This window comes from Paenibacillus cellulositrophicus, from assembly GCF_009363095.1.
In the GTDB taxonomy this organism is placed as follows: Bacteria; Bacillota; Bacilli; order Paenibacillales; family Paenibacillaceae; genus Paenibacillus_AQ; species Paenibacillus_AQ favisporus.
Genome location: NZ_CP045295.1, coordinates 1,842,354 through 2,303,726 on the forward strand (window position 1 = coordinate 1,842,354; position 461,373 = coordinate 2,303,726).

Annotated in this window: 399 protein-coding genes, 15 tRNA genes, 3 rRNA genes, 2 pseudogenes and 4 riboswitches (2 of these 423 running past the window's edge); of the genes and pseudogenes, 131 read left to right on the forward strand and 288 right to left on the reverse strand. The window is 54.5% G+C overall.

Features of this window, described 5'->3' with window-relative positions:
• Positions 1-1,813 carry the 5' portion of an ABC transporter ATP-binding protein gene (locus GCU45_RS08450; RefSeq protein ID WP_152398615.1) on the reverse strand. It extends 8 nt beyond the left edge of the window, so only the first 1,813 of its 1,821 coding nucleotides appear in the window; the start codon lies at positions 1,811-1,813; its stop codon lies off the left edge, out of view.
• Positions 1,806-3,560 (reverse strand): ABC transporter ATP-binding protein, encoded by a 1,755-nt coding sequence (locus GCU45_RS08455; protein ID WP_420819904.1) that lies wholly within the window; start codon positions 3,558-3,560, stop codon positions 1,806-1,808. The genes GCU45_RS08450 and GCU45_RS08455 overlap by 8 nt, the downstream gene beginning before the upstream one ends.
• 285 nt (positions 3,561-3,845) lie before the next feature.
• Between GCU45_RS08455 and galU the strand changes: the two genes are divergently transcribed.
• Positions 3,846-4,754: a UTP--glucose-1-phosphate uridylyltransferase GalU gene (gene galU / locus GCU45_RS08460; protein WP_152398617.1), complete on the forward strand. Its 909-nt coding sequence runs from the start codon at positions 3,846-3,848 to the stop codon at positions 4,752-4,754.
• Between the two features lie 79 nt (positions 4,755-4,833).
• Complete coding sequence (locus GCU45_RS08465) at positions 4,834-5,916, forward strand: glycosyltransferase family 8 protein (protein WP_152398618.1); 1,083 nt, start codon at positions 4,834-4,836, stop codon at positions 5,914-5,916.
• Between the two features lie 55 nt (positions 5,917-5,971).
• On the opposite strand, the gene GCU45_RS08470 is transcribed toward GCU45_RS08465, so the two are convergent.
• The 4 genes from GCU45_RS08470 to GCU45_RS08485 all read right to left on the reverse strand — a co-directional run bounded on the left by GCU45_RS08470 (position 5,972) and on the right by GCU45_RS08485 (position 10,101).
• Complete coding sequence (locus tag GCU45_RS08470) at positions 5,972-7,189, reverse strand: CynX/NimT family MFS transporter (protein ID WP_152398619.1); 1,218 nt, start codon at positions 7,187-7,189, stop codon at positions 5,972-5,974.
• On the reverse strand, positions 7,182-7,895 hold the full coding sequence (locus tag GCU45_RS08475; protein ID WP_152398620.1) for a FadR/GntR family transcriptional regulator: 714 nt from the start codon (positions 7,893-7,895) through the stop codon (positions 7,182-7,184). The genes GCU45_RS08470 and GCU45_RS08475 overlap by 8 nt, the downstream gene beginning before the upstream one ends.
• A gap of 168 nt (positions 7,896-8,063) precedes the next feature.
• Positions 8,064-8,735 (reverse strand): phosphatase PAP2 family protein, encoded by a 672-nt coding sequence (locus tag GCU45_RS08480; RefSeq protein ID WP_152398621.1) that lies wholly within the window; start codon positions 8,733-8,735, stop codon positions 8,064-8,066.
• 163 nt (positions 8,736-8,898) lie between these two features.
• Positions 8,899-10,101 carry an ROK family transcriptional regulator gene (locus GCU45_RS08485; RefSeq protein ID WP_152402910.1) on the reverse strand — a complete coding sequence of 401 codons (1,203 nt, stop codon included), beginning with the start codon at positions 10,099-10,101 and terminating at the stop codon, positions 8,899-8,901.
• Positions 10,102-10,526: 425 nt separating this feature from the next.
• Here GCU45_RS08485 and GCU45_RS08490 point away from each other — a divergent pair, with 425 nt between their 5' ends.
• The 6 genes from GCU45_RS08490 to GCU45_RS08515 all read left to right on the forward strand — a co-directional run bounded on the left by GCU45_RS08490 (position 10,527) and on the right by GCU45_RS08515 (position 16,572).
• Positions 10,527-11,786, forward strand: a complete 1,260-nt coding sequence (locus GCU45_RS08490; RefSeq protein WP_152398622.1) for an ABC transporter substrate-binding protein — start codon at positions 10,527-10,529, stop codon at positions 11,784-11,786.
• A 54-nt stretch (positions 11,787-11,840) separates the two neighbouring features.
• Positions 11,841-12,788, forward strand: coding sequence for a carbohydrate ABC transporter permease (locus tag GCU45_RS08495; protein WP_076174475.1), 948 nt, complete (start codon positions 11,841-11,843; stop codon positions 12,786-12,788).
• Between the two features lie 24 nt (positions 12,789-12,812).
• Positions 12,813-13,646 carry a carbohydrate ABC transporter permease gene (locus GCU45_RS08500; RefSeq protein ID WP_076174262.1) on the forward strand — a complete coding sequence of 278 codons (834 nt, stop codon included), beginning with the start codon at positions 12,813-12,815 and terminating at the stop codon, positions 13,644-13,646.
• Between the two features lie 61 nt (positions 13,647-13,707).
• A complete protein-coding gene (locus GCU45_RS08505; protein ID WP_152398623.1) occupies positions 13,708-14,742 on the forward strand; it encodes a Gfo/Idh/MocA family protein in 1,035 nt (344 codons plus the stop codon).
• A complete protein-coding gene (locus tag GCU45_RS08510) occupies positions 14,739-15,722 on the forward strand; it encodes a Gfo/Idh/MocA family protein (protein ID WP_152398624.1) in 984 nt (327 codons plus the stop codon). The genes GCU45_RS08505 and GCU45_RS08510 overlap by 4 nt, the downstream gene beginning before the upstream one ends.
• 31 nt (positions 15,723-15,753) lie before the next feature.
• Positions 15,754-16,572: a sugar phosphate isomerase/epimerase family protein gene (locus GCU45_RS08515; RefSeq protein WP_152398625.1), complete on the forward strand. Its 819-nt coding sequence runs from the start codon at positions 15,754-15,756 to the stop codon at positions 16,570-16,572.
• 373 nt (positions 16,573-16,945) lie between these two features.
• Here GCU45_RS08515 and pstA read toward each other — a convergent pair whose 3' ends face one another.
• From pstA to GCU45_RS08535, 4 genes are all read right to left on the reverse strand, one after another.
• On the reverse strand, positions 16,946-17,827 hold the full coding sequence (pstA, locus tag GCU45_RS08520; RefSeq protein ID WP_152398626.1) for a phosphate ABC transporter permease PstA: 882 nt from the start codon (positions 17,825-17,827) through the stop codon (positions 16,946-16,948).
• Positions 17,824-18,777 (reverse strand): phosphate ABC transporter permease subunit PstC, encoded by a 954-nt coding sequence (pstC, locus tag GCU45_RS08525; RefSeq protein WP_425281272.1) that lies wholly within the window; start codon positions 18,775-18,777, stop codon positions 17,824-17,826. The genes pstA and pstC overlap by 4 nt, the downstream gene beginning before the upstream one ends.
• A 104-nt stretch (positions 18,778-18,881) precedes the next feature.
• Positions 18,882-19,736 (reverse strand): phosphate ABC transporter substrate-binding protein, encoded by an 855-nt coding sequence (locus GCU45_RS08530; protein ID WP_152398627.1) that lies wholly within the window; start codon positions 19,734-19,736, stop codon positions 18,882-18,884.
• 33 nt (positions 19,737-19,769) lie between these two features.
• Positions 19,770-21,221, reverse strand: coding sequence for an LpqB family beta-propeller domain-containing protein (locus GCU45_RS08535; protein ID WP_152398628.1), 1,452 nt, complete (start codon positions 21,219-21,221; stop codon positions 19,770-19,772).
• Between the two features lie 253 nt (positions 21,222-21,474).
• Between GCU45_RS08535 and GCU45_RS08540 the strand changes: the two genes are divergently transcribed.
• On the forward strand, positions 21,475-22,467 hold the full coding sequence (locus GCU45_RS08540) for an MraY family glycosyltransferase (protein ID WP_145029178.1): 993 nt from the start codon (positions 21,475-21,477) through the stop codon (positions 22,465-22,467).
• Positions 22,468-22,636: 169 nt separating this feature from the next.
• On the opposite strand, the gene GCU45_RS08545 is transcribed toward GCU45_RS08540, so the two are convergent.
• Together GCU45_RS08545 and GCU45_RS08550 are read right to left on the reverse strand one after the other, a co-directional pair.
• Positions 22,637-23,101 carry a hypothetical protein gene (locus GCU45_RS08545; protein ID WP_152398629.1) on the reverse strand — a complete coding sequence of 155 codons (465 nt, stop codon included), beginning with the start codon at positions 23,099-23,101 and terminating at the stop codon, positions 22,637-22,639.
• 73 nt (positions 23,102-23,174) lie between these two features.
• Positions 23,175-23,248 (reverse strand) — tRNA-Arg (locus GCU45_RS08550).
• Between the two features lie 141 nt (positions 23,249-23,389).
• On the opposite strand from GCU45_RS08550, the gene GCU45_RS08555 reads away from it, so the two are divergent.
• Positions 23,390-23,683: a magnetosome magnetite crystal formation protein family gene (locus GCU45_RS08555; protein ID WP_076174239.1), complete on the forward strand. Its 294-nt coding sequence runs from the start codon at positions 23,390-23,392 to the stop codon at positions 23,681-23,683.
• A gap of 280 nt (positions 23,684-23,963) precedes the next feature.
• Here GCU45_RS08555 and GCU45_RS08560 read toward each other — a convergent pair whose 3' ends face one another.
• Both GCU45_RS08560 and GCU45_RS08565 read right to left on the reverse strand, forming a co-directional pair.
• On the reverse strand, positions 23,964-24,311 hold the full coding sequence (locus GCU45_RS08560; protein WP_145029182.1) for a hypothetical protein: 348 nt from the start codon (positions 24,309-24,311) through the stop codon (positions 23,964-23,966).
• 37 nt (positions 24,312-24,348) lie between these two features.
• Complete coding sequence (locus GCU45_RS08565) at positions 24,349-24,663, reverse strand: hypothetical protein (protein ID WP_152398630.1); 315 nt, start codon at positions 24,661-24,663, stop codon at positions 24,349-24,351.
• A gap of 267 nt (positions 24,664-24,930) precedes the next feature.
• Between GCU45_RS08565 and asnB the strand changes: the two genes are divergently transcribed.
• On the forward strand, positions 24,931-26,775 hold the full coding sequence (asnB, locus tag GCU45_RS08570; protein ID WP_152398631.1) for an asparagine synthase (glutamine-hydrolyzing): 1,845 nt from the start codon (positions 24,931-24,933) through the stop codon (positions 26,773-26,775).
• 86 nt (positions 26,776-26,861) lie between these two features.
• Here asnB and GCU45_RS08575 read toward each other — a convergent pair whose 3' ends face one another.
• From GCU45_RS08575 to GCU45_RS08605, 7 genes are all read right to left on the reverse strand, one after another.
• Positions 26,862-27,851 carry a LacI family DNA-binding transcriptional regulator gene (locus tag GCU45_RS08575; protein ID WP_152398632.1) on the reverse strand — a complete coding sequence of 330 codons (990 nt, stop codon included), beginning with the start codon at positions 27,849-27,851 and terminating at the stop codon, positions 26,862-26,864.
• Positions 27,852-27,949: 98 nt separating this feature from the next.
• Complete coding sequence (locus tag GCU45_RS08580) at positions 27,950-31,315, reverse strand: GH36-type glycosyl hydrolase domain-containing protein (protein WP_152398633.1); 3,366 nt, start codon at positions 31,313-31,315, stop codon at positions 27,950-27,952.
• A gap of 156 nt (positions 31,316-31,471) precedes the next feature.
• Positions 31,472-33,631 carry a glycoside hydrolase family 3 N-terminal domain-containing protein gene (locus tag GCU45_RS08585; protein WP_152398634.1) on the reverse strand — a complete coding sequence of 720 codons (2,160 nt, stop codon included), beginning with the start codon at positions 33,629-33,631 and terminating at the stop codon, positions 31,472-31,474.
• A 389-nt stretch (positions 33,632-34,020) separates the two neighbouring features.
• Positions 34,021-35,619, reverse strand: a complete 1,599-nt coding sequence (locus GCU45_RS08590) for a type 2 periplasmic-binding domain-containing protein (protein ID WP_152398635.1) — start codon at positions 35,617-35,619, stop codon at positions 34,021-34,023.
• 55 nt (positions 35,620-35,674) lie between these two features.
• Positions 35,675-36,577 (reverse strand): carbohydrate ABC transporter permease, encoded by a 903-nt coding sequence (locus GCU45_RS08595; protein ID WP_076174223.1) that lies wholly within the window; start codon positions 36,575-36,577, stop codon positions 35,675-35,677.
• Positions 36,578-36,595: 18 nt separating this feature from the next.
• Positions 36,596-37,555: an ABC transporter permease gene (locus GCU45_RS08600; protein ID WP_116234189.1), complete on the reverse strand. Its 960-nt coding sequence runs from the start codon at positions 37,553-37,555 to the stop codon at positions 36,596-36,598.
• A gap of 14 nt (positions 37,556-37,569) precedes the next feature.
• Entirely contained in the window at positions 37,570-38,334 is a 765-nt protein-coding gene (locus tag GCU45_RS08605) for an alpha/beta hydrolase (protein ID WP_152398636.1), read from the reverse strand.
• Positions 38,335-38,883: 549 nt separating this feature from the next.
• Here GCU45_RS08605 and GCU45_RS08610 point away from each other — a divergent pair.
• Positions 38,884-39,789 carry a serine hydrolase domain-containing protein gene (locus GCU45_RS08610; RefSeq protein WP_152398637.1) on the forward strand — a complete coding sequence of 302 codons (906 nt, stop codon included), beginning with the start codon at positions 38,884-38,886 and terminating at the stop codon, positions 39,787-39,789.
• A gap of 124 nt (positions 39,790-39,913) precedes the next feature.
• Here GCU45_RS08610 and fucU read toward each other — a convergent pair whose 3' ends face one another.
• Positions 39,914-40,342: an L-fucose mutarotase gene (fucU, locus tag GCU45_RS08615; protein WP_152398638.1), complete on the reverse strand. Its 429-nt coding sequence runs from the start codon at positions 40,340-40,342 to the stop codon at positions 39,914-39,916.
• 172 nt (positions 40,343-40,514) lie between these two features.
• On the opposite strand from fucU, the gene GCU45_RS08620 reads away from it, so the two are divergent.
• Positions 40,515-41,720, forward strand: coding sequence for an SLC45 family MFS transporter (locus GCU45_RS08620; RefSeq protein ID WP_145029194.1), 1,206 nt, complete (start codon positions 40,515-40,517; stop codon positions 41,718-41,720).
• 86 nt (positions 41,721-41,806) lie between these two features.
• Here GCU45_RS08620 and GCU45_RS08625 read toward each other — a convergent pair whose 3' ends face one another.
• The 4 genes from GCU45_RS08625 to GCU45_RS08640 all read right to left on the reverse strand — a co-directional run bounded on the left by GCU45_RS08625 (position 41,807) and on the right by GCU45_RS08640 (position 45,465).
• Positions 41,807-42,676, reverse strand: a complete 870-nt coding sequence (locus GCU45_RS08625) for an endonuclease/exonuclease/phosphatase family protein (RefSeq protein ID WP_244364479.1) — start codon at positions 42,674-42,676, stop codon at positions 41,807-41,809.
• Positions 42,677-42,918: 242 nt separating this feature from the next.
• Positions 42,919-43,542, reverse strand: a complete 624-nt coding sequence (locus tag GCU45_RS08630; protein WP_152398639.1) for an XTP/dITP diphosphatase — start codon at positions 43,540-43,542, stop codon at positions 42,919-42,921.
• A 1-nt stretch (position 43,543) separates the two neighbouring features.
• The gene (gene rph, locus GCU45_RS08635; RefSeq protein WP_105446125.1) at positions 43,544-44,305 is read right to left on the reverse strand and encodes a ribonuclease PH; all 762 of its coding nucleotides are present in this window, start codon (positions 44,303-44,305) and stop codon (positions 43,544-43,546) included.
• A gap of 83 nt (positions 44,306-44,388) precedes the next feature.
• Positions 44,389-45,465, reverse strand: coding sequence for a GerMN domain-containing protein (locus GCU45_RS08640; protein WP_152398640.1), 1,077 nt, complete (start codon positions 45,463-45,465; stop codon positions 44,389-44,391).
• A gap of 223 nt (positions 45,466-45,688) precedes the next feature.
• On the opposite strand from GCU45_RS08640, the gene GCU45_RS08645 reads away from it, so the two are divergent.
• Positions 45,689-46,267, forward strand: a complete 579-nt coding sequence (locus GCU45_RS08645; RefSeq protein WP_152398641.1) for a phosphatidylglycerophosphatase A family protein — start codon at positions 45,689-45,691, stop codon at positions 46,265-46,267.
• 152 nt (positions 46,268-46,419) lie between these two features.
• Here GCU45_RS08645 and GCU45_RS08650 read toward each other — a convergent pair whose 3' ends face one another.
• The 3 genes from GCU45_RS08650 to GCU45_RS08660 all read right to left on the reverse strand — a co-directional run bounded on the left by GCU45_RS08650 (position 46,420) and on the right by GCU45_RS08660 (position 48,888).
• Positions 46,420-47,412, reverse strand: a complete 993-nt coding sequence (locus GCU45_RS08650; protein ID WP_152398642.1) for an MBL fold metallo-hydrolase — start codon at positions 47,410-47,412, stop codon at positions 46,420-46,422.
• Positions 47,413-47,431: 19 nt separating this feature from the next.
• A complete protein-coding gene (locus GCU45_RS08655; RefSeq protein ID WP_152398643.1) occupies positions 47,432-48,187 on the reverse strand; it encodes a class I SAM-dependent methyltransferase in 756 nt (251 codons plus the stop codon).
• Positions 48,188-48,351: 164 nt separating this feature from the next.
• Positions 48,352-48,888: a GNAT family N-acetyltransferase gene (locus tag GCU45_RS08660; protein WP_152398644.1), complete on the reverse strand. Its 537-nt coding sequence runs from the start codon at positions 48,886-48,888 to the stop codon at positions 48,352-48,354.
• A 240-nt stretch (positions 48,889-49,128) separates the two neighbouring features.
• Between GCU45_RS08660 and GCU45_RS08665 the strand changes: the two genes are divergently transcribed.
• Positions 49,129-49,320 carry a hypothetical protein gene (locus tag GCU45_RS08665; protein WP_152398645.1) on the forward strand — a complete coding sequence of 64 codons (192 nt, stop codon included), beginning with the start codon at positions 49,129-49,131 and terminating at the stop codon, positions 49,318-49,320.
• A 157-nt stretch (positions 49,321-49,477) separates the two neighbouring features.
• On the opposite strand, the gene GCU45_RS08670 is transcribed toward GCU45_RS08665, so the two are convergent.
• The 3 genes from GCU45_RS08670 to gpmA form a co-directional block, all read right to left on the reverse strand.
• Positions 49,478-50,407: a manganese-dependent inorganic pyrophosphatase gene (locus GCU45_RS08670; RefSeq protein ID WP_152398646.1), complete on the reverse strand. Its 930-nt coding sequence runs from the start codon at positions 50,405-50,407 to the stop codon at positions 49,478-49,480.
• Between the two features lie 128 nt (positions 50,408-50,535).
• Positions 50,536-50,886 carry a DUF1904 family protein gene (locus tag GCU45_RS08675; RefSeq protein WP_152398647.1) on the reverse strand — a complete coding sequence of 117 codons (351 nt, stop codon included), beginning with the start codon at positions 50,884-50,886 and terminating at the stop codon, positions 50,536-50,538.
• 161 nt (positions 50,887-51,047) lie between these two features.
• Complete coding sequence (gpmA, locus tag GCU45_RS08680; protein WP_076174196.1) at positions 51,048-51,797, reverse strand: 2,3-diphosphoglycerate-dependent phosphoglycerate mutase; 750 nt, start codon at positions 51,795-51,797, stop codon at positions 51,048-51,050.
• Positions 51,798-52,090: 293 nt separating this feature from the next.
• Here gpmA and GCU45_RS08685 point away from each other — a divergent pair, with 293 nt between their 5' ends.
• Complete coding sequence (locus GCU45_RS08685) at positions 52,091-52,552, forward strand: DinB family protein (protein ID WP_152398648.1); 462 nt, start codon at positions 52,091-52,093, stop codon at positions 52,550-52,552.
• Between the two features lie 208 nt (positions 52,553-52,760).
• On the opposite strand, the gene GCU45_RS08690 is transcribed toward GCU45_RS08685, so the two are convergent.
• A complete protein-coding gene (locus GCU45_RS08690; RefSeq protein WP_152398649.1) occupies positions 52,761-53,429 on the reverse strand; it encodes a DUF899 domain-containing protein in 669 nt (222 codons plus the stop codon).
• A 263-nt stretch (positions 53,430-53,692) separates the two neighbouring features.
• On the opposite strand from GCU45_RS08690, the gene GCU45_RS08695 reads away from it, so the two are divergent.
• Positions 53,693-53,917, forward strand: a complete 225-nt coding sequence (locus GCU45_RS08695) for a DUF6199 family natural product biosynthesis protein (protein ID WP_152398650.1) — start codon at positions 53,693-53,695, stop codon at positions 53,915-53,917.
• Here GCU45_RS08695 and GCU45_RS08700 read toward each other — a convergent pair.
• Positions 53,912-54,949, reverse strand: a complete 1,038-nt coding sequence (locus GCU45_RS08700) for a GNAT family N-acetyltransferase (protein ID WP_167527096.1) — start codon at positions 54,947-54,949, stop codon at positions 53,912-53,914. The two genes, GCU45_RS08695 and GCU45_RS08700, sit on opposite strands and share 6 nt — an antisense overlap.
• 199 nt (positions 54,950-55,148) lie before the next feature.
• Here GCU45_RS08700 and GCU45_RS08705 point away from each other — a divergent pair, with 199 nt between their 5' ends.
• Entirely contained in the window at positions 55,149-55,523 is a 375-nt protein-coding gene (locus GCU45_RS08705) for a hypothetical protein (protein ID WP_105446116.1), read from the forward strand.
• Between the two features lie 152 nt (positions 55,524-55,675).
• On the opposite strand, the gene GCU45_RS08710 is transcribed toward GCU45_RS08705, so the two are convergent.
• Positions 55,676-55,900: a helix-turn-helix domain-containing protein gene (locus GCU45_RS08710; protein WP_036649309.1), complete on the reverse strand. Its 225-nt coding sequence runs from the start codon at positions 55,898-55,900 to the stop codon at positions 55,676-55,678.
• A gap of 350 nt (positions 55,901-56,250) precedes the next feature.
• Here GCU45_RS08710 and efeO point away from each other — a divergent pair, with 350 nt between their 5' ends.
• The 6 genes from efeO to nagA all read left to right on the forward strand — a co-directional run bounded on the left by efeO (position 56,251) and on the right by nagA (position 63,309).
• Positions 56,251-57,153 carry an iron uptake system protein EfeO gene (gene efeO, locus GCU45_RS08715; protein ID WP_208837109.1) on the forward strand — a complete coding sequence of 301 codons (903 nt, stop codon included), beginning with the start codon at positions 56,251-56,253 and terminating at the stop codon, positions 57,151-57,153.
• A 3-nt stretch (positions 57,154-57,156) separates the two neighbouring features.
• A complete protein-coding gene (gene efeB, locus GCU45_RS08720; RefSeq protein WP_152398652.1) occupies positions 57,157-58,452 on the forward strand; it encodes an iron uptake transporter deferrochelatase/peroxidase subunit in 1,296 nt (431 codons plus the stop codon).
• Between the two features lie 48 nt (positions 58,453-58,500).
• Positions 58,501-60,321, forward strand: a complete 1,821-nt coding sequence (locus tag GCU45_RS08725) for an FTR1 family iron permease (protein WP_152398653.1) — start codon at positions 58,501-58,503, stop codon at positions 60,319-60,321.
• A 206-nt stretch (positions 60,322-60,527) separates the two neighbouring features.
• Positions 60,528-61,412: a MurR/RpiR family transcriptional regulator gene (locus tag GCU45_RS08730; RefSeq protein ID WP_152398654.1), complete on the forward strand. Its 885-nt coding sequence runs from the start codon at positions 60,528-60,530 to the stop codon at positions 61,410-61,412.
• Positions 61,409-62,137 (forward strand): glucosamine-6-phosphate deaminase, encoded by a 729-nt coding sequence (nagB, locus tag GCU45_RS08735; RefSeq protein ID WP_089548430.1) that lies wholly within the window; start codon positions 61,409-61,411, stop codon positions 62,135-62,137. The genes GCU45_RS08730 and nagB overlap by 4 nt, the downstream gene beginning before the upstream one ends.
• The gene (nagA, locus tag GCU45_RS08740; protein WP_152398655.1) at positions 62,134-63,309 is read left to right on the forward strand and encodes an N-acetylglucosamine-6-phosphate deacetylase; all 1,176 of its coding nucleotides are present in this window, start codon (positions 62,134-62,136) and stop codon (positions 63,307-63,309) included. Before nagB ends, nagA begins: the two co-directional genes overlap by 4 nt.
• Positions 63,310-63,374: 65 nt before the next feature.
• On the opposite strand, the gene GCU45_RS08745 is transcribed toward nagA, so the two are convergent.
• Both GCU45_RS08745 and GCU45_RS08750 read right to left on the reverse strand, forming a co-directional pair.
• On the reverse strand, positions 63,375-64,361 hold the full coding sequence (locus tag GCU45_RS08745) for a YhcN/YlaJ family sporulation lipoprotein (protein WP_167527097.1): 987 nt from the start codon (positions 64,359-64,361) through the stop codon (positions 63,375-63,377).
• A gap of 103 nt (positions 64,362-64,464) precedes the next feature.
• A complete protein-coding gene (locus GCU45_RS08750) occupies positions 64,465-65,016 on the reverse strand; it encodes a hypothetical protein (RefSeq protein ID WP_152398657.1) in 552 nt (183 codons plus the stop codon).
• 171 nt (positions 65,017-65,187) lie between these two features.
• Here GCU45_RS08750 and GCU45_RS08755 point away from each other — a divergent pair, with 171 nt between their 5' ends.
• The 10 genes from GCU45_RS08755 to GCU45_RS08800 all read left to right on the forward strand — a co-directional run bounded on the left by GCU45_RS08755 (position 65,188) and on the right by GCU45_RS08800 (position 76,102).
• Complete coding sequence (locus tag GCU45_RS08755; RefSeq protein ID WP_152398658.1) at positions 65,188-66,108, forward strand: NAD-dependent epimerase/dehydratase family protein; 921 nt, start codon at positions 65,188-65,190, stop codon at positions 66,106-66,108.
• A gap of 557 nt (positions 66,109-66,665) precedes the next feature.
• On the forward strand, positions 66,666-67,940 hold the full coding sequence (locus GCU45_RS08760) for a nucleotide sugar dehydrogenase (RefSeq protein ID WP_152398659.1): 1,275 nt from the start codon (positions 66,666-66,668) through the stop codon (positions 67,938-67,940).
• 694 nt (positions 67,941-68,634) lie between these two features.
• Positions 68,635-69,609: an NAD-dependent epimerase/dehydratase family protein gene (locus GCU45_RS08765; protein ID WP_152398660.1), complete on the forward strand. Its 975-nt coding sequence runs from the start codon at positions 68,635-68,637 to the stop codon at positions 69,607-69,609.
• A 14-nt stretch (positions 69,610-69,623) separates the two neighbouring features.
• A complete protein-coding gene (locus GCU45_RS08770; protein ID WP_167527098.1) occupies positions 69,624-70,625 on the forward strand; it encodes a glycosyltransferase family 4 protein in 1,002 nt (333 codons plus the stop codon).
• A 3-nt stretch (positions 70,626-70,628) separates the two neighbouring features.
• Complete coding sequence (locus GCU45_RS08775; RefSeq protein ID WP_152398662.1) at positions 70,629-71,588, forward strand: Gfo/Idh/MocA family protein; 960 nt, start codon at positions 70,629-70,631, stop codon at positions 71,586-71,588.
• Entirely contained in the window at positions 71,585-72,295 is a 711-nt protein-coding gene (locus GCU45_RS08780) for an N-acetyltransferase (RefSeq protein WP_244364480.1), read from the forward strand. The genes GCU45_RS08775 and GCU45_RS08780 overlap by 4 nt, the downstream gene beginning before the upstream one ends.
• Positions 72,296-72,317: 22 nt before the next feature.
• Positions 72,318-73,436: a DegT/DnrJ/EryC1/StrS family aminotransferase gene (locus tag GCU45_RS08785; RefSeq protein WP_152398663.1), complete on the forward strand. Its 1,119-nt coding sequence runs from the start codon at positions 72,318-72,320 to the stop codon at positions 73,434-73,436.
• A 14-nt stretch (positions 73,437-73,450) separates the two neighbouring features.
• Positions 73,451-74,161 carry a glycosyltransferase family 2 protein gene (locus tag GCU45_RS08790; RefSeq protein WP_167527099.1) on the forward strand — a complete coding sequence of 237 codons (711 nt, stop codon included), beginning with the start codon at positions 73,451-73,453 and terminating at the stop codon, positions 74,159-74,161.
• Positions 74,162-74,444: 283 nt separating this feature from the next.
• The gene (locus GCU45_RS08795; RefSeq protein WP_167527100.1) at positions 74,445-75,836 is read left to right on the forward strand and encodes a glycosyltransferase family 4 protein; all 1,392 of its coding nucleotides are present in this window, start codon (positions 74,445-74,447) and stop codon (positions 75,834-75,836) included.
• Complete coding sequence (locus tag GCU45_RS08800; protein WP_152398666.1) at positions 75,740-76,102, forward strand: hypothetical protein; 363 nt, start codon at positions 75,740-75,742, stop codon at positions 76,100-76,102. Before GCU45_RS08795 ends, GCU45_RS08800 begins: the two co-directional genes overlap by 97 nt.
• Before the next feature lie 136 nt (positions 76,103-76,238).
• On the opposite strand, the gene GCU45_RS08805 is transcribed toward GCU45_RS08800, so the two are convergent.
• The 23 genes and pseudogenes from GCU45_RS08805 to GCU45_RS08915 all read right to left on the reverse strand — a co-directional run bounded on the left by GCU45_RS08805 (position 76,239) and on the right by GCU45_RS08915 (position 102,435).
• Positions 76,239-77,300 (reverse strand): glycosyltransferase family 4 protein, encoded by a 1,062-nt coding sequence (locus tag GCU45_RS08805; RefSeq protein ID WP_145948637.1) that lies wholly within the window; start codon positions 77,298-77,300, stop codon positions 76,239-76,241.
• A gap of 27 nt (positions 77,301-77,327) precedes the next feature.
• The gene (locus GCU45_RS08810) at positions 77,328-77,663 is read right to left on the reverse strand and encodes a hypothetical protein (RefSeq protein ID WP_152398667.1); all 336 of its coding nucleotides are present in this window, start codon (positions 77,661-77,663) and stop codon (positions 77,328-77,330) included.
• Positions 77,664-77,967: 304 nt separating this feature from the next.
• Positions 77,968-79,182, reverse strand: a complete 1,215-nt coding sequence (locus GCU45_RS08820; RefSeq protein ID WP_152398668.1) for a glycosyltransferase family 4 protein — start codon at positions 79,180-79,182, stop codon at positions 77,968-77,970.
• Positions 79,183-79,335: 153 nt separating this feature from the next.
• Entirely contained in the window at positions 79,336-80,052 is a 717-nt protein-coding gene (locus tag GCU45_RS08825) for a glycosyltransferase (RefSeq protein WP_152398669.1), read from the reverse strand.
• Entirely contained in the window at positions 80,049-80,981 is a 933-nt protein-coding gene (locus GCU45_RS08830; RefSeq protein WP_152398670.1) for an NAD-dependent epimerase/dehydratase family protein, read from the reverse strand. The genes GCU45_RS08825 and GCU45_RS08830 overlap by 4 nt, the downstream gene beginning before the upstream one ends.
• On the reverse strand, positions 80,942-81,793 hold the full coding sequence (locus tag GCU45_RS08835) for a dTDP-4-dehydrorhamnose reductase family protein (RefSeq protein WP_152398671.1): 852 nt from the start codon (positions 81,791-81,793) through the stop codon (positions 80,942-80,944). Before GCU45_RS08835 ends, GCU45_RS08830 begins: the two co-directional genes overlap by 40 nt.
• Before the next feature lie 7 nt (positions 81,794-81,800).
• Positions 81,801-82,775, reverse strand: a pseudogene (locus GCU45_RS08840) (polysaccharide biosynthesis protein); the annotation flags it as partial.
• Positions 82,768-83,859 carry a non-hydrolyzing UDP-N-acetylglucosamine 2-epimerase gene (gene wecB / locus GCU45_RS08845; protein ID WP_152398672.1) on the reverse strand — a complete coding sequence of 364 codons (1,092 nt, stop codon included), beginning with the start codon at positions 83,857-83,859 and terminating at the stop codon, positions 82,768-82,770. The gene wecB and the pseudogene GCU45_RS08840, both read right to left, overlap by 8 nt.
• On the reverse strand, positions 83,856-85,322 hold the full coding sequence (locus tag GCU45_RS08850) for a glycosyltransferase family 4 protein (protein ID WP_152398673.1): 1,467 nt from the start codon (positions 85,320-85,322) through the stop codon (positions 83,856-83,858). Before GCU45_RS08850 ends, wecB begins: the two co-directional genes overlap by 4 nt.
• Positions 85,323-85,468: 146 nt before the next feature.
• On the reverse strand, positions 85,469-86,608 hold the full coding sequence (locus GCU45_RS08855) for a glycosyltransferase family protein (protein ID WP_152398674.1): 1,140 nt from the start codon (positions 86,606-86,608) through the stop codon (positions 85,469-85,471).
• Between the two features lie 32 nt (positions 86,609-86,640).
• A complete protein-coding gene (locus GCU45_RS08860) occupies positions 86,641-87,726 on the reverse strand; it encodes a CgeB family protein (protein WP_397351543.1) in 1,086 nt (361 codons plus the stop codon).
• 183 nt (positions 87,727-87,909) lie between these two features.
• Positions 87,910-88,236 (reverse strand): hypothetical protein, encoded by a 327-nt coding sequence (locus GCU45_RS08865; RefSeq protein WP_076174127.1) that lies wholly within the window; start codon positions 88,234-88,236, stop codon positions 87,910-87,912.
• Positions 88,237-88,239: 3 nt separating this feature from the next.
• Positions 88,240-88,539: a hypothetical protein gene (locus GCU45_RS08870; RefSeq protein WP_076174124.1), complete on the reverse strand. Its 300-nt coding sequence runs from the start codon at positions 88,537-88,539 to the stop codon at positions 88,240-88,242.
• On the reverse strand, positions 88,536-88,895 hold the full coding sequence (locus GCU45_RS08875; RefSeq protein WP_105446188.1) for an alpha-helical endospore appendage domain-containing protein: 360 nt from the start codon (positions 88,893-88,895) through the stop codon (positions 88,536-88,538). Before GCU45_RS08875 ends, GCU45_RS08870 begins: the two co-directional genes overlap by 4 nt.
• Before the next feature lie 30 nt (positions 88,896-88,925).
• Positions 88,926-89,213: a nucleoside-diphosphate sugar epimerase gene (locus GCU45_RS08880; RefSeq protein WP_076174121.1), complete on the reverse strand. Its 288-nt coding sequence runs from the start codon at positions 89,211-89,213 to the stop codon at positions 88,926-88,928.
• Between the two features lie 153 nt (positions 89,214-89,366).
• Positions 89,367-90,746 (reverse strand): glycosyltransferase family 2 protein, encoded by a 1,380-nt coding sequence (locus GCU45_RS08885; protein WP_167527101.1) that lies wholly within the window; start codon positions 90,744-90,746, stop codon positions 89,367-89,369.
• A gap of 53 nt (positions 90,747-90,799) precedes the next feature.
• Entirely contained in the window at positions 90,800-91,624 is an 825-nt protein-coding gene (locus tag GCU45_RS08890) for a GT-D fold domain-containing protein (RefSeq protein ID WP_244364483.1), read from the reverse strand.
• A gap of 260 nt (positions 91,625-91,884) precedes the next feature.
• Positions 91,885-92,616 carry a sugar phosphate nucleotidyltransferase gene (locus GCU45_RS08895; RefSeq protein ID WP_152398676.1) on the reverse strand — a complete coding sequence of 244 codons (732 nt, stop codon included), beginning with the start codon at positions 92,614-92,616 and terminating at the stop codon, positions 91,885-91,887.
• Positions 92,617-92,648: 32 nt separating this feature from the next.
• On the reverse strand, positions 92,649-93,401 hold the full coding sequence (locus GCU45_RS08900) for a glycosyltransferase family 2 protein (protein ID WP_186320360.1): 753 nt from the start codon (positions 93,399-93,401) through the stop codon (positions 92,649-92,651).
• Positions 93,401-94,513 carry a glycosyltransferase gene (locus tag GCU45_RS08905; protein ID WP_152398677.1) on the reverse strand — a complete coding sequence of 371 codons (1,113 nt, stop codon included), beginning with the start codon at positions 94,511-94,513 and terminating at the stop codon, positions 93,401-93,403. Before GCU45_RS08905 ends, GCU45_RS08900 begins: the two co-directional genes overlap by 1 nt.
• Before the next feature lie 5 nt (positions 94,514-94,518).
• The gene (locus tag GCU45_RS08910; protein WP_244364485.1) at positions 94,519-95,220 is read right to left on the reverse strand and encodes a glycosyltransferase family 2 protein; all 702 of its coding nucleotides are present in this window, start codon (positions 95,218-95,220) and stop codon (positions 94,519-94,521) included.
• Positions 95,213-95,395 (reverse strand): hypothetical protein, encoded by a 183-nt coding sequence (locus GCU45_RS33745; RefSeq protein ID WP_163881379.1) that lies wholly within the window; start codon positions 95,393-95,395, stop codon positions 95,213-95,215. Before GCU45_RS33745 ends, GCU45_RS08910 begins: the two co-directional genes overlap by 8 nt.
• 173 nt (positions 95,396-95,568) lie before the next feature.
• The gene (locus tag GCU45_RS08915) at positions 95,569-102,435 is read right to left on the reverse strand and encodes a WIAG-tail domain (RefSeq protein ID WP_167527102.1); all 6,867 of its coding nucleotides are present in this window, start codon (positions 102,433-102,435) and stop codon (positions 95,569-95,571) included.
• 366 nt (positions 102,436-102,801) lie between these two features.
• Between GCU45_RS08915 and GCU45_RS08920 the strand changes: the two genes are divergently transcribed.
• A complete protein-coding gene (locus GCU45_RS08920) occupies positions 102,802-103,905 on the forward strand; it encodes a YheC/YheD family endospore coat-associated protein (protein WP_244364486.1) in 1,104 nt (367 codons plus the stop codon).
• Positions 103,906-104,096: 191 nt separating this feature from the next.
• Here GCU45_RS08920 and GCU45_RS08925 read toward each other — a convergent pair whose 3' ends face one another.
• Genes GCU45_RS08925 through GCU45_RS08935 form a run of 3 tightly spaced genes read right to left on the reverse strand, consistent with a single transcriptional unit; the run spans position 104,097 to position 107,108 of the window.
• On the reverse strand, positions 104,097-104,909 hold the full coding sequence (locus tag GCU45_RS08925; RefSeq protein ID WP_152398680.1) for an energy-coupling factor transporter transmembrane component T family protein: 813 nt from the start codon (positions 104,907-104,909) through the stop codon (positions 104,097-104,099).
• Positions 104,906-106,504, reverse strand: coding sequence for an ABC transporter ATP-binding protein (locus GCU45_RS08930; RefSeq protein ID WP_244364488.1), 1,599 nt, complete (start codon positions 106,502-106,504; stop codon positions 104,906-104,908). The genes GCU45_RS08925 and GCU45_RS08930 overlap by 4 nt, the downstream gene beginning before the upstream one ends.
• The gene (locus GCU45_RS08935) at positions 106,497-107,108 is read right to left on the reverse strand and encodes an ECF transporter S component (protein WP_116234145.1); all 612 of its coding nucleotides are present in this window, start codon (positions 107,106-107,108) and stop codon (positions 106,497-106,499) included. Before GCU45_RS08935 ends, GCU45_RS08930 begins: the two co-directional genes overlap by 8 nt.
• Positions 107,109-107,187: 79 nt before the next feature.
• Positions 107,188-107,301: riboswitch (TPP riboswitch) on the reverse strand.
• 281 nt (positions 107,302-107,582) lie between these two features.
• Here GCU45_RS08935 and asd point away from each other — a divergent pair.
• On the forward strand, positions 107,583-108,377 hold the full coding sequence (gene asd, locus GCU45_RS08940; protein ID WP_152398681.1) for an archaetidylserine decarboxylase: 795 nt from the start codon (positions 107,583-107,585) through the stop codon (positions 108,375-108,377).
• Between the two features lie 18 nt (positions 108,378-108,395).
• Here asd and GCU45_RS08945 read toward each other — a convergent pair whose 3' ends face one another.
• The 5 genes from GCU45_RS08945 to GCU45_RS08960 all read right to left on the reverse strand — a co-directional run bounded on the left by GCU45_RS08945 (position 108,396) and on the right by GCU45_RS08960 (position 113,171).
• Positions 108,396-109,253 (reverse strand): SDR family oxidoreductase, encoded by an 858-nt coding sequence (locus tag GCU45_RS08945; RefSeq protein ID WP_152398682.1) that lies wholly within the window; start codon positions 109,251-109,253, stop codon positions 108,396-108,398.
• 24 nt (positions 109,254-109,277) lie between these two features.
• Positions 109,278-110,273, reverse strand: a complete 996-nt coding sequence (locus tag GCU45_RS08950) for a phosphotransferase enzyme family protein (protein WP_167527103.1) — start codon at positions 110,271-110,273, stop codon at positions 109,278-109,280.
• A gap of 235 nt (positions 110,274-110,508) precedes the next feature.
• Positions 110,509-110,631, reverse strand: coding sequence for a hypothetical protein (locus tag GCU45_RS34375; RefSeq protein ID WP_260986968.1), 123 nt, complete (start codon positions 110,629-110,631; stop codon positions 110,509-110,511).
• A 91-nt stretch (positions 110,632-110,722) separates the two neighbouring features.
• A complete protein-coding gene (locus GCU45_RS08955; protein WP_076174099.1) occupies positions 110,723-111,508 on the reverse strand; it encodes an AraC family transcriptional regulator in 786 nt (261 codons plus the stop codon).
• 199 nt (positions 111,509-111,707) lie between these two features.
• Complete coding sequence (locus GCU45_RS08960) at positions 111,708-113,171, reverse strand: MocR-like pyridoxine biosynthesis transcription factor PdxR (protein WP_152398684.1); 1,464 nt, start codon at positions 113,169-113,171, stop codon at positions 111,708-111,710.
• Positions 113,172-113,381: 210 nt separating this feature from the next.
• Here GCU45_RS08960 and GCU45_RS08965 point away from each other — a divergent pair, with 210 nt between their 5' ends.
• From GCU45_RS08965 to GCU45_RS33985, 3 genes are all read left to right on the forward strand, one after another.
• Complete coding sequence (locus GCU45_RS08965; RefSeq protein ID WP_152398685.1) at positions 113,382-114,035, forward strand: pyridoxamine 5'-phosphate oxidase family protein; 654 nt, start codon at positions 113,382-113,384, stop codon at positions 114,033-114,035.
• A 165-nt stretch (positions 114,036-114,200) separates the two neighbouring features.
• Entirely contained in the window at positions 114,201-115,502 is a 1,302-nt protein-coding gene (locus tag GCU45_RS08970; RefSeq protein ID WP_076174093.1) for an aminotransferase class I/II-fold pyridoxal phosphate-dependent enzyme, read from the forward strand.
• A gap of 140 nt (positions 115,503-115,642) precedes the next feature.
• Positions 115,643-115,771, forward strand: a complete 129-nt coding sequence (locus tag GCU45_RS33985; RefSeq protein ID WP_208629380.1) for a YjcZ family sporulation protein — start codon at positions 115,643-115,645, stop codon at positions 115,769-115,771.
• A 109-nt stretch (positions 115,772-115,880) separates the two neighbouring features.
• Here GCU45_RS33985 and GCU45_RS08975 read toward each other — a convergent pair whose 3' ends face one another.
• From GCU45_RS08975 to GCU45_RS08995, 5 genes are all read right to left on the reverse strand, one after another.
• Positions 115,881-117,107, reverse strand: a complete 1,227-nt coding sequence (locus tag GCU45_RS08975) for an ABC transporter permease (RefSeq protein ID WP_152402925.1) — start codon at positions 117,105-117,107, stop codon at positions 115,881-115,883.
• A 3-nt stretch (positions 117,108-117,110) separates the two neighbouring features.
• Entirely contained in the window at positions 117,111-117,857 is a 747-nt protein-coding gene (locus GCU45_RS08980) for an ABC transporter ATP-binding protein (RefSeq protein WP_076174092.1), read from the reverse strand.
• A gap of 90 nt (positions 117,858-117,947) precedes the next feature.
• Positions 117,948-119,321: a DEAD/DEAH box helicase gene (locus GCU45_RS08985; RefSeq protein ID WP_152398686.1), complete on the reverse strand. Its 1,374-nt coding sequence runs from the start codon at positions 119,319-119,321 to the stop codon at positions 117,948-117,950.
• A gap of 163 nt (positions 119,322-119,484) precedes the next feature.
• Complete coding sequence (locus tag GCU45_RS08990) at positions 119,485-120,258, reverse strand: SDR family NAD(P)-dependent oxidoreductase (RefSeq protein WP_152398687.1); 774 nt, start codon at positions 120,256-120,258, stop codon at positions 119,485-119,487.
• 194 nt (positions 120,259-120,452) lie between these two features.
• The gene (locus tag GCU45_RS08995; RefSeq protein WP_152398688.1) at positions 120,453-120,911 is read right to left on the reverse strand and encodes a chemotaxis protein CheX; all 459 of its coding nucleotides are present in this window, start codon (positions 120,909-120,911) and stop codon (positions 120,453-120,455) included.
• Between the two features lie 384 nt (positions 120,912-121,295).
• On the opposite strand from GCU45_RS08995, the gene GCU45_RS09000 reads away from it, so the two are divergent.
• On the forward strand, positions 121,296-122,198 hold the full coding sequence (locus tag GCU45_RS09000) for a LysR family transcriptional regulator (RefSeq protein ID WP_076174084.1): 903 nt from the start codon (positions 121,296-121,298) through the stop codon (positions 122,196-122,198).
• Positions 122,199-122,249: 51 nt separating this feature from the next.
• Positions 122,250-123,059 (forward strand): histidinol-phosphatase, encoded by an 810-nt coding sequence (locus tag GCU45_RS09005; protein ID WP_152398689.1) that lies wholly within the window; start codon positions 122,250-122,252, stop codon positions 123,057-123,059.
• A 151-nt stretch (positions 123,060-123,210) separates the two neighbouring features.
• On the opposite strand, the gene GCU45_RS09010 is transcribed toward GCU45_RS09005, so the two are convergent.
• From GCU45_RS09010 to GCU45_RS09035, 7 genes are all read right to left on the reverse strand, one after another.
• Positions 123,211-123,840 (reverse strand): GNAT family N-acetyltransferase, encoded by a 630-nt coding sequence (locus GCU45_RS09010; protein WP_152398690.1) that lies wholly within the window; start codon positions 123,838-123,840, stop codon positions 123,211-123,213.
• Between the two features lie 60 nt (positions 123,841-123,900).
• Positions 123,901-124,065: a hypothetical protein gene (locus GCU45_RS34165; RefSeq protein WP_244364489.1), complete on the reverse strand. Its 165-nt coding sequence runs from the start codon at positions 124,063-124,065 to the stop codon at positions 123,901-123,903.
• The gene (locus GCU45_RS09015; RefSeq protein WP_244364491.1) at positions 124,065-124,817 is read right to left on the reverse strand and encodes a metallophosphoesterase; all 753 of its coding nucleotides are present in this window, start codon (positions 124,815-124,817) and stop codon (positions 124,065-124,067) included. The genes GCU45_RS34165 and GCU45_RS09015 overlap by 1 nt, the downstream gene beginning before the upstream one ends.
• A 183-nt stretch (positions 124,818-125,000) precedes the next feature.
• Entirely contained in the window at positions 125,001-125,639 is a 639-nt protein-coding gene (locus GCU45_RS09020; RefSeq protein WP_105446083.1) for an ion channel, read from the reverse strand.
• A gap of 169 nt (positions 125,640-125,808) precedes the next feature.
• Entirely contained in the window at positions 125,809-126,573 is a 765-nt protein-coding gene (sdhB, locus tag GCU45_RS09025) for a succinate dehydrogenase iron-sulfur subunit (protein WP_145141832.1), read from the reverse strand.
• 16 nt (positions 126,574-126,589) lie between these two features.
• Positions 126,590-128,335, reverse strand: a complete 1,746-nt coding sequence (gene sdhA, locus GCU45_RS09030) for a succinate dehydrogenase flavoprotein subunit (RefSeq protein WP_152398691.1) — start codon at positions 128,333-128,335, stop codon at positions 126,590-126,592.
• A 15-nt stretch (positions 128,336-128,350) separates the two neighbouring features.
• Complete coding sequence (locus GCU45_RS09035; RefSeq protein WP_152398692.1) at positions 128,351-129,019, reverse strand: succinate dehydrogenase cytochrome b558 subunit; 669 nt, start codon at positions 129,017-129,019, stop codon at positions 128,351-128,353.
• A gap of 353 nt (positions 129,020-129,372) precedes the next feature.
• Between GCU45_RS09035 and GCU45_RS09040 the strand changes: the two genes are divergently transcribed.
• Positions 129,373-130,275, forward strand: coding sequence for a LysR family transcriptional regulator (locus tag GCU45_RS09040; RefSeq protein WP_089548454.1), 903 nt, complete (start codon positions 129,373-129,375; stop codon positions 130,273-130,275).
• A 72-nt stretch (positions 130,276-130,347) separates the two neighbouring features.
• On the opposite strand, the gene GCU45_RS09045 is transcribed toward GCU45_RS09040, so the two are convergent.
• From GCU45_RS09045 to GCU45_RS09055, 3 genes are all read right to left on the reverse strand, one after another.
• The gene (locus GCU45_RS09045) at positions 130,348-131,610 is read right to left on the reverse strand and encodes a cation:proton antiporter (protein WP_152398693.1); all 1,263 of its coding nucleotides are present in this window, start codon (positions 131,608-131,610) and stop codon (positions 130,348-130,350) included.
• A gap of 19 nt (positions 131,611-131,629) precedes the next feature.
• A complete protein-coding gene (locus GCU45_RS09050; protein WP_152398694.1) occupies positions 131,630-132,301 on the reverse strand; it encodes a potassium channel family protein in 672 nt (223 codons plus the stop codon).
• Positions 132,302-132,388: 87 nt separating this feature from the next.
• Entirely contained in the window at positions 132,389-133,729 is a 1,341-nt protein-coding gene (locus tag GCU45_RS09055; protein WP_244364492.1) for a TrkH family potassium uptake protein, read from the reverse strand.
• A 67-nt stretch (positions 133,730-133,796) separates the two neighbouring features.
• Positions 133,797-133,941: riboswitch (cyclic di-AMP (ydaO/yuaA leader) on the reverse strand.
• Between the two features lie 258 nt (positions 133,942-134,199).
• On the opposite strand from GCU45_RS09055, the gene GCU45_RS09060 reads away from it, so the two are divergent.
• A complete protein-coding gene (locus GCU45_RS09060; protein ID WP_152398696.1) occupies positions 134,200-135,894 on the forward strand; it encodes a CPBP family intramembrane glutamic endopeptidase in 1,695 nt (564 codons plus the stop codon).
• Here GCU45_RS09060 and uvrC read toward each other — a convergent pair.
• Both uvrC and trxA read right to left on the reverse strand, forming a co-directional pair.
• Entirely contained in the window at positions 135,863-137,746 is a 1,884-nt protein-coding gene (gene uvrC / locus GCU45_RS09065) for an excinuclease ABC subunit UvrC (protein ID WP_152398697.1), read from the reverse strand. The two genes, GCU45_RS09060 and uvrC, sit on opposite strands and share 32 nt — an antisense overlap.
• A 250-nt stretch (positions 137,747-137,996) precedes the next feature.
• Positions 137,997-138,314, reverse strand: coding sequence for a thioredoxin (gene trxA / locus GCU45_RS09070; protein WP_076174051.1), 318 nt, complete (start codon positions 138,312-138,314; stop codon positions 137,997-137,999).
• 399 nt (positions 138,315-138,713) lie between these two features.
• Here trxA and GCU45_RS09075 point away from each other — a divergent pair, with 399 nt between their 5' ends.
• Positions 138,714-138,872 (forward strand): YqzM family protein, encoded by a 159-nt coding sequence (locus tag GCU45_RS09075; protein WP_089548459.1) that lies wholly within the window; start codon positions 138,714-138,716, stop codon positions 138,870-138,872.
• 139 nt (positions 138,873-139,011) lie between these two features.
• Here GCU45_RS09075 and dnaI read toward each other — a convergent pair whose 3' ends face one another.
• The 4 genes from dnaI to GCU45_RS09095 all read right to left on the reverse strand — a co-directional run bounded on the left by dnaI (position 139,012) and on the right by GCU45_RS09095 (position 143,640).
• Positions 139,012-139,968, reverse strand: a complete 957-nt coding sequence (gene dnaI, locus GCU45_RS09080; protein WP_145163252.1) for a primosomal protein DnaI — start codon at positions 139,966-139,968, stop codon at positions 139,012-139,014.
• 31 nt (positions 139,969-139,999) lie between these two features.
• Positions 140,000-141,520, reverse strand: a complete 1,521-nt coding sequence (locus GCU45_RS09085) for a replication initiation and membrane attachment family protein (RefSeq protein WP_152398698.1) — start codon at positions 141,518-141,520, stop codon at positions 140,000-140,002.
• Between the two features lie 36 nt (positions 141,521-141,556).
• Positions 141,557-143,248, reverse strand: a complete 1,692-nt coding sequence (locus GCU45_RS09090; RefSeq protein ID WP_152398699.1) for an alpha/beta hydrolase family protein — start codon at positions 143,246-143,248, stop codon at positions 141,557-141,559.
• A 95-nt stretch (positions 143,249-143,343) separates the two neighbouring features.
• Positions 143,344-143,640 (reverse strand): YuiB family protein, encoded by a 297-nt coding sequence (locus tag GCU45_RS09095; protein ID WP_076174042.1) that lies wholly within the window; start codon positions 143,638-143,640, stop codon positions 143,344-143,346.
• Between the two features lie 273 nt (positions 143,641-143,913).
• On the opposite strand from GCU45_RS09095, the gene hemQ reads away from it, so the two are divergent.
• Positions 143,914-144,663 (forward strand): hydrogen peroxide-dependent heme synthase, encoded by a 750-nt coding sequence (gene hemQ / locus GCU45_RS09100; RefSeq protein ID WP_152398700.1) that lies wholly within the window; start codon positions 143,914-143,916, stop codon positions 144,661-144,663.
• A 65-nt stretch (positions 144,664-144,728) separates the two neighbouring features.
• Here hemQ and GCU45_RS09105 read toward each other — a convergent pair whose 3' ends face one another.
• The 3 genes from GCU45_RS09105 to GCU45_RS09115 form a co-directional block, all read right to left on the reverse strand.
• Positions 144,729-144,989 carry a hypothetical protein gene (locus GCU45_RS09105; RefSeq protein WP_152398701.1) on the reverse strand — a complete coding sequence of 87 codons (261 nt, stop codon included), beginning with the start codon at positions 144,987-144,989 and terminating at the stop codon, positions 144,729-144,731.
• Positions 144,989-146,182, reverse strand: coding sequence for an NAD(P)/FAD-dependent oxidoreductase (locus GCU45_RS09110; protein WP_076173727.1), 1,194 nt, complete (start codon positions 146,180-146,182; stop codon positions 144,989-144,991). The genes GCU45_RS09105 and GCU45_RS09110 overlap by 1 nt, the downstream gene beginning before the upstream one ends.
• A gap of 89 nt (positions 146,183-146,271) precedes the next feature.
• The gene (locus tag GCU45_RS09115; RefSeq protein ID WP_152398702.1) at positions 146,272-146,454 is read right to left on the reverse strand and encodes a hypothetical protein; all 183 of its coding nucleotides are present in this window, start codon (positions 146,452-146,454) and stop codon (positions 146,272-146,274) included.
• Between the two features lie 156 nt (positions 146,455-146,610).
• On the opposite strand from GCU45_RS09115, the gene GCU45_RS09120 reads away from it, so the two are divergent.
• The gene (locus GCU45_RS09120; protein WP_076173725.1) at positions 146,611-147,606 is read left to right on the forward strand and encodes an NAD(P)/FAD-dependent oxidoreductase; all 996 of its coding nucleotides are present in this window, start codon (positions 146,611-146,613) and stop codon (positions 147,604-147,606) included.
• A gap of 207 nt (positions 147,607-147,813) precedes the next feature.
• Here the strand turns inward: GCU45_RS09120 and GCU45_RS09125 are convergent, their stop codons facing one another.
• Both GCU45_RS09125 and GCU45_RS09130 read right to left on the reverse strand, forming a co-directional pair.
• On the reverse strand, positions 147,814-147,957 hold the full coding sequence (locus GCU45_RS09125) for a sporulation histidine kinase inhibitor Sda (protein ID WP_089548462.1): 144 nt from the start codon (positions 147,955-147,957) through the stop codon (positions 147,814-147,816).
• 277 nt (positions 147,958-148,234) lie between these two features.
• Positions 148,235-148,897, reverse strand: coding sequence for a YheC/YheD family protein (locus GCU45_RS09130; RefSeq protein ID WP_145141813.1), 663 nt, complete (start codon positions 148,895-148,897; stop codon positions 148,235-148,237).
• Positions 148,898-149,091: 194 nt separating this feature from the next.
• Between GCU45_RS09130 and GCU45_RS09135 the strand changes: the two genes are divergently transcribed.
• Positions 149,092-149,307: a hypothetical protein gene (locus GCU45_RS09135; RefSeq protein ID WP_076173723.1), complete on the forward strand. Its 216-nt coding sequence runs from the start codon at positions 149,092-149,094 to the stop codon at positions 149,305-149,307.
• An 81-nt stretch (positions 149,308-149,388) separates the two neighbouring features.
• On the opposite strand, the gene GCU45_RS09140 is transcribed toward GCU45_RS09135, so the two are convergent.
• A complete protein-coding gene (locus tag GCU45_RS09140; RefSeq protein WP_145163261.1) occupies positions 149,389-149,748 on the reverse strand; it encodes a HesB/IscA family protein in 360 nt (119 codons plus the stop codon).
• 822 nt (positions 149,749-150,570) lie between these two features.
• Between GCU45_RS09140 and mqnE the strand changes: the two genes are divergently transcribed.
• Positions 150,571-151,677: an aminofutalosine synthase MqnE gene (gene mqnE, locus GCU45_RS09145; protein ID WP_076173721.1), complete on the forward strand. Its 1,107-nt coding sequence runs from the start codon at positions 150,571-150,573 to the stop codon at positions 151,675-151,677.
• A gap of 59 nt (positions 151,678-151,736) precedes the next feature.
• Complete coding sequence (locus GCU45_RS09150) at positions 151,737-152,798, forward strand: NAD(P)/FAD-dependent oxidoreductase (protein WP_105445080.1); 1,062 nt, start codon at positions 151,737-151,739, stop codon at positions 152,796-152,798.
• Here the strand turns inward: GCU45_RS09150 and GCU45_RS09155 are convergent.
• Entirely contained in the window at positions 152,795-153,049 is a 255-nt protein-coding gene (locus GCU45_RS09155; RefSeq protein WP_076173719.1) for a YuzB family protein, read from the reverse strand. The two genes, GCU45_RS09150 and GCU45_RS09155, sit on opposite strands and share 4 nt — an antisense overlap.
• A 162-nt stretch (positions 153,050-153,211) precedes the next feature.
• On the opposite strand from GCU45_RS09155, the gene GCU45_RS09160 reads away from it, so the two are divergent.
• The 4 genes from GCU45_RS09160 to GCU45_RS09175 all read left to right on the forward strand — a co-directional run bounded on the left by GCU45_RS09160 (position 153,212) and on the right by GCU45_RS09175 (position 156,957).
• A complete protein-coding gene (locus GCU45_RS09160) occupies positions 153,212-153,457 on the forward strand; it encodes a NifU family protein (protein WP_094599257.1) in 246 nt (81 codons plus the stop codon).
• A 121-nt stretch (positions 153,458-153,578) separates the two neighbouring features.
• A complete protein-coding gene (locus GCU45_RS09165; RefSeq protein WP_152398703.1) occupies positions 153,579-154,274 on the forward strand; it encodes a response regulator transcription factor in 696 nt (231 codons plus the stop codon).
• The gene (locus GCU45_RS09170; protein WP_152398704.1) at positions 154,258-155,385 is read left to right on the forward strand and encodes a sensor histidine kinase; all 1,128 of its coding nucleotides are present in this window, start codon (positions 154,258-154,260) and stop codon (positions 155,383-155,385) included. Before GCU45_RS09165 ends, GCU45_RS09170 begins: the two co-directional genes overlap by 17 nt.
• 75 nt (positions 155,386-155,460) lie before the next feature.
• Entirely contained in the window at positions 155,461-156,957 is a 1,497-nt protein-coding gene (locus tag GCU45_RS09175) for a DUF1349 domain-containing protein (protein ID WP_152398705.1), read from the forward strand.
• Here GCU45_RS09175 and GCU45_RS09180 read toward each other — a convergent pair.
• The 8 genes from GCU45_RS09180 to GCU45_RS09215 all read right to left on the reverse strand — a co-directional run bounded on the left by GCU45_RS09180 (position 156,945) and on the right by GCU45_RS09215 (position 165,325).
• Positions 156,945-157,730 (reverse strand): SDR family oxidoreductase, encoded by a 786-nt coding sequence (locus tag GCU45_RS09180; RefSeq protein WP_152398706.1) that lies wholly within the window; start codon positions 157,728-157,730, stop codon positions 156,945-156,947. The two genes, GCU45_RS09175 and GCU45_RS09180, sit on opposite strands and share 13 nt — an antisense overlap.
• Positions 157,731-158,016: 286 nt before the next feature.
• The gene (locus tag GCU45_RS09185) at positions 158,017-158,865 is read right to left on the reverse strand and encodes a MetQ/NlpA family ABC transporter substrate-binding protein (RefSeq protein WP_152398707.1); all 849 of its coding nucleotides are present in this window, start codon (positions 158,863-158,865) and stop codon (positions 158,017-158,019) included.
• A gap of 138 nt (positions 158,866-159,003) precedes the next feature.
• The gene (locus tag GCU45_RS09190) at positions 159,004-159,672 is read right to left on the reverse strand and encodes a methionine ABC transporter permease (protein WP_152398708.1); all 669 of its coding nucleotides are present in this window, start codon (positions 159,670-159,672) and stop codon (positions 159,004-159,006) included.
• Complete coding sequence (locus GCU45_RS09195) at positions 159,672-160,688, reverse strand: methionine ABC transporter ATP-binding protein (protein ID WP_152398709.1); 1,017 nt, start codon at positions 160,686-160,688, stop codon at positions 159,672-159,674. Before GCU45_RS09195 ends, GCU45_RS09190 begins: the two co-directional genes overlap by 1 nt.
• A gap of 152 nt (positions 160,689-160,840) precedes the next feature.
• Positions 160,841-160,976, reverse strand: a riboswitch (SAM riboswitch).
• 89 nt (positions 160,977-161,065) lie between these two features.
• Positions 161,066-161,785, reverse strand: coding sequence for a Cthe_2314 family HEPN domain-containing protein (locus GCU45_RS09200; RefSeq protein ID WP_116234112.1), 720 nt, complete (start codon positions 161,783-161,785; stop codon positions 161,066-161,068).
• A 24-nt stretch (positions 161,786-161,809) separates the two neighbouring features.
• Positions 161,810-163,576, reverse strand: a complete 1,767-nt coding sequence (locus GCU45_RS09205) for a UbiD family decarboxylase (RefSeq protein ID WP_152398710.1) — start codon at positions 163,574-163,576, stop codon at positions 161,810-161,812.
• 123 nt (positions 163,577-163,699) lie between these two features.
• Positions 163,700-164,671 (reverse strand): COX15/CtaA family protein, encoded by a 972-nt coding sequence (locus tag GCU45_RS09210; protein WP_152398711.1) that lies wholly within the window; start codon positions 164,669-164,671, stop codon positions 163,700-163,702.
• 309 nt (positions 164,672-164,980) lie between these two features.
• A complete protein-coding gene (locus GCU45_RS09215) occupies positions 164,981-165,325 on the reverse strand; it encodes a thioredoxin family protein (protein WP_076173701.1) in 345 nt (114 codons plus the stop codon).
• A gap of 229 nt (positions 165,326-165,554) precedes the next feature.
• On the opposite strand from GCU45_RS09215, the gene GCU45_RS09220 reads away from it, so the two are divergent.
• Positions 165,555-166,931, forward strand: a complete 1,377-nt coding sequence (locus GCU45_RS09220) for a DUF2515 family protein (protein ID WP_152398712.1) — start codon at positions 165,555-165,557, stop codon at positions 166,929-166,931.
• Between the two features lie 34 nt (positions 166,932-166,965).
• Here GCU45_RS09220 and GCU45_RS09225 read toward each other — a convergent pair whose 3' ends face one another.
• The 8 genes from GCU45_RS09225 to GCU45_RS33750 form a co-directional block, all read right to left on the reverse strand.
• Entirely contained in the window at positions 166,966-168,600 is a 1,635-nt protein-coding gene (locus GCU45_RS09225) for a putative polysaccharide biosynthesis protein (protein WP_152398713.1), read from the reverse strand.
• Between the two features lie 69 nt (positions 168,601-168,669).
• Complete coding sequence (locus tag GCU45_RS09230) at positions 168,670-169,155, reverse strand: DUF456 domain-containing protein (RefSeq protein WP_076173695.1); 486 nt, start codon at positions 169,153-169,155, stop codon at positions 168,670-168,672.
• Between the two features lie 9 nt (positions 169,156-169,164).
• Positions 169,165-169,911, reverse strand: coding sequence for a Cof-type HAD-IIB family hydrolase (locus GCU45_RS09235; RefSeq protein WP_152398714.1), 747 nt, complete (start codon positions 169,909-169,911; stop codon positions 169,165-169,167).
• Between the two features lie 243 nt (positions 169,912-170,154).
• A complete protein-coding gene (locus tag GCU45_RS09240) occupies positions 170,155-172,206 on the reverse strand; it encodes a peptidoglycan D,D-transpeptidase FtsI family protein (protein WP_152398715.1) in 2,052 nt (683 codons plus the stop codon).
• A gap of 254 nt (positions 172,207-172,460) precedes the next feature.
• Positions 172,461-174,518: a peptidoglycan D,D-transpeptidase FtsI family protein gene (locus tag GCU45_RS09245; protein ID WP_425281273.1), complete on the reverse strand. Its 2,058-nt coding sequence runs from the start codon at positions 174,516-174,518 to the stop codon at positions 172,461-172,463.
• 305 nt (positions 174,519-174,823) lie between these two features.
• Positions 174,824-175,783 (reverse strand): helix-turn-helix transcriptional regulator, encoded by a 960-nt coding sequence (locus GCU45_RS09250; RefSeq protein ID WP_152398716.1) that lies wholly within the window; start codon positions 175,781-175,783, stop codon positions 174,824-174,826.
• 175 nt (positions 175,784-175,958) lie between these two features.
• The gene (locus GCU45_RS09255) at positions 175,959-176,657 is read right to left on the reverse strand and encodes a hypothetical protein (protein WP_152398717.1); all 699 of its coding nucleotides are present in this window, start codon (positions 176,655-176,657) and stop codon (positions 175,959-175,961) included.
• A gap of 389 nt (positions 176,658-177,046) precedes the next feature.
• Positions 177,047-177,208, reverse strand: a complete 162-nt coding sequence (locus GCU45_RS33750; protein ID WP_167527104.1) for a hypothetical protein — start codon at positions 177,206-177,208, stop codon at positions 177,047-177,049.
• 271 nt (positions 177,209-177,479) lie between these two features.
• On the opposite strand from GCU45_RS33750, the gene GCU45_RS09260 reads away from it, so the two are divergent.
• The 3 genes from GCU45_RS09260 (at position 177,480) to GCU45_RS09270 (ending at position 180,020) form a co-directional block, all read left to right on the forward strand.
• Entirely contained in the window at positions 177,480-177,902 is a 423-nt protein-coding gene (locus GCU45_RS09260; RefSeq protein ID WP_152398718.1) for an MreC domain-containing protein, read from the forward strand.
• A gap of 112 nt (positions 177,903-178,014) precedes the next feature.
• A complete protein-coding gene (locus GCU45_RS09265) occupies positions 178,015-178,641 on the forward strand; it encodes an AIM24 family protein (protein ID WP_152402927.1) in 627 nt (208 codons plus the stop codon).
• 113 nt (positions 178,642-178,754) lie between these two features.
• Positions 178,755-180,020: an MFS transporter gene (locus GCU45_RS09270; protein WP_152398719.1), complete on the forward strand. Its 1,266-nt coding sequence runs from the start codon at positions 178,755-178,757 to the stop codon at positions 180,018-180,020.
• 96 nt (positions 180,021-180,116) lie between these two features.
• Here GCU45_RS09270 and GCU45_RS09275 read toward each other — a convergent pair whose 3' ends face one another.
• Positions 180,117-180,995 (reverse strand): EcsC family protein, encoded by an 879-nt coding sequence (locus GCU45_RS09275; RefSeq protein ID WP_244364494.1) that lies wholly within the window; start codon positions 180,993-180,995, stop codon positions 180,117-180,119.
• A gap of 138 nt (positions 180,996-181,133) precedes the next feature.
• Positions 181,134-181,589 (reverse strand): Lrp/AsnC family transcriptional regulator, encoded by a 456-nt coding sequence (locus tag GCU45_RS09280; RefSeq protein ID WP_152398721.1) that lies wholly within the window; start codon positions 181,587-181,589, stop codon positions 181,134-181,136.
• 229 nt (positions 181,590-181,818) lie between these two features.
• Between GCU45_RS09280 and GCU45_RS09285 the strand changes: the two genes are divergently transcribed.
• Positions 181,819-182,658, forward strand: coding sequence for a sulfite exporter TauE/SafE family protein (locus GCU45_RS09285; RefSeq protein WP_152398722.1), 840 nt, complete (start codon positions 181,819-181,821; stop codon positions 182,656-182,658).
• Positions 182,655-183,041: a DUF1634 domain-containing protein gene (locus tag GCU45_RS09290; RefSeq protein ID WP_116234098.1), complete on the forward strand. Its 387-nt coding sequence runs from the start codon at positions 182,655-182,657 to the stop codon at positions 183,039-183,041. Before GCU45_RS09285 ends, GCU45_RS09290 begins: the two co-directional genes overlap by 4 nt.
• 55 nt (positions 183,042-183,096) lie before the next feature.
• On the opposite strand, the gene GCU45_RS09295 is transcribed toward GCU45_RS09290, so the two are convergent.
• The 3 genes from GCU45_RS09295 to GCU45_RS09305 form a co-directional block, all read right to left on the reverse strand.
• Positions 183,097-184,647, reverse strand: a complete 1,551-nt coding sequence (locus GCU45_RS09295; RefSeq protein WP_152398723.1) for a potassium/proton antiporter — start codon at positions 184,645-184,647, stop codon at positions 183,097-183,099.
• 289 nt (positions 184,648-184,936) lie between these two features.
• Positions 184,937-186,634, reverse strand: a complete 1,698-nt coding sequence (gene ilvD / locus GCU45_RS09300; protein ID WP_152398724.1) for a dihydroxy-acid dehydratase — start codon at positions 186,632-186,634, stop codon at positions 184,937-184,939.
• The gene (locus GCU45_RS09305) at positions 186,631-187,326 is read right to left on the reverse strand and encodes a GntR family transcriptional regulator (RefSeq protein ID WP_152398725.1); all 696 of its coding nucleotides are present in this window, start codon (positions 187,324-187,326) and stop codon (positions 186,631-186,633) included. Before GCU45_RS09305 ends, ilvD begins: the two co-directional genes overlap by 4 nt.
• Positions 187,327-187,562: 236 nt before the next feature.
• Here GCU45_RS09305 and GCU45_RS09310 point away from each other — a divergent pair, with 236 nt between their 5' ends.
• Positions 187,563-187,937, forward strand: a complete 375-nt coding sequence (locus GCU45_RS09310) for a winged helix-turn-helix transcriptional regulator (protein ID WP_152398726.1) — start codon at positions 187,563-187,565, stop codon at positions 187,935-187,937.
• A 209-nt stretch (positions 187,938-188,146) separates the two neighbouring features.
• On the opposite strand, the gene GCU45_RS09315 is transcribed toward GCU45_RS09310, so the two are convergent.
• Positions 188,147-189,223, reverse strand: coding sequence for an SDR family oxidoreductase (locus GCU45_RS09315; protein ID WP_152398727.1), 1,077 nt, complete (start codon positions 189,221-189,223; stop codon positions 188,147-188,149).
• A 255-nt stretch (positions 189,224-189,478) separates the two neighbouring features.
• On the opposite strand from GCU45_RS09315, the gene GCU45_RS09320 reads away from it, so the two are divergent.
• On the forward strand, positions 189,479-190,606 hold the full coding sequence (locus GCU45_RS09320; protein WP_167527105.1) for a GNAT family N-acetyltransferase: 1,128 nt from the start codon (positions 189,479-189,481) through the stop codon (positions 190,604-190,606).
• Positions 190,607-190,699: 93 nt separating this feature from the next.
• Here the strand turns inward: GCU45_RS09320 and GCU45_RS09325 are convergent, their stop codons facing one another.
• Positions 190,700-193,243, reverse strand: coding sequence for a beta-mannosidase (locus GCU45_RS09325; protein ID WP_152398729.1), 2,544 nt, complete (start codon positions 193,241-193,243; stop codon positions 190,700-190,702).
• Positions 193,244-193,657: 414 nt separating this feature from the next.
• On the opposite strand from GCU45_RS09325, the gene GCU45_RS09330 reads away from it, so the two are divergent.
• Positions 193,658-193,912, forward strand: coding sequence for a hypothetical protein (locus tag GCU45_RS09330; protein ID WP_152398730.1), 255 nt, complete (start codon positions 193,658-193,660; stop codon positions 193,910-193,912).
• Between the two features lie 63 nt (positions 193,913-193,975).
• On the opposite strand, the gene GCU45_RS09335 is transcribed toward GCU45_RS09330, so the two are convergent.
• Positions 193,976-195,889: a sensor histidine kinase gene (locus tag GCU45_RS09335; protein ID WP_152398731.1), complete on the reverse strand. Its 1,914-nt coding sequence runs from the start codon at positions 195,887-195,889 to the stop codon at positions 193,976-193,978.
• Positions 195,890-196,130: 241 nt separating this feature from the next.
• Here GCU45_RS09335 and GCU45_RS09340 point away from each other — a divergent pair, with 241 nt between their 5' ends.
• Entirely contained in the window at positions 196,131-197,060 is a 930-nt protein-coding gene (locus tag GCU45_RS09340) for a hypothetical protein (protein WP_152398732.1), read from the forward strand.
• Between the two features lie 74 nt (positions 197,061-197,134).
• On the forward strand, positions 197,135-197,374 hold the full coding sequence (locus tag GCU45_RS09345; RefSeq protein ID WP_076173667.1) for an NHLP leader peptide family RiPP precursor: 240 nt from the start codon (positions 197,135-197,137) through the stop codon (positions 197,372-197,374).
• An 84-nt stretch (positions 197,375-197,458) separates the two neighbouring features.
• Here GCU45_RS09345 and GCU45_RS09350 read toward each other — a convergent pair whose 3' ends face one another.
• Positions 197,459-199,363: a sensor histidine kinase gene (locus tag GCU45_RS09350; RefSeq protein ID WP_152398733.1), complete on the reverse strand. Its 1,905-nt coding sequence runs from the start codon at positions 199,361-199,363 to the stop codon at positions 197,459-197,461.
• Positions 199,364-199,720: 357 nt separating this feature from the next.
• Between GCU45_RS09350 and GCU45_RS33755 the strand changes: the two genes are divergently transcribed.
• Both GCU45_RS33755 and GCU45_RS09355 read left to right on the forward strand, forming a co-directional pair.
• Positions 199,721-199,885, forward strand: a complete 165-nt coding sequence (locus tag GCU45_RS33755) for a hypothetical protein (protein ID WP_167372908.1) — start codon at positions 199,721-199,723, stop codon at positions 199,883-199,885.
• Between the two features lie 72 nt (positions 199,886-199,957).
• The gene (locus GCU45_RS09355) at positions 199,958-200,392 is read left to right on the forward strand and encodes a hypothetical protein (protein WP_152398734.1); all 435 of its coding nucleotides are present in this window, start codon (positions 199,958-199,960) and stop codon (positions 200,390-200,392) included.
• A gap of 94 nt (positions 200,393-200,486) precedes the next feature.
• On the opposite strand, the gene GCU45_RS09360 is transcribed toward GCU45_RS09355, so the two are convergent.
• Positions 200,487-201,521, reverse strand: a complete 1,035-nt coding sequence (locus GCU45_RS09360; protein WP_152398735.1) for a YeiH family protein — start codon at positions 201,519-201,521, stop codon at positions 200,487-200,489.
• A gap of 224 nt (positions 201,522-201,745) precedes the next feature.
• On the opposite strand from GCU45_RS09360, the gene GCU45_RS09365 reads away from it, so the two are divergent.
• Complete coding sequence (locus GCU45_RS09365; protein ID WP_152398736.1) at positions 201,746-202,648, forward strand: LysR family transcriptional regulator; 903 nt, start codon at positions 201,746-201,748, stop codon at positions 202,646-202,648.
• Here GCU45_RS09365 and GCU45_RS09370 read toward each other — a convergent pair.
• The 4 genes from GCU45_RS09370 to GCU45_RS09385 form a co-directional block, all read right to left on the reverse strand.
• Positions 202,633-203,448 (reverse strand): formate/nitrite transporter family protein, encoded by an 816-nt coding sequence (locus tag GCU45_RS09370; protein WP_152398737.1) that lies wholly within the window; start codon positions 203,446-203,448, stop codon positions 202,633-202,635. The two genes, GCU45_RS09365 and GCU45_RS09370, sit on opposite strands and share 16 nt — an antisense overlap.
• A 348-nt stretch (positions 203,449-203,796) precedes the next feature.
• Positions 203,797-204,810, reverse strand: coding sequence for a GTP 3',8-cyclase MoaA (gene moaA / locus GCU45_RS09375; protein WP_152398738.1), 1,014 nt, complete (start codon positions 204,808-204,810; stop codon positions 203,797-203,799).
• Positions 204,811-204,905: 95 nt separating this feature from the next.
• Positions 204,906-205,712 (reverse strand): formate dehydrogenase accessory sulfurtransferase FdhD, encoded by an 807-nt coding sequence (gene fdhD, locus GCU45_RS09380; RefSeq protein ID WP_076173758.1) that lies wholly within the window; start codon positions 205,710-205,712, stop codon positions 204,906-204,908.
• Positions 205,713-205,719: 7 nt separating this feature from the next.
• Positions 205,720-206,067: a Na-translocating system protein MpsC family protein gene (locus GCU45_RS09385; protein ID WP_076173660.1), complete on the reverse strand. Its 348-nt coding sequence runs from the start codon at positions 206,065-206,067 to the stop codon at positions 205,720-205,722.
• Between the two features lie 334 nt (positions 206,068-206,401).
• On the opposite strand from GCU45_RS09385, the gene fdhF reads away from it, so the two are divergent.
• The 3 genes from fdhF (at position 206,402) to GCU45_RS09400 (ending at position 211,377) form a co-directional block, all read left to right on the forward strand.
• Complete coding sequence (gene fdhF / locus GCU45_RS09390; RefSeq protein WP_152398739.1) at positions 206,402-209,338, forward strand: formate dehydrogenase subunit alpha; 2,937 nt, start codon at positions 206,402-206,404, stop codon at positions 209,336-209,338.
• An 18-nt stretch (positions 209,339-209,356) separates the two neighbouring features.
• A complete protein-coding gene (locus GCU45_RS09395) occupies positions 209,357-209,830 on the forward strand; it encodes a helical membrane plugin domain-containing protein (protein WP_105445051.1) in 474 nt (157 codons plus the stop codon).
• Between the two features lie 629 nt (positions 209,831-210,459).
• A complete protein-coding gene (locus GCU45_RS09400) occupies positions 210,460-211,377 on the forward strand; it encodes a polysaccharide deacetylase family protein (RefSeq protein WP_152398740.1) in 918 nt (305 codons plus the stop codon).
• A gap of 283 nt (positions 211,378-211,660) precedes the next feature.
• Here the strand turns inward: GCU45_RS09400 and GCU45_RS09405 are convergent, their stop codons facing one another.
• Positions 211,661-212,206 carry a glutathione peroxidase gene (locus GCU45_RS09405; protein ID WP_152398741.1) on the reverse strand — a complete coding sequence of 182 codons (546 nt, stop codon included), beginning with the start codon at positions 212,204-212,206 and terminating at the stop codon, positions 211,661-211,663.
• A 239-nt stretch (positions 212,207-212,445) separates the two neighbouring features.
• Here GCU45_RS09405 and GCU45_RS09410 point away from each other — a divergent pair, with 239 nt between their 5' ends.
• The gene (locus GCU45_RS09410) at positions 212,446-213,189 is read left to right on the forward strand and encodes an SDR family NAD(P)-dependent oxidoreductase (protein ID WP_152398742.1); all 744 of its coding nucleotides are present in this window, start codon (positions 212,446-212,448) and stop codon (positions 213,187-213,189) included.
• A 78-nt stretch (positions 213,190-213,267) separates the two neighbouring features.
• On the opposite strand, the gene GCU45_RS09415 is transcribed toward GCU45_RS09410, so the two are convergent.
• Positions 213,268-214,641, reverse strand: a complete 1,374-nt coding sequence (locus tag GCU45_RS09415) for an N-acyl-D-glucosamine 2-epimerase (RefSeq protein WP_152398743.1) — start codon at positions 214,639-214,641, stop codon at positions 213,268-213,270.
• Positions 214,642-214,775: 134 nt separating this feature from the next.
• Here GCU45_RS09415 and GCU45_RS09420 point away from each other — a divergent pair, with 134 nt between their 5' ends.
• The gene (locus GCU45_RS09420) at positions 214,776-215,156 is read left to right on the forward strand and encodes a hypothetical protein (RefSeq protein WP_244364495.1); all 381 of its coding nucleotides are present in this window, start codon (positions 214,776-214,778) and stop codon (positions 215,154-215,156) included.
• A 240-nt stretch (positions 215,157-215,396) separates the two neighbouring features.
• On the opposite strand, the gene GCU45_RS09425 is transcribed toward GCU45_RS09420, so the two are convergent.
• The 4 genes from GCU45_RS09425 to GCU45_RS09440 form a co-directional block, all read right to left on the reverse strand.
• Positions 215,397-215,858: a DUF2269 family protein gene (locus GCU45_RS09425; protein WP_152398744.1), complete on the reverse strand. Its 462-nt coding sequence runs from the start codon at positions 215,856-215,858 to the stop codon at positions 215,397-215,399.
• Entirely contained in the window at positions 215,855-216,475 is a 621-nt protein-coding gene (locus GCU45_RS09430) for a TetR/AcrR family transcriptional regulator (RefSeq protein ID WP_152398745.1), read from the reverse strand. The genes GCU45_RS09425 and GCU45_RS09430 overlap by 4 nt, the downstream gene beginning before the upstream one ends.
• Before the next feature lie 32 nt (positions 216,476-216,507).
• Positions 216,508-216,966, reverse strand: coding sequence for a DoxX family protein (locus GCU45_RS09435; protein WP_116234253.1), 459 nt, complete (start codon positions 216,964-216,966; stop codon positions 216,508-216,510).
• Positions 216,967-217,071: 105 nt separating this feature from the next.
• Complete coding sequence (locus tag GCU45_RS09440; protein WP_145029422.1) at positions 217,072-217,704, reverse strand: TraX family protein; 633 nt, start codon at positions 217,702-217,704, stop codon at positions 217,072-217,074.
• A 171-nt stretch (positions 217,705-217,875) separates the two neighbouring features.
• On the opposite strand from GCU45_RS09440, the gene GCU45_RS09445 reads away from it, so the two are divergent.
• From GCU45_RS09445 to GCU45_RS09460, 4 genes are all read left to right on the forward strand, one after another.
• Positions 217,876-219,078: a MalY/PatB family protein gene (locus GCU45_RS09445; RefSeq protein ID WP_105445043.1), complete on the forward strand. Its 1,203-nt coding sequence runs from the start codon at positions 217,876-217,878 to the stop codon at positions 219,076-219,078.
• A gap of 314 nt (positions 219,079-219,392) precedes the next feature.
• Positions 219,393-220,190 carry an SDR family NAD(P)-dependent oxidoreductase gene (locus tag GCU45_RS09450; RefSeq protein WP_152398746.1) on the forward strand — a complete coding sequence of 266 codons (798 nt, stop codon included), beginning with the start codon at positions 219,393-219,395 and terminating at the stop codon, positions 220,188-220,190.
• Entirely contained in the window at positions 220,187-220,963 is a 777-nt protein-coding gene (locus tag GCU45_RS09455; protein WP_152398747.1) for an SDR family NAD(P)-dependent oxidoreductase, read from the forward strand. Before GCU45_RS09450 ends, GCU45_RS09455 begins: the two co-directional genes overlap by 4 nt.
• Before the next feature lie 28 nt (positions 220,964-220,991).
• The gene (locus GCU45_RS09460) at positions 220,992-222,380 is read left to right on the forward strand and encodes a mandelate racemase/muconate lactonizing enzyme family protein (protein ID WP_152398748.1); all 1,389 of its coding nucleotides are present in this window, start codon (positions 220,992-220,994) and stop codon (positions 222,378-222,380) included.
• Positions 222,381-222,608: 228 nt separating this feature from the next.
• On the opposite strand, the gene GCU45_RS09465 is transcribed toward GCU45_RS09460, so the two are convergent.
• The 4 genes from GCU45_RS09465 to GCU45_RS09480 form a co-directional block, all read right to left on the reverse strand.
• Complete coding sequence (locus GCU45_RS09465) at positions 222,609-223,592, reverse strand: mannonate dehydratase (RefSeq protein WP_152398749.1); 984 nt, start codon at positions 223,590-223,592, stop codon at positions 222,609-222,611.
• A gap of 226 nt (positions 223,593-223,818) precedes the next feature.
• Entirely contained in the window at positions 223,819-225,096 is a 1,278-nt protein-coding gene (locus GCU45_RS09470) for an ABC transporter substrate-binding protein (RefSeq protein WP_244364497.1), read from the reverse strand.
• A gap of 64 nt (positions 225,097-225,160) precedes the next feature.
• A complete protein-coding gene (locus GCU45_RS09475; protein ID WP_076173753.1) occupies positions 225,161-225,931 on the reverse strand; it encodes a carbohydrate ABC transporter permease in 771 nt (256 codons plus the stop codon).
• A 53-nt stretch (positions 225,932-225,984) separates the two neighbouring features.
• Positions 225,985-226,950, reverse strand: coding sequence for a carbohydrate ABC transporter permease (locus tag GCU45_RS09480; RefSeq protein ID WP_374954734.1), 966 nt, complete (start codon positions 226,948-226,950; stop codon positions 225,985-225,987).
• 1,021 nt (positions 226,951-227,971) lie between these two features.
• Between GCU45_RS09480 and GCU45_RS09485 the strand changes: the two genes are divergently transcribed.
• Positions 227,972-228,877, forward strand: a complete 906-nt coding sequence (locus tag GCU45_RS09485; protein ID WP_152398750.1) for an RraA family protein — start codon at positions 227,972-227,974, stop codon at positions 228,875-228,877.
• 61 nt (positions 228,878-228,938) lie between these two features.
• Here GCU45_RS09485 and GCU45_RS09490 read toward each other — a convergent pair whose 3' ends face one another.
• Positions 228,939-230,108, reverse strand: a complete 1,170-nt coding sequence (locus tag GCU45_RS09490; RefSeq protein WP_076173643.1) for a helix-turn-helix domain-containing protein — start codon at positions 230,106-230,108, stop codon at positions 228,939-228,941.
• Between the two features lie 45 nt (positions 230,109-230,153).
• Positions 230,154-230,801 (reverse strand): GntR family transcriptional regulator, encoded by a 648-nt coding sequence (locus GCU45_RS09495; protein ID WP_076173642.1) that lies wholly within the window; start codon positions 230,799-230,801, stop codon positions 230,154-230,156.
• Between the two features lie 710 nt (positions 230,802-231,511).
• Here GCU45_RS09495 and GCU45_RS09500 point away from each other — a divergent pair.
• The gene (locus GCU45_RS09500; RefSeq protein WP_341874549.1) at positions 231,512-233,515 is read left to right on the forward strand and encodes a methyl-accepting chemotaxis protein; all 2,004 of its coding nucleotides are present in this window, start codon (positions 231,512-231,514) and stop codon (positions 233,513-233,515) included.
• A gap of 212 nt (positions 233,516-233,727) precedes the next feature.
• Here GCU45_RS09500 and GCU45_RS09505 read toward each other — a convergent pair whose 3' ends face one another.
• From GCU45_RS09505 to GCU45_RS09520, 4 genes are all read right to left on the reverse strand, one after another.
• Positions 233,728-234,831, reverse strand: coding sequence for a Leu/Phe/Val dehydrogenase (locus tag GCU45_RS09505; protein WP_152398751.1), 1,104 nt, complete (start codon positions 234,829-234,831; stop codon positions 233,728-233,730).
• Positions 234,832-235,029: 198 nt separating this feature from the next.
• Positions 235,030-236,760 (reverse strand): beta-N-acetylhexosaminidase, encoded by a 1,731-nt coding sequence (nagZ, locus tag GCU45_RS09510; RefSeq protein WP_152398752.1) that lies wholly within the window; start codon positions 236,758-236,760, stop codon positions 235,030-235,032.
• 219 nt (positions 236,761-236,979) lie between these two features.
• Positions 236,980-238,347 carry a (Fe-S)-binding protein gene (locus GCU45_RS09515; protein ID WP_341874550.1) on the reverse strand — a complete coding sequence of 456 codons (1,368 nt, stop codon included), beginning with the start codon at positions 238,345-238,347 and terminating at the stop codon, positions 236,980-236,982.
• The gene (locus GCU45_RS09520) at positions 238,340-239,755 is read right to left on the reverse strand and encodes an FAD-binding oxidoreductase (protein WP_116234065.1); all 1,416 of its coding nucleotides are present in this window, start codon (positions 239,753-239,755) and stop codon (positions 238,340-238,342) included. The genes GCU45_RS09515 and GCU45_RS09520 overlap by 8 nt, the downstream gene beginning before the upstream one ends.
• A 206-nt stretch (positions 239,756-239,961) precedes the next feature.
• Between GCU45_RS09520 and GCU45_RS09525 the strand changes: the two genes are divergently transcribed.
• A complete protein-coding gene (locus GCU45_RS09525; RefSeq protein ID WP_152398753.1) occupies positions 239,962-240,690 on the forward strand; it encodes a FadR/GntR family transcriptional regulator in 729 nt (242 codons plus the stop codon).
• A 134-nt stretch (positions 240,691-240,824) separates the two neighbouring features.
• Here GCU45_RS09525 and GCU45_RS09530 read toward each other — a convergent pair whose 3' ends face one another.
• Together GCU45_RS09530 and GCU45_RS09535 are read right to left on the reverse strand one after the other, a co-directional pair.
• Entirely contained in the window at positions 240,825-241,442 is a 618-nt protein-coding gene (locus tag GCU45_RS09530) for a glycerol-3-phosphate acyltransferase (RefSeq protein WP_341874551.1), read from the reverse strand.
• On the reverse strand, positions 241,439-242,548 hold the full coding sequence (locus GCU45_RS09535; RefSeq protein ID WP_152398754.1) for a glycosyltransferase family 2 protein: 1,110 nt from the start codon (positions 242,546-242,548) through the stop codon (positions 241,439-241,441). Before GCU45_RS09535 ends, GCU45_RS09530 begins: the two co-directional genes overlap by 4 nt.
• 295 nt (positions 242,549-242,843) lie before the next feature.
• On the opposite strand from GCU45_RS09535, the gene GCU45_RS09540 reads away from it, so the two are divergent.
• Positions 242,844-243,272, forward strand: a complete 429-nt coding sequence (locus GCU45_RS09540; protein WP_076173635.1) for an Rrf2 family transcriptional regulator — start codon at positions 242,844-242,846, stop codon at positions 243,270-243,272.
• Between the two features lie 140 nt (positions 243,273-243,412).
• A complete protein-coding gene (locus tag GCU45_RS09545; RefSeq protein WP_152398755.1) occupies positions 243,413-244,051 on the forward strand; it encodes an NAD(P)-dependent oxidoreductase in 639 nt (212 codons plus the stop codon).
• A 76-nt stretch (positions 244,052-244,127) separates the two neighbouring features.
• Here the strand turns inward: GCU45_RS09545 and GCU45_RS09550 are convergent, their stop codons facing one another.
• Together GCU45_RS09550 and GCU45_RS09555 are read right to left on the reverse strand one after the other, a co-directional pair.
• Complete coding sequence (locus tag GCU45_RS09550; RefSeq protein WP_152398756.1) at positions 244,128-244,592, reverse strand: hypothetical protein; 465 nt, start codon at positions 244,590-244,592, stop codon at positions 244,128-244,130.
• Positions 244,589-244,909 carry a hypothetical protein gene (locus GCU45_RS09555; protein ID WP_152398757.1) on the reverse strand — a complete coding sequence of 107 codons (321 nt, stop codon included), beginning with the start codon at positions 244,907-244,909 and terminating at the stop codon, positions 244,589-244,591. Before GCU45_RS09555 ends, GCU45_RS09550 begins: the two co-directional genes overlap by 4 nt.
• Positions 244,910-245,032: 123 nt before the next feature.
• Between GCU45_RS09555 and GCU45_RS09560 the strand changes: the two genes are divergently transcribed.
• A complete protein-coding gene (locus tag GCU45_RS09560) occupies positions 245,033-245,953 on the forward strand; it encodes an AEC family transporter (protein ID WP_152398758.1) in 921 nt (306 codons plus the stop codon).
• Positions 245,954-246,009: 56 nt separating this feature from the next.
• Here the strand turns inward: GCU45_RS09560 and GCU45_RS09565 are convergent, their stop codons facing one another.
• A complete protein-coding gene (locus GCU45_RS09565) occupies positions 246,010-246,924 on the reverse strand; it encodes a helix-turn-helix transcriptional regulator (protein WP_208837110.1) in 915 nt (304 codons plus the stop codon).
• A gap of 161 nt (positions 246,925-247,085) precedes the next feature.
• Between GCU45_RS09565 and GCU45_RS09570 the strand changes: the two genes are divergently transcribed.
• Both GCU45_RS09570 and GCU45_RS09575 read left to right on the forward strand, forming a co-directional pair.
• Positions 247,086-248,105: an aldo/keto reductase gene (locus GCU45_RS09570; protein ID WP_152398759.1), complete on the forward strand. Its 1,020-nt coding sequence runs from the start codon at positions 247,086-247,088 to the stop codon at positions 248,103-248,105.
• 81 nt (positions 248,106-248,186) lie between these two features.
• A complete protein-coding gene (locus GCU45_RS09575) occupies positions 248,187-249,686 on the forward strand; it encodes an MDR family MFS transporter (RefSeq protein WP_244169370.1) in 1,500 nt (499 codons plus the stop codon).
• A gap of 143 nt (positions 249,687-249,829) precedes the next feature.
• Here GCU45_RS09575 and arsC read toward each other — a convergent pair whose 3' ends face one another.
• The 3 genes from arsC to GCU45_RS09590 form a co-directional block, all read right to left on the reverse strand.
• Positions 249,830-250,249 (reverse strand): arsenate reductase (thioredoxin), encoded by a 420-nt coding sequence (arsC, locus tag GCU45_RS09580; protein ID WP_089548513.1) that lies wholly within the window; start codon positions 250,247-250,249, stop codon positions 249,830-249,832.
• A 27-nt stretch (positions 250,250-250,276) separates the two neighbouring features.
• A complete protein-coding gene (locus GCU45_RS09585; protein ID WP_076173628.1) occupies positions 250,277-251,572 on the reverse strand; it encodes an arsenic transporter in 1,296 nt (431 codons plus the stop codon).
• Positions 251,573-251,664: 92 nt separating this feature from the next.
• Positions 251,665-251,991: an ArsR/SmtB family transcription factor gene (locus GCU45_RS09590; protein ID WP_152398760.1), complete on the reverse strand. Its 327-nt coding sequence runs from the start codon at positions 251,989-251,991 to the stop codon at positions 251,665-251,667.
• 155 nt (positions 251,992-252,146) lie between these two features.
• Between GCU45_RS09590 and GCU45_RS09595 the strand changes: the two genes are divergently transcribed.
• Positions 252,147-252,596 carry a MarR family winged helix-turn-helix transcriptional regulator gene (locus GCU45_RS09595; protein WP_105445029.1) on the forward strand — a complete coding sequence of 150 codons (450 nt, stop codon included), beginning with the start codon at positions 252,147-252,149 and terminating at the stop codon, positions 252,594-252,596.
• Positions 252,597-252,630: 34 nt separating this feature from the next.
• On the opposite strand, the gene GCU45_RS09600 is transcribed toward GCU45_RS09595, so the two are convergent.
• Complete coding sequence (locus tag GCU45_RS09600; protein WP_152398761.1) at positions 252,631-252,951, reverse strand: hypothetical protein; 321 nt, start codon at positions 252,949-252,951, stop codon at positions 252,631-252,633.
• A 17-nt stretch (positions 252,952-252,968) separates the two neighbouring features.
• On the opposite strand from GCU45_RS09600, the gene GCU45_RS09605 reads away from it, so the two are divergent.
• Positions 252,969-253,781 (forward strand): arsenite methyltransferase, encoded by an 813-nt coding sequence (locus GCU45_RS09605; RefSeq protein ID WP_152398762.1) that lies wholly within the window; start codon positions 252,969-252,971, stop codon positions 253,779-253,781.
• 128 nt (positions 253,782-253,909) lie between these two features.
• The gene (locus GCU45_RS09610) at positions 253,910-255,862 is read left to right on the forward strand and encodes a DUF2339 domain-containing protein (protein ID WP_152398763.1); all 1,953 of its coding nucleotides are present in this window, start codon (positions 253,910-253,912) and stop codon (positions 255,860-255,862) included.
• Positions 255,863-256,020: 158 nt separating this feature from the next.
• On the opposite strand, the gene GCU45_RS09615 is transcribed toward GCU45_RS09610, so the two are convergent.
• Positions 256,021-256,743 (reverse strand): HAD family hydrolase, encoded by a 723-nt coding sequence (locus GCU45_RS09615; RefSeq protein WP_152398764.1) that lies wholly within the window; start codon positions 256,741-256,743, stop codon positions 256,021-256,023.
• 469 nt (positions 256,744-257,212) lie between these two features.
• On the opposite strand from GCU45_RS09615, the gene qoxA reads away from it, so the two are divergent.
• The 5 genes from qoxA (at position 257,213) to GCU45_RS09640 (ending at position 262,265) form a co-directional block, all read left to right on the forward strand.
• Positions 257,213-258,118, forward strand: coding sequence for a cytochrome aa3 quinol oxidase subunit II (gene qoxA, locus GCU45_RS09620; RefSeq protein ID WP_076173745.1), 906 nt, complete (start codon positions 257,213-257,215; stop codon positions 258,116-258,118).
• Positions 258,119-258,145: 27 nt separating this feature from the next.
• A complete protein-coding gene (gene qoxB, locus GCU45_RS09625; RefSeq protein WP_152398765.1) occupies positions 258,146-260,092 on the forward strand; it encodes a cytochrome aa3 quinol oxidase subunit I in 1,947 nt (648 codons plus the stop codon).
• Complete coding sequence (gene qoxC, locus GCU45_RS09630; protein WP_145163386.1) at positions 260,089-260,685, forward strand: cytochrome aa3 quinol oxidase subunit III; 597 nt, start codon at positions 260,089-260,091, stop codon at positions 260,683-260,685. Before qoxB ends, qoxC begins: the two co-directional genes overlap by 4 nt.
• A gap of 1 nt (position 260,686) precedes the next feature.
• Positions 260,687-260,968 carry a cytochrome aa3 quinol oxidase subunit IV gene (gene qoxD, locus GCU45_RS09635; RefSeq protein ID WP_094599503.1) on the forward strand — a complete coding sequence of 94 codons (282 nt, stop codon included), beginning with the start codon at positions 260,687-260,689 and terminating at the stop codon, positions 260,966-260,968.
• 178 nt (positions 260,969-261,146) lie between these two features.
• The gene (locus GCU45_RS09640; RefSeq protein WP_167527106.1) at positions 261,147-262,265 is read left to right on the forward strand and encodes an acyltransferase; all 1,119 of its coding nucleotides are present in this window, start codon (positions 261,147-261,149) and stop codon (positions 262,263-262,265) included.
• 390 nt (positions 262,266-262,655) lie between these two features.
• On the opposite strand, the gene GCU45_RS09645 is transcribed toward GCU45_RS09640, so the two are convergent.
• The 7 genes from GCU45_RS09645 to GCU45_RS09675 form a co-directional block, all read right to left on the reverse strand.
• Entirely contained in the window at positions 262,656-262,910 is a 255-nt protein-coding gene (locus GCU45_RS09645; protein ID WP_208837111.1) for a hypothetical protein, read from the reverse strand.
• A 539-nt stretch (positions 262,911-263,449) separates the two neighbouring features.
• A complete protein-coding gene (locus GCU45_RS09650; RefSeq protein ID WP_152398767.1) occupies positions 263,450-264,622 on the reverse strand; it encodes a response regulator in 1,173 nt (390 codons plus the stop codon).
• Positions 264,623-265,208: 586 nt separating this feature from the next.
• Positions 265,209-265,724, reverse strand: coding sequence for a mismatch-specific DNA-glycosylase (locus GCU45_RS09655; RefSeq protein ID WP_152398768.1), 516 nt, complete (start codon positions 265,722-265,724; stop codon positions 265,209-265,211).
• A 24-nt stretch (positions 265,725-265,748) separates the two neighbouring features.
• Complete coding sequence (locus GCU45_RS09660; protein WP_152402937.1) at positions 265,749-266,603, reverse strand: MurR/RpiR family transcriptional regulator; 855 nt, start codon at positions 266,601-266,603, stop codon at positions 265,749-265,751.
• 270 nt (positions 266,604-266,873) lie between these two features.
• Complete coding sequence (locus GCU45_RS09665) at positions 266,874-269,177, reverse strand: S-layer homology domain-containing protein (protein ID WP_167527107.1); 2,304 nt, start codon at positions 269,175-269,177, stop codon at positions 266,874-266,876.
• 227 nt (positions 269,178-269,404) lie between these two features.
• Complete coding sequence (locus GCU45_RS09670; RefSeq protein WP_152398770.1) at positions 269,405-270,748, reverse strand: hemolysin family protein; 1,344 nt, start codon at positions 270,746-270,748, stop codon at positions 269,405-269,407.
• Positions 270,749-271,447: 699 nt separating this feature from the next.
• Entirely contained in the window at positions 271,448-273,694 is a 2,247-nt protein-coding gene (locus GCU45_RS09675) for an ATP-binding cassette domain-containing protein (protein WP_167527269.1), read from the reverse strand.
• Positions 273,695-273,787: 93 nt separating this feature from the next.
• On the opposite strand from GCU45_RS09675, the gene GCU45_RS09680 reads away from it, so the two are divergent.
• Complete coding sequence (locus GCU45_RS09680; RefSeq protein WP_152398772.1) at positions 273,788-274,729, forward strand: helix-turn-helix transcriptional regulator; 942 nt, start codon at positions 273,788-273,790, stop codon at positions 274,727-274,729.
• 208 nt (positions 274,730-274,937) lie between these two features.
• On the opposite strand, the gene GCU45_RS09685 is transcribed toward GCU45_RS09680, so the two are convergent.
• From GCU45_RS09685 to GCU45_RS09700, 4 genes are all read right to left on the reverse strand, one after another.
• Positions 274,938-275,387, reverse strand: coding sequence for a VOC family protein (locus tag GCU45_RS09685; RefSeq protein ID WP_152398773.1), 450 nt, complete (start codon positions 275,385-275,387; stop codon positions 274,938-274,940).
• A gap of 309 nt (positions 275,388-275,696) precedes the next feature.
• Positions 275,697-277,235, reverse strand: coding sequence for a gluconokinase (gene gntK, locus GCU45_RS09690; protein ID WP_152398774.1), 1,539 nt, complete (start codon positions 277,233-277,235; stop codon positions 275,697-275,699).
• 35 nt (positions 277,236-277,270) lie between these two features.
• The gene (locus GCU45_RS09695) at positions 277,271-278,632 is read right to left on the reverse strand and encodes a GntP family permease (protein ID WP_152398775.1); all 1,362 of its coding nucleotides are present in this window, start codon (positions 278,630-278,632) and stop codon (positions 277,271-277,273) included.
• Between the two features lie 167 nt (positions 278,633-278,799).
• Complete coding sequence (locus GCU45_RS09700) at positions 278,800-279,477, reverse strand: GntR family transcriptional regulator (RefSeq protein ID WP_076173742.1); 678 nt, start codon at positions 279,475-279,477, stop codon at positions 278,800-278,802.
• Between the two features lie 417 nt (positions 279,478-279,894).
• Here GCU45_RS09700 and GCU45_RS09705 point away from each other — a divergent pair, with 417 nt between their 5' ends.
• The gene (locus GCU45_RS09705; protein ID WP_152398776.1) at positions 279,895-280,884 is read left to right on the forward strand and encodes a hypothetical protein; all 990 of its coding nucleotides are present in this window, start codon (positions 279,895-279,897) and stop codon (positions 280,882-280,884) included.
• Between the two features lies 1 nt (position 280,885).
• Here GCU45_RS09705 and GCU45_RS09710 read toward each other — a convergent pair whose 3' ends face one another.
• From GCU45_RS09710 to GCU45_RS09755, 10 genes are all read right to left on the reverse strand, one after another.
• Positions 280,886-281,686: an ABC transporter ATP-binding protein gene (locus tag GCU45_RS09710; RefSeq protein WP_076173600.1), complete on the reverse strand. Its 801-nt coding sequence runs from the start codon at positions 281,684-281,686 to the stop codon at positions 280,886-280,888.
• On the reverse strand, positions 281,673-282,683 hold the full coding sequence (locus GCU45_RS09715) for an ABC transporter ATP-binding protein (protein ID WP_145948745.1): 1,011 nt from the start codon (positions 282,681-282,683) through the stop codon (positions 281,673-281,675). The genes GCU45_RS09710 and GCU45_RS09715 overlap by 14 nt, the downstream gene beginning before the upstream one ends.
• Before the next feature lie 4 nt (positions 282,684-282,687).
• On the reverse strand, positions 282,688-283,524 hold the full coding sequence (locus GCU45_RS09720) for an ABC transporter permease (protein ID WP_089548533.1): 837 nt from the start codon (positions 283,522-283,524) through the stop codon (positions 282,688-282,690).
• A 1-nt stretch (position 283,525) separates the two neighbouring features.
• Positions 283,526-284,536, reverse strand: a complete 1,011-nt coding sequence (locus GCU45_RS09725) for an ABC transporter permease (RefSeq protein WP_076173597.1) — start codon at positions 284,534-284,536, stop codon at positions 283,526-283,528.
• Between the two features lie 111 nt (positions 284,537-284,647).
• Positions 284,648-286,513, reverse strand: a complete 1,866-nt coding sequence (locus GCU45_RS09730; RefSeq protein ID WP_152398777.1) for an ABC transporter substrate-binding protein — start codon at positions 286,511-286,513, stop codon at positions 284,648-284,650.
• A 447-nt stretch (positions 286,514-286,960) separates the two neighbouring features.
• Entirely contained in the window at positions 286,961-287,917 is a 957-nt protein-coding gene (locus GCU45_RS09735) for a DMT family transporter (protein WP_152398778.1), read from the reverse strand.
• A gap of 127 nt (positions 287,918-288,044) precedes the next feature.
• Positions 288,045-288,206, reverse strand: a riboswitch (FMN riboswitch).
• A gap of 226 nt (positions 288,207-288,432) precedes the next feature.
• Complete coding sequence (locus GCU45_RS09740) at positions 288,433-289,542, reverse strand: S-layer homology domain-containing protein (RefSeq protein ID WP_152398779.1); 1,110 nt, start codon at positions 289,540-289,542, stop codon at positions 288,433-288,435.
• Positions 289,543-289,759: 217 nt separating this feature from the next.
• On the reverse strand, positions 289,760-293,407 hold the full coding sequence (locus GCU45_RS09745; RefSeq protein WP_152398780.1) for a DUF6359 domain-containing protein: 3,648 nt from the start codon (positions 293,405-293,407) through the stop codon (positions 289,760-289,762).
• Between the two features lie 275 nt (positions 293,408-293,682).
• On the reverse strand, positions 293,683-294,231 hold the full coding sequence (locus tag GCU45_RS09750; RefSeq protein ID WP_152398781.1) for an AAA family ATPase: 549 nt from the start codon (positions 294,229-294,231) through the stop codon (positions 293,683-293,685).
• A 69-nt stretch (positions 294,232-294,300) separates the two neighbouring features.
• Positions 294,301-296,331, reverse strand: a complete 2,031-nt coding sequence (locus GCU45_RS09755) for a bifunctional 2',3'-cyclic-nucleotide 2'-phosphodiesterase/3'-nucleotidase (protein WP_244364498.1) — start codon at positions 296,329-296,331, stop codon at positions 294,301-294,303.
• Between the two features lie 307 nt (positions 296,332-296,638).
• Here GCU45_RS09755 and GCU45_RS09760 point away from each other — a divergent pair, with 307 nt between their 5' ends.
• The 5 genes from GCU45_RS09760 to GCU45_RS09780 all read left to right on the forward strand — a co-directional run bounded on the left by GCU45_RS09760 (position 296,639) and on the right by GCU45_RS09780 (position 300,603).
• On the forward strand, positions 296,639-297,616 hold the full coding sequence (locus tag GCU45_RS09760; RefSeq protein WP_152398782.1) for a phosphate/phosphite/phosphonate ABC transporter substrate-binding protein: 978 nt from the start codon (positions 296,639-296,641) through the stop codon (positions 297,614-297,616).
• A 114-nt stretch (positions 297,617-297,730) separates the two neighbouring features.
• Positions 297,731-298,501 carry a phosphonate ABC transporter ATP-binding protein gene (phnC, locus tag GCU45_RS09765; RefSeq protein WP_152398783.1) on the forward strand — a complete coding sequence of 257 codons (771 nt, stop codon included), beginning with the start codon at positions 297,731-297,733 and terminating at the stop codon, positions 298,499-298,501.
• Positions 298,498-299,313 carry a phosphonate ABC transporter, permease protein PhnE gene (phnE, locus tag GCU45_RS09770; protein ID WP_152398784.1) on the forward strand — a complete coding sequence of 272 codons (816 nt, stop codon included), beginning with the start codon at positions 298,498-298,500 and terminating at the stop codon, positions 299,311-299,313. Before phnC ends, phnE (GCU45_RS09770) begins: the two co-directional genes overlap by 4 nt.
• Positions 299,310-300,137 carry a phosphonate ABC transporter, permease protein PhnE gene (gene phnE / locus GCU45_RS09775; protein ID WP_152398785.1) on the forward strand — a complete coding sequence of 276 codons (828 nt, stop codon included), beginning with the start codon at positions 299,310-299,312 and terminating at the stop codon, positions 300,135-300,137. The genes phnE (GCU45_RS09770) and phnE (GCU45_RS09775) overlap by 4 nt, the downstream gene beginning before the upstream one ends.
• A 196-nt stretch (positions 300,138-300,333) precedes the next feature.
• Entirely contained in the window at positions 300,334-300,603 is a 270-nt protein-coding gene (locus GCU45_RS09780; RefSeq protein ID WP_152398786.1) for a hypothetical protein, read from the forward strand.
• A gap of 33 nt (positions 300,604-300,636) precedes the next feature.
• On the opposite strand, the gene GCU45_RS09785 is transcribed toward GCU45_RS09780, so the two are convergent.
• The 7 genes from GCU45_RS09785 to GCU45_RS09815 form a co-directional block, all read right to left on the reverse strand.
• Positions 300,637-301,176, reverse strand: coding sequence for a DUF2812 domain-containing protein (locus GCU45_RS09785; protein ID WP_152398787.1), 540 nt, complete (start codon positions 301,174-301,176; stop codon positions 300,637-300,639).
• Positions 301,173-301,490 (reverse strand): PadR family transcriptional regulator, encoded by a 318-nt coding sequence (locus GCU45_RS09790; protein WP_152398788.1) that lies wholly within the window; start codon positions 301,488-301,490, stop codon positions 301,173-301,175. Before GCU45_RS09790 ends, GCU45_RS09785 begins: the two co-directional genes overlap by 4 nt.
• Before the next feature lie 247 nt (positions 301,491-301,737).
• Complete coding sequence (gene speD / locus GCU45_RS09795) at positions 301,738-302,544, reverse strand: adenosylmethionine decarboxylase (protein ID WP_076173585.1); 807 nt, start codon at positions 302,542-302,544, stop codon at positions 301,738-301,740.
• Between the two features lie 173 nt (positions 302,545-302,717).
• Complete coding sequence (locus GCU45_RS09800) at positions 302,718-303,485, reverse strand: ABC transporter permease (protein WP_152398789.1); 768 nt, start codon at positions 303,483-303,485, stop codon at positions 302,718-302,720.
• Positions 303,486-304,247 (reverse strand): ABC transporter ATP-binding protein, encoded by a 762-nt coding sequence (locus GCU45_RS09805; RefSeq protein ID WP_152398790.1) that lies wholly within the window; start codon positions 304,245-304,247, stop codon positions 303,486-303,488.
• A 15-nt stretch (positions 304,248-304,262) separates the two neighbouring features.
• The gene (locus tag GCU45_RS09810) at positions 304,263-305,126 is read right to left on the reverse strand and encodes a pentapeptide repeat-containing protein (RefSeq protein WP_152398791.1); all 864 of its coding nucleotides are present in this window, start codon (positions 305,124-305,126) and stop codon (positions 304,263-304,265) included.
• Between the two features lie 14 nt (positions 305,127-305,140).
• Positions 305,141-305,470: a PadR family transcriptional regulator gene (locus GCU45_RS09815; RefSeq protein ID WP_145029533.1), complete on the reverse strand. Its 330-nt coding sequence runs from the start codon at positions 305,468-305,470 to the stop codon at positions 305,141-305,143.
• A 460-nt stretch (positions 305,471-305,930) separates the two neighbouring features.
• Here GCU45_RS09815 and GCU45_RS09820 point away from each other — a divergent pair, with 460 nt between their 5' ends.
• Positions 305,931-307,664, forward strand: coding sequence for a PQQ-dependent sugar dehydrogenase (locus GCU45_RS09820; RefSeq protein ID WP_152398792.1), 1,734 nt, complete (start codon positions 305,931-305,933; stop codon positions 307,662-307,664).
• Positions 307,665-307,673: 9 nt separating this feature from the next.
• Here the strand turns inward: GCU45_RS09820 and GCU45_RS09825 are convergent, their stop codons facing one another.
• The 4 genes from GCU45_RS09825 to GCU45_RS09840 all read right to left on the reverse strand — a co-directional run bounded on the left by GCU45_RS09825 (position 307,674) and on the right by GCU45_RS09840 (position 312,861).
• Entirely contained in the window at positions 307,674-308,066 is a 393-nt protein-coding gene (locus GCU45_RS09825; protein WP_105444991.1) for a YmaF family protein, read from the reverse strand.
• Positions 308,067-308,392: 326 nt separating this feature from the next.
• Positions 308,393-309,664, reverse strand: coding sequence for a GTPase HflX (gene hflX / locus GCU45_RS09830; protein WP_105444990.1), 1,272 nt, complete (start codon positions 309,662-309,664; stop codon positions 308,393-308,395).
• Between the two features lie 506 nt (positions 309,665-310,170).
• Entirely contained in the window at positions 310,171-311,769 is a 1,599-nt protein-coding gene (locus GCU45_RS09835) for a sensor domain-containing diguanylate cyclase (protein ID WP_167527108.1), read from the reverse strand.
• Positions 311,770-312,069: 300 nt separating this feature from the next.
• Positions 312,070-312,861, reverse strand: coding sequence for a TatD family hydrolase (locus GCU45_RS09840; protein WP_152398794.1), 792 nt, complete (start codon positions 312,859-312,861; stop codon positions 312,070-312,072).
• 182 nt (positions 312,862-313,043) lie between these two features.
• On the opposite strand from GCU45_RS09840, the gene GCU45_RS09845 reads away from it, so the two are divergent.
• Positions 313,044-313,727: a DUF6273 domain-containing protein gene (locus GCU45_RS09845; RefSeq protein ID WP_152398795.1), complete on the forward strand. Its 684-nt coding sequence runs from the start codon at positions 313,044-313,046 to the stop codon at positions 313,725-313,727.
• A gap of 24 nt (positions 313,728-313,751) precedes the next feature.
• Positions 313,752-314,660 carry an RCC1 domain-containing protein gene (locus GCU45_RS09850; protein WP_152398796.1) on the forward strand — a complete coding sequence of 303 codons (909 nt, stop codon included), beginning with the start codon at positions 313,752-313,754 and terminating at the stop codon, positions 314,658-314,660.
• Positions 314,661-314,814: 154 nt separating this feature from the next.
• On the opposite strand, the gene GCU45_RS33760 is transcribed toward GCU45_RS09850, so the two are convergent.
• From GCU45_RS33760 to GCU45_RS09860, 3 genes are all read right to left on the reverse strand, one after another.
• Complete coding sequence (locus GCU45_RS33760; RefSeq protein ID WP_163881768.1) at positions 314,815-314,985, reverse strand: hypothetical protein; 171 nt, start codon at positions 314,983-314,985, stop codon at positions 314,815-314,817.
• Positions 314,982-315,998, reverse strand: coding sequence for a TIR domain-containing protein (locus tag GCU45_RS09855; protein WP_167527109.1), 1,017 nt, complete (start codon positions 315,996-315,998; stop codon positions 314,982-314,984). Before GCU45_RS09855 ends, GCU45_RS33760 begins: the two co-directional genes overlap by 4 nt.
• Positions 315,999-316,298: 300 nt before the next feature.
• A complete protein-coding gene (locus GCU45_RS09860; protein WP_341874552.1) occupies positions 316,299-319,163 on the reverse strand; it encodes a family 78 glycoside hydrolase catalytic domain in 2,865 nt (954 codons plus the stop codon).
• Positions 319,164-319,332: 169 nt separating this feature from the next.
• On the opposite strand from GCU45_RS09860, the gene GCU45_RS09865 reads away from it, so the two are divergent.
• Positions 319,333-319,824 (forward strand): GNAT family N-acetyltransferase, encoded by a 492-nt coding sequence (locus GCU45_RS09865; RefSeq protein WP_152398798.1) that lies wholly within the window; start codon positions 319,333-319,335, stop codon positions 319,822-319,824.
• A 91-nt stretch (positions 319,825-319,915) separates the two neighbouring features.
• Here GCU45_RS09865 and GCU45_RS09870 read toward each other — a convergent pair whose 3' ends face one another.
• On the reverse strand, positions 319,916-320,509 hold the full coding sequence (locus GCU45_RS09870; RefSeq protein ID WP_152398799.1) for a nitroreductase family protein: 594 nt from the start codon (positions 320,507-320,509) through the stop codon (positions 319,916-319,918).
• A gap of 244 nt (positions 320,510-320,753) precedes the next feature.
• On the opposite strand from GCU45_RS09870, the gene GCU45_RS09875 reads away from it, so the two are divergent.
• Positions 320,754-322,199, forward strand: coding sequence for an esterase-like activity of phytase family protein (locus GCU45_RS09875; RefSeq protein WP_152398800.1), 1,446 nt, complete (start codon positions 320,754-320,756; stop codon positions 322,197-322,199).
• A gap of 105 nt (positions 322,200-322,304) precedes the next feature.
• Here the strand turns inward: GCU45_RS09875 and GCU45_RS09880 are convergent, their stop codons facing one another.
• The 15 genes and pseudogenes from GCU45_RS09880 to GCU45_RS09950 all read right to left on the reverse strand — a co-directional run bounded on the left by GCU45_RS09880 (position 322,305) and on the right by GCU45_RS09950 (position 340,062).
• Complete coding sequence (locus tag GCU45_RS09880; protein ID WP_152398801.1) at positions 322,305-324,230, reverse strand: PAS domain S-box protein; 1,926 nt, start codon at positions 324,228-324,230, stop codon at positions 322,305-322,307.
• A 369-nt stretch (positions 324,231-324,599) separates the two neighbouring features.
• Positions 324,600-325,832, reverse strand: coding sequence for an aminopeptidase (locus GCU45_RS09885; RefSeq protein WP_152398802.1), 1,233 nt, complete (start codon positions 325,830-325,832; stop codon positions 324,600-324,602).
• A gap of 44 nt (positions 325,833-325,876) precedes the next feature.
• Positions 325,877-326,413 (reverse strand): hypothetical protein, encoded by a 537-nt coding sequence (locus tag GCU45_RS09890; protein WP_244364500.1) that lies wholly within the window; start codon positions 326,411-326,413, stop codon positions 325,877-325,879.
• Positions 326,407-327,393, reverse strand: a complete 987-nt coding sequence (locus GCU45_RS09895; protein ID WP_152398803.1) for a Gfo/Idh/MocA family protein — start codon at positions 327,391-327,393, stop codon at positions 326,407-326,409. The genes GCU45_RS09890 and GCU45_RS09895 overlap by 7 nt, the downstream gene beginning before the upstream one ends.
• A 65-nt stretch (positions 327,394-327,458) precedes the next feature.
• Positions 327,459-328,040 (reverse strand): SLOG family protein, encoded by a 582-nt coding sequence (locus GCU45_RS09900; RefSeq protein WP_076173566.1) that lies wholly within the window; start codon positions 328,038-328,040, stop codon positions 327,459-327,461.
• Positions 328,041-328,507: 467 nt separating this feature from the next.
• Positions 328,508-329,140 carry an HlyD family secretion protein gene (locus tag GCU45_RS09905; protein ID WP_076173565.1) on the reverse strand — a complete coding sequence of 211 codons (633 nt, stop codon included), beginning with the start codon at positions 329,138-329,140 and terminating at the stop codon, positions 328,508-328,510.
• Between the two features lie 42 nt (positions 329,141-329,182).
• Positions 329,183-330,820 (reverse strand): MFS transporter, encoded by a 1,638-nt coding sequence (locus GCU45_RS09910; RefSeq protein ID WP_152398804.1) that lies wholly within the window; start codon positions 330,818-330,820, stop codon positions 329,183-329,185.
• 158 nt (positions 330,821-330,978) lie between these two features.
• Positions 330,979-331,407, reverse strand: a complete 429-nt coding sequence (locus GCU45_RS09915; protein WP_244364501.1) for a MarR family winged helix-turn-helix transcriptional regulator — start codon at positions 331,405-331,407, stop codon at positions 330,979-330,981.
• 434 nt (positions 331,408-331,841) lie between these two features.
• Complete coding sequence (locus tag GCU45_RS09920) at positions 331,842-332,804, reverse strand: glycoside hydrolase family 43 protein (protein WP_152398805.1); 963 nt, start codon at positions 332,802-332,804, stop codon at positions 331,842-331,844.
• Positions 332,805-332,891: 87 nt separating this feature from the next.
• Positions 332,892-333,152: a DUF6171 family protein gene (locus GCU45_RS09925; protein WP_152398806.1), complete on the reverse strand. Its 261-nt coding sequence runs from the start codon at positions 333,150-333,152 to the stop codon at positions 332,892-332,894.
• Between the two features lie 61 nt (positions 333,153-333,213).
• A pseudogene (locus GCU45_RS09930) lies at positions 333,214-334,655 on the reverse strand (alpha-N-arabinofuranosidase).
• Between the two features lie 250 nt (positions 334,656-334,905).
• Entirely contained in the window at positions 334,906-335,751 is an 846-nt protein-coding gene (locus GCU45_RS09935) for a carbohydrate ABC transporter permease (protein WP_089548563.1), read from the reverse strand.
• A 51-nt stretch (positions 335,752-335,802) separates the two neighbouring features.
• Positions 335,803-336,678 carry a carbohydrate ABC transporter permease gene (locus GCU45_RS09940; RefSeq protein ID WP_152398807.1) on the reverse strand — a complete coding sequence of 292 codons (876 nt, stop codon included), beginning with the start codon at positions 336,676-336,678 and terminating at the stop codon, positions 335,803-335,805.
• Positions 336,679-336,858: 180 nt separating this feature from the next.
• Entirely contained in the window at positions 336,859-338,073 is a 1,215-nt protein-coding gene (locus GCU45_RS09945; RefSeq protein WP_116234241.1) for an extracellular solute-binding protein, read from the reverse strand.
• 390 nt (positions 338,074-338,463) lie between these two features.
• On the reverse strand, positions 338,464-340,062 hold the full coding sequence (locus GCU45_RS09950; RefSeq protein WP_152398808.1) for an arabinosylfuranosidase ArfA: 1,599 nt from the start codon (positions 340,060-340,062) through the stop codon (positions 338,464-338,466).
• A gap of 302 nt (positions 340,063-340,364) precedes the next feature.
• On the opposite strand from GCU45_RS09950, the gene GCU45_RS09955 reads away from it, so the two are divergent.
• Positions 340,365-341,282, forward strand: a complete 918-nt coding sequence (locus GCU45_RS09955) for an ArsR/SmtB family transcription factor (RefSeq protein ID WP_076173556.1) — start codon at positions 340,365-340,367, stop codon at positions 341,280-341,282.
• Positions 341,283-341,385: 103 nt separating this feature from the next.
• On the forward strand, positions 341,386-341,859 hold the full coding sequence (gene greA / locus GCU45_RS09960) for a transcription elongation factor GreA (protein ID WP_105444972.1): 474 nt from the start codon (positions 341,386-341,388) through the stop codon (positions 341,857-341,859).
• Between the two features lie 263 nt (positions 341,860-342,122).
• Here greA and GCU45_RS09965 read toward each other — a convergent pair whose 3' ends face one another.
• From GCU45_RS09965 to araA, 4 genes are all read right to left on the reverse strand, one after another.
• Entirely contained in the window at positions 342,123-343,814 is a 1,692-nt protein-coding gene (locus tag GCU45_RS09965; RefSeq protein WP_152398809.1) for a ribulokinase, read from the reverse strand.
• Between the two features lie 40 nt (positions 343,815-343,854).
• On the reverse strand, positions 343,855-344,550 hold the full coding sequence (gene araD / locus GCU45_RS09970; protein WP_105444971.1) for an L-ribulose-5-phosphate 4-epimerase: 696 nt from the start codon (positions 344,548-344,550) through the stop codon (positions 343,855-343,857).
• An 82-nt stretch (positions 344,551-344,632) separates the two neighbouring features.
• Positions 344,633-345,733, reverse strand: a complete 1,101-nt coding sequence (locus tag GCU45_RS09975; RefSeq protein ID WP_208837140.1) for a GntR family transcriptional regulator — start codon at positions 345,731-345,733, stop codon at positions 344,633-344,635.
• A gap of 125 nt (positions 345,734-345,858) precedes the next feature.
• A complete protein-coding gene (gene araA, locus GCU45_RS09980; RefSeq protein WP_208837112.1) occupies positions 345,859-347,352 on the reverse strand; it encodes an L-arabinose isomerase in 1,494 nt (497 codons plus the stop codon).
• Between the two features lie 386 nt (positions 347,353-347,738).
• Here araA and GCU45_RS09985 point away from each other — a divergent pair, with 386 nt between their 5' ends.
• A complete protein-coding gene (locus tag GCU45_RS09985) occupies positions 347,739-348,638 on the forward strand; it encodes a 3-hydroxyacyl-CoA dehydrogenase (RefSeq protein ID WP_152398811.1) in 900 nt (299 codons plus the stop codon).
• Between the two features lie 121 nt (positions 348,639-348,759).
• Positions 348,760-349,344 carry a TetR/AcrR family transcriptional regulator gene (locus GCU45_RS09990; RefSeq protein ID WP_152398812.1) on the forward strand — a complete coding sequence of 195 codons (585 nt, stop codon included), beginning with the start codon at positions 348,760-348,762 and terminating at the stop codon, positions 349,342-349,344.
• Positions 349,345-349,377: 33 nt separating this feature from the next.
• Here GCU45_RS09990 and GCU45_RS09995 read toward each other — a convergent pair whose 3' ends face one another.
• Positions 349,378-350,241 (reverse strand): VOC family protein, encoded by an 864-nt coding sequence (locus GCU45_RS09995; RefSeq protein WP_152398813.1) that lies wholly within the window; start codon positions 350,239-350,241, stop codon positions 349,378-349,380.
• Between the two features lie 185 nt (positions 350,242-350,426).
• On the opposite strand from GCU45_RS09995, the gene GCU45_RS10000 reads away from it, so the two are divergent.
• Positions 350,427-350,765: a TFIIB-type zinc ribbon-containing protein gene (locus GCU45_RS10000; protein ID WP_076173548.1), complete on the forward strand. Its 339-nt coding sequence runs from the start codon at positions 350,427-350,429 to the stop codon at positions 350,763-350,765.
• Positions 350,766-350,828: 63 nt separating this feature from the next.
• Here the strand turns inward: GCU45_RS10000 and GCU45_RS10005 are convergent, their stop codons facing one another.
• Both GCU45_RS10005 and GCU45_RS10010 read right to left on the reverse strand, forming a co-directional pair.
• Complete coding sequence (locus tag GCU45_RS10005; RefSeq protein ID WP_152398814.1) at positions 350,829-353,852, reverse strand: glycoside hydrolase family 2 TIM barrel-domain containing protein; 3,024 nt, start codon at positions 353,850-353,852, stop codon at positions 350,829-350,831.
• Positions 353,853-353,992: 140 nt separating this feature from the next.
• Positions 353,993-355,486, reverse strand: a complete 1,494-nt coding sequence (locus GCU45_RS10010) for an arylsulfatase (protein ID WP_152398815.1) — start codon at positions 355,484-355,486, stop codon at positions 353,993-353,995.
• Positions 355,487-355,892: 406 nt separating this feature from the next.
• Here GCU45_RS10010 and GCU45_RS10015 point away from each other — a divergent pair, with 406 nt between their 5' ends.
• Together GCU45_RS10015 and GCU45_RS10020 are read left to right on the forward strand one after the other, a co-directional pair.
• Positions 355,893-357,119, forward strand: a complete 1,227-nt coding sequence (locus tag GCU45_RS10015; RefSeq protein ID WP_152398816.1) for an ROK family protein — start codon at positions 355,893-355,895, stop codon at positions 357,117-357,119.
• 268 nt (positions 357,120-357,387) lie between these two features.
• On the forward strand, positions 357,388-358,614 hold the full coding sequence (locus GCU45_RS10020) for an SUMF1/EgtB/PvdO family nonheme iron enzyme (protein WP_152398817.1): 1,227 nt from the start codon (positions 357,388-357,390) through the stop codon (positions 358,612-358,614).
• 171 nt (positions 358,615-358,785) lie between these two features.
• On the opposite strand, the gene GCU45_RS10025 is transcribed toward GCU45_RS10020, so the two are convergent.
• Entirely contained in the window at positions 358,786-359,145 is a 360-nt protein-coding gene (locus tag GCU45_RS10025; protein ID WP_076173545.1) for a winged helix-turn-helix transcriptional regulator, read from the reverse strand.
• A gap of 133 nt (positions 359,146-359,278) precedes the next feature.
• Here GCU45_RS10025 and GCU45_RS10030 point away from each other — a divergent pair, with 133 nt between their 5' ends.
• Entirely contained in the window at positions 359,279-359,908 is a 630-nt protein-coding gene (locus GCU45_RS10030; RefSeq protein WP_152398818.1) for an NAD(P)H-dependent oxidoreductase, read from the forward strand.
• Positions 359,909-360,197: 289 nt separating this feature from the next.
• Here the strand turns inward: GCU45_RS10030 and GCU45_RS10035 are convergent, their stop codons facing one another.
• The 9 genes from GCU45_RS10035 to GCU45_RS10075 form a co-directional block, all read right to left on the reverse strand.
• Complete coding sequence (locus tag GCU45_RS10035; RefSeq protein WP_152398819.1) at positions 360,198-361,007, reverse strand: AAC(3) family N-acetyltransferase; 810 nt, start codon at positions 361,005-361,007, stop codon at positions 360,198-360,200.
• A 305-nt stretch (positions 361,008-361,312) separates the two neighbouring features.
• Entirely contained in the window at positions 361,313-362,350 is a 1,038-nt protein-coding gene (locus GCU45_RS10040; RefSeq protein ID WP_152398820.1) for a glycoside hydrolase family 18 protein, read from the reverse strand.
• A 99-nt stretch (positions 362,351-362,449) separates the two neighbouring features.
• Entirely contained in the window at positions 362,450-365,074 is a 2,625-nt protein-coding gene (locus GCU45_RS10045) for a transglutaminase domain-containing protein (protein ID WP_152398821.1), read from the reverse strand.
• Complete coding sequence (locus GCU45_RS10050) at positions 365,071-366,102, reverse strand: carbohydrate-binding family 9-like protein (RefSeq protein ID WP_152398822.1); 1,032 nt, start codon at positions 366,100-366,102, stop codon at positions 365,071-365,073. Before GCU45_RS10050 ends, GCU45_RS10045 begins: the two co-directional genes overlap by 4 nt.
• Positions 366,103-366,142: 40 nt before the next feature.
• On the reverse strand, positions 366,143-368,893 hold the full coding sequence (locus GCU45_RS10055) for an alpha-mannosidase (RefSeq protein ID WP_152398823.1): 2,751 nt from the start codon (positions 368,891-368,893) through the stop codon (positions 366,143-366,145).
• A gap of 12 nt (positions 368,894-368,905) precedes the next feature.
• On the reverse strand, positions 368,906-372,043 hold the full coding sequence (locus GCU45_RS10060) for a beta-galactosidase (RefSeq protein WP_152398824.1): 3,138 nt from the start codon (positions 372,041-372,043) through the stop codon (positions 368,906-368,908).
• The gene (locus tag GCU45_RS10065) at positions 372,040-373,359 is read right to left on the reverse strand and encodes a glycoside hydrolase family 125 protein (protein ID WP_152398825.1); all 1,320 of its coding nucleotides are present in this window, start codon (positions 373,357-373,359) and stop codon (positions 372,040-372,042) included. Before GCU45_RS10065 ends, GCU45_RS10060 begins: the two co-directional genes overlap by 4 nt.
• Positions 373,360-373,543: 184 nt before the next feature.
• The gene (locus GCU45_RS10070) at positions 373,544-374,830 is read right to left on the reverse strand and encodes an alpha-L-fucosidase (RefSeq protein WP_152398826.1); all 1,287 of its coding nucleotides are present in this window, start codon (positions 374,828-374,830) and stop codon (positions 373,544-373,546) included.
• A gap of 83 nt (positions 374,831-374,913) precedes the next feature.
• Complete coding sequence (locus tag GCU45_RS10075) at positions 374,914-376,302, reverse strand: alpha-L-fucosidase (protein WP_105444956.1); 1,389 nt, start codon at positions 376,300-376,302, stop codon at positions 374,914-374,916.
• A 186-nt stretch (positions 376,303-376,488) separates the two neighbouring features.
• On the opposite strand from GCU45_RS10075, the gene GCU45_RS10080 reads away from it, so the two are divergent.
• Complete coding sequence (locus GCU45_RS10080; RefSeq protein WP_152398827.1) at positions 376,489-378,789, forward strand: helix-turn-helix domain-containing protein; 2,301 nt, start codon at positions 376,489-376,491, stop codon at positions 378,787-378,789.
• A gap of 106 nt (positions 378,790-378,895) precedes the next feature.
• Here the strand turns inward: GCU45_RS10080 and GCU45_RS10085 are convergent, their stop codons facing one another.
• The 5 genes from GCU45_RS10085 to GCU45_RS10105 all read right to left on the reverse strand — a co-directional run bounded on the left by GCU45_RS10085 (position 378,896) and on the right by GCU45_RS10105 (position 383,882).
• The gene (locus GCU45_RS10085; RefSeq protein ID WP_152398828.1) at positions 378,896-380,503 is read right to left on the reverse strand and encodes a type 2 periplasmic-binding domain-containing protein; all 1,608 of its coding nucleotides are present in this window, start codon (positions 380,501-380,503) and stop codon (positions 378,896-378,898) included.
• Positions 380,504-380,553: 50 nt separating this feature from the next.
• On the reverse strand, positions 380,554-381,462 hold the full coding sequence (locus GCU45_RS10090) for a carbohydrate ABC transporter permease (protein ID WP_076173532.1): 909 nt from the start codon (positions 381,460-381,462) through the stop codon (positions 380,554-380,556).
• A gap of 15 nt (positions 381,463-381,477) precedes the next feature.
• Positions 381,478-382,446 (reverse strand): ABC transporter permease, encoded by a 969-nt coding sequence (locus GCU45_RS10095; protein WP_145029627.1) that lies wholly within the window; start codon positions 382,444-382,446, stop codon positions 381,478-381,480.
• A gap of 469 nt (positions 382,447-382,915) precedes the next feature.
• The gene (locus GCU45_RS10100; RefSeq protein WP_152398829.1) at positions 382,916-383,260 is read right to left on the reverse strand and encodes a DUF805 domain-containing protein; all 345 of its coding nucleotides are present in this window, start codon (positions 383,258-383,260) and stop codon (positions 382,916-382,918) included.
• Positions 383,261-383,402: 142 nt separating this feature from the next.
• Positions 383,403-383,882 carry a DUF3995 domain-containing protein gene (locus GCU45_RS10105; protein WP_244364504.1) on the reverse strand — a complete coding sequence of 160 codons (480 nt, stop codon included), beginning with the start codon at positions 383,880-383,882 and terminating at the stop codon, positions 383,403-383,405.
• Between the two features lie 343 nt (positions 383,883-384,225).
• Here GCU45_RS10105 and GCU45_RS10110 point away from each other — a divergent pair, with 343 nt between their 5' ends.
• Complete coding sequence (locus GCU45_RS10110) at positions 384,226-384,975, forward strand: collagen-like protein (protein ID WP_152398830.1); 750 nt, start codon at positions 384,226-384,228, stop codon at positions 384,973-384,975.
• 123 nt (positions 384,976-385,098) lie between these two features.
• Here the strand turns inward: GCU45_RS10110 and GCU45_RS10115 are convergent, their stop codons facing one another.
• Entirely contained in the window at positions 385,099-385,440 is a 342-nt protein-coding gene (locus tag GCU45_RS10115) for a winged helix-turn-helix transcriptional regulator (RefSeq protein WP_152398831.1), read from the reverse strand.
• Positions 385,441-385,568: 128 nt separating this feature from the next.
• Here GCU45_RS10115 and GCU45_RS10120 point away from each other — a divergent pair, with 128 nt between their 5' ends.
• Positions 385,569-386,210, forward strand: coding sequence for an NADPH-dependent F420 reductase (locus GCU45_RS10120; RefSeq protein ID WP_152398832.1), 642 nt, complete (start codon positions 385,569-385,571; stop codon positions 386,208-386,210).
• A gap of 308 nt (positions 386,211-386,518) precedes the next feature.
• Here GCU45_RS10120 and GCU45_RS10125 read toward each other — a convergent pair whose 3' ends face one another.
• From GCU45_RS10125 to GCU45_RS10150, 7 genes are all read right to left on the reverse strand, one after another.
• On the reverse strand, positions 386,519-387,535 hold the full coding sequence (locus GCU45_RS10125) for a phosphotransferase (protein ID WP_152398833.1): 1,017 nt from the start codon (positions 387,533-387,535) through the stop codon (positions 386,519-386,521).
• 32 nt (positions 387,536-387,567) lie between these two features.
• Entirely contained in the window at positions 387,568-388,095 is a 528-nt protein-coding gene (locus GCU45_RS10130; RefSeq protein ID WP_152398834.1) for a GNAT family N-acetyltransferase, read from the reverse strand.
• Positions 388,096-388,349: 254 nt separating this feature from the next.
• On the reverse strand, positions 388,350-389,153 hold the full coding sequence (locus GCU45_RS10135) for a class I SAM-dependent methyltransferase (protein ID WP_152398835.1): 804 nt from the start codon (positions 389,151-389,153) through the stop codon (positions 388,350-388,352).
• Between the two features lie 26 nt (positions 389,154-389,179).
• Entirely contained in the window at positions 389,180-389,635 is a 456-nt protein-coding gene (locus tag GCU45_RS10140) for a YdeI/OmpD-associated family protein (RefSeq protein WP_152398836.1), read from the reverse strand.
• Positions 389,636-389,659: 24 nt separating this feature from the next.
• The gene (locus GCU45_RS33990; RefSeq protein WP_208837113.1) at positions 389,660-390,049 is read right to left on the reverse strand and encodes an alpha/beta fold hydrolase; all 390 of its coding nucleotides are present in this window, start codon (positions 390,047-390,049) and stop codon (positions 389,660-389,662) included.
• 77 nt (positions 390,050-390,126) lie between these two features.
• Positions 390,127-390,456, reverse strand: a complete 330-nt coding sequence (locus GCU45_RS33995; protein WP_208837114.1) for an alpha/beta fold hydrolase — start codon at positions 390,454-390,456, stop codon at positions 390,127-390,129.
• Between the two features lie 143 nt (positions 390,457-390,599).
• Positions 390,600-391,082 carry an SRPBCC family protein gene (locus tag GCU45_RS10150; protein ID WP_152398837.1) on the reverse strand — a complete coding sequence of 161 codons (483 nt, stop codon included), beginning with the start codon at positions 391,080-391,082 and terminating at the stop codon, positions 390,600-390,602.
• Positions 391,083-391,486: 404 nt separating this feature from the next.
• On the opposite strand from GCU45_RS10150, the gene GCU45_RS10155 reads away from it, so the two are divergent.
• The gene (locus tag GCU45_RS10155; protein WP_152398838.1) at positions 391,487-392,665 is read left to right on the forward strand and encodes an FxLYD domain-containing protein; all 1,179 of its coding nucleotides are present in this window, start codon (positions 391,487-391,489) and stop codon (positions 392,663-392,665) included.
• 12 nt (positions 392,666-392,677) lie between these two features.
• Entirely contained in the window at positions 392,678-393,814 is a 1,137-nt protein-coding gene (locus GCU45_RS10160; RefSeq protein WP_152398839.1) for a S1C family serine protease, read from the forward strand.
• A 47-nt stretch (positions 393,815-393,861) separates the two neighbouring features.
• On the opposite strand, the gene GCU45_RS10165 is transcribed toward GCU45_RS10160, so the two are convergent.
• Together GCU45_RS10165 and GCU45_RS10170 are read right to left on the reverse strand one after the other, a co-directional pair.
• On the reverse strand, positions 393,862-394,062 hold the full coding sequence (locus GCU45_RS10165) for a hypothetical protein (protein ID WP_152398840.1): 201 nt from the start codon (positions 394,060-394,062) through the stop codon (positions 393,862-393,864).
• A gap of 351 nt (positions 394,063-394,413) precedes the next feature.
• Positions 394,414-395,052, reverse strand: a complete 639-nt coding sequence (locus GCU45_RS10170; protein WP_152398841.1) for an HD domain-containing protein — start codon at positions 395,050-395,052, stop codon at positions 394,414-394,416.
• A gap of 174 nt (positions 395,053-395,226) precedes the next feature.
• On the opposite strand from GCU45_RS10170, the gene GCU45_RS10175 reads away from it, so the two are divergent.
• Positions 395,227-396,147: a LysR family transcriptional regulator gene (locus tag GCU45_RS10175; RefSeq protein ID WP_152398842.1), complete on the forward strand. Its 921-nt coding sequence runs from the start codon at positions 395,227-395,229 to the stop codon at positions 396,145-396,147.
• A 133-nt stretch (positions 396,148-396,280) separates the two neighbouring features.
• On the opposite strand, the gene GCU45_RS10180 is transcribed toward GCU45_RS10175, so the two are convergent.
• The 3 genes from GCU45_RS10180 to GCU45_RS10190 form a co-directional block, all read right to left on the reverse strand.
• The gene (locus GCU45_RS10180; RefSeq protein ID WP_145163555.1) at positions 396,281-397,207 is read right to left on the reverse strand and encodes a carbohydrate ABC transporter permease; all 927 of its coding nucleotides are present in this window, start codon (positions 397,205-397,207) and stop codon (positions 396,281-396,283) included.
• Positions 397,208-397,219: 12 nt separating this feature from the next.
• Complete coding sequence (locus GCU45_RS10185; protein WP_152398843.1) at positions 397,220-398,185, reverse strand: ABC transporter permease; 966 nt, start codon at positions 398,183-398,185, stop codon at positions 397,220-397,222.
• 70 nt (positions 398,186-398,255) lie between these two features.
• Positions 398,256-399,860, reverse strand: a complete 1,605-nt coding sequence (locus GCU45_RS10190) for an extracellular solute-binding protein (protein ID WP_244364610.1) — start codon at positions 399,858-399,860, stop codon at positions 398,256-398,258.
• A 361-nt stretch (positions 399,861-400,221) separates the two neighbouring features.
• Here GCU45_RS10190 and GCU45_RS10195 point away from each other — a divergent pair, with 361 nt between their 5' ends.
• From GCU45_RS10195 to GCU45_RS10205, 3 genes are all read left to right on the forward strand, one after another.
• Positions 400,222-401,637 carry an FAD-dependent oxidoreductase gene (locus tag GCU45_RS10195; RefSeq protein ID WP_152398845.1) on the forward strand — a complete coding sequence of 472 codons (1,416 nt, stop codon included), beginning with the start codon at positions 400,222-400,224 and terminating at the stop codon, positions 401,635-401,637.
• A 36-nt stretch (positions 401,638-401,673) separates the two neighbouring features.
• A complete protein-coding gene (locus GCU45_RS10200; protein WP_152398846.1) occupies positions 401,674-403,086 on the forward strand; it encodes an MBL fold metallo-hydrolase in 1,413 nt (470 codons plus the stop codon).
• A 63-nt stretch (positions 403,087-403,149) separates the two neighbouring features.
• On the forward strand, positions 403,150-403,737 hold the full coding sequence (locus tag GCU45_RS10205; RefSeq protein WP_152398847.1) for a histidine phosphatase family protein: 588 nt from the start codon (positions 403,150-403,152) through the stop codon (positions 403,735-403,737).
• 106 nt (positions 403,738-403,843) lie between these two features.
• On the opposite strand, the gene GCU45_RS10210 is transcribed toward GCU45_RS10205, so the two are convergent.
• Positions 403,844-404,659 carry an AraC family transcriptional regulator gene (locus GCU45_RS10210; RefSeq protein WP_152398848.1) on the reverse strand — a complete coding sequence of 272 codons (816 nt, stop codon included), beginning with the start codon at positions 404,657-404,659 and terminating at the stop codon, positions 403,844-403,846.
• Between the two features lie 195 nt (positions 404,660-404,854).
• Between GCU45_RS10210 and GCU45_RS10215 the strand changes: the two genes are divergently transcribed.
• Entirely contained in the window at positions 404,855-405,601 is a 747-nt protein-coding gene (locus GCU45_RS10215; protein WP_152398849.1) for a YqcI/YcgG family protein, read from the forward strand.
• Positions 405,602-405,704: 103 nt separating this feature from the next.
• On the opposite strand, the gene GCU45_RS10220 is transcribed toward GCU45_RS10215, so the two are convergent.
• From GCU45_RS10220 to GCU45_RS10240, 5 genes are all read right to left on the reverse strand, one after another.
• The gene (locus GCU45_RS10220; RefSeq protein WP_152398850.1) at positions 405,705-406,499 is read right to left on the reverse strand and encodes an SDR family NAD(P)-dependent oxidoreductase; all 795 of its coding nucleotides are present in this window, start codon (positions 406,497-406,499) and stop codon (positions 405,705-405,707) included.
• A gap of 185 nt (positions 406,500-406,684) precedes the next feature.
• Complete coding sequence (locus tag GCU45_RS10225) at positions 406,685-407,698, reverse strand: helix-turn-helix transcriptional regulator (protein WP_152398851.1); 1,014 nt, start codon at positions 407,696-407,698, stop codon at positions 406,685-406,687.
• Between the two features lie 213 nt (positions 407,699-407,911).
• Positions 407,912-408,892 (reverse strand): Gfo/Idh/MocA family protein, encoded by a 981-nt coding sequence (locus GCU45_RS10230; protein ID WP_152398852.1) that lies wholly within the window; start codon positions 408,890-408,892, stop codon positions 407,912-407,914.
• Between the two features lie 94 nt (positions 408,893-408,986).
• Entirely contained in the window at positions 408,987-409,697 is a 711-nt protein-coding gene (thyX, locus tag GCU45_RS10235) for an FAD-dependent thymidylate synthase (RefSeq protein ID WP_152398853.1), read from the reverse strand.
• Between the two features lie 136 nt (positions 409,698-409,833).
• The gene (locus GCU45_RS10240; RefSeq protein ID WP_152398854.1) at positions 409,834-410,703 is read right to left on the reverse strand and encodes an AraC family transcriptional regulator; all 870 of its coding nucleotides are present in this window, start codon (positions 410,701-410,703) and stop codon (positions 409,834-409,836) included.
• A gap of 220 nt (positions 410,704-410,923) precedes the next feature.
• On the opposite strand from GCU45_RS10240, the gene GCU45_RS10245 reads away from it, so the two are divergent.
• Positions 410,924-412,909 carry an alpha-amylase family protein gene (locus GCU45_RS10245; RefSeq protein ID WP_152398855.1) on the forward strand — a complete coding sequence of 662 codons (1,986 nt, stop codon included), beginning with the start codon at positions 410,924-410,926 and terminating at the stop codon, positions 412,907-412,909.
• Between the two features lie 284 nt (positions 412,910-413,193).
• Here GCU45_RS10245 and rnhA read toward each other — a convergent pair whose 3' ends face one another.
• A complete protein-coding gene (rnhA, locus tag GCU45_RS10250) occupies positions 413,194-413,862 on the reverse strand; it encodes a ribonuclease H (protein WP_152398856.1) in 669 nt (222 codons plus the stop codon).
• Positions 413,863-413,933: 71 nt separating this feature from the next.
• Positions 413,934-414,398, reverse strand: coding sequence for an acyl-CoA thioesterase (locus GCU45_RS10255; RefSeq protein ID WP_076177062.1), 465 nt, complete (start codon positions 414,396-414,398; stop codon positions 413,934-413,936).
• A gap of 342 nt (positions 414,399-414,740) precedes the next feature.
• On the opposite strand from GCU45_RS10255, the gene GCU45_RS10260 reads away from it, so the two are divergent.
• Both GCU45_RS10260 and GCU45_RS10265 read left to right on the forward strand, forming a co-directional pair.
• A complete protein-coding gene (locus tag GCU45_RS10260; protein ID WP_152398857.1) occupies positions 414,741-415,517 on the forward strand; it encodes an ABC transporter ATP-binding protein in 777 nt (258 codons plus the stop codon).
• Between the two features lie 229 nt (positions 415,518-415,746).
• The gene (locus GCU45_RS10265; RefSeq protein WP_152398858.1) at positions 415,747-416,898 is read left to right on the forward strand and encodes a phosphodiester glycosidase family protein; all 1,152 of its coding nucleotides are present in this window, start codon (positions 415,747-415,749) and stop codon (positions 416,896-416,898) included.
• Between the two features lie 111 nt (positions 416,899-417,009).
• Here the strand turns inward: GCU45_RS10265 and GCU45_RS10270 are convergent, their stop codons facing one another.
• The 26 genes from GCU45_RS10270 to GCU45_RS10395 form a co-directional block, all read right to left on the reverse strand.
• On the reverse strand, positions 417,010-418,638 hold the full coding sequence (locus tag GCU45_RS10270) for an MDR family MFS transporter (protein WP_152398859.1): 1,629 nt from the start codon (positions 418,636-418,638) through the stop codon (positions 417,010-417,012).
• A gap of 15 nt (positions 418,639-418,653) precedes the next feature.
• Entirely contained in the window at positions 418,654-419,097 is a 444-nt protein-coding gene (locus GCU45_RS10275) for a MarR family winged helix-turn-helix transcriptional regulator (RefSeq protein ID WP_105445110.1), read from the reverse strand.
• Between the two features lie 385 nt (positions 419,098-419,482).
• A complete protein-coding gene (locus GCU45_RS10280; protein ID WP_152398860.1) occupies positions 419,483-420,145 on the reverse strand; it encodes an S-layer homology domain-containing protein in 663 nt (220 codons plus the stop codon).
• Between the two features lie 242 nt (positions 420,146-420,387).
• A tRNA-Gly gene (locus tag GCU45_RS10285) sits at positions 420,388-420,461 on the reverse strand.
• A gap of 63 nt (positions 420,462-420,524) precedes the next feature.
• Positions 420,525-420,598: transfer RNA gene (locus tag GCU45_RS10290), tRNA-Pro, on the reverse strand.
• Between the two features lie 23 nt (positions 420,599-420,621).
• Positions 420,622-420,698 (reverse strand) — tRNA-Arg (locus tag GCU45_RS10295).
• Positions 420,699-420,701: 3 nt separating this feature from the next.
• Positions 420,702-420,776, reverse strand: a tRNA-Gly gene (locus GCU45_RS10300).
• Positions 420,777-420,787: 11 nt separating this feature from the next.
• A tRNA-Leu gene (locus tag GCU45_RS10305) sits at positions 420,788-420,871 on the reverse strand.
• Positions 420,872-420,889: 18 nt separating this feature from the next.
• A tRNA-Lys gene (locus GCU45_RS10310) sits at positions 420,890-420,965 on the reverse strand.
• A gap of 4 nt (positions 420,966-420,969) precedes the next feature.
• Positions 420,970-421,044, reverse strand: a tRNA-Gln gene (locus tag GCU45_RS10315).
• Between the two features lie 8 nt (positions 421,045-421,052).
• Positions 421,053-421,128 (reverse strand) — tRNA-His (locus GCU45_RS10320).
• An 8-nt stretch (positions 421,129-421,136) separates the two neighbouring features.
• Positions 421,137-421,209: transfer RNA gene (locus GCU45_RS10325), tRNA-Thr, on the reverse strand.
• Positions 421,210-421,408: 199 nt separating this feature from the next.
• Positions 421,409-421,485: transfer RNA gene (locus tag GCU45_RS10330), tRNA-Asp, on the reverse strand.
• A gap of 33 nt (positions 421,486-421,518) precedes the next feature.
• Positions 421,519-421,592: transfer RNA gene (locus GCU45_RS10335), tRNA-Met, on the reverse strand.
• A gap of 83 nt (positions 421,593-421,675) precedes the next feature.
• Positions 421,676-421,751: transfer RNA gene (locus GCU45_RS10340), tRNA-Val, on the reverse strand.
• A 53-nt stretch (positions 421,752-421,804) separates the two neighbouring features.
• Positions 421,805-421,876 (reverse strand) — tRNA-Glu (locus tag GCU45_RS10345).
• A gap of 60 nt (positions 421,877-421,936) precedes the next feature.
• Positions 421,937-422,012 (reverse strand) — tRNA-Asn (locus tag GCU45_RS10350).
• 78 nt (positions 422,013-422,090) lie between these two features.
• A 5S ribosomal RNA gene (rrf, locus tag GCU45_RS10355) occupies positions 422,091-422,207 on the reverse strand.
• Positions 422,208-422,443: 236 nt separating this feature from the next.
• A 23S ribosomal RNA gene (locus GCU45_RS10360) occupies positions 422,444-425,373 on the reverse strand.
• 311 nt (positions 425,374-425,684) lie between these two features.
• A 16S ribosomal RNA gene (locus GCU45_RS10365) occupies positions 425,685-427,237 on the reverse strand.
• The 16S, 23S and 5S rRNA genes sit together here with 14 tRNA genes alongside, the layout of an rRNA operon.
• 536 nt (positions 427,238-427,773) lie before the next feature.
• Complete coding sequence (locus tag GCU45_RS10370; protein WP_089548614.1) at positions 427,774-429,192, reverse strand: NAD-dependent malic enzyme; 1,419 nt, start codon at positions 429,190-429,192, stop codon at positions 427,774-427,776.
• A gap of 18 nt (positions 429,193-429,210) precedes the next feature.
• Positions 429,211-429,450 carry an HPr family phosphocarrier protein gene (locus GCU45_RS10375; protein ID WP_145140428.1) on the reverse strand — a complete coding sequence of 80 codons (240 nt, stop codon included), beginning with the start codon at positions 429,448-429,450 and terminating at the stop codon, positions 429,211-429,213.
• A gap of 17 nt (positions 429,451-429,467) precedes the next feature.
• Positions 429,468-430,169, reverse strand: coding sequence for a TerC family protein (locus GCU45_RS10380; RefSeq protein WP_152402950.1), 702 nt, complete (start codon positions 430,167-430,169; stop codon positions 429,468-429,470).
• 23 nt (positions 430,170-430,192) lie between these two features.
• Positions 430,193-431,719, reverse strand: a complete 1,527-nt coding sequence (locus GCU45_RS10385) for a tripartite tricarboxylate transporter permease (protein WP_076175708.1) — start codon at positions 431,717-431,719, stop codon at positions 430,193-430,195.
• Positions 431,720-431,730: 11 nt separating this feature from the next.
• Entirely contained in the window at positions 431,731-432,192 is a 462-nt protein-coding gene (locus GCU45_RS10390; RefSeq protein WP_152398861.1) for a tripartite tricarboxylate transporter TctB family protein, read from the reverse strand.
• A 77-nt stretch (positions 432,193-432,269) separates the two neighbouring features.
• Complete coding sequence (locus GCU45_RS10395; protein WP_152398862.1) at positions 432,270-433,304, reverse strand: tripartite tricarboxylate transporter substrate binding protein; 1,035 nt, start codon at positions 433,302-433,304, stop codon at positions 432,270-432,272.
• Between the two features lie 242 nt (positions 433,305-433,546).
• Between GCU45_RS10395 and GCU45_RS10400 the strand changes: the two genes are divergently transcribed.
• Positions 433,547-435,193 (forward strand): ATP-binding protein, encoded by a 1,647-nt coding sequence (locus GCU45_RS10400; protein WP_152398863.1) that lies wholly within the window; start codon positions 433,547-433,549, stop codon positions 435,191-435,193.
• Positions 435,168-435,887, forward strand: coding sequence for a response regulator (locus GCU45_RS10405; RefSeq protein ID WP_152398864.1), 720 nt, complete (start codon positions 435,168-435,170; stop codon positions 435,885-435,887). The genes GCU45_RS10400 and GCU45_RS10405 overlap by 26 nt, the downstream gene beginning before the upstream one ends.
• 49 nt (positions 435,888-435,936) lie before the next feature.
• On the opposite strand, the gene GCU45_RS10410 is transcribed toward GCU45_RS10405, so the two are convergent.
• Positions 435,937-436,764: an AraC family transcriptional regulator gene (locus tag GCU45_RS10410; protein WP_152398865.1), complete on the reverse strand. Its 828-nt coding sequence runs from the start codon at positions 436,762-436,764 to the stop codon at positions 435,937-435,939.
• Positions 436,765-436,971: 207 nt separating this feature from the next.
• On the opposite strand from GCU45_RS10410, the gene GCU45_RS10415 reads away from it, so the two are divergent.
• From GCU45_RS10415 to GCU45_RS10425, 3 genes are read left to right on the forward strand one after another with little or no spacing between them, the layout of a single operon-like run.
• Complete coding sequence (locus GCU45_RS10415) at positions 436,972-438,135, forward strand: Gfo/Idh/MocA family protein (protein WP_152398866.1); 1,164 nt, start codon at positions 436,972-436,974, stop codon at positions 438,133-438,135.
• A gap of 36 nt (positions 438,136-438,171) precedes the next feature.
• The gene (locus tag GCU45_RS10420) at positions 438,172-439,020 is read left to right on the forward strand and encodes a sugar phosphate isomerase/epimerase family protein (protein WP_152398867.1); all 849 of its coding nucleotides are present in this window, start codon (positions 438,172-438,174) and stop codon (positions 439,018-439,020) included.
• Positions 439,021-439,025: 5 nt separating this feature from the next.
• Positions 439,026-440,126 (forward strand): Gfo/Idh/MocA family protein, encoded by a 1,101-nt coding sequence (locus GCU45_RS10425; protein WP_152398868.1) that lies wholly within the window; start codon positions 439,026-439,028, stop codon positions 440,124-440,126.
• 249 nt (positions 440,127-440,375) lie between these two features.
• Here GCU45_RS10425 and GCU45_RS10430 read toward each other — a convergent pair whose 3' ends face one another.
• A complete protein-coding gene (locus tag GCU45_RS10430) occupies positions 440,376-440,648 on the reverse strand; it encodes a NifU N-terminal domain-containing protein (RefSeq protein WP_152398869.1) in 273 nt (90 codons plus the stop codon).
• A 153-nt stretch (positions 440,649-440,801) separates the two neighbouring features.
• Between GCU45_RS10430 and GCU45_RS10435 the strand changes: the two genes are divergently transcribed.
• On the forward strand, positions 440,802-441,554 hold the full coding sequence (locus GCU45_RS10435; protein WP_152398870.1) for an SGNH/GDSL hydrolase family protein: 753 nt from the start codon (positions 440,802-440,804) through the stop codon (positions 441,552-441,554).
• Positions 441,555-441,860: 306 nt separating this feature from the next.
• Here GCU45_RS10435 and GCU45_RS10440 read toward each other — a convergent pair whose 3' ends face one another.
• The 14 genes from GCU45_RS10440 to GCU45_RS10505 form a co-directional block, all read right to left on the reverse strand.
• A complete protein-coding gene (locus tag GCU45_RS10440) occupies positions 441,861-443,027 on the reverse strand; it encodes an SEC-C metal-binding domain-containing protein (RefSeq protein WP_167527111.1) in 1,167 nt (388 codons plus the stop codon).
• Between the two features lie 201 nt (positions 443,028-443,228).
• Complete coding sequence (htpG, locus tag GCU45_RS10445; protein WP_152398872.1) at positions 443,229-445,106, reverse strand: molecular chaperone HtpG; 1,878 nt, start codon at positions 445,104-445,106, stop codon at positions 443,229-443,231.
• A gap of 246 nt (positions 445,107-445,352) precedes the next feature.
• Positions 445,353-446,240 carry a carbohydrate ABC transporter permease gene (locus GCU45_RS10450; protein WP_089548628.1) on the reverse strand — a complete coding sequence of 296 codons (888 nt, stop codon included), beginning with the start codon at positions 446,238-446,240 and terminating at the stop codon, positions 445,353-445,355.
• Between the two features lie 18 nt (positions 446,241-446,258).
• Entirely contained in the window at positions 446,259-447,128 is an 870-nt protein-coding gene (locus GCU45_RS10455; protein ID WP_244364612.1) for an ABC transporter permease, read from the reverse strand.
• 206 nt (positions 447,129-447,334) lie between these two features.
• Positions 447,335-448,972, reverse strand: a complete 1,638-nt coding sequence (locus GCU45_RS10460; RefSeq protein WP_152398874.1) for an extracellular solute-binding protein — start codon at positions 448,970-448,972, stop codon at positions 447,335-447,337.
• 266 nt (positions 448,973-449,238) lie between these two features.
• The gene (locus GCU45_RS10465) at positions 449,239-449,544 is read right to left on the reverse strand and encodes a Dabb family protein (RefSeq protein WP_152398875.1); all 306 of its coding nucleotides are present in this window, start codon (positions 449,542-449,544) and stop codon (positions 449,239-449,241) included.
• Positions 449,545-449,708: 164 nt separating this feature from the next.
• A complete protein-coding gene (locus tag GCU45_RS10470; RefSeq protein ID WP_152398876.1) occupies positions 449,709-451,391 on the reverse strand; it encodes a sensor histidine kinase in 1,683 nt (560 codons plus the stop codon).
• Positions 451,360-452,112 carry a response regulator transcription factor gene (locus GCU45_RS10475; protein ID WP_152398877.1) on the reverse strand — a complete coding sequence of 251 codons (753 nt, stop codon included), beginning with the start codon at positions 452,110-452,112 and terminating at the stop codon, positions 451,360-451,362. The genes GCU45_RS10470 and GCU45_RS10475 overlap by 32 nt, the downstream gene beginning before the upstream one ends.
• Before the next feature lie 316 nt (positions 452,113-452,428).
• Positions 452,429-453,625 carry a Gfo/Idh/MocA family protein gene (locus tag GCU45_RS10480; protein WP_152398878.1) on the reverse strand — a complete coding sequence of 399 codons (1,197 nt, stop codon included), beginning with the start codon at positions 453,623-453,625 and terminating at the stop codon, positions 452,429-452,431.
• 296 nt (positions 453,626-453,921) lie between these two features.
• Entirely contained in the window at positions 453,922-455,493 is a 1,572-nt protein-coding gene (gene gcvPB, locus GCU45_RS10485) for an aminomethyl-transferring glycine dehydrogenase subunit GcvPB (RefSeq protein ID WP_152398879.1), read from the reverse strand.
• Positions 455,490-456,914, reverse strand: a complete 1,425-nt coding sequence (gene gcvPA, locus GCU45_RS10490; RefSeq protein ID WP_152402951.1) for an aminomethyl-transferring glycine dehydrogenase subunit GcvPA — start codon at positions 456,912-456,914, stop codon at positions 455,490-455,492. The genes gcvPB and gcvPA overlap by 4 nt, the downstream gene beginning before the upstream one ends.
• A gap of 97 nt (positions 456,915-457,011) precedes the next feature.
• The gene (locus GCU45_RS10495) at positions 457,012-457,794 is read right to left on the reverse strand and encodes an SDR family NAD(P)-dependent oxidoreductase (protein WP_152398880.1); all 783 of its coding nucleotides are present in this window, start codon (positions 457,792-457,794) and stop codon (positions 457,012-457,014) included.
• Positions 457,787-460,927: a beta-galactosidase, LacZ type gene (locus GCU45_RS10500; protein ID WP_152398881.1), complete on the reverse strand. Its 3,141-nt coding sequence runs from the start codon at positions 460,925-460,927 to the stop codon at positions 457,787-457,789. The genes GCU45_RS10495 and GCU45_RS10500 overlap by 8 nt, the downstream gene beginning before the upstream one ends.
• A 55-nt stretch (positions 460,928-460,982) precedes the next feature.
• Positions 460,983-461,373: the 3' portion of a carbohydrate ABC transporter permease gene (locus GCU45_RS10505; protein ID WP_145028972.1), read on the reverse strand. The gene runs 422 nt beyond the window's last position; the window shows 391 of its 813 coding nt (coding positions 423-813); its start codon lies off the right edge, out of view — the gene reads right to left on this strand; it ends in the stop codon at positions 460,983-460,985.

Here is a 461,373-nt window from a genome sequence, read left to right on the forward strand (position 1 = left end):
CATCAGCCGCCTGCCTTGCATGATTGTACAGCTGCTCATAGTATCCGTGCATGGCCAGCAGTTCGTCATGGGTGCCTTCCTCAATCGCCCGGCCGTCTTTCATCACCAGTATGCGGTCGGCGTGCATGACCGTGGACAGCCGGTGGGCGATCACCAGCGTCGTCCGCCCGGTAGACACGTTCGCCAGCGCGCTTTGCACCAGCTGCTCCGTATGCGAATCCAGGTTGGCGGTCGCCTCATCCAGGATGAGGATCCGCGGCTCAAAGACCATGATCCGCGCGAAGGAGATCAGCTGCCGCTCCCCGGCTGACAGGCCGCTGCCCCGCTCCGATAGGAGCGTGTCGTATCCGCCGGACATCCGCATGATCATGTCGTGCGCGCCGACGAACCGGCAGGCATCCATCACCTTTTCACGAGAGATGTCCTCCTGAAACAGCCGGACGTTATCGAGGACGGTTCCCGCGAACAGATAGGGCTCCTGCTGGATCAGTCCGACGAGACGGTGGAGCTGCTGCTGCGGAATATCGCGGATATCCGCCCCGTCGATTTTGATGCTGCCGGAATTAACGTCATAGAACCGGTTCAAGAGGCTGATCATCGTGCTCTTTCCCGCTCCCGTCGTTCCGACGATGCCGACCATCTCCCCGGGCTTCAAATGGAGGTCGAGATGGGGAATGACCGGCTTGGATTCCGAATAGCCGAAAGAAATGTGATTGAAGTCGACCCGGCCGCGGGCTTCGGACAAGCGCAGCCGGCACGTTTGGTCAGGCTCCGGGTCCTTCACTTCGGGCTCGGTGCTGAATATTTTCCAGATCCGGTCCATCGATACGGTCGTCGACTGGAACGTGTTCCACTGCATCGTGATCTGGTTGATCGGCTGGAAAAACTGCCGGATGTAGCTCGTAAACGCGTACAGAACGCCGACGGCCATATGCTCATGGAATACCGCCAGTCCGCCCAGCCAGACGACCGTAACGAGGGCGACGTTGCCCAGAATGTCGAAGGTCCGGTTAAACAGCACGTTGGCGCGGACCTCCCTCATGTTCGCTTCCCAGTAGCTCTGGTTATTTTCGTTAAAACGCCGGGTCTGTTCCTCTTCTTGGCGGAACGCCTGAATCAGCCCCATCCCGGACAAATTCTCCGCAATGAATCCGATTAACCGCGACAAGCGGCTCCGGGTTATCTGGTACGCCTGGCGTAGATAGCGGCGGAACAGGAAAGCCACGAGGCCGATGACGGGCAGGACGATCATCGAATACCAGGCCAGCGTCGTATCGAGCTGAAACATAAAGACAATGATCAGTACGAGCGTCATGCCGTCGCGGATCAAGCTGAGCAGCACCTGTGTGAAAAACTGGCTGATCGTCTCCGTGTCGCTGGACACATTGGTCACCAGACTGCCGCGGTGCACGCGGTCGAAATAGGACATCGACAGCTTGGAAATATGCTGGAACAGGTCCTTCCGGATCCGTGCCACGATGCTTTGACCCGCGTACTGCAGCAGGTTATTCTGCAAATACGTGAATAAGAAGCTGACGATCGAAATGCCGAGATAAATGCCGGCGATCGTGGCGATATAACCCATGTCCCTGCCGCCGACAGCCAAATGATCGTCGATCACGATCTTGACCAGATACGGCTGAAGCAGATCGGCGGAAATGCCGAGGATCGCGCAGACAAACACGCCGGCAAAAGCCCACTTGTGCGGTTTGCCGTAAGCCAGTATCGCCCTGAAGGCTTCAAATGATTTTTTCTTGTCCGCTGCATCCTTTGCTTGCGTTGCCTTGAGGGCAGCGGCTGAAGAATTAGGCATGCTGCAGTCCCTCCTGTTGAATCCGGTATAAAGATGCATATGGCCCGTCCGGACAGGCCATCAATTCCTCATGGCTGCCTCGCTGGACAATGCGGCCTTGATCCAGCACGATGATTTCATCGGCATGCTGGACGCTGCTGATCCGGTGCGCGATAATGAGCGTCGATTTGCCGCTGCGCTCCCGGATCAAATTGCCGAGGATGCCCGATTCCGTCATCGCGTCTACGGCGCTCATGCTGTCGTCGAGAATCAAGAGCTCGGGCTTTTTCATCAGCCCTCTCGCCAGACTCGCGCGCTGCCTCTGACCGCCGGACAGCGTAAGTCCCCGCTCGCCGAGCCGGGTCTCAAATCCCGCTTCAAAGGAGTTGACGCTTTCCAGCAGCAAAGCCTGGGCCGCTGCCTCGCGGATTTGCTCGATGCTGGCGGAGCGGTCGCTGAAGGCGATATTGTCGGCGATATCCGTGCTGAACAAGAAGCCGTCCTGCGGCACATAGCCGATCTTGCGGCGCAGCGACTCCAGGGTCACACGGGTAATATCTTGGCCGTTCACCTGAATGCTGCCGGCCGGGGGCTCATAAATGCGCAGAAGCAGCTTTGCCAGCGTCGATTTGCCGCTGCCGGTGCGGCCGATGAGCCCGACGGTGCGACCTTCCGGAATGGTGAAGCTGACGTCCTTAAGCGCTTGTTCTGACGTCCCCGGATAAGAGAACGTCAAGTGGTCCACGGCGATATCCCCGATGCGGGCAAGGTCCGAAGCGTCGTCCTTGTCCCTCACACTCGGCACCCGGGCCAGCAGCCGGTTGACGCGTTCCAGGGAGGCTCCCGAGCGCTGCATCATGTTAATCACGTTGCCGATCTGCTGCAGCGGTCCCGTCAGCATCCGGAGGTAGAAGGTCAGCGCGACGAAGCTTCCAAGGGTCATCCGGCCCTGAATCGTCATATATCCGCCGACCAGCAGCGAGACGACAAGGGATAACGCCCCCAAGAACGGAAGCAGCGCCTGGAACAAGGATGACATCCTCACCAGATGCAGCTGCGCGCTGCGCACCCCGTCCACCGTCTCGTCAAACCGGCGCTGCGCCGTCTCCTCGATGGCGAACGTCTTCGTGACGCGGATGCCCCCGATTTGCTCATCGGCGGATTCCGTCATCGTGGCCAACCCTTCCTGCACATCCATCGACCGGTTCCGGATGCGGGGACCAAAATAAATGACCAGAAACGGAATGGCGACCAGCGGGCACACGCTGACCAGAATCAGAGTTACCGGTATACCTGTAACCAGCATCATGACAACACAGGAGATGACCATGAACACGGCGTTGGTCGTCTGCGTGACTCCGAATGAAATCGCTTCCCGAACCGAAGTCACGTCGTTCATGACATAGCTGAGCAGCTTGCCGGTTCCCTGTTTGGAAAAAAAGTCCTCACTGAGGCGGGAAAACTGGGCAAAGATCTGGCCCCTTGTCAAAAATTCGAACCGCCGGCCGAGACGCATAATGGTAAACTGCCCTAAGCCGAACAGCACGCCATAGGACACGGCGATCCCCAGCAGGATCAGGCTGTAGCGGATGATGTCCTCGCGACCGATCGAACGTTCCTTCAGTCCATCCGTCACCTTACCGAGAATCTGCGGCAGCAGCGCTTGATCCACGTTGGACAAGATGATCAGGATAACGGCGGTCAGGTAGAGAAGCGCATTTTTCTTCAAATAATTGGTGAGCAGTTCGAAGCTTTTCAAGAGTTCCATTCCCTCCTTTGGTTTCAATTGAATTGATATTTCATCATTACCCGCTTCCGACCCATCCATTAAAATATACCACAGAAAAAAAAGATTGGGCTTTTCCCAACCTGGCAGAGCAGCGAAAAAACCGTGTCCCGGAACGGATAAATTTTTTTTGGAGTCTTACTTCTGCCTGCAAAAAACCGGCCGTCCATTAATTTTGCCGCACTGGATAAATGTCCACGATCCGCAGCTCTCTTCGGCATAAGATGACAGTATGCGAAATTGCTATCAGCAAAGGAGGAGGACCGCTTGAAGATTCGTAAAGCGATCATTCCGGCAGCCGGTTACGGAACGCGGTTTCTTCCCGCCACCAAAGCAATGCCCAAAGAGATGCTGCCTATTATCGATAAGCCTACCATCCAGTTTATTATCGAAGAAGCCGCGGCTTCCGGGATTGAGGAAATTTTGATCGTGACCGGCAAAGGCAAAGAGGTGATCGAGGATCACTTCGACTCGGCGCTGGAGCTCGAATATTATTTGGAACAAAAAGGCAAGTTCGAGGAACTCCGCAAAATCCGGGAATTTACCGGCATTGTCGACATCCACTATATCCGCCAATCAGAGCGTAAAGGTCTGGGGCACGCCATCGGGGTAGGGCGCAAGTTTATCGGAAACGAGCCCTTTGCCGTCCTGCTTGGAGACACGTTTTTTGACGCTGATCCGCCGTCGCTAAAGCAGCTTATGGATGGGTATGACCGGCTGCAGACGACCATCGTAGGCGTGCAGAGCGTGGCGGCTGACAAGGTATCGAGCTACGGCATCGTCGACGCCAAACCGCTGGTCGATTCGTTTGCGTATGTGAACCGGTTGGTGGAAAAACCCGCGGTCGATGCCTCTCCTTCGAGGCTGGCCATGGTGGGCCGTTACATTTTGACTGCATCCATTTTCGATATCCTGGAAAACCAATCCCCGGGAGTTGGCGGCGAAATCCAGCTGACGGACGCATTGAATCAATTACTTGTCAAAGAAGCGATTTATACCTGCGAGATTAAAGGCCGCTGGCATGACGTCGGTGATCCGCTGGGTTATGTGAAGGCCATTTTGGCACTGACGAAGCAAAGAGCGCAACTGAAGCAACACCTGCAGGACGAAATGAGCGAGCTGTTAAAAGAGGACCCGCAATTACCGGATTCCGGTTCCGGTGATCCTGCGCCGTAAGCCCAAGCTTCACCCGCCTGCCTTCTCGTGATGCAGGTATGTAACGGAAAACCAATTCTAAAGAGAGGTGTCCCCACAAATGATTGAATTGGCTTTAGCTTTTACAGATAAGGACGGAAGCTATTCCGAGCACGCTGCCGCCGCGTTGGCTTCCGTGTTCCGTAATACTTCCTCCGAGCTTCAGGTTCATATCCTCCATGACGATTCGCTCCTGGATGAAAACAAGAACAAGCTCGCCCAGCTGGCGGCGGATTTCAAGCATCCGATCCACTTCTATCCTGTGACCCTGCCGGTCGAGATGATGGACGTTCTGTCGGGAACCGGCTCCATCGACCGATGGACGTGGGGCAGTCTTTATCGGCTGCTGCTGCCAGCCGTGGTACCTGCTGAACGGGTAATCTATCTCGACTGCGACGTGATGGTCAATATGGACATCACCGAGCTGTGGGAGATCGACCTGAACGGCGGCTACCTTGGGGCTATCCACGACCAAGGCATCCACGGCATCGCAGAAGTCGTGGCCGTCCAGGGTTTAAATCCCGAAACCTATTTTAACTCCGGGGTCCTTGTATTTGACCTCAATGCCATTCGGCAGCACGTGACGTGGTTTGAAGAAATACTGAACTTTTTCCGCGCCTTTCCCGGCACCTCGATGCCGGACCAGGACTGCCTGAACCACGTATTCGGGGGAAACTGCCTGCTGCTGGATCAACGGTTCAACTGGTTTTACGTCCCGGGTGCCGAAATGGACCTCCAGCAAAAAATCGTTCACTTTGCCGGTGACATGAAGTGCTGGGACCCGCTTTCCCCAGGATATGCCCTCTATCAGGATAATCTGAGATTAACGCCATGGAGCAAGGAGCCGATACCCCCGGCGCCCATCAAAAGAAGCGCAGACAGAAAAGCACGGCATCTGCTTATGAAACGCAAAACCCGCAAACACTCGCCTAGAAAACCATCCTCCCGCCACCGGAGCGAAAGGGAACAGAGTGAAAGGGTCGTCATGAGGAAGCGGAGAAAAGCCTCCAGACACTCCAGGTACTCCCGGCACAAATCTGCAACCGGCAGCGGCAGCAAGTCCAGCATCCTTAAGATGCGCCGCAGCTCCCGCAGAAAGCGTGCCATGTACATTCAGGGCTTCAGCAGCGGCATCTATTTGTAACGGCCGTCTCAAGAAAAATGCAAACAACCTCCGCCCTTCCGGCGGAGGTTGTGCTTTATTCTTCAATGTAAGTGTTGTTTCCGGCACCCCATCCGGCCAGCATATAGACGATGGCCACGATCAGCAGGACCGAGGTCGCGGTCGTCCAGCTGCCGCTCAGGTCATGGACAAGTCCAATCAACAGAGGTCCTACAGCGGCCAGCAGGTACCCGACCGACTGGGCCATACCGGACAATTCCGCAGCCTGTTCGGTCCGGCGGGTGCGGAGCATAAAGAACATCGTTACGAGGCCGAAGGCCGCACCGGTGCCGATTCCGACCAATACGACCGCGACCGGAACGATCGCGTTCCATCCGCTAAGCAGCAGTACAAAGCCCAGAACAAAGCAGAGGAACGTCCCGACGACCAGTCCGCGCTGATTCTTAAAGCGTCCCGCCAGAATCGGCACGAAGAACGTGACCGGCACGCTGAAAAATTGCATCAACGACAGCATCCAGCCTGCCGTCGAACCGCTCATGCCCCGATCGGTCAAAATTTCAGGCAGCCAGGACACGACCGAGTAAAATACGAAGGATTGCAAACCCATAACAATCGTGACCTGCCACGCCAGTTTCGAGCGCCAGATGCTGCTTTCCGATGAAATCCGCACCTCGCCGGTCCGATGCCGGTACCGAAGCTGCGGCAACCAGACGATGAGCGCGATCAATGACAGGATTCCCCAGATGAGCAGGGATCCCCGCCACCCGGAAGCGAGATGATTCGACACCGGAAGGCTGACGCCGGAGGCGATAGCCGCAAAGATGTTCATCGAAACGGAATAGATTCCCGTCATGACACCCACCCGCAGCGGAAAATCCCGCTTAATCAGGCTCGGCAGCAGCACATTGCTGACCGCGATGCCCAGGCCGAGCAGAATCGTGCCGGCAAATAAAGCGGCGACCGAAGGAACGAACCGCAGGACAATGCCCAGCGTTACAGCGGCCACTCCGCTAAACAGCGTCTTCTCCATGCCCCATCTCCGGGCCAGCTTCGGAGCAATCGGGGAGACGACGGCAAAGGCCAGCAGCGGGAACGTGGTCAGCAGCCCCGCAAGGGTATGCGACATTCCCGTATCGAGCCGGATCGTTTCAACGAGCGGACCCACCGAAGTGATCGGCGCCCGCAACGTCGTCGCGATCAGGATAATACCAAGAACCAGCAGCAGCGCCTTCATCCCTGTGGAAACCTGGGGATTCTCCGCCGGCTGCGTAGACAATTCGTATGTTTTATTCATGATGTTCTGTATTTCCTCCTTCAGACAAATCAAGCAAGGCATCTTGGGATGCCTGGATATACGATCGGACAATTTCGCCCGCCTCCGCCGCGTCCCGGCGGATGATGGCTTCAAGCAGGCGCTCATTGAGCCGGCAGTGCACAAGCACCAGATCCCAGCGCAAGCTGCCCAGCGAGAGGGAACTCGTCACGGATTCGCTAATGCTGTCATACAATTCGCTGAGCAGCCGGTTATGCGCAGCGGCGATCACCTGCTTGTGAAAGGCCAAATCGGCAATGATATAAGCTTCCATATCTCCGGACTGTTCTGCGGCGCTGCAGGCCGCAAGCGTAAGCCGGATCTGCTTGATATCATCCGCCGTGCTTCGCTGGGCAGCGAGCCGGGCGGCTTCCTGCTCCAGCGCAGCGCGAACCTCCAGCGTCTCGCTCAGCTTGGAGCGCTCCATCCGCCGCTGAAGGACGGGACCGAGGCTGCTCGACGCGACAACGTACGTCCCGTCCCCCTGCCGTGTACGGAGCAGTCCCGCATGAATCAGGGCACGGATCGCTTCACGGATCGTGTTTCGGCTGACGCCCAGCTTCTCCACCAGCTCCGGTTCCGGAGGAATGCGTTCCCCAACGGGCCACCGCCCTTCTTCAATCAGCTTCTCCAGCTGATAAGCGACCTGCTCGACAAGCGTTGAACGCGTTGGACGCTGCAAGTTCATTCGAATACCTCCAAACATAGGATGTTTGGTTCATTGTAGCATGAACTTCGGTTTCCTGCACAATTTTTTCGTTTTTGCACCATCCTCGGCCCTGAAACGCAGCAACGGCAGCCTTCACTCGGAAGACTGCCGATCTGGTGCAGCAGGGCTCTGTTAGAGCATGCTGCCTTATGCTTGAAGTTCCTTCTGCTGCCGTACTTTCTCCCGGCTGCGGTGTGCACCGGGCAGGACATAGAGCAAGAAGTGGTAAATTTCAACCATCGCGATCGCCGAAACGGCGTCCCAGAGGACATGCTGTTTCACGAACTGTGTCGAGGCGATGATGAGAATCGACATCGTGCTGACGAGAATCATGATCACGCGGCTCCGGGCCTTGCTTGTCAGAAAGAGTCGCATAACCATGTAACTCGAGAAGCAGTGAATGCTCGGAAAACAGTTGTAGGGCTGATCCCGTTTATAAATAAATCGGACAAGCTCACTGAACGGATCGCTGCCGGTCACGACCGGCCTTGGCACCGTCGTTTGAAACACAAGATAAATGCCGTAGCATGTCATTGCGCATAACGTGTACAGTATAATACCCCGGTAATACAAATTCCTGTCCTTAAAGAAAAGGTAGACCAGGCAGGCATAGATATAGAAGATCCATACGCCGTAAGGGAGCGCAAAATATTTTATAAATGGAATAGCCAGATCCGCTTCCGTGACAAGGGAATACACGCGGTCATTCGGGTGGTTCACCAGCTGGTAAATCGACCCCAGAACGGGAAAAACGAGCATCAGTACTAATGGGGCGAGAGGACGCAGCCTCTGCATCATTGCATTTACCTTCGTCACCATATCAAACCTTTCTCTGCCGGTTGCAAAAGATGTTAAGGGATTCCTTCGAGAACCGCTGCCTTATTGTACTGCTAGAACCGGTTTCCATCAACCATATTTATGTATGAAGCCTTTTCCAGTTTCTTTTTCATTTCCTCACAGTCTCCTCACCAAAGGATGACGGTTATGTTAACGAAAACTGAAACAGATCCTGCAGCACGACAGCGGCCGCACCGATTAATTTACCGTCATCCCCAAGCGAAGACTGCCCAACAACCAGATCGTCCTTCAAAATACGCATGGCATACCTTGAAATATGCTCCTCAACCTTATGGAGCAGAATGGGATTGTCCTGAGCCACGTTCCCGCCTAACACGATCGCTCCCGGATTAAACAGGTTCACCAGGTTGACGATGCCTGCACCCAGATGCTCGGCGATCTCCTCAGTGATGTCCATAGCCAGCCGATCCTCTCTGGACAGCGCCTCTTTATACACCTCAGGCTCGATCCGGCTGAAGTCGCCGCCTGTCAGATCGTGGATAAGCGTCTGCCGGCCCGAGGCCATCGCCGCCATCATTCGGGAGTGCACCGCAGGCCAGCTTACCGAGTTCTCCAGGCAGCCGACGTTACCGCATTCGCAGCGGATTCCGCTCCGGTTGACGCTCGTATGGCCGAATTCGCCCGCTCCTCCCAGCTTTCCCCGGAGGATCATGTCGTTGACAAGGATGCCTGCCCCAATCCCATTGCCGACCATAATATAGATCAGATTGGCAAAAGAGCTGTAGCTCCCGAACCGCCGTTCCGCAAGCACGAGCGAGTTCGTATCGTTCTCGACCCAGGTTTTAATCCCATAGCGGCTTTCCACGAGTTGCTTGACCGGAACGTCATTCAGGCGGAGCTTGGAATTATAGTAGACAACCCCCTGCTCAACATTAACCACGCCCGGCGTCGTGACGGCTATGCCGATGCAAGCGTCCAGGCTGCCGGTTTCGGTGACGAAGCGATCGATCATGCCGAGCATCAGCTCGATGACGCCTTCTCCCTGCCGCGTTCCGACAGGAGCGGATTCTTTGCGCAGGATGTTCGCCTCCAGGTTTAATTGGGCAACCTCGATGACCGTGTTTGAGATCGATGCGGCAAACAAAAAATGGTTATCCGGCGCAAATCGCAGCAAAATGGGCTTGCGCCCGCCGCTGGACTGTCCTCTGCCGATTTCAGTCACATAGCCTTCCCGGATCAGCTCCTGAACCGCCGCAGCTACGGTGGAGGGGCTAATCCGGTTTCCTTTGGCCAGCTCGATCCGGGAGATCGGGCCGTCCAGGCGGATTTTATTTAAAATGATCGACCGGTTCAGTTCCTGAATCAGTTTCCAATCGCCTTTTCTCATCGTTTTCAACCATCTTCCCCTTTCTTCGGCAAAATGCATCAATATATTCCATCTTATTCCATATTTACAGTAAAATATAGTTCCCAATGCTCCATTCCATGTAACATATTCCAATGACCAAAATATGCGGAAACCGATACTTTCCACTTGAAAACGCCGTTTTCCTGCCTTCCAAAAGTTTTTATGCAAATATTTATCAAACTATTGAAAATAAAAATCACCAAATATATAATCTTACGCAAATAGATGCCATTCTTTTCCTGAAACCTCACATCGAATGGTCAGTTGGCATCTACTTATTTTGATTATTGGAATAAGTATGGCGATGGATTTTCGCAAGATAAGGGGGGGAGAATTCGTACATCATTGGAACTGCGGCAGATCAAGAATGAGTGCAAGAACCATATTTAGAGGAGGTTATTGGAATGGCTAGAAAAATGTCGATCATCCTCGTGTTCCTGTTTCTGTTCACTGCTGTAATGACAGGCTGCGGCGGCTCTTCCGGAGAAGCCGGCGGCAAAAAAGTAATCAATGTGGCTCTATGGGATGAGAACGTGAAGGACACCGTCAACAAATCGATTGAGCTGTACAAGAAAAACCACCCCGACGTGGAAGTCAAAGTAACTTACACCCCTTGGGCCGACTACTGGACCAAATTGAAAACAAGTCTCGCCGGCAACAGTGGGCCCGATGTTTTCTGGATGAACGGCCCCAACTTCTACGCTTATGCCTCCAAAGGCTGGATCAAGGATCTGCAGCCGCTTATTGATGAAAGCAAGCTCGATACCTCCGTTTACACAGACGCCCTCGTCAATCTGTACACCTACAACGATCATCTTTATGGACTTCCTTATTTCCTCGATGCGGTTGGACTCTACTACAATAAAGAACTTTTCGACAAAGCCGGCGTGTCTTACCCGGACGGCAGCTGGACCTGGGATACGATCGAGCAGAATGCCGCCAAACTGACGGACAAGCAGAACGGCGTGTACGGCTACACCGCTTTGATTGACAGCCAGTCCGGATACTACGATTTGATCCACCAGGCTGGCGGTTACATCATCTCCGAAGATAAAACGAAATCCGGCTTCGATTCGCCCGAAGCGCTATCCGCTTTTCAATGGGAGAAAAAGCTGATGGACCAGGGCTATTCCCCGAACGCCCAGCAGCAGCTTGAGACCAAGCCGCTCCAGCTGTTCGGCTCCGGCAAAGCCGCCATGTTCCCCGCCATTTCCGTCAGCGCGCCCGAGCTGTACAAATTGCTGGGAGACAAGCTGGGGGTTGCCCCGCTGCCCGCAGGCAAACAGAAAGCGACGATCGTTCACGGCCTTAGCTGGGCGATGAACGAAAAAACGAAGCATCAGCAGGAAGCATGGGACCTGATCCAGGTGCTTTCCGGCAAAGAAGGCGAGCAGTACCTGGCCGAATCGGGCTTCAGCATTCCCGCTTATAAAGGAACGGAGGAAGGCTGGCTGAAGTCGATCCCTTCCCTTGACCTGAAGATATTCGTGGATAGTCTGGACTTTGCTGTGCCGTATCCGGTGTCCGAGCGGACGGCCGAGTGGCAGGACGTGGAGACCAAGGAGCTTCAGGACGCCTACCTCGGGAAAAAGTCGTTTGAGGAAGCGCTGAAGACGATAGCCGATAAAATGAACGAGATTCTCGCGGAAGAGAAGAAGGATTAAAGAAGAATCTATGCTTGTATCCACTTAACTTCGAGAGAAAGGATGGTGCTGCCGGTGAATACGCCGCTGGCCGTCAAGTCGAAAGACCCGAACCTGCCTGCAGCCCGGAAGCGGAAAACTTCCAAGCTGGCCATCCAGGAGGCGGTCTGGGGGTACGTATTTATCCTCCCCGTCGCACTGGGTCTGGCCCTCTTTTATATGGTGCCTTCCGCCGCTTCCCTGATTCTGTCCTTTACGAACTGGGACGGCATGTCCGCTCCGGCGTTCAACGGGATCGACAATTTTACCCAGCTGATGCAGGACGAGAAGTTTACGCATTCCCTCCTGAATACGCTGCTCTATACCGTTGCGACCGTCCCGCTGTCCATCGTCTTTGCCACGCTGCTCGCCGTGCTGCTCAATCAGCATATCAAAGGGATGGTCGTGTACCGCACGTTCTATTTCATCCCGGTCATCACCATGCCGATCGCGGTCGGTATGGTGTGGAAATGGCTGTATAACTCCGAGTTCGGCCTCATCAATTACGTGCTCGGGGCGATGCATCTGCCCCAGCCGAACTGGCTGTTCGACGAAAAGTTTGCGCTCATGTCGATCGTCATTGTCAGCGTCTGGACGAGCGTCGGTTACAACGCCGTCATCCTGCTGTCGGGGCTGCAGGGAATTCCGTCGAGCTATTACGAAGCGGCGTCGCTGGACGGCGCCGGCACGGTCTACCGCTTTTTCCGGATAACGCTGCCGCTGCTGACGCCGAGCCTGTTTTTCGTGCTCGTCATGTCCTTCATCAACTCTTTCCAGGTATTCGACCTCGTCTTCATCATGATGGGGCAGCAGACCTCCCTGCTCGATTCCACGCGCACCGTCGTGTACAGCATTTGGGAGGACGGCTTCAAGTACTTCAACATGGGCTACGCTTCGGCGGAGGCGTTCATCCTGTTTATCGTCATCCTGATCATCACCGCGTTTCAGATGTATTTCCAAAAACGCTGGGTTCATTATCAATAACCTTCATGAGGAGGAGAGGCTGTCATGATAACCCGAACTTCCGACCGCGGAAGACGGCTGGCCGTTCATATTCTGCTGATCGCGGGAGCCGTCCTGATGGTGACCCCTTTTGTCTGGATGCTGTCCACATCGTTTAAGTCCTTTGCGGATTCCATGAAGGTGCCCCCTACGCTGCTGCCGTCGGAATGGCATTTTGAAAATTACGCCAAGGTGCTGACCACCATCGACTTCGGCACTTACTACCTCAATACGATTCTGGTGACGCTAGGCCGCACGGCCGGACAGCTGCTGCTGTGTTCCCTGGCCGCATACTCCTTTGCCTGCCTGAAATTCCCGGGGAAAAACGTCATTTTTCTCGCCCTGCTGGCCGTGCTCATGGTGCCGTCCCAGGTCGTCATGATCCCGAGCTTTGTCATCATGCGGCAGCTGAACTGGCTGGATACCTTCTATGTCCTGATTATCCCCGGCATCTTCAGCGCATTCGGCACCTTTTTGCTAAGGCAATTTTTCATGACGCTGCCGAAGGATCTGGAGGAGGCGGCCAAAATCGACGGCTGCAGCTATTTCCGGATTTATTGGAACATCTACCTGCCGCTGTCGAAGTCCGCTCTCGTCTCTTTGGCTATCTTTACGATTCTTGCGGCATGGAACGACCTGCTGTGGCCGCTCATCATGACCAGCTCGGAGGATATGCGCGTGCTGTCGATCGGCATCTCTTCCTTCCAGGGGCAGCATTCGACCGATTATCCGCTGCTGATGGCGGGTGCCGTGATGGCTACGCTGCCGATCATCATCCTGTTCATTTTCCTTCAGCGCTATTTTATAGAAGGAATCGCTATGAATGGCATCAAAGGATAAGGAAACGAATAGACCTTTTACAAGTGTAACCGGTCCATCATAAAAGGAGCTGAAAACCGTTATGATTCACGTACTCGTTATAGGAGCGGGGGCGATGGGGAGCACCCATGCCGCAGCCTATGCCGATATGCCGAATGCGCACTTGGCCGGTATCGTCGACACCGACGCCGGCAAGGGAGCGCGGGTTGCGGAGGCATGCGGCACCTCTTCGTTCACTTCCTACGCGGAGGCGATGGAAGCGCTTGACCGCGTCGATGTCGTCGATGTATGCCTGCCGACGCCGCTCCACAAGAAGTTTGTTCTTCGAGCGGCCGACGACGGCAAGCACGTCATCTGCGAGAAACCGCTGGCACGCAGTCTGGCCGACGCCAGGGAAATGATCGACCACTGCCGTTCGCGTGGTGTCCGGCTGTTCGTCGGGCATGTTCTCCGCTTCTTCCACGAATATGCGCATGCCAAGCAGCTGCTGGATGATGGCGTCATCGGCAAGCCGGCCGTCATCCGCGCGGGCCGCGGTGGAGGGTATCCGATCGGCTGGCAGCATTGGTACAGCGATTTCGGGGCCAGCGGCGGCATTACGCTGGACGCCATGATCCACGATTTCGATTTTCTTCGCTGGTGCTTCGGCGAAGTGGAACGTGTGTATGCCAAGGGGCTCCATGGGAGAGTTCACGCCCAGCTGGACTATTCGCTCGTGACCCTCCGCTTTCAAAGCGGCGCCATCGCCCACGTCGAGGGAACCTGGTCGCATGAAGGCTTCTCCATGAACCTGGAGATGGCCGGCACGCAGGGGATCATCGGCTATGACAGCGCCCGGGATCAGCCGCTGCTGTCTTTTCAGCGCGGCGGTCATGCAGGCGGAGGAGGCGGCGTACCCGTTCCGGAAAGCCCGGTCGAGGAAAACCCGTATTCCCAGGAGCTTCGCCATTTCCTGAATTGCATCGAGCAGGATAAAGAGCCGATAGTAACCGTGGAAGACGCCTATGAGGCGCTCCGGATTGCGCTCTCGGCGCTGAAATCGATGGAGACCGGGCGGCCGGTTCATCTGGGGACCGGTGCAGCCGACCCGAGCAGCAAAGGAGTGATCGGTTCATGAAAATCGGCATCGCCAGTTTCGCCCATATGCACGCTTACAGTTATGCGAAAGCGCTGATCCAATTGGAAGGAGTGGAGCTCGCCGGCATTTACGATCCCGATGAGCAGCGGGGTCAAAAGTTCGCCGGCATCCTTGGCACCAGCTATTACGGCGATTATGCCGAGCTTCTGTCGCAAGGCCTCAGCGGGATCGTCGTTACGTCGGAGAACGCAAACCATAAGGAGCATGTCCTTGCGGCCGCCAAGGCGGGGGTCCATGTGCTGTGCGAAAAGCCCATATCGACCAATGCCGCGGACGCCCGGGACATGATCGAGGCCTGCAAAGCCGCCGGCGTCATGCTGCAGACAGCCTTTCCGGTCCGGTACAACCGGTCCGTCATCCGGGCCAAGCAAATGATCGACGAAGGCAAGCTAGGCCGGATCCTCGCCATGAAGGGGACCAACCGCGGGCAAAATCCGGGCGGATGGTTCGTCGACCCCGCCCTGTCCGGCGGCGGAGCGGTCATTGACCACACCGTTCATGTCGCCGATATTATGCGCTGGTTCACCGGCGCGGAGGTAAAAGAGGTGTACGCGGAAATCGGGCAGCTCATGTCCGCCGCCCCCATCGATGACTGCGGAATTCTGTCGATCGAATTTGACAACGGCGTCTTTGCCACGCTGGACTGCAGCTGGTCCAGGAATCCTTCCTTCCCGACCTGGGGCGACGTGACGCTGGAAATTGTCGGGACGGCCGGCACCCTGACGATCGACGCCTTCGGACAGAAGCTGAACATATTCAGCGAGGAGCGCGGCTACCGGCACCATTTCTGGGGCGACGATATGGACTTCGGCCTGGTCCGGGATTTTGTAGCCTCGATCGCGGAAGGCAAGACAGAGGCGAACGTGACGGGCGTCGACGGGCTCAAGGCGCTCGAAGTGGCCCTGGCTGCATACCGCTCGGCGGAGCGATTGGCCGCCGTTTCGCCTGCAGAGCTCTGAACCTAAACCTGACAAAGGGGTGTATGAAGCGATGCTGAAGTCGATAAATCAATGGGGATTTCCGGAGGGAACCCCGCTCGAGATGATTTTTCTTCATGCGGAGCAGGCGGGTTACGATGCCGTCGAGCTGAACCTGTATCCGTCCGGCGGTACCGGGCTGACCATGGACACCACTGCACAGGAGGCGGAGGCCGTACTGGCCCTTGCTTCCCGTCACAACATTCAGCTGCGCAGCCTTTCGACCGGCATGCTGTGGAAATCCCCCCTGTCCGCGGCGGATCCGGATGTCCGCGCCGGCGGACGGGAGATCGTCACCCGGCAGATGGAGCTTGCATCCCTGCTCGGGATGGACACCGTGCTGGTCGTTCCCGGGGCGGTGACGCCTTCCGTCACCTATGAGGAATGTTATAGCCGCAGCCAGGAAGAACTGCGGGAACTCATTCCGCTGGCCGAACAGCACGGCGTTCATATCGGCATCGAAAACGTCTGGAACAAATTTCTGCTCTCCCCGATGGAGATGGCCCGGTATATCGACGAGCTCGATTCACCCTGGGTCGGAGCCTATTTTGACATCGGAAACGTCCTTCTCTTCGGCTATCCCGAGCATTGGATACGGACGCTGGGCGAGCGGATCCGCAAAGTCCACGTGAAGGACTTTAATCCGGCAGCCGGACCGAACGGCTTCGTCCCGCTGCTGTCGGGCAGCGTCAACTGGAACGAAGTGCGGCGGGCGTTGAACGAGATCGGCTACACGGATACCGTCACGGCCGAGCTCACTCCGTACAGCGCCGACCCTTACCAGATGGTGTATGATACTTCCGCACAGCTGGATATCATTACGGGCCGTTGAGGGCAAACATGCCGACCACCTTCAGCCAATGGTATTGGCTTGCAGTCATCCCAAGCGTTCTGCTTCGCTGAATAAGCTGAAAAATTCAGTCAACCTTAAAGGGCTGTCTCGCCGGCAGAGTCAATCTGCCGGAAGACAGCCCTTTTTCCTAGATCAAAGCTTATTTCGGTATGAATACATATAAATGCAAGTTCAAAAAGGTCGGTTTTCAGCACCGAGAAGATTGGATGAAGCTTGGGGCTGAGGAGCAGAGCGTACGTAGTGGGTACGTGAGCACCGGAAGACCCGGCTGAATTCAAGATTCGATGCCGAATCAGCTTCCCGATTTACTTCGTGATCAAAAGCGGACTTTTTGAACAACCTCTAAAAGATCCTATTTCTTCAGGCGCCGGTTGCTGATCCACAGCGGAATGCGGAACAGCAGGTTCATCATAAGGACGACGATGACCAGCACCGCGGCGGACTTGTCGGCGATTTGGCGGGCATCCTCCACGATCGCTTCCGATTGCACGTACCAGAGGTGTACAGCCAGCGTCTCACCCGGTGAGAACAGATTAAAGTCCCACATCTCCCCGGAGGTGCTGAGACCAGCGGTCAGCAGGATGACGGCCGATTCTCCGAAGGCCCGGCCCGCCACGAGGCAGATGCCCGTCACAATTCCCTGCATGGCCATCGGGATAACGACGGTCCGGATGCATTGGAATTTGGTCATCCCGAGGGCATAGGATGCGTTCTTCACGTCATTCTGCACCGCGCGCACCGCTTCCTCCGTCACCCGGGCCAGCATCGGCAGGTTGAGGAAGGCCAGGGAAACCGCTCCGCCGAGAATGGTCAAGCCAATTTGAAAATACTCGGCAAAAATGGCCAAACCCAGCATCCCGAATACGATCGACGGAACGGAGGAGAGGCTCTCGACGCAAATCCGCAGCACCTCTGTAAATTTATTCGGCGGGGCGTACTCCGCCATGTAGATCCCTGCTCCAACCCCAATCGGAACGGAAATGAGCAGCGACAGAATCAAAATATAAAACGAGTTGAACAGCACCGGCCCGATACCGCCGCCGGGGTCCATGTCCTCGGGCAGCTTCATCAAAAACTCGAGGCTCAGCCCGGGCAGCCCTTTGCCCAGGATGGTCAGCAGCAGCCAGAAGATCAGCAGCAGAACCAGGATGCCGAGCCCGTAGAACCCGTACGTTGCCAGCCGGTCGTACACAAGCGATCTTTGCATTTTGCGGGTGCGCGTCCATTCGCTCATGCCTGCTCCCTCCCTTTGCGTCCCAAATAGCGGATGAACAAAATCAGGACAAACGAGATGATAAGCAGCAGGAAGGCCATCATGTGCAGCGCGTAATTCCAGGTGGAGTCAAACTCCACGTTGGAAATCTGCATCACGATGTTGCTGGTCAGCACCGAAGCCGGTGTAAACAGGGACTTGGCGAGCTGCGCCGTGTTGCCGATGACCATCACCACCGCCATCGTCTCCCCGATCGCCCTGGTCATCCCCATAATTACCGCCGCAATGATGCCTCTGCCGGCAGCAGGAATGACGACCCGCATCATGACCTGCAGGCGCGTGGAGCCCATGGCATATGCAGCTTCGCGGTATTTTTTCGGCACGGCGGAAATCGCGTCGTCGCTGATCCGGCATATCGTCGGCAGTACCATCAGGGCGAGCACGAGCGCCGCCGCCAGCAGCCCGTCGCCCAGATTCTCCCCGCTCAGCCGGCGCAAAAACGGAATCAGCACCGTCAGGCCGAGGTAGCCGTAGACGATGGAAGGAACCCCGACCAGCAGGTCCAGAATCGGCCGCATAGCGTTTTTCAGCCAGCCGGGCGCGATTTCGGCGATCAGCACCGCCAGCCCGACGGATACCGGCACGGCCAGCGCAAGCGTAAGCGCCGTCAGGGACAGGGTGTTGATGATAAACGCGGCTGCACCGTAATGCTCCTCCTCCGGAGTCCAGTTAAAGGAAAGGAAGAAATCCGCAAAAGAGATGTCGCGGAAGGTCAGAAACGCGGTTTTGCCGATAAAAAAGATCACCAGGCCCAGCACCAGGCACAGCGCCAATATGCTGAACCAGAAATAATACGTAAACAGACGGTTGGTGAAACGGACCCTGGCGCTGCGGCTGAACCTGCGACGCTTCGCGGGCGGGGTCAGCACCTGACGTTCCTTGGGCACGTACTGCTGCACGGGGGTGCTCAAACTGGCTCTCCTCCTATAAAGCGGCCAGCCCCATCGGTATTAGAGGGCTGGCCGCGATCATGAATAAAGCTTGGCTTGGCTTGGATTGGCTCAATCCACTTGCCTTAACGCATGGCGGAAATCGGAATGAATTTCAGTTTTTTCAGGGAACCCTGCTGGAATTTCGCGCTTTGAACATACTCGATAAACGCTTTGGTAGCGCCGGTCGGCTGGCCTTTGGTCATGTAATATCCGTATGCCCAAATTTTGTAGCTGCCGTTGATGACATTGTCCGTTGTCGGCTGCACGCCGTTATAGCTCAGCGCCTTGATGTCGCTGTTTACGTACACCAGGTCGATATATCCTATGGCGTTCGGCGTTGTGGATACGGCGGTTTTCATGTCACCGCTGGAGCCGACTTCCTTGTAATTTTTGGCCTTTTTGACGATGTCGCCGCCAGCCAGCGCTTTGGCCTGATAGTTGACGCGGGTGCCGGAGCCAAAGGCGCGCGTGATGACGACGATGTCCGCATCATCACCGCCGACTTCTTTCCAGTTTGTGATTTTGCCGGAGAAAATCCCTTTCAGCTGTTCGGTGGTCAGGTTGTTCACCTTCACGTTTTTGTTGGTGACTGTCGCGAAAGGAATGACGGCCACCTTGTTGGCTACCTGGCCTTCAAAAGCCTTGAAGCCCGGTACGTCCATGCTGGCGTCCCAGTCGCACGCCCCGATGTCGGCAATGCCCTTCTTCACAGCCTGCGGTCCGGTTACCGAGCCTTTGCCGGAAGCGGAGATTCTGACTTTCGGATTGATTTTCTGGAATTCCTTGGCTGCCTGAAGCGTGAGCGGAAGCAGCGCAGTGGACCCGTTAATCGTAATTTTGCCGGAGATGCCGGATGCGGCGCTAGCGGAGCCGACCAGGGTGGTTACCGCTACCAGGGAAGTGACGGCAGCCAGCGTTAATTTTTTGAACAGTTTCATCGTTTATTCTCCTTTTCGGTTAAGAACCGCTTTTTATTTGGTAAGCTGAATGGTCTTTCCGCCTGCTATGACTACAATCCTGCCGTCTTCGATCAGGGCGATCCGGCTGCCGTCCGCAGACACTGCCAGCTCGCTGACGGTTCCGGACGTGCTGTAAAGCTGCGTCTGGCTGCCGCTGTCGATCTTCAGCACTTTCGTGCTGCCGTCGGCAGCGATGCCTGCAGCAACAAGCGTTCCGGATGGCCCGGCCGCGATAACCGTCACATCGATGATGCTCGCAAGGTCCTGGACGCTGCTGCCTGGGCCGATCACCTTGATGACGTCCTTGGCAGTGACGCTATCCGGATCGGCGCTCAAATACGCCGCTTTGCCGCCATCGAGTGCGACAGGATACAATTTATTGTCTTTACTGGTTGTTAGCTGAACCGGTTTAGCTTCTTTATCCGTAAGGTCCAGGGAATACAGCTGCTGGCCCGCGCCCGAATAGTCGATGCTGAGCGATTCTTCCGTGCTGTCCTTATCGCTGCTGGCCACGCCGGTCACATTGACGATATAGACCAATCGTTTGCCGTCCGCGGACAGGCTCACATCGGATTTGTTCTCCACTTTGTCGGCCAGCACTTCGGTCACCTTGCCGTCGCCGACAGTAATGTAAGATATTTTTTCCTGCTTGTCGCCCTGGATGAAATAAATCCGGCTGTTATCCGCCGACCAGGTCAAATCTGTCTTGACGGAAGTATCAGAGCCGAGTTTTTGCGACAGCCCGCTGGCAAGGTTCATCAGGTAGAGCTGGCCGGCGTTATCGGTATAAGCTCCCCACTGTCCGTTCGGGGACACCGCCAATTCCGCAGCATATTCGTCCGTCGAGATCACCGTGCTGCCATAGCTTGCCGGGTCCAGTTTAACGATTTGGGCGGACTCCGCGTCGTCACGGCTGGCAATGATTTGCCCTTGGGCGTTCCAGCGTACCGAAGAATAGCTTCCTTCCGGTCTTTGAACCGTCAATACCTGCTGCGTCTGCCCGCTGCCTGCGATCCATTCCCCGCCCAGTGCTTCCACGAGCGATTGAAGCTCTACGTAGGTTTTGCCATCTTGTAGCAGAGGAGCGTTCGTAAAGGCTGCGGCCTCTCCATTCACCTTATAGGACTTTGCTCCTGCCTGCAGCTGAACGACGCGTGAACCGGTCGCATCCTTTATCGTGACGATCCCTTTGGCGGCGCTTGCGCTTGCCCCGAAAGCCTTGACAACGTCTGACACGGCTACCAGGTACGCCTGGTTGAGCTGGACCGCATTGACGGAGACGCTCGCGCCGTTCACACTGAGTTCCACCTTGGCCGCTTTCAGTTTTGGCGACGTCATCTTTGCAGCCTGACCCGCAGATGATGATTTTGCAGTGGAAGCAGCTTCTGCCGTTCCTCCGGCCAGTACGGAAGTTACAACTGCAGAGGCCATCAGTACCTGAAACATTTTATTTTTCTTCAACATCGGCTCACCCTTCTTCTATTAGCATAAGTGCTATAGACCTATTTTCTACTAGAATTGTAAAAAGCGGTTGATTGGAATGTTATGGAAATATTAAATATTTTATCGTTGTATTTTGCAAAAATAGCGATTATTCTAGTTAAAAATACAAATGCTACATCTATATAGAATGAACTAAAGAAATAAATGCCTTATTGGGCCGCTTACCAAGAATTTCAATAAAAAACTTTAGTTCAATCTATCTAACTGTATCCGAATGAAACGACAGCAAATTGCAAAGCTAAGTATTGGAGGCCTGACCATTGTGTATGTAATTGGATTTATTGTGTCGCTTGTTATCGTTTTGGCTTTGATCCCTCCTTTAAGGAAGCTCGCGATCCGGGTTGATTTCGTCGACCGGCCCACCCATCGCAAAATACATAAGGAACCCGTACCGCATCTGGCAAGCATCGCCATCTTTCTCGGCTTCATGGTTCCCTACATCGTTCTCACCGGACACTGGGACAAGGAAATGGCCGGCATTGTGGCCGGCTCGCTGCTCATCCTCGGCATCGGCATGATCGATGACTGGTACAAGACGAAAGGCAAGGATTTTGCCGCTCTGCCTAAAACGCTCGTGCAGGTAGGCGCTGCGGTGATCGTCTATTATTCAGGGATCTCATTCGAAGGGATCACCGTTCCGTTCGCCGGCCATATGGTCGTGTTTCCGGAGTGGCTGCAGTTTATTCTGACGATTCTGTGGATCTTCGGCGTCACGACGGTCATTAATTTTATGGACGGTCTGGACGGGCTGTCCGGAGGCGTGGCCGCAATTTCGGCCTTTACGCTGTTTATCGTTGCTATTGCCAAAGGCCAGTCCCATTCCGCGATCATGGCAGTGCTGCTGGTCGGGGTGACGCTCGGTTACCTGAGATACAACAAGCCGCCCGCCAAAATTTACATGGGGGATGCAGGCGCGACGTTTATCGGGTTCATGCTCGGCATCATCGCCCTGGACGGGGCCTTTAAACAGGTGACCGTCATTTCCATTCTCGTTCCCGTGCTGGCGCTTGGCGTGCCGATCTTCGATAACATTTACGTTGTAATCAAACGGTATCGGGACGGCAAGCCGGTATACAAGGCCGATCGAAGCCAGCTCCATTATCGGCTGCTGTCCTGGGGGCTGAGCCCGAAACAGGCGGTCGTGTTCATCTATTTGCTCAGTGCCTGCCTGTCATTGTCCTCGATTATCCTGATGTTGATCAGTTAGCGTGGACCTTCCGGGGCTAGGCGTGGTTAACAATGAAGTAAGCAGGAATCGTTCGATGGGAGCGATTGAAACTAAATGACAAAGGGGCTGCCCACCGTCGTGCATGACACGACAGCATGGGACAGCCCCTTTTATTATGGCTAACCGGCATACGCCTATTTAGATCGAATTAGGCTTGAGAAGCGGATTGAAGGGCACGAATGGACAAATCCAGCTCCACCATGCCGCCCGGAAGGTCGCGCGATCCGGCAATCACCCAATTTACGGCCAGTGCTTTTTGCAATGCAGCCAGTTGTTCCAAGGTGAGCCGCAGCCCGTGAATCACGCCCTCGCCAACCTCAAAGTCCTTTTCCTCATCCAATCCAAAACGCTGCACCAGCCAGTTTTTCAGCCCGTTCCGCGTGTTAAACGTCATGCGGTAGCCTTCTATTGCCGCCTGGGCAAGCGGCTCCCCGTGTTCCTCCGAGTAGCCGAACAGGTTGGCATAACGCTCGCCCTCGAGCCCAGCCTGGATAAACGGCTCAGTGTCCTTGTTATGGACAGCCTCAGCGATGGCGGCCGCGGACAGTCCGGCCCGCTTCGCCTGCTCGATCAGCAGTGCGGTCCACTGTGATACTTTAATATCCTGATTCATCCGGTCTCTCTCCCTTCTCGCTCCACTTGCTTATATCTAAAGAAAAAGCCCTCGAGTGAGGGCTTTCCTTGTACGTCCCAGGAGGGATTCGAACCCCCGACCGACGGCTTAGAAGGCCGTTGCTCTATCCAGCTGAGCTACTGGGACTTGCTATGTAATAAAAAAAGCGAATGCGTTATTTATTATACCGCATTTAGCCAATTTTTCAAGAGGAAAATGAGAAAGCCGATTGGGGGGAAATACTATGGGTAATAACTTAACAAAATACGTTTTAAAGGAGCATTTCCCATGCGACAGTTGTTATCTTCACTTTCCTACTTCAGCATATTTTTCGCCCCGTTTATCCTGCCGGTGATCGTATGGATCGCCGTCCGGGACGAATACGTCGCCAGGCATGCCAAGCGTGCGCTGCTCTCGCATCTGTTGCCGTTCATTGCGGCCGTACCGCTGCTGTTTTTTACTTTGGCAGCCCACCATGCCGGCTCGATCCTGGGATATATCCTGCTGTTCTGCGTTATTTACTTCGGCACGTTCGTCTACAACATCGTTAAAGGCATTCAGGTGCTTCGCGAATATGCGTAAAGCGTGAAAAGCTAAGAACAGCTGAACAAACCTCCGGGGATATCCCCGGAGGTTTGTTCATGGTTCAAGGAGGTTACTGGTTGCCAAAACGTCTTGGGTTATGGGGCACAGCCAAATTTCTCGAATTTCTGCTCGTCACTCCACCCGCAAAAGCGTTTTGTCGGGCGTACTTGCTTCTCTTGCCTTTTTTGTTCGTGAAGTCCGCCATTTAGCTCACCTCCCCTAAACCATAGTATGGGGCGGGAGTCTGCCGGCTATGTTTCTTAAATTATGGCTGCGTTTACTTTGCGAACCTGCTCCGCAGATCCTCCTCTACGTTCCCAAAAGAGATCAGATCGCGCAGGAACAAATCCCGCTCCTCGTCGGCCGTCAGAAAGAAGCTGCCTTCGAACGCCTGCATCGTCACATCGGTATACGCCTGATGCATGCTGTTGTCGTACCAGTCGAGCTCTGTGTCGGCATCGTTGCGGATCAGTCGGATCAGGTCGTAGCAGCCCGGCGACGGTTCGGCCACATAAGCCAAAAGCGCGGGATCGTCGACCGCTCCCGGCAGCACGCCGATTTCGGCGCAGCGGACCCCGTCCAGCTCCGTCATCCGCCGCACCTTGGCATCCTTAATATAATACATGCTTTCCTCCCCTCCCTGGTCAGCCGGAATTCAGAAATCAAGTATAACCCAGCATTTTGTTCCCCGTCAGATGCTGGCGTGTTTCTGCCGTGCCGTATTCGTAAATTTTCCGGTACAGCTTGTTCAGGCTCTCCGTGTACTGCGAATTGACATCATCCTCCGGCGTATCCGGCCATGGAAACGTATAGGCCAGGAAGGAGTCTTCGGCATGCTCCTGCATATCCTCCATCATCTGCTGCACTTCCCTGGCCTGTCCCACCGTGCAGTACATTACCAGCTCATAAGGAGCGGCGCCCTGTTCGGCAAGAACGCTTCTGCCGTGTACCGATACATAAAAATGCTGCTTATCCATGTCACATTACTCTCCTTTGTAAAGATCATAGAAATTTATAAGTTTTCAGCGGAGCTGAACCATTCCATGATCGCAAGAAAAACATCCGCTAAATGCGGCCTGCCTGCTGTAGAAGTACGTCGACAGACACGTTTTTCTTACACTGCCTTTCCTATAGTTTTCGTTAAAGGACAGACATTTTATGCCCCGATTCGGCATATAACTGTATCACTTTGGCAAACAGAAAGGACAGCGAGTGGACAAACGACAAAGAGAGGATGACCCATCATGTGCGGAATAACCGGTTTTATACAATGGAGCGGCGACTTAACCCAGGATTCGCAGATCCTTGTCAAAATGACAGAAACGATGTCGGATCGCGGACCGGACGCTTCGGGAACATGGATCTCCAATCCATGCGCCTTCGGCCACCGCCGTCTGAGCGTCATTGACCCCGAAAACGGCGCACAGCCCATGATCGTTCATGATGATGATGATGTGTATGCGATTTGTTATAACGGGGAGCTATATAACGCGCCCGAGCTGCGGAGCGAATTGGTCAAAAGAGGACATCACTTCCGGACCCATTGCGATACGGAAGTTCTTTTGGTTTCATACATCGAGTGGGGGCCGGCCTGCGTGGACCGGTTCAACGGCATTTTTGCCTTTGCCATCTGGGACAGCGTCCGGGAGCAGGTGTTTATGGCGCGGGACCGCCTGGGCGTCAAGCCCCTGTTCTACGCCTACATCGACGGCACTTTAATATTCGGCTCTGAACCCAAAGCGCTGCTGCAGCATCCCAAGATGGAGCCCGTGGTCGGCCCGGAAGGACTGGCCGAAGTATTCATTATCGGCCCGGCGCGGACACCGGGACAGGGCGTCTATAAAGACATGAAGGAGCTGCGGGCAGGCCACGCGATGATCTTCAGCCGCGACGGGCTGCGCAGTTACTCCTATTGGCGTCTGGACAGCCACATCCACGAAGACAGCGTGGAGGAAACGGCGGCCAAGCTGCGCGAGCTGCTGCAGGATACGCTGGAACGGCAGCTCGTTTCGGACGTTCCGGTCTGCACGCTGCTGTCCGGAGGGCTGGATTCCAGCGCCCTGACGGCCCTTGCCGTTCAGTATTATAACCGGACCAACCAAGGGCAGGTCCACACCTACTCCGTCGATTACGTCGGCAATGAGAAGCATTTCAAATCGCATGCCTTCCAGCCGGGAGCCGACGCTCCGTTTATCCAGCGGATGGTGGAGGAACTCGGGACACAGCACCATTACATCGAATTTGATACCCCCGAGCTCGTGGAATCGCTGAACGCCTCCACCCTGACCCGGGACCTGCCCGGCATGGCGGACGTAGACGGCTCGCTCTACTTATTTTGCCGTGAGATCAAAAAAGGGGCGACGGTAGCCGTCTCCGGCGAAGCGGCCGACGAAATTTTCGGCGGCTATCCCTGGTTTCACCGCGAGGAAATGCTGAATTCCGGCACGTTCCCTTGGTCGGTCGCACCCGACATGAGGGCCAGCCTGCTGTCTCCCGAAATCCGCGAATGGATCCGTCCGCTGGATTACCTGGGCGACCGTTACGCCGATGCGGTACGGGAAGTTCCCAAACTGCGCGGCGAGACCGGCCAGCAGGCCAAAATGCGGGTCATGTCCTACCTGAACATCACCCGCTTCATGCCGACACTACTGGACCGCAAGGACCGCATGAGCATGGGCGTCGGCCTCGAAGTACGCGTGCCTTATTGTGATCACCGGCTGGTTCAGTACGTGTGGAATATCCCTTGGGAAATCAAAATGACCGGCGGTCGGGAAAAGGGCATTCTACGCAAGGCACTGGAAGGCGTGCTGCCGGACGATGTGCTCTACCGCAAGAAGAGCCCGTATCCGAAAACCCACAATCCGGATTTCCTTGCCGCCGTCAAGCAGCAGATGCTCGACATTCTGGACGATCCGTCTGCCCCGATCCTGCCGCTGATCGACAAGAACAAAATTCTCGAGATCGCCGCTTCCCCTGAGGCGTCCTCGAATCTGCCATGGTTCGGCCAGCTGATGTCGGGACCGCAGCTGTTTGCTTACCTGGCCCAGGTCAACAACTGGTTAAAAACCTACAACGTGGCCATTCGTTAACGTAAAATGAACATGCAAAAAGGGTATCCGACAGGCTCTAGTCAGCCGGATACCCTTCTGTTTGTTCACCGCGGTGCATGCGTGCTTCATCTAGCCACGTTAACCTGCCGGGCGCTTTTTCCGACAGATTCCCCTTTGATTAGCGTGACGTAGATGCGCTCATGCTCCACTTCCTCAGCGGATAAAATCTTGATCAGCTGCTCCGACGCCAGCGCCCCCCATTTCCGTTTGGAGTAGTTGATGGTCGCCAGGCGCGGCTGCATGTAGCTCGTCAGCTCAATATTATCGAAGCCGATCAAATGCACATGCTCCCCGATCCGGTAATCGGTCTCCGCCAGCCGGTTGCAAAAACCGATGGCCATTTCGTCATTGAGGCAGAACACGGCCGCCGGGCCGGTATACTCACCGATGACCCGTTCGGCGGCGCGTTCCCCTCCGCTTTTCTTGAAATCGCCGGGGATCTCGATCCATTCCACATCTTCCGTGCGGTCCGCTACCATTTTGACCGCCTTCATGCGCTGAATGGAGTCAAACGAGTCATCAGGCCCCGTCACGATGTAAATCTTCTTGTGGCCCTGCTCGACCAAAAATTCGGTGGCCAGCGTAGCCCCTGCCTTATTATCCAGCAGCACCTGATTGATGTTGGGATGCTCGAGCTCCCGGTCCAGCACGACGATTTTGTGGTTCCGCTCGGCATATTTGAGCAGCTCGGCGTTCGTGAACGCATGGTCCAGAATAATGGCTCCGTCGATCATCCGTTCCGGAAGCATCCGGTGGGCCTGCTTGCCGCTGCATACGATCAGGTCGTAGCCTTGGGCGTTGCAGACCTCCTTCATCCCGTCGAGCAGGTCGCCATACACGTCCCCCTTAAAATCCGTCAGAAATACCCCGATGATCCGGGACTCCCGCTTCTTCAGCGATCTCGCGGCCGCGTTCGGCACATAGTTCAGTTCCTTGGCGATCGCCAAAATTTTCGAGCGGGTTTCATCCGTCACCTTGCTGCTGCCGTTCAGGGCATATGATACCGTCGATATGGAAACCCCGGCTTTTTTAGCGATATCCTTAATACTAACCAATGTTCCTCGCTCCCCCGTATCAAACCATGCTAGGTCCAAAATTATCCATATTCCAGTTCTCATGGAAAAGGGCGATCCGTGAAGATCGCCTTAAACTGCTACATAAAAATCTCAACCACATTGTGGCCGTCCGGCTTCATTCCCTGCTCAAACACGTCCTTCGAAATCCGCAGTCCGCCCTCGCGGTACGGATTGCTCACCGCCGAAGCTTCCAGCTCACGGCCGTTCAGCTTCACGCGGCGTTCGCCAGTGCCGTTCAAATGGTAAATGAAGGCCACGTCCTGACCGTCGTAGCGGAAGTCGAAGCGCAGGCCGTCCAGCTTCTGCGGCAGCACCGGATCCACGATGAGATCCTGCTGCTCCTGGCGGATGCCCAGCGCGTTCGAAATCAGCTGATTCATGTAGATCCCCGGGCCGCTGGAGTAAATACGCCATCCGCCCTTTACCTGCACGCTGCCGCTGCGCAGCTCATCAAAATGCGCCTGCGCGTCATAACGCGTGTTGAACTTGCCGTCGGAGCTGCTGAAATAAGCGTTGCTTTGACGCAGCTCGGCATTCGGCACGACATTGCGGATGCCGACCGGGTTGATCACGTTCAGGCCGTTCCATACATCATCCGCCTGCCCGAGCTTCGCCATCGCTTCAATGAAGCGGATATGGGCGTGAACATACTGCAGGCCCACTTCGCGCCCGAAGTTCGACGCCTGCTCCGCCCGTTTGAAGTGCGTGCTGACGCCACCGGCATACTGGGCCGGACGGTTCATGAGACGGACGCCGTCCGGGAAGAAGAGCTTCTCTTTGATCAGCTCATAATGCGCCTTCGCGCGCTCCGGATCCAGCAGCTCTGCAATCATGCTCCGGGTCATCGGCAGCAGGCGGTACTGAATGCCGGTCTCCTTGTCGGTCGGATGGAGCATCAGCTTCACCTCGTCCGGATTCTCCATATAGAGGAACCCAGGAATGACTTCCGTTCCGAGCATGTATTTTTCGTAATCGCGCTTGATTCCCTGCGCCATGTCATGAAGCTCCGAAGCCAATTCCGGCTTGGCGGATTTCAGGGCGCCTGAGAGCTGTGTCATCGTCTGGTACGTCAGGGCGACGGTCCAGCTGCTGACCATGTACTGCTTCAGCTGGGCGTTGGCCGGCTGCAGCGTATCGTCCCAATCTCCATCCCCATAAGAGGACAGGTGGGTATCGTGCAGGAAGTGGCTGCGAATGTAACCGATCTCCTTGTACACGTGATCCAGAATCGTGGCGGTTTCTTCGGTAAAATGGAACTTGTGCTTGACCGTATACGGAACCTTTTCCTCGAGAATGCCAAAATCTTCGGTCGCCCGCAGGTAATCGCTGAGCACCTTCAGCGGCCATACGATGATATCGCCGTGGCTCTCCTCCTGCTGGACGGTAAAGTAGTTGTCGAACATAAACCACTGCGGCCAGTTGCCGTCGTCTTCGTACTGGTGGGAATACACCATTGTCAGAATGTCGCGGACCTGTTCGAATTTTTGCGTCGCCATAAAGTATTCGGTCGGCCCCTGGCAGACGTCCCGCGTTCCCCAAGCCGCGCCTCCGTACTGCTCCAAGCCATGCGGCACCGAATAATGCACCAGCATATTATGGGTGTACCACCAGGCCAGCGCATTCACTTTGAAAAAGTCCTTGCCTTCCGTGCCATCCCCGCCGGTTAAGCGGAATCCGTTCATCACGTCCCGGAAAAACTCCCGGTACTTCGCGATTTCATCCTCTGCGCTCCGGTTAGCCTCAGGAAGGTCTTCCCCGTCCAGCAGTCCCTGCATCGTCAAAGTCCACTCCGGGGCAGCATCCAGCTTGAGCGTCACTACCGACGCTTCCCCAGCGTGAATGCCGCTTGCGAGTGCCGTTTCATCGCTAACAGCCGCCTTGGCGCCGTCGATCCGCATGGTATATTTCAGGTGCGGATAGGCTTCCTTCCGGAGTGCATCCTGGGCGCCGTGGAACGTCAGCACACCCGCCGATTCCGTCATGCGGACCGGTGCTTCGAACTCGTTGACGTCCATGGTGACCTGGCTGGTCACCAGGAATTCATACGCTTTGCCGCTCTCCGAGCGCACATGAAGGCGTACTTCAGGCGCATCCGCCGCCGCGAAATTGGTGATGACCAGCATGTCATCCGCCGTTTTGTAATACCAGCGCACGTAGTTGAAGCCGATCTCGAACAGGGACGGCATCGTCAGGAGACGGTACACTCCCTCGATGTTTACGTATATCCGCTGTCCCGCCGTCTTCGGCACGTTCAAGGCGCTGCGGGCATTGCTCATCATTTTGTTGAAGTTGGTATTGCCCACCACCAGATGGGAGTTGAAAATGCCATACATATAAGAAGTCGTCGTCACGACTTTGGCGCCCAGCTTGACGCTGCCGCCGCTCATCAGAATATGCCCGTGCGGACGCTCCACCCGCAGCTCCTTCTCCTTCAACACGACATGCTCATAGGTGTCGGTAAAGAACGCAAGAAGCTGTCCGTTCTCGGTTTCCTCCTCCTGTCTTCCGGCTGCCGGGAAAAGGGCTTCGAGCTCCTCCGCGGTAAGCGGCAGGGTGCGCAGCGGTTCGCCGATCTCCGAATTCAGGCGGACCTGCGGCAGTTCATTCAGCGGACCGGCAGCAGCGGCCAGATTTGCCTGCACCTGATCCCAGGCTTTCAGCACCTCGTCCTTGAATTCCAGCTCGGTTACCGCAGCCGCATGATCCGGCTTGAACAAGCCGTAGAACACGAAGCGTGCTTCCCCGTCCAGCGTTACCGCTTCGGACTGAAGCGCCGTGTAGGCGAACTCGTATTGGTAGACCTCGTTCGCCAATTGAGGCTGGCTGAGGCATGCCGGCACGTTCGTTTCTTTATAAGACAGGCCGAAGAACTGGAAGCCGTCCGTAGAGAACCCCGCGGCACGCGTCAGCGAACCCTGCTGTATGTAAGGGAACGCTCCGCCCTGCGGCTGGTTTTGGCGCGAGCACACTACATAGCCGTGGTCTTTGTCTTCGAAGACGGAATGGTCGATATATTGGGACAGGTACGCCTCGTTGCTGCGAACGGCGCCCTGATCCGCGTCCCCGATATCCTGGCCGTAAATGACGTCGACCTTGAGGCCATGCCCGGTCGCCCGGACGTCCCAGAACCATACGCCGAGCGGGCTGAGCGCAAACGTTACGCTGTACGCTACCCCTTCGGCTTCGCCTATCCAGACGATGCGTCCTTCGCCTGTGCTGACCCGGCTGTCCGAACGGATGCCGAGCAGCGGGTAGAAGCGGATAGCGGAATCGTCATGGATGCGAAGATACAGGTTATTTAAAGCCCCGTCGAGCGGGCTGCTCATCAGCTGGTTGATCATCGTCTTGCCGCTGACGGCTTGGAACAGGTCGCCGCTTTCCCAGAACGTAAAGGACAGATCGCCGGCCTGGACGTGAAGCTTGGAATTCGTAATGGTTGTCATAGTTGTTCATCCTCCTATCCCGGAAGCCGGCCGGAACCTGTCCGGTACGGCTTCGAGGCAGCTTTTACAGTATTTTTCATCCTGCATCGTCTTGTTGGTCAGCTCTCTCCAAGGCCATGCGCTGTTCTTTGTGTGTGCGCATGGCCGTCTGTTCATCTAAACCAGCCGAAACGACTCAGCAAGGGTGTCCCGGCTGTTCGGACCGACAAACACCTGGAACGTTCCCGGATCGCTGGCTTGCGTAAGGTCGGAATGATGATAACGAAGCTGTTCCTCCGTGATCGTAAAGACCGCATCCGCGCTTTCCCCGGGAGCAAGCTCGAGACGTACGAAGCCTTTCAGCTCGCGCATCGGACGGACCACTTCACCGGCCACGTCGCGGATATACAGCTGAACCGTTTCGATGCCTGCGCGATCCCCGGTGTTCGTTACGTTCACGCTGACCTGAAGCGGCTGATTGGCCGTTATCTCGTTTCCGGACAATTTCAGCTCGCCGTATTCAAATGTCGTATAGGATAGGCCGTATCCGAACGGAAGCAGCGGATCATTCGGACTGTCGATATATTTGGACACATACCGCTCTTCCGTTTTGTCCGGATTCATCGGACGGCCGGTATTGTAATGGTTATAATAGACCGGAATTTGACCAACCGAATGCGGGAAAGACATCGTCAGCCGGGCCGAAGGATTCACGCGCCCGATCAGAATGTCGGCGATCGCGGCTCCGCCTTCGCTGCCCGGGAACCAGGCTTCCAGGACGGCGTCCGCTTCGTCAATGATTCCGTGCAGGTCCAGCGGACGGCCGTTGAAGATCACCGCAGCCATCGGCTTGCCTATCTTCTTCAGCTGCCGCACCAGCTCCAGCTGGGCTTCCGGCAGGCGGATGTTCGTGCGGGATCCGCCCTCCCCGCTCATGGCCGAATCTTCGCCAAGGGCGAGCACGATCACGTCCGCGTCTTGAGCCGCGGCGATGGCAGCATCAATCTGCGATTGCTCCACGCTTACGACGCCGGAGCCTTCGGCAATGACCAGCTGTTCCTCAGCCAGCCGCTCCTGCAGCGCGGTTCCGAGCTTCACGGCGTCTTCTTTCACGCCGACGCAGGACCACCAGCCGAGGATGTCGTCGCTCTGGGCGAACGGTCCAATCAGGGCAACCTTCTTCCCAGGCGCAAGCGGAAGCAGGCCGCCTTCGTTTTTCAGCAGTACGCTCGACTTGGCTGCCAGCTCGTAAGAAACGTTTCGATGTTCCTGGCAGAACAGCACTTCGCGCTCACGCTCCGGATCGGCTCCTCGCAGCGGATTGTCGAACAACCCGAGCTTGTCTTTCAGCCGCAATATCCGCAGCACCGCTTCGTCGACCAAGGCTTCGTCCACGCGTCCGCTCTCGATGAGGCCTGGCAGATGCTGTACGTAACAAGGTGTCATCATCTCGATATCCACGCCGGCCCGGATCGCCCGGTAAGCGGCCTCGCAATCGTCCTCCGCCGCGCCGTGCGCGATCATTTCGCGGATCGACGCCCAGTCCGAAATCAGGACGCCGTCAAAACCCCACTCATCGCGGAGGATGCCGCGCATCAGCTTCTCATGGCCGGTAGCCGGTATGCCGTCCACGGTATTGAACGACGTCATGACCATCTCGCAGCCTTCGTCCAGTGCCGCTTTATAAGCCGGCAGATACTGCTCCCGCAGATTGCGTTCCGACATGTTGACCGTGTTGTAGTCGCGTCCCCCTTCAGGAGCGCCATAGGCGGCGAAGTGCTTCACGCAGGCAGCCAGCCGCTCCGGATCTTCCTTCAGGCTCCCGCCTTGATAACCGCGGACAAAAGCCCGGGCAAACAGGCTGTTCAGGTACGGATCTTCGCCGGTCGTCTCCATGACGCGTCCCCACCGCGGATCGCGCACCAGATCGACCATCGGGGCAAAAGTCACGTGAATGCCGGACACCGCCGACTCTCTCGCGGCAATTTCGGCGCTCTTTTCGGCCAGCTCCGTATCCCAGGAGCATCCGATCGCCAGCGGGATCGGAAAGATCGTTTTGAAGCCATGCACCACATCGGCCATAAACATCAGCGGAATGCCGAGCCGGCTTTTGCTTAAATATGATTTCTGCACGTCGATGACCGACTGCGCTCCCGATAACCCCAGAACGGAACCGCTGGCGGTCACCATCGATTCGGTGATCCCCATTTCCTCAAGCGGTCCGGTAATTTGGCTTTCGCCGCCTTCATGAAAATTGGCGGTCAGCTGGAGCAGCTGCGCAATCTTCTCCTCCAGCGTCATCTGATTTAACAGTTCAGTTAACTGCCGGTTGTCCATTCCATTCCCTCCACAACAAAGTCGTATGATGATCCAGGCCTTCCGGACACGAATGGTCCGGCTCTCAGACCCTTTCTCCTTTCTCAGGAGCTTGCACAAAACCTGTCTGACAAGGGCAGCAAGGATGAAACCCGTCCTTGGCGCTTATCTTTTGTGCAAATTCCTCATGAAGAGAAGCGTCTATCGATGTACATTTGCATTCTTTAATCGTTATAAGAACTATGTCTCTTCCCTGTGGCCAGGCCAGCCTACTTATAATAGAAGAAACCCGGCCCGGCACCACCGTGGAAGAGAAGAACCCGGCTGCATCAAAATGTGCTGCACACCGGGTTCCTTAGACTCGGACTGCGTATAATGCTCAGTTCTAATCCTTATTTCAGAACGATCTGTTACTTGGCAAATTTGCTGTTCAGTTCATCCAGAACCGGTTGAACGAGGGACTGCTTGCTTTGTACCCACTTCTTCCAGTTTGCTTCCAGATCTCCGCCTTGCAGGATCAGGTTGGCATACTCGTTCTGGTAATCGAAGGATGCCTGGCTCTTCGCTTTGGAATCGTACAGCTGCACATCCCAGTCGTAAGTTGCCAGCTTGCCGCCTTCGCTGCCCAGTTTCGCTTTCTCTTTAAACAGCTCAACGGCGCGGTCACGATATTCCTTCTTGATCGCAGGGTTCACGATACTGAAGTCGTCACCCAAAATGTACAGTCCTTCAAAACGTGCCGGATATTTGTCTTCCAGGGTCGTTCCTTCCGGAAGCAGGCTGACCGGCTCTTTGTTCTCGTCGTACTTCCAATCCTTGCCCTCAAAGCCCATGTTCAGGAGCATTTGTCCTTCTTTGGTCGTTGAGTAATCGATAATATCCATGATGCGCTCGAACTTCTCTTTGCTGATGTTCGGCGAGAAGATCAGCGCAGACCAGAAGTTCGGCTGCTCCAGGTTGCGGTATTTGCCGTCGTCACCCAGAACGATCGCCGTATGGACGAGGTCGTCGCTGCTTACGCCCAGGTTCTTCTGCATGTTCTTGTCCATGTCTTGTCTGTACGAAGCCAGACCGCCCAAGGACATCATCGCAGCAACGCCTTTGACTCTGAAGTTGTCGCTGCCTTCGTTGTTTTTCCAGGTGTAGAATTCCGGATTAAGCAGGCCTTCTTTGTACGCTTTCTGCATCAGTTTCAGACCGGTCAGCGTCTCCGGATCGGCTGGCCCCCAATGGAACTTGCCGTCTTCTCCTTTGTAGAACGCCGATTCCACGCGGGAGTGCTCACTGTTGGCCATGATGATGTTGGTCAAAGCGTCATCCGCTGTGTATGAGATCGGAACGAGCTTGGAGCCCAGCTTCCCTGGGTCTTTCTCTTTGACCAGTTCCGCGTAATGAATCAGTTCGCTGGTGGTGTAAGCATCCTTCAGTTCGAACCCGACAGCTTTGGCCCAGTCTTTGCGGATCGCAATGACGCCGATTTGGTTCACAAGCGGATCAGCCGGTTTGTTCTGGTAGTACACCGGTTTCGGCAGAATGTAAGTACCGCCTGTCAGCTCTTCCAGCTTGTCGCCTAGGCCGGTCAGCTTGTAGGCCGCCGCCACATTCGGCCAGCGCTCTTTCCAGTCATCCGGGAATTTGTAGAGCAGTCCTTGATCGACATAGTTCATGAAATCGCCGTGCACGTAGTTCCAGCTGGCCACGTCAGGCAGGTCGCCGGAATTGATCCACAGGCGGAGTTTTTCCGGCCAGGAATCCCACTGTACGTAGTTGTAATCCCACTCGACGTTGAATTTGTCCATCCAGAACTTGTGGAACTCGTTGTCGAGCACACCGTCTTTGACTTCCGTGGTCTGCGCGACGGAAATTTTTAATTTGTCCTTGTAGTTCCCGTCCGCGTCTTTTTCGTTGCCGCCGGATGATGCCGTGTCTTTCCCGCAGGCAGTCACCGTCAGCATCACCGCCGACAGCGCAACGGCCAGAAGCGGTTTGAACAGCTTTTTGGTGTTCATGTTTTTTCCCCTCTTTTGATCAGATTTTTTGTGGTAAAAAAAATCTATTGTGTAATCAGGTCTTGATAGCCCCTGTTAACACCCCTTTGGCGAAGTGCTTTTGCAGCATCGGGAAGAAGCACATGATCGGCACCATCGATACGAAGACCGAAGCCATCTTCATTCCCGTGGAAAAACCAGATTTGTTCAGGGCGTCCACGCTGGCCGCATTCGAAACGTTTGTCGACGATTCGACGATAATGGTCCGCAGGACGTTTTGCAGCGGAAGCATTTCCGCTTTTCGCAGGAAGATCATCGCATCATACCATCCGTTCCAGAAGGCCACGCCATAGAACAGCGTAATGGTCGCCATAATCGGCGCCGCGAGCGGAAGGACGACGGAGAACAAGATGCGCCATTCGCCCGCCCCGTCGAGCCTCGCGGATTCCATCAAGGACTCCGGCAGGCCCTGGAAGTAGTTCATCATCAGGATCATATTGAAGGCACTGAAGCTTCCTACCAGGATGACAGACCACAGGGAACCGGTGAGGTGCAGCGATTTCATGACCAGGTACAGCGGCACAATCCCGCCATTAAAGATCATGGTGAACAGGACGAGGAAGAAGATAAACTTTTTCCCCGGGAACTTGTTGCGGCTGAGGCCGTAAGCCATCGTGCTCGTCAGGAACAAGCTCAGCGGCAGGCCGACCACCAGAATTTTAATGGTGTTCCAGAAGCCCGTCAGCAGCCTGCCGTCTTCGAACAGCGCACGGTAGGCGTCCAGCGTCGGATGCTTCGGCCACAGCATCATCGGATTATCGGCATACTCCTTCTGTGAGGCGAGCGAAATCGCGATCACGTTCAGGAACGGAATCAAAATAATTAAAGCCAACACAATCAGCACGATAAACATGATGTAATCGAGAAGCGTCATTTTACCGACCCGGTATTTATGCCGTTTCTCAGCATGCGTACTCATCTCTCTAACACTCCTTTCCTAACGGAACAATCCGTCTCCGCCCATCAGTTTGGCCACGCGGTCCGCAGCAAGCAGCAGAATCATGTTCACGAGCGAACGGAACAAGCTGACCGCTGTCGAGAACGAGAAGTCCGTCGAGGACTGGAACGTGATCCGGTAAATGTACACGTCGAGCACCTGGGACACGTTCTGCGTCGCCGCATTCGCCAAGTTGAAAATCTGATCGAAGCCGGCGGACATCAGGCCGCCCACGTTCAGGATGAACATGACTGTGACGGTCGGCAAAATGTTCGGCAGCGTAATTTTGAAAATTTGCTGCATCCGCGAAGCGCCGTCGATCTGCGCCGATTCGTATTGGTCCTGGTCGATCCCCGAGATAGCAGCCAGGAAGATGATGGCCCCCCATCCGGTTGATTTCCAGATGTCCGTCAAAATCAGCATCGGCAGGAACATGGGCTCGGAGCCGAGGAAGTTGATCGTCGGAAGTCCAAGAAGCTGCAGCGCGCTGTTCAGCAGGCCGTCATAGGAAAGGACGTTGATCACGATCCCCGAAACAATGATCCACGACAGGAACTGCGGAAACGTAAAGATCGTCTGGAACAGCTTCTTCGTCTTCCGCATCCGGAGCTCGTTCAGCAGGAGCGCCAGCAGAATCGGGAACGGGAAGGTGATGATCAGCTTGATAATGTTGATGTACAGTGTTCTCCACACCGCTTGAGCAAACGTCGGGTCGCGGAATACATACTTGAAGTTCTCCAGGCCGACCCAAGGGCTGCCCCAAATTCCCATGTTGGCTTTGTAATGCTTAAACGCGAGCGACAAGCCGCCCATCGGCAGATAAGCAAACAGGATCAGCCAGATGATGCCGGGAATAAGCAGCGTATACGTCATCCGGTGCTTCCAAATTTCCGTAAACAGATTACCGGTTTTGGAACGCCCCTTTGCATTTTTGTTCGGCCCTAAGGCTGCGGGTTTCAATTGGCATCTCCTCACTATTCTTGGGTCTTGTCTTCAAACAGAAAATCAAAAGCGGTCTTTAAATGCTCTTCCCAAAAGAGCCAGTCATGCGTTCCCGGTCCCTCAACGTACCGGAAATCGAACGGGCTGTTCTCCATGCTGGCGGCAAACTGCCGGTTCATTCCGACGAACGGATCCTCCGATCCGCAGCAGCACAGCACCGCCGGCAGCCTTCGGCCCTCTTCGATCAATTTCGCGGACAGCGCATACACATCCTGATCCGGCTTCACCTCAAGCTCCGGTCCAAAGACGGCCTGCATCTCCCTGCGCATCCCTTCCGGCATCGCCGGGTCATTCAGACGCTGACGGATGTCGGTCACGCCCGAGAAAGATACGGCTTTGGCGTACCGCTCCGGGTAGGTGAGCGCGCATTTGAGCGCTCCGTAGCCGCCCATTGACAATCCCGCGACAAACGTTCTTTCGGGATCGGTATTCAAATGCAGCAGGCGCCCGCACAGCTTGGGTAGCTCTTCTGTGATGTAGTGAAAATAGTCCAGCCCGTAAACCATGTCGGTATAAAAGCTTCGTCCTGCTTCCGGCATGATCACCGTACAGCCGTACCTCGCCGCGAACATTTCCACGGTCGTCAGGCGGTGCCAGGTGCTAGCGTTGTCCCCCGCTCCGTGCAGAAGATACAACGTGCTTGAAGTGGGGATGCCGGTATCCACCGGAGAGATCACATGGATGTTGGTCGTCATCCGCAGTGTAGGCGAGCCGGTATCGATCGTTAGATGCGCCATATGTAACCCCTTTCATTTCAGTTCGACTGCTCTATCGTGTTGTCCGCCTTAGTCAGCAGCAGCCCCCTTTCGGGAAGCCGGCCCGGCTGAGCCGATAACGGACAGTTTCGGCCCGTCATTGGTTCTTCTGATCGCCGATTGCGTTCCCGCCTAAGCAAGATCCGATTCAGCCTCATCGGGCGTTATCGGTAGCTGCCGCAGGAGCGTCAAAAGTGATGAAAGCGATTTTTTCGAATCGTTTCGATTAACATCATAAGCCCGTTGTCTAAACCTGTCAACAACCTTTTTTACAAAGGCCCAGCGAACTGTATTTTTGTGCAAATCCCTGATCCCACTTACGTTAATGCGACAAAATCCCTATCAGATGACAAATGGTAACCGCTTACAAAATGGAGTTGACAACATAAAGTAATCTGTAATAATCTCAAGATTAACGAGTCATGTGGAAACGTTTCTATAGATTTCATCCTATTCCTGACGGCCGTAGCGGAACGGCACATGCTGTAACCCGTTTCAGCCATAGGGATCAAGCGGAAGGAAGGCTTAACGATGACATTTCAAATCGGCGGTTTTGTCGATAACGTAGGCAGCAGGAAACTGAACGTCTTATCGGTCCGGGTGCTGCAAAATGGGCAGCGGCTGGGGCAATGGGACCGGGATGGCGACCCTCGCCGGCTTCAGCATTCGGTCAGCAAGTCTTTTACATGCATGGCGGTCGGACTTGCCATCGCCGAAGGAAAGCTGACACTGGATGCACGGTTAAACGATTTTTTTTCGAATTACGGGAAGTCGGTGAAGGGTTCGGCCTATCCTCCGGGAGAGCTGACCCTCGGTCATCTGCTCCGGATGGCCTCAGGCCACGATGCCCCGCCGCTCTGGGCGGAAGAGCGGGAAACGCTGCAGGAGAAGGATTGGGCAAAATACTATATGTCCCTGCCCTTGGACCGGATGCCCGGAGAGACCTTCACGTACAGCAGCGGCGATACGTTTATGATCTCGGCCATGGTTCAGGCAGCCGCCCTAGAGACGGTGCGCGATTATTTGGTGCCGCGGCTGTTCGAGCCGCTCGGTATCCGGGATGTCCGGTGGGACACGTCGCCGCTAGGCGTCACGCTCGGCTGCACCGGGCTGTGGGTCAGCTGCGAAGAGCTGAGCCGGTTCGGCCAGCTGCTGCTGCAGAAGGGGCGATGGCAGGGCGTCCAGCTGATCCCGGAGGCATGGATCGGCGAGGCAACGCGGAAGCAAATCGACACGCCGGGAACGGCGGACTGGGGTGCGGGTTACGGCGGCCAATTCTGGATGTGCACGCACGGAGCATACCGCGCCGACGGCATGCGTGGACAGTTCTGCGTCGTCATCCCGGACAAAGAGGCCGTGATCGCCATCAACAGTGACGAGGATGATATGCAGGGCATTCTCGACGCCGTCTGGGCGGATATTTTGCCCCAGCTCTAAGCGTGTTACATTTTCGTGACATGTCAGAAAATACAACAAAACGGTGCTTCCTCTTAGGCGAGGAGAGCACCGTTTTTGCTTGCTTGGGGATGAGGAATCTGGACCTTTCGTATCTGTCATTTCCTTAAGAAATGACCCCTTTGGACAAAATCAGGTTGCCGTACAACGCACGTTCTCCGGTCGCCACGACCGCATAGGCTTTCTTCGCGCGTTCATAAAATTCGAAACGTTCCAATTCGGTGAACTTGATGTCTTCCCCTTCCGTCTCATGCACGATCTTGCGGTATACTTCCCACACCGGCGTTTCCACCGGATCACCCGGCACCACCTGCATCAGCATGACGGGGTACTCCACGTACCTGTTCAGGGGCAGCAGCTCAAGCACAGCCTGGAGCAGCTCGGGAATGCCGTGGCCGTCCGCCCGAACCAGCCGCTTGGCCAGACTGGCGGAAGGGAAATTTCCGTCGGCGAATACGATCTCGTCCCCGTGCCCCATTTCGCTTAATATTTTCAACAGCTCAGGAGACAGCAATGCAGAAATTCCTTTCAACATGACAAAAACCTCCTATTATGTTCCCACTTGGGGTGTCCTGAAACATAATACGACACGCGGCAGGAATATCCTTCCTGAAATAATTTTTACACTCGCATGAAGCTACCGGATACACTGTCGTTGTATAATAGTGGAAAATGACCCCTAACACGAAACGGAGGATTTGTCGTCCATGAAAAAGACCTGGCTGCTTGGCTTCGGATTTTTCAGCATCAGCATCACCTGGGCGCTGTACAATGCGTTTGTTCCGTTTTTCCTCGATCCGTATCTGAAGAGCGCCGCGTGGATCGGCTTCATGATGACCATCGACAACTATTTCGCCCTGTTCCTGCAGCCATGGATCGGCAACCGGAGCGACCGGACCGTCTCCCGTTTCGGCAAGCGGATGCCCTACCTGCTTATCGGCATGCCGCTCGCTGCCCTGTTCGTCGTCCTGATCCCCTTTCACACCAGTCTGCTGACGCTGGTCCTGTTCATGATGCTGATGAACCTGGCGATGAGCCTCTACCGCTCGCCAACGATCGCGCTCATGCCGGACATCACGCCGGAAGGGAAGCGGACCAAAGCCAACGGCGTTATCAACTTCATGGGCGGCGTAGGCGGCATTCTCGCGTTTGCCGGCGGATCGCTGCTGTACAACCAGAACCGCTCCTTCCCGTTTATCGCCGCGGCGGTCATCACCCTGCTGTCGCTGTGGATCCTGTACCGCTTCGTCCCCGTTCGGGGAAGCGGTTCCACACCTTCCTCCGCGCCGCAGGAAGGAAGCCGGATCAAGCTGCGCGGCGAGCTGGACCGGACGACGGTGCTGCTGCTGATCGCTATCTTTTTCTGGTTCGTCGGCTATCAGGGCGTCGAATCGTTGTTTACGCTTTACGGCAAGCATCATATGGGGCTGCAGGAAAGCGCCGCTTCCTTCTCCCTGACCTTCTTTTCGCTGTTCTTCGTCCTGTTTGCCATCCCGAGCGGCTGGCTCGGCAACCGTTACGGGAAGAAGAAGATCATCCTGACGGGCGTCGCCGGCCTGTTTCTCGTGTTCGCGGCCGTTCCGTTCATCGGAACCGTGGGACCGCTCCGCGTGCTGCTTGCTCTCGGCGGCATCTTCTGGGCATGCATCAATATTAATTCCTATCCGTTCATCGTATCGACCGGAAGCGAAGCGAGCATCGGAACCCGAACCGGACTGTATTACCTCGTGTCCTCTCTGGCCGCAATCACCTCGCCGCCACTGCTCGGGCTGATCATCGACCAGTTCGGCTACGCCTCCTTGTTTGTCGTCGCGTCGGCCAGCCTGCTGATCGCCCTGCTGTTCCTGACGATGGTCCGCCATGACGGCAAAACGGCCGGCGCAGGGTCCGAGACAGCGACGCTAAACGGATAAACAGATGGGCGTATTACAAAAAAACATCCGCGGCTGACGAAGCCAAGCGGATGTTTTTTTGCTGACATGCGAATTGCCAATGCCTGCTACACCAGCAGGTCGGCGACCACCGGAAAATGGTCGGACGGCATTTTGCCCTGGCGGTGGTCGGTGATCACGCCAAAATTGCGAACCTGTACCCCGCTGGTCACGAAAATAAAATCGATGGCGCTCTCGAACTCGAGACCATGCTCCTCGCCCGGGTTTAAATACGCAGGGAACAGCCGCGCGGCCGTTTCCCGGGAGTCAAAGCCCTGGAAGGTGAATGCCGGGCCGAAATGCCGGTAATCCGCGCTGACCGCCGCATCACGCAGCAGAGCCCCGCCCTCTTCTTCGCCGCAGAGGACGCGGTAGGCTTCCGAATCGCTGGTGACGTTGAAATCCCCGGTCAGCACCGCGGCGCCCTTTTCCACCAAGTCCCGGATCCGGCTTTTGATCAAATGCGCGCTCTGCTTGACCGCCTCGACGCCGATGTGGTCAAAATGAGTGTTCAGATGGATAAATTCTTTTCCCGTATATGTATCTTTGAACCGGCACCAGGTTACCATCCGGGTGCAGGCTGCGTCCCAGCCCAATTTGCCCGGCTTCTCCGGCTCTTCGGACAGCCAGAAATGTCCATGCTCCAGCGGCTCCAGCCGCTGCTTCAGGTAAAAGATGCAGGCGTATTCGCCGTCCTGCTTTCCGTCCTCCCGGCCGGCTCCGATCCAGCCGTACTCCGGCAGACGCTCTTCCAGATCCGTCAGCTGGTTATGCAGCACCTCCTGCATGCCGACCAAGTCGGCGCGGTGGAAGCGGACGATTCCCGCAACCAAGTCCCGCCGGCTGTTCCATGTATTCTCGCCTTCCTTGTCATAGTCGTTTTTGATGTTATACGACATGAACCGGAGCTCCATCTCCGGTTTAGCTGTGTTGCTCACATCAACACCTCATTTCTCAAAGTTTGCGCACGCCCATTCTACCATAATCCGCCGGAAAGCGATCACAAAATTTGGTTAAAGGCACGATTCATCCCCTTCAGACGGGTTCACAGCTTTGATATGATCGTGCTCTGCTTTGTGGGATCTCCTATGTAGGACGCCAATACAGGACACGGCGAAAAAGGCTCCCCCCTTGGATCCGGTAGATCCAAAGGAACAGCCTTCATCGGAATCATCTTTATTTATGGGGCCAGCTTGGCCATCAGGCTGCGGAGCGCCGCTCCGCGGTGGCTGATCGCCTGCTTCTCCTCCATCGTCAGTTCGGCCATCGTTTTCCCGTAATCGGGAAGATAGAATAGCGGGTCGTACCCGAAACCGCCCGAGCCGGCCCGTTCGGCGGTAATCCAGCCCTGAACCGAGCCGGAGGCCTCAATGAAGCCGCCCGTTGCCGGATCATACAGTATCAGCGTACAGACAAAGCTCGCCGGGCTGAGCAGTGAATCCTGAACGTCCGCGCCCATCTTTTTGTCCTCCAGCATTTGCAGCAGCTTCTCGTTGTTCTGCTCATCCGTGGCATGCTCACCCGCAAACCGGGCGGAGTACACGCCCGGACGGCCTTCCAGCTCGTCAACGCATAAGCCGGAATCGTCGGCCAGCACCGGAAGCCCGAGGGCATCGCCTACGGTTTTGGCTTTCTTCAGCGCATTCTCCGCAAACGTGCTCCCGTCCTCTACTACATCCGGGATGCCGGGATAGTCGAACATGCTTTTTACCTGTTTGCCCAGCGGGGCGAAGGCATGCTCAAACTCCTTGACCTTCCCTTTGTTCTTCGTCGCCACAATAATCGTATCGCCCGCCGGAATCATGCTAGGCCTCTCTTCCGGCTTGTCCCGAGCCGATCATCAGCGCAATGGGGCCAAGGGCTTCCTTCTGCTTGGCGATCAACTCGAGGATGCCCTGCTCCCCAAGCTTCAGGAGCTCATCAAGCTCCTGCCGCGTGAACGGGCTTTCCTCGCCGGTTCCCTGCAGCTCGACAAACGCGCCGCTGCCGGTCATGACGAGGTTCATGTCCACCTTCGCCTTCGAATCTTCCTCATAGTTCAGATCGAGCAGCGGCTCTTCACCGACCACCCCGACGCTGACCGAAGCCAGAAAGTCACTGATCGGGAACACCGGCAGCTTGTGCTGCTGGGCGATTTTGTTGATCGCAATGGCCATGGCCACAAACGATCCGGTTATCGACGTCGTGCGCGTACCTCCGTCTGCCTGAATGACGTCACAATCCAGCGTGATGGTCCGCTCGCCCAGCGCCTGCAAATTCACAACGGAGCGTAGCGCTCTGCCGATCAGCCGCTGAATTTCCATCGTACGTCCGCTGAGTTTGCCGCGCGCGGCTTCCCGCTGGTTGCGGGATTGCGTCGCCCGGGGCAGCATCGAATACTCCGCCGTTACCCAGCCTTTCCCCTGTCCTTTCAAAAAAGGAGGAACCTTCTCGTCCACCGTGGCGGTGCAAAGGACTTTGGTGTCCCCCATTTCAATGAACACGGAGCCTTCCGCGTACTTGTTTACGTTCACTGTCAAATTCATCGGCCTAAGCTGATGGCTGCTGCGTCCGTTTGATCTCATCATTTCTGCCTCCTACTTCGTTCGCATCCTGTTTAAGCAACCTTTATTTTACCAAAATGGAGGGATAAAAACACCCTGAGCTGCCCTTAAAGCGGGATTTCGTTAATATAATCGGGGCGTGTTACCGGCTTGCTGTAGTCCAGATTGTCGGTTCCGACGACCTTGGACTCCCCGTTCAGCTCGATTTTGACCTTTGGATTCCCCGCGTTTTCCGCCACCGTCAGCACGACAGACTGGAGCATTTCGGTCGGTACCGCATCGCCTTCGGCGAACATGTCTTCCTTCAAGGATACCGTTACCGTGCCGTCCTTCTCCTTCTTCACGGACTGCAGCTGCGTCTCGTCGGTCATGACTTGTTCCAGGCCGTCTGTCTCCTGCGGACCGCGGATCAATTCGGCGAGTGCCGACTGCAGTGCGTCCTGGCCCGGTTTGACAAGCCGCGTTACCGGAACATAATACTGAATGCCTGCCGGTGATGCCGCCGAGAAGTAAACGGTGACTGGCGACGAATTCGTCAGCGTGGCCCCCTGCCCGACTTCCAGATTGATGCCCATGCTCCGGCTGAGCGGCTGATCCAGCGGAGTGCCCCCTACAGGCATTTCCGACAGCTTTTTGCCGTCAACCCACAGCTGGACCTTTTGCACATCCGCATTACCGGTCAGGGTCCAGGCCAGCGATTCGAGAATTTTGCGCTCATCCGGCGCTTTGTATTTCGTGAATGCACTGTTAAACTCGACAACAGCCAGCTTGTTATCCTTGTCCACCGTGACCTTCTTGACCTCGGTTCCTGCGGGCAGGACGCCCGTGAAGCCTTCCGGAATATATTTGGCATAGGCACCGCCGGAGACGAGCGTTTCCACCGACAGCTGAACCGAAGTTTTATCCTTTACTTCCGGCAGACCGAGGGTGACGGGGGCAAGCATCCCGTTCCCGTCCGCCAAATACACGGTCGTCGGGGTGCCGGTGAGCTCGGCCTTAGCCTTGGCGCCTGTGGTGCCTGTGCCGTCCGACATATTGAGCATTTGCTCCTCGACCGCCTTCGGCGGCGCATCGATGTCTTCCGAAGCCGAATGGGTCCCGAACAAACCGCAGCCGGACAGGATAACGGGAACGGCCAGCAATCCGGCGGCGGAAATGCCGCGAATTTTGTTAAGCTTGGTCATAAGTCTGGTTCCTCCTAATCATTTTGTACAGTTTGTACTACCATGTATACGAGCCCCCTTCCGAAAAAATAACAGCCGGTCCATATTAATTTTATTCAGGCCCCTGCGCCTTCCCTGCTGCTTGAGGATGCGTCAAAATGGGCATAACTGGACAAAGATATACTGCAAAACATACAATCAAATTGCGTGAAGTTACATACTACTTGGATGACGGGGTGACGTAATGAGTGAAGCAAATGAGGCAAAGCAAGCAAAAATTCCATACAGCTTAAACAGTAAAAAGGTATCCGAAGCGACGCGGGAATGGCTTCATAACCGGGGCGTGAGGGTGGAGGAGATCGCCGAGCTCGTTATGCTGCTGCAGAAAAAGTACTATCCGAATCTGACGATGGAGGAATGCATCCTGAACGTGGAGAAAGTGCTGAGCAAGCGCGAGGTGCAAAACGCGGTGCTGACCGGCATCCAGCTCGATATGCTGGCCGAGCAGGGCAAGCTGCTCTCCCCGCTGCAGGACATGCTGGAAAATGACGAGAGCCTGTATGGCGTCGACGAAGTGCTGGCCTTTTCCATCGTGAACGTATACGGAAGCATCGGCTTTACGAATTACGGGTATATCGATAAGCTCAAGCCCGGCGTGCTGGAGCGCCTGAATGACAAAAGCACCGGGGAAACCCATACGTTCCTGGACGATATCGTTGGCGCGGTCGCTGCGGCGGCCAGCAGCCGGATCGCGCACGGCAAGCAGGCGGAGAAGGAAACGGGCGATGAGCCGGATGAGGTTCGGCTTCCCGAGGATCACTAAGACATCTTTCATATCGAGGAGGGCTGATTCGTCAGCTCTCCTCTTGTCATTTGGCGAGGAAAATAACGCAGAAGGTTCGGAGCCGGACTAATGCAGCGCTCCGAACGCAAACAAGGACGGCCTCTTGGCCGTCCTTGTTGCTCTTCCTGCCGCTATGTAACGGCGGCTTCATATCGGAAGATGCCGTCATGACCCGGCACCTTCTTCACCTGGCCGCGCCGCTCCAGCTCCTGCGTATGCGCCAGCGTCTCGCTCATGGCGAAGCGCATCTGGTGAATGCCGAGCGCGGTGCCGAACAGGGCGGCGCACAGATCAAAGCCGGTCGCCGGCCCTGCCTGAATCCGTCCCAGCACCCGCACCAGCCGCTCTTCATGATGCTGCAGGAGGGCTTCAAGCCGGGCCTCAAAGTGGTCAAACGGATTCCGGTGTCCCGGATAGGCCCGTTTTACCTGGAAGCCCTGCAGCTTCCTTAGCCCGTTCAGAAACGAATGCAGCGGCTCAGGATCGCTTCCGGGCAGCAGGCTGACGTTCGGGGAGATCTGCGGCAGCACCGCATCTCCGCACAGCATGACCCCGCTCTCCTCATGCAGCAGCGACATATGGCCTGGCGCATGGCCCCACGTTTCGATGGGGGTCCATCGCCGGCCACCCATCTCCAGCGGTTCCCCTTCGGTCAGCGGCAGCGCCGAAGGCAGCGGCTCCACCTGCGGGAAGAAGCTCTCCAAATGGGCGGGCAGCTGGCTTGTCCACGCCTCCGGCATGCCGTGCTGCCGGAACAATAGCGGCAGGTCGTCATTCATCGTGGATGCCTCGCCCCACATCCGCTGCATTTCCTCCGCCGCCCGCGCGGACATCCGGACCGGGCAGCCCGCCTTTTTCTGGAACCACCCCGACAATCCCAAATGATCGGGATGATGGTGCGTAAGCACGACCGACTCCACGTTCCCGAAAGGGATATCCAGCTCATCCAATACCTTATTCCAGGCAGCTTCATTCTCCGCGGTACGCGGTCCCAGATCTATCACCGTAACCCCGCCTGAAGGCCCCCGCAGAATATAGCTGTTTACCCAGCGCAAAGGGTATGACATCGCCATCTTTACCTGAATGATGCCGTCTTCATAGTGCGTAATCTCGGGTATATTCAATGCCCCGTCCTTCTTTCATTTATGCTTTCTCTTCCTGCGGGCGCCGTCCCACAAAAATCATCCGCTGTGAGCGCCCCTCGTCATAATCGACTTCCTCATTATAGCCGCCGTACACTTCGTCTGTCATGAGCCCGGCTTCCTGCAGCATATCCTCCAGCCGGCCGCGCGTGTACAGCTTCACCCGCTCGTGATACTCCCGTGTTCCCTTGGTGCCGTGCATATCCGATATGGAGATATCCTTGATTACAAAATCCCCTTCGATTCGGCGCTTCTCCACAATCCGCTGCCCCTCTTCCTTCCGCTCCGATGCCGGAACCAGATGTCTCCGGACATAAGGGGAGTTCATGAAATCGATAATAAACCACCCTCCGGGTTTCAGCATTCGGCGAATCTCCCGAAGTACTTTGAGCTGCTCCCCGTCCTCGCGAAAGTACCCGAACGACGTAAACAGATTGACGACCGCGTCAAACCCGCCTTCCAGCGGAAGTTCCCGCATATCGGCCTGCCGCCAGTCCACCCGCTCCTTCGTGTCCAGCCTCCGGGCTTCCCGCAGCAGTACGTCGGAGAGGTCCACCCCGGTGACACGGTAGCCCGCGTCCACCAGTGCGAGGGAGTGCCTGCCTGTTCCGCAGCACAAGTCGAGCACCTGCGCCCCTGGCGGCAGGTCCAGCCAGGAGATCATCGTCTTGACCTCCCGGGCTGCCCCTTCGATGTCACGGTGCTTATATACCAGGAGATAATCCTCTCCAAAGCTTTTTTCATACCAATCCTTCATCCTCTGCGTCATCCTCCTGTGTATGTGAGTCGGTTCCATGAATTATTACATTCAAAAAGGACGGTTGAAACCAGCCCGCTGGCAGCCTGTGCCCGCCGTATGCAGTATAGGATTCGACGCGCCATGGGATTGTATGAATCGAGCCGGTATAGGACTGGTCCGGTTTACGACTCAGGCACATATTCATGCGACAGGATCGAATACAGCCAGGAATTCGCAAAGCCTCCTTTATTCGTCGGCATATGCTCGCGGAGATAGCCCTCCTTTTGCATGCCGATCTTCTGCATGACCCGCTCGGACCCGATATTTTCCGGACGGCAGGTCGCATAAATCCGGTGTACTCCCAGCTGCCGGAAGCCGAATTCCAGCATCGCCTTCGCGCATTCCGAAGCATACCCTTGGCCCCAATGATCCGCATGGAAGCAATAGCCGATTTCTCCGTTCGAGCCCGAGACGTTGATTCCGCAGCCGCCGATCAGCTCCCCGTCCGTTTTGCGGGTTACCGCCCACTCGTAATGGGTCCTTGGCTCTTTCTGCTGCATCGCCTTCATGCCTGCGACATAATCCTTCGTTTCTTCCTCGGTATTCGGACCCCAAAGGGTATAACGGGTAACTTTGGGATCTGATGCGTACCGGTGCACGCTCTCCCAGTCTTCCGGCACAAACTCGCGGATGACCAGCCTGTTCGTCTCCAGCCTCATTTCATGTCTCCTCCTTCGAACCGCATTGAATGAATTGAATCCAGATTAATCCATCTGCCTTCCGGTGTCGACCCCTTTAAATGAAGCACATTAGGAGAACTGCCACAGCCGCCATCATTTGCCGAAATATAGCGGAAAATAATGCGGAACCCAGCCCATATTGCGACAAACCTTTCACCAGACTGGTGATATAGTAAATATGCACTAATCATAGTGTTTTAAAAATTGGAGGGATTAGATATGGAACATTTGGAATTGGACATCTTGATGGCTGACGAAGAAGCAGAACAGGAAGAGCAGATCGACGACATCGAAGAAGAAGAAGAAGAGGCGGAAGACGAGGAAGAATCCGAATTCGTAGAAGAGGCGGATGAGGACGAAGACGAAGAAGCCGACGAAGCCGACGATGAAGAAGACGACGAAGAAGCTTAACTGGCAACACAATCCCTTCTCCCAGATACACAGAAGCTAATCCAACAGACCTGTTCAGCGATGAACAGGTTTTTTGATTTCGATCGCAAAATAGAACGAGCAGGCCGTCCTCCCATTTCAAGGAATCAGCCTGCTCCTGTTCAGCCGTTCAATGTAATTATTTGCTCAGCGTTTCGGTCAGCACCGGAACGATTTGCGATTTACGCGACACAACGCCCTTCAATACGGCCGTATGGTTCTCAAGCTTGACGTTATAAGCCGTTTCAACCGCAGCAGCGGATTTTCCGAGGGCCAGCGCCACGGAATCGTTGTTCAGGATATCCGTTACGACAAACACGAACAGATCGAGACCTTTCTCGCTGATGATCGCGTTCAGGGCGTCCTCCAGTTCAGCCTGACGGTTCAGGACGTCGTTAGGGTCCACCGTGTTCACTTGGGCGATTTCCACTTTGCTGCTGCCCATTTGGAATTCTTTGGCGTCCAGGGAGATCAGCTCGGCAATCGTCTTGCTGCTGACATCTGCACCCGCTTTAAGCATGTCCAGTCCGTACTGCTCCAGGTTCACTCCGGCGATGTCGGCGAGCTCGCGTGCAGCGGCTACGTCCTCCTCGGTGCAGGTCGGGGATTTCAGCAGGAGCGTATCGGATACGATCGCGGATACCATCAGACCGGCGATTTGCGGCGTAACTTCAACGCCTTTTTCCTTGAACAGCTTGTTCAGGATCGTTGCCGTGCAGCCTACAGGCTCTGCGCGGTAGTACAGTGGATGGCTTGTCTCGAAATTCGCGATGCGGTGGTGGTCGATGACCTCGCTCACGCGCACCTGATCGATGTCGCTCGCGCTTTGCTGGCGCTCATTATGGTCAACGAGAATAACCTCGCTTGCTTCGTTAGCCACGGTTTCCACTTGGCGAGGGGCCTCGGCTTTGAAATAATCCAGCGCAAACTGCGTTTCGCCGTTGACGGCGCCCAAACGAACCGGCTCCGTATTATGGCCGAGCTTATTTTTGAGGTAAGAGTATACGATTGCCGATGTGATCGTGTCCGTGTCCGGGTTTTTATGCCCGAAAATCAATGTTTTTGCCATGGTTTCAACTGCTCCTTTATCGTTTGGAATAAATGAAGACTTGGATCATGCCGTAATCTACATACGATTATAGCGGGAATTGGGCTATATTCCAATTCCTTTACAGAGATTTATTCCTGAAGGCTTGATTACAGCCTGATTTCGGGAGGCGTCTTGGCCGGAATCCGCTTCAGCGGCTGGCCCTCTTTATAATACAGCGACGGATTCAGCAGCACATAGAAAATATGGGTATGTGAGCAACCGAGGTTCTCGAGGATCCGGTTGATGTTCTCGGCGATCGCATGATGCTTCTCTTCCTCGCGCGGGAACATGAAAATTTCCACGGACCGGGGGCTGTTTGTGATTTTTTCCACATGTAAAAGCTCAATTTTGACGATTTCTTCCGGAATGTTGGCGATTCCTGAAATGCATTCGATAATGGCCGGTGCGGCGGTCTCCACCACATTCTTTTCAAAACCTGTAAATCTGACAAAAGGCAAAGCCGTTCCCTTCTTTCTCTTTCTTTCTAAAGCTGTGCCCGATCTAAATATATCGGCATTACTAACCTACCATAAAAACGGCAAAGGAGTCACCTCCCCAAAGAGATCACTCCTAAATGCCAATGGATACTGCTGATAACCAAATCCGATGCCTGGCGCCGCTATTCCATAATTTTCGACGGGTTGGCGACGACGTCGATTTTCTCCTGCACGCGCTCCGGGCTCCCCAGAAAATGGCGGTTCAGCGGCTTCAAATCGTCGTCCAGCTCGTACAGAATCGGCACCGCGGTCGGGATGTTCAGATCCACGATGTCCTCCTCGCTGATATTTTCCAGCACCTTCATCAAGGCCCGCAGGCTGTTCCCGTGCGCGACGACGAGCACCTTCTTGCCCGCCTTGATCTGCGGCACGATCTCCGCTTCCCAGTAAGGGAGCACGCGCGCGATCGTATCCTTCAGGCTTTCTCCCAGCGGAATCTCCTGCTTCGTCAAGTTGCCGTAGCGCTTATCCTTGGGAGGGTAGCGGTCATCGTCGGCCGTAATCTGCAGCGGGGGCACGTCGTAGCTCCGGCGCCACAGCATGACCTGCTCCGCGCCGTATTTCTTCGCCGTCTCTTCTTTGTTAAGTCCCTGAAGCGCGCCGTAATGCCGTTCGTTCAGCTTCCACGATTTGCGGATCGGGATCCACAGCAGGTCGTTGACGTCCAAAATATAATTCAGCGTTTTGATCGCCCGCTTTAATACGGACGTATATGCGATATCGATTTCATAGGGAATATCCTGCAGCAGATGCCCTGCCTTGATCGCTTCCTGGACCCCTTTGTCCGTCAGATCGACGTCCGTCCAGCCGGTGAACCGGTTCTCGCGGTTCCACTCGCTTTCCCCATGTCTGACCAAAACCACCTTGTACATGGTGCCACACTCCTTTACTGCCTTACTCGTAACAAACTACCGGTATAGCTTTTAACCAATAAGCATTTTTTAAACTTTTTCTTTTCATTCCAATCATTTTGCATACAGGCTACGGGTGAGCTGCCGTCCCTTGCAGATCTATGGTTTGCGGACCCTCAGCTCTTCCAACACATGCTCTGCAGAGGTTCCCGCTGGGGTAGACTCCGGGACGTTCGCCCGGGTTGCCTCCCTGGCCTGGCAGATTTACAATAACTACTGTTACATCATAATCGGAGAACGACGGAGGTACAATAATGAGAAATGCTTATTTGTTCGGCCAAATCGAGCGCGTGCGCACGGGCATCATCAACAAGGTGTCCGCGCTGCCTGAATCCAAGCGGGATATCGTCCCCGACGGATTCAACAACAATATCCACTGGCACCTCGGGCATTTGCTGGTCATATCCGACATGCTCGTGCTCCAGTACAGCGGCAAGGATGGCGTCATTCCGGCCGAATACCGACCTTATTTTGCTTCGGGGACGAAACCGGCGGATTGGCAGGGCGAGGCACCGACGTGGGATACCCTGATTTCGCAGCTCACCGAGCAGATTCGCGTGTTCCAAGAGCAGCTCGGTGACGACCTAAACCAGCCAGTCGCCAAAGCCGACAACTTTGCCAAAGCCGAGACGATCGACGAGCTGCTGGTCATGAACATTAATCATGAGGCATCGCATGCCGGCATGATCAACGCCATGCTGAAGAAGCTGGCCTGATCTCGGATCAGCAGACAGCACAAGGCAGCCCTTCTCTCCGTGTCGGAGAAAGAGGCTGCCTTCATTTTTGGAAAAGAACTCGGGTAAGAAACTGACGGTGGTAACCTTGAGTTGGGATGGGTACTCGTGGACCCCTCCGCTATCGCCACCAAACGAAGCATTGATTCATAACCAAATGCGGAGCGGCATCGCGTGTCGTCAAAACGGATTAACGATAGTCGTCATGCAGACGCCACCAGATGTAAGGCTGGGTTTGCGGCCATCCTTCAGGCGAATCCTCCCACGTTTCTTGGCGGCCAAAGGGTGTCAGGTCGAGCAAATTGAAGTCCACGCGGATCCGATCGACGCCGCGGGAGGCCGTGAAATAGGTGCGGAATACCTCATCTCCATCACGGAGAAAAACGCTTAAGCCGAATCCGTCCCCAGCACCCATGTCATTGTTGAATTCGTTCCCGTTCGAAGAGAACCAAGGTACATTCCAGCCCATCCGGTCTTTGAACGGCTGGATCTGAGACAGGGGCGCGGGGGAGACGAGAATAAAGGTCGTATCACGGGCATTCAGGTGGGCAAGGTGGCCGATGTTGTCGACAAAAGAGGAGCAGCCTGTGCAGCCTTGACTGGCACTCGGAGCCATCATGAAGTGGTACACCACGAGCTGGCGGCGTCCGTCAAAAAGATCAAGCAGTCGCGCTGGACCACCTGGTCCCTCGAACATATAATCTTTGCCGATCCGTACCATCGGCAGCCTGCGGCGCTCTGCGGCCAGCGCGTCCAGCGCGCGGGTAAGCTCCTTTTCTTTGACGAGCAGCTTGTCGCGCGCGTCCACCCACTCTTGTTCCGAAACGATTTGCGGAAGTGCTGTGTTTTTCGTATCCACGGGTATCCTCCTCCAAGTTTTAAAGGATTCGTTGATTCTGCCATTATCCTATATAGATTGAACTAAAGTTGCATCGAACTTCCTGTAATAACGGCCCGACAGTTGCCCTATAACATTCATTTCTTTAGTTCATTCTATCCTAGCATGTTTCATTTCCCGGGATTTCTCATGAATTGCGGAAAATGATATTCATTTGCACATTACCGATGTTCTGGAACCGCAGGCTCCATTCAGACGTTCTATATAGAAAGGAGCTGATGGATATGGACCTCGTTCTGATCATCTTTGGGCTGATCTTGATTGGAGGCGGCATCATGACCCGCCGGAACCCGGAAAAGGGAAGGCGGATCAATGAAAGCTGGAAGACAGAAGAAGAAGCGGAGCCCAGCGAATCCTACCTTGAACTCCAAAAGATCCGCGGCTTCCTTGCGATCGTGCTCGGCTCGATTTTTATCGTGATCGGGTTGTTTATGCTGCTGTTTTTATGACCGCCCCTTTTCCAGAGAACAGACCATTTTGAAGTTTCCGGGTACCGCCTGGAACCCCAACAGATCGCGGTTGATGCGAAGCATGGGACCGTTCAGCGAATCGTTGTGGGTTCGCAAATAAGGCACACCGGCAGCGCGTGCGGTTTGTATGGCCAACAGCTTCAGCGCCAGCCCGATCCGCCGGCCCCTATACTCCGGAAGCACACCGGTAAACTGGTGATACATCGCCTGGGTTTGTTCGTTCTGCTGCAAGGTCACGACGCCGACATAGCGGTCCCCGTCCTTGGCGATATGTACATACTCCGGCCGCACGCCGGCCATGTTAATATTCCATTTCTTCCATTCCTCAAACCAGGGGAAATCCTCGTTGTATCCCGGAATGTCCTGATGGGCGATTCTGTACAGCTCATGAAGCTTCCGCTCCTGTGCCTCTCCAGGCTCATCCCTCAGCGTCACGAACATAATGCCGGATGACTCGGCGCTGCTAACGCTTGGCAGCAAAGCTTGGTCGGTAAAAGACGACAGGTCCAGCACAGATTCAAAGGTGTGGCGTTCCATCAGGTAGCCCCGGCGCTCCGCAAACGCCAGCGAGGCCCCGTCATTCTCCCTCATAAAACAAACGAGACGGGAAGCCTTAACTAGGCGTGCCCACTCGCGCACTTCCCGGTACAGAGCCCTGCCAGCTCCGCGGCCGCGTTCATCCGGATGGACGACAAGAGTAACTTGGAGGCTGCCGGGTTCGTTCCATGGCGCACGCCAGGCGATGGCGTAACCGATGACCTCTCCCTCCCCGTTCACCGCCACCCATTTCGGGCGATCCCAGCCCATCAGCCGCCCCTCTTCGTCGTAATGAAGCTGGCCCGGCGGAATGCTCTCCTCTTCGTCCTGCAGCTGCTTGGCGGTGACGGGTTCCGACCAGATCAGGCTCAACAGCGCCGCGGCCGCTTGAAAATCCTCCCTGCCAAAACGGCGAATCGTATAGTTGGACAATATGTATTCCTCCAAAAAATGGTATTGGTTTGCCTCGCTCATTATCTCATGCAATCCCATGGATGAAGCGATAAAGTTTGGGTATAGCGTTTTTTTCCTTAACTGAGGTGCTTCACGCTCCCCCGCGTGCTCATCGTATATAAATCTATGAAAATCAAACTTTTGCACGCTATCATCTGTCCGATACCGATTTGTGAAGCCGGCATAGAATATATCAATCTTAAGAAAAGGAGTGATATATTTGGCAAACAGCGATGTACGTCTTGCCCTTTGGTCCGGCATTAACTTTACGGGCCGCAGAATCTTGTTCAGACGCGGTGGAGTTGCGGTTCGCGACCTTGGAGCTTTCCGCTTCGACAATCTTCTCTCCAGCTTCCGTCTCAGAAATACGGTGCAGAGCAATCAAGTTACGCTTGTTTTGTTCTCACGGATTAATTTCCAGGGATCTTTCCGCGTGTTCCGTGGCAGCCAAAATGTAGCCAACCTGGGCAATTTCAACTTTAACAACGTCACGTCTTCTTTCATCCTCGTTGGACGCAACCTGACGAACGCCGAAATTTCCCAAATCCAAAGCACAGGCAGACCGCCGCAAGACATTCTTATCATCAGACAGTAACCATCTGCAAAGGGTGCCCGACAGGGTACCCTTTCTCATGTTACGAAATCCCCGCATAGGATGGAAAGTGAACAAAATAAAGAACCTCCCGCCATGCCTTCCCGTCAAGGAAGACATCCTGCAGAAGGCCAAGGTCGCAAGAGAGGCTTCGATCAGATTTTTAATTCCCCAAGCTTGATCAGCTCGACAACGGCCTGAGAACGGCCTTTGACGTTTAATTTCTGCATCACATTGGAAATATGGTTCCGGACCGTCTTCTCGCTGATAAATAACTGACCGGCGATATCGCGTGTCGTTTTGTCCTGAACGAGCAGTTCAAATACTTCGCGCTCACGATGAGTCAACAAAAATTTGCTCTTATGATCGTTCCCCTTCAATGGTGTCACCCCTCCTTGCTCGGGTTTGTATGGTATAACAAGGTAAAGGGATACAGTCAACTCATATTATGTAAGGCACCGGGCTTTGGTGTCGTTAAGCGTAAAAATTAGGCACCTGCCTTGTAAGGGCTTACAACCGGAAAGATTTCGTCATTTTAAAATGGCAGTTGACACATTGTCGGTAACTCATTATGATGTTGCTATCAATGAAATTGAGAATCATTATCAAATTGATCTTTCCCCGTTTCTTCTATAGGAAATAGAGGAAATTTTTCTTGTGGTTACAGAAACATTCAGCGCCGCTGAAAATGTATACATTCTATAATCTTAAAAAAGGAGATGCTTTGAACTTGAAGTTACATACGATCATTCCCGCCGGTATTATCCTCTCCTCCCTGCTCTTCGCAGGCTGCTCGGAGAAAGAAAGCGCGGATCCTGCTGCCAGCGAGACGAAGACTGAGACGTCAGCCGCTAATACCGGCACATCGGCGCAAAGCGCCGGTACCGATTCAGCTGCGGCGCAGACGACCGATTTCAGCGCAGCCGTGGAATCCTACCGCACTTTCGCGGTGGAGCAGTGCGATCAATTCGTGAAGCAAACGGAAAAATTCACCGAAGCGGTGAAAGCCGGCAAGCTCGAGGAAGCGAAGGCCCTGTACGCCCCGGCCCGTTCCTATTACGAGCGGATCGAACCGATTGCCGAGGCGCTTGGCAATCTGGATCCCGACATTGACGCCCGCGTAAACGATGTGGATGCCGCCGAATGGCGCGGATTTCACCGGATCGAGAAGGGACTGTGGGAGGATAAGACGACCAAAGGCCAGGAAGCCTTTGCCGACCGGCTTCTGCAGGACGCGCAGCTGCTGCGTGCCAAGGTGGAGACGGTCGATATTGACGCCAGCCTGATGGTAACCGGAGCGGTTGAGCTGCTGAACGAAGTGTCTTCCTCCAAGGTAACCGGCGAGGAAGAGCTGTACTCCCATACGGACTTGTACGATTTTGCGGCCAATGTGGAAGGCGCCGCCAAGATTTACGAAATCCTGAAACCCGATCTGGCCAAAAAGGACCCGGATCTAGAAAAGCAGATCGGAGAGCGATTCGATGCGCTCAAGAAAGAGCTGGACGCCTACAAGAAAGGCGACGGATACGTCAGCTACACCGAGCTGAAAGAGGACGAAGTCCGCAAGCTCAGCCAAAACCTGGATGCCCTGGCGGAGCCGCTGTCGAATATGGGCACCCTGCTTGGAGTGTAAAGCATGTCAAACCGTGAGCATGAGGAAACCAAAGATTCGTCGATTTTGAAAAAGCCGCTGTCCCGCCGCGACTTGTTGCGGCTGGCGGGCACCGGCGGCCTGGGACTGATCATCGGGGGCGCCGGTATGGGCGGCCTCTTCGCCGCGAAAGAGCGGAAGACTGCGGCAGCTGTTGCCGGCCATCCTGACACCGAAGACCGCATCCCGTTCTACGGGAAGCATCAGGCCGGCATTATCACCCCTTCGCAAAACTTCATATACTTCGCCGCTTTCGACGTGACCACGACCGATGCGCAGGAGCTGAAGAAGCTGTTTCAAGCCTGGACCGCCGCAGCGGCGGCCATGACCGAAGGCTCCATGCTCGGGGAAGAGAGCGCCAATCACAACCTGCCGCCGGTGGATACCGGAGAGTCGGCAGGTCTTTCGCCTTCCCGGCTGACCCTGACGTTCGGCGCGGGGCCGTCCCTGTTTGATTCGCGCTTCGGGCTCGCCTCCAAGCGGCCGGCGAATTTCAGCGATCTCCCGGCCTTTAACGGGGATCAGCTGGACGCCCGCTGGTGCGGCGGCGATTTGGCCGTTCAGGCCTGCGCGGACGACCTGCAGGTGGCGTTTCACGCCATCCGCAATCTGGCGCGCATTGCCCGCGGCACGGCCGTGCTCCGCTGGACCCAGGAGGGCTTCCAGCGCACCGGCAGCGCCGACCCCGCAGGCGGAACCCCGCGGAATCTGCTCGGCTTCAAGGACGGCACGGCCAATCCGGATGCGACAAGCAGCGAGCAGATGAACCGGGTCGTTTGGGCCGGGGCAGAAGGCGGCGCAGCCTGGATGGCCGGCGGCAGCTACATGGCGGTGCGCCGGATCCGGATGCGGATCGAGGTGTGGGACCGATCCTCCCTGAAGGATCAGGAGGAGACGTTCGGACGGTACCGGGCCAGCGGCGCACCGCTTGGCGGACAGCACGAGTTCGACAAGGTCGACCTGTCCGCCAAAGGGCCTGACGGATCGCCGGCTATTCCGGCCAATTCGCATATGGCGCTCGCCCGTGGAGACGGCTCCGTACAGATCCTCCGCCGGTCCTATTCTTATTCGGGGGGCATGGACGCCAAGACCGGCCAGCTGGATGCCGGACTGCTCTTTATCTGCTTCCAGCGCGACCTGCAGAAGCAGTTCATCCCCCTGCAGCAGAAGCTTGCGAAGAGCGACCGGCTGAACGAATATATTCAGCATGTCGGGAGCGCGGTGTTCGCCTGCTTCCCCGGCGCCTCTTCGGGAGGCTATATCGGAGAGACGCTGCTCTAGCCCGTAGATATCAAACTCTAGCAGAATTGACATAAAGGAGACTTCACCATGCTGCGAAGCAACCTTACGCCTCGTACCGGACGATGGAACCGCCCGCTGATCGGCGTCCTGCTGACCCTTGCGATGCTCCTCATGAGCATCTTGGCCCCGCACGCCGAAGCGGAAGGGAATTCCGCCCTGGACTCCCTTCTGCCTTCTGTAGGCAGCGCCCTGGTTGAAGCGGGCCAGCAGGAATGGACCAAAGCGAGCGAGGATCTGAACCAATTCAAACAACTCTGGGAGCCGGTCAAAGCCGGGGACACGGATCGTGCCGGCTTGACCGCGGCCGTCGACGCTGCGCTTCAAGACGCGCAGAGCAAGCTTGCAAGCGGCGGACCGGAGGCAAAAACCGCGCTGTCCGCACTGGCCAAGGCGGTCAACGCATACGTCACCGCAGCCGAGAGCCCAGGCGGATCTACTGGCGCGGCCATAAGCGGCGTGGAATCGGCCAAGAAGCTGCTGCCTCTGGCGCAGGACAGCTTGAAGGCCATGCAGGCGGGGGACTGGGGCGCGGCCAAGCGAAGCTATCAGTCAATCGTGGATGCCTGGCCGACGGCAGAAACGCCGATCCGCAGCGATAACTTTACGGTCTACGGACAGCTTGAAACCGGAATCAGCCTCGTGCGGATCGCCCTCCAGGCTGAGCCGGTACGCGAAGAGCAGGCCGTGCAGGAAATGCAGAAGCTTGTTACGCTGATGACCGGTTATACCGAAGGAAAAATCGCTGCCGCTGATTCCGGTAGTGACGGAAATTACCGGCTATCCGACGTGCTGGGCATCCTCGAAACCGCACGCCAGGATGCGCTGGCCGGCCGCAGCAGCGAAGCGGCGGACCAGATGACGAAGTTCATTTCCATCTGGCCGGCGGTCGAGGGCGAGGTGCGGGTATCCGCGCCGGACCTTTATAAGGATATTGAAAATAAAATGTCGGCCGTTTCCGGCTACCTGCTCTCCAGTCCTCCCAAACTGGATGAAGCCGTAAAGGTCATGGACGCGATGAAGTCCTCCCTCACCCCGCTTGCGGTCGATCACAAATATACCGCTTGGGATGCCGCACTGATTCTGCTCCGTGAAGGCTTGGAGGCTATTCTCGTGCTGTCCGCCCTGCTGTCTTATTTGAAGCGAAGCGGAAATACGCGCGGCCAGAAATGGATTTGGGGCGGAGCCGGGTCAGGCCTCGTCCTCAGCCTCCTGCTCGCAGTCGTGCTCACCTTCTCCATCTCCAAAGCGGCTTCAGGCAGCGCCCGCGAGCTGATCGAAGGCATCACCGGTCTGGTGGCCGTGGTGATGATGCTGACCGTCGGGCAATGGCTGCACAGCAAGTCAAACACGGCCGCCTGGAACAAATACGTGGGCAGCCAGATGGATCAGGCGCTGGCCCGAGGAAGCCTGTGGTCTCTTTTCGTGCTGGCCGGTCTAGCCGTCCTGCGTGAAGGCGCGGAAACGACCATTTTCTATGCCGGGATGGCCTCCTCCATTGACATGGGGCAGCTGATCCTTGGAATCGCCGGCGCCTTTGCCGTTCTGGCCGTGCTCGCTTACGCGATTATCGTGCTCAGCGCCCGCCTGCCTCTGCGCGGCTTTTTCCTGGCGGCGACGGTGCTGATCTACTACCTGGTTTTCCGTTTCCTCGGCGACAGCATCCATTCGCTCCAGGTCTCGGGTCGCATTCCCGCCCATTCGGAAACCTGGCTGCCGTCCGTATCCTGGCTTGGCATGTATCCGACCTGGGAAACGTTCATTCCGCAGATGGTCGTGCTTGCTTTCGTGCTATGGCAGCTGATTCGCGTGGAACTGCGGAATACGCAGCGATCCAAGGCACGCGCATAAATCTCTTATAAAAACCGGACTCTAAGAAGTCCGGTTTTTTGCGTTTTCCCTTTTACAGAAATTTAACATTCCCGCCCCTTGTAAACGTAAGACAAATGGCCTATGATGGGGATGAAACAAAAATTATTTTCTCATATATCGAATCAATCATTAAAATTATTTTCATGATCTGCAGCATCAATCGTTTTATCCAAGGAGGCTTGCGATTGGCACCTATATTACACGCCTTGGCGCAGGAACAGGAACGCCTGTCCCAGCAGGAGCGCCGGATCGCCGATTTTATCCTCTCCTCCCCTTCCGAAGTCGTTCACATGGGGATCAAGGAGCTGGCCGAGCAGTGCGGAACCAGTCCCGCCACCGTGACCCGGTTCTGCAAAGCGTTCCATCTCAAGGGCTACCCGGATCTAAAGGTGAAGCTGTCCGCCGAAATCGCCCATACCGAAATGCAGGAGCGGAGCGGCATGTCTTCCTATCAGGATATCGTGGCCAACAATCCGTTATCCCAAATCGTAGAGGCCATGGAAGCGAATCATCTGGCCTCCATCCGCGACACGACGTCCCTGCTCGACATGGAGCGTCTGGCCCAGGCGATCCGCCTGCTCTGCGCCGCCGATCGGATCGACTTGTACGGGGTAGCCACCTCGTCGATCGTCGCCCAAGATTTCTACCAGAAGCTGATCCGGATCGGTAAGAACTGTACCGCCTTCGCTGATTCACATATGCAGATTACTTCCGCCTCGACGCTGTCGGGCCGGGATGTGGCGGTCGCCATCTCCTATTCTGGGGAAACGCTCGAAACGATCGATGCGCTGGCCTGCGCCAAAGACAGCGGGGCAGCGACCATTTCGCTGACGTCATACAGCAGCAATACCCTGGCTGCCATGGCCGATATTCCTTTGTTTGCCTCTTCCCTGGAAAAAGGAATGCGCCGGGGAGACATGGCTTCGCGCATCGCCCAGCTCCATCTCGTCGACATCCTGTTTATGGGGATGAACAGCGAGCAGTTCGGACAGTATGTTCCCAAGCTGGAGCAGTCCTACCATAACGTACAGAATTACCGAAAATCCAGAGGAGGTCATTTTCAAGCATGAACATTTATACGTTTAAAAACGAAGCTGATTTTAACGCCACCGGGGCCAGCCTGATCGCCAGCCTGCTGCATACCAAACCGAGAGCGGTACTCGGCCTGGCTACAGGCAGCACCCCGGTAGGAATTTATGGACGGCTTATCGAAATGTACCAGCAGGGCCTGGTCAGCTTTGCGAAAGCATCCAGCTATAATCTGGACGAGTACGTCGGCCTGCCTGAGGGCCATTCGGAGAGCTACCGTACCTTTATGAACGAGAAGCTGTTCAACCATATCGATATTCAGCTCGAAAATACGCATGTTCCAAACGGCAACGCCGCCGATCTGGAGGAAGAATGCGTCAAGTACGACGCCATGCTCGAGCAGAACGGTCCGGTGGACCTGCAAATTCTCGGCATCGGCCACAACGGGCATATCGGGTTCAACGAGCCCGATGACAGCCTGGACGGCGGAACGCACGTGGCTGAGCTTCAGGAAAAAACCCGCACGGCGAACGCACGCTTCTTCCCATCGCTGGACGATGTGCCTAAGCACGCGATTACCATGGGGGTCGGCAGCATTCTAAAGGCCAAGCAGATTCTGCTGCTCGTTCGTGGCGAAGACAAGGCTGAGATCGTGAAGCGCGCGCTGAAAGGACCGATTACGACGCAGTGCCCGGCATCGCTGCTGCAATGCCATCCGAACGTCGTGGTGCTGCTGGATCAAGGTGCAGGGAGGTTGTTAGGATGAGTGAAGAAAACGTACAGCTCTTGTACGGCAAGGTCGTAACGCGGACAGGGGTATTGGAAGAAGGAGCCGTCGCCATCCAGGACGGCAAGATCGTCTATGCGGGGCTTGCCCGCGATCTGCCGCAGCGCTGGACGGACTCGGCCGCAAGTCAATACAAATCGGACGGATACATCGTTCCCGGCTTTATTGATGTCCACGTGCATGGAGGCAACGGCCAGGACTTTATGGATTCAAACAAGGAAGTGCTGGATACCATTACCGCCTTCCACTGCTCACAGGGAACCACCTCGATTCTTCCGACGACCATGACCGCGCCAAAGGCGGCGATCGACCGCGTCCTCAAGGAGGTTCACGAGTATACGCAGCATGACATGCCTTACGCAACCGTGGAGGGCGTTCATTTGGAAGGGCCTTTTATCAGCCCGAAATGGCCGGGAGCGCAAAATCCGGAGCATATCGTCCTGCCGAATGTAGAATGGCTGGAAGAATGGGAAGCTGCGTATCCGGGTCTCGTTCGCCAGGTGACGCTGGCGCCTGAGCGCGAAGGCGCGCTGAACGCGATCGCCTGGATGACCGAGCACGGTATCAACGCCGCGCTGGGCCATACGGATGCGACGTACGATGAGGTGGAAGCGGCCGTGGAAGCTGGTCTGCGCCAAGGCGTGCATACCTTTAACGCAATGACGCCGCTGCACCACCGCAAACCCGGAACCGCAGGGGCGGTGCTGAGCGATCCGCGCATCCACGCGGAAATCATCGCCGACGGCATCCATGTGCACCCGGCCTGCATCTCCATCCTGGCCCGGTTGAAGCAGGATAACAATCTGCTCCTGATTACGGACGCCATGTCGGCAGCCGGACTCGGGGACGGGGAATACATGATCGGCGACCTTCCGGTTGAGGTGCATGACGGAATCGCTACCTTGAAGGGTCAGCGGGACAGTCTTGCCGGAAGTACCTTGACGATGATTAAAGGCTTCCGCTACCTCATCAACAACGTGGGCCTGTCGATCGAAGAGGCGTCCCTCGCCGCCAGCTTCAACCCGGCCAAACGGCTGCGGATCGAAGACCGCACCGGCACGATCGAAATCGGCAAGCAGGCAGACGTTTTGCTGCTGGATAATCAGCTGGATATTCAAGGCGTTTGGGTTAAAGGACGTAAGGCATTTTAAAAAACGGATTATGTATAAGGGGCTGTCCATAACAAGCTTATGGCAGCCCCTTTTTGTCGGCAATTTTACCGATTGGTCGTATCAAAATGGTGAACAGGGGCATTGTAATTGGTAGTACGGTTGCCATTCCCGGCATTCATTGGGAAGATTCGCTCCACCATCGTCGACAGGTCGGACATGAGCCCTTTGATCGGATGGCCCCCTTGTGTCTGCGCCGCAAAGTTGGACAATCCTTGGACAAAGCCCGGATTTGCAGATACATAGACATTTTTGATTGTGTTATCGGTGCTCTTGATCGTATTGGCAATCCGGTCTTTGATGTCGGACGTGATCGTGTCATTGCGGTAATCGCTGTATCCGCCTGCACCCATGCCTCTGTACGTGCCGACTCCGTTATCCGTCGTGCCTGCCGTACCGTAGGTCGTCATATTGTAGCCATTGTTCCCCGTAATGCTGGCCCCTTTGGACGAATAGTTGCGGATGTTGTGTTGTGCTGCAGCGGCATTTGGAGCGGTACCGCGTACGCCGTTACGAACCGTTCCCGATTTCGAACGGTTGTTAAAGCTGCTTCCATTGGCCGTTCCGGCATTGTTAAAGCTGCTTCCGTTCATCATGTTGTGGGTACCGCCGAAGCTTTTTGCTCCCATGTTACCGCCCGTGTTTCCGCCGGTATTGCTTGCGGTATCCCGCAGGGACACGGCAACGTAGGCGGTATCGCCGGCCACGAGAACGTTGGCGGATTTAACTTCCTTCATGGCCGCCACTTTATCGGACAGCTTTTGCGACAATTGGGCATTCGTCAAGTTATGGGTGGTCGCTGCGTTGCCGTTATTCGTGCTGTTTGTATTGTATGTGTAGCCTTTCGGACTGATCAAGCCGTTTTCCCGTAGGGAATTCACGCCGATTCGGCCCGTTCTGCCGTTGCCGTCAATGACGTTTTTGGTGCGGATGTTCGTATTTGCAGGCTCCTTCGTCGTACAACCGGCAACGCCGGCCATGCTCACGAGCAGGGCTGCTGATACCGAAAGACTAATCGCTTTGGATCGTAGCATGAGTTCATCCTCCATCTCTAATAGGTGTATTAATAACACCATTTAGGATGACCACCCGCATGATCCGGTATGCTGAAAGGTTTTGGCATGGCGGGAGCCGGTGCTACTGCAGCTGCTCAAGTTCCAAATATGCATCCTTGGATACCAAATAAGCTAAAGGATCGCCGCTGCGCAGGATCCATACCTGTTCGGGGCGATCCGACTCGACCGCGATGAGGTAAACTTCCGGTTCCTTTTTTAATCCGCTTAAAGTAACCGTAATGGTACCAACGATCACTTCATGGCTTAAAGTCGAAGCGCGGCGGGTACCCCCGTCTTTCCCCAACTCGCGGAGCTTTTGAAGCCTGGATTCCGCTTGACTTACAGGGAGTTCGCTTCCATTAAGCAGCCATCCGCTCCCTAACATGCTCTCTTCCGTCGCAGCCGGTTCTCGCTGTAAAATCCAGGATTGATTTCTCCCTTCCCACTCCACACTCCGTACCTCTTTATCTTTCCATTTGAATATCCCTGTCGACTCCTGGATCTGCTCTCCATTTGCAGCCATTGTTTCCCGGGCCGGATCCGGAGGGTTCGCTTCACGATCCGCTATGAGTGTTGCGACAATAACGACCAAAAGCAGGCACCCAGCCGCTCCTAACCACTTCTTAACGTGCATGGCTCATCCCCCATTTGCTTGAAGGCATTCGGTTTTACCCTTCCTTGCCTTCATTTTACCCATCCCGCCCGAGATCTTTGCATCAGCCGCGGAAATGATTGGATCGCCTAATACCGAACGTTTCTCCTCCACATACGATAGATCATGACCTAACACACAGGAGGTAGATGCATGAATACGGTTGTCGTGACAGGCGGCGCGGGATTTATCGGTTCGCATCTTGTCCGTCGTCTTGCGTCTCTTGGTTCGCAGGTGCATGTGATTGATAATCTGTCCACGGGCCGAGCCGAAAAAGTCCCCCCCGAGGCGGTTCTTCATACGCTTGATATTCGAAGCCCGGATGCCTATAAGATGATTGTTTCCATTCAGCCGGATGCCGTTGTCCATCTGGCTGCGCAGGCGGATGTGCAGCAATCGATACGGGTTCCTTTCCTGGATATGGACATTAACATTGGGGGCACGCTTAACATACTGAACGCCTGCAGGGAAGCAAAGGTCCGCAAGGTCATTTTTGCTTCCACATCAGGTGTATACGGTAACCTGCAGAAGGACATCATGACAGAAAACGACCCAACGCATCCGATCTCCTTCTATGGCCTTTCCAAGCTGGCCGGCGAGCAGTACATTCGTTTATACACGTCCTTATTCGGATTGTCCCATGCTATTCTCCGCTTCGCCAACGTGTACGGACCGGGTCAGACCGCGAAGGGAGAAGGCGGCGTCGTGGCCATCTTTATGGACCGGATCCACCATGACCGGCAGCTGATTGTCAACGGCGACGGAAATCAGACGCGGGACTTTATTTATGTCAAGGATGTTGTCGAAGCTCTGATCGCGGCAAGCAGCCATCCTGAGGATTTGACGCTGCATGTCAGCACCGGAAAAGCGGCTACGGTTAACGATTTGGTGTCGTTCCTCCGCAAGTTTCATTCCCGGGAAATGAATGTGCAGCACGGCCCCGACAAGCCAGGAGACATCCGCCACAGCTGCTTATCGAATCAAGCGATTCAGCGAAAGCTGCTTTGGAAACCCGTCTATTCGCTGGAACAGGGGCTTCAAGAGACGTATCGAAATTTCGCTGATAACTTGTAGCGGAATTTACGAGCTGAATAAATGGACAAACGAGCGGGGAGAACGGTTCGTTCTCATCTGGTCCTTGGTCCAGGGAAAAGTATCCGGAACTAGTACTCTTAAAACTAAACTCTTCCGCTGATCCCCTTTCAAATACATCCGTCCCTTAGGGCGGATGTTTTACTTATCTGATCTATTTATAACTAAGTCCCTCGTAAAATGACCAAGAGCGGGTTCAGGGCACATGTCTACATAGCCGTATCGATCTAGCATTACATATGTTTAAATTTATAGCCATTCAAGACGTCTACCTACTCGTTAGCATGTCTCTCCCTCCCAGAAAATTCGGACCTGAACGGACAGGCCGAGCGGTTAGATCCGGATTTCGCTGCCCTTGTCGCATTATGAACGCCTTCAACGTTAGTTCAACCCCGTCCTTAAACGAAAATCATTTGTCCCGGAATCTATGAAAATTCGTGATACTCCACTATTTTTGCTAATTTGGACAATCAACTAACGCAGTTTTAGTTATTCCGCGTACTATGCTAGGAGATCGATCAAAGGGAGTTGGAAGAATAATGGAGGATATTCCAAAGTATAAAATCGGCGTAATCGGGCTGGGATATGTCGGATTACCATTGGCCCGGTTATTTCTTGAGAAAGGACACATTGTATATGGGATCGATGTAGATGAACGAAAGATTAATATGTTGCACAAACGACAACCCTATCTTTCGGATTATGAGAAAGGCGACATCCGGGAACTGTTCAGTAAAAATCGATTCCATATCGGCAGTTCGTTTGATGTGATCGAGAAAGTTGATGTTATCATTATTTGCGTTCCAACACCGCTTGGCGATGACGATCAGCCTGATTTGAAGTATATCATCGGGGCACTGCAAAGCTCGCTTCCGTATCTCCGGAGAGGCCAGCTCGTCGTGCTCGAAAGCTCCACTTTCCCAGGAACAAGCGAGGAGCGAATTAAACCTATTCTGGAGTCAACCGGATTTCTGGTAGGAAGAGATATTTCACTCGCTTATTCGCCAGAGCGAATCGACCCCGGATCAAAATGGGAGTTGGAGAAAATCCCTAAGGTTGTAGGGGGCGTCACCCCATCATGTACAACTTTTGCCAAACAAGTGTATGGAGCGGTATTTGATCAAATCGTTGTGGTATCCTCACCAAGGGTTGCTGAAATGACAAAAATTTTGGAGAACTGTCAGCGTTACGTAAACATCTCGTTTATGAACAGTTTACTGAGATTGTGCGAGAAACTGGACATTAGCCTTTGGGAGGCCATTGAGGCTGCCGGAACAAAACCATATGGTTTTACGAAGTATTACCCTGGTCCAGGGGTGGGTGGACACTGCATTCCCGTCGATCCCCTGTATTTATTATGGAAGGCAAGAGAACACGACAACGATTTGCCCTTCATTGAGCTTAGCCATCAGGTAAACAAGGATATGCCTGGATATATTGTAGAACGGGTTACAAAGGCTCTGCTTCCAAAAGAGCTTCCTGGGAGTCATATCCTTGTTATCGGCGTCACGTATAAAAAAGATGTGAATGATATCCGAGAGTCGGTTGCCATTCATATCATAGAGCAGCTTATAGCATCTGGAGCCCAAGTAGAATATTTTGATCCTTATGTCGATGAACTGAAAGTCGGAGAAACCAGACTTCATTCGATTGAGCTCACAGCCCGAAACATGAAACACTTCGATTGCACGCTCATTTTAACGGATCATTCCAATATCCCTTATGAGACCTTAGTGGCGCACACCCCTATCGTAGTTGACACACGTAACGCCACTAGAAATATAACGGATCGCAAAAATATCATTCTACTCTAAGAAAGGGAGTTTTCCTCAGCCTACAGACGGCCTTAACGGGTCCAGCGCCCCCTAAATCCCACGTTCTAAGTTAAGAAAGATAATTACAGAAAAAGACCCACTCCCTTCCTCTTCAGATTACCTATCTCACAGTTGTACATTGTAAATTCCGATCCCGTCAATGTTCTGCCATAGACTTGAGTGCATCCTCGCTGTCAACGAATGTACTGCAATAGCCCATCTTGGAAGAGAGTATAACCCCCTATCCATTCTTCTGAGATCTAGAAGATAACCCAGTCTCGTTTCATAACGCAGCTTTTCTTCTCTCACTCTTCTAGACATCAAGATACTCTACCATTTATTGGGAATTTAGATTATTGACCAGTACTTTCTTACACGGGTGACCGTAAGATATGTCAAAGTTTAACACAAAAGGAGATGACAACGTGAAAAAGGATCGCCATCATTGGCGTTGGATATCCCGGTATCCTGGTCCTGTTGTTTCTTGAGCACTAACGGAGTTGTGTCAGCTGTGACAAACCACAAAAACATGATATCAACCTTCCGTTCATTCAACAAAGCAGTAACAAATTATGCCAAACGAACCATAGGCCTCGATAGTCTAGCATTCACCTTGTTATGAGGCGGCCTGTCCAGACCTTCGCAATTCATTCAGCTCTAAAGGAAGGGATCTTGATTACAAGGGGTGTACCTTATGGATATTTTAGTTACAGGCGGCGCAGGATTCATTGGATCCAACCTGGTGAAGAAATTGCTGTCCATGAATCACAGGGTGTGGTCACTTGATAATCTGTCTACCGGCTCTCTTACATTCCTTAACGAGGTTTTGCATCACCCGAATCATCGCTTTATTGAGGGTACCGTCTTGAACCGTGATCTCATGAAAACACTGATCCAACAAACAGATGTTGTTTTTCACTTATCCGCAGTACTTGGCGTTAAGAACACGGTGGAAAATCCGCTGAAAGTTATAGAAGGCAACATAGACGGTACAAGAAACGTACTGGAGCTCGCTTATGAAATGGGGAGAAAGGTTATCTTTGCCTCAACCTCTGAAGTATACGGCAAGAATCGTGATCTGCCGTTTCGTGAAGATTCGGATCGTGTTTATGGATCAACGTCCATTCATCGGTGGTGTTATGCGACTGCTAAATCGTTAGATGAACACATGTGCTTAGGCTATTCTCAGAAAGGCCTCCCGGTTACGATTCTGCGTTATTTTAATGCCTATGGCCCCGGTCAAACGAATTCCCAATATGGCATGGTCGTACCACGTTTTATTATGGCTGCCTTGGAAGGCCGGCCACTAGAGGTTTATGGAGATGGGTCACAATCCCGATGCTTTACGTTTATTGACGATACGGTGCAGGGGACAGTGCAGGCATTAAGCTCTAAGGCCGATGGCCTCATTTTCAATATTGGTTCTGAACAATCGATTACGATCAAGCAGTTAGCCGAGCTCGTGATTCGGATGACCGGGTCCACGTCGGAGATTTTGATTAAGCCTTATGATGAGGCATATGGACCCGGGTATGAGGATATGCCAGCGCGCAAACCGGATTTAACTCGATCCAAAGGGATACTGGGATATGATCCGCAAGTCGGTATTGATCTCGGGTTAGAACGCACGATCGAATGGTACCGGCAGGAGCTTGGGATACACCGATGAAGGAGGGACGCATCATGTTTCATTTCAAGTTTGTTATGGATAATTTCCACGCCTCAGCCATGTCGGGGCCATTCACAGAAGCCAATATGAGAGCCAAATGGCTTCCTTATTATTGTCCGCCTGATATACAGATCGGATTTGCCCCAAATCCGGGACAATTTCCGATCTACCCGAATAACGCCTTGATTGTCGGTAAACAGGATATTGGCTGGTGGAACCATTATGTACAAAACTATACCGAGGATTTTCAGGTTTATAAGGGAAGATACTGGAGCACAGGCCCTAATTTCGACCAGCACCGGCCAGTAGAACGCTATGTTCCGCTGGTCGTGTATTCGGAATTTCAGAAGCAATATATGAAGGATTTAAATTACCCTGAGCATCTCATTCATATCATTCCCAACATGGTTGACAGTGAGATTTTTTACCCCAGGCCAAAAGGTAACGAGATTATAGTTGGCTGGATCGGTCACGATTTGAATGGCTTGCTGAAAGGACCGGAAGTAATGCCATTCCTCGCACGCCGGTTCCCGCATATCCGGTTCGAGATGATTATGGCTCCCCCACCAACGAATCAAGAGGGCTGGTTAAATGATCATCCTCCGAATTTATTAATTCGAACGAATGTGCCTCATGACCAAATGGCAGACATCATTAGCCGCTGGCACGTTCTCGTATGCGGAAGTAAAAGCGAAACCTTCTCCAATCAGATTGCGGAGGCTATGTCTTGTGGTGTACCGGTTATTGCAGCCGCAATGGGCGCCATCTATCATACCGCACCTAGTCAGCGCTTGATTTTCGACGTCAATTGGGGCTCGCCTCCATATTGGTGGCTGCCTGAGGCGCTGGAGAAATACGCCACCGCTCTTCACGAAGTTATTTCCAGCGCGGCCTACCGTGATAGCCTCTCGATAAAGGCTATAAATGATAGTAAACGATTTTCACCCCAAGAAGTATGCAAGAAGTGGTATGACTTTATCTATTTATGCCGTGAAATCGTAGAAAGAGGAGAATAAACCATGAGGGTAGGTGTCATTGGTGCAGGAGTCATGGGTGAAAATCACGTTCGAGTATATACTGCGTTGCCAAATGACTGCGAACTGATCGGGATATATGACGCTGATCAAAAGCGGGCACAGCACATCTCCGCTAAGTACCAGACAATGGCCTTCAAAAGTTTGGATGAGCTTCTTGGGCAGGTCGACGCGGTGTCGATTGCAGTTCCCACTTTTCATCATTACCAAGTCGGCCTGGCATGTATAGCCAAAGGTGTTCACATGCTGATGGAAAAACCGCTCGCTCAAAATATGAAGGAAGGTACGGATTTAATTAAGCGAGCTGCTGAGGCCGGCGTGAAGCTGCAAGTCGGGCATATCGAACTGTATAATCCCGTCATTCGGGTATTGCGTCAAATCATTGAGCAGGAAGAGGTCGTTGCGGTAGACGTTCACCGCATGAGTCCATTCGAAGCCAGATGGCAAAACGTCAATGTTGTCGATGATCTGATGATTCACGATATTTACATTATGAACCATCTGTTTAAGACAAGAACCGAGGCAACCCAGGCTGTCGGATATGTCGATCATGGCATCATTCGCCATGCGGCGGCGCTCCTTCGAATGGACAATGGGATCATCGCACAGGTAACGGCGAGTTATATTACAGAGGAGAAGATTCGAACCATTCGAATTGTGACCAAAACTGCTTTCATTCAAGCCGACTTATTGGATAAACAGGTGCTTATTACCCGATCGACTCGCTTTTATCAAACCTCGTTAAACATGAATTACGCCCAACAAAATATCGTTGAAAAAATTGCCGTTCCCATACAGGAGCCCTTATGGCTGCAGCTGCTTGATTTTATTACATGCATCAAAAAAGGGACGCAGCCCAACGTACCCGGTGAAGGTGGACTTCTGGTCATGGAAATCACAGGGGAAATCACGAAGAAGATTTTACAAGCGGAGGAATCCAGATGAGTGAGCGAAACGATGATTCGACGAACGTGATTTCGACGAACGCGACGATCGGCAATGATGTCGTACTCGGCCATCATATCGTTATTGAATCGGGAGTCACGATTGGAGACCGGGTCCGGATTGGCCATAACTCCGTCATCCTTCAAAACACAGTCATTGGAGATGACGTATCTATCGGAAACGGCAGCTTCCTAGGTTGTCAACCCTTCAAAAACTCCAAAGTCATTCACCAGATCACAGATCAAACAGGGCTGGTCATCGGCAGAGGATCAAGCATAGGCAACGGAACCGTTATTTATGCAGGCAGTCACCTAGGGGAAGACGTCATGGTCGGCGACTTGGCCAGTATCAGGGAACAAACGAACATTGGCCATTCTACAGTAGTAGGGCGCAATGCGAAAGTGGAATGCCGGACAGAAATCGGAAATCAATGTGTCATCCAGACCGGGGCGTATATTACCGCGGACATGATCATCGAAGACAACGTTTTTATTGGTCCGGAAGTTTCTACTTCGAATGATAAGTACATGGAGCCTACAAAGGTCCCTCTGAAAGGGCCACATATTAAGAAAGGAGCTAGAATCGGCAATAATGCGACGCTGCTGCCAGGTATCGTTATCGGAGAAAATGCGGTTATCGGTGCAGGGGCAGTCGTAACGAAGGACGTTACGGACGGAAAGACTGTCAAAGGCGTCGCGGCTAAGTGACTTGGAAGGAGAGTCTCTACCCATGCAACCCATTCCTTTATTTGACCCACAATCCGAATATCGGGTCTTACAAAATGAGCATATTCTTGATGCATTGTCCGAGGTTCTGGATAAAGGTATTTTTGTCGCAGGACCTGAGGTGAAACGGTTTGAAGCGGAGATGGCGCTGCTTACTGGAACGAAACATGCCGTATCGACGGCCAATGGAACGGACTCTCTCATCCTCACCTTATTGGCAAACGGGATCGGACCTGGAGACGAAGTGATTACTTCCCCCTTTACATTCTTTGCGACAGCCGAAGCTATTGTACGCGTAGGAGCAACGCCTGTTTTTGCCGACATCGATGAGCGAACGTATAACCTTTCCCCAGCACACGCGGAAGCAAAGATAACGGTGCGTACCAAAGCGATCATCCCCGTCCACCTATTCGGGCAGCCAGCAGATATGGACGCCTTTGCCGAACTGGCACATCGGTATTCTCTGATTATTATTGAAGATGCATGTCAGGCTATAGGTGCAGAATATAAAGGCAAACAGGTAGGCAGCTTAGGCCATGCGGCTTGCCTCTCCTTTTATCCCACTAAAAATCTAGGCGGCTTCGGAGACGGAGGCATGGTTACGAGTAATGATGACGAAATAGCTGATCGTATCCGGGTACTCGCTTTCCACGGGATGGGAAAGCTGAAATATTATCACGAGGCCGTGGGACTTAACAGCCGGCTGGATGAGATTCAGGCCTTGATGCTGAGAATCAAAATGCAAAAATTAAGCGAATGGACGAAACGCCGCCAGGAACTGGCACAGCGCTACACGAATCAACTCGTGCAGTTGAACGACGTGATTCTACCATACTGCGATTCAGCTTGCAGCCATGTCTATCATTTATACGTCATACAGGTTCCGGATCCAGACAAATTATTACTCCACATGGATCAGCATGGAATTACTACTGCCCGCTATTATCCATGTCCGCTTCATTTACAGCAAGCATTCTCCTCTTTAGGGTATAAAGTCGGTGACTTCCCTGTTTCTGAAAAGGCAGCCGAGCATGCGCTCGCACTTCCCGTGCATCCCTTTCTTACCGATGATCAGCAGCAGTATATCATTGATACGCTTGTGGCTTTCAGCCACGTTAAATAAAGGAGGTCAATTACGTGAAATTCCAAAGAATTCCTAACCTGGCCAGTATTGTAGTAGGTGCGTATAATGCTTCTCGACATATCGAGGAAACACTGGATAGCCTGATTCATCAAACCTACCCTTTTATTGAAATTGTTGTCGTCAATGACGGTTCTACAGATAATACAGACCTAATCATTCAACAATGGGTGCAGAAGCATAGAAATCATCCCGTAATAAGAGAAAACAGATTTGTCTATCATCCGCTGCCTTATAATATCGGCTTTTCCGGTGCGTTTACCACAGGCTATTTTTTAGCAAGAGGTGAGTTTATTGCCACAATGGCGGCCGATGACCTCTCGCACCCGGAGCGGATCGCAAAACAGGTCGCATTTTTACAGGCAAATACAAACTTCTGTCTTTGTGGATCAGGAATAGCCTGCTTCGTAGATGGAAACTTTGAGCAGCAGTTTGTCACCGACTTCGTAAAGTATGGTTATGAGAATATTGCCGGCATTTACTTGTCAGGCGGTCATTGTGTATGCCATGGCGCGCTGATGATGCGCGGCTCCTTGTTCGATCTGCTTGGCGGGTTGGAGCGTTATCCGGCAGGAACGGAGACAACGACCGAGGATGTATATTTTATTACAAGATATGTGCTTAGGGGTTATTCGGTTGAGAACCTGCCTGAAATATTGTACTACTATCGGATTTATCCGGAGCAGCGGTCGCAGCAAGGATTCTGATCGTATTTGCAATGGGGAGGACTTCCTCAAACAGACCATTATAGAAATAGGATCCGGGCGTCTGAAATACAGGCGTCCGGATCATTTTATTTTTACATAATTATTATCTCCGTGTCTGTCATGGGTGCTGGAGATTGGTGGCCGCTTCTTTAAATGATGCAGGCGTACCTCCCGATGAAAACGTAAATTTGCTGCGGGGCAAATGGGTATATGTACGTGAGCAATGGTATGAACAGCTCATATGATATGGGGACGACAGATTAGTCAATCGGGAGATGAACAGATGAGAATATTAATCGCCTGCAGTTGGGCGCTGCCTAATGCCGGTGGCGTGAACACATATGTCAATCAACTGACCAAAGCATTACAACGCGCGGGGCATACCACTGATATCTTCTCCCCGACGCCAGACGGTCTGGGATTTCGGATCTCCAATAAAGACTTGTATATAGAAAGAGGAAGGCTGCAATCCTTGATCGCCGACCAGACACACCAGTATATGGATCAGCATTTACCAGGAATTCATCCATGGATTAAGCAATCCGAGATCGATCGATACTGCTTGGAAGCCGCTATCATGTATTTCGGTTTGGCCGAATACGATCTGATTCACGCGCAGGACATCGTGAGCGCCCATGCAATGTCACGTGTTAAACCGCCACATACCCCCTTAGTAACGACAATTCACGGATGTCTCGCCAAGGAAGTGTTTGTTGAATGGACGGAAATGGGATTGCCCGAGCAGGATCAAAGCTCTCCCCTATGGCGCTATTGCTCCTTGCGCGAATATCTGGGTGCAACCGTTAGCGATGTAACCATTACTCCATCACAATGGCTCAAAGATATATTGGTTCAAGAATTTTCTGTTCCCGAACACCATGTTGTGGTTAGCCCCTACGGTATAGATGTGGATGAATTTCAACAAAACATGATGCGTGTAGCCACCATACCGAAACCTACCGCAAAAAAAGTGTTTATGTGTCCTGCACGCTTCGATGCTGTAAAAGGGCACATCTATCTGCTTCATGCTCTATCTAAGCTGAAGGAAGAACGCACAGACTGGGTTTGCTGGCTAGTTGGTGACGGATCACTCCGCGATAAATTAAAGCGAGCCGTACAAGAGCTTGGTCTCACGGACCACGTCACCTTTTTGGGGAAGCGTGATGATATCCCGGAATTGTTACACCAAGCAGACCTCATTGTCCTCCCGAGCATCCAGGACAACCAGCCTTTCGCCATTATTGAAGCCCAAGTTGCTGGTAAACCGATTATCACTTCTAATGCCGGTGGCATTCCTGAAATGATAAAAAGTGCGTCAAATGGATTTGTATTTCGGAGTGGAGATAGCGATCAGTTATATAATTTACTGCGATCTGCTTTAGAGAACCCCGCAATGTTCCTTTCCGTCGCAAATCAAGCCAGAGAACAAGGAGAAATATACTGGTCTTTACCTGCATTGACCTCCCGCCTACATGAGTTGTATGAACTCGCACGCAGCAAGCATCTCGATCAAGGTAACGAAATTGCTCCAGATCATGATCTGCAACATCAAAACACATCAGAAGGAGGAGATGGAAAATGGAGCAGTCAAAGAAGAAGGCGCCTATTACTCAGAAGAAAAAGAAAAGTACGCTTCCTGAAAAGAAGAAGACTGCTAAGAAAAAAACAGCCATGAAGCGAATCCGCCAAAAAAAACTTTATCAAAGACTGAAGCGCAAAAAATGGAGGTACATGCTAAGGAGCTTATCTATTAAAAACAAGAAAAAAAACAAGACAAAAGATGATCCACCGCTCACACTCGCTTCCATATTTTCATTACCGGAACTCCCTCCTTTTGAAGAAGAAATATGGAATCCAATTCTTAGATCACTTCAAGCTAATTCTATAGATTATAAAATTCCTGATATGAGCATCATCCAGCCACTTAGCGGGGTGAATTAGCAGCGATGCCAGGGAATCAACCTTATCGAAACCAGCGCAGCATAACAAAATAAGGGCTTACCGTTACAACGGCAAGCCCTTATTTATTTGTGCTTATACATGATTTAAATCATCAAGTCGATGGCCGTTTTAAATTCTAGATGTTGTTCAACATATCCATGAAACTTACGCTATACCTATACGGAGTAAATTCTGTCTTAACTAAGTGCTGTGCAGCATCCCTAATGCTCTCCCTCAGTTCAACATCTTGCATGAGGTTCAATCCCTCACTGACAGCCTGGTGAACATTTCCCAGATTATAGTTCTTTCCTGTAACATTATGCTTGATGGTGATCGTTACTCCATCGGAATTGGATGCTAAAATAGGGCATCTGCAGCTCATCGCTTCCAATACCGATAGTGGCCCACCCTCCACTTTCGAAGTTGAGCACATAAATCCGCCCGAATCTCCAATCGAAGAATAATAGTACTGCATTTCGTGATTCGGAATATTAGCGTGCATGGTTAGCCGGGAGCCCAACTGCAAGTCGTCCACAACTTTTAAAAACTGCTGGCGTTGATCGGGGTCACCAAGATTGGGATCCTCAAACATCCACAGCTGCAAATCGGGCACAAAATGCGTTAGTTGATGGCCGATATACAAAAATTCCCGCCAGTTTTTATTATCGTCTATCCTTCCCAGCCAGGCGATGACCGGGTTGGAAAGCTTAGTCGTTTGGCGATAGGTAAACGTCTCCGAATTAATACTGTTAGGAATGATATAGCAGGGGATATGCGGAAACAGTTCCTGGAATAAAGCAGTGATATGCGGTGTGCTGGGGTTCATTAAGGCGGATGCGTAAGCATTCACATAGGGAACGGCCTCGGTCAGCTTGCTTCGGGCTACCTCTTGTGGCCCGTAACCCTGAATTTCAAGCACCAGCTTGCCGGTATACCCAAGTTGGCGGAAACGCGGGAAGCTCTCATGATCTGTCGTAACTACGATCACGTCATAACCGCCCGCATCCAGTATTTGTTTGATTTCCGCGTCATCATTTGTAATATAGATCGGAAAATCCGCCCTGTTCTGCATGCCCGCCCCCCAGAAATAATACAAACAGGAAGCCTCGATTCCATAATTCCTCAGTTCATGGCAGCGTAAACGATTGATCGTATCCATCCCGCCGCTCGGCACGTAAAATACAAATAAGACCTTCATTGACTCCTCCTCCCGTCCTGCAGCCATTTAGTTTTCTCTCATCGTGTCCTCCTGTGTGTACTCAGCAATCAACACGCCCTGATTCTTTATCTTGAAAACAACACCCGTATGCGCCAGGTTATTAATGTTGGTAACAAGTACTAGCTCAAACGGTGAATAGTTAGTCATAATATCGTGAACACCAACCCACTCATCCGCCCCCGTATGGATCAGGCCGATATAAAATAGTCCCTCAATGCCATACCCGTGGATCAGCATTTCAAAGGGAACTTCCCCGGAATTGTTTATCTCCAAATCAACAGATTGAATACAGCGGCTGTTTATGGGCCCGTCGGCATTCGACACCAGTCGCAATATGGACATATTTATTCCCCCTGTGATTTATTTGGACTTTTTTGCCATATGAGGTACCACCCTAGGGACGGTACGTGGGATAGATTATCGCTCTCCTATATCAAAGGGGCGGTCTAATTGCAGAACAGGGATATCCGGCAGCTTGTAATCCTTCGGGAGATTCGCAAAAATCTGATTCCAGACCAAATAATCCACCTTTACTTCCAAATGGGAAGACTGGACCGTGAAAATACGGTTATATAAATCACCTATGACCTTAAAAGGTTCTTCAGACATAAGCCTCTCAATCCTTTCCTGGGCTCTTGATTCAAGCCTAGCCAATAACCTGACGATACAGTTCCAACAGCCGCCCAACCATCCGATCCAAGGACCAGTGCTCCTCTCCCCAGGCGGAAGCATTGCGGCCGAGTTGTTTGCGTAACCTCTCATCCTCCAGAAGCTGATGCAAATGCTGCGTCAAGGATACCGGATCTTTTATCGGCGAAACAAGACCCGTCCGGCCATGTTCAACCATCTCCGGCAGGCCACCGGCATTCGATACGCACGCAGGGAGCCCGGCAATCTGTGCTTCCATGACCGAGAACGGCTGATTGTCCTGGATGCAGGAGTGCACGAATATATCCGACTGCATGAGAAGAGCTGGGATGTCATGGCGTTCACCTAGGAACAAAACGTCGTTGCTCAAGGCCAACCCGTCAACTTGCCGCTGCAGCTCTTCCATCTTCTCCCCGTTCCCGACGATCCAGCATACCCAATCCTGCCGAATATATTTCAGCATGCCAAGCGCCGATATAAGCACATCGATTCCTTTGACAAAAGACAATCGGGCCGGGAAGATGATCACCTTTTTATCCACAGGGCGCTGCATGTTGGTTCCAGCCTGGGCCTTCCTCCAAAAATCGAGGGTATCCAAACCGTACTGGAATACGCAAACTCTGTTCTCAGGGACCCCGAAATCACGTATCAGTTCGTTTTTCTGCCAATGGGTTGACGTAATCGTAACGGCACCGGAGGTAGCCCCATAGTACTCGATAGACTTAAGATACTTCCATGCAGGCGATCCCTCTGTGATGCCAAGGTGAGGATTCAATCGAAAATGATTGTGGAGCTCCCCGGAAACCGAGCCGTGTACCTGCGCTACCAGGGGCACGTGAGCCGGCTTCACGCGGCTGATCGCTCTAGCCGCAAAAATATCTTGGGTGTGTATAATATCATATTGATCAAGACCGAAGTATGCGGCGGAAAGTTCCAAATGATATCGGTCCTCTTCGTAGAAATAAATGATCCGATCAGCATGCAGCTGAGGTGCATATTCCTGTGCCAGCTTGGCGGACAGAAACGGGCGAATTCGTTCCTTGGGGAGCTCCCGGCCGCGGTTTACGATGTGGAATTTAGCATAATCCGGGCTGTTTCCAAGAAGATCCACCTGATGTCCCATCGCTTCTAGCCTCTGTTGGAGTTGTGTCATATACTTCCATACTCCGCCAACATGGGGAATCAGCCAGTAGGTTGCCAGTAAAATCTTCATCTCTTCTCCTTCCCATGAGTCCGGTGGGATACTGGATTCACCGATCTCACTTCTGTGCCGTCAGCTTATATCAAATTGATGAAAGAAAGCACCAAAACCAAGGGTTCCGGTGCTTTCAGTGAATCTGGCGAAGATCACCGGGCAGACTGCCTATTATTCCATCATGGCTGAGATTCGGCCAATCGCGTAACTGACCTTCTGCCAAGTGACCGCACTCTCCCGTTGAATGACTTCCTGATGCCGCAGGGTTCCCATCGCCTCATGCCAGCGGTAGCCGACCAGCGCTTCGTTTAAGTAATGAAACGAAAAGCCGGCTTGAATCGCCCTGCCCCACATCTCCAGGTCATGCGTGTATGGAAGGGACTCATCGAACAGCCCGATGTAACAAAACAATTCCTTTCTCATCATGACCGTGCACCCGTTAACTGGGTTGGCATGGCTCAGAAAGTACCGGTAGAAATCAATCAACCGTTCATATGATACGCCCGCATGGTACTTCACAACTTGACTGTTCTTGTCGATATTATTGAAATTGGTATGGGAGATCCACGCATTCCTCTCCAGCATGAATAACACCTGGTTATTGATTTTGTCCCTGTAAAACAAATCGTCTGAGCTCAGCCACGCGATATATTCTCCCGACGCATGGCGGATTCCGTGATTGAGTGCGCTGGCAGTGCCTCCGTTAGCTTTTCCCAGATAATGAATGTAGGGCCTGTAAGGTGCCAATCGTTCGGCATGCTGCGTCGATCCGTCATCGACCACAATGATCTCTATAGGGCTGTAGGACTGCGACAAGGCGCTTTCAACCGCCTGCTCCACATATGGATCGTTGTAAAAAGGAATGACAATCGTGACCAAAGGTTTCATCTGGAATCGCCTCCACAGGTACGAAAGTATTCGAGAACATCGGTAAGGGATGTGCGGAGAGGAATGGAAGGTTCCCAGTCCAGTCCCTTCATCCTGGGGGCCGTATTCTTTGGACTTTCCTGGCTGGAGTTCTCTCCCTCGCCCCACTCGATAGGGAATGGCTTCTCAAAAATGTCCATATAAAGATCTGTAATTTCGCCGAGTGTATATTCTTTTCCTGACCGGACGGAGTAGATCTCTCCGGGGAGTCCTTGCTCCAGCAAAATCTTATAAGCTATAACCGCATCACGGACGTCTAAAAAGTCTCTGCGTATAATGCGTGAGGGAATATGGAAAGCTTCATCCGCTTCCCCCCGTTCCCAGGCTGAAATATGCTGCCCCAGCAAACTGCAAAAGCCTCTCGACGGACCCGGGCCTATAAGATTAGATGGCTCTGCCAGCATGATAGCCTGGCCGAACAGCTCTTTCCATGATAGGGCCGCTGCCTTCTGCAAACTTTTGCTCAGGCCGTAGGGATGAGGCGGCCTAAACGGTGGATACAGAGGAAATACCAGCATTGAACCGGTGATCAATATCCGACAGAAAGGATATGGACGGAGGGCATTCAGGAGATAGAGCGTTGGGAGCACGTTGGTTTCCATATAGAGCACCGGTTCCGCCCAAGACTCGGGCACCGAGTTTTTGCCGGCCAGATGCAGGACATAATCCGGAGCAATGGCCCCGACAAGTTCTTCAATACCCTTCTTGTCAAGGAGATCGCATGTATAATATTGGACGCCCTCAACCTTATCGTCTTCACGGATATGGCGAACCATCGCGGCAACCTGAATACCCTGCCCTGCAAAATACCGGCAGGCATGGCTGCCGGTAAACCCCGAAGCTCCGGTGATTAGAATGATGCGCTGTAGGGAGTCGTTTCCTGCATCCATTGCTTCAACTCCTTCAGCATATCTCGATAAGGCGGAACCTCGTAAGTCCAGTCGCCTCGAGTCGAAACCAGCGTCCGGTCCTGAACGGGGGTATGACCCGCAACCACGGTCACATCCTCCAGGTTCCAAATCTCTTGGAACAAGAGAAGAAGATCGTGCTTGCTGATCGGTTCCGGATGAGCCAGATGAATCAGCCCAGATAATGATGGCATAAATAATGCAGTATCGATCGCTTTTGCCAGTTCCAGCGTGGTTACCCCGTTCCAGAACACGTTGCAGTACCCTGTCACGGTTCCCCGCTGGTGCATGAACCAGTGCATCAGCCCGATTCCGTGTGAGCGGATCTCCGGGCCGATGATGGAGGTACGGATCGTCAAATGTCCCGGGGCTTGAACTTCCCCCAGCGCTTTGGTCAATGCGTAGACGCTCGTTCCATCGGGTACGTCGTTCTCCCGGTAACCTCCGCGCGTTCCTTCGAACACGCAGTCGGTGCTGATATGAATCAATCTGGCCCCGACCGAATCCGCCGCCCGGCGGAGACGATGCGGCAGAAAGCCGTTGATATGGTAGGCATTGATTTTGTCCTCTTCCGCAAAATGGTTGAGTACGCCGATGGCATTGATGATGCAATCGGGTCTCACGATCTCGACCAATTTATCCACTGTCCCGATATCGGAAGCATCCATGATTAGTCCACCGCTGTTGCAGGGATTCCGGGTCGTGTAGAAGACCTGATGCTTGCTTTGCAGCTTGAAATAATCGACCAGCATATGGCCTGCCATCCCGCTTGCTCCCAGGATCAACAGCTTCATTATAAGAACCCCCGCGCTCCAGGATATTGCGGATTTCCTCTTTGCTCATCAGGTGGGTGTTTGAAGAGAAGCTGCTGAACGAAACCGGCCGGCAGTGACTGTACCGATATTTCAGGCCAGGTATGTTGAGTGTCGGCAAAATGACCAGATATTCTTCGTCAAACACGACGGTCGAAAGACTCTCATAGTCGCTCATCAAAATTTCATGAATTTTTTCACCCGGACGAACGCCGGATTCAACAATTTGAACATCCTCCCGTCCGGAAGCCTCGATCAATACCTCCGCCAAATCTACGATCCGGCAGGCCGGCATCATCATGACGAAAATTTCGCCGCCGACGCTTTCTTCCGCCGCTTTGAACAGCACGGCGATCGCATCGCGAAGCGTTAAGAAGAAACGTGTCATTTTCATGTCGGTGATAGACACATAGCCCTTATTACGTATCTGTTCTTTGAACACATGCACAACGCTGCCGTTGGTTCCAAGCACATTGCCCCCCCGCACGGTGACGAATCGGGTATCGGTGTGAAGCAGATTCGCGTATACGATCAATTTCTCCCCGATGGCCTTCGTCATCCCATAAAAGTTGGAGGGATTTGCAGCCTTGTCGGTCGAAATATAGAATACTTTTTTAACTTTATTTTCAATTGCGGCCTCGATGACGTTCTGCGTGCCGATCACGTTCGTTTTTAATGCTTCATAAGGCTGATCCTCGCATACCGGAACATGCTTAAGGGCCGCCAGATGAAACACGTAATCGATATTTTTGCATGCCGCCATCAAAGCTTCTTTGTCACGAATGTCTCCGATCCGGAAATGCAGCCGGTCATTTTCGAATTCCCGGCTCATTGCGACCTGAGAGGATTCATTCCGCGAGAAAACCACCACTTCCTTTGGAATGAGCGGCAGCAATTGGGCAACCAACTCATAGCCCCATGATCCGGTGCCACCGGTCACCAATATACGCTGATTTTCAAACATGCACATTCCCTCCAAGCAGAAATTTGACAACCTTATCCGATACATCTTCGGCCAGGTATCCCTGGGGACACTGCCACATCGTGTTCAACTCAAGCATCAGGGCAGCTGAATCGGCAATCCGCTTCGCATCGACGCCTGATACGATGTTGCTTCCGCAATCCACCGTTTCCGGCCGCTCCGTCGTTCGCCTCATCGTGACAGTCGGTACCTGCATAATGCAGCACTCCTCCTGCACGGTTCCGCTGTCCGTTAATGCACAGCAAGCAGATCGCTCCAATTGGACAAAGTCGAAAAATCCAAAGGGTTCATGAAATTCCACCAGAGGGTTCATGGAAAATCCGGAGTGCTCGGCAATCCGTGAAGCGGTCCGGGGATGAATGCTGCAGATGATACGACGGCCGTGATTTTCAGCGATCAGGTTGAGCCCATGCATAATCTGCTTCAGATGCTCTGGCCGGTCCACATTCTCGGCACGGTGCGCGGTGACAAGAAAATACTCCTTCGGCTTAAGACCCAGGACTTTCAGAATACTGCTGCTCCGGGTCTGGGGTTCGTAATGCTTCATTACTTCATAAATGGGGTTTCCGGTAAGAACGATCCGATTGCTCGGAAAACCCTCGGCAATCAAATGCTTCTTGCTCTGTTCTGTATACGGCATATTAATAGAAGAAATCGTATCGATGATACGCCGGTTCTTCTCCTCCGGAACGTTCAGGTCGAAGCAGCGGTTTCCGGCCTCCATGTGTACCACGGGATATCCGAGCCTTTCGGCAAGAATCGCGCAAAGAGCGCTGTTGGTGTCCCCAAGAAGCAAAATTTTATCGGGCTGCTCCCGCTTCAGGATTTCTTCCATTTGGGAGAACATCGCCGACAGCTGCATTCCCAGGGAAGCTGCCGAGTCCTGCAGCACGTAATCGGGCTTTCGCAATCCCAGCTGGCTAAAAAAGATCCCGCTCAGCCTTTCTGCAAAATTCTGTCCGGTATGCACCAGCACGTGGCGCTCCGCATACCGGTCCAGCTTCGGAAGAACGAGACTGAGGCGGATGATTTCTGGCCTTGTACCCAAAATGGTCATAATTCTCATAACTTCCGTCTCCTAATCAATCGTTTCGCTGCCCTCCGTCGCCCGACGGATTTACGCTTCTTGCTCCTCGATCTTCGGAGGGTTTTTCCGCGCGCGGAGCTTCGTGGCCTTTTCGCGAGCTTCTTCAACTTCCTTTTGCGGGTAATCCGTATATAATAGAATCTTCTTCGACTGGACCTCCGCACTTTGCGGGGGGCCTGTGCCTTGTCAACCGGGGGCTCCGCTTGTACCTGCGATCCCTCCACCAGCAGGGGGGCTCGGTTTCCGGCTGTCAGCCAATGAGGATGGTATTCGCGCCATTGACTGACGATTTGATCCAGCCTCCATTGGTAGGCTTCAATTCCGTACAACGCCCTCGCCGCCGCTTCATTGTGCATGCCGATATTCTTCAGGGCAGCCGGATCGCTCAGCAGCATGGCAACCTTATCCGCGAGCCCTTGGGCGTCCCCGACGGGTACCGCCAAATGTCCATTGCCTGTACTTTCCATCAGCTCACCGAGCCCCCCGGATGCAAAGGCCACAACCGGTTTGCCGCACAACATGCCTTCCAGCGCGGTCATGCCAAAACCCTCGGACACCATGCTCGGTACAACCAGAATGTCCATCGCGCTGTAGACCGACTGAACCGATTCCACGAACGGGATAAATTGGAATCTTGATCTATAACCCGAAAATCTGACATCCGTCAAACAGGCATCGTAATAACGGTGATCCGCAGCCCGCCCGATGATCACAAAACGGCAATCGGGATGGCCCGAGCATAGTGACAACGCCATACGAATAAACTCTCTTAGGCCTTTTTCCGGATGAATAAAAGCGGAAATGTAGCCGATGCACTTATGTTCCTCTTTTAGCCCGATCCCCTTTCGTTCGCTCTGCCTTACGAGATCACCAAAGGAGTGAAGCCGTTCGCTGTCCGTCGATGGAGGGAGCAGGCTGATCGGACTGCTAATTCGCCCGTAAAACACACGGGCGGCAGACTCCGAAATCGCAATGATCCAATCGCTGTAATTGTCTACAATGTTTAGCACTTCCGACGTGAATTCGTTCTCCTGAATCACCTCCGTCACTTTCCAAATGACGGGGATTCCCAGCTGTTTAGCGGCGAACGCGGGCAGCGCGTTAACGATCGTGTTCGTCAACACCAGATCAGGCGCGGTCTCTCCGATGAGCCTGACGACAGAAGCATAATCGGGATGGCTGCGTAGCTCATCGGCATTCAGCGGCAGCCGGGAATCCGGAGTATACATCCCGTAAAGCAAGGGAAAGGTCTGAATCATGACCACCGTTCCCTGCTTTCGGGCATGGTCTGTCAGCTTACCTTCACCTGGAGCCACCAAGATGCAATTGAAATAAGACGCCATGCATCGGCAGAACAGGAGCAGCAGCTTCTCGGCTCCTGTAATGCTTTTGGTGTTGCTGACATGCGAGAACAGCATCAATTTGGGTTTAGTCATATCCATGTTTTAGGCCCACCTGCAAAAATCGTACAGGGGTGCGAATCACACCTCCTTTCACCCAGATAATACAAGATATGAGCGGCGACACTTGCCGGCACTGACACATGCTACCCGTCATTCGTACAAAAAAGCCTCCAAACGTATAGAGACTACGGGAAAATGATCGTGAGCATCTCGTTCAGGCGTTTGCCGTACGTATGGTCTCTGAACGTTCTCTCCAAGGCGTTCAAGGCGATCTGTCTGCGTTCTTCCTCGTGGGCAAGATAGTATTCAATTTTGTACAATAACTCCTCCGGTGAACTGTAAGTTTCGATCTCCACACCAGGCGTATAAAATTTGGCCAGGTCGCTCCGGCTGTCGCTTAGCTGAAGCGTCGCGCAGGCGGAAATTTCAAAGGTGCGGGGATTAGGGGAAGCTGCGGGAATTTTAATAGCGTTGTTGTTGACGGTATCGTCTTCATGGGAGCGGTGCAGATTGATGACGATCTTTGAGCCGTTATAAGCCTCCGCGGTCTCGGCCGGGCCCATCCATTTGTTGAGCTCGATCCGGTCCTGATAGGCTGTATATTGAGGCAGACGGTCCCACCAGATCCCGTTGAATACGGTATTATGCTGCATAAGCCGGTCGATGATCGGATCAAAAAAGCCGATGCGGTTCCAGTACGCCGAGCCGATAAAGCTGACATCCCGGCGAAGCGGAGATATATTCCTAGATGGCCGGTAGTATTCGGTGTGTGCGGCAAAAGGCAAATGATAGACATGCGTGCATCCCAACTGCTGATAAAAAGGAATGCAGTTGGACTCCAACGTGAAGATGTAGTCATAATGTTTGACGTTCTCCGTCGTCATGTCGGTATAGTAGGGATCGTCCGTAAGCCAGACGGCCGTGCGGATTCCAAGCTGCCGAATGATATCCATCATTTCGTTGTTTACGAACATGCCGTCCAAAGCGAGCACCAGATCTGGAGCCGCCTGCAAAACCGCTTCGACGGTGATCTGCCCCGGTTCGATAATAACCACCTCGGCGACCATGGTCCGGAGCGTGGAAGAGATGGCCTCGTCCAGCGGCGAATACGGGTACCCCTTGCCCGAAGCGATATACAAGACGCGAATTTGACGGAACGGGACGGATTCAGCCGGCCGGCTGGCGATCACGTCCGCACGGCCTCGCAAATAACCTTCGTCATATCCGCGGCGATAGCCGTCCTGTCGTCCCCTGGCTCTCGCTTGGGCGGAATCGTAACTCAGGGTCATCTCAGGGACCCTTGAGGGCCATTTAACCTTCGACATATCGACACTCCCTTGTTTGATATTGTCCGGTGTCAGAACTGTTCCAGAAACGTTCTCATCCGGGAAATAAACGTATGCTCCTGCCGAGTCGTGTACAGCCCGCGGGCAGCCATGATTCTCCGCTCCTCTTCATGCTCCAGGTAATAGATGATCTTGTTTTTAAGTTCCTCAGTGGATGTATAGGTTTCGATGTCATAGCCTGGTCTGTAATAATTGGTGAGATCTTCGCGGATATCTGTGATCTGCATCGCTCCGCAAGCACTGATTTCATAGGTCCTGGGGTTGATCGATTTGCCGCTGATCCGATGACTGTTGCGGTTGTCCTGCCCCCATTCGTCGGGACGGTGGATATTGATGACCACTTTCGCCCCATTGTAATAGCGGACTGTTTCCTCCGGCGGAATGAACCCAAGCCGTACCGAGCGGCCCAGCAAATCCTGCCGGGACAAGCGTTCCCAGAACCCCCCAGCAATCAACACTTTCTTATCCTTCAGAAACGGTGCCATTTCGTCAAAAATAGCGACGCGGTTCCAAAAGGCATTGCCGATAAAGCAAATGTCGTACAGGTGCTCCGGTCCGCAGCGCAGGGGCTTGAACATGTCAGCGTTCACGGCCAGCGGCAAATAGTGGACTCTTTTGACCCCAAGAGCACTGTAAAAAGGCACGCATCCCAGCTCGTGGGTAAACACGACGTCGTACGCGGTGCATGCGGCCGCGGTATCCTCGCTAAAATAGGGATCATCGACAAACCAGACGGCCGTCTTGATCCCCATCGCGCGAACCCGCCGGATATCCTCCAAATGATTTTCGGGAAATACATGCAGTCCGTTCAATACGAGGATGAGATCCGGACGCTCCTTTTGAGCAAGCTCCAGCATCTTCGGAGCCTCTACGACGATACATTCTCTGACCAGGCTGCTAAGCGCGGCGGATATACCCTGATCAATGGCATGAAAGCCCTGCGGAATATAAAATACTTTCATGTCCCGGTAATAAGGCTCCGGAGCGGGTATCCGTTCCATGACAGCCTGACAGACACCAAGGCGCAAGCCGTCCTCGTAGCCCTGCAGGTAACTGGAGCTTGCCGCCGTTTCAGCCACATTTTCCACAGTCTTCACCCTGTCTGTCTTGAATTGTGAAAGAACAATATAAATATATGCGGAAGAGGCAATTGCATCATGGACGACTGCCTTCGCGCGGATAAATTGGCGGATGCCCTGCCGAAAAACGGCAAAAAGCCTTTCGCCCCATGGCTATCCCATGGAGCGAAAGGCTTGACTGTGTCCCGTTCCCTCATGCTATTACTTTGATTGGTAGGCTAGCAAATGACCATCTTCATAGCCTTTGGCAAAACCCGCGTTGAACCCTTCATTGTAAGCTTCGTCAAATCCTTGGCTGTACGCCGAGTCCGGACTGGTATGAGGCTCTACACCTTGAGCCACAGGCACAGGCAGCACCGGCTTTACGACCCGTTTCCGTTTTCTGCGAATGCTTTTGATCCGATGCTTTCTTTTTTTGGGTAGCAGGTGTTTACGCCGCTTTTTCAACTTGATGACTCGCGCCTTACGGCTAAGCAGCAGGCGCTTCACGGATTTTGGCCTCCGATGACGTTTTTTCTTCGTTATCATCCGTTAATCCTCCTGTAATTCTCGGGTGACTGCGAAATGGGCGGATAGAGATGCGTTTAACCAGGGCGGCGCGGAATTCCCGCTTCGGGGCTGGCACAGGCTGATGCCCGTGAGCATCCGGCATAATGCGTCCTGATGCTGCGTCAGGAGCCGGATATTTTCAAGAAGTGCCCGGGCAGAGAGATCCGACTCGGAAGAAATGTCGGCGATGCTCCCGAGAATCCGGGCCAGCGCCTTTTGGCTGAGCGCGATAGATTGAATCAGCTCCAGCTTCGTTTCCTGCTCACGAAGGAGCAAACTCATTTGCCCATGTCTCCGAGGCCGCCGTAATCACCGCCGCCAAACATGCCTTCTCCACCACCACCGCCGCCGCCGCCGTACTCTTCTTCTTCCTGTACGAGCAATGCTTTCAAGTTGCTGCACAATCCATTCTCCATCTTCGTAAGTCCCTCCAACAACTCCACGATCTGACCGTGAATCTGCAGAGGCTCGCTCAGTTGATTTTCATGGCTTGCAAACGCATCCGAGTTCAAATGATTCAGCGTCCAGTTCCGCATTTTTTCGGCTTCGACCGCTTTGGCTTCCAGAATCATGGCGATGTTCCACTGGATTTTGGAGGCGGCGTCCAGCATATGCAAAAAGGCCTGTTCTCTGCTCATATCCAGCACTCCCTTACGTTTCTCCCGAAATTATTCCTCTTCATTGCTGCCCATCTCTTTCACCACATGATTCAACGTTTCCGCCAGCGCTTCCTGCAGGTCAGCAATGCTGCTAAGGTAAGAAATAATGCTCTTGTTGATCTGGCTGGAATTTTCAATCAACCCGCTCACACCGTCAAATTCAGGATGTTCATCGGGCAAATCATGAATAATCTGGGCCATCCGGACCGCCACTTGGCGCTCGGCATCCAGAACCCTGGCCATTTGCTGCTTGGAATGTGACATATGGGTAAGCATTTCGTCAATTTTGCTCTGCATTCCGGTCCCTCCCTGGTGATAGGTCACGCCTTCTGCGAATAGGCGGTCCGCCTGATCCGCATCTGCCTGCTATATCCTATGCCACCATCCTGAAGTCAGTTACGCGATTGGAGGCAGCATCCGTTTTTTTCTCATCATTTTTTTAGAAAACCGTCAAAGCACGGGATTATCCAGGTGCGGGGGGGCGATGATCAGATCCCCTTCCGGCACAGAATTTAACCGCTCGGGCGGCCACACCGATCGTTTTCTCAACGCCATATGCCATCGTTCCAGGGTATGCAGCGATGCAAACGGCCTCAGCGTTCCGCGGGACCATTGGTATACCCGTCCACCGGGGCCCTCCACCAGCTGACCGGCGCCGGCCTCCCCGGCCGATAAGGACTCATCCATTGCTGCCGAATCCAGCATTTCCCTGATCTGCTCGCTTGTCAGAGAATACTCACCGTCTGGAATTTGCCGGATATCTAACCTTGACAGCAGTACGGCTTCTGTACCCACTTGTCCCGCCCCGCCGCTAAGAGCGTACTTCCGCCCGTTCAGCAGAAAATACACAAGGCCAGACTGGTCCCGTACCAGTACATGCGACGGGTAAAAATCATGCCCGCTTCGCAATCCGGGAAACCGAGCCAGCGCGCCTTCCTTCATGTTCGTCACCCAAGCGTAAGGATTATCCCACTTATTCGTGTAATACGACTCGTTATGATGATGGACCGACTCAAACTGCGGGCCCAACTGTTTCATGCTTACGCTTCCGAAATGGTGGATAAACGAATCCCCGGCAATAAACAATTTCCGGCCGGTCAGCCGGAGCCGGATGATCCAGTCGTCGTCTTCATAGTTGCCGATCCGGTACCCCTCATCCAAATAACCGATGCGGTGCAGAACATCTCTGTGGAGCAGCAGGCAAAAGCCGACCAATCGGTCGGCTTCACGCCATTTCCCTTCGTCCGGCACATTATGACCGGCTGCAAATTCCCACATCTCCTTCACATCTTCGTAAGGAACCGGAATTTGCTGTTCCCCGCTGATATAGTTCGTCACAGGCCCCACGGCGCCGATCTGAGGGTCGCTGTCCAGGCAGCGGAGCATATGGGTCAGCCAATTCGGGGTGACGAGAATATCATTGTTCAGGATGACAACCGTTTCTCCCTTGGCCATCATGATGCCGTAATTGACGCCGCCGGCAAATCCGCGGTTCTCCTCCAGCCTTGCAAACCTGATTTTCCCGCCAAACGGCTTGAGGCAGGAGGCAATATCGTCCGTAGACGCATTGTCAACGACAATAATCTCATGCGGTTCCGGCGTATGGGCCTCAATGCTCCCTATACACTGGATCAGATATTCGGCCTGGTTATAGGTCGGAATGATGATGCTGGTGCCTTGAAACGGAATATGGAATGTGTCCCTTCCCTTTACCAGCCCTTCCTTGTACCCGCGTTCGTAACCCTCGTTATATCGGTCGCTTCCAGAGGATGAGGGAGGAGACTGCCGGATTGGCCGGCGGCCCCTTGCACTCCTGAACCGCTTTTTCATTTCAATCCCTCCCCGTTTTGCACACATGATATTTCTCTCCGCTATACACCTTACTATCTGGCATAAGGAATCTCACCGGAAACGAGCTTATCCGCCAGATGTCCAAAATCCAGCGCAACTTTGCCCAGCTGGCTCGCGATACGCTCGCAGATCACGACCGCGGGAATGCCGCTGGCCACGAGAGCCAGGTCAAATTCGCATATGGCCGCCTCCTGCATCACCCTTGGAATGTCCGAAAATCCCCGCACCGGGCTGATTACACCGGCTATGGTCAGCGAAGCCGAAGCCAGCAGCATATTCGCAAGCTCGGGAGCCCGGTTTCCGATCAGAAGCAGCCGTTTCCCCGGGAGAAGCTGCTGCAGCAGACCATGCTCATGCAGCGCATAATTCATCGTGGATGTCGTCAGTGTCAGGCTGCGGTAAGATAGCCCGTAATACCGGAGCACCGGGAACAAAAGGCCCTGGAACGTCGGCAGACGGGAATGCGGAATGCCGATGATCCCGGCCATGCGGAGCGAATCGGCCAGCATATCTCGTGCCTGCGGATCAGGCAGCTGCATTCCTGCTGTCGAGAGAAAGCGCCCCTTTTGTCGTACTTCCTCCAGCGGAAGCACGGTGTCATGGGCCAGGGCCAGCAATTCTCCGTCTCCCAGTCGGACAACCGACAGGGGCTGGCCAACGGCCAAGGCATGCGCCATGCGGCCATGGACCTCTTCGGGGCGCAATAGCTGGAGCCAATGTTCCCGGTATGCCGATATTCCCGCGGCGATTACCTCATTGGCACCTATATCCGGCAGTACCGTATACGGTGGAAGCTGGGAGGCGACTGTCTCCTCCACCCCTTCTGCATATCCGGCCTGGTAAGCAATGTCCTGCACCTTTTGGATATCGATCGAGGGCTCCGTACTGGGTTCACTGGGCCTCTCTTGGGGAAGAGGATGCACCGCGAGGGGAGTAAGCCCCGGCAGGTTCGGATGCTTTATACCATTTCCCCGCTGGCCGTACTTGTGCTTTCTTTTCTCCTTTCGGTTCAGGGGAGCATGCCGCCGACGGAGTATTAAACGTCGCTTGGCCAATTTGACACGAAGAGCCCTCTTCCATGGAGGAATGAAGGCTCTGTTTCGGATCCGAGGGCGGCTCATGGGAGAATTCCCTTCATTTTTTTGCCTGCTTCTTGCAGAGATTCAAAGGTTCCCGCGTCGCCCCACCAATGCTGCAGGATATCGTACTCCAGCCGCCCGTCTGCCGCATAGACGTTGTTGACGTCGGTTATTTCGAGTTCTCCCCGGTCCGATGGACGGATCCCGGAAATGATATCGAACACGGCGGTGTCATACATATAAAAACCGGTGACGCTGTAAGAAGATTTAGGCTTCGCTGGCTTTTCTTCAATCCGGCTGATGAGCTCCGGGTGCGCCCGGTCAAACACCGGGACACCATACCTTCTGGCATCCTGAACCTGTTTCAGGAGAACCCGCGCCGTCCCGGCAGGCTGCTGCGCAAATTTATTTACATACGTGCTTAAATCATCCATAAACAGATTATCTCCAAGCAGAACGACGAATTTTTCGTCCTTCATAATAAAGCTTCTTCCTCGATCCAGTGCCTCGGCGATTCCTCCCGCAGACTCCTGAATCCGGTAGGTTAGCTGCACACCAAAATCCTGACCGCTTCCCAAAAATTCCGTATACAAACCTGCGGACTGTTTGCCCATGACAATAAGAATTTCCTTGATTCCTGCCTGGCGCAATCTGTCGATGCCGTATACGATCATGGGATACTTTCCGACAGGTAGCAAATGCTTGTTGATCAGCCGGGTCAGCGGATACAATCGGGTACCTGTCCCGCCTGCCAAGATAATACCTCTCACTGCACCACTCCTCCTTCAGATATGCTGCCTGCTTACTCTATAAACTGGCGGGGATCAATCTGCCACTTCTCTATAAACAAGCGGTGATTCCGGTCAATCAGCTGTTGAATCTGTTCGGAGGATGCCTGTTTAAAGCTGGCGCTGCCCTGATGGTGAACGAGCGCATCCCCGCAAATCAGCAGATGAAAGCCGGCCAACCGAGCCCTGTAGCAGTAATCGTCATCCTCATAATGACCTGGTGAGAATGCTTCATCCAGAAATCCGATCCTGCTCAGCACTTCCCGTTTTATAAGCAGACACATGCCGATAACCCGGTTCACTTCCACCCAGCGGGACGGATCTGGCTGATTGTTTCGGGCAGCTGTCAGCTGGAATTCTTCTGTATTGTTAAAAGAAACATCCACCTTTTGTCTACCCGAGGCTGCATTGGTAACAGGCCCGACCAAGCCGACATCCGGCCGGCTGTGCAGGGCGGCGAGCATATTGGATAACCAGTTCGTCGTAACCGTCACATCGTTGTTGAGCAGGAGCAGATCGTCCCCTCCAGCCGCCGCCAGACCGATGTTGCAGGCGACTGGAAACCCGCGGTTCGCCGGAAGGGAGATAAATGGAATTCCCTCCTTGATGCAGTAGCCGTCGGTACCGTCAGTCGAGGCGTTGTCGACAACGATGATTTCGTACGGGGTATCGGTGTATTTGCGGATCGCCTCGATGCAGGGGGCAAGCAGATGCAGGCCGTTATGCGTGGGGATGATGATGCTCGTCATTCGCTGATTCAGACTCATCAGGCATTCCTCCGCAAGGCGACTTCCGTCCGGGAGACTGTAGAAGATTGGGGCATCCAGCCGGCATCAATCAGCGCATGGAACGCTTCCGCATGGTCACCGATAATCAGGTCTGCCACCGCATTGCCGGTGCCCGTATTCCCGGGACGCTTCCGGTTTGCGCTGATCACGTCAACCGGCTGCACCAGCGCGAAGCGGTGCCCCTTCGCAAGGGCTAAGGCTTGGGCCTTGGGGGGAACCATCAACTGCTCGCTGCCGATATTTTCAATCAAACGTCTTGCCAGTGCATGTGGAACGGCCGTTAGCGAATTTGCCCCCAGTTCCGGGTGCCCGAGCACCGTATTTAAAAAGCTTTTGCACCGCGTTACCTCATCCTGATGCATATATGGCGGCAAATACGGATTCAGGTCATTCAGCGCAGCGTCTATCCCTTCATCCACCTTATATATAAAAGGAGCCAGTTCCTCGGCGGAGATCACGACATCCCCGTCCGTAAACAACACGATATCCGCCGAGGTCATGGCGGCCCCCATGCTCCGACCCACGTCATGTCCGAGCCGGCCCGGAACATGGAGGATGCTGGCGATCCGGTGATTGCGTGCAGCCGAGTAGCTTTGATCCCGGCAGCCGTTCAGTACGACGATTACTTCCTGGAACGGCAGCCGTTCCAATTGCTGAAGCACCTTGCCCAGCGTATCCTGTTCATTGCTGGCACAGACGACGGCTGCGGCCGTCCTTGCCAGTGGCAGCGGAATACGGGCGTCCTTTCGCCCGGAGGCTTTGGCATAGCCGCCAATGTAGCTCTTTGACAGCCGGAGCATCGTTCGAATATCCGGACGCTTTTTCACATGTGACGCACACCAATCGGTAAACGCCCGCTGAAGCGGCGATTCATAGAGGAGCACCTCATCTTCTCCGGCGTTGGATTTAGCCCCTTCAAGTAGTCCTTCCTCATAAGCAGCATCCGCCAGCTTGCTTTCCCCCGCCCGGTGGATCGACGGTAGCGCCGCACGGCTCCGCTTCGGAATGGTGCGCCTTTCCTGCCGTCGCTTCCTCCCGGCCCAGTTTATTCGAGACCGAGCCGTTACACTTCTTCTTGTTCTTCTTCTCATCAGGCTCACCTTCTCACCCGCTTTCGTTCCCGTCCCAGATCGCTTCGGAGCCCCCTCGGATCCGTTACCGACAAATACCACTTCACTGCCTGAATATGATCCGCAAGAACCACCTCCTGCAGTGGATCTTTTCCGTCCACTTTAGCTCTCCGCTTATTTAACCGTCCTACGGGTATTTCATGAACCGCTTCGACCCTAAGCCCGGCATTGACTGCCTTTGCTAAAGCAAGGGGAGGGACCGACAGGCATTCGGCTCCAAGCTTTTCGACGGCGCGGCGGCTTAATGCATGCGGGACGGCGGTCAGAGAGGATCCAAGCAGATCGGCGCGGTGCAGCATCGTATTTAGAACATGCTTGGCCTGAACGACCGGATGCGCCTGACGCCGGCGAACCGGGCCTCTATACCGGTTCAGCGCGACATCCACCCCGCCAATAACCGCCGTGACGAAGGGACGAAGCTGCCCGGCACCGATCGGCATGTCTCCGTCCAGGTACAGCATTACCTGCCCCCGGGCGGCCTGCGTCCCTGCGCTTCTTCCCACATCATGCCCAAGCGGATGCTCATACCTCAGCACACGAGCTCCCGCAGACTCGGCCGCCTCTGCCGTTCGGTCGCGGCAGCCGTTGGCTACGACGATAACCTCGCAGGAAGGATGTACCCGCAGCGCTTCCCGGACCACGGCAGCGATCGTCTTCTGTTCATTCATCGCAGGGATGATCACCGATAAGACCGGAGGAAGGTCGGTATGGGGCATTCGCCTTGCCTGCGGCTTGGTTCGATGCCTGGTTCTTGACCATACGCCCGTCTTCGATGCTTGTCGGTACTTTCGGCGGGTTGGTCGATAGGTTCGTCTGTATCTTATCCGCCTCATCATTCGACATATCCCTCCCTGTCATATCAGCACGTAACTCATCACATCCTATGCCATGGGGAATGCCGTGGAAGCGGCGTTTGTGCAATGTATTTAGGTATCGTTCACGGATTTCATCACGATACTTGCTGATGATCAAGAGCATAACAAAAAAGCGCGGGGACTCTGCCCCGCGCTGGTTACTTATTCCTTATCTTTATTCTCTTTTGGTTCTGCCTCAGTCCTGAACGCGCTTCGCTGCCTCATGCTGCGCTGTGCATAGCCCGTGGTTCCTTTTCCTGATGGAGAGACCGAGCCGATCGCGATCCAGGACAGGAAACCGAAGGTTTCCGGGCCCACCCGTCTTCTCACCACTTCGATAAAGGCGATATCTTCCCGCTGCGTGTTCAATACAGCATAGAAATCGGGATGATTGCACATCGCCACGATCACATAATGGGTGTTTGGATACGGTTCTGGCAGCGTCACCGGTACTTCAACCTGCAGCTGGCCTTCGCCGATCCGGAAAGAAGTGATGCCGTACTGTTGAAGGGCCGGCTGTCCCGAAGCACTCTGAACGGGTGCAAAAGCAAGCTGTTCACCGGTGACCGACCTAGCGGCGATGTGTCTGTTCTGGATCGCCCCGTTCTGGATATGGTCCGAATGGACCGCCCCGGATTGAAGATGCCATTCCTGGATGCTGCTCGCCTGAAGGTGAAGTGGCTGAATCGTTTCCGGCTGGATGTGGCTGCCGTCGATCGTGTTCGGGGCAATTTTATCGCCCGTAACGGCTTCATCTTCCAGCAGACCGGTGGTAACGGACTCCGGTGCCAGGTGATGCGCCTGGACGCTGCCCGGCTGCAGATGGTCCGAGGATACGGATTCAGGGGCCAGATGATCCGGACCGACTACACCCTCTGCCAGATGTTCACCTTGGATGAGGCCGGGCTGCAGGTGCCATTCCTGCACAATCCCGGACTGCAGATGGTGCGGCTGAATCGTTTCCGGCTGGATGTGGCTGCCGTCGATCGTGTTCGGGGCAATTTTATCGCCCGTGACGGCTTCATCTTCCAGCAGACCGGTGGTGACGGACTCCGGCGCTAGGTGATGCGGTTGTACGCTGCCCGGCTGCAGATGGTCCGAGGATACGGATTCAGGGGCCAGATGATCCGGACCGACCGCTCCTTCTGCAAGATGTTCGCCCTGAATGAGGCCAGGCTGCAGGTGCCATTCCTGCACAATGCCGGACTGCAGATGGTGCGGCTGAATCGTTTCCGGCTGGATATGGCTGCCGTCAATTGTGTTCCGGGCAATTTTTTCCCCCGTGACGGCTTCATCTTCCAGCAGACCGGTGGTGACGGACTCCGGCGCTAGGTGATGCGGTTGTACGCTGCCCGGCTGCAGATGGTCCGAGGATACGGATTCAGGGGCCAGATGATCCGGACCGACCGCTCCCTCTCCCAGATGTTCGCCCTGAATGAGGCCGGGCTGCAGGTGGTACGGCCCGATGGATTCCGGCTGGATATGGCCGCCATCGACCGCACGGGAAGCGATCTTATCCCCCGTTACAGCATCCTTTTCCAACGAATCGGCCGTGACGGACTCCGGCGCCAGGTGATGCGGTTGTATGCTGCCCGGCTGCAGATGGTCCGAGGATACGGATTCAGGGGCCAGATGATCTGGACCGACCGCTCCCTCTGCCAGATGTTCGCCCTGAATGAGGCCGGGCTGCAGGTGGTACGGCTCGATGGATTCCGGCTGGATATGGCTGCCGTCAACCGTTTGGGAAGCAATCTTATCCCCTGTTACGGCTTCCTTCTTCAGCGATTCGGTCGTAACCGAATCCGCCGCCAGATGATGCGGCTGGATAAGGCCTGGCTGCAGATGCCATTCCTGAATCGTCTCAGCGTGAAGGTGGTACGGCTGGATCGACTCGGGTTGGATATGGCTGCCGTCGACCGCATGAGGAGCAATCTTGTCACCCGTAACGGCCTCATCTTCCAACGATTCGGTCGTGACGGTATCCGGCGCAAGGTGATGCGGTTGGATGCTGCCTGGCTGCAGATGACCCGAAGTGACGGATTCGGACGCCAAATGCTCCGGGCCGACACCTCCTTCTGCAAGATGTTCTCCCCGAATAAGGCCAGGTTGCAGATGATATGACCGGATCGACTTGGGCTGGATATGGCTGCCGTCCAGTGTATTGGAGGCAATCTTATCCCCAGTAACGGCATCATCTTCCAACGAATCGGTCGTAACCGAATCCGGGGCAAGGTGATGTTGCTGGATGCTGCCCGACTGCAGATGATCCGAGGTGACGGAATCGGCTGACAGATGATCCGGACCGATAGTACCTTCGGCAAGATGCTGGCCCTGGACGATACCCGGCCGCAGATGCCATTCCTGCACAATGCCGGACTGCAGATGGTGCGGCTGGATCGATTCCGGCTGAATATGGCTGCTGCCTACGGCGCGAGAAGCGATTTTATCTCCCGTGACGGCTTCATTCTTCAGTGCATCTGTCGTGACTGCATTCCGGTCCAGATGATGCGGCTGAATGCTGCCCCGCTGCAGGTGAGCCGATGTGACGGATTCGGATGTCAGATGATCCGTGCCGACCGCTCCCTCTGCAAGATGTTCTCCATGAATGAGACCGGACTGCAGATGGGACGGCTGAATCGATTCCGGCTGGATATGGCTGCTGCCAACCGCGTTGGAAGCAATTTTATCACCCGTCACTGCTTCGTCTTCGAGTGAATCCGTCATGACCGAATTCCGTGCCAGGTGGTACGGCTGGATGCTGCCCTGCTGCAGGTGATCCGAGGTGACGGATTCAGCTGCCAGATGTTCCGCGCCGACCGCTCCCTCTGCAAGATGTTCTTCATGAATGAGGCCGGGCTGCAGATGGGACGGCTGAATCGATTCCGGCTGGACATGGCTGCTGCTAACCGAGCCTGGAGCGATTTTATTCCCCGTAACGGCTTCGTCCTTCAGAGAATCAGTCGTAACGGAACTCCGATCCAGGTGATGCGGCTGGATGCTGCTCCGCTGCAGATGATCCGAGGTGACCGATTCGGGGGCCAGATGATCCGGACCGACGGCCCCTTCTGTAAGATGCTGGCCCTGAATGAGTCCTGGCTGCAGATGCCAATCCTGGATGCTCTCGGCCTGAAGGTGAAGCGGGAGGATCGATTCCGGCTGGATGTGGACACTTCCTATCGCACCCGTGGCCAATTTAGCCGAGCTTACGGATCCATCCTTCAGCGCATGCTCGTGAACAGACCCAAAGGCCAGGTGCTCCGCCGTTACGGCCCCTGTCTGGATGTGATGGCTTCCGATCGACGTGTCCGCCAGCTTATCGGCTGTGACCGCACCGGGATGCAGCGCTTCGCTATGCACCGAACTCGTGGCCAGATGCTGCATACCGACACTGCCTGCCTGAAGCTGTTCCTCTCCGACCGATTCGGGGGCTAAATGCCTGAAGTCCACCGCACCCGGGGCAATGTGCTGCTTCTCCACGCTCTTTTCCTGAAGCTGAGCCGAGCCGATCGATTTCGCCTGGATATGGCGGGTTCCGATCGAATCCGGCGCGATCTTGTCACCGGTTACTGATCCGCCCTGGAGGGCAACTTCGGATACCGCATCCGGGGCAAGATGGCCGGATTGTATGCTGCCGTTCGTCAGATGGGTCGCTGTGACGGATGCCGGCGCTAACTGCTTGGAGCCGACAGCTTCTTCACCCAGGTGGCCGTTGCGGATAATCCCCTCCTGAAGATGCTCGAAACCGATGGAGGCCGGTTTCAGATGGGCGCTGTCGACGGATGCCGGTGCCAGCTTGGAGGCGCCCACCGCACCATCCTGCAGTGCCTCCGAATATACCGCACCTTCGGCCAAATGCTGGGCCTTGATGCTGCCTGACTGAAGCTGCTCTTCTCCCACGGAATCCGGAGCAAGATGCCGGAAGCCGACTGCCCCTGGGGCAAGATGCCGCTGCTGTACGCTTTTCTCATGGAGATGAATAGAGCGGACGGCATCCTGCTTGATATTGACGCTGCCGACCGATTCCGGTCCGAGCTTCGATGCGGTTATTGCGCCGTCCTTGATGGCTTCTGTGTTAACCGATAACTGACTCAAATGGCGTTCCTGGATCAATGCGGACTGCAGATGCCCTTCGCTGACCGAGCCGGGTGTGAGATGACGCTCGCCGACAATGCCTTCAGCCAAATGTCTTTCCTCGACAGTACGGTCTTGCAGGTGCTCACCGGAAACAGAACCGGCCTGGAGCTGATTCCCTCCGACTGAGCCTGCCGTGAGATGACGCTCACTGATGATATTATCAGCCAGATGCTTCTCTTCCACGGCTTGGTTCTGCAGATGCACCCCGGAGACGGAACCGTCCTGAAGCTGATTTCCGCCGATCGAACCGAACGTAAGGTGACGCTCACTGATGATATTGTCAGCCAGATGCTTCTCTTCCACCGCTTGGTTTTGCAGGTGTGTTCCGGAGACAGAGTCGGCCTGAAGCTGGGTTCCTCCGACCGAACCGGCTGTAAGATGGCGCTCACTGATGATATTGTCAGCCAGATGCTTCTCTTCCACCGCTTGGTTTTGCAGGTGTATTCCGGAGACAGAGTCGGCCTGAAGCTGGGTTCCTCCGACCGAGCCGGCCGTGAGGTGGCGCTCACTGACGATACCTTCGGCCAGATGTTTCTCTTCTACTGAATGGTTTTGCAGGTGCGCTCCGGTGACGGAATCGGCCTGAAGCTGGGTTCCTCCGACCGAGCCGGCCGTGAGATGGCGCTCGCTGACGATGCCTTCAGCCAGATGCTTTTCTTCGACCGCTCCACTGTGCAAATGCACGCTGGAAACCGAGCCGGGCTGAAGCTGTACTCCGCCGACTGATTCTTCCGAGAGATGCCGCTGGGTTACCGCACCCACGTTGATCGAGCGGGAAGTGACGGCGTTGTCGGACAAATGCTCACTGCTTACGGACGCGGAGGCCAGCTTGGGGCTGCTCACACTCCCATCAGCCAGTTTGGCCGACGTCACCGCCAGATCCTGAATTTTGTCGGTCGCCACGCTTTCGGGCGAAAGCTTCAGGGAGGTGACCGCATGGTCCGCTAAGTGAGCCGGATAGATAATGCCGTGATTGAGATGACCGGATTGGACGCTTCCTGCCGAGAGCTTTTCTGCAGTTACCGCTTCATTCCTAATGATTGCGTTGTGTACGATTCCGGGCGTCAGATGATCTGCGTTCACCGAACCTTTGGCTATATGCTGGGTTGTGACGGCCTGATCCTGAATCGCGGACGCCCGCACGCTGTTGTCGGACAAATGCCGATCCTGAATCGAAGCCGGGCGGATATGCTCCGCGCTGATGCCGCCTTCGGCTATATTGCGGCCGCCGACCGCGCCGTCTGCCAGTATGCCGCTTGTCACGCTGCCGCCTGCGAGCTTTTCACCAATGACAGATTTGTTCTGCAGATGACGGGAAGCTACCGCTCCATCCGAGATATGCTGCTCGACAATGGCGCTGCGGGTAATGTGTCCCGTAGTGATCGACCCGTGTCTGACATGAGAGCCTTCCACGACGTTTGCCGCAATATGGCTGCCGTTAACAGCCCCCTGCTGAATGTGGGACGTCTGGATGGAATTCGGCGCAATCTGTGCTTTCTGGACGGCACCTTGTGCCAGATGCCGGGTCTGCACGGCTTCGTCTGCAATCTTCTGGGGCAGAATGCTTTGATCGGCAATTTTAGATGAGGTGACCGTCTGCTCGACAATATGCACCGTTCCGACCGACTGCTCCGCCAATTTGTTCGCCCCGACGCTGTGGTCGGCCAAGTGCGCTGCAGTGATCTCGCCGGGGGCGATATGCTTGCCGCGAATGGTCGCATCCGCCAAATGCGCGGACGTTACCGCAAAGGGTGCCAATATTGGCCCGGTCACGGCTCCATCCTGCAGATGTTGGGTGCCGACAGATTTTTTGGCGACATGCTCGCTTGACACGCTCCCCGTCGCGATTTGATTTCCGCCAACGGAGCCGTTCTGAAGAAGTTCCCCGGTCAGTGATCCTTCCCGTATATGAACGCTTTCGATGGAGCGCTCCTTCAGCTTGTCGCCAGTTATTTCGCCGGTCCGGATCTTCGAGCCGGTAACGGCGCCTTCGGCCAGTTTCGACGTGTCGATCACTTCATTGGTCAAATGCATGGACTGGATGCTGGCCCCAGCAATTTTGCTTGCCGTTACGGCTTGGTCTTGCAGCAGATCTGTGTTTACGACCAGACTGCTCAAATGGCGTGACGTGATGGAACCGTCGGCGATTTTGGTGGAATCGATCACCTGGTCGCCCAGCTTGGCGGATGTAATGCTTCCGTCGCGGATTTTTTCCCCGCTGATGGAGCGATCCCGAATTTTGCTGCCGCTGATCGCGCCGTCGGTCAGATGCTCCTCCAAAATGGACTCAGAAGCAATTTTGGAGGAGACCACGGAGCCGTCGGCTAAGTGAATATGAGAAACAGCATAATCGGCAATGGCCTCGCTGCCTACCGAGCCGGGCTGAAGTCTGGACGAGTCAATGGCCCGGAGCGCAATTTTGGACGTCGTGACCGAACCGTCGCTCAGATCATCCGTATAAATGATTGGCTCCGGGGAGTTCGGCATCCTTTTTTCTTCAATGATCTCCTCCAGCTCCTCACGGTTCCGAACCGGTACCGTCTCCTCAGGTATAGCTTCTTCAATAACAGGCTCCTCGGGTACCGCTTCCTCGGATACCGCCTCCTCCTCGGGCTCTTCTATTGCCTCAGGCTTGCTCTCTGCAGTGTCCTCCATTTGGTGCTCTTGTATCGGTTCAACTGTGTCCAAAGTCGTTGTTTGCTGGACTTCTTCCTTTTCAAGGACTGCATCAGGGGCAATGGATCGGATTTCCGCATATGAATCAAGTTGGTTTGTCTTTGGCGCCGTTACTTTGCTTTTACGGATCAGTTCCAACTCCTGAATTTCAGGATTATCCACGAAATAGAGGTTCTTGTTCGGTTGTTTAACCGTCCGGCTTTTATTTTTCTTCTTCAAAAGACCTCGCTCCTTCCTGACCGGATGCATCTTGGGCATCATATGCGAACAAATAGGCCGTTGTCACTGATTTCCCGGTTTTTGTAACGATTTTGAACTAGCCAATCGGATGGATGCTTCCGGCAGAACAATCCGGGAGGACGGGATCACAAATATTCAGGGATAAAAGGTTGAAGTTCGGGCGATGGTCGAGGGACATCCTGAGGTTCATGAGTGTCACCTGCCCACCAATAACTACTCTGTGCATTCATCCTTCACCGTTTGAGAAAATAGGCGGCACGTTACGGACAAAGACCCTTGCTTATAGCAATCTATGGCATAGGATATATAAAAAGTGGGATGACGGAATGCCAGGGAGGGATGAACGTGTGGATTTCTGATGTTGGAATTCTGCTGAATGCAGCGGTGCACCGGGGAATTCCCGGCGGAAAGACGGGAGCGGAATCCCTCGTCAATTATGAAGAGGCGGCCCGGATGTTCGGCTTAAGGCCGTGCTATATGAAACTACAGGATATTGATATTGAACGCCATGAATGTTCGGCGTTTGTTCTGAGAGAGGGGAAATACGTTTACACCAGGCTTCCGCTGCCAAGGGTCATTCATAACCGGGCCATCTACTTTGACGGACGGTCAAAAAATAGAATTCAACGTCTTATAGACGGCGGATATATGATATTCAACGCCAACAATCGGTACGGGAAAGATGAAATTCATCACTTGCTCGAAAGTAACCCGCTGCTTTCGCAGCATCTTCCCGATACGACGATCGCCGCCCCTTCCTCTGTCCAGGAAATGATGCGGCGATATCGTGATCTGATATTAAAGCCTTGCGTGGGCAGCGTCGGCAGAGGAATTATGCGCCTTCACGCCCACGGCCAGCATTGGTATCTTACTTATGCCCGAACCGGGCGATCCCTGGGATGGACGACGGTTCGCTTGAATAGACAACAACTTCCGGGCATCCTGCTGCGCCGGATCTCCCAGGCGCCCTTCCTTGTCCAGGAACGCATCGCACTGGCGGAATATAAACAGCGGCCTTATGACCTTCGCGTCTCCATCCAGCGAGGCATTAGCGGCAGCTGGAGCCTGACGGGAATGTACGCCAAAGTCGCCGCATCCCGAATGTTCGTCTCCAATGTCGCTCAAGGCGGCAAGGCTTTCCCGGCCGAACGAATTCTGGCCGAAAGCCTGCCTGGGTTATCTGCGGACAGAATCTCGGAAAGCGTACATCAGCTCGCCTTCGGCGTGGTCCGGCAGCTGGAGCAGCATTTGCCTTTTGCGGCGGACCTTGGCCTGGATATCGGCGTCACTAAGGGCGGCAAGCCGTATTTTATTGAATGCAACGGACGGGATCAGCGTTACGGCTTCCGAAACGCCAATATGCCCCAGTATTGGAAAAAAACATATCGTGAGCCCATGGCCTATGCCCGGTACTTGGTAAATCGGCAGCACGCCGGCACAGGACTTTGAGCCGGATCTCGGGTTAGTCTGCCATAAATTGTGCGCAACCTCCGGAGATCCGGTAAAGCAGGTAAAAAACGCAGAACGGGAAACCGGGAAAACAACGGATGCCGGACAAAAAGATGCTTAAACGAAAGACCGAAAATGCTTCATGCCGCTTTTTCGGTTTTTTCTGCATTGGCTAATAGCTATCATACGGCTTAACCTTGTCCATGGTACCTGACATCTTCGATGCCGAACCAGGGAAGAGCAGCGGCCGCATAGTATGCAGCCGCTAGGGCAATGACGAACATGAGAACCGCCAGCCCGTCATACCAGCTGAAAGCCGACGGATAATAGTACGTTCTGCGCCCCGACCCGCTGAACTGCTTCGCTTCCATTGCCACGGCTACGCGGTGCGCCCGGCGGATGCTCTGCGACAGCAGCGGCACCGCATACAGCCGGACATGCTCAAGGAGGCCCCTCGGCCCCCGGCCTGTCCGTACGCCGCGGATCCGCAGCGCCTGCCTGCGGATGAGAAACTCCTCCCATACGATGGACAGCAGCCGGATCGACGCCATGAAGCTGTATGCGAATTTGGGGGGAAGTCGAAAATTTTGCATCAGCGAATAGAACAGCTTGACGGACGGTGTGGTCATGACGAAGAGCAGTCCTTCTGCCGCAAAGGCAATCGCCCGGAATCCCAGGTGCAGCCCGCGGTAGAAGCTTTCCTCGGATACGCGGAACAGCCCCCACTGCCACCAGACGTGATCCCCTTTCCCGAAAAGGATCATCGTCAGGGATGAAGAGACGAATACGAGGCTGAAGGAGAGAACGAGCAGCGCCACCTTCCATGCCGGATAACCGCTGAGCAGAAACAGGAGGGCGATGTAGACCGCGGCCTGATAGACGGCAAAATCAATGCTTCGCGTCTGAATCGTAACGATAAACAACATGATCAGCACGGCGAGCTTCAGCGAGGGATTCGCCCGGTGCAGCCAGGTATGACGGCTCGGAGTCAAAAACCGGTTCATCCGCTCACCTCCTCCTGCGCATCCGAAGCTGCGCCATCTCCTTCAAGCCTCCGCCTCCCGGGCTTTATCGCCGTCAGGCTTCCGCCTTGGATTTCCCATACCTGGGTAGCGGCCAGCTCAGCGATTTCTCGCTCATGCGTCACCATAATGATCGCCGTGCCGCTGCGGCGAAGCGCTTCGCAGTATTCCAGGATGGCAAAGGCGTTGCGGGCATCCTGCCCGAACGTCGGTTCATCCAGCAGCAGCACCGCCTGGCGGCGCACCGCCGCGGTGGCAACGCTCAGCCTGCGTTTCTGTCCGGTCGAGAGCTGATACGGGTGCCGGTTCTCCAAGCCGTGCAAATGAAATGTCTTAAGGCAGTCTTCCGCTTTACGCTCCACCTCAGCCCGCGACATGCCGCCCTGCATGTGAAGGGAAAAGGCCGTCTCCTCCAGTACTGTCTGGGCAACAAACTGAAACTCCGGGTTCTGAAACACGAACCCGATCCGGTCCGAAGGGCAGGTCCGCTTCCTGCCCCTTCCCTGCAGCGGCCTGCCTTCCAGCACGTAGCTGCCGGCTGTCGGAAGAAGCTGCATCAGGCTCAGCAGCAAGGAGCTTTTCCCCGCCCCGTTAGGACCGACAACGGCCACAAAATCGCCGGCATATACCTCCGCCTCTTCCACCATGATCGCCGGTGCATCTCCGCGGAGGCCGACAAATCCCCGCAAGGAGAGGACCGGCGCCGCCAAGTCCGCACCTTGCTGCGGGGATTGCAACAGGCCGCTGTTCCATGTATCCCGGTGACGGATGTAATCCTCCCAAACGCCGGGATACCAAATGCCATTTTCCTGAAGAACTCTGCGGTACGCCGTGAAGATTTCGGCCGGCTTGCCGTCGGCCAGAATGCTTCCGTCCGGCGCGAACAGAACGATCCGGTCGACCCAATTCACGATTTCTTCGATCCGGTGCTCGACGATCAGCACGGTCCGTCCGGCCGATACACCGCGAACCGCCTCCCAAATTTGCTGTCTCCCCTCGGGGTCCAGCAGCGCCGAGGGCTCATCCAGCAAGAGCACCTCCGGTTCCAGCAGTAGGACCGAAGCGAGCGCGAGCCGCTGCTTCATCCCCAGGGACAGCCGTTCAATCGGAGTGTGCAGCTCTTCAAGGTCCAGGCCGACCCGGCCGAGCGCCTCCTGCATCCGCGGCACCATATCCTCCCTGGCTACTTGGCGGTTCTCCAGCACAAACGCCAGCTCCTCATCGACATACGGCATGCAGAACTGGGTATCCGGGTCCTGAAAAACATACCCGCCCGAGCGGGGCTTCCGGATGTCCGCATATTTGAGCGGAACGTCAATGACCGCCGGAATCAACCCGCCGAGCACCTGCAGCAGCGTCGATTTCCCGCATCCGCTTGGGCCGAGCAGAAGCACCTTTTCCCCGGCCGGCACGGACAGGGAAACATCCTTGAACACGAACGCCTTCTCACCCGGAAACTTCAGGCGCAGGTCCGTTACCGAAACGGCAATTTGCCCGCTCCTTTGATCCGCTCCTTGACCCGTCTCATGCACCGCCGAATGCTGCATCGTCACGACACCCCGGTTAGTCTCAGTCATGATCGAGCGCTTCATAATCCTTGGCTGTCACCGGCCGGAGCAGCTGGGTTACTCCGGTTGCTTCCAGCGCTTTGGTCAGGGCGTACGCCAGGTACCCTGCCAGCACCGCCGAGCTGATTAACCGCATCACGTACTTGAACACGATCATCCATGTCGTATAGTCCGTGACGTAGCCGTAGTACACATCCACCAGGAATGATCCCAATCCCGAAGCCATACCGGCCAGCGCCGCTACCCCCATGGAGAATTTGCGGTAACGGAACAGGGCGAAGATCAGCTCCGCGGCAAGACCTTGCGCCACGCCGTAAATCGCCAGCTGAAGGCCCCATTCACTGCCGAACAGAATTTCTACGTGAGCCGCGGCAACCTCGGCCAGGAGGGCTACGCCGGGCTTGCGGATCAGCAGCGCGGCAAGCGTCGAAGCGAGGAACCACATGCCGTACATCAGCTCATCCGCTTGGAAGAACAACGGCTTGAACAAGTCGTTCACCGAACCCCAAAAATGGTACACCACCCCGATCACGAGGGAGAGCAGAATCGTCACGAGCAGGTCGCTGAGCTTCAGCCCCTTCGGCCGATCCATCTGCATCGTACTGCTGTTCATTTGACAACATCCTTTCTTTTTCCAAAGTTGGGCAATAAAAAAACCCCCTGGATAAGCGAGGGAGATCGTCAAATAAGCCCATAAAAGGACTTGAATTCTCTACGCTGGCATTATCCAGATCAGATTCCCGGTCAGCAGCGGTTCATTAGCTGCACTCTCAGCCCGATTCGCTCGAGCTCCCGTATTCCCATATGTACACAGATGAACACAAGGCTCGGCATCGCCGCCTCCTGGTCCCGGAGCTATCGCCGTCCAAAGCGATGAGAAGCTTGGGTTCGATTCCGTGTAACAGGCACCTCGCCGCGATGAGTCGGCATCGGGCCCGTATTGATTCCAAAATACATGATCCTCGAAGGATTGGCAATACCATTTTTCTCCGGGGCGGTTTCCAGCATTGGTTGCATATTGATTTGATAGCCGTTCTATGTCAATATATTCAGAGTGCTACAGGCACGTATGGAAGGGAGATTAGGCATGACAAAGAAATTACTGCGGCTCATGACAGAGCTCTCCTCGCGAAAGTGGCTCTCTTCCATGATGGGACGCTTCTCGCACAGCCGGCTCAGCAGAGGGATCATCCCTACTTTTATCAAAAGCTATCAGATCCCGGCGCATGAAGCGGAGAAAGAAATCTATGAATACCGCACACTCAACGAATTTTTTTCGCGGCGGCTGAAGCCCGGCATGCGTCCCGTTCACGAAGGCGAGCACGTACTCACGAGCCCCGTCGACGCCAAGATCACCGCAATGAGTGAAATCACCTCAGGCACGATTCTGAACGTGAAAGGGCAGGATTATTCGGTGGCGGAGCTGCTTAATTTTTCTCCCCACCTGGAGTTATATAAACATGGCTATGTCTTTGTGCTGTACCTCAGCCCTACCGACTACCACCGGATCCACTCTCCAATCACAGGCGTGAAGGTGGAGAGCGAGCATATCAAGGGACGATGCTACCCGGTCAATGATTTTGGCATGACCCAGATGAAATCCGTGCTGTGCCGCAATGAGAGGCTGATAACGTATATCAAGGGAGCCCTGGGAGAAGTCGCGGTCGTCAAAGTCGGCGCCATGAATGTCAGCAGCATCCGCTACGACGACGAAACCGCCAATTCCTGGCGTAACGGCGATCCGCTCGCCTATTTCGAGTTCGGTTCGACCGTCGTGCTGCTGATCCAGGACGGCGCGTTCACCCCGCGGACAGACCTCCGGACCGGAGATCATGTCCGCATGGGCCAGCTGCTCGGTCAGCTGCACCCGCATAAAGGCTGAACCGGAAGCGAATCCGGCTCAGCCTTTTTTGCTTAGGAGCGCGAGCATAATCCGCTGAAACCACCGGCCCGGAAGCAGCTGCTTGGCCTTCATCGTCCAGCGTGTGCCGGCAGGCAGCGCATAGCGGAATGCCGGCTTGTTCATACGCGCGATTCTCGCGATCAGCCGGGCCACATCGGCCGGATCGCCGCGCTGGCCGGCGTTGTCACGGGAAAAGGCCATCACCTGGTTCAGCATCCGCTCGTAGGGGGACCGCTCCGCGGCGCTCATCTGCGCAAATCCTTTGTCCCAAATGGCCGTTCCGTACGAACCCGGCTCCACTATCACAACATCGACGCCGAATGGCCGCATTTCCAGGGCAAGGCATTCGCTAAATCCCTCTACAGCAAACTTTGACGAGACGTAGGGGCCAAAGCCGGGAAATCCGACAGCCCCGCTGACGCTGCTGATCTGAATGATTGTTCCCTGATGGGCCTCCCTCATCGCGGGAAGAACGGCCTGGGTGACCGCAACCATCCCGAAGAAATTCGTTTCCAGCTGCGCCTTCCACACGTCCATCGGAATCTCCTCGATCATTCCTCCGTATGCGGTGCCTGCATTGTTCACAAGCACGTCAATGCGTCCGTGTGATTTCAGGATGCCCGATACGGCCTCAAGCACCTGTCCCCCGTCCGTCACATCTAGCCTAACCACGAGAATATGCTCTCTGACCCCCGCCGTCTGCGCAGCGTCCATCAGCTCCCCGCTCGCTTCCGGCCTTCGCATGCCGGCAAAAACCGTGTATCCGGAGGCAGCCAGCTCCACGCTGGCCAGCAGCCCGAAGCCGCTGGAACCGCCTGTGACCAGCACGACCGGCCGCTCATCATGTCCTCCCAATTGCGCTCCACTCCCGTTCAGATGTTATTTCGCCGGAAACAAAAACGGCTCTTCCGCCAAGTAGCTGCGGATCGCGGACAGAATATATCCCTTCTGTTCCTTCAGCGACGGAATTTCCTGCGGATTGCCGGTGTGAAACGCCTGATTCTCCAGGACCGCCTGCAGGAAAAAGGTTTCCAGCATGGACACGCTCTCCTTCGGAAGAAGTCGCATGCTTTCGTACCCGTCCAGCAGCATGCTCCGCTGTGCCGGGTACAGACCGATGAGCGCCTGCGCCAAGTCGTATGCATAATAACCGAACCCACAGCGGCCAAAATCGATAGGGCAAGGTTCCCCGTCCTTGAATACAACGTTCCCTTCGTGGAGATCCGCATGGATCATACCGTACCGGGAAGGGCCCGGAGGCCATGCGACGATCCGCCCTTTAATTAGGTCCGCCGCCTGTACATAAAGCGCCCATTCATCGGAACTCAGAAAGGCGCGGTGCCGCCGTTCCAGCCGCTGCATATCTTCTGTCAGGCTCGCAGCCCCCCATTCGGGTCTGACGAACCCTTCCGGCGGAATAAAGCTCTGTGCAGCCTGGTGGAGCCTGGCCATAAGCAGGCCCATCCGGTACACCTGCCTGTCATCGAGGCCGTCCTCCGCCTGCTCCCCTTCGATCCAGCGCAGCAGCGTCACCGGCCAGCCCTGACTCCGGTCCGCCTCGCAAATCGCCACGGTATTCCCTTCCTGGTCCGCTACGCCCTCCGGAACCGGCAGGCCTTGGGAAGAAAGCCAATTCAGCCACATCATTTCCGATCGGATGGCCGGTACGTCGGCCGACACCGGATGGATCCGCAGCAAAAATTTGCCGCCGGACCGCGCGCTCACCCGGTACGTAATATGGTCTGAAATTTGAATAAATTCCGCTTGCTCCTCCTTAATGCCAAACTTCTCCAGGGCGGACATCAGCACCTGCTCTGCCTGAACCAGCAGGAGGCGCAGGTTGTCCTCCGAATTTGCTCCGAATGCTTCATTCATTTCGCTATCCTCCATCCTCTGCTTAACACCTTGCTCCCACAGCATACCATAAGCCGGCAGGCCGGGGGAGAGCGCAACCGCGAACCGCATTCTCCGCGTAACCGGTGCTATAGACCATTCCAAACTAATGATGCGCACACAAAAAAGCAGCGGCGGGCTGGCATCCCGCGCTGCTCTTAAGACATCATTTATATCATGTGTGATGAAGTTCATAAAAAAAGGTTAACGAGTGGGGTTAAAACCATACGTCGCTCATGATGCTGACCGGTCTGAACCGGCGCATCCGGTTACGGCATTTCCCCCGCGCCGCCGCAGCTGCGGCATACCCGTCACGCCTGCGAATCCGCCGTCTGCTCATCCGATTCTTTCCTCCCTTCGTTTATTCGGTGCATTTGCAAGCTTGAAGCTTATTACCCGAAAGGGGAAGACCGCGAAACAGCAGGAAACAATTACCGGATTTCGGACGGATTCTTGCCCGTATACTGCTTGAATTGCCGGCTGAAGAAAAAAATGTCGCGGTATCCGAGCGCATCGGCCACCTCCGTGACGTTCATGCCGGCATGCAGGAGCAGATGCTGCGCCCGGTCGATCCGCGTCCGGATAATGTAGGATTGAACGGGTGAGCCGATCAGCTCCTTGAATTTGATCGAGAAATACCGCGGCGACAACCCGGCGCGGGCGGCCAGATCCTCGACCCGGTGCGGTAAGCCGGGATGCTGCTGAATGTAATTGGCGATCTCGTGGATCACTTCGGTCAGCTGGTTGCTGACCTTCTTCTCCTCCGGCTGCTGCCGGTCGTGCCGGAGCAGATGGATCATCAGCTGCTTCAGGATGAGCTGCCCCTCTTCCTGGGCGGCAAAGGTGTTCACAAGAAACAGCCTGACGTAACGGGCAAGCATGTATTCAAAGTCAACGGTTTCCGTCAGCTTCCGGTACGGCAGCGGAATATCCGTCACAGGCTCGGACACCCGAAAGTGGCTGTAAGTCAGAACGAGCGGCTTCTGCGGGTTGTGCGTGGCGCTCGTGTGGTCGCCGGGCCTGAACAGGAAGCAGCTCCCCTTGCCGACCTCATACGGTTCGTCATTCCGGATGACGGTCCCTTCCCCGCTCCATACATAAAATAAATCGTAATTTTCCAGCGCCTTCTCGCGCTTCTGCCATTTCCATCCAGGCTCGCACACAATTTTGGCGAGGGACGGCAATATTTCAAAAGATGACGGCGATGCGTGCAGCATGTCGTCATTCCCCCCTATATCATAGACTCATATCTTTCCTCCCTATGATACTATTTCAACGCGGTTTTTGCACATCCGGCCCATATCCCCTGAGACTCCGCCGGGTTTACCGCCCCCTTTAGGCCTGTCCAAAATCTCGCCTTCTCCCAATGCTTACAGCACAGTTAATAACCGCAAGCGGTTGCGATGCTTGCTTCGCTTACCCGTTCATACCATGCCGGATATCCTCCCATGCCGCGGCCAGCCGGTCAACCCCCTCCTCCAGCTGCCGCTCATCCCATCGGGCATAGCTGAAAAAGGCGGCCGGCGGTCCCGGCTGGAACCTGTAGCCGGACGCGTCCCTGAACGTTACGCCACGAGCCGCTGCTGCGGCTGTAAAGGCTGCAAAAGCTTCCGGCGGTTGCAGCCAATAAGCATACACATGCAGGCCGGAATCCCCAGGCATCAGCGAGAACAGATGCCCCGCCTTCTCCTGCATCCGGGTGCAGAAATGGCGGTGACGGGCACCATAGATCCGCGTAAGCCGGCGGAGATGCCGGCCATAATCGCCGCGGGCCATAAACCGGGCAAGCGCCCGCTGTTCAAGCAGCCCTGTCGTCAGCGGCTCGTACAGCGTTTTGGCCCGCAGCACCGCATCCACGAGCGATTGGGGGACGATGGCGTAACCCAGGCGCAGCCCGGCAAACATCGTCTTCGAGAAGGAGCCGATATAAATGACTCGATCCCGCGTATCCAGCGTCTTCAGCGGCTCGATCGGCCTGCCGCCGAAGCGGAACTCGCTGTCGTAATCGTCCTCCAGGATGACCGCCTGATGCCGCTCCGCCCAGTCCAGCAGTTGCCGGCGCCGCTCCAGCGTCAGGACGGCGCCGGTCGGGTACTGGCGGCTCGGCGTCACCAGTACAAGGCGGGCGTTCCAATCGGACAGACGGATGCCGTGGACATCGACCTCAGCCGGAATCACCTCCGCTCCGCAGGCAGCTGCCGCCCGGATGATTCCCGAATAGCACGGATCTTCAAGCACGGCCGCCTCGCCTTCATTCAGCAGCAGCTGAAAGAGAAGGGTAATGCCCTGCATCGATCCGCTGAAGAGCACGATTTGCTCCGGATCGGTATGAATTCCCCGCGTGACGCGCAGGTGGGCGGCGAGTGCCTGCCGCAGGCCAAGGTCCCCGGCGGGATCAGCCCCGCGCTGCATATCCTCTCCGCCCCGGCCTCCTGCATAGGTCATGGCGCTGCGCCACTCCGCATAGGGAAACAGCTCCATGCTCATCCCGCCTCCCCCCAAGTCGATACCGGGGGGAGCCTTGCCGCCGCCGGATCTCGGGATTGGCGGGAGCTCAAGCAGCCGCTCTCCCCAGCGGGATAGGGCAAGCGGAGCGGCTGCCAGATCCCCCCCTGCGGTTGGCGCAGGTCCCGCTTGAGCCACGAAGGTCCCCCGGCCCACTTCGCTGAGGACATAGCCTTCTGACACCAGCATATCGTAGCCTAAGGCGGCCGATCCTCTCGACAAGCCGTATTGATCCGCCAGCTCGCGGGTCGAAGGCAGCTTCGTTCCTCCAGGCAGCCGCCCCTCCATGATGGCGTCTCTCAGAGCGTGATACAGCGCGAGGTACTTGTAGCGGTGTTTCTCAATATAAGTTTCCAGATGCAGGGATATCTCCATGCCGTCCTCCCTTCCATTGCTGTGGAAAAAACCAGATTCAACAAACGTATTTTTCCTCCCGTGACCTCTTATCGTCTCAAGCACCAGCAAAATGGACTATAAAAAATACTCTAAATTGGACCTTTTTCCTTGTCAATATTCCCGTTATGCTGTTGTCACCGCAGCGATAACCGCCGATCGGCAAGCAATGCATCAAGGAGGAGAAAACCAATGAGAAGAAATGAATTTGAAGTGACGCGTGAGGAAGAAATCGAGGCGTTTTTGTCCGAGATGAGCTTTGGCTTCCTGGGAACCCTCGGAGAGGACGGACATCCCCGGGTGACTCCGATCAACTATGTGTATCATCAAGGCATGTTCTACATGCATGGCAGCCGTTTCGGCGAAAAAATGGACCACCTCGCCGCCAATCCTGCGGTGAGCTTCAGCGTCGCGGAGGAATATGCGATCATTCCTTCCTACTTTACCGACCCTCTGATGGCCTGCCCCGCCACTTCGTATTTCAAGAGCGTGACCGCATCGGGAAGGGTCGAAATCGTACAGGACCTGGAAGAGAAAGCAGCCGCCTTTACCCTGTTTATGAACAAGCTCCAGCCCGAGGGTGGATACGCCCCCATTGACGCGGCCAACCCCAAATACGCTTCCAGGCTGCGCGGGGTCGCCGTTCTGCGGATCGCACCCGACCGAATCACTGCGAAGTTCAAGTTTGGGCAAAATTTGACGGAAGACAAAAGGGAACAGGTACTGCAGGGTCTGGATGCCAGAGACCGCGGCAAAGATCGGGAGACGATGGAGCTGATACGCAGCAGCGCTTGCCCTCATATGCAGCAAACCTTGGCCCCGGATCCCTATTCTGAAGAAGAGTAAAGCGGCATCGCTCAGGAAGCGCCTTAGAGAGCCTTTTTCACAGCACAACCATCCTTTTCCTTTTTCCGTGACGGCTCTCATCACAGGTGATATAATGTTAGGCAGTTAAAATGGCATATACCTTGCAAAAGCCTATCATTACACAGATTTGGAAGGATGGAAACCATGTTAAACCCACTCGCTGCACAGTTGAACGAAAGTTTGAAAGCCGGCAACGCGCATGTGTACGAAATGTTGTCCAAGCTCGGTCAGGAAATCTATTTTCCGAAGGAAGGCATACTGAGCCAATCCGCGGAAGCGACCAGCCATGCCAAAAAATATAACGCAACGATCGGTATTGCGACCGAACAGGGCATCCCGATGCATCTGGCTGCTATCCAGGAGAAGCTGTCCGCGTTTGCGCCGAAGGACCTGTACCCATACGCACCGCCCGCAGGCAAACCCGATTTGCGCGCTGCCTGGCTGGCAAAAATGATCGAAGAAAACCCGTCGCTCGCGGGCAAAACCGTCAGCAGCCCGATCGTGACGAACGCCCTGACCCACGGGCTTAGTATCGTGGCCGATCTGTTCGTGGACGAAGGGGACGCCGTGATTTATCCGGACAAAAACTGGGAGAACTACGAGCTGACCTTCGGCATCCGCCGCCATGGCGAACTGGTCAATTATCCACTGTTCACCGGGGACATGACCTTCAACAGTGACGGACTTCGCGAAGCCCTGCTGGCCCAGAAGGACAAAGGCAAAGCCGTCGTGCTGCTCAATTTCCCGAACAATCCGACGGGCTACACCCCGGGTCCGGCGGAAGGCGAAGCCATCGTCGCTGCCATCAAGGAAGCCGCCGAAGCCGGCATCAATGTCGTGGCGGTTACGGACGATGCCTATTTCGGCCTTTTCTTTGAGGACTCCCTCAAAGAGTCGCTGTTCGGCAAATTGGCGGATATCCATCCGCGCGTGCTGGCCGTTAAAGTCGACGGTGCCACCAAAGAGGAGTTCGTCTGGGGATTCCGCGTCGGCTTCATCACCTACGCTTCCCAAGATACCAACGTGCTCGCCGCCCTCGAGCAAAAGACACTTGGCATCATTCGCGCGACGATTTCCAGCGGCCCCCATCCTTCCCAGACCTTCGTGCTGGACGCGCTGAAGTCGCCTGATTTCGCGGCCCAGAAGGAAGAGAAATTCCACATTATGAAAGGCCGCGCCAACAAAGTGAAATCGCTGCTGGACAGCGGCAAGTACGGTGATGTGTGGGAGTACTATCCGTTTAATTCCGGATATTTCATGTGCCTGAAGCTGAAAGGCGTGTCGGCCGAGGAGCTGCGCAGCCACTTGATCCACCAATACGGAGTCGGCACCATCGCCCTCGGCGAGCATGACCTGCGCATCGCGTTTTCCTGCATCGACGAGGAATATCTCGAAGACCTGTTCGATTTGATCTATCAGGGCGTTCAGGATCTGCAGCGGAAATAAGCACGGAAGTACCAATTATCGGGCTACCATCAACAACCTATTTTTTTGGGAAAGAACGGGTGATTGCCCAAGCACAGCAGCCCCCCTAGACATAGGATACGGTGTAACGAAAAACAAACCACTGTAAAGGGGAATGCACAATGAGCGAAGAAGTAAGAGGCGGATATGGATACGGATATGGACATTGCCACGGATTGTTTGGCAACACAGGCGCCATCCTGGTTCTCTTCATCCTCTTGGTCATCATCACTCGTTCTTTCTGGTTATAATCGAAAAAGTAAACAGGCAAATCGCATCCGTCCAAACTGCTGAGCTCTCGGCAGTTTGGACAGATGCACAAAAAGACCGGGAGCCTATTCCCGGTCTTTTTTCGCTTGTCTATTCATCATCATCGTCATCGTCATCACTTTTGCCCTTCCGGGACTGAAAATATCGGAACAGCACGCTGATCACGCCCCCGCCAAGCAGCGTCAGCAGCATCGGTCCGATTCGGCCGCTCCCCGCACCCAGCATGGGCAGCCAGATCAATACAGCTACAACCAGCTGAATTTGAAACGCCAGATTAACGGCGTTCTGCTTGCGTGATGCAGGCGGCACCGGATAAATGTGCAGCCAGAAGGATTCCTGGTGGTAGCGCAGCAGCGAGGACAGCTGAACGCCGATCACGAATACGAAAAACAGGTAAATCCCGCTCCCGAGCAGCCCTTGCCGGGTCCACCATACGAGGAGCGCTGCGAGGATGCCTGCCCGGATCACGATGCTGAATACATCACTGCGGACAAAGCTCTTCGTAATTAAATAGCGGTACGCTGCCTCCGGCTTCCAGGGAACCCGGTTCCCCGCCCAGGACATCCACCTGCGCGGATAGACGCGCTGCTGCCTGCCTGGAACGTTAACGAACCAGCCGAGGATCTGCATAACGCGGGCGCTGTGCGTCTTCTCCGCGGCAATCAGCTTCTCCCAGGCCACCAAGTGCTTGGCCGGAATGCGCAGCGCGGCGATATAGGTCAGCGCCAGCAGCACGATAAACAGAAGGCTCCGCCACTCCGGCTGCCACAGCCAGGCGCCAACCGCAAGAATCAGCACGACGTAACGCAGCAGACGGTAACCTGCAGATGCCCGACGGGAAACCATCCGCAGCTCCTTCCAGCAGCCGTAGGAAGCCAGAATCTTCAAGGCAAACAGGAGGAGCAGAAACGGCCAGAAGGACTTGGGATCCGCATCACTGCGTACATACAGCGGCCAGGACAGGATGAAGACCAGGGCAAGGCCGATAAGTTTATAAACGACGCCGCTGGTCCAGCCTGCCTTGAAATAGTCGTTCATCCTGGACTCCTGCGGCAGCAGAAACACTGTGTCCGCCGGCTGCAAGTACGTCCGGAAGCTGCTGTTTACCGTCAGCGGCACGAACAGGATCAGCATAATCCAGCGAATCGGCAGCCCGGCTGGAATATGCTGAACGAGCGACGTGTACCACGCCGCAAAAGCAATCAGCATAAACAGCAGCAGCACGGCCACACCGCTTTGGATCACGTAGCCGAGATAAGGGGTGACTTCCCCCCAGAAGCGGCCGCGCCGCTCCATCCGAAGTTTTTTCAAGTCCATCATTCAATCCCTGCCCTGCACGAGAGTATAGAACAGCTCCTCCAGCGGCAGTCCCGGTCTGCCGGCCTGCGCGGCGATGTCCTCCAGCGTCCCCTGCGCGATCACGCGTCCCTGGTGGAGAACGATAAAGCGGTCACAGTAATTTTCGATCGTCGATAAAATATGGGAACTCAGCAGGATCGACGACCCGCCTTCTTTGAGCTCGACCATAAAATCAAGAAGGGAGCGGATGCCGAGCGGATCCAGGCCAAGGAACGGCTCGTCGATGATGTACAGGGAAGGCCGGGCCACGAACGCGCACATGATCATGACCTTCTGCCGCATCCCCTTGGATAAGTGCGTGGACAAGCTGTCCATCTTGTCCTGCATCCGGAAGATGCGTGACAACCGGTCCGCCCGCTCTTCGTAGTCCTGGCGGTCAACGCCGTACGCTCTTGCGGTAAACTCCAAATGCTCCCTGACGGTCATCTCGTCATAGAGCAGCGGAGATTCCGGAACGAAGGCAAGCGCCCCGTGGTAGGTCCCGGCGTCTTCCTCCCGCTTCTTGCCCTTCACGCGGATGTCACCCTTTTGCGGATGCATTAATCCGAGAATATGCTTCATTGTCGTGCTTTTGCCGGCCCCGTTCAATCCGATCAGGCCGACCATCTCGCCGGACCCGACCTGAAACGAAATATCGTGCAGCACCGGGCGGTTCAGGCTGTAACCACCGATGAGGCCTTGAATATCCAGCACAGCCGTATCACTCATCAACTCTTCACCTCATTCAATTCCCGGGCGGAACAACCAGGGGCGCGTCCGCACGGGAGAATCCATCCGTACTTGCCTCCCGCTCGCCGATTAAGGCCGGGGAGGTTTATTTTTCAACCATTTCGGGGCGCCCTTGTTCTTGCGGATGCGCTCCCGTTCGCTTTGGCTCTGGCGGGCCGCCGGTTTGCCGCCCTTGAAAGGCTCACCGCCCTGCCGGGACGGTTCCCGGCCGTCGCGCACTTCCGCCATGCCTCCTTGGCTCCCGGGTGGCCGAACCTGGCGCTGATGGGGCTGACCTGACGGCTCCCCCTTCCGGGCCGCAAACTGCTCCGGCGACAGCACTTTGCCGGCGTACAGCACGCGCGGCTCGAGAGAGATGCCGAGCTCTCCTGCAAACTTCCGCATAATAAAGGTCTGGCGGTCCGTCACAATCGAAATGACGCGCCCGCTGCGCCCCATCCGGCCCGTCCGTCCGGCACGGTGCACATAGTGCTCGGCGTCAGGCGCCGGGTCGAAGTTGATGACGAGTTCGAGCCCTTCGATATCAAGCCCGCGCGCCGCCACGTCGCTTGCCACGAGCACTTTGAACCTGCCGTGCCGGAAGCCGCCCAGCACCCGGCTGCGCGCCAGTTTGTCCGCGTCTCCGTACAATCCCTCCGCCGCGATGCCCAAATGGGTCAGCTTCGCCTCCACCTCGGCGATCGATTCGGTCTGATTGACGAAGACGATCGCCCGCTGCGGGTTGTACTGGCGGATAAGGCGCCGCAGCATGTCGACCCGGTCGCGTTCCTCGGCCACCACATACAAATGCTCCAGTCCCGGCGCGGTCGTCTGGTCCGGGTCGATGCCGATTTCGACCGGGCTGCGCATCTCCCGTTTGACCAGCGCCGCCGTGCTCTCGCTGACCGTGGCCGACAGGAATACCAGCTGCCGGTCACGCAGTGCGCTGCTCAATATCCGGTCGACGTCTCCGGCGCCGCCGAGCTGAAATACCTGGTCGACCTCGTCCACCACGATGGTCGAGACGTGATGCATCTTCAGCTTGCGCATCTCGATCAGCTCGCGGACTCTGCCGGGAGTTCCGACGACAAGCTGGGGATGCAGCCGCAGCTTCTCCACCTGGCGCTTGACCGCGGCCCCGCCGATCAGCCCAAGCACGCCGATCTCGCGAGCTTCCCCGTATTTTTCGCCTTCGCGTACAATCTGCATCGCCAGTTCCTGGGTCGGCGCAAGAATAAGCTTCTGGGTTGCCTTCAGCTCCGGATCGATGGTCTGCAGTACCGGCAGAAGGTAGGCCAGCGTTTTGCCGGTTCCCGTCTGCGAGCGGGCGAGCACATCCGCTCCGCGCAGCACCGCAGGAATGGCCTGCGCCTGGACCGGCGAAGGCTCCGTTATGCCGTACTCGGCCAGCTTGTCTATCCATACTCGGTCAATACCTGTTGCTTCAAAAGAAGTCGGGTTCATGAAATCGTTCATCCTTTATGTTTTAAGTCATTCTTTATCATTATATGCCAAAAGCGCCATCCCACCAAATGCAAGTATCGGACTCACCGCAAAATTCTGCAGGCGTAAAAAATAAGCCGGCCCCTTATGGGAGCCAGCCTATTTATAGAGATCAGAAGGCGTATCACTTCCGGTTCATGATCCGGTAGGTCAGCCGGTCCGCCAGTCTAGGAAACATCTGGTACAGGCGCATGGCGACCGCCGCTTTCCCCGGCAGGTTCATTTCTTCCTTCCCGGTATGCATCACCTTGACGATTTTGCGGGCTACATGTTCAGGCGTCATCATCAGCCATTTCACGTTGCTGACATATCCACCCGACGGGTCTGCAATGTCAAAAAACGGCGTATCGATCGGACCTGGATTGATCGACGACACCCGAATGCCCGATTCCCGCAGCTCCTGCCGGAGAGCGTTGCTGAAGCCGAGAACGGCATGCTTCGTGGCCGTGTACGCCGTGGATTTGGCCGTTCCGATTTTCCCCGCCATCGACGCCACATTGATGATATGTCCCGCTTTGCGCTGAAGCATTGACGGCAGCACCGCCTTGGTGCACCGGACCGTGCCCATATAGTTGACGTCCATCATCTGTCCGAACTCCCGGGCAGGCATGTCCGTAATCGTCTCAAACTTGCCGTAGCCCGCATTGTTCAGCAAAATGTCAATATGGCCGTACTTATGTATAATGTCTTGCATCGTGGTGCTCACCTGGTCCTCCCGGGTCACATCCATGGCCCGCAGTTCGAAGGATCCCGTCATGCCCTCAGCTGCTTCCTGCAGGCGCTGCTCCGACCTGGCGGTCAGCACCGTCACCGCGCCTTCCGCTGCGGCCAGCTTCGCCGTCAAGGCCCCGATCCCGCTCGACGCCCCGGTGATCACGACGACTTTGTCCTTTAACATGGCTTCTCGTCCTCCTATAGGAAAACAAGCCGGAACACCCCGAATCAGCGCAGCAGCGCCGTCCAGAGCTTGTTCCCGCCATTTCCCACTTCTGTAGGATAACGTCGCCCGCATGCTCACAGCGGACCAGCATCATGCCCAGGGATCAGCAAACGTAACGCTTGTGCTTCCTGCCGTTATTCCTTGCTGATATTTTAAGATATCATGACCTGAATATCCAGTTCGCCGATTCCTTCCATGAGCAGCGGAATGCTGAGCGCCTTTTGCGGAAGGAACGACTCGATGTGCTCGCTCTTCATCACTCTCGGAGGCGTAATGTCGACCGTGACCCCTTGGTTGGACAAAATCGTGCTGGCATTGCCGCTGATCATATTACCAAGTTCGGAGATGGCGCTCTGGCCCATTTCGTCCATTTCCGTCAGAATGTAACCGCCCATCATCACGGACACCATCCGCAGCGCTACATGCTCTTGAATTCCGAACACGATGTTGCCGGAAAGCTGTCCTGTCATCCCGATTTGAATCCAGATGTGATCCTCGATGATCTCCATATTCTTCACCCCGAGGCTGCCTGTAGAAGGGGTAACCTGAATCAATTGTTCAATGACGGTCCGGGCGGACTCCAGAAAAGGATTAATGACTTCAGCCTTCATATGTAATTACTGCCCCTTTCACAACGGGTTGGGACATGTCCCAAAAGTCCCATTACCATTGGAATAATTATACTTTAAACCCTGGAATAAATCACGAAAAATTCATGAAACGTCTTCAATCCAGGGTATAAATACCCTTATATATCCACCGACTTTCCTATTTAAGAAAGAAAACCGGGATGATTCCCTTTATCTATATCGGTACTTCCGGAGCAATTTTGAAGACCGTGGCGAATTTTGTAGATTGCTTTTTCTAAAAATAAACGAATCACCGGCTGCATCCGCCCGCGTTGCCCTGACTTCCGGAATCCCATATAATGAAAGGATACACTTGTTCGAACTGATCTGCTTGACGGCAGGCATCAACGCCGAAGGAGGAAATGCATGAACATTAGCCAATTGGAGACCCTGATTACCATCTCGAAAACCATGAGCTTCCGCAAAGCCGGAGAGCTGCTCAACTTGACCCAGCCGGCTGTGTCTGCCCAGATCAAAAGTCTGGAGGACGAGTTCAAGACGGTGCTCGTGGACCGGAATCAGCCCGTCACGCTGACCGACCGCGGAGAAGTGTTTCTCAGCCATGCCGAACGGATTCTAGCGATTGTGGAAGAGCTGAAGGAGCGCCTGTACGACCTGGATCAAACACCGCAGGGACACATCGTGCTCGGAACCACCACTTCGATAGCCATACAAATTTTACCCAGAGTCCTTTCTTACTTCCAGAACCAGTTTCCACTCATCAAAACCTCCATCATGTCCATGGCTTCATCCCAGATTTACACCAGCGTGGAGAACGGACAGATTGATGTGGGCCTGGGTTATCTGATCGAACGCAACCCCAATTTGATGACGTCGGTTCTGTACTATGACACGTTTGAGCTGATCGTCTCCCCGCGCCATCCGCTTGCCCGGAAGACGGCCGTCACGATCGATGTCCTCCGGGAAACGCCCCTCATCCTGCTGTCACCCGATACGGTGGGCAGACGGTTTGCCGATGATATTTTAAAAAAGCACGGAATCGAGCCCAATGTCGTCATGGAATTGTCCAGCAGTGAAGAAATCAAGCGGATGGTCGAAATCGACCTCGGCGCGGCGATCATGTCCAAACAGTCGGTCGCGAGCGAGCTCCGCCTCGGCACACTGAAGATCATACCGTTGACCGAACTGGAAGTGAGCCATCCCGTCGGCGTCATTTACAAGTCCGGCAAATACCTGAACTCAGCCATGCAGCAATTTTTGAGCGACCTGAAAGGCATGCCGGAAACGAACTTCATCAGCTCGGAGTAACCTCGCCGCAGACCTTTGATTCCAACGATTATTGACAAGGAGGAGTACGATATGAAATTCGATTTGCATACCCATCACTTCCGCTGCGGGCACGCCGACGGCAATATCCGGGATTACGTGGAAGCGGCGCTGGAGGCCGGGCTTCAAGTCATCGGCATTTCGGACCACACCCCTTATTTTGGCGAGCAAGAGGACCGGGCGTTTCCACGCATCGCCATGGGCAAATCGGAGCTTCAGCATTATGTGCGGGAAGTGCTTGATTTGAAAAAAGAATACGAGGGGCGCATCGACGTGCTGCTCGGCATCGAATCCGACTTTTTTCCGGAGCATGCCGAAACATACAGGAAGGTTCTTGCCGATGTTCCGTTTGACTACATCATCGGCTCGGTACATAGCGTTGGCGGCGTAAGCATCTTTAACAAAAACCGCTGGAAGGGGCTGTCCGAACAGGAGCGCATCCGCGTAAAGGAGGAGTATTACCGGCTGATCCAGGACTCCGCCCGGAGCGGCATGTTCCAAATTCTTGGGCATATTGACGCGATGAAAGGCAACTTCCCGGCCTTCTCCGACATACCCGCCGATGAGATCATTGACGAAACGCTGCAGACCATTGCCGAGTGCGGAATCGCGATCGAAATCAATACATCGGGCAAAACGAAGCTCAGCGGCGGCTGGTACCCGGCGGACGCCATCCTTGAGCGGGCGCTCCACTTCGGCGTAGACGTCACTTTCGGCTCGGACGCTCATGTTCCTGGAAGGGTTGGAGACGAGCGGGACGAAGTAGCCCGGCGCCTGAAGGACATCGGATTCCGGGAATGGGTGTATTTCAAGGGCAAAGACAAAAAGGTGGTTCCCCTCTGAGGGAGCCTCTTTTTTTGGGCAAAAAAAATGAACCCGCACGATCCGGGTCCCAGAACATCATTTATATTTTCAAAAAGGGGGTCATGTGAATAAGTTTACCCGGTCTCTGTTAGAGTCCCATAACAGCAATATTTCATTTATGTTACAAATCTTACCTGATTTCATATGATTGCAGATTTGGCGCATTCTCCTCGTTTGCCTGAAGCTGCAGCCCCTTCCGGTATTCATCATAGGTACGGTCGGTATGAGCGTACACCATCATCTCGATCGGTGCGGCGAAAAACATGCGTCTATGCTGAAAGGTACGGCTGAGCTGCATTCCGTTTTTTTGCATGACCCTGGCCGACGCCGTGTTGACCGCATGGCATCTGCCCTCGATATGCAGCAGTTTCAGCTCGGTGAAGGCATAGTTCAGCATCAAGCCGAGCGCTTCGGTGGCGATCCCCCTGCCCCAGTACGCTTTGTCGAGCATATAGCCGATCATGGCATCGCGCTTCTCCTCACGCCAATGCTGCATCGACACCACGCCGGCCAGCTCGTGCTCGTCATGAAGCCAAATGCCCATGTGCAGCGAGTCCCTGCGGCCGGTGCTCAGCAGCTCCGAGGCGATGCGCCGCGAGCGGGCAAAGCTGAAGAAGGAGCTCTGGGTCACGTATTTGATCACCTGGGGGTCTGCCAGGATATCCAGCAGCCTCGGCGCGTCCTGCGGTTCGATCGGTTTCATCATCAGACGGCTGCCCGTAAGCAAGGGCATCGGCGTTCGTGTGTCCTCATTCAGCACGCTCTTTTCCCCTTCCTTCGCTTGATTCCCTTAGTTTGATTCGAATCGTTGCCAGCTTGTCTAACGAGCGCCAGACTGCAGGGTGAAGACGGTAAGCTCCGGCTTGCATAACAAGCGGACGGGAAGGTGGGTCTCCCCGATCCCCCGGTTGACATACAGCGGCATTCGGCGTTCCCCCACTTCGTACATGCCCATGACGTACCGTTTGGATCCCGGAGGCGTCATCAACGCACCGAGCAGGGGCAGACGCACCTGTCCGCCATGGCTGTGTCCGGACAGCTGCAGATCGAAAGGAAACAGGGCGGCGCGTTACCTGCGTAATCCGGTTCATGCATCAAGAGTAAGGTGAACATGTCGTCCGGAATGCCGGATCTTCCCTTCTGCGGATCGGGAAATCCATGCAGCCAGTCATCCAAGCCGACCACCGCGATGGACTGTCCGCCGCGGTTCAGGAGCTGGCTGCTGTTCTGCAGGACCCGAAAGCCGGCCACCTGCAGCCTTTGGCTCACATCCTTGCCGCTTCCTCCCCAAAAATCGTGGTTGCCCAGCACCGCAAATTTGCCTAAAGGGGCATCGATCGAAGCGAGCAGCGGAATATACTCGTTCATCGCCTCCGCACTCGAATCAATGATATCGCCGGTAAAGCAGATCAGCTCGGGAGCTTCCCTGCGAATGGCCGCGATCAGATGCTCGATGTGCTTCTTTCGGGTGTGAAACCCGAGGTGGGCATCGCTGAAATGGACGACTTTCAAGTTGTGAAAAGCCGCCGGCAGCCGCGGACATACCTGGGTCCGGTACACGGTATCCAGCTGCTGCGGCTCCCACAACCACGCATAGGCCCCTGTCAGCAGTCCCGCTCCGGCCGCTAGGGCTACGCCGCGCTTCAAAAATTGCCTGCGGGTGAGCCGGCTGCCGGGCAGCTCCGGCTGGGCTGCATCCTGCCGATTTCCTGTTCCCGGATGCGGCGTATTTTTCATGCAGGCGGCCTCCTGTATTGGAATAGAATAGGACTTTCCCCTATTATATCCTTCAGGCCGCCGCTCTTCCAGCAGTGCGGATCACTCCGCCGGAAGCGGTGCGCTGGCCTGGGACAAACGCTGCTGTTCAAAGGATACAACGAACGGTTATGCGCGAAGTCCGGGCATGGTGCGGGGGATAGTTTACACTTCCTCCTGACCTGCGCCATCCGGGCCTTCTTTGAAAATTTTACGGAACACGCTGAGCAACGACATTGCGTAGGCAACCGTAATAAAACTGAAGGCGATCTCCATCACGACGGCACCTCTGGAGGTGTTATCGACAGGCGTGATATCCCCGTAACCGACGGTCGCAAAGGTTGCGACGCTAAAATATAAGAAAGAAATCAGCTGGCTCAGCAAATCGTTGCCGATATTTTTGCCGTCGAAGCTGTTATGGCCAAAGAGCTTGTAAATCGACGTGTAGATAACGGTAAAAAAGAGGATGCACGTTAACGTGGCCATGCTGATGCGCGTAATGACGGTTTTGAGCTGCACTTCCTTTTTCAGGGCAGACTCCGCAATCCGGTTGAAAATATACAGCACATAGAAGATGACCGAGCTCAGACAGAAGATCAGAATCAAGGCCCGCATCCCGCCTGTTCCCGGGACAACCCGGGAAAGATCGATCCAGCCGATCAGGTCTTCCAGGGAGACCAGCACATAAATGAGGATTGGGCCCAGCAGGATCGCCTTGCTCGTCCATTTTTTCTCCAATCCGTAAAACACCGCAATCAGGACAATCAAACCAGAAATATTGAGCACCCACATCCACCAAGACATGAGCCATCCTCCTCCATTCTCACTGCACGTCTTCTGCCTGTAAAGTTTTAGAAGTCTTTATGGTTAGATTACCCCTGCCACAAAGGTTGGACGCATCCCGCTGCATACCAAAAATCCCCTTGCCGGCGAAAAGCTGTTCGCTGACAAGGGGATGATGGTTAACGTTAATTTATACACCCAGCCACTGCTTGAACATGTGCTTGGTGGTTTGCTTGTTCATTTCCGCGATCGACGTGGTCAACGGAATGCCTTTCGGACAGGAGCGCACGCAGTTTTGCGAGTTGCCGCAGCCTTCGATGCCGCCGTCCTGCATCAGCGCTTCCAGGCGTTCTTCCTTGTTCATTTCACCCGTTGGGTGGGAGTTGAACAGGCGAACCTGGGAAATCGCCGCCGGACCGATAAAGTCGGTCTTGTCGTTTACGTTCGGGCAGGACTCCAGGCAGACGCCGCAGGTCATGCACTTGGACAGCTCATAAGCCCACTGACGCTTCTTCTCTGGCATCCGTGGTCCAGGGCCAAGATCGTACGTGCCGTCGATCGGAATCCAGGCTTTCACCCGCTTGAGCGCGGTGAACATCCGGCTGCGGTCGATGACGAGGTCGCGTACGACCGGGAACGTCTTCATCGGTTGAATCCGGATCGGCTGTTCCAGCTTATCGATCAGCGCCGCACACGCTTGGCGCGGCTTGCCGTTGATCACCATCGAGCACGCGCCGCACACCTCTTCCAGACAGTTGGATTCCCAACATACCGGGGCGATCTTTTCGCCTTTGGCGTTGACCGGGTTGCGCTGAATTTCCATCAGCGCGCTGATCACGTTCATCCCCGGGCGGTACGGAAGCTCGAACTCCTCGGTATAGGCAGCAGCGTCCGGGCCGTCCTGACGGGTTATCATAAACTTCACTTTTTTGGAAGATGCAGTTGCTTCCGCCATGTCAAATCCCCCTTCTTTACTTGTCTTTGGAGTAGTCGCGGATCCGTGGAGGGATCAGCGATACATCCACTGCTTCATAAGAAATTTGCGGGCCATCCGGTGTCCACGTCGCTTTGGTCGTCTTGAGGAACTCCTCGTCGTTGCGGTCCGGGAAATCCGGCTTGTAGTGAGCCCCGCGGCTCTCGTTGCGGAGCAGCGCCCCAAGCGTCATCGCCTCGGCCAGTTCCAGCATGTTCCACAGCTGGCGGGTAAACGAAGCGCCCGGATTGTTCCAGCGCGACGTGTCGTTGACGTTGATGTTTTTGTAGCGCTGCTTCAGTTCCTTGATTTTGGCGATCGTTTCTTCCAGCTTTTTATTGTAACGGACCACGGTCATATTGGCGGTCATGATATCGCCGAGCTCCTTATGCAGCCCGTACGCATTTTCCGTGCCGTTCATTTTCAGGATGCCTTCGTATTTGTCCGTCTGCTGCTTCTTATAGCGTTCGTATACGCTTGAAGATACATCAGCTGAGGATTTTTTCATTCCCTTAATGTATTCCACGGCTTTCGGTCCGGCCACCATGCCGCCGAAGATCGCCGATACGAGCGAGTTGGCTCCAAGACGGTTTGCCCCGTGGTATTGGTAATCGCATTCGCCTGCTGCGAACAGGCCTGGAATGTTGGTCATTTGGTTGTAATCGACCCACATGCCGCCCATGGAATAGTGAACCGCCGGGAAGATCTTCATCGGAAGCTTGCGCGGATCGTCGCCGACGAATTTTTCATAGATTTCGATAATGCCGCCAAGCTTGACGTCCAGCTCTTTCGGATCTTTATGAGACAGGTCGAGGTACACCATGTTCTCCCCGTTGACGCCGAGCCCCTGATTGACGCACACGTCGAAAATTTCGCGGGTCGCAATGTCACGCGGCACCAGGTTGCCGTAGGCCGGATATTTCTCTTCAAGGAAGTACCAAGGCTTGCCGTCTTTGTACGTCCAGATCCGTCCGCCTTCACCGCGGGCCGATTCGGACATCAGGCGCAGCTTGTCGTCGCCCGGAATCGCTGTCGGGTGAATTTGGATAAATTCGCCGTTGGCGTAATGAACGCCCTGCTGGTACACGGCACTGGCCGCGGTACCGGTATTGATGACCGAGTTGGTCGTTTTGCCGAAAATGATCCCCGGTCCGCCGCTGGCGAGAATAACCGCGTCAGCCTGGAACGTGTGAATCTCCATGGTGCGCAAATCCTGCGCGCAGATGCCGCGGCAGATGCCTTCGTCGTCGATGACCGCCTGCAGGAATTCCCAGTGCTCATGCTTCGTGACGAGGCCTTCCGTTTCGTGGCGGCGCACCTGCTCGTCGAGCGCGTACAGCAGCTGCTGTCCAGTCGTTGCACCGGCAAACGCCGTACGGTGATGCTTCGTTCCCCCGAAACGTCGGAAATCGAGCAGTCCTTCCGGCGTACGGTTGAACATAACGCCCATCCGGTCCATCAAGTGGATGATGCCAGGCGCCGCCTCGCACATCGCTTTGACCGGCGGCTGGTTGGCCAGGAAGTCCCCGCCGTACACGGTATCGTCGAAGTGAACCCATGGCGAGTCGCCCTCGCCCTTCGTATTGACGGCACCGTTGATGCCGCCCTGCGCGCACACGGAGTGCGATCTTTTGACCGGAACCAAAGAAAACAAGTGAACATGGACGCCTGCTTCCGCTGCCTTGATGGTGGCCATCAGACCTGCCAGACCGCCGCCCACGATAATAATATTAGATGTTGCCATGCCTGCTCACTCTCCTTAACTTAAAACTGACTTCACGGTATCAATCCATACCGAGGCTTCCTGGAATTCCGCTCTGCGGAAGGCGACCAGGGACAAAATAAACATCAATGCTACCAATACGAACAGCGTCATGCACACATACGAGGATACCCGCTGTGCGCGCGGCCCGACCGTGATTCCCCATGCGACCAGGAACGACCAGAGTCCGTTCGCAAAGTGGAAGGACGCGGATACGACGCCGATCAGATAGAGGATAAAAAATACCGGCTGTGTCACGATATCGTGCATAAGGGAGCCTAGCCCTTCGTGGGTCACGTTGCCGAGAGTGATCTGGAACCGGGTTTCGAATACGTGCCAGATGATGTATACGAACGTAATGACACCGGTAATCCGCTGCAGCAAATAACGCCAGTTGCGCTCATAATTGAAGTGTCCGTTATTCGGTTTCGCCTGATACGCGATATACAGCCCATACACGCCGTGGTAGATCAGCGGGAGATAAATCAGCACCCACTCCAGCACGAAAATGAGCGGAAGGTCGTTCAGCAATTTGACGCCAGCGTTAAACCGCTCAGGACCTCCTTCAAATGCGCCAAAATTCGTCAGGGCATGCTCGATGAAAAACAAGGCGAGCGGAATGACCCCAAGAAGCGAATGAAGCTTTCTGGCATAGTAACCTTTCATAAATTGACGTGCCCCTTTCTTCATAGTACAACGTTTTCATAATTCATTATTCGACATCATTCTGCCACCCTTTTTCTAACCTGTGAACAACTTGTGGCACTTTTCATGTTACTCTTTTTTTTCTTATAATGGAATTGCAATATAATTATTAAACGTTATAATGTAAATGCATAAGACCTACGTTTAGCTTGTAGTTTTTCTTGCGATATAAGGAAGCTCATTCTCTGAAGCATATTCGTTCTTATATCTAAAGAAAAACATTTGTCGATGTAACTTCGCAGAAAATTAGATCGCACCTATAACCATCTTACCCCAAGCAGCCGCAGTCCAAAAGTTTCATGGAGATGAATGACATGTTTGAAGATCTGGATGTATTCGCCACGGTGGTGGAGCAGTCGAGCCTGAACAAAGCCTCGAAGCTGCTGAATTTGTCCCAGCCCGCCCTCTCGCGCAAAATTACCAAGCTGGAGGATGAGCTCGGCGTGCAGTTGTTCAACCGCCGCGGCAAGCGCCTTGAGCTGACGGCCTTCGGCCAGTCGGCCTATACCTTTGCCCTAGAGCAGCGGCAGCAGCAGCAGAAGTTCATGCAGATGATCGCCAAGTACAAAGGGGACGATCAAATTTCGGTGACGCTCGGAGCCAGCCTGACCACGCTTCAGACGACGCTGCCGCCTTTGGTTAACGCGTTTATGGAGAAGCACCCTTCCGCTGAGCTGAAGCTGGTCACCGGGAAAACGCACGAAATCGTGTCGGCCGTCCGCGACAAGAAGTTGGACGCAGGCATCGTCGCCTCTTCAATCGAAGAGCCCGGCCTGCGCTGCACGCCGCTGTTCGACGACCACCTGGAGCTGGTGCTTCCCCGCAATCACAGGCTGTGCGGCCAGGATAACGTGAGCATGGACATGCTTCACGGCTTGCCGATGATTATTTTCTCAACCGGAACGTGGTATCGGAAATTGACCGACGAATTGTTCCACCGGGCCGGCGTCGTGCCAGACATCCGGATGGAAATGGATTCATTTGAAGCGATCGTCCGGCTTCTGCCCGCCTGCAGGGCGGCCGCACTGCTGCCCAAGTCGTATTTGCGCAGTCAGCTGCTGGACGACAACGACCTGGCGATTCTTCATATTCCCGATCTGCAGGAAACACGGCGCACCACCTCGCTTGTCTACTCCGAAAACGGGGGACTGAGCGCCGGAGCACGCCGCTGGATCGAAGAAACGAAAAAGATTTTCGGCCGCACCCGGGATGAATGACGCAGTGCCGGCAAATGACGAGCCGTCAAGACGGGATTTCCCCGCTCCTAACGGCTCGTATCATGTTACAGGCTATTTCTTCCCCATGGGCCTGGAAGCCGCCGGCTCCGCCTTGACCTCAAGGCCCAGCTTGCGGGCGACAAGTCCCGTGGTGCTGGCCTGCAGCAGAATCGTCAGCATGATCGCCATGAACGTCACGGCCGAGATGACATCAGCGTGGGCTACGCCCATGCCGGCGATCATGCCCGAAAGGGCGGCGGGAATGACCCCGGTCTCCCGGACCCACATCATGAACAGCAGCTCGCGCCAGGACCATTTGACCTTGCGGTCGGGCAGGGCGCAGAGCAGAATCGTGATGGGCCGGGCGATGACCATCAGCACCAGGACCGCCGCCAGGCTTGGCCAGAAGTAATCGCCAAGCACCCGGAAGTTGACCTGGCTGCCGAGCAGGATGAAAATCAGCATCCGCATCATGACGCTCGTATTGTCCGCAAACGATGCGGTCTCCTCCAGCTTATCGTCCATCGACAGCCCGAACGTATCCGCGTTCCCCCAGATCAGTCCGGCTACGAAGGTCGCCATAAATCCGCTGACATGAATCAGGTCCCCTATTAAATAAGAAGAAAGTGCGACGACGATCATCGTGATCGTCGTGTAGTCTTTCAGAACGCCAAGCCGGAAATGGGCAACGAGATACGTAAGAATCATAGATACAACGGCGCCGACGAGAATACCGCCGACGGCGGTTTTTATGAAATCCCAGCCCATCGTCCCGATATGTAAGGAACCGCTGCCCGTCACCGCGGCCAGCAGCGCAAAGGTCAGAATCGACCCGGTCGCATCGTTGAAGGCAGACTCACTTTCCACCGTCTCCCGAACCCTTTCCTTGATCTTTACCTGCTTGAACACAGGAATGATCGAAGCGGGGTCGGTCGAGGCAATGACGGCAGCGGCCAGGAAGGAAAAAAGCCAGTCCAGCCCGAACAGGTAATGCACGGCAGCTCCGACGATCAAGGTCGTAACGACGACGCCGGGAACGCTCAGCATGGAGAGCGTGATCCATACCTTCCGCAGCCCGCTGAGCTTCAGGTTCCGACCGCCGTCAAACAGGATCAGCGCTGAGCCGACGGAGAGGATCAGCTGGTTGATAAGCGAGCTGCTTGCCTCGTTGATCAGATGCAGCCCCTGCCCAAGCAGCATGCCTGCCACGATAAACACAGCAACGTCCGGAAGCCTGAGCCAGGAGGCCAATCTTCCGGACAGCATGCCGACGGCAATGATAAACAGCAGCAGTATTAAAATGTGATGAATGATTTCGGTCGTCGGAGATTCCATGTCTGTCTCACTTCCGGATTTACGATTTGACGTTCACCGCTTCGCTCTCGAAGCGGTCGATATTGCTGTTGGAGCCGATGATGACCATGATGTCGCCCGCATGCAGCTGGTCCATCGCCGTCGGTGCAACGATGATTCCCTCAGGGCGATGAAGCGCCACGATGCTGCATCCGTACCGGGCTCTCGTATTGACTTCGCTCAGCGTCTTTCCGTTCAGGCATTGCGGAACGGTCATCTCCACGATGCTGTAATCCTTGGACAGCTCGATGTAATCCAGCAAATTCGGCGTCACGAGCTGGTGCGCCACCCGGATGCCCATATCCCGCTCGGGAAAGATTACCCGGTCCACACCCAGCTTGGACAAGGCTTTGCCGTGCAGCATGGAGATGGCCTTCGCCACCACGGTCTGAACGCCGAGTTCCTTCAGCAGGATTGCGGCCAGGATGCTCATCTGGATATCGTCCCCGATCGCCACGATCCCGCAGTCAAAGTTGCGGATTCCCAGCGATTTGAGAACTTCCTCATCGGTTGCATCCGCCACCACGGCGTAGGTCAAATGCTCGCTCATGTCATTGACCACTTCTTCATTAATATCCACCCCAAGCACCTCGTAACCCAAATCCATAAGCTCCATGGCCAAGCTTGAGCCGAACCGCCCCAAACCGATGACGACAAACTGCTGTGTTTTCATTTCTATCCAGATGCTCCTTATCCCTTAATGTTGATTTTATATATGATGACTTTGATAATACGGAAACTTTGAAACATCCAAGCCCGGTTACCCGATAATGATTTTGCCTTCGGGATGGCGGTACAGCTCCTTGCCCTTCTTCGGGCCGAGCGCATAAGCGAAAGTCAAGGGTCCGAGACGCCCGGCGAACATCGTCAGACAGATCAGGATTTTCCCGATCAAGGACAAATGCGGCGTCAACCCGAGGGTCAATCCAACCGTGCCGAAAGCCGACGTCGTCTCATACAAGATCATCAAGAAGCTGCTGTCTTCCGTCGTAGACAGAACCATGGATACCCCGACAACCAGGAACAAGGCCAGGAAGGTAATGGTCAGCGCTTTGAAAATCCGCTCCTGGGCCAAACGGTAGCGGTACAGGACGATATCATCCCGGCCGCGGATCATCGCAATCACCGCACCGACAAGAATGGTGAACGTCGTGGTTTTGATCCCGCCCCCCGTCGAGCCCGGCGAAGCGCCGATAAACATCAGAATGATCGTAAAAAATTGCGACGCCTGGCGCATGCCTGCCAGGTCCAGCGTATTCGCTCCGGCCGTCCGCGGCGTAACCGACTGGAACAGCGAGGCGAGAATTTTGCCGCCCCAGTTCAGCGAACCGAGCGTCTTGGGGTTCGTGAATTCGAAGATAAAGATGACGACCGCTCCGATCACGATCAGGGCACCGGTCATGGACAGCACCACTTTCGTGTGGAGCGACAGCTTCCGGTTTACCCGGTAATCTACCAGGTCGGACATGACGATAAAGCCGATGCCGCCGGAAACAATCAGAAACATCACGACAAAATTGACGAGCGGGTCGTATACAAATCCCGTCAGGCTGTTAAAATGGCCGAACAGGTCAAATCCCGCATTATTGAACATGGACACGCCATGAAATATTCCAAAATAGATCGCTTTTCCAAGAGGCATATCGAACGACCACCGGATGGCGAGCAGCAGTGCTCCGCAGCCTTCGATCGTCAACGAAAAAAATATCACTTTCCGAATCAGGCGGACGATGCCTTCCATCGTATTCTGATTCATCGCTTCTTGCAGCAGGAGCCGGTCCCGGAGTGAAATCCGGCGCTTGAAAGCCAGGGCGACCAGGGTAGCCATCGTCATAAAGCCGAGTCCCCCGACTTGAATCAGCAGCATAATGACCACTTGGCCGAATGTGCTGAAGTATAGCCCCGTGTCTTTGACAACCAAACCGGTCACGCAGGTCGCCGAGGTTGCCGTAAACAAGGCATCAATAAAACTCAGCGGTTTTCCCGTCGTGTTCGAAATCGGCAAGGTGAGCAGTATGGCTCCGATCAAAATAATGGCCGCAAAACCCAGAGTTAATATTTGCGGAGGGGCCAGCCGGAACCACTTCCATTTCCCAATCAATACATTCACCTCTTTAAAAAAGTCAAAAGAAAAAAAGCATCGGAAATCCAATGCCTTTCGGTTTGGCTCCTGCATGCACGACGCCTACGAGGTTAGCTGACGGATTCGGGCATGCACAGGTTGCCCTATTCGCGGACTAAACCGTCCCAACGAAATTCACCCCAAAAAATTGGTTCCCCCGTTTTCACTTGGAAATTCGGCGTTCTTATTCATTTGCATCAAAATTATAATCTTTATTGTAGGACTTCACAAAGGCCTTTTTCTGATGAATTGGATGGAAAACAGCCTGATTCGCAATGCAGGTGGACACGGCCTGCGGTTATCTTCTCTTTTCGATAGCTTTCCTTGATTTTCATCGTTTTTTCACCACTATTTTCAGGGTATACTGGTTTTGGGCGAATCTTCTATGTTATGTTTACCGTACTGTATTGGGGGGAATGGTATCTTTATCACATTCAAGGGGGGATTTCATGGACCGGTTAAACCAGCCGCTGGAAATCAGGGCCAATTATAAATGGCTGGGCATTTTGGGAGTCATCGGCCTTATTTTATTCTTTTTCGTTCAAGTGTTTCCGCAGACGAGCTCGGAGACGCTAGAGGGGCAAACGACCAAGGTCATCAGCAAATCGAAGGCAGAAGCAGCCGCCAAAGCGTTTGCCTCGGACCGGTTGAATATTCAAACGGGCATTGCAGATAAGCCGCTTGTTACGTACCAGTCGGAATCGGACCTTTACGGTTATTTATCCAGAGAGAAGCTTCTTAACGAATATAACAAGAAATACGAACCGAAGTATCCTTATGACGTGTTCCGGGTCCGGCTGCCCGAGTCGAGCGATCAGGGATATGTCAATGTAGACGTACATATGAACACGGGCAAGGTGGTCGGATTCTCCATCACGCCTCCGTATTCCAAGTATGCGGCCGCGATGGCCGAAACGAACGAAACGATGCGCAAGCAGAAACTGAGAATTGTCGAAGGGAACATGACGCTGGAGGATAAAGAGGAAATCGCCTCGTCCTGGCTGCAGAAGCTGGGCTACAACACAAGCTCCTTGAAAGTATCGAGCGGCAAGGATGAGCCCGGATTGATCTATACCGACTCCTCGTCGCAAATTGGGGAATCACAGCTGGAATTCAAGTTTGCCTTTGAGGATGGGGAGCTCCACTCCTTCCTCCCTGGATTTTCGGTCCCATCCGCTCATACGGCTTATGTAGAGAAGCAGACCAATAGCGCCACAATGCTGACCATGTTGGGATATGGACTGTTTACGATCGTGCTCGGCATTCTCGCCATCATTTACAGTGCGCTGACGCGGCGGTACACATCCTTTGCCCGCGGGCTGTTTTTGTCCTTGTTTTATTTTGTTGTCTCATTGCTGACGACTTATAACATGCTGCCGGTGCTGGAAGCGGAAGGCTTCTCCCAGTTCGGGCTGATCGTGGCCATGGTCGTTCAGGTGATCCTGAGCATAGCGATGACGGTGCTCCTGTATTTCTCCCTGGTCGGCGGGGACGGATTATGGCGCAAAGCCGGTTACAACGCCTGGGCCCGCGCCAAAGAGCCAGGATACGGGCGTTACGTGCTCCACAGCATGTTCACCGGGTACTTGTGGGCGTTTATCCTGATGGGGGCGCAGTCGGTGATCTATCTCGTCCTGGACCGGACGATCCACAGCTGGTCCACGACGGACGCCTCGCAGTCCCCGTATAACATGCTGTACCCGTGGATGCTGCCGATCATGGCCTGGATGGCCGGCATCTCCGAGGAAGCCGTGTACCGCCTGTTCGGCATACCGATGCTGAAGAAAATCGTAAGGAACACATTTGTCGCCTGCGTCATTCCGACGCTGATTTGGGCCTTCGGCCATACGCTGTACCCGATCTACCCGATATACACCCGGCCGATTGAGCTCCTGTTCATCGGTCTCCTGTTCAGCTTGATCTTCCTGCGTCACGGCTACATCGCGGTCATGTTCGCCCACGTCGTGTTCGACAGCATCCTGATGAGCTTCAGCTTGTTCAGCATGGGGGATCTGACGAACATTCTGGCGGGCGTGGTCACCTGCGTCATGCCGTTTATCGTCGCCTGGGTCATTTACCTGTTTTACGGCAAAAAGAAGGAGAAGCCGTATGCTACGACTCCTCCTCCTGAAGGGCTGCTATAATTTGGCCGGCGAGCTTGTCGCCGATCGAGAGAGGCCGGAAGTCTTCAATCCGGGCCTCTTTTATTTTTTTGAGCGAGCCAAAATGCTTCAGCAGCAGCTTGCGCCGCTTCTCGCCGATGCCCGGGATGGCGTCGAGCTTGGATGCCACCATCGACTTGCCGCGCTGCTCGCGGTGGAAGGTGATGGCGAACCGGTGCACCTCATCCTGGATGCGCTGGAGCAGGTAGAACTCCTGGCTGTCGCGCGGCAGCGAAATCGGCTCGGGCGGATCGCCCACCATCAGCTGCGCGGTCCGGTGCTTGACGTCCTTGACCAGACCACACACCGGGATGAACAGGCCCAGCTCGTTCTGCAGCACGTCGATCGCGGCGGAAATTTGGCCTTTGCCGCCGTCCACGACAATCAGGTCAGGCAGCTCCAAATTTTCCTTGAGCACGCGCTCGTAGCGTCTGCGGACGACCTCCCGCATCGTATCGTAATCGTCCGGTCCCTGAACCGAACGGATTTTGTACTTCCGGTATTCCTTTTTGTCGGGCTTGCCGTCGATAAACACGACCATCGCCGATACCGGATTCGTTCCCTGGATGTTGGAGTTGTCGAACGCCTCGATCCGGTGCAGCGACTCAATGCCGATATACTGGCCGAGGTTCGTGGCGGCCTTGGACGTCCGCTCCTCATCCCGTTCGATCAGGCGGAACTTCTCGTCCAGTGAGACCTTGGCATTCTCTTCCGCCATGGCCACGAGCTGGCGCTTCGTCCCCCGCTGGGGCACCAGCACCTTGATGCCGAGCCATTCCTGCAGGGATGCTGCGCCGCCGCCGGCATCGATGGATTCCGCGGCATCCTCTGGCCGGCTGCTGTCTTCCGCCTCTTCCCCTTTTGGCATGTCAGGCAGCAAAATTTCTTTCGGCAGCGCCGGATTGTCGCTGTAATACTGCGTCACGAAGGACATAAAATCGCTGTACGCCTCACCATAGAACGGAAAAACAGACGCGTGGCGCTGAATCATTTTCCCCTGGCGCATATACAAAATCTGCACGCACATCCAGCCTTTATCCACGGCAAAGCCCAATACGTCGCGGTCTTTCGTGTCCGTCGTCGTAATCTTCTGCTTCTCCATGATCGCTTCAATGTTCAGAATCTGGTCGCGCAGCTCCTTCGCCCGTTCAAAATACAGCTCCTCCGCCGCCTCCTGCATCTTGCGCTGGAGCTCCTTCTTAATCTCCTCGTGCCCGCCGCTCAGAAATGAAGTAATTTCCTGGGTAATACGGTCATACTCCTCCTGAGGGACTTCCTTCTCGCAAGGTGCCAGGCATTGGCCCATATGGTAGTACAGGCATACCTCCTTCGGCATGACCCCGCATTTGCGCAGCGGGTACATCCGGTCCAGCAGCTTTTTCGTCTGCTGCGCGGCGTAAGCATTCGGATAAGGGCCGAAATACTTGGCTTTGTCCTTGAGTACGCGGCGGGTCACCTCAAGACGGGGATGCGGCTCATTGGTAATTTTAATATAAGGAAATGTCTTATCGTCCTTCAGCAGGACGTTATATCGCGGCTGATGCGTTTTGATCAGATTACATTCAAGAATGAGTGCTTCAATGTTGCTTCCGGTCACGATATATTCAAAATCCCGGATATCCGCCACCAGGCGCTGCGTCTTGCCGTCATGGCTGCCGGTAAAATAGGAGCGGACCCGGTTCTTCAGCACCTTGGCTTTACCTACATAAATAATCTTGCCATCGGCATTCTTCATTAAATAACAACCGGGCAGATCGGGCAGCAAAGCCAGCTTGTTGCGGATCTTCTCCAGTGCTTTTTCCTGTTCCTGTAATTGCTTTGCAAAATCGTCCATGCCGTATCGGCTCACCTCCCGGTACTTATATTATAGGAGAAAACGGCTGAATACAGCAATATAACCCGGCAAAAGTCGGGGTTTCGTCAAGATAGCCTATTCGGTTACCTTCGGGTCATCCCGGCACTGCATGTAATATGCAAAAAATCCCGACAGCCTGTTTTCAGTCATCCGGCAGGGATCCGTTCTTTCATACGAATAAAGCGCCCCCGGAATCATCCGGAGGCGCCTGTCATCGGCCATGCACCAATTATTGGTGTTTAGCGATGATGTTTTTCAGGTTTTCTTTGGAGTTCAGGCCGACCACTTTATCAACCGGTTGACCGTCCTTGAAGAAAATCAAAGTCGGGATGCTCATCACGCCGAAACGGGACGCCGTTTCCGGATTGTCATCCACGTTCAGTTTGGCAATTTTCACGGAGTCTCCGAGCTCGTTAGCCAGGTCTTCCAGAATCGGAGCGATCATTTTGCAAGGACCGCACCATGGTGCCCAAAAATCTACCAGAACCGTACCTTGACCTTCGATTTCAGCGTTAAAGGATTGGTCGGATACATTCACAATTGCCATAATAGGTTTCCTCCTTATAAGAAAAAAATTCGGTGTATTCTGCTTCACAGAAGACAGACCATGTTTAGCGGCTGTACGCAGGGGACGAAAAAACGGCCATGCCGCTTGGTATCCCCCGTAATCGCAAGAGCGCAAATGGACGTCTAAACTGATATGTCTTTGTGGACAGTTTAAGTATAACACATTCCGTCAAGAAATGTGAAACCCTTAATTACAGATTAAACGAAATTCGGGCCCCTTAACCGTTCAGCCACCCTTCCCTGCCCCTATAAGTATTCACCATATATTCTTTACAAATTCTTTGAAGTTTGGGTATACTAATGTTAACTCGGGTTTCTCTGTTCATGAGAAGGCTCATTGACATCAGGCTGAAACCATGATGAGGAGGCATTTGTTCAAATGGATGCAAACGTGCACGCTAACGATCCGCGGAAACACGTGAACGAAGAGCCGCGCAATGATTTAATGGATCTGATGAATGGCTTTGGCGGAATGGCGCTGTTTATGACCGTTCTGTTTGCAGTCATGGTGATCATTAAATTTGTTATTTCCGGCTAATTAGCCCCATAGGGCTTACAAGAAAACCTGGCTTCGCCTGTCTTTTGGACAGGTTGGCCAGGTTTTTTTGGCTTATAAAACAGTGAATTTGGTAATGATGCAAAATGCTGCTTGGCCCGGGTCCTGTTGGAATGGCCCTTTATTCCTGTCTGCGGCGCTGATTCTCCCCGTGCAAATGCACGACATCGACGAACGGTGCGATGCGGTCCATCAGCCGCTGCCCCTTATGCCCTTCTTCGCCATCTTTGTTCGTGAAGCTCAGATGCCTTTCCAGGCCGTCCAGAGCATAATTCGACGTATAGAAGGTCGGCTTGCGGTTCATCCGATAATTCAGGATGGAGCCCAGCACGTGGTCGCGTACCCAGGGACTCAAATTTTCGGCGCCGATATCGTCAAAAATGAGCAGATCGCACGCCTTCATCAGCTCCACGGTCTCCTTCAGCTTCACGTTATCACTAAGCATCCCCTTCAGATCCTCCACAAAATCAGGCATGTACACGATAACCCCGGTATGACCGGTAATCGCCAGCTCATGGAGGAGATAGCTCATCAGGAACGTTTTGCCGGTCCCGAACGATCCGTATAGATACAATCCCTTGTTCGGCAGACCGTTCTCGCGTACGTCCCGGATATACCGGAATACCTGGTTCACCGCCGGAGCCCGGTTCCGGTCCTTGCCCATAATCTCGACCTCGTTATATCCTTCGCTCAATGCACGCTCGTCCACGTAAAAGCTGCGGATCCGCTTCTTGATCTGGTCCTCTTGCTGCTTGGCCGTCTGCAGGTTGCAGGGAACCTTGCGTTCCACCAGCTCCGAAATCCCGTTGACGACCTCCACCTCCAGCTTGCTGTAATGCCCCTGAAAATCGTTCGGGCACCGCTCGAGCCCCGGGCAGCGGTCACAGTGCCGCCGGTCGGTTGCAAACTGGTACAGCCGGGTCACATTCATCCGCAGCAGCGACTCTTCCAGCTCCGGATGCTCTTGCCGCAGCTCCCGTACCGCCGGATCCCTTAGCAGTTCGTCCGCGATCTCCTGCGACCGCTGTATAAAGGATGGCCCTCTCATCTGCTTCAGCAGCTGCCCTAAAGAATCCATGCCGGTTGTCCTCCCCTCTCTTCAGGCGGTTCTATATGCCGCCCTTTTTCTTGCTTGCCTGCATTTCAGCTGCCATACGCAGCATTTCCTCAAACTCTTCCTCGCTGACATCGCCGCCCTGCCCGTCTTCCTGGGCCAGCGGGATATCCGGCTTCATCTTCACCGTTTTGCCGCCGTATGTACGGGTTCTTGCGCCGCCGGCTGCTGCGGCCTGCTTTCCTTTGACCTTGGACTGGTCGCGGATGTACTCCACGGCTTTCTCATAGGAGTTGACCTGCTTCAGCAGCATGTTGGAGGCGATGGCCTCGACAAAATTGCGGTTGATCCGCTGGTCGTTCCCGCCTTCGGTCAACAGGGACATCAAGTAGTGGATCAGCACATTGATGACTTCACCCGGCAGCTTGTAGCTGAGGTCGATCTTCTCGAATATATCGATAAAATTGTCCGGCACCGAGCCCGGAAAATAAGTTCTGAGCAGCTTCGTATACGGCTCATTCCGAAGCATCATATTATACTGGTGAATGTCGCATTTGGATTGGAACTGAACCGGAACGTCGACGTAATATTCCATCTGCACGGCATGCTCCAGCGGAGCCTGCTCTTCTTCCGTTTCCGCCTGCCGGAAGGAAATGACCTTCCCCGCGTACACGTCCCGCTGTTCCTGGCGCCGCTTGTCTTGGCGGAACTGCAGGCTGGCCTTATGCTGGAACTCGTCGAGCAGAATGTCGCCGTCGGGTCCAAAGATGCCGTCCTCATCGAGCAGGCGGCAAATGTCCTGGACGCTGAGATCGTATTTGCGTCCGACAAAATTGATGACGCCCATCTGCTCATGGTTGAAGCGCAGCCCCTCCACATGCCGGCGGTTGGCGGAATCCCGCGGGAAGCGCAGGATGATATCGGAATAATTCAGCGCCCCTTCCTCATCGAGAACCCGAAGTCCAGGCTGTCTTGACGTGGATACCTCAGACAACGCCTGTTCCAGCTCGTAATCGATCACATGGGTGTTCAGTTCAAAAATATCGTAAAAGGCCAATGAAATATTTTCTTTATGGACGGACGCTGATCCGGCATACTCTTCCGGTTCCTTCGACCATAGCTCCTCGCGCAGCGACAGGACGGCAAATTTGCCGATCTTATCGCGCAGCAGCAGCGTCAAATGCTGTGTATTAAAGAACTCCGTCGGCGAGAGTGGAGCCTGGAGCTCGTATTCGTACATGTAATCTTCCTGCTCGGGCACGTAAATCCGGCAGGATTGCAGCAGCCCCACCGCTTCCAGACGGGAAGCCTGCTCAATCAGATATTTGCGTCCCTTCTCGCTCGGCTCAAGCCCAAGCGACAGGAAAATGCGCCGCTGCTGTTCAACCCGGGAGTAGCCCAGCTTCTCTGCCGGGATATGCTGAAACAGCAGGTGGTATAAGCTGATGGCAAATGCCCCGACCATGGGCTGGTATACGGAGCTGAGCATTCGGTTGTCCAGGCTGCTTAAACCAAAATCACGGAACACGCAGTACCGGTGGTTTTCGGTAAAATGCAGCAGGCTCTTCATATGCATAATCTATGCTCCCTCCCATCGATTCGTAGACTTTCTCTATTCTATCACAAAAGGGTCCGCTTCTTCTCCGTTTTTCGACAAGTCTTTCATCCCCAAATGAATCCAGCTTGCGACATCGGTGATGACCTCCTCAGGCACATTGCCGGGCAGCTTGTACTCCTCGCCTGTCGAGTTCTTACTATAATATATATACATATGATTAAGTCCCGGATATGACTTAAAGGCTACGTCTTTTCGCTGGCTCAGCGCACTTCTCCACACCTTGAGGCTCGGCGGAGGGACTTGCACGTCATTCTCCCCCTGGAGGATGTACATCGGGACGTTCTGATTTCTGGCGAGCAGCGGTCCGCTGTAGTTTCTGAAATCGAACCACCAATACGCGTTCGGCAGCGGAAAATGTTCTGGCAGATGCTCCTTCGAATAACCGGGGTCCTTCAGCAGCGCGACGGCTTTTTCCCATGTGTCCACCTGCTTTTGCAGACGGGCCAGCTTCTCATCCGAAGCCCCCTCTTCTTCCGCCCGCCCTAATATTCCCCGGTACTGCATCAGCATCAGGTCTTCCAACGGTCCGGATGGGGCGGACATCACGACCGCGCCGGCGATATGCTTGCCCGCATCCGAAGCGATGATGCGCGGGACAAGCATTCCGCCTTGGCTGTGGCCGAGCACGTAAATCTGCTGCGGATCGATCCTTGGATCGGCGGCCAGCAGGGCAGCGGCGCTGACGGCATCGTCAACCGTCTCCTCCTGGACGGTAAAGGACGGGGTGGCGGAACGAAGCGGGTATTCCCGCGTCCGCTTTTCGTAGCGGAGCACCGCAATCCCTTCGCCGGCCAGCCCCACCGCCAGGTCCCTGAACAGCTTGCCTCCCCCGGAAGTCTCGTCCCGGTCATTGGGGCCGGAGCCGTGAACGAGCACAAGCGCGGGAACCTTCTCCTGAACGTTCCGGGGAAGCGTCAGCGTGCCTGGAAGGAGCAGAGGGCTCTGGCCGACCTGCACTTCTTCTTCCGTGTACTTTTCCGGGTGGTCATAGGCAGGTGCCCGATAGCTGCTGGTGACATTTTCGATCCAGGCTATATCGTTCAGCAGCCCCTCCTGGCTAAACCGGAGCTCCATGCCGAACGTCTCTCCTTTTGGCGTCTGATAGACCAGGCGGGCGTTGCTGCGTACGGAATCCGTATAGGCTTCGGCATGCAGCAGGCTCCAGTCGAGGCCGTACAGCTTTTCCAGCCGTTCTTCGTACTTTGGAAGCGACGAAGGCGGATACGCCGCCGATAAGGACGCATCCATCATCTGTCCCGCCTCTTCCCATTTCCCATGGCGCAGCAGGGTCATCCAGTAGATCGCCCGCCCCTTCCAGTCATCCGGATCGAGGGACCAGCGATGGTCCGCCCAAGTTCCCCGGATGCCTAAAGCCCCGGTAAACGATTGGAGCGGCACGAGCAGCGCTCCGCCGCCGTCCGTCACCGCGGTACGCGCAAGTTCATACGGCGCTTGGTCCAATAAGGACTGCTTGCTGCCGGGCGTGATTTTCCAGCGGGTTTTGCCGAGCGAGACCTGAACCCGCTTGTCCGTACCGTCCCACAGCACCTTGGCGCCAAGCGCCTCGGCCGCAATCCGGAGCGGAATCATAGTCTGCTCTCCTGCGGAGGCCGCCATCCCGTTTGGTAACGAACCTCCCGCCATTAGCCCGGCGGCAAGCACCAGACCCAATGCTTTTCTCCACATCCATCCGTCCCCCCATCATTCAACCCTTCAGCTCCGGGATAGCGCAAAACAGCCCCCCGGGTGGAGAGCTGTTTCGAAATCGGCCGGTTGCCGGCCTAGAACATTTTAAATCCGCTTCTGCGAAGCTTCTGGATGGACCAGCCGCTGATGACCGCGCCTGCCAGTCCGGCTACCCCCGTTAAATAGTCGACTACGCGAAAAGACTCCAAGTGACTGAGCAGCGACATTTGGCTGCGGTCCCATAAAGAGTATACGACCACCGGTAAAATAACGATGACAAACAAATAGCAAGGGAACCAGGTCGTTTTCATTAACATATTCAAAATAAAGCCGATGCCGAACATCATGACAAAAAATAACACCATCAGCACGAGAACGGGTATAAATTGCATCTCAGTCAAGTCACCTCTTCTTTTGTTTCGCCCCGCTAAAACGGATACAAACAGGCCGTTCACAGTCTTGCCACGTTTTGTGGACTAGTAGTTAGTTTACTAAAAAAACGGTCACGAATCAACGAACAATCGGTGAATAGATTGTGACTTCATTTGCTCTTGCGCTTGCGGTTGAGCTACAATGAAGAAAAATGTCAACGACCCTGATACTCGGGTCCAGCAAGTAACCTTGGGATCCGCTTACAGGCAACTATTTATAGGAGTGATTCATAGATGAATGAAGCAGCATCAACTCTGGAGGGCTGGTACGCTCTCCACGATTTCCGTTCCATGAACTGGGCGGCATGGAAGGCCGCCGACGACGAAGACCGCGCTATGGCGCTGGACGAGCTCCAGGCGTTCCTGAACGAATGGTCCGCGGTGGAATCCAGCAAGCAGGGCAGCACAGCAGTGTACAGCATCATCGGACAGAAGGCCGATTTTGTGTTCATGCACCTGCGCGAAACGCTTGAAGACCTGAATGCCATCGAGACTGCGTTTAACAAAACGCTGTTTGCGCAATATACGACGAAGTCCTATTCCTACGTCAGCGTCGTCGAGCTCAGCAACTATCTCGCCGGTTCCGGTGAAGGCGACCCGATGGAAAATCCGCATGTCGTCGCCCGCCTGAAGCCGATCCTGCCGAAGACGAAATACATCTGCTTCTACCCGATGAACAAAAAGCGCGATCAGGCCGACAACTGGTACATGCTTGACATGGACGATCGCCGCAACATGATGCGCAGCCACGGGCTGATCGGCCGCAGCTATGCAGGCAAAGTGAAGCAGATCATTACCGGCTCCATCGGATTCGACGATTGGGAATGGGGAGTTACCCTGTTTGCCGAGGACGCGCTTCAATTCAAGAAGCTGGTCTATGAAATGCGCTTTGATGAAGTCAGCGCCCGCTATGCCGAATTCGGCGGCTTCTTCGTAGGAGCGATTCTGACGCCGGAATCTTTTGAGGACATGCTGAAAATTTAAAATACTTTCATATATTAAAAAGGTTTGCCCCGAGTAAATTCAGGGCAAACCTTTTTGCTGTTTCCTTAGTCCTCTTCCTGTTGTTCATCCTGCTGCGATTTCATCGACTCCAAAAATTCGGCGGTCGCCCGGTCGCGGTCCCTGCCCTTTTCCTTCAGCCTTTCAATGGCTGGCAGGATGAGGATGTCCACTTCCTTTTGGACCGTGTACGACAGATCGTACCGGTTCTGGTCCTCGAGGAAGGCTCCTACTTCCATCAAGGCGTTATAACGGTCCAGTTCGTCCCGGGTCAACAACGCGCGGACTTGAACACTGCAGTGCCTCATTACAGGAATTTTCCTTTCTTCAATACCAGCGGAATGCCGCCGATAATAAATAGATAGCGCATATCTACGATCTTCTTCAATTGAGCTGCCCGCCAGCCCTTTATATGCTTGTCGCCTACTACAGCGATACCTTCGCCTTTACCCAGGGAAGCGACGGTGCCCTTGTTGCTGAATTCGAACTTTTTCGGCTGCTGGCCGCGGATTGCCGTGACGATATTATGAGCGCAGCACACTCCCTGCTGCATCGCGATCTGCGCCGTCGGCGGATACGGACGCCCTTCCGGATTCATAATCAGGGCGTTGTCCCCGATGACATAGATGTGGTCGCTGCCAGGCGCCCGCAAGTACTCGTCAACCTTCACCCGGCCTCTTGCCGTTTCAAAGCCGGCCGCTTCAATCATATGGTTGCCGCGGATTCCTCCGGTCCACACCACCGTAGCCGCCTTGATCTCTTCACCGGTCGCAAGCACTACGCCGTCCGGCTTGCATTCTTTGATGGCCACGCCGATTTTGAAGGTTACGCCTTTCTTGCGGAGCACCTCCATGGCATACTCCACGAGCTCCGGAGCAAAACCCGGCAGCGCCGTTGGCGCCGCTTCCACATTGTAAACATTCACAAGATTCGGATCGACATCGTATTCCTTGCACAGTGCTGGAATGCGGTCGGCCAGCTCGGCAACAAACTCAATGCCGCTGAAGCCCGCTCCCCCGACGACAAAATTGATTCTTTCCTGCGGACTGCGTTCATTTTTATACAGCGCGAACTGGTACTCGATATGCTTGCGGATCAGCCGCACCGAGTTGATGCTGCGGATCGTCATCGCATATTCGGCCATCCCCGGAATGCCGAAGGTTTCGGATTCCCCGCCGAGGGCAATGACCAGGAAATCGTAGGAGAGCGTCCCGTCCTCCAGGATGACCTTCTTCTCATGTGGGCGGATTTCCTGAACGGAGGATTTGACCAGATCGATCTTGAATTCGTCAATCAGCTTCGAAATCGGTACCCGTGTATTCTCGACGCTGTCCGTACCGGCAGCGGGCATATGCAAATGGGTCGTAATATAGTGGTAATCGTGACGGTTAACAAGCGTTACGTCCGCTTCATTATAATTCAATTCCTTTTGAAGGCGCTGTGCTGTCAGGATGCCGCCGTAACCCGCACCAAGGATTACTATCTTGGGAATGTTGCTCATCATCTTGCTCCTTCCAAAATGTCGGTCTCTATATATATTTGTGAACCATTACAAATGTTATTGTGAAATATTACACATTAGTTTGAACTTCAATGAATCTTTTTATCACAGGCAGCCTGTGTAAGAAAAAAAACAGCGGGAATACTACCAAAACCTGCCCGCACATAACTAAAATGATAGCCACTTTCCCATAAAAGATCAAGTATTATTTGGCCCTCCAAGTGAGCATCCATGCTGTTTTCATTTTCCTTTTCATTCCAGTTTTCAGGCAAGTTTATTCTCTTATCCAAACGGGGAATTTGCAAAATAGGATGTAAACTTTTCAGCCGAAGCCCGGATGTATTATAATGAGATGGAATTTGAAGAATATACAGCGTGTTTAATTTCGCTAGCGTTCTTATTTATATTTGTTGGAGGTGCTTACACTTATGACATCGCAGCCGGCTGACATAACCGACCTGCTCATTATCGGAGGAGGTCCTGCAGGCATGTTCGCTTCTTTCTATTGCGGGATGCGCCAGGCATCAGTCACACTCATTGAAAGTATGCCCCAGCTTGGCGGGCAGCTTGCAGCCTTATATCCCGAGAAATACATTTATGACGTGGCCGGATTCCCTAAAGTAACGGCACAGGAGCTGGTCGACAATCTGCAAAAGCAGATGGACCTGTTCCAGCCGAATGTACGACTGGAGGAAAAGGTTACTTCCCTCGTTAAGCAGGACGAGCGCCATTTTGTGGTGACGACCGATAAAGGCGAATACCACTCCAAAGCCGTCATTATTACGGCCGGGGTCGGAGCCTTTGAACCCCGCAGACTGGAGCTTGAAGACGCTAGGAAATTTGAGAAAACGAATCTGCACTACTTTGTGAATGACTTAAACCGCTTCAAGGGGAAAAAGGTGCTGATCAGCGGCGGCGGAGACTCCGCGGTAGACTGGGCGCTCATGCTGGAGCCGATCGCCGAGCAGGTCACACTGATTCACCGCCGCGACAAATTCCGTGCGCATGAGCACAGCGTCGAGAATTTGATGGCTTCCAAGGTTCAGGTCGTGACGCCGACGGAAATCACCGCCCTGCACGGGGAAGACACGATTACCAAGGTGACCTTGTCCCATGTGAAAACCAAAGAAACGCAGGAGATCGAAGTCGACGACGTCATCGTGAACTTTGGCTTCGTATCTTCCCTTGGTCCGATCTCCGATTGGGGCATTCAGATCGAGAGCAACTCCATCGTGGTGGATTCCCGCATGGAGACGAACATTCCCGGCGTATTCGCCGCCGGAGACATCACCACGTATCCGGGCAAGCTGAAGCTTATCGCCGTAGGATTCGGCGAGGCGCCGACCGCGGTCAACAACGCGAAGGTATACATTGATCCGGAAGCTAAGCTGTCTCCCGGCCACAGCAGCAATATGAAACTCTAGCCCGAAGTAACGCGCAAATTGGGCCACAAAAAAAGAGGGTATCCTGATCTGATCGTCATGAAATCATGATTCAGATAGGATACCCTCATTTTGTTGCGATGCTGCCAATCTGGAAAATAGATGTTACACCTCCACACCTTCCATAACTTCCACGTCATATGCAGCTTATAGTACAACAGCATTTGTGGATGTGTACCGGGATGTGTCCTAATGAACTAAACTCTCTGATGAAGTCTCTAGATTCCTCTTGTGGATTTCGGCCAGGAGTAAAGCGATGAAATCATGATCCAGCATGAGTTCCACGGCCATATGATAAGAATCGAGCAGCAATTCATCCGACAACATAGCCATTATCTTCACATCCTTTCCTTAATTTTCCTCAAACCTATCATATCAAACATCGCATAAGAGAACAAGCGTTCGCTTTATCCACAACCTGTTGTGGAAATCCTGTGTATAATTTGTTAGCAAGTGTCGGAATACCAATAAAAATGCAGTGGATTTTGGGGATAAACGTTATACACAGGTGCTGTGCATACGACCCTGCTTTAAAAATATTTTTACATTTTCATAGTCTTATATAATGATATTACCCCGTCTATAATCTCCCAAACATTGCCAATTTGGTTTATTGTGGGCGCGTATTTACTTCAAAAATCCAAATTCTCCCGCTGTCGTCCAGGCCGTAGTCAAAGCCAAGCTCGCCGATGCCGGGAAAACGTCGCTCCAGAATTGCCGTACAGCGCCGGGTAAGGGAACGCATCTCTTTAAGCTTTGCTTTGGAAGAAATCTGCGGCAGGGAACGGCTCAGGCCAACGCGGCCTTTCAGCAAATAACCGCCCTTGCACAGATTGGTTACGAATAGTCCGCTGCGCGCGACTCGTCCCACCATTGCGGTAATGACCCAACGATCGTCCACTTTGACGTATTTGACACGGTAATCGATCGGACGCCCATCGACCTTGGCCAATTTAATCCCCTGCTGAATTAAATAGGTCCTTCTCACCTTTAGCTTCCGAAAACCGCTGTACATGCCGGAGAAGCTGTCAAAATAATAGGTTTGAGAGAAGCGGGTTATACTATAACCGCTGCCGGTACGGGATATTTTCATGACACCGTAACCGCCTCCGCCGACGACCGGTTTTACGACGACAAAGTCATACATCCCCAGCATTTGCTGGAGGTTCTCCCGGCTCATAGACCGGGTCTGCGGAATATATGGGGCAACATCCGGATCCGTCAGCAGCGCTTCGGTCTTCAGCCATTTGCTTGCCAGCTGTCTTCCCCCCATGTTGTCGCCTCCTTTCTATGCTCCTATGTTATTAACATACTCGTATCTACAGGTTCCCTCCTGTATGTTTGTGCATAGAAAAGGATAAACGCATAAAAACGGGGGATAGCGGAGCCTTGGCGTGCCTGTCTAAATCGGATATAATGAAATGAAGTGTGTAAATTTGGAATATCCTGCGAAGGAGGATAACAGCTGTGGCTCAATTTTTCGGGGTATTATACTGGGTCGGCATGATCGGCATGTCTCTTGCTCTGGTCGTGACAACCGTTTTAATCTTTGCTTTGGGCTTTAAATTTCTGAAAGACAGACGCAAAGGGCTCGGCACCTGCTGCATCGCCTTTTCAATCGTGGCAGCGGCCATGCTCGTCATGATGGTGAACAAAACGTTTATCGTTCCCGGGCTCTCCTAACGAACAAAAAAAGGCTCACAACCTGCTTCTGGACGAAGAAGGTGTGAGCCTTTTGTCTTATTCATCCGCAGTGTGTGCCCGTTAGCACTCCTCCGGAGCCGGTTTGCCTGCGTCGAGCGCTGTACGGAACGAAGCGCCGCATCCGCAGGTCGCCGTAGCATTCGGATTGTTCATGGTGAATCCGCCGCTCATGCCGGACTCCTCAAAGTCGATTTCCAGCCCGTCAATCAGGCGGAGGCTTTCTTTATCCACGACCACCTTCATGTCGTTAACGTCCATGTATACATCGTCTTCGGTTTCGGCATCGTCGAAGCCCATGGCGTAAGAAAATCCGCTGCATCCGCCGGCCTGTACCCCAAGACGGAGGAACATCCCCGGAATTTCCTGTTCGGCGAGCATTTCTTTCAGCTTATCGGAAGCGGAATCGCTAATGTTGATCATAGGTAACCCTCCTTGGTTAACTGATGTGAATTTATTCATTGCAGGGCTTCAGCAGCGCACCTGAAAGGCGGCCGAGCAAAAGTCCCGCTCTGTGAGTACATTGCACTTACCTTTAGTATACTCCACAACGTTGTTCCCCTCAAGAGAGGTTCCGCCCGGCAATATCCCCTCCTCCGTTCCCATGATGTACCAGAAAGGCGGTCGGAACGCCGTATTCGCGCCTCCAAAAGGTATAATCAGGCTTCATCCGGAGGATTTATACTACATTTGTCCCCTTCGCAGGATCCTTAAAGATGGTATGATTTCCGGATCTTCGCATGCCGATTCTGTATAACTGTATTGCGGACCCCGGATAGGCGGTTTATAATAGGTGGGTAATGAGGGAGCAAGTGTCGGTAATTTGTCATGGAAAAGACAACGGTCTGTCACTCTGGGTTGTAACTTTTTTCACATAAAAAAAGCCTATCGATTCATTCACAGAAGACAGGCCGCGCTTGGCGGATGTTTGTCTTGCGATTATAGAATTTTTCGGCTTCGTTGAAAAATTTATACATTCTATAATCTAAAAAAGGCGGGCCCCCTACTTTTTCTTTACCGGCCAAAAGCCTCTCCGGAGTGCTTACCAAAGCGTCTGGCCTTACGGCTTGGATGATCCGCTGAATACATATCCTCTGCGGTACATGGAAGACGCTGACCGATAAAATTGGCAAATCGACTGGACGGGTTGAACGCCGGACTCCTTCCAGGCGCTGCGGGTTGACTCTTGCGTCCTGCAAAGGGCGTGTCTTCCGCACGACCAAAATGCGAACAGGAGGAATGGAAATGTCCACTATTGTAACATCGAACACCGAAAGACGCATGCAGGAAATCATCGAGAAGGTCCGCCAGGGTGAGCGGCTGAATCTCGAGGATGGAGTATTTCTGTATGAAACCGATGATCTGCTGACGTTGGGGCAGCTGGCGAACGAAGCCAATCTGCGCAAGAACGGCAAAAAAGTATATTTCATCGAAAACATGAGCCTGTACTTTACCAATGTCTGCGAGGCGCACTGCGCGTTCTGCAACTTCCGCAAAGACCTTGGTGATGAAGGCTCCTATACGTATTCCGGTCCTGAAATGGTCGAATACATTGAGCAGCACATTCATCCGGGCGTCCGGGAATTCCATATCGTTGGCGGACATAACCCGCACGTGCCTTTCCAATACTATGTGGATTCCCTACAGGCGCTGACCGACCGCTTCCCGGACGTAACGCTTAAAGCCTATACAGCGGCAGAAATCGACTTCTTCACTCGCATCAGCGGCCTCAGCATCAAGGAAGTGCTGCAGGAGCTGCAAAAAGCGGGACTGAAATCGCTGACCGGCGGCGGTGCGGAAATTTTGTCCGACCAATACCGAAAAAAAATGCGGGTGGAAAAGGCTAACGTCGAGCAATACCTCGAGGTGCACCGGACGGCGCATAACCTGGGCATGAAGACGCATACTACCATGCTGTACGGATCGATCGAGTCCCATGAAGACCGGATCCGCCACATGATGCAGATTCGCGACCTTCAGGACGAAACGAACGGATTTATGGTATTTATTCCTCTTTCCATGCAGCCAAGAAATAAAAATGCCGGCATCATGCGTCGTAACTCCGCCTACGAGGATCTGAAGACCATTGCCATCAGCCGTCTGATGCTGGACAACATCGACCACGTGAAGGCGTACTTCATTAATATCGGGCCGCAGCTGACCCAGGTTGCGCTGAGCTTCGGCGCATCCGACGTCCATGGCACCATCCTTAAGGAACGCATCAGCCACGCCGCAGGCGCGCTCACTCCGGAAGGCCTCACCCGCGATGAGCTGATCTGGCTAGTCAAAGGCGCCGGCCGCATTCCAGTGGAACGCGACACGTTTTATAATGAAATAAAAGTTTATGAATAAGTAAGAGGAATTTTATACCTTACCTCAAAGCCGACGTATGAGAAAGGAAAGACGGACATATGAGAAAATTCGTCATCCTGGGTGGAGGTTATGGAGGCCTTGCATTGATTCAAGGTCTCCTGAACAACCACTTCCCCCAAGATATGGAGCTGATTTTGATTGACCGCATGCCTTTCCAAGGCATTAAAACCGAGTATTACGCGCTTGCGGCAGGGACGGCAAGCGACTATGATCTGCGCATCCAGTTTCCGAACCATCCCCAGCTCACGAAAAAATACGGCGAAGTCACATCCATCGATCTGGAAGGCAAGCGGGTACACCTCGAAGGCGACGACCCGATCGAATACGACTACCTGACGATCGCCCTGGGCTGTACCGACCGTTATCACGGCATACCTGGCGCGGATCAATTCACGAACAGCATCCAGACGTTCTCAAGCACTCGCCAAACCTATCAGCGCTTGAATGATGTCAAGCCGTACGGAAACGTACATATTATCGGCGGCGGCCTCAGCGGCGTTGAAACGGCCGCGGAGCTGCGGGAGAGCCGTCCGGATCTTAACATCACGATTCTGGACCGGGGCAGCCGGGTGCTCTCCTCCTTCCCGCAGACGGTTTCCTTGTACGTGGAGCAGTGGTTCATGGATCATGAAGTGAATACGCGCTCCCACATATCCGTGTGCCGGGTGGAAGACGGTATCGTCTATAACGGGGATGAAGCAATCTACACCGACGCCGCGGTTTGGACGGGCGGCATTCAGCCGGTGAAGGTCGTTCAGGATTTGAACGTGCCGAAGGATCCGGGGGGCCGGGTTGTGGTCAACACGTATTCCCAAATTCCGGATTACCCGGAAGTGTATGTTGTGGGGGACTGCGCCAGCATTCCGTTCGCACCCAGCGCCCAGGCGGCAGGAGCTCAGGCCAAGCAAGTGGCCGACGTGATTCATGCGCTCTGGAAAGGCGAAACGCCGAAGATCCACAAGATCCACCTTCGTGGAACCCTGGGATCGCTTGGCAGCAAGGCAGGCTTTGGCCTGATGGGGAAAACTTCGGTAAAAGGAAGAGTACCCCGCCTGTTGAAAAGCGGGGTACTCTGGAAGTCCAGACGCCATTTCGGCTAATCCAGCTCGAGGCTGTCCCAAGCCTCGAGTTCTTTTATTTTGGCCATAATGGCCTCATACAGCTCATCGGCGCTGTCAGCATCTATAATCTCACCGTTCACCATGGCGAAGGGCATCATGGCGCATTGGCCGCAATTGCTCAGGCATCCGTATTCGATTACGTCGTAATCCGGATTCTCCTCCAGCTTCTCCATGACTTCATCGGTTCCGAAATGCATGTTGTTGGTGCAAAACTCGATGATGGGTCTCAATGATATCACCTGCTTTAGGTATTGATTCTTAGGTAGGCCTTATCTTAGTTTACCGGGTGAAGCAGATAATATCAACGGTCTTGTCCGATGCAGCATATATAGCCATTTTATTTTGTCTCGGTTTGTAATATAATAAGAATTACAGGAAAGGAGTTGAAATCAATGAGCGAAAACGCACAGAGCACCATGTATGATGATGTAGCAGAAGTGCTTGATAAGCTTCGCCCGTTCCTTCAACGCGATGGCGGCGACGTCGAATTGGTTGACGTGGAAGACGGCATCGTGAAGTTGAAACTGATGGGTGCCTGCGGCAGCTGCCCAAGCTCCACCATTACATTGAAAGCCGGGATCGAACGCGCCCTCGTTGAGGAAGTTGAAGGAATCAACGACGTTATTCAAGTATTCTAATCCCATTCAATAGCAAGAAGAGACCTGACTTCATCGAAGACGGGTCTCTTCTTTTTTTTGAATAGGTACAACAGGTAACGAGGGGTAATTCCCGGTAGCTGTCATAACGGAGGTGGCTCATATGAGGATTTTGGTGGTTGAAGACGAAATGTCTTTGCGAAAAGCTCTGTGCAATGGCTTAAAAAAATACGGTTACGGCGTTGATCCGGCCAATGATGGCGAGCTTGCTTTGGAGCTTATCGAAATTTATGCATACGATCTGGTTATACTCGACCTGAATCTGCCTAAAATGAACGGGATGGATGTTCTCAGAAAAGTTCGGAAGACGAATAAGCAGCTTCGGGTCTTGATTTTATCGGCAAGAACGGAAGTCGAAGACAAAATTTCCGGCCTTGATGCCGGGGCGAATGATTATCTGTCAAAACCCTTTCATTTTAATGAGCTTGAAGCCCGAATCCGCGCCTTGCTCCGCAGGCAATTTATTGAACAGGATTCCGTCCATACGCATGGCAATATCACCATGGATACCGCCCTCAAGTGTGTCAGTGTTAACGATCAAAAGATCGAGTTAACCAAAAAGGAATATTCTATCCTGGAATGCCTTTTTTTGAACAAAGGCCGGATCATGAGCGCGGAGGAGCTGATCGAGCACGTTTGGGACTGCGAGGCGAACCTGTTCTCCAACTCTTTCAAAGTACATATCAATTCTTTAAAAAAGAAGCTGGCCAAACATACCGGAGATAAGGGACTCATTCAAAATACCAGAGGGCTTGGATATTTCATCTCAAAGGAGGCTGCTGATGAAACCGCTGAATAAAATACCGCTGCGACTGAGGTTGACCTTTCTGACGGCCCTTGTCCTTACGGGTATCTGCGTGCTGTTGACGATCTCTTCTATCTTTAACGCCCATCACATTTATGCGGTCCCTGCTGAAGGGCAGTTAACCCCTTCCCCATTGAATCCGGCTATAAGCACCCCGCCTGATGCCCATTCGATCGGCCCATTCCATTCAGAAACTCCAAGTAATAATTTCACTTCAACCAGCATGGTTTACATGTTCATTATGATCTTATTAGGTACGGTTAGTTCCTACATGGTTGCCGGGAAAGCGTTACGGCCAGTCGCCGATCTGAGCAAACGCATAGAATCGATTGACGAAAATAAATTGTTTCAACAGCTTGAAGGTTTTGACACGAATGATGAAGTTGCCAGGCTCGCCGCTTCATTCAACCAATTGATTGTTAAATTGGAGAAGTCATTTAATCATCAAAAGCGATTTGCGGCCAATGCCGCCCACGAGCTGCGAACGCCGCTTTCCGGCATGATTGCGAATATCGAGGTTTTGCAGCTGGATGAAAAGCCTACCGTGCAAGAATACAAAGAAGTTTTGGAAGATGCCTTTGCAAACGCCCAGCGAATGATTACCTTAGTTAATGATCTGCTCAAGCTGAACAGCGCGTTTCACGCCGATCGTTGTGTTCGCTTTAATGTAAAAGAAATGTTTCATAGCCTGATCTCGGCTTTGTCGGAAAGCTGTACATTACATAACATCCGGATAGATAACAAACTCCCTGACATCATGGCCTTCGGTGAACAGGCGCTTTTGCAAAGAGCCTTCTTTAATCTGGTTGAGAATGCCGTAAAATACAATAAAAGAAATGGAGAAGTCGTGGTGACCTCAGCCCAGCATGACGATTTTGATGTCATTATCATCAGGGATACGGGCATCGGCATCCCGGAGGATGAATTGGAAAATATTTTCGAACCGCTTTATCGAGTGGATACCTCTCGTTCCAGAGAACTGGGAGGCAGCGGTTTGGGGCTTTCGATCGTCAAGACGATCATAGAAAAGCACAACGGGAACGTCTTTATCCAGAGTGAAATCGGAAGTTTTTCAGAAGTAACCGTCATGCTGCCGAAAAATTAACCGTCATTTAACCTTGCCTATCTTATAGTGAGTATCGAGGTACATCGATATAAGATACTTTAGGAGGCCAGGGAGATGACGATAAAACCGACTATACACAGAGAGGCTGAGGGCTTCACGAAATTGCTGCTGGCAGAGTGGGCCAAATTCCGCTCCGTCCGCGGCTGGATCATTGGGATCGCGGTCACGGTACTGCTTACCATCCTGCCTGGGCTGTTCCTCGCTGCGAGTTCGAACGAAGGACCCCCTACTCTATTAGGGCCGGACGGCAAAGCTGTAACCGATAAGTTCTACTTCGTGCACAGAACGTTACCCGGAGACGGCAGCATTACCGTACGCGTAACTTCACTGACTGGTAAAATTACTTATCCCCCGCCGGACAATGACCTCATTGTACCAGGGGTTGTGCCATGGGCGAAGGCCGGGATCATGATCAAAGACAGTACGAAACAGGGATCCCCATACGCAGCGATAATGGTCACGGGCAGCCATGGGGTTCGCATGCAGTCCAACTTTTTCGAGGACATTCCGGGTCACCCGGGCGGTGTCCCGCGTTGGTTGCGGCTTACTCGCTCCGATCAGACGATCACTGGCTATGAATCTGTGGATGGCCAGCGGTGGACCAAGATTGGCGCGGCGGATCTCGATTCACCTGCTTCCGTGCAGGTCGGACTTTTCGTCACGTCACCCGGGGATGTATCGGTCTCCGAAGCCAAAATTCGCTTTGCCAATGCGACCGCCGTGTTTGATCATCTTGAGCTGGAGGGTGATGTCTCTGACGAGAAATGGAGCCATGACGATATTGGAATAGGAACCGGCGAACCGGCTTACCATTATGGGGGGGTTAAGGAGTCAGGCGATACAATCACGGTAACCGGATCCGGAGATATCGCGCCACTCGGGGTTGAGGGCAGCTGGACCATTGAGCGCCCCCTGATCGGCATGATGACAGGATTGGTCGCAGTGATCGTTGTGTCCGTACTGTTCGTCTCCGCGGACTACCGGCGGAAATTCGTACGAAATCCGCAAATCGCGTTCCATCGGCCGGATCGGCTGCTGGCAGCGAAAGCAATGACCATTGGTATGGCCGCTTTTGTGGCCGGAATGGTTGCCGCCATGATCACGATCCCACTCAGCAAGCAAATCCTGCTTTCCAAGGGTAACCATATCCTTCCGGTTCCTTTGCTCACGGAGCTACGGGTCATGTTAGGTACGGCGGCCATTCTTGCCTTAGGCGCAGTTCTAGCTGCCGCTTTTGCTGCCATATTCCGGCGAAAATTTGTGGCGATCACTGCAAGCCTTACAGTACTCGTCCTTCCCTACATTTTAGCAAACGTAATCCCCCTTAACGCGGCCCAGTGGCTTCTACGGCTCACTCCGGCTGCCGGATTCGCGATCCAGCAGAGTATTCCGGAATATCCGCAGGTCATCAGTTTGTACACGCCACAGTTAGGATATTATCCGCTCTTGCCTTGGGCAGGTTTTGCCGTGCTCTGCTTCTATAGCGCATTAGCTCTCGGACTAGCCTTCTACATGCTGCAACGCGAACAAATGAGGTCTCACATCCCGTGATCGGCCGGACCAATCCAGGGACGGATCGGATCCAGCCCGCCGGAGATGTCCATAATGTTGCCGGTGATAAAATCGGAAGCGTCGCGGCACAAGTACTCGATCACGCGCGCGATATCCTCGCCGCTGCCGGGTCTGCCCCGCGGCGTCTCGCCGTCCTGCAACCCGGCGACCTCGGCAATGGTCTTCTCTTTGTTATCCCCGCGGATGTCCCCGGGACACACCATATTCACCGTAATGCCGTACGGGGCCTCCTCGACCGCCAGCGTCTTGGTAAAAGAAACCAGTCCGGTCTTGGCGGCAGCGTACACCGCCCGGTGCGGCCACGCTCTCGATTCCGCCGCATGGCCGAAGCCGAAGTGGATGATTCTTCCCCAGCGCTTAGTCCGCATCCCAGGCAGCACCAAATGGTCCAGCAGCATCGTGCCGACCAGATTGCCCTGGATGAGCGACAAAATTTCCGCCTGGGTATAATCGGAGAACCGTTTACGCTCGCGGATAAAAGGGCCCGCGTTGTTCACGACGATGTCCGGACTGCCGAGCTCGGACTCGACGCGAGCCACCAAATGCTCCAGCTGGCCCGTGTCGGAGACATCGGCTTGCACGGCGATGCTGCGCACGCCCTGTCCCTCGATGACCGCCCGCAGTTCCTCCGCTTCGCGGCGGCTGTGGACATAGTTAAGCGCGACATCGCATCCGGAACGTGCCAGCGTGAGCGCCGTCATTTTGCCAAGTCCCTTGGCACTGCCTGTGATCAGGGCAACCTTTCCCCTCAAAATGCCACCCTCCGTTCTTCTATCCGAAATTTCCATCCTTTTATCCATTCGATGACACATCATTCCTATTAAAAATATATTGGTGTATGTATGTACAAACCTCACGCAAGATCATTGATCCTGTATAGTATAAAAGATTTCACGGCACCGCCGCAACTTGGAAACCCAGTACAGCCGGGCCGCGAGGACAAGCGAGCCAAATAAAAAATGTCTGCCCGACGCAGAAGCAAATAAAAAAGCCGCAGGGGATAAACCCCTTGCGGCTGTGCTGCGCATTTCGCAGGCTTTAGAATGCCGGAATAACGGCACCTTTATACGTATCTTCGATGAACTTCTTCACGTCGTCGGAAGTCAAGGCAGCAGCCAGCTTCTTGATGGCGTCGGAGTCTTTGTTGTCCGGACGGGCCACCAGAATGTTGACATAAGGGCTGTCTTTGCCTTCGATGAAGAGCGCGTCTTTCGTTGGATCAAGGCTGGCTTCCAGCGCGTAGTTGGTGTTGATGACGGCCAGGTCGAATTCGCTCAGCTGACGTGGCAGCATTGCAGCATCGACTTCCTTGATTTTCAGGTTTTTCGGATTGGCGGTAATGTCCTTCACCGTAGATTCCACTTTATTCGGATCCTTCAAGGTAATCAAGCCTTGTTTGGCCAGCAGGCTGAGCGCGCGTCCGCCGTTTGTCGCATCGTTCGGAATGCCGACAGTTGCGCCGTCCGGAATTTCGTCAGCACTTTTCACTTTTTTGGAATAAGCACCAAGCGGCTCCAGGTGAACGCCTACGACCGGAACAAGGTCCATCTTGCGCTGTTTGTTTTCATTATCGAGGTAAGGCTGATGCTGGAAAAAGTTAGCGTCGAGCTGTTTCTGGAACGTCTGCACGTTCGGCTGCACATAATCGGAAAACTCTTTGATGACGAGCTTCACACCCTCTTTTTCAAGCGCAGGCTGGATATGCTTCAAAATTTCGGCATGAGGCTTCGCCGTCGCGCCAACCGTCAGTGTAACTGTTTCGGCTGCAGCCGGTTTGTCCGCGGATTCGCCCGCAGCATCGCTGCTGCTGTTATTCGGCTTGCTGCCGCACGCGGCGAGCACGACAACCAGAGCCAGGGTCAGAAAAGAAACGAGCCATTTTTTCATTGGATAAATCCCCCTTAAATTCATAAGAATAATATGATTTATATTAGAAAGGCAGTGCTTTGATGTTACCTGCCTTGCCTTTCCAGGTCAAATCCGGTGACCCGGATGCATGACTGTGAGCCAAACACGTTGTACGTCTTACTTTCTGGTAAAGTGACGCACCAGCCGGTCGCCCGCCATTTGCAGCAGCTGCACTAGCACGATCATGAAGATGACGGAAATAATCATGACAGTCGATTCATAGCGGTAATAACCGTAGCGGATGGCCAAATCACCGAGACCGCCTCCGCCAACCATCCCCGACATCGCCGTATAGGAAACGAGTGTCACGACCGTAATCGTAATTCCGGCCAGCAGGCCTGGTCTTGCTTCGGGCAGCAGCACCCGCGTGATGACCTGCCAGGTCGAAGCGCCCATCGAATGCGCCGCCTCGATTACGCCACGGTCCACTTCACGCAGCGATGTTTCCACCAGTCTGGCGAAGAACGGCGCAGCGGCGATCACCAGCGGCGGAATCGTCCCCAGCACCCCGAAGGTGACGCCGACGATCGCTTTCGTGACCGGGATTAGGGCGACGATCAGGATGATAAACGGGACCGAACGGAGGATGTTCACGATAAAGGAAATGACCGCATAGGCGGCACGCACCCAGCCCGTCGTCGAGCGCGATGCCATAAACAGCACGATGCCGATCGGAAGACCGAGAATAAAGGTGAACACCGCGGAAGCTCCGAGCATTTTCAGCGTATCCAGTGTGGCTACGCCGATCTCGTTCCAGTCAACCGAGGAAAAATCCAAACCCCACATCAGTTCATCACCTCCACGTCAAGCCCTTGCTCGCTCAGCTTCGCGAGCGTCGCATCGATCTGCTCCCGTCCGCCCTCGAAGCGGACGATCAGCTGCCCGTAAGGGGTATCTTTAATGGTGGAAATGGTGCCCTGCAGGATGGCGAAATCCGCCCCCGTCTCGCGCACGGTCCGGGACAGGATGGACTCGTACGTTTTGCTGCCGAGAAACGTAATTTTCACAGCCTGCGGCGAACCCGTTCCGGAAGCCTGGACAGCCAGCTCAAGGGGTTCGCCTTGGCTCTGCTCTCCGCGGACAAAATCTTTGGTCACGGGGTGCTGCGGCTTCAGGAATACGTCCGTGACCGCTCCCTCTTCAACGATGCCGCCTTGATGGATCACGGCTACCCGGTCACAGATGCTCTGGATGACGTGCATCTCATGGGTGATCAGGACGATCGTCAGATTGAACCTCTGGTTAATGTCCAACAGAAGCTTCAGGATCGAATCCGTCGTCTGCGGGTCGAGCGCCGAAGTCGCTTCGTCGCACAGCAGCACCTGCGGATCGCTGGCCAGCGCGCGGGCGATGCCCACCCTTTGCTTCTGGCCTCCTGACAACTGGGCCGGATATTTATTGCGGTGGGCTTCCAGTCCGACCAGCGCGAGCAGCTCGTTAACCTTGGCCTCCACCTCCGCCTTGCCCTTACGGGCCAACCGGAGTGGAAAAGCAATGTTATCATACACCGTCGCCGAGCTCAGCAAATTGAAATGCTGAAAAATCATCCCGATCTTCCGCCGTTCGTTCTGCAGCCGCTGCTTGCTCAGGCCCGTCAGGTTAACGCCGCCTACCCATACCTCTCCGGAGGTCGGGCGTTCCAGCAGGTTCATGCATCGGATCAAGGTGCTCTTCCCTGCGCCCGAGTGGCCGATCACGCCGAAAATTTCTCCTTTATGAATGCTGAGGTTCAGCCCGGACAAAGCCTCCGTCGCCTTTGCCCCTTGGCCGTACCTTTTCGTCAGCTGCTTCAGTTCGATCAACCGAAGGGCCCCCTCTCTTCCCCCTATCCTACCCGAATAGGGTTCGCATAATCTATCTAAATGACCGATCTATTCTATCGAATCCAGGCAAAATAAAAAGCCCCTCTGACAGAATCAGAAAAGGGGCTCCCTTATTTGTAAAAGTCGCTGCCTTCTCATCTGCCAACCTGCAGCTCAAGCTGCAGCTTGTAGGAATTAGCACCATGACATTCGAGTAACGGCGGATGCCGTGCTCAAATCGGTTGCCGGGCTTCATCGGGCCTGTCCCTCCGCCTCTCTCGATAAGAAAAGATTATGAAATTAATGATGACGTGTTTTCATTTTTACAGTATAGATATATTTGCCCACTTTGTCAAAAGGAAATTTGTTGTATCCCTTTATGGATGCATGCCTTCCTTTTTCCACAGCTTGTTGGCGTAATGAAAGGATGCCGAGAGCGACTTGCATACCATGTCCAGCCCCTGCTTCAGCTCGCTCAAATGCTGGTCCAGATCCTCCAGCTCGACCTTATCCTTAAGACCTTGGTGCCGCTGCCACAAGTCATCCTGCATCTCGGAGTTCATGTAATGAACCTCCGCATTGCGCCGTTTGCGCAGCACGTTCAGGGCGCTCTTGTATTCGTCCTTAATCTTCGACAGCTGCCCGGCAAGGCCTTCATGGGTTTTCATGTAGTGAAACTGCCGGAGCACCGTAAAATAGGAAAAATGCGGTTTGGTCTTCTGCGTGTTCAGATCAAACAGATCATTGAGCACCGTACCTAGCTTGTCCAGAACGGAAAACACGCGGATAAACCCGTTTTTATAGAAGTATACGTACCTGGCGTACTCGGCCTGCTCCTCAATCGTCATATCATCCACATAACCGGCCTTGACCGATTGACGGAAAAAGGAAGCGGCATACCAGCTCTGCTCCAATTCGTCCAGGGAAGACACCAAACCGCGTGTCCATATCTCCAGTTTGCGGTAATCATGGCTGGGATCCTCATTCTTTTCGATCTCGTTCTGGAGCAAATGGATCGTCTCCACCATCGTTTCGATGGCATCTTCGAGCAGCCCGTTATTTTGGCGGGGCATCTCTCCAAGCAGCGTTCGCAGCATCGGCATTCTCTCCCTGATCAGTATTTACGCAAAATAACTGTTCCAGCGTTCATCCACCTTTTTGATGATATCCTCCCGCGGAATCAGTTCGTCCGGATAACCGGTTTTCATGCGTGCATCCACTACAATCGGCAGCCGGTACGACAGATGGTGATTCCGCACTTCGGCACCCGCATAGATGTCCGTGGCCGGGTTGAAGCGCGTAAACACCGTCCACAGGAAGGACGTCTGGTCGGCTGCCGTCTGGCGGGCATCGTCCACCAGAAGGACGAGCGGCCATTCGGTTCCTTTCTCCTGCAGCCGCTGCAGCAGGCGCTCCGGCAGCTCCGGCTCGTCCTCGTACCCTGCGCCTGAGACAAGGAGGCAGCCTCCGCAGTAAGGAACAATCTGTTCGATCTCCGCGATCGGCCCCTCCTCATAAGCACGCGGCAGCTCGCGAACCGGCTCCCCGATCCCCATCAGCACGGCTTTGCTGCCGTGGTTCAGTTTGCGTCCGGTGTAATCGAGCGTATCGTGGGATGTCTTATTAAATATAACCAGATCGACGGCCGGGTTAAACCGCGCAAGCACCGTTTCCAGCAGCTCGCTGGCGTTCTCGAGATCGACCGGCTGGTCGGTCAGGATCAGGAATTTGGTCAGGGACAGCTGACCTTCACCCAGCATCCGGAAGGCGGATACGAGCGCTTCGCGGGAGTAACTGACGCGGACAATAGCCGAAGCAAGGGCATGGAATCCCGTCTCGGCATACGTCCACAGCGATTTGATCGAAGGCATGACGAGCGGGAAGGCCGGCGACAGCAGACGCTGCAGAAATTCGCCCATGAAATAGTCCTCCTGCCGCGGCTTGCCTACGATCGTCGCCGGATAAATGGCGTCCTTGCGGTGCCACATATGGTTGACGTGAAAGACCGGAAAGTCATGCATCAGGGAGTAATACCCGTAATGGTCCCCGAACGGGCCTTCCGGACGCCGTTCGAACGGCGGGACGAGGCCGCTGATCGCAAACTCGGCTTCCGCTGGAATCCGGTGCCCGCCGAGCGGATTTTCCACCATCGGCAGCTTTTCGCCGAGAATCATGGACGTGAGCAGCAGCTCGGGCAGCATTTCCGGGCCCGGCGCAATCGCCGACGCGATCAGGGCCGGCGGTCCGCCGAGGAACGTCGTCATGCGCAGCGCTTCGCCGCGCTGCTCGGCTTCGTGGTAATGGAAGCCGCCGCCCTTATGGATCTGCCAGTGAATACCGGTCGTCTGGTTGTCATAAATCTGCATGCGGTACATGCCCAGATTGTGGTCCTTGGGCCGCGATGGACTCTCCGTATAAACGAGGGGCAGCGTAATGAACGGGCCGCCGTCTTCCTGCCAGCTTGTAACCCGCGGCAGGTCTTTCAGCGGCTGGTCGCTGCGGGAGACGCCGAGCACAGGGGCATCGCCCATCGGTACGGTTTTCATGCCTACCTTTAGAATGTCCTTGATCAGGCCGCGTTCATTCCACAGCGCCGACAGCGTCGGCGGAAGCATCGTATCGAGCGCACCCACCAGGGACTTCATCAGCTCCTCCGGACGCGATCCGAACGCCATGTCTACGCGCCGGCTGGTACCGAACAGATTCGTAGCCACGGGAAACGGAGTCCCCTGTACATTCGTAAACAGCAGCGCCGGCCCCTGTTCGTCGATGACCCGACGGTGGATCTCCGCCAGCTCCAGGTACGGATCCACGGGAGCCTCGATCACTTTCAGGTCATTTTCCTTGCGCAAGGCTTCGAGCCATTGGCGTAAATTTTGATAGCTCACACGATCATTCCTCTCCAAAATAAGCCAAAAAATAATAAATAAACTTACAAACAAAGCCCTCGAATCACTTCGCGGACTTTGGATGTGCAGCGGTATTCAGTTCATCGTTTGCCGCCCTGCGGCTCAAAGCCGATTCCCCGCGGCCGAAGCGGACTTCGGCTGCTGAAGCGCCGCCCTTCCGGTCTGCCAGACACGGACGCTCAAATAACAGAGCACGCCGAACAGAGACGAAATCAGCAGATTGTGCAGCAGCGCGGAAAAGATGTAAACCTCCGGCTTGTTCAGCGTCGACACGATCGCCGCCCCGCTGAACACCTGCATCAGGCACAGCGTTACCGCGGCGATGCCGAGGCCCTGCAGCTCCCGGTTCCCCCGGTTCAGCCGGTAGCCGCAGACGGCAAGTACGGCGATCGCGATCAGCAGCAGCAGTGCCGCGATCCGGTGGACAAACGCGATAGTCACCCCTCCGGACAGCTCGGGAATGAACTTCCCGTTGCACAGCGGCCATCCCAGGCAGCCTCCCGCCGAGTTGGTGTGGCTGACATATGCTCCGATATAAACGACGATATAGGAGTAGATGGTCACGGCCCATGTATAGCCGCGAAAGGTCGCGCTGACGCGCGACGTACCGCCGGACGGGTACGAAGCCTCGCCCAGTTTGTCCATCCTGCGGGCGCCTAAGGCCAGCATCAGCGAGCTGGCAAACGCGATTAGGGAGAAACCGAAGTGGAAGGCAAGCACGGCCGAGGACTGGTCATACACGACAGCCATTGCCCCCATGACAGCCTGAACCAATACGAAAATAAGGGTCAACACCGAATACGTGCGCAGGTCGCGCCGATTCTTGGCGAACAGATGGAAGGCGACCACCACCGCGACCGCTGTAAGTCCTGCCAGCCCGCTGACCAGCCGGTGCGAATATTCAATTAATGAGGCGATGGTATGCGCCGGAACGAACTCACCGTGACACAGCGGCCATTCATGCCCGCATCCGAGTCCGGAATCGGTCTTGGTGACCACGGTTCCGCCGAACGTCGCAAAAAACATCACGACAAACGTTAAATAACTGAGCCATTTCAATTGTCTGGTATTCAAAATTCTCTCACCTGCTGCTCATAATAAAAACTTTACCACTGAAGACAGGTACCTCAATATTTTACCAATCTCATCTATTATACCTGATTCCTTGACATACATCACGGCCACTTTGTGACAAAATGTCGGAGAAATGTCGGAGAAATGAAACAGCCCCACCAAGTGGGGCCTTTGCTTCGCTGCCGGTTCGGCCAAATGGTGGTGAAACCCGAATACCTTGGTTCCGTACAGCCATGCCATGAAGCTGCTCTCTAAAGAGAAAAGCACCGCCTCAAATGCCTCTGTGCGGCAAGAGCGGTGCGAATGAGCTTATTTATGAATCGTTCTGTATACGTCAAGCGCCGTATTCAGGAATCCCTCGATTTCTTCGCGCGATTTGCGAAGCTTGTTTACCAGCCGCACCAGCTCCCGGCCGTCCGAAAAGGCCACAAAGCTCGGTATGCCCAAAATGTTCAGCTCCTGGCTGAGGTCGCCGACTTGATCCACGTCCACTTCGACAAGCGTCAGATCGTTCGAAAATTTCGTTTCCACGTCCGGCATAAACGGGTCCATAAATTTGCAGTCCGAGCACCAATCCGCTTTAAATACGGCTACGGTCAGTCTCGGAGACTGGATTGCGACTTGAAATTCGGCTTGAGAAGTAATTTTTTGCATGGATATCCGCCCTTTCTATCCCATATCTTGTCCAATTCTTGTCCATTTCTTCTCTTAGAAAGATTGAACTAAAGTTTTGCAAAAGTACCGCCTGATTACAGGGCCGTTCCGTGTATGCCATGATTATCTTTAGTTCATTCTTTATAGTGAATCAAAATACCGAGTGGAAGTCAAATTTTTTAGCCATACTGAAAGTAATGTGAGGTTTACAAGAAAGGAGGATGCGGTCATGCCGGTAACATCTGCGCAGCGCACCCTTGTACCCGCCTGGATCCGGATCATGTCAGCCCTGCCGAAGACGGCCGCCGAAGTCGCCCGCGGCAAAGCCGCCGGCTGGAAAGCCTCCCGGCAGCTGACCCGCCGCCGCCGGCCGCTCGACTGGAAGGAGACCTCCGCCCAGAGTATCCGCGACCAGCTGGACCGGATGGCCGGCGACATCGGCCGGATGCGGGAAATGCGCCACCATCTGGCCTATCCCCGGGATACGAATGCCCGCTCCCAGGAAGAGCAGGACATTCTTCATACGATCCGGACCCGCACCCGGGAGGCGAACAGCAGCAACATTACGCGGACAAAGGCCTATTACGATTGCTACCGGGAGTATCCCGAGCTCCATTGGTCCTTTTTGGCCCACATGGTGTCGCGGAACGCCGGCTGGAATATGAGCGACCTGAAGGGCGGACTCATGTCCGATCTGATGGAACCTTCCGCCCGGGAAGACCTGTACCGGATGCTGGAGCGGTGCAACGCGCTCATTTTTCAGGACGCCTACCCCCAGCTTCTGCTGTACAGTCACAGCCGGCGCCTTGGACGGAGCTTGTTTCACCTGCTCCCGAGCTTTAGCGTATCGGCGTTCATGAGCCCCTTCTGGGACCGCTTCTGGATTGAACGGGACAGCGCCCTGCTTGCCGTCGGGCTGATCATCAATGAACAAAACTATATTGAGGGCCGCGTCGTGCAGAACGGTTATTATCAAAGCCGGGTCCTCCGTAAAAAGGCATTTTCCCTGCACAGCAAATTTCAGATGAATCAAGTCGTCTTCCCGATGCTGCCGCATATCCCGGAGCTCGAAGCCGACGTGTTCCATACCCCCGAAGAAAAGTCCCGGATCCGCGAGTCGGCCGGCTACGCCGCCGATTCCATGGTCGGACTCATTCTGGAGCAGTTCTCCAGCTTGAACGAGAGGATTGCCTTCGGCAAAGCGCTTTACGCCACTCTGTTCGGTTACGAGGATGTATTGTCCGGCGTGCACTCGTTCGCCTCAGTCGTCGAGCATCGCGGTTCACGGAGCGAATATTGGCCGCAGCTGTTTACCCATGACAAGAAAAACGCGCTGAACTCCCCGCTGGAAAGTGTCGAGCTGATGAAGCAGGAATGGCTTCCCGGCGGCCGGCGCCTTTACAGCCCGCTCCTGCACGACGTGTGGCATGACCTGTACAGCGAACCGATCCCGCCTTATGACTGGTTCAAAAACGAGGATGCGATTCATTACGTAAGCCGGCCGAGACGGCCCTTTATGATCGAAATGACGCATGCCCACCGGTACGCGCTGCAAAAAACAGCCCTCACGCACGATGTCGGGAGGGCTGTGACTTCAACGTATTAGCTTGTCTATAAACTGGGATGCGGCACGGACCGTATTAACCCCGTTCCTGCGATTTCAACCGGGACGGCTGCAGGCGCATCAGCGGACGCAGCGCCTTCTGCAGGATACGCGGATAGCTGGACAGCTCCTGCTGGCGCAGCACGCCGAGCATGACCAGCAGTGCCAGATACAGCACCACGACCACGACGCCAACCACCAGGCAGGTGATCAGGAACGCCAGCCTGTCCGGCAAAATGTGAACGAGCTGGTCGCCCGCGGCGTTAAGCCCGTATCCAACGGCACCGGTGACGATCACGGTAATGAGAAAGCCACGCCAGCGTTTCCCCAGAATGGAAAACGGCACGATTTTTTTCATGACGCGCAGGTTCAGCCACGTAATGACGAGGAAGCAGAGTCCCGTCGCGGCGATGATGCCGTAAATACCAAGCCATGGAGCGAGAATAAGGCTTCCAAGAAGCTTGATGATAATGCCCATCATCACGCTGATGACTGTCAGGTACGCTTTGCCGACACCCAGCAGGATCGAGTTGGTCGTCATCATCGTAATCTGGAAGATCGTGCCGAACGTCAGCAGCATGATTAGTCCGCTGCCGTCCAAGCTGCTGAACAGCAGGCCGTTGATGGAATATGACGCCACGCAGAGGGCGATAACGATCGGCATGCCGGTCAGGATCGAAATGCGCAGCGCAAGCGTGATCTGCTGCTTCAGATGCGCTTCGTCCTTCCGGGCGAAGGCGGCCGAAATGACCGGAATCAGCGAGGTGCTGAGCGCGATGGCCAGAATCGGCGGGATGCCGGCCACGCTCTGAGCGCGCTGTCCGAGAATCCCGAGCAGCTGCGTCGCTTTCGCTTCACCGATCCGGCCGATCAGAAGCGGATTGACGATCGACGAGTCGATAAAGTTGACCACCGGTACAGTCATCGATGACAGCACGATCGGAATGGAGATCGTAAAAATATCCTTGTAAATCTGTCCCATCGGAAGATGCGAATCCGGACCGGCTTTCAGCATCAGCGCCCGGTCCTGCTTGCGAATCTTGACGGTGTAATACAGCATGACGGCAAACGCGCCGATGCTGCCGAGCACGCCCCCGAAAGAAGCGCCGGCCGCCACCCAGCTGTCCTCATATCCGCTTTTCAGCAGAATATAAGCCAGCAGGATCGCAGTGCCGACCCGGGCGAACTGCTCAACGATTTGCGAAATGCCGCCCGCGGTCATGTTGCCACGGCCCTGGAAGTATCCGCGCATCATCGCGATCGCCGGAAACAGCAGCAGCGCCGGTGCCAGCGCGCGGATGGCGAGCGACGCTTCCGGCACTTTGGAAACGTAGGTCGCATAATACGGAGCGAGCACATACAGCAGAATGGTGATGATGACGCCCGCCGCCGCGGCGAAAATAAGCGCTGCGTGGTACACGCGCTGCGCTTCCGCCGGTTTCTTCAGCGCATAACGCTCGGATACCATTTTGCTCAGCGTACTCGGAATGCCTGCCGTTGCCACGGTCAGCAGCAGCAAATAGACATTGTTCGAAATCGTAAACGAGGCCTTGCCTATGTCATTAAACAGGTGATCCAGCGGAACCCGCTGCACCAGTCCGAGCACGCGCGCCACCAGCGCAGCGGCAGCCAGAATGAGCGTGCCTCTAATAAATGATTCTTTCTTCGCCAAACCCTATTCCCCTTCTTTCCCCAGCAAGCACAACCCCGGACGGGTGACCGCCCATGCGTTATCTTATCATTAGAAAAACACGATCCACACGAAAAATACGATGATCATGACGATTTGCAGGATCACTTTCATCACCATGCTGCTGAACAGGCCCACAAGCGTCCCGAAGCCTACTTTCACCGCCTTTGACGGCGACGATCCGTTGATAAGCTCTCCCACAAACGCGCCTACAAATGGTCCGATCACAAGTCCGAAGGCCGGAATGACGAACGGCCCGATGATGGCCCCGATGGTGCTTAGTATGACCGACAGCCTGGAGCCGCCGAATTTCTTCGTTCCCCAGGCGCCGACGGCATAATCGGCTACGAACAGCACCACGATGATGAGGCCCTGGATGATCCAGAACCAGGTGTTGAAATGGGAAAACGTAAAAAACCAGCCATACACAAAAAAGGCAAAAAAGATAGCCAGCGCCCCCGGCAGTATCGGGTACACGGCGCCGGCCAAGCCGATTGCGAACAGCGCAATGACCAAAATCCAGCCAAGCACAGCCATCGCCTATGCTCACTCCTCGTCAAAAATGAATTTTTGGATAACCTCAGCGATTCCGTCATCGTTGTTGCTTGACGTAATATAATCGGCTGTATCTTTCACGACCTGCTGCGCGTTGCCCATAGCTACGCCGAGCCCGGCCTGCTGGATCGCCGCCAGATCGTTCATGCTGTCTCCGACCGCAATGACTTCAGACATCGTCAGGCCCAGCAGCTTGCACACTTCCGCAATGCCCGCAGCCTTGTTCACGCCTTCCGGGTTGATCTCCAGATTAAACGGCGAGGAGTTGGTAATTTCAAGGCCGCCCATATCCTGCAGCTTCATGAGTATACGGTGTCTCGCTTCGTCATCCTCTGTATGGTAGCCGAATTTGAGCCATTCCTTGCCTTCGACGTCATTCGTCCAATGATCCTTATTGTACAGCTGCTCAACGGAATAGGCCCAGTACCAGCAGTCCTCTTCCACCGCGATGTCGTGCATCGCCTTCACCAGCTCCACATCCATCAGTGAGCGCAGGTGAAGCTCATGCGGGGCACGCCATACTTCGCTGCCGTTTACCGTAATCATGGGCGTGGTCAGCCCGAGCTCTTCCCCATAAGGCAGGGCGCTCATAAATGCCCGTCCTGTCGACAGGCACACATGCACGCCGTGCTTCGATGCCTTGCGGATCCACTGCGCCGTTTCCTTCGAAATGTTCTGCTCATCGGTCAGCAGCGTTCCGTCCATATCCAGTGCGAGTAACTTGTATTTCGTACTCATGCCGTTTCCCCCTGTCCTTGTTCCAGCGCTTTTCTTTCCGTTTTGACACAGACATACGGACATTTTACCACAAGGACCGGGACCTCACAAAAAGGATTTGCGGCGGCACTTACATTGCTGGACAGGCCTACCATTAAAAAAGCAGGCAGCCGGGGAAAGTCCCGTGTCACTGCCTGCCTAGATCAGCCGGTTTACCGCAAGCACCGATGGAATCCACGGCCTTGCAGGCACTGCCTGAATTTATTATGGGTTGCTTTGACCGTCGGTCGCCTCTTTCTTACCTTTCGGAACGCCGTCCAGTCCGTACACTTCGTCATAAGCGTCGAAAATTTTGCGCGCGATCGGCGCGGCGCTCTGCGAGCCGAAGCCCCCTTCCGGGATCATGACCGCAATGGCCAGAACCGGATTTTCCTTCGGAGCAAAAGCGATAAACACCCCGTTATCGATCAGCTTGCCGCCGACGCTCTGGGTCGATGTCCCCGTCTTCCGGGCAAAGCTGTAAGGGAAGCCTTCAAAAGAGGAGACGTCACTCTTCATCCCGCGCTTGATTTCATCCCAGTACGACTGGTTGAAATTGATGGTGTTCAGCACTTCCGGCTTGAATGTCTTAAGGATGTTGCCTTTGTCGTCGGTGATCTTGCTGACGAGCTGCGGCTTCAGCCGCTTGCCTTCGTTAGCCAGCATGGCGGCGTATTGGGCGAGCTGCAGCGTCGTGTATTTCCCCTGCTGCCCGAAGGAAGCATAGGCCATGGCCGCCTGGGCTGAACCGGCTGCTTTAACATCCATATACTCCTTGCGGCCCTCCCATTCACCTGGCAGACCACTGCCCGTGCTAACCCCAAGGCCAAACGAAGTCATGTAGCTGTCCCATACTTGGATGGCTTTGGAGCCGTATTTTTCATACAGCTTTTTCCCGATTTCGTCGACCATAAACGCGTTGGACGATTTTTCGATCGCACGCGCCGGGTCCATCCCGCCGTACACGTGGCCTTGGGAGTTCTGTACGCGGGTCTGGTGGCCTTCTTTACCGAAGTATGCCGCACCCGTGTCGTTATAGTAGGTGTTTGTTCGAATCAAGCCTTCCTTCAGTCCGATCAGGACGCTAAGCGGCTTCATCGTGGAACCGAGCAGCACGACCGATTCCGGATGGCTGCCGGATTTACCCGGGTTAAAGGAACGGATCGTGCCGTTCTGGTAAATGTTCTTAATATTATCCCAGTTCTCCGGCGAGATGCTGCCTGACTGCCACACGTTCGTATCGTAGTCCGGCATGCTGGCCATGGCGACGATGTTGCCCGTCTTCACCTCCATCGCGACGGCGAATCCCGTCGTGGCGTTCGGATGCAGCTTACCCGAAACCGGATGCGAGTGGAGCCAGCTCAACTGCTCGGTAATGGCCTGCTCCGTCTGCAGCTGAACTTCCTTGTTGATCGTGCTGTAGATGTTGTGCCCTTTCTCCGGTGGCACGATATCCTCCACGCCCTCCGGCATGTTGCGGGGATCGATCGGCACCTTCTTGTATCCGTTCTTGCCGCGCAGATCGTCCTGATACATCAGCTCCAGGCCGTCGTAACCGACAAACTCGGGCTCGGTGTAAATCAGGCCCGGATCGGTCTGCGCATCGCCGCTGCGCTGCTGCTCGTCGATCGTCTTGTACTTGGTCAAGCTTTTGGATCCCTTAAAGGTCCGGATGTACCCGATCGTCTGCACCGCCACGGTGTCGGGGTCATAATGCCGGATGCTTTCCTCTTCGATCGCGATACCCGGGAAATCGGACTTATGCTCCGAGAAGTAGGCGATTTCCTGATCCGACAAATCCATCTTGATCCGGCGCGGTGAATAACCCGAATATTTCTTGTAATCCAGATCCATTGCATCTATGATATCCTGCTTGGTCATTTTCTCGCCGTTCGGATCGCCGTATTTATTGAACACTTCCAGCAGGTCTTCTGCCATTTTTTCGGCTTCCGGACGGTTTTTCTTCCCGTTCTTCTCGCTGTAATCCTTCATCAAGGTAAGATACAGCGACTGGGTCGGCGTGGAATAAGCCAGCTTCACGCCCGAAGCGTCGTAAATTGTTCCCCGGACCGGAGGCAGCGGCACATCCTTGACGATGTTGCTGGACTCCTTCTCCGTCAGCGTCGGCCCCTCCACAAACTGCAGAATGGCGAGCCGGATAATGATGACACAGAAAATAATAAACGTACTGAAAAAGAACAGGTTAATCCGCAGGTTAAAGCTGTTTTTCCCTTTCTTCGGACCTTCCTGCGCATGGTCCGTCGCATAGTCGCTCATCAGCATTCCTCCTTCCTGTCTGACCTATGTAAAACGACTTTTATTATTCTAGCATAAAAGGCATGCATTCGACATCTTTCGCTCTTCCCCTGGGTTGGGACATAAGAATGCTGTTACTTTTTTAAGAACAACAGAAAAAGACCGCCCGGAAAATCGGGTCGGTCTTCATCCAATATATACATATGAAAGCATGGTTCTATCGGAGCGGACATCAGTGAAGCTGCTAAGCCGAATGGCCGTTTTTTCGAACGGTCTTAGGGGTTCACAGCCTGCTTGTTTTTCTTCGGCACCCCGTCGAGTCCGTATTCCTGGTCATACGCATCGAAAATTTTGCGGGCGATGGGAGCCGCGCTGTATGCGCCGAAGCCCCCTTCCGGAATGACGACGGCGACGGCCAGCTTCGGATTGTTCCGCGGAGCATAGGCGATAAAGACGCCGTTATCCCGGTTGACTCCATCCGACGATTGCTGCTGGGACGTACCGGTTTTCCTGGCAAAGTCATATGGGAAGCCGGCGAATGCCGATTTTACGTCGGTGTTCATCCCCCTCCGCACAAGATTCCAATACGATTTGTCAAACTCATCGGTCTTGTTCAGCACCTCGCGCTTAAAGGTTTGGATCACCTTGCCGTTCTGGTCGGTAATCTTGCTGACGATCTGCGGCTTGATCCGTTCCCCCTCATTCGCCAGCGTAGTGGCATATTGGGCGAGTTGAAGGGTTGTATACTTGCCTTCTTGGCCGAAGGAAGCATAGACAAGGGATCCTTGGGCGCTGCCTGTTTGCGGAAATTTGCCGTTTTTGTCGGGCATATATTCCCTGTTGCCCAGGTACTCATTGGGAAGATCGATTCCCGTCGATACGCCTAAACCGAACTGCTTCATATATTTATCCCAGACGTCGACGCCCTTGTTGTATGCGCCGCCCGCGTTAATATACTTCTTAAACAGCCTGTCGCCGACCATCTCTACCATAAAGGCGTTCGACGAATGCTCGATGGCCTCAGCCGGGGTGCGGAGATACCCGTAAGCATGGTTCTGCGAGTTCCGTACAGCTTTCTTTTCTTTGCCGAAATACGCAATGCCGACATCGTTATAAGGCGTCGTCGTCGAGAACAAATGCTCCTTCAGTCCGACCAGCACGCTCAGCGGCTTCATTGTAGATCCGAGAAGCAGCGTAGACTCCATGTTGTGGCCTGATTTACCGGAGGAATAAGGAGTAATTGTTCCGTTCTGATAGTTGGTCTGGATCTTATCAAAATCTTTTGGAGAAATCCCTCCATTCCCCCATACATTTGTGTCATAGTCCGGCATGCTGGCCATGGCCACAATTTTACCGGTATCCACCTCCATGGCAACGGCGTATCCCGTCAACGCATTGGGATGCGTTTCACCAGACACGGGATTGTGATGCACCCAGTCCAGCTGGTCCATGATCGCCTGCTCCGCCGTCTGCTGCACCTGCTTGTTGATCGTCAGCCAGACGTCGTTCCCCTTCTCAGGCGGGACAATCTCCTCGACACCGTCAACAATGTTGCCCGGCGTTACCGAGACCACTTTATACCCGTTTTTGCCCCGCAACTCTTTTTGAAAGGACATCTCAATGCCGTCGACCCCTACCAGCTCATCCGGCGTATAGACGAGTCCGGGATCCTTCTGGTCTTTGCGCGCCTCGTCATACTCTTTTAACGACTCCGTATGCTTGAAGCTTTTAATATATCCGACCGTTTGTACTGCGATCGTATTCGGATTATACGTCCGCTTCGATTCCTCAATAATTTCAATCCCCGGAAATTCGGATTTACGCTCCATGAAATAGGCGATCTCCCGCTGTGATAAATCCATCTTGATCCGGCGCGGATAATACCCGTGTTCTTTCTTGGAGTCCAGGTCCATCGCTTCGATGACGTCTTTCTTCTCGATCGGATCGCCCAATCCGTTAAAGACATCCGCTATTTTTTGTGCCAATTGCTCCGCTTCCTTGCGGTTCTTCCTGCTTTTTTCCGTCGCGTTGCTGTAATCCTTCTGAAGCGTTATGTACAGCGACTGTACCGGCGTTGAAAAAGCCAGTTTCGTTCCGGTCGCGTCCAAAATATCTCCACGGGCAGGCGGGAGCGGAATATTTTTCGTGTTTTGCCCGGTTTCTTTCTCAGTCAGCGTATCCGCTTCGACGAATTGTATGACGGCCAGCCGGATAATAATGACGCAAAATATGACGAAGGTGCTGAAAAAAAACAAATTCACCCGCAAGTTAAGCCCGGACTTGGGCTCATTGTCCTTGTCGCCTTTCACGTTCCTTCCCAAAAAATTGTTCACCGATCTCCCCACTTCCTTGCACTCATCTCAAACTGGAAAACATTCCCCATAATTTTAACATATCCGTACAGTGAGGAGAATGATAGGAAAATGATAAATATACGATTACTGGCTATCGTTATGACTCATGCTAAGTCGGCCGTTCATCGTTCGGATTCTCGAATGAGGCGGGAAATTATACCTGAAGTCGCTGCCAAGCATACGGAGGAGTTGAAAAGACAGGGCCAGCATCCATCGGGCAGGGGGATGTCAACTGCTGGCATTTCCCTGTTGCAGGGTGAGCAATAAAGCGCGGGGATCCTGTATCATTTGTATAAAGCAAGCCATTTGCGCAAATTTCGTTTCATCATTTCCCTGTAAAATACGGGCTCCATGATTTCGGCTTCCGCCCCATACTGGGACAGCCAGCTTATAAATTCAACCACATTGGTTACACATAACTCCACAATCAGACTGCCGTCCCGGCTCTCCGCCATTCGCATCGGGGGAATAAACGCCTCGGTTTTGAACATACTCGCCATCCTGGGGGAGATCCTGATTTTAAACTGTATTTGGTCTTGCTCGTGCTGCTCATGATAAGGATCCAACAACTCTTGCTGAACATGCATATGTACTTTGACGAATACGTCATCTAAAACTTCTACCTGCTGAAAATTGCTAAGAGGGTAAATTTGGATAATCCCTTCCGAATGGCTCCGGCCGACCAGATAAAAGCGATGCTTCCAAGGTACGAGCCAGTAAGGATCGATTCTTCCGGACTTCCGCTCCCGGCGATCAGAAAGAACGTATTCCGCCTGGATCGTATGCTGGGACAAGGTGGCCATGAGGATCGGGATGAGAAACGGCGGCTGATCCCGTATCGCTGCCGCAGACTTGTCCGCCGATGTCATTGCTTCTTGCTGCTCTGTTACCGCGGAATCTGCTCTTCGCTTATGGTTCGCCGCCATGACTTTCTCATATGCACTTTCAAACGCTGCGGGCAGGATCGGTTTAATCTGATTCATAATGGAAGGAAGCGCCGCGAAAGCGGACGTTTCCTCTTCCGTCCAATCCAGCGGATACAAGGCAAAATCCCCGATGAACCTGTACCCCTTGCCATGCCCCTGATGGGTAATCGGAATGTGCATGGCGCTCAGGGCATCCATATCGCGATATATCGTCCGCTCGCTGGTGCCGCAGCGCTCCGCAAGCTCCCTGGCCAGAATGCCGGGCTTGGCCTGAACCAGGGTGATAATGCGCATTAGTCGGATCAGTCTGTCTGTCATGTGGATTCTCCTAGCTCGTATAGTAAATTAGACTCATATCTCAACTTCCGAAGTAGTCCATTCGACTTGTAGCAAAGTGAATCCTGCTTTCATGTTCCAAAGACCATCCCCTTCGTTTTTGCTATTTTTTCTTGAAAAATATGTACTTGAAATGGCAGGGTATACATGCGACTCCTTACCCGTTTCTGACCAAAGAAGTATTCCTATTCATGTAAGTTCCTACATAGTGCTCGCTGAGCTGGTACAGCATGTCGGCCTCGGCCAGCAAACGGCCGTCCGCGTTCCGAGCCGCGCTGATCAGCAGCTCGTCCCCCTTGCGGCGGAGCACCCATTCCCCATGCTCAATATCGCCGAATTCGAACAGCCTGATGGCTTCCTTGACTACTCCCGGTGTTTCCAGAAGTTTCACATGCTTATGGACGTGAAAATCCTCCGGCTGACGCAAAAGCCCCATGTGATACGTGTAATTCATATAAAGTTCTTTGACGGGGAGCTCCTTGATTCGCTCCTTGTTCCGCTCCTTGTAACGCCACTGGGCCGAGATAACGCCGTGAAGACCTGGACTTTGCGGCTCAAGGGCAAGCTCGATAGCAAAGAACTGCTTGACCCCGTCCTGCAGATGCCCAAGCGGCACGATCAATGAATGATTCAGTCCTCTTCTTGCCTTTGCCCCGTAAATACGCAGCAAGGTCACATGCGGTTCCAGCCACAAGTGCAGCTCCACATCCCGAGCGATAAGCTTAGGGGAGGTTCGCCTCCGGGCAGGACGCAGCGTACCTCCGTACCACTCGACTAGTAGAATAGCCTTATTCATTCCGCTGGCAAAAATATGATTGCGGTTCCATGTAAATTGATCCTGTATACCTGACAGCATGGATGTTCACCCCTATCTTAATTCATCGTCTTTATATCGTACCAATATTGGCTGACAGCATCTTGTCACGGAACATACGTTCGCATTCATATATTTGTAAATAATATCACAACATTCCACTATTTTCTACCTGATTCTTCCTTTTTTTCGAGTAAACCACTCCCTTTACCGCGGCTTTTTCACTTCAATGCATCTTTATGTAAAAAGTCCTACAATTTGTCCTAAACTAGTATAAAAGAACGAAATTGAAATAAATGTCGAAACGTGTAGTGTAGATTCAAAGCGGTAAACTTTTTTTATCGACATTAATTTCGCCCATGCGAAAAAAGACCCAGAATCTCGAAGGATTCCAGGTCTTTTGCGTGTTGAAATATGGTATTATTTAGACATTAACTGACAATTGCATTCATTTTGGTTTCGGTTGGACCGGCCGTTTCGCGGATTTGGACAGGTGCATACGTAACTTTGTCAATCCACAGCTCCTTGCCCAAAGGCTCGCCGTTAACGGTAATCATAATCTTTTTATATTGTTGTTCTGTTTCACGCATCATTCATTGCTCCTTTTCATGTCGTATATATTCGTATATTTGAGAGGGCTTCTTCTATTCCTGGGACTGGCTCTTCTGTCCGCCTTTTGGTGCGTCATCCGGCTTCCTTTTTCATTTACCCGCTTTGGGCGCCATTTGAAACCGGTCCGGCAAAAATGGACGAAAGTGGAACTTATCCGCCGGTTTTCGAGTATATTCTATGGACGGCTCCGGCCTGTCCTGCGTGATGGACAACCCTCACTTTCTATAACTCTATGCAGGAGGTTGTTGCTTTATGAACCGGAACTTATCGCTGATCCGCCTATTATGCGCGGTGATGATTGTCATATGCGGCGCGATGCTGTTCAAGACTTCCGCCAAAGCAAATTATTTCGACGATTTTTATAAAGGGGTGGAGACGTTCTCCGGCCTCCCCAGCGAAGTCAACCGGCTGAAGGAGAGCTACCGGGAAACCTTGGACGACCTCGACCGGGCTCAAGCCGACGCGAAGCAGTACCAGGAGCAGAACGCCGAGCTGATGGCGCAGAACAAGGAGCTGTCCGAAACCGTTCAGGCGCTGCAGGAAACCAATCAGGCCAGGGCAGCCAGGGAGCATAAGCTGAAAGTCATGCTGGTCACAGTGGTTGCTCTTGCCGCCGGGTATTTTGTTTTTATCCGCATTATGCGGTACTTCATGCGCAGAGCAAACCGGATCTAGTGACAACCCGAGTCCGAAGTAGGAGGAATTGCCATTGAATCTGTCGATACTGGAACATGCAAGCCCGGACAGCGGACAAGCCGTGACCTTCCTGCTGGAACAAGGGGAAGAGATGCACTTTCTGCATCCGGAGCAGATCATCGCCTACAGAGGACCGTCCGACGGGCGGAGCGACCGGCTGATGAACATCAAGGGGATGTACCGGAAGAAAAAGCTGATTCAGGCGGATATGCGGGGGAGCTGCAGTTTTACCGCAGCGCTGCCTCCCGGCTACAGCGTCAAGCCGATTGAGCTTGCCGGCGGCAGCGATTTGCTGTACGACCTGCGGCATTTATTTTTTTACAGCTCCGGCATCACTATGAAAACGCGGATTCTGAGCGCGAAGAATATGCTGATTACCCGTGACGCCGTCAAGGTGAAATTTGCCGGGAAGGGCACGATCGGCGTCCTGACCGAAGGCATGGTCCTGGAAGCGGAGCTTCATCCGGACGAGCCGCTGTACGTTGACGCGGGAAGCGTGATCGCTTATCCCGAGAATGCCAAGCTCGACCTGACGGTTTACGGCAATACGCTGGCCAGCCAGCACATGAATTATCATTTTAAAATGACGGGTGTGGGCACGGTGCTATTTCAGGCCGGACACCGGAGCAGCCACCTGGAGAAGGAAATGAACAACGATGGGCTGATCAAGCGGGTGCTGCGGGAGATCATTCCGTTCGGGGGAGTTTTTATCAAGTAAGGGGTATACGGTTTGCCTGAATCTGACATATAATCTCCTTAAACATTCCGAACGAAAGAGGACCTGACATGTACATAGCCGATCCTTCTTGAGTTCAAACACCAGGAGGTAACATGTCCGTTCAAACGATGACCAAGACTTCGCCGCCAAGTGGACAGCAGCCGCTGACGCAGCCGGATATGTCGGCCACGGTCTACCGGATCCTCATCGCCATCAGTTTCGTGCATCTGTTTAATGACTCGATCCAATCGGTCATCCCGGCGATCTTCCCGATTCTGAAGTCGTCCATGCACCTGACCTATACGCAGATCGGGATCATTTCCTTTGCGATCAACTTTACGTCCTCCATCATGCAGCCGGTGGTCGGATGGTTCGCCGACCGCAAGCCGACGCCCGCGCTGCTCCCGATCGGGATGGGCTTCACCTTCACTGGAATGCTGCTGATGGCCTTCGCCACAACCTATCCGGCTGTGCTGCTGGCCGTCGTGTTTGTGGGCCTGGGCTCGGCCGCCTTTCATCCGGAAGGCTCGAGGGTATCCCACATGGCCTCCGGAACGCGCCGCGGGCTGGCCCAGTCGATCTTCCAGGTCGGCGGCAACGCCGGGCAGTCCCTGGCTCCCGTGCTGACGATGTGGATTTTCATCCCGCTCGGCCTGTTCGGCTCGATCTGGTTTACCGTCGTCGCCGCTGCCGGCATTGCGGTCCAAATTTTTATCGCCAGATGGTACGGCAACCGCCTGCGCACCGGGGCGTACCAGAAGAAGAAACCGCAGGCGCGCCAGCTGCGGCCGGAAGTGCGCTCCCGCGTCCGTTTCGCGATCGTGCTGCTGGTGCTGCTCGTGTTCGTCCGTTCCTGGTACAGCTCGTCCATCAGCACGTTCTTTTCATTTTATCTCATGGAGAATTTCCACCTTTCCGTGAGCGACGCGCAGGTTTACATCTTCCTGTTCCTTGCAGCCGGTGCCGTCGGCACGTTCTTTGGCGGTCCGCTGGCCGACCGGTTCGGCAAACGGAACATGATCTTCTGTTCGATGATCCTTGCTGCTCCGCTGGCCATCCTTCTGCCATATGCGAATCTGTTCTGGTCCGGCGTGCTGCTGGCCATCATCGGCCTGATCGTCTTCTCCAGCTTCTCGGTGACGGTCGTGTATGCGCAAATGCTGTTCCCCGGCAAAATCGGAACCGTCTCCGGCCTCATTACCGGCCTGGCTTTCGGGATGGGGGGCCTTGGCGCACTCGTGCTGGGTAAATGGACCGATATCGTGGACATTACGACCGTTATGCAGATATGCAGCTTCCTGCCGCTGCTTGGCATTCTGACTTATCTGCTTCCGTCCGACAAGCTGCTGAACCGGTGGTCCGAGGGAACGGAAGCCTGATCAGAGTTGTTGCGCGTCCAAGCGATTCATCTGCAAAAAAGGACCGCCCTGGGCTTTATAATAAAGCCTGGTGGCGGTCCTTTTAGGTTGCCGGCCCTATGCCTCACCATCCGGCTGCTCCGAGCGCAGCTTGGTCACAATCCGTCGCTTCCTGTACAGCATTTTTCCGGCTTCGGCCACATCCTCAATCGTGCCCTTGTTGCTGATGGAGCCGAATAAAATCCCGGCAATCGGCACGAGCTGGAACAGCTTTTTCCATCCGAAGCTGTCACGGTACGTCTGCACCACTTCCCGCCAGCCCTGAATCTGCGACATGACTTGGGCCGGCGCGTGGTCTACGTCAAACTGACCAAGCTCGTCCAGCACCGCCTTTTTGCCGACGATGTCGGCCGATGCAAACTGCAGGCACTTGACGATAAACAGGCGCTCTTTCTCATCCCTCGGATCGTATCCGTAACAAACGGCGATCTCCTGCAGCACCTTCAAAGAGAGGCCCAGCACCGCAGGGATGTCGATGGCCAGCGTCAATACGCCGCCGATGCCCGTTGTCGCCCCTTGGGCAGCAGCAAGCTTGGCGCGGCTCGCGGTGAGCTCATCCGCCACGCTGTCCATGACCGCAAGCGGCAGATTCGCTGCCTCGGCGAGCGTCAGTCCGGCTCCATCCCCGCCGTCATGCCCATCCGCCGGTTCCGGCGCTCTGCTTCCCTCCGGACCGCTTCCCATAAGCGAATGCGTCCGCTCAAGCCGCTTGAGAATGGATCTGCGCTGCACCAAATACTGCCCGCCGGTCTGCAGAAACCGTCCGACCTCGCCAAGCCCTTCGGCCAGCTTATCCTGAATCACTTTCGGCGTCAGCCGGTCCAACAGCATAAACGGCAGCCGGCTCCATTTTTCCCAAAACCACGCGCTTTTCTGATCCTTCTCCCATTTTTCAATCCGCCTTAATTCCTGCTCTAGCTGATCTTTGGTCTCCATCTGTCCAGACACCTCCCAAAATTGGTTGTTCATGTAACACGGTCCCGATACGCCTTCCCCGCGTTCCGGCTACCCACATACAAAGATAGGCATGATAAACGAGAACGACCACATGGATGCAGTTGCATGATGGACATCTTAAATCTGTATGCCTTCCCGCTCTTTGAAGCGGCGGATCAGAAACTCGCTGTGCACGTTCGTGATGCCTTCCACCGTCTGGAGCTTCCGCAAATATTTATCCACATGCTCCTGGTCATCCATCAGCGCATGGACATGCAGGTGCGGGCCGCCGCTCATCTGGTAGACGCTCGTGATTTCCTCATCCGCAAGCAGCGTTTCGGCAACGGTCTCAAGCAGGTTCCACTCCACTTCGATCAAGAAATACACCGACATGCTTTTTCCGGCCTTCAGCGGGTTGACAATCACCGTAAACTTATCGATGATTCCCTGCTCCATGAGGCCATTGACCCGTTCCCGCACGGCAGCCCGCGTCAGGTTCACAAAACGGCCGAGCTCGGCATGGCTGAGCCTGCCGTTATCTAGCAGATGATCCAGAATCATATTATCTTTTTCGTCCAAGTGTTTGAATTGCATGGCTTTCTTCCTCTCCCGGCATAAGCTTCATCGCTTCGTTGTATTTTACATTGTAAAAATATAATGCATTAATATCGTCCGTTTGTATGGTTAATATTATACAAACGGTGTATAATGAATCCGTTCCACGGCATCCGGATGCGATAAGCCCCGTGTTTTTAGTGTACAGGGACACGGCGGAAGAGCGCAATCCGGACTCTTATTTTCTGACACAGGCAGGTGTACTCATGTGATTACGTTATCTTTGGAAATTCTGCTCATCTCCGTTCTGGCCGGCATCGTCGGATCGGTGCTGGGTCTCGGAGGCGGCATCATCGTCACGCCGGCGCTGACGCTTCTATTCGGGGTCAGCATCGAGCATGCCATTGGCGCCAGCATCATATCCGTCATCGCCACTTCAAGCGGCTCCGCCATCGCATACATCCGCGACCGGATCACCAATATGAGGGTCGGGATGTTTCTGGAAATCGCCACAACCATCGGGGCGATCACCGGGGCGTTTATCGGCGGCATCATCGCCCCTAATCTGCTCTATATCATCTTCGGGCTGCTGCTCATCTACTCCGCGTTTAATATGATCAAGAAGAAGAGCGAAGTTGCCGCCGGTGAGGTCAGCATGAGCCCGGCTGCCAAGAAGCTCCGGCTTGAAGGAAGCTATTATGATAAAGCCATCAAGCAGGACGTCCCTTACCATGCCGGAAACGTCTACGGAGGCTTCTCCGTCATGTACGGCGCGGGAATCGTATCCGGCCTGCTCGGCATCGGCAGCGGCAGCTTCAAAGTGCTGGCCATGGACGTGTTCATGAAGCTTCCTTTGAAGGTCTCGACCGCTACCAGCAACTTCATGATGGGCGTGACCGGGGCGGCCAGCGCGGGAGTCTACCTGCTGCGCGGGGATATCGATCCGCATATCGCCGGACCGGTGGCTCTCGGCGTTCTGGCCGGAGCGACCGTCGGTGCGCAAATTATGCAGCGCCTCAAGAGCAAGACGATCCGCCTGCTGTTCATTCCGGTGCTGGCGTACGTAGCCGTGCAGATGATTTTGGAAGGAGTGGGACTGACGAAATGAGCGAACCGAACGAGCAACGTCAAGAGCGGCAACAGAAAGATATTTTGGAGGTGGAGCTGGCCGTCAGCCGCTGGCTCCGGGTCGGCGTCGTGCTGAGCGCAGCCGTCATCATCGTTGGATTGGTGCTCTTTTTTATGGAGGGAAGCAGCGGATACCCCGGCAGCTCTTACCCGCACAGCCTCCCCGATATTGTGAGCGGAATCGCGTCATTCAAGCCTTACGCCGTCATCACGGCCGGATTGATCCTTCTCATTCTGACCCCTGTACTGCGCGTCGCGATCTCCATCTGGGTATTTGTGCGCGAAGGCGACAAGCTGTATACGGGGATTACCACCCTGGTGCTCCTGATTCTGATCATCAGCTTTATCCTGGGAAAAGCCTGAACCTCCGGCATTCCAAAAAGCCCTGCTTCTTCGCAAAGAAGGCAGGGCTTTTGTGTTAAGTTTCCTGTTCCGGAGGGTCGTCCGGGTCTTTAGGCGGTATAATGTTGGTGGCTTCTTCCGGCTTCTGCTTCACCTCATTGAGATGAACCACCGGAAGTGCCGGGGAAGTCAGAATCGCCTTCACCTGCTTCCGCTTCGCCTTCGGGCTCAGCACATACACCGTATCTCCGGACTCGATCCTAGTGTTTCCGCGCGGAGCGATGATCTGTTCGTGGCGGATGATCGCCGTAAACAAAATGTCCTCCGGCAGGTCGAGCTCGGAAATTTCCTTGCCGGCGATCGCCATCGTCTCGTTGACGTCCACGTGGTTGATTTCCGATTTGGCTTTGCCTAATGCTGTTAGCTCCAGGAGCGAAGGGTTGGACGGTTTGATTTCTCCCGCCAGCCCCAGCTTCCCGGCAAATGGGGAAATCGTCGCCCCCTGGATAATGGCCGAGGTCAGCACGACGAAAAACACCACGTTAAAAAATAGCCGCCCGTGCTCCATTTCCGCCAGCATCGGATAAGTCGCCAGCACGATCGGTACGGCTCCGCGCAGGCCGGCCCAGGAAATGAGCAGCTTTTCCCGGAAAGAATACTTCATCCCGAGCGTGCTGAGGAAGACGCCCACGGGCCTTGCAATCAGCATCAGGATTAGGGAGAGCAGCAGACCTTCCCCGACGATGCCCGGCAGCTCGGTTGGAAAGACAAGCAGGCCGAGCAGCACGAACATGACGATCTGCATCATCCAGCCGAATCCCTGGTTAAAATGCATGATCGAGCGCCCATAGGCCAAATCGGAATTGCCCATGACGATGGCTGTCACGTAGACGGCGAGGAGCCCGCTGCCATGGATCACCGAGGTGGCGCTGTACGCAAGAATGGCGAATCCAAGCGCCATGACGGGATACAGTCCGGACGAATCGAAATTGATCTTGTTGATGACGTAAACCGCCAGCCTGCCGATGAGCAGCCCCATGACCAGACCGATGCCCATTTCCCAGAAAAATGAGAGGATCATTTGGAAGATTTCCGCCTCGGGATGCTGATAATATTCGATCAGGGAGACGGTAAGAAAGACGGCCATCGGGTCATTGCTGCCGGATTCGGCTTCCAGGGTGGAGGTCAGACGCTTCTTGATATTTTTCCCACCAAGCACCGAGAACACCGCGGCCGCATCCGTCGATCCGACGATGGCACCGAAGAGAAAGCCTTCCACCCAGGACACGCCCAAAATATACTTGGCGCAGACGCCGACGATAGAGGTCGTCAGCAGCACCCCCACCGTCGCCAGCGACAGGGCCGGCTTGATGACCGGCTTGATATCGGTAAACTTCGTCTGCATGCCCCCTTCGAACAAAATGACAATCAGCGCCAAAATCCCGACAATCTGGGTGATGAGGACGTTATTGAAATACACGAACCGCGTAATCAGCATGCCAACGATGATAAACAGCACAAGGGCCGGCATGCCGAATCTCGAGGAAAATTTGGTGGTCAGCACGCCGACGAGCAGCAGGCCGGCCATTAAAAGAACAAGTGAATTAACCAGTGTTGTGGAATCCAAACAGCCTCGCCTCTTTAAAATGGAATGTAAACACGCCTTGATTTCGATTGCAAACAAGAAAATTGCCCTAGTTATATATAAACCAAGCAACTAACGTTACAAACAAAAGCGGTATGTCCCCTCCCCCTTTAGGCCGTCAATTGGCGGTGAGAACAGCCCTCTGAAAAGGGGAATCATGGGTCTACATTTTCCAAATAAAGGCGCGATTATGCGGGGTTATTGGACATGAGCGGATCATGGAAATAAAAAAGGGAACACCGCATCTGTCGCGGTGCCCCCCTGCTTCAATTTAAACGTCCCCATCCGTGACGGCTCCTTTGGATGCCGAGGATACGAGCCGCGCATACTTCCGCAGCACGGCAGCGGAATGCTTCAGCTGCGGCGGGAACCACTGCTTCGCTCTCTCCTCCAGCTCCTCGGAGCTGACCTGCATATTGATTTCCTGGGTTTCGCTGTCGATGGTAATGATATCCCCTTCCCGAAGGAGGGCAATCGGACCGCCGACCTGAGCTTCCGGAGCCACGTGTCCCACCACAAAACCGTGCGAGCCGCCGGAGAACCGGCCGTCGGTCAGAAGCGCCACGTCGCCGCCCAGTCCTTTGCCCACAATCATGGCGGTGACGGACAGCATTTCCGGCATGCCGGGACCGCCTTTCGGTCCGCAGTAGCGGATAACGACGACATCTCCCTTCCGGATCTGGTCGCCCACGATCGCTTCCGTAGCTTCTTCTTCACTGTCAAATACGCGGGCAGGCCCGGTAAAGGACAGCCTGCTCAAGCCGGACATTTTGGCTACGGCCCCTTCCGGCGCCAAATTACCTTTCAGCAGCACGAGCGGCCCTGTAGGCTTCAGCGGCTGATCCAGCGGTCTGACGACATTCTGGCCGCTCCGCAGCGGCTCCACCGCTGCCAAATTTTCCGCGATCGTATGCCCGGTTACGGTGATGCAATCGCCATGAAGAAGGCCCGCTTCAAGCAGCAGCTTCATGACCGCAGGGACACCCCCGGCATCGCTCAGATCCTGCATCATATACCGGCCGCTCGGCTTCAAATCGGCAAGATGCGGTACCTTCTTGCGAATCCGCTCGAAGTCGTCGATGGTCAGATCGACCTGAACGGAATGGGCGATGGCCAGCAGATGCAAAAAGGCGTTGGTCGATCCTCCCAGAGCCATGACGACGGTAATGGCGTTCTCGAATGCCTTTTTCGTCATAATGTCTCTTGGATAAATCCCTTTTTCGAGAAGCTGGATCACCGTTTCTCCCGCCCTCGCACACTCATCGGCTTTTCCGCTTGCGATGGCCGCCGTCGATGAGGAACCAGGCAGGCTCATGCCCATCGCTTCCGCGGCCGCAGCCATGGTGTTGGCCGTATACATTCCCCCGCAGGCTCCAGCACCCGGACAAACGTGGCACTCGATTTGATGGAGCTCCTCGGGAGTCATTTTGCCGTCATGATACTGCCCGACAGCTTCGAAGGCCGTCACGATATTTACGTCCCGGCCGTTCAGCGATCCAGGCTGAATCGTGCCTCCGTAAACGTATACAGCCGGAAGATTCATGCGTCCGATCGCCATCAGGCAGGCCGGCGTATTCTTGTCGCACCCGCCGATCGCTACCAGGCCGTCAAAACGCTCGGCGTTTACGACGGTTTCGATTGAATCGGCAATAATTTCCCGGCTGGGCAGTGAAAACAGCATGCCTTCATGCCCCATCGATATCCCGTCGGAAACGGTGATCGTATTGAATATGAGCGGAGCCCCGCCGCCGGCCTGAGCGCCTTTCTTGGCTTCCCTGGCTAATTCATCAATATGCATATTGCAGGGTGTCACTTCGCTCCAGGTGCTGGCCACGCCGATCATCGGCTTCTTGAAATCCTCATCTTTAAATCCGACCGCACGGAGCATGGCCCGGTTCGGGACCCGGTTTACGCCCTCACTGATGACTTTGCTGCGAATCCGCAGATCAGGTCGATCTTGACTCGTCATTTGGAATCGTCTCCTTCCGAGTGATTTTGAATGAATGCATAAAGCTCATTCATCGGTCTCAGTAAATTCTGCTTCATCACCGAGGCGGCCAGCGCCGCATCCTTCTTCTCGAACGCCTCAATGATGCGGGCATGCTCTTCTACCGAGGCAGCGGTTGCCGACACCGGCTGAGCCAGAAAAACATACTTGAACCTCCGAATATGGATTTGCAGCGAGGCGCTGAAGGATGCAGCGTAGGCATTATCAGAGGCGTCCACGATCAGGTTATGAAACTGCTCGTCAAGCTCCATCGCCTGGTACGGCTGTCCCTGCATAATCGCGGCGGCAAAATCGGCGTTAAGCCCCTTCAGCTGTTCGATCTGCTCCGCCGAAATATGAGTCGCAGCCGTTTCAGCCGCCAAGGAATGCAAAGCAGCCAGGGTAGCGTACATTTTCAGAATGTCATCCTTCTCGACCGTTTGAACGCGCGTATCCCTTCCTGGATGCATTTCTACCAGCCCTTGAACTTCAAGCAGCTGCAGCGCCTCGCGTACGGGGGTGCGGGAAACCCCCAGCGCCTCCGCCAACTCGGCATCCACCAGTTTTTCTCCCGGTTGAAGGGTGCCGTCGATAATCCATCTCTGAATTTGGCTGAAGGCCCGCTCCTTGGCGGTCATGCGCACAGGCGAGGAATAACTTTTAGGGATCGGCATGATCGCTCACTCCTTTATCTTATGTATGCAATATATCGCATACATATATTAAATTCAAGAATAAAAATAAAATGCCCTCCAATTTCCCGTCGCCAGTTATGCGGATCGCAACCAGTCATGCTATATTGGAAATAATCAGACGGATTATCGCTCCCTGCGGCCCCAGGTTATCCTATACCGTAGAGATGACTTGAAGACGGCGGCGAATAGACCCTTACTTACGGAGGTGCGAACGTATGGATCAACCGGTGAAAGTATACAATACGGCGGTGGAAGTAACCCTGGAGGTGATCGGTGGCAAGTGGAAGCCGGTCATCCTGTTTCATCTGACCTTCGGCAAAAAGCGGAACAACGAGCTTCTGCATCTCATTCCTTCCATCACCCAGAAAATGCTGACCCAGCATTTGCGCGAACTAGAAGACGAGGGCATCATTCAGCGCATCATCTACAATGAGGTTCCTCCCAAGGTCGAGTATGAACTGACCGAATACGGCTGGAGCATGAAGGAACTGCTGCACATGATGTGCCGATGGGGAGAAATGCATGTGGATAAAAAGTACCAGGGAACGGCGGCCATCAGAGAAAACTCCCGCTTGAAGTCTGCGCCGTAAACAAGCAGGTTGACCGGCTGCAAGGGCAGGCGGCCATCGGCAGATCAGTCGTTTGAAAGGCACCGGCGGCGCCAAGAGATATCCTGCGGCATAACTCGGAAGGATCAGAAGCATACATAAGCAAAGAGGCTGCATCCCTGCAAGATCAGGGGCAGCCTCTCTTTTTTATACGTTGGTGAGATCATAAGCATGACGCCCAAACCTACACGTTACGGAATGACCTTACGCCGGCGTAAATCATCGAAAATGCTCTTGAACATCTCTTCTGTATCCACGTACTCATGGAAGCCAAAGCGGCGGGCTTTGGTCCCGTCGGCGAAGAAATCGTAATCCCAGGAGAAGACGAAATCGCCGAAGCTCCAGGAAGAAACCTCTTGATAAGAATGCGGGACAAGCCCGTGCTTCTGGACCATGTCATTCCACAACGGCTCCTTGTCGGCCATAACGACGTCCAGGGACATCTGAAGGGGCGGCGCCGTCTCCATTCCGAAGTAAGCGGCGATCTTCGGCCACATCTCGTTCCAGCGGAACAGATCCCCGTTGTTAATATTGAACGCTTGATTCGCGCACCGCGGATCGGTTGCGGCCCACACGGTGGCTTTGGCAAGAAGCCCGGCATCAGTAACCTCCATCAGCGTATGATAGGCCCCCGGTTTCCCCGGAAAACGGAGCAGAATGCCCAGTTCCTTGGAGATGGACGCGTATACGGCGATAACCATGGCCAGATTCATCGGATTGCCCAATGCAAAACCCGCTACCACCGAAGGACGAATGGCCGACCACGTCCAAGCCTTTCCCTGCTGCCGTTTCTCCAAAAAATGCTGCTGATCCACATTAAACTCGGGAGGCATATGCCCCGCATCCGATTCCTTGGCCGGGGTTTTGAACGGGCCGAGATGCGCACCGTACACTTTGTACCCCTGCATCAGGCTGACATGCCGCAGCCCCGGCGATCCCGCTTCGACCGCCTCGACGCTGTTGACCAGCATGGCCAGGTTCGGCGCCACCAGCTCGGCCCAGGTCGGACGGTCCTGATAAGCGGCATAGAACAGATGCGTCACCTCGGGAAGCGCGCCCAGGCGGCGCCGGGCATCTTCCGGGTCCAGCAGATCCGCCGCGATATAGCGGACCCGCTCCCTGTCCTCCCCTCCCCTCCGGGATACTCCGATCACTTCCCACTCCGGCAGCGTCAGCAAATAGTCAATGAGATTGCGTCCAATCACCCCATTGGCCCCGACGACCAGTGCCACTTTCCGTTCTTCCTTAACCGATTTATGATCATTCATGGAATGTCAGCTCCTTTGTATATTGTGCTTGGTGATGGTTCTATTGTGCACCCGGATTGCGCCCTCGGGAAGTACGCACTTCAAAGTCATTTAAGCACTTTTTTGTAACGTTGGAGCAGACAACGGCTTTCCGGGCATCTGTTTTCTTTCAATAGAGGAAATGGTTCGCCCATCTTCACTTTATCCCGTTAGAGGGCTATACTTATTCTCGACCTATTAGACAACAAGCATGACGGATGAGGAGGCATGTATAACTTGAAGATTCGGCTGCTTTATTCAAATGAATTACAACAGGCCGCAGACCTGTCGGACCTTGTATTTGGCAAACCCGGCCAGCCCTCGATGGGCAAATCGTTTCCGGCCCTGTTTCATCCGGGTGTCAGCCATTCATATGGCGCGTTCACCGATGAGGGCGAGCTGGTGGCGTTCATGGGACTGGCGCCGGACGTGGTGCGGATCGGGGAAGCCAGGCTGAACGTGTTCAGCATCGGTTCGGTATGCACACACCCCGACTTCCGCGGGCAAAATCTGGCCAGCACGCTGCTGGCGGAATGCATGGATCATGCACGCCGCTCCGGGGCTTCCCTCGTATTCGTATCCGGCGGCCGTTCCCTGTACCGCCGGGCAGGCTGCTACGATTTTGGCAGAGTTCATTATGCCATGCTGGATAGCGGCAGCGCGGCAGCCCTTTTGCAACCGGATACAGATGAATGGAGCATCAGCCCTATGCGGCCGGAGGATACGTTCGGCATCTCGGCGATCCTCTCTGGTGCTTCCCCGGCCTATGAGCAGGGCCCCGCACAGCTGCTCACGCTGCTGGGCAGCAGTGCCATCGCGGACATCACCATGATGCGCCAAGAGACGCTCACCGCTCGCAAAGACGGCGCGATAACAGCCTTTCTGGCCGCTGCCGTGCCAACGGCTCCTGAATCCTCGACGTCCGGCGAACCGGCCAAGGCCGTCGAGTGGGGAGGCCATCCGCATACCGTTACCCGGCTGTTGGCCGAAATGCTCCAGCGCCACCAGATTCAGCGCTTGGAGGTTCCGGTGCCTTGGCAGGAGCAAGCCCTGCTGAAACTGCTGCAGCAGGCCGGCGCCGCGGTCCAATCCGGCCCGAACAGCGGCACCGTATGGATCGCGGACGCCCACAGCCTGCTCACGCAGTGTTCCCCGCTGCTCAAGGTGGACTGGAAATCCTTTATCCGCATCGATGAAGCCGGCGGCAGATCATACACGGTCACAAACAAGGGACAGGAACTCGCGCTGGATGACAGCGGTTTGCTGTCGCTGCTGTTTGATCCCGAGTCTCCCCACCTGGCGGGGGCTCCGGAGGATTTCTGTACGATACCTCTGCCTTATTTATCCGGACTGCATTATATTTAACAGCAGCGACTACAGCGCTGGTGCATACGCGTCCACCCCAAAGAAAAGGAGCCGTCCCGGTATACCCGGACGGCTCCTTTGTATGCAAATATCCTACTTTACGATAAAGTCCGCCATCGATTTCACTTCGATCCGGCCCGGTCTGGCCGGGATGAACGGCTCTTCCCCTTCCGAACGGGCGTAAAACTGTACGCGCTTCTCCCTGCCCGGGATCAAATCGAAGAAATTGTCGCTGAAGCTGCCCTCCGCCTCGCTGGAAATCCATACTTGTTTGGCCAGCGTATCCGTTGTAAGGATCAGCGTATGACCCTCGCTGCCCTCTTCCTCCCGTACCGTGATATTCGCTTTGGCAAACGCAAACTCCTTAGCCGGCACAAAATAATGCTCCTTGCTGTCCACCACCTGTCCGGACACTTCAAGCTGGACGAGCAGAAACGTTTCCTGAGGGCGGCTTCCGCCCAGCAGCTGCTCCACGGAGCAGGTATGCACCTTTTCCGATGTGTTGGCGCTTATGCTGAAGCTCTCCGCCGTTTCCTGCAGGACGTTCCCTTTCAGGTCCATGACCTGCAGGCGAAGACTTCCGGACAGCGGCTGGAGCACATCAGAAAGGACGTAAATGTCCAATTCATCGCCGCTCGTACCGTCGATGGAAACGGCGATGTCGCAGAAGCTGCGTTTGGCGTAATACTGGAGCGCCTTCCAGCGGCCGAAATAATCCATCCCCGCCCAAGAAGCCACCGGCCAGCAATCGTTCATCTGCCAATACAGCGTCCCCATGCAGTAAGGCTTCTTGCGGCGATGCGCCTCAATCGCCATCTTCATGGCCTCCGCCTGCAGCACCTGGCTCATATACAGGAAGGAAGGAAAATCCTTCGGCTCGTTCATGTACATATCCATATACTGCTTGATCAGACGGTTGCCCTGCCCGTTCTTCTGGTGGGCCAGCATCACTTCCGATTCCAGGGCCAAATCATGCTCTTCGGCATAACGGCGAACCGATTTGTATTCCGGAAACGACTGAAAACCGTATTCGCTCATGAAACGCCCGATGTACACGTTATAATTCTCAAACGGCTCCACATTGTGCCATACGCCCCAGTAATGGATATCCCCGCCGGTGGAGCTGTTCGTCGCATGCTGACAAATGTCCCCGGTCAGCTCGATCATCGGCGAAGACGGCCAGTAATCGGCCTGCGGCGCATACCGGGAAATCGCTTCCGGCAAAATCCGGTGGAAGATCGCCTCGTAATCCTGCCACAGGCGCTCGCGGAGCTCCGGAGTATACTGCTGCTTCCAGCCCCAGCCGGTATTTTCGGAATAGTGGGACCAGGCGGTATCAATTTCGTTATTTCCGCACCATAAAACAATCGAAGGATGATTTCTCAGACGTCTGACGTTTTCCTCCGCTTCCAGCCGTACATTTTCCAAAAATGCTGCGTCGCCGGGGTACATGCTGCAGGCAAACATGAAATCCTGCCATACCATCAGGCCGTATTCGTCACACAGCTCGTAGAAAGCGTCCTGCTCGTAAATCCCCCCGCCCCAGACACGCAGCATATTCATGTTGGAGGCTGCTGCGCTGGCAATCTCATGACGGTAGCGTTCGTAGGTTACTTCGGTAATAAAGCTGTCGTTCGGAATATGGTTGGCACCCTTGGCGAACACCGGTACTCCGTTCAGCTCGATGTAAAAGGTGGAGCCGGCCTCGTCCTTATCGCGGACCAGCCTGACCGAGCGCAGACCTGTTTTGACGCTTCTCTCGGCTGCCACGCCACCGTCAACGATCAGCTCCGCACGGAACTCATACAAATTCGCCTCACCGAGTCCACGGCACCACCACAGCTTCGGATTTTCGATCACCACCGAGAGTTCCACCGTCTGGGCGCCTTGTGCCAGCTGGACCTTCTGGTCCCAGGTCTGACCGTCCGCGCTCAGGCGAACCAGCGCTTCCCCTTCCAGGTCTGACTCCAGCTCGATCACGGCCGTTAACTTGGCCGATGCTGCCGTAACCTCCGTCTGATCGATGTACACATCCTGAATCCGGCTGTGATCCCATCCTTCAATATAGACATCCCGCCAAATGCCGCTGGTCACGAAACGAGGACCCCAGTCCCATCCGTAATGATACGGCGCCTTGCGGGCGAATACGCTGATTTTCCGGTCTCCAAGTCCTCCGACATCCGACTGGTCATTCGTTGCCGGCAAATCGTAGCCGAGGCGCTCCAGCTTGGGAAGATCCTCCTGGACCGGCGAGCGGAAACGCACATGGACCGTATTGTCCTTCGGCTGCAGCACATTCTTGACATCGGCCTTCCATGTGCGGAACATATTATCCGCCTGAAGAACAGGTTTGCCGTTCACGGCGACGTCCGCATAGGTGTCAAGCCCTTTAAATACGAGCTCCAGATGCGGAAGGGACAGCAGCTCCTCCGGCAAATCGAACCGGCTTTCATATTCCCAATCCTGCTTGTCGATCCACTGCACTTCCTTCTCATTCGTTCCGTAGAACGGATCCGGAATTTTGCCGTTGGCCAGCAGATCCGTATGCACGCAGCCCGGTACCTTCGCCTCCATCCATTCCTGGTCCTTGCATGCTTTAAAGCTCCAGCTGCTGATGTTCCATTGCGTTTTGTCCATGATATCCTCCTGCCATCGCTCGTATTGTCCAAAGAAAGTTAGCATAATTTATTATAACAAAACTAACAATCTAGTAAATGATCATTTTCCCCACCAGCCGGATGTTTTCGACATATTCGGATTACCCGGGAAGGGACGGCACGAGGTCAAGCCGGGACCCTATTTTTTTGCTCCTGCGATAACATCTCTGCTGCCCCATCATACACTGCAATAAGACCTCTGGCTTCAGCTGCGGCGACAAGCTGTATAAATCGATATCAGATGATCAAACATACATCTGTTTCTTTCCCCAGTCTATTTTCTCTTTGGCCTCGGAACGACCCGAACTGCAGTAACATAACTTACTGTGAGTTCGTTAAAGCACCCTGTCATCGTTTTTTAAAGAAGGATTCTCACGCAAAGGAGTGTCTTAACGTGAAACCAGTGAAATCGGCAAAGCCAAGGAAGCGGATTAAATCAAGATCAAAACCGGCGAAGCCCGTTCGAATCAGCGGTTTGGTCCCCTCCGCAACCCCGGGAATGGGAGCAGGCGGAAATATCGGTGCGATGAGCACCGGAAAGCAGCTTGCCTTTATTTCCGCTTTTCTGTTTCTTATTGCCGCAGCGATCAGCTTATATCTGGCCTGGAGGGACATTCAAGGAGGAAACGCCCCAGAAATGCTCTTTTAAACGAAAAAAATGACGCCGATGCAGGCGCCATTTTTTTTGTTCTAGTGTATGCGGGTCACGGGATCATTCCGTCCCCTGTTCGCCGGATGCGGCGGCCGGGAAACGGACGGTCATCACCGTACCGGCGCCTTTCTTGCTCTCAATCTCGATCTTTCCCTGCATCACCTCAATGATGCGGAACGTGACCATCAGCCCGAGCCCGGTTCCTTTCGATTTGTTGGAGTAATATGGCTCGCCGAGCCTCGCCACCTCTGACGGCTCCATCCCCTCTCCATTGTCGGCGACGCGAATGACAACCTGGCTGTTTTCCCGGTAAGCTCGGATTTGAATGTGGCCTTCCTCCCGCAGCGCTTCAATGCTGTTCTTGATCATATTGATAAAGGCCTGTTTGAACTTGGACGAATTGCCGTGGACGTACAAGTCTTGGGGAATATCCGTCGTCATTCGGCCGCCTTGAAGGTTGGCCAGGGGGATCAAGATGCCCTCGATATGCCGGAATTCGTGCCCCACATTGAGCAGAGCGACCTTCTCCGCCTCCGGCTTGGCAAACGTAAGAAAATCCGTAATAATCCCCGATGCCCGGTCCAATTCCTCAAGCGCCAGCCGGAGATACTCCTTCTCCCGGTCCCTCGACTTCTCCTGCAGCAGCTGCAGAAAGCCGCGGGTGACTTGAAGCGGGTTTCTCACCTCGTGTGCAACCGAGGCGGCCAGCTCGCTGATGACTTCCATTTTCTCCGACCGTTGCAGCTCGCTGTTAAACATTTCAAGCTCCCGGGAATACACGACAATCTGCCGATGATTATGGGCGAACTTCCGGCCAAGGATCATGATGAGGCTGATAACGAAGCCAAGGACTCCCCATTTCCACCAGAACAGCACGTAGTCCCCCTGGCGTACATAGAACCAGACAAGTTCACCCAGCGCCGGGATGGCAAACAAGGCAAATCCCGAAGCAAACACAGCCGCGTCCCTGTTTCCTTTGGCGGCGTAGGATATCGCGCTGGCCGCCAAAATCATCAGCAGAACGATCATAATGCAGCCGAGCACCTTGACGGAAAAGAAATAATAAATATCGGAGAAACGGCTGCCGCTAAGCAGGTTGATGACCAAAAACCCGAGGCAAAAGAGCGAGTACCCTACCAGGAATTTACGGCACATCCGAATGATCAGCATGTAGCCGGGACCAATGGTTCTTTCAAAATAATAGGTTATCGCCGGTAAGAGCGACAGCAGACCAAGGTCAAAAACGACCTGAAACCATTCTCCATAGCTTCTGAACAGACTGTACACAAAAGGAGAATAAGTCAGGATCATGAGCCCGATCGACAAAATGACTACCGTCAGTGACAGCCAGCTGTTCCGCTCGCTCCGGTTCAGGAATAAAGCCGAAATCAGCATAATCAGCGCAATGAATATAAACGAGCTTCCCAAAACGATATCACCCAGATTAGCCTTGATCAGCTTGGTCAGCAGCGTCTGGTAATCGCCGGCCCACACGGGACCGTCCATGCCGATCCGGCCGGTTCCCCCCTGAATTTTCATGAGCAGCGTTTGACCGGCGTCTTCACGGCTCAGCGGAAGCAGGATATGATGAACATCATACTGGTAATCCCGATCGATTTCGTATCGTTTCTCTTGACCGACGTAGATGTCGATTTTGATTCCATAAACCGGTTTGAGCAAAATGGCAGGCGTATTCCAGATGAGCGCCGGCAGCTTCGTTCCGAACCATCCCGCCTTCTCTTCCCCGGTGCTTAGCTGCAGCGGCTGCTTCATCCGGTACGGCTCCCACCCGGAAGCCGGCCCGATGCCGTCCGTGCTGCGGCTGCCTGTACCTCCGTCCTCCCATGTGAACCGCCAGTCCGTCAGCGGCTTTAGAGCCGGTTCGGAACTGCCGTAACAGGAGGCGGCAAGCACAAGCTGGATGACTATACATATCGCCGCCGCGATGATGCCGTATTTTCTCGAAGCTTTCATATGTGCACCTCTACCGAATGTTAGTGTACCGGAACCAGCAGTCTGCAGCCTCGCATCCGGTTCTTTCAATTACGGATTTCATAAATTGGAAATATATGCTAAACTAATCAAAACCTCAACTAAACTTCATATAACAACATACACACAACCTCCCACTCATAACCAGTCAACGGCTCAATGATGTCTTCAGCATCGGATACCGCCGCTTGGAACAACAATCCTATCTAAAAAAGGTGATTTTATGGAATGGTTAGAGCGTTATGAAGCCGATTTGTCGTATGTATTCCGCGAAACCGAGTGCATCATTGCCGCGTTCCCCTCTCCGTTGAACACGAAAGGCCTTTCCTATTTAAGCCATTTTAACCCGCTCGAAGAAAACAGCGCCAAAAACTATATCTGCTATCTGCTGCCCTTCTGGCTGATGGAAACGGCAGGACTTTCGGCCGAAGACGCCCGGAAGCTGTCGATCGGCAACGTTTGCGCCATGCTCTATTTTTTCATTCAGGACGATTGCATGGATTCCTCCTCGCCCCAGGACAAGGAGCAGCTGCCGCTGGGAAATTTGCTGTACCTGCAGTTTCTCGACATCTACCGCGGCTACTTCCCCTCAGCGTCCCGGTTCTGGTCCTATTTCAGGCAGTACCTGCATGAATGGGCGGAAGCCGTTACCAATGAGCACACGGCCGACTATTTCCGAGTGAATCCGCTGTTCATCGCGCGCAAGGCTGCGCCGCTGAAGCTGTCGAGCACCGGAGCGCTGCTCCTGTCGGGCGGGGAGGAACAAATTCCGGCCGTGACCGACTTGCTCGAACACGTACTGGCTACGCTGCAAATGGCGGACGATTGGGCCGACTGGCGGGAAGATCTTGAGGAAGGCAGCTATAACAGCCTGCTCTCGCTGATCCGGTCGCAGTTTGCCCAAGGCGAACCGCTCACTGCTGATCGTGTCGAGCATTATATTGCCGTTCACGGCATTCTGCGTTCATACACAGCCGTAGCGGAAGCCAACCATGAGCACATCAAGCAGACCCCATTAAACATTCCCCAGCTGCTTTCTTTTCACCAGCATATTCTGATGTCGATTCAGGACGACGCGAACCGGATCGAAGAAGAGAGAAACGCCTTGCAAAAAGGCGGATTAAGTTTATGGATGTTAAATCATATCAAATAATGATAGATTTATAATTTATTCCATGGTATACTTATAAAGGTAATATTAACCATTTTGTTGAAAGGGTGATTCTAATGACAGCAGAAGCTATCCTTCACAACCAAGTTATTCAAAAAGCCTGGGAAGACCCAAGTTTCAAGGAAAGACTCCTGGCCGACCCTAAGGCCGCAATCAAAGAAGTGCTCGGTATTATTTTACCTGAACACATCAAAGTAAAGACAGTGGAGGAATCATCCAACGAGTTTTATCTCGTGCTTCCCCCAAGTCCAACAGAAACGGTCAGAGCGGCCGCGGCGCCGAAATACTCCTGGTAATTGAGATTACACACCTCATCTTGAATATACATAAATCTTGAAAGGGTTGGAAACGCGAAGTTCGCCACCTTACCGTCAAGCGGCTTATACAGCCGCTGATGGAAAGGAGACGACCGCTTCGGTTCCCACCCCTTTTTCGCTTTTGAATTCAAGACTTCCCCCCATGGCTTCCACGATCCGGAACGTAACCATAAGACCAAGCCCGGTCCCTTTCGTCTTGTTGGAGAAATACGGCTCCCCCAGCCGGGCAAGCTCCTCCTTGCTCATCCCTTCCCCATTGTCCTGAATATGGATTACAACCCGCTCGTCCATCTCGTAAGCCCATACGTTAATCTGACCGTCTCCGTTAAGCGCCTCGATGCTGTTCTTCACCATATTGATAAAAGCCTGCTTAAATTTCGAAGAGTTCCCTTTCACCTGCAGATGGTCCGGAATATGCATGTCGATCTGGGCGCCCTGAAGGTTCGCAAGCGGTACGATGACGCCCTCCACATGCCCCAGTTCCTCTTTGACGTTCAGGACGGAAATCCGTTCAAACTGCGGCTTGGCAAAGGTCAGGAAGTCGGTGATGATGCCTGCGGCCCGGTCCAGCTCCTCCAGGGCCATCGTCATATAGATTTTATCCTGGTTTCTGTACTTCTTGGTCAGCACTTGCAGGAAACCGCGCGTCACCTGAAGCGGGTTCCGGACCTCATGGGCGACGGATGCCGCCAATTCGCTGATGATGGCCATTTTCTCGGAGCGCTGCAGCTCGTTGTTGAACATTTCCAGCTCCCTTGAATATTTTACAATCTGTTCGTGATTGATGGTATAGTTCCGGCCGAGGATCAGCATCAGGGAAATGATAAATACAGCCGCCCCCCACTTCCACAGAAACAGGTCATAATTGCCATCCTTCAAATAGAACCAGACCATTTCGCCAATGACCGTCAAGCCGAACAACGCAAAACCGACGGTGAGAATCTCGGCGCTCCGGTTCCCTTTCACGGCATGGATGATCGAATTGCTGACGAGCAGCACGGCTTGTACGATCATAACGATTCCCAGAACACGGACCGACAGAAAATAATGGATACCGAACAGTTTGTCGTTCAGCACGATGTTTGCCAGCATGAAGAGCAGGCAGAATGCCGAATATCCGATTTGAAAATACAACAGCTTCTTGATCACCGACCGGTACCCGCTGCCGAAGATCCGTTCGATAAAATAGGTTAGTGACGGAAGCAGCACGAACAGCGCGACATCCCATAGGCGGGTGTAGAGCTTGCCGTAATCCTTGTAAAAGGTATACAGAAACGGGGAATACGTGATGACCAGCACTCCGGCGGAGGCGATCACCAGACTCAGTGAAATCCAGGAGGCGTTCTGCTCCTTTTTCAAAAAAACCGAGCAAATGAGCATGACGAGCGCAATAAAGACAAACGCGCAGCCCAGTATGATATCGATCAGGTCTCTCTTGACGTAGTTGTCCAGCAATTCCGGATAGTTGCCCAGTTCAATGCCGTGGCGCAGTCCGATGCGGTCCTTGGCGGATTGAACGCCTATGTACAGTATTTTATCGGAATCATTTCTCTGAAGGGGAGTTAACACTTTGTTGTTATCGTAAATATAGTCGCGGTTTGATTCGTAGATGGGGGTCGTGCCGATAAAAATCGCAATGTTCTGTCCGTATATCTTAGGGATAAGCATGGAGGGGATGTCCCAGTTCAAGGCAGGGAGCTTCGTTCTGATCCATAATGTCGATGATGTTCCGGGCCTCTTCGGCAAAGCCATGCCGGATTGATTCGGGCTCCAGCCTTCGCTTGCCGTTACGGATCGCGGAACTGCCGCAAGATCCGGGCTGTCCGCCCATTTGACCTCCCACTCGGTAATCCAACGCTCTCCACCCGTCTGCATCGCCCCAGCAAATACCGGTACCGTCACAAACAGCAGCGTCAGGCAAGCGATCAGAGCGAGCTTAGTGATTACGGATTTGGAGAAACCCTTCATAAAACACCTCAAAAGTTAATATTTGTAAATTTTAAACTGTTATGTAGATTCGCTATCATCATCGTCCACTCCTTCCTGTTCTTTCGGTCGTCGTCAAAAAATATATCATTTGCATAAATATACATATAACATCGAGTATACTGGCGACATTATTATATTTATGCATTTGAAAACATAAGAATCCCCGGATTGACTTCAACCTGAGCGCAACTGCCTTCGGGGTTACACAGGCCGGGACTTATTTAATCATACCACTTTTTCCTAAGTATGGTAACGATGTTTCACCTTCAACGTGTACGTTTATTAAAGTAGCAAACGACAGAGACTTCCCGATCTGCGCTGAAAGGAGGATTACCCATGAGTGAATTCCGCCGGAACAACGTTGAGGTTGAGCATAAGGAAGTTCAGCAGAAGTCCGATTCCAGTCTTGTAGCAGCCACTTTTATCAAATATGCCGCGTACATTATCATTTTTTTCGGTTTCCTCTACTTCTTGATCAGATACGTATTTCCTAAGTTTTAATCCGGGAGCGGATATACGGGCTCAATTCGGGTAACGGTAAGGAAAGAAAATACGCCAAAGGAGATGGATGACATGGCTGATGAGTATAATAAGAATATTAAAAGCGATGCCGATTTGACCTATGAACGGTACGACCAGCAGCGCGAGCTTCCGCCCGAGTTTGAGCTGCCCCGGGATGACTTCAAGGATACGGGAACATACACCAAGCAAAGCATCAGCCGTGAGCCGGAAGCGGAGGACGTGGAATTCTATGTCCGGTCCGACATGAGTCCCGAGCTTGGGGGCCGGGACTCGGCTCCAGCCTCTGCCGGGACGTCTGGCGCGTACGCCGGTGAATCCTCGGCCGTGAACGAACTGACGGAGGACGAAGAGCTGCCGGACGTTCCGGATGCGGACGACATTTCGGCGAACAGTCCGGTCGATCCTTCCGCGATCGCCATGGTGGAGGATATGCACGGAACGGACCTGATCAATGGATATGACGGTGATGATTCCGAAGAACTGTAGCCGATACGTTCATTTAAGATTGTAAAAAAAGAGGAGGACTCCGCCGTTCCCGGCCGGAGTCCTTCTTTAGGTGTTGGCCGGTACGTTCCGGCGTTTATGCTAATCCCAACGCCTTGACCAGCACATATCCGACGCCGGCAAGCAGGCAGGAGCCAAGCAGCGCTGCGGCGAACGGCCGGCCCCCTTTGCGCCCGAACACGGCAAAGTCGACGTTCAGGCCAAGACCGGCCATGGCCATGGCCATCAGCATATAAGCTGCCGTGACGATCTGCGAGGCAGCCGATTCCGGCAGAATGCCCAGCGTATGGATGCCGCTCATCACAAGAAAGCCAAGCACAAACCATGGGATGGGAATACGGGTTCTTTCCCCCGGTGCGGTGCGCCCGCCCTTGCGGCTGCTCCAGAGGCCGACGAGAACGGCGACGGGCACGAGCAGCGCCACCCGTGTCAGCTTGACGATGACGGCCATATCTTCGGCCTCCTTGCCCCCTGGCGCTGCTGCCGCGATGGCATGGGCGACTTCATGGAGCGTGCCGCCCGCAAACAAGCCGTATCCGGCCGGCGACAGGCCGAGCAGCGGATACAGGCCGACGTACAGCAGCGTAAACAAGGTGCCGAGCAGGGCAACTACCGCGGCGCTGACCGCCGTCTCCTGCTCGTTCGCCCGAACCTGCGGCGCGATGGCGGCCACAGCCGCCGCCCCGCAAATGGCCGAACCGCAGGCGGCCAGCAGCGACATGACCGGATCGACCTTCATCAGCCGGGCGATGCCGTATACCGCGAGCAGCGTCACGCTGATATTGACCACGGCCAGCAGCAGAACCTTTGGCCCGGCATGAACGATGTCCGCCAGGTTCAGCCGCATGCCGAGCAAAATAATGCCCAGCCTGAGCAGCTTTTTATTGGAAAAGGCGATGCCGGGCATCGCGTACTCCGGCACGCCGGCGAATGCGCGGTAAACCATGCCAAGCAGGATGGCCAGCACCAGCTGCCCCATGATGCCGAGAAAAGGCAGCAGCGCCAGCCCCTTGGCCAGCAGTGATAATACAAACGTGAGGCAGAGCCCCAGCATATAAGCGTTCAAATTGCGCTTTTTGCGCGGCAGGGCCGATCCCTGAGATGCAATCATGATTCATTCCTCCCGTCCGTAGCCTGGTCATTCAAGCGGCTATCGATACGCTCACTATAGAATGTCCTGCTCCGGAAGGGAAATACCGATTTGCTATCCCGATCATCAGGATAACTTATGATTGATTGCGGCCCTCCCCCACGTTACACTGAGTGTAATCTTCAGCACCGCCTTAGCCTTAGCCTCGCTTGCCGCTGAAGAAATGATAAACAGGAGTCCACGCCATGATCACAGACACACTAAAGGTCTTCGTCACCGTCGCCGAAGAGCGCAATTTCTCCCGCGCCGCCAAGCTGCTCCATCTGTCCCAGCCGGGGGTAAGCCTGCACATCCGGAACTTGGAGGATGAGCTGGGCACGAAGCTGATGCTCCGGTCCCCGAAGCAGGTCAGACTGACCGAGGCAGGCGAAATCTTGTTCCGGAAGGCCAGGCAGATGCTAGCGCTGTACGAGGAGGCCCAGCAGGAGATCCATCTGCTGCGGGATGTCGTGACCGGCTCCCTGAGCATCGGTGCAAGCTTTACGATCGGCGAATACATCCTTCCGGCCGTTCTCGCCGAATATGCGCACCAGTACCCCGACGTCGATGTGCAGGTTCATATCAGCAACACCGACAACATCGTGCACGATATCCGCGAAGGGCGGTTTCATATCGGTCTGGTTGAAGGCAGCACGACCGCCAGGGATGTGCAGCTGACCACGTTCATGGAGGACGAAATGGTGCTGGTGATGTCGCCCGACCATCCCCTCGCCGCCTACAAATCGATTGATCCCGGCATGCTGCAGGACCAGGTGTGGGTCTTGCGCGAAAGCGGTTCGGGCACGCGGGCCTACAGCGACCGGCTGATTGAGGAGGGCGGACTTGCGGTCAAACGGAGCTTCGTCTTCAGCAGCAGCCAGGGTGTCAAGGAAGCGGCCGCCGCGGGCCTTGGCATCGCTGTCCTGTCCCGCTGGGTCGTCCGCAAGGAGCTTGGCAGCGGCGAGCTGTGCGAGGTCAAGCTGAAAGGAATGAAGCTCGGCCGGGACCTGCTGATGGTTCAAGGCAAAGATCAGCCAGCCGGCATGGCGCTGCTCAAATTCGTTCATATTTTGGAGCAGTACGCCAAGCGGCATTACGCCGATTTATGATTCGCCTTCTCGGCCAGAGGCAGCATGGAGCCGGCGGGCTGGCGGTAAGCGGCGAAATACGCAAGGGCCACAAAGACCGCTCCGCCGATCAGGTTGCCCAGGAACACCGCCGCGAAGTTCGGGAAGTACTGGCTCCAGCTCATCTGTCCGGCAAAGATCGCAGCCGGAATGACGAACATGTTCGCGACCACGTGCTGAAAGCCGATGGCGACAAACGCCATGACCGGAAACCAGATCCCGACGATTTTTCCGGTAACATCCTTCGCGCCGTAACCGAGCCAGACCGCCAGGCAGACGAGCCAATTGCAGCCGATGGCCGAGACAAAAGCCTGCAGGAACGAATCATGCACCTTTGCTTCGGCCACAGCTACCGTTTTGGCCAGAAACGCCCCTTCCGTCAGCCCGGCGACATGCCCGAAGAAATAGGCGGCGAACACCGCCCCGATAAAGTTGGCGACCGTGACGAGAATCCAGTTTTTGAGGACGGCGCCAAAGCCGATTTTACGGGAAAACCACGCCATTGGAAGCGTCATCATGTTCCCCGTCAATAGTTCCCCTCCGGCCAGGACGGTCAGGATCAGCCCTACCGGGAAGACGGCTGCACCCAGAAATCCGGCGACCGAGCCCCATTCCTTCGGAGCCGTTCCAATGACACGGATATCCAGCAGAAAACCAAGCGCAATAAACGCACCCGCCAGGAAGCCGAGAATGAGGACCGCGGGCAGCGGCAGTTTGGCTTTCTTCTCCCCTGTTTCAATGGCAATATCACGAATTTGCTGCGGTGAATAAAAAGACGACATCGTACCATTCCTTCCATTTTTCTTCGTAACTTTCTTCGATAAAAGCCTGTGATTCGCAAAAAGATCCACTTTCCCTTGTTCATTCCAACAACAAAAAAACCGCCACAAATCAAACCCCGGCCCTGAAGCCGAACGTTGATTGACAGCGGTTAATTCCCCTACCCGATTCCTATAGGGAGATCAAACACACATGACACGTAACGAATAGGGCAGGTGCATTCCCTACATCCACCCCATTTGTCTATGACATTTCATACATATAATAAACACCTGTTCATAAATTTGTCAACAATTTTAAAGAAAACGTTGATCGATGTACATTCTAGGAAGCCAGACCGGAACAAGCCGTCATCCGCCGATCCGGGACATTTCCACCTTGGCTTCCCGGCCCGTACCCGTGCCGGCTTTACCGCGGTCCAGCGAATACCGGTCATGCCGTCCTTCCCAAATGGCTATGATATGCTCCACGATCTCGTCGTCGGTTGCTCCTGAACGCAGCCATTCCCTCAGGTCATGCCCCTTCGTCGCGAACAGGCAGGTGTAGAACATGCCGTCCGCCGATAATCGGCCCCGCGTACAGGTGGAGCAGAAGGCGTCGCTGACGGATGAAATGACGCCAATTTCGCCTTGGCCGTCAAGAAACCGGAAGCGGGAAGCCACCTCTCCCTCATAGTTGGGATCGGCAGGCGCCAGCGGAAATTCGGCGTGAATCCGCTCCAGCATCTCACGCTTGCTGACGACCTGATCCCAGTTCCAACCGTTCGTATTGCCGACATCCATATATTCGATCATGCGCAAAATATGGCCCCGCTCGCGGAAATAGCGGACCATAGGCAGCAGGGCATGCTCGTTGACGCCCTTCTGCACCACCATGTTAACCTTCACGGCCAGACCTGCTTCGGCGGCGGCGTCAATGCCCTCCAGCACCTGCGCCACCTTGGCCTTTCCGCCGTTCATCGCCAAAAAAGTGTCGTCATCGAGCGCATCCAGGCTGACGGCGACGCGCATCAAGCCCGCCTCACGCAGCGACCGGGCGTGCCGGGCGAGCAGGCTGCCGTTCGTCGTCAAGGCAACGTCCTCCACGCCAGGGATCCGGGACACCTCTCGAATAATATCCGGAAGCTCCTTGCGCAACAGCGGTTCGCCGCCGGTGATGCGGATTTTGCGGGCCCCGAGGCGGGTGAAAATCCGCGTAATCCGCACCGTTTCCTCGACGCTGAGAATATGTTCCCTGGACAAAAAGGCGTAATCCTTGCCGAAGATTTCCTCGGGCATGCAATACCGGCAGCGGAAATTGCAGCGGTCCGTCACGGAAAGCCTCAAATCTCTGAGTATACGGTTGTATTGATCATGGGTTTCCATGATGATCCCTCCTTCATTTGAAGCTGCAAATTCCCTTGATGTGGGCTGGTGCCCGAAACAATTCGTGCTGCTGCAGCAGGTGCGCCTGGGGTCGCTCAGGATTGCGGCCTGCACTCCACAATGCGGTGCGGGTGGGTATACACGTTGCAGGATTGGCCGCGAATAAAGCCGACGGCGGTAATGCCCAAATTGTCCGCCAGCTCCAGCGCAAGCTCCGTTGGCGCCGATTTGGACAGGATGACGGCACAGCCGATTTTCGCCACCTTCAGCAATATTTCCGAGGAAATTCTGCCGCTGAACACGATAATTTTATCATCCACCGCGATGTCGTTTTTCAGGCAGTAACCATAAATTTTATCCAGCGCGTTATGCCGCCCGATATCCATTCTCGACAGAAGAATCCCGTTTCGGTCGCACAAAGCGGCGTTATGCACACCGCCCGTACGGTTAAACGTCTCGGCTCCCTCCTGCATCTCCCGCACGAGCCGGAAGCAATCGTCAAAGGACAGCTCCACCGGAGCCTGATCCAGCACCTTGGCCGTTTTCGCGTCATTGAAAAACACAAAGCCCTGCCGGCTGGCGCCGCAGCAGGACGTGACGTACCTTTTGCTGTATAGCTGGCGATGGAGAGGACTCCACTTGCTTACAGACGCGTGAACGAACCCCTCCTCTTCCTGAACCCATAAGTCCTTGATTTCCTCAATGCTTGAAATGACACCTTCCGATGCGAGATAACCGACAGCCATATCTTCAATGTATTCGGGCGTACAGACGAGGGTCGCAAATTCCTCGCCGTTGATTTTGATCGTTACCGGATGCTCGTTCACGACCAAGTCGGTCTTCTCCTCCATCTTTCCCTGTTCGTACCGGATCATGCCCGGCCTGCTCGTCACAGCCTCCATCATCGCTTCATCCCTGCTCTATATTTTTCTCGAACATAAAGACCGAAACGGCCATGTCTTCTTCCACCTTGATATCCGTAAACAGATGGATCAGCTTCGATCCACACAGCTCCTCCAGCCCTTCCGGAACCTGGGATTTGTACAGCTCCTTGATCATGTGTGTTCTCGCGCTGTGCACCATCTTCTTGCCGTCTTCGGACTGTGCGATAAACTTTTCAGTAGGTGTGAAATTGCCGTGCATCCGGGTGATCGCCATGTTCTCGACAAACGTGGTATGAATGCGTTCCGGACCTTTTCCGAACGTATCTTTCCTCACTTTGCGAATGATATCGTTAAACGCAACTTCCTTCTTCATCCCATTCTCACCTCATCACAAGTTTAACACTATACTAAATCTTAGTAGGATTGTACAGAATAATTCAACCTTGTTTTTCTGCCGGGGCGTAGTATAATCATGACGAGAATACATTTATGCCATACAGGCGCCGGAATGATCCATTAGTAGGCCAATGCTAATCGGTTACTCCACTACAACCTGCCGCGCACAATGATTAGCGGAGACGGGTTTAGTGGAGTTTTTTTGTTTTTATGGCCTGCTCTTTAGCTTATGGACACCCGCCGAAGCGCTGCAAACACCGGGACGCTTGGCGGCTCCATTTAACATTGGGGTGAAAAGGGGTTTTATGTTCGTGAACCAAAATCTTGTTAACATTACGCTCGACGGACAGGCGGTGGAAATCACATCGGGCATGACCGTGCTCGAGGCGATCAATCTTGCCGGCCTGTCGCATCCGCAAATTTGTTATGTCCCTGAGGTAGACCCGATCCAGACGTGCGACACATGTATTGTGGAAATCGACGGGAAGCTTGCGCGCGCCTGCTCGACCATTGCCGTTTCGGGAATGAACGTCAAGCTGTCTTCCGCATCCGCCAAGGCTGCACAGACGGAAGCGATGGACCGAATCCTCGAAAACCATCTGCTCTACTGCACCGTATGCGACAACAACAACGGCAACTGCAAGCTGCACAATACCGCCGAAATGATGGAAATCGAGCACCAGAAGTACCCGTACCGGCCGAAGGTTGAACCTTCGGAAGTCGATATGTCCCATCCGTTCTACCGTTATGACCCGAATCAATGCATTGCCTGCGGACAGTGTGTTGAGGTCTGCCAAAATCTGCAGGTGAATGAAACCCTTTCCATCGATTGGGAAGCGGACATCCCGCGGGTCAAGTGGGACAATGGGGTCGATATCAACGACTCGTCCTGCGTCAGCTGCGGCCAATGCGTCACCATCTGCCCGTGCAACGCGCTCATGGAAAAATCGATGCTGGGCGAGGCCGGCTTCATGACAGGCATCAACGAGGAAGTGCTGAATCCGATGATCGACCTCGTCAAGGAAGTGGAGCCGGGATACAGCGGCATCTTCGCCGTTTCGGAAATCGAAGCGGCGATGCGGGACACACGCACGCGCAAAACCAAAACGGTATGCACGTTCTGCGGCGTCGGCTGCTCCTTCGAGGTGTGGACCAAAGGCCGGAAAATTTTGAAGGTACAGCCTTCCCACGATGCGCCGGTCAACGCGATCTCCACCTGCGTCAAAGGCAAATTCGGCTGGGATTTCGTCAACAGCGAAGAGCGGATTACGACCCCGCTGATCCGGCAGGGAGACGCCTTCGTCGAAGCTACCTGGGATGAGGCGCTGAACCTGGTCGCCGAACGCCTGGGAGGTATCCGTAAGGAGTACGGCAACCATTCGGTCGGCTTTATTTCTTCCTCGAAAATTACGAACGAAGAAAACTATGTGATCCAAAAGCTGGCCCGCCAGGTGTTTGAAACCAATGACGTGGACAACTGCTCCCGCTACTGCCAGTCCCCGGCGTCGGACGGACTGATGTCGACGGTCGGCATCGGCGGTGACGCCGGCACGATCCAGGACATCGCGGCAGCCGGCCTCGTCATCTTGATCGGCTGCGCGCCGGCCGAGGGCCATCCGGTCCTAGCGACCCGGATCAAGCGGGCGCACAAGCTGCACGGCCAGAAGCTGATCGTCGCCGACCTGCGCAAGCATGAGATGGCCGAGCGCTCGGACCTGTTCATCCGTCCGAAGCAGGGTACGGACTTTGTATGGCTGACGGCGGTCACGAAATACATGATTGACCGGGGATGGCACCAGCAGGCGTTTATCGAGCAGTATGTCAACCAGTTTGCCGAATACCAGCAGCTGTTGGACACCTTTACGCTCGAGTATGCCGAGCAGGAAACCGGCATTGCCAAGGAGACGCTCATCTCGATCGCCGAGATGATCCGCGACGCCGACGGCACTGTCATCTGCTGGGGCATGGGCGTCACCCAAAACATCGCCGGATCTCACACGTCGGCGGCCATCTCCAACCTGCTGCTCGCTACGGGCAACTACATGCGTCCCGGCGCCGGAGCTTACCCGCTGCGCGGACATAACAACGTGCAAGGAGCTTGCGACATGGGCACGCTGCCGCCGTGGCTGCCGGGATACCAGCACGTCTCAAACGACGAAGCGCGGACACGGTTCGAAAAAGCTTACGGCGTGGCGATTTCGCCGCAGCCGGGTATGGACAACATCCAGATGATCGATGCGATCGACCGCGGCGACATGAAGGCGATGTACCTCGTCGGCGAGGATATGGCCTGGGTCGACTCCAACGCCAACCACGTGCACGAGGTGCTGGCGAAGCTCGACTTCTTCGTCGTGCAGGACGTATTTCTGTCACAAACGGCCCAGTTCGCCGACGTCATTCTGCCTGCCGCACCGTCACTGGAGAAAGAAGGCACCTTCACCAATACGGAGCGGCGCGTTCAGCGCCTGTATCAGGTTCTGGAGCCGCTCGGCGATTCCAAGCCGGACTGGTGGATCACAACCCAGATCGCCAAGCGTCTCGGGTATGACTGGGGTTATACCCACCCGAGCGAAATTTTCGCCGAAATGGCCAGCCTGACCCCGTTCTTCTCCCAGTGCAGCTATGACGTGCTGGAAGGCTGGGGCAGCTTCATCTGGGGCTCGGCGAGCGGGGAACACACACCGCTGCTCTATACGGACGGCTTCTTCTTCCCCGACAAAAAGGCGCGCTTCTCGCTGGTCGGCTACGTTCCGCCGGTGGAATACCCGGCCGAATTCGATCTCGTCCTGAACAACGGACGCCTGCTGGAGCAGTTCCATGAAGGCAACCTGACCAACAAATCGCACGGGATCAATCTGAAGCTGCCGGAAGTGTTCGTGGAAGTATCGCCTGAGCTGGCCGCCGAACGGGGCGTCGAGAACGGATCCTTGGTTCGGCTCGAATCGCCTTACGGCGCAATCAAGCTGAAGGCGGTCATTACCGACCGCGTTCACCGCAACGAGCTGTACGTGCCGATGCACTCGGTCAGCCACGAAAACGCGGTCAACCTGCTCACCGGCAATGCGGTCGATGTGCGCACGCACACGCCGGCCTATAAGCAGACGCGCGTGCGGATGCAGATTCTGAACGTGAAGGGTACCAATCCGCTGCCGCTGACCAATCCGCGCAACAAGAAGCGCTATCCGCAGGAAGGCGTCGAGGTGCACCGGAAATGGAGCCGGCCGGATTATGTATCGCTCGTCGATTAAAGGAAAGGTGGAATCTATATGGCACAACCGATTTCATACATCAAAAAACGCGAGCTGACGGAAGAAGAGCTGAAGCAGCAGTCGCTGGAGCAGCTGACGGATTCGATCGCCGAGCATGAGCAGGCGCTGGAAAAAGCCATCGGGGTGCTCAGCGAGCTGCACGACAGCGGCATTCTGGAAGCGGCTGAGTCGCTGCTGAAGGCCAAAGCCAAAGTGGCCGAAATCGTCCTGGGCCAGGCCACCCGGCCGGAAGTGACGAACATGATCAACAATGGCATGGCCGCCGCCGGCGCCCTCGCCGCTATCGATCCGGAGCAGACGGCGAAGTTGCTCGGCAGTGTGGCCAAGGGCCTGGAGGAGGCCAATCAGCCGCAGGATAAAAAGGTGACGGTCTTCTCCCTCATGAATGCGCTGAAGGATCCTGACGTGAACCGGGCGATCGGCTTCGGGTTGCGGTTTCTGAAAGGCATGGGCAAAGGCCTGGGGGAATAAGTCAAATAAGAACAGCCGATGATCATAAGCCGATAAAAACAAACGGATAGAAATAGCAAGATGAAATAGACCCTTTGCGGTACTCCCGCAAAGGGTCTATTTCATTTCTGAAGTTTCGATAATTCAAAGGATAATTCTTTCGTTGCCAAGCTTAATCTTGCCATTCGTATAATATTACATATATTTACAAATAAAAATACATCATTGATAATATAAGTGTTTTAACGCCTTTGCCAAAATGCTTGATGGCGTGCGTGATCTACAGGATCGTCGACCCAAAGCCATTTGTTCACATCATATAAAAAGAGGGGAAATCGTGTATTTACTCGCATGGATTATATTAATCATTACCGGTTTGGTGTCCGTAGTTCATATTTTATTTGGATTAGCAGATATAAGTGAGGAAATGAAACTGACGGTTAAAATTTCACAGTTTTTATTCTTTTCATCGTTGTTATTTATTGTGATTCGAATCGGAACAAAAAAGAAGGAGTAATAACTACATACTCCACTTACTACAGACTGCCCCTCGACCTTGCTCCAAAACTAGAACCGCCGGTTCCCTCTTCGTTCGATAATGATCCTCTCCCTGCATGGAAATACGTTATTCAATTAGGAGGTGACGTCCCTTGAACCTCGCTCAAGCTTTGGGCTTCCCGCCGGATGAGCGGCTGCTGATCATCAATGCGGATGACTACGGCATGTGCCACTCGGCCAACGCGGGCATCCAGCTGCTGCTTGCCGAAGGGGCCATTTCCTCGGCAACGATCATGATGCCGTGCCCGTGGGCCGAGGAGGCTGCCAAGTGGGCGGCCGCCCGCCCGGACGTGGACGTCGGCGTCCATTTGACCTTTACCAGCGAGTGGAACACCTACCGCTGGGGGCCGGTCACCCGCCGGCAGACGGTGCCCTCCCTCATTACGGATGAGGGATACTTTCCCCGCGACGGCCGCACGGTGGAGACCAGAGCCAAGGCAGCCGAGGTGCACGCCGAAATCATCAGCCAAATCCGGCTCGCCCGGCGCATGGGGCTGAATCCGACCCATCTCGATAATCATATGGGGAGCCTGTACGGGTTGGAAACGGGACGGGATTTCCTCTCCCTCGTCCTTGGCGTCTGCGCGGAGAACAGCCTTCCGTTTCGGCTGCCAAGGCATATTCCCGCTTCGATTCAGCTGCCTTCCGCCGCCCGGCGCATCCATAAGGCGCGGATCCGTGAAGCGGACTCGCTCGGGGTCGTCATTCCGGATCACTTAATCCAGCTGCCCTTTTCTCTGCGTCCGGGAGAAACATACGAAACCTTCAGGGAAAGCGTGGCGGATGCGCTGTGCTCGCTCCAGGCCGGAGTCAGCGAGCTGTATATCCATCCGGCCGTCATTACGGATGAGCTGATGGCCATCCATCATGAGTGGCTGAAGCGCGGCATGGAGCTGCAGGTTTTCCGCGATCCCTGGACCCGCGAAGTGATGCGGAGCCAGCGCATCCGGCAGATCTCCTGGCACAATCTGCAGCAGCTACAGCTGCGCAGGCGGCGCCAGAAACCGTAAGTCCGGGGCCAGGCTGCCTTTGCGTTTATGTGGGGACGGGGCGTACAGACGGCGTTCATCCGCCCCGGACGAAGCCTTTTACGAAAAATGGACAAAAAAATAGACCCTAGTCCCGTGCCTAGGGTCAATTCATATATAAAAGGGGTATGAGTGCATTATATGAGAGTTTTCTTAAAAACACCTGAAAATTACCTTCAGAATACATTAAAATTCAAGGCAATTCTATCCAAATGGCCGTTTGCCGCCGCCACTGGAATGATAACCGCTAACAATCCTTAGTGTTTTAGATCAGCGCATCAATAGCCGATTCCAGCTCCAGCGGACCGACCGGTGTCTCAAACCGCTCCACCACCCGTCCTTCCCGGTCAATCAGGAACTTGGTGAAGTTCCACTTGATATCGTCGCCTTCCAGCAGCTCAGGCTGTTCCTTCTCCAGGAACGATTGCAGCATTTTCCCTTCGGAATTGTCCGTGCTAATTCCCTTAAACGGAGCCTGCTCCGTCAAGTAAGTAAACAGCGGATGCTTGTCTTCTCCGCGCACGTCCACCTTCTCAAACATCGGGAAGCTCACGCCATAGTTAATTTGGCAGAACGTATCGACTTCCTCATTGCTTCCTGGCTCCTGCTCGGCGAACTGGTTGCTTGGAAAACCGAGCACCTTGAATCCTTTGTCACCGTATTTCTCGTACAGCTTCTGCAGGTCGGCATACTGCGGGGTGAACCCGCATTTGCTCGCCGTGTTCACAATGAGAAGCACGTCTCCCTTATATTCCGAAAGTTCCTTTTCCGCGCCGCGAATGCTGTTTGCTGTAAAAGAATAAATACTCATGGTCCCATCCTCCACCTTAATTGTATTTTATAAAATTAAATTGTACACAATTTATATATCGAATGTACCACCATCTTTTCCGGAAAGCAAGCTCTTTTTGCTCCGTTCGTGGCATTTTATTCTCAGGGTATCTCCAAAGCGTCGGCTAATATTTTCAGAAAAATGGGTAAATTAACAAAGATGAACCCGATTCCGGTGACGGATACGGACAATTGCTGTGAGAAGGAGTGACGCGAGGTATGAAACTTTCCGGTAAAGTAGCGATCATTACGGGCGGTGCCAGCGGGATCGGACAAGCCACCGCACGCCTGTTTGCCCAGGAAGGCGCCAAGGTCGTCGTGGCCGACCGCTCGGAAGCGGGCCAGGAAGTGTCCGACCATTTGAAAGAAAAAGGGTACGACTCGATTTACGTCCGGGTGGATGTGACCAAGGAGGAGGAAGTCCAGGCGCTGGTGGAACGGACCGTGCAGGAATACGGAAAACTGGACATTATGTTTGCCAATGCGGGCGTGGCCAACGATGAGCCGGCCGATCAGCTGTCGCTGGACAAATGGCAGCGTACGATCGACGTCAATCTGACAGGCGTCTTCCTGTCGGATAAATACGCCGTGGTCCAAATGCTGAGACAGGGCACCGGGGGTGCCATCATCAACTCCGCTTCGATCCACGGCCATGCGGCCAAGGCGGGAGTTACCGCTTACGGCTCGGCCAAAGGCGGCGTCGTCCTGCTCACCCAGACGCTCGGCATTGAATACGCCAAACATGGCATCCGGGTGAATGCCGTCTGCCCGGGTTATATCGATACGCCGCTGCTAAAGGCGCTTCCGCCGGAAGCCAAGCAGCAGCTCGTGGAGCTGCACCCGATCGGACGGCTCGGCACCGCGGAAGAGGTGGCCAAATCCGTCCTGTTCCTGGCCAGCGACGACTCCTCGTTTGTGGTCGGAACGAGCCTGATGGTAGACGGCGGATACACCGCTCAATAATGACTAATCATGTATAAAAGAAGCGCCCTGGCGGCATCGCTGCCGCCGGGACGCTTTTTTTATGCTCAACTAACTCTCTTACCCACGATCCTGCTCTACTTTTAGCCTGTGGCCGATCGGGGTTTCGCCCGACTTTTTGCCTTTCACATGCCATAGTCCCGGTGTATCCCGCGTCCCGCTGACTTCGACCAGCACAGGCCGCCGGGGAAGCCCGCTCACCCGCAGCCATAAACGGTTGCCGTCGACGGCCCTCTGCTCGATGGTGATGCCGTCAAGAGGCCCGGCCTCCGTGTACTCCTCCGCGAAGAACAGCACCGTTCCCAGCGTATCCGGATCAATCCGTTTATTGAACGAAACCGTCAGCTCCTGTTCTCCGTCCATGACCGCTTTCACAGGGACAGGCGGTTCGTCGTACATATACCCGCCGAGATGGTATTCGTACGCCGTCCACGTATCGTAGCCGAGCTCGTAAACCGTGTTCTGGAAATCATTGAGCCAGCGCCGGTTCTTCACCATGCTGCTCCGGGAGCCGATGTCAGCCTGAATGCCAAGGGGTAGTCCGGGATAGGCGGCCCGGATCGGAGCGGCGAAGCTCTCGTACCCGCCCGCGTACTGCGGCGTCAAATGGCGCTTCATCCAGTCTGGCCAGTGAGTCTGAAGCACGTGCATATCCGGCCGGACCTTCCCGATCATCGAAATCGCATCCAGCCCCTGCCATTCCTTCAGCCGGAGGGTGGATACCGCTCCGCCGTCAACCGCCAGCGACCAGGTCGCCACGGCAATATCCGGGCGGACACTTCTTGCGCCTCCGCTGCCGTTTATAATTTCATCGATGAGTCCGTTCACGGCGTCCACGCGGAAAGTAATCCATTTGCCGTAGATGTCAGGTATCTTTTTATAATAGTTAGCCGCCCGTTTGTTCAAAAATTCGGGAATATCATGGCCGTACTTGTCCCGGAACGCTTGCTTCGCGTGGGGGCCGACGTCGCCGTATACCCCTCTGCGGATGCCGTCCCATTCCGGAAAATAGGGTTCGGCGATCTCAATGCCGTCAAACGGATGGTCCATAACGACCCGGGCGATCGCTTCCTTTTTCCATTCCACGTAAGATGCCGAGAACGGAGAAAACCGCTCAAAGCCGTCATTGAGCTCCTTCAGCAGCCCCATCCGCCAGGAACGCCATTCCCGTGGGAGATGTTCAGTGGCGAACGTTCCGTTCCCGATTACAAGCGCCCATACGGCAATATCCCGCGCGTGAAAAGCCTCAATGATGTCCGTTCGGACCCTGCTCTCGTTCACGACAAAATAATGCACCGTCCGATAGCCGGACAGCTCGATCTCTTCGGCGATGCTCTCGGCGGAACGGTCGGCATAATAAGGAAACATCGGGTCGATTTGAATGCTGGGCCCTTCCAGCGCCCATGGTCTTGATATCACCCTGCTCTCGTTCATGGTTCCTCCTTTCGCAAATCTAAAGCCGTCTTTGCTGTACCTGCGTAAAACGGCCTGTGATTCTCTTCAAAAAATCGAAGCACCCGCCCAGTTCAGGGCATACAATGCAGTAAACGTTCATCGGAGGGATCCAAGTGCTGCTCACGAAGTTTAAAAGAAATATAACCCTGCAGGAGCGTCTCGCCAAATTCACCGGGCATCTGGTTGAAATCAACGGCGCAGGCCTGGGTCTGGAGCCGGGGCGGCTGCAGCATGTGTATAAAAGCAGCTTTATCCGCGTTCAGGGGGAGCTGTTCGTTCCGCTCAGTCTGCAGACCATCCGCGTCTTTGACGTCAAGCCGCCGGCATTGTTCCGCCACGTCGGAATCCGGACGGTATTCCAGTCCGGCAAAGCCTTTTCCAACATGAAGCTGGTGCTTATCGGTTCCGACTTCATCGAGGTGCAGGCCAAAGGGAAATCGCCATCCCGAATTTTATTTCCCCTGAATCAAGTCGAAGGAATCTTTCCGGTCTGATCCGCACTTCCCTTATTGTACATCTTTGAACCGGAAAATGCCCAGGCACAGCGCTTTGGGTTCTGCCCAGCCATTTTGGCGTTTTATTTAAGGTATGCTCTATTTCTTTCCATAAAAACCGCACCTATACCCTCATTTTTACAGACCCTGCAGCTGCAGGCGACGGCCTCTTGACTCCCCTTATCGGCAAACCAAAAACCGGCCGTTATACATAACGGCCGGTCGTTTGCGCGCCTCATTTTAAAAAGGCTTGCTGACCATGAAGTACAATATAAAAAGCGGCAGCAAGGTGGCAAGAATGCCGAAAACCGCCCAATACGCCGATAACCTCTTGTAAGCCGCGGTGACCGCGCCGTTTTCGAGGGCCTGCCGGCTGAGCCGGATCATTCCCCGCTGCAGCGGGATCAGTACAGCCAGCCACAGCACGCCGGTGATCCCGAACAGGATTAGCGAAGCCGTGAGCCAGTTCAGACCTGCCAGCGAATAGCCGCCTTTGGCGGCCATCAGGCTTCCGGTGACGATCAAGAGCAGCAGCCCGGGCAGCGTAAACGCATAATCGGCGAGCATCACGTTGTTCACGGTGCGGTGAATCTCCGCGGCATCGCCCCGGACGTCGGCGCGGACTTTCCAAAAAGCAGCCGTAATGATGTTGCCCAAGAAAAGCACGCTTCCGGCAATATGCAGAAACAGGAGCAGCGTCATGACGTCGGAGCACCTCCTTGACGGTCCGGCCGCAGCGTCCGCATAATCAGCTCCGAAAACTCCTGAATGCCGAACCCTGTGCTGCGAACTCCGATCAGGCTGCGCATCCGCAGCCCGAAGGAGAGCAGCTCAAACAGCTCCGCCGCCTGGTCGGCATTGACCGATGATGGGATGACCCCGGACTCCTGGCCCGTGACGATCCACTTCTTGGACGTGGCGACCGCCTGCCGGTAAAAGTCCGCGACGATACCGGCCGCTTCCGGCTGATCGCTTTTCCCGATCAAATACATCATGATGAGGTTGCTAACGTCTTTCCGGCTCTCCAGCTTGGGCAGGCTCTGCGCGATTGCATTCATCGGCCCGTCGAATTCCTTCACAGCAGGGGCATCTACGGCATCCATGAAGCTCGTATTCGTCTCCTCCAGCTTAGCCTCGAGCACCTTCACGAACAGTTCATCCTTGCCGGATACATAGTGGAATATGGCACCCTTGGACAAGCCGGTTCTTGCCATAATATCGCTGAGCGTTGTCTTGGTGCAGCCCTTCTCCAAAATGAGCTCCTCGGTTGTATCCAGCAGCAGATTCATCGTCTGCTCGCGTCTTTCTTCCTGTTTCATTTTCATCCTCCTCCTGATTTAGTCCCAATCCGTCATGCCCATGCTCCCGGCGGGATCCAGCCCGCAGCGAGTACGGCAGCCAAAAAAACGACCTGAAGCACGGTTCGCGGGACAAGCGGCATCACCGCTCTGCCGTCCAGAGTCAGACGGTTATTCGCCGCGTATACGTTGGCCGGAAACATGGCCAGCAGCATCAGGGCGAGCCCGGTGGATGCCGCCTCGGCCATGATCGGAATCATCATGCCGACGGCGCCGGCGATTTCCAGCCAACCCGTCAGCGTAACCAACGCGCCCGGCTGCGCAAACCGCGGCGGCACCATGGCGACCAGCTCCGCGCGGCGTTTGCCCCAATGGGCCGACGCGGTCAGCAAAAACATGACGGCTACCGCAAAGCGCAGACTGATGATCCAGTCGTTCATATACTCCCAGCCCAGCCATCCCATCAAGCGAAACCCTAACAACGAAACGATTAATCCTATCAAAGGAGCCATTTCCCTCACCTTTTCCCTTGTTTTAATAGCTCCATTATAAATACCGACCATCGGTTTGTAAATGGGGTAGCTGTAAATATTTCCAACGAAAAAAAGGCTGGTACATTAAGCATCCAGCCGCTGCAGCACAGCCAGCACGGTCAGATGCAGCGGATAAAACGACCGCCACACCCATGCCCTAACTCTGGCCTGCTCGATCTTTTTCCATAAATAAGGCCCATATACAATCACCAGGGTAGGTACGATGCTCAGCATCTGCAGAACAGCCCCTGCTCCGAATGCTATCAAATACAGGATGTTCAGCAGCAGATGGGCACCCAGCAGTTTCTCGGAGGAAGCATACCGGAAGGCAAGCACCAGCAGCAGGCCGTATGCTCCGTAATCAAACGGGAACCCTTCCATCAGAACGCAAAAGGCCAGAACGATCCCGGCTTTGGCCGCCATGGACAGATTGCGCTCCAGAATTTGCAGGACGGCGGCTGCCACAAACAGCGTGACGACCACGTTCAGCCCGTCCGGGTCCAGAGCCAGCTGGTATGGAATTTGGGAGAGCAGAGCCAGTATAAACAGCCTGAATAAATATTTGGTCCGGCTTCGGGTAAAATAATGTCCCTGTACGAGTGCATAGGCGTAAATCGGAAATGCGATCCTTCCGATCACCCTCAGCCAAATTTGATCCGGAAAAAACACGATCCCTGCATGATCGATCAGCATGGTCAGCATGGCGATCAGCTGCATGTCCTTCCTCCTTTCGGATAACCCGTAGGCGTCATTCCTCATGCGTTCATTGTACTTGAGATACAGGATGGTTTTCAAAGCTGATGTGTACCCAAAAACTTGCCTGTATCTGTTATGATTATATTCGTGGATAGACGAACTTTTGAATGACCTTCCAAGGAGGAGAACAGCTTGAACTTTCATCAACCAATTGAACGTATAAATACAGATAGTTTTAAATGGGACGACCTGAAGCGGATCTTCGGTGTGTCCGACGTCCTTCCGATGTGGGTAGCTGACATGGATTTTGCTGCACCCGACTCGGTCATTTCCGCGCTGAACAGCCGCGCTGAACATGGGGTATTCGGCTACACGATGCAGTCTGATGCGTATAATCAGGCCGTCGCGGACTGGATGAAGAGCCGCCATCGGTGGTCCATCGACAAGGAATGGATTGTCTTCTGCCCAGGCGTCGTGCCCGCCCTCAGCTTCATCGTGCAGGCTTTTACCGAGCCGGGAGACAAGGTTGCCATCCAGACGCCGGTGTACCCTCCTTTTTACAGCGTCGTCACCGATCACGGCCGGGAGCTGGTACAGAACCCGCTGAAGGAGCAGGACGGGTATTACACGATGGATCTCGAAGCGCTCGAGCAGAGCCTTGACGATCAGGTCAAGCTGTTCATCCTGTGCAGCCCACACAATCCGGTCGGCAGAGTATGGCGACGCGAAGAGCTGGAGGCAGTTGCGAAGCTCTGCATGGAGCGCGGTATTTTGATGGTGTCCGACGAAATCCATGCGGACCTGGTTTATGAAGAAGGGACCCATATTCCGTTCGCCAGCTTGTCCGAGGAGATTCAGGAGAACTGCATCATTTGTACTGCGCCGAGCAAAACGTTTAATATTGCCGGGCTAAATACTTCGAATATCATCATTCCGAACGATTCCATCCGGCGCCGGTTTAAAAAGACGCTTGAGCTCTATCATGTCAATTCGATCAGCTCGCTCGGCAGCGCAGCCACCCAAGCCGCCTACAATGACGGCAAGGCTTGGCTGGACGAAGCGCTAGTGTACATGAAAGCGAACATGGAGTATGTGAGTCAATATTTGGGTGAACATATTCCGGAAATCAAAACCCGGGTACCTGAAGCGACGTACTTGATGTGGCTCGATTTTCGCGCACTGCAGATGTCACCCGACGACCTGGAACAATTTCTGCTGAACAAAGCCAAGCTTGCCCTGAACAAGGGTTCTGCTTTTGGCAAGGAAGGCGAAGGCTTCATGCGCCTGAACATTGCCTGCTCCCGCTCCCTGGTCGAGGAAGCGATGAAGCGTCTTGACCAGGCGGTCCAGGAATGGCGCAAGGAGCAGCAGCAACAACAGCAGCAGCCGGTGTAAGCAACCGGTGTAATAGAAGCGTGACGCTTCCCCAAATTAGGCATTAGACTAAACTAAAAGCATGGTCCGAACAAGCGGCATCCGGCTTGCGTAGGCTTCCCGTACAGGGCAGCATTCGCTCCGGAAGCCGCTTTTTTCATGCTTCCGGTTTAGAACTGCCGCTCAGTCTGCTTCGCAATCCTCTCTTCCCTCCCCTTTTGAAAGAAATCAAACAAAATCGTAAGATTCACATCTCGAAGCCGGCAGCGCCAACCTTTTATGATGAAGTTGAACGTACCGACAGCCATAAATACCGCTCTATCCGGAGGTGATTTATGAATCATTCTGCACAAGTTGTCCTGATCACGGACGCAGACACTCCTGTTGGCAGAGCCATGATCCGGCGTTTTTCGGCCGGCGGCGCCCATCTCGTGCTGAACAGCGCATCCGGCGGCGCTGAGGCGGCAGCTGATATTGCTGCAGCCCGGGCCTCAGGCTCGATCGTTATCGTGGCGAGCCTCGACCTGAGCGTCGGAGCCAACGCGAACCAGCTGGTCGAGACCGCGGAGCGGGAGCTCGGCGGACTGGACGTCCTGGTCCACAATAATGATCTGCTCGCCCCCGCTTCCGTCGAGACCTGTTCGGAGGCGCTGTTTCAAGAAGTGATGCATGCGAATGCGAAGTCCGCCTTTCTGTGCGCACAAGCCGCAGGAAAGGCGATGGCATCCCGGCAGTCGGGCTGCATCGTCTTCGTTTCGTCGATCCATGCCGAGAAGCCGACCGGGTCTTCCTTTGTCTACAGCGCATCCAAGGGAGCCGTCAAAATGCTGGCGAAGGAAGCGGCACTGGAGCTCGGCCGGCACGGCATCCGCGTCAATACGATTGAGGCTGGGCCGGTAGAAGGCGATGATGAACGCTTCCACAGCAGGCTTACGACGCTGTATCACAGCTACGAAACCAAGGTGCCGAGCGGGCAGCTGGGAAGCGCTGAGGATATCGCCCATGCCGCAGGCTTTCTCGCCTCTGCGGAAGCCCGCTACTTGAACGGCGCGGATCTCCGGCTGGACGGCGGTTTCCTGTTGCACTACATGGACCATAAAATGAAACGGCCAAAGGGAGGCGATTCGCCATGAGCATGGCAGGCAAAGTCGCCCTGGTGACGGGAGCGGGAACCGGCATCGGCCAGGGAATTGCGCTGGAGTTCGCTCGCAGAGGCGCAAGCGTAGCGGTCCACTATAACCGCAGCGAGGCCGGCGCCCTTGAAACGAAGCGGCGGATCGACGAGGCCGGCGGTGACTGCTTCATCGTTCAGGCGGACGTGGCCAGGCAGGACGAGATTATCGCGATGGTAAGAGAGGTCGAACAGCGCGGCGGGGGCATCGACATCCTGGTCAACAATGCCGCCGTGCAGTTGAACTACGACCTGTTCAAGCACGATGAAGAGACGTTCAGCCGCATGATGAATACGAACGTGAAGGGCTACTGGCAGTGCATTCAGGCCGTCGTTCCGGCCATGAAGCAGAAAGGCGCAGGCCGCATCATTCTCATTTCTTCGGTGCATGCGAAGCGGCCGACCGACTTCGATCCCGTCTACGCGATGACGAAAGGTGCGATCCGGATGCTAGGGAGGGAAAGCGCTATCGAGCTGGCCCCGTACGGCATCACGGTGAACATGATCGAGCCGGGAGCCGTCGACGTCGGCAAATATGAGCGCATATTAGCGGACGATCCGGATGCGCAAAAGAAGCTGGAGGAGCGGCGCAAGCGCCAGCTGGCCAAGTTCCCGATGGGGCGCGTTGGCGTCCCGCTCGATGTCGCCAGGCTCGCTGCCTTCATCGCCTCGGACGAAAGCGAATATTTGACGGGCTCCGCCATCCGTCTGGACGGCGGGAGCATGCTGCTGTAACGAACCATCCAATAGGGGGAGTGATTTCATGATTAACAAAGAGTCTTACGAGCAAACTTTGGCCCATGTAAGCACCGCTTCGAGACCCTCGGAGCTGAAGATTACGGACATCCGCTTCACCGATATCGTCGGGGGGCCTTTTCACAGCAGCCTGATCAAGGTGTATACCAACCAGGGGCTCGTCGGCTTCGGGGAGGTTCGCGACGGCGCGGACAAAGTATACGCCCTCATGCTGAAGAGCCGTCTGCTCGGCGAAAATCCCTGCAACATCGACAAGCTGTTCCGGCGGATCAAGCAGTTCGGCGGCCATGCCCGCCAGGGCGGCGGCGTCAGCGGAATCGAGCTCGCCCTGTGGGACCTGGCCGGCAAAGCCTACGGGGTGCCGGTCTATCAGATGCTTGGCGGCAAATTCCGCGATAAAATCCGCATGTACTGCGATACGGAGGTCGTCGGCAAGGATACCGGCAAGGCGATGGGCGAAGCGCTGAAGAAACGGATGGACGCCGGCTTCACCTTCCTGAAGATGGATCTCGGCATCGGACAGATCATCAATGAGCCTGGTACGCTGAGCGCCCCGCTCGGCTTCCTGGAGGAGATGAGGGAAAAATCGAAGCGCCGCTACAATCAGAACTTCGACGGATTGTCGGAAGACGAGCTGCGGGAAATTACGAACCGCCACTACGATATCTACAACATCCCCCATCCCTTAACCGGCATTCATGTCACGGAAAAAGGACTCGACATGCTCGAGCAGTACGTCGCGGACGTCCGCTCCGTCATCGGCTACCAGGTGCCCCTCGCCATCGACCATTTCGGCCATATCGGGCTTCAGGACTGCATCAAGCTGGGCCGGCGCATCGACAAGTTCAACCTGGCCTGGATGGAAGACATGATTCCTTGGCAGTACACACAGCAGTACGCCCAACTGTCCCGGGCCGTCACCACTCCGATCTGCACGGGCGAGGACATCTATTTGAAGGAGAATTTCAAGCCACTGCTCGAAGCGGGCGGCGTCTCCGTTATCCATCCCGACGTCCTGACTACCGGCGGCATTCTGGAGACGAAGAAAATCGGCGACATGGCCCAGGACTACGGCGTCGCCATGGCGATCCATATGGCGGAGAGTCCGATCGCCTGCCTTGCGGCCGCCCATGTCGCCGCCGCGACCGAAAACTTCCTTGCGCTCGAATACCATTCCTGCGAGGTAGATTGGTGGGATGACATCGTTATCGGCAGCAGGCTGCCAGATAAACTCGTCCAGAACGGGTACATCTCGCTGACGGACGCGCCCGGTCTCGGCATCGACGATCTGAACGACGAGGTGCTGGAAGAACATGTCCACCCGGAAATCGGCGGGATCTGGGAGTCCACCGACCAGTGGAACAAGTTTTATTCCAACGACCGGCTGTGGAGCTGACGGCTGGCGGCAATACGAACCACCCGCACAGAGGAACGATGTGCGGGTGGTTTTTTCTCGTATGGATGACGACAGGTAGACGCGTGAAAGGACGCTGATCTCCGACCTCCCTTTCTTTTGATCCCCCTTTGTCGACGAAAGGCATGCCTCGTCAAAACGAAAAGGTACGGATCGGAGGGATCCGTACCTTGATAATTATTGATCTTTCTGTTTGGAAATGAACGAGGCTTAAGACGTCACCGAAGCCCGGCTCATCTTGGCCGCCGCTTCCATCAGTCCGGTGATATAGCCGACGCCGTACAGGCGGCCGAGCAGCTCATATCCCGGGTTCGTATTGTCCTCGCCTTCCATCGTCGGGACATGGTCCGGTCTCGCCGGCCCGTCGAAGCCGACCTCGTAGTAAGTCTTCATCGCTTCGAGCATATCCGTCTTGCCGTCGTCGTGGAAGGTCTCCTCGAACTTCTCCGGCGTGCCCTTCACGTCGCGGAAGTGGACGAAGAACAGCTTCTTCTGGCCGGCGAACTGGCGGATGACCGCCGGAATGTCCTCGCCCGCCGTCGCCAGCGTTCCTTGGCACATCGTCATGCCGCTGTATGCGCTCGGCACCAGATCGATCGCCCGCTGCAGCGCGGCCGCGCTCGTCAGAATCCGCGACACGCCGCGGATCGGCGAGATCGGCGGATCGTCCGGATGGAGCGCCAGCTTCACCTGCGCGGATTCGGCGACGGGCACGATTTTTTCCAGGAAATAGTGCAGGTTCTCCCACAGCTGCGCCTCGGTGACGATGCCGGCCTCCGTCAGCGGGGCATCCGCCATCAGGTTGTGGTCATAGCTTGATACGAGCGCCCCGCCACGCGTGCGGGTTGTCGTCGAGGTGCGGAACCAGTTAAACTGCGCCATGAAGTTGTAGCAGAGCACAGGAATGCCGGCGGCGCCCATGTTGACGATGAACTGCTGAAAAATCTCGATCTCCTCGTCGCGGCCGGGCGTCCCGAGCTTGATGTTGTTGCTCGGCGGCATCGATTCGATGACGGACAGCGTCAGTCCGAAGTCGGCATACCGCTGCTTCATTCGGATCAGCGGCATCAGATCCCATGGCTTCTCCGACTTCTCTTCCCACGGAAGGCCGCCAACCGCATAGTTCACGTTCATCTGCTTCGCCAAATGCCACAGCCGGTTCGGCTGCGAAGAGAAAAATTCTGCCAGTTGCATAGAAATGAGCACCTCTTTCTCATTAGCTTATTCATAAAAATTAGGATATCAATTCAGGATAACAGCAGCACCGTCTCACGAACAGAGAAGCTTTTTCACGCGGTGTCCCCGCCGATTGATATTGCACCGCCCCGTGCTGCTTCCGGTTTAACGGAACATTAGGAAGATTCGTCACAGGGGTCGCCTTTCGGGAGCTCCATTTCCCGAAAGGCGCTAATTCCTCAGTTCAGCTCCCTGCTTTGGCTGCCAGCTCCTTGCCGAGCTTGTCGATCTTGTCGAAGGCCTGCTCCAGGCTCTGTTGGCCGAACGTGACCGCGTCCATCTCTTTCTTGTAGGCGTCCACCCATTCCGTGAATCCGGGAGCCGGCGAGTAGAACGGCAGCGCTTTGTCGACGGACTGATCGTAAATTTCCTTGCCGAGCTTATCCTTCGCTTCCAAATTCGGCTCGAGCTCCTTGTAAATTTCCGGGTTGATCGGAATGCCGCGGGTCAGTCCGAGTGTTTTTCCCGCATCCTTATCCGTCACGAACCATTTGACGAAATTTTTTGCCTCTTCCTTGTTCTTCGAATTGGCGCTGACACTAAGGAAAATAGTCGACTGTGCCCAGCCCCCGCCGGCCGGACCGGTCGGCATATTGACGACACCCACTTTGCCCGGCATCAGCTGCTCCAGCGCGCTGACCGAGCCGGTTGTCGCTCCCCGGGTCATGACGACGCCGGAAGCCATCGGGTCCGCCTGCGGGTCGTTCTCCAGGAACGATGCCGCCTGGTCCGCCGGAGGCACAATTTTGTCCTTACGGAACTGTTCATAGGTTTGGTAGAACTTCATGAACAGGTCTTTATCCAGCGTGAACGTCTTGCCTCCGTCAGCCATGATCGGCGGCTTGCCCATCGCCGTCTGGTAGTAGTTGAAGCCGTCCCATGTCGTCGTGTCGCCGATCGGATACTTGCCTTCCGGCAGTTTGGCGCGGGCGTCCTTCGCCCATTGGAAATACTCGTCGTACGTCCAGTCTTTATGCGGCAGCGGGATGCCGTATTTCGCCAGATCCTCCTTGTTGAAGGCGATGCCCTGCGCGTTCTGGCTGAGCGGAATGCCGTACAGCTTGCCGCCGATCTTCAAATTCTCGAGGACGCCGGGATCCACGATGCCGGTCAGGTCGATATCGGACAAATCCTCCAGCTGCCCCCGGCTAACGTACTCCTGCAAATAGGCGGCGTCCATCTGAAGGACATCGGTAATCGATTTCGATGCCGCCAGTGTCGGCAGCTTTTGCCAGTAGGCGTCCCAAGCCATGTATTCCGGCTTGAATTTTACGTCCGGATGCTGCTGCGTGTACAAGTCCAGCGCTTTTTTGGTCGCTTCGTGCCGTTCGTCTGGTCCCCACCACATGATGCTCAGCGTCTTTCCGCTGCCGCTTCCTTTTCCGCCGCCGCTGCAGGCCGTGATCGCGAGGAGCAGCGCCAGCAGGAGAGAGACAAGGCTCATTCGTCTCATGTTCATCATCTTCCGTTTCCCCTTTCGTTTTATATCAGCTATTTTTTTCGTGGAATCTTATTACGCAGCCAAGCTACCCTTTGAGGCCGGTCGTCGCAATCCCCTCGACAAAATGCTTTTGCGCAAACAAAAAGATAAGCATGGACGGGAGGACGGACAACAGCGACATGGCGAGCAGCTGTCCCCATTGGATATCGAACTGGTCGATGAACATCCGCAGCGCCAGGCCGACCGTGAACTTTTCGACCGAGCTGATGTACAGCACCTGCGCAAAGAAATCGTCCCAGCTCCAGATAAAGGTAAATATCGCGACCGTCATGAGCGCCGGCTTGATCAGCGGGAAAATGATCCGGAGGAAGATGCCGTACACTGACGCGCCGTCGATTTTCGCCGCCTCGTCGAGGTCCCGGGGAATGCCCCGGATAAACTGGACCAGCAGGAAGATGAAGAACGCTCCTCCGCCGAAAAAATGCGGCAGCACCAGCGGCACGTAGCTGTCCACAAAGCCCAGCTTGTTAAAGAGGATATACTGCGGAACGATCGTTACCTGTCCAGGCAGCATCATCGTCAGCAGCAGGATGGAAAACCAGAAGCCCCGCAGCTTGAAGCTCAGCCGGCCGAAGCCGTAAGCGACGATGGCGGCGGTCAGCACCCCGCCGAAGACGTTGCCGACCTCCATCAGAAGCGAATTGCCGAAGAAGTGGGCGAACGTGTACTCGCTGGAGAAATGCCAGCCTTTGCTGTAATTTTCCCACATCGGCGTCTTGGGCCAGATCGTCGGCAGGCTGAGCTCTTCGGTCTTTTTCAGGGAGGCGCCGACCCACCAGATGACCGGGTACAGCATAAGAAGCGAGAACAAGGAGAGAAACAGATGATTCGTTACCTTGGACTTCAGCTTCACTTCGTTCCCCCTCCTTCCGATTCGTAGAATACCCAGTAGCGGGATGCGGCGAAGTTCACGATGGTCAGGAGTGCGACAATGGCGAGCAGGATCCAGGCCAGCGCCGAGGCATATCCCATCTGGTAATGCTTGAACGCCTTCTCGTATAAATACAAGGCATACACGTAAGTGGAGTTGACCGGACCGCCCTTCGTGATGATAAATGCGGAGGTAAAGGTCTGGAAGGAGCCGATGACGCCGAGGATCAGGTTAAAAAACATAACGGGAGACAGCATCGGCAGCGTAATGCTGATGAACCGGCGGATCTTCGCGGCGCCGTCCACGGCTGCGGATTCGTACAGCTCCTGCGGGATCTGCTTCAGGCCGGCCAGGAAGATGACCATCGTCGAGCCAAACTGCCAGGTGTTCAGGAGAATGAGCGTGCCAAGCGAAGTGTCGGGATTGGAAATCCACCCTACGCCCTGGATGCCGAACCAAGCGAGCACCTGGTTGATATAGCCGTCGAGGCCAAACATGTTGCGCCACAGGGCTGCCACCGCAATGCTTCCGCCGATCAGCGAAGGAAAATAGATGGCCGTCCGGTACAAGTTCATGCCCTTTAACTTCTGGTTCAGCGCCATAGCCACGAGGAGCGAGAAGAACAGCTTCAGCGGCACGGAGAACAGGACGAACAAAAAGGTGACGCTAAGCGATTTGGTAAAGGTCGAATCATTCGTAAAAATGTTGACGTAGTTTTCGGTTCCGACCCAGACGGGGTCTTCCAGCAGCGAGTAGTCGGTAAAGGACAAATAAAACGATTGGGCGATAGGCCACAGCGTAAGCAGCAAAAAGCCGATGAGCCACGGGGAAATAAAGATGTAACCCGCCAAATGGGTGTCCCCGGTCTTTGCGCGCTTTCGGACGGCGCGTCGGGTCTTTTCCGCTTCGGCTGTCGTTTTCGTTTCTGCAACCATCCTTTTCATTTCCTCCCCTCTTGCATTCCATCATCATAAAAATGATTGTAGTACTACTTTATTCGAAAGCGGTTTCATGATTAAAGGCGACGATTTTACGATAATGTTTGTTTTTTTAAAATCCGTCTGCCTCTCCCCCCGCTCCTTCAACTTCAGATGGTAAAAACGAGATATGCTCCGAAACGCCATTAACTTTCGATGTACATTTCAATGGTGTTGGGTTACTTATAACGACAAAACTTAGGTTAGTATCGTTCCAGGAGTTAGTTCACTTATAACGAACAAAACTTTCGATGTGTATCGTTCCAGGAATTTGTTCACTTATAACGAACAAAACTTTAGATTTGTCGTTCCAGGAGTTTGTTCACTGACAACGAACAGATTGCGATTTTGTCTTTCAAAAGGTGGACAAACGCAACCTATCTTTACTCTCAATCTTCCTCCCATATATAGGTTGGAATCTAGATGTTAATACAAGATGTAGAGACATCTGCATTTTAGCCGCCCGTAGAAGTATATAGTGTCGTGTCCATCTTTTATAAAACAAAACAAGAATATGTCCATTGGATAAGGACAGAAAGTGTACGAAAGCTTAATCAAAATGGACAGTGGGGAGAAAAGACCGATTGATTTGAGATGTGCGGAGTGCCGGGGAGCAGTTGATTGGTTTAAGATCTGGAAAATGTCATAGATAAGCCGTTTGGTTTGAGATCTGGAGTGTGTCATAGAAAGGCAGTTTGGCTTGAGGTCTGGAGAGTGTCATAGAAAAGCCGCTTGGTTTGAGATCTGGAGAGTGCCATAGAAAGGCTGTTTGGTTTGAGATCTGGAGTGTGTCATAGATAAGCCGTTTGGTTTGAGATCTGAAGAGTGTCATAGAGAAGCTGTGCGATGATCGAATGGATCAGCTCTGCTGAAAATTTATAAATTCGATCATCTAAAGAAAGTCGCATCGACAAAACGGAATCGGTCCTTAACAATGGAATCAAGCACTAGGTTCGAAAGCATCCATTGATCGAGGAGGGATTTTGGAATGAAATTTGACAATCCGGAAGATATCATTCAGTTGACGCCGCAGTGGAAGGGCGAGCGGTTCGAGAACGGACGGCCGAAGGTGCCCGAAGACGTGCTGAGAAGAATCCGCAAAATTACACTGGAAGAAGCGTGGGGGCCGCTCTGGCACCGGGGTTACAAATTCCAGTTTGAAGGCGCCTTCAAAATCGTGCATCCCGACCAGGTCATGGTGGGACGCGCGGTCACCGCGGTCATGGTACCGCAGCGGCCGGATCTGCACGAGACGCTGCTGAACTACGGTCATGAACAGGAAGGCCGCAGCGGCTTCTTCAACCAGTGGGTGATCGATTCCCTGGTTGAAGATGACGTCGTCGTGGTCGATATGTTCGACAAGGTCCACCTCGGCACCTATGTCGGCGGCAACCTCTCGACGGCCATCTCCACCCGCACAAAGCGCGGCGGAGCCGTGATCTGGGGCGGCATCCGCGACAATCAGCAGGTGTCCGAAATCAAGAACATCAACATCTATTACCGCGGAAGCGACCCGACGGCCATCGGTGAAGTCACCATGGTGGGCATGAACGTGCCGACCCGGATCGGCAAGGCGATCTGCCTGCCGGGCGACGTGGTGCTGGGCACGCCGGCCGGCGTCATCTTCATCCCTCCCCATCTGGCCGAGCTGACGGCCGTGCAGGCGGAGAAATCGCAGGTGCGGGACATCTTTGGCTTCGTCCGGCTCAAAGAAGGCGTCTATTCCACTGCGCAGATCGACGCCTCCTGGACAACAGCGCTGTGGGAGGACTTCACCCAGTGGTTTGAGAGCGACGATGCTGCCGCCGAGTATCGGCATCTGACCTGGGAGACCGAGCTTGAGGAAGCCCGAAAAAACGAGCTCGACGGTCCGAGGAACGACGTTCGGCTGTAACGGGTTTACACAACAAGAAGAAAGGAAGCGGGCTGAATGGCCTGCTTCCTTTTTTCGCTGCCTATTTGCAGATCGACTCCCGGTACTCGCTGGGGGAGACACCGACCTTCTTTTTAAAAATTTGGCTGAAATAGCGGGAATCCTGGTATCCGACCTTTTCGGCAACTTCATAGTTTTTGTAATGGGTGGTCCGCAGCATATCCTTGGCCTTGTCGATCCGGATTTCGGTCAGGTGCTCAATGAACGTCTTGCCGGTGTTCGTCTTGAAGAGCAGGCTCAAATAAGTCGGCGTAATAAACACCTTCTGCGCGACACTCTGCAGCGAAGCATACTGGCATTCCTGCTCCATGTAATGGATGGTCTTTTTAATAAGACTGCGGTGGCTCTCTTTGAGCGTGGGTGAAAAGACTTCCCACAGGCCGGTCAGAAACCGGGTGACGTAGCGCTTCAGTTCATCCAGCGTGCCGATCTTCACCAGCGAGGTCGCTTCAAACGGCTTGTAAGCGCCTCCATTCCCTTCGTCGGCAATCACCCTTTTTTCGATACCGACCAGCATCCGGATTGTCAGCTCATACATGCTTGTCACGTCGATCGGGCCTTTCTCCAGCAGCGCGGCATAAAACTGGTCCACCGCTTCTGCGATTTCCGCCTCCGTGGCGGCCGAGCGGAAGCTGGCGTACAGCTTTCTCTCCTTCTCGGCCGGGTAGCGTCCGACCGGCTCCATCCGGCGGATTTCGCTGTAATGGATGATCTGGCCCGTCCCGCGGTAAAACTTGTTATTCAGTGCAGCCGAAGCCTGCCGGTAAGAGAGATGGATGTCGCTCAAGTGGCTGCATGGCTTACCTACTCCAATGTTCACCGGATGGGGGAACCGCTGTTGAAGCATCGCTTGCACCCGGACCAACACCTCTTTGGAAACCCAGGAGAACAGCAGTCCGATCCTCCCTTCCTCGTCCAGAAAGACGACGCTCCCTTCCGGCACACGCTCCTGAAGATCGGCGCGCATGTTCTCAAGATATGCCAAGCGGTCATGCTCATGGTCATAAGGAGCGGTTGGCTCCAATAACGCAATGGCGGGAAACGTATAGTACGGGTTCAGGCGAAGCCGGGACAGGCTTTCCTTCAGTTCCCCCTTCATATTCGCTTTGCCGGAAATGAGGTGCCTTAGCAGGCGGTCCCTCATCCAAGTCATAACATCCTGGTCATCGAACAAGAAACGTTCATTTAACATGCTTCATTTCCCCTTTGTGAAGGATAACGAACGAGAGGCATGGTTCTAGTCCATATGGATAAATTTATAGGCATGCATATGCTCGATAAAAGCCTCCTCAACCGCGTCCCCGTCCCCTGTCTGGAGGACGGTGATCAGCCGCCGGTGCCACTCGGCCAGCAAATCCGTCGTGTGATGACGGTTGGAGATGGCCATAAAGCGCATCACCTTCGTCCTCATTTGGTTCCAGAGCTCCAGAATAGCCTGATTGTCGCAGCGTTTGTAGAAAAATCCGTGAAAATCCATATCCAGCTCGAGGATGCCCAGCGTGTCATCGCGCTCGACGGCTTCCTCCATCGACCGGATAATCATTTCCAATTGCTCGTAATCATCCTCCGATAAAGTTGGCATAGACGTTCGCACGGCGTAACCCTCAATAATTTCGCGAAGCACGAAAATATCTCTGATCTCCTTCGACGTAATATTGGAAACGACCGACCCTTTATTCGGAATGCCGTTGATTAATCCTTCCTGCTTCATCCTCTCTAACGCTTCGCGCACAGGCGCCTGACTGACCTGAAATTTACCCGCGATGTCCAGCACGATGAGCCGCGTTCCCGGCTGCAGCTCGCCTGCGATAATTTCCCGCTTAAGCGTTAAATAAATCTGTTCGCTGATGGAATTCCCCAAAGGGATGTAACTGCTGTTTGACATGACTCTCAGTCTCCATTCGCCGATCATCCATGACCGCAGATTTGACCAACACGTACGCAACGGCATTCAAGTAACCGTTTTCAAAACGGTCGGTCGATAGTTTCGCTGACTAACGTTCCATCATCCCTCCCGCTATTATCGATTATCGATAATTTGTTTCCATCATTATATGGGGACCAGATGCCTTCTGACAACGGAGAATTTTGACGAAAAGGGTTTGATTTTTTATGATCTTTTCGCGTAAATCGACAAGCCGTTTCCGTGGGGCTTCCATCCCTGCCCCTTCCTGCCACAAGCCCTATCCGCCATCGGACAATCGAATGTTATCCAATAAAAGCCAATCCCATGCATCCTATTTTCGGTGTAGCCCGCATAGTTCGTCCTACCTATCTAGGAAAAATACAGGAAATGAATGGTTCTTCCTTTCATTTTTTCAGAAAAAAATGCCGATTTATGAAATAAAGATATGAAAATATCGGGGATACTTGTCGAAATATAGAATAGGAACTAAAACCGGTCGGAATCCTTTCCGCTCAGGCATGCCGTCCGCCGAAACGGATGAATCCATTCAAATATATTACATACCTATTGACGGATTCTCACGGATCGGCAAATACGGCCCGCCCCGAGCTGCTCTTTTAAGCGCTGCGCCTGTTCACTCAGGTGCTGCCGGAACTTTAGACCTATATCGACTGCAGGGGGAATCTCGTTTGAACAAGCTACTCAAGCAAATATCCGGGCTTTTCAACATTAAAAAGCTCAGAAGCAGACTGATGCTCTTCATCTGTCTCATGCTCATTATCCCGACCGTTGTGCTTGCCGTCTTCGCCGTGAACAGCGCCAAAGCACAGCTTCAGGACAAAATGGAGGACACCACGAAGTCAAGCGTCATGCTGCTCGACAAACTGATCAACACGATGGTTGAAATGCAGCTGTCCAACGTGAAACAGCTCAGCAATCAGATTACGTATGCCGACATCGAAAACCACTCGGTGGAGACCCGAATCCTGATTGACGATTTTAAAGCGCAGCATCCGGAAATCGAAATCGTCTCGATCGGCACCGACAACGGGTCCTGGATGAAATCTCCTGACCCCGGCCAGCAGCAGTTCGATCCCCGGACCCGCAACTGGTACAAGCTGGCCATGAACAACAAGGGGCAGGCCGTTGTCGACGATCCGGCGATTTCAGCCACGACGAAAAACTATGCGGTCGCCATTTCCAAAACGCTGCCCGACGGCAAAGGGGTCATCAACATCAGCCTGAGCATCGGGAACATCAACAACATCGTGAAGCAGGTTCACCTTGGCAACGAGGGCTACATCTACTTAGTGGACCGCAACGGCCTCTTGATGTCGCACCCGACCGAGAAGGTGGGTTCCAAGTTTGTCGGCGACCAGCTCAAAACGATGCAGGGTAAAAATGAAGGGCTGCTCGACTACACCAACCCGCTCAATGGCGTTGGCCAGCGCGGCTATTTCGTGACCAACGAGCTGACCGGCTTCAAAATCGTCGGCATCCTCCCGGAGAGCGAATATACAAAAGCGACGACGCCGATCTTCTGGACATCGGCCATCGTTCTTGTGATCGCCGTCATTGCCGCGATGATCGTGATGTTCTTCATCATCCGCAGCATGACGCGTCCGATCGAGCAGTTGAACCGTTCGGCAAAGCGCGTGAGCGAAGGGTATCTGAACGACCGCGTCGTGACGAAGCGGCGAGACGAAATCGGAGACCTGGCGCATAACTACAACGCCATGGTCGACTCGCTGCGCCGGATGGTGCTGGACATGTCGGAAACCTCCAGCCAGCTGGCGGCCTCGAGCGAAGAGCTGACCGCCAGTACGGAGCAGAACGCGCAGAGCGTCGAATTCGTCTCCAATCTGATGACGGATTCAGCCCAAGAGGCCAACAACCAGGCCATCGCCGCGCAGGAAAGCGCGCGCACCATGGAGGAAATGGCCAGCGGTATCCAGCGTATTGCCGAATCGGCCAGCACCATCGTTGATTCGTCGAACCGTACGGAAGAAGACGTGCACGCCGGCAGCCGGAAGGTTCAGCTGGTCAGCACGCAAATGGACACGATCAAGAAGTCCACGCACGAGTCTGCTGCGCTGATCGAGAAGCTGAACGACCACAGCGCAAGCATCGCCGCGATGAGCACGGCGATCTCCGAAGTGGCTAAGCAGACCAACTTGCTCTCCCTGAACGCCGCGATCGAAGCGGCGCGGGCCGGCGAGCATGGACGCGGCTTCGCCGTCGTCGCCGAGGAAGTCCGCAAGCTGGCGGATCAGTCGAACCTCACGGCGGAGGAAATCCAGCACACGATCCAGGAGATGACGATGCTGATCACTGACGCGTATAACGTGATGCGTCATAAAGTGCAGTCCGATGTGGATCAGGGAATGGAAGTTACGGCAGAGGCGCTCGAAGCTTTTGCCAATATCGAAAAATCCGCCAAGCAGATCACCGACCAGATCCAGGACATTTCCGCCGTCACCGAGCAGATGTCCGCGAGCAGCGAAGAAGTGTCCGCCTCCGTGCAGGAAGTGGCCAGCATTTCGCGCAACACGGTCGCGTCGTTCGAGCGCGTGAGCGCCGCGAACCAGGAGCAGCTGGCGTCCATGGAAGAAATCTCATCTTCGGCGAACAGCCTGTCGAAGATGGCGGTGGACATGCAGGAGAAAATAGACCGCTTCAAGCTGGAGGGCTGATTGGGGCGGGCAGCAGCCCGCTTGATCTCCCGGCCCCCGGGGGTTTAAGAAATGTTAAAAAGCGTACCGTACGGTTTAAGTCCGTGCGGTACGCTTTTTGGTGTTTATTACGGGTGTGTCCCCGTCGGTATGCCTTTTAATGCCTGCAGGTTTGATGTGTTTCCCCATCAACCTGAGCGATTCCCTGTTTAGTTTCCAGCGGGCCCTCTCGCTTAACGCCCAAAACGTCGGCTCAGCACATGATGCGGATTTTGCAGAAACGGGCTGCGCGTATTTTTAAGCGTTTCGATGCGCTCAAGCGCAAGCCGGTCCGCGGCGGCATACGTCGGGATGCCGGCTTCCCGGGAGATGTCGAAGATGCGGGAGATGCTGCTATAGATCCCGCTGATTTGCTTCCAGGCGCGGTCCTTGTTATAGCCGTTCAGCTCGTCGGCAATATTGATGACACCGCCGGCGTTAATGACGTAATCCGGCGCGTAAACGATGCCCAGCTCGTGAATCAGGTCTCCGTGCCGGGCTTCCTTCAGCTGGTTGTTGGCCGAGCCGGCAATAACCTTTGCCTTCAGCTTCGGAATACTCTCATCATTGATGATGGCACCCAGCGCACATGGGGAGAAAATATCGCAATCAACGCCGATAATATCCCCCGGCGCCACCGCGGTGGCGTTATACTTCTCCACCGCGCGGCTGACCGCCTCCTCGTTGATATCCGTCACGATCAGCCGGGCGCCCTCCTGATGCAAATACTCGCACAGGTGGAACGCCACGCTGCCGACGCCCTGCACCGCAATCGTCCGGCCTTCCAGCGAATCGGAACCGAAGGCTTCTTTGGCGGCGGCCTTCATGCCTTGGTATACGCCGTAGGCTGTCGCCGGCGACGGATTGCCGGACGAACCGTAGGTCGGGGAGATCCCGGTTACAAAATCCGTCTCCTGATGAATGATATCCATGTCGGCCACCGTTGTGCCGACATCCTCTGCCGTAATATAGCGGCCGTTCAATCCTTGTATGTATCTTCCGAAGGCCCGGAACATCGCTTCGTTCTTGTCCTTTTTCGGATCGCCGATGATGACGGTTTTGCCTCCGCCCAGGTTCAGGCCTGAAATAGCGTTCTTATAGGTCATGCCCTTAGCCAGGCGCAATGCATCTTCGATTGCGGCTTCCTCGGAAGCGTAAGTCCACATCCGGGTCCCGCCCAGTGCCGGCCCGAGCGTCGTATCGTGAATCGCAATGATCGCTTTGAGTCCGGACGACTTGTCCTGACAAAAAAGCAGCTGCTCATAATCGTACTGTTCCATTGCGCTAAACAGTTCCATATCGGTGTTCCCTCCATTGTGATTCATGCCTCATGCTACTCACGCTTATAAGCGTAACAGGATCATTATAGTAATGATTTGACTTGAAAGTAAAGTTTTCACCCGTGTTATCCGACTTTCCGGGCTTTACCCGACTGGGCTTGCATGAACACAAAAAAGACGGCTGACGCCGTCTTAAAATGCCTTTGTCCCTGCTTCTCACGTTTCCGTCTGCAATCCCCAACCGGCGGGGTACGATACGCCGAGCGATACCGGCAGGCGCCCTTTGAAAGGGATAGCACCGGCAATCGCCTTGGCGGTGCTCACAAGCGCCAGCGGACGGCTCTCGTAGGCCGCAACCAGTGCAGACGCTTCCGGAAAACACATCAGGTCGTACGGATTGCGAAGCGCGGCCACCACGACCGGTTTGCCAAGCGCGAGCAAATCCTGGACCAGCTTGATCTGCGCCGGGTCAAACTGCGCATTGTACGTGCCCACGACGATCTGCCGCACCTCCCCGCCGCCGGCTTCCTCCATAAGGCGGCCCGCCTGCTCCGCCACTTCGGCCAGCGGCACCTGACGGTCGCTTACGTCGATCCCCAATGCTGCCAGGGCGCTGCCCAGGCTTTCCGTCCTCGCGATCGCTTCGTCGGCGATCGTCAGCGCGGCAGCCGCGACCGAGATGACCAGCGTGCGCTGCCGTTTCAGCGGCAGGATGCTATCCCTTGCTTGCACCAGCGTAATGCTTGCCTCGCTGATCCGTCGGGCCAGATCCATGTGGGCTTCGCTCCCGGGGAGCTTGTCCCGCAGTCCGGGCGCTGCCTGTATGCCATTCTGGGCCAGCTCGTCCTGCAGCCCATGCGAGTCTTCGACAACCTGCCCGTCCAGCTCCGGCCGCAGCGTCTCCAGCTCCGCCGGGCTCCCGAGCAGTCCGCGCTTCGCCTTCAGCGCAAGCAGCCTCCGCACGGAGGCATCGATCCGGCTCTCCGCGATCCGGCTCTGCTCCAGCGCCTCCATCGCCTCCACCTGCAGCTGCGGGGTCTGGCTGATCAGGACGGTGTCCGCTCCCGCTTCGACCGCCATCACCGCAGCCTTGACGGTGCCGTAATGCTCGGCGATCGCTTTCATTTCCATGCAGTCGGTCATGACCACACCATCGTAGCCGAGCTCCTCGCGCAGCAGGCCGGTCAGCACGGCATGCGACAGCGTTACCGGCAGCTTGGACGGCTCTAGCGCCGGAAAATAAATATGCGCCGACATGACCGCGTCGATGCCTTCGGCGAACGCCTTTTTGAACGGAACGAGCTCCACCTCATCCATCCGCTGCCGGTCGTGTGTAATCGTCGGCAGGTCCAGATGGGAGTCCACGGCGGTATCCCCGTGCCCCGGAAAATGCTTCGCCGTGGCCGCGACGCCCGCGTCCTGCAGACCGCGGAAAGCATGCGTCCCGTACTCCGCCACCGCTTCTGGGGACTCTCCGTAGGAACGGACGCCGATAACCGGATTCAGCGGATTGTTGTTCACATCGAGCACCGGCGCAAAGTTCAGGTTGATGCCGAGGGAACGCAGTTCCTCCCCACTGACGCGCGCGGACTCGTACACCCAGTCCGCCGAGCCCGCGGCGGCCAGCGCCATATTTCCCGGCATCAGAGCAACGCCTTCCGTGATCCGGGCGACCATTCCGCCTTCCTGATCAATGGAAATCCACAACGGCAGCGTCCCCGACGCCGCGGCCGCCTGCTGCAGGTCCCGGCTCAGTCTGCCCACCTGCTCCGTCGTCTTCACATTGCGGGCGAAATAAATGACGCCGCCAATCTGATGCGTGCTGATGAACTGCCGCAGCTCCTCGCTGATTTCCGTCCCCCAAAAGCCGCAAACGAACATCTGCCCGATTTTTTGCCGCAGGCTCATGCTCTTGATCAGCTGATCGATCTTCCGTTCCTGATTCATCGTGATATCCCCCTAGCTCATATGCTGTATCAATTGCGCTGCTGATTCCGATATGATTCCGATCTGATTCCAATATCTGCGAAATACCGTCATCGCTCCCAAATCCATGACAGCATGATTTAAAATATCGATTCTGATAGGATTCGAATCTTCAATGATCCATTTCTCTGATTTCAATTTCGATATAACGGACCCGGTTCCCCTTGCGATTCCTTCTCCCTATTCGGTCCGCTCATGCAGCCGCTCATGCAGAAAATCGACGATATGGACGGCCTTCATGCTGCCGCTGAGGCCTTCCTTCTCGATGCCGTGCTTCATCTGGAGCAGGCAGCCGGGATTGCTGGTCAGCAGATACTGGGCCTGCGTCGCTTCCACATGCTCCATCTTGTGATCCAGAATGCTGCCGGCCATTTCCGGCTGCGTCACGTTGTAGATGCCGGCTGAGCCGCAGCAGCGATCGGCGTTTTTCATTTCGATAAACTCGGCGCCCTCCACTTGGCGCATTAAAACGCGCGGGGCGTCCGCCGATTTCATCACGTTGCGCAGATGGCAGGAATCCTGGTAGGTGATTCTCACCTTCGGATCCCCTTCTGGAGCAGGTCCTGCCGAAGGGACGCCGAAGTTTAAGCTTCGGCCCGCACGGACAAGCAGCTCGCTGACGTCGACGACACGCCCGGCGAACCAGGCTGCATCCTCCCGCCACTGCGGATCTTCATGCAGCAGATGGTCGTATTCGGTTAGAATCGCCCCGCAGCCGCCCGCATTGGAGACGATATAATCCACATTCGCCTCCTTGAAGGCGCGGATGTTGCCGCGGGCGAGCTCCCGCGCTCCTTCCGCCTCGCCGCTGTGCGCATGCAGGGCGCCGCAGCAGTTCTGTGCCGCCGGAATCACTACATCGAAGCCGGCTGCGGTAAGCAGATCCACGGTATGAATATTCGTGTCCGTGAACAGCACATCCATAATGCAGCCTCTGAAGAGCGCTGCAGTTGCGATTTTCTCGCCTTTTGCGGGATGATACGCGCCGATCTTCTCAAGCACGCCCTTGCCAGAAGCTTCGGGCAAAATTTTCTCCATATCGCTGATATGCTTCGGAAACAGCTTCATGATGCCGGTGGACCGCGCTACCTTCCGCAGCCCCGACTTCTGGTACAGCTCGAGGCCTCGGCCCACGAGCTTCATCCGCTTCTGATGCGGAAATACCGTTTTGAACGCCGCATGACGGGCAGCCTTCACCAGCGGTTTATGCTGCTTGTGATCCTCGATCGCGTCCCTTGCCTGTTCAATAAGCTGCCCGTATTTGACGCCCGCCGGACAGGCCGGCTCGCAGGCGCGGCAGCCGAGGCAGTGGTTCATCTGCTCTTCGAACGCCCCATCCGGCTCCATAATGCCGTCCGCGACGGCCTTCATCAGGGCGATCCGGCCCCGCGGCGACTCAGCCTCGATGCCTGTCTCGGCAAAGGTTGGACACGCCGGAAGGCAGAAGCCGCAGCGCATGCAGTTGGTCAGCTGGTCCTCATCGAGGCGCAGCCGGAGCGTCTCGGCGAGCGGATTCGCCCGCTCCTTCACGTTCACCGCCTTACCCACGATCAATCACCACCCGTTTTCTTGTTTCTTTTGCGAACATTTTTCCCGGATTCAGCAGGTTATGCGGATCAAAGGACTGCTTGATCGCCTTCATGACCTCCATCCCCGCTGCCCCGACTTTCCATTCGAGGAACGGCGATTTGACCAATCCGACCCCGTGCTCGCCGGTAATCGTTCCCCCGAGCCGGATCGCTGCTTCAAAGATTTCCTCGAACGCTTCGTCCACCCGGTGAATTTCCTCCTGATTGCGCGCATCGGTCGTTGCCGTCGGATGAAGGTTGCCGTCTCCCGCATGGCCGAAGGTGCAGATCTGGACGTCATATTTCTTCGCGATGCGGTTGATCTCAAGCACCATATCCGCGATCTTGGAACGCGGCACCGTCGCGTCCTCGAGAATCGTCGTCGGCTTCAGTCTTGCCAGCGCGGTAAATGCACTGCGCCGTGCGGTCAGCAGCTTCTCGGCCTCCTCCGCGCTCGCCGCGATGCTCACCTGATCGGCTTGCTCGCTGCGGCAGATGTCCGTGATAAGCGCAATATCCCGCTCCACGGTTTCCATGTCGCCGTCCTGTTCAATCAGCAGGATCGCTTCCATGTCGAGCGGCAGCCCCAGCTTCGCATAATCGTCCACGACCCGGATCGTGGAGCGGTCGAGAATTTCCAGGGTAGCCGGAATGATCCGGTTCTCGATGATTTTGGATACCGTACGGGCCGCGCCGTACAAATCCTTGTACATCGCCAGCATCGTCTTCTTGTACTTCGGCGGCGGAATCAGCTTCAGCGTTGCCTCCGTGATGATGGCCAGCGTGCCTTCCGATCCGACCAGCAGCTTCGTCAGATCGTAACCGGCCACATCCTTCATCAGCTTGCCGCCGGTTCGAATGATGTCGCCGCTCGCCAAGACCGCCTCCAGCCCGATCACGTAATCCTTGGTCGTTCCGTATTTCAGCCCGCGCAGACCGCCCGAGCATTCGGCGATATTGCCGCCGAGGGTGGAGATCGACATGCTGCTCGGATCCGGCGGGTAGAACAGGCCGAGCTCCTCCACATGCGTAATAAACTGTTTCGTATTTAGCCCCGGTTGAACGATCGCCGTTAAATTTTCCATATCGATCTCGAGGATCCGGTTCATCCGGTGCATGACCATGACGACGCCGCCTTGAACGGGCACCGTGCCGCCGCACAGGTTCGTTCCCGAACCCCGGCCGACGACAGGGATTTTATGCCGGCTCAGCACCTTCATCACTTCGGAGACCTGGCCGGTATTTTCCGGGTATACAACCGCATCCGGCAGCGACTGCAGCATCGGCGTGCCGTCATACGAATGCGTGACCAGCGACTGGGGATCATCCTTTACATAAGAGCTGCCCAAAATGGCGACAAGCTCGCGTTTTACGTCTTCCTGCAGCAAGGAAAACACTCCTTTACATTCCATAATCGATATCAGTGCGAATAAATTAGTCAGGTCATCTGATGACTTTTATTGTGATCAAGTATACACTAAAATAAATGAATCTATATAGATTGAATTCAAGAAAGTCACATTTTAGACACAATTTATTCGCCGTAGGCCAAGGAATGACTAGTAAAAACTTTAAACGGAGGGACGCTTGAACGATGAATCAGCAGCGGCCGTTGAAACAATATGAGTGGGTAATGAATGATTTGAAGCGGCAGATGGACGAGGGCTCGCTTCAGCCGGGGGACCGCCTCTCCTCGGTCGTGGACCTGGCGCTCCAGTACAATGTGGGCAGATCGACCATCCGCGAGGCGCTCAGCGCTCTGAAAGCGATGGGGCTGCTGGATATCCGCCAGGGCGGAGGCACGTTTGTGCGTACACCGCCCGCCGATCCGCTGCCGGTACATCCCGGACAACTCTACGCGGACTTGTGGGAGGGACGCGCGGCTTCGCTGCGCCATCTGCTTGAGGTCCGGCGCGTGCTGGAGACCGGCTGCGCCTCCGTTGCCGCATCGAACCGCAGTGAGGCGGATCTGGCGGCCTTTGAGGAAATACTGCGCGAAATGGAGAACGCCGCCGATGAGCAGGTCAGCGAGCAGGCGGACGTGAAATTCCATCAGCAAATCGCCGCGGCCACGCATAATCCGCTGCTGCTGGATTTGATGGAGTCGTTATCGAACAAGCTGCATGAAAACATGAAGGATATGCGCGCCTTGTGGTTCTATGCCGAGCGCTCCTCCGCCGAGCGGCTGCTGCAGGAGCATGCGTCCATCTATGAGGCGATCCGGACCCAGAATGCCAAGGAGGCCCTGGCCCGGATGGAGGCACATATCACCAAAGTGGAGCAGGTGCTAAGCGAAAAAGGCGCGGGCGACCAGCCGCTTTGACCTCCAGGCTTAAGCCTGAGCCGCAGATGCGAAAGCTCGATGCCGCTGCCTAAGAGGCAAGCCCGCATTTAGCGTCCGCCCTTGCCTCCTGCCCACACGCGTTACAATTTACCCGGCATAGGCAGCACACAATGTTAACCTCCTCGCCGCCCGCTGTACCTTTTTAAAAATACTTCCAGCTTCCTTTTATTCGTATAGACGAGAATCAGCAGATTTACGAGCCATATGCACAAATATGGCCCCGGGAAGCCCCGGGCGATCAGATAGACGGAGACGAGCATGAAGCCGGCCACCACCTGGAAGCCGCTCGCTTCCGTGGATAAGGGCCGCCGGCTCATCAGCTTGGAGGCGATCAACAGCAGCGCCAGAATGACGGCCAGCGCCAGCGATACCTCAAACCGGGTCAAGGCGCTCCATACCCCAAAGGTGACGGCGATCGCCTTGCCTCCCTTGAACTTCAAAAACGGCGAGAAGGCATGCCCCGCAATCGGGGCCGCGGCGACAGCCAGCATGCCATACCCGTGCACGGTGCCGCTGCCGGCGATCCATACCAATGGCAAATATCCCTTCAAAAAGTCCAGCGCCACCCCCGCCAGACCCAGCTTATACCCCGCAGCGCTCCAGAGGTTGAACGCACCCGGGTTCCCGTCTCCCACCGCCTTCAAATCCTTGTGCGCCGCCCGGCCCAGCCAATACGAGAACATCAGCGAGCCGCACAGAAATTCCACAACTGTCAGCAGCAGGATCATCATGGTTCCCTGTGACCCCCAACATCAACGGCCCTGTCCTTCCACATGACATGCCCCAGAAACATGACCTGGTAAGCGGAATACAGCATCACCACCAGGAAAAAGATCGTGGATAAAATATGAAGAACAGGCATCACGAAGCCGAATTTGCCGACATTTTTGATCAGATAGCCGATGTGTGCCATGTACAGCAAGTAGCCCGCGAGTAAGGGGATTCCCCATGGCGTGTTCCATAGAAAGAACGTCCCTGCGGAGCAGACCAATCCGATAAACCAGAGCGCTATCAGCACGATCGTCCATGGACTCAGCTTGGCCGTGCTCAGCACCGCCCCTTTGCCGAATCCCTGCAGCTCGCTTTTAATACCGTGCGGGTACATACGGAACGATACCATCCCCCGGCCGATAAAATTCGTTACGCCGATCCCGGCTTCCATGTACTTGGCGCCCAGGTTTAAATCATCCAATATTTCCGACCGGATGCTGCTGTGGCCGCCGACTTGCTCATAATCTTGCCTTGTTGTCAAAATGCAGGAGCCGTAAAGTCCTTTCCGGAGATTGCGGCGTTCATAAGGGGAGGTAAACGCAAATACGCCCAAAATATTCGGAATGAGTGCAAGGCGTTCGTAAAATTTCTCGGTGTGGTGAAAGGGGACGACGGAAATGACGCCACCGGTACGGGAGCGAAGCTGCAGAAGCGAATCCAGCGCATGCGGTGACAAGCGGATGTCGGCATCCAGAAAAACGAACGTATCCCCGGAAGCATGAATGTAGCCGTTCCACACAGCCCATGTTTTTCCCGTCCATCCGGGAGGAAGCGGCGGATTCTGCACGATGGTCACCCCGAAGCCCGCGGCGACGTCCCGGGTCAGGTCCTGCGAGCCGTCGTCGACGACAATGATCTCATGCGGCTGCAAGCTTTGAGCCCGGAGCGATTCCAGGAGAAAAGCCAGATTCTTCTCCTCATTCCGCGCCGGAATGATCACGGAGAGCTTAGCCCCCGCCTGCCGCCCTGCGCCATCGCTGCGAGGGACCTGATTTTTGCGGAACAAAACAATCCCGGAAAGGATGCCGATAACAAATAACAGGTAAAGAAACAGGTAAAGCCCCATAGCCAACAACCCCATCTCTCTAAAGTAGCTGGAACCTTGGAAGGTTAGAGCCTTTCGTGCGTCAGCCGGATCTGTCATGAAGCGTTATCGTTGAATGATGCAACCATAGTTTAGCCGAGCATTTCTCCCTTTTCAATACATTATATTCCAGCCCCTTGGCCAAGGATTCGCGGATTGTACCATCCCTTCTGAAAACTTTCTGGCCCCTTCGGGCCATGCTGCGCAGCAGAACGCCTTTTATGATAAAATAATCTTATTACTCCCAGTACAGGGCGGCGGCAAGGAGGCATAATCCATGAATATCAGCAGCCGGTTTTCCGTGGCTATTCATATCCTTTCGATTCTGGAAGTCAACAAGACGGGTACCAATACGTCTGATTTTATAGCTTCAAGCGTCAACACGAACCCGGTCGTGATCCGGAGAATTACAGGCATGCTCAGCAAGGCGGGATTGGTCGAAGTGAAGCCGGGGGTCCCCGGTGCCAAGCTGGCCAAGGATCCTAGTGATATAACGCTGCTGGACATTTACAATGCGGTTAACGTCGTGGAGGAGAACGGCCTGTTCGGCGTCCATGATTCTCCCAACCCGGATTGCACGGTGGGCCGCAACATCCAGGGAGTGATCGTCCCGCTGTTCACCAGCGCGCAGAAAGCGATGGAGAACGTGCTCGCTGCCGTTAAGCTCCAGGACATCATCCAAGACATCGAAGCGCTTGAAATGTAACGTACGCCCCGACTCCCGACCCGGAAGAGGGGCGTGTTTTTTCGTGTTGTAGGTTCGCCGTCCATATTGATTTGACAATCGCCCAACATGTAACTACAATAGTTACAGGAATACACATGATAATCAGGAGGGAATTTTATATGAATATTGGAGTTATTGGAGCCAGCGGCAAGGCTGGACGCCTTATTGTAGAGGAAGCGCTGAACCGAGGACACCAGGTGACGGCGATCGTTCGTGATGCAGGCCGCGTTACGGGGAACGTCAGCGTTCTGGAGAAAGATGTGTTTGACCTGACGGCTGAAGATGTGAAGCCGTTTGATGTTGTCGTCAACGCCTTCGGCGCCAAGCCCGGGGACGAGCATCTTCACGTCGAAGCCGGAAGATCGCTGATTTCCGTCCTGAAGGAAGCACCGTCGACCCGGCTGATCGTCGTGGGAGGCGCAGGCAGCCTGTTTGTCGACGAAGCACAGACCACCCGCGTCATGGATACGCCAGATTTTCCGAAGGAATACTTCGCTACGGCATCCAATCAGGGCAAAAACCTCGAGGATCTGCAGCAGTCCAGCGGGATTCAGTGGACCTTTATCAGTCCGTCGGCCTTTTTTGATCCCGAAGGGGCAAGAACCGGCTCCTATCAGGCCGGAAAGGACCAGCTTCTCGTCAACTCAGCCGGCAGCAGCTATATCAGCTACGCGGACTACGCGATTGCCGTCCTTGATGAAATCGAGCATCCGCAGCATCGGAACGAACGGTTCACCGTTGTGGGCGAAGCCAAATAAATAGATTTATTGACAAAAGAGACGATCCCCTTTCTTGGGACCGTCTCTTTTATTTACCGGAAAGGCAGTTTCACGCTTATTTCGATTCCATCATCGAAGGAGCGGCCTTCCAGCTCATCTCCTCCAAAAGGGCGCGAACCCGTTCCAACATCATGTCCACATGCTCGGCATGCATATCTTTGAGGAGCGACATATTTTCCGGCTCGGCAATATAGCTGAGTGTGTTCAGGAACAGCTCCGTCTCCAAATCGATTAACGCGATTTCCCGCGCCCGGCCAATTAAATCCTCGTAGGGCATGCAATCCGGAGGGACATCGAGCCTAAGATGCAGAGCGATCTCCTTCAGCTTGGTTTTCGCCGCCATATGGGCGAGAATCAGTGCCGGCTGCAGCTGTCCCTCGTCTTTGAGCAGGATCGCCAGATTCATATGACTCCTGGATAATTCACTCCAAATGCGGGTCTTGGCGGACTGGAGGGAATCCCCATCCGCGTTAAGTTCCCTTTCTTTAACCAGGCTCGAGTTTGTTGTGTATGGACTCATTCCCAATCATACCTCCCTTGGAGCAGCACTTCTGCAGGAACTGAAGCCGGTATGGCTTGCCGGCGCGAAGTAAGGGGGTGCATACTCATCTTGAGTGTCGGCATATAGACTGCCGAAAGTGCTTGCCGCCTGCGGCGTCCTGTATCGGTCACCCAAGACGGGAACGTTCCCATCTTGACCGTGGCGGGCTTTAGGCTTGATAACTGCTGGCACTCTTTGTTGTATATTTCGGTTTTTTCTGCATCAAAATGAAGGGTTTTCCATATTAAATAGCTTTCTCCAACCATTTGTGTAGTATTGGGGATTCGCCATGGCAAGGTGGCCCTCCCGCCTCCTGCTTCCTCCCTATTTTTTTCATCACGGCTCCAAGTACGGTGCTATAATGAAGAGGTTGGTTTCAAATACATCATGACAATGATCTCGAAAAAGGAAGCTGAGCTATGATTGGAGACATACTTCTGGAAGTGGTGCTGCCCGTCTTTGTGCTGATTGGAATCGGTTCATGGATGCAGCGCGTGTTCCGCCTGGATTTGTACACACTGGCCAAAATCAATTTTTACTGCATAACCCCTGCCGCCGTCTTTATGAGCATGTATCATTCGGATATGTCGGGCGAGCTGCTCGGGAATGTGACACTCTTTTACGCATTATATGTATTCATTCTATACGTGATAGGGACCTTGGTCGCCCGCCCGCTGAAATTCACCAAAAGCATGCGCGCCGCGTTCAACAACAGCATCATGCTGGACAACTCGGGCAACTACGGGATGCCGATCAATGCCCTGGTGTTCAAGGGGGACCCCCTCGCCAGCTCCATGCAGGCGCTGATCATGTCGCTGCAGAGCCTCCTGACGTTCACTTATGGAGTCATATCGATTCAGGGCGCCAAGCTGAAAGGCAATTACCGCAGCATGATTATCGGTTTTCTGAAAATGCCGGTCCCGTACGCGCTCGTGCTCGGAATCGTGCTGCATGCCGTGCATGCCCCGCTGCCCCTGTTCGTATCGCAGCCGCTCACCTATGCTCAGCAGTCGATGGTGGCCGTCGCCCTGCTGACGCTGGGGGCCCAGATCGTCAAGTATCCGCTCAAACTGTACCGTTTGGACGTATATATCAGCCTGTTCCTCCGCCTCATCATCGGCCCGGTCATCGGCGTAACACTCGTGTTTGCGCTTGGAATGAAGGGGATTCCGGCCCAGGCGCTGCTCATCGCATCCGGCATGCCGACCGGGGTCAACACGTCGATTTTGGCGGAAGAGTACAACAACGAGCCGGATTTTGCGGCGCAAACCGTCCTGATTTCCACGCTGTTTAACATTATTACGATTACGGGATTGATTTCACTGGCGAAAATGTTCTGAAATAGAGGCGAAATGCCTCTATTTTTTTGTATATATCGGCCAAGTCTGCTCCCGCCCTAGCGGGAACCAAGGACGAATTGGCGCGGCGTAACGCCGAGCACCCGCTTGAAATGCCGGTGAAAATGGCTTTGGTCGCTGAAGTTAAGCACTGCCGCCACTTCGTGAACGGGAAGACCGGACAGCAGCAGCTGCTGTGACCTGCGGATCCGCTCCCGGATCATATACTGGTGCGGCGGCAGGCCTGTGGTCTGTTTAAACAGCCTGACCAGATGGGATGAGCTGATATGGGCGGCTGCAGCCAGGTCTTCGAGAGAGATATCCTGGTCCAGAAACGCATTGATGTACTGCAGCGCTTGATCCAGCTGATTTTTGTCCAGCTTATGCGGGGCCGCCCGGCTTCCGGCTTTGGTGCCTGAACCGTAGCGGTCGAGCATATGCACGGTGAGCATGCGCATCAAGGAATCCGAATAGAGCCTGCCGCCCATCCCCCCGCTCTGCTGCTCTTCGTGAAGCCAGCGGACCAGCTGGACGAGCCGTTCATCCTGCAGCCGGATCTGTGTCGCGAAATCGATCTGCCTGGCTCCTCCGGGCAGCTCCAGCTCACCGGCTACCTTTTGGACCAGGTCAGGGCTCAGGTCGAGACGGAAGAAATCTAGCTCCCTGTCCCACCGGCACAATGACATGTCGCCTGCAGAGAACACGTTGATATGTCCTGGCCAGGCCACCCCTTCCCCGCTGTATCCGTCGGAACGCTCAAACACGCGGACCGGCTCCTTGGTACGGTGAATGACCATGAGGTGCCCCGTTAATACCGGCTCAAAGGCTTCCTGCGGGGGGACTTGCTCCAAACTGGACAACGTATACTCCGGCTTCTCCACGATCCTGTTCTCACCCTTTCCCACTGCTGGCCGTATCGGCAATGCGTTCTCCTCCCTGCCGCTTGGATGCAAATGAAACGCTTTTTTTTCCATTCTAAACGCTGCTTCCTTCCCTGACAAAGGGTACTTCGGCCCAAATGAGCATTTTGTTCAAAAAAGACGATCAACCGGTTCAAGAAACCGTCCCCGGATTCCCCGTATACTTGGGTTCAAGAAGGGCATCAACCCTATAACATGAATGGAGGCGTTAAAGCATGAAATATGCAAGACTCGGAAACTCGGGACTGATCGTGTCCAAACTGGCATTCGGAGCAATGACTTTTGGCACGGGAAAACTCCCAAGCGTCTATAAGGTAGGCCCATCAGCTGCCCGGCAGCTGGTGGACGAGGCGCTGGCGGCAGGCATCAATTTCTTCGATACCGCGGATGGTTACGCCGACGGGCAAAGTGAGGAAATGCTGGGGCAGCTGCTCGGTTCAAGGCGGCAGGAAGTGGTCATTGCCACCAAAGGCGGCTTCCGTGCGGGCCCTGCGCTTGTTCAGTCGGGCTTGTCCCGCAAGCATTTGTTTGCCCCCGCAGAGGCGAGCCTGAAACGCCTCGGCACCGATTACATCGATTTGTACATCGTTCACAAGACGGATCCCTTCACGCCGCTGGAAGAAACGCTCGAAGCGCTGAACGACTTGGTCCGGCAGGGAAAAGTCCGCTATATCGGCTTCTCCAACTGGCCGGCCTGGCTGGCGGCCAAGGCGGTGCAAATCCAGCGCGAACGGGGCTGGGCCACCTTCATTAGCGGACAGATGTATTATTCCCTGGTCGGCAGGGACGTCGAGTACGATATCCTGCCGTTCATGAAGGACGCGGGCGTCGGGCTGACGGTATGGAGCCCGCTGGCCGGCGGATTTCTAAGCGGCAAGTATTCCCGCAGCAATTTGCAGGATCCGGACGGACGGCTGAGCGGCTTTGACATCATTCCGTTCGACAAGGAATGGGGGTTTGCCGTGCTGGACCACGTTCACAGCATCGCCGATGCGCATGGCGTGACGGCTGCACAGGTATCGCTTGCCTGGCTGCTGTCCAAAGCCGGCGTCAGCAGCGTCCTGGTGGGCGCCAGCAAAATGAGCCAGCTGGAGGACAATTTGAAAGCCATCGACCTGGAGCTGACGGCTGAGGAGATGCTGCTGCTGGATCAAGCCACACAGCCGCGCCCGCTCTACCCGAATTGGTTTGCCGATTCGATGCTGGATGCGGAGCACATGAAAGCGCTGGGGTAAGTTCGTTCATATTCAGTTCATAAACATCGTGTATTTTGGTTTCATTCCAAAAAAGCAAATAGAGAAATGAGGGAGTTTGGAGTGAAATCAAATCGAAACACGCTGATTTTGATCGGACTGATGATCGGTCTGATTTTTGCGGAGCTGGACGAAACCGTCGTATCCACGGCGATGCCTACCATCATCCGCGATTTGCACGGCCTGGCGCTGTACGGCTGGGTCGCCGGCATTTATATGCTGGCTGCGACCATTTTCATGCCGATCCTCGGCAAGCTGGCCGACATTTACGGCCGGAAAGTCGTTTATTTAAGCTGCATGGCGCTCTTTATCGCAGGATCGATCGTATGCGGCCTCGCCCCATCGATGACGGTGCTGCTTGTCGGTCGGGGCATTCAGGGCATTGGAGCCGGGGGGCTCATGCCGATCGCCTTAGCCATCATCGGAGATTCATACCCGCTGGAGAAACGCGCCAAAATCCAGAGCCTGTTCGGCCCCATGATGATCATTCCCCAGCTGCTGGGTCCGACGGTGGGCGGATATTTGGTCGGTCACGTCAACTGGCACTGGGTGTTCCTGATCAACATTCCGGTTGGCCTGATCGCCGCCCTGGTGCTCGGAATCGGCATGCGGGAATCGCGCGGAGACGAGAAAAAGCCGATCGACTGGCTTGGTTCATCGGTGCTTACCTTAAGCATGCTGTCCCTGCTTATGTCACCGGTTCTGGTCGATAACCAGGGTCTGGCCTGGTCTTCGCCAACGATTATCGGACTGCTGGTTATCGGCGCCTTGCTGCTCGGTCTGTTTATCTGGATCGAGACGAAAGTCAAGGAGCCGATTATCCCGCTGCATTTGTTCCGTAACCGCAATGTGGTCGTGCTGTCGCTGCTGGTCTTTATTCTCATGCTGGGCCTGATGGGCGGTATCGCCACCTTCCCGTACTTTGCCCAAAATGTGATGGGGCTGACACCGACGCAATCCGGGTACCTCATGCTGGCGTTTATGGCCGGCGCCATTCCGTCGAGCATCGTTAACGGATTTTTAATTACCCGGGTTCCATACCGCAATCTGTTTATTATCTGCTTTATCCTGCCGGTCATCGGCATCTATCTGCTGACGCAGCTCGGCATTCACACGTCCGTGGTGTATATCGTCGCTTCCTTCTTTATTCTGGGCCTCGGCCTCGGCGCCCTGTTCGGCGGCGACAATCTGATCGTGCAGGAATCGGTGTCCAAGGAAAACAGCGGCATTGCGCTCGGCACCGTGCAGCTGATCCAGTCGCTCGGCACGACGATCGGCCTCAGCGTCTTCGGCAGCCTGCTTGCCAAGCATATCAAGGATGGCGTCTCCTCCATTGCCGGACAGCTTCCTGAAGGAAGCGCAGAGCACCTGGCTACGGGAGGCATCCCGGCAAATCTGGCGCCGGACTTGGTGCTGAAGGTGCAGACCGTCTTTGTGGACGCGTTCCAAAACTTGTTCGGCATCGCGTTCGTGTTTATCCTGGTCTCCTTTGTGATCACCTGGTTTTTGAAAAAGGGAGTGCTCACCAGCAAGGAAGCGGCGGCCGAGTCGGGACACAGCTGAGCCGGCAGGCCGTAGTTCTAAACTTATAAATGTGGCTGAACGCTTCTCTAGCCATGCATGGCAATCCAAAATAAATAGCGACAGTCTTGGGATCAAAAATCTCCCCGGACTGTCGCTATTTCATTTCCAGCTATCCGCTGTTTCTATTCCCCCGTTTTGGCAAATCGCTCGATTCTTTCGCCGATCTGATCGCGTACACGTTGAAATACGGCCCACTTCTCTTCCTCTGTACCCTGGGCTTTCGCCGGATCGTCAAATCCCCAATGCTCACGTCTGACTTGCGGTGGAGTGACGGGGCATTTGTCAGCCGCATCGCCGCAGAGGGTCACCACGAAATCAGCCTCGTTAAGGAGTGTGGGATCAATGATATCAGAGGTTTGACCGGAAATATCAATCCCTGCTTCTTCCATGGCTTTGACGGCATTGGGATTGAGCCCGTGAGCTTCAATGCCCGCACTGTGCACATTCCAGTCGTCACCCAGGTATTTTTTCGCCCAGCCTTCAGCCATTTGACTCCGGCAGGAGTTGCCTGTGCACAAAAAGTAAATTGTTTTCTTGTTCATATGAGCATGTCTCCTTGGATATAAAAATTATAAAATCGCCAACCACAAATACAGGCCCAGCAGCGTAATCAAAAGGGTAGGAATTGTCAGGATAATTCCGGTTCTAAAATACGTCCCCCAGGAGATTTTGACCCCTTTGGCGGACAGCACATGAAGCCATAGGAGTGTCGCCAGTGATCCAATGGGAGTCATCTTCGGCCCTAAGTCGGAACCGATGACATTGGCATACGCCAGAGCCTCTTTGATGGCATCGGTGGTGTGGGTGGATTGTATGGCCAGGGCATCAATCATGACGGTGGGCAAATTGTTCATTACAGATGACAGCACGGCAGATATAAAGCCCATTGAGATCGTCGCCGCAAACAATCCCTGATCAGCTGCCGACTGAATGACTTGAGCTAATAAGTCCGTCAGCCCGGCATTCCGCAAGCCATACACCACCACATACATGCCAATGGAGAAAAAGACGATGGCCCACGGGGCCCCCTTAACTACATCCTTGACCGGAACGATTGGACTTTTTCTTGCCATAAGCAAAAAGAAGATCGCGATGACACCAGCGACGATGGATACCGGTATATTTAAAAATTCGCTCGCAAAATATCCAACCAGCAGTATGGCAAGCACAACCCAGGACAATCTGAACATTGCAGGATCCTTGATCGCATCCTCCGGGTTCCTTAGATCGGCGGCATCAAACTTCGCGGGGATGCTCTTTCGGAAGAACAGGTAGAGAACGATGATGCTGGCTCCTAGAGCAAATAAATCCGGGATGATCATATGGCCGGCGTATTCCATGAAGGAAATACCGAAGAAGTCAGCAGACACGATATTTACGAGGTTGCTGACAACCAGCGGCAGTGAGGTCGTATCTGCAATAAACCCGCTGGCGATAATGAACGGGAACACCTTCTTTTCATCGAATCTGAGCGCCCGCATCATCGCGAGAACAATCGGCGTCAGGATCAGCGCAGCACCGTCATTTGCAAAAAATGCAGCCACAACAGCACCGAGGAACGAGACATAAATAAACATCCGCAGACCGCTGCCGCGAGCGGCCCTTGCCATATGGAGCGCAGCCCACTCGAAAAATCCGATGCTGTCCAGAATAAGCGAAATAAGGATAATGGCTACAAAAGCGAGCGTAGCATTCCATACGATTTGCGTGACATCCCAAACGTCCTGGAACCGGACCACCCCAAGGAGCAGAGCAAGAACCGCACCTCCACAGGCCGACCACCCGATCGACAGGTTTTTGGGCTGCCAGATGACGAGAACTAATGTGATCAAAAATATGACGCAAGCCAATACAACGGTTACCATTTCAACCTCCGTGCGAACTGTCGCTGATCTTGTTTGTAAACATTCGCAAATCATTATATAACTATGTACTTATATGATCAACAAAAGAAAACTTACTTGCACACGGAAGTTAAATGCTGTTTGTTTAATGCGGATAATATGGTTTGGGAATCGGGCGTGAGATCCAATACAGCCTTGATATACGGTTTATCAGCTACATTTAGGGAGTAGTACACCCATTGTCCGCGCTTACTTTCCTTCACCACTCCCTGAGATTTCAGCTTTCTTAAATGCTGGCTTACCGCAGGCTGGGAGACCTCCAGGATCTCAACAAGCTCACAAACACAAAATTCCCGGTCCTTAAGTAAGGATAATATGGTAAGGCGGGTGTTATCGCTTAGCAGCTTTAGCTTATCCGCCATTTCGCGAATTTGTTCCATAAGGGTCCCTCCTTTTCGTGATATATAAGCGAATGATTATATGATATGATGATGAGAAATAAAAATCAAATCCATAGAAATGCATCTGTATCCAAAAAAACATTTGCATCATGCAAATAAATACAGTATAAATGAATCACGAGGTGAAAAACGCCATGGAAAGCACTCGCGAACTATTCCAGATCATGACCCGCCGCTTTGGCTTGCTCAATAAAAATTGCTGTACCGTGGGTGGGCACGATCTCACACCGGTTCAAAGCCACATTTTGTTCGAGGTCGACCGCCAGCATCATCCTTCGATCCAGCAGATCGCGGAAACATTAGGCACCGATATCACAACATTCAGCCGCCAAATACAATCCCTGATTAAAATGAACCTGATCAAAAAGACGCCTGATCCTACAGATCGCCGGGTTTCAACGCTCGCTCTAACGGTTGAAGGGAAGTACGTCGCTGCCACCATCGACCATCAAATGAACGCTTATCTGGATGATGTATTTTCTTTTATGACCGAGTTTGAGAAAGAGACCGTTCTCCGGTCCATTAAATTGATGAATGAAGCGATGGCCAAATCCGATTATTGCTGCAAGCCGATGTTAGGGTAATTTTTTTTTACCCTTCATTACTTGCAATTTGCAATTAATTTTCATATACAGCCCCTTGATCTATGTCAAATGGCTTTGCTGCTTCCCGCAGCGGGTCATTCAACATACACAACCCTTTAAGGAGGTCCTTCGATGTACGATCACTTTTACACCGCCGAGTACCTGATGAAAATGAACGAACAGCAAGTGCAAAAAACGGCTCGGCAAGCATGGAAATGGTCCACGGAAAAACCAAAAATGGGTCGGTATAAATTCCTGGACTCTGTCCATAAAGCGAAGTCAGTTCCTTGCTGCTCTCCACCCATTCAGGCTTGCTGCTAAAGTGCTGCTGACCATTGATCGATTCCAAATCCATTCTAAGGAGTGTTATCCATGTCAAAGTTAACGAATGATGAAATCCGCCAAAACGTGCGTAGCCGATATAAGCAGATCGCCGTTGCTGAGATGAATGCTGGATCTTGCTGCCAACCGGACAACAGCCAAGCCAGCTGCTGCAGCACGCCTTCCGATTTTAATTCGATCTCAAGCCGATTAGGTTACTCTGACGACGAATTAAAAGCGGCACCTGAAGGCGCAAACCTTGGTTTGGGATGCGGTAACCCGCAGGCAATTGCTTCTTTAAAGGCAGGTGAAGTCGTGCTGGATTTGGGAAGCGGCGGCGGATTTGACTGTTTTTTGGCATCGCGCCAGGTAGGAGATACGGGTAAAGTCATCGGCGTCGACATGACTCCCGAAATGGTCAGCCGTGCACGCAGCAATGCAGTGAAAGGCCATTTCAAGAACACCGATTTCCGTCTGGGGGAAATTGAGCATCTTCCCGTAGCTGATCACACGGTTGATACTATTATTTCGAACTGCGTGGTCAATTTATCTCCAGATAAACAGCAGGTGTTTCATGATTCTTTTCGTGTACTGAAAAGCGGAGGCCGGCTGGCCATTTCGGATATCGTTACAACAGCAGATTTACCTCCTGAGATCAAAAACGACCTGGATGAATTGTATTCAGGCTGCATTTCAGGGGCTTCTTCCGTCAGCGAAATAGAAGCGATGCTTAGACAAAGCGGGTTTACAAACATTAGCGTTGAACCTAAGGATGAGTCCAAAGCGTTTATTAAGGATTGGGTCCAAGGATCAAATATTGAGGATTACATTGTTTCGGCTGTCATCCAAGCCACCAAGCCTTAAGCTAGTGGAATGCCGTTCTGTTTACCCATGTCCACCCATATTATGGCTCTTGTTCCAGCCGAGATGTGTTATATTAGTACCATCTCGGGTAAATACATAATTATGGAATTTTTAGGGGTGAACAGCTATTGGATTTGGAAAGAAGGATTGAGCAGCTCGAAGCGAAAATGAAAGCGATGGAGCTGGAGCTGAACGAACTTAGACGGGATAGGCCGGGTGTGGGCGATCCTCGGCAGCAGCCGGTGAATCCGGGAGCCAATGCCCAGCGGCCTTTGCAGCCGCAGGTTCCCTATGCGTCGCCGCAGGCACCGGGCGCTGCATACCCGAACCCGTCTGGGGCACAGCCTTACCAGGGGCATCCAGGCCAGCAGCCGATGCCTGGGCGGCCGGGAGTGCCGGGGTACCCTGGAGGTCCCGGCATGGGGCCGTATCCGGGCCAGCCGGGAACCGCAGGTTACCAGGCGCAGGCGGGCCCGCACCAAGTCCAGCCGGGCCAAGAGCCGTACTATGGCCAGCCCCGTCCCGCCGGGCCGCAGGCCCAGCGGCCGCCTAAGCCGCCCGTGGACTGGGAGCATGCCATCGCCCGGGTCTGGCTGCCGCGCGTGTTTATCGTCGTGCTGCTGCTCGGCGTCCTGTGGGGCTTTATCGCCGCCGTGTCGGCGGGGTATCTGACGCAGCCGGTACGCTGCCTCCTCGGCCTGGTTGCCGCTGGCGCCATGTACTTCTTCGGGGAGCGGCAGGTCCGGGCGCAGCGGGAAGGATTGGCGCAGGTACTGCTCGGCGGCTCTGTCGCCGTGCTCATGCTGACCTTTTTTGCGGCGCATCATCTATATGAATTGATTCCGTCCTGGTTAGCTTTCCTATTATATATCTTGTCCATCGCCCTGGGGGTGTGGACCGCCGTAAGGCGCCGCTCCCAGACGCTCGTGATCATTATGACCGTCGGCGGTTATCTCATTCCGTTCCTTGTGAAATCCACGGAACCGAATGCCTGGATCGCCGCAGGTTTCGAGCTCGTCTTTTCCCTAGCGATGACGGCGCTATCGATCCGCTATGCTTACCGTGCCGCCTACTTCGTGTCCATTGGCGTGCTGCATCTGCCGCTGATGATTCTATACATGGCGGGCGATTTCGAAGGCAGCCGGCATGTCTTCCTCGGCGCGGTATTCCTGCAGCACGCCCTGCTGCTCGTCCTCTCGCTGGTCCGTCCGTACCGCCACCGCGTAGACGAGACGGTATCGCTCATGACCGGCTTCGGGCTGGTCGTGCTGTGGATTTACGCTTTGTACAATCAGGCGGGCGGCCCCGGTCCCGAATCGATGATGATGATCATCTGGGCCGTCATTTACAGCCTGATCGCCCTCTGGCGGGTGATGAGCGGCCGCATTCCTCACGAATACATGGCGATCGCGACCTGCGCATGGCTCATTTGGCTGGTTGAAATCGTCAGCCGGGAGGCACTGCCGCTGTCTGTCCTGATCGAGGCATCCCTGGGGCTCTGCCTCGGTATCCTGCTGAGAAGCCGGATGCAGCAGCTCACGTCCGCCATTCTGTATTTGTTTGGGGGACTGAGCATTCTGCAGCTGATCATTCACGAGATCCTGTCGATCGAAACGCTGTCCTGGATCGCGCTCCTGGCCAGCCTGGCAGGCTTGTCGGCGGTCCTCCGCAGACATCTGGCCGAAGAATGGCAGTGGAAAGTACCGGATATTCTGATGTGGTCCGCCGCGCTGCTGTCCATCGTCTTCCTGACGGAAGTGACCTCGGTCCTGACGCGGAATCTGTCGTTCGACCTTCAGCATTTGATCCTGTCGGCCGAATACGCGCTCTATGCGATCATCGTTATTATTTACGGCGTCATGGTGGGTAAATCGATGGTCCGCCTGGCCGGACTGATCGTCCTGCTGATCACGCTGCTCAAGGTCATCTTCTTCGACCTGCCGGGCGTGTCGCTGGCCGTGCGGGCGATCCTGTTCATCGGTCTGGGCGTCGCCGGGATCGCCGTTTCCCGAATATTGTACAAACGCAAAGGGGCCGATACCGAAGCCCCGCCGGGACCTCCGTCGCTCCCGCCGGAATAAATACGAAATGACCGCGCCGCGCGAGAGTTATTCTACTTGACTCAAAAAGCGATGGCACGGGAGCCGTTCTTATCGATTTCCAAAATAAAATAAAGGGTGCCTGCACATCCCCGATGGATGCAGGCACCCTTTTTTTTATGAAAACAGCCAACCACTCGCTAGCCCTCCAGCAGAACGGATCTCAGCTCCCCATAGCCCCCCAGAATATGATGGGGCTGATGTCCGGTCGCAAACGGCTCGACATTCCGGTGGTTAAACCAGACAGATGTCCACCCCGCCTCCAGCGCGCCGATGACGTCGTTGTTCCAGGAGTCGCCGATGTACCAGCTTGAACCAGGCTCCGTTGCCGTCACCTCATTGACATGGCGGAACAGCAGGGGATCCGGCTTGTCGATGCCCACTGCCCCGGATACGAATACCCGGTCCAAGCCCACGAGCTTGTCCAGTCCGAGCGCACGGACTTTGTTCATTTGATGTTCCTTCGGGCCATTGGTGATCACGCCGACTACATCGCCTCGCTCCTGGAGCTCCCGGATCAGCTCCTGCGCCCCCGGAAACAGGCGAATGTCGAACTGACCCTCCAAATAGGCCGCCTGAATCGCAGCCGCCTGCTCCCGGTCCTCGTCGAGGCCGAACTCCGCAAGGGCCAGCTGAATCCGCTGCTCGCGCATGTCCTCCAGATCCCCCGCATTCGCCGGATCATTCACATGTCCATGCCGGGCCGACAGCAAGTCGCTGTAATGCCGGAACCGGTGGTATACTTGTTCATAAGGAAAGCCGTCCGGCGGCGATATCAAGCGATCGAGCGCCTGCCGCAGCGGTTCCAGATGGTCATACAGCGTATCGTCCACGTCAAAAAATACCGCTCTTTGTTCACCCATTTTCTTGTTCTCCCCCATCTTCCTGTCCGCGATCACATGCCGGCTGCTGCCCGCATTAGCCCTCATATTGTACCATACAGCGGGCTTTTGGGACGCCTCAGCCGCTGTTTCAGCAGGGAAAAATCCGGATAACGGCTTATGATAAGCCCTTTCAATTGTGACGAAACTGGCAACATTGACAAAGCCTTGTGCAATTTTGAACAAAAATGAAAATCCCCGATTTTCAGCGATTACAGTGATTTTTCGCACAATTTGAGGTTTTTTTTAAAATCATGTGAAGATGTTCACAGAATTAATGTAAATGATTTACATTTATTACTTTTGTTGCATTTGTTTTCACTTCCCCGGATTACTAAGCTATGGCTATAAGGTTCATTATTTTTAGACCAATTCAGCTACATGTAACGCTAGAAAGGAGCTCACTGTGAAGAAAAAAAGATGGTTATTTCTTGGTTTATTTGTATCCATCATGTTGCTGCTTAGCGGATGCGACTCGTCGTCACTCATCGTGCTAGATCCGAAAGGTCCGCAGGCAAAAACGCAATCCAGCACGATTATTTTCTCCATCCTGATGATGGCTTTCGTCTTGATTGTTGTTTATATCTTGTACATCATCATGCTGACCAAATACCGGGCAAGCAAAACCAGTGACGATTATATCCCGCCTCATATAGAAGGTAACAAATGGCTCGAGTTCACCTGGATTGCGATTCCGGTTATCATTGTGGCCATTCTATCGGTTGTCACGGTCAAAACGACCAGTGCGGTGGAAAGTGTTCCTGCCGGTTACGAGGATCAGAAGCCGCTGGTTATCTATGCCGCATCGTCCAACTGGAAATGGCACTTCAGTTATCCTGAAGAAGGCGTTGAAACGGTGAACTATGTGAATATTCCTACAAACCGGCCGATCGAGTTCCGCCTGTATTCTTACGGACCGATTACGAGCTTCTGGGTGCCGCAGCTTGGCGGACAGAAGTACGCCATGAGCGACATGGTCAACACGCTTCACCTGCTGGCCGACACACCGGGTTCCTTCATGGGACGTAACTCCAACTTCTCCGGTAAAGGCTATGCGCAGATGGAGTTTGAGGTACAGTCCATGAGCGCCGGAGACTTTAGCAAATGGGTCGACGACGTGAAGAAAACCGCGCCTCAATTGACTGAGGACAAATTTAACGCGCTGCTGAAAACCTCCTACGTTGGACGGGAATCCTTCTCTTCCACGCACCTCGGGTTCAACCCGCCGCCTGAAATGGATATGTCCGAAGGACATCACGGCAGCGGCAGCAGCGACAAAGATTCCGGCTCGGAAACGATGGATCATTCGGATATGAGCAATATGGAAGATATGGGGTCCATGGAACATGGAAACTAACATCAACTGGAAAGGAGACCTATCTGCATGAAATGGGACGAATTTTTTGTAACCGGTGAGCCGATGATCTATGCTGCCATGGTCAGTATCGTCGTCGTTTCCCTCGCCATTCTGATCGGCCTGACCTATTTTAAAAAGTGGGGTTATCTGTGGCGCGAATGGCTCACAACGGTTGACCATAAACGGATCGGGGTCATGTACATCCTGGCCGCTCTCATCATGCTGTTCCGCGGCGGCATCGACGCCCTGCTGATGCGTACGCAGCTCGCGGCTCCGGAAATGAAGTTTCTGGATGCGCAGCACTATAACGAAATCTTTACAACGCACGGCGTTATCATGATCCTGTTCATGGCGATGCCGTTCGTTATCGGACTTATGAACGTTGTCGTTCCGCTGCAAATCGGGGCGCGCGACGTAGCTTTCCCTAGACTGAACGCCGTCAGCTTCTGGATGTTCTTCTTCGGAGCGATGCTGTTCAACATTTCCTTCGTCATCGGGGGATCGCCGGATGCCGGCTGGACCGCATACTTCCCGCTGGCGAGCCTGGAGTTCAGCCCGACCGTAGGTAACAACTTCTACTCTCTGGCCCTTCAGATTTCCGGTATCGGTACGCTGATGACCGGTGTCAACTTTATCGTAACGATTCTTAAAATGCGTGCGCCAGGCATGAAACTGATGCGCATGCCGATGTTTACTTGGTCCGTCCTGATTACGAACGTTATCATCCTGTTCGCATTCCCGGTTCTGACCGTTGCCCTTGCCCTGATGATGTTCGACCGCATCTTCGGCAGCCAGTTCTTTACGATGGCGAACGGCGGTATGGATATGCTCTGGGCCAACCTGTTCTGGGTATGGGGTCACCCTGAAGTATATATCGTTATTTTGCCGGCCTTCGGTATATTCAGTGATATTATTTCCACATTCTCGAAAAAGAACTTGTACGGTTATAAATCGATGGTCGCCAGTATGGTGGTCATCTCGCTCCTGTCCTTTATCGTATGGGCTCACCACTTCTATACGATGGGCGCGGGCGTCATGGTCAACGGCTTCTTCTCCATCACGACGATGGCGATTGCCGTACCGACCGGCGTCAAAATATTCAACTGGCTCTTTACCTTGCAGAAAGGTAAAATCTCGTTCACGACACCGATGCTGTACGCGATGGCCTTTATTCCGATCTTTACGATCGGCGGCGTAACCGGCGTCATGCTGGCGATGGCCAGCGCGGACTACCAGTACCATAATACGATGTTCCTGGTTGCCCACTTCCACTATGTATTGATTCCGGGTACCGTCTTCGGGGTTCTGGCAGGCATGTACTTCTGGTTCCCGAAAATCTTCGGTTTCCGCCTGAACGAGAAGCTCGGCAAGACAGCCTTCTGGCTCATCGTCGTCGGTTTCAACACGGCCTTCCTGCCACTGTTCTTCCTTGGACTGAGCGGCATGACGCGCCGGATGTACACGTATTCGGCCGACACCGGCTTTGGCCCGCTGAATATGGTGGCTACGATCGGTGCCTTTATCCTGGCCATCGGATTTGTTGTTCTGTGCTACAACTTCTACTGGAGCTTCCGTTACAGCCCTCGCGACGAAAACGGAGACCCATGGGATGCACGTACGCTGGAGTGGAGTACGCCAAGCCCTGTGCCGGTGTATAACTTCGCCAAGGTACCTAACGTCAAATCCATGGATGCGCTGTGGGAAGCAAAAGTCAACGGGGTACCTCTCTACGAAGAAGGCCCTTACGAACCGATTCATATGCCTAACAACAGCGGTCAACCGTTCATTCTCGGCGTCATTATGTTTTTCCTAGGCTTTTTCCTGGTATTCAGCTGGTTCATTCCTGCAATCATTGCGGGTATCGGTGTCGTAGTCATGCTGGCTCTGCGTTCCTTCGAACGCGATCATGGCTATCACATTTCACCTGAGGAAATTGCCGCCACTGAACAGAAATTGCGGGGTGATTCCGTATGAAAATAAATGATTCACTACCACTCGAGTATAGAACGGAAGAGAACAGCAACAAGATCTTCGGGTTCTGGCTCTTCCTTGGGGCAGAAATCGCCCTCTTCTCCACGCTGTTCGCCGTCTATCTCACGCTGTGGAACCGGACGGGGAGCGGCCCGACGGGGAAAGAGCTGTTTGAACTGAACGGCGTCATCTGGGAGACGTTCCTGCTCCTGACCAGTAGTTTTACCTGCGGCCTTGGCATTCACGCCATGCGCCTCAATCTGAAGAAGCCGATGATCGTCTTCTTCGTCATCACGCTGCTCATGGGTCTCGGCTTCCTGGGCATTGAGATCACCGAGTTCGTCAACTACGTTCACGAAGGCGCTACGCTACAAACGAGCGCGTTCCTGTCCAGCTTGTTCGTCCTGCTCGGTACCCACGGTCTTCACGTGACGATGGGTATTCTCTGGGGCGCCGGCATTCTGATTCAGGTCGGCCGTCAAGGCTTTACGGATGAGACTGCGAACAAATCGTTTATCTTCTCGCTGTACTGGCACTTCCTTGACGTTGTCTGGATCTTCATCTTCAGCTTTGTCTACATGAAAGGACTGATGTAATATGGCACGTTTATTTCCAATACGGCACGTGATCGGATACATCTTCTCGCTGATCCTTTCAGTGGTTGGACTGGGCGTTGTATTCTGGGATTTCAACCCGACCGCCGGACTCTGGATCCTGATCGTGTGTGCGCTCATCCAGGCGTCGCTGCAGCTTGTGCTGTTCATGCACATCGGCGAGACCGACAACAAAAAGACGCTGTACTTTAACATTGCGTATGCGTTGTTCGTCGGACTGGTTACGATCTTCGGTACACTCTTCACGATGCTGTGGGGATGGTAAGAAGCTGAGCTTGAGCTCAGATATATCAAAGGCTTTTCTGATCCTAAGGGTCAGGAAAGCCTTTTTTTGTTGGATTATTTTCTGGTGAAAAAGGAATATTTTTATGCAAAATCGAATCTAACCATTGGCTCGTCAAATGTTGCAATACGAAAACGTTCCAATGGAGGCGAACAAAGTATTGGCCCAAAAACAGAGGATCACCTATTTGGATCTCTTGCGCGGCATTGCTATTTTGGCTGTAGTCACCATCCATGTGACATCCTATCCGGTAGCCTTTCTGTCCATGGATTCCACCGTGTACCCGCTCTATTTTATCCTGAATGCGGCTTCTCAATTTGCCGTACCGGCGTTTCTGTTTTTGAGCTCGCTCGTCCTGTTCTACCGCTATGACGGCGGCGTTCAGGGCAACTGGCTGCTTTTTTATTGGAAACGCTTAAAGAGGATTCTGCTGCCTTACTTGTTCTGGTCCGTGTATTACTCCACTTATCTGTCGTATATCCAGCATATTTCATTCTCAGACGGCCTCCGCAAATTTCTTAAAGGCTTGCCGCTTGGCGGCAGCTATGACCATTTGTATTTCATGATCATCATCGCCCAGTTTTATGTGCTGTTTCCTCTCCTATCGCTGTTGTTTCAAAAGATAGGGAAGGTCCGGCGGCATCCCATACTCGTGGGGGCTGTGCTGCAAATCGCCTTCTATCTGCTGAATTATTACGTGCTTCACATGCATAAAACCGGGACCTTCGTGATGACCTACGTCGTTTATTTCTTTTTGGGTGCTTACATGGCCGAACGGTTAAAGGGGGTGTCTTCTGATGAAACGCCGAAATGGAACTACCGTTGGGTTGCTCTGTTTCTGGGGTCCGCAATGCTCTTTATCGTGCAAAAATGGCTTCAGCTGGCTAACCCCCATTGGATTCGCCAGCCTTTTCTATCCAACATCAACTTTATAACGGATTACGCCTACTGCAGTATTGCGTGTGTATTTTTGGTGCTGTTCGTTCGAATCCTGGAAGGGAAACCACGACTTCAAAAAGTACTGTTTTCCCTCGGATCCTGCGCCTTCGGCATTTACTTTATTCATCCCTACTTTTTGATCTTGTGGCGGCATTTTGTCATGACGAGCGGCCCGATCGCCTATCACCTGCTCACCTGGGCAGGCGGGGCTGCTGCGCTGGCCGCCTCCTGGCTGATCACTTGGCTCCTCATGCATACGCCGCTTGGCGTCTATCTTGTCGGGGAATCTAAATGGAAGGCCCGGAACAAACGCGGCGCGTCTCAGAGCGGAACGTTGTGAGCTTGGGAATGAAGCTGCACAGCTCTAAGTCCTTGAAGATGAGCAAAATCAGAAAGATCTGTAAGCCCGCTGCGCAAACGGCTCATTCCTCCGATCGCTGTTGCCAGCCCATGTATTGAATTGAACGACGCTTAGGTTAACATGGGCTGACAAAGGCGACCACTCCGTTTCTCCGGAATTGACCCGTCCGCTCCGCTGGTTTCACGGTTGAAAAAAGCAGCCTGCCGTTTATGCGGCAGGCTGCTTGCTTATCTACTTTTGAAACTTTGCTAATACGATTCGCTTCATTCTACAACTGCTTTTGGGCTGCTCGTTTCTTCTTGAACCCGAACAGAGCTGCGCCCAGCCGCAATCATGATGCCTGCCCATAGTTTGATCTTAAATCGGTGGTCACCCGCTTTTCTTCCCGGACTTCTCTTCCCAGACCATCCCTGCAAATAAGACGCGTTTCGGTTCCGGTGTAAGCGTGCAGCTCTCCCAGTGGTCCATCTTCACAAGCCCCCGCCGAACGAGCGCAAAAACGGTATTGGTCGTACAATACCACCCCGGCTTCGATAGGTTCCATGAGTCGTCCGGCTCCCTCTCATAAGTCCAATACCCGCCATGCTTCCAGCGTTGCAGCCGCCCGCCATGTTGTTGCGCCATGCTTAGCGCTTCCATTTGTTTGTCGGATAGTTTCATATGATCACCACATAACCTTTATTTGTCTTCTCGCCGCAGAGACGGCGGATCAGGCATTAATATACTGATACCCAACATACCCCGATTAAACCATAACGGACTGGATAAATTCTGAATGTGGATAAAAAACAGACTTTTAATACACTTAGGCTTTTCTAAAAAACAAACGGATGCTTATTCCAGCACCCGTTTTCTTCTTCATTCCCATGCTATATTCAGATAAAGTTCATTTCTACTTTGTATAATACAAACATATACTTCATATCGTGGAACCCGAGATTTGGGACCGATATGTCAGAGATAAAGATATTTGAGGAGGATCCATGGAAGTTACGCGCATTCTCAAGGAAACGTTGCTCAAATATAGTACAATGTCGAACGCAGAAATCAAGGAGATTCTCATAAAAGAACAAGTATTATACAAGACCGTAGACATAGCTTCCAAAAAACAAGAGCCCGCAAATCCTTTCCCTTAACAGCGGAAGTTCACGTTTAAACTCTCTTTATTGGACGTCTGCTTCTTCCTTCTCATGCACGCGTTCCTTCTCCCACGCCTCGAACCAGGCTGAGATCTCTTTACTGGGAGCCATATCGTAGTCTTCCAAGAAAACCGATGTCATCTGCTGGTACAGCCGGCGGACTCCGACCCGTTGATTGAGGGAGGCATACAGCTTCATTAATCCTTCGTATCCCTCTTCCCTGTAAGGCATTTTTCGGATCATTTCCTGATACAATCCGATAGCTTCCGCATGCTGTTCGAGTCCAGCACAACATTCGGCGATTCTCTTCGCATGGTCAAACCAGAGCAGCCGGGTCCGCTCTTGTTCGGGCTCTGCCCACCCGTACCCGTGTTCATCCAGAAAATCCCCAGGGTACTTATCCATGATGGCGATATGATCCGGAAGGCTTTCAGGCGCCACTGGCGGGGCGCTGCGCAGATCTTTTTCCCATTCCTCGATATCCAGTGTCACATTTCCGAATTCAAGCCGGTAACCTTCATCCTGAAACTTGATATGTAGATCAATGCCGCTCGTCTTAATCGTTTTCCTAATTTGATAGATGGCCGTGTGAAGCTGGGTTGTCGCTCTCTTCAGGTTAAAATCCGGCCATAACAAGTCGATCAGGGTTTGCTTGCTTACGGTTTTATTCCGGTAATAGATCAGGTACGCAAACAACTCCGGTGCTTTCAGGGTTCTCCAGGAAAAAGAATGGGGCTTACCGTCGGCGGATCGAAAGTGCAGGTTTTTCAGGCAGCAAAGCATCATATGGTTTACGGATCGGCCCTCTTCCGTAGGGGCACCCGCCGGCGGTGAGGAAGCCACCCGTTTCATCGTAACAGCCAGTCTATCGGGATGAATCGGTTTTAGTAAATAGTCCAGCGCGTTAATCTCAAAAGCTTTTATAGCAAACTCCTGATAGGCCGTTACAAACACAACCTCCAGACGGGGATACATGGCGAGCAAGCGGTCAGCCAGCTCAAAACCCGTCATTTCTGGCATATCGATATCCAGGAAGGCAAGGTCCGGGGCGTCCTCCGCCGCTGCATCCAGCGCTTGAAGAGGGCTTTGGAAGGCTCGGACAGTCAGAGGCTCCAGATTTACGCCTTCCAGCGACTGCAGGAGCCGTTCCATTTTCTTCAAAGCGAGATATTCGTCATCAACAAGAATAATCTTCAAGGTCTATGCGTTCTCCTTTCAGGCCATTTCGAACATGCCGTCTTCTAATGATGCGATTTTGAGAGTCAGATCATGTACGACAATACCGCAAGCAGCCCCGCAAAAAAGCTTCATCACAGGGCTGCTCCACGATTACCCAATTCGAGAGTATCACTAATTCGGCATCGATTCAATTCGTTTAGTAATTAACTGTAGAACGCGATATTGATCAATTTTATAATTAAAGCAATGACGACAAGAAATGACGAGGTATACGCGAGTTGGTCCAGTTTTTGATCTTCTGCGGACTGCCGGCGCCTCTTTTTCGGACGAAACTTTCTTTTGGCGTCATTCCTTTTGGTGAGTCTCCTTGTGGTGAGGTTCCTTTTGGACATATTGGAAATCCTCCATTATCTGAGGTGTCACGCTGTAAAGGCTGTGCCGGCTGTCTTCACGCTCAGCACCTTATTCTACTTATATGTAGCTAAAAGGACAATGGGAACTATCTGTGTCATCTCATGTTCACTTGTCTCGTCACCCGCAGGTTTTGAACGCAAAAAAGCAGGGCTTCTACTGAGCTTCGCCTGCTTCGATGGGTCGGTGCAAGTCAGGATCCCTGCTTCTCTATAAACTCCGCCAGCTGGCGGTAAATTCCGACGATCTCCTCCATCGGCATCCGTACGAGTCCGCTTGAGCTGGGGGCCACAAACTCATGGATTTCCGGGATGACGGGGTCCGGCTGAAATCCCCAATCCACCTTGGAGCGCCGGCTGTATTCCGTGTACACGCCTTTGCCGACAAAACAGGCAATCCGCGGCAGGTACTGCCGCAGTTTTCTCCGGAGAATCTCCCTTCCCTCCGCGTACTCCTGCCGCTCGATATCGTCCACGCCCCGAGTCGGTCTTGCCACAATATTCGTGAAACCGTAGCCGAGCTTCAGAAGGTCCTGGTCCTCCGAAGCATCGTACAGTCTCGGTGTCAGCTCCGAGCGGTGCAAAATACGGTAAAAATTGTTCCGCGGGTTAGCGTAATGGTGCCCGGTTTCTCCGGACTGCAGGCTGGGATTAAAGCCGATAAACAGGATGGACAAGCCATCATCGAGATGATCTGGTACCTCGGGCATCCTTATCCCCTCCTTTATTTCCGGTTAGTACAATTTATCCGATGTCGCTTTGGCCGTGATCTCCCGGTACTTCAGCGCTTCATCCTTCATTCGCAAAGATACGGCGACGTTCAGCATGTCGATGACGGCCAGCTGGGACATTTTCGCCGACAAAGAGCTTCCCTGAAGCGGATTCTCCCGGCCTACCATAATCAGCACGATGTCTGCCACCTTCGTAATCGGGGAACGGGCGTTGCTCGTAATGGCAATAATGCGGGCACCCGCCTTTTTCACCAAATTCAGATTGTCGATCGTATCCTTGGTGCTGCCCGAGATGGACAAGCCTACGGCTACGTCGCTGCTCGTCATAAGCGAAGCGCCCATCGCCTGAAAATGGGTATCCGCGACCGCCGTACTCCGCTTGCCGATCCGGGCAAAGCTGTGAGCCCCCTGCATCGCCGTCAAGCCCGAGGATCCCACTCCAAAAAAGTGGATGGACGATGCGCTTAGCAGGCACTCAATCGCCTTGCTCAGCTGCTCCCCATTGATCAGCTCGCGCGTCTGATCGAGGGTCTGGATGTGCGTACCGATAATTTTCTGGCTGAGCGTGACCGCGTCGTCATCCTCGGAAATCTCTCTATGAATATGGTCCGTCGGCTTCACCAGATCCTGCGCCAAAGACAGCTTGAAGTCCTGAAAGCCTTGAAACTTCAGCTTGCGGCAGAAGCGGAGCACCGTCGTTTCCCCGACATCCGCCTTCTCGGCGAGCTCTGTCACCGATTCATAGATAATATCCTGGGCATGCTCCAAAATGTACTGGGCCACCTTCTGCTCTGTTTTCGTCAGTCCGTTCAGATGGCTGCGGATGCTCAGCAGGGTCTTTCCCATTTCCTGCACCATGGACACTTGTATCTTCCCCTTCCTCTTTTAAGCCGGTTCGCGGTTATTAACCTGCATTCATTTTAGGAGATAAATTCCCAAATTATAAATAATGGAGGTTAATTTCTCCAATAACAATACAATTTTATTGTATAGTCAAAAAAAGAGGATTGCAAGCCAAAGGGATGGGGAAGCGGGGCAGATGTTGCAAGAAACATGAGCCAATGAATATGGGCTATAAAAAGAGCACCCAAATGAGTTTGGGTGCTCTTCATGTTATGGATTAGATGGTCATGGCTGTGCTTGCCAGTTGACCTGGTACTTGAGTAGATCGGAGTAACTGTTGCTGCCTTGCTTCATAACTAAGTAGAGGTAGTAAGGCGATTCAGCAGGTGGTATGGAGAATATTTCAAATGACCCCATCCCCGAGCTGGCTTTTCTTGCATCGGATAAGGGCTTCTTCTGAACGGCATTAAGGATGACCTCATCCATACTGAGTTTTTCCGACGAATCCAGCGTAAAGAAAAGCTCGGCTTCTTCAAGTGGGTTGGGAGCATCGTACATAACATACCCTGATAAAGCCCCTTTATTATCCGCGCCTTCCGGTATGATAATTGGCGGAGGGTTCACCAAACTAAATTTAAACCTCGTTTCCATCTCCTGCGTCTTCACTTCGGATAAAAGCCTCTCTCCATTCTCCGCCACCACAAATATTTTGTACTTGGTCTTGGGGGAAAGGTTACTCAGCGTTACGGTTGTTTTCGTGTTCTCGGCGGTTGATGCCACATCTGCGTCCCCGCTGATCGATTCAGGATGGGCTGACTTATAGTTCTTAACCTCATCCGCAGTCATAACTGTAGGCGCATCCGCCGCTGGAATGACCGCGTAGTACAGCTTCTTGGCATTCTTCGTCATCGGCTGAACATTTACCGATTCGGAAGTCTGATTGGCGAGCCCAATCTCCTCCACCACCGCTGCCGGGTTCTCCTCTACTGGCGGTTCAGGGTCAGGCGAAGGCGTGCTGGCCGGAGGCGAATATATTGGGGCAGGCTCTACGACAGGCTTCGGCTTCAGCGTAAGCGTGGATTGGAACGTATCTCCCGAACTGCTGCCGCTCAGCGTTACCTTCACCTGAACCTCCGAAGATGTATCCGCGACGAGCCGGGCATAGGTTTGAGCCGGATCGCCGGAAAATGCAGACATGCCGTCAAATTTCAACTGACTCTTGTCCGGAGTCACAGTGATGTATTTTCTTAGAACGTCCAGGTCGCGAATTGGACTACCGTACTGATTGTACGCCGTAAAGTTCCAATACGCTTGCTCGCCGCTCATGAGCGAGTCGGTTGCTTTGCCCGTGGAATCCGTGATCCCTTTCGATTCCAGCTTTCCTACGATCACCGGATCTCCAATAGTAAAGATGCGGGTGACCGCGACCCATCCATTCGGTTCCATGATCGAAATACTAAACAGGTCACCTCTCTCCAGGGGCGAACCGCTGCTGTACACCAAAACGGAAGGCTTTCCTTTGACCGTCGTTAAATCCTTGGAAGAAGAGATGTCAAAGTCGTCTGCGGTCAGATCCATGACCTCTCCAAATTGGTTTAACGGAACAAAATCAATCGAAATCTCCTTGGCCCAAGCGACTGTATTGCTCGGAGCTGCAAACTCGATTTTCATTAGCTTCTCCGGTTGGGTAGCTGCAGAGCCCTGCGTATACTTTTCATCGATTGGCCCGGTTCCGGTCAACGTAATGTCGTACGAGTCCTCTTCCAATTTGCGGTCCAAGATGAGGGTTGCTTTCCCTCCGCTCCATTCCACCGCCTTTACGGTCACTTCGCCATATTTTTTGCTGACGACTTTAAAGGCGAATTCTTCATTCGTTTTGGGACGGCTGAGACTTACCTGAAGGCGGCTCGCCCCCGTCTGCTTGACCTTGACTACGCGAAAAGGTTGCATTCTGTCATAATAGATTCCGCTCTCGTACACCCCCTCAATAAGTTCATCGCGGGTAGTCGCTGCATCCCCTTGAAAATCGCCTGCGGACCCATGTAGCAATTTAATTTGAAGCGCCAAGGCTACATATCCTTTTGCCCAATCGGATACCGTATTATCCGAAACGCCTGGCGTTGCTTTGGCATCCCCCTCTTTCCCCAGTCCCCGGATCAGAAAAGCGGCCAGCTGCTCCTTAGTTACCGTCCCTGCCGGATTAAACGTGCCGTCGGCATTCCCCGTGGCAATCCCCGCCTGCTTGAGGGCTTCGATGTAAGGCAGCGCGTACCCGTTACCGGGGTCATCGGCCACAACGTCTTTAAATGAAGATTTCGTCAAGCTGTCATCGACCTTGAGATTCAAAATCAGCGCCAGCACCTTGGCGAACTGGGCCCTTGTAAGCGTGTCTTTAAGTCCAAAACGTTCCTCGGAAACACCTTGAAAAACTCCGGCCTGAATCAAGGTTTCCAGTTTTGCTTTGGTCGCGATGTCCACTCCCTGAAGATCGGTGAAATCATCGACGGTTTTGGCCAGTGCACCTGTCGGCAGAGCGGCAGCCATAAACACGCCAAGTGCTGTCATTACGGTTAGAGCTTTGCGTACCATGTTCGTTCCCCCAATTTTAATTAAAGCGGTCATTTGAAAAATCAATTTTATTCGTTCGAGATATCCGTGCCAAATTCCTTCCATTCCTCCCTCCTCACAATAAATATTCCGAAGAAAACACCGTACAACCACAAGAAAAGGGCCCTCCGGCTATCCCGAAAGGCCTTCTGTCGGTTGTCTTCGTAATCTTATGCTCACCACTGCATCAAGCTCCAAAACTCAAACCGTTAGTCCTCCCCTGCTTCCGGCAGCTCCGGCTCGGGTTCGTGCTTAACGACCTCGATCTCCCGGATCATCGGCCCTTCCATGCGTCGAATGGCAAATTCGCAGTCGTCCTGCCGGATGACGTCCCCTTCGGCAAGATCGAACTTTTGCGACAGCAGCCAGCCGCCGATCGTGTACACTTCATCCCCCGCCGGGATATTGGTCCCCAGCTTTTTGTTCACATCATGGATGAGGGCTTGCGGCTGAAAGCGGTAGCGGTTGTCCTCCAGCTTCGTGATCAGCAGAGATCCCGCTGGCTGCGGGCCGCCGGAACCCGAAGGAATATCTCCCACAATCTCCTCCAGGATATCCTCCATCGTGACCAGACCCGACGTTCCCCCGTACTCGTCCATCAGCACCGCCATATTGATGCCCGCCTTCTGCATCTGAGCCAGCAGATCTCTCGCCTGAACGGTTTCTATCACCTGCAGAACCGGACGGATAAAAGGCGTAATCTTCTCGTCTTCGCCGGTTACGCGCCGGACGACTTGATGCAGCATTTCCTTGACGTGGATAATCCCGGTTACGCGATCCTTATCGCCATCTACCGCAACCGGCAGGTAATTGAACGTTTTGCTCTCGATGACATCCAGGACATCCCGGACCGTCGCATTATGGGAGACGTAACGGATGGAAGTCCGCGGCACCATGATTTCCCGTGCGTCCCGCTCGTCGAAATCAAAGACGTTGTTGAGGTAGCGGTACTCGGTCGGCGTAATTTCGCCGCTGCGATACCCTTCGGTAAGCGCAAAACGGAGCTCAGCTTCGCTTAATGCGGCGTCTTCCTCCGATATGGGCTTAACCCCGAAGATGCCGGTAATGACGCGCGAGGAGCGGCTCAAAATCCAGTTGAAGGGATACGTGATTTTGTAAAAAATAATCAGCGGACGGGCGAAAAACAATGCCATCGGTTCAGCGATCTGGATCGCAAAGCTTTTCGGCACGAGTTCCCCGATCACGACCTCAAAGTAGGTCAGGATCAAAAAGGCGATAATGAACGACACGATGCTCTCCACCGACTCGGGCGTATGCGTGAGCTCAAACAACGGATGGATCATTCGCTCCACGGTGGATTCCCCCAGCCAGCCAAGAGCCATCGAGGTCAGCGTCGTTCCGAGCTGGCAGGCGGAGAGAAACTCGTCCAGGCGCGAGATGATATGTTTGACCGCACGGGCATTTTTATTGCCTTCGGTCACCAATTGGTTAATGCGGGACACTCTGACACGGATCACCGAATATTCGGAGGCGACGAAGAACGCGGTTAATGCGATGAGCAGAACAACGAATATGATTTTCACAATTTCCACAGCATTTCCTTACCCTGCGCCTTGGGCGGCGGTGAGCGGCCAGGATAAGGAGCACCTCCTTTATGTTCAACGGATGAATAATCTCTTGGAATGTATATACCCAATTTTGAGGGGGAACGCATGGACTTAGGATGGACGATGCAGGGATGAATATACCCGGACTTCGACTTTTGATGCGTGGGAACGGGCCATGACTTCGACTTTTGGCGCGTGGGAGGAGCGGGCATGGACTTCAGCCGCTTTGAATTCGGCTCGGGTAGACCTGAGATGTGGAGATGCCTGGACTTCGACTTTTGGCGAGTGGAACAGGCTGTGACTTCAACTTTTGGCGCGTGGGAGGAAAGGGCATTGGGCTTCAGCCGCTGTTGAATTCGTGTTGTTTGGGATTTTATTAGGTGGTCACAACACGAATTCAAAGGCGGCACGTTAACTTTACGCCTTTAATCCCCTTTTTCTATAGGTGCAACTGATGTAGGCAAAACATACCTAAAGAAAAAAAAAGACCACCGACGTACTTAGAGAAGAAGCCCGACCCCGTTTTATCGAAAGTTTCTTTTACATAAGGAAGCCTATATCTCTGTGCTCATACTTCTTAAACCAAAAAAATCCCGACAATTCGTAGAATCGTCGGGATCCCCTTACACCGTAAATTTTCTCCGGCACATTTGAATCAAAAATCCTTTGAACCACGCGTCCTCGCTAAAGCCCTAAATACCTCCCAGTAATCGAGGCGCTGCAATCGATGCTATCCTTCGGTATGCCTTCAAACATCACTTGGCCGCCTTCTTCTCCGGCCCCAGGGCCGAGATCGATCATCCAGTCAGCCTGACGGATCACCTGCAAATTGTGCTCGATCACGATCAAGGTACTGCCCCGCTCCACGAGGCGGTTCATGAGGCCGATCAGGAGCTCGACATCAGACATATGCAGTCCGGTGGTCGGCTCGTCCAGGACATACAGGGTCCCTTCTCCCTCCAGCTCCGCGGCCAGCTTGGCCCGCTGCAGTTCGCCCCCTGATAACGTACTCAGAGGTTGTCCTAAGGTCAAATAACCGAGGCCTACTTCCTTTAATCGGTTGAGCGGCGTCTCAATTTCTTTTTCATGAAACACGTTGAGCGCATCCTCCACGGTCATGGTCAGAACGTCGCTGATGCTTTTCCCGCGAAACCGATAGGACAGTACCTGTTCTGTATAACGCTTTCCTTCGCATGCTTCGCAGATGCTGGAGACCGTATCCATAAAGGCGAGATCGGTAGATATGATCCCCAAGCCCTTACAGTGGGGACAAGCCCCTTCGGAGTTGAAGCTGAACAGCGAAGCGTTAACGCGGTTTTCCTTGGCGAACAAAGTTCGGATCGTGTCGAAGATGTCCGTATAGGTGGCCAGATTGGACCGGCTGGAGGCGTGGATCGCGCTTTGGTCAATGAAAATCGCCTCGGGGTAGTACCTCGGAAGAACCTGACGGATCAACGTACTTTTTCCGGATCCCGCTACTCCGGTAACAACGGTCATCACGCCGGACGGAATTCGAACGCTAATATCTTTGAGATTATTCATCGTCGCATGCTCGATGGCGAGCCAACCGCCAGGCTTCCTGACCTCCCTTTTGAAGTCGAGGTCACGGTTTAAGTACCCAGCAGTTAATGTCGGGGATGACAGCAGCTCATGATAGCTCCCCTGAAATACGACCTCTCCACCGTGGGTTCCGGCACGCGGCCCCATTTCAACAATATAGTCAGCAATCTGGATCACATCCGGATCATGCTCGACAATCAGAACGGTGTTACCTTTATCCCGCAGCTGCTTAAGCAATCGGTTGATGGTATTGACATCATGCGGATGGAGTCCAATGCTGGGCTCGTCAAAAATATACAGCAAATCGGATAAGCTGCTGCCGAGCTGACGCACCATCTTGATCCGCTGCGATTCACCGCCCGACAGGCTGGGCGTTTCGCGGTTCATGCTTAAATAGCCAAGGCCTACCGCCAGCAAATTGCCAAGGCGGTTGACGATTTCGTCCGTCACCGTCTGTACTTCAGGCTCGCGGATGAAACGTATAAACCTAATAAGCTCGCTAACCTGCATACCCGCACAATCGGCAATGCTTTTTCCGTTAATTTTACAGGACAGCACGCGTGGATTCAGGCGGCCGCCGCGGCATGAAGCGCACAGCTTCTCGCTCACGATGCGGTCGATCGCCTCCTGATATCTTTTAGCATCTCTCGACTCCTTATATAGATAAGTACGTTTAATGCGCGGAATGACCCCTTCATAGAGAGACGTCGGCGGCCACCCCTCCGTTGGATTGGGCGGCTTGAACCCGCTTTTATGGAGCAGCGTATCCATCTCCTCATCCGTATAATCCTTCAGCTTTTTGTCGTTATCGAACAGGCCGGTGCACACGTACCTTTTCCACCTGACGTCGCCGGGCATGAAGGTCGGAAACAGAATAGCCCCCTCGTTTAGCGATTTTTCCCTATCGATCAACCGGTCGACGTTGATGTCTTTCACTTTCCCCAAGCCTTCGCAGTCCGGGCACATGCCCTGAGGGTTGTTAAAGGAAAACACGTCGGAATATCCAACGAAAGGAGTACCGATCCGGGAAAACAACAGCCGCAGCAGCGCATAAATATCCGTGACCGTGCCGACGGTAGATCTCGCATTCCCGCCGATCCTTTTTTGATTCATGACGATCACCGCCGGCAAATGCTCAATGGCATCCACCTCCGGTTGCCCATAATGAGGGAGCCGGTTGCGGATGAAGCTGGAGTACGATTCGTTGAATTGCCGCTGCGACTCCGCTGCGATCGTATCGAAAACAAGCGCCGATTTGCCGGAGCCGGATACGCCTACAAATACCGTAATCTGCTTTTTGGGGATCGTCACATGAACTCCCTTCAGATTTTTTTCTCTTCCGCCGACGACGCGAATGTCATCTTCTTTGATCATGTGGATTCCTCCTCTTGCGATTTGTATAAAATAGTATATGCTAAAACCATGACAGAAACTGTCATGGTTAAGTGAAGAGGAGGAGCTTTTGTGAGCAAAGCCAAATTACTGTTTGATTTAATCCTGTATGTCAATGCCAAACGCAGTTTTACCGCACAGGATGTCGCGAATGAATTTGGCATTTCTGTCCGAACGGCGCACCGCTATCTTACGGATATTGCCGATATGGGCGTCCCGCTTTATACGGAACCAGGAAGAAGCGGTGGTTATCGGGTACTCCCCAACCGGACACTGCCGCCGATCATGTTTAATGAGGAAGAGGCGTTTGCTATCTTTTTTGCTTTTCAGGCATTGAAGTACTATCAATCGCTTCCGTTTGATATTCATATCGATTCCGTCTCCCGCAAGCTGTACGCAAGCCTGCCTGACGATACGAAAAGAAAAATAGACGGTCTGGATTCGGTAATCACCTTCTGGAATCAAAAAAGGACCGTCCCGTCTCCATTTCTAAAGGAAATCATCGAGGCGGCCGCCGCGCACAGGCTGCTTAAAATCGAATATGTGTCGAAGTTGGAAAATACAGTGAGGGAAGTGGCTCCGATCGGTATTTACGCCAGCGAGGGCTTCTGGTACATGCCTGCGTTCGATCAGGCTCATGGCGAAATCCGGCTGTTTCGTACAGACCGGATCGTGTCCATGGAGCAAACGAAGCAAGCGTTTGAGCCACAGATGGAACTGCCGGACTGGCTCAACCGCAGCACGACACTGACGCCGGAATCGCCCGTCCGTTTATATGTAGAGCTGACCCGTGAAGGCCTGAGACAGTGCCGCAGCCAGCCATGGCTGGAGCCTTATATCGTGGAGGTTAGCCCGGATGAAGGTTACATTGAAAGTGTCATCGATCAGCGCGAGCTGGAATTCGTGACCGGCTACTTTTTTCAACTGGGTACTGCCGTTAAAGTCATTGAGCCGCGCGAGCTTGTAGATGGGATTCGTGAGCAGGCGCGGGAGATCCTTCGCCAGTATGCATGAGGCGATTTCAATCGAATAGGGAGGAGGCTGCAGCTCCATGTGTACGGACGCAGATTTCACGCCTCAGAAAAGGCTTTGTCAAGGTAAGCTGATACGGACCGAACCAAAAAAACTCCCCATACGGAGAGTTTCTTAATAAAGCATTGGTTGTTCATTATAGCTGCTGCTAAACACCACCCTGACAAATCCATCGACACCTGGCTAGCAGTTATTTATACATCTCCCGAATCCGCTTGGCCTGCTCCTCTGGGGTCAAATCTTCAACATGGGTGGCAATCCACCAGATGTTTCCGAAGGGGTCCTTAACTCCACCGTACCTCTCACCGGCATGCTTCATATCGGCCGGAACCATCACCGATACGGCTCCATTCCGAATGGCCCGCTCATAGACACTGTCACAGTCGGCAACATACACGTACAGCGAAGCTGGAAAAGCACCAAAATCTGCATTGGGCTCACCGGCCATAATAACGGAATCCCCGAGTGCAATCTCAGCATGCATCACAGATCCATCCGGTCTGTCGAGTTTATACTTTAGTTTTCCATTGAACACCGTTTCTATGAATTCAACCAAACGCTGCACCTGTTCCACCATTAAATAGGGATTTACTGTTTTCATTCCTTCGGGTTGATGATTCGTTGTATTCATCGACGCCATGAATGAAGCCCCCTCCTTAGTTATAAAGTCGCTGTTCCGAGCATATCCCGGTAATATAACTGCGATTGCTTCAAGTCCGAGACAAGCCTAACTTGAATCGTTTTCCCCAATAGCTTCTTCGGTTCTGTCTGCATACCCATCGTTTGTTGGTCCATGGTTACACATCCCCTAGTGATCATTGTAAGGGCAATATCTTAATGGAAAATACCCCCATATCCAGATTAGCGAATATACGTTCCGATGTAAACCATATTTATTCAAAAAAAGCCTGCACAGCAGTTTCAAACGCTGTACAGGCATTCTTTTGGATTAGAACAGGCTGCGCTGAAAATCGGCGATCGCCTTATATTCCTCTTCCAGGTTGCGTGAAATTTTAATAAAGATCGGCAGCAGCTGATGGTAAATCTGTGCGTTCTCCTTCACCGGCGTATGCTGATGCGTTGATCCGACCATGCCGGAGACGACGCTCAGCGAATCCGCTTTGCCCATGGCATACAAGCCGAGCACGACGGCGCCCAGGCAGGAGCTTTCGAAGCTCTCCGGCACGACAACTTCCTGATCGAAGATGTCGGCCATCATTTGGCGCCACAGCGGGGAACGGGAAAATCCGCCGGTCGCGTGGATTTTGGCCGGACGCCCGATGCGTTCCTCCATCGCAAGCAGTACGGTATATAAGTTGAAAATGACGCCTTCAAGGACGGCGCGGATCATATGCTCCTTGCGGTGGTGCATCGTCAGACCGAAGAACGATCCGCGGGCGTCGGGGTTCCAGAGCGGGGCGCGTTCCCCGGTCAAATAAGGGTGGAACAGCAGCCCGTCGGATCCCGGATTCACCTGTTCCGCAATCCGTGTCAGCAAGTCGTACGAATCGATACCGAGACGCTTGGCAGTCTCGATCTCGGATGCGGCCATTTCATCATGTACCCATTGGAACAGCATTCCGCCATTGTTGACGGGACCGCCGATCACCCACAGCTTCTCCGTCAGGGCGTAACAAAAAATGCGGCCCTTCGGATCCGTCGCCGGATGATCGACCACGGTGCGGATTGCTCCGCTGGTACCGATGGTGGCGGCAACGACACCAGGCTCAATCGCATTGACGCCCAGATTGGACAGCACGCCGTCGCTCGCGCCTACGATAAACGGCGTGGATGGATCGAGCCCCATCTCGGCGGCAAACGTCTTATCCAGCCCATCCATGCGGTAAGTAGTCGGAACAAGCTCGGACAGCTGGCTTGGCGTAATGCCTGCAACCTGCAGCGCCTCCTCATCCCAATCCAGCTTGTTCAGGTTCATAAGGCCCGTGCAGGAGGCTATCGAATGATCGACGACGTACCGGTTGAACAGCTTGGCGAATACGTACTCCTTGATCGAGATAAACTTGGACGTCTTTTCGAAAATGTCCGGATTGTCATGACGCAGCCACATCAATTTGGTCAGCGGGGACATCGGATGGATCGGCGTACCTGTGCGCAAATAAATTTCATGTCCGTTCATGTCGTTCTTCAATACTTCGGACCATTTCGCGCTGCGGTTATCCGCCCACGTAATGCAGTTCATCAGCGGCTTCCCGTCCTGGCCGACCGGAATGACGCTGTGCATGGCCGAGCTGAACGAGACGAACATCACCTGCTCCGGGCGGATTCCGCTTGTATCCATCACCTGCTTGACCGAATGGATCACGGCTGTAAATATCAGATCCGGATCCTGCTCGGCGATGGACGATGTCGGTGTCAGCAGCGGATAGCCTTCACTTCCCTTGGCCACAACCTTTCCGTTTTCTTCGAACAGAACGGCCTTGGTGCTCGTCGTTCCAATATCGATTCCGATCATCATATTACTGCTCATGTTTCAACCTTCTTTCTTCTTCACTAGACATATCCTTATACTACCAGACTGAGCACCAGGATGATAATCAATGCAACGATCGACAACAACGTTTCCATGACGGTCCAGGATTTCAGCGTCTGCGGGACGGACATGTTAAAGAATTCCTTGACCATCCAGAAGCCGGCGTCGTTGACATGCGACAGGACGAGCGAGCCTGCTCCGGTCGCCAGCACGACGAGCTCGACATTGGCTGCTGGGTTCAAGGCAAGCACCGGTGCGACGATCCCCGCAGTCGTGGTCATGGCCACGGTGGCGGAACCGGTTGCAACACGGATGAGTGCGGCCACGAACCATGCAAACAAAATAATGTTAATGTGAGCCGAAGTTGCGATTTGGGCAATGGCGTCACCTACGCCGCTGTTAATGAGCACCTGCTTGAACGCCCCGCCGCCGCCGATGATCAGAATGATCGTGGCTGTCGGCGCCAGACATTCGCTCGTAAACTTGGATATTTGTTCTTTCGTAAATCCTCTGGCGAAGCCAAGGGAGAAGAAAGAAAACACGACCGAGATCAGAAGCGCAATAATTTCGTTACCGATAAATTCGCAGAACAGCGTAAAACCGCTCGAAGCATCCGGGTCAACGATCGAGGCGATCGAACCGATCAGCATCAGGATGACCGGCATCAGAATCGTCAGCAGCGTAATGCCGAAGCCCGGAAGCTTGCGCGTGCTGCTGCTGGAGAACTGCTCCGCCAGCTCAGCAGGCGGCTCGACCTGGATGCGTCTGCCGATCCATTTACCAAAGAGCGGTCCGGCCACGATCGCTGTCGGAATGCCAACAATCAGGGAGTACAGAATCGTTTTCCCCAAATTCGCCTGATAGGCATCAATTGCGATCATCGGTGCCGGGTGCGGCGGCACAAGTCCGTGTACGGTGGACAGACCGGCCAGAATCGGAATACCGATTTGCAGCAGTGACATTTTCGTTTTACGGGCGACGGTAAAAATAATCGGGATCAGCAGAATGACGCCGACCTCAAAAAATACCGGAATCCCTACGATAAAGCCGACGATCATCATCGCCCAGTGAACGCGTTTCTCCCCGAACCGGTTCACGAGGGTTGTGGCGATCTGCTCGGCGCCGCCGGATTCGGCCATCATTTTGCCCAGCATCGTGCCGAGACCGATGACGATCGCAATCGTTCCCAGCGTGCCGCCAAGCCCCTTGGTCACGGAATCGATAATATCCATCGATTTCATGCCGGTCAGGAATCCGAGCAGCAGGGCGGACAACAGCAAGGTCACAAACGGATTCCACTTGAATTTGGCAATAAACACAATAAGAAATGCAATGGCGATCAGTGTCCACACAATGAGCGTCCAATTATGGCTCATACCGAATATACTGGACATGGGTTGTCCTCCTTTTGTTCGTACATGATGTTTTTCACATATGATACCCATTATTCCAAGCTTTGATTTCAAATACTTGCATACTTGTCGACAACATGAGGCGGAAGCTGCCCGCAAGCAGCCCCTTTTGGTTCAAATTACGGAATGGAAAGACTGGACGGAGCGCTTTAAAAATCCGTCAGGCTGCGGTGCAGCGTCTGGCGCGAATCGGCGAAATACTCCTGTACAAGCTTCTGGATTTCGTCCTCGTCGCCGGAAGCCAGACCGTCCATAATTTTCTGATGCTTGCCGATCACGGACCCGAGCTTTGCTTCCCCTTTGGAAAAAATCTCTTCCGTCGTAATCAGCATGACGGTCATCACGATCGGCCGGATGCTGTTCCATAAATGCAAAATGCGCTTATGGTCCGCTGCCGCAATAATCGCCTCGTGAAAGGACAAGTCCTGATACGAAAATTCGACGGCATCCTGATGCTTTACCGCAAGCTCCATCCGGTCAACGATCCGGCGCAGCGTAACCAGCAGCTGATCCCGGTCCATCTTGGCCAGCCGCTGCTGAACGAAGCTCTCGATCAGGAAGCGGACATCGTACAATTCAACAATATCGGTCAGGCTCAGTCCGACGACGACGGCACCCATCCGTTCGAGCCGGATCAGCCCTTCGCTCGAGAGCGATTTCAAGGCTTCTCTGACGGGGGAACGGCTTGTCCCGAAATCGGCGGCCACCCGGTTCTCTGAAATAATTTCACCCGGCTTGATCCGGCCGCTGATAATCTGCAGCCTCAGCTCGGACGCAATCGACTCTCCCAAGGAAACACCCTGCAGCCAGGATGAAGGATAACGCAGCATGAGACAACTCTCCTAAATCAATGTATGTACAATGACGTACGCTACCGATTCTATCATACAACCGACCGCCGCATCCATGGCGAGGGACCTGCTCTCCGGAAGCCTGTCTCAGCCGCAGGTCTCAACGCTCAACCGTTTGACAGGCAGCCGTGTGCCGCAATCCGATTTTTTCCTTTTTTCAAAAGAACCATGCAACAACGAAGAACCGGAATGCGTCTTTTACCACGAAGACCTATGGTTCTTCGAAAAAGAAACGCTTCCAGTTTGATTGTGCTTTGCTCTAACCTGCCTCTGCCTCCAAGTATACTTGTATACAACTTGTAATCGTCTTTATTTTAAAACAATCCGTGCGATCTGTAAACCGCGTGGATGAAACATCCAGCACGCCAAGCTTCGGATAGGGAGTGATTGAATTTGAAAAAAATCGCCGGCACCCTGCTGCTGTCCATCTGTATCGCCACGGGCTGCGAAAGCCACAAGCCTTCGGCGGATAACACACCACCGGCTGACCCAATGCCTGCCGGAACGGTCAATTCCACGGACGGAATCAACGAAAAACCTCCCGCCACGGCAGCTGATCCCCCTGCTTCCACCCCTGATGCCGGGAGCCCGCAGCCTTCCAGCAGCCACGACGGCGAAGCCGAAACAGAAACTCCAGGGCAGCTGCAGTCTTCCCAGCTGATGTTCGGCTATTTGGACGCCGCCGGCAGCCGGATTCTTGCAGCCGACCCGGAAGGCAAGCAGCAAACACCGCGGGAGCAGTTTACACAAGCGATCATCGCGCCGGGCGAGCTGACCGACATCCGCTTCACGAAGCATCAGGCCCGGTCGGATCAGGATAACGGCAGGCAGAGCCGGTACAATTTCGACCATGATGAAGGCGATTTGTTCCGCCTCTCTTCCCCGGTAACTCCAGCGGATCCGGACGCAGGCGTCGTTCTCGCACAAAGAGACGCTTTTGCCGGGCATGAATTTCTGGAGGTGGAGCATGCGGAGGGAAGCCTGCCCAAGGAGGCAGCGGCCCGGATCAAGCAAGCCAAAGGCCTGAACATCCACAGCCAGGGGCTCATTGGGCAAATCGCCCCTGACGTGCAGCTGGGTATCATCCAGTACGACAAGGACGGCGGCAAGCCGCTGGCCAGCCTTGTACTGATAACCCCGGATACGCTGCTGTTTCGCGATTTTGAAGGAACGGATGACCCGAGCTCCACCTGGCGTGTCGACGACGGCGGCCAGATGGACCCGCAGCTGTTCCACGTCTTATTTGTCACCCGTTCCGGGCCTGGTTATACGCTTGGGTATGAATGGTGGGGATCGGAAGGATCGAACCTGGCCGTGCTGCAGCAGGACGGCGGCGCATTTCGCGTCGTGCAGGAAGGCGGCCGCTACACGGCGCCGATGTGACCTAGCCCAAGTCCCAGGCCGTATGGATTTTCGGCACGTCGCTGATGAGCTGCCTTGTGTAGGCATGCTGCGGGTTCAGAATAATATCCTCGGCCGGTCCCCTCTCGACGATTTGGCCCTTCTCCATGATGTAGATCGTGTCGCTCACATAATAGGCGAGCCCCACGTCGTGCGTGATGAAAATAATCGTCATCTCGTTCTCATCCCTCAGCTTCAGCAGCATGTCGAGAATGGTGGACCGGGAGCAGGCGTCGACCATTGAGGTGGGCTCATCCGCGATCAGCACCTTCGGGTGAAGCATAAAAATCCGGGCGATCATGAGCCGCTGCATCTGCCCGCCGGACAGCTCGAACGGATACTTGTTGTACAGCTCCTCGAACTTCAGGTTGACGAAAGAGCAGGCCTCTTTCATTTTATTGAACTGCTCATCCTTGGTAAGCTTCAGCCCCTGCAGCCGGATGCAGCTGAGCAGCAGCTTCTCCACTCGCTGGAACAGATTAAAGGACGAGAACGGGTCCTGAAAAATCGCCTGAATGTCTTTCCAGTACTTTTTCCGGTCGGCATGGCGGCGCAGCACTCTCGGTTGTCCTTTGTAATCGATGCTGCCCCCCGACTCCTTTAAGAGGCCCATGATGATTTTGGCAAGGGTGGTTTTGCCGCTGCCGCTCTCGCCGACGATGGAAATGATCTCGCCTTTATGAAAATCGAAGTCCACCGTATCGACCGCGGTCGTTTTGGCCGCCCCGTACCCGAATACTTTCGTAATGCCTCTGCCGCGGATCAACAGGTCACGACTGCTCATTCGCATACCACTCCTTCAGCGTTCCTGTGTCAAAATGGCACCGGTACTGGCGGCCGTCCACTTCCTGCACCGCCACATTGTTTTCCCTGCAAATATCCTGGGCGTAAGAGCACCGCTCGGCAAACCGGCAGCCGGCGGGCACATGCTTCAAATTCGGTGGCGTGCCCGGAATGGCCGCCAGCTTGTGCCCCTTCATCCCCTCCTCCGGAACGATGATGGAGCCCATCAGCTTCTTCGTATATGGATGAAGCGGATCAAAGATCATCTGATCGGCCGTGCCGCGCTCCACGATTTCTCCCGCGTACATGACCATAATGTCGTCGGTGACGTGGTACAAGAGCGGCAGCTCATGCGTGATGAATACCAGCGAGCGGATGAACTGCTTGTCGAGCAGGTCCTTCATCAGCTTGATGACCGCCTTCTGCGACGTCACGTCCAGCGCGGACGTCGGTTCGTCGGCGATCAGCACCTTCGGATTCAGAATGGTGGAAATCGCAATGACCGTTCGCTGTTTCATGCCCCCGGAGAGCTCATTCGGATACGAGCGAAGCACCTTCGGCGACAGGTTCAGCGTTTCAAAGCGCTCGACGGCCATGTCCCACACCTGTTTCTTGGTGAGCTCCGGCCGGTGCTCCTTCATGATATCCTCAATAAAGCGGATGATCCGCAGCGTCGGATTGAGGGCATTCATGGCCGCCTGGGGAATATACGCGATTTCCCGCCCGGAAATTTGCGTGCGCAGCTGCTCCTTGCTCAACTTCATAATGTCGCGGCCGTGAATTTGAATCGAACCGCTGCCGTAATGGAGCGGCGGAAAATAAAATCCCATCAGGCTCAGCGCCAGCGTCGACTTGCCGCAGCCGGATTCGCCGGCGATGCCGAGTGTCTTCCCTTCTTCCAGCACGAAATCGACGCCGTCGACGGCAAACACTTTTTCCTTAAGCCGGGTTTTATAATAGGTTTTCAGTCCGCTTACTTCCAGAATGTTTGTGGTCATCGGCCTAACTCCTTATTTTCGGATTAAAAATTTCGTCCATGCCCGTGTTCATCATATACAGCGAGAACGTGATCAGCGCGATCGACAGCGCCGCCGGGATAAACGCCCACCATGCGCCCGCCACCGGCGCCTCGAAAACGAGCGCCCAGTTCATGATGATGCCGAGGGAGATCGTGTTGTACGGCCCCAGTCCCAGCATCGAGATGGAGGCCTCCGACAGAATGCCGGACGCGGTCTGCAGCACGAACGCCATGACGACATAGGACGCGATGTAAGGCAAAATTTCAAAAACGATGATCCGGGGCGTGCTGTGTCCGGAAATTTTGGCGATATGGACATGATCCCGGTTGCGGAGCGAGCTGGTCTGCGCCCGGACGGCCCGGGCCGTCCACGGCCAGCTGGTGATGCCGATAATGATCGCCGTCACGAGCGAGCTGCGCGAGTTGATGCTGACCGAGATGAGGATCAGGATAATAAACGACGGAATGACGATAAAAATGTTCGTGATCGACGTCAGCAAGTTATCCACGATACCGCCGATGTAACCGGACGCAAGGCCGATAATGAGTCCGATGGCCGTTGCGAACACGCCTGCGATGAGACCGACCCGGATCGAGGTCTGAATACCGTACATCAGCTCAAGGAACAGATCCCGCCCGAAATTGTCCGAACCGAGCCACAGCTGCGAACTCGGCGGCTGAAACGCCAGGGCGATCATCTCCAGCGGATCCTTTTTGTTGATCATCGGGAAGATGAGCACCAGCGCCAGCATAACGATGAATATTCCCGCCCCCAGCATGAATTTGGGGGATTTGATGAGAATGTTGAAGGAGTTTTTCATATTACTGGTCCTCCATTTGCGAGGCTTTGATCCGCGGATCGATAAAACCGTAAATGATATCAATCGTAAAGTTAGCCAACAGAACAGAGAGCGCGATCAGCAGCGTACAGCCGGAAATGAGCGGGTAATCGAGCTGACGGATGGCCGTAAACAGCCAGGTACCGATGCCCGGGTAGCTGAACACAATTTCGCAGATGAGCGAACCGCCCACCATCGTGCCAATGGACAAGGCCAGTCCGGTGATTTGGGGAAGCATGGCGTTCCGGAACACGTATCTGGAGATGCGCGAATCGCGGATCCCGAGCAGCTTGCTGTACAGCACATAGTCGGCATTCAGCTCGTAAATGGACATCTCCCGCATCCCGATCGCCTGGCCGCCGATGGTGACAAGCACGATCGAGAGGAACGGCAGCGTATGGTGGCGGATGACCGAGCCGATAAATTCGAAGCTGAGCTGCGGAATCATTTGAAAGTCATACCCTCCGGACAGCGGGAACCACCCCAGCGTCAGGGCGAATACGTACAGCATGATGATGGCCAGCGTAAAAAAGGGGATCGAGTTCACGAACAGGGCCACCGGAAAAATCACCTTGTCGAACACGCCTTTTTTATATGCGGCCACGGCTCCGAGCACGTTGCCCAGAATCCAGCCCACCAGAATCGCCGGTAACTGGAGGCCGATCGTCCACGGCACCGCTGAAGCGAGGATGTCCGTCACCTTTTTCGGGTACAGGCCAAACGAGGTGCCGAGGTTGCCGGTAAACAGGTTTTGGACATAAATCAGAAACTGCTGCCAGAGCGGCTTGTCAACACCAAACTCCTGAATGAACGTCTCATAGACCCGTTTGATCGTATCGCTGTCCGTCATCCCTTTGGTCATCTGTGAGACGATCATGGCGACGGGGTTCCCCTCGATCATGCGCGGAAGGAAAAAATTCAGGGAAACGGCAATAACGAGCGTCACCAGGTACCAGAACAGCTTTTTTACGAAATATTTGGCATAGGCATTCAAGAAGGTCCCTCCCTTGATCTTTGGATCGGCGGTGGATGCGTCTTGGAAAAGAGGGCCCGCATGGCGCTCCGGCAGTGCCGGGAGCCTCCCATGCAGGCCGCTTCCTTGGGCTTAGTTGTGGATCTGGTACAGCGCCCGGATGCCCGCCCCGTCCATGGCGATTTGCGGAGGAATGTTGCTTCCGTCTCCGTCGACGGGGAAGCCTTTCCATACCGATTCATTGACCGTATGGAACACCCACGGACGGTACATGAGCGGAATGGACGGAATGTCGGTCAGCCAGATTTTTGTCAAATCCGTGTACAGGGTTTTGAGTTCGGCTTGATCGGTGACGCTCGGAATTTTGTCGATAATTTGGTCGGCCTTGTCGTTTTTGTAACGGCCCCAGTTCCAGAACGCCATTTCGCCGAGCGGAGCCACTTCCTTGGAATACATGATGTCATGCGCTCTGCTCCACGGCTGGCTCGGATTGACGCCGCCCGCAGGCGTGTTCATGATGATGTCGAACTTGCCGGTTTGCAGGTCGTTTGTCCATACCGGCGCTTCCGGGAACTTCGTGCGGATTTCGATGCCGATCGCTTTGGCGCTCTGGGCCACGATCTCCAGCGCCGCATTCCAGTCGGACCAGCCGTACGGGCATTCCACTTCAAATGGCCCGAGACGGGTGCCGTTCAGCACACGGATGCCGTCCTTGCCCTTTTTGGCGCCGATGCTGTCGAGCAGCTCGTTGGCCGCCTTGACGTCGGTCGTCCACTGCAGCGATTTGATCGCAGCCTGATCGACGTATTTGGACTCCGCGTCCGTGTTCAGCGTCAGGGACGGCTGCATCGCGGCGGAGTAGCCGCTCATCGCGAGGTCGGAAATTTTCTTATAATCGATGCTCATTGCGATCGCGCGGCGGACGTCCGGGTTATCCAGCCCCTTTTTCGAGAAATTAAAGAAGATCGACGGCATGGAGCCCGGTACATAATAAGGTGCGTCTTTCAGATAGGTCTTGATCGGAGCGCCGTTCTTCCACATGTTCCATACCTGCGGGATGAACTGCTGGGAGACGTCCACCTGTCCGCTCTTGAAGGCCAAATCGCCGGCGGCGTTATCCTTGTAGATGACGTGCGTAATATATTTCGGAGCAGGCAGCTTGCCGAAGAGCGACTTGCCCCAGTAATTGTCGTCGCGCACAATCGTGATTTTCTGGTCGTTGTAGAAGTAAATTTTGTAAGGGCCGGTGGCTACCGGATTGGCGTTGACTTCCTTGCGGATCGTCGCCAGATCGTTGTTCGACTTCTTCTCGATTTCTTCCCAGATATGCTTGGGCATCATCGGAATCAGCTCGATGCTGTCGAGCACCGTCAGACGGTTCGGATTGTCTTTGTTCAGCGTGATCTTGACCGCATTCGGGCCGTCCGCTGTGACATCCGCAATGTACGCCCAGTAGTTGCTCCAGTTGATGTCGTATTTTTTGCCGAGCTGGTAGGTGTACACGACGTCATCGGACGTAAACGGCTGTCCGTCGCTCCATTTGGCGTCCTTATTCAGCTCGATATGCAATGTCATGTCGTCGGTCCACTCGTATTTGGTGCCGAGCAGCGGCTCCAGCTTGCCGTCCAGCTGATTGATCATAAACAGCGTCTCGTAGACCAGTTCTCTCGAGTTACCATAGTTGATCGGGAAGGCCGGATTGCCGCTCAGCAGGTTGAAGTTGGATGGCGGCCCCCATTGAATTCCGTTAATGTAGAGGGTTTCATTTCTCGGCGTTTCTTTGGCGTCTCCGCTCGTTGCCGGCTGGTTCGCCGCGGGCTCGGTCGTCGCGGGCTCCGTTGCTTTTTCTCCCTGATCGGCCGGCTTGTTTTCCCCTTGCGCCGGCGGCGTTGTCGTTCCCGTTGCGGAAGGCGGCTGCACGGTCTGGCAGCCCGCGATCATCACGGTCGCCGCCACGAAAAGGGCCATGAGCGGCTTGGAAGCTATTTTCAGCTTCATGTAAACTCCCCCATTTCCTCCAATTCACATCTACATAAATTGAACTAAGACAGGGACAGCACTTCGCCTTTAGTTCATTTTATATACATGCAAGCGTGATGCAGATTTCACGTCTTCAGATCGGAAGGTTCGTGCCCCACGGATCCGAAGAACTTAAACCTCTTCATTCCGAGGAAACCGCATACCCCATCACGAAAAAGTACGGAGCGGGCCGACGGATCATGCGGCTAAAACGTGTTCTGCAAGCGCTTTCCGTAAAATGTATGAGGGATCGCTTGGAAATGATGACTGATTTATTTTTTAAATGTGCTGAAAAAAAGTTACTGAAATCCTTCGCACGATTTGCCCTTCCCTTCCAAATAAAAAACGGCCCCTGCCACCAGCAGGAACCGCTTTTCAAACCCTATATGAAATTGCGTCTTTAAATCCTGGACTGACCTGTAAGCTTTAAGCCGCGCTCTTGCGGGAAATCATGAACAGCGCCGCCCAGATCAGGATAAATCCGACCGCTTGTGTTGGCGTCACGACCTGATGAAATACGATCCAGTTGATCAGCACGCTCACCATCGGGAAGCTCAGTTCCGCCAGCGTCGCCACCGATGCTTTCGTCGTCGTCAGCCCTTTATAGTACACCATCAAGCTGAACAGCCCCGGCAGAAGCGCCTGCCCCAGCATGTTGATCGACACCGCAGCCAGCGTTCCCCCGTCGGTATGCACCTGCCAAGGATCTCCCTGATTGATGGTAATCCCGATCAGCAAAGGCAGCGCCAGGATGAAACGCAGTGAAGTCACCGTCTCATACTCCATTTTTCCGACCATCAGACGACCCATGACCGTGGAACCGCCCCACAGTGCTGCGGCACCCAGCGAGAACAAGCTGCCGACCTTGACGAAATCATTTACATGCCCGAACGGAAACGTGAAGCCGAAGGTCAACAAATACGTTCCGGCCAGCGCCACGATGAACAGCCAGGTGAAATGCTTCGGAAGCTTCTCACGCAGCAGCAGTTTGGCCATAAGAATGGCGAAGATCGGCTGCAGCTTCTGCAGCAGAACGACCGCGTTCAAGTTCCCGGAAGACAGCCCCTGCGTAAACAGTATGGTTGCAATCGCCGAGCCGCCCCACGACAGGAAGAGCAGCGCGCCGATATGGCGCAGTTTCAGGCCTTTCAACTCGCTCCGATGTTTCCACAGCATTGGTGCGACGAACAGCACCAGCAAAATATGCTCGATGAGCACGATCTGCGTTGCCGTCATATGTTCTTTGAGCAAAATAATCCGGAACAGCGGATCCGCTCCCCACAATGCTGCACCCAGCACGACCAGCCAAAAGCCGGATTTGCTGCGTTCGGCCTTCCCGCTTGCCGCGGGCCGGACCTTGATGTTGCTGCTTACATTTTCCATACTCCAGTTCCCCTATCCCTGAATACGGAGTCAACATTGGAAAACCCCCGAGATCGACATCAATCGACACATCGGGGGTTGATCAAATAAGCTTGCGGAAATGTCAAAATTTCGCACACGCCTATTCTTTGATCTTCTCCCATCCGGACTTTACCGTCGGCCCTGGATTTCCACCAGGTCAGTCGCCGCCTTATTGCTAAAGCTGCGAGTCGCGGGCTTGACGCCGTCTTCATCACAAGAAGAGACGCTCACCGCCGGTCAGGAATTTCACCTTACCCCGAAGATCCATATTCATTTATTTTTATTTTTTCATGCAACTTACATTGTTTTCATCATTATAGCATAAATGTATCCAAAAGTGTTTCAGTTTTTTAATAGCTTTTTATTTCCATGGATTAAAAATTTGGATATGGGGCTGGAGATGGACATTTTTCGGCATATCCGCAGCCATTTAAGATGGCAGTCGGCAACATTGAGGAGCCTGCAGCAAGCACTGAACGGACTCGCGGCAGCACTTATCGCTGCTCAAGCACCGACAGGATCACGGACACCGCTTCAGCCCGCGTTGCGTGTGCGTTCGGGGCGAATAGGCTGCCCGCTCTTCCGTGCATGATTCCTTTCTCTACCGCTGATGCGATATACGGCTTGGCCCAGGCCGGAATTTGACCGCGGTCGGCAAAATTCAAACTTCCCGCACCGTCCGGTGTTCCAGTACCGAGCGCCCTGACGGTCATCGCCGCCATTTCGGCCCGGGTTATGAGCCGGCTCGGCCCAAACGTGCCGTCGGCATAACCGTTCATGATGCCTTGCGACACCGCATCCTGAACAGAAGACAGCGCCCAAGCCGGGATTTTCTTCGCGTCGGAAAAAGCCAGCGCCTGTGAGCCGGCCGCCTGACCCATGGAGACCGCACGCATCATCATGCTGGCGAACTCCGCCCGGGTCACTTCCTTGCCGGGCTGAAACGTGCCGTCGGGATATCCGCTGACCCATCCCTGCTGGACCGCATTCAGAATTGGCTGCTCCGCCCAGTGGCCGCGGATATCCCGGAAAGTGCCCGGCGTTCCTTCCGCTTTGCCCGGCTGGACCGTGATTTCTGGCTTGATGGACATCTCGGATGAGCGGAGAGCGGAATCCACCAATTTGGCACTTTCCACGGCCACCCGAGACGAAGCCGTCTTCAGCGCCGTAAACTCAATGACGGCGAGCTGGAGCTTGCCGCTGTCTCCGGCTGTTTTTCCTACTTTGGTGTGGGCCAGGCGGATTTCGTTGTTTTGGACAATTGGTTCGACCGAAAAGCCGGATGTCCCCAAGGAAGCGGTGCGGAAAGCCAGCTTCGCCGGGTCAAAGCTGAGCGTCAGCTCATACGCATACAAGTCCTTCAGCTGCTCGCCGGTCACCGTGACCGTCACCTTGGAGCCATTGGAAGTTACCCCCAGTGACAAGGAAGGGGCTTCCGCAGCGGCGGTGGTTGCCGCAGCAGCCGAGGAGGCCGCGGCAACCGGGGAGCTGCCAGCCGTTCGTACTTCTGAAACCGCAGCGTTTGCGGGGGTTCCTGATCCGATGAGTCCGACACAAATGGCTACGGCCCATGCGGCATAGCGGGTAAATTGTTTTCGTGGCATACGTCCAGCCCTCTTTCCATGAATTGAAAATCGCAGGAGCAGCCTGCACCGCTCCTGCGATTGTATCCTGTTCTAAGCAGTCAATTTCTAATGTTCCATACGACCATATCCATTGGATGATATCCATCCCTAAGCTGTCCCGATCCCCGCATAAATCATGCGAAACATGGTACTGCGTATGAGCCGGGACTTGAGGACCATCCGGTTCTCTATCCCCTTACTTCGCGTACCAGCTGCCGATGATCATCTGCGCTACCGCAGCCAGCGAACGGATCGAAATTTCGCCTTCGCTGAACAGGTCCGCCGGAGCAACGCGGCTCCAGTTGGGATCCGTCGACTGGATGCCGTAGTACTTGGCGAGGATGGACAAATCCTGCACCGTAATCTGCACCGCTCCAGGTACCAGCGTGATCAGCTTTTTCTGGAAGGTGGTTACAGCGCTGCCGAGTGCAGCCGCAGCCGAATCCACCTGGTTTTGTGTCGCGGTAGAGCTGCCTTTGACCGCGTTCGCCGCCTGGATGGCCGACTGCAGCTCGGCCTTGGCCGCAGCCGGGTATTGGCCGACCTTATCGCCTGTGACCGCCCGGTCATAGATGCTCTGCGCGGAAGCAATCGCCGAAGTGAGGGCCGACTTGTCGACCGGAATCGAAGGAACCGGGATGACCGCGTTCTTGAACGTGCTGACCGCCGCTTTCAGGACGGTCAGCGCATCGTCGATCGCCTTCTGCGTGGCAGCGGCATCGTCCGCCACACGCTTGGCGTCGCTGATCGCCGACAGCAGCGCGGTCTTCGCCGATGCCGGGTACTGCCCCGGCTCCGTGCCCGTGACGGCCTGATCCGCCAGCTTCTGCGCTTCGCCGATGGCGGCAAGCAGCGCCGCCCGGTCAGCCGTGGCGATCTGGATCTGCAGCGCAGCGGAGTCCGTGTTCACCGGGCTCGAATTGCCGTCCGCCGAAATGTCAAAGGCGGACACCGACACGGCTGCGCTTCCGGAGACGCCGGCTTTCAGCGTGCCGTGGAGCTTCAGCAGCTCCCCGTCTTCCGAGACGGCGTTCTCCTGGCCGGTGCTGGCCATAATGATGCGGATCTCGCCTGATTCCGGCTTCACCCCGGTCGCCAGCACGCCAAAGCCGGTACGCGAAGAGCTTACCGCGCCTTCGGCCAGGGCCAGCGTGCCGTCCGTATTCGCCACGGTCGCAAATTCCAGCTTTGCCGGATCGTACTTGACGATCAGGTCCAGCGCCGTAAAGGCAAACGACGGCTTGGTAATGCCTACGCCCAAGTCAACCTGCGCTCCCGCAGAAGCCGCTGCCGGGCCGGTCAACACGGCGGAGTTCGGTGCCTGCGTTCCTGCCGCTTCCACCGTGATGCTGACCTGGAGCGTATCGCTGCCGCCCTTTCCGTCCTGAACCCGGAAGGAAGCCGTGTAGCTGCCTTCCGCAGCCGGCGTCCACGTGAATTTTCCGGAAGCCGCATCAAAGGCCGCCCCCTCTGGCAGGGACACCGCCTCATAACTTAACACGTCTCCGTCCTCATCGTTGGCGTACACCGAGAACGTCACTTGCTGCCCGGCTTTCACGGTCTGGGCAGGCACGTCGGCAAACGCCGGAGCGTGATTGTCTCCGGCAGCCGCAGCCGGACGGATGTCGCTATCTTTCAGAAGCTTCAACTGGTAGGCTCCTTTAAAGATCGAAGAGATCCCGGTAATATCGACGACCGTTCCTGCCGGATAGGCCTGCTTCAGCGCATCTGCACTGATGCCCGTCCGGCTGTCGACGCGGACATGGTTCGTCGTGCCGCCGCTGACGAGATCGAATTCCAGGGAGCCCGTGACAGTGGCGTAGTTTTGCACCGCCGCGTTTTTGATCGTGATCAGCTGCCCCTGATTGCTGTCATTGACCGCGGCCGCAGCCTGTGGAACCGGAGCCGGAATATCGGCCTGGGCGTCCAGCTTGGCCACCTGGACCTCGTTGGCCAGCTCGACCTCGGTGTTATAGGTCAGCTTCTGGGCGGTCAGCTTGACCTTATCCCCGACATGGTAGCCTGTCGCTTTGCTCGGATACACATAGACACCGCCAGTACCGTCCTGCATGTAAAATCCTGAGCCGCCAAAAACTCCCGGCTCCGACGTGACCACGCCCTTCACCGTTACGTAATCGTTGTCCGCCGCTTTACGCGCTTCCGCGATGGTTGTCAAATCGGGAATGGTGACAACCGGCGGCGTACCGCCGGCTCCATAGGAACCGGCTTTGTACGTCGTCGGATCATACCATTTGTACCCTGCGACCGGCGTCGTCCACGGCTCGGTTCCTGGAATTTCGGTCGACGTGGCCGGTTCTTCCAGCTTGCCGAGCAGCGGCGTCGGCTCATCAAGCGTAATACCCTGATTTTCGAATGTTGCGTAATCTTCATGAACCGCCAGCCATTTTACCGTCTGGACGAGGAAGACGGCGTCCTGGGCTTCCCCCTTGAAGCCGTCATACGTTGTTTTCTTGCCGCCGTTGTCCTCGCGGACGTATCCCGGCGTGGGGTCCTCGACCGGCGAGGAGTCGCCGATGAATGCAGCTTTTCCTTTTTCCAGCTTGGAAATGGCAGCGAACGGTCCTTCGGCGATGCCGCCGTTTTTATAGACGCCTCCGTTCGGGAAGTTCGCCTTGTCGCTGTTTTCTACGGCATTGCCCCAGCCCGGCACATTTTCCGGGAGGTAGACAACGCCCTTGACCCGGGTCGGATCCAGAATCGTCAGCGTGGAGCCGCTGTGCATCTCCACATCATTAACGCCTGCGGTAATACCGAAAGACTGATCATATTTCACCGCGTCGGTTTTGGTAACGTCGCCGACCGAATTGAAGCGGAAGCGCACGCCGAAGTTCTGGCCGAGCCAGTCCGTGCTGGTCACGTCCTGCATCGCGCCCGATGCCGCTTCGGCGGTGGACATGCCCTTGGTCGGGTTACCAAATGCGCCGCGCCGGTAGCCGTTCATCACTTCCGAGGAATCCCAGCGGTTCAGATTCCGGTCGGAATTGTAGTGGTCGGAGATGAAGAAAATACTGCCGCCTTCCTTGACATACATCAGCATGGCGGCCTGCTCGGACGCCTTAAACGGAATGTTGGCTTCGCCGATTATAAAGACGTCGTATTGCTTCAGCTTGCTCAGCGTAATCTCCGGCGTGTCAAAAGCGTGCGAGTCCATCGGCAGCGTTCTTTGCAGCGCATCCACTTGGAAGCCCGCTTCCCTCAGCCCGTCGGCAAAGTCCGAAAATGCGCCGTCAATGACCCAGTCCGAAGCTCCGGCCGTCTGTCCGTGCGTTTCGTCGAACAGCACCTTTTTCCCCGTGCCATCCGGCAGCGTCGTCGGAACACCGATATTTTCGCTGCCCGGATCCGCCGGGTTCGGCGTGCCTCCGCCGGGGTTTTCTCCGGACTCCCCGTCCAGGGACATCGCTGTCGGGCTTTTGATTCCAGCCATGCCGCTGTACGCGGCCAATTGCCCGGTAACGATCAGTTTTTTCCCCACGTTGGCGGGGTTCGTCTTCAGACCGTACTGGGAGCGGTAGGAAGCCGAGATCTGGACATCGATCATGTTGCTCTGTGTCTTCTCCCCGGGTGTATCGGCAATCAATACGTTAAAATCGTCCTGAAAGCCCGAATAAATCGGTTTGGAATTGTACATCTCACCGACGATGTAACCTTCAACGGTCGCGGTCTCTCCGCTGTTGTTTTTGGCAAGAGCTTCGGCCACCGTGAGCGGAACCGCGGCCGCAGCCTGTGCGGGCATGTACCCCAAGGCGGCGGACAGCAGCAGCAGCCATGCCAGAAATAGACCTGTGAGCTTTTTCCTGCGGACGAAATACGGGTTGTCCATCTTGCGAACTCCTCCTTTACATTCCGGCAATTATGATTGCGGCTTCCTCAGGTTAACATCCCTTTATTATGGCTTATTGCGGATTATGTAAAATATGGGACAGCTGTGCAAATGCACCGTGGTTGTTAAGGAAACCCTTTCCTACCTTGGATTTTATATGAGGGAGCGGAAGGGCGGGCAGTGCCGCAGTCCTCATTTTGGCGCAAAAAAAGAGAGACCTTTAGGCTTATGCCTGGGACTCTCCCCTCAATAGTGATGTCATACCCTGCCGTTATTTAACGAATCTTGGCTTCTGCTATGCCGGACATGATCTTGTCCACCGTCTCCCCCGGCGTCAAGCTGGAGGAATCCAGCCACAAACCGAGCCGGGGCGTTTCATCATGCAGCACGCGGTTTAAGGCGTCCACCGTCCAGGCTCCGTAGCCCTTTTTGGACCGCTGCGCTTCCCTCCGCTCTACCGCTTCGGGAGTGGGACACAGCACCACCAAATATACCGGGCGGCTCTGCAGGAAGGACAAAAAATCTTCCAGCACCCGGCCGACGATGACGTCCTGCACCACGACCGTAAACCCGGACCCGGCGTACGTATCCGCCGCCTGTGCAGCAAGCCGGTAGCGAAGCAGCAGCTGGCCCAGCTCCTCCTCGGAAGCGTCCGGCTCGACCTCCTTCCGGTCGTTCACGATCATTCTCCGGAACAGGTCGCCGCGAAGATGCACGGACTTGCCCGTCCGCTCGGCGAGCAGCTGCGCTACCGTCGATTTGCCGCTTGCCATAATGCCGGTAATTACGATAACGGCAGGCTGCTGAATGGAATGAGCTGCCATGTACGATTCCCTCCTTGAATGCCGGTTATCCTATCATTATATATTCGGCATTCCGGATCGTCAGGGGATTTATCCCTTTAAACCAATCTTTCCAGGATTCCGGGCCTCCGTCTCCCGCTCCGGCGATTGCCGCCCCAGATCCAAGCTGAAAATGCCGAAGCCTTGATCGTTCTGCCGCCCGGTATATCGGATGTGCGGATAATTTCCGGCATATTTCACCGCGTCAGGCGATGTCGTAAATGTGACGTTCACAGGGCCTTCAACCGGTGTGATGCGCCAGTTCGGCTCCGCCTCAGCCGGAATTTCGCCGCATGCCGTAATGTAGTCAATCAGTACCTGCCGGCATTCATCCTCGGAATCGATGACCAGCTCCATCTCCCGGATCCCGGGGAAATTGCCGCCGCCAAAGACCCGGTAGTTGCTAGAAATCACGATGAACTCCTGATCCGGATCCAGGGGAGCCCCTTCGTAACACATATGAACGATCCTGCTGGCATCCGGGTCGTTCAGGCTCCCATCCAGCTTATATTTGGCCGGCTGCGTTACGTCGACCTCGTACGTGATGCCGCTGATCACGTCGAAATTAAACACGGAAAACTGCGGGTTAAGCAGCGGCTGTTCCTCCGAGGACAGCGGATCGATGCGATTGTACGCTCCTGCGGTCATTTCCAGCCACTCCTTGACGGCCCGGCCGGAAATCCGCACCCCTTTGATCGTGTTGTCATACAAATACAGCTCCGTCGCGCTTTTGATCGCAATCGGCCCGGCCGGAATATCCGCATATTCCTTGGGTCCGTTGCGCCCCGCTTTAAACGGCGAGCCCACGGACAATACCGGCAGCTGCTGCAGCTCCGGCATGGAAGCTGCAATCATCCGCCGGGCGTACCACGTCTGGGCATGGTTGACGAGCTGAACGGAGGCGTCATCCTGCACTAGGGAAAAATAGCTGTGCAGCGGGGCGTGAATGGTGCCGATCGGCTCATTGGCATAGGCGACGGTCGCCTCATGGTCCTGCCGGAGAAGCTCAGCGATTCCTGGGTCCCGAAGCGGCGTGCCGCGTGCTGCATCCTCCTCCTTTTCCAAACGGCGGACCGAGGACGTCCCCTGCACCACCTGCCATCTCCCCTGCCGAAATTGAAGCGACAGGTCGATCACGCCCAAATGCCCCCCGCCGAACCCGGCCTGTACGGCCGGAATGCCGTGAATCGTACCCTTTTCCAGATGGATGTCCGGCAGGAGTTCACCGCTCTCATCCTTAAAGGAAGCATCCAGCAGATGCCTATCCGCAGGAAATACATGATGTGTATGGGAAAAGGTCATCGCATCAATGCCAGGCACCAGACTGAGCGGATACACCGCGTTCTCGGCATTGCCGTCCGTCAGCGCCACCTTGCCGTCGAAGCCCGTATGAGCCAGCGCCACGACCAGATCCGCGCCTTCCTCCTTCATCTTCGGAACCCATTCCAGCGCCGACAGCAGGATGTCCTTCACCTTCACCCGGCCTTCAAGGTTCGCCTGGTCCCAGTCCATGATTTGCGGCGGCACGAAGCCGATGAGCCCGATCCGGATATCATGGGCCTGCCCGGCATTGTCCAGGCATCTTTTATCCAAAATGACATACGGCTTATACCTGTTCCGGCCGCATTCCTCAGGCTCAAGGCCCAGGCCTTCATCGAAATACACGTTGGCGTTGACATACGGAAAATCCGCTCCGGCAATGACGTCGTCCAGCATGTCGAGTCCATAGTTGAATTCATGGTTGCCTAAAGTTGCCGCGTCATAACCCATCGCATTCATGACCCGGATTGCGGGGTGAACGTACGGCCCTTGCCCTTGCTTCATGGCGGCATATTTTTTAGCGGCATACGTTCCGAGCGGGGTCCCCTGAATCAGGTCTCCATTATCCACGAGCAGCGTGTTCGGCACCTCATCCCGCGCGCTTGCAATCAAGGCGGCCGTCCGGACCAGCCCGATGGAGGGATCCGGTTGATCCCGGTAATAATCGTAATCCATCAGGCAGGCATGCACGTCCGTCGTCGACAGAATCCGCAGGTTGACCGTTGTATTGTTATCGGGGATCATCCCGTTCACTATATTCATTGATGTCTCCTCTCCTCCCGGCCGGCTCGAACAAGCCGGCACTTCCTGTTCTCCAGTATAACGGAAAAACATTAATTCTACGTAAACGCCCTTTCGGACCTGTTTCTACTTATTGGAAGTAGACCTTTCGCCTTAGAAAAACGCCGGACCTACCGTTCCGAAGCACTAAATTTTTACATTCGTTTACAAAAGACATCTTCTCCGTTAACCCTTGTCCCCCGGAACGTGTGATAAGCTCTTTCCTGTCAGACGGGGGTTTAACCCGCTTCTGGCCAAATAGATGAATCAAGTGGAGAGGGGATCATCCATGTTTAAAAAAGTACTATCCATCAGCATGACCTTGGCCTTGGCTGCCAGTTTAGCGGCATGCGGGTCTAAAACCAGCGGCAGCGACTCGGGCAGCACGGCCGCCTCATCGGCCTCGGGTACGGCGGAAGCGGCAGCTACGGCTTATGTGCCCAAAGAACTGAACGTGCAGTTCGTTCCATCCCAAAATGCCGACACCCTGGAAGCCAAAACGAAGCCGCTGGAAAAGCTCCTCGGCGACCGTCTCGGCATTCCGGTTCATGTCACGGTTTCCCCGGACTATAACACGATCGTGGAAGCGATGGCTTCCAAACAGGTGGACGTCGGTTTCCTGCCGCCGAACGCTTACGTACTGGCCCACGACAAAAAGAAAGCCGCCGACCTGCTGCTTCAGGCGCAGCGCTACGGCATTAAAGACGATACCGGCGAAAACACCACGGACAAGGTCGATTTCTACAAAGCGATGATCGTTGTGAAAAAGGATTCGCCGATCCAAAGCCTTCAGGACTTGAAGGGCAAAAAGATCGGATGGCAGGACGTCACTTCCTCCGCCGGCTATGTATTCCCTGCGGCTGAGCTGAAGAAGGAAGGCATCGATCCGGACAAAGACGTTCAAGGCGTGACGATCAAAGGGCATGATGCCGCCATTATGGCGCTTCTGAACGGTCAGGTTGATGCCGTCGCCGTATTCCAGGACGCACGCAACACGGTGAAAAAGGACGTTCCGGACGTCTTCGAAAAGACCCGCGTCCTTCACTATACGGCCAAAATCCCGAACGATACGGTCAGCGTGCGCAACGACATGGACCAAAGCTGGAGAGACAAAATCAGCCAGGCGTTCATCGACATTACGAACGATGCGGAAGGCGCACAAATCATCAAAGACATTTACACGCATGTCGGCTATGCCAAAGGCGATGACAAAAACTTCGATCCGGTTCGCGAATACGCTGAAGCCGTCGGGCAGGAAATCAAGTAAATTTCAAGCATTTCATTTCAGTAGAAACAATGAACCGGGCAGCACCGTCCAATGGCTTCATGGCGGTGTTGTTTTCCCGTTTTATCTGAAAATACGACAGAAAGTTGGAATCTCATGATTGAATTCGATCACGTCTCCAAAGTGTATCCCAACGGAACGGTCGGGCTTCGCGACATTAATCTGACCATCAAGGAAGGTGAGCTTGTCGTCATCGTCGGCCTTTCCGGCGCGGGCAAGTCCACCTTTTTGCGCAGCATTAACCGGCTGAACGAAATTTCCTCCGGGGAAATTCGCGTTGGCGGACAATCCGTCACCCGTGCGGCCGGCCGCCAGCTTCGGCTGATCCGCCGCGACATCGGTATGGTATTCCAGAACTTCAACCTGATCAAGCGCCAGAACGTGCTCAGCAATGTGCTGTCCGGCCGGGTCGGCTACCATTCGACGCTGCGGACGATGCTGGGCTGGTTTCCGAAGCCGGATGTCGCCATCGCGCTCGAGGCTCTAAACCGCGTCAACATCCTTGAAAAAGCCTACGTCCGCGCCGACCAGCTGTCCGGCGGCCAGCAGCAGCGCGTCTCGATCGCCCGCGCGCTCGCGCAGGAGGCCCGGGTCATTCTCGCGGACGAGCCCGTCGCCTCGCTGGACCCGCTCACCACCCGCCAGGTCATGGACGACCTGAAGCGGATCAATCGCGAGATGAACATTACGACCGTGATCAACCTTCATTTTATCGACCTTGCCCGGGAGTATGCGACCCGGATTATCGGGCTGCGCGCCGGCGAGGTCGTCTTCGACGGTACCCCGGAGGAGGCAACAGACGAGGCGTTGGCCGAAATTTATGGGCGGCCGGTCCTCAAAGACGAGCTGCTGGGAGGCGTGTCATGAAGGCAGCGCCTCAGACAGAGCCGCTGCAGCCGGCCACCCTTCCCGGGATGGCTCCGCCGCCGAAATACAAGCGGTACGCGGGGTGGATCGTCCTGATCGCAATCCTCATCGCCTGCTCGATCCGCACCGAGGTCACCCCCTACCAGCTCATCACCGGCCTGCCGCAGATGGGCGGCCTCCTGGCGGAAATGTTCCCGCCGGATTGGAGCTATCTGCCCACCATATGGGCCCCGATGATGGAAACCGTGCAGATTGCCGTGCTCGGCACCTCCCTCGGCGGGCTGCTGGCGATTCCGGTGGCGCTGCTGTCCGCGTCCAACCTGCGCGTCAGCCGCTTCGTCTCGCTGCCGGTACGGATGGTGCTGAACCTCGTCCGCACCATTCCGGACCTGCTGTTCGCGGCCATATTCGTCGCGGTGTTCGGCATCGGCCCGTTTGCAGGGATGCTGGCGCTCGTCTTTTTCTCCTTCGGTATTATCGCCAAGCTGACGTTCGAGGCCATCGAAGCGATCGACCCGGGGCCGCTGGAGGCGATGTCGGCCGTCGGAGGAAACCGGCTGCAGATCATCCGGTATGCCGTCATCCCGCAGGCACTGCCCTATTTTATGTCGTACCTGCTGTATACGTTTGAAGTGAACGTGCGCGCAGCCGCCGTGCTCGGACTTGTCGGGGCGGGCGGTATCGGCCTCCTGCTCGACCGCTCCCTCGGCTTGTTCCGGTACGACCGCGCCTGCATCATCATCCTGCTGACCCTCGTCATCGTTCTGATCATCGATTACGGCAGCGCGCTGATTCGGAGGAGATTATTATGAACCGTAACACATCTTTGCCGCCGTCCGGCACGCCGGCGTCAGCCGGCTCGGCACTTCGCTCACGCATCCGTTTCGGACTGGTCACGCTGGTGGTGATTGCCGTCTACTGGTGGTCCATACAAGGGATGCACTTTGAAGGGATTCAAGGGACGGCGGGCACCGTCTCCAAGTCCATTCTGACCGGCTTCCTGCATCCGGATTGGTCTTTCGTGTACATTCCGGACGGAGAGGATCTGCTTCGGGGTCTGCTCGATACACTCGTCATCTCCGTCCTCGGCACCGTTGTCGCTGCCGTCGTCTGCATTCCTTTCGCTTTCTGGGCTTCCAGCAATATGAGCCGCGGTCTCGCGCTGTCCGGCAGCGGCAAGCTGGTACTGAGCGTCATCCGGGTGTTCCCGGAGATCATCGTGGCGATTCTGTTTATCAAAGCCGTCGGTCCCGGCTCCTTTGCCGGCGTCTTGGCCCTGGGGATCCACTCCGTCGGCATGCTGGGCAAGCTCTATTCGGAGACGATCGAGAGCATCGACCGCGGACCGCAGGAAGCCCTGATCGCGTCCGGTGCAAACCGTTTGCAGGTGCTTCGGTATGCGGTGCTGCCGCAGGTCATCCCGCAGTTCCTTTCCTACTCGCTGTACCGGTTCGAGATCAACATCCGCTCCGCCACGACCCTCGGTCTGGTCGGTGCCGGAGGGATCGGCACCCCACTAATCTTCGCGCTGCAGGTGCGCAACTGGAACCGGGTGGGCATCATTTTGCTGGGGATCATCGTCCTGGTCATCCTGACGGATCTCATTTCGGGATGGGTGCGGAGAAAAATCATCTAAACGAGGAATAAAACCGAACCGTTTGACCGCTATTTGCCACAGTTATGTTCGAACTTAAAAAAAAGACTGGTTCCACGTGGCTTCCCCACAGATCCAGTCTTTTTTTTACTATCCGGCTGAAGATGCTTTTCCATCCCCCGTATGTTACAATAATGGAAATTAAATGTAATTTTAAACAAAAAAGGAGCTGACCCCCATGGACACCAACCGAACCCGTTCCGCCAGTCCGCAAGGAAAGCCCGCAGTTCACGAAACGCAGCCCGCGAGCGAAACCGCTGCGACCCTTGATCATGAAAGTTATGTTGATGAGCAGCTCAGAAACATACAAACCATCGAAGGTGGCGGCCCGCCCAAAAAGGTCAATATGGACCAGCTCCCTGCCCCGATCCGGTACTTCGGCTACTTTTTTATGTCTGGCATCGCCCTGTTTGCGGTGATCTCCATCTTGATCAGCATTTTCAAATAACTGCCGCCAGCTTTTCTGCACGAATCTTTACCGCTAATACTCTTTGGTCCGGGAAACGCTCCGCATCACCATTCCTAAATAAACCGTGAAACCATAAGCGAGCAGCATCCCCACCGCATACTGAATTTTTTGTTCCGTGGTCAAACCGTCAAAAAACAGTACCAGACCTACCGTCAACCCAACAGCAGCCAGCAAAAACAGATAGAATGAAAACGAAATCGCCCGGATCACCCGGCTGCCGCGCTGCTGCAAACTCTCGGTGTCGGTGAAAGATTCGGGCCGCTCCCCGTCGTAATCCTTGCGCCAAATGTACACGCTCGCCATCTTGCCGACCAACTCCCAGCCAAACTGTTCGTACGTCGCCTTGTAATCCCTTCTCGGCACAGCTTGCAGATCATACACGTACCGGTACTGTTTCGGTTCTCCCCGCCGGAAGGTCATGTACAGCGAACTCCACTGACGGATTCGGTCTGCATGCCATCCGCTCATGGACATCTGCTCAAGCCAGCGTTCCAGCTTCGCAGGTACTACATACCGATAGGCGGGGAACCAGACGCTCTTTGTGTCCTTCATCGCAATCCCTCCGAATTATGGTACAGCTCGGCAATCCTCTCCGCCTCAATTTTAAGAATCCGCATGCCCAGCTCGCCGATTTGGTAAATTTTCTTCCGGTCTTCTTCTTTGACGGCTTCGATCAGGCGATCCCCGTCCAGCTTGCCCAGACTCTGATAGATCGTTCCTGCACCCAGCGTAATCCGGCCGTTCGTCTTCTCCTTGACATGCTGCATAATGCCGTAACCGTGGTTCGGTGTCTGCAGCGACAGAAGGATATAAAACATCGTTTCGCTCATCGGAATATACCGCTTTATAGCTTTTTCCAAGTCCATCTTCCATCCCCCGCCTGCTTCGCTCCACTATATCACGTTGTGATGCATCACATCGTCATCTAATATATATCACATCGTGATATAATGTGTCAATCATCAGGCATCTGCCGCCAGCAAAATAAAAGCGCCGTACCCCTATGTGTGAGCACAGCGCCTTATTGCCAGCGTAGTTAGGCTTTTATTCTCTTTCATGACTTCATCGCCTTATCGAATTTAACTTCATCACTTCCGCACCAGGTTCATTGCCTCAAACCAAGTTTTTGCCGTAATAAATCTCGTCCATTTCCAGTGTAATCCGCTCCGTGATTTCTTCCTGCTCGCTCTCGCTCAGCGTATCCTTCGTATAGCCGAACAAGTAATTGTCCAGGTCAAATTCCCGCAGCTTGCATTTCGTATGAAAGATATGCTCCTGATACACGTTCACGTCGATCATGTCGTACATATCCTTCACCTCATCCGGGATATAGTTCTGGATCGAATTGATATCGTGGTCGATGAACAGCTTATGGCCGCTAATATCGCGCGTAAATCCCCGAACCCGGTAGTCGATGGTCATAATATCCGTGTCAAAAGAATGAATGAGATAGTTCAGCGCCTTCAGCGGCGAAATCTCCCCGCAGGTCGATACGTCGATATCGGCCCGGAAGGTGCTGATGCCCTCGTCCGGATGGAACTCCGGATACGTATGAACCGTAATATGGCTTTTATCCAAGGCCATGACGACTGAGTCCGGCAGGGGCCCTGGTGATTCGGAATAGGATTCCTGCGGAACCTCCACCACTGGCCCTTCGGAGACGAGAATCGTCACGCTCGCCCCCTGCGGCACGTAATCCTGTTTGGCTATATTTAGAACGTGAGCCCCGATAATATCCGACACCGTCTTCAGAATCGTCGTCAGACGCTCCGCATTATACTGCTCATCGATGTATTCCAGGTAAGCCTCGCGCTCTTCTTTGGTCCGCGTAAAGCAGATATCGTACATATTAAAGCTGAGCGACTTCGTCAGGTTGTTAAACCCATGCAGCTTAACGTGCTGCTCCGGTATTTCCTTCATTGCACATTCACCCCGCTGTCTTCATGTCCACTGCCTAATATTCCCTGATCATGGTGCATTATCCGTCTAGAACGGCAGCTTTTGTTTATTTACACTTTTTACCCCAAATGGGGCAGGGACAAACAATGCCGGATGGTAGGCAGCAGCTTGAGATAAGCGGGGATTTACGGATATTACACCCGTTTCTTATACGCCCTCATCGCAAAAACATATGCCACGAGCATGATTCCGACACACCATGCAAGAGCGACCCAGATATCATTGCCCACCGGCTGACCTGACAGCAGCGAACGGATCGCTTCCACGATCGAGGTCACCGGCTGGTTGTCGGCAAAGGCGCGAACGACCCGGGGCATCGAATCGGTCGGCACAAACGCGGAGCTGATAAACGGCAGGAAGATAATCGGATAGGAAAAGGCGCTTGCGCCATCTACGGATTTGGCGGACAACCCGGCAATCGCCGCGACCCACGTTAACGCCAGTGTAAACAGCATCAGTATGCCAGCTACGGCAAGCCATGGCAGCAGCCCAGCCGACGAACGAAAGCCCATTAAGAGCGCAACAAGTACGATAACGACCACCGATATGGCATTGGATACCAGCGAGCTGATCACATGTCCCCACAGCATGGTGGAACGGGCAATCGGCATGGAGTGGAACCGCTCGAATATACCCCGCTGCACATCGATGAACAGGCGATAAGCCGTATAAGAAATTCCGCTTGCAATGGCAATCAGCAAAATGCCGGGCAGCAAATAATTTACATAGTTATCCGTGCCGGTTTGAATGGCACCTCCGAATACATAAACGAACAGCAGCATAAATGCGATCGGCATGATCGTGACCGTGATAATGGTGTCCCAGCTGCGGAATATATGGCGCATGGAACGTCCGAGCATCACACCCATATCGCTGAAGTAATGCTTCTTTACCGCTTCCATTTACTTTTCCTCCTTTTTGCCAACGATGGCAAGAAATATGTCTTCCAATGAAGGCTGTTTTTCAACGTACTCCACCTTTGCAGGCGGGAACAGCTTTTTCAGCTCCGTGAGCGTGCCGCCCGCGATAATCTTGCCCTCATGCAGAATGGCGATTCGATCGGCAAGCTGTTCGGCTTCCTCCAGGTACTGCGTGGTCAGGAATACTGTGGTGCCGCCGCCCGACAGCTCCTTGACGATCTTCCACACCTCGATGCGCGCCTCGGGATCAAGCCCTGTCGTCGGCTCGTCAAGGAAAATGATCTGCGGTTTTCCGATCAGGCTCATAGCGAGGTCGAGCCTGCGGCGCATCCCTCCCGAATAAGCAGATACTCTCCGGTTCGCGGCATCCGTTAAGCCGAAGCGCGTAAGCAGATCGCGGGCGACCACACGCGGAGCTGCAAGATGCCGCAGCTTGGCGATCATGATGAGATTTTCCTGCCCGGTCAAATTTTCGTCCACGGCGGCAAACTGACCGGTCAAACTAATCGACTGCCGTACATGGTCCGGCTTTGAGGTGACATCGAATCCGTTGACGGTAGCGGTTCCGCCGTCAGGCTTAAGCAGCGTGGTAAGGATTTTTACGGTTGTCGTCTTACCCGCCCCGTTGGAGCCGAGCAGAGCGAAAATGCTTCCCTGATCCACCTCAAAATCCACACCTTTTAGAACTTGCTGCTGCTTGTAGGATTTTTGCAGTCCTTTGACTTGAATCGACTTGTTTGGCATATCTTCTCCTCCTTTTCAGACCACCGTAACTTTTGACAAATCGGCATCCATGCCCTTGAGCGCGGCAAAGGTCAACTTATCCATCGTCGCCCCGTCAAAGCAGATCGTTTTAATGGCGCGGTAATATTTCTTGGACAACAACGACCCTTGAAAAGACACATTTTTGAGCGTAGCGCCCTTGAACGAAACTTCCTTCAACCCGGCTCTGTCGAACTTGACGCCAATGAAGATTTGACCATCGAAGCGCTGCCCTGTCAGATCGGAAGATGTGAAGTCCACTCCGTCGAATACACAATCCTCAAAGACGGTTTTGGTGAGAGCGGTCATCGTCAGGTTGACGTCGGTCAGGTGAACGCCTGTGAATGTGGCTCCGGCCAGCCACGACTTGCTGAAGTTCGTTCGTACAAGAGTGGATTGGTTAAAGCTTGCATTGGCAAGGTCCAGGGTGGTCAGGTTGCAGTCGGTCAGGTTTGCGCCGTCAAAACGGGCATCCTTCACATCGCTGCTCTTAAATGAACTGCCGGTCAAGTCCGCATTCGTGAAGTCGGAGCCTCGGAGCGTGCTTGATGTGAATTTCCCCTTATGTGCGGTAACGCCCGCAAAGTCGCTTTCGGCCAAGTTGCTCGCGCTGAGGTTGGTCAGCACCTGCCGCTCCAGCGAACGGGAAAGGTTTGCCACCTCCAGTACGGTTTGCTCAATGTCCCCGATACTGTCGATGGTCATCTCCAAAGCCGTTTCATCGTCCTTGCCCTCGGCTTTCAGCTCACGGAACCGCTCCTGCAGATCGGAGTGCAGGTCGGCCTTTAATTCGCTGACGCTTCTCACCCCTTCGTATACAGCAAAAACCTCGTTCAGATAGTTCGTCAATTTCTCGTTCATCCCATCATCTCTCCTTATAATAAGTTTTCAAGTACGCGCTTGGCGTACTTCCAGTTGCTTTGGTTGCGTTCATAAGTTGCCTTGCCCTTCTCGGTCATCCGAAAATACTTGCGCCGTCCGCCCTGCGATTCACCGCCCCAATACCACTCGATATCACCGTCACCTTCAAGCCGCCGAACGCTGGAGTACATCGTGGCTTCCTTTAATTCATACTCACCGCCCGAACGCTCGACAATCAGCTTGACAATTTCATAACCGTAGCGGTCGGCTTCGGATAAGAGTCGTAAAATCATCGTGTCGGTATGGCCTCGCAGCAGGTCGGATGTGATTTTGTTGTCTTTCATGTCATCACCTCCATATCTGCATGATACGATATACTACTATGACTGTCAAGGTAATTTGTCAATAAAATTACTTTGCCGAAAATACAGGTACTTGAAGAATAAGAAACGGCGTACATTCAGCAAAAATCAAACTCGGTTTAACGGGAGTTTTTTGCGGTTAAATGGTTCACCCCTGCCGAAAATAGAAAACAGCGGCAATCTAAGACTACACTTCCAGTCCTAGTTCACCGCTGTTTTTAGCATCAGCCCTTTTATGAGAGCCTGCTGCAAAATGGGCTGCCGTCCGACAAATTATTTTCCGGGAAATGACCCGTTTTTTCATTCAATCATGACCCTTCTATTCAGTCATGACCCTTCTATTGAAATCCGAGATGGAATATACATTACAAGCCTTAATCTGGACATCTAGCGACATTCTGGACACCACTTTCCTTTTGGAGGATCGAGGAGGAGTGTATCAATGAACGAATATGTACCGCAGGGAATGGTTCAAAAGCAGTATCACTGGGAATGGGTCAATTATTTTCTGTACCGGCATCTTCAAGAGAATAATCCATTTCCCAAACTGAAGGCACCGCTGAACGATTTGCTGAACAAGCAGGAACAGCAATTGGATGCATTGAGGAAGCTCGCTGCTTCGCTTGGGATATCCAGTCCTTCTGCAACGGTGAATATAAGGTATAATCCGCTTATGGACTGTATTAAAGAACTCCATCAGCGGGAGTATGAATTATTACAGGAGTACATCAGCTATCACGATTACTTTTTGCCGGATTCCTCGTATCCATTGGGCATTGAAGACTTGATGAAGTCTCAGCTGACGCAGGTCAATACGCTTACGGAATTAAAAGCGGCCTTTGGTCAGCTTTTCACCCCCCAACACGAAACGCAAAAGCCCGATTACATATTGGAAAAGGGGTACCGGTTAACGCGGATCGCCGCAGGACTCACGTTCCCGACCGTTATGACATTTGACCCCCAAGGAGCGGTCTATGTTGCCGAAGCCGGGTTTGCTTACGGAACTGAACCAGGAATGGGCCGCGTACTTCGCCTGGAAACGGATGGCTCCTTTAACGAAATCGCTTCAGGATTCGGAGGTCCTGTGACAGGCATCGCCTGGCATCATGGGGATTTGTATGTAGCTGCAGGAAATTTAGGGGAAAAGCCGGCAGACGGATGCGGGGAAATTATTCGAGTATCGCCGGACGGTACCCGGCAAACGATTGTTAGCGGGCTGCGTACATGCGGGGACCATTTTACCGGAGATATTCTGTTCGGCCCTGAAGGCAAACTGTACTTTTCTGTTGGTACCGCCACGAATTCGGCTGTTGTAGGGCTGGACAATATGCTGATCCTGAAGCATCACCCGCAATTTCACGATGTGCCGGCCAGAGACTTGGAATTGATCGGCACCAATTTTATTACCCGGGATCCGCTATCCGATCAACCAGGGGCAGCAGTAACGGGGGCATACCATGCCTTTGGAGCTCCGAGCAAAGCGGGTGACATCGTACAAGGCCGATTGTTGGCTAACGGTGTCATTTACCGCTGTAATCCTGACGGAAGCCACCTACAGATCGTCGCAGACGGCTTCCGGAATACGTTTGGTTTAAGATTTTCCCCAATGAACGGGAAACTGATCGTAACGGACCATGGCGCGGATCCGCGGGGGAGCCGGCAAATCAGACTGGATTGGGATAAGATTTGGGAAGTCACCCCAGGGGGATGGTACGGATTTCCGGAGCTGTTTAGCGGTTTGCCCGTAACCCTCCCCCACTTTCATGCCGCGGAACAAGCAAAGCCTGCCTTTCTTATCCGCAACCATCCTCCGCTTGCCGCCCAACCGCTGGCCCGTCTGCAGCCGCATAGCGCTTCCATGAAATTTGATATTTGTACAAACGCTGATTTCGGCAGTCCAGGGGAGCTGTATGTCGCCCAGTTTGGAGAATCCGGTTTTGAAAAAACCGAGGAACTTCCTGGATTCAAAGTGGTTACAGTCAACCTGGATACCGGGCAAATTTCCAACTTTCTGACCAATCCGCTTGGCGAATCCACGAAACAAGGGCCGATCCGGCCCATTGATGTCAAATTTAATGCCGAAGGAAATGAGCTGTACCTTGTCGATTTTGGCCTGATGGGTAAGCATAACCCGACTCCTGGAACCGGCAGCCTGTGGAAGATCGTGAAAATATAACGGATCGGCTTAATCCTCCTCCTCGTTCCCAGTTCTGCCTCCGTACCGATGTGAGTGCGGGATTCTGCCGTTAACGGTGGTATAACCCGCAAAATCGTGATAATGCCCGCCTCCCGGCAGAGGAATGGCCGGTCCCGTCGTCCCTTGAATATAATGAACATGCTGATCATTAAAAGATGTTTCTACATGATAACGGTGGACATGGGGAACGCCGCTGGGGGCGGGTTCCGTTGTTCCGGCGTAGTGATGATAGTGTCCCACGTCAAACGAAGTATCACCTGAAATCGGATGAACATGGACTCTGACCGGCCTTCCATCCCACGAAGTAATAAGCAGGCTGTGATGATGCTCGGAACCGGAACCTTCAGAATGAAACAGCAAACCTGTGATTGGGATTTCCAATTGACGAACCTCCTATGATTCAAGTTATCGGTTTGATCAAGCAAAAAACATCGGCTTCATCTCATACGCAGAAATCATATGGCGTTAGCCTGTTCCAATATGCAGAAATATGGTTTACAGTTAAAAATCTTACAAACGGTTGAAACGTTCAGCCATGGCGGTCATCCACCTGATGGATAGGCAGCAAAAAACCTGCCGGTCACGACAACAGATTGTCGTGAATCGGCAGGTTTTTTGTAGATGATAGAATTCATAAATTTTCAGCGGAGCTGAACCAACGCTTTCGGTCTCTGGCGAACGTACGTCGATAGACGTTTAATTCAGCATTATTCTATAACGTATTCGCGATATTTCTCAAAGTCCTGAAGCCGGCATTCCAGCGAGAGCCGTGTACCTTCATTTTCATACTCGGTTGCGTGGATGCTGGCATGCTCGTTCAAATACGAAACCACCTGGCCCCGGTCATACGGGATCAGCATTTCGCAGGTGACGTAATCCTTGAACACGGAGCTGCGGATCAGATCCACCAGCTCGGTCATCCCGATTCTCGGCTTGGCTGCCAGATAGACGCTTTTCTCCTTGACCTCTGGAATGTCCACGCCCGCCAGATCGCATTTGTTATAAGCAAAGATGGTAGGAATGTCCGTAACGCCGATGTCCTTCAGCGTGTTCTCCGTAATTCGGATCAGCTGCTCATACTTCGGGTTCGAGTAATCCACGACATGGATGAGCAGGTCCGCCTCGGACACTTCCTCCAGCGTCGACCGGAACGCCTTGACGAGATGATGGGGCAGCTTGCTGACAAACCCGACCGTGTCGGTGAGCAGAAAGGATTTATGATCCTCCAGCTGTATGCTCCGCACGGATGTTTCCAGCGTGGCGAACAGCATATCCTTCTCGAATACCGCCTTCTCACCGGTCGGTCCGGCCGCAGAATAGGCCTCCAGCATGGCATTCATGATTGTCGATTTGCCCGCATTGGTATAGCCGACCAGCGACACGACCGGAAGCTCGTTTTTCTTCCGCTGCTTCCGCTGCGTCTGCCGCTGAAACACCAGCGATTCCAGCTCCTTGTTCAAGGCGCTGATCTTCTCCTCGATCCGGCGGCGGTCCAGCTCCAGCCGGGTTTCGCCTGAGCCGCGGTTGTGCATGCCGACGCCGCCGCCCTGCCGTCCGAGAGACTCGCGCAGGCCCACGAGGCGCGGCAGCATATACTGCAGCTGAGCAACCTCCACTTGAAGCTGGGCTTCCCGCGTTTTGGCCCTTTTTTCAAAAATATCCAAAATCAGTATCGTTCGGTCGATCACCTTGCACTCCAGATCCGCTTCCAGGTTGCGGAGCTGCGACGGCGAGAGCTCGTCGTTGAAAATAATCAGATTCGCCTCGAGTCCCCGGAATAAGCCGCCCAGTTCCTCGACTTTCCCGGTACCGATGTAATGGGATTTGTTGACGCGCTCCATATTTTGCGTCAGCTGCCCGACGACCTCCACCTCGCAGGCTTCGGCCAAATTGCCGAGCTCCTCCATGGAGTATTCGAAATCGGGCTGGTTGTTCAGGTTCACGCCGACCAGTATCGCTTTTTGTTGAATGGGTTCCATATATTTTACCTCCGAATTAGCTTGAATGGTTCGATGAAACGAAAAAACCGCAGGCTGTACCCTGTGGTTTAAAGCGAACGGATATATCAGCACTGGAAAAGAAGAACCCCCTTGCTCGATGACAGCTGTCCGTCAAGCTTAAGGTGTCCTAAGCATTCTCCAATCAGGCTGGTTTTATGTTATTGCATGAGGAACGCCGTACGGCTGCCTGAAGACAGCAAAAAGAGGGCGGATCGCCCTCCCTCTCATACACCCGGCATCACTCAAATAATGAGCACACTCGGCACGTATATATCGGGTTCCAAAGGATATGCAGACCAATCCCGTTCGCTCCGCACAGGGGCAGAGCCTTTGAGCACTATTCAGTTAGCGGCACAAAGTGAAAAAACGGAATTTGATGTAGTACATATCTTATTCGAACCCTCCGATCATTATAGGTATCCCCATGTTAACACAACAGCGCGGCGGATACAATTCCCAATTTCCAAAAAGATGGAACTTTTTCGTTACCTCCCCGTCTGTGCCCGCTTAACCTCTGCTTCCCCCGACAACGTGACGCGGTTGCGCCCTCCCGTCTTGGACCGGTACAGCGCCTCGTCCGCTTTCAGGATCAAATCGCGCGGTGAGCGTCCATGCTCGGGATATGCCGCTACGCCGGCCGAGATCGTCACCGTCACTCCGATCGGGTTCGCGGTTCTCTCCATCTCTTTTCTTAAGCGTTCGGCCACCACGCCAGCTTCCCTCGGCCCGCTGCGCTGTACCAGAATCCCGAATTCCTCGCCCCCATAGCGGAAGCACAAATCCCCTTCCAAGGACACGTTTTGCATCAGCTGGGCCAAGTGCTTCAGCACCTGATCGCCGAGCACATGCCCATAGGTATCGTTGACTCCCTTGAAATGGTCAATGTCTATTAAAATGACCGCAAAGGGCACATGGTACTCGGTCCACTGCTGCAGCACCGTATCCAGCGTCCTCCGGTTGGCCAGCCCGGTCAGCTCGTCGACGCCCGCCTCGTTCCGAAGCTGGGTCAAATCCTGATTCAAGTGCTGGAACGCGATTTTGACGCTTTGCGACAGCAGCCTGACCTCATAATAAGCCGAATTAATGTCGGGAACGTTCTGCGGGCGTGCCGAGCCAAGCGTGGCCTGGTCGGAAAATTGCGCCAGCGTATTGAGCGGTTTGGCAATGCGGCTGGCCACCCACCATCCCAAAATGAGGATCAGCAGCAGGAACGGAAGGGAGGCGAGAAGCACCCTCTTGATCAAATCATGAAGCGGCTTGTCAATGACCGACGTCGGCGTCTGGGAAATAATCCCCCAGGAGCTGCTCGGTTCATAAGCGTAACCCGCAAAGAATTGACCCCCTTCAGAGTTCGTCACCCGCTGCGATCCGCTTTTTTTCATCAGGACGTTCTTCACGACCGGATTGCTGATGACCGATTTGCCGATTCGCTGCTTGTCCGGATGAAAAATGATGGCCCCGTTCTTTTCCACTACGTAAACGTAAGACCCGTTGCCGAAAAAGTGCTCCTTCAGCATCGTGCTGAGCACATTTTTATCTTCGAGATAAATGGTTCCGCCGACAAACCCTTGATAAGCACCGGATACATCGACGATTGGTGCCGAAATGAGGATAATGTACCTCCCTGTCGTCGCCCGGTAGGGGTTCGAAATAAAAGGCGCTTTCAAGGAGACCGCCATTTTGCTCTGGGCCGAGGTCAGCTGATCCCCGACTTCAATGCCGATCGTATGCGGACTGAGCGCCCTGACGATACGGTTGGCGTCTGCAACGACTATAGAGTTGAAATACTGCGTATTCTCCTGAAACAGATCGTCAAAGAGCTGGGCATCCATCTCATGGCTCCGCCCGGATATTTTGGCAATCGCATTGATATTTTGCTGCATCGTAACGAGAAGCTCGTTCGTATTGGAAGCCAGCTTTTTGGCATACTGCTCATTATTCTGAAGATAATTGCCAATTAAGGAGGCGCGGTTGACTTGAACGGCTGAAGTGATGCTGGTCAGCATCGTAAGCAGGATCGCAATAATGACAAGCAGGCTGATCGTAAACCGGAGCGTAAAACCTTTTTGGATCAAATATTTCAACGTTATATCCACCTTGAGTCTAAAAATAGAAAAAGATGTCGCATCGTGACGCTTTACATTATACATGAACGCCGGAAGTGCATCTATAGCGTGTTGTGCCATCTGCCGTAATAAGAAAAACGTCTATCGACGTACTTTCAAAGAAGACAGACCGCGTCTAGAGGAAGTTTTTCTTGCGAGATCAGGAAGCAGAAGCTCCGAAACTTATACTTTCTTATCTCTTAAAAAAGGGCAGCCTGGTCGGCTGCCCGCTGCGGCTGTCCTGGGATGTCCAGAGTTAGAGCGGCGTTATGTCGCCTCTTAAATTCCGAAAAAGCGCCGGGTCGTCCTTACCGTAGCCGCAGCCAGCGCCGCAGGCTCTTCCCCTCTGCAGTCGGCAATGACCCCGAGAATGTGCGCCAGGAAAGCGGGCTCGTTCCGTCCGCCCTTCGGCTTCGGCCGCAGATCGCGCGGTGTCAGATAAGGCGCATCGGTCTCGATCATCAGGCGGTCCAGCGGAATGTCCCGGACGAGCTCACGCAAATGCCCGCCCCGCCGCTCGTCGCAAATCCAGCCGGTAATGCCGATGTGCAGCCCCATCTCAAGGTAGGTGTACAGCACTTCTGCGCTGCCCGTAAAACAATGCACGACCGCGCGCTGAATCAATGCCGGGTGGTCTTTCAGCATCGCGGCAAAATCGGCACTCGCGTCCCGTTCATGCAGAAACAGCGGCATGTCCAGCTCTTCCGCCAGGCGCAGCTGCTCCTCGAACCAGCGGCGCTGCACGTCGCGCGGGGAAAAATCCCGGTTGTAGTCCAGCCCGCATTCGCCGATCGCCACAACCTCAGGCAGCCCGGCCAGCCGCCGCAGCCGCTCTGCCGTATCCGGTCCGCAGTCCTTGGCGTCATGCGGATGAACGCCTGCCGTCGAGAACAACCTGCCAGGATACGACTTTACGTAGTGCGCCGCCTCCTCGCTGCTCTCCACGGACGTTCCGGTTATAATCAGCTGCTCAACGCCCGCTTCAGCGGCCCGGGCCAACACCTCCTCCCGGTCCCGGTCGAACGATGAATTCATCAGGTTAACGCCGATATCAATGATCGGTAAAGTCATGGCTGCCAATTCCTTTCGTTATCTATCTTAAGGCATCTACCTTAAAGTCAAACCATAAAGTACGGCACCAATATTATAGGGGACAACGATCCTCTGCACAAGGATTCCTGATATTTCAAATGAAATCTTGCATGAATGTTATATGATCGAAGTTGAAATGAAAAGCGAGGGAGGAAAGCTTCATGGAAAAGGATCATTCAGCTGTGACGTACCGGAACGTAAAGCCCGGCGAATTCATTATGTTCGGCACGTATCCGCAGTCTGCAGACGGTCAAGAACTGGCGATACAATGGCGTGTTCTTCATCATTCAGGAAACGAGCTGTTTGTTTTGAGTGAGTATATTTTGGACTGCAAGAGGTATCATGGCAAGAGCGCGGATATGGGGTGGCGTGAATCCACGGAAAAGGCCTGGCGTGACTGCGATTTGCGCGAGTGGCTGAACGATGAATTCTATAGCGCCGCATTTAGTGACGCCGAAAAGCAGTTCATTAAGACGACACATTGCACGGACAACGGAGAGGGCTGCCCGGACACAGAGGACAAGGTCTTTCTGCTTAGCGCTGCCGAGCTAGAGAACTTATCCGGGGTTCACGGCAAGGATGTGAGGCGTGCGGCTGGAACCGATTTTGCCAAGACGAAAAAGCCCGATGGATGCCGCTTATATGTATATGACAAAACCAACAAAGACAACTATATCCTCAAGGACGGCGAAGAAACCGGCTGCTCCTGGTGGTGGCTGCGAACCCAAGGCAACAAGCCTTCACGCGCATATTTTGTAGGGACAGGCTGCAGTATTCGCAGCTATGGGAATAACAGCATAAGCGGTTATGGCGTGCGTCCTGCTATAAAAATAAATCTTTCCTGAGTCTTGTTTTCAAGGAGGTAAGACATGGATTGCATGGCATCGAAAGAAGCGGCGTTAAAGGTGAGCAAGTGGCCTAGGCAAACTATAGCGGCGGGTCCTCGTCATACCGTTGGTCTGAAATCTGATGGCACGGTGGTGGCTGCAGGCGATAATAAATACGGCCAATGTGATGTAAGCGGCTGGCGTGATCTGGTGGCGGTTGCGGCCGGTAATGTTCATATGGCGGCGAACACAGGCAATGCCCATACCGTCGGTCTGAAATCGGACGGTACGGTGGTCGCGGCGGGTTGGAATAAGCATGGCCAATGCAGCGTAGACGGTTGGCGCGATATCGCAGCGGTAGCGGCAGGCTGGCGCCGTACCGTCGGCCTGCGATCGGATGGCACCGTGGTGGCCGTGGGTCGAGATCAAGAAGGCCAATGCGATGTGAGCGGCTGGCGTGATATAGCTGCGGTCGCAGCGGGTGACTGGCATACCGTGGGTCTTCAATTGGACGGCACGGTAACGGCTGTAGGTAATCATCGGTATGGCCAATGCAATGTTAGCAGCTGGAGCGGCATCGTCGCGGCAGCCGCAGGTTACCTTCATACCGTCGGGCTTCACTCGGATGGTACGGTGGCGGCTGTGGGTCTGAATAAACATGGCCAATGCGATGTCAGCGGGTGGCGCGGAATGGTGGCGATTGCGGCGGGCAGTTATCATACCGTCGGCCTCAAATCGGACGGCACGGTGACGGCTGTAGGTCATCATGAATATGGCCAGTGCGATGTCAGCGGCTGGCGCGATATGGTGGCCGTCGCGGCGGGTTGTACGCATACCGTCGGCCTGAAATCGGATGGCACGGTGGTGGCTGTGGGTCACAACGAATATGGCCAGTGCGATGTCAGCGGCTGGCGCGGCATCCAAGTGCCCGGCACTTCGTTATCAATATGAATAACTCGGCATTCCACGCGAAAACATGAGCCGGACTTCTAATTAGGCAAGGGGTACGCGATATTGAACCAGGCGGTTGACATCGCCCGGAGTATCCGATCCCGCCCGATTATATAAAAAAGACCGCATCCTGACGGAGTGCGGTCTAGCGTCATTATTTGTATACGGGTTTGCCGTATTCCGCCTTCTTCTCAAAGAGAACGGTATACGTTTCGTCTGGGCCGTCAACGGACGGGGCTACCACTTTCTTCAGCCCGCTCAGAGGCAGGATCGCCGTACTCCTAAGACCATATTTGCGAAAAGTGGGTCTGTGTCGTTGACTCATGACGATTCCCCTCCTAATAAATCATGAATTGAATCCAGTAACGCTTTATTGAGATAACATAACTCCTCAAAAATCTGCTCCGTGACCTGGACGGAACCCCTCAGGTGGACCGTGAACACGTATCTTCTCGCTAAAGGATAACACAAGATATATTCCTTCACAACCGATTTGCGATTTCGTTGACTAAATGTCACATTTCCGCTGGCGTGAACGTCCACCACATGGATCGGTTCTTCTCCCGGTCTCAGGTTGACATTGGCATCCAAGGAATATTCATAGCCGATTTCGCCAACCCCGTCGCTGCCGACCTGCTTTATTGTACGGTCCCCGGCTTTGAAAAGTGCTGTGCCGCTGACCGTATACGGCGTGGAAATAAACGACAGACGCAGCGCCCGGCAGATCCGGTTGTAAATATCCGTATCGAGTGCAGGCTTATGATTCAATTCCTCAAAAAAGCCGATAATCTTCAGCAGCCTGTCCCTTTCCTCTTCGGATTCGCGCAGCAGATCGTAAGGATCGCTCTGTTTGCTGCCCCAATGCTCGATCATGCTGCCGATTTTACTGCACGAGACGCCCACGGCCGCATTCCAGTTGCGCGGGTTCATCTGATAGGTGAGCGTGGTCATGCCGAACAGATCCGAAGGCGTCTTAAAGCCTTCAATCCGTTCCTCCTCCTCATCCTCCTGCTCAGGAATATGCGACGGAACGAGAAAAAATACCCGTTCTCTCCCCAGTTTGCTCCAAAACAAGCCCATCTCAAACACCGTATTATCTCTGGCTGTATAATATAACTTACCCCGCACGAGCGTCACGTCATCAGGGTGGAACACAAAAACCGCAAAATCGCTACCCTGGATCTGGGCTTCCAAGTCCTCCATCGTATAACGGTTGGCGTGAAACACTCCTCTATGCCAAGGAGTCACGACCGCGTAGTGCTCCAGCTCCTCCTGCACCGCATTCACGATCGGAATGGCTTCCCTGGATGAGCCGATGAAAACGAAAGGTTTGTCCATAACTCCCTCCAGAACATCCATAATCTACCTATTATCAGTATATCATAGCATGGTAGATTCAATGACTGTTACTTTTCGCGCTTACGAAAGTCCGCCCATAATTTCAAAGTTTGCTATGTATGCCTGACAGAACTTGTCTATATAAAAAGGTTACAAAAAGTAAAGGACTGCGGACAGCCCTGCTGAACCGCAGCCTTCGTGTACAAGCCAAGTACCGGGAAGGGACGAGCTGCCTCACCGGCAGCATCTGCCGTATAAGGTACGTCTCCACCATAAACGCTTGAATGATATCCTTGTGCGCTATACGAGCTCAACCTCACCCTGCATTCCTTCCGGAAAACGCACCTCGATCTCCACATCAGCCGGAGACTCTACGCGCAGCGTCATCCGGTTGTCCGAAACGTTCCAGCGGACGCGGATTTCGCCGCCGGCCGGCAGCGGAACGATGCCGCTGGCCCAGCCTAGTCCGCACGGCTGGGGAGCGACCGCCACCTTGCTCCATCCGTCCTCCAGCCGTTTTACGCCGAGAATGCATTCGCCCAGAAAATATCCCGGAGCCGCGGACCAGGCATGGCAATGGCTCCGGGTGAGCTGGTTCGGATTGGCCCGGTTTTCGCTGAAGTTCGGGTACATCTCCCAGCAGGTGGTGGCGTCGTTATCGATCATTTGCCCGTAATGAGCCCGAATGTCCGCGAGCAGCAGCTCGAACTGGCCGGCCTCCTCCAGCGCCTCGTAATAAAAGAAGGACATGAACGGGCTGCCAATCTGCACGAAATCCGCGGGAGGAAACTTCAAATAGGCTTCCATCAGCGCTTTTCTGCCGCCTGTAGCGGCCCCGCACAGGTAGGCGACCACCTGGGTCTGCATGCTGAAGGTATCGGAACGGCGGCCGTCCGCATGGATGCAGTCCAGATAGGCGTGGCGCTCATCGGACCACAAATGCTGGTTAATGGCTTCCGTCAGCCGCCTGGATGCTTCCTCATATGCGGCGGCGGTCCCTTCCTGCCCGGCCGCTGCCGCAATGGCTGCCGCATCGCGCAGCGCCTTGGCCAAGAACAGGTTCTGATGGGTCACGATGCCTTCACGCGGCTGATCGATCGGGGCCCAGTCCAGGAAGTTCCAGCCCTTCATCTCCAGCAGTCCGTCCTCGTTCAGATGTTCCAGATAGGCCTCCATAGTCAGCTGAACCGCCGGCCAGATTTCCGCCGCAAACGCCGTATCGTTCGTATGGGAAATAAATTCGCGGCAGGCGATGGCCCAGAAGAAAGTCCAGTTCGGGATCACGCTGTTCCAGGCGCTCGGCACCTGGTTCACATACAGCGGCGTCATGTCTGCCGATTCCGGAACCAGCCGCAGGCAGCGTTTGACGATGTCGGTCACGCCGAACACATAATAATTGACGAGCGCCTCATTGCGGCTGTCCCCGACCCAGAACACCTGCTCATAGGAAGGACAGTCGATGAACGTGTCTTCCATGCACAGCCGGGTCGTGTGGCGGCTGATGTCCCAAATATCGTTCAGCCTGGCGTCCGAGCAGCGGAACGCGCCGATCTCGGCGGCGGGATACGTGCTCTGCCGGATGTATACTTCGTGAAGCTTCACCGGACCACGCTGTTCGCGGATGGTCAGGATCAAGTACCGGAAGCCGCGGCGGACGGGCGACAGGTAGGACTGGCGGCCGGACCGGCATATATAACGGAACGTATTTTCGAGGCCGTACGTATGCTGCCGGTAATCGTCCTTGATGTATTCGACCCCGTACGCATCAATGACCGTGCCTTCCGGCGCGTCCAGTTCGAAGCCGATAAAACCGGAACGCTCCTTGCCCAGATCAATCACGATCTCGCAGTCACCATCGGGGAACGGCTCGAGCTGCGCGAAGTTCTGCGTCGGCAGCACCGCATACTGCAGTTCCTGCGGCACCCGGTGTTTTTCGCTCAGCGTCCGCCACACGCTGGCCCCGAATACATCCACGGCCGAATACAGCTGTCTCGACACGGGCTGCATCCAGCGTTCATAGCCCTGAAGCTCCTGCTCGGTCCGGATCGTCTTCAGCCGTAAATAGTCCGGATCGTCCCTGCGGAGCTCCCGGCCGTCCTTGTAATCGATATACTCAACCGCATCGAAAGGGCCGACGGCCGTAAACGGATTGCCCTCCTCATTCAGTGCCGCGTGAAGTGGAGCGCGCAGCGTAAACGCCGCCTCGCTGTCCACTCCGATGTGGAAAACCGAGCCATGGTCGCCCGACGTAATGTCCATCAGCAGCAGATGACTCCCGCTGCCCAAGGTCAGCGAATAATATGTTTCCGGCTGATCCACATGCGCCGGGGTGCAGCGGATGCCGTCGACGTACAGATCGTCGGCCCGCGTTCCGGTCGGAAAGCCGATGGCTACTTCGCCGTCCTCTTCCATGACCAGTACCGCAGCCAAAAGGCCGGTAAAGCCCACCGGGTTGGCGTGCGTGATGCTGTCCTTCACCATCTGGTTCCGCAGGTCGATGGCGGCCGTGAACCTTGGTGCCTTGACGCGGGCCAAAGACATCACCTTGGACGGGTACTTCTTCTCCTCCGTCAGGAACGGGATGTCCCTTGGAATGAGCCGTGTCCATGGCTGCGTGCCTGCCGGGCCAATTTCCAACGCGGCACTCCAGGAGGCGTCATCGTATCCCGGCCGGTTCCATGCCTCATCCCACAGCCTGGCGTCGTACACTTCAGCAAATCCCTGCTGACAAGACATCCGCGGGGAAGTGCTGTCCTGGGCCGCCAGCTTGGCCGTTCTCCAGGTCCGGTCCGTGGCGGCGATCACCTCGTCCCCGTATTCCACCTGGGCGATCAGTCCCCCGCGCCCGGCGAGATAATAGAAATTGGCCAGTCCAAAATGAAGGACAAGCACCGCAATCGTATTGTCAGCCCCCGGACGCAGCAGGTGCCCGATGCTGTATGTATCATACATCTGCTCCTTCGGCCAGGAGCGCGTCGTTCCCCTGCCGGCCAGGTAACCGTTTACAAAAAGAACGTAGCGCGAGTCTGCGGTGATGCTGAGCGATACGGGCCGTCCCAGGTCCCCCTCATAGGCAAAGGTCTTGCGGAAGCATCTCCATTCATTCCGGGGGCTCGGCTCTCCCTCTCCCCAAATCCACATCGCCTTCCAATGCTTATCCATCATAAGCCTCCTCTCTGCCCTTAGCTTTGTACAATCACCGCCCTTTTGTCAAGTAAAGCGGTGAAATTCAATACAAGGAATTTAGTCACTCGGTGTAGAATGGAAAACACAGCATTGTAGCTGCATGCCTTGAATTTGCGGTTATGTTATTGATCGTAAGGGGGAGGAAGATTTGAGGCTAGAAATCAGGAATATAACGGATGGCAAATTGGACGAGTTCTTTTCCATTCTTAGAGAAGCTTCGTTATGGTTACAAATCGAAGGCAAGGGGATGTGGGATCCCCACCAATTAACCCCTGAACATATACTGAAAAGCTGCTCCATCGAGCAATGCTATATTGGTTATCAAAATTATGAAGCAGCGGCCGCGATGATCCTTCAAGAAGAGGATCCAATATTTTGGCCGGATTCCAAAAACGACAGCCTGTTTATTCACAAATTGGCGGTAAGAAGGAAATATGCGGGGAAGGGCTTTTCTGACGAGATGATCGAATGGGCGAAAACGCGGACAAAAGAGCTGGATAAGACCTATTTAAGGCTGGACTGTGCCGCGGACAGACCCAAGTTGTGCAGCTTTTATGAAAAACAGGGGTTTAGAAAGGTGGACGAACGAATCATGTTTGGAGTCTATCCAACCGCATTTTACGAAATATGCTCCCCCTGACGGGTCATCTTCCCGTTCCACGAAAAAAAGCCCGCGCTTGCCGCGCAGGCTCTTCTTCCGCATAAGAGCAACCGGATTATTCAGCCACCCTCTATTTCTTTAAAGCATCCGCCCGGTCCACCCAGACGGTCAAGTCCTGGTAAGGCGTGCGTTTGCCTTGAGGCGCCTGTCCTTCAGCCGGAACGCCCAGATAAATAAAGCCGAGTACCTTGTCGTTCGGGCCAAGACCGAAATGCTCGTTCATCTTGGCGTGGTATGTCGGCTCGCCAGTTCTCCAGATCGCTCCGAGGCCCAGAGCATGCGCTTCCAGCAGCATATTCTGGATCGCCGCGAACACCGCTCCGTACTCCTCCAATTCAATCACCTTGGGGTGATCCTTCGGCGTGACCGCCACCGCGATGACAACCGGAGCGCGCATCGGCTTCTGCCGAGCCGATTCCGCCGCCGCTTCGGCTTCCGGGGATCCCGGTCCGCCCGCCTGCTCCACAGCGACTTCCGCCAATGCGTTGCCGAGCAGCTCCCGTCCTTCCCCGCGAAGGACGAAGAAGCGCCATGGCTCGGTCATCCGGTGGTTCGGCGCCCAGGTGCCCGCCTCCAGGATTTGTTCAATGGAGGCGGCAGGCACTTCCTCCTGTGTCACTTTCCCGATGCTCCGTCTGGAGCGGATCGCTTCCGATACGTTCATATCTCATTCCCCACTCTCTTTAAGAATGCTTATTCAAATCCTGTGTACTATTGTAGCAAAAAACGGACCGCGATTTCTAACCCGGCGATTCCACCGGGCTCCTCCAACTCCAAGGCAGCGTCAAGATGGATGATCCCCCCTTTTACCCTGCGATGACGTTCCGATAATGATCCGTTAACACTGCAAGCGTAAACTGAAGCAGATAAGCTGTTTATACATATCCTTCGGGAAGGGGTTCATCACTATGACAAAAAAATGGTTCGTTTCCGCCCTCGCGGCCTTATCCGTGGGGGGCACCGCCCTGCTTCAGAGCGCATCGGCAGCACCGGCCGATGTGAAGTATTCCGTTAATGGACATTCGTTTACACCGTCTGTCCCTGCCGTTGAGCAGCAGGATCACTTGTATTTTCCGATCCGCGATCTGGGCAACCTGCTCGGCAAGTATGTCGACTGGGACGAAGTTCGCCAAACGGCTTCTTTTACGGACAAGCCCAAGCTGACCGGTAGATACACGTTGGATCATGCAGATCTGGCGGAGGGCATCAAATTTGGCATCGGCTCCTCGCTGGCGCATATCCCCGGCGACCCGGATAACGTCTTCTATACGACGGCTGACCGCGGCCCGAACGGGGAAATCGACGTAAACGGCGAGACCCGCCGGACGTTCCCGCTGCCGAACTATACGCCTTCCATCTATAAAATCCAGCTGGATCAAGGGAAAATCACCGTCCTGGAAACCATTCCGCTCAAAATCAACGGCACAGATCCCGTGACGGGCAGCAGCAAGATTACAGGACTGCCGAACCTAAAATCCCGGGACGAGGTCCCTTATGAGACGACCGCCCAGAAAGTCATCTCTTACGATCCTTATGGACTTGATGTCGAAGGGCTTGCCTACAATCCACAAGACGATACATTCTGGATCTCCGACGAGTACGGCCCGTACCTTGTACAGGTAAAACGCGACGGTACGCTGGTGCAGCGCCTGGCGCCCCAAGGGATCAGCTCCGAGCTGAACACGGCAGCGCTGCCGCTGAAGGATACGCTGCCTGCCGTTTATTTGGACCGCCGCCAGAACCGCGGTGCAGAAGCGGTCGGAATTACGCCGGACGGGAAGTGGATGTTCATGGCGATGCAGAGCCCGCTGCGGAATCCCGACAAGAGCGTCGATAACTCCCGGGCGCTCCGCATTTTGAAGATCGACCTGGCCACTCTCAAGCCGGTAGCCGAATACGCCTATCTTACTGAAGACGCTGGCCAGTTCAAGGACCTGAAGCAATCCGATATCGTCATTTCTGATCTTAACGTCATCGATGAGAACACCCTGCTGATCGACGAACGCGACAAAAATGCCGGCGATGCCGCCCAGCTCAAACGGATTTATGCCATCAACCTGACCGATGCAACCAACATTCTCGGCAAGTATGACGAGGCGGGACCTAGCGGCAAAACGCTAGAGCAGATGAGCCCGGCCGAACTTCGCCAAGCCGGCATTATGACGCCGCTCAAGCGGACCGTGCTCGATGCGGTGGAATTCAGCTATCCGAACGAGAAAATCGAAGGTATCTCGCTGGTGAACGGACATACGCTGGTGATCGTGAACGACAATGACTTTGGCGTCACCAATCCGGATGCCAAGGAAAACGGCACGGATCTGTGGACCTTCGAGCTTCCCTACGATTTAAAATAAGGCGCAAATCTATAAAAGACCGGCCATGGAGACTTCCTCCGTGGCCGGTCTTTTTGGGTTCCGCGAAAAGCCGTTTAGGATTGGCGGTCCATCTTCGCCCTGCTCTTACCGCCGGCTGCCAACCTTTCGCTTGACCTGCTCCAATACAGCAAGAACAGGCTGGCTTTTGACGGGCTTGCTGATGTATTCGTCCATCCCTGCCCCGAGGCAGATATCCCGGTCCTCCTTCAGCGCGTTGGCCGTGACCGCCACGATCATCGGGCAGCTGTCCTTCGGCAGGGTCGCCCGAAGCTTGCGGGTCGTCTCCAGACCGTTCATGCCAGGCATCTGGACGTCCATGAAGATGATGTCATACGTCGTGTTCTCCGCCGCCCGCAGCACATCGTGGCCGTTGGTGACGACAGTCACCCTATGGCCCTGCTTCTCCAGCATTTTGCGCAGCACGATCTGGTTGATCTCATTGTCCTCCGCAATTAGGATGTTGAGCGGATCGGTATCGGATGTTTCCTTTTGTTCGCAGCTATTGGCATGCTCAGGCTCCTGCCGATTCTTGAGAAGGACCGTAAACACAAAGGTCGTTCCGGGTCCTTCCTTTTTCTCTACCCATATATGGCCGCCCATGACGTTCACGAGCTTCTTGCTGATGGCCAGCCCCAGCCCGGTTCCTTCATAATTGCGGGTCATGAAATTGTCCACCTGGGAGAACGGTTCGAAGATCGCTTCCAGCTTGTTATCCGGAATGCCGATGCCCGTATCCGATACCTTGAATTCCAGATCAATCAGCTCGTCCTCCTCGAACACCTTCCGGACGTTGACCGTAATTCCTCCATGAAGCGTAAACTTCACCGCGTTGCCCACGAGGTTCATCAGAACCTGTTTGATCCTCTTGGGATCCCCGAAGAGCATCTCCGGAATGTCATCCTCAACGGTAAAGGACATCTCCAGCTGTTTGGCGCTCGCCTTGGCGGACACCATATCGAACGTTTCCTGGATGCACTGCTTCAGATCGAACATATCCTCCTGCAGTTCCGTCATACCGGCTTCCACCTTGGAAAAATCCAGAATATCGTTGATGATGGCCAGCAGCGTTTCACCGCTCTTGCGGATAATTTCGATATATTCCTTCTGCTCATCGTCGAGGTCCGTCGTCGTCTCCAGCAAATCCGTCATTCCGATGACACCATTCATCGGCGTCCGGATCTCATGGCTCATCATCGCCAGAAACTCGCTTTTCGCTTTATTCGTACTTTCCGCCAGCTCCTTGGCCATAATGAGCTGCCGCTGCTCGGTGAAATCCTTGGCAATGATATAGAAGCCCACATTTTTGTTGTTGATGATGATGGGTGCCAGCGTCGTGATGACCTCCACCATGTGGCCGTCCTTATGCCGGAGCGTCTTGATATCCTGCTCTACGGTCGGGTTGTTCAGCGCTTCCTTCAACACCCGCTGCAGGTTCCGCTCCCCGATAAAGCGTGCAATGCTCCTGCCCGCCATCTCGCTGACTTTGCAGCCGGTCATCTGCTCGGCTCGGGTATTGGCATTCAAAATATTTCCATTTAAATCGAGTGAAATGATCGCGTCGTGGTTATATCTTTTTAGGGAGGTATACCGCTCGACAGTTTCCTGCAGCTTCTGCTCGGCAGCCTTGGTATGGGAAATATCGTTCAAAACGACTATGTAATGTTCGGGATTTCCCTCCGCGTCCGGCATAATGGAAATATGCACGGCCGCCCACACGGTTCTCTCATCTTTCCGGATGTAGCGGCCTTCGATTTCGACAGAAGTCTGCTCGGGATAATTTTGAATAAGCGTCTTCACCTGGTTCAAATTGGTTTCCAGATCTTCACTGTAAATCAATCTCTCAAAACGCTGTTTCTGAAGTTCCTCCCAGGAATATCCCAGAATGCGGGTGAGCGCCGGGTTTGCTTGAACCCATTCTCCCCGGACGGTAATCACGGCAACACCAAAAGGAGCATTTTGGTACACATGCTGTAAATAAGAATACTCCTCATCATTCTGTACTCTGTTCATTTTGCGCCTCCTGCCATGGTAGTACAGCCTGGTTCTTCTATTTTTCTCTCCATCATGTTTATATCTTAAAGTAACTATAGTCCGACCCCTGACATACCAAAATAAGCATAAGCATGCTTATAAAGAGATATAAACAAAATTGACGATTTTGAAACCTCTTTGACGATAATTATGACAAAATGATGGCGAAATTTATAGACCAACTTTTTTCCTTTTCCAGGTTTTCTTCGTGAAATAAACGACCGAATGGACGAAGCCCCCAAGAATAGGTCATCTTAAGATTGTACCAATCAGAACGCAAAGAAACCGCTCTTTCTCAAAAAGGCGGTTTCATTGTTCGCCTAAAGGCGTAAGAAGCGGCCGGAATGGTCAGAATGCCCAGTTTCCGTTACGGAAGATTGCTTCTTTGCGTCCATCCCGCGTTATTCCGTCAATGGATAGATCGGCTGCGCCAATCATGAAGTCCTCGTGAACCAGGCTCTGATTTGCGCCTTTGTTCAGCAGTTCCTCCGCATCCATTTCTTTGCCGTTCTGAAGATTGACCGGGTAGGCTTGACCGAGCGCCAGATGGCAGGAGGCATTTTCATCGAACAATGTATTATAAAAGATCACATTCGAATTCGAAATCGGAGAGTCGTGAGGAACGAGTGCAACCTCGCCTAACCTCCGCGCTCCTTCATCCGTATCCAAAAGCTTCTGCAGCGCCTCGGCTCCTTCCTCGGCAGCAAACTCGATAACTTCGCCGTCCTTAAAGGTCAACGAGAAATTATTGATGACCACGCCGTTATAATTTAGCGGCTTCGTGCTTTTCACGGTTCCGTTGACGCCGTCCCTGCTTGAAAGCGTGTAAACTTCCTCTGTCGGGATATTCGGATTGAACAGGACCCCGTTTGCGTTATACTTAGCGCCTCCAAGCCAAATGTGGCCTTCGGGTAAATCAATCGTCAGCGAAGTGCCTGTCGCTTCGAATTGAAGCTGCCTGTAGCTTTTGTCATTCAAAATTTGAACCATTTTGCCGAGTCTTGCGTTATGTACTCCCCATGCGGATACCGGGTCTTCATGATCGATGCGGGTCGCTTCAATAATATGCTTCCACAGTTTTTGCACCGCTGAATTTTCTTCTTCACCAGGGAACACCTTATTTGCCCATTCCGGCGTGGCGTACGACAATAACGTCCAGGCATTTTTGTGGGCCATCAGGTAGCTGCGGTATTTGTTCAACGCGGCGGCGGCCGTTTTGGACGCTATGGCAACGCGGTCAGGTTCCACGTCGTTCAGCAAATCCGGATCAGGAGAGTAGATTTGAATGAATGCCGCTCCGCTTTCCGCATACTGCACCATGGCGTCTGCCCGCCACTGCGGATATTCCGACAATGCTTTTTCCGGAGCATGCAGGTACTTTATCTTAGACAGCTGCTCATCGTTATACTCCACATAAACATTGTGAGCTCCGGCTTCGTATGCTTTCAGCGAAATCAGCCGGACAAGGTTTGCGGCCATAATCGGCGCCATTACCACGACGGTCTGCCCAGGTTGGACGTTCACCCCTACCTTGACGGCTAGCTCCGCGTAATTTTCTAATTGCCGCTTCGTTGGATACATCAAATTTCCTCCATTTGCACGAAATGCTTCTCTGGTATACCACTTTATCTTCCTTTTGGGGCCAGCAGCGCGGTCAGTTCGTCAAGGGTTAGGACGACATGCTCCAGCAGCCCTGGCAGATCCTCCATCTGTTCCTCGTCGATTTTCCGGTCAAACCGGACTTCCGCCGTATTCGACAAGCGTTTCGTCTCATCGCCATAGCGCCAGCTGAGCGTTTGGGACACCGACTGGTCCGGCCACCGCTGTTCCAGCAGGCTCTGGATGACAGCACATTCCTCGCCCTGCGGACCGACTTCCATATAAAAGCGGATTCGGACCGTGCACCCTGGCTGTGCCTCCTTCTGCTCCAGCAGCTCCGCGGCCAAATCGGCCAGCGAGGCGGCAAGGCCGATCTCCGCGGTCACCGCTTCGTTCCCGCTGCGCACGAACCGAATGGCAAATTCCCTCGACATGACCGACATTTCCATCCGGTCGTCGCGGCCGGTGACTCGAACCGCACCGTCCAGGTTGTCCAGATCGTAGACCAGGTTCTCCACCGCCACCTTCAGGTTTTCGAAAATGCTCGGATCGAACATCACCATACGTCTGCCGCATATTTGAGACCGATCTGACGTCTCGCATCCTCCATAATTTCCGCTACGATGAGGGAGCTCTCCAAAGAATTGATCTTGCTGTCGCGTTTGCCGCGTTCGATCAGCCGGATAAACTCGTCCAGCTCATAGTACATCGATTCATGGGTCTGCAGCTGCGTGAGGTCCTCGACCGTGCCGTCCCTGTACTGGATTTTCACTTCGTAAGGTTGGTTTATCCGGTCGATGACCATCGTTCCGTTCTCACCCTGAATCTCAGCGGGCAGGAAGGAGTCGGATATTTTCGAATACATAATGACCGCGTCCATCTCTGGATAGCGCAGCACCATGCTGCCTTCCCCATCCACGCCTGATGACAGCATGATGCCTGTCGCCTTTACGTATTCAGGCCGTCCAAAGAGAGAAACCATCGGATAGATGCAGTAAATGCCCAAATCCATGAGTGAACCGTTGGAAAACTCGGGTTTGAAGGCGTTGAGCACCGTCCCCTCCTTAAAGGCGTCATAGCGCGAGGAATATTGACAGTAGCTGGCAAAATACCGCCGGATCTGGCCGATTTTATACAGGTTGTCCTTCATGATTCTGAAGTTCGGCATCAGCGTGGACTTCATCGCTTCCATGAGCAGCACGTCATTGTTACGGGCTGCCTCGATCATCAGCTTCAGTTCCAAGCTGTTTGAAGCCATCGGCTTCTCGCAAAGCACATGCTTGCCGTGGTTCATGCACCGGATCGCCTGATCCGCGTGAAAAGAGTTCGGGCTGGCGATGTAGACCGCGTCTACAACCCCGTCCGATAACATTGCCTCGAGATCCGTGAACACCCGAGGAGATCCGTGCTCCGCGGCAAAAGCCTCTCCCTTTTCCAGGGTCCGGGAATATACTGCGGCAAGCTGAAACTGGTCATTCTCCGCGGCAGCCTGCAGAAACCGCTCCGTAATCCAGTTGGTTCCGATTACCCCGAATCGTATCATCTTCTCGCTTCCTCTCCTAACTTGTCAGTTCTGTCTTTGTGAATACTCACGATGACTATATTGTCTCATTCCCCAAAGAAGCTGTCCACTTCGGAATCCATGTCATGAGCGGCCTCACCCACCATGGACTGAATATCTTCAGAGCTGATGTTAATATACTCATAGCCCTCTTCCTGCTGCTTCTTCAGGGCTCTCTCCTTATAAAACTTGCCGGTGCCCTCGCCCGCATCCTCGTCATATACGAGCACGATGCCGTCCGTCTTCCGGAACAGCAGATCATCCCTGGCCGCAAACTGCCACGGGCCGCTGTAGGGCTGGTTGCTGACGACACCGTAATAGTCGATCTCTCTGAGAATTTGCCGGTAATACTCCTGCTTATCTTCCTTCCACTTCTCTTCCGGGCTGGCAAAGGCCGAAATGATCGAGCATTTGAGCTCTGGATACTGCTCTTTCAGCGCAATCGCCGCCTCGATGCCCCACAGGTCCACGCCGTACTGCCCCGGGGTGATGACCCACTCCAGTCCCTCTTCAAGGAGCGGAATCAGCTTGGCCGTGATCGCCTGCTTAATATACGGAATGCCCGGATGCTTCTGGCCGAAGATGTTCAGCTCATGCGCCCGGTATCCGGTGACCAGACAATTTTTCATACCATCAACACCTTAACTTAGTTGGAATGCCTCTTCCTCAACAGATGATCCGCGAGTAATTCATTCCTTCTATCATACCTTGTTTTGCCTTGCGGCTTCCACCGCAAATTCAGATTGTGCTCAGTGCCGCCCACTACCGTGTTAAAGGGGTGGCGGCAGGAGACAGCCAAAAAGGGCACCAGCCGCCAATCCCTCAATGGCGGGCAGGTACCCCCTTCTCAGAAATATATATAAGTTGAACCAAGAAATACGATGCAAGCAAGGCAGTAAAATGATTCCGAAGAAGCGAAGCGGTCGTAGAAGCTTTCCGAAGGAAAGCTAACATCGGAAGCATATGCTTTGGCTTTCGGATTTCTACTTACGTAGGTTCAATAAAAATCAAGAAATCCGAAAACAAGAGCGATCGTAGGGACATTTTACGTACTTGCCCCATCATCCATTTCAATTTTTCAACTTATATTTTCAACTTATAAAGAAATTTTCACTTCGGCGTTCATGCCGGGAAGCACTTTATCCGAAGGCTGGTTGATCGAAATTTTGACAGGCACCTTCTGGGTGACCTTGGTGTAGCTGCCGGTTGAGCTTTGCTGCGGAAGCACCGAGAACACCGAGGTCGTTGCATAGCCGATTTCGTCGACCGTTCCGCTGAATGTTTTGCCCGAATCTCCGTCCACGTTAATATCGACGCTTTGACCGACCTTCAGGTCCTTCAGGTCCTTCTCCTTAATATTGGCGATGATGTACATATGATCCAAGTCAGCTTCCTGTGCGAGCACCTGTCCTGCCTGGACCAGCTCGTTCTTCCGCGCATCGCTCTTGATGATTTTACCGTTCATCCGGGTGCTGACCGGTACGGCCTTCGTTCCGTCGGATACGGTGCCGACGACGTCCTTGTCAGTCACGTTCGATCCGGTTTTGACATGCCAGTCGGTCAGCACGCCGCTGTAAGTGGATACGACGGGCATCATGTCCGCGGACACGACCGCGTCGCTTGTTTTGATGTAGTTTTCATTTTGGTAATAAACATAGGCGCCGGCTGCGATCAGTATAAACACGACCAGCACGCCCACAACATTTCCGATGATTAAACGAATGTTCATCTTGCCTACTCTCCTCCATATCGTTCTTTTTCTGAATGTATCTTAAGAATGGGATTCCGCTGTTACTCTTTCCTTGGGACCCGGCAGGGCAAGCGGCTTTTTCGGCTTTTGCACAAGCGAAAAGCCTTTGCCTGTCACGATTTTTCCGATCGACGCCAGCAGTATAATGACAGCGAGAACCAGCATCATCGTAAACAAGTGATGGTACGCTCCTAGGATGGCCGCCCGCTTTGTATTAGCAATCAGCTCATAGGAAGCCGTGCTCTGCGCCTGGGCCGCCGTCATTCCCGATCCCATCAGCTTCCGGGTCATCTGTGCCAGCTCCAGCTTCGTTTCGGCATCAAACTCGCCCAGATGGGAACGGATCTGCTCGTAATTCATGGTGTTCTGCCGGCTCAAATACCAGCCCAGCAGCGGAGACAGCACCGCGCCGACGATATTCCGCATCGTATGCAGCGTCGTGGAGCGCATGGAGGCTTTGTGAATATCCCCCGCGAGGGCCGTGCCGAGCGCTCCGCTGACCAGAGCCATACTGACGCCGCCGCCAAGGCAGGCGGCCTGGAAGTAAAGCTTAGGCAGCGTTACCGTAGGCACCAAGTTCCGCCAGCTGAGGCAGACATAAATGATGGCCAGCGATCCGATGAATCCCAGGACACCGGCGCCGAGCCGGTCGTACAGCAGGGTTTTCAAAATAGCCGTGATCAGAATGCCGACGAAGAACCACAGGAAAAAATGGGACAAATAACTTGGCGACAAGCTGACGTTATTTTTCAAAAAACCGGTGATCCCCGCAATCGCAAAGATGAGCACCGCATGGGACGTGATCGCCATGATCGTGCCCGAAATCGGCTTGGGCGCCTTCAGCGTACGGAAAGGAACGAGCGGCGTCTTGGCCCTGAGATCGACGATGACGAACAGAACCGCCAATATGACGGCGACGGCCAAAAACGGCCACACCTCATACGATGTAAACCCCTTTTGCATCAAATTGCACAGTGGAATCACCAGCGAAATCATGGTCAATACAAACAAAAACACTCCCGTTTTATCCAATGGCTCGTGCTCGCCGTGATGCTCCTCCGACTTCGGCAGGCCGTAATAGCCGACGGCCAGACAGAGAACGGCGGAGGCGACGTTCAGCACATACAGCCAGCGCCAGGCGTCCAGGCTGAGGGAGACGGCTCCGAAATAGGCTCCGACGGCACTTGCCCCAAACAGGCCCGTGATGACCATAAACAGAAATGTATTGCGGATCTTGTTCGGAAATGAACGGAGGCTCACCGGCAAAATCGCCAGAAACAGCGTACCGGCGCTGAGGCCCTGAATCACCTTCCCGATCGTCAAGGCGGCCACATCGGTGGACACGGCGTTGATCAACGAGCCGCACAAAAAAATAAACACCATCGTCAGATAGTGCGCCTTGAGGCCGAATCTGCGGGCCAGCACCGGTCCAAACGGTACTCCGAGCGCGAAAGCCAGGTTCGACAGCGTGGACGGCAGCTGCAGATCATTCGAGCTCATATCCAATCCGTTCTGAATGATCACCTGGTTGATGGTATAAGCCAGATTGCTGAAGTATTGGGGTCCGATCGCAAAAATCGTCAGCAGCGATATGATCAAATACTGCGGAACGGCCACCCTTTCTTTCTCCGACATCGGAGTGCTAATGAGTTGACTCATCCGGATTCCTCCTTTCGTCTTGTATATGATTACGTCCGTATGCAGAACAACTTGTAAATAGCAAGTTGTATTATACAATATATGCGGATCAGCTGGCAACGGGATTTTCGCAGGCAGTGAGAAAAAGCTATTGGATAAATCCACAGCTTTTTCCTGATCTACTTATGCCGTTGTTTCAAATCCCGGTTAAGCCGGGTCAGGCTGTCTTCCAAGTGCTGCAGCCCCTCACCGTTCCAATCCTTGAGGATGTCTGCGTACGCATCATGTCTGGCTTTCTGGACTTTGTGGAGAATATCCAGCCCGCCGGGCGTAATCTCAATGAGGCTGATTCGGCCATTGTTCGTGTCCGGATACCGCTTGACGTAATCTTTGGATTCCAGCACCGCGATTTGCCTGCTGGCCGTGGACAGGTTCAGCAGCAGATGCTCTGCCAGCACATTGATCGCCAGCGGGCCCGCGTGCTCCAGCTCGCTGAGCAGAAGATACTCCGACCGGTCCAGGTTCCCGAATCTGGGGCTGAGCGCCGTCGTCAGCCGGACCAGCAGGGCGATCTGGTACTCGATCATATCCAGTCGATCTTTGTTCAACTTCCTCCCCCTCTTCTCTCGCTAAACCGCTCTCATAAATATATCATACCACTGCGCGAAGGGACTTTGCATCCGGGGGCCTGGGTAAATAGAAAGAACGTCGATCGACATACTTTCATTATGAGTACCGGCAGCGGTTGTATAAGCTGAAAAATGGAAATGGATGATGGGGCAAGTACGTAAAATGTCCCTACGATCACTCTTGTTTTCAGATTTCTTGATTGGATTGAACCATTGCAAGGTAGAAATCCGAAAGCCAAATGTGACCGCTTCGCTTCTTCGGAATCATTTTACTCCCTTGCAAGCATCGTTTTCGTTAGTTCAAACTATAAAACGGACGTATTCCGCCCCATACGTCCTTTAACATTCATTTCAATTAAAAAAGGAGCCTGCAGCCAAGCTGCAGGCTCTAACAAATCTTGTTTCCCGACAAATTACCGTTCTCCATCCTTCACCGGAACCCCGAAATTCGGCGTCCCGTCCTCATTCCAGCCGAAGATCTGCATCCGCGTATGCCGATTTGGATCGTACAGCGGATCGCCGATAATTTCTTTATAATTCCGGGCATGATAAACGATGACGTCTTCCCCGTCCTCGGATACCGTAAAGCTGTTATGCCCCGGCCCATACTGCCCGTTCTCCTCGTTGGTGGCGAATACCGGTTCCGGCGACTTCACCCAGGAGACCGGATCCAGCAGATCCGCCGATTCGTCGGCATACAGCAGTCCCATGCAGTAATTGTGGTCGGTGGCGCTGGCCGAATAGCTGATGTAAATGCGTCCGTTCCGCTTCAGTACGGCTGCCCCTTCGTTGACTTTAAAGCCGATCACTTCCCACGGATACTCCGGGGTCGAGATCATAACCTGCTTGCCCTGCAGCGTCCAAGGATTGCTCATTTCCGAAATGTACAGATTTGAATTGCCCTCGATGTCCGGGTCTTTCTGAGCCCATACATAGTACAGCACGCCGTTATGCTCAAAGGTGGTCGCGTCCAGCGCAAAAGACTCCCACTGGGTGCGGATCTTTCCCTTCTCCGTCCAGGTTCCTTCCAGCGGATTGGCCGAGTCGTTCTCCAGGACATACATCCGGTGGTCGAACAATCCGTCATTGGTCTCGGTCGTCCGCGCCGCCGCAAAGTAGATGTACCATTTTCCCTGAATAAAATGAATCTCCGGCGCCCAGATGTTCGCGCTGAGCGGTCCGGTCTCGTATTTGCGCCATGCCACAACCGGTTCGGCTTCACCCAAACCCTGCAAAGTCTTGGAACGGCGGATTTCGATCCGGTCGTACTCCGGCACAGAAGCCGTGAAATAATAATAACCATCCGTATGCTTGTAAACCCATGGATCGGCGCGCTGCTCCACGACCGGATTGTTGTAAGTTTCGTTTCTCTCCATATCAGGCTCTCCTTTATGTCTATGTCTTCTCCTGTTATAACGCCCCATAAGGCGGCCTATAACATTCATTTCTTTAGTTCATTCTATCTAGCTCCATTTCGGGGCAAAAGGATAAGGACAAGCGGATTCCAGCAGCCGGGTCTTCACCTCAACGAGACAGCCGCAGTACTGGCAGGTCGTTCCGTATTGAAGCCCCGGACACTGTTCGCACTGCCCGATCCGCTGGCGGTATACCTCTTCGGATGCCGTCTCCCTGCCGCGGGTCGCGATCTCTACGAGCCGCTGCAGTTTTTCCGGCGAAACCTGGACGCTCTCGCTGCACCCTTTGCAGCCTTCCTGACGATCCATGACAACTCACCCTCCCTATTTGCTGTAACTGCTAATGGCGCTGCACGCAGCCAACCTTCGATTAATGAATGGCCAGCGTAACGACGGACATCGGCGGCAGCTTCACGCTCAAGCGACCGCCCTCAACATTGGCGCCGTCAAACGCTTTTGGTGCCACGGCGTCCGGCTGCTCGAACGTATTGTGCGCGTTCATCCGGTCGGCCGTCAGAATCGTGCCGGAAGCCTGCACGCTTTCGGCAGCAAGGCCGCGAAGGTCCAGGCTGATTTCGGCTTCGCCGGCATGATCGATGTTGACCAGGCTGACATGCACCTTGCCCTCGGCATCCCTGGAAGCCGACACAGTCACCTGCGGCAGTACCTCCCCGCCCATTTCATAGCTTCCGACCGCGGACTCGACCGCCAGCACCTCGGCATCCTGATGGACCTTGAACATATCGAACACATGATACGTCGGCGTCAGGATCATCTTCTCGCCTTCGGTCAAAATCATCGCCTGAAGGACGTTCACCGTCTGGGCGATGTTCGTCATCTGGACACGGTCCGCATGGTTGTGGAAAATGTTGAAATGCACGCCGGCCACCAGCGCGTCGCGGATCGAGTTCTGCTGGTACAAAAATCCCGGATTTGTGCCCGGCTCCACGTCAAACCAGGTGCCCCACTCGTCGATGATCTGTGCTTCGCGATCAGTTCGTCCATATGCAGCGCCTTCTTCATGGTGATAAACCATTCGCCTTCTTCAAAATCGAGCGCCGAGCCTTTGCCCAGCCAGAAGTCGCCCGGAATCGTATAGTAGTGCAGGCTCAGACCGTCCATCAGCCAGCCGGCGTTTTTCATCAGCACTTCCGTCCAGTTATAATCGTCCACATTGGCGCCGCCGGCGATTTTGTAAATTTTGTTGTCGCCGTAATTGCGGACGTAAGTTTGGTAACGGCGGTACAGATCAGCGTAATACTCGGGACGCATGTTGCCTCCGCAGCCCCAGTTTTCGTTGCCGACGCCAAAATACTTCAGCTTCCACGGCTGCTCTCTGCCGTTCTCCTTACGCCAGTTGGCCATCGGCGATTCGCCGTCAAAGGTCATGTACTCGACCCACTCGGACATCTCCTGAACCGTGCCGCTGCCGACGTTGCCGCAAATGTACGGCTCGCATTCCAGCAGCTCGCAGAGCAGCATAAATTCATGGGTGCCAAAATGGTTATTTTCGACGACTCCGCCCCAGTGCGTATTGACCATCCGTTTACGGCCTCCCCTTGGACCGACGCCGTCCTTCCAGTGGTACTCGTCGGCAAAGCAGCCCCCCGGCCAGCGCAGAACCGGCACCTTGATCTTCTTAAGGGCCGCCAGCACGTCGTTGCGGATTCCCTTCGTATTCGGAATCGGCGAATCCTCGCCGACCCAAATCCCTTCATAAATGCAGCGGCCCAGATGCTCCGCAAAATGGCCGTATATATTTTTATTGATTTTCCCTTTGGAAATATCCGTATTGACGATCACGTTATGCATAGCTGAATCCTCCCATGAGATGCTAGATAGGTTGAACTAAAGAATACGATGCAAGCAAGGGAGTAAAATGATTCCGAAGAAGCGAAGCGGTCACATTTGGCTTTCGGATTTCTGCCTTACGTGGGTTCATATCCAATCAAGAAATCCGAAAACAAGAGATGATCGTAGGAACATTTTACGTACTTGCCCTAAGCATCCATCTTAATTTTCAACTTATATAGATCTTCTTTATTTTGATAAAAACTTCCTATTATCCTTTAATGCCAGAGTTCAAATTGATCGACTGAATAAAATATTTCTGGGCGAACGCGAACAGGAGCAGCGTCGGAATGATCGCCAGCATCGCCGAGCCCATCAGCTGCCCAATCATGCGGTAGTTGCCGTAAATATCCTGAAGCAGCAGCAAGCCCGCTGTAATCGGCATTTTATCCACGTCCGTATATACGATAACCGGCCACAGGAAGTCGTTCCACGATCCGACGAAGGAAAACAGGCCGCACACGATCAGCACCGGCTTGATGAGCGGCAGGATGATCGAAAAATAAATCCGGAAATCCCCTGCGCCATCAACACGCGCCGATTCGTCCAGCTCGCCCGGAATGCCTTTCATAAACTGCCGGACCAGAAAAATGTTGCCCATACCTGCGAGACCGGGGATGATCATGGCCCAAGAGGTGTTCACCCAGCCGAAGGCGTCAATGATTTTATAGGAAGGGATGATGTTGACGACGCCCGGAAAAAACGAAATGCCCAGCAGCGTGAAAAACAGCGTGTCTCTCCCTTTGAAGTTCATGCGGGAATACCCGTAACCCGTAAGCGAAATAATGACGATGACGAGCAGGGTGTGCGATACCGCGATAAAGACGGAATTGAACAGCCAGCGCAAAATCGGTGCCGTGGACGTATTCTCCAGAATGGCGACGTAATTCTCAAATATCCACTCCTTAGGAAACAGCCGAAAGCCCGAGGACACGACCTCGGTCTGCGAACGGAAGGAAGTCGTAATTCCGAACACGACCGGAATCACCCAAATGACGCAAAGCACGATCAAAAACAGGTAAGCGATATATTTGGAGATACTTACTTTTTTCGACATTTTGATTAACCCTACCTCTCGTATCCTAAATCCAGCCTCTGCCTAAGCGGCCTACCTCGTATTTCGATTCATGACATAGTACTGCAGCGCCGAAATAACCAGAATGACCAAACCGAGCAGTACGGCCATCGCCGACGCCATGCCGGCAATCGATTCCCCTTGGCCGAAGGCCAGCTGGCGGATGTACATCATCAGGACGTGCGTGCTCTGTCTCGGTCCCCCATCGGTCATCATTAACGGTTGGCCGAACACGTTGAACGCGCCTGCCGTCGTCATGACGAACGTATAGATCAGCGGGAAATTGATGGATGGCAGGGTAATGCTGAAAAATCTGCGCACGGATCCGGCTCCGTCGATCTCCGCCGCCTCGTACAATTCCTTGGAGACGCCTGCAATGGACGCGCGGTAAATAATCATGTTGCCACCGACGCCGCCCCATACCGTGATGACGAAAATAATGATCCACGCATAAGGCTGCGTCGCCGCCCAGGCCACCTGCGAATGGAATACGTTGCCGGTAATGCCCAGCTGTTTATTGAAAATAAGCAGCCAGATCAGAGCAGCCGCCGAAATGGAGATCAAGCCGGGAATATAGATGATCGACTGAATGACACCTTTCAGCTTGACCTTCTTGTGCTCGAGCGCGACGGCGACCAGCAAAGGAATAACGATGAGCAGCGGTACGCTGATCACGACGAACAGCAGTGTATTTTTCAGGCCGTTGAAAAATTGGGTGTGGAAGGTCGAGCTGCTGTCGAACAAAATCGTTTTATAGTTGGCCAGGCCGATCCATACCGGATCGTTCATCAGGTTCCACTGCGTAAACGAAGCATAGATCCCGTAAATCGTTGGGATCAGAATGAAGATAAGAAACAGAATCAGATGAGGGCCGACAAAGAAAAACGGTGCAAATAATTTCTTATTCATAGCCTTGTAATTTCTCCTTTTGGAGAAATAATGCGCCTGACGCTTTCGGTCCGGCACACTATTTCCTTCGTTCTGTATAGATTGAACTAAAGTTTTTGCATGAACCTCCTGTTAAAACGGCCCTCATACGGCCTTATAACATTCATTTCTTTAGTTCATTCTATCTGCTTAGCAAAAGGCCTACTTGGTCGCCTGCTTACTGCTGCTCTCTGCGATCTTATCCTCGACGAACTTCTGCATCGTCTGCAGCGTTTCGTCCAAGTCCACATTGCCCCGGACGATATCGGCACAGTACGTATCCACGGCTTCGGCTACGTACGGATAGTATTCGTAAGTGTAGATGTACAGCGATTTCGTTTCCTGCTCATTCGAGGTGAAGAAGGACTGCATGAACTGCTTGTACTCCGGACTTTCGTTCACCTGCTTACTTGCGACGATTTGTCCGGCTTTCGCCCATTCCAGGGAGTGCTCGCGCACGAATTCCAGGAAGGCGCCGATGCCCGCTTCTTTCTCGTCCGAGCGCTTGTCGTTCTTGAACATCGTGAACAAGTGGGAGGAAGCGCGGTTCGTGAACTTGTCCGCCGTCGGCGAGTATACGTTGGTTACGCCGAAATTCAGGCCGTCGACCTTGGCGTGGGCCGTCGAGCTCCAGGTTCCGTCCGTCGAGAACAGCACTTTGCCGGACTGGAACATCAAGTAGCCGTCTTCGCCGAACGGTGTCATGAGGCCGGCGTCGGCGATCTTTTTCACATTTTCAAAAGCCTGCTTCATCACCGGCGTATTGACGGCCGGCTTGCCGTTTTCCTGGATGTCTCCGCCCAGGTCCTGAACCTGTGCCAGAATGACCCAGCCCAGCAGCGCATCGTTGACGACATATTCGTCCGAAGCCAGTTTGCCTTTCAGGGACAGCATTTCGTCGATGGTCACGACATTGTCGTCGAGAATGGATTCCGCGTTATACTTCTTCAGCAAATCTTTGTTGTAGTACATGACGTTGCTGTGAATGTCGAGCGGAACCGTATATTGGGTGCCGTCGATGTTGCCTGTGGACCATGCTTGCGGCAGGTAATTCGCTTCCTTGATTTCCGGCTGCCCCTTGATCGCGCTTTCGATCGGTTCCAGCACGCCCTGCTTCGCGAAGCCGGGAACGCGGTCGGCATGGATAATGGCCAGGTCCGGAACGCCTTTGCCCGAGTTCAGCACGGTCGAAAGCTTGGTGTACATATCGGAAGTGATGACGTGCTTCACTTTGATGTCGGGATTCGTCGCGTTATATTCTTTGACGATCTCATCCATGTAGGCTCCGTCGTCGCCCGTCAGCGGCGTCCAGAACGTAATCGTCTTCTCGCTGCTGCTTCCGCATGCCGACAACAGCATGCTTGCCGCAAATATCATCAATAATGAAATAACAAAGCTCTTCTTCAAAACTTCCGCCCCCTAAATGGAATACTATATCTCGTATTTTTTTATTGTTCAGCGTACTTCTTTTGATTTGAAAAACTTGAAAGCTTGCAATTTCACACGAACCCTTTTCACTTGTACGTACATGTTGATGTACATCAAGGCCATGTTGGATATATGCCGCCATCGCCGCTGCGAGTCGTTTCGTGCCACAAAAAACATCTGCCGTTCCTCTTGGCACGATCTTTCCTTTGCCAAACGTCAAAGAGGAATCGGCAGATGCAGTCATGCGAGTCTATGATGTTATGGGTTACGTCCATGCCAATGAGTTATGAAGGCTGCTATGCCGGAACTCGCCTGCCAGCCGGGCAGCAAGGACCTGCCCTAATTAAGTTTTTTCAGCCGGATCACGTTCCAGGATGCCTTGGACAGGCGGGTGCTCACAAACCCGTCCTTCAATGCTGCACTGCCGCGCGAATGCGGTTTAACGTTCTCTTCTGCCGCCGTATTGACCGCTTTCAAATCGTCGTTCTCCAGAACGATATGCTCAGCAATCTGGTAGCCTTCAAAGCCTCTGACGTCGCATTCTACGTCGAGCGCCTCCTCCAAATGGCGATTCAGCGCAAAGATGGTCAGCTCTTCTTCCTCTTCGTTATATACGACCGCCGTCTCCAAATAAGGCACATCGGTATAATCCTGGGCGTCGTATTTCGGCGAATCCACGATCGGTTGCAGGGATACCCCGCGTCCGTAACGTGAAGCGTGCAGGTATGGATAGAAAATCGTCTGCTTCCATGAGCGCCCTCCGGTCTCGGTCATGATCGGCGCGATCACGTTGACCAGCTGCGCAAGGCAGGCCATCTTCACCCGGTCGGCATGCTTCAGGAAGGTGATGAGCATCCCGCCGACCAACAGCGCGTCTTCAAAGTTATAAACATCCTCCAGCTGCGGCGGACCGACGGTCCAGGGATCGATCTTCGTATCCGCATCGTTTGAATGGTACCAGACGTTCCACTCGTCGAAGCTCAGGTACATCGTCTTCTTGCTCCGCTTCTTCGCCTTCACGTAGTCGCAGGTGGAGATGACGGTGCGGATAAAATGGTCCATGTCCATCGTCCGCGCCAGGAAGTTTGCCGAATCGCCGTCCCGGTTACCGTAGTACTGGTGCAGCGATACGAAGTCGGCTACGTCATATGTATGATCCAGTGTAATGGCTTCCCATTCCGGGAATGTCGGCATTCCCGTGCTGGAGCTGCCGCATGATACCAGCTCGATATCGGGATCCACCAGCTTCATGGCCTTGCCGGTCTCATAAGCCAGGCGTCCGTACTCCTGCGGCGTCTTCTGGCCGATCTGCCAAGGTCCGTCCATTTCGTTGCCGAGGCACCAGGTCTTGACCTTATGGGGCTGATCATAGCCGTGGCTGCGCCGCAGATCGCTCCAGTAGCTTCCGCTTGGATGGTTGCAGTACTCGAGCAGGTTCCTTGCCGCATCCACGCCCCGCGTTCCCAGGTTGACCGCCATCATGACCTCGGAGCCGATCTCCTTGGCCCATGCCATGAACTCGTTCGTCCCGACTTCGTTTGGCTCAATGGTGCGCCAGGCCAGCTCCAGCCTTCTTGGACGCGACTCGCGCGGACCGACGCCATCTTCCCAATTGTAGCCGGACACAAAATTACCCCCGGGATAACGGATAATGGGCACGCCCAGCTCCTGGACCAGCTGCTTTACGTCCTCCCGGAAACCGAGGCTGTCCGTCTCGGGATGGGACGGGTCATATATGCCGCCGTATACGGCGCGGCCTAAATGCTCAATAAACGAGCCGTAGATGCGCTTATCCACTTCGGCGATCCGAAACGCCTTGTCCACGACCACCCTGGCCTTATTTGCTGCTGATGCCACTGATATCACCTTCCATTTTAGAAAATAATAAAATAATTTGAGATAAATTGAATGAATCCGTTTACAAGTATAAAATAACATAGATGAAGTATGCTGTAAATAAATAAATGTAAATCTATTTATATTTTTTTAAACCAAAATGAAATTTCTGTGTCCGGCGCTATGTATAAACTCTAATAAACCTTATAAAATCAAGGAAAATGCTAGTTTGTTTTACTTTAAAAATACCTAAAGATCCCTCTGTGATTTGTAGAATATGCTATGACTATTTCGTATATATCTACAAAAAAGGAATGCATGCTTTCATTAACGAAATAGTTAGTTTATAATTATTTAAAATAAAAGAACACCACCTCTACAATCGGAAGAAGGTATTCAATTCCATGATCTATATTAAAAATCTGATGAGCGGGATCGACATTTTTAAGGCCCTCAGCTCGGAAATCCGGATCCAAATTCTCGAACTGCTCGCGAAAAACCAGGCGCTGAACCTGAACGACCTGGCCACCCGGCTGAACCTCAGCAACGGTGCGATTACGATGCACATCAAAAAGCTGGAGGAAAGCGGTCTGATTGAGATCAATACCAGCGTCGGCAAACACGGCATTCAGAAGATTTGTTACTTGAATAAGGACAAACTGATGGTTGACCTGCGCAGCAGGGACGTCGAAAACCTGTATGAAGTTGAAATTCAAGTCGGCCATTACAGCAACTATCAGGCGGTTCCCACCTGCGGTTTGGCCACGAAGGACAGCATCGTCGGCGACTTTGACGACCCGCGCTATTTTGCGGATCCGCAGCGGATCGACGCCGAGATCATTTGGCTGGCGGAAGGGTTTCTGGAATACCGGATTCCGAATTATTTAAAGCCGAACCAGACGTTCCGCGAAATCCAGTTTTCCATGGAGCTCAGCTCGGAAGCACCGGGATATAACGATAACTACCCGTCGGACATTTATTTTCACTTAAACGGGATCGAAATCGGTTCCTGGACCAGTCCGGGGGACTTCGGGGATGCCCGCGGCACGTTTAACCCGGATTGGTGGCCGCCGCATCTGAACCAATATGGCATGCTGAAGCTGATCCGCATCAACAACGATGGCAGTTTCATCGACGGCTGCCGGATCTCCGACGTGACGCTGGACCAAATTCAGCTGGATTACAAGAGCGAGCTTACCTTCCGGCTCTCGGTCACCGAGCAGTCGGTCAACAAGCGCGGCCTAACCATCTATGGCAAAAATTTCGGCAACTACAGCCAGGATCTGCTCGCCCGCGTCCTGTATGATGTTAAGGAAGACTAATACTCGACTGATCTTGCCGTCTCTTCAATTTACGCGCTAACGCCGAATGTTTCGCATGAAATATGGATATCGTGTAAAATGTAATGAAGAGGAGTTGTGAACTATGTCCAATGACGAAATTATTTTGACCGCCGAAGGCCTTGCCCAACTGGAGGCTGAGCTTGAGGAATTGAAGACCGTCAAGCGCAAAGAGCTGGCCGCACGCATTAAGCTGGCGATCAGCTACGGCGACTTGAAGGAGAACAGCGAATATCACTCCGCCAAAGATGACCAAGCTTTTATGGAGACCCGCATTTTGCAGCTGGAGAAAATGCTGACCAAAGCCCGCATTGCTGATAAGGCAGACTCATCTGCTGTCAGTGTCGGCTCGTTCGTGAAACTGCACGATATCGAGTTCAAGGAAGATCTCGAGTACCGCGTGGTTGGTCCGGCGGAAGCGGACGTCTACCAGAACAAAATCTCGTATGAAAGCCCGCTGGGCAAAGAGCTGATCGGTAAAACGGTCGGGGACGTCGTTACCGTCGATGCACCGATGGGGCTGATCAAATACGAGGTGCTGGAGATCCGTTCTTCCTAAAAGACGGCTGCAGTTACCTAATAGGCCATACGTCTAAACAAGGACCGTTCCTGAATACAGGACGGTCCTTTGTTAAGAGATCAGAAAGTATAGGTTTCGGAGCCTCCGCTTCCGGATCTCGCAAGAAAAACTTCCGCTAAATGCGGTCTGCCTTCTGTGAAGATACGTCGATAGGCGTTTTTGTTATGAGATCAGAAAGAAAGTATAAGTTGATGTTTCGGAGCCTACTTCCGGATTTCACAAGTAAAACTTCCGCTAAATTATTACCGGACGGGCTTCAGCTCCGCTTCCGTGGACAGCTTGATCTTCTTCAGCCGCTTCATCACATCATTCTCGCCGCGGCCAAAGTAATCGTGCAGCAGGTTGTATTCCTGATACAGCTTCTCGTATACTTCAACGTTCTCCGGAATCGGCTTGAACGTCTCCTCCTTAACGCGCGCCATTTGCTGCGCCGCAGTCACGACATCGTCGTAGCCGCCGGCTTCCTTGCCTGCAGCCACCGCGGCGAAAATCGCAGCGCCGAGCGCTGGCGTCTGCTTGGAATCCGCCACGAAAATTTCGCGTTTGGTCACGTCGGCATAGATCTGCATCAGCAGGCGATTTTTCTGCGGCAGGCCGCCGCAGGCGTAGAGCGCATCCACATCGACACCGCTCTCCTGGAACGCGTCGACGATTTTCCGGGTGCCGAAAGCGGTCGCTTCAAGCAGGGCACGATATACTTCCTGCGGCTTTGTCAGCAGCGTCATGCCAAGGATCATCCCCGTCAGGTCGGTATCGACCAGAACAGAGCGGTTGCCGTTCCACCAGTCGAGCGCGAGCAGGCCCGATTGGCCCGGTTTGTAGGCGGAAGCTTCCCTTTCCAGCCATTGGTGAACACTCAGCCCTTCCTTCGCCGCGGCTTCTTTCACATAGGCAGGCAAGGACTCTTCCACGTACCATTCAAAAATATCCCCGACCGCCGACTGACCGGCTTCGTATCCAAAGAGCCCCGGAATGATGCCGTCCTCCACGACGCCGCACATGCCTTCGACTTCTTTTTCTTCCGTGCCGAGCACCATATGGCAGATCGACGTGCCCATCGCCATGACGAGCTTGCCCGGCGTCACGACGCCGACCGCCGGCACGGCCGCATGAGCGTCCACGTTGCCGGCCGCCACCGCAATGCCCGGCTTAAGGCCCATCATCTCCGCCATGAACGGCTGAAGTCCTCCCGCATTGCTTCCGAGCGGAATGACCTCGCCGCGCAGCTTCGTATCGGTCAGATGCTCCAGGCGCGGATCGAGCGCTTTGAAGTATTCCTTCGACGGATAACCGTCACGCTTATGCCAAATAGCCTTATAGCCCGCCGTACAGCTGTTGCGGACGATGTTGCCTGTCATCTGCGAGATGACCCAGTCCGTCGCTTCCAGAAACATGTTCGTCTTCTCATAGATGTCCGGCGCCTCGTCCAGGATTTGCCAAATTTTGGCGATCATCCACTCGGACGAAATTTTGCCGCCGTACCGGGCCAGAAACGCTTCGCCGCGCTCCTCGGCGATCCGGTTGATCTTGTCGGCTTCCGGCTGCGCCGCGTGATGCTTCCACAGCTTCACCCAGCTGTGCGGCTGGTCCGCCAGCTCGGCCTGGAAGCACAGAGGCTCGCCGGCATCGTCGACGGGCAGCATCGTACAGGCGGTAAAATCGATGCCGATACCGATGATATCCTCGGGATTGACGCCCGATTCACGAACGACGGCCGGCACGGAAGTTCTCAGCACCTCCAGGTAATCGTCCGGATGCTGCAGCGCCCAATCATATTCCAGCTTGATGCCTGATCCAGGGAGACGCTCGTCGATGACATGGTGCGGATACGGCGTCACATGGTCGGCGATTTCATGGCCGTTCGACAAATCCACCAGTACAGCACGTCCGGACTGGGTCCCATAATCCACTCCGATGGTATACTTTTTCCCCATTTTGGATTCCTCCGCGTTTTCAAAATTTATAAGTGCTGTATCACTTCTGCCCGTAGTAGGCGTTAACTCCATGCTTCCGCAAAAAGTGGCGGTCCAGCAGGCTCTGGTCCATCGGCGGCGTCTCCGGGTTCAGCTGAAGCATCCGGGCCGTAATCTTGGCCACTTCCTCGAGCACCACCGCATTGTGCACCGCATTATGCGCATCCTTGCCCCAGACGAACGGGGCATGCGCATGCACGAGAATCCCCGGCACCTCCAGCGGGTCCAATCCCAGCTCGTGGAAACGTTCCACGATGACGTTGCCGGTCTCCAGCTCGTAAGCGCCTTCAATCTCCACCTTCGTCATCGGTCTGGTGACCGGAATCTCACCGTAGAAATAGTCGGCATGCGTCGTCCCGCAAGCAGGCAGCGCCCGCCCGGCCTGGGCCCAGCTTGTGCCCCACGGGGAGTGGGTATGCACTACGCCGCCGATTTCCGGGAAGGAGCGGTACAGCACCATATGCGTCGGCGTATCGGACGACGGGCGCAAATTCCCTTCAACCACCCGGCCCTCCAGGTCAACGACGACCATGTCCTCCGCCTTCAGTTCTTCGTAAGGCACCCCGCTCGGCTTAATGACGAACAGCCCGCTCTCGCGGTCGATGCCGCTGACATTTCCCCAGGTAAACGTGACGAGCCCGTGTTTGGGCAGGTCCAAATTCGCTTCCAGCACCTGCTGTTTCAGTGCTTCCAGCATTGCAGACACTTCCTCTCCCACTATAGTTGTACGTACAAGTTGTATGATGAAAGTCCGTATAACCGGACTTTCATCTGCCTTTTTACACGTTAACGTTCAGGTTTACAACCGAGTCCCGCTCCACCAGCTCGGGTTCGTACAGGGTATCTCCGGGAGCCAATCCCTCTTCGATCATCGCGATCAGCTGGCTGGCCGCATCCCGGCCCATGGCCGTCTTGGGATGGGTCAGCGTCGTCAGCTTCGTTCCGGAAGCCGAGGCCAGCATCGAGTCGTCGAAGCCGACGAACGACACGTCCTCCGGCACTCGGAGTCCGAGCTGCAGCGCGGCCCCCATCAGGCTGACCGCCAGCTCGTCGTTGTAGCAGACGAATGCGGTCGGGCGTTCCTCCGCCGCTCCGCTCAGCAGCTGCAGCGCCTGCCGGAACGGCAGGTCGTTCTTCTGCTCGGTCGTATACGTGACGACCCGCTTCGGAGCTACGGCCACGCCGCGCGCTTTGTGGGCGGCCAGAAAGCCCTTCAACCGGTTGACGCCCTGCAGGTCGTCCCGCTTGAAGAATCCGGCGATCCGGCTATGCCCGTTCGCCAGCAGATGGTCGGCTGCCTTGTAGCCGCCCAGCTCATCGTCGACCCGAAGCAGCGGGCACTCGAGCTCCCGGTACTTCTCGTTGATCATCAGGTAAGGAATGCCCTTCTCCTGCAGCTCCAAATAATAGCCAAGGTTCGGATTGCCCTCCGCGCTCTTCGTCGGTTCGATGATCAGTCCGCTAAGCGGCTGGCTGGTCATCAGCTTCAGGCTCTCCATTTCCTTGTCCTTGTTATTGTCGGTGCTGGACAGCAGCAGCCGGTAGCCTCTGCTCCGCAGCTCGGCTTCCGCACCCCGTACGATATGCGGGAAGATGTAATCCGATATATAAGTCGTCATAATGCCGATCGTCTTGACCAGCTCGCTCTCGCGGCGTCCCGGAAACCGGGCGAAGGTGCCTTTGCCCTGGATCCGTTCAAGCCAGCCTTCCTTCTCCAGCTCACTGAACGTCTGGCGCACCGTCTGGCGGCTCAGGCCGAACTGTTCGGCAATTTCATTTTCAGAAGGAACCTGCTGCCCGGGCTTCAGCTTGCCCGATTCAAACCAGGACAGCAGCTCGTTCTTCAGTAGAATATATTTGGGAATCCGTCTGTTATTCATCATTCACCTCAGCGGCATGCTCTGTATTTCGGCCTTGCGGGCTGGATCTGCCGATTCATCCCGGAAGGCTTCGTTCTCTTTGAGTATTGTAACACAAGGCCGGGTGAACACAGACATCGGTCCGGTTATCTCAAGCGGTAAGCCGCCTCGCTCCAGCGGAGCTCGTTCTTCAGGCGCTGCACGGACGTATCTTTATCGATGACCACGGCTTCGATGCCGGCCATTTCGGCGAAGTCCGTCAGGTTCTCGGCCGTCATAGCATAAGACAACACCGTATGATGCGCGCCGCCGGCCAGGATCCAGGCTTCAGCCGATTCGCGGAGCGACGGCTGCGGCTTCCACAACACGCGGGCCACCGGAAGCTTCGGCATCGGCTTGTCGACCTTCACGCCGTCCACGACGTTCACAAGAAGGCGGAAGCGGTGTCCAAGGTCGACGAGGGAAGCGTTGACCGCCGGACCGTCCTGGCCGTCGAACACGATGCGGGCCGGATCCTCTTTTCCGCCGATGCCGAGCGGATGCACTTCAATCGTCGGCTTCGTGGCCGCGATCGTCGGACATACCTCGAGCATGTGCGCTCCGAGAATCATATGGTTGCCCGGCTCGAAATGGTACGTGTAATCCTCCATGAACGAGGTGCTCTTGTTGTTTGCAAGAACCTTAAGGACGCGGGTCAATGCAGCCGTCTTCCAGTCGCCTTCGCCGCCGAAGCCGTAACCGGATTCCATCAGCCGCTGCACGGCAAGACCCGGAAGCTGCCGGAGTCCGTGAAGATCTTCGAACGTCGTCGTGAAGGCCCCGAATCCGCCTTCCTCCAGGAAGCGGCGCATGGCGATTTCGATCCGCGCCTGATAAGCGATGGCGTCGCGCACCGGACCGGCAGACAAGCCCGCCTGTGTAATGCTGTACTGCTCTGCATACTCTTTCAGGAGCGTCTCTACTTCGCTGTCCTGCACTTCGTTCAGCACCTGGACCAAATCACCGACGCCGTAGCCGTTGACCGACCAGCCGAACTGAATTTGCGCTTCAACCTTGTCGCCTTCCGTAACGGCTACTTCGCGCATGTTGTCGCCAAAGCGCGCTACCTTCAGGCTGCGGCTCTCCGCGAAGGCTGCCGCCGTGCGCATCCACCCGCCGATACTGCGGCGCACGTCTCCGTCTTCCCAGTGGCCGACGACCACCTTGCGGGCGATGCCAAGTCTGGCTCCAATATGACCGTACTCGCGGTCGCCATGGGCAGCCTGGTTAAGGTTCATAAAGTCCATGTCGATCGTTTCCCAAGGGATGTCGCGGTTAAACTGTGTATGCAGATGAAGCAGCGGCTTCTGGAGCTGCGTCAGGCCGCGGATCCACATTTTCGCCGGGGAGAACGTATGCATCCACGTGATAATGCCGGCGCAGGATTCGTCACTGTTCGCCTCAACGATCAGCTGGTAAATCTCGTCGGACGTCTTCACGATCGGTTTAAAAACGACCGGATACGGAATCGCAGCGGTATCCTGCCCGAGCTGCTCCGCGATGATCCGGGAATGATCGGCTACCTGTTCCAGCGTTTCGGGTCCGTATAAGTGCTGGCTGCCGGTTACAAACCAAAATGAATGCGGTTTCAATTTCATCATTATAGCCTCCCATGTTTCGGTTTCGTCCACTTGCTGTGCGTAAACTGATATTTTTACTTGTACATACTTATATATAGTAATGCACAGTTTATCAGAACATGTACGTACAAGTTGTATGGGTACATTGTATCCCTGCCATGTGAAAAAGGCAAGAACAATTTTGCCTGATTTGTGCTGTTGACTTGGTAGGAAAAAAGGAGCATAATCGGTTTGAAAATAAGTTAGTAAGTACTTACTTTTGAATTTTTTGCTGCTGGGATATCTCTTATCGGCTGGCGGGCGAACCTGGCGGCAATCCACGCAGGCCTTCCCCACCTTGGGCTTTGCGTATGAATGGATAACCCGAAGACGACAATAACCACATCTAAGAAAAGGAGCAATGCATCATGAATTTCAAACATATTACGGTTGCCGGCAGCGGCGTGCTGGGCAGCCAAATTGCTTTTCAGACCGCCTTCAAGGGCTTTGAAGTCACCGTATACGACATTAACGATGAGGCACTGGAACGGGCCAAAAGCCGGATCCACGATCTGATGCCCCATTATCAGAGCGATCTTGGCGCCTCGGAGGAAGAACTTGCCGCGGCTTTTAGCCGGCTCTCCTTCAACAGCGACCTGGCCCAAGCGGTTGCACAGGCCGATCTGGTGATCGAAGCGATCCCCGAAGTGGTGCAGATCAAAACCGATTTTTACCATGAGCTGAGCAAGGTGGCCCCGGAACGGACCGTATTTGCCACGAACTCTTCCACCCTGCTGCCGAGCCAGTTCGCCGAAGCAACCGGGCGGCCGGAGAAGTTTTTGGCGCTCCATTTTGCCAATGAAATCTGGAAAAACAACACCGGCGAAATCATGAAGCATCCCGGCACGGACACGACCGTGTTCAACGACGTCATCGAATTCGCCAAAGCGATCGGCATGGTGGCCCTGCCGCTGCATAAGGAGCAGCCCGGCTACATCCTGAACTCCCTGCTGGTCCCGCTGCTGGAAGCCGCTCAGCTGCTGCTGGTCAAAGAAGTGGCCGACCCGGAAACGATCGACAAAACATGGATGGTGGCAACCGGCGCTCCGATGGGACCGTTCGCCATTCTGGACGTGGTGGGCATCAACACCGCCTACAATATCGGCCTGGCCAAAGCCAAGGCGACCGGCGACCCGGAATTCGAAAAGATCGCGAATCTCCTGAAATCCGAATACCTCGATAAAGGCAAGATTGGCCGCGCCGCCGGCGAGGGCTTCTACAAATATCCGAATCCGAGCTTTGCAGAGCCTGGATTTTTAAAAAGTTAACCTGATATAATCGTCTAAACAGGCATACAAAAAGACCAGCTTACATGCTGGTCTTCTTTGTCACTTCTATTATAATTTTATATACACGGACACCCTTTTCACGAAACTGAAGGAGATCGATATGAACAAAGGCGAACAGACCAAGCAGCGGATCATCCAGCAGGCAAGAACGCTTTTCTCTACATCCGGCTATGACGCCACGAAGACGAGTGAAATCGCCAAAGCCTGCGGCATTTCCGAAGCGGCCATGTATAAATATTTCAACAGTAAAATGGAGCTGCTCAAAGCGTGCGTTGTTACGGCCGAGCCCGATGAAGAAACTACGGCGCACACAGATTTGAGCCAGAGCACGAACGAAGAGCTGATCGAGCGTTATGTGAATAAACGGATCACGATGATCGAGCGCAACCATGAGCAGTACAGCATTCTTTTTGCCGAGTCCTCGCGTTACCCCGAGCTTTCCCAATACTTTGACCAATCCTTGTACCGGCAAAGCGCCGAAATCAAAGAGATCAAGCGTCGGATCGAGGAAGGGAGCATGAACGGGATCCAAGAAATTTTCACTCTGGAGCTGGGTCTGACGGCTGGCATTTGCTCCATTCTCCAGCATGACCAAATGAATCATGGCGCACTGCTGCAGAACCTTTCCGAGTTCCGGAGCGAAATGACCCGGTTTATGAAATACGGTTTGATCGGCAGGCCATGACTTTTTATTAAAAAGCGGTTATTTAAAATGTGCTCAGCCGCGACCGGCCGAAGTCAGCCGCACCCCTATATTCCAGGGATCCCTGACGAGAAAGGCGCCTTCTTCCTGCTCTTCCGCAGCCATTCCCGCTTCACGGACCCGCTGGACGAGCTCCTCCACCTCACGCGCCCCCGGCAGCACGATCGTCATATAATCGATGCCGGTGCCATTGGCCGGTACCGGCGGCGCTCCGACGCCGGCCCAAATATTCAGGCCGACATGGTGATGGTAACCTCCGGCCGAGATGAACAGTGCACGCATCCGCGCATAATCGCCGACCACGTCAAACCCCAGTATATCGCAGTAGAAACGCTTCGCTTCGGGCAGGCTTCCGACATGGAAGTGAACATGCCCGATCACCGTGCCCACAGGCAGCCCCTGCCATTCCAGCCCGGCCGACTGCTCCAGCAGGCCGCGAATGTCCACCGCTTCGGTGACCATAATGTAATTCCCGTTCGGCTCCTTGCGCCACGTATCTCTTGGACGGTCTGCATAGACCTCGATCCCGTTCTGATCCGGATCGCTTAAATAGATCGCTTCACTGACCGCGTGGTCCCCTTGGCCAAACGGCGTGTCGGTCTGGATGAAATGGCGGACGACCGTTCCGAGATGTTCCCGGCTCGGCAGCAGGATCGCAAAATGGTACAGTCCCGCATGCGAACGCTCCGGCACGATGACGGCGTCCTCCAGCTCCTCGAGGATCAGAATCGGGCTTGCGGATCCCCTTGGTCCCAGCTCCGCCGTACTCCCCTCTCTTTTCAACACTTCCAGTCCGATAATTTCTGTATAAAAGGCGATGGAACGGTCCATCCGGCTGATCTTGATTTTAACCGGTCCAAGCTTCATTTCAGGATGCATGTCGGCACTCCCCTAACTTTTTATTTAATTACTTTTTGTAAGTAAGTATATTTTTATAATGAGTTTTTGTCAAGCAGAAGCTTTGCAGCGAGGATCGGAAGACCGGTAGTTGAACATTTTAGAAGAAACCATCCGGCTCCCTATCCGTATACATTAGAAATATGGCATGACAAGGAGGAATCGAGATGAAGTGTCCGATATGTGAAGACTCCCGCATGAAGGAAGTGGAGAAAGACGGGATTCTGATCGACATTTGCCCGACATGCAAAGGCGTGTGGCTGGACCGCGGAGAGTTGGACAAGCTGATGTCCGACGTGCGTGAAGTCCGCGGAGACTATAATGAATGGTATTACGGAGATGCTGACCGAAACCAGAGGCCAAGGGACAGCTACCCTTCAGGCCAGCCCTATCCACCGCAGCAGCAGTCCTATGACAAATATGACAAGCATGGCCATTCCTCTTACCCGCATCATAAGAAAAAGAAAAAAAGCGTGCTCGACGTGTTCGGGGACTTGTTCGATTAACACCCGCACAGCAAAAACCCCTGGCTCCGTATCGGAGCCGGGGCTTTCGTTATGTTCTGCCTCTTATTCGTCTTCTTTGAAAACTGGACGAAGCCGGATGGAAAACTTGAATTCCCGCTCATCGAGCCGGTACTTCTCCAGCAGCTCTGGACCGCAGGAATTGGAACCGACGCCGCTCATTTTGTAGTCAAGATGAACGATCGTCTCCTTCCGCTTGACCAGCTGGTGCAGGTGGGCGGCTTCCTCCAGGTCTTCCGGTGAGTAATGGGAGGCGTTAAACGAAAACGGCGCATTTCCGTGGAAAGCAAGCCCCATGCCCCGTTCGCTGGTCACCGTCGCCCACTCCGTCCCGTAGCGGGAGCCGTTCTCCTGCGGCATAATGTACGGCTCGAACATGTCGTCGACGCGGAGAAGGTATTTGCCGACCCGTACGCTTTGGCGCTTGTCGACATAGCTCGCATGCGGACCCAGACCGAAATACTCAACCTCCTCGGTGCCGGCCGGCATGACGGCCTTCAGCCCGAAGCGGGGCAGAAACGGTAGCCCCTCCCGAAGTTTGACGCTCGTGGCCAGCGCGATCTCTCCGGAACCGTCCACCCGCCATACGGCCTGTCCATGAAGGACAGGATGCTTCATGTAGCCGCCGAGCGAAAAATTCACGGTCAGCTCGATCGCATCGTCTTGCGGCTCGCTGACCCGGACCTGGTATACTTTCGTGCCTGCCCGGTGATAACCCGCATCTTTCCATTGACGCTGGACGTTGCGGTCATTGTCCGTCGGCGCCCGCCAGATGCTAAAGGATAGCGGCGCTGCGAGCATATCCACCCCCTGCTTCGAGATGCGGACGAAGGTTCCCAGGTTCCGGTCGAACACGTGGCGGAAATCCATCCCCGTCACGATCAGCTGCGCGCCGTCCTCCGCGACATGCACGGGACGTGCGCGCAGAGCCGTCAGCCACCCTTGCTCCGGCTGGACTGCAGAATCCTCCGCCGCCATCTCAAACTGGGCGAACGCGATTTCCTCCCCACGGTCGGCCCATTCCGTGGATTCACAGAGCGAGGCGGTGAGCGTCAGGAAGCAGCGGCCGTCTGGAAAAGCTTTTTGGAACGGAATGATGACCGTCACGCTCTCCTGCGGACCCGCCTGGATCGTCCCGAGGCTTCCCTGCTCCACGATTTCTCCGCAGCGCTCCAGCTTCCAGTCGAAGGTCAGATGCGACAGGTCCGAAAAATCGTAAAGATTCGTAATGATCAGCGTGCCGCGGGACAAATCCTCGGCTTCCATGCGAACCGGCGCAATGACCTGCTTGAGCTCCAGCAGTCCGGCATGCGGAACCCGGTCCGGCGACACGAGGCCGTCGATACAGAAGTTGCCGTCGTTCGGATGGTCCCCGAAGTCCCCGCCGTATCCGAAATATTCGCGTCCGTCAGGCGTCTTGGTGCGGATACCGTGGTCATTCCATTCCCACACGCAGCCGCCCATTAAATTCGGGTACGCGTAGAACAAATCCCAATACTCTTTCAGATCGCCGGGCCCGTTGCCCATGGCATGGCTGTATTCGCACAGGAACAGCGGCTTCGCGTGATCCGGATTTTGTCCGTAGCTCTCGACGTATTCCAGCGTCGGATACATTTCGCTTTCGATGTCGAGCGCCTCGGTATCGGCATCGCCGTGGTAACGCCGGGAGGCACCTTCATAATGGACAAGCCTGCTGGCATCCCGGCTGCGGGTCCATTCGGCCATGGCGATATGATTGCGCCCGTATCCCGATTCGTTGCCCATGGACCAGATGATGACGGAAGGATGGTTTTTGTCGCGCTCCACCAGCCGGATGGCCCGGTCCACAAACGCCTTTTCCCAATCAGGATCTCGGGTCAGCTGATGGAAATCGCCGGATACGGCCAGCCCGTGGCACTCCAGATCAGCCTCGTCGACCACATAGAAGCCCATCCGGTCGCACAGTTCCAAAAACCGCGGGTCGTTCGGATAGTGGGAGGTCCGGACCGTATTGACGTTATGCCGCTTCATCAGCTTCAAGTCCCGGATCATGTGGTTCAGCGGCACCGTCTGTCCCAAATCTGGGTGGGAGTCGTGACGGTTCACGCCCTTCAGCTTGACAGCTTGGCCGTTGATCCGGAATACGCTGTCAACGATGTCAATCCGGCGGAATCCGACCGGAAAACGTAGCACTTCCCTTCCGTCCTGCACAAACAGCTCATACAGATATGGCTGTTCCGCGTTCCACAGCACTGGATTTTCGATGTCCAGCGTGATGACGCTCCGCCCGTCTGCCCGCACTGCCCCTTTGGCGACGGTCGTCCCTTCCGCATCCTGCAGCAGCGCCAGCGCATCCAGGGGGCCGGTCGTCTCCAGCTCACACAGAAGCTTCGCTGAGGAGTGATCCGGTGAAATGTCCTGTTTGATAAATACGTCGCGGACGTGGGCCTCATCCCGGGCTAGAAGGTATACATCCCGGAAAATCCCGGAGAAACGCCAGAGGTCCTGGTCTTCCAAATAAGTGCCGTCGCACCATTTCAGTACCATGACGGCGATGCGGTTCGTACCCGGCCGGATCAGTCCGGAAACGTTAAACTCGGCCGGAATCCGGCTGCCTTGGCTGTATCCGGCGAACTGCCCGTTGATCCACAGGTAGAAGCAGGAATTGACCCCTTCGAACATGGTATAGACCTGCTTGCCCGTCCAGTCTTCGCGCACCGTAAACTCTCTGACGTAGAGCCCCGCCGGATTCGCATCCGGGACATATGGCGGATCTACCGGGATCGGATAATTGACATTCGTATAATGGAGCTGGTCGTAGCCTTCGGTCTGCCAGCATGACGGGACGACAAGCTCATCCCATGATGAGGCATCGAAAGCGTCTTCATAAAACGGATCCGTCACGTCCTGGACACTTTCGTGGCACCTGAATTTCCAGGCCCCATTCAAGGTTTGGAACAAAGGGGATCTCGAGCGCTTGCCGGAACGCGCCGAAGCGGCGTCGCCATAAGGAATGTAATAGGATCTCGGCTCTTCGCGGTGAATATGAAGGATGCTTGTGTCTTCCCAAACCCGGTCAAGCTTTATCATTCGGATCATCTCCTTAATTTACGGTTAACGTATCGCCAAAAACAGTTCAAGCTGTATTCGCTGCCTGTAGCCAGGCAGCCGTCCTACGGTTATATATCGATAATGCAATATCGTTAGTTCAATGAATCCGCTGCTGCGCATCAAGTGCGGATATGGGACAGTACGGCCGCCTGCTTCCGGCCGGTGATAAGCCGCTCCCCGTCCGTAAAGCCTTCCTCCCGCCCTTCCAGCTCACGGATGAGAATAGAACGCCAATGATTGATCCGTTCCCGGCAGGCTTCGTCGGAAATGGCGTTGTGCAGCTCCATGGGGTCTTCCGCCAGGTTAAAAAACTGCTCTTCGCCAGTTTGCGGATACCAGATGAACTTCTCGGTCCCGTCCGTGACCCATTGGGTAGACTGATGACCGTACGCATGCTCCCCATGCAGATGGCTCCGCCATACCGGCGATGCTGTATTCGCTTCGTTCCTGGCCGCTGCCAGCCTCCAGATGCTGTCCCCTTCCACGCTTTCCGGGATCTGAACCCCGGCTGCATCAAGCAGCGACGGCATGATGTCACGCAGCTCCACGACCTCATCGGCCACAGTGCCCCGCTTGAGATGGAGCCGGCCGCCAGGGTCGTTCACGATCAACGGCAAGTGGGCACTTCCTTCATAGGGCAGCGCCTTCCGGAACAAGTGATGGTCGCCAAGCAGCTCCCCATGATCCGAGGTAAACATGATCACCGTGTTATGGAGTTCTCCGTACTCGTTCAGCGCCTGCAGGAACCGGCCGATTTGGTGGTCCAGATGGGTGATCAGTGCATAATAAGCGGCCATCGCCCGGCGCAGCCTTCGTTTGGGGACGAGCCCCTTGCCCGTTGTCGGCGCCAAACCTTCCAGGGCGGGGTCATCCCCCTGCGCCCAGTCTCCGACCGGCGGATCCGGAATATCCGCATCTTCGTACAGGTCCAGATACGCCTGCGGCGGATCGAACGGCGGATGCGGACGGACGAAGGACATCCATAGAAAGAACGGCTTGCCCGGGTCTCTGCGGCGCAGAAAGTCGATCGACTGGGTCACGACCCAGTTTGTCGGATGCTTCATTTCGTCCAAATGCCACGGACGTGCGACGGTCGATGCGTTGCAGTCCAGGCCCGTGTCGATCAGATCGGCGCCGGGCACCCTTTCCCGGAGCCACTGCAGGTAATCGTCCACCTGATCGTAATGCTCCTGCATCGGGATGCCGTGAAAATTGCGGTTGTGATGCAGGTAGCCGTCATGCAGCACCACGTTGTGAAAGCCCATCAGGTTTCGGGCGGGATACACATGCATTTTACCGATGCACTGCGTATGGTATCCCGCTTTGGCCAGCTCCCCTGGCAGCGTGACCGGATCATTCCACGGTACCCGGTCCTGATACCCAACGCGTCCGTGCGTCCGCTGAGACTGGCCCGTAAAGATGGCCGCCCGCGCCGGCACGCAGGTCGGGGTTGCCGAATAGGCGCGGCTGAACCTCACGCCGGTCCGGGCAAGCTCGTCCAGATTCGGCGTTTCCACGACGGGGTGGCCGGCGATGCTGAGGCAGTCGAATCGCATCTGGTCCACGGTAATCAACAGCACGTTGGGCCTGCCTTGCTCTTCGTTCCTATTCATCGGCTCTCCTCCTTGAATCCAGCGGATATGATCGATAGCCCTGAGAGAATCCTTGAAAATGCCTGTTCCCCCTTATTAAACCCTTCACGTGATGAAAAGTAAATGAAATTATTCGTTTTTTCGTGCAGATTACCCCGATGGGAAAACGATGAAAACGGATTACTCTGATTACTTTATTTCAAAAAGAAATTAAGATCGGTATAATGGGGGTTAACACCTCACAGATGAGGATGCAGTCCGGTTGCCACTTGCTGGGGCCGTGTGTATGATAATCATGAAGCAGCCTGTACGTATAATTGTAGAAAAACCATTGCCAGCAGAGCCCTTCCGGCGTTTGCCGCCGGATCATATTGTGGGGCACCAGCCGCTGGCCTTAACGGTTCAGAATAGTGAGGATAACGACGATATGCAAGATTTTAAGGAAGAGAGATGGAATGTAAAAGAACGCATTCCCTCACCGAAAGCCAAGGAACTGTTCTATGATATCCGGCGCAAGCAGGAGATTTCCAAGGGCGACCTGCTGGCGTCAAGCGGACTGACGATCAGTACGCTGACCCGCGTCCTCGACGAGCTTGTCTCCATCGGCGTCATTAGCGAGAGCGGCCTCGGCGCTTCGACCGGGGGACGGCGTCCGATTCTGTACCAGGTCCGGGGCGAGTACGGCTATGCGTTTGGCCTGGATGTCTCCCGCGTCGTCTCCCGCCTCATTTTGCTCGATTTAGCCGGGCAGACGCTGGAAACAGCGGAATGGGACATGACAGGCGACATGACGCCGGAGCGGCTCATCGGCGAGGTTGTCGGCCGGGCCCGGGAATGGATTGCCGCGCACGGCATCCCGCTGGATCAAGTCATCGGCATGGGTATCGGCGCCGTCGGCCCGCTCGACCGCGAGGCGGGCATCATCGAGGAGCCGGAGTGGTTTGCCGCGCCGGGCTGGCAGCATGTCGAGATCGTGCGCCTGATCGAGGAGGCGCTGCACGTTCCGGTGCTGCTTGACAACGGCGCCAATGCCGCCATCGTCGCCGAAGCATGGGCGAACCGCGGCAAGGATTTCCGCCACATGCTGTACGTGCATGGCGGCACGGGCCTGCGGCTGTCCATGATGTCGGACAGCAAGCTGATCTATGGGGCAGCCGATATGGAAGGCTCGTTCGGGCAGATGATCATCCAGGCGGATGGCATCCCTTACCGAACCGCCAAAGGCAATCACGGCTGCCTCGATTCCTACGCGTCGGTCCATGCGATCGAACGCGAGGTGAATTCCCGGCTGCGGATCGGCCGGAGCAGCCGGCTGCAGCAGATGCTGGAGCCGGGCGAGCCGGCACGCTTCAGCCACATTATGCAGGCGCTGAAGCAGATGGATCCGATGGTCACGGAAGTCGTGACCCAGGCGGCAACGTACTTCGGCATCGGCCTGGCCAACCTGCTGAACATTTTGTATCCCGAGAAGGTCGTTCTCGGCGGGCCGCTGATGACGGATTCGAACCTGTTCTTCTATACGGCGACCCAGACCGCCATCCGCAAAACGTATCATTACCCGAAATATCAGGTCATTTTCAGCAAAGGCAGTTATGGCGAAGAAGCGATCGCCGTCGGGGCGGCGCTCCTGATGCTGGAGCAACTGACCTGCTGAGCCGGCTGCGTCCGTGAAGCCTTCAGGGGCCGCCGCATCCTCATAGCTCGTTTTTTCGGGGCCGCTTTGCCCTCAAAGCCTGTTGATACCCTCAGAGCCCGCTGCGGCCGCCGTCCTCCCAGAGGGCACACGGATGCGTGTCCAGCTAGGAAGCCAGCCGGGCTTGAGCCATTGCCAGCAAGCGGACGGACACGGGTTAAACCGAACGGACATCAAACATGAAAGAAAGAACGAACATCCTCCTACCAGGAAAGGAGCAAGGACCAAAATGACCCAAGAGACCTCCTCCACCGTTCCAACGTCGGGAAATGCCGGAAAGGCCGAAACCTCCTCCTGCTGCTGTTCTGCCGGGCGTGAAGCCGCTTTACAGGCTCCCGCCTGCGGAACGCCTACCGCCCGACACTTAAACGCGCCTGAAGCAAAGGATTTTCACGAAGGGGAAACAGGGGCCGCAAGCAGCCTTCCGCAGCTTCAAGGTTCCGGCAGGGCAGAGACCGGCACGGAATCGGACACACCGGCGGCAACATCGGCTGATCCCAAGGAAGCTTCGCCGACTCATACCGGCTCTGCAGCCGAGCGTCTCCACAGCTCAGCCGCCCAGCAAGAGCCGAGCCTGGCGGAACATTCGGCTCGGCCCGATCCCTCCCAATGGCCGATCATCCCCGAGGGTACCTATATCCTCGGCACCGATGACGGGGAAGGCTTCGCCTCGGATGCCGAAGGGCCTGCGCGGCCAGTGCACATCCCGGCATTCCGCGTATCGCCTTATGCCGTCACGAACGCCGAATTCGCCGCTTTCGTCCAGGCGACCGGCTACGTCACCGAAGCCGAGAAATTCGGCTGGTCGTACGTTTTCCAGCTGCTGATCCCGGATCCCCAGCAGGTGAAGATCGTCGGCTCTCCGGAGCGGACGCCATGGTGGCTCGGCGTCGAAGGCGCCACCTGGCGGGAGCCGGAAGGCCCCGGCAGCGGCATTGGTGACCGGATGGACCATCCCGTGGTCCACGTCTCCTGGAATGACGCTGCCGCTTACTGCGCCTGGGCCGGCGTCCGGCTGCCCACCGAAGTGGAGTGGGAAGCCGCGGCCCGCGGCGGCCTGGAGCGCAAGCGTTACCCTTGGGGCGACGTGCTGCGCCCCGGCGGCGAACACCGCTGCAACATTTGGCAAGGTGTATTCCCTACCAAAAACCATGCCAGCGACGGCTACCTCGGCACCGCCCCCGTTGACGCCTATCTTCCGAACGGATACGGGCTGTACAACATGTCGGGCAACGTATGGGAATGGTGCGGCGACTGGTTTACGTCCGACCCGGCACAGCGCGGCTCTTCGGACCGGCCGGAAGGGCCAGCCCAGGGAAACGCCCGCCTCATGAAGGGCGGATCGTACTTATGCCATCAATCCTACTGCAATCGGTACCGCGTCGCTGCGCGCAGCGGCAACACGCCGGACAGCTCTACAGGCAACATCGGTTTCCGTGTGGCAGCGGATCTGTGACGACAAGCCCAAAAAGGCACCGCTCCTCATGCAAAGCGGTGCCTTTTTGGCGTTAGCTTATTTGGCTTCCTTCGAGCTGACGCCAGGCCGCGATCCCAGACACGCTTCGCAATCACCGCTCGTTGTATGATGTGTTTCGAAACAGAATGAAACGGACTAGCGTTTATTATGCTAGTCCGTTTCTGTTTGTTCTTGATTATTCATTTTGAGCTGTTTTCGTTTGACATGGGCTACTCCCCATTGATGCAGGGATTCCAAAATCGGCGACAGGCTCTTGCCGTATTCCGTGATGGAGTATTCCACTTTCGGCGGGACCTGCGGATATACGACTCGTTTAACGATCTCCTCTTCCTCCAATTCGCGCAGATGGAGCGTAAGCATCCTCTGCGTGATATCGGGCAGCAATCTTCTGAGCTCATTGAACCGCAAAGGCTTGCCTTGAAGCAAATGATAAAGGATAATCGGCTTCCATTTGCCGACGATCGAATCCAGCGCAACGACGAATTGACATTGGGCAGGGTTCTTTTGCATAGGCCCACCTCCGTTACGGTACCTTTTTTGTTACTATACCACATTATTGTGCCTACTTACCATAAGTGAGTTGGTATTATATGATCAGCATTGTAAGTGTTCTTAATATCATTACAGAAGGGAAGTTTGAAGCATGGCAACTGTACTGTACATCACTGCACATCCCCTTAATCCGGAGGAATCTTATAGCCTTGCGGTGGGCAAACAATTTATTGGAGCGTACCGTGAATCAAATCCAACCGATGAAGTTGTTCATTTGGATCTGTATAAAGAAAATATTCCGCAAATCGATGCTGATGTTTTAAGGGGGTGGGGAAAGCTTCGGTCGGGTTCGTCTTTGGATCATCTGTCCGAAGCTGAAAAATCAAAAGTGGCTCGTCTTGAGGAAATTCTTAATCAATTTATGGCAGCCGATAAGTACGTTTTTGTGTCCCCGATGTGGAATTTTACGGTTCCGCCGGTTTTGAAAGCATACACGGATGCGACCTCCATTCCGGGCAAAACTTTCAAGTATACCGAAAAGGGTCCTGTAGGTCTGCTGCCCGGCAGGAAAGCCTTGCACATTCAAGCCAGCGGTTCCGTTTATTCGGAAGGCCCTTTAGCTCCAATAGAAATGGGATACAGCTATATGAAGACGATTTTGCAGTTCTATGGGATTGAAACTGAGGCTATTTTTGTTGAAGGAACGGCGGTATCAGAGCGGGCTCCTTTTATAAAAGAAAAAGCGATTGCACAGGCTAAGGAAGCTGCCAAACGTTTCTAACTTGAGGGGCGCCATCGTTCTCGAACTGAAATCCGCAAGAATGAATCCCCCGGAAGTGGACCCCATCTTGGACTTTTGATCAGGGGAACCTCCAGCCTCCCTAGGAAATCAAGCCGCATCATTTCCTGAATGATAAGAAAAACGTCTATCGACGTACTTTCAAAGAAGACAGACCGCGTCTAGAGGAAGTTTTTCTTGCGAGATCAGGAAGCAGAAGCTCCGAAACTTATACTTTCTGATCTCTAAAAAAGCCCGTTGAAGTTTCTCAACAGGCAGAAAGCACCGCTTCTTATGCGAAGCGGTGCTTTTTTAACCATGAAGCCGCATAATCCACGGCCGCCCTGACGGGCAGCAGCCGGCATTCCGCCATGCCTACCTTACCGACATCGGCATGCCCCTGCTCTTCAAAATCCTGCCCGAGCCGGTCAAAGTCGTCGGAATCGTAGGCATTGTCTTCGAACCATTTCCACGTTCTCGCGCCGTCCTCCAGAATGGCGGCCCCCATTCTTTTCCGCGGCATTTCCTCGATCTGCGTCTCCGCCATATGAAAGGTCGTGCATGAATCGTATCCGACCCCAAGCAGCAGCACCTTGGCATCCAGCCGGTACAGGGCCCCCAGCGGCGAATCCTGGCCGAACTGCGGCGTCAGCGCGTGTACACCTGTAATTTCTGCCGCATGCGGACCCCTGGCTGCAAACGACACCTGCGGATGGTACGAGCGGAGGGTTCCCGGCAGCGAGCGGAACTGCTCCGCGATTCTCCCCATCGCCCGGGTCGCCGTGTAATCCGGGTCAAACGCCGGCATATGCGCGTAAATTTCCTCTAGCCATGCGGATGGTACGGGCGGATTGGCCCATTCCGCAGGATCGGAATTCTGGCTGCTGTGGGCCGGCATCACCAGCGTCCCGGCACTGCCGAGCGCCTGCTGCAGCGCCAGAATGACGGCTTCCGCATCGCCGCACACCCAGCCGATTTTGGATAGCGAGGAATGCACCAGCAGGGTGTCACCCTCCCGGACGCCGAGACGGCCGAGATCCGCCCGGATCGACTCCACCGTGTTCAGCTTCGCCGAAGCGTCAATGACTTTTCTTTCTCCCATGTCAATCCACCTCCTTTGTTCCATTGTGGCAAATTGGGGCGGCTTCGATCAAGTATCAGTTGAACATTGGGACCCCTCCATGCAAGCGACCGTGCCAAGTAAACGGGTATGAAACGAGCCCTATGGAAAGCATGCCTGTACGAACCCGGCGTTGGATAAAGAAAAATGCATCCTTCCCCTGGATCAAGGAAAGGATGCATGAAATTCGATGCGTTAGACAAACCGGTGGTTTTGAAGCATCGTCCGTTCAAATCGTGGTACTTTCATTCGGCTCGTTTTGGCTAATTTCGGCTAGGACCTTCCCTTTACTTGGCGCCCAGCCCTTCGTGCATCGCGCCCAGCAGGCGGTGCGTCCGGTCGCAGCCGTATTCCCAGAACATGATGCCGGCCAGTCCCTGCTCCTTCACATACTCGCATTTATGCCGGATGGATTCCTCGTCATCGTAGGAGATCAGACTCGACCCGTTAAACAGGAACGGCGCGCGGGCTTCCTCATCCCAGTAGCGCGTATAGCCGTTTTTATCGATGTAATCGGCAGCCAGCTCCGTAAAGGATGGGCCGTACCCGCCCGTCGTGCCCGCCATTTGGTACAGTCCGCGGTTGCGGTCCGGGACCTCGTTCCAGATGCGGGAGTAGAACGCCGCTCCGATCACGATTTTTTCCCGCGGCACGCCTGCCCGGACAAAGATGTTCACGGAAGCGTCCGTGCTGATGCGGAACAAGTCACCCGTTCCGGTGTACAGGTTCGTATGATGGCCTGTCAGCACCTGGAAGCCGCCCCGCATGTCGTAGGTCATCAGCTGTACGAAATCGAGGTACTTCTGCACCTGATCCATCTCCGTGCCGTCCACGTAATATTGGTCCGCCCCCGCCGCAATCGTCAGCAGATAGTGGCGGCCTTCCGCGGCGCCTTTGGCGTCGAGCGCTTCCCGAATCGCCGCCAGCAGCAGCGTAAAGTTGTGCTTGTCATCCGGACTGGCGGCGATGTCCGCCTCACCGTAGCACGGATACTCCCAATCCAGGTCGATCCCGTCAAACGGGTACTCGTTCAGCACCCGTACGGCCGATGCAGCCATGCGGGCTCTTCCTTCTTCGGTTGCGGCCGCTTCGGAGAAGCCGCCCGCGCTCCAGCCGCCGACCGACAGCAGCAGCGTCAGCTCGGGATGCTCCCGCTTGATGGACCGGATGGCCTCGCCGTTCTTCAAATGCTCCGTCGTAATTTCGTCATCCCGGACATGGCCGAACGCCACGTTCAGATGGGTCAGCCTGGACAGGTCCTCCGGCGTCATCTCCGGCAGCACGGCGTCCACGGCGTAACCCGCCACAATATATTTTTTCGACATACTTAAGACACTCCGTTTCTTATTGGGTTGTACCAGAATCTCGATCCCGGTTGAGTTGTTATGTTAGGTTGTTCTGTTGGATCGGCTTGCTCTGCCGGCTTACCCCTGCTTTGTTACAGCCGATAAAATCTGCAGCGCCTCTTTCCCCGTGCCGATCTTATAGCCGGATGCCGTGTAACGGATCTGGTTCTGGCCGTCCAGCACGAACAGATGCGGGTAGCCCGCTTCGCTTGCGGCCGAAGACGAAATCAGGTCAGGCAGGGAAGCATAGCTGGAATCCCGTACAAACGCCGTCTGCGCCGGCAGATTCGGATAAGCGGCCGGATCGAAGGACGCTGTCCACTCCCGATCTCCAATGATCAGGACGATCGGCAGCGCCAGCTTGTCAAACGACTCCGCCAGCTCCCCGAGCTCACGCAGCAGATGCTTGGTCGGCTCGCGCTCAGGCTCGATCCAGGCCGTGATGGCACCCTTGGAACCGATCAAGCCGCCCAGAACGGCGGCCGTCCCGTCGAAGCGCGCAACTTCCCCGCCGCCATCCAGCGTGCCCAGCACCGGCATCTCCTCGGCAGCTTCGCGGAACGTCAGCGGAACCTCCGTCGTGTCCCCTTCGCTCACCGTAAAGTAGCTGAGGCGCACCCGCACGGTTCCGTCCTTCAGACGGATGCCCGTTGTCAGGCGGTAGGCACCCGGCTCTACTTCAAACGGCGCGTCGTACACGTCTGTTTGGCCAAACGGGTACACCAGCGTTTTGTATACGCCGTTTTCAAGCCGGGCGAACGTAAAGTTCTCGCTGTAGGATGCGGCAGGCGCATCCGGACCGGCCGCCTCATCCCGCAGCAGGCGCAGCATGCCCCAGCCTGCGCTTCCGGTCTCCTCGGCGGAGGCATACAGGGTGAAGGGCGCGTCTTTCCATCCGCCGTCCTGCCAATACTGCGGCTTCTGCTCGCTCGGGTGCAGGCGGGCCGGGATGCCAAGGCTGCGGCTGGCGGCCACGAACAAGATGCCGAGCGACACCGGGTCGCCCTTGCCCAGCCGGTAGGTACCGACCGGATTGCCTTTGCCAAGCAGGTTCGGCAGGTCCTGCCATAGACCGAAGCCCTGCTCCAGGCGGCGGGCCAGCTGTGCCGGATCTGCCTGATATGCGGCCGTCTCCTCCGGCGTAAAGGCTTCCTGGAAAAACTCCCGGTACGGCACGATCATTTCGAACAGCACGCGCGGGCACAGAATGTACTGGACGAAGAGCTCCTCATCCCAATCGCCGCGGCGCTTCAGCGCTCCGGTCAGATGGTCGTCCAGCGCCGGCCGGAACGTATCGGCCAGGTCCTTGTCGTTCAGCGATTCCAGGAGCCGCAGCGGCCACTCTCCAAATTCGCCGGAACGCTCTTCCAGGAAAGCCGCGATTTCACGTCCGTTGCCCCGGGCCTTGCCCAGCACCGCCTCGACACGCTCGGCCGGAAGCCCCGCCGCCTTCGCCAATCGGGCGGCTTCGTCCCCGCCGAGGAAAGTTTCCTCGAATGCGGTCCGGATGCGCGTACCTTCCTCGATCCGGGCGTTGTGGCGCTGCTGTTTCTCTTCCGTGACGGCATCCGCAGCTTCCCCTTCCCGTTCGGGCGGCGGCACCATGTCAAAGTCTGCCGTTCCTTCCGGCTGAACGGAGCAGTCCAGAATCAGCTCAAAGCGCTCGCTGTCCCGGACCGAAATCTTGGTCTCACCCCAGCGTCCGTCCTTGACGGCGCGGATGACTAGGTCTCCGAAGCCCGTCTTGAAGGAGGCTTCGCCCCGCTCGTCCGTCGGAAGCGTGGCGATCGGGTACAGCTCCGCCATGTTGTACAGCTCGAAGCGCACCTCGGCCCCCTCTACCGGAACGCCGGCCTCATCTTTTACCGTCACGCGGATGGTCTGCGTCGGCGCGTAATTTTCCAGCAGATTGATCTCCGTAAACCATTCGTCGGCCAGCGTAATATCTTCAGGCCCCGGATAATCGGCATAGATTCTCGTGTTGATCAGCATCGCACGCCGTGCCGGCGGAGTGAACCAGCCCTGGTTCAGGCGGGCTTCCGGCTCGCAGGCGCCGATGTAGTACCACTGCCCGTCGGCCCACGCTTCCACCCAGGCGTGGTTGTCGTCGCAGTGCGCCCAGCGCGGGGTATAGACCTGGCGCGCAGGAATACCGATGCTGCGCAGCGCGGCCACGGCGAGCGTCGACTCTTCCCCGCAGCGGCCACGGGCCGTGCGGATCATCGTCAGGGGCGAAATCGTCCGCAGATCGCTGCCGACGTAGGTCGCCTTTTCGTGGCACCAGTAGTTCGTTTCCAGGATCGCGTCCGCCATGGACAGTCCCGCGGTCCGCTCCGCCAGTTCGTTATACAATATGCCGCGCGAATCCTCGATATTTTCAGTATTCACCCGGTATGGAAGGACGAAGTGCAGGAAGAGGTGATCCGGTACCCGCTCGCCCCAAGGCACCTGCTTGCGGATCGCCAGCGTGCGGCGCACATGGCTCAGAAACAGCGCACCGTCGTAATCCGCCAGGTCGTTGACCGGCATGTACGCGTACAAATATTTCAAAGCCCATGTCTCCTCGGCGGTCAAAGCCTCCTCGAACACGCCGAACAGCTCCTGTTTCCGGGATTCGGCCAGTGCCATCTTCTCCTGAAATTTCTCCTCGATCCGCTGCAGCATCTCCTGATCCAGCGAGAATGCGGTCGTATGCGTCGTCATTTCGCTTCCTCCTTCCACAGCTTTCCGTCTTCGCGGATGCAGTACACCGCTCGTCCGTCCGCGGACGGCGCCGTCAGCTGAAACAGGCTGCGGGTTACTTCGATCTCCGGTTGAATCGTCCAGGTATCTTCACCTTTCAGCTGCTCCCAATCCGCCGTAAACCGTCCATTGGCCTCATAGTGGTTGCGCTCGCGGTAATAGAGCTTGCGAAGCTCCCACTTGATCCGCTCGTCCTCCGGCAGCTCAAAATCCTGGGGCACTTCTCCGTCCGAGAATACGACGTACCCCCAGAGCTCCGGATAATGCATATTGATGATGCCCATCGGCGACCATACCCAGTTGTCCTCGGGATATGGCTTGCCGGTCTCAGGGTTCAGCACCTTGCGGTATTCACCGTCCTGCACCTCCGTCCGCCACTCCACCCGCGAGAAGTTGACACGCCAGAACTCGCCGGTAGCCGGGCGGCGCCCCTCGGGCGCACATTCCTTCAGGCTCGCCCACGGGATCGCCACTTCCACGCTCCACTTGCGGTTGTCTGCATCCGGGCGGTTCAGCTCGCCGTCAATATGCACCGCGGTCTTCAGGCCGGCGATATCCCAGCCGTTGACCGGAGGTCCGCCGTCGCGGTAAGGCTGTACCAGCAGCAGGTCCCAGACCGTATTCAGCGCATTGATTTCAAACTCGTAATATTGATGCGTATCCCCGTCGGGATCGATAAAGATTTCAAAATCGTTGTCGTAGAAAATGACCGAATCCCGCTCGGTCAGCGTAGCCCAGATCTGATCCTCGATCAGCTCCGCGCCGAAGTAGAAATATTCGTCGTCCCACAGCATTTTGACCCGGGTCTGCTTGGCCGGCTTGGGGCGCAGATCGCCCTCGATATCGACGAAATCCTCCGTCCACTGCGCAGCGGACCAGAATGGCTTGTCCAGGCATCCGTCCAGGACGAGCGGCCCCTGCGCCCGCCGGCAAATATAATGTTTGGGAGCATATTCAATCCTAGGCTCCGGCACTCCGCTTAGATTCATCGCGATTCCCTCCGTTATTCGTTCTGCATCGATCGTTAACCTATATTGCCGTATCCGCAATCTCCAAGGCCAGCGTCACAATCTCGGCCGGCCCGGCCGCTACGCGGAGCGCCTCTCCGGGCTGCACCGCTTCCACCGCATCCTGCCGCTCTTCCAGAATATTGCTTCGACATGCCTGGCGATACGCAAATGTCGGCGTTACGGCAAGCTCGCTGCCGCTCGAGGTCAAATTGTACCAGCGGAAGATGAGGTCTCCTGTCTCTTCACTTCTTTTCACCGCGGACTGTGCTATTCCTTCTCCCTTCCAGCCGAACCATTGATAAACCGGCGGGAGGCTGCCCGCATGCAGGCCGACCTGTACGCCCGTCCACGGTACCTGGAACTGATAGGCTTCGTTATACGCAGCCTCAGGTTTCGCAAGACCGTGCGGGATGATCATCAGCTCGGCATAGGCTTCGCCCAGGCACTGCGCCTCCGGTGTCGGGAATACGCCCCAGTCGCCCAGCTCGCCGACGGAACGCAGCAGCGTCACCGCTATCGTGTTCTGTCCGTCTTGCAGCACCTCGTATTCGTTCAAGCCCAGGTTCGCAACCGTGAGTCCCGTCCGCCCGTCCTGGATGCTGACAAAAGCCTGCTGGTGGTGGCAGTAGCTCGGGTTGGTCCATTCGGCGGACGGCTCGTTGCCGCGGGTCGCGACCTCGAACATGGAATCCGCCTGGTGAACACTGCTGGCAAGGCCGGTCGGGAACAGCATCCGCAGCCGGTGATCCTTGGCTTGGTTATTGAAGCGGGAAGTTACCTTCAAACCGCGTGATCCTTTCTCCAGCGTCAAGGTTGTCTCGATGACGATCCGGACGGTCTCCTTGGAGCGGCCGGACGATCGGCCGGTGAACCATACGAGCTCCTGCTGCTCCTGCGCAAGCTTCTCCTCCGCTCCCTTCGGGATGTCCCAGGCGTGAACGACCCGGAAGGACGCCTCGTAGGGCTTGTCGGCCAGGACTGCAATCTCGGCTGCTGTATTCCGGGTCGTCAGCAGGGTTTCCCCGTCCGGCTGGCGGTACATGTATTCATTGCCGATGTCCCCGCTGTCCTCGTAAACGCACAAACCAGAGTAGATCTGGCCGCTCGCCTTGTCCGTCAGCGTCACCGATCCGTCGTTTTCAATGCTAACCGACACGTATTCGTTTTCCATGGTTCGGTCCCCGGTGACAAGTGTGGCCCGTTCCGCCGATTCAGCGGCTTGGGAAGCCGGGCGGACAACCGCGTAGGTGCTGAAGCCGCTTGCGGGAACGTCCGCCGCCTCCAGCTCCACCCGGACCTTTCGGGCAAAATAAGGCTGCCGGAACTTGTCGTCAGGCAGATCGTATCCGAACTGCAGTCCCAGGTCGGTGATCGTGCAGTCCACCTCCCGTCCCTCGCTGTCCACCACGATCCGGTCCGCCAGCTCGAGCTGCTTCACCCGCGATTTCATTTCGCCGAACGGAATGCCTTCCCGGAAATAATGGCGGAGCACGTCGACTTCGACGCTTACCGTGCCGGTCCGCTTGCCGCCGGTCGTATTGAAGACGGTGAACGGAACAGCATCCGGCCCGAACGCCGCAAAGCCGGTAGTGTCGATGTGTTCCGCAATAGACTGCAGGCTGTCGTCCGCAACCGCTTCGGCGACGTGCCGGCTTTTCTCGAAGCGGGTGATCATCTCGCGATGTACTTCGTCCACGCTGCAGCCGCAGATGCTGTCATGCGGGTGGTTCTGCATCAGCGTCTTCCAGGCGTACTGCAGGAGATCATGCGGATACGCCGCACCGAGCAGGCTGGCATAAGCTGCAAGCGGCTCCGCCACCTTTTCGAGCATCGCCTGGCCCCGCTGATTCAACTGCTTCAGGTAGACGCGGGAGGAAGCCGTATTGACGAGCGTCCCCCAACCGTCCGTCCGCTGGCTGCGCAGCTCGCCCCGGACGGAGGACAATTCACGGTCCAGCGAGGATTCGAGAGCCGCCAAATAATCGATGAAATTGGAATGGACGAAGTCCGTATCCGGGAACAGTTCGCGCGCCGTGCGGATCGCCTCCGGCAGATCGAGCTGGATCGGCTGGTGGTCACAGCCGTTCATGAACAGCAGCTCCCCGGTAGAAGCGTACTTGGCGGCGTCCGCCAGCTTGCGCTGCCAGTATTCTTTCGCCTCGCCCGGATCCGCAGGCACCTCATTCCCGTTCGAATACCAGTTGGCGAACAGGATGCCGAGCACCTTGGAGCCGTCCGGCCCCTCCCACTCCAGCTCGGAGAAGGAGGATTCGTAATCGCCGTCGGCGACCGTGTTGTTAAAGCCTGTGGGCTTCACGCCCCGTCCGAAGAAGGCGTTATGGATGCCGGACTGCCGCATGAGCTGGGGCGTTTGTCCGGCAAGCCCGAAGGTGTCGGGAAAGTAGCCTATTTTGGCCGGCTGGCCGTAGCGCTTGGCGTCCTTGTGCCCGATCAGCATGTTGCGCACATTGGCCTCGCTGCTCGTCAGAAATGCATCCTGCAGGATGTACCAGGGGCCGATCAGGATGCGGCCGTCCGAAATATGCTTCTCAAGCCGCGCCTGCTGCTGCGGCCGGACCTGCAGGTAATCCTCCAGGATGATCGTCTGGCCGTCCAGGAAAAAGCTGCGGTATTCCGGGTCCTCATCCAGCTTGTCCAGCAGCGCATCCATCAGTTTTATCAGACGGACATGATGCTTCTCATAGGGCAGATACCATTCCCGGTCCCAATGGGTGTGGGATACGATATGAGCCGTTTTGCGGTTTGGCATGTGTTCTTCCTCCTAGCTTTTCTTGACTTGAATCTGAACCTCGTGCGGGCGGTACACCGCCTGTATTCGTCCTTCCGCATCGGCCGCAAACAGCACCGACCGCTCCTGCTCCAGCTCGAACGCATAGACGGCTCCGGAATCGTCGTCCTGCACTTCAATCTGGGCATTCCACGCATATTCCGATACGAAAATGTATAAAAAGCCTTCGGAAAACCGCAGTCTGCGCCCGTAAATCCCCGGGTTGTCCCCGCCCTGCAGCCAGGTCAGGCCGCTGGCGCAGCCGGCCGCCTCCGCCGCATAGCGGTACAGCTCGGCCATGGTGTCAATCCGTTCGTTCAGCTCAACCGGCAGCGGGCTCCAGATCAATCTGCCCGCGCCCAGCGGGATGTCGGTCACCGCGTCGGCAGCAGGCGTTCCCGAACCGGCCTGGCTGTCGCCCGACGCCAGCACCTCTTTGTTCACCTCAGCGATGCGCCGCTTCCCGAAGGAAACCGGCAGCCGTTTGCCCTGAAGGCTCAGCGTCTCCTCGCGCCGTACGTTGCGGATCTCCGTGGCGCCTAGCAGATCCGCCACCCGCTCCGTCCGCCGCCAGTACGCGTCGATCGAGAGCGGCCCGGTCACGAGAAGCACCGCTCCCGTGCTCCGGACGATCTCAAGCAGCCTCGCCCAAGCCGCGTCCTCGATATTGTGCGGGCTTGGCAGCAGAATCAGCTTGGCCGGATGCTCCGCCAGCGGCTCCAGGTCGTATTCGGACACGGCCCGCAGCGGCAGCTTCAGCTGATAGGACAGCACGCGCGTCATCAGGCGCGTCGCCTCATTCGCAAACTTCCGGTTCGAGAAGTCGTTCGAGTATGGGAACACCGCCGTTATATCCTCCAATTCACGGTCCCGGAACAGGTCGCGGATTCCCGCTATAAACCGGCCGAACTCGTACGAGACGTCCGCCTCCGGCTTCTCCGTGCCGTCGGCCCGCAGGGCACCGATATGCGATTCGTTCGCATTATCCATATAGAAGTTCGTGTTCCAGATCCAGTGGATCGCTCCCGCACCGCCCGTCGAGAACGCATAAGCGTACTTGCGCTCCAGCATGCTGCGCAGCTCCCGCTCGCTCCGCTTGGCCAGCCCTTCGGCCGTCTCGACGTACATGATCCCCGTCTCCTGAACGACATTCGGCTTGTCTGCCGTCTTGGCAAAAATCCCGTCCCAGACCAGATCGTCGTTCTGCCACCAAGAATGCACCGTCGTATAGTCTGCTGCCTCGCGGTAGAAAAACGGTGACGGCCGCTGCGAGCCGAGCGCCTCGTCCTGGCCGACAGTGACCAGCTGATCCGGACACAGCTCCTTGATCGTGTCATACAGCTGGAGGGCCCAGCGGTTATGCATGTCCATCGAGAACAAGCAGTAATCCAGCCAGCGCGTCCCCTTCTTGCCTGAATGCATATCCTGCACGTCAAAATTGATCTCCTGCGGCTCCGGAATCGCGGCGGCCGCAAAGCTCGGCAGCTGCTCCGGCGTCATATTCCACCGCTCCTGCAGCTGCCCGATTTGGCCGTGGCGCCGCTCCAGCCACTCCGCAAAGGCCGCCCGTTCAAAGCGATCATGCGAAGAGCGCGGCCCTGCCGAGAAAATACGCGCCGGGTCAAACATCGATGGTTCGTTGATCAGGTCCCAGTCCACGTTCGTCGTGTGACGGTGGCGGGAGACGATGGAGCGGATGTACCGCTTCTGGGCCTCCACGCTCTGCGGGTCCAGATAAGGATTGACTCCTTCCCACGTCTCCGGCGTGAAGGAGAAGAAGGTGAAGGTGACGTGAAGTCCGTGCTTCTTCGCCGTCAGGATAAAGGCGTCAATCGCCCGCAGCACCTCCTCCGAGGCATGGCCGTCGACCTGCATGATGTTGCGGTAGGCGGTCCACACTCCGGTGCGGATCCAGTTGATGCCGGCCGCCGCCATTTGGGCCATGTCCCGGTCCCACACGTCGCTGTTCGGCAGGAACAAGAACTTCCGGGCCACATCGGACGCCATATATGTCATGCCGACAATCGGCAGCGGCCGGCCGTCCTTGACGAAATAGTCCCGCCCGCGGGTCAAGAGGCTTCCTTCCCGAAGCAGCTGCGCATCATGCCCCCAGAAGCCCTGGCGCAGCACGCGTACTTCGCCGTCTTCCGACGTAGCGGTGCATTCCACCCGGTACAGCCCGGCGCGAAGCGCAAGCGGCACGGAAATCCGGACGAAGTCCAGCTCACCCGTAACGCCCGTTGTGAACCGATGCTCCCACTTCTGGTCCCCTTCGTCCTCCTCTACCGTAAGGACGAACGTCCATCGCTCGGCATCGCGAACCGAGGCCCGCTTCGGAAAGATCCGCTGCGTTTGCAGCGTCAAGACCGCGTGATCGCCCGGCTCATAGGCAGCGTAATTGGTCTTTAGCGACAGCTCGGTGACCGGACGCGACGCAAACTCTGCCCAGGTACCCAGCGCCTCTCCTCCACCCTGACTCCAGAACGCGGAGGTGAGCGGCACGTTCACGAACAGCCAGCGTGAACCGGCAAAATCACCGCGCGAGTTCTCCCACAGCACCACCGGAGCGGCCACCTCGCGGCCGTCGGCGGATACGCCGGTCAGCAGCGCATGCACCTGCGTGCTCATCGTGCCGGCGGAGCCCATCTGGTGCGGCAGATCGGCGTTCCGGGTCGTGTGCGGTACCAGGTTCAGCGTGTCGCTGATGCCAAACAGCTGCTCCTGTCCGGCCAGAAGCGGGATCTGCTCCGAAGCCCGCAGGCTCGCGACCGGAGAGGCGTCCACATGCAGCATTTCATGAATGTACAGCTCCCGGTGGTAAGCGGTCTGCTCCGCCTCCGCCTTCCATGCCCCATCCTCAAGCCGGACCGGCCGGCGGAACGGAGCCCCGCCGACGCTGACGAGCCCGCCGCCGCGTCTTAGAAACGCCGCAATATCCGCCCATGCGTCTTTCGGAAAATATGGCGCATGCAGGTTTACGAAGCATCCTTCCTCAGCAGTCCGCAGCGCTTCGGCAAGACCTTTGGCGTCGGCCACTTTACCGATCCGCCGCAGCTCATCAAGCTGCTCGGCTGGAGGAAGCGATGCCCCCGGAAACGAGGAATCGCAGAAAATGATGACCGGCCGGCTCATAGAATCCCTTCTTTCATCGCTTGATAAACCAGCTGCGAGAAGAGGCTGTTCGACCAGGCAAACCACGATCTCGTATATACGGCTGGATCGTCGGCAAGGAATCCCTCATGCATATAGCCCGTTCCCGCGTCCGTCGCCTCCAGCGTCGCGATCATCTCCAGCTTTTCTTCCTTCGTGACCGCTGTCAGTCCCTGCATGGACAAAGCCATATGCCACACATAGCCTTCAGGCGTATGCGGGCTGCCGATGCCCTTTGCCGCCCGGCCTTCGAAGTAGAACGGATTGGCTTTGGACAGCGCAAAGCGTCTAGTGTTTTGATAGATCGGATCATCGGCGGCGACATAACCCAAATAAGGAATGGACAGCAGTCCCGGAGTACCCGCGTCGTCCATCAGGCAGTAGTTGCCGAACCCGTCGGTCTCGTACGCGTAAATCGGTCCGAATTCCGGATGGCGGTAGATGCCGTAGAGCTGGATGCCGTGATGGATATCTTCCTCAAGCGCCTTCAGCTCCTGCAGGAAGCCCGTATCGCGGAACACCCATTCGGCAAACTCCTGCATGTGGCGCAGCGCAACCACGGCGAACATGTTGCCCGGAATGTTGTAATGAAAGTCGCACGCGTCGTCGCTGGAGCGGAAGCCGGACCAGACCATGCCCGTATAGTTGACTGGCATGCCGAGCCCTCCGTTTGCCAGCGTATCCTGCCGGATGCCGTTATTGCGCATAAAACGGTACGGCGACTGTTCCATATGACGCTGCTCGGTCCGGAACAGCTCGTAAATGATCCGCATCGCCGATTTGAAACCGGCGTCGAAAATGTCCGTCAGCCCGGTTTCCTTCCAGTACGCATAGGCGAGGCGCATGGAGAAGCACAGAGAGTCGATCTCGAACTTGCGCTCCCACACCCAAGGGCCCATATCGGTCACGTCAGCCTTGTTCCAGTGCCAGTCGTTCGCCGACTCATTAAACGCGTTCGCGTACGGATCGATATGTATGTACTGAATGTGCCGCTTGACCAGCCCGCCGATCATCCGCTGCAGCCCGGCATCCTCTTTGGCGAAGGGCACGTAATGCATGACCTGCTCCACGGAATCGCGGAGCCAGGACGCGGGAATATCTCCGGTAATAACAAAGGTGGTTCCGTCATCCATCAGCTTCGTGGTCGTTTCCAGCGTGTTCGGAAAACAGTTCTTGAATAGCTGCAGCAGCTTGGGCCGGTGCGCCAGCTTCTCTTCCGCTTCGGTCAGCACGTTCTGAATGGAAGCCGGAAGTTCCATCCGCGGCATGTTGATTTGAGGCAATCTGAATTGTTCCATTCTCGATCTCCTTTTGTATACATGGTCATGTGCTCCGGGCTGATCCTAAGACGAGGCGGCTAAGCCATTATTACCTTTGGCCCCCGAATCCTGTCCGTTTACCCGAAAGAGGGGGAGGCCCCGCCGTGAAAAGTGCAAGGCGTTCCTCCCCGTGATCGTCCGCTTATAGCGTTCTGTCCATCGGTCAGTTATGAGTCACGACGGCGCCGGATCCGCCGTACATTTCCAGCTCTTCGTCGAACTCCAGCTTCAGCACCGTTACCTGCTCATGGGTGTCCTCAGGGGTCATGTGAATCCATGTCGTTCCCGGGATGTTGAACCACGGCACCCCGCCGTGAATTTCATGCGAGAGCTCTTTGCCGGAGTGGAGCACCGTGATCTTCTTGATCGGGTTGCACAGCCCTTTGAGGCAAATGTTTTCCTTCGGATCGTCATAGACAAACAGGTACAGCGTCTTGCGGTCCTTGGACACCGTGCTGCCTCCGAGATAATAACGGGTCATGATGCCTTCCTCTGTGCCGAACACCGCCTCTTCGTGAGTGCGGATCCAATCGCCCAATCCGAGCAAAATATCTTCCTGCCGCTTGTCGATCGTGCCGTCTTCCCGCGGTCCGATATCGAGCAGCATGTTGCCGCCCATCGAAATGCAGTCACAGAACATGCGGATGATCTGGTTCAGCGACTTGTATTTGTTATCCGTCGGCACGTAGCCCCAGGACGTGTTGATCGTCGTGCAGAACTCCCACGGCCCCTCCGGTCTCGTGATCGGAATGCCCTGCTCCGGCGTTTTGTAATCGCCGTGGCCCTGCAGACGGGAATTGATGATGATGTCCGGATTCAGCGTGTGCAAATATTCCTTAAAGGCCGGCAGGTTCCACTGCTCGGCGCTGCGCTCCCAGTCCCCGTCGAACCAGAGCAGATCTACCTTGCCGTAGTTCGTCAAAATTTCCCGCAGCTGGTTGTTGTTAAACTCGAGGAACTTTTGCCAGCGCTCTTCATCCTGAACGCCGTCCCGAGGGCTGGAAAAGCGGTTGGCCGTGCTCAAATCCTCCGGCACCTTGCCCCCTTCATAGACGCTCGGATAATCGGGATGGGACCAGTCGATCAAGGAATAGTACATGCCCAGATGGATCCCGCGCTTCTGGATGGCCTCCGCGTACTCCTTAACGATGTCCCGCTTGGCCGGCGTTTTCTGAATGACGTTCAGATCGCTGTACTTTGTGTCCCAGAGCGCTACCCCGTCATGGTGCTTCGTCGTCAGCACCGCATATTTGGCGCCGGACTTTTCGATCAAGTCGGCCCACGCTTCGGCATCGAATTTCGACGCCGTAAATCCGTTCAGCTGCTTCATGTATTGTTCATAGGGAATGTGTCCGTTGTAGAATGACCAGGACTCAGCCACTCCGTCGACGGCATAAATGCCGTAGTGGATAAAAATCCCCAGCTTTGCGCTTTCAAACCATGGTTGCATATCGGTCGCACCTTTCGCGTTGTAGTCGGTTGTTTATAGGCGGTGTTTGGATCTATACTTTTATGCCGCGCCCGCCCGCTGTCTTAGCGGATACGGAACACGTGCGCGATCGGCGCCAGCCCTTCGCGTTCCTTCTCCGGAAGGCGGATGGCGACGCCGTCATCCGTGCGCCGGAATTCCAGGTTGTCCGCTCCGCCGACGAGATCGATCCGGCTGAACGGCTGCTGCAGCGGCAGATGCAGCTCCGCTGGAACCGCTTCGTGCTCGTCCCGGTACAGGTAAAAGGCGTAGGTCGTGTCGCCTTTTTGGGTGAACTGCGCCCGGCCGACCGAATACGGCTCGCAAATCCGCGTGCCATAAATGGCTTCGCCGTGAACCTTCAGCCATGCGCCCATGCCCTTGATGCGGGAGATAGCCGTTTTGGAAATCCGTCCGTCCGGCTGCGGTCCCACATTGAGCGCCAAATTGCCGCCCTTAGCAACAATTTCAACCAGCAGATGGATCAGCTGGCGGACCGTCTTGTAGTCGTCCTCATAACGGAAGGAAAAGGCCGATCCCATCGTGATGCAGCTCTCCCAAGGTACGCTCAGCGCGCGTTCGGGCAGCGTCTGTTCCGGCGTGATCAGGTTTTCGTAAGGTCCTCCCACCGTGCGGTCCGCCGACAGCAGCCAAGGCTGAATTTTCCGCGCCCGCTCAACCACTTCGCCCAGACGGATGTTTTGATCCCGATAGTCGTTGACCCAGCCGGCATCCAACCACAGCACGTCGATCTTTCCGTAATTCGTCATGAGCTCCATGATCTGTTCATGCGTAAACTGGACGAACTGCTCCCACAGCCAAGGATATTCCTTCGGATCGTAGGTCGGCCCGCGGGATGTCGTTGTTCCCGGCTTCATCCCGGGAGCCCAGTAATACGGGGTGTGCCAGTCCGCCTTGGAGAAGTAGGCGGAGATGCCGAGCCCTTTTTCCCGAAAAGCGTTAAACAGCTGCTTGGTGATATCCGCGTATTTGTGCGTATGGAACGGGCAGTCCGGCCCGGTGATACGGTAATCGGTCGTCTTCGTATCCCACATGCAAAACCCGTCATGGTGCTTGGTCGTAAAGTTTAAATATTTAAAGCCGTTCTCGGCGGCCAGATCCGCCCACAGCTCCGGCTGGAAACGGAGCGGGTTGAACGTTTTGTTCAAGGCAAAATACTCGCGTTTCAGCTCCTCCGCATCGATGTCCCAGTCGATTTCGTTTCTGGACCATTCCTCATCCACGTCGCTCAGCGCCCAAGATTCCACCAATCCGAGCTGGGAATAAGGCCCCCAGTGCATCATCAGGCCCAGTTTCTGGTCTTTGAACCATTCCAGGCGCTCCAGCAGCAGCGGGTCTTCGGGTTTCACCCAATGCTCTTCACTGCTGTAATTGTGGACGCCTTCCACGACGACGGATTCCTGTTCTTCCTGGACCTGCTTGATTTCGCTCATCGTACACCCTCCATTAATTCGGATTTTTATCATAGATTGAGCTGCCCGCCGCTAAGCCGCGCCTTCCTATCAACAAAATTCTCCATATTTCGACTTCGTTCGTTTTTCTCTCTATGTCCAAAAGCCCGAAATATTGGTATCATGGAACTTGATCAGACGCATTACGGTTAACGGGAGGCAGAATTGTTGAAGAAAAATTACTTCAAGTCCAAGCTGTTTTTGAAATATATCTGGTCCTATTTGTTTATCTTGTTGATTCCCTTGATCCTCATGACGATCTTTATTTATGAAAACGCTGTGACGAACCTCCGGTCCGAGATCGAGCACTCCCGGCTGGATCAGCTGACCCAGACTAAAGTGATCATTGACGGGCGGATGAAGGAGCTCAGCGAAATCGCTTCCCGTGTCTCCTATGACGAGAGACTGACAAAATACCGGGTCCATGACCCGCTGACGAGCGGAGACGCCATTCAGGCACTGGATCAGTACAAGGCAACCAGCTCGATCATCGGCGAAATTTTCCTCTATTTTCATAAAGATGAGAAAATCTATTCCAGCAACGGCCTGTACAATCTTGATGTATTCGCCAAAAAGTTCAGCTTCCAGAGCTGGGACAAGAGCCGGATGTTCAAGGATCTCGATGAGGGCCAGTATCCGGAGATGCGTCCCGCCGATACGGTCAGCAACGCTTCCGGTTTAAAAGAAACGATGCTCGCGTACCTGATTCCGATTACGCCCAACAGTCCGACGCCGCACGGAACGGTCATGTATTTGATCCGGGAATCCGAGCTTACCAGCCTGATCGATTCCATTCTCGGCAGCTATCAGGGGTTGACGTATATTCTCGACAACGAAGGCCGCATTCTGGTGGACAACCGTCAAGGCGAAGCGCTCACCGGAAGCGAGGCCAAGTCGCTGATCAATCTGTCCCCTGGCATTCACGAACGGACCATTAACGGCAAGGCGCATTCCATCGTCTCGGTCAAATCCGACAATAACGGCTGGACCTATGTTACCGCCATGCCGAGCTCGCAATTCTTCAGCAGCGTTCTGCACGTGCGGAGCTTTATCATCATGCTGTTCATCATTGTCGTCCTTGTTGGCGCGGCCATCGCACTGCTCCTTGCCCGCATGCAGTACCAGCCGATCTCGATGCTCGTGGAGTTTGCCTCCACCAACTCCCCGGCCAAGCGGCCGCAGAGTGGCAAGACGCCGTCCGGCAACGAGCTGGACCGGATCCGCACCGCGCTTCAGGAATACAGCTCGCGGATCGATTTGCAGGAGCCGTTCGCCCGCAACCACTTCCTGTCGATGCTGCTGAAGTACGGCAGCGCCCAGAGCCTGTCGCCGGAGCTGCGGGAGGCGTTCGACCTTCATTTTGACCGGTCACGGTACTTTGTGATGGTCATCGGGTCGGAGCCGGCAGAGCAGGAGAAAAGCGACCTGCAGGACCGTACCGAAATGATCCGGCTGCTGACCCAGATCGAATTCCCAGAGCTGGCTGCTCTCGGCTATGGCGTGGAGCTACCGCAGCTGGACCAGCTGGGGCTCATCATCTGCTACGATCCGGAAGAAGGCGCCGAGGAGTTCAACCGGATGCACCAGATCGTCGAGGCGGTCCGCGGCTGTCTGCTCGAATCCTTTGACGTCTTTCCGATGATCGGCGTCGGCACCAGCTATCCGAGCCCGGACCAGCTGAACCAGTCCTTCATCGAAGCCTGCTCGGCTTTCGAGCTGCGGGCGACCACCGGTCAAGGCAGTGTCACGTATTTCGAGAAGCTGTCCTACACGCCGGACCATACGGCCTGGGTGCCGAACAACACGCTGATGAAGCTGTCTCAGAGCTTGAAGCAGGGCAGCTACGACGTTGCCGCCCAAATTATCTCCTCGTCGGTGCAGGACCTGCAGGCGGCCGAGGTATCGGCGATGCTGATGCGCTGCGTCTGCTTCGACCTGCTCAACACGATCCTCAAGACCGCATCCGAGCTCGGTATCCACAGCGTGCTGCAGGACGTGCCTCCAGGCATGGTGTACAGCAGCTCGCTCGAGGAAGTCGAACGCGGCCTGCTCAGCCTGGCTTCCCGGATCTGCAGCCAGGTCGAGCGGAATAACCAGAAGGAAGAACAGTCGATGATCGACCGGATCGTCGCTTACATCGATGGGCATTACACCGACCATACGCTGAGCCTGGAGAGCGTCGCTTTTGAATTTGACATCTCGCCGTCCCACGTCAGCCGGTCGTTCAAGGAAAAGATGGGGCTGAACTTCATCCAGTACGTCTGGCAGAAGCGCCTTGAAGAGGTGATTCATCAGCTGCGGACGACCAGCGATCCGCTCAAGGACATCATTCTGCGGGTCGGCTACCAGGACACCCCGAACTTCACGCGGAAGTTCAAGAAGGAGACCGGCTACACGCCGGGGCAGTACCGGAAGCTGTTCTCCGAAACCGGCCATCCTCCCGCTTCTTCCGATCCGGACGAGGAATGAGGCTGCGCCTCTTCCCGCTTCTTCTTAAAGCAATAGCCAACTCCCCTGCCGCTTGCGCAGCAGGGCGATGTTGGCTATTTGCTTTTGCATGGTGCGGATGATCCGGTTACTTGCCCGAGTTCCAGCGGTCGTAAGCGCCCTGGTACAGCTCGGCGATCCGGTCGCCTCCCATTTTTTTGATTTGCGCTACATATTTGTCCCAGTTCGAAAGCGGTTCTTGGCCAGTCACGAACTTCGCTTCCATCTGCTTGACATAGGTGTTCAGGTCGGACAGCAGTGCCGTTGCTTCCGTCTGCTCTTCATTGGTCAAATAGACGTTCGGGAACGGCGTTTTGCCGATCGGCGTCAGCTTCTCTGCGTTTTCTTTGTCAATGAAGCGGTCAAAGTCGCTCTTCAGTCCTTTGGTCAATTCCGCAGAGTTCATGCCCGGCGCAAGAATGCCGTAGTTCGGCGTCAGTGTGCCGCGATATTCCTCACGGTCGCCACCGCCCGGTACCGGCAGCCATTCTTTCTCATGGGCTTCTTTATCTTTGTATTTCCACAACGTATTCTCCGGTCCCTGACTGAACAGCGTAGCTCCGTCATAACCGTATTGGTAGTCGATCCAGCGCATCGTCGCTTCCGGATTCGAGTCCTTGCTCGTAATCGCAAACGTGCCGTTGGCCGAAATACCCGGGTGCTTGCCGTAAACCGGCGTTCCCGGAATTTCGCTGGCGACCGGCGTCATGAGCGGGTTGTCCGAGCTTGGCTCGCCGCCCAGCGTGAAGTAAGGGAAATAGTCGTTGAACACGCCGATCTGGTTGTTTTGCCCCTTGGCTTTCTTCTGATCCGGCGTCTGCGAGAACGTCTCGTGATCCAGAAGGTCTTCCTTCCACAGTTTATTCATGAAGGTCAGGTAGCCCTTATAACCCTCTTCTTGCGGCGTATAGTGCACTTTTCCGTCCTTGTCGGCGTAGATCACTTCGTCATAGATGCCCCAGAAGCCGAGGAAATACATGCGCAGGTCGTCCAGCTTGACCGAGGTCAGCGGAATTTCGTCCTTTTTGCCGTTGCCGTTCGGATCTTCGTCCTTGAAGCGTTTCAGCAGCGTGTACAGCTCGTCGGTTGTCTTCGGCAGCTCGGTCACGTTCAGCGCCTTCAGGAACTTGCCGTTATACCACATCGGGCTGCGGTACCATACCGCCGACAGATCGATGTTCGGGAGCGCGTAGATATGCCCGTCAGGCGTCGTAAACGACTTGCGGATATCCGGATGCTCGTCGAAAATTTTCTTGATGTTCGGCGCATAGCCTTCGTCAATATATTTTTCGAGCGGGATCAGAACGCCCTGACTGCCGTAGGTCACCTGCTCCGCCGGTTTCAAATCCGCCGCATAGAATATGTCTGGCAAGTCGCCGCTCGCGAATACGAGGTTCTTTTTCGTCTCAAAGCTGTCGATCGGCGAAAGCTGGTATTCCAGGTGGATGCCCGTCAATTTCTCCATCTCTTGCAGCACGGGCATTTTGTTCCAATCGGCCACGCCCGCATCCTGGGACATGACTTTCAGCGTGAGCGGCTTGTCCACGATCGGAAAGCCTTCTTTTTTAACCCCTTCGGCCGCAGATCCGGCAGCTGAGGAGGAACCCCCGTCGCCGTTGGAACCGCAGGCTGCCAGCAGGCTGGCGGATACGGTGAGGCAGAGCAGAATGGATGACGCCTTGCGAAGCTTTTTCATGTTTTACAAACTCCCCTTTTTGACTTGATGTCGATTCTAAGCAGGTAGGATCAGCCCTTTACGGAACCAATCATAACACCTTGCACAAAGTAACGCTGGAGAAATGGATAAATGACGATGACCGGAATGGTGGCGACGATAATCACGGAATACTTCACCAGGGCGGCGATTTCCGCCTTGTTGTTCATCGCGGCCGCCGTGGAGGCGTCGATGGCTCCTCCGCCCTGCGCAGCCATTTCCTGCAGCACCAGAATTTGGCGCAGCACCAACTGCAGCGGGTATTTCGCCGAGTCGTTCAGGTAAATGAGCGCCGAGAAGTAGCTGTTCCAGTTGCCCACCCCGTAGAACAGGGCCATGACCGCGATGATCGGCATCGACAGCGGCAGGATGATCTTCACGAACAGCCGCATGTTCGTACACCCGTCGATCTGCGCCGCTTCCTGCAGCTCCTTCGGAATCGAGCTCTGGAAGAACGTCCGCGAGACGATGATGTTCCAGATCGACGCGGCCGACGGAATGACGATCGCCCACATCGTGTTGACCATGCCCAGCTGCTTCACCAGGAGGTACGTCGGCACCAGGCCGCCCCCGAAAAACATTGTGACCATGAACATGCCCATAAAGAAGTTGCGGCCGACAAAGTCCTTGCGGCTCAGCGCATACGCCGCCGGCAGCGTCACGAGCAGGTTGATCGCGGTCCCGACCACGGTGTACAGAATCGTGTTGCCGTACCCCGTCCAGATGCTTGTGTTCTCGAACACCCGCTTGTAGCCGTCAAATGTAATGCCTTTCGGCCACAGCCACATCTCCCCGGACCCGACGGCTTTCGGGTCGCTGATGGAGGCGCTGACCATGTACACCAGCGGGTAGAACACGATTAGAAACGCCAGAAACACATACAGGTAATTGAAGGCGAGAAAGACTTTATCCCGCCGGGTTTCTCTGACTCCAGATAACATCGAAGCCCCTCCTCTCTACCACAAACTGTTCTCGCTCGTACGGCGGACGATCTGATTGACAACGATGAGCAATACCGCATTGATGACCGAGTTGAACAAGCCGATGGCGGTCGAGAAGCTGTACTGCGCATCCACGAGACCCGAGCGGTAGACGAAGGTGGAAATGACGTCCGACGAGCTCATGTTGAGCGGGTTTTGCAGCAGTAGGATTTTCTCAAAGCCGACCCCGAGCAGGCTGCCCATATTCAGGATGAGCAGGATGGTCATCGTTGGGATCAGTACCGGGATGTTGATGTGCCGCACGCGCTGGAAGCGCGAGGCCCCGTCAATAATCGCCGCCTCATGCAGCCCCGGATCAACGCCCGATAGCGCGGCGAGATAGATGATCGTGCCCCAGCCGGCGCTCTGCCACACGTCCGAGAAGACGTACATCGTCTTAAACCAGCGCGGGTCGGTGAGGAAGTCCGGTGATTTCAGGCCCAGACCCTCGATCATGTGGGTGACGATCCCCGTCGACGGCGAAAGGAACGTGATAATCATCCCCGCCATGACGACCATGGAAATAAAGTGCGGCGCGTACGTCACCGTCTGGGACAGCTTCTTGAAGAAGCCGTTTCGGACTTCGTTGAAGGCCAGTGCCAGAATGATCGGGATCGGAAACCCGATGGCCAGCGAGTACAAGCTGATGCTCAGCGTGTTCCAGAGCAGGTCCCAGAAGTAATAGGAATGAAAGAAGCGGACGAAGTGGTCGAAGCCGACCCACGGGCTTCCCGTGATTCCTTTTGTCGGAATGAAGTTCTTGAACGCGATCTGGATGCCGTACATCGGCCCGTAACAGAAAATAAGAAAGTACAAAAAGGCCGGCGCAATAAACAGGTACAGCTCCCAGTTCATAATGATGCGCTTCCATAAACCTTTGCCTTTTCTCTTTGTCGGCATGGCCGCCGCCGGGCGGCCGGCAAACGCCGTATTGGTTTCCTGCATAGGATCACCCCTTCCTGATAAATGGTTTTTGCTCCACCCATCGTTACCACAGTATGTCAGGTGTGCTAACGCTTACATTTTTACGATAGCCCAGGGAGCAGTGCTCGTAAATATGTCATTTTAGTCGATGCCCCTAACCCCCGGTAACAAGGTGCCTGCGGCCTGATGACAAGCGGCTTGGACAAGCGGACAATGTGTCATTTTTGAGTGATCCGGCGGGATATGGGCGGCATATCAAAATTGACCAACCGGGCGGCAAAACCCATGCAAAGCCCATGCAACCCCATGCAAACAAGTAGCTTTTCCCCAATCCTTCCGGTCTGCTGCACCTGACCATTCAAACCTTTCCGCCAAGCTGCACATGATTTAGTTATAAGAAGAATGCCGAGCAAAAAAGACTCCCGGCTCAATCGGCCGGCAGCCTTCCTCTTGTGATGTTATCCTTATGTCTCGCCCGCCTTCCCAAACATTACTTCACAGGCTGGGGGCCATATTGGTTATCCGTCTCCTGACTTGCCTGACAGGCTTGCACAACAAAAATAATGATGCCCACGATCGGTATCAGGGCGATCAAGTTCCACCAACCGCTTCTTCCCGTATCGTGGAGTCTGCGGCATGCAACCGCCAAAGACGGCAAGAAGGTAGCAGCAAAATAGATCGCGGATAATATGTAAGACAGCCCCACGATTTCCTCGACGACGGAAAACACGAGGTAGATTACTCCTTCATACAGCATAAACATCCAATATTCTTTTTTGGACGCCCTTCCCTGAAATCCCGCGTAATTTTTCAATGCTTTTAAATACCATTCCATCCTAAACTTCCCCTATCGTATATTGAATCCGATTGAGTTTAGCATGAAATCAAACCAGCAGATACCATCAAATTTTTCCATGAAATTTCAGAAATGAAAAAAAGCGGCCGACTGCTGAGAAGTCGGCTGCTTTACAAAAGGATCATGATTTTGATTTGGCTTCCCTTTTAAACTTGAGTGCAGCAAGGATAAATAACGCTCCTCCCAGCATCCAAAATGGCTCCCAAAAAAAGAGCCTCCACCTGAGCGCAAAATCGTCAATCTGCAGGGACAGCAGCCCTATGCAGGCAAAAATAAGAGAAATCACGTTGGCTAGGCCGTATAAGAATAGCAAAATCCCCGCTAGTAGCCCTAGAATATATAAAACCCGGTTCGTCATGCTGGACCATGGCCTTAGAAGCAGCAGCAAAAATAAGCCCCCGCACAATTTCACGAATCCAGTAAGCCAGACCATGGCTATGAACGATGCTTCCCTTTCTATGGCTTGATTATAGATGAACCCTCCTAATGTATTTACGCCAATCATGCCTCCGCCTGCCCAGTAAAAGCTAATGATCGCAAACAGAACGCACCAGATAAACCCCGTAAAGATATACACTTCTTTATGTTGGATCATTCCCATCCTTTGCCTTCCCTTAATAGTCATCGCACTTCTGCCTAAGTCCGGGCACTTTTTGAGCTATGCAGTATCCATTTCGCCCATTTGTGCTCTCAATTGTCTATCTCTCTCCATTTTTTAATAATGCGTCAAAATAGCATCGCCTTCTGAAAATATCGAATATGTAAACCAATCTATCAATTTATTCCTATGGATTGGCAGACAAACCGCTTGTCCCAAGAAATACCCCGCATATGCCCGTTTTCTCAAAATATAGCCGTTAGTCTAGCAAATGATAGTTATCAGTCCATGCCAAATGTGAAGCAAACCCATACTCTGTAGACAAATCGACAGGAGGTGTATATCATTGCATTGTCCAAGAAAGCATTGCAGAGGTAAAATTGTTTTTCACCACCATAGAAATAAGAAACGCCGCGTCATTAAAAAGATCGTAAAGGTAAACTGTCCTCCCCCGAAAATTAAAGTAAATGCTCCGGCTGGTCCTCAAGGTCCTGCAGGAGCACAAGGTCCTGCAGGAGCACAAGGTCTTCCTGGAGCACAAGGCATTCCGGGACTACAGGGTGCTACCGGTCCTCAAGGTCCTGCCGGAGCACAAGGCCCTGCCGGTCCGCAAGGTCCTGCCGGTCCTGCCGGAGGTATCGCTTCGTTTGCGTTCTTGTGCAGCACAGTCGATCAAACCGTTGCCGCAGCGCCCACTCCCGGAGGCCAAGGTGGCGCCGTCACTTTTAATAACTCCGTCATTAACGGAACGGCCACTTCCTTCACCAGCCCTTCCACCGTCAATATCCTGGAAACCGGTTTCTATAACATCAGCTGGGAAGTATTCCCGACTGCCGGAAACAGCGCTTTCGGCCTGTTCTTCGATCCGGATGCCGCCGGACCGCTGCCTGCCACGCTGGTTCCTTGCAGTAACTATGGCTCCGGTGCGGGCAATAACCCTTATCAAGGTCAAGTCGTAGCACGATTAACGGCGGGAGGCGTCCTGACTTTGAACCGGATCGATAATACGGGAACTCAAACACTGCAGGCCAGCATAGGCGGGGGAACGCCTACAACTAGCGCTTCGATTGTCATTGAAAAATTGGCGTCCGCCTAAACAACCTATTGGCAGCTCCAAGATTATTAGTAATATATGCGCAAGAAATCGCTCTGCTACTAGCACAGCGATTTCTTGGCGTTTGTTGCATATTTGATCATCGGTTTTCAATCAAGATCCAAATCAGCTTTGCTGAGTTTCTTGTTTTGATAGAATGTGCTTCACGCCCCACTCGCCGATCTGATCCAGAAATTCAATCATAGACCGTCCCGCCGAAGTCAGCGCATATTCCACTCTGGGCCGGGGCTCCGGGTACGATTTCCGTTCAATGATACCGTCACGCTCCAGCTCGCGGAGCTGTTCTGTCAGTACCTTCTTGGAGATGGACGGTAAATGGCGCTGCAATGCGTTGTAACGCACGGGCTGGTCGTTTTTGTACAAATACCGGTATATCGGTATCTTCCATCTCCCGCTTAAGCTGGATATGACTACTTCGACCTGACACTCGTTCAACTGCACAGGCATTGGATCCCCTCCCGCTTTTTTTTCAACATTATACACCATGCTGCAGCGCATGTCGGGATACAAAAAAGTGCCTTATTGTTCCCGGCATGGACCCAGTCCTATAATGGCTCGTGAGGGGGGAATCGAACATGAAAATCGGAATTTTGGGATCCGGAAATGTAGGTAAAGCGTTAGCTAAAGGTTTAGCGGTGTCGGGCCATCGCGTTGTCGTGAGCAGCCGGGAACCCGATCATCCGAAACACGCATCTTGGAAAAAAGAGACCGGTAGTTCGGTCGGAATGGTCACTTTTGACGAAGCCGCCTGGTTTGGAGAGACGATGATTCTGGCGCTTCCCTGGAATGGTTTGAAAGACGTGCTGGAATCTATCGACCCTGCCTGTTTAAAAAATAAAACCGTCATCGACGTCAGTAATGCCGTATACTTTGACAGCGGACCGCGTTTGCTCCATAACGAAACATCTGCAGGGGAAATCGTCCAACAGCTGCTGCCTGACAGTTCTGTCGTTAAAACGCTCAATATCGTCAGCGATCAAATCATGGTTCACCCGCATTTTAACGAAGGCTCCCCGGTCATGTTTATGTCCGGCAACAACTTGGAGTCCAAGGAGCAAGTCAGGACTCTGTTGAAAGACCTCGGCTGGTCAACGGTTATTGATCTGGGGGATATCAGCAGAAGCCGCCTTCAGGAATCCATCATGCTTGCCTGCGTCATCAGCGAAATGCAGCTGCCATCAGCGAGTGCGGCATTTGCCTTGTTAACGCGCGGATAAATCTTTTCATTCTTTTGATTATGCAGTTTCTTGGGATTCCCAATGTAACGCCGCTTATCATCATTGACAACAGTATTTAGCGGCCGCAGCCCTAAGTTTATTATTTATTGTGGCGCCCTACTGTCCTTTGGGCATCTGGCGGGCTGTCGCTTTTGCTGATCGTCATCGGAAACATGGTGGAAAGTTCGGAGCATCCAGGTAAAACAACAGGATATGTCGTTTATCACTTGACTCCAATACTGGACAGCACGCCCCTTGGAACGAACTCGAGCCGCTGTCCAGTCAGCATCAACATATCCTGTGCTTCTCTATAGCTTCTGCAATTCAAGCCATTCTTCCATCTTGGGGATGGATTCTGCATAATGCTTAATAGCACCCAAGGTTATGGAGACCTGCTCTGTTCCGGTCTTCTGTTCTTCTTCATCCGTACATTCGATCCACAAAGACCGTTTTAGACTATATTCCAGCCATTCCAGTTTGGACAATAACCCACCAGCCAGAATCAGCCTCCAATCGGATGAAATGCGCCCCTGAGCTGTTTTATATCCTTGTATAAAGGCTAAAAATTTCTCCTTCTGTATCTCGCCCGTCTCACTTTCGGACCAATAAACCGCGGTTTCCAGTAAGTCCAGCGACGAATTTTTATAACCGGCGGATTCCCAGTCAATCAGTATGGGTTCATGACCTGACCACAGTACGTTTTTCGGGTCCAAGTCTCCATGCGTAATCACCCATTCTGAAGAAAGCCCGTTCACCGATTCGATGGCGGCTGCATTCCATCGATGTAAATGTTCCATGTTTTCGAGCAGCTGACCGGTCCACGCGGCATGGTTTTCTTGTGCTTTCTCCAAATAGAAGCTCCAATCCGTTAAAGTCGAATTCGAGAATAGTGGAGTTTCGATTCCTAAAACTGAAAAGTCGATCCAATGCAGCTTTGCTAGAATGTCACCCATTTTTTCGCAATGAGTCGTGTCTATTTCACCATGCTTCAGGCTGTTCTCACTGGTCCAATCAAAAACAAGATAATACCTGTCCTCTAATCGCTGCAGCGACTCCCCGTCAAACTTCTTTGCGGGAAGCGCAGGAATGAATTTTGCCGCGTAATTCGCAATCCGCTCAGACATAATGTAGTTGTTCACTGCAGTTGGTCTGGTCATAATCTGCGGATTTAATGCCTTCACGGCATATTTGCCTGTCGCAGTTTCCACCGCGTACATTTTGTGAAGCAGCCCACCGGTAACCGGTACAGGGGCCGATTGCAACTCGCCTAACTTCAGCGCACGGCACAATTTATGAAATTCGGAGATACTCGATTTCTCATGCATGCTTGCACAGCTCCTTATGGGGTATTCGGAAACTATAAAACGAACTCCAACTGTACATCCCTTGGATCGTTCTCCAGCAACTTCCGGCTAACCTCCGCCGCTTCCCGGCATCCCATTGCACCATAAAAGGCAATCGTTTCTTCGGCTGAACCTGCGCAGATATACAATTTCTCAGCTCCCCACTCCCTCGCCTGATGAGCCGCGATCGCGAACAGTTTTTTACCGATCCCCTTACCTCTATGCTCCAGCGTAATGAATAATTGATCCAATAATACATACCGGTACTTGTCACCAAAGGCTTCCCGATTGACCGCAGCAAAACCTATGAGATTGTTGTCCCCATCAAAGGCTCCTACAGCTTCACCACCAGACCGTATGGTGTCCCTTAAATGGCTCAAGTGATAGTCATAGCCGTTCGGCCAATCCTTGTCATGGTAGTTGATCTCGACCAATTGCCGTTTTCCGGCGACTTCCCGCCATGCATTTTTAATATATTGAGATGGGTTCATACCGTTAATGAGTTCAGCGTCCTCAAAACTTAATTTCCTGTAATTCCACATGGGCTCCCTCCGTTGGCTCGCATTCATACTTGATAATTTTACCATACGCTTCAGGTATGGAATGGCTATAACCAAACTGTCCTGCTTTCGAGGAGTTCAAACCTGATCCTTGCGAATCCGGATTAAATCAAACAGCCTGTGACCCGGAAAAGTCATAATAAAAAAACAATAAGCTCCGATTGGCCTGTTGAGCCCAGTATCCGATCGGAGCTTTGTCATTTCAATGATTCCGCTTGTTAGATTTATCTTCCCGTTCAGTCTAAACGCCGTGCGACATGAAGAACAGCGCCCCAATGGCGGCGGACCGACGAGTCCGGACGGCTGTTCAGGCGAACCCGGATTTCGCTGAAGAGCTTCTCACGCTTCCATTCCTCCATAAGAATGTGGTCGGAGAACGTTTTTAGAAGGTTAATGTATTCTTCCGCATGATAGAGGCGTTCCCAGTCGAAATGCCGAACATGAACGACCTCAAACAGGCCGCTTTGCCCGATCTCTTCCCGCTGCTCCTGCAGTTCCCCCGGCCTTGGCCAGTCGGTGTCTTTCGGTTTGCCCTCGCCCAATTCATCGTACACGTCTTGGATTTCACGGAAGAACGGATCCCCGTCGTCCGGAAAAACGTGAGTGGCGTTCCAAAAAGCCAAATGTCCGCCGGGACGAAGGACCTGCCATGCCTTGGAATACCGTACCTTCGGATCAATCCAGTTCCACGCAGTGGCGGCAAATACCAAATCGAACCTTTTCTCGGCCTCGGGCTGCCACTCTTCGAAGCCCCCCGTTATAATTTCGGCATCCATTCCGGTGAGGTTGCGGCGGGCTGCTTCCGCAAGATCCGCTCCAAGCTCCACGCATGTCATGTTGAATCCACGTTTGGCTAACGGTAGGGTCGCCTTCCCTGTCGCACAACCGATTTCCAGCAGACGATCCCCCGGATGCAAATTAGCCGCCTGAACCAGATCGTCCAGCAAAGCTTCCGGATACTCCGGCCGTGCCTGCTGGTACAGATCGGCCGCCTGCTCAAAGGTTTGACGCAATTCTTTATAATCGTGTCGAGAGTGCATGATTTCCTCCTTAACCGCTGCTTATGTCACTTTTTACTTTGGGAATTATTTAACTCGTTCAAAGCTTTCTCTATTCGCCGCTGTCTGGTTTCCGGTGTCTTGGCATCCTCAATGCCCAGAACAAGGCGCCGTCGATTACTATAAGACATGCTCTCAAAAGCAGACTTCGCCACCCCGTTATGCGACAATGCTGACAAGAAATCGTCCGGCACGGGTAGTTCACGCTGTTCCGTATCCAGCTCCAACTGAACCTCCAGTTTGTCGCCGGCGGCAACCTTCGCTTTCTTCCGATGCTCCGTGCTGACCGGAATCAAAAATCGTCCGCCCATGACTCCAATCGTAGTCCGGTACGCGTACCCCCGGATCGTAACACGAACCGCAGGCTTTTTTCCAGAGCCTAAGCTTCTGACTACTTCCTCCGGCACCTCAATGCCTGTTGCGGTCTTTCCGTGCAGCTGCAGGTCGGCAGTAAATGTTACCATATCGCAACCTCCTCAATATATTTTTTATCCCTTCAAGTATTCGACCAATACAGGGACCAATGCGGCCGGTTTCACGATATGCGTTTGACCGGGAAGCACTTGATGGGTTGCATTCGGCAAAACCTGTGCAAGCTCCTTCATGGAATTTCGCATCCATTCCGGGCTCTTGCCGCCAACGGCAACAAGCGTGGGGACAGAGACGCTCGACCATTTTTTCAACGTCTCCTTACTCCCTTTCTGCTGCCCGATCGTCAGTATGGTGTCATAAGGAAGCGTATGGGCGACCGACTTAAGCTTGGACCAGGCAGGCATCATCGGCATCATGGCCACGACCGGGGCCGGCAGTCCGACTCCTTTTCTCATAAACAGCTTGACTGCTGCACCCCGGCGATTGGCTCTAATCAGCTCATCCATTTGTGCAGCGTACTCATCCGGCACAGCTTCACGGCTACCGTCTGAAACAAAAGGCGCTTCGTATAACGCCAGTTTTTTTATCGACGAAAGCTGATTTGCCGCTTCAAGGGAAGCGCTGCCCCCGAGGATACGCCGTATACAAATACATCCTCTCCTGCTTCTTCAATCACAGCAGAAAGGTCCTCAATCTCGCGATCCACTCCATAAATAGCATGATCTCCACTTTCGCCACGCCCTCTACGGTCATAGGTATACACGGTAAAATCCTGCTGCAATGCAGCTGCCAAGGCACTGCTCGGGCCATTCCCCCGGCTGCACAGCGCACCATCGACCAGCAGGAGCGGCGGGCCGCTTCCAACCTTGTCGTAAGCAATGCTCGTGCCGTCTTTCGAAGTGACCGTTCTCATAAGGCAAAGCCTCCTTGCTTCGTTTTTTGTCCTCTACCAATACAACGAACGCGGCTCACCATAATCGACAAATACACGATCTTTTATGGATTTTTTTCTATAAATTTTTACCAAACCGATTTTGACTCGTTCAACGAAACGAACTATTGTTCCGTATATAATGCCAGGTTCTCCAAAGTGGACCTTAAACCGATGTCGTGATCTTCTTTCCGGATCCCTGCCGGCACGTTCTCGCATACGATCGTAACCAACGTGCCTTTCGGGTTGGCTGCCAATGTCCAAGTCATGATCATCTCTCCGGCAAAATCAGGATCATCTGACTCGAATACAACAGCCTGTACAATACGCTCGTCCGGGACGAGCTCCAGGAACGTTCCTTGGACGACGTCTGTATCGTCAGAGGTCTTCCCTTGCATTGTACGGTCGTTCTCTAAATAAGTCAGCGACATCCGGTAAGTTCCGTCCGCCACGGGGTTGAACTCGAAAATCCGGCCTTTCATCCCCTCCGGAGGAAGCCACATTACTAAAGCCTCAGGGTCCACGAACGCATGATAAATCGTTTGCGGCGATGCTTTGATCGTCCTCGAGGCAGTGTCGATTCTCTTGTTACCCGAATGATTGGTCATGGGTATCCAACCTCCAATTTCACAAAAATGGATCCATCAGCCCACATGTTTTACTAACGTCATCGTAGCACACTTATCAGGTTGTTATTTCTTGCGAATTGCTTTTATCCCGTCCAGCTAAAAAAGCAATCGGACACCCGGGAGCCGTTAAAAGATGGGCTGACTCCAAGCTATTAAAATCCTCTTCTCGCATCTATCCATATTATGGTATAGTAAAAACTAGCAATTTAGGTCTATGGAACCAGAAGGTTCGCTGAAGACCTAGATATTTTGATGGAACCGGCTTTCAATTACCGCAGCCGGATCGATACAAGAACGCTGGGGGGAGCAGGGTGTATTGTCATCAGTGCGGAGCAAAGTGTGCTCCGGAACAGAAAATATGCGGAAAGTGCGGAGCAAGATTATTGACGGAAGAAGTACGGCAGGCCGTTCTTGAGGTAGCCGCGGGCACCGAGGCCATCCGGCTGCCTCAAGCTGCGGCAGGCAAGCCGGGAGATGATCAGCGCCCGGCACAGGCGGCCGTCACCAAGAGGGGAAGCGGCCGGGTATTCCAGTGGATTATCCCTTTTCTGCTTGCCGGAGTGATTGCCCTGGGTCTTACGCTCTATTACAAGTATGAGCAGTCCGTAAACCATGAAGTGATGGCGCTTCAGCAGCAAGCCAAGAAAGAGGCGTTGGCCGGAAGGTATTCGGAGGCGGTCCAGCTGCTGGAACGGGCCGAAGAACAACGGCCGCGCTTCGCCGCACTGACCCGGGACCGGGAGCTTGCGGCCAAGGCCGCCCAGCTCAAGAATCAACTCGAGGGCGCTTCGGCACAGCTTAAGGCCAAAAAGCTGGATGAAGGGGAAAAAGCGCTGAAGCAAATTGCGGATATGATCGGCAAGCGGCAGGAGCCGCTGTTCGCGCCGCTTCAGAAATCGCTGGCGGCGGACCAGGTCATGCTGACGGTGCTTCGCATCAAAGGCCAGCTGGACAAGCTGACCACAGTCGATGCGCTGGCCGACAAGCTCGATACGGTCCGCGGCCTCAACGGCCAGGAAGCGGCGGCCGTCAAAGCGCAGATTATTAACAAAATCGCCGGAATCAGTTATTCGTCAGCCGAAGAGAAGCTGCGGAAAAAGGATTTTGCCGGAGCGCTGGAAGCGGTGGACAACGGGTTGTCCTACGCTGCGGACAATCCGAAGCTGACATCGTACCGGAAGCAGATTTCGGAAGCGAAGCGGGAGTTTGAGGAGGCTGAAGCGAAGCGTATTCAGCTGGCCCAGCAGAAGGCCGCCGAAGAAGAATTGAACAACCGGACCGCGGCCGTTGATGTATCCGGCGTTACAGCAGTGCTGGACGATTACGGCGATCTGACCATTTCCGGGACGGTCACGAACACCGCGACCCGCCCGATCTATTCGGTCAGCGTTTACCTCACCATTTACAGCAGCTCCTCCGGTGCCTACATAGGCGATGCTTATGCCAACGTTTCCCCGTTCAGACTGGAACCGGGGGAATCCGGGAGCTTCTCGACATCTTACTATGGGGTCTACGAACAAGCGGAAGTCACGGTTGATAACGCATCCTGGTATTTGGAATAGAGGGCACGGAATATGAGTAAAGGCATTTGGATCAGCGCACTGGCCTCCCTGATCATCCTCGGCTTGGGAGGCGGCGGGACGTATTTCATTCACAGGACGGCCGAGAACGAGCTTGGCGGTGCGCCGCTGCTCGCGGTGCAAAAGGCAGCCAATGCAGCCAATGCAGCGACGGTGACGAAAGAAAAAAAGACGCGCAAGGAGATTATCGAGGACAGCCAGAAACGGGTCGTCACGATCGAAAGCGGAGACGGACTCGGCTCCGGATTTCTGTATAACGATCAAGGGGACCTGTTAACCAACGCCCATGTCGTAACCGGGTCACAGCAGGTAACGGTGCGGACGCTGAATCACGAAGAATATAAAGGAACCGTCATCGGGATCGGAACCGATACGGATGTTGCGGTCGTTCGCGTGCCTGAGCTTAAGAAACTCGCCCCGCTTCCCGTAGCCGAAGGCTATAAGGCGGAGGTCGGGGACGAAATCCTTGCTCTCGGCAGCCCTTTGGGTCTGGAAAACACGGTAACGACGGGGATTATCAGCGGACTCGGCCGCAGCTTCGACATTGATCCGTATACCTACAGCAATCTGTACCAAATCTCTGCACCGATTACCCACGGCAACAGCGGCGGACCCCTGGTCAATGCAGAAACGGGTGAAGTGCTGGGTATCAACTCGGCGGCTGTGTCCGAGGGACCGGGAATCGGGTTCAGCATTCCGATCTCCAGCATTCTTCAGCAGGCCAGGGAATGGTCCAAGACCCCGATGACCGAGCTTCCGGCTGGGGACGGCGGAGATGAGTACGGTACGGACAGCGACGGAACGGTCGCGGACGAGCGGGACATTGTCGCTTACTTCTATCAAAGCCTGAATACCGGCGATTACGTCACGGCGTATTCCCTGCTCGGCAGCGAATGGCAGAGCGGGATCAGTTACGAGGATTTCCGGGCGGGATATCTGAATACCGGTGATATAACGCTTGGCCCCCTTACGCTTGAAGAGCAGGACGACGGCGCATTGGTCAGCGTTGATATTACGGCCGAGGAGCGGCGCAAGAGCGGCACCGTCTATCAAGGTTACCGGATGAGCTATTCGGTCGGGTATGAGAACGGAGAATTGAAAATATTGCACGGCAAAGGGAAGAAGATTTAGGCCTCCCCGCCCTGGCATAGCCCCTGTCCCTTGTGGATGGGGGCTTATTATTTACGGGAAGCGCCGGTCGAAAGCTCCATCTCTTCCTTGTGGCCCTTCCACTCGACGGTTACCTGAATGGTTGAGTCCTCCGGCGGAATAGCGCCGTTGCCTCCGGATCCGGTAACGATGTCTCTGTTCCCTGACAATTTTTGTTCCCCGCTTCCACTCATCGTTGTGCCGGTGAATTTATATTTGATTCTCCCCACGTTTGCTGGGTCTTTCCCTTTGTACCGTATTTGGAGCCGGCTGATATGATCTTCTCGATTCAGTTTGGTAATCGTATAGTCAGCAGACCAGATTTTACTTTCGCCAGTAAATTGAATCACGGAAGGATGACTTAGACATCCGGATAACATTACAAGAGTAATGACCCATAAGCCAATGAGCACCTTCTTGATTGGAATCCCTCCCCGCCATTCTAATGAAGTATATATAAATAGAACGCGGTAAAATCGGGGTAGTTGGCGTAAACCTTCAATTAAACTGAAAAAGGCTAATGCATGAAAAACCGATGCCGCGTGGCATCGGTTTATTTTCGGAAAGGCAAGTGTATCCACTTACTCGTCCCAATGCGAGTGAAGAACCAAATCACAGAAGTTTGGGCTTTTGTATCCTGGCAGCAGCCGCTCGCATACATCCGATTTGATGTTACCGAATGTCGTTTCCGGCTTATGCTTGAAGCCTTCCAAAAAGGCGTTTAAGATCTTGCTCTTAAACTGATTCCGGGGGAACGCCGTTACGATTTGTTCACGAATCTCCGGCGTAATCGCATCAAAATTTTCTCCCATGACATCATAACCGACACCCGAATAAATCAGCGCAACTTCCGGCTCCTTATACTGCGCAATGCCGATCGTCGTATGCAGGGCGACGGCATCCCAGACGCGCCGGATCGACTCCTCCGGAACCTGATGCGATTCCAAAAACCTTCTTGCCGCATTGGCCCCGTCAACCTCAAACCGCTTGTCAGAACTGCTGTAATGCTTGGTTAATCCTAAATCATGGAACAAAGCACTAATATACAGCAGCTCGGCATCATACATTATTCCCGCCTGCTCCCCCTGTACGGCACCAAACAGATACACCCGATGAGAATGGTTCCACAGCAAATCATCCCCATGATCCCGAAGCAGCTCCGCAGCCTGTCTGGCTAATGCGCTGTCCGGGATTTTTACATGACCGATGGATAAGGACATTGTCATACACCTCGCAAAAAAGGATTGTGTTGTTGATGCCCTCATTGTAAAATTCAGTATACGATAGATCAATGTTATGATTTCTATGATAATAATAGATAAACCACATCATTTGGACGCTCATAGCATTCATATGCTCATCATGCCATCCTACACATCGGGAGGAAACGAATCATGGAGATACGGCAATTGGAATATTTCCAAGCGATTTGCGAGGAGCTTCACTTCACGCGGGCCGCAGATAAATTAAATGTGACCCAGCCTACGCTGAGCCATCAGATCAAGTCGCTTGAAGACGAAATCGGCACCCCTCTTTTTGACCGAATCGGGAAGAAAATCGCGTTGACCGAGGCGGGGAAGATCCTGAAGTCGCATACAGCTGTCATTTTCAACGCACTCCAAAGCGCAAAGGACCAAATGAACGAGCTGCAAAGCGGAGATCGTGGAACGCTCGCCATCGGCTCTCCCCCCGGGGAGTTAAATCATTTGGTGTCCTCGCTTCTGGTCGATTTCAACCAGGAATATCCGAACGTTACGGTCAAAATCGTTGAATCCGGAAACGTTACGGAAAAGGTACTGAATAATGAACTCGATGCGGCTGTGACCATTCTGCCCGTCGACGATGACCGGCTGGACAAAATCCCTTTATACTTCGAACAGTTTTATTTAACCGTCTCCTCCAGCCATGAGCTTGCCCAGCGAAAAGAGATTAGCTTTACCGAAGTGGACCGGCTGCCGTTGATCCTGCTTCCCGAGAACCACAAATGCCGCCAGCTAGTGGACGCGACCTGCCGCATGACCGGCAAACAGATGACCCCCTTCGTCGAAACCAATTCCATCAGTACCATCTTCAATTTGGTTAAATCGGGTGCCGGCGTCAGCATCTTATCCAAATCGCTGATCGATCTGAACCGTGACGGTGCGATATCCGCAATCCCTATCGTCAATCCCGCCTTATACCGGCAGATCGTCATCATTATGAATAAGGATAAATTTTTAAGCCACGCAGCCCGGGCGTTTATTTCCCTTCTTCAGCAATTTGTGGAAAATAACAAGTTAGGCAATCTGGTCCCCCATGCGGTGTTGGAGAGCTAGAGCCCGCTCGTGATCGCGTTAATCTTTTCCCGTCCAACACGAAAACTGCCGCATTTGAACGGTACCCCCAATGGTTCGACATCGGCTAACCGTTGGAGATGCACTTCAACTTCGCGGCAGTTCGTTGTTATGTTTACCCTTTGACTGAACCGATCATCATCCCTTTCACAAAGAAACGCTGCAGGAAGGGATAGAGTGCCAGTACCGGAACACTGGCGACCATGATGAGAGCATACTTGATGAGTTCCGCGTACCGCTGGGCTTCCACGATCGTTTCCGGGTCAACGACGGCATCTGTTCCGTGGGCCGACATCTGGCTGGAAATCAGGATGCTGCGCAGGATTAACTGCAGGGGATACAGATCCGCGTCGTGCAGATAAATCAGCGCGCTGAAAAAGGAGTTCCACTGGGATACCGCAGTAAACAGCGCCATGACCGCAATGATGGGCGCCGACAGCGGAATGACCATGCTGAAGAAAAAGCGGAAGGTCGAGCAGCCGTCGACCTTGGCCGATTCCAGCATTTCCTCCGGCAGCGTATTTTGGAAAAACGTCCGCACCACGATGACGTAATACGCCGATGCGGCTGTGGGCACAAACAGCGCCCAGATCGTGTCGACCATGCCCAAATTTTTGACCACCATATAGGTCGGGATCATGCCTCCGCTAAAAAACATCGTAAAGACGATCAGCACCATGAACACATTCCGCCCGTCCAGCTCCTTGCGCGACAGGGCGTAGCCGCCCGGGATCATGATCGCTAAACTTAAAGCAACGTCCATCACCGTGTACAGGAACGTATTCGCATAACCTCTCCATACGTCATGGTTCTGCAGGATGATGCGGTAGCCTTCCAGCGTAAACCCTTTGGGCCAAAGGCTGACGTTCCCGGAATTGACGGCTGTCGGTTCGCTGAACGAGGAAATGACGATGAAATACAAAGGGTACAGGACAATCAGCAGAATAGCGGACAGTATCGTATAGTTGCACAGGTCAAACACTTTGTCGGCACGGGAACGGGCAATCCTTGCGGTATGATCGAGTGCATCCGTTTTAGCCATGAGCGCTCCCTCCTAGAACAAGCTTTGCTGCTTCAATTTTTTGGCGAGCTGGTTCATCGTCAGCAGCAGGGTAAAATTGATGAGGTTGTCGAACAGGCCGATCGCCGCCGAGTAGCTGTACTGCGCGCCGACCAAGCCGGTCTTGTACACATAGGTTTGAATCACTTCCGACGAATCGATATTCAAGGAGTTCTGCATCAGCAGCACTTTCGAGAAGCCCAGGGAAGCAAAGTGCCCCATTTTGAGAATGAGCATGATCATAATGACAGGCATGATCGTGGGCACGTCGATATGCCGCACCCTTTGAAATTTATTGGCCCCGTCCATAATCGCGGCTTCATGCAGCTGCGGATCGACGGACGTCAAGGCGGCCAAATAGATGATCGCGCTCCAACCGGTCGTTTGCCAAATCTCCGAGATGACGTACATCGGTTTGAACCAGGCCGCTTCGCCGAAAAAATTGATCCGTTCCCCGCCGAAGAGGTCGATCCAATTGTTGATCATCCCTGTCCGCGGATTCAAGAAAATGTACAGCATGCCGACCAATACGACGGTCGAAATAAAGTGCGGGGCGTAAGTAATGGTCTGAACCCATTTCTTGAAGCGGAGCCGGGCGACCTGATTCAGCATGAGCGCGAACACGACCGCGATCGGGAGGGCAAAGACCAGGTCGTACAGATTGATCAGCAGCGTATTTTTGAGCGTATTCCAGAATTGATAGGACCGGAAGAAACGCTCGAAATGCTCGAACCCCACCCAGGGGCTCCCCCAAATCCCGTCAATGGCGCGAAAATTTTTAAAAGCGATCTGAAGACCGTACATGGGCGCATACTGAAAAATCGCGAAATGCAGCAAAAGCGGCAGCAGCAAAACGTAGAGCTGCCAGTTGCGGATGACCCGCTGCCACAGCGAAGCAGCCTTCGGTTTCGCAGGCTTCTCCAGCTGTGCGAGCGCCGTCCTTTCGATTTTGGTGTTCATCGTTATCAACCGTCCTTTACGTTACGCGGGGCCGGAAACTAGCTCGCTAACGGATGTTGGGGGCAGTTTTCTATTTGGCCAGGTTCGCTTTATTCGTATCGTAACCGTCCTGGTACACCTTCGTATAATCGCTCAGCCCCATTTTGTTCAGCGTCTCCAGGTACGTATTCCACTCTTCGTCGATGCCCCCTTTGGCGATCCATTGGGCTTCCATTTTATCCGTGTACGTTTTGATATCCGTCTGATACTGCTCGATGCTCTTGTACTGCGCGTCCGTGAACATAATATTCGGGTACACCCAAGGCTTCATGTACGGAACCAGAGCTTCGTACCACTCGTCAAAATCGGGATCCAGCTGCCCGGGCTCCGCTTTCGGCAGAATCTGCTTGTCACGCATTTCCTGCGAGAAGCCGTAGACGAAGTCATTGTAAGGCGTCTCTTTGACCTTCCATTCGCCGGCCGTATAGTTGTCCGGATTCGGGATGGTGTCATACGTGCCGTCAGCCAGCTTCTTCAGACGGTTCGGGCCTTCGCGAAGCTTCATGGACATCTCCGGCTCATAAGCCCGGTCGACCCATCTCATCGTCGCCTCGGGGTACGGATTAACTTTCGTGATGACGAACATGCCCGGGGTCATCTGCAAATTGTTGCGCGGGGTGATTTGGGAGCCGTCCGGCCCGGCGAGCGGGATCATCGGCGAACCGTAATCCCACCGGTAGTCCGCATTGGTGATCTGGTCGGCGCTCCAGGCGAAGAATGCTCCAACAGACGCTTTTTTGCCGGAGGAGACCTTGGCGATCAGCTGGGTGGAGTTTTGCGTCATGCTGTCCGGATCGATCAGCCCTTTTTCATACAGCGAGTGCAGGTACTTGACCGTATTTTTGAACTCCTCCGTCGCTCTGACGAATACCACCTTGTCATCCTGCACGATAAAAGTTTCGTCGATCGTATTGAAGGATCCGAACAGGTAGCCGAACCCATACTGCGAGTCGCCGAAGACGCCGGTCAGCGGAATTTCGTTATTCGGATTGCCGTCTCCGTCCATGTCCATCGTTTTGAATGCCTCGAGTGCCTTCGTGAGCTCCTCCGTCGTCTTCGGCATTTCCAAGCCTGCCTTCTTCAACCATTCCTTGTTCACCCACAGCGTATTCCCGTCGGCATGCTTATACTCCGACATGTTGGCCATCGGCAGGGAGTAAATATGCCCATCCGGAGCTGTGATCGCCTGCCGTACTTCCGGGTATTTGTTCAGAAAATTCGTCAAATTCGGTGCGTATTTCTCGATGAGATCCTCCAGCGGAATAAACATGCCGTCCGCGCCTCCCGTCACGACCTGCGAACTGCTGAGCTCCAGCAGCACGTCGGGAAGATCGCCGCTGGCGATAATCAGGTTGCGCTTTGTCGCCCAATCGGTGCCCGGGCTAAGGTTCCACTTAATCTGAACATTGGTCCCTTCGTTGATTTCCTTAATCGTCTCAAGCTCATTCCAATTCGTTCCCGTTCGTTCATCGTAAGTACCGGCAATGGTCAGGGATATCGGCTTATCGACAATCGGCAGCCCCGTCTCATGGAAGCCCGCGGACGCGCCCTTCGAATCGCCGCCCCCGGAACAGCCCGCCAGCAGCAGGATGGCGCTTAACACGGCCGCCATGGAACCTGCACGTTTGTTACGCATGTTCACGATCGTTTCCTCCTCAAGGCTTGTTTTGACATGAACAACATGTTGGATCGCTTTCACCCACATGTTAGCAACCTCCGCTCGGATGAGTCCATGCACGCTCTTTTACTGTACATGTATTTTGTTTCAGCAAAGTCAGGGCCTTGTTGGCGGAACGTCAAGTTTTGGAGAAGCATCCCGAATGTTGTCACCTCTCCGTTCCCATCCCTGAAACAAAGTGCATCCCCAATGAAGGATTACTGCATGTTCATGCATCCTCGCCCCTCGTATAATGAAAACCAATTCACGCTTCTTAAGCGGTGCATGGCTTAAAGGGCCGTGTTCATCCGCGAAGATCCAATGAGAAAGTAGGGGTTATATGGAAAGCCAATTGCATCGCGAAGTCATCAGGACACAGGTGCTTGTCCTTGGGGGCGGGGCCGGGGGCGTCGGGGCAGCCATTGCAGCCGCACGGGAGGGAGCGCAGACCATGATCGTGGACAGGCAGGGCTTCCTGGGCGGAAACATGACGATTGGACTGCCTTTGCTGGCCTTCCTGGATGCCCAGGGACGCCAGGTTACCCGCGGCCTGCCGCAGGAAATCGTCGACCGCTTGACCCTGCTTGGCGGTTCCTTCGGACACCGGGAATGCCCGCTGCACAATTCGACGACGGTCATCGATCCCAGCTTGATGAAAATCGTCATTTTTGAAAAAATCAAGCAGTATGGGGTACAGCCCCTGCTGCACTGCGAAATCATCGGAACAAACGTGGAGGATGGTGAGCTGAAATCCGTTCTCTTAAAAGGAAAAGGCCGGGAAATCGAGGTATTCGCCGATGTCTTCATCGATGCGACCGGGGACGGCGACGTCGCTTATATGGCGGGCGCCTCGTTTGAGAAAGGGCAGTACGCGAACGGGGAAACCCAGCCGCCTACCCTTATGTTTACCGTCGGCGGCTTTGATCTCGAACGGTTCATGGAATTCCTCGGGGATCATCCGGAGGAGCTCCGGCACGGATCTTCGATGAAGATCCGCCCCGGCTATACGGCGGAGTTTCTGCGGGCCAGCGAAAATCACGTGTTCGTCGGCTTGAAAAATACGGTTTCCAGGCTCAGGCAGGAAGGCAAATGCCCGATCAGCCGCGATACGATCATCTATATCAATCTGCCCAGAGAGGGGTACATTGCCCTGAACTGCATCCGCATCCTGAATTTTGATGGGACAAAGGTCGAGGAGCTAAGCCGCGGCGAGATCGAATCCCATCTGCAGATCCTTCCCCTGATCGACATGCTGCGCGAGCACATCCCAGGGTTTGAGCACATTTATTTATCCTCGATTGCCCCGTTTCTGGGCATCCGTGAAACGAGGCGGATCATGGGCAAGCAGATGATCCGCGAAGAGGCGGCCGTGAACGGGATCATTCCGGATGACACGATCGCGCTCGGCTCGTATATTATCGACATTCACAGCGGTTCAGGCGACTCGACCGTTATCCGGTCGCTGGCCGGCCCTTATGGCATCACGTACGGGGCGACGATCGCCAAGGACGTGAAACGGCTCATGCTCAGCGGCCGCTGCATCAGCGTCGACCCCGTCGTCTTCGGCTCTTCCCGGGTCATGCCCACCTGCATGGCCGTCGGCGAAGGCGTGGGCATCGGCGCCGCTCTGGCTGTGAAGCAGCAACTCTCTCCGGAGGATGTCGATGTCCGGATCATCCGGCAAAAGCTCAGGGAGCATGGCGCCATCCTTTCGCTGGAGGACGTTGGCGAGGCAAGCGGAACGACAAGTTTATGATATTGTGAGCTTATATCCACACAGGAGGCGATCACGTTGCAGGAGGCACAATTGACTTTTTTGGGCGGAGTAGGCAAATCAGGAGGTGTGCAGGTTCTGTACGGCAAAGGAAAACAGGGGCTATTGTTCGACTTTGGCGTCGAGCACAGCAGCCTGCTGTTTCCGACCCAAGTAACGCTGTTTGAACCGGTGAATGCGACGCCCGGGCGCGAGCTGCGCCAGTTTTTGCTGGGCGGCATGACTGCCCCGCTGCCGGATCTGTACGATGCTCAGCAAATTGAAGGCCTGGATTGGGCCGTGGTTCGGCGGGTCTGGGAAAACCGGGAATTTCCGAACTATGACCGGATTCATCTCTATATTGGACATATGCATACGGACCATATGGCGCTGCTTCCCTTTGCCCATCCGGATCTCCCCGTATATATGAGCCATGATTCGTATTCCCTGTTCCGCGGCATGGTGGCGGGCCGGCACAGCAAGGATACCGGGGCCAAGATAACAACCTGCGACGACCTGACCGTGGTCGATTTCGGAGAGTTTACGATGCAGGTTGTCGAGATGGATCACAATGCGACCGGCGCATCCGGCATCATCATCGACGACGGCACGCATAGAATTGCGTATACGGGGGACTGGCGCCGGCAGGGTAAGCATCCGGATAAGATCGACCGTTTCATCCGGCTGTGCCAGAGCAAACCGATCGACGTGCTCATTACGGAAGGGACGCGCCTTACATCCGCCCCCTCCACCGTCCCGCTGCAGATCACGGAGGAGGCGCTGCTTGCCTCGTTCGCGGAGATCGTTCGCGAAGCGGAAGGGCTGGTGTATCTGCAGATGTCGCCGCGGGATTTAGAGCGGATGGCCGACATGATCGCGATCACCGCAGACCAAGGAAAAAGCATCGTGATGGAAGCGTCGCTTGCAGCCGTCTGGCATACGGCAAACCGGGAAGGCGTGCGGGTGCTCCATGGACATCCGGCACTTGACGTCCCTGTTCAAGTCATCGATGCCACCATGGCCGAAGGCATTGAGGTGCCGTACCCTACCGTCTCTTTGGAAGAAGTGGCCGAGCGCAAGCCAGAAATGGTGTATTTCTTCAAATTTCCGGACCTTGCGCATATGATTGAATTGGAGACGCTGGGAGGCCTGCAGGGGCAATCGCATTTTATTCAGTCGGACTACAGCGTCAAAATCGAGCATGCTGCCGTAGCCAAGGTTCTGAACGCCTACGCGATTACCGGCCATTCCCTGTCCAATGGCGGACACGCCCATCCCGAGGCGCTCGCCAGCCTGATCGGCAGCATTGCTCCGAAAACCGTCATTACGCTGCACAGCCGGTTCCCGGAATCGCAGGACACCCGGGGCGTAAAGCCGTATTTTCCGGTAAAAGGGGAAACGGTGCCGATCTCTTCCATTCTGGAAGCCGCAGCAAGCGGCATAAACCGTTAAGTGTTAGATTCATTCCTGGTAAGACTGGATTACAATCGGAGAAAAGCTTAGGAGGACAAATCGGTGACATTAATTACGTTTGTCAGGCATGGAATAACCGATCATAATATCGAGAACAGGGCGCAGGGGCATACGCAAAATCCGCTGAACGAAACCGGAAGAATGCAGGCTGCGCTCGTAGCCAAGCGGCTGGCCGGGGAGCCGTGGGATCTGTTTATTTCCAGCGACCTGCGGCGCGCCCGGGAGACGGCCGACATCATCGCGGCCGAAATCAAGAAGCCGGTCGATTTCTACGATGTGCGCCTGCGCGAGATGGACCGCGGCAAGATCGCCGATACGACCGAAGCGGAAAGGGTCCAGCGCTGGGGAGCCCGTTGGCACGAGCTGGACATGGAGCAGGAAACGGATGAGATGATGCGGGCCCGCGGCCGAAGCTTTGTGGAAGAGATGGCAGCCAGATTTCCGGGACAAAAAATTCTAGCCGTCACGCACGGCTATTTTCTGGGGCAAACTTTAAAAGAACTGATGCAGGATGAGTCGACGGGCGTCAAGCTGCGCAACACTTCCGTGACGACCATCGTTCTGAATGACACTGCCTGGACCTATTCGCTCTACGACTGCATCAAGCATTTGGAAGTGACCGAGAGCTAGCAGACCGGGACGCGGACAGCGGGGCGCCTGTCATCACCGGCATGCGAAATCGACCGGAAGCCGGCGCCTTGCTCTGTCTTCCCACACAAAGACACCAGAGAACCGGTTACAGCCGGTTCAGCTCGCGGTATTTGGATGGGCTCATGCCCATATTTTTGGAGAACACCCGGCTTAGATACAGGCCGTTCTCATATCCGCAGCAGGTGGCAATCTGGTCCAGCGTCATATCGGTATCCAGCAACAGCTCGGCCACTTTACTGATGCGCAAAGACCGGACAAAGTCCGAAGGAGCGATCCGGAACGACTTCCGGAACCGGCGCGTAAACTGGACGGGACTGAGGTTTAGCGAATCCGACAGCTCCCTCATGCTGAACGGGGTGTACGCGTTCTGGTAGATCCATTCAGCCGCACGGTTCATCAGCGCATCGTCCGAGTCGGCCAGCAGCTGCTGCTCATCATGGAGATGTTCTCTTTCCCACACCTCACAGGCGAGCTGCCAGATGTCGTTCATGATCATGTCCTTGCGCAGCACATGCCGCGGTTCTGTCGCTAAATGCAGCTTTCGCAAATAGGCAAAATTGGAAACGAGGCGTTTGTTGTCAAGCGGGCGCGACAAAAACGTCGGCAGCGGCGGGACGGGCCCCGTCCGCTCTTCCCCCACCATTTCAAAGCCGATGTAGTGAAGCGCAAGCGGAGACACCATCTCCCGTTCAAAGGTGAACCCCGGCGGGCAGTACACCAGGTCTCCGGCCCCCGCCTCCCCTCGTTCCTCCCCGATCCGGTAATAAAATTTGCCCGATTCCACGGCAAACAACACCCAGACGGAGTAACAATCCACATCCATTTCAAACCTTTCCTTACGCTCGAAATATGCATGAGAAACCAGATGCAGCGTTTGATTCCACAAGGTTGTTGTCGTCATCTATGCATCGTTCCTTTGGCCTGGAAGATAGTTTCATTGTAAATGGATTGCAGCAGGGCGTTCAATCTTTATTTTGGCCCGAAAACATACCATGACCCCAGAACCAATATGATGGGCAGGGGGCTAAAGCATGGGCTTCTGCACAGTCACCCTTTTGACCCTGGGCGTATGCTGTAGGTAAAAGGAGGGCTGTTCATGCCGCTTTTGCTGCAGTATACGGACATCGAAAATGAAAAGCTTCCTCTGGAAGCCTGGAAGAAAGAGGCCTGCCGGCGGTTTGCGGCCAAGATGACGGACCGGGAAGCCCGGTTCCCCTGCATTCCGGCCACACGGGCGTTTGCGCTCGGTCATCTCCGTTACGGTTTTGCGCCCAGTCCCTGGGATGATTCGGCAGGGCCGGAGCTCGCGCAGATCATTGCCGAGTATGGCAGAACTTCGCGGTCTTTCGGGGATTACTCCTCCCTGGTTGTTTTTTTCGAGGCGGAGGAGAACGTTAGAGAGGTTCTGGCGTATGAAAATGCATTCTGGAACTTACTGAACCAGGTCAGCCGTTTGGATCGTACGCCGTGGCCGGAGGACATTCCGGAAGACCCGGAACAGGCGCTGTGGGAGTTCTGTTACGATGGCGAGCGGTATTTCGTCTACTGCGGCACCCCGGCACATACATCCCGTCAGAGCCGAAGCTTCCCCTATTTCATGCTGGCTTTGACGCCGCGCTGGGTGTTGGAGCAGTGGAACGCCTATCCTGAAAAAGCGGCTGAAATCGCTCCCCGGATCCGTGCACGCCTTGCCGCATACGACACCGCGCCGGCCCATCCGGAATTAAAGTCTTACGGATCGCAGGGGAATCTTGAATACAAGCAGTATTTTCTGCGGGATGACGACACCTCGCCAGCCGGATGCCCCTTCCATCGGGCAATAACAGAGCGGGCAGGGAAATAGAACGGTTTGGCTCTCGATTAAGCAGCAGATGCCCGTGCGGGCGGCGAAATACCAAAAAGAACCTCGGGATCCCGCCCAAGGTTCTTTTTCACAACAACATCGATTAAAAAATTGTCGGCACCATTCCCCCATCCATGCGGATCGGAGCGCCTTTGAAGGCAGATGCATAAGGACTGCATACAAAAGCAGCCAATCTGCCGATTTCAAACGGCCGGATAAACCGCTGAATTTCGGATTGGGGCAGGCCTGCCGCCATAAACCTCTTCTCTTTTTCCGAGAAGGTCAAATCCTCGTCAGCGTACATCCCCTCAATGATTTGCTGCACATTTTCAGAGAGGGTCGGTCCCGGCATGATCGTATTCACGGTAACTTCGGTGCCTTTCGTCAATTTGGACAAGCTCTTCGACAGAGATAACAGCATCGACTTGGTCACGGCATACTGAGGCATTTGTCCCGAAGGCATCAACGCTTCCTCGCTCGCAATAAAGAGAACCCGCCCATAATCCTGCTTCAGCATGGTAGGCAGATAGAATTTGGTCAGCCCATTGGCAGCAAGAACATTCGTGCGGAAGTAGGTTTCCCATACTTCGTCGTCAACGTTCTCATATGGCATGATCTCATAGATTCCCATGTTGTTCACCAAGATATCAACCTCGGGGAACTTGTCAAATAAAGCTTCTCTTTGCCCTTTATCTACAAGATCGGCCGTAGCCTTCTGGGGAGAGGTCGCCGGGAAGTTCGCCTTGATTTCATTCACCGTTTGTTCTACCTCTGCATCGTTTCGGCCGTTAATGAGTACATGAACGCCTTCTTTGGCCAGCTCGATGGCAATGGCCTTTCCGATCCCTTTCGTAGATCCTGTAACTAACGCTGTCTTATTGTGTAATCCCATATCCATAACAAAAAACTCCTTTTACTCCGGATAGAGATAATAATACCTGACCAGGAGGGTTCAGTAACTAGTGTGCAGCGCCAACGTTCTTGCTATACACGCCAATAAAATAACAGAATATCCCGACAAGCCGAAGCAATCCGAGGTTTGGAAATCTATCGAAAATCGGGCTCTGCTCGCTGTCCTTCTGCTCACGAGTTCGTACTTACATGTTCAGCACGCCAATGGGATGGCGTATTTCCTTCCCAAAGCCGGAAGGCCCGGTAGAACGAATTCTGGTCTTCGTATCCAACCAGGAAAGCGACCTCTTTAATATCAAGCGAAGGGTCCGCCAAATATTCCCGCGCCTGCTCATGTCTGGCTTGCGTCAGCAGGTGCTTGAAGCTGGTGTTCTCCTCTGTAAGCCGGCGCTGCAAGGTACGGTCGCTCATCCCGAGCTCTCTGGCGACAGCCTGGATGTCGGGACGCCCTGCCGTGAGGCTGCGCTTCAGAATCCATTTGACCGTCTCGGGGAACGTGCGGCTGCGCTGCTGCTCATCAAGCGACCGGTCCAGCGCGGGAGTCAGAATGTCCAGCAGCTCTTCGTTGTACGATAGAAAAGGCCGATCCAGATCTCTCCGGTGCAGCGTCAGCCGGTTGCGTGTCGCACCTACCTGGATCCGGCAGCCGAAATAACTTTCAAGGGTCTGGATATCACCCATTGGCTGCATAAATTCAACGGACCGTGCTTGCACAGGCTGCCCTGTCCCCCGGCGCCCAAGCTCCATGAGGCATGCCAGCGTGATGCCAACCAGCACCGGCGGGCCGGACTCCCCGGGATGCAGCCAGCCCAGCTCGATGGTGCAGTGCTCTCCCTCCTCGGTGATGTGCAGGCTCTCGGGGGGACACATTTGCTTGTACCGGGCCATCCGGTACAGTGCGTCACGGTAATCACGGGCATGATACGTCGCCAAAACGGTCGGCGGGTATTTCGCCGTTTCAAACACGGTCGCCAGCTGGATGATGCCTTGGGCGACGTCGCCGGCCAGCTCGGAATAAGCCTGCCAAATGGCGAAATATTGGGCCGTGGTGACCTCGGGTTCTGCAATGATCGTAAGCGGGAGTCCTGCGCTGCGGACGACGTCATGCGGGGCAATCCCGAGTTGACGGAATCCTGCCCACAGTCCCGGCGGAATTTTTATGCGTTCAGAAATATAGGAGCTCATAGCTGCGGCCTCCTTTAAGTAAGTCGCATTCGTTGTAATCGGATAGGCGACCTTCGTCATGGATGTACAGCTATTATAGTACCTGTCCTTATCGCTCTGAAACCAGCAAAAAGTGACAGATCTTCGACAGGCCCCAGTCTAGGCTTTCCGTAGACACCAAAAGACCTGCTCCTGGATGGCAGCAGGCCTCCTTGAAATTTAAATATCGGAACATTACTCAAACGGATAACGGAGTCCCCATTGACCTCGGATCCGGTCGAGCAGCTTCATAATCGCCACCGACTCTTCAAGCGGAATGACCGAGCTTTCGGTCCGCCCCTCCGCCAGACATTTTGCCACTTCCTCGGCTTCAAACGCATACCCGAGCGATGTCCGGTCATCTTCAAAAATCTCTTCACTGCCGTTGACATATAACGCAGCTCTGGTCGCGTTCAAAAAGGAAGGAATGCGAATATACCCTTCCGTGCCGTAAATGCATGCTTCATTGTCCATATTCAGGCGTATGGCCCCGTTCAGCTGTGCGGTTTTGCCTGGGCCATAGGAGAGCAGGAGAGAGAACTGCTCGTCCACGCCGGTACTGCCGATCTGAGCGGTACTCAACACTTCCTCCGGTTCAGCCCCAAAGATCATTGATGCAAAAGACACGGGGTAAATCCCGGCATCCAGCAGCGCCCCGCCCCCAAGGCTCGGATTGAACAGTCTACCTTCCGGATTGACGCCGGCACGGAATCCAAAATCCGCTTTGACGAGCTGAACGTCCCCAATCCGCCCTTCATCCAGCCATTCCCTCACTTTGCGGATAACCGGAAGAAATCTTGTCCACATTCCTTCCATCAGAAAAACCTTGTTCTCCTTGGCATAAGATACAGCCTCCTCCAGTTCGCCCGCGTTCACCGTAAAAGGCTTTTCGCACAATACCGCTTTGCCCGCCTTCAAACACAGCAGGACGTTTTCCTTATGTGCAGGATGCGGCGTCGCGACATAGATCGCGTCAATGTCCGGATCGTTTGCCAGCTCTTCGTAGCTGCCGTATGCTTTCCCGATTCCATAGTCAGCGGCGAAGCGCGAAGCGCTGTCCATCGTTCTGGAGCCTACGGCCGCTGCCACCCCATTTTCCGCAAAAGCAAGATCCTTCGTAAACTGTGACGCAATCCAGCCCGTTCCCAAAATACCCCATTGGATCGTTTTCGGCATGTGATTATTCCTCCTCAAAGTTAGATTACGAATGATAGACTGTTAGTCATGGGTGATTTCATGACTTTCCAGTTTTCCGCTTGCATCGAACTGGCTATTCCTCATTTCCAAGAAGCTCCCCCAGTGAAACGGGAAATAACGGTTTGATCAGCTCGAGCACCGCTTTCGCGTACTCCTGGATTTCTTTTTGCGCATCATGCTCCAGCCGTTGAGACAGGAAGTGAGCGACGGATTGGACCGATGCCGTCCAGTACCAGCGTACATACATCCCGTAAGCGGGAAGGAACAACCGGGCCTGTTCCGCGCAAATGCCGTCCGCCAGGGCGGCTTCGTACTTGGAAATGCCCAGTTCCACATAACCCATCAGCTCTTGGGTATGCTTCACGCCAAGCTCCCAATCCACCACTCCGCCGCTGCCCTGCTTGGAGTTTTCCGGTTGGAGCCTCCACTCGCCTGCCTTGGGGATATAAAATGCAGGGTCCTCTGTTATGTATCGCCGGCTTGATTCGTTCCACGCCTCCAAGCTGTCGCCGGTTCCCTCATAATGGGCGGATCCGACCACGTATTTCCACCATTGTCTGGCCACCATTAATGGGGCATAGACCTCAAACTGAACGATGGCATGGCGAAAAGGCGACGTATGGCCTTCGCGGGCAAGGAACTTGATAAGCCGCACGTCCCGTTCGTTCAACTCCAGCGACTGCTTGGCATAAGAGACACGGGCCGCATTCACGACAGTTAAGTCCGATCCCATATGATTCACTAAACGAACATAGCCCTGATCCAGCACTTCGATGGTCGACATACCGTCCTCCTTAGTTCATTCTACAGCAGTGCGGCACTCTTCCGAGGTTATATTTTCGAAAAGAGGTCCTCTGTTCTATTTCGCCATGCGGTCAAAGAAAGCCTTCCCGGCTCCAATCCTGTCCGCCCGCCGGTCTCTATAAATGGCTCTGCCGCCGCTGGCGGTACTGCCCCGGGGAAATCCCCGTACGGTCCCGGAACAGCCTACCGAAAAAGCTCGCGCTCGGAATGCCGACCTGCTCCGCCACCTCCTGCACCGTCAGCGACGTCTGCTCCAGCAGAACCATCGCCTGGCTGATCCGCAAATGCTGCACATACTGAAGGGGCGTCATGCCCGTATACTTTTTCAGGCAGCGGGTGATGTGGTCGAACTGAAAATGCAGCGCCTCCTCAAGCTCCTCCGAGCGAAAAGGCTCATTCCAGCTGCGCTGCAGATAGCTGACCGTCTCCCGGGCGAGAGCAGCCGATCGCGAGCCCGGCCTGCGCCCCAAATCCGCCTGCAGCAGCTCCAGCAGGTCGCAGAACAGCACCTGCAGCTTCAAGGACTGCTCCACGGCAAAACCGCGATGCAACTCCACCATCCGGTCCAGCAAAGGCTGGAGCAGGTGAAAAGGAGCATCGCCGAATTTGGGCAGATACATCGTTTGCTCTGCCGGATGCTCGTCGCTGTCCTGCCCTTGAGGGAGCACCGCCGACCAGGGAATATCCTCCGCCTCCATCCGGCGCAGGGGCTCCGGGTGCCGGAAGTGCACCCAATACACCGCCGTCGGCTCCGAGCAAGCCTGAGTGCCCGAATGGGTACGTCCCGGCTCGAGCAGCAGCAGCTGGCCGTCCTGAATGACATATTCGGTATCGTCTTCCCGCATATACATGGCGCCCTTTTTGACCAGAATCAGATCGTAGGCTTCAAAGCTGCGGGTCTGATGCCGGCTTCCAGGCGCCCATACGGCGCGCCCGACGGTCAGAAGCGACGGCAGCGGCGGAATCGCCAGCTCGAGGCATTTCATGGGCTTCCTCTACCTCCTGCTCAAGTCGATATCGTGACAGATCTTCCTCATCATTAAATTCATCCTAGCATAATATGCTGATCCGGTCATTTTTCAAAAGTCGATATCGGACAGAACAAAGTCGCTATCCCGCATGGAAGCGGTACCAATTTTCCTTTACCTTAGGGGTATGTGCAAAGCCGTTTTAAATCCCTGCTTATTGAATGGAGGAACATATACCATGCGTATGCGCCAGGTTCATCTAGACTTTCATACGTCCGAAGCGATTCATCCCATCGGCACCCGCTTCAGCAAGGAACAGTTTCAGCAGGCGCTGAAGCTTGGCCATGTCGATTCGATCACCGTTTTTTCCAAATGCCATCACGGATGGGCATACCATCCCTCCGAGGCGAACGTCACGCATCCGGGACTGTCCTTCGACCTGCTCGGTGCCATGATTGATGCCGCCCACGAGATCGGGGTACGGACTCCTGTCTACCTGTCCGCCGGCCTTGACGAGCGGCTCGCCGTGCAGCATCCCGAATGGCTCATCCGCGAGCGCTTCAGCCGCGAAGGCGACCTGTTCACGCCGGGATACCACCAGCTCTGCCTGAATACGCCTTATCTGGACATTCTGCTGTCCCAGATTGAAGAGGTCGCGCAGCGCTATGATGCCGACGGCATCTTTCTGGACATCGTCGGGGTCCGGGAGTGCTACTGCGCCACCTGCGTAGCGGCCGCCCGCGAACAGGGGATCGACCCGCGGGACAAAAGCGCCATGCGCCCGCTCTGGGAGCAAACTTACGCCAATTATACCAGCCGCGTTAAAGAAACGGTGCACCGGCACAAACCGGGGCTGCCGATCTTCCATAACGGCGGCCACATCCGCCGCGGACGCCGCGACCTTGCGCACATGAACTCGCATCTCGAGCTGGAGTCGCTGCCGACCGGGGGCTGGGGCTACGACCACTTCCCGCTGTCCGCCCGCTACGCCCAGACGCTGGGCATGCCGTTCCTGGGCATGACCGGCAAGTTTCATACCACCTGGGGCGAATTCGGCGGCTATAAGCACCCGAACGCCCTGCGGTATGAAGCCGCGCTCAGCCTGGCGAACGGCGCCGCCTGCTCCATCGGGGACCAGCTGCATCCGCTGGGCGCGATGGATGAAGCCACCTACCGGCTGATCGGCGCGGCCTATGCCGAAGTCGAAGCCAAGGAAGCGTGGTGCCGTGACGCCGTCAACGTCGCCGACGTAGCGCTCCTGTCGGTGGAAGCGGCCGGCACCCATCAGGCGACCGGCGGCCACGACAGCTTCACCGGCGATCCGGACGCCGGCGCGGTGCGCATGCTGCTGGAAGGGCATATCCTATTCGACGTCGTCGACCTGGAAGCCGACTTCAGCCCGTATGCCGTCCTGATCCTGCCCGACCGGATCCGGGTCAACGATGCGATCTTGGCCAAGCTGGACAGCTTTTTGGCCGGCGGCGGGCGCATCCTCGCTACCGGCGAATCGGGCCTGAAGCCGGACGGCAGCGGATTCGCCCTCGACTTGGGCGTTCGCCACGCCGGCGTCAATCCGTTCCGTCCGGACTACTACCATCCGCAGCATCCGCTGGCGAGCCTGCAGGAATCGGCGTTTATTTTCTATTCGGAGGGGCAGAAAGTGACGCTTGCCGAGGGCGGAACCGAGCTTGGCAAGCGGGAAAATCCGTATTTTAACCGCGACGCGTTCACGTTCTGCTCCCACCAGCATACACCGAACAGCGGAGAGTACGGCGGGCCGGGCATGGTGGAGCATGCGAACGGAATTTATATCGCCTGGAACGTGTTCGAAGATTATGCTTCCAAGGGAAGCCTCGTTTTAAAGGAAACCGTCCTATACGCGTTGAACCGTCTGCTGCCGGCGAAGACGCTGCGTACGAACCTTCCCGCGCAGGGCGTAACAACGGTTCAGCATCAGCCGGACCGGAAGCGTTATGTTCATCATTCGCTGTACGCCTCGCCGGTGAAGCGCGGTCGTAACATTGAAGTGATCGAGGACCTGCTCCCGATCCGCGGTACATCCGCGGAGCTGCGGATTTCCGAGCCAGTCACCGGCGTATACCTGGCGCCGCAGATGACGCCCATCGATTTCCGGCAGCAGAACAGCCTCGTCACGTATGAGCTGCCGGAGTGGCAGTGCCACCAAATGGTCGTTCTGGAATACGGCCAGCCGGAAGGGGACTAACAGGACGGCAGCCTGTCTCTACCCGAGATACACGCCCCCATCTCACAAACACGTGCTTCTCTCAAGCGCAAGCGTACTCGCAATCACACACGCATACTCAGACATACAGGCTTACGCGTAACCCTATGCTCACGAATAAGCACAGTACAGATACGCGTAAACACATACTTACGCAAAAATACAAGCGGTGTCGAACTACATGCTTATGCTTTCGCCTAAACCCTTGCTCACTCGCAAAACAAAAAGCCCGGAGCGCTTCTCAGCTGCTCCGGGCTTTTTTAGCCTTATTTCCGGCCGAAATCCGCCTTGATCTCGCCCCATTCCTCGGTCTTCCACTTCACGATTTTGTTCTCGTACTTGTTCTCGTGCAGCCACTGCACGGCGCGGTCCGTCAGCTCCCAAATCTTCCGCGTCTTCTCGGTACGGGCCAGCGTCGTCGCCGGTTTCTTGTTGCGCACCCAGGCCAGCGCCGTCTTCGAGTCGGTGTAAATGGTCTTCTTGCTACCCTTCTGCTTCAAATACGCCAGCGCATGGACGATCGCGATAAATTCGCCCAGGTTGTTCGTTCCATTTTCAACCGGCCCGACATAGAACAGTATTTCCCCGGTCCGCGTATCGACGCCTTTGTACTCGACCGGGCCTGGATTGCCGCGCGTACCGACATCCACCGAGATGCTGTCGTAATCAATTTCTTCCATCGAAGTTGCCGACACAGACGGCTTGCCGGATTTTGCTGCCTTTGCTGCATAACCTCCGGCTGAGCCCGACGCCTTGGCTTTACCCCAGTTTTTCTTCCATCCGCCCGCATAAGCCGCTTCCGCCTCCGCGCGCGATTCGTAGGACTTGTATTTGGCGTCCGTATACCCGTTCACCTGAGCCTGGCATTCGGGCCAAGACGTATAGATTCCCGGCTTATGCCCTTCCCAGACGACGTAAAATTTTTGCTTTGCCATAACTAGCATTTGCTCCTATCTGCTTCTGCATCTTTTTACCCATCTACAGTGACGTTCTTCCAAGCAGACGGCTATTGCGCCAGACCCGTTCCTTCGAACGCCCGGATGGCTTCCTTGATTTCCTCCGGCAGCGGAGTGCTCTTCCCGCTCTTCGTTTCGATCAGCACGACCGCGCCGCGTCCGGCCGCCTTCAGTGCTCCTGAAGCGACGACGGCATACTCAATGTCTAGGGAGGAGCGTCCGATCGACGCCACCCGCACATGGAGCTGCACCGGATCGCTGCGGTACATCTGGGCGAGATATTGGCACTCGAGGTCGGCAACCACCATCACTTTCTCCTCACCGAACAAGTCGGCAAACAGCCCGAGCTGCTCGAAGTATTCGATTCTGCCCTGTTCAAAATACATAAAATAGCTGACGTTATTCACATGTCCAAGCATATCCGTCTCGCAGTAGCGCACCTTGATCGGGATTGAAAAATGAAACTTTTGCAGCCAGCCTGCAGCATCCGGCTGAATAAAGCTTTCCCTTTTCATGAAAATGTCTCCTTTACGGACCCGCTGTTCCCCTGCCTGCCGTACAAGCACATGAGATCCCCATCGGCTTGACGGCTTGGCCGGATCTGGCCCCGATTACCGGCTGTCTGATGCCCATTATAGCAAAAAATGCTTCCCCCGTTCAGCAATTATCGCGGCGACAGCCCTTTTCCCCGCGTCGTATGATTTAAGGAAATCGTCAGACGGGCCAGTGATCAGAGCATCCTAGGGACGTTATCCTCTGCCGTTTCTACGGCTCAGGTATTGACAGGATCGTGATTTGTTTTAACATGTGAAGAACAGCATGTATCCGACTGCGGATCAAGAGAGAGAGGGAACCTGATGATCATCGATATCGAGAACATTACGTGGAGAAGCGGGCAGCATACGTTAATGAAAAATGTAAGCTGGCAGGTGAAACCCGGCGAGAATTGGGCGCTGCTGGGCCTGAACGGCTCGGGCAAAACGACGCTGCTGAACATCGTCAACGGTTATATTTGGCCATCCGAGGGCTCGGTCAGCGTGCTGGGACACCGCTTCGGGGAAGTGGACCTGCGCGAGCTGCGCAAATCGATCGGCTGGGTCAGCAACTCCTTTCAGGAGCGTCTGTACGGATCGGACCGCACCCAGAACATCGTCGTCAGCGGCAAGCACGCCACGGTGGGCCTGTACGACAAAACGAGCGATGAGGACTACGACCGTGCCCGCGAGTTGATGGAAACGATGAACTGCGGCCATTTGTGGGACCGCGAATACCGCACCTGCTCACAGGGCGAGAAGCAGAAGCTGCTCATTGCCCGCGCGCTGATGGCCGAGCCACGCATACTGATTCTGGACGAGCCGTGCAACGGGCTGGATCTGTTTTCACGGGAAAAGCTGCTGGACAGCATCCGGGAGCTGACCCTGCAGCCGGACGCGCCGACGCTCATTTACGTTACACACCACACGGAGGAAATTTTGCCGGCGTTTAGCCACGTGCTGCTGATGAGACGCGGCGAGGCGGTCTGCAGCGGTCGGACCGAGGACGTGTTGACCGCGGACACGCTCAGCGACCTGTTCGAATCCCCGGTGGAGGTCGACCGTCACGGAGACCGGGTATACGTGCGCGTAGCGGAATAGGCGCTGCGACTACAAGGCGGATCGCAAAAGGAAGGCTTCGTTGATCGAAGCTCCTCCTTTTTTATGCTTGCACCCTCAAGAGCTTGTCCGGCTTCGCCCAGCATAGTTTAGCGAATAAACCTTATGACATCCGGCTCAAAGTTCCCGCTCTGTAAGCCGATATACTAGTAAGGAAATGATTTCCTGAACATTGGTTTATATTTCGAGACAAAGGGGATATTTTTGCAGCATGAAAAAATGGTTAACCGCAGTACTCATCATGTGCCTCACCTGGGTGTGCCTTGCGCCATCCGCGCCTGCTTCCGCCGCTTCGGCCGTCAAAAACGTCGTGATCGTCGATGCAAAAACCGGCTATTCTTTCCTGCCGGTCCGCTCCCTGAGCGAATTCGACGGCGTGACCACCCAGTGGAACGACGCCTCCAAGCAGCTCGACATTTTCCAGGGCAACCACCGTCTGACGCTTCACCTCGCGCAGAAGTCCGCCGATTTCGACGGCGCTAGCCTCGCTCTTGCCGCCGCCCCGTTCCGCGAGAACGGCTCGGTTTATGTACCGCTGTCGCTCATCGTCAGCAAGCTCGGCGTTGAAGCCAGTTGGCAGAAGGACGATGCAGCCGTCAAGCTGACCAGGGAAGGAGTGGTACACTACCTCCCCTACGTTACCCGAAACGTGGGACAAGCCCTGAAAAACCCGATCGTGAGCGCACGCCAAACGTATAAAGTTGGCGGCAGATCGTTTTCCGCCCAGACGGTGACGATCGACCTGCTGCATCCAAAGATTCAGCTGGATGTCGTACTCGCCGGGAATACCCCCGGCAAGGTCGAAGACCTCTCCAGCATCGCCAAGCGCAGCGGTGCAAAGGTAGCCGTCAACGGCACCTTTTTTGACGCTTATACCAGCGGCGCCTACAAGGCTCCATACGGCTATATCGTGAGCCATGGCACCGTCAAGATGCCAAGTCCCGGCGACAAGCGTTCGATCTTCGCTTATGACGCCAACCACTTGGCGCGGATCATCGCCGGTCCTGATTTTGGCCAAGCCTTTGAGCAGGGCTGGATCGAAGGCGGCCTTCAGGCCGGGCCGCGGCTGCTGGTGAACGGCAAAGTTTCGCTGAACGTGAAGAAGGAAGGCTTTAAAGATCCAAAGATTCTTACCGGTGGAGGGGCCCGCAGCGCGCTCGGCCTGACCCGGGATCACCGGCTGATCCTGCTGACCACCGGGGGAGCTACCATTCCCCAGCTGGCGGAAATCATGAAGAAGGCCGGAGCCTACCAGGCCATGAACCTGGATGGCGGGGCTTCCAGCGGTTTGTACTATAACGGCAAGTACCTGACCACTCCCGGCCGGAAAATCAGCAATGCGCTTGTCGTGAAATTTCAATAAAACGCGGGGCAGCCTGTCCTGCCTATCGAAAAAAGCCTGGAGCGAATTCATTTCGCCCAGGCTTTTCATATTCAGCAATGTTATCGATCTATGATACCGTCAATAACGGAATTATTCGGCCGTTACTGCCTTGCCCGGCTTCACGTTCGCATTCCCCGACGGGGCGTTCGCTTCCGGTGTCTGGTTGGTGGAACGAAGCGGCAGTTCTTTCAAGAAGAACACGAGGATCAGAGCCACCACAAGCACCAGCGTACCTGTAAGGAACACGGTAGATAGCGTATCACCCAGCGCGTGCCGGATGCTGTCGATCATTTGCACGAACAGTGCTCTGGCTTGCTCAGGCAGGCTCGCTTCCGTCTTTTCGACCAGTGGCTTGTTCATGAGTGTCTGCGGATTGGCGAAGGCGAGCAGGCCTTGTGCCGTCTTCGGATCCAGGGAACTGAAGTCCGGAGCGCTCGGCGACTGCAGCGCTTCTTTCAAATGTTTCGTCAAACTGTTCGACATCACCGTACCCATCACAGCGATACCGATCGTACCTCCAAGGTTACGGAACAGCTGCGTCGATGCGGTAACGACACCGAGTTCCTTATGCGACACCGCATTTTGCGTTGCCAGCGAGAAGACCGGCATCCCGAGGCCCAGGCCAATACCGAAAATGATCGTGCTGACGATCGTCATCGCGATGTTATCCATAAAGATCATCAGGCCCATGCCAATAATCATAACCGGCATCCCGATCAGGGCAAAGCGCTTGTATTTCCCGATTTTGGCGATCAATTGACCGGTAATGGCACTGGTGATGACCATACACAGCGACATCGGAAGCGTGACGTAACCCGCATAAGTCGGAGAAATAGCCAGCACGCCCTGCACGTAGAAGGAAATATAAATCATGGCTCCCATCAGGCCAAAGTTCATAATAAAGCCGATCAAGTTCGAGACCGTCACCACGCCGTTTTTAAACAAATGCAACGGGAGAATCGGTTCCTTCACCAAGGTTTCCACATAAATAAAAATGAGTGCAGATACAACGGTTGCTCCAAGGAGACTAAGAATCTGCCAAGAGCCCCACTCGTACTCGGTACCTGCCCAGGAAAAGGCGAGAAGCAGCGGAACGATCGTCGTCGTCAGGAACAAAGAACCTACGTAATCGACGCTCTGTCCGTGCTTGCGGTCCACTTTCGGAAACAGCGTCAGAATCATAATAAAAGCGACAATGCCAAGCGGCAGGAAGATCCAGAACAGCCAGTGCCAGTCGATATGATCCACCAGATAACCGCCAAGCGTCGGTCCCAGGACACTGGAGAAACCGAACACCGCCGTCATGAGGCCCATCCATTTGCCGCGTTCGCGCGGAGGGAACAAATCCCCTACCGCTGTAAAGGCCGTCGATTGGATGATACCAGCGCCAATACCCTGAATCCCGCGATAAATGATGAACTGGTACACATTATCCGAAGTACCGGTTAAGAACGCGCCTAACATGAAAAATAGGATACCGATCAGAATGAACGGCTTGCGTCCAAACATATCCGACAATTTACCGACCAGAATCGTCGCAATCGTCGAAGTTAACAAATAAATATTAATCGTCCATGTATAGTAATCCATACCATCCAGGATCGCGATAATGCGCGGCATCGCCGTGCTTGTGATCGTCTGGTTAATGGCCGCAAAAAACATCGCCGCCATAATCGCGATCATGATGGTTACTTTACGCTTCAGCGTTAAATGCTCCATGTACCTCTTTCACCTCTATGCTTCATGATGATCTATATTCAAAAGCATTAATGAGAAGATCCTTCTCAAATGCTGTACATCCTCTTCGGACAACATTTCAAAGAACACCGTAATGATTTCTTGCTGGTCCTCAACGATTTGCCCGATTGTGGACATGCCTTTCTCTGTAATGGAGGTATACACGACCCTCCGGTCGTTCTCCGCCCTTTCCCGGTTTACATAACCCGAAGCAAGGAGCTTATCCGTCAAACTCGTTATGGCGGGAGACGTCAGGCCAAGCATTTCGGCCAGTTCGGATACCTTCTGTGGGCCCCGGAGCTTCAATGCATACAATACCTGAAACTGGGGAAAAGTCAGATTATACTGCTTGGCGCTGTTTTTGTTCCATTCATGGGACATACTTTTCAGCAGCGACCGGAACATCGCGGCCACTTCAAACAATTGTTCATTTCTGGACAAACGGTTGACCTCCTTGGCGTGGTATGGATCTGTGACCATCCGCGTCGTATTGCCGCAGTTACATTAGGACACTAATTAATTATTTTTTAATAGATAAATTTTTAATCAATTAGTAACTTAATCATTAAATACTTAAGTAATATTACCCCTCCGCAGCCGGATAGTCAAGAGGCGGTTTTAGGGAGACTTGTCCTTTTTTTATAGCAGAAAAAAAGAGGTTCCCCCCTTTCTCGATTGGCTCCTATTTTTCTAAAAAGCGTCTTCTCAACAAAAAAAGCCACCCTTTGCGAGGGTGACTTTTTTGTCGATATTCGTCGTGCCTTTCAGCTGTGTATCATCGACGGATCTCGTTTCCGTTTGACAACAGAGACCGTTTCCGACTCTTTTATTCCGGCTTAGGGTAATTGTGCGTTTTCAAAAATTCAAGCGCGTTGTACACCATTACCGCTGCTTCAGACCGGGTCACTTGATCTTGGGGACGGAAGTTGCCGCTGCTGTCCAGGTCGGCAATCCCCCAGGAGAGTGCCCGCTGAATAGCCCCTTGATACTCAGGAGTCATTTTGCTGTCATCCGCGATGTCTTTAGGTACCAAATTGATCATCGGCAGGTTGCCCTTCTTTTCCACCGTCTCGATCAAATATTGTGTGAAAGCTTCACGAGTCATGCCTTGACTAGGCTCAATATCAGCCGGAAGGGCGATGCCATGGTTCGTAACCGTAAGAAAAGCTGGAGCAAACCAAGCGCCTGTCTTCACGTTTGTCAGGGCTGCGGTTTCGCTTCCCTCGGCTGCCTTCGTGACCGGCACGTCAGCCAGCAAGTTTGCCAGCAGCTGAACGCCTTCCGCGTTTGTCAGATGTGCCTGCGGCCGGAAAGCCGTTTCACTGTCGCCCTTCAGCAGCTTCTGCTGCTGGAGCGCAGCGATTTTATCGGCACCGGCGACTCCCGCCAAATCCGTAAAGCCCTCTCCTGCCGCGAACACGGACCCGCCGATCGCCAGGGATAACGCCAGGGCTGCAACACTTCCTGATACAACATGTTTCTTCTTCATCTAGCCACACCTTCTTCGGGAAAATTTGGTCTTGTCTTTCCTACAGACGCAAAGAAAATATGGAAGGTTGCACCATGGGAAAATCTTCGGATTAGTCCCGCCACAGAGGTGGATGTTGACGCGCGTCCTGATGGGGTTCCTTCAGTGTAGCCGGCACGGACGGTCGTTCCCACGCTGCGTGGGTTCTCTCCCACACAACCGCTCTAAACAAAAAAACGCCTTTCGGCGTTATGTTGTATGTATGGAGCGGGTGATGGGAATCGAACCCACGCTATCAGCTTGGAAGGCTGAAGTTCTACCATTGAACTACACCCGCAAATTCTCCGTGCAAGCCTTGAGTGCAGAAAGATCAAGACTTACACGAAGCCGTGCATGCGTATCGGGATGACACGATTCGAACATGCGACCCCCTGGTCCCAAACCAGGTGCTCTACCAAGCTGAGCTACATCCCGATATCTATTGTAAAACAGTTAAATGGCGCGCCCTAAGAGATTCGAACTCCTGACCTTTTGATTCGTAGTCAAACGCTCTATCCAGCTGAGCTAAGGGCGCATATGGAGCGGACGACGGGAATCGAACCCGCGACCCTCGCCTTGGCAAGGCGATGCTCTACCGCTGAGCCACGTCCGCATCAAACAAAGTGGTGCGCGTGGAGGGACTTGAACCCCCACGTCAAAGACGCTAGATCCTAAGTCTAGTGCGTCTGCCAATTCCGCCACACGCGCAAAACCTGTAAATAAAACTGGTGAGCCATGAAGGACTCGAACCTTCGACACCCTGATTAAAAGTCAGGTGCTCTACCAACTGAGCTAATGGCTCTCACTGGCTGGGGATATAGGATTCGAACCTATGCATGACGGAGTCAAAGTCCGTTGCCTTACCGCTTGGCTAATCCCCAACAATTAATGGGGCGATCGATGGGACTTGAACCCACGAATGCCGGAGCCACAATCCGGTGCGTTAACCCCTTCGCCACGACCGCCATAAACATGCCGGCGAGAGGACTTGAACCCCCAACCTACTGATTACAAGTCAGTTGCTCTACCAATTGAGCTACACCGGCGCATGAATATTTGAATATTTTCTAAGCGATAACCATCTATCGCGAAAGCAAATAACCATTTGGATTCCGTCTGAAGCAATTTAAAATGGCGGAACCGACGGGATACTCTCTCTTCGTTCGAGACTGCGATGCAATGCTAACGAAGTGGATGCTTCGACGAACCCGTATTTCGGATTCTCATCCCTGAAGCAATTTAAAATGGCGGAACCGACGGGATTCGAACCCGCGATCTCCTGCGTGACAGGCAGGCATGTTAGGCCTCTACACCACGGTTCCACGGCCTTTGGGATCTCCATCTTAAGGAGATAATTGCGGGGGCAGGATTTGAACCTACGACCTTCGGGTTATGAGCCCGACGAGCTACCGGACTGCTCCACCCCGCGTCATTAATAGTATTTTGTTATTGGGGCCCCCGAAAAGTATTCGGAATTAAGTACGAAGGTTTCTGTTCACTTTTTGGGGATAATGGTGGAGGCTGAGGGGATCGAACCCCCGACCCTCTGCTTGTAAGGCAGATGCTCTCCCAGCTGAGCTAAGCCTCCATAATCTTTTGAAACTTATAGGGGATTCTCATCCCTGATGCTATTAAAGAAAGTGACCCGTATGGGATTCGAACCCATGTTACCTCCGTGAAAGGGAGGTGTCTTAACCCCTTGACCAACGGGCCATATATATAAAGTCTAATTCTGTTTTCTGCAACAAAACATCCTTAGACGTTTTTTAAAAGTGGCTCCCCGAACAGGACTCGAACCTGTGACAACTCGATTAACAGTCGAGTGCTCTACCAACTGAGCTATCAGGGAACGTTGTTACAATCAACCAGTTTTGTCATATGTAGGTGACCATCAAGGCCAAAAAAAATACCACAAAAGTGGTTTTCCGCTTGGCAACGTCCTACTCTCCCAGGACCCTTCGGTCCAAGTACCATCGGCGCTGGAGGGCTTAACGGTCGTGTTCGGGATGGGTACGCGTGGAACCCCTCCGCTATCGCCACCAAACGGAGCATTGGTTAATAACCAAATGCATAATTCAGGTTTCAGCATCGCCAAATGCTGAAAGTCATGCACGCTTCTCTCACCCGCTTGGAGTGAAATCGGCAATTTTGACTCCCTGAAAACTAGATACGAAACGAATCTGCATTTTATCTTCCGTAGCTTCACCCGGTTTGTATCCCGGGGGCCCCGAAAAGTAATCGGTGTTGCTCCAACTTTTCACGTCACTTTTTGGGGTAATTTTGGATAAGCCCTCGACCGATTAGTATTGGTCAGCTCCATGCATTGCTGCACTTCCACCTCCAACCTATCTACCTCGTCGTCTACAAGGGGTCTTACATACTGGGAAATCTCATCTTGAGGGGGGCTTCACGCTTAGATGCTTTCAGCGCTTATCCCGTCCGTACGTAGCTACCCAGCCATGCTCCTGGCGGAACAACTGGTGCACCAGCGGTACGTCCATCCCGGTCCTCTCGTACTAAGGACAGCTCCTCTCAAATTTCCTACGCCCACGACAGATAGGGACCGAACTGTCTCACGACGTTCTGAACCCAGCTCGCGTACCGCTTTAATGGGCGAACAGCCCAACCCTTGGGACCTACTTCAGCCCCAGGATGCGATGAGCCGACATCGAGGTGCCAAACCTCCCCGTCGATGTGGACTCTTGGGGGAGATAAGCCTGTTATCCCCAGGGTAGCTTTTATCCGTTGAGCGATGGCCCTTCCATGCGGTACCACCGGATCACTAAGCCCGACTTTCGTCCCTGCTCGACTTGTAGGTCTCGCAGTCAAGCTCCCTTCTGCCTTTGCACTCTTCGAATGATTTCCAACCATTCTGAGGGAACCTTGGGGCGCCTCCGTTACTCTTTAGGAGGCGACCGCCCCAGTCAAACTGCCCACCTGACACTGTCCCCATACCGGATTACGGTACCAGGTTAGAACCTAGATACGATCAGGGTGGTATCCCAACGGCGCCTCCACCCAAGCTGGCGCTCAGGTTTCAAAGGCTCCCACCTATCCTGTACAGATCGTACCCAAATCCAATATCAAGCTGCAGTAAAGCTCCATGGGGTCTTTCCGTCTTGTCGCGGGTAACCTGCATCTTCACAGGTATTAAAATTTCACCGGATCTCTCGTTGAGACAGCGCCCAAGTCGTTACGCCATTCGTGCGGGTCAGAATTTACCTGACAAGGAATTTCGCTACCTTAGGACCGTTATAGTTACGGCCGCCGTTTACTGGGGCTTCGGTTCACAGCTTCGGGATTGCTCCCTAACCGCTCCCCTTAACCTTCCAGCACCGGGCAGGCGTCAGCCCGTATACTTCGCCTTGCGGCTTCGCACAGACCTGTGTTTTTGCTAAACAGTCGCTTGGGCCTTTTCACTGCGGCCCCCTCGTGCTATTCACACTACCGGGGCACCCCTTCTCCCGAAGTTACGGGGTCATTTTGCCGAGTTCCTTAACGAGAGTTCTTCCGCGCGCCTTAGAATTCTCTTCTCGCCTACCTGTGTCGGTTTGCGGTACGGGCACCTTCACCTGGTTAGAGGCTTTTCTTGGCAGTGTGAGATCATGACCTTCGGTACTGTAATTTTCCCTCCCCGTCACAGCCCAGCCTTAAAGTGTGCGGATTTGCCTACACACCAGCCTCACTGCTTGGACGAGCATCCATCAGCTCGCGTCACTACCCTCCTGCGTCACCCCATCACTCATAACGGTTTACGGTGGTACAGGAATTTCAACCTGTTGTCCTTCGATTACGCCTGTCGGCCTCACCTTAGGTCCCGACTTACCCTGAGCGGACGAGCCTTCCTCAGGAAACCTTGGGCTTTCGGCGGATCAGATTCTCACTGATCTTTTCGTTACTCATACCGGCATTCTCACTTGTATACGCTCCAGCACTCCTTACGGTATACCTTCAACGCTGTATACAACGCTCCCCTACCCCTGATGCATACGCATCAAGCCATAGCTTCGGTGGTGTGTTTAGCCCCGTTACATTTTCGGCGCAGAGTCACTCGACCAGTGAGCTATTACGCACTCTTTCAATGGTGGCTGCTTCTAAGCCAACATCCTGGTTGTCTGTGCAACTCCACATCCTTTCCCACTTAACACACACTTGGGGACCTTAGCTGATGGTCTGGGCTGTTTCCCTTTTGACAATGGATCTTAGCACTCACTGTCTGACTCCCGGTTACAAGTCTATGGCATTCGGAGTTTGACTGAGCTTGGTAACCCTTGCGGGCCCCGCACCCAATCAGTGCTCTACCTCCACGACTCTATTCACCGAGGCTAGCCCTAAAGCTATTTCGGGGAGAACCAGCTATCTCCGAGTTCGATTGGAATTTCTCCGCTACCCCCACCTCATCCCCGAATTTTTCAACATTCGTGGGTTCGGGCCTCCAGTGCGTGTTACCGCACCTTCACCCTGGACAGGGGTAGATCACACGGTTTCGGGTCTACGTCCACGTACTCATTCGCCCTATTCAGACTCGCTTTCGCTGCGGCTCCGGCTTCTCACCTTAACCTTGCACGGGAACGTAACTCGCCGGTTCATTCTACAAAAGGCACGCCATCACCCATAAACAGGGCTCTGACTTCTTGTAAGCACACGGTTTCAGGTTCTATTTCACTCCCCTTCCGGGGTGCTTTTCACCTTTCCCTCACGGTACTGTTTCACTATCGGTCGCTAGGGAGTATTTAGCCTTAGCAGATGGTCCTGCCAGATTCATACGGGGTTTCACGTGCCCCGCACTACTCGGGATCCGTCTCGGAGGGAACTGACTTTCGGCTACAGGGCTTTTACCTTCTATGCCGGGCCTTTCCAGACCTCTTCGCCTAACCAATTCCTTTGTAACTCCATGTGAGACGTCCCACAACCCCGGCCAGCAAGCTGACCGGTTTAGGCTGTTCCGCGTTCGCTCGCCGCTACTGACGGAATCACTCTTGTTTTCTCTTCCTCAGGGTACTTAGATGTTTCAGTTCCCCTGGTATGCCTCACCATAACCTATGTATTCAGTTATGAGTGACTGACTATTACATCAGCCGGGTTTCCCCATTCGGACATCCCCGGATCAAAGCTTGCTTACAGCTCCCCGAGGCAGTATCGTTGTTCGCCACGTCCTTCATCGGCTCCTAGCGCCTAGGCATCCTCCGTGTGCTCTTAGTAGCTTAACCATAATGACTCCTGTTTTGCTCGATTCGTTTTCTTGTTTTGCGCTGCGCGCAAAGCCAAAGGCACTCACCGTTCAAAACACTCGTCTGCTACTTTTTACTTCTTGGTCTTACAATGAAGACACAAGCAGCTAAAAGAATATTTCTAAAACGCAGATTCGTTTCGTTATCTAGTTTTCAAGGATCAAATTGAGAGTTTGAACTCTCAAAACTGACCAACGAGTGAGTCGTTGCTTTGCTTGCGCAAAGCGGGTACGGCGACTTGCGTCGACCGTTATTTGAATGCTTCCGTTGCAGGAAGCGATTCTCCATAGAAAGGAGGTGATCCAGCCGCACCTTCCGATACGGCTACCTTGTTACGACTTCACCCCAATCATCTACCCCACCTTCGGCGGCTGGCTCCTTGCGGTTACCTCACCGACTTCGGGTGTTGTAAACTCTCGTGGTGTGACGGGCGGTGTGTACAAGACCCGGGAACGTATTCACCGCGGCATGCTGATCCGCGATTACTAGCAATTCCGACTTCATGCAGGCGAGTTGCAGCCTGCAATCCGAACTGAGACCAGCTTTGATAGGATTGGCTCCACCTCGCGGCTTCGCTTCCCGTTGTACTGGCCATTGTAGTACGTGTGTAGCCCAGGTCATAAGGGGCATGATGATTTGACGTCATCCCCGCCTTCCTCCGGTTTGTCACCGGCAGTCATTCTAGAGTGCCCACCCAAAGTGCTGGCAACTAAAATCAAGGGTTGCGCTCGTTGCGGGACTTAACCCAACATCTCACGACACGAGCTGACGACAACCATGCACCACCTGTCTCCTCTGTCCCGAAGGAAAGGTACATCTCTGTACCGGTCAGAGGGATGTCAAGACCTGGTAAGGTTCTTCGCGTTGCTTCGAATTAAACCACATACTCCACTGCTTGTGCGGGTCCCCGTCAATTCCTTTGAGTTTCAGTCTTGCGACCGTACTCCCCAGGCGGAATGCTTAATGTGTTAACTTCGGCACCAAGGGTATCGAAACCCCTAACACCTAGCATTCATCGTTTACGGCGTGGACTACCAGGGTATCTAATCCTGTTTGCTCCCCACGCTTTCGCGCCTCAGCGTCAGTTACAGCCCAGAGAGTCGCCTTCGCCACTGGTGTTCCTCCACATATCTACGCATTTCACCGCTACACGTGGAATTCCACTCTCCTCTTCTGCACTCAAGTCACCCAGTTTCCAGTGCGAACCAAGGTTGAGCCTTGGCCTTAAACACCAGACTTAAATGACCGCCTGCGCGCGCTTTACGCCCAATAATTCCGGACAACGCTTGCCCCCTACGTATTACCGCGGCTGCTGGCACGTAGTTAGCCGGGGCTTTCTTCTCAGGTACCGTCACTCCGATAGCAGTTACTCTATCGGACGTTCTTCCCTGGCAACAGAGCTTTACGATCCGAAAACCTTCATCACTCACGCGGCGTTGCTCCGTCAGGCTTTCGCCCATTGCGGAAGATTCCCTACTGCTGCCTCCCGTAGGAGTCTGGGCCGTGTCTCAGTCCCAGTGTGGCCGTTCACCCTCTCAGGTCGGCTACGCATCGTCGCCTTGGTGAGCCGTTACCTCACCAACTAGCTAATGCGCCGCAGGCCCATCCGCAAGTGACAGATTGCTCCGTCTTTCATCATCCCCTCAGGAGAGGAAATGAGATATCCGGTATTAGCTCACGTTTCCGTGGGTTATCCCGGTCTTGCAGGCAGGTTGCCTACGTGTTACTCACCCGTCCGCCGCTAACCATCAGGAGAGCAAGCTCTCCATCAAGTCCGCTCGACTTGCATGTATTAGGCACGCCGCCAGCGTTCGTCCTGAGCCAGGATCAAACTCTCCAAGAAAGTTGGAAGAATCTGCTCACCCGAAGGGAGTAGCTTTCCAACGAAAGTTTGTAGCTCATTTTGAATCTGACGAGATTGATTTAATCTCAATCGCTCCGGTCATAAGACCATCGCGTTTATACTCACTCGTTGTTCAGTTTTCAAAGATCAAACTTCGTTTCGTTACCGCCCAGTGTTTCAGCAGCAACTCTTATAATATATCATGTTCACTTCTTAATTGCAAGCTTTTTTTAATTTTCTTTTTTGCTTGCCGGTGCCTTATCAGCGGCCGGATTTATAATGTACCACGTCAGTACTTTTTTAACAAGTTGAAAAATATCCCATTTCATGGTCGCCTTATAAGTCGCCTTATAACACGGAACTCAAAATGAGTTTATAACTAAAATGTTCTGCTGTCCACCTCTCAGCCAGCTAAATAATATATGAAGTTAGGAATTTGTTCTTTGGGTATTTCGACTTCATCATGTACCCTACTATACAAAAAGCCGCGATCGCTCGCGGCCGCGCAATACATATAAGCTGGAATCGAAGATCGCTTAGAAACCGCGCTCCCTTCTTCTAGCTACACCTGAAGCATAGGCTGCCTGAACCACGGCTTCTTTTACCTTTTCTGCTACATGGGGGTTAAAGACACTAGGGATAATATATTGCTCGTTCAGCTCATCCTCTCCGACAACGGAAGCAATGGCCTTGGCAGCAGCAATCTTCATCTCCTCCGTCACCCTGGAGGCCCGACAATCGAGCACGCCGCGGAACAATCCCGGAAAACAAAGGACGTTGTTTATTTGGTTCGGGTAATCTGATCTTCCGGTAGCGATCACCCGGACGATGCCCTCGGCTTCCTCCGGCGCAATCTCCGGGGTTGGGTTGGCCATCGCGAAGACGATCGGATCGGGAGCCATTTTGCCGATATCCCCACGACTTAGAACCCCGGGACCTGACACACCGATAAAAATGTCAGCATCCACAATCACGTCCGATAAGGTTCCCGACTCCTTGTCCGGATTCGTATGCTCGGCGTACCAACGCCAGGCGTCATGTGTGTACTCGTTCCCGCGAACGATGGCACCCTCCCGATCCACCCCCACGATCCGCGTAACGCCGGCAGCTTGAAGGATCTTGGTACAGGCGATGCCGGCAGCGCCGATGCCGCAAAGGACGATTTTGCAATCCTCAAGTCTCTTTCCGACCAATTTCACTGCATTATAAAGGCCCGCCAGCAGCACCACAGCCGTCCCATGCTGGTCGTCGTGAAACACGGGGATGTCCAGTTCCTCGATCAGCCGCCTCTCGATTTCAAAGCAGCGCGGAGACGAAATGTCCTCCAAATTGATGCCTCCAAACGCGGGAGCAATCCGTTTGATCGTCGCGATGATTTCCTCCGTATCCTGCGAGTCCAGACAGATGGGGAAGGCATCCACCCCCGCGAGCTGCTTGAACAGCATCGCTTTTCCCTCCATCACGGGCATCGCGGCGAGTGGGCCGATATTCCCGAGTCCAAGCACGGCGCTCCCGTCCGACACCACCGCAACCGTGTTGCGTTTGATGGTAAGGGTATGGGCACGGGACGGGTCCTCATGAATCGCCATACATACGCTGGCAACACCGGGTGTATAGACACGGGACAGATCATCCCGGGATTTGATGGCCATTTTCGGCGTCACTTCGATTTTGCCTCCCAGATGCATCAGGAAGGTCTGGTCGGAAACCTGCAAAACCTTCACGCCGGGCAGCTTATTCAGCACCTGGACAATTAAGTCCTTCGCCCCCGTGTCCGTAATGTTAACTGTCAGGTCCCGGATCGTCGTTACTTTACCGGTACCGCTGACATCAATAGCTACAATATCTCCTCCTGAATCCCCGATAGCCATGGCAATTCTTCCAAACGCTGCAGAGGCCTTGTCCATTTCCACCCGGACGATGATATTCGTGCTCCCTGATTTAGGCACAGCCATGCCTTCCACTCTCCTCCATCAAATTTCAACCCTAAGGCCGTGCCTGGCAAATGCCTCTTTCATCGCTGTTGTGGCCGCCGCTTCGTCAGGACCGTAAATTTCAAGCTGATACTGTTCCCGGCTCAACAGCGAAAAGCTCAAACCGAGGATGCTCTTGGCATCGATCGCCCGGCCACCGGCCTTAAGCACGATACTGGATGTAAACCGGTTAGCCGTCTGATTAATATCCACAATCGCCTTGGTCTCCAAACCACTCATGTGTTTACCTCCGTTCTTTATCTTTGTGGGGTACTTGCACCTGCATCGGTCCGGGATTGATGCAACTGACGGTAATGCTGCAGCAGTCTGCCTCCCAGGACAATCCCAACGGCGAGCACCAGTGGAATGATCGTGTGAAGCGCATGAGGCAAGGCATCCGTGATATTGGCCAGCCTCTTCTCTTTTAGAATCATTTCACCCGACGTGTACCCGAGAAGAGCAACGCCAACAATAACGATAACCGGAAAACGGCTCATTAGAGTCATCAGCAGTCTGCTGCCCCAAATAATCAACGGAATGCTGACGGCAAGTCCAAGGGCAATTAAGAGATAATTTCCCGATGCCGCTCCAGCCACGGCCACCACATTATCAAGGCTCATCACCAAGTCGGCGATCATAATCGTTTTAATGGCTTTTGCCAGGCGGGTGCTTGCTTCAAGCTTCCCCCCTTCGGCTTCACCCTGCATGAGTTTAAGCGCAATCCAGAGCAGAAGTATGCCTCCTGCCAATTGAACAAAAGGTATCTGCAGCAGCCAAACGGCGGCAATAGTCAGTACGAAGCGAAGCACAATCGCTCCGAAGCTGCCGAAGAAGACCGCCTTCTTCCTCTGTTCGGGCGGCAGATTTTTGCAGGCGAGAGCGATAACGACAGCGTTATCGCCGCTCAGCACAATATTAATGACGATAATTTTAAATAAACCTAGAAGTAACCACTCCATATCCATAAGTGCCGTTTCCTTTCCTAGCCTTCCTCATTAACAAGAACTCTTCTGCCTTTCAGCTTCAGGATTAACGGAATCGTAATCCACAGCAGTCCAATGATCAGAAACACAAGGGAGACCGGCTTCTGGAGGAAGATCATAAAATCACCGTTGGAAATCGTCAGCGCGCGCCTCATGTTATTTTCCATCATGGGTCCAAGAATAAGTCCCAGAACGAGGGGAGCGAGCGGAAAGTCGTTTTTGGATAATACATAACCGACCACACCGCAGCCCATAATTAAGAGAAGATCGAACGTCGAATACTGAACGGCGTACACTCCGAAGACCGAAAAGACAATAATTAAAGGGATCAAGTACTTGGCAGGCGTCTCGATCACCTTGGCGAACAGCTTGACGAGCGGCATGTTGAGAATCAGCAGCATCAGGTTGCCGACAAACATACTGGCTATAACGCCCCAGGCCAGCTGGGGATGATCCTGAAACAGCAATGGGCCCGGCTGCACATTGTACATAATGAAGGCACCCATCAAAATGGCCGTCGTACCGGAAGACGGAATCCCCAGACTGAGCAGTGGAATCATAGCCCCGCCGGAAGCCGCATTATTGGCCGATTCGGGCGACGCTACGCCTTCGATGGCGCCTTTCCCGAATTTCTCGGGATGCTTGCTGATCTTTTTTTCTACAATATATGCAAAAAAGGACGCGAGAATGGCTCCTGCTCCTGGCAGCAGACCGATAAAGAAGCCAAGAATTGAACCGCGCGCGATCGGTGCGGCGCTGTCCTTCATATCCTGCTTCGTTGGCAGAATGCGGCTGATTTTTGCGATTTCTCCGTCGTTATGGTCCCGTTCCAAAATGGTTTTGAACACTTCACCTACCGCGAACATGCCGACTGCGATCGTCAAAAATTCCAGCCCCTGATAAAGCTCCGGAATCCCGAAGGTAAACCGCTCTACGCCGGATACGCTGTCGATCCCGATCGTCGCCAGAAGCAGGCCGAGTGCCGTCATCATCAGCGCCTTGACCATCGATTTGCCGGCCAGGCCACTGATCGCAAGGAGTCCAAGCACCATCAGCGAAAAGTATTCGGCGGGACCAAATTTGATAGCAACAGCCGATAATGGGCGGGCCAGGAAGATGAGTCCAACCAAAGAGATAATGCCTGCGGCAAACGAACCGATGGCCGATATCGCGAGCGCTGCACCCGCCCGTCCCTGCTTCGCCATTTGATATCCGTCCAAAGTCGTGACGACAGACGAGGACTCGCCCGGCGTATTGAGCAGAATGGAAGTCGTGGACCCGCCGTACATGGCGCCGTAATATACGCCAGCCAGCAGAATAATGGAACTTGTAGCCGCTTCTTCGGGACTCAGGCCCGATGTCATCGTTGCGGTAATCGGAATCAGCAGCGCCACGCCACTCATCGGACCGATGCCTGGCAGCACGCCAACGACGGTGCCGATCAAGACGCCAAAAAATACAAAGACCAGATTATGCCACTGCATTGCCGTCCCAAGTCCATGCAGCAAATATTCAACTGTGCTCATTGTTTAACCCCCTAGAATAAGACTAACCAAGATGGAAAACCGGGCAGGGTACCATCCAGCACGTTGACATACAGATAATACACACCGTAAGAAAAGCAGGCGGAGATCACGACCGATATCCAGATCCGGCCCCGCTGCATCGTTTGAAAGCCGATCATCAGGAACAGGAACGTTGAAATAACGAATCCGATATCCTCGAGGAAAAGGGCGTACAGCACGGCGGCCGTAAAAATAATACCGAAACGCTTGTAATCGAGCCTTTCCCGATTTTGCTGTTTCTGCTGCCTGCGGAAGGTTTCATATATCAGCCTGATGCTCATCAGCGAAAGAAATGCGCCGAGAAACAACGGAAAGATGTTCGCGCCGACGTTGCTGCCATAGGCGCTTGTCGATATGCTGGTGCTCCCGATGACAAAAGCGATGCCGATCGCACAAAATACGATGCCGGCATAGCGGTCAAATGAATGATTCATAGTCTTCACGCCTCCTCTTCAGACAGGGAAAAGGGAAGTCCCCATCCCTTTCCCTCCCCCTGCACGGCCTAACGCCGTTACTTCTGCATCCCGAGTGCCGTCAGCATTTCTTTCAGCTGATCATTTTGTTGAGCCAGGAAAGCCTTGAAATCGTCGCTGTTCTTATAATCGCTTTCCCAGTTGTTCGCCGTCATCTCGGCCGCCCACTCTTTCGTCTCGGTCATTGTTTTGATGGCCTGATCCCAATAGCTCTTCGCTTCAGCGCTCATTTCCTTGGGTCCGAATATCCCCCGCCAAATGAGGAATTCCGCGTCAATTCCCTGCTCCTTCATCGTCGGCACGTCTTTCAAGCTTCCTCCCAGACGTTCAGGCGCGGCCACGCCGAGCACTTTGATTTTTCCGGCCTTTAAATACTGGTCAAGCGACGAGGCATCCGTACCCAGTACATCGGCGTTGCCGCCAAGCAGTGCAGTAATGGCTTCGCCGCCCCCGTCGTAAGAAACGTACTTGACGCTCTTGGGGTCAATCCCGTACTTGAACGCCGGCAGAATGGATACGAGATGATCCATAGAGCCGGGAGCCGATCCGCCGGCGATCGTGAACTTGGTCGGATCGGCTTTCAAATCATCGAGCAGCGACTTCAGATCGTTGTATTTCGAGTCAGCCGCTACAGCAATGGCGCCATAGTCCTTCGTCAGCTGAGCCAGCGGCGTCGTATCCTGATATCCATATGGCGAATTGCCCTCCTTTTTTAAATTGTTGATCAGGATCGGTGGAGAGTTGACAAACAATTTGTAGTCATCCTTCTTGTCCTTGGTCGCATACTCAGCCATAAACACGGCGCCGCCTCCGCCGGGTTTATTTTCAACCGTAATAGCTTTGCTGACAGCCTTTGTCTCGGTCAATACTTTCGCAATGGTACGGGCCGTCATATCCCATCCCCCGCCCGCACCCGATGGGGCCACGAGCGTTAACGCTTTGTCGGGATAATTGGATTTTTTGGCCGAAGTCCCCTCTTTTGCTGCTCCCCCGTTGGCACAAGCCGCCAAACTAAGCGCCAGAATGGCCGCAGGTATCACTTTCCAGGTTTTGCTCATCATTTTTTTATTCATCTGGATACCCCTTTCGAAAAGTTCATCTAAACCCTTATCAACTTGGTGTCATCGCAATGTATGCGCTTTCTTTTTGTGGTTCCCAGCATATCACCCGCGGCAGCTTTAGCAAATGTTAAGCACATAAGATCTAAAAACACGATTATGGGCATTTTGTTCATTTTGTTCACGATAAAATGAAAGCCCTTTCAAGACCTTTATGCTACAATAAAAGCAAAAAACGGAGGGGCGCACGGTACAACATGCGGCTGCAGACAAAACTGATTTGGATCATCTGTTCCCTGATTGCCTTTATCATCCTCAGCTTGAGCGGTATTTTTTATGTCGTGATCACAAACATTTTTGAGGATCAGATCGGTCAGCGCGCCCTAAAAGTAGCTGAAACTTTAGCGATCATGCCGGAGATTAGAAAAGCCTTTACTGAGCCGGATCCTTCGGCCGCAATCCAACCTATTTCGGAAAGCGTCCGGATCAAAACCGGCGCCCAGTATATTGTTGTAGGGAACCGCGAAGGCATCCGGTATTCGCATCCCCTGCCGGACCGGATCGGCAAATCGATGGTCGGCGGCGACAACGGTCCGGTACTTGCGGGGCATTCGATCGTGTCCAAGGCCACCGGTTCCATGGGGCCTTCCGTTCGCGGGAAGGCTCCTGTTATTGCGGATGACGGGACGGTGATCGGCATCGTGTCTGTCGGTTTTCTGACCGACAACATTGACCGGATAAACGACGTGTACCAAAATGAAATATTGCTGGTCTCCTTGATCGGTCTGGCTGTCGGGGCAAGCGGAGCCGTACTGATCGCACGCAGCGTCAGGCGTTCCATCCATGGACTTGAGCCCAAGGAAATCGGGGCGCTGTATACAGAGAAAAAGGCGGTTCTGGAATCGATCCGCGAAGGAATTATCGCCATTAACCGGGATGGCTTCATTACGATGGCTAACCGTTTCGCTCTTCAGCTGATGAATCTGTCGGAGAATGAAGCGATCATGGGAAAACATATTGAGGATGTCCTTCCGAACACACGGCTGCTCGAGGTAGTCCGGAGCGGCGAAGCCGAGTTCGACCGGGAGATGCTGATCGGCGACCATGAAGTGATCGTAAACAGGCTTCCTATCATGGATATGAACAATCAATTAACCGGGGCGGTCTCCAGCTTCCGCAGCAAGCCGGAATTATACCGGCTGGCCGAAGAGTTGTCCCAGGTCAAGCGTTTTGCGGAGTCGCTCCGGGCGCAGACGCACGAATACTCCAACAAGCTCTATGTCATATCCGGTCTGATCCAACTGGAGTCTTATCAGGAAGCGGTGGACCTGATCAACCGCGAAGTGAACGTCCATCAGCATTTGATTCAGTTTGTAATGAGGGAAATCCCGGACCCGGTCATCGGCGGGCTGCTGATCGGCAAGTACAATCACGCCCAAGAGCTGAAGCTTTCCTTTGAGATTGATCCAGAGAGCACGTTCGCTGACATCCCGGACCATATGGACCGCAGCCTGCTCGTGACCATTATCGGAAATTTGATCGACAACGCGATGGAAGCCGTTCTTGCGAGGCAAGCCTTTTCCGAATCCAAAGGCGAAGTCACGCTGTTCCTGACAGATTTGGGTGAGGACCTGATCATCGAATGCGAGGATAACGGAATCGGCATTCCGGAAGACATCGGAGATACGATCTATGAAAAGGGATTCTCTACCAAACCGGGGGAACACCGCGGGATCGGGCTTGCCCTTGTCGTTCATGCGGTCCATAAGTTAAGCGGTTACATTACGTTCCATCGGAATACGGCGGGCGGCGGTACGGTCTTTACGGTGGCGATCCCCAAACAACCCGGTCTATTCAGAAAGGAGCATCCTCATAGAAATGTCCGAACCAAACCCAATGATTGAGGTGTTAATCGTAGAGGATGACACCAAAATCGCAGAGATAAACAGGCGATTCGTAGAACAAGTGCCGGGATTTAAAGTCGTCGGCATCGCCACGGATGAAATGCAGGCGAAATCGCAGCTGGAAATCCTGGAGCCCCAATTGGTGCTTCTGGATATCTACCTGCCTCAAGCCAATGGCTTGGATCTGCTGCTGTTCATCCGCCAGCACTACCGCAGCACGGATGTCATCATGATTACCGCCGCCAGGGAAATCGAACCGATCCGGGAAGCCATCCGCAGCGGTGCGTTCGATTACCTCATGAAGCCGCTCATCTTCGACAGGCTGAAGGAAACGCTGCTGCATTATGCCGCATTTCAACGGGAGTTATCCCGGCTGGATACGGCTGGCAGCATTGGCCAGAGCGATGTGGACCGCCTGCTGGCAGGTCCAGTCAAAGCGGAGCCGCTTCCTGCGAATACGGCCGACGTCTTCCTGCCCAAAGGCATCGATAAATTGACGCTTGAAAAGGTCGTTCAAACCATTTCGACGGTGAACGACGGGCTAACCGCCCATCAAGTGGCCAAACGGATCGGCATCAGCCGCTCGACCAGCCGGAGATATCTGGAGCATCTCGTCGGGTTCGGCATTGTCTATGCCGACCTGTCCTATGGGGTCGTAGGACGGCCCGAGCGCGTATACCGGAGCAAAAAATAACCCGTCTGCAGGCGCAGGCGGGTTTTCCTTGCTCCATACCGGATAATTCTTACCGCGTGCACGCCCGATACTCCGTCGGCGACATGCCGGTATGCCCCTTGAACTGCCGGGAAAAGTGCGACAGCTGCATTCCGAGCTGATCGGCAATGTCCGCTACGGGCGCGTTCGTAAATGATAGCAGGCGTCTGGCTTCCTCCATACGCTTGCGCTGGACGTAATGCATCGGTGTGCAGCCCATCGCTTTTTTAAAATAAGGGATAAAGTAGTTCGGATGCAGATGGACGATCTCGGCCAGCTTTTCGATCTCCATCGGTTCATGAAGATGGTCATGAATGTACTGCAGCACACCGCCCAGCTTGTTCCCTTCCGTATGGTGCATGAAATCGATCCAATAGTCGGTGTATCCCCCCTCTTCCAGGCAGCTAGCCAGCATGTGCAGCAGACCAGCCTGCATGCGCAGGGCCGCAAAAGGACCTCCCGCCTGAAATTGGCCGATCATCTCGTTAAAAGTGCTTCGAATAAACTCCGGGTCGCCGACATCGCTGATGTAGAGCTTGCTGTCTGCATGAAACAAGGGCCACTCCCCTACCTGAGCGTCAAAATGGCAGAAATACCGCGTGTATGGATTTTCCTTGGACGTGTAGGTCGTCTGGCTCGTCCCCGCAGGCATGATCATCAGCTGGTTCGGCTTGGGGTAATAGGTCACGCCGTTGATGACGACCGATCCTTCGCCTTCGGTGATGTAATAGAGCCGGTGGAAGCTCGGGGCGACTTCGGCCCGGTTCCAGTCGGGAAAGCCGCTTTTGAGCTGGACGTGACTGATATGTACCCGAAGCCCTTCCGGCAGCCGTGCGCCGAGCTGCATGGCCTGTGCCATAAATGACCCTCCTTATATAGAAAATAGTCGTCCAATGTAATGCCATTGTATCATCCCCATTTTACGAAAACACCTTAATTTTGTGCAAAACCCTCTTAATCTTAGCCATTTGCTTCCCATGCCATTCGGGCTAAGCTTGAGGGAGATGCAATGGCTTACATGCCTGCAAACTTTGATCATAATCCATGGGAAGGCGGGATCATTTAGATGGAGCAAGTACGATACGGCGTTATCGGCATCGGGAATATGGGAAGCAGTCATGCACTGAATTTGGTGGATAAAATCAAGGGGGCGCAGCTGACGGCGATTTGCGATACAAGCCCCGCCCGTCTGGAGTGGGCACAGGCCCATCTGCCGGAATCGGTGCAAAAGTTCGACACACCGGAGGCGTTCTTCGCTTCGCAAGCGATGGATGCCGTCCTGATCGCCGCTCCGCATTATGATCATCCGGTGCTGGCGATCCAGGCTTTTGAGAGCGGTTACCACGTCATCGTCGAAAAACCGGCCGGAGTCTACACCAAGGCGGTTCGTGAAATGAATGAGGCCGCTTCCCAATCGGGCAAACTGTTCGGCATTATGTACAACCAGCGGACCTCCCCGCTGTATACCAAGCTGCGCGACCTGGTGCAGTCCGGAGAATTGGGGAATATCAAGCGGACCAACTGGATCATTACCAACTGGTACCGCTCGCAGAGCTACTATAATTCGGGCGGATGGCGGGCCACCTGGGCTGGCGAAGGCGGCGGTGTGCTGCTGAACCAGGATCCGCACCAGCTGGACCTGTGGCAGTGGACGACCGGCCTGATGCCGAAGCGCGTGCGCGCTTTTTGCCACTTTGGAAAATACCGCAATATTGAAGTCGAAGATGACGTCACCGCATATGTCGAATATGAAAACGGAGCTACCGGCGTATTCGTGACCACCGTAGGCGAGGCACCCGGAACGAACCGTTTCGAGCTCTCCGGAGATAACGGCAAAATCGTCGTCGAAGACGACAAAATCACCTTCTGGCGCCTGCGCGTGCCCGAGCCGCAATTCAACGCGGAATATACAGGCGGATTCGGCCAGCCGGAATGCTGGAAATGCGACATTCCGGTGCACGGGGGACACGGGCCTCAGCATAACGGGATTTTACAGAACTTCACCAATGCCCTGCTGCATGGCGAGAAGCTGATCGCCCCGGGCGAAGAAGGCATCCGCGGCCTGACGATCTCGAACGCGATGCATCTGTCGGCCTGGACAGACGATTGGGTGGACCTTCCGCTCGACGAGGATCTGTTCTACGACAAGCTGCAGGAGAAGATCAAAAACTCGACGTTCCGCAAGGAAACCGCCGGCGGTAAGGTGCTGGACGTATCCGGAACTCACTGATAGACAGTCCATTTTCAATAAGAGGAGAATCGCCCTATGAAACTATCGGTATTTACCGTCGTCACCCCGGATCTGACCCCTGAAGAGCTTGTACTGGCCGCCAAGGAAGCCGGACTGGACGGCGTGGAATGGCGCTTCAAGGAAGTTCCCGCAGGCGCTGCAAGCGAGAAGCCGTCGTTCTGGAGCAACAATTTGTGCTCGATCGACCCCTCCCTTCCCGCGGACCAAATGCAGCAATTCAAAGACTTGTCCCTTGCGCAGGGACTTGAGGTCGTAAGCATCACTCCCTATCTGAACCATCTGGACCTGAAGGATACGGAGCATGTATTCCGGACGGCCCAGCAGCTTGGGGCGAAAATGATCCGGCTCGGCGTGGCCGGTTATAACGGGACCGCAGACTACAACGAGCTGTACGACAAGACGCTCCGTTATTTAAAAGAGGCCGAGCCAATGGCTAAGCAATACGGCGTCAAAGGCATCATCGAAACCCATCACGGCACGATCGCGCCGAGCGCCGGTCTCGCCCACCGCCTGGTCAGCCACTGCAGCCCGGACCATATCGGCGTTCTGTACGATCCGGGCAACATGATCCACGAAGGCTTCGAGCATTCCCGGATGGGCCTTCAGCTTCTCGGTCCCTACCTCGCCCACGTTCACATCAAAAACGCCGAGTGGGTCCGCGAGGGAACGCGTGAAGACGGAACCGTCAAATGGCGTTCGAAATGGACGCCGATGCGCGAAGGCATCGTAGATTTCACCTCACTGCTCAATGACCTGAAATCCGTCGGCTATGACGGCTACTTGGGCATCGAGGATTTCAGCGAACAATACACGTCGCGTGAGCTGCTGAAGGAATTCGCCCAGCTCATGCGCGAAAGGATGTGACCTTCATGACCGCACAAAATAAAGACGGAATGAACTACGCGCCGGAAGGCAAGCCGAACCATGTTGTTGAACCGGGAGAGTTTGTGTTTGCGGCGGCGGCCCTGGACCACGGGCATATTTATGGCATGTGCAACGGGTTGATCGAAGCCGGGGCGACGCTGAAATGGGTTTACGATCCGGAACTGGCGAGAAGCCAGGCTTTTGCCGACAAGTTCCCGCAGGTTCAGATCGCGGACAGCCTTGAGCAGGTGCTCGGGGATCCGGAGGTCCGATTGGTGGCCGCAGCTGCGGTGCCCAGCGAACGCTGTGCTCTTGGACTGCAGGTGATGGACGCAGGAAAAGACTATTTTACGGACAAAACGCCGTTCACTTCGCTGGACCAGCTGGAAGCGGCGCGCCGGAAGGTTAAGGAGACCGGTCAAAAATACGCCGTCTATTACAGCGAGCGGCTTCATGTGGAGTCAGCGGTCTATGCCGGACAGCTCGTGCAAAAAGGAGCCATCGGCCGTGTCATCCAGGTGACCGGCTTCGGCCCGCACCGGCTGAATGCGCCGTCGCGTCCGGACTGGTTTTTTGAGAAGGAAAAATACGGCGGCATTCTGTGCGATATTGGGAGCCACCAAATCGAACAGTTCCTGTTCTATGCCGGCTGCAAGGACGCCAAGGTTCTGCACAGCAAAGTAGCAAATTACAATAACCCGGACTATCCCGAGCTCGAGGATTTCGGCGACGCGACCCTGGTAGGCGACAATGGCGCCACCCAGTATTTCCGGGTCGACTGGTTTACGCCGGACGGTCTCGGCACCTGGGGCGACGGCCGGACGATCATCCTCGGCACCGAAGGCTATATCGAGCTGCGCAAATATATCGACATCGCCCGCGATCCGCGCGGCGACCATGTCTACCTGGTGAACAGGGACGGCGAGCAGCACTTCGAAGTCAAAGGCAAAGTAGGCTACCCTTACTTCGGCCAGCTCATTCTCGACTGCCTGAACCGGACCGAGAACGCCATGACCCAGGAACACTGCTTCAAAGCGGCCGAACTGTGCCTCAAGGCGCAGGAGGCAGCCGTACGTATCGATCAGGTGCTGCAGACGAATTCGTAGCCACAATTCTTGCCCGACCGCGTGTTAAATTAACGGTCTGCCAGGATTGACGACTTTTCCATAAGCAAAAAGCTCCTTATCGCGCTCCCCCTCTGTGTTAAGAGGTTAAGAGCACGGCGGGAGCTTTTTTTCATTCCATCCGGATTTGGATCTATTTCGTTAGGGCATCCATCGAATAAAGAATAGCCATGCCATTAGGTTATGTGTCATGCACGTGCGGGGGCTGTGGCTGTGGCTATTATTCTGTCACTACTCCCCGTAAACGTTGGTAAACGCCTCTTCGATTTTCGGAACGATGTTCTCCCAATCGGCATCCGGCATTTTGCTGACGGTGACGAACGACCCGATGCCAAAAATGTTATCTACCCCATCGATGCTGAGCAGCGCGCCGGCGAGCGGATGGTCGGTGTCGTCCCCTTTTTTCAGTGAGGTACTTTTCGGTCCTTCGAACAGGCTCTGGCTAGCATTGACTTTAAGCGAGTGCGGGTTCGGGGTCTGCTGAATTTGAATGGATACGGCCATGCTTAATCACTCCTTTCTGCCTATAACTGTACCATATTGTCCATTATCCACCAAAACCAATTCGCCCTTCAGAAGTGAAAGCGACATCATTTGCGCTTGGCGAAACGCTGGATTACAATAAAAGGAATTGAACGGTTAGGGAGAGGTGAAGAAATGAGCGACAGCAGACTGCAGCCCGGAATGGACGCCACGTACATCGTTTCCGGGGACTCGATTTCCAAGGGGGTCGTGTATGATGAAACGCGCAGCAAATATGTCATCCTTGAGGATAATTACGTATCCCTTCTTCAGGACAAACTAAAGGGAGCCGTAAAAAACACGGCGAGATTCGGCAATACGCTGATGAAGGGCATCGGCAGCCTGAAGAAAGAAATTCTGAAAGGCAAGCCCAGCATGGTGTTGATTGAATACGGCGGCAACGATTGCGATTTTAACTGGAGCGAAATTGTCAGCAATCCGGACGCGGAGCACCGTCCCAAGACGGATTTTACGCTGTTTGAGAAAATGCTGACGGATACGGTGAATTTTCTGAAAAGCCAGTCGATTACGCCGGTCCTCATGAGCCTCCCTCCTCTCAACGCGGATAAATACTTCAAGTGGGTCAGCCAGGATAACCCCGAAGCGGAGCGAAACATCATGAAGTTTCTCGGCAGCGTCACCAAAATCTACTGGTGGCAGGAGCGTTACAATTCGACGATCCTCAAGGTGTCCGAGCTGACAAAGACCAAATACATCGACGTGCGGGGTGCTTTTCTAGCCCATCCGGACTTTACCCAATTCATCTGCTCCGACGGCATCCATCCGAACCGGGACGGCCATCGTATCATTTACGACAAGGTTCTCGAGTTCGTCAAAGCCAATTACGGACATTTGCTGAAAGACAATACGAAAGGCTGCGAGGCGTAAATGAGAGGATCATGCGAGTTTAGTTGAAATTAGATGCATTTTTTGCGTTTCATTCATCCGTTTGCTGGAAAATCCAATTCCATAGACGTACCATGCTTCCAGACTCGGTTTGTACTAAAAAAGGCTTCCTTATCAGGTGACTTCACCTGGGGGACAGCCTTTTTGTCTGTTCGGAATCAATCCATAGGCGCTGGATCATATGAAAAGAGGGAAACGCAAAAACGGCAGCCCGGGACATGACGTTCATGTCCGGACTGCCGCTCTTATAGTTGATGATCTATATAGGATAAATAGAGCGATAAGCGTTTATTTTCCGTGGCACTTCTTGTACTTCAGCCCGCTGCCGCAAGGGCACGGCTCGTTGCGTCCCACCTTCGGCACGGTATCCGCTGCGGAAATGTTCACCAGCTTCACCAGCTCCGGCTTAACGCCATCGGCAATGGCCTGAAGCTCCACCAGGGTAAAGCCGTTATTGGCCCACATCCGGGTATGGTTATAGACCTCGGTCAGCAGCTGAATCGTCTGCTGGGCCTGAAGCGGGTTTTTGAAATTGATTTTGCGGCTCTCGAATTCGTAGATCAGATCCTGAATCGACGAACCCTTGGCACACGCCAGCTGGAGATCGTCGATCAGGTATTCCACCGTCTCCTGGTCCTTGCACAGCTCCCGCAGCACGTACTGCTGCAGCGCGGACAGCTGCGGCGTCAATTCAAAATACGTCTCGTCCGCATACCGGAGCAGCTCCTCTTGGTCGGGAACATAATACGGTTTCCCTTCGACCTTCGCGATCCAGTCGTTGATCTTCTGCTCGTCCAGGTCGTGGAGCAGATAGCTGTTCACGATGTATCCGCCGTGAAGGAGCAGGTTCTCGCCCCGGCCGATCGCCTCGTTCACTTCATTCAGAAGCTCCTTCGCACTCAGCGCCTGTTCATTCTGGGCGTTGTAGATCTCAAGAAGCTTGTCCACCTTAACCGCTCCGTACAAATGGGATGCGGCAACAATATATTGATAAGCCAGCTGGTGCTGGCCGTGCTGCTGTTTCAAAGCAGGCAGATCAGCCTTGCGGATGGCGTCCCTTATTTCTTCCGGCATGATCAGGTGCAGCTGACCTTCCGAGAAAAAGCTGAATACGAGCCCGCGATCCAGCAAAAAGGCATAATCCCCGTATGGAATCGTATTATCTTGAACGGAAGACTCCTGAAGGAGCGTCTCAAACAGGCTCCATTCGGCACCATCCATCTGGAGCAGCATGGACGACAAATGCTCCGTATTCGTGACGTAATCCGACAGCGCTTCGGCAAGCTCTTCTTTCTTCATCTTGGAACGACCTGTGATGCTGTGGACGGAAGCCAGCGCGGACAGCCTCGTCTTGGTCAGGCTCAGCAAAATCTCGGACAAGCTGGTCATGGGTTCGCCGATGATGGCGTGCTGTATGTTTGTTTGTTCCAGTTGTAACGTAGGGTCTTCCAACATGTACACCTCTTCTTCGTTATTAAGCATGCGCAGCATGACCGGTTAAGGCATCACCCTGCGCCCTTCTACCATTATACACGATGTTCGCTTCGCAGCCCGCTCTCCGGCAAAAAAAGGAACCCGGCCCGGAGGTCAAAACTCCGGCAGGCCGGGTTGTACCGCCTGTCAAGCATTCTGCCGCAGGTCGGGTAGGAGCTTAGCTTACACCATAATTTTGCAAATATCGTTCGTAAATTCGACCGGATCCTGGATCGGCAGCCCTTCGATCAGCAGCGCCTGGTTGTACAGCAGGTTCGTGTACAGGCCCAGCTTCTCGCGATCCTTGTCATAAGCATCCTTCAGGGACTGGAACACCTCGTGGTGAATGTTGATCTCCAGCACCTTGTCGGCCTGGATGTCCTGGCCGCTCGGCATCGCTTTGAGCACCTTCTCCATTTCGATCGACAAATCGCCTTCTGTGGACAGGCAGACCGGGTGGGACTTCAGCCGTTTGGAAGCCTTGACTTCCTTCACCTTGCCCGAGAGAATGTTCTTCATCTCCTCGAAGAGCTCCTTGCTCTCCGTCTCCGCCGCTTCATCTTTTTTGTCCGCTTCCGTCTCGATACCGAGATCGCCGCTTGATACCGACTTGAATTCCTTGTCCTTGTACTTCATCAGCATTTTGATGGCAAATTCGTCGATATCGTCGGTGAAGTACAAAATTTCGTAGCCCTTATCGGCCACCATTTCCGTCTGCGGCAGCTTCTCAAGCCGCTCCACGGATTCGCCGGCGGCGTAGTAAATATATTTCTGATCCTCCGGCATTCCGGATACGTATTCGTCCAGCGTCACCAGCTTCTTTTCCTTGGAAGAGGTGAACAGCAGCAGATCCTGCAGCACGTCCTTATCCGCGCCGTAGTTGTTGTACACGCCGAACTTCAGCTGTCTGCCGAACGCCTGGTAAAACGTCTCGTATTTCTCGCGCTCATCCTTTAGCAGCGTCTGCAGCTGGCTCTTGATCTTGCTCTTGATATTTTTCGCGATCAGCGTCAGCTGCCGGTCATGCTGCAGCATTTCTCGGGAAATGTTCAGCGACAGGTCTTCGGAATCAACCATCCCTTTGACGAAGCTGAAGTAATCCGGGAGCAGGTCGCCGCATTTTTCCATAATAAGGACGCCGTTCGAGTAAAGCTCAAGCCCCTTCTCGTATTCTTTCGTATAATAATCGAACGGGGTGTGCTCCGGAATGAACAGGATCGCGTTGTACACAACGGCGCCGTCCGCCTTGATGTGCACATGCGTCAGCGGCTTGTCAAACCCGTAGCGCTTCTCGTTGTAAAAGTTGACGTAGTCCTCATCGGTCAGCTCGCCCTTGTTCTTGCGCCACATCGGAACCATGCTGTTCACGGTCTGCTCTTCGCTGTATTCCTCGAACTCGCCGTCCGCACCTTCTTTCGGACGATGTCCTGTGACGTCCATCTTGATCGGGTACCGGATGAAATCCGAGTACTTCTTGATGATCGTCCGGAGACGGTAATCCTCCAGAAACTCATCGTAATTGTCTTCTTCCGTGTTTTCTTTGATTTTCAACACGATTTCCGTACCCACGGTATCCTTCGCTGCAGGCTCGATCGTATATCCGTCCGCTCCCGCAGACTCCCACTTGTACGCCGTATCGGAGCCAAGCGCCTTGGTGATGACCGTCACCCGGTCCGCCACCATGAAGGCCGAATAGAAGCCGACCCCGAACTGGCCGATAATGTTGTGGCCGTCCTTGGCTTCGTTCTCGTTCTTGAAGGCCAGCGACCCGCTCTTTGCGATGACGCCCAGATTATTCTCCAGCTCCTCCTGCGTCATCCCGATGCCCGTATCGGAAATCGTCAGCGTTCTGGCTTCTTTATCCGGCGTGATCCGGATGTAATAATCGTCTTTATTGAAAACCAGCTGGTCGTCTGTTAGCGCTTTATAATAGATTTTATCGATAGCGTCGCTGGCGTTGGAGATGAGTTCGCGCAAAAAAATCTCCCGCTGCGTATAAATGGAGTTGATCATCATTTCAAGCAGTCGTTTCGACTCGGCTTTAAACTCTTTCATGGCCATCTAGCATACTCCCCTCAACGAACATAGTATCTTAGCACTCAAACATAATGAGTGCTAATTATTCTTATTTTTATATAACATAAGTTCATTTTTGAAGTCAACAATTGGTTATCCGCACTCCTTTCGTGTCCCTTGCGGCCATTCCCGGTAAACGCCGAACAGGGCTGCCCCCGCAGCCTTTTGCAAAGCTTGCGCGGTCAGCCCCGTCCTTCATTGTCGCTGTCATGTTTTGCCTATCAGGATCCGCTATTCCTTGACCGACCCCAGCACGATACCGTGGATGAGATACCGCTGCAGGAACGGATAGATCAGCAGGATCGGGATCATGGACACGAGAATTTTGGCCGAGTTGAGCGTGGTGTTAGAGATCTTGTTGTACTGCTGCAGCTGCTCAACCGACAGATTCTGCATTTGGTCCCGGGTCAAATTCAGCTGCTGCAAATACGTTTGCAGCGGGATCTTATGACTGTCGTTGATCAGCACGATCCCGTCGAAGAAGTTGTTCCAGTGGCCCACGATGACAAATAAAGTGATCGTCGCCAAGCTGGGCAGAGACACCGGGATGAAGATATGCCACAAAATTTTCAGCGGACCCGCCCCGTCGATAAAGGCTGCCTCCTCCATCTCCTTCGGAATCCCTTTGAAAAAGTTCATCAGCAGGATAACGTTGAAGACCGGTACCGCGCCGGGCAGCACAAGCGCCCAGATCGAGTTGATCAATCCCAGCTTGCTGATGACCATGTACCAGGGAACAATGCCGCCGCTGAACAGCATTGTGAACACGATAATCCACATATAGACGTTGCGTGCCCGGAACTGCGAGGCCGTTCTTGACAGCGGGTACGCCATCAGAATTGTCAGCACCATGTTGATAGCTCCGCCCAGGGCGACCCGTTCCACTGACACCAGGAAAGCTCTCCAAAACTTCTCGTCGTCCAAAATTTTAACGTAAGAGGAGAAGTTGATATCTACCGGGAGAAAATACACCTTGCCCGCGTTGACCGCCGTGCTGCTGCTCACCGACACCATGATCGTATTGATGATCGGGGCAAGGGACAGGCAGGCGATCAGCACCAGCACCAGGATGATCAGGAAGCGGGAAGCCTGCGCCCCGAACGTTCTCGATTGTATCATGCAAATCAGCGCCCCTTTCTAGAAAATCCGGTAACCGGCGTATTTGGAAGCCAGCTTGTAGGATACGACGATCAGCACAAAGCTGATGACCGATTTCATCAAGCCGACCGCAGTGGCAAACGAATACTGCATCTGGATCAGACCCATCCGGTACACGAACGTATCGATGATGTCTCCGGTCTGATATACCAGGGGATTGTACATATTGAACACCTGATCAAAGCCGGCATTCAGCACATTGCCCAGGCTCAGCGTGCCGAGCAGGATGATCGTCGGCAAAATTCCGGGCAGCGTAATGTTCAGCGTCTGCTTCCACCGGCTTGCCCCGTCAAGAGCGGCCGATTCATACAGCGAAGGATTGATGCCCGTCAGGGCGGCCAAATAGACGATCGTTCCGTAGCCGAACTCCTTCCAGGTGTCGGTCACGATCAGCAGCGGCCTGAACCAGGTGTTGCTGGCCAGAAACATCGTTCTGTCCATCCCAAACAGCTGCAGAACGTTGTTCACCATGCCGTCATAAGAGAAAATCATCGTCATCATCGTGCCGAGCACGACCCAGGACATGAAGTGGGGAAGGTACACGATCGTCTGCACGGTGCTTTTGAACACCTTCAGGCGTACTTCATTCAGCAGCAGCGCAAACACGATCGGCACGATCAGCCCCAGTATGATTTTTCCGACCGCGATAACCAGCGTATTGACGAAAATTTGCTTCGCGTCCGGGAGCTGAAACATATACGTGAAATTAGTCAGCCCGGCCCATTTGGAGCCGAAAATGCCTTTGGCCGGGATAAATTTCTGAAAGGCCATCACGATGCCGAACATCGGGACGATGGAGAAAATGAACAGCAGCACCATGCCCGGCAGCAGCATGAAGTGATACGTCATTTCATGAAAAGCCTTCCGTTTCTTCCGTATCCGTCCCGAAACCTGCCGCTCCGTACTGAGACTTGCTTCCAGCGAAGACATACTTATCACTTCCATTTATCCAGGATGTATTGACTGGGACCGGTAAACGGTCCGTATGAACAACGCAGGGAGCCAAACCGTAGCCGGGCCCCCTGACGATGCGTTTCAAAGCCTAGAAACCGCCTTTATCTGCTGCTCATCTCTTCTACTTCCTGCGTAATCTCATCGCCGCCGGTCTTTTTCCAGGTCGACACAAATTGATCAAAAGCATCGATACTGGCTTGACCCATAATGATCTTCAGCATCATTTCCTGCTCCATCTTCTGCAGGTTGGCCCATTTCAGCTTCATCGTCTCCGTCGTACCGTAGAAACCGGCCGGAATCACTTCGAGGTTCGGGTTGTTCGCCTCCCGCTGCCCCTCGATCCGGGATAGATATTCGCCGTATGTATTGGCGTCGATCGCAGTCCCCTTTTGCTTGAACTCCTGGTACGCTTCATAGGACACGACGCGGTCCTCCTGAATTCCGTCGGCGCTGCCTGCTTTGTCCGCCTTCATGATATCGTCGTAATAGCGCTTAAGCACGTCGTCATAGTCCACCTGCATCGGAATTTGCGTCGGCTCGTTGTTCCAGCGGCTGTGGTCGGTCAGCCCTTCGCTGGCATGCTCCTTCTTGTACTGGACGGCGTCGTCCGTCAACGAGTACAGGAAGTCCGTCGTCAGGTTGATCGATTTCATGATCGCCTCGGGATGAGGGTAACCTTTGCGCACGACAACAATGCCTCCACCGACCGGGTCCTGCCGGATCGTTTTAAATTTGCCGTTCTCATCTACAGGTGCGGATACCGCCACCCATTCGGCTTTCGGATCCTGCTTGATGGAATCCTTATAGTTTGTGTATCCGATCCACCATGGGTTAAAGAGCATGCCGGCCTGGCCGTTGATGACCAGCGCTTCCTTCTCTTCGTCCGAGCGGACTGCAAACTGCTTGTCGATCAGCCCTTCCTTGTAATGCTCGGCCAAATCGGCGAGCGCCTCTTTCATTTCGGGCTGCACGGAGCCGTACACGACCTTGCCGTCTTTCTTGATCCACTGCCCTGGAAATGCATTATAAGCTGCAAATATCGGCGAAAAATTCATCGCGTCCTGATTCATCCCGAACCCGATCGTCTTGCCGGTTCCGGAGGCATCCTTCTCCACAAAGGTTCTGGCCAGGTTCCACACATCGTCCACCGACTGCGGCATCTTGCCGCCGACCTTGTCCAGCCAGTCTTTGCGAATCCACAGCAGCTGATGCTGGTTGCCGATATTCGTCATCGGCAGGCCCATGATTTTGCCGTCCACCTTCACTTGGTCGAGCAGCAGGTCCCCATAAGAGGAGTAGATGTTTTTGACACCCTCGGAGGCGGTTTTTTCATAGACCTCGGTCATATCTTCAATGAGATCATTGTCCACGAGCTGGTTGAAAATCGTGCGGCTGACCAGCATCACGTCCGGCAGATCGCCGGTCGTCATCGACAAGGACAGCTTCTGGTCCATATCGTCGGTCTCCCAGGCTACCTTGGCCTTCACGTTCACTTTGCTCTCGACGTAGCGGGTCGCCATGTTGTTTTCAATCGAATCGCCCTTCGGCAGATTGTTCGTATGGCTCGTATTGCGTCCGATGGTAAACTCCACCGGGGATTCGTACTTGCTGTACGGCTCGTAGTCCTTTTCGCTGACAACCTTGTCCTCCGCCTTACCGCTTCCGCCGCCGCATCCGCTGACGATGAGCGCCGTTATGCACGTGACGGCCAGCAGTGACGATATTTTTCGCTTGTTCATCCCTTTGAACCCCTTTCATGTCGATTCCTTGTACAAGTAAAATTGTATGCGGTTGCAAAAAAATCGTATATATCACATTTTTCCGTTCTGTGTCACTTTTTTCATGAATGCCCCGCAGGCGGAATCGACACACAAAAAGAGCGCCCCGAAGGAACGCTCTTTTGGCTCTGGAGGCAACTACCAGACGTTGAGCATGGGAATACCCCGGTATATGCCAACAGGCAGCACGACTGCCCGCTTCACACAGCCTCGACTATTATTGATACTCAGCCTTGAACGGGGTAGTCCACCACCACGACCTGCTCGATCAAGCCATCGAGTTTGCGGACAAATTCCTGATGCGCCGGATACGGCCCGTAGGCCTGCAGTGATTCGCGGTCTTTGAAAGTCACGCGAAGCCCAAGGCTGAACCCGTGAATGTTCTCCGTTTCCTCCGTTTCATTGAGGCCGGCCGTAAGCTCAACAATGCCGGGAATCTGATCTTTCAGCCCCCGCAGCAGTCCGAGCAGCTCCTGCTCCAGCTCCGGCTCAACAATGCGGTTAAATTTAAATGAGACCAAATGTTCAAACATATGGTTTCTTCCTCCTTATGCGTTCTTTCCTTCTTTCCTTCTTTACCTTCTTTCCATACGGAAGCCGGCTCTTCCTTCTGCACGCTAAAAAACAGGATGGCCTGCCGGCCAATGGCGCTTCGAAGCGGATACACGCTCCATTCGCAACTGCTGATCTACGCCCTCTATGGACCGGCAGCCGCGCTCTCGACTAGCCCCTTCGGCGCCGTGTCCGCCGGCCCCGCAGGAAACGTCAGGGTGACCGTCGTGCCCATCCCGGGGGCGCTGTCGATGGCTAGGCCGTACGGCGGCCCGTAATACAGCCTCATCCGGTCGTTGACGTTCTTCACGCCGGTTCCCCCGTTCTCGGCCGACAGCAGCTTGGCGGCCTGGACAGGGGTCATACCGACGCCGTTATCCGTTACGCTCAGCGTCAGGATGCCCTCCTGCCGGCGCGACGCAATGACGATCCGCGGAGTTTCCTCAGCCTCCGGATGGGTGAATCCGTGCTTGATTGCATTCTCCACGATCGGCTGCAGCACGAAGTGAATGATTTTCAAATCCGCCGTATCTTCATCCACTTGAAACTCCACGTCAAAGTCCCCGTCATTCATGACGAGCTGCAGGTCCAGATACGCCCGGATATGCTCGATTTCGTTTGCGACCGTCGCCATATCCCTGCCCCCGTTCAGGGTCGTCCGGTAGAACTTGGCCAGCGTCGATACCATGTACCCGGTTTCCAGATCACGCTTCTTTTTGGCCCGCCAGTGTATAAAAGACAGTGTATTGTACAAAAAGTGGGGATTGATCTGATTGATCAATCGCTGGTACTCGCTCTGCTGCCTGGCGATTTCCGCCTGGTACACCTGATGAATCAGACTGTTGATGCGCCCCAGCATCCTGCCGATGCCGTTCGTCAGTTCCCCGAACTCATCCCGGGAAGAGCTCTGGATGACCACGTCCAGGTTGTTCTGCTCCACCTTGTCCACCTTGTTTTTGAGGTGGATGATCCGCCTCGTGAAGTTGTTCGACACGATATAAATCAGGAAAAAGGCGACGAGCAGGCTTAAGGCGATAACGAGCAGGGTGATTTTAAAAAACGTCAGCGCGTTGACATACGCATTCGCATTGGACAGGTAATAATGGATCGTCCAGCCGTTGCTTTTCAGCGTCCGGTCGAGCCGGGTCGCCCCTTGCGCGGGCGGGTCCGCCTTCTGTTCCCGGAAGATCGGCTGTTGCCGCGGGCCCTCGATCTGCACGGTAATATGATCCGACAGCTTGTCCATATCCGAGAAAATGCTGTCGTAATTGACCGAGATCACCATGTAATTGCTGTCCTTCAAATTGCTGATCAGCTCCTGCACCAGATAGACGTGACTGCCATCCACCACCCAATGCCTGCCCCGGTACCCGTCAAACCACGGCTTTTGCTTCAAATCGCTGAGCGGCAAAATGTTGTCGCGGATGCCGAGCAAATCCCCGGACGTATAGAACGTAATGCCCTCGATATTGTCGTCCATCGTTTTCGTATTGGAGATGAGCGGGTCCATAATATCCCGGAAATCAAGGAACATCTCGAAGTAATTGCCAGCATAGTTCCGGGTAAACAATTTCGAAAAGTCGCGGTTCAGCACGATAAATTCGCTCAGCGTGTTGTAGCGGTTGATTTTATAATCGAGAATGTTCGCCACTTGGTCCAGACTGGCCGCAGCTTCGCTCTTCAGCTCCTTCATTTGGATGCGATAGGATTGGATAAAAGCGAGTACGCCGAGCAGCAGAATGGGAATCAGCGCAATAAAAAGGTGGGACAGCAGCAGCTTGTTGCGGAACCGGATATCATTGAACCTGCTCTTGATCCAGTGAAGCATGGACATTCCCGCTCTCTCTATACTGTAATGGGCTCACGCCGTAGTTGGTTTTGAACAGCCGGCAAAAATAAGAGGTGTTGTCGATGCCGACAAACGCCGCGATGTCGTTAATTTTCATATTGGAGTTCAGCAGCAGATGGCCTGCCTTGCGGAGGCGGAGGTCTATCAAATATTTGGAAAAGTTCATCCCGGTTTCTTTTTTGAACAAAATGCTCAAGTATCCAGGGGACAGATACACCTCATTGGCCACCTCCGTCAGGGACAGGTCGCGCTGAAAGTGATCCTTCACGAACTCCTTCACCTGGCGGATCACCTTCGATTCCTCCGATTCCACCTCCGGCTCGCCGGCATGGGGGCGAATATGCGTAATCTCCTCCATCACCTCCAAAAATTCCTCGGTCACAAGCGGCTTGAGCAGATAGTTGACGACGCCCAGCTTAATGGCAGTTTTCGCGTATTCGAATTCGTCGTACCCGCTGCAGATGACGATTTTGAGGTTGTCCTGCGTTTTTTTCGCCAGCCTGCCGAGCTCGAGGCCGCTCATCAGCGGCATTTTGACATCGGTAATCAGAATATCGATCGGTTGGCGGTTCAAAATGGTTTCGGCCGCGCGGCCATTCTCGGCTTCGAGCACGTGGAACGGAAACCGGTATTCCGATATCAAATCTTTGATGCCCTCTCGTTGAACATGCTCATCGTCTACTACAAGAACATTAAACATCGTACGGACTCGTCTCCTTATGAACTAATGATATGCAGGGATAGGACCTTAGGGGCAAGCGGCTGCTGCGCTTTAACGATGCAAACGGTGGAAGTGATTGATATATTAGGTATGTCTGCTTTTATTGCATTATATCATATGATGTGAAAGTGCTTTCAAAAATTTGTTCGCTCATAGGGTAAGGATGGACGGCGGTTAAAAAAAAGAGCGCCGGCTTCATCGCCAGCGCCCGTAACCTGTACATTCGGGAAAGTTTCTCCGAAATGGCTGCAGGTCACTTTTTCGAGAAATTTCGCTTAAAATATCGCTTTATCGTTTAACGGCTCATCCACTTTCCGTTCGTGAAATCCGGAATCGCCACCGGATGACCGCCGAGCGCAATCGACTCCTCGGACAGAGCCGAGATGCTCATCCATGCTGCCATATCGTACACGTCAAGCGGCGTATCCGTGCCGTTCTTCACGCATTCGATAAATTCGGAGTAGACCAGCCAGTCCATGCCGCCGTGGCCGCCCTTCACGCCCTCGCTGATGAATTTCTTCCAGATCGGATGCTCATACTGCTCACGGAAGGAATCGGCGTTGCCCCATTGGCTTTTCCAGTCAAAGTGGTGCTCGTCATGCTGTCCATCGATGTAAATGGAATGGTTCTCCTCCACATACATCCCCTTCGTGCCCCGGACCGTAAACCCTCTGGAGTAGTAGCGGGGAAGCGTCGTGTCGAGCGTGATCGTGATCGTTTCGCCATGGGCGCACTTGATAACAGTAGTAACGATATCGCCCTGCATAAACTCGGTCTGGGCAAGCGCCGAATCGGCGCCTCTCTCCCGGACAACGTATTCATGCATGCCTTTGGCCTTGGAGGACATGGAGACGAGGGATACCATCCGGTTGCCGTGGTTGATGCCTAGGATCTGAGCAATGGGTCCGAGCTCATGCGTCGGGTAGTTTTCACAGTTGCGGTGAATATAGTTGTTCAGGCGGTAATGCCGGTTTTCGATGCCGTAGGCAATTTCTTCGCGCAGATCGTGATGGTAGCCGCCGGCGCAGTGAACGATGTCGCCGAATACGCCCTGCTTGACCATGTTCAGCACCATCAGTTCTTCGCGTCCGTAGCAGCAGTTCTCCATAATCATGCAGGGTACGCCGGTACGCTCGTACGTCTCCACCAGCTTCCAGCATTCCTGCACTGAATAGGCGCCGCCCACTTCGCTTGCCACGTAGATCCCGGCTTCCATGCATGCCGTAGCAATATGAATATGGTCCGCCCAGGATGCGCCGATCACAACGGCGTCCAGCCCCGGCAGGGCCACAACTTCCTGATATTTGGTCGTTACCAGCGGTCTGGCGGTTCCTGTCTCTTGGACATATCCAGCCGCCTCCTCGCAGCGGTCTTCATACAGGTCGCAAACCGCGACAACCTCGACATCTTCCATATGCAGGATGATTCCTCTCAGCAGTCCCATGCCGCGTGCGCCGAGACCGATCATTCCAACACGCACCTTCTCCTTCACCCTCGATCACTCCTCCAAATATTTGGTTGTTTTGGCTGTGAATAATGCAGTCCATCTTTGGCTGTTTTATGGACTATACAAGCATAGTTCTCTATAAAAAGGGTTATTCCTTCTCCAAATTTTTCGTGTTTTTTGGATAACGAGCGTAAGGGAACCTGAAGACCTGTTCCTCCCCCGGATCCGGCTTGGCCAGCCGCCCCATTATGTCTAAGAAGACTATATTGGGGCCAAGTCCATAAAAAAAGACCAGAGCCATCGGTTCGGCTGTGGTCTTGGTCTCACAAGTTCATTTGTGGTTACTTCACTGCTGACGGTTCGGTCTTCTTCAGATAGGCGCGCCAAGTAATGCACCACTGCCGCGGATCGTCCAGGGACGATTCATCGTTGCGGTGAACTGTGCTGGCATGAGGAGCCGTCCGGACCATCTCGGGATTCGTGTACGCTTCATTTGAAATATGCTCCAGCGCATGGATGTACTCGTCAAGATCTTCCTTGGAGTACGATTCGGTCGGCTCGAGCGTAAACGGCTGGGGCACGATGTACGGATGATGGGACGTCCAGTAATGCAGGCCGAAGTCGCACATCCGCCGCGTAATATCTTCGGTCGTGACGCCGGTCTCGTCGGTCAGCTGCTTCCAGCTGTAGCGGACCTGCTCCAGGCGTCGGCCCTTGATGTACGGCGCGCTTGCCCCGCGGATCTGCAGGATTTTGTGGTACAGATAGTTATTGTTCAGCACAGCGGTCTGCGCCACATCCTTCAGTCCTTCCGCACCGAGGCTGAGAATCCACGCGTAGGCGCGGAGCACCGTCTGGGCGACGCCGTGGAAGCTGCGGACCTTGCCGATGCTGCTGCCGCCCTGCTCCCGCAGGACATAGCTCCCGTCCACCGCCTGATCCACCAGCGGTCCCGGCAGAAACGGCTTCAGCGCGTCCGTCACGCCGAGCGCGCCGGTGGCCGGTCCGCCGCACATATGCGGCGCGGCAAACGTCTTGTGCAGATTGAAGAAGCACATGTCAAAGCCCGCTTCCTTCGCGCGGGTAATGCCGAGCAGGCCGTTGGCATTGGCCTGGTCATAGTAACAGACCCCGCCGGCGGCATGCACCGCGTCCGTAAACTCGCGGATCCGGTGGTTATAAATGCCGGTGTCTTCCGGGTTCGCCACGACGAAGCCGGCGGTCCGTTCGGAGACCGCAGCTTTCAGCTTCTCCAGGTCCGGGAATCCGTCCTCGTCCGGATGAAGGGTGATGATCTTGTAGCCTTTGACGGCAGCGGTCGCCGCCTGGGACGGGTGGGAGAAAATCGTCGTGATGATCTCGTCGCGCTTCTCCCCCTCCCCGCGCGAGTCATGGTAAGCCCGCACGATGGAAGCCATGGCCAGCAGCGCCTGGGTGCCGCTGCTCGGCTGGAAGCTAAAGGCGTCCATGCCGGAAATTTCCCGCATCGCAAGGTCCAGTCTGTGGTAGATTTCCAGCATGCCCTGTACCGAGCTCACATCCTGGAGCGGATGGAGCTCGGTCATGCGGGGGCTGCGGATCAGCATTTCGTTGATCCGCGGTATATATTTCATCGTGCAGGTACCCTGCCCGATTTCGACGTTCAAATCCGAGCCCAGCGTCTCCTGGGAGAGGCGCAGGTAATGGCGCAGCACCTTGGCCTGGCCGATCTCCGGCAGGGCAGGCGCCTGGCCGCGGCGCATGTTCGCCGGAATTGCGTCCTGCACGCCGCCGGCTTCGGCTGCAACAGCCGGCTCGGCCTGCGGCGGGATGACGCCCCGCTCTCCCGCGCGGTGCAGTTCAAAGATGACCGGCTCATCCCATTTGGCTTGGTGGAACTGGCGGACCTTCCGGTCCCTGACAATCCGTTTCATGGCGTCTGCTCCTCTCCTGATGCTCCGGCCGCTGAAGCACCTGCGCCTACGATGGCGCGGACGGCTCCGGCCAGGCGGTCCAGGTCGGCCTGGGTATGAATTTCCGTGACGCAGTACAGGGCGCACTGCCCCCAATCGGGATAGCTTGCCGACAAATCCTTGCCGCCGAAAATCCCTTCGTCAAGCAGCCGGCGGTTGATTTCGGCCACGGTGCGTCCCGTTCCGTTGAAGTCGACGACGAACTCCTTGAAGAATGGCGTGCCCTCAAAGCGCAGCGATACGCCCGGGATGCCGGACAGCTGGAGGGCCGCATACTTCGCCTTCTGGACGATCGTTCCGCCCACTTCCTGCATGCCGTTTGGTCCCATCAGGGCCAAATAGACGCCGGCCGTAATGCCCCATAGGGCGGTCTGCGTGCCGACGGATTCTTTGCCCTTCTCCCGCAGCGCAAACGAAGTGCGCTCGTACGCAACGTCGCCGAAGCCATACTCTCCCTCCACTTCCGTCGGTACGATGCCGAACAGCCGGGACGGGTATTCCATGACGAATTTCTCTTCATCGCGGGTTGCGATAAATCCGGCCTGTCCCCCGCCGTAGTTCATATGCATGCCGAGCGGCTGCAGGTCGCCGCAGACGATGTCCGCGCCGTAGCGGGCCGGCGGCTCCAGCACGCCGAGGGAGATCGGGTCTACCCCGACGATCGACAATGCCTGAGCGGCATGGGCGAGGCGGGAAATGTCCGCTCCCTGGTCTTCGATGATGCCGAGATACCCGGGATTCTCAAAATAAACGGCGGCGGTGTCCCCGTCCAGCTTGGATTCCAGATCGGCCAGGTCCATTTTTCCGGTGGCCGGGTCGATCTCCACCATGCGGATGTCCATGACCGGCGTGCAGTAATTGCGGATGATGGCGACCTTATCCGGATCGACCGAGCGCGGAATAAGGGCCGTGCGTCGCCCGGTGATGCGGCCAGCCATGCGGATCGCCGTGGACGCCGCCTGCGCCCAGTCAAAGGTAGGGACGTTGACGACGTCCATATCCACCAGCTCGGCCAGCAGGCTCTGATACTCAAACAGCGCCTGGAAGCGGCCATGATCCTCATAGGGCTCGCCGGCATAAGCCGTCACGAATTCGGAGCGCTGGTTAATTTCGTCGCAGACCGCCGGAATAAAATGCTGCCAGCAGCCTGCCCCCAAAAAGTTCAGGTAATCCGCGCCGTGCTTGTTCTTGGCGAGTATGCCTTCGATATGCCGGCGCAGCTCGTATTCGTTCATGGCCGGCGGGAGGTCCATCTCCCGCTTCAGCTTCAGGTGATCGGGAATGGCGTCATGAAGCTGGTCCATGGACGTCAGTCCGATTTCCCGCAGCATGGCGTCCCGGACTTCCGGGACGGTATTCGGTATATAAGGATGGGCATACATTCTGTGTTCTGCCAAAGTAAACGCCTCCGTTCTGTACAGAATGAACTAAAGAAATGAATGAGTTGTATAGGGTTGAAAAAATCGATAAGCCTTGGGGTCAGGCGATCCCGCCGCCGTCGACGACGAGCACGCTGCCCGTGACCCAGGCCGACAGGTCGCTCGCGAGAAACAGCACCGCATTCGCGATATCGCGCGGCGTGCCGAGCCTCTCGAGCGGGCGTCCCCCGGCGGAGGCGACGAGGAACGACGCCTCGTCCTGCTGCAGCTGCTTGGCTTCGTCCCGAAGCAGCGGCGTGTCCGTATCGCCCGGCGATACGCAGTTGACGCGGATGCCCGCCGGCCCGTGGTCGATCGCCATCGCCCGCGTCAGGTTCACGACGCCGGCCTTGGCGGCGCAGTAGGCCGCAGCGCGGTCCCCGCCCTTGAGACCCCAGCCGGAGCCCGTATTGATGATGCTGCCTCCGCCGCACTGCTCCATCACCGGAATGACGTACTTCGAGAGGAGATAGACGCCTTTGAGGGACACGTTGAGTACCAGGTCCCAATCCCGCTCCTCCAGCTCGGTCACGCTTTGGCGGCGGATGACACCCGCATTGTTGAACAATATGTGGATGCCTCCCAAATCGGCAGCAATTTCAGCCGCGGTCCGTTCGCAGTCCGCGGCCGAGGTGACGTCGCAGCGGCGGAAGGTAGCCAAGCCACCTTCGGCCCGGATGCCTGCCGCAGCCGCCTCCCCGGCCGCCTCATTGATATCGATCAGCACGGCGTGAGCGCCGAAGCCCGCCAGGAGCTCGGCGGTAGCCAGGCCGATGCCGGAAGCTCCTCCGGTCACGACCGCCACTTTCCCCGACAAGTTCAAAACGTCCTGTGTATTAAGCATCCTCGTTCTCCTCCTTAAGTGGGTATCGTGCGGCCTCCCCGGCCATCTGCCGGCTCAGCCGCTCCGGTGTTTGGTCCTCCGCCATATACGGCTGCAGCAGCATCCGGAACCGGAACGGTTCGGGCTTCACCGCGTGCTCCGGCGCCTGCGCTGGACCGCAGCTGTTGCTGCCGAGCCCGTTCTGCCGGTAGTCCAGGTTCAGCGTAATATAGTCGCGCGGCTTGAGCTCTGTCATGTGTTTCGCCTGCTCCAGATCCTGATCCGTGTACCGCCTTGCGCTGAACTCCAGTACGGGTGAGCCTGCCGCAAGCAGTCCCAGCCCGGCGCTGTCCGCCATCGAAACCCAGCGCACATCGGTGCGGTTGCCGTTCTCCTGCGGATATACGTACGGCGTAAACAGGCCGTCCACCGTGCTCCGGTACACGCCGATGCGGCCGGCTTCCTTGCTGTCCGAGTAGCTCTCCCCGGGACCGCGGCCGTACCAGGCCACCCGTTCACAATCCCCTCGGAGCTGCAGCTGGAGCCCGATCTTCGGCAGCATGGACGGCGGCGTGCCGATCGGCGATCCGGCCACGTCCATGATGATGAGCCCGTCCGCCGTCACTGTGTACGACGTCTCGCAGCGGAAGCCCCAGTCGTATACCGGCGGCGCGATCCGCGAGGACCAGGTCAGCCGGACCGCGTCCGCGCCAAGCCGCTCCCAGCGGAAATCGTCCACCCGCTCGGTCAGCCGGTCCAGATGCGCCTTCCGCCAGTCCGCCAGCACATACATATCGTTGTCGATCGGCGCGCGCCAGAAGTTCAGCCGCGGTCCGCGCCGGATCAGCTCTTTGCCGTTCAGCCGGAGCGAAGTGATGCCGGGTTCAAGGCTGCTCGCTTCCAAGTGGAACCGGTCGCTTGCCAGGATCAGCGCATGCCCTCGTTCCTGAACGGATAGGGCCCGGCGCAGACTCGCAGTCTCGGCGGACCGGGCTGCTTGATGCCGTGACGCCTCTGCCGGAGCCACAGCAGGCAGCGCCAGCTGCGTCCAGGCGACTTCATGCCCCTGCTCCGCCCAGCTGCAGTCGGCCGCCAGCGTGAAGCCGACGTTCAGCCACCGCTCCGTCCCGGCTTCCAGACCGCTTTCAGGACGGTCCCACGCAAAGGGGAGCGCAAGCTCCGCCGATTCCCCCGGCCCTACGGCCGGAAGGGTCAGCACACCGCTGCGCAGGGTACGGCCATCTGCCGTCACGCTGTAATCCGCCTGAAGATGTTCAAGCGTCCTAAAGTCATACTTGTTCGTGATGCGGATGCGGCCTGCTTCCGCCCACTCCACACGAACCGGCTCAATGATTTTCTTATATTCGATCAATCCAGGCGACGGCGTGCGGTCGGGGAAGACCAGGCCGTCGAGACAAAAGTTTCCGTTGTTCGGCACGTCGCCGTAGTCGCCGCCGTAGGCGTAATCGTCACGCCCGCGTCTGCGCAGGCCGTGATCGATCCATTCCCAGACGAAACCTCCCTGCAGGCGGGGAAACTTCTCGAAGGTATCGAAATACGCCCGCAGCCCGCCGGGTCCGTTGCCCATCGCATGGGCGAACTCGCACAGAATATGCGGCTTCGGATGGTCCGTCAGCTTCCCGAAGCCCTCCATCTTCTCCACGGAGGAATACATCGTGCTGACGATGTCGCATACCTCCGCTTCCCGGTCCTCTTCGTAATGCACGAGGCGCGTCGGATCGTTCGCCTTGCACCACTCGGACATGGCGCGGAAGTTGCAGCCGAAGCCCGACTCGTTGCCGAGCGACCAGAAGATGACGGAAGGATGGTTGTGGTCGCGCTCCACCATCCGACGGACGCGGTCGACATAAGCTTCCGTCCAGGCGGGATCGTCGCTCAGGCGCGAAATGTTCCCGAGCGGCTCAAACCCGTGCGTCTCCAGATCCGTCTCCTCCATCACGTACAGCCCGTACTCGTCACAAAGTTCATAGAACCGCGGATCGTTCGGATAATGGGCCGTTCTGACGGCGTTGATATTGTGGCGCTTCATCATCAGGATGTCTTCCCGCATCGTGGACAAGGTCACGGTTCGGCCGGTATCCGGGTGATGGTCGTGCCGATTGACTCCTTTGAGCAGGATCGCCCTGCCATTTACGAGGAATCTGCCGTCCTTCACTTCCACCTGCCGGAATCCCACCCGCTGCGCGATGATCTCGGTCTGATTGCCGCGCGCGTCCGTTACCATGATCAGTAAATGGTACAGTGCAGGATGTTCTGCGCTCCACAAAGCCGGATGAGCGACGGGCAGGCTGACATCCAAGGTACTGGAGCCGTTTGGCACCGATTCATTAGCAGAGGCAGCTTCCTGCCCCTTAGGGTCAAGCAGCCGCAGCGCGACGCCTCCGTCCGGTTCAACCCCTTCCAGGTCGAGCCGAACGTTCAGCATCCCCTGCTCAAACTTTGCGTCCAGCTCGGTAACCACCCGGTAATCGGCGACGCGGATCGAGGCGGGCTCGGCGATCAGATAGACGTCCCTGAAGATGCCGCTCAGCCACCACATGTCCTGGTCCTCCAGGTAACTGCCGTCCGACCACTGATATACGCGGACGGCCAGACGGTTGACCCCCGGCTGTAAATAAGGCGTAAGGTCAAACTCCGAAGTCAGCCGGCTTCCCTGGCTGTAACCGACGAACGATCCGTTCAGCCACACATGAAAGGCGCTGTCCACGCCGTCGAATTTGACGGTGATCCGCCTCCCCTGCCAATAGGGCGGCATCTCGAATTCCCTGACGTAGCTGCCTGTTGGATTGTCATTGGGTACCCGGGGCGGATCCACCGGAAACGGGTAGTCCAGGTCCGTATAATGCGGACTGCCGTACCCCTGCAGCTGCCAGTGACCCGGCACCCGAATGTCCGCCCAGTCCCAGCCGACCAGCGCTTCTTCTCGAAAATCGTCCGGCGCCAGCTCCGGCCTGCGTGCATAGTGAAATTTCCAAATGCCGTTCAGCGATTGAAACCAAGGCGAGCTTCCGCGGTCGCCGCTCAAGGCCCCTACGACGTCCGCATAAGGAATGAAATAGGCTCTGCCTTTCATCCGGTTTTTTTCCAGCACGGCGAGATCGTCCCAATTCCGGGGCAGGTTCGTGTTGTGCATGCTTTCCCTTCCTTTCTCTCTCTGGATGCATCTCCTCACTTGAGCAGTAGAGGCGTCAGCCTTTGATACCCGTGCTCGCTATGCCGCCGACGATATAACGCTGTGCGAAGAAAAAGATGGCGAGCGGCGGAATGGAGATCAGGCAGGTGATCGCCATAATCGACTGCATATCGACGCCGTACATACCCTTGAACTGCGACAGGCCCAGCGTCAGCGTGTATTTGGTCTGGTCGTTCAGAAAAATAAGCGGTCCGAGGTAATCGTTCCAGCAGTTCATCATCTGGAACACCGCCACCAGGATGAGCGACGGCCCCATCAAAGGTACGATCACCCTCATCAGCACGGTAAGCTTGCCGGCCCCATCGATCGTGGCAGCTTCATCTAATTCCCGCGGTAATGTCATGATGAATTGGCGCAGCAAAAAGATAAAGTATGCAGAGCCGAAC

Excerpts from the sequence above, each read along its gene's own strand:
- GCU45_RS08455 (WP_420819904.1), bottom strand. The coding sequence starts at position 3,560 with ATGGAACTCTTGAAAAGCTTCGAACTGCTCACCAATTATTTGAAGAAA.
- GCU45_RS08465 (WP_152398618.1), top strand. The coding sequence starts at position 4,834 with ATGATTGAATTGGCTTTAGCTTTTACAGATAAGGACGGAAGCTATTCC.
- GCU45_RS08470 (WP_152398619.1), bottom strand. The coding sequence starts at position 7,189 with ATGAATAAAACATACGAATTGTCTACGCAGCCGGCGGAGAATCCCCAG.
- GCU45_RS08475 (WP_152398620.1), bottom strand. The coding sequence starts at position 7,895 with ATGAACTTGCAGCGTCCAACGCGTTCAACGCTTGTCGAGCAGGTCGCT.
- GCU45_RS08480 (WP_152398621.1), bottom strand. The coding sequence starts at position 8,735 with ATGGTGACGAAGGTAAATGCAATGATGCAGAGGCTGCGTCCTCTCGCC.
- GCU45_RS08485 (WP_152402910.1), bottom strand. The coding sequence starts at position 10,101 with ATGAGAAAAGGCGATTGGAAACTGATTCAGGAACTGAACCGGTCGATC.
- GCU45_RS08490 (WP_152398622.1), top strand. The coding sequence starts at position 10,527 with ATGGCTAGAAAAATGTCGATCATCCTCGTGTTCCTGTTTCTGTTCACT.
- GCU45_RS08500 (WP_076174262.1), top strand. The coding sequence starts at position 12,813 with ATGATAACCCGAACTTCCGACCGCGGAAGACGGCTGGCCGTTCATATT.
- GCU45_RS08505 (WP_152398623.1), top strand. The coding sequence starts at position 13,708 with ATGATTCACGTACTCGTTATAGGAGCGGGGGCGATGGGGAGCACCCAT.
- GCU45_RS08510 (WP_152398624.1), top strand. The coding sequence starts at position 14,739 with ATGAAAATCGGCATCGCCAGTTTCGCCCATATGCACGCTTACAGTTAT.
- GCU45_RS08515 (WP_152398625.1), top strand. The coding sequence starts at position 15,754 with ATGCTGAAGTCGATAAATCAATGGGGATTTCCGGAGGGAACCCCGCTC.
- pstA (WP_152398626.1), bottom strand. The coding sequence starts at position 17,827 with ATGAGCGAATGGACGCGCACCCGCAAAATGCAAAGATCGCTTGTGTAC.
- GCU45_RS08530 (WP_152398627.1), bottom strand. The coding sequence starts at position 19,736 with ATGAAACTGTTCAAAAAATTAACGCTGGCTGCCGTCACTTCCCTGGTA.
- GCU45_RS08535 (WP_152398628.1), bottom strand. The coding sequence starts at position 21,221 with ATGTTGAAGAAAAATAAAATGTTTCAGGTACTGATGGCCTCTGCAGTT.
- GCU45_RS08540 (WP_145029178.1), top strand. The coding sequence starts at position 21,475 with ATGAAACGACAGCAAATTGCAAAGCTAAGTATTGGAGGCCTGACCATT.
- GCU45_RS08545 (WP_152398629.1), bottom strand. The coding sequence starts at position 23,101 with ATGAATCAGGATATTAAAGTATCACAGTGGACCGCACTGCTGATCGAG.
- GCU45_RS08555 (WP_076174239.1), top strand. The coding sequence starts at position 23,390 with ATGCGACAGTTGTTATCTTCACTTTCCTACTTCAGCATATTTTTCGCC.
- GCU45_RS08560 (WP_145029182.1), bottom strand. The coding sequence starts at position 24,311 with ATGTATTATATTAAGGATGCCAAGGTGCGGCGGATGACGGAGCTGGAC.
- GCU45_RS08565 (WP_152398630.1), bottom strand. The coding sequence starts at position 24,663 with ATGGATAAGCAGCATTTTTATGTATCGGTACACGGCAGAAGCGTTCTT.
- asnB (WP_152398631.1), top strand. The coding sequence starts at position 24,931 with ATGTGCGGAATAACCGGTTTTATACAATGGAGCGGCGACTTAACCCAG.
- GCU45_RS08580 (WP_152398633.1), bottom strand. The coding sequence starts at position 31,315 with ATGACAACCATTACGAATTCCAAGCTTCACGTCCAGGCCGGCGATCTG.
- GCU45_RS08585 (WP_152398634.1), bottom strand. The coding sequence starts at position 33,631 with ATGGACAACCGGCAGTTAACTGAACTGTTAAATCAGATGACGCTGGAG.
- GCU45_RS08590 (WP_152398635.1), bottom strand. The coding sequence starts at position 35,619 with ATGAACACCAAAAAGCTGTTCAAACCGCTTCTGGCCGTTGCGCTGTCG.
- GCU45_RS08595 (WP_076174223.1), bottom strand. The coding sequence starts at position 36,577 with ATGAGTACGCATGCTGAGAAACGGCATAAATACCGGGTCGGTAAAATG.
- GCU45_RS08605 (WP_152398636.1), bottom strand. The coding sequence starts at position 38,334 with ATGGCGCATCTAACGATCGATACCGGCTCGCCTACACTGCGGATGACG.
- GCU45_RS08610 (WP_152398637.1), top strand. The coding sequence starts at position 38,884 with ATGACATTTCAAATCGGCGGTTTTGTCGATAACGTAGGCAGCAGGAAA.
- fucU (WP_152398638.1), bottom strand. The coding sequence starts at position 40,342 with ATGTTGAAAGGAATTTCTGCATTGCTGTCTCCTGAGCTGTTGAAAATA.
- GCU45_RS08620 (WP_145029194.1), top strand. The coding sequence starts at position 40,515 with ATGAAAAAGACCTGGCTGCTTGGCTTCGGATTTTTCAGCATCAGCATC.
- GCU45_RS08630 (WP_152398639.1), bottom strand. The coding sequence starts at position 43,542 with ATGATTCCGGCGGGCGATACGATTATTGTGGCGACGAAGAACAAAGGG.
- rph (WP_105446125.1), bottom strand. The coding sequence starts at position 44,305 with ATGATGAGATCAAACGGACGCAGCAGCCATCAGCTTAGGCCGATGAAT.
- GCU45_RS08640 (WP_152398640.1), bottom strand. The coding sequence starts at position 45,465 with ATGACCAAGCTTAACAAAATTCGCGGCATTTCCGCCGCCGGATTGCTG.
- GCU45_RS08645 (WP_152398641.1), top strand. The coding sequence starts at position 45,689 with ATGAGTGAAGCAAATGAGGCAAAGCAAGCAAAAATTCCATACAGCTTA.
- GCU45_RS08655 (WP_152398643.1), bottom strand. The coding sequence starts at position 48,187 with ATGAAGGATTGGTATGAAAAAAGCTTTGGAGAGGATTATCTCCTGGTA.
- GCU45_RS08660 (WP_152398644.1), bottom strand. The coding sequence starts at position 48,888 with ATGAGGCTGGAGACGAACAGGCTGGTCATCCGCGAGTTTGTGCCGGAA.
- GCU45_RS08665 (WP_152398645.1), top strand. The coding sequence starts at position 49,129 with ATGGAACATTTGGAATTGGACATCTTGATGGCTGACGAAGAAGCAGAA.
- GCU45_RS08670 (WP_152398646.1), bottom strand. The coding sequence starts at position 50,407 with ATGGCAAAAACATTGATTTTCGGGCATAAAAACCCGGACACGGACACG.
- gpmA (WP_076174196.1), bottom strand. The coding sequence starts at position 51,797 with ATGTACAAGGTGGTTTTGGTCAGACATGGGGAAAGCGAGTGGAACCGC.
- GCU45_RS08685 (WP_152398648.1), top strand. The coding sequence starts at position 52,091 with ATGAGAAATGCTTATTTGTTCGGCCAAATCGAGCGCGTGCGCACGGGC.
- GCU45_RS08695 (WP_152398650.1), top strand. The coding sequence starts at position 53,693 with ATGGACCTCGTTCTGATCATCTTTGGGCTGATCTTGATTGGAGGCGGC.
- GCU45_RS08700 (WP_167527096.1), bottom strand. The coding sequence starts at position 54,949 with ATGAGCGAGGCAAACCAATACCATTTTTTGGAGGAATACATATTGTCC.
- efeB (WP_152398652.1), top strand. The coding sequence starts at position 57,157 with ATGTCAAACCGTGAGCATGAGGAAACCAAAGATTCGTCGATTTTGAAA.
- GCU45_RS08725 (WP_152398653.1), top strand. The coding sequence starts at position 58,501 with ATGCTGCGAAGCAACCTTACGCCTCGTACCGGACGATGGAACCGCCCG.
- nagB (WP_089548430.1), top strand. The coding sequence starts at position 61,409 with ATGAACATTTATACGTTTAAAAACGAAGCTGATTTTAACGCCACCGGG.
- nagA (WP_152398655.1), top strand. The coding sequence starts at position 62,134 with ATGAGTGAAGAAAACGTACAGCTCTTGTACGGCAAGGTCGTAACGCGG.
- GCU45_RS08745 (WP_167527097.1), bottom strand. The coding sequence starts at position 64,361 with ATGCTACGATCCAAAGCGATTAGTCTTTCGGTATCAGCAGCCCTGCTC.
- GCU45_RS08750 (WP_152398657.1), bottom strand. The coding sequence starts at position 65,016 with ATGCACGTTAAGAAGTGGTTAGGAGCGGCTGGGTGCCTGCTTTTGGTC.
- GCU45_RS08755 (WP_152398658.1), top strand. The coding sequence starts at position 65,188 with ATGAATACGGTTGTCGTGACAGGCGGCGCGGGATTTATCGGTTCGCAT.
- GCU45_RS08760 (WP_152398659.1), top strand. The coding sequence starts at position 66,666 with ATGGAGGATATTCCAAAGTATAAAATCGGCGTAATCGGGCTGGGATAT.
- GCU45_RS08765 (WP_152398660.1), top strand. The coding sequence starts at position 68,635 with ATGGATATTTTAGTTACAGGCGGCGCAGGATTCATTGGATCCAACCTG.
- GCU45_RS08770 (WP_167527098.1), top strand. The coding sequence starts at position 69,624 with ATGTTTCATTTCAAGTTTGTTATGGATAATTTCCACGCCTCAGCCATG.
- GCU45_RS08775 (WP_152398662.1), top strand. The coding sequence starts at position 70,629 with ATGAGGGTAGGTGTCATTGGTGCAGGAGTCATGGGTGAAAATCACGTT.
- GCU45_RS08780 (WP_244364480.1), top strand. The coding sequence starts at position 71,585 with ATGAGTGAGCGAAACGATGATTCGACGAACGTGATTTCGACGAACGCG.
- GCU45_RS08785 (WP_152398663.1), top strand. The coding sequence starts at position 72,318 with ATGCAACCCATTCCTTTATTTGACCCACAATCCGAATATCGGGTCTTA.
- GCU45_RS08795 (WP_167527100.1), top strand. The coding sequence starts at position 74,445 with ATGAGAATATTAATCGCCTGCAGTTGGGCGCTGCCTAATGCCGGTGGC.
- GCU45_RS08800 (WP_152398666.1), top strand. The coding sequence starts at position 75,740 with ATGGAGCAGTCAAAGAAGAAGGCGCCTATTACTCAGAAGAAAAAGAAA.
- GCU45_RS08805 (WP_145948637.1), bottom strand. The coding sequence starts at position 77,300 with ATGAAGGTCTTATTTGTATTTTACGTGCCGAGCGGCGGGATGGATACG.
- GCU45_RS08810 (WP_152398667.1), bottom strand. The coding sequence starts at position 77,663 with ATGTCCATATTGCGACTGGTGTCGAATGCCGACGGGCCCATAAACAGC.
- GCU45_RS08820 (WP_152398668.1), bottom strand. The coding sequence starts at position 79,182 with ATGAAGATTTTACTGGCAACCTACTGGCTGATTCCCCATGTTGGCGGA.
- GCU45_RS08825 (WP_152398669.1), bottom strand. The coding sequence starts at position 80,052 with ATGAAACCTTTGGTCACGATTGTCATTCCTTTTTACAACGATCCATAT.
- GCU45_RS08830 (WP_152398670.1), bottom strand. The coding sequence starts at position 80,981 with ATGGATGCAGGAAACGACTCCCTACAGCGCATCATTCTAATCACCGGA.
- GCU45_RS08835 (WP_152398671.1), bottom strand. The coding sequence starts at position 81,793 with ATGAAGCTGTTGATCCTGGGAGCAAGCGGGATGGCAGGCCATATGCTG.
- wecB (WP_152398672.1), bottom strand. The coding sequence starts at position 83,859 with ATGAGAATTATGACCATTTTGGGTACAAGGCCAGAAATCATCCGCCTC.
- GCU45_RS08850 (WP_152398673.1), bottom strand. The coding sequence starts at position 85,322 with ATGGATATGACTAAACCCAAATTGATGCTGTTCTCGCATGTCAGCAAC.
- GCU45_RS08855 (WP_152398674.1), bottom strand. The coding sequence starts at position 86,608 with ATGTCGAAGGTTAAATGGCCCTCAAGGGTCCCTGAGATGACCCTGAGT.
- GCU45_RS08865 (WP_076174127.1), bottom strand. The coding sequence starts at position 88,236 with ATGATAACGAAGAAAAAACGTCATCGGAGGCCAAAATCCGTGAAGCGC.
- GCU45_RS08870 (WP_076174124.1), bottom strand. The coding sequence starts at position 88,539 with ATGAGTTTGCTCCTTCGTGAGCAGGAAACGAAGCTGGAGCTGATTCAA.
- GCU45_RS08875 (WP_105446188.1), bottom strand. The coding sequence starts at position 88,895 with ATGAGCAGAGAACAGGCCTTTTTGCATATGCTGGACGCCGCCTCCAAA.
- GCU45_RS08880 (WP_076174121.1), bottom strand. The coding sequence starts at position 89,213 with ATGCAGAGCAAAATTGACGAAATGCTTACCCATATGTCACATTCCAAG.
- GCU45_RS08885 (WP_167527101.1), bottom strand. The coding sequence starts at position 90,746 with ATGAAAAAGCGGTTCAGGAGTGCAAGGGGCCGCCGGCCAATCCGGCAG.
- GCU45_RS08900 (WP_186320360.1), bottom strand. The coding sequence starts at position 93,401 with ATGAGTCTGAATCAGCGAATGACGAGCATCATCATCCCCACGCATAAC.
- GCU45_RS08905 (WP_152398677.1), bottom strand. The coding sequence starts at position 94,513 with ATGAGAAGAAGAACAAGAAGAAGTGTAACGGCTCGGTCTCGAATAAAC.
- GCU45_RS08910 (WP_244364485.1), bottom strand. The coding sequence starts at position 95,220 with ATGAATGAACAGAAGACGATCGCTGCCGTGGTCCGGGAAGCGCTGCGG.
- GCU45_RS33745 (WP_163881379.1), bottom strand. The coding sequence starts at position 95,395 with ATGTCGAATGATGAGGCGGATAAGATACAGACGAACCTATCGACCAAC.
- GCU45_RS08925 (WP_152398680.1), bottom strand. The coding sequence starts at position 104,909 with ATGAACCGGTTTTTGACTCCGAGCCGTCATACCTGGCTGCACCGGGCG.
- GCU45_RS08930 (WP_244364488.1), bottom strand. The coding sequence starts at position 106,504 with ATGACTGAGACTAACCGGGGTGTCGTGACGATGCAGCATTCGGCGGTG.
- GCU45_RS08935 (WP_116234145.1), bottom strand. The coding sequence starts at position 107,108 with ATGAACAGCAGTACGATGCAGATGGATCGGCCGAAGGGGCTGAAGCTC.
- asd (WP_152398681.1), top strand. The coding sequence starts at position 107,583 with ATGACAAAGAAATTACTGCGGCTCATGACAGAGCTCTCCTCGCGAAAG.
- GCU45_RS08950 (WP_167527103.1), bottom strand. The coding sequence starts at position 110,273 with ATGAATGAAGCATTCGGAGCAAATTCGGAGGACAACCTGCGCCTCCTG.
- GCU45_RS34375 (WP_260986968.1), bottom strand. The coding sequence starts at position 110,631 with ATGAGCAGACGGCGGATTCGCAGGCGTGACGGGTATGCCGCAGCTGCG.
- GCU45_RS08955 (WP_076174099.1), bottom strand. The coding sequence starts at position 111,508 with ATGCTGCACGCATCGCCGTCATCTTTTGAAATATTGCCGTCCCTCGCC.
- GCU45_RS08960 (WP_152398684.1), bottom strand. The coding sequence starts at position 113,171 with ATGGAGATATCCCTGCATCTGGAAACTTATATTGAGAAACACCGCTAC.
- GCU45_RS08965 (WP_152398685.1), top strand. The coding sequence starts at position 113,382 with ATGAGAAGAAATGAATTTGAAGTGACGCGTGAGGAAGAAATCGAGGCG.
- GCU45_RS08970 (WP_076174093.1), top strand. The coding sequence starts at position 114,201 with ATGTTAAACCCACTCGCTGCACAGTTGAACGAAAGTTTGAAAGCCGGC.
- GCU45_RS33985 (WP_208629380.1), top strand. The coding sequence starts at position 115,643 with ATGAGCGAAGAAGTAAGAGGCGGATATGGATACGGATATGGACATTGC.
- GCU45_RS08975 (WP_152402925.1), bottom strand. The coding sequence starts at position 117,107 with ATGGACTTGAAAAAACTTCGGATGGAGCGGCGCGGCCGCTTCTGGGGG.
- GCU45_RS08980 (WP_076174092.1), bottom strand. The coding sequence starts at position 117,857 with ATGAGTGATACGGCTGTGCTGGATATTCAAGGCCTCATCGGTGGTTAC.
- GCU45_RS08985 (WP_152398686.1), bottom strand. The coding sequence starts at position 119,321 with ATGAACCCGACTTCTTTTGAAGCAACAGGTATTGACCGAGTATGGATA.
- GCU45_RS08990 (WP_152398687.1), bottom strand. The coding sequence starts at position 120,258 with ATGTTAAAGGACAAAGTCGTCGTGATCACCGGGGCGTCGAGCGGGATC.
- GCU45_RS08995 (WP_152398688.1), bottom strand. The coding sequence starts at position 120,911 with ATGAAGGCTGAAGTCATTAATCCTTTTCTGGAGTCCGCCCGGACCGTC.
- GCU45_RS09000 (WP_076174084.1), top strand. The coding sequence starts at position 121,296 with ATGAACATTAGCCAATTGGAGACCCTGATTACCATCTCGAAAACCATG.
- GCU45_RS09005 (WP_152398689.1), top strand. The coding sequence starts at position 122,250 with ATGAAATTCGATTTGCATACCCATCACTTCCGCTGCGGGCACGCCGAC.
- GCU45_RS34165 (WP_244364489.1), bottom strand. The coding sequence starts at position 124,065 with ATGACGCCTCCGGGATCCAAACGGTACGTCATGGGCATGTACGAAGTG.
- GCU45_RS09015 (WP_244364491.1), bottom strand. The coding sequence starts at position 124,817 with ATGAAAAATACGCCGCATCCGGGAACAGGAAATCGGCAGGATGCAGCC.
- GCU45_RS09020 (WP_105446083.1), bottom strand. The coding sequence starts at position 125,639 with ATGTCTTGGTGGATGTGGGTGCTCAATATTTCTGGTTTGATTGTCCTG.
- sdhB (WP_145141832.1), bottom strand. The coding sequence starts at position 126,573 with ATGGCGGAAGCAACTGCATCTTCCAAAAAAGTGAAGTTTATGATAACC.
- sdhA (WP_152398691.1), bottom strand. The coding sequence starts at position 128,335 with ATGGCAACATCTAATATTATTATCGTGGGCGGCGGTCTGGCAGGTCTG.
- GCU45_RS09035 (WP_152398692.1), bottom strand. The coding sequence starts at position 129,019 with ATGAAAGGTTACTATGCCAGAAAGCTTCATTCGCTTCTTGGGGTCATT.
- GCU45_RS09040 (WP_089548454.1), top strand. The coding sequence starts at position 129,373 with ATGTTTGAAGATCTGGATGTATTCGCCACGGTGGTGGAGCAGTCGAGC.
- GCU45_RS09045 (WP_152398693.1), bottom strand. The coding sequence starts at position 131,610 with ATGGAATCTCCGACGACCGAAATCATTCATCACATTTTAATACTGCTG.
- GCU45_RS09050 (WP_152398694.1), bottom strand. The coding sequence starts at position 132,301 with ATGAAAACACAGCAGTTTGTCGTCATCGGTTTGGGGCGGTTCGGCTCA.
- GCU45_RS09060 (WP_152398696.1), top strand. The coding sequence starts at position 134,200 with ATGGACCGGTTAAACCAGCCGCTGGAAATCAGGGCCAATTATAAATGG.
- uvrC (WP_152398697.1), bottom strand. The coding sequence starts at position 137,746 with ATGGACGATTTTGCAAAGCAATTACAGGAACAGGAAAAAGCACTGGAG.
- trxA (WP_076174051.1), bottom strand. The coding sequence starts at position 138,314 with ATGGCAATTGTGAATGTATCCGACCAATCCTTTAACGCTGAAATCGAA.
- GCU45_RS09075 (WP_089548459.1), top strand. The coding sequence starts at position 138,714 with ATGGATGCAAACGTGCACGCTAACGATCCGCGGAAACACGTGAACGAA.
- dnaI (WP_145163252.1), bottom strand. The coding sequence starts at position 139,968 with ATGGATTCTTTAGGGCAGCTGCTGAAGCAGATGAGAGGGCCATCCTTT.
- GCU45_RS09085 (WP_152398698.1), bottom strand. The coding sequence starts at position 141,520 with ATGCATATGAAGAGCCTGCTGCATTTTACCGAAAACCACCGGTACTGC.
- GCU45_RS09090 (WP_152398699.1), bottom strand. The coding sequence starts at position 143,248 with ATGTGGAGAAAAGCATTGGGTCTGGTGCTTGCCGCCGGGCTAATGGCG.
- GCU45_RS09095 (WP_076174042.1), bottom strand. The coding sequence starts at position 143,640 with ATGCAATTTATACCCGTTCTCGTGCTGATGGTGTTATTTTTTGTCATG.
- hemQ (WP_152398700.1), top strand. The coding sequence starts at position 143,914 with ATGAATGAAGCAGCATCAACTCTGGAGGGCTGGTACGCTCTCCACGAT.
- GCU45_RS09105 (WP_152398701.1), bottom strand. The coding sequence starts at position 144,989 with ATGAGGCACTGCAGTGTTCAAGTCCGCGCGTTGTTGACCCGGGACGAA.
- GCU45_RS09110 (WP_076173727.1), bottom strand. The coding sequence starts at position 146,182 with ATGAGCAACATTCCCAAGATAGTAATCCTTGGTGCGGGTTACGGCGGC.
- GCU45_RS09120 (WP_076173725.1), top strand. The coding sequence starts at position 146,611 with ATGACATCGCAGCCGGCTGACATAACCGACCTGCTCATTATCGGAGGA.
- GCU45_RS09125 (WP_089548462.1), bottom strand. The coding sequence starts at position 147,957 with ATGGCTATGTTGTCGGATGAATTGCTGCTCGATTCTTATCATATGGCC.
- GCU45_RS09130 (WP_145141813.1), bottom strand. The coding sequence starts at position 148,897 with ATGGGGGGAAGACAGCTGGCAAGCAAATGGCTGAAGACCGAAGCGCTG.
- GCU45_RS09140 (WP_145163261.1), bottom strand. The coding sequence starts at position 149,748 with ATGATCAACATTAGCGATTCCGCTTCCGATAAGCTGAAAGAAATGCTC.
- mqnE (WP_076173721.1), top strand. The coding sequence starts at position 150,571 with ATGTCCACTATTGTAACATCGAACACCGAAAGACGCATGCAGGAAATC.
- GCU45_RS09150 (WP_105445080.1), top strand. The coding sequence starts at position 151,737 with ATGAGAAAATTCGTCATCCTGGGTGGAGGTTATGGAGGCCTTGCATTG.
- GCU45_RS09160 (WP_094599257.1), top strand. The coding sequence starts at position 153,212 with ATGAGCGAAAACGCACAGAGCACCATGTATGATGATGTAGCAGAAGTG.
- GCU45_RS09165 (WP_152398703.1), top strand. The coding sequence starts at position 153,579 with ATGAGGATTTTGGTGGTTGAAGACGAAATGTCTTTGCGAAAAGCTCTG.
- GCU45_RS09170 (WP_152398704.1), top strand. The coding sequence starts at position 154,258 with ATGAAACCGCTGAATAAAATACCGCTGCGACTGAGGTTGACCTTTCTG.
- GCU45_RS09175 (WP_152398705.1), top strand. The coding sequence starts at position 155,461 with ATGACGATAAAACCGACTATACACAGAGAGGCTGAGGGCTTCACGAAA.
- GCU45_RS09185 (WP_152398707.1), bottom strand. The coding sequence starts at position 158,865 with ATGAAAAAATGGCTCGTTTCTTTTCTGACCCTGGCTCTGGTTGTCGTG.
- GCU45_RS09190 (WP_152398708.1), bottom strand. The coding sequence starts at position 159,672 with ATGTGGGGTTTGGATTTTTCCTCGGTTGACTGGAACGAGATCGGCGTA.
- GCU45_RS09200 (WP_116234112.1), bottom strand. The coding sequence starts at position 161,785 with ATGCTGCGAACGCTGCTTGGAGAGATGCCCCGCCAAAATAACGGGCTG.
- GCU45_RS09215 (WP_076173701.1), bottom strand. The coding sequence starts at position 165,325 with ATGCAAAAAATTACTTCTCAAGCCGAATTTCAAGTCGCAATCCAGTCT.
- GCU45_RS09220 (WP_152398712.1), top strand. The coding sequence starts at position 165,555 with ATGCCGGTAACATCTGCGCAGCGCACCCTTGTACCCGCCTGGATCCGG.
- GCU45_RS09230 (WP_076173695.1), bottom strand. The coding sequence starts at position 169,155 with ATGGCTGTGCTTGGCTGGATTTTGGTCATTGCGCTGTTCGCAATCGGC.
- GCU45_RS09235 (WP_152398714.1), bottom strand. The coding sequence starts at position 169,911 with ATGAGTACGAAATACAAGTTACTCGCACTGGATATGGACGGAACGCTG.
- GCU45_RS09240 (WP_152398715.1), bottom strand. The coding sequence starts at position 172,206 with ATGAGCGACTATGCGACGGACCATGCGCAGGAAGGTCCGAAGAAAGGG.
- GCU45_RS09250 (WP_152398716.1), bottom strand. The coding sequence starts at position 175,783 with ATGACAGACAGACTGATCCGACTAATGCGCATTATCACCCTGGTTCAG.
- GCU45_RS09255 (WP_152398717.1), bottom strand. The coding sequence starts at position 176,657 with ATGCTGTCAGGTATACAGGATCAATTTACATGGAACCGCAATCATATT.
- GCU45_RS33750 (WP_167527104.1), bottom strand. The coding sequence starts at position 177,208 with ATGATGCGTGAAACAGAACAACAATATAAAAAGATTATGATTACCGTT.
- GCU45_RS09260 (WP_152398718.1), top strand. The coding sequence starts at position 177,480 with ATGAACCGGAACTTATCGCTGATCCGCCTATTATGCGCGGTGATGATT.
- GCU45_RS09265 (WP_152402927.1), top strand. The coding sequence starts at position 178,015 with ATGCACTTTCTGCATCCGGAGCAGATCATCGCCTACAGAGGACCGTCC.
- GCU45_RS09270 (WP_152398719.1), top strand. The coding sequence starts at position 178,755 with ATGTCCGTTCAAACGATGACCAAGACTTCGCCGCCAAGTGGACAGCAG.
- GCU45_RS09275 (WP_244364494.1), bottom strand. The coding sequence starts at position 180,995 with ATGGAGACCAAAGATCAGCTAGAGCAGGAATTAAGGCGGATTGAAAAA.
- GCU45_RS09280 (WP_152398721.1), bottom strand. The coding sequence starts at position 181,589 with ATGCAATTCAAACACTTGGACGAAAAAGATAATATGATTCTGGATCAT.
- GCU45_RS09290 (WP_116234098.1), top strand. The coding sequence starts at position 182,655 with ATGAGCGAACCGAACGAGCAACGTCAAGAGCGGCAACAGAAAGATATT.
- ilvD (WP_152398724.1), bottom strand. The coding sequence starts at position 186,634 with ATGACGAGTCAAGATCGACCTGATCTGCGGATTCGCAGCAAAGTCATC.
- GCU45_RS09305 (WP_152398725.1), bottom strand. The coding sequence starts at position 187,326 with ATGCCGATCCCTAAAAGTTATTCCTCGCCTGTGCGCATGACCGCCAAG.
- GCU45_RS09310 (WP_152398726.1), top strand. The coding sequence starts at position 187,563 with ATGGATCAACCGGTGAAAGTATACAATACGGCGGTGGAAGTAACCCTG.
- GCU45_RS09315 (WP_152398727.1), bottom strand. The coding sequence starts at position 189,223 with ATGAATGATCATAAATCGGTTAAGGAAGAACGGAAAGTGGCACTGGTC.
- GCU45_RS09325 (WP_152398729.1), bottom strand. The coding sequence starts at position 193,243 with ATGGACAAAACGCAATGGAACATCAGCAGCTGGAGCTTTAAAGCATGC.
- GCU45_RS09335 (WP_152398731.1), bottom strand. The coding sequence starts at position 195,889 with ATGAAAGCTTCGAGAAAATACGGCATCATCGCGGCGGCGATATGTATA.
- GCU45_RS09340 (WP_152398732.1), top strand. The coding sequence starts at position 196,131 with ATGGAATGGTTAGAGCGTTATGAAGCCGATTTGTCGTATGTATTCCGC.
- GCU45_RS09345 (WP_076173667.1), top strand. The coding sequence starts at position 197,135 with ATGACAGCAGAAGCTATCCTTCACAACCAAGTTATTCAAAAAGCCTGG.
- GCU45_RS09350 (WP_152398733.1), bottom strand. The coding sequence starts at position 199,363 with ATGAAGGGTTTCTCCAAATCCGTAATCACTAAGCTCGCTCTGATCGCT.
- GCU45_RS33755 (WP_167372908.1), top strand. The coding sequence starts at position 199,721 with ATGAGTGAATTCCGCCGGAACAACGTTGAGGTTGAGCATAAGGAAGTT.
- GCU45_RS09355 (WP_152398734.1), top strand. The coding sequence starts at position 199,958 with ATGGCTGATGAGTATAATAAGAATATTAAAAGCGATGCCGATTTGACC.
- GCU45_RS09360 (WP_152398735.1), bottom strand. The coding sequence starts at position 201,521 with ATGATTGCATCTCAGGGATCGGCCCTGCCGCGCAAAAAGCGCAATTTG.
- GCU45_RS09365 (WP_152398736.1), top strand. The coding sequence starts at position 201,746 with ATGATCACAGACACACTAAAGGTCTTCGTCACCGTCGCCGAAGAGCGC.
- GCU45_RS09370 (WP_152398737.1), bottom strand. The coding sequence starts at position 203,448 with ATGTCGTCTTTTTATTCACCGCAGCAAATTCGTGATATTGCCATTGAA.
- moaA (WP_152398738.1), bottom strand. The coding sequence starts at position 204,810 with ATGGAAACCCATGATCAATACAACCGTATACTCAGAGATTTGAGGCTT.
- fdhD (WP_076173758.1), bottom strand. The coding sequence starts at position 205,712 with ATGGAGGCTGTGACGAGCAGGCCGGGCATGATCCGGTACGAACAGGGA.
- GCU45_RS09385 (WP_076173660.1), bottom strand. The coding sequence starts at position 206,067 with ATGAAGAAGGAAGTTGCGTTTAACGATATCATTCGCAAAGTGAGGAAA.
- GCU45_RS09395 (WP_105445051.1), top strand. The coding sequence starts at position 209,357 with ATGGCACAACCGATTTCATACATCAAAAAACGCGAGCTGACGGAAGAA.
- GCU45_RS09405 (WP_152398741.1), bottom strand. The coding sequence starts at position 212,206 with ATGAGTATTTATTCTTTTACAGCAAACAGCATTCGCGGCGCGGAAAAG.
- GCU45_RS09410 (WP_152398742.1), top strand. The coding sequence starts at position 212,446 with ATGAAACTTTCCGGTAAAGTAGCGATCATTACGGGCGGTGCCAGCGGG.
- GCU45_RS09415 (WP_152398743.1), bottom strand. The coding sequence starts at position 214,641 with ATGAACGAGAGCAGGGTGATATCAAGACCATGGGCGCTGGAAGGGCCC.
- GCU45_RS09425 (WP_152398744.1), bottom strand. The coding sequence starts at position 215,858 with ATGACGCTGCTCCTGTTTCTGCATATTGCCGGAAGCGTGCTTTTCTTG.
- GCU45_RS09430 (WP_152398745.1), bottom strand. The coding sequence starts at position 216,475 with ATGAAACAGGAAGAAAGACGCGAGCAGACGATGAATCTGCTGCTGGAT.
- GCU45_RS09435 (WP_116234253.1), bottom strand. The coding sequence starts at position 216,966 with ATGGCTCCTTTGATAGGATTAATCGTTTCGTTGTTAGGGTTTCGCTTG.
- GCU45_RS09440 (WP_145029422.1), bottom strand. The coding sequence starts at position 217,704 with ATGCAGCTGATCGCCATGCTGACCATGCTGATCGATCATGCAGGGATC.
- GCU45_RS09450 (WP_152398746.1), top strand. The coding sequence starts at position 219,393 with ATGAATCATTCTGCACAAGTTGTCCTGATCACGGACGCAGACACTCCT.
- GCU45_RS09455 (WP_152398747.1), top strand. The coding sequence starts at position 220,187 with ATGAGCATGGCAGGCAAAGTCGCCCTGGTGACGGGAGCGGGAACCGGC.
- GCU45_RS09460 (WP_152398748.1), top strand. The coding sequence starts at position 220,992 with ATGATTAACAAAGAGTCTTACGAGCAAACTTTGGCCCATGTAAGCACC.
- GCU45_RS09465 (WP_152398749.1), bottom strand. The coding sequence starts at position 223,592 with ATGCAACTGGCAGAATTTTTCTCTTCGCAGCCGAACCGGCTGTGGCAT.
- GCU45_RS09470 (WP_244364497.1), bottom strand. The coding sequence starts at position 225,096 with ATGATGAACATGAGACGAATGAGCCTTGTCTCTCTCCTGCTGGCGCTG.
- GCU45_RS09475 (WP_076173753.1), bottom strand. The coding sequence starts at position 225,931 with ATGCTGTACCCGGTCATCTGGTGGGTCGGCGCCTCCCTGAAAAAGACC.
- GCU45_RS09480 (WP_374954734.1), bottom strand. The coding sequence starts at position 226,950 with ATGAAAAGGATGGTTGCAGAAACGAAAACGACAGCCGAAGCGGAAAAG.
- GCU45_RS09485 (WP_152398750.1), top strand. The coding sequence starts at position 227,972 with ATGAAATTTGACAATCCGGAAGATATCATTCAGTTGACGCCGCAGTGG.
- GCU45_RS09490 (WP_076173643.1), bottom strand. The coding sequence starts at position 230,108 with ATGTTAAATGAACGTTTCTTGTTCGATGACCAGGATGTTATGACTTGG.
- GCU45_RS09495 (WP_076173642.1), bottom strand. The coding sequence starts at position 230,801 with ATGTCAAACAGCAGTTACATCCCTTTGGGGAATTCCATCAGCGAACAG.
- GCU45_RS09505 (WP_152398751.1), bottom strand. The coding sequence starts at position 234,831 with ATGGAACTGTTTAGCGCAATGGAACAGTACGATTATGAGCAGCTGCTT.
- nagZ (WP_152398752.1), bottom strand. The coding sequence starts at position 236,760 with ATGAATCAGGAACGGAAGATCGATCAGCTGATCAAGAGCATGAGCCTG.
- GCU45_RS09525 (WP_152398753.1), top strand. The coding sequence starts at position 239,962 with ATGAATCAGCAGCGGCCGTTGAAACAATATGAGTGGGTAATGAATGAT.
- GCU45_RS09530 (WP_341874551.1), bottom strand. The coding sequence starts at position 241,442 with ATGATGATCCTGCTGCTGACAGTTGTGGAATTTCTGTGCGGCTCGCTG.
- GCU45_RS09535 (WP_152398754.1), bottom strand. The coding sequence starts at position 242,548 with ATGGGGCTTTACCTGTTTCTTTACCTGTTATTTGTTATCGGCATCCTT.
- GCU45_RS09540 (WP_076173635.1), top strand. The coding sequence starts at position 242,844 with ATGAATATCAGCAGCCGGTTTTCCGTGGCTATTCATATCCTTTCGATT.
- GCU45_RS09545 (WP_152398755.1), top strand. The coding sequence starts at position 243,413 with ATGAATATTGGAGTTATTGGAGCCAGCGGCAAGGCTGGACGCCTTATT.
- GCU45_RS09550 (WP_152398756.1), bottom strand. The coding sequence starts at position 244,592 with ATGAGTCCATACACAACAAACTCGAGCCTGGTTAAAGAAAGGGAACTT.
- GCU45_RS09560 (WP_152398758.1), top strand. The coding sequence starts at position 245,033 with ATGATTGGAGACATACTTCTGGAAGTGGTGCTGCCCGTCTTTGTGCTG.
- GCU45_RS09565 (WP_208837110.1), bottom strand. The coding sequence starts at position 246,924 with ATGGAAAAAAAAGCGTTTCATTTGCATCCAAGCGGCAGGGAGGAGAAC.
- GCU45_RS09570 (WP_152398759.1), top strand. The coding sequence starts at position 247,086 with ATGAAATATGCAAGACTCGGAAACTCGGGACTGATCGTGTCCAAACTG.
- arsC (WP_089548513.1), bottom strand. The coding sequence starts at position 250,249 with ATGAACAAGAAAACAATTTACTTTTTGTGCACAGGCAACTCCTGCCGG.
- GCU45_RS09585 (WP_076173628.1), bottom strand. The coding sequence starts at position 251,572 with ATGGTAACCGTTGTATTGGCTTGCGTCATATTTTTGATCACATTAGTT.
- GCU45_RS09590 (WP_152398760.1), bottom strand. The coding sequence starts at position 251,991 with ATGGAACAAATTCGCGAAATGGCGGATAAGCTAAAGCTGCTAAGCGAT.
- GCU45_RS09595 (WP_105445029.1), top strand. The coding sequence starts at position 252,147 with ATGGAAAGCACTCGCGAACTATTCCAGATCATGACCCGCCGCTTTGGC.
- GCU45_RS09600 (WP_152398761.1), bottom strand. The coding sequence starts at position 252,951 with ATGGATTTGGAATCGATCAATGGTCAGCAGCACTTTAGCAGCAAGCCT.
- GCU45_RS09605 (WP_152398762.1), top strand. The coding sequence starts at position 252,969 with ATGTCAAAGTTAACGAATGATGAAATCCGCCAAAACGTGCGTAGCCGA.
- GCU45_RS09615 (WP_152398764.1), bottom strand. The coding sequence starts at position 256,743 with ATGGGTGAACAAAGAGCGGTATTTTTTGACGTGGACGATACGCTGTAT.
- qoxA (WP_076173745.1), top strand. The coding sequence starts at position 257,213 with ATGTTGCTGCTTAGCGGATGCGACTCGTCGTCACTCATCGTGCTAGAT.
- qoxB (WP_152398765.1), top strand. The coding sequence starts at position 258,146 with ATGAAATGGGACGAATTTTTTGTAACCGGTGAGCCGATGATCTATGCT.
- qoxC (WP_145163386.1), top strand. The coding sequence starts at position 260,089 with ATGAAAATAAATGATTCACTACCACTCGAGTATAGAACGGAAGAGAAC.
- qoxD (WP_094599503.1), top strand. The coding sequence starts at position 260,687 with ATGGCACGTTTATTTCCAATACGGCACGTGATCGGATACATCTTCTCG.
- GCU45_RS09645 (WP_208837111.1), bottom strand. The coding sequence starts at position 262,910 with ATGGCGCAACAACATGGCGGGCGGCTGCAACGCTGGAAGCATGGCGGG.
- GCU45_RS09655 (WP_152398768.1), bottom strand. The coding sequence starts at position 265,724 with ATGCCCGAGGTACCAGATCATCTCGATGATGGCTTGTCCATCCTGTTT.
- GCU45_RS09660 (WP_152402937.1), bottom strand. The coding sequence starts at position 266,603 with ATGGTGCAGGAAATGGGAAAGACCCTGCTGAGCATCCGCAGCCATCTG.
- GCU45_RS09665 (WP_167527107.1), bottom strand. The coding sequence starts at position 269,177 with ATGGTACGCAAAGCTCTAACCGTAATGACAGCACTTGGCGTGTTTATG.
- GCU45_RS09685 (WP_152398773.1), bottom strand. The coding sequence starts at position 275,387 with ATGGCGTCGATGAATACAACGAATCATCAACCCGAAGGAATGAAAACA.
- gntK (WP_152398774.1), bottom strand. The coding sequence starts at position 277,235 with ATGAGCAGTAATATGATGATCGGAATCGATATTGGAACGACGAGCACC.
- GCU45_RS09695 (WP_152398775.1), bottom strand. The coding sequence starts at position 278,632 with ATGTCCAGTATATTCGGTATGAGCCATAATTGGACGCTCATTGTGTGG.
- GCU45_RS09710 (WP_076173600.1), bottom strand. The coding sequence starts at position 281,686 with ATGAGCAGTCGTGACCTGTTGATCCGCGGCAGAGGCATTACGAAAGTA.
- GCU45_RS09715 (WP_145948745.1), bottom strand. The coding sequence starts at position 282,683 with ATGACCACAAACATTCTGGAAGTAAGCGGACTGAAAACCTATTATAAA.
- GCU45_RS09720 (WP_089548533.1), bottom strand. The coding sequence starts at position 283,524 with ATGAAAAACTCCTTCAACATTCTCATCAAATCCCCCAAATTCATGCTG.
- GCU45_RS09730 (WP_152398777.1), bottom strand. The coding sequence starts at position 286,513 with ATGAAGCTGAAAATAGCTTCCAAGCCGCTCATGGCCCTTTTCGTGGCG.
- GCU45_RS09735 (WP_152398778.1), bottom strand. The coding sequence starts at position 287,917 with ATGGAAAATGTAAGCAGCAACATCAAGGTCCGGCCCGCGGCAAGCGGG.
- GCU45_RS09740 (WP_152398779.1), bottom strand. The coding sequence starts at position 289,542 with ATGCCACGAAAACAATTTACCCGCTATGCCGCATGGGCCGTAGCCATT.
- GCU45_RS09745 (WP_152398780.1), bottom strand. The coding sequence starts at position 293,407 with ATGGACAACCCGTATTTCGTCCGCAGGAAAAAGCTCACAGGTCTATTT.
- GCU45_RS09750 (WP_152398781.1), bottom strand. The coding sequence starts at position 294,231 with ATGGCAGCTCATTCCATTCAGCAGCCTGCCGTTATCGTAATTACCGGC.
- GCU45_RS09755 (WP_244364498.1), bottom strand. The coding sequence starts at position 296,331 with ATGAATATAGTGAACGGGATGATCCCCGATAACAATACAACGGTCAAC.
- GCU45_RS09760 (WP_152398782.1), top strand. The coding sequence starts at position 296,639 with ATGTTTAAAAAAGTACTATCCATCAGCATGACCTTGGCCTTGGCTGCC.
- phnC (WP_152398783.1), top strand. The coding sequence starts at position 297,731 with ATGATTGAATTCGATCACGTCTCCAAAGTGTATCCCAACGGAACGGTC.
- phnE (WP_152398784.1), top strand. The coding sequence starts at position 298,498 with ATGAAGGCAGCGCCTCAGACAGAGCCGCTGCAGCCGGCCACCCTTCCC.
- phnE (WP_152398785.1), top strand. The coding sequence starts at position 299,310 with ATGAACCGTAACACATCTTTGCCGCCGTCCGGCACGCCGGCGTCAGCC.
- GCU45_RS09780 (WP_152398786.1), top strand. The coding sequence starts at position 300,334 with ATGGACACCAACCGAACCCGTTCCGCCAGTCCGCAAGGAAAGCCCGCA.
- GCU45_RS09785 (WP_152398787.1), bottom strand. The coding sequence starts at position 301,176 with ATGAAGGACACAAAGAGCGTCTGGTTCCCCGCCTATCGGTATGTAGTA.
- GCU45_RS09790 (WP_152398788.1), bottom strand. The coding sequence starts at position 301,490 with ATGGACTTGGAAAAAGCTATAAAGCGGTATATTCCGATGAGCGAAACG.
- speD (WP_076173585.1), bottom strand. The coding sequence starts at position 302,544 with ATGAAGGAAATACCGGAGCAGCACGTTAAGCTGCATGGGTTTAACAAC.
- GCU45_RS09800 (WP_152398789.1), bottom strand. The coding sequence starts at position 303,485 with ATGGAAGCGGTAAAGAAGCATTACTTCAGCGATATGGGTGTGATGCTC.
- GCU45_RS09805 (WP_152398790.1), bottom strand. The coding sequence starts at position 304,247 with ATGCCAAACAAGTCGATTCAAGTCAAAGGACTGCAAAAATCCTACAAG.
- GCU45_RS09810 (WP_152398791.1), bottom strand. The coding sequence starts at position 305,126 with ATGAACGAGAAATTGACGAACTATCTGAACGAGGTTTTTGCTGTATAC.
- GCU45_RS09815 (WP_145029533.1), bottom strand. The coding sequence starts at position 305,470 with ATGAAAGACAACAAAATCACATCCGACCTGCTGCGAGGCCATACCGAC.
- GCU45_RS09820 (WP_152398792.1), top strand. The coding sequence starts at position 305,931 with ATGAACGAATATGTACCGCAGGGAATGGTTCAAAAGCAGTATCACTGG.
- hflX (WP_105444990.1), bottom strand. The coding sequence starts at position 309,664 with ATGGAACCCATTCAACAAAAAGCGATACTGGTCGGCGTGAACCTGAAC.
- GCU45_RS09840 (WP_152398794.1), bottom strand. The coding sequence starts at position 312,861 with ATGACTTTACCGATCATTGATATCGGCGTTAACCTGATGAATTCATCG.
- GCU45_RS09845 (WP_152398795.1), top strand. The coding sequence starts at position 313,044 with ATGGAAAAGGATCATTCAGCTGTGACGTACCGGAACGTAAAGCCCGGC.
- GCU45_RS09850 (WP_152398796.1), top strand. The coding sequence starts at position 313,752 with ATGGATTGCATGGCATCGAAAGAAGCGGCGTTAAAGGTGAGCAAGTGG.
- GCU45_RS33760 (WP_163881768.1), bottom strand. The coding sequence starts at position 314,985 with ATGAGTCAACGACACAGACCCACTTTTCGCAAATATGGTCTTAGGAGT.
- GCU45_RS09855 (WP_167527109.1), bottom strand. The coding sequence starts at position 315,998 with ATGGACAAACCTTTCGTTTTCATCGGCTCATCCAGGGAAGCCATTCCG.
- GCU45_RS09860 (WP_341874552.1), bottom strand. The coding sequence starts at position 319,163 with ATGATGGATAAGCATTGGAAGGCGATGTGGATTTGGGGAGAGGGAGAG.
- GCU45_RS09870 (WP_152398799.1), bottom strand. The coding sequence starts at position 320,509 with ATGAACGTATCGGAAGCGATCCGCTCCAGACGGAGCATCGGGAAAGTG.
- GCU45_RS09875 (WP_152398800.1), top strand. The coding sequence starts at position 320,754 with ATGACAAAAAAATGGTTCGTTTCCGCCCTCGCGGCCTTATCCGTGGGG.
- GCU45_RS09880 (WP_152398801.1), bottom strand. The coding sequence starts at position 324,230 with ATGAACAGAGTACAGAATGATGAGGAGTATTCTTATTTACAGCATGTG.
- GCU45_RS09885 (WP_152398802.1), bottom strand. The coding sequence starts at position 325,832 with ATGTATCCAACGAAGCGGCAATTAGAAAATTACGCGGAGCTAGCCGTC.
- GCU45_RS09890 (WP_244364500.1), bottom strand. The coding sequence starts at position 326,413 with ATGGTGATGTTCGATCCGAGCATTTTCGAAAACCTGAAGGTGGCGGTG.
- GCU45_RS09895 (WP_152398803.1), bottom strand. The coding sequence starts at position 327,393 with ATGATACGATTCGGGGTAATCGGAACCAACTGGATTACGGAGCGGTTT.
- GCU45_RS09900 (WP_076173566.1), bottom strand. The coding sequence starts at position 328,040 with ATGAAAAATTGTCTGGTCACCGGATACCGGGCGCATGAGCTGAACATC.
- GCU45_RS09905 (WP_076173565.1), bottom strand. The coding sequence starts at position 329,140 with ATGAACATTCGTTTAATCATCGGAAATGTTGTGGGCGTGCTGGTCGTG.
- GCU45_RS09910 (WP_152398804.1), bottom strand. The coding sequence starts at position 330,820 with ATGAGTCAACTCATTAGCACTCCGATGTCGGAGAAAGAAAGGGTGGCC.
- GCU45_RS09920 (WP_152398805.1), bottom strand. The coding sequence starts at position 332,804 with ATGGAGAGAAACGAAACTTACAACAATCCGGTCGTGGAGCAGCGCGCC.
- GCU45_RS09925 (WP_152398806.1), bottom strand. The coding sequence starts at position 333,152 with ATGGATCGTCAGGAAGGCTGCAAAGGGTGCAGCGAGAGCGTCCAGGTT.
- GCU45_RS09935 (WP_089548563.1), bottom strand. The coding sequence starts at position 335,751 with ATGTCGAAAAAAGTAAGTATCTCCAAATATATCGCTTACCTGTTTTTG.
- GCU45_RS09940 (WP_152398807.1), bottom strand. The coding sequence starts at position 336,678 with ATGAATAAGAAATTATTTGCACCGTTTTTCTTTGTCGGCCCTCATCTG.
- GCU45_RS09945 (WP_116234241.1), bottom strand. The coding sequence starts at position 338,073 with ATGATATTTGCGGCAAGCATGCTGTTGTCGGCATGCGGAAGCAGCAGC.
- GCU45_RS09950 (WP_152398808.1), bottom strand. The coding sequence starts at position 340,062 with ATGTTATTTTATACTTGTAAACGGATTCATTCAATTTATCTCAAATTA.
- GCU45_RS09955 (WP_076173556.1), top strand. The coding sequence starts at position 340,365 with ATGATCTATATTAAAAATCTGATGAGCGGGATCGACATTTTTAAGGCC.
- greA (WP_105444972.1), top strand. The coding sequence starts at position 341,386 with ATGTCCAATGACGAAATTATTTTGACCGCCGAAGGCCTTGCCCAACTG.
- GCU45_RS09965 (WP_152398809.1), bottom strand. The coding sequence starts at position 343,814 with ATGGGGAAAAAGTATACCATCGGAGTGGATTATGGGACCCAGTCCGGA.
- araD (WP_105444971.1), bottom strand. The coding sequence starts at position 344,550 with ATGCTGGAAGCACTGAAACAGCAGGTGCTGGAAGCGAATTTGGACCTG.
- GCU45_RS09975 (WP_208837140.1), bottom strand. The coding sequence starts at position 345,733 with ATGAATAACAGACGGATTCCCAAATATATTCTACTGAAGAACGAGCTG.
- araA (WP_208837112.1), bottom strand. The coding sequence starts at position 347,352 with ATGATGAAATTGAAACCGCATTCATTTTGGTTTGTAACCGGCAGCCAG.
- GCU45_RS09985 (WP_152398811.1), top strand. The coding sequence starts at position 347,739 with ATGAATTTCAAACATATTACGGTTGCCGGCAGCGGCGTGCTGGGCAGC.
- GCU45_RS09990 (WP_152398812.1), top strand. The coding sequence starts at position 348,760 with ATGAACAAAGGCGAACAGACCAAGCAGCGGATCATCCAGCAGGCAAGA.
- GCU45_RS09995 (WP_152398813.1), bottom strand. The coding sequence starts at position 350,241 with ATGCATCCTGAAATGAAGCTTGGACCGGTTAAAATCAAGATCAGCCGG.
- GCU45_RS10000 (WP_076173548.1), top strand. The coding sequence starts at position 350,427 with ATGAAGTGTCCGATATGTGAAGACTCCCGCATGAAGGAAGTGGAGAAA.
- GCU45_RS10005 (WP_152398814.1), bottom strand. The coding sequence starts at position 353,852 with ATGATAAAGCTTGACCGGGTTTGGGAAGACACAAGCATCCTTCATATT.
- GCU45_RS10010 (WP_152398815.1), bottom strand. The coding sequence starts at position 355,486 with ATGAATAGGAACGAAGAGCAAGGCAGGCCCAACGTGCTGTTGATTACC.
- GCU45_RS10015 (WP_152398816.1), top strand. The coding sequence starts at position 355,893 with ATGCAAGATTTTAAGGAAGAGAGATGGAATGTAAAAGAACGCATTCCC.
- GCU45_RS10020 (WP_152398817.1), top strand. The coding sequence starts at position 357,388 with ATGACCCAAGAGACCTCCTCCACCGTTCCAACGTCGGGAAATGCCGGA.
- GCU45_RS10025 (WP_076173545.1), bottom strand. The coding sequence starts at position 359,145 with ATGCAAAAGAACCCTGCCCAATGTCAATTCGTCGTTGCGCTGGATTCG.
- GCU45_RS10030 (WP_152398818.1), top strand. The coding sequence starts at position 359,279 with ATGGCAACTGTACTGTACATCACTGCACATCCCCTTAATCCGGAGGAA.
- GCU45_RS10035 (WP_152398819.1), bottom strand. The coding sequence starts at position 361,007 with ATGGGAGAAAGAAAAGTCATTGACGCTTCGGCGAAGCTGAACACGGTG.
- GCU45_RS10040 (WP_152398820.1), bottom strand. The coding sequence starts at position 362,350 with ATGTCGAAAAAATATATTGTGGCGGGTTACGCCGTGGACGCCGTGCTG.
- GCU45_RS10045 (WP_152398821.1), bottom strand. The coding sequence starts at position 365,074 with ATGACGACGCATACGACCGCATTCTCGCTGGATCAGGAGATGCTGCAG.
- GCU45_RS10050 (WP_152398822.1), bottom strand. The coding sequence starts at position 366,102 with ATGAATCTAAGCGGAGTGCCGGAGCCTAGGATTGAATATGCTCCCAAA.
- GCU45_RS10055 (WP_152398823.1), bottom strand. The coding sequence starts at position 368,893 with ATGCCAAACCGCAAAACGGCTCATATCGTATCCCACACCCATTGGGAC.
- GCU45_RS10060 (WP_152398824.1), bottom strand. The coding sequence starts at position 372,043 with ATGAGCCGGCCGGTCATCATTTTCTGCGATTCCTCGTTTCCGGGGGCA.
- GCU45_RS10065 (WP_152398825.1), bottom strand. The coding sequence starts at position 373,359 with ATGGAACAATTCAGATTGCCTCAAATCAACATGCCGCGGATGGAACTT.
- GCU45_RS10070 (WP_152398826.1), bottom strand. The coding sequence starts at position 374,830 with ATGCAACCATGGTTTGAAAGCGCAAAGCTGGGGATTTTTATCCACTAC.
- GCU45_RS10075 (WP_105444956.1), bottom strand. The coding sequence starts at position 376,302 with ATGAGCGAAATCAAGCAGGTCCAGGAAGAACAGGAATCCGTCGTCGTG.
- GCU45_RS10085 (WP_152398828.1), bottom strand. The coding sequence starts at position 380,503 with ATGAAAAAGCTTCGCAAGGCGTCATCCATTCTGCTCTGCCTCACCGTA.
- GCU45_RS10090 (WP_076173532.1), bottom strand. The coding sequence starts at position 381,462 with ATGTTATCTGGAGTCAGAGAAACCCGGCGGGATAAAGTCTTTCTCGCC.
- GCU45_RS10095 (WP_145029627.1), bottom strand. The coding sequence starts at position 382,446 with ATGCAGGAAACCAATACGGCGTTTGCCGGCCGCCCGGCGGCGGCCATG.
- GCU45_RS10100 (WP_152398829.1), bottom strand. The coding sequence starts at position 383,260 with ATGGAATGGTATTTAAAAGCATTGAAAAATTACGCGGGATTTCAGGGA.
- GCU45_RS10105 (WP_244364504.1), bottom strand. The coding sequence starts at position 383,882 with ATGGGAATGATCCAACATAAAGAAGTGTATATCTTTACGGGGTTTATC.
- GCU45_RS10115 (WP_152398831.1), bottom strand. The coding sequence starts at position 385,440 with ATGCCTGTGCAGTTGAACGAGTGTCAGGTCGAAGTAGTCATATCCAGC.
- GCU45_RS10120 (WP_152398832.1), top strand. The coding sequence starts at position 385,569 with ATGAAAATCGGAATTTTGGGATCCGGAAATGTAGGTAAAGCGTTAGCT.
- GCU45_RS10125 (WP_152398833.1), bottom strand. The coding sequence starts at position 387,535 with ATGCATGAGAAATCGAGTATCTCCGAATTTCATAAATTGTGCCGTGCG.
- GCU45_RS10130 (WP_152398834.1), bottom strand. The coding sequence starts at position 388,095 with ATGTGGAATTACAGGAAATTAAGTTTTGAGGACGCTGAACTCATTAAC.
- GCU45_RS10135 (WP_152398835.1), bottom strand. The coding sequence starts at position 389,153 with ATGCACTCTCGACACGATTATAAAGAATTGCGTCAAACCTTTGAGCAG.
- GCU45_RS10140 (WP_152398836.1), bottom strand. The coding sequence starts at position 389,635 with ATGGTAACATTTACTGCCGACCTGCAGCTGCACGGAAAGACCGCAACA.
- GCU45_RS33990 (WP_208837113.1), bottom strand. The coding sequence starts at position 390,049 with ATGGATGAGCTGATTAGAGCCAATCGCCGGGGTGCAGCAGTCAAGCTG.
- GCU45_RS33995 (WP_208837114.1), bottom strand. The coding sequence starts at position 390,456 with ATGAGAACGGTCACTTCGAAAGACGGCACGAGCATTGCTTACGACAAG.
- GCU45_RS10150 (WP_152398837.1), bottom strand. The coding sequence starts at position 391,082 with ATGACCAATCATTCGGGTAACAAGAGAATCGACACTGCCTCGAGGACG.
- GCU45_RS10160 (WP_152398839.1), top strand. The coding sequence starts at position 392,678 with ATGAGTAAAGGCATTTGGATCAGCGCACTGGCCTCCCTGATCATCCTC.
- GCU45_RS10170 (WP_152398841.1), bottom strand. The coding sequence starts at position 395,052 with ATGTCCTTATCCATCGGTCATGTAAAAATCCCGGACAGCGCATTAGCC.
- GCU45_RS10175 (WP_152398842.1), top strand. The coding sequence starts at position 395,227 with ATGGAGATACGGCAATTGGAATATTTCCAAGCGATTTGCGAGGAGCTT.
- GCU45_RS10180 (WP_145163555.1), bottom strand. The coding sequence starts at position 397,207 with ATGGCTAAAACGGATGCACTCGATCATACCGCAAGGATTGCCCGTTCC.
- GCU45_RS10185 (WP_152398843.1), bottom strand. The coding sequence starts at position 398,185 with ATGAACACCAAAATCGAAAGGACGGCGCTCGCACAGCTGGAGAAGCCT.
- GCU45_RS10190 (WP_244364610.1), bottom strand. The coding sequence starts at position 399,860 with ATGCGTAACAAACGTGCAGGTTCCATGGCGGCCGTGTTAAGCGCCATC.
- GCU45_RS10195 (WP_152398845.1), top strand. The coding sequence starts at position 400,222 with ATGGAAAGCCAATTGCATCGCGAAGTCATCAGGACACAGGTGCTTGTC.
- GCU45_RS10210 (WP_152398848.1), bottom strand. The coding sequence starts at position 404,659 with ATGACGACAACAACCTTGTGGAATCAAACGCTGCATCTGGTTTCTCAT.
- GCU45_RS10215 (WP_152398849.1), top strand. The coding sequence starts at position 404,855 with ATGCCGCTTTTGCTGCAGTATACGGACATCGAAAATGAAAAGCTTCCT.
- GCU45_RS10220 (WP_152398850.1), bottom strand. The coding sequence starts at position 406,499 with ATGGATATGGGATTACACAATAAGACAGCGTTAGTTACAGGATCTACG.
- GCU45_RS10225 (WP_152398851.1), bottom strand. The coding sequence starts at position 407,698 with ATGAGCTCCTATATTTCTGAACGCATAAAAATTCCGCCGGGACTGTGG.
- GCU45_RS10230 (WP_152398852.1), bottom strand. The coding sequence starts at position 408,892 with ATGCCGAAAACGATCCAATGGGGTATTTTGGGAACGGGCTGGATTGCG.
- thyX (WP_152398853.1), bottom strand. The coding sequence starts at position 409,697 with ATGTCGACCATCGAAGTGCTGGATCAGGGCTATGTTCGTTTAGTGAAT.
- GCU45_RS10240 (WP_152398854.1), bottom strand. The coding sequence starts at position 410,703 with ATGAAATGCCTCGAGCTGGCGATTCCGCCGCTGCCGTCGCTTCTGACC.
- GCU45_RS10245 (WP_152398855.1), top strand. The coding sequence starts at position 410,924 with ATGCGTATGCGCCAGGTTCATCTAGACTTTCATACGTCCGAAGCGATT.
- rnhA (WP_152398856.1), bottom strand. The coding sequence starts at position 413,862 with ATGGCAAAGCAAAAATTTTACGTCGTCTGGGAAGGGCATAAGCCGGGA.
- GCU45_RS10255 (WP_076177062.1), bottom strand. The coding sequence starts at position 414,398 with ATGAAAAGGGAAAGCTTTATTCAGCCGGATGCTGCAGGCTGGCTGCAA.
- GCU45_RS10260 (WP_152398857.1), top strand. The coding sequence starts at position 414,741 with ATGATCATCGATATCGAGAACATTACGTGGAGAAGCGGGCAGCATACG.
- GCU45_RS10265 (WP_152398858.1), top strand. The coding sequence starts at position 415,747 with ATGAAAAAATGGTTAACCGCAGTACTCATCATGTGCCTCACCTGGGTG.
- GCU45_RS10270 (WP_152398859.1), bottom strand. The coding sequence starts at position 418,638 with ATGGAGCATTTAACGCTGAAGCGTAAAGTAACCATCATGATCGCGATT.
- GCU45_RS10280 (WP_152398860.1), bottom strand. The coding sequence starts at position 420,145 with ATGAAGAAGAAACATGTTGTATCAGGAAGTGTTGCAGCCCTGGCGTTA.
- GCU45_RS10370 (WP_089548614.1), bottom strand. The coding sequence starts at position 429,192 with ATGGCTGTGCCTAAATCAGGGAGCACGAATATCATCGTCCGGGTGGAA.
- GCU45_RS10375 (WP_145140428.1), bottom strand. The coding sequence starts at position 429,450 with ATGAGTGGTTTGGAGACCAAGGCGATTGTGGATATTAATCAGACGGCT.
- GCU45_RS10380 (WP_152402950.1), bottom strand. The coding sequence starts at position 430,169 with ATGGAGTGGTTACTTCTAGGTTTATTTAAAATTATCGTCATTAATATT.
- GCU45_RS10385 (WP_076175708.1), bottom strand. The coding sequence starts at position 431,719 with ATGAGCACAGTTGAATATTTGCTGCATGGACTTGGGACGGCAATGCAG.
- GCU45_RS10390 (WP_152398861.1), bottom strand. The coding sequence starts at position 432,192 with ATGAATCATTCATTTGACCGCTATGCCGGCATCGTATTTTGTGCGATC.
- GCU45_RS10395 (WP_152398862.1), bottom strand. The coding sequence starts at position 433,304 with ATGAATAAAAAAATGATGAGCAAAACCTGGAAAGTGATACCTGCGGCC.
- GCU45_RS10400 (WP_152398863.1), top strand. The coding sequence starts at position 433,547 with ATGCGGCTGCAGACAAAACTGATTTGGATCATCTGTTCCCTGATTGCC.
- GCU45_RS10405 (WP_152398864.1), top strand. The coding sequence starts at position 435,168 with ATGTCCGAACCAAACCCAATGATTGAGGTGTTAATCGTAGAGGATGAC.
- GCU45_RS10410 (WP_152398865.1), bottom strand. The coding sequence starts at position 436,764 with ATGGCACAGGCCATGCAGCTCGGCGCACGGCTGCCGGAAGGGCTTCGG.
- GCU45_RS10415 (WP_152398866.1), top strand. The coding sequence starts at position 436,972 with ATGGAGCAAGTACGATACGGCGTTATCGGCATCGGGAATATGGGAAGC.
- GCU45_RS10420 (WP_152398867.1), top strand. The coding sequence starts at position 438,172 with ATGAAACTATCGGTATTTACCGTCGTCACCCCGGATCTGACCCCTGAA.
- GCU45_RS10425 (WP_152398868.1), top strand. The coding sequence starts at position 439,026 with ATGACCGCACAAAATAAAGACGGAATGAACTACGCGCCGGAAGGCAAG.
- GCU45_RS10430 (WP_152398869.1), bottom strand. The coding sequence starts at position 440,648 with ATGGCCGTATCCATTCAAATTCAGCAGACCCCGAACCCGCACTCGCTT.
- GCU45_RS10435 (WP_152398870.1), top strand. The coding sequence starts at position 440,802 with ATGAGCGACAGCAGACTGCAGCCCGGAATGGACGCCACGTACATCGTT.
- GCU45_RS10440 (WP_167527111.1), bottom strand. The coding sequence starts at position 443,027 with ATGTTGGAAGACCCTACGTTACAACTGGAACAAACAAACATACAGCAC.
- htpG (WP_152398872.1), bottom strand. The coding sequence starts at position 445,106 with ATGGCCATGAAAGAGTTTAAAGCCGAGTCGAAACGACTGCTTGAAATG.
- GCU45_RS10450 (WP_089548628.1), bottom strand. The coding sequence starts at position 446,240 with ATGATACAATCGAGAACGTTCGGGGCGCAGGCTTCCCGCTTCCTGATC.
- GCU45_RS10455 (WP_244364612.1), bottom strand. The coding sequence starts at position 447,128 with ATGACGTATCACTTCATGCTGCTGCCGGGCATGGTGCTGCTGTTCATT.
- GCU45_RS10460 (WP_152398874.1), bottom strand. The coding sequence starts at position 448,972 with ATGAACAAGCGAAAAATATCGTCACTGCTGGCCGTCACGTGCATAACG.
- GCU45_RS10465 (WP_152398875.1), bottom strand. The coding sequence starts at position 449,544 with ATGTTTGAACATTTGGTCTCATTTAAATTTAACCGCATTGTTGAGCCG.
- GCU45_RS10470 (WP_152398876.1), bottom strand. The coding sequence starts at position 451,391 with ATGCTTCACTGGATCAAGAGCAGGTTCAATGATATCCGGTTCCGCAAC.
- GCU45_RS10475 (WP_152398877.1), bottom strand. The coding sequence starts at position 452,112 with ATGTTTAATGTTCTTGTAGTAGACGATGAGCATGTTCAACGAGAGGGC.
- gcvPB (WP_152398879.1), bottom strand. The coding sequence starts at position 455,493 with ATGAAACGGATTGTCAGGGACCGGAAGGTCCGCCAGTTCCACCAAGCC.
- gcvPA (WP_152402951.1), bottom strand. The coding sequence starts at position 456,914 with ATGTATGCCCATCCTTATATACCGAATACCGTCCCGGAAGTCCGGGAC.
- GCU45_RS10495 (WP_152398880.1), bottom strand. The coding sequence starts at position 457,794 with ATGCTTAATACACAGGACGTTTTGAACTTGTCGGGGAAAGTGGCGGTC.
- GCU45_RS10500 (WP_152398881.1), bottom strand. The coding sequence starts at position 460,927 with ATGCACAACACGAACCTGCCCCGGAATTGGGACGATCTCGCCGTGCTG.